Source organism: Pseudomonas sp. LBUM1649 (assembly GCF_059716155.1).
This window is the reverse complement of record NZ_CP166807.1, coordinates 847844-1309216: the sequence shown is the minus strand read 5'-3', so window position 1 is coordinate 1309216 and position 461373 is coordinate 847844. Positions and strand designations below refer to the sequence as shown.

The 461373-nt window shown below is 59.6% G+C and carries 421 protein-coding genes, 3 tRNA genes and 7 pseudogenes (2 of these 431 only partly in view); 185 read left to right on the top strand and 246 right to left on the bottom strand.

Annotated elements, in window-relative coordinates; translation table 11 throughout:
- The 7 genes from ACA058_RS05905 to ACA058_RS05875 all read left to right on the top strand — a co-directional run.
- Positions 1-37, top strand: the final stretch of a protein-coding gene (locus ACA058_RS05905) for a ligase-associated DNA damage response exonuclease (RefSeq protein WP_497638254.1). Its footprint begins 995 nt before the window's first position; only the last 37 of its 1032 coding nucleotides appear in the window; the start codon falls outside the window, past its left edge; the stop codon is at positions 35-37.
- Positions 34-1719, top strand: coding sequence for an ATP-dependent DNA ligase (locus tag ACA058_RS05900; protein ID WP_497638253.1), 1686 nt, complete (start codon positions 34-36; stop codon positions 1717-1719). The genes ACA058_RS05905 and ACA058_RS05900 overlap by 4 nt, the downstream gene beginning before the upstream one ends.
- 347 nt (positions 1720-2066) lie before the next feature.
- Complete coding sequence (locus tag ACA058_RS05895; RefSeq protein WP_497638252.1) at positions 2067-2849, top strand: transporter substrate-binding domain-containing protein; 783 nt, start codon at positions 2067-2069, stop codon at positions 2847-2849.
- Between the two features lie 56 nt (positions 2850-2905).
- On the top strand, positions 2906-3634 hold the full coding sequence (locus ACA058_RS05890) for an ABC transporter permease (protein WP_497638251.1): 729 nt from the start codon (positions 2906-2908) through the stop codon (positions 3632-3634).
- Positions 3631-4341: an ABC transporter permease gene (locus ACA058_RS05885; protein WP_497638250.1), complete on the top strand. Its 711-nt coding sequence runs from the start codon at positions 3631-3633 to the stop codon at positions 4339-4341. Before ACA058_RS05890 ends, ACA058_RS05885 begins: the two co-directional genes overlap by 4 nt.
- 24 nt (positions 4342-4365) lie before the next feature.
- On the top strand, positions 4366-5484 hold the full coding sequence (locus tag ACA058_RS05880) for a succinylglutamate desuccinylase/aspartoacylase family protein (RefSeq protein WP_497638249.1): 1119 nt from the start codon (positions 4366-4368) through the stop codon (positions 5482-5484).
- Positions 5485-5497: 13 nt separating this feature from the next.
- Positions 5498-6262, top strand: coding sequence for an ABC transporter ATP-binding protein (locus tag ACA058_RS05875; protein WP_497638248.1), 765 nt, complete (start codon positions 5498-5500; stop codon positions 6260-6262).
- 46 nt (positions 6263-6308) lie between these two features.
- Here the strand turns inward: ACA058_RS05875 and ACA058_RS05870 are convergent, their stop codons facing one another.
- Positions 6309-6803 (bottom strand): hypothetical protein, encoded by a 495-nt coding sequence (locus ACA058_RS05870; protein ID WP_497638247.1) that lies wholly within the window; start codon positions 6801-6803, stop codon positions 6309-6311.
- A gap of 128 nt (positions 6804-6931) precedes the next feature.
- Between ACA058_RS05870 and ACA058_RS05865 the strand changes: the two genes are divergently transcribed.
- Together ACA058_RS05865 and pdeM are read left to right on the top strand one after the other, a co-directional pair.
- Positions 6932-9418 carry a ligase-associated DNA damage response DEXH box helicase gene (locus tag ACA058_RS05865; RefSeq protein WP_497638246.1) on the top strand — a complete coding sequence of 829 codons (2487 nt, stop codon included), beginning with the start codon at positions 6932-6934 and terminating at the stop codon, positions 9416-9418.
- Positions 9418-10077, top strand: coding sequence for a ligase-associated DNA damage response endonuclease PdeM (pdeM, locus tag ACA058_RS05860; protein WP_497638245.1), 660 nt, complete (start codon positions 9418-9420; stop codon positions 10075-10077). Before ACA058_RS05865 ends, pdeM begins: the two co-directional genes overlap by 1 nt.
- Before the next feature lie 102 nt (positions 10078-10179).
- On the opposite strand, the gene ACA058_RS05855 is transcribed toward pdeM, so the two are convergent.
- A complete protein-coding gene (locus ACA058_RS05855; RefSeq protein WP_497638244.1) occupies positions 10180-10389 on the bottom strand; it encodes a hypothetical protein in 210 nt (69 codons plus the stop codon).
- Positions 10390-10496: 107 nt separating this feature from the next.
- Complete coding sequence (gene dcd / locus ACA058_RS05850; RefSeq protein ID WP_007940589.1) at positions 10497-11063, bottom strand: dCTP deaminase; 567 nt, start codon at positions 11061-11063, stop codon at positions 10497-10499.
- 353 nt (positions 11064-11416) lie between these two features.
- Between dcd and ACA058_RS05845 the strand changes: the two genes are divergently transcribed.
- Positions 11417-11626, top strand: coding sequence for a cold-shock protein (locus ACA058_RS05845; protein WP_002554837.1), 210 nt, complete (start codon positions 11417-11419; stop codon positions 11624-11626).
- Positions 11627-11739: 113 nt separating this feature from the next.
- On the opposite strand, the gene ACA058_RS05840 is transcribed toward ACA058_RS05845, so the two are convergent.
- A complete protein-coding gene (locus ACA058_RS05840) occupies positions 11740-12747 on the bottom strand; it encodes a DUF481 domain-containing protein (protein ID WP_497638243.1) in 1008 nt (335 codons plus the stop codon).
- Between the two features lie 136 nt (positions 12748-12883).
- Between ACA058_RS05840 and ACA058_RS05835 the strand changes: the two genes are divergently transcribed.
- From ACA058_RS05835 to ACA058_RS05820, 4 genes are all read left to right on the top strand, one after another.
- Positions 12884-13264, top strand: a complete 381-nt coding sequence (locus ACA058_RS05835) for an MGMT family protein (RefSeq protein ID WP_497639868.1) — start codon at positions 12884-12886, stop codon at positions 13262-13264.
- Between the two features lie 44 nt (positions 13265-13308).
- Positions 13309-14868, top strand: coding sequence for an AmpG family muropeptide MFS transporter (locus tag ACA058_RS05830; protein ID WP_497638242.1), 1560 nt, complete (start codon positions 13309-13311; stop codon positions 14866-14868).
- A gap of 142 nt (positions 14869-15010) precedes the next feature.
- Positions 15011-16726 (top strand): proline--tRNA ligase, encoded by a 1716-nt coding sequence (locus ACA058_RS05825; protein ID WP_497638241.1) that lies wholly within the window; start codon positions 15011-15013, stop codon positions 16724-16726.
- 17 nt (positions 16727-16743) lie between these two features.
- The gene (locus ACA058_RS05820) at positions 16744-17697 is read left to right on the top strand and encodes a hypothetical protein (protein ID WP_497638240.1); all 954 of its coding nucleotides are present in this window, start codon (positions 16744-16746) and stop codon (positions 17695-17697) included.
- 103 nt (positions 17698-17800) lie between these two features.
- Here ACA058_RS05820 and dinB read toward each other — a convergent pair whose 3' ends face one another.
- The gene (dinB, locus tag ACA058_RS05815; RefSeq protein WP_497638239.1) at positions 17801-18868 is read right to left on the bottom strand and encodes a DNA polymerase IV; all 1068 of its coding nucleotides are present in this window, start codon (positions 18866-18868) and stop codon (positions 17801-17803) included.
- Between the two features lie 297 nt (positions 18869-19165).
- Here dinB and ACA058_RS05810 point away from each other — a divergent pair.
- The 4 genes from ACA058_RS05810 (at position 19166) to ACA058_RS05795 (ending at position 23765) form a co-directional block, all read left to right on the top strand.
- Positions 19166-19242: transfer RNA gene (locus ACA058_RS05810), tRNA-Met, on the top strand.
- A gap of 231 nt (positions 19243-19473) precedes the next feature.
- Positions 19474-19550 (top strand) — tRNA-Met (locus tag ACA058_RS05805).
- Positions 19551-19827: 277 nt separating this feature from the next.
- Positions 19828-22470, top strand: a complete 2643-nt coding sequence (mprF, locus tag ACA058_RS05800; protein WP_497638238.1) for a bifunctional lysylphosphatidylglycerol flippase/synthetase MprF — start codon at positions 19828-19830, stop codon at positions 22468-22470.
- Complete coding sequence (locus tag ACA058_RS05795) at positions 22470-23765, top strand: virulence factor family protein (protein ID WP_497638237.1); 1296 nt, start codon at positions 22470-22472, stop codon at positions 23763-23765. Before mprF ends, ACA058_RS05795 begins: the two co-directional genes overlap by 1 nt.
- 179 nt (positions 23766-23944) lie before the next feature.
- Here ACA058_RS05795 and ACA058_RS05790 read toward each other — a convergent pair whose 3' ends face one another.
- A complete protein-coding gene (locus tag ACA058_RS05790; protein ID WP_497638236.1) occupies positions 23945-25846 on the bottom strand; it encodes a potassium transporter Kup in 1902 nt (633 codons plus the stop codon).
- Positions 25847-26137: 291 nt separating this feature from the next.
- On the opposite strand from ACA058_RS05790, the gene rimO reads away from it, so the two are divergent.
- From rimO to tsaA, 6 genes are all read left to right on the top strand, one after another.
- On the top strand, positions 26138-27475 hold the full coding sequence (rimO, locus tag ACA058_RS05785) for a 30S ribosomal protein S12 methylthiotransferase RimO (RefSeq protein ID WP_497638235.1): 1338 nt from the start codon (positions 26138-26140) through the stop codon (positions 27473-27475).
- A gap of 112 nt (positions 27476-27587) precedes the next feature.
- The gene (locus ACA058_RS05780; protein WP_180203227.1) at positions 27588-28061 is read left to right on the top strand and encodes a GNAT family N-acetyltransferase; all 474 of its coding nucleotides are present in this window, start codon (positions 27588-27590) and stop codon (positions 28059-28061) included.
- 102 nt (positions 28062-28163) lie between these two features.
- Entirely contained in the window at positions 28164-28874 is a 711-nt protein-coding gene (locus ACA058_RS05775) for an rRNA pseudouridine synthase (RefSeq protein WP_497638234.1), read from the top strand.
- Positions 28875-28949: 75 nt separating this feature from the next.
- A complete protein-coding gene (locus ACA058_RS05770) occupies positions 28950-29420 on the top strand; it encodes a YehS family protein (protein ID WP_103394455.1) in 471 nt (156 codons plus the stop codon).
- A 233-nt stretch (positions 29421-29653) separates the two neighbouring features.
- Positions 29654-30424: an SDR family oxidoreductase gene (locus ACA058_RS05765; RefSeq protein WP_497638233.1), complete on the top strand. Its 771-nt coding sequence runs from the start codon at positions 29654-29656 to the stop codon at positions 30422-30424.
- 184 nt (positions 30425-30608) lie between these two features.
- Entirely contained in the window at positions 30609-31307 is a 699-nt protein-coding gene (gene tsaA, locus ACA058_RS05760; protein WP_497638232.1) for a tRNA (N6-threonylcarbamoyladenosine(37)-N6)-methyltransferase TrmO, read from the top strand.
- Positions 31308-31499: 192 nt separating this feature from the next.
- On the opposite strand, the gene fpr is transcribed toward tsaA, so the two are convergent.
- Entirely contained in the window at positions 31500-32279 is a 780-nt protein-coding gene (fpr, locus tag ACA058_RS05755; protein WP_008054100.1) for a ferredoxin-NADP reductase, read from the bottom strand.
- A gap of 140 nt (positions 32280-32419) precedes the next feature.
- Here fpr and ACA058_RS05750 point away from each other — a divergent pair, with 140 nt between their 5' ends.
- Positions 32420-33346 carry a LysR family transcriptional regulator gene (locus ACA058_RS05750; RefSeq protein WP_497638231.1) on the top strand — a complete coding sequence of 309 codons (927 nt, stop codon included), beginning with the start codon at positions 32420-32422 and terminating at the stop codon, positions 33344-33346.
- Here the strand turns inward: ACA058_RS05750 and ACA058_RS05745 are convergent.
- From ACA058_RS05745 to ACA058_RS05735, 3 genes are all read right to left on the bottom strand, one after another.
- Entirely contained in the window at positions 33343-33705 is a 363-nt protein-coding gene (locus ACA058_RS05745) for a diacylglycerol kinase (protein ID WP_008060649.1), read from the bottom strand. The genes ACA058_RS05750 and ACA058_RS05745 overlap by 4 nt on opposite strands.
- Positions 33706-33781: 76 nt before the next feature.
- Positions 33782-34432 carry a response regulator transcription factor ErdR gene (erdR, locus tag ACA058_RS05740; RefSeq protein WP_497638230.1) on the bottom strand — a complete coding sequence of 217 codons (651 nt, stop codon included), beginning with the start codon at positions 34430-34432 and terminating at the stop codon, positions 33782-33784.
- Positions 34433-34651: 219 nt separating this feature from the next.
- A complete protein-coding gene (locus tag ACA058_RS05735; protein WP_497638229.1) occupies positions 34652-35395 on the bottom strand; it encodes a tRNA-uridine aminocarboxypropyltransferase in 744 nt (247 codons plus the stop codon).
- Between the two features lie 185 nt (positions 35396-35580).
- Between ACA058_RS05735 and ACA058_RS05730 the strand changes: the two genes are divergently transcribed.
- Entirely contained in the window at positions 35581-36003 is a 423-nt protein-coding gene (locus ACA058_RS05730) for a PA3611 family quorum-sensing-regulated virulence factor (RefSeq protein ID WP_497638228.1), read from the top strand.
- A 1-nt stretch (position 36004) separates the two neighbouring features.
- Here the strand turns inward: ACA058_RS05730 and ACA058_RS05725 are convergent, their stop codons facing one another.
- Positions 36005-36199, bottom strand: coding sequence for a hypothetical protein (locus ACA058_RS05725; protein WP_497638227.1), 195 nt, complete (start codon positions 36197-36199; stop codon positions 36005-36007).
- Between the two features lie 485 nt (positions 36200-36684).
- Between ACA058_RS05725 and ACA058_RS05720 the strand changes: the two genes are divergently transcribed.
- Positions 36685-37803 (top strand): LOG family protein, encoded by a 1119-nt coding sequence (locus tag ACA058_RS05720; protein ID WP_497638226.1) that lies wholly within the window; start codon positions 36685-36687, stop codon positions 37801-37803.
- A 42-nt stretch (positions 37804-37845) separates the two neighbouring features.
- Here the strand turns inward: ACA058_RS05720 and recX are convergent, their stop codons facing one another.
- The 6 genes from recX to ACA058_RS05690 form a co-directional block, all read right to left on the bottom strand.
- Positions 37846-38313, bottom strand: a complete 468-nt coding sequence (gene recX, locus ACA058_RS05715; RefSeq protein ID WP_497638225.1) for a recombination regulator RecX — start codon at positions 38311-38313, stop codon at positions 37846-37848.
- 8 nt (positions 38314-38321) lie between these two features.
- Positions 38322-39380 (bottom strand): recombinase RecA, encoded by a 1059-nt coding sequence (recA, locus tag ACA058_RS05710; protein WP_497638224.1) that lies wholly within the window; start codon positions 39378-39380, stop codon positions 38322-38324.
- 83 nt (positions 39381-39463) lie between these two features.
- Positions 39464-39964, bottom strand: a complete 501-nt coding sequence (locus tag ACA058_RS05705) for a CinA family protein (protein ID WP_497638223.1) — start codon at positions 39962-39964, stop codon at positions 39464-39466.
- A gap of 79 nt (positions 39965-40043) precedes the next feature.
- Positions 40044-40607 carry a glycoside hydrolase family 19 protein gene (locus ACA058_RS05700; protein ID WP_497638222.1) on the bottom strand — a complete coding sequence of 188 codons (564 nt, stop codon included), beginning with the start codon at positions 40605-40607 and terminating at the stop codon, positions 40044-40046.
- 193 nt (positions 40608-40800) lie between these two features.
- Positions 40801-41151, bottom strand: a complete 351-nt coding sequence (locus tag ACA058_RS05695) for a phage holin family protein (protein ID WP_497638221.1) — start codon at positions 41149-41151, stop codon at positions 40801-40803.
- 171 nt (positions 41152-41322) lie between these two features.
- Positions 41323-42066 carry a LexA family transcriptional regulator gene (locus ACA058_RS05690; protein ID WP_497638220.1) on the bottom strand — a complete coding sequence of 248 codons (744 nt, stop codon included), beginning with the start codon at positions 42064-42066 and terminating at the stop codon, positions 41323-41325.
- 193 nt (positions 42067-42259) lie between these two features.
- Here ACA058_RS05690 and mutS point away from each other — a divergent pair, with 193 nt between their 5' ends.
- Together mutS and fdxA are read left to right on the top strand one after the other, a co-directional pair.
- Positions 42260-44839 carry a DNA mismatch repair protein MutS gene (gene mutS, locus ACA058_RS05685; protein ID WP_497638219.1) on the top strand — a complete coding sequence of 860 codons (2580 nt, stop codon included), beginning with the start codon at positions 42260-42262 and terminating at the stop codon, positions 44837-44839.
- Positions 44840-44981: 142 nt separating this feature from the next.
- Entirely contained in the window at positions 44982-45305 is a 324-nt protein-coding gene (fdxA, locus tag ACA058_RS05680) for a ferredoxin FdxA (RefSeq protein ID WP_497638218.1), read from the top strand.
- 482 nt (positions 45306-45787) lie between these two features.
- Here fdxA and rpoS read toward each other — a convergent pair whose 3' ends face one another.
- The 8 genes from rpoS to ACA058_RS05640 form a co-directional block, all read right to left on the bottom strand.
- Positions 45788-46795 (bottom strand): RNA polymerase sigma factor RpoS, encoded by a 1008-nt coding sequence (gene rpoS, locus ACA058_RS05675; RefSeq protein WP_046816537.1) that lies wholly within the window; start codon positions 46793-46795, stop codon positions 45788-45790.
- Between the two features lie 104 nt (positions 46796-46899).
- On the bottom strand, positions 46900-47757 hold the full coding sequence (locus ACA058_RS05670; RefSeq protein WP_497638217.1) for a peptidoglycan DD-metalloendopeptidase family protein: 858 nt from the start codon (positions 47755-47757) through the stop codon (positions 46900-46902).
- Positions 47758-47967: 210 nt separating this feature from the next.
- Complete coding sequence (locus ACA058_RS05665; protein ID WP_274073596.1) at positions 47968-48603, bottom strand: protein-L-isoaspartate(D-aspartate) O-methyltransferase; 636 nt, start codon at positions 48601-48603, stop codon at positions 47968-47970.
- Between the two features lie 38 nt (positions 48604-48641).
- Complete coding sequence (surE, locus tag ACA058_RS05660; protein WP_459733495.1) at positions 48642-49394, bottom strand: 5'/3'-nucleotidase SurE; 753 nt, start codon at positions 49392-49394, stop codon at positions 48642-48644.
- Positions 49382-50440 carry a tRNA pseudouridine(13) synthase TruD gene (truD, locus tag ACA058_RS05655; RefSeq protein ID WP_497638216.1) on the bottom strand — a complete coding sequence of 353 codons (1059 nt, stop codon included), beginning with the start codon at positions 50438-50440 and terminating at the stop codon, positions 49382-49384. Before truD ends, surE begins: the two co-directional genes overlap by 13 nt.
- Complete coding sequence (ispF, locus tag ACA058_RS05650; RefSeq protein ID WP_137808032.1) at positions 50437-50910, bottom strand: 2-C-methyl-D-erythritol 2,4-cyclodiphosphate synthase; 474 nt, start codon at positions 50908-50910, stop codon at positions 50437-50439. Before ispF ends, truD begins: the two co-directional genes overlap by 4 nt.
- A 43-nt stretch (positions 50911-50953) precedes the next feature.
- Entirely contained in the window at positions 50954-51799 is an 846-nt protein-coding gene (fghA, locus tag ACA058_RS05645) for an S-formylglutathione hydrolase (protein ID WP_497638215.1), read from the bottom strand.
- An 8-nt stretch (positions 51800-51807) separates the two neighbouring features.
- Positions 51808-52920, bottom strand: coding sequence for an S-(hydroxymethyl)glutathione dehydrogenase/class III alcohol dehydrogenase (locus ACA058_RS05640; protein ID WP_150704253.1), 1113 nt, complete (start codon positions 52918-52920; stop codon positions 51808-51810).
- A 108-nt stretch (positions 52921-53028) separates the two neighbouring features.
- Here ACA058_RS05640 and ACA058_RS05635 point away from each other — a divergent pair, with 108 nt between their 5' ends.
- Positions 53029-53925, top strand: coding sequence for a LysR substrate-binding domain-containing protein (locus ACA058_RS05635; protein WP_497638214.1), 897 nt, complete (start codon positions 53029-53031; stop codon positions 53923-53925).
- A 78-nt stretch (positions 53926-54003) separates the two neighbouring features.
- On the opposite strand, the gene ispD is transcribed toward ACA058_RS05635, so the two are convergent.
- From ispD to rpsB, 23 genes are all read right to left on the bottom strand, one after another.
- Positions 54004-54711 carry a 2-C-methyl-D-erythritol 4-phosphate cytidylyltransferase gene (gene ispD / locus ACA058_RS05630; RefSeq protein ID WP_497638213.1) on the bottom strand — a complete coding sequence of 236 codons (708 nt, stop codon included), beginning with the start codon at positions 54709-54711 and terminating at the stop codon, positions 54004-54006.
- Positions 54708-54986: a cell division protein FtsB gene (gene ftsB, locus ACA058_RS05625; protein ID WP_008057335.1), complete on the bottom strand. Its 279-nt coding sequence runs from the start codon at positions 54984-54986 to the stop codon at positions 54708-54710. Before ftsB ends, ispD begins: the two co-directional genes overlap by 4 nt.
- 171 nt (positions 54987-55157) lie before the next feature.
- Positions 55158-56447, bottom strand: coding sequence for a phosphopyruvate hydratase (eno, locus tag ACA058_RS05620; protein ID WP_053159569.1), 1290 nt, complete (start codon positions 56445-56447; stop codon positions 55158-55160).
- Positions 56448-56595: 148 nt separating this feature from the next.
- Positions 56596-57441: a 3-deoxy-8-phosphooctulonate synthase gene (gene kdsA / locus ACA058_RS05615; RefSeq protein ID WP_497638212.1), complete on the bottom strand. Its 846-nt coding sequence runs from the start codon at positions 57439-57441 to the stop codon at positions 56596-56598.
- A 5-nt stretch (positions 57442-57446) separates the two neighbouring features.
- Positions 57447-59078, bottom strand: a complete 1632-nt coding sequence (gene pyrG / locus ACA058_RS05610; RefSeq protein ID WP_497638211.1) for a CTP synthase — start codon at positions 59076-59078, stop codon at positions 57447-57449.
- Positions 59079-59352: 274 nt separating this feature from the next.
- Entirely contained in the window at positions 59353-60666 is a 1314-nt protein-coding gene (gene tilS / locus ACA058_RS05605; RefSeq protein ID WP_497638210.1) for a tRNA lysidine(34) synthetase TilS, read from the bottom strand.
- Between the two features lie 125 nt (positions 60667-60791).
- Positions 60792-61739, bottom strand: coding sequence for an acetyl-CoA carboxylase carboxyltransferase subunit alpha (locus tag ACA058_RS05600; RefSeq protein WP_497638209.1), 948 nt, complete (start codon positions 61737-61739; stop codon positions 60792-60794).
- A 140-nt stretch (positions 61740-61879) separates the two neighbouring features.
- Positions 61880-65401, bottom strand: a complete 3522-nt coding sequence (gene dnaE, locus ACA058_RS05595) for a DNA polymerase III subunit alpha (RefSeq protein ID WP_497638208.1) — start codon at positions 65399-65401, stop codon at positions 61880-61882.
- A gap of 77 nt (positions 65402-65478) precedes the next feature.
- Complete coding sequence (rnhB, locus tag ACA058_RS05590) at positions 65479-66105, bottom strand: ribonuclease HII (RefSeq protein ID WP_497639867.1); 627 nt, start codon at positions 66103-66105, stop codon at positions 65479-65481.
- Between the two features lie 11 nt (positions 66106-66116).
- Positions 66117-67247: a lipid-A-disaccharide synthase gene (gene lpxB, locus ACA058_RS05585; RefSeq protein WP_497638207.1), complete on the bottom strand. Its 1131-nt coding sequence runs from the start codon at positions 67245-67247 to the stop codon at positions 66117-66119.
- Positions 67248-67249: 2 nt separating this feature from the next.
- Positions 67250-68026 (bottom strand): acyl-ACP--UDP-N-acetylglucosamine O-acyltransferase, encoded by a 777-nt coding sequence (lpxA, locus tag ACA058_RS05580; protein ID WP_497638206.1) that lies wholly within the window; start codon positions 68024-68026, stop codon positions 67250-67252.
- Positions 68023-68463, bottom strand: coding sequence for a 3-hydroxyacyl-ACP dehydratase FabZ (gene fabZ / locus ACA058_RS05575; RefSeq protein WP_007940511.1), 441 nt, complete (start codon positions 68461-68463; stop codon positions 68023-68025). The genes lpxA and fabZ overlap by 4 nt, the downstream gene beginning before the upstream one ends.
- A gap of 108 nt (positions 68464-68571) precedes the next feature.
- Positions 68572-69627, bottom strand: a complete 1056-nt coding sequence (gene lpxD, locus ACA058_RS05570) for a UDP-3-O-(3-hydroxymyristoyl)glucosamine N-acyltransferase (protein WP_497638205.1) — start codon at positions 69625-69627, stop codon at positions 68572-68574.
- A gap of 3 nt (positions 69628-69630) precedes the next feature.
- Complete coding sequence (locus ACA058_RS05565; RefSeq protein ID WP_008057318.1) at positions 69631-70134, bottom strand: OmpH/Skp family outer membrane protein; 504 nt, start codon at positions 70132-70134, stop codon at positions 69631-69633.
- A gap of 45 nt (positions 70135-70179) precedes the next feature.
- Positions 70180-72555, bottom strand: a complete 2376-nt coding sequence (bamA, locus tag ACA058_RS05560; RefSeq protein ID WP_497638204.1) for an outer membrane protein assembly factor BamA — start codon at positions 72553-72555, stop codon at positions 70180-70182.
- A 74-nt stretch (positions 72556-72629) separates the two neighbouring features.
- Entirely contained in the window at positions 72630-73982 is a 1353-nt protein-coding gene (gene rseP / locus ACA058_RS05555) for an RIP metalloprotease RseP (RefSeq protein WP_497638203.1), read from the bottom strand.
- Positions 73983-74047: 65 nt separating this feature from the next.
- Positions 74048-75238 carry a 1-deoxy-D-xylulose-5-phosphate reductoisomerase gene (gene ispC / locus ACA058_RS05550; RefSeq protein ID WP_497638202.1) on the bottom strand — a complete coding sequence of 397 codons (1191 nt, stop codon included), beginning with the start codon at positions 75236-75238 and terminating at the stop codon, positions 74048-74050.
- A complete protein-coding gene (locus ACA058_RS05545; RefSeq protein WP_497638201.1) occupies positions 75235-76041 on the bottom strand; it encodes a phosphatidate cytidylyltransferase in 807 nt (268 codons plus the stop codon). The genes ispC and ACA058_RS05545 overlap by 4 nt, the downstream gene beginning before the upstream one ends.
- The gene (uppS, locus tag ACA058_RS05540) at positions 76041-76796 is read right to left on the bottom strand and encodes a polyprenyl diphosphate synthase (RefSeq protein WP_497638200.1); all 756 of its coding nucleotides are present in this window, start codon (positions 76794-76796) and stop codon (positions 76041-76043) included. Before uppS ends, ACA058_RS05545 begins: the two co-directional genes overlap by 1 nt.
- Positions 76797-76809: 13 nt before the next feature.
- A complete protein-coding gene (frr, locus tag ACA058_RS05535) occupies positions 76810-77367 on the bottom strand; it encodes a ribosome recycling factor (protein WP_497638199.1) in 558 nt (185 codons plus the stop codon).
- A complete protein-coding gene (gene pyrH / locus ACA058_RS05530; RefSeq protein ID WP_003222124.1) occupies positions 77364-78107 on the bottom strand; it encodes a UMP kinase in 744 nt (247 codons plus the stop codon). The genes frr and pyrH overlap by 4 nt, the downstream gene beginning before the upstream one ends.
- Before the next feature lie 209 nt (positions 78108-78316).
- Entirely contained in the window at positions 78317-79180 is an 864-nt protein-coding gene (tsf, locus tag ACA058_RS05525; protein WP_497638198.1) for a translation elongation factor Ts, read from the bottom strand.
- Between the two features lie 190 nt (positions 79181-79370).
- On the bottom strand, positions 79371-80108 hold the full coding sequence (gene rpsB, locus ACA058_RS05520; RefSeq protein ID WP_008028964.1) for a 30S ribosomal protein S2: 738 nt from the start codon (positions 80106-80108) through the stop codon (positions 79371-79373).
- A 372-nt stretch (positions 80109-80480) separates the two neighbouring features.
- Between rpsB and map the strand changes: the two genes are divergently transcribed.
- The 4 genes from map to ACA058_RS05500 all read left to right on the top strand — a co-directional run bounded on the left by map (position 80481) and on the right by ACA058_RS05500 (position 86308).
- Positions 80481-81263, top strand: coding sequence for a type I methionyl aminopeptidase (gene map, locus ACA058_RS05515; RefSeq protein ID WP_497638197.1), 783 nt, complete (start codon positions 80481-80483; stop codon positions 81261-81263).
- Between the two features lie 41 nt (positions 81264-81304).
- Positions 81305-84007, top strand: coding sequence for a [protein-PII] uridylyltransferase (locus ACA058_RS05510; protein WP_497638196.1), 2703 nt, complete (start codon positions 81305-81307; stop codon positions 84005-84007).
- Between the two features lie 211 nt (positions 84008-84218).
- Positions 84219-85418, top strand: a complete 1200-nt coding sequence (gene dapC, locus ACA058_RS05505) for a succinyldiaminopimelate transaminase (protein WP_497638195.1) — start codon at positions 84219-84221, stop codon at positions 85416-85418.
- A 182-nt stretch (positions 85419-85600) separates the two neighbouring features.
- Positions 85601-86308, top strand: a complete 708-nt coding sequence (locus tag ACA058_RS05500) for a M12 family metallopeptidase (protein WP_497639866.1) — start codon at positions 85601-85603, stop codon at positions 86306-86308.
- Between the two features lie 164 nt (positions 86309-86472).
- Here the strand turns inward: ACA058_RS05500 and ACA058_RS05495 are convergent, their stop codons facing one another.
- Positions 86473-87363: a cation:proton antiporter domain-containing protein gene (locus tag ACA058_RS05495; protein ID WP_497639865.1), complete on the bottom strand. Its 891-nt coding sequence runs from the start codon at positions 87361-87363 to the stop codon at positions 86473-86475.
- Positions 87364-87560: 197 nt separating this feature from the next.
- Between ACA058_RS05495 and ACA058_RS05490 the strand changes: the two genes are divergently transcribed.
- The 4 genes from ACA058_RS05490 (at position 87561) to ACA058_RS05475 (ending at position 90796) form a co-directional block, all read left to right on the top strand.
- Positions 87561-87923: an ArsC family reductase gene (locus tag ACA058_RS05490; RefSeq protein WP_431756869.1), complete on the top strand. Its 363-nt coding sequence runs from the start codon at positions 87561-87563 to the stop codon at positions 87921-87923.
- Positions 87924-87955: 32 nt separating this feature from the next.
- Positions 87956-88990: a 2,3,4,5-tetrahydropyridine-2,6-dicarboxylate N-succinyltransferase gene (gene dapD, locus ACA058_RS05485; RefSeq protein WP_497638194.1), complete on the top strand. Its 1035-nt coding sequence runs from the start codon at positions 87956-87958 to the stop codon at positions 88988-88990.
- A 199-nt stretch (positions 88991-89189) separates the two neighbouring features.
- Positions 89190-90395 carry an aminotransferase class V-fold PLP-dependent enzyme gene (locus tag ACA058_RS05480; RefSeq protein WP_497638193.1) on the top strand — a complete coding sequence of 402 codons (1206 nt, stop codon included), beginning with the start codon at positions 89190-89192 and terminating at the stop codon, positions 90393-90395.
- Positions 90392-90796: a SufE family protein gene (locus ACA058_RS05475; protein WP_497638192.1), complete on the top strand. Its 405-nt coding sequence runs from the start codon at positions 90392-90394 to the stop codon at positions 90794-90796. Before ACA058_RS05480 ends, ACA058_RS05475 begins: the two co-directional genes overlap by 4 nt.
- A 117-nt stretch (positions 90797-90913) precedes the next feature.
- Here the strand turns inward: ACA058_RS05475 and tcdA are convergent, their stop codons facing one another.
- Positions 90914-91723: a tRNA cyclic N6-threonylcarbamoyladenosine(37) synthase TcdA gene (tcdA, locus tag ACA058_RS05470; RefSeq protein WP_497638191.1), complete on the bottom strand. Its 810-nt coding sequence runs from the start codon at positions 91721-91723 to the stop codon at positions 90914-90916.
- Between the two features lie 378 nt (positions 91724-92101).
- Between tcdA and ACA058_RS05465 the strand changes: the two genes are divergently transcribed.
- The 4 genes from ACA058_RS05465 (at position 92102) to ACA058_RS05450 (ending at position 97328) form a co-directional block, all read left to right on the top strand.
- Complete coding sequence (locus ACA058_RS05465) at positions 92102-94693, top strand: glycosyltransferase (RefSeq protein ID WP_497638190.1); 2592 nt, start codon at positions 92102-92104, stop codon at positions 94691-94693.
- Between the two features lie 212 nt (positions 94694-94905).
- Positions 94906-96057: a succinyl-diaminopimelate desuccinylase gene (dapE, locus tag ACA058_RS05460; RefSeq protein ID WP_497638189.1), complete on the top strand. Its 1152-nt coding sequence runs from the start codon at positions 94906-94908 to the stop codon at positions 96055-96057.
- Positions 96057-96866: a putative RNA methyltransferase gene (locus tag ACA058_RS05455; protein WP_497638188.1), complete on the top strand. Its 810-nt coding sequence runs from the start codon at positions 96057-96059 to the stop codon at positions 96864-96866. The genes dapE and ACA058_RS05455 overlap by 1 nt, the downstream gene beginning before the upstream one ends.
- Positions 96867-96950: 84 nt before the next feature.
- Positions 96951-97328, top strand: coding sequence for a hypothetical protein (locus tag ACA058_RS05450; RefSeq protein ID WP_497638187.1), 378 nt, complete (start codon positions 96951-96953; stop codon positions 97326-97328).
- A 116-nt stretch (positions 97329-97444) separates the two neighbouring features.
- Here ACA058_RS05450 and ACA058_RS05445 read toward each other — a convergent pair whose 3' ends face one another.
- Positions 97445-97654: a cold-shock protein gene (locus ACA058_RS05445; RefSeq protein ID WP_008035470.1), complete on the bottom strand. Its 210-nt coding sequence runs from the start codon at positions 97652-97654 to the stop codon at positions 97445-97447.
- Between the two features lie 165 nt (positions 97655-97819).
- Between ACA058_RS05445 and plsB the strand changes: the two genes are divergently transcribed.
- Genes plsB through ACA058_RS05430 form a run of 3 tightly spaced genes read left to right on the top strand, consistent with a single transcriptional unit; the run spans position 97820 to position 101482 of the window.
- Complete coding sequence (gene plsB / locus ACA058_RS05440) at positions 97820-100315, top strand: glycerol-3-phosphate 1-O-acyltransferase PlsB (protein WP_497638186.1); 2496 nt, start codon at positions 97820-97822, stop codon at positions 100313-100315.
- Between the two features lie 51 nt (positions 100316-100366).
- The gene (locus ACA058_RS05435) at positions 100367-100765 is read left to right on the top strand and encodes a YbaY family lipoprotein (RefSeq protein ID WP_497638185.1); all 399 of its coding nucleotides are present in this window, start codon (positions 100367-100369) and stop codon (positions 100763-100765) included.
- Between the two features lie 27 nt (positions 100766-100792).
- Positions 100793-101482 carry a DUF4197 domain-containing protein gene (locus tag ACA058_RS05430; protein WP_497638184.1) on the top strand — a complete coding sequence of 230 codons (690 nt, stop codon included), beginning with the start codon at positions 100793-100795 and terminating at the stop codon, positions 101480-101482.
- A gap of 45 nt (positions 101483-101527) precedes the next feature.
- On the opposite strand, the gene ACA058_RS05425 is transcribed toward ACA058_RS05430, so the two are convergent.
- The 4 genes from ACA058_RS05425 to ACA058_RS05410 all read right to left on the bottom strand — a co-directional run bounded on the left by ACA058_RS05425 (position 101528) and on the right by ACA058_RS05410 (position 108368).
- A complete protein-coding gene (locus tag ACA058_RS05425) occupies positions 101528-102871 on the bottom strand; it encodes a Fic family protein (RefSeq protein WP_497638183.1) in 1344 nt (447 codons plus the stop codon).
- A 199-nt stretch (positions 102872-103070) separates the two neighbouring features.
- Positions 103071-103352, bottom strand: coding sequence for a DUF6124 family protein (locus ACA058_RS05420; RefSeq protein ID WP_497638182.1), 282 nt, complete (start codon positions 103350-103352; stop codon positions 103071-103073).
- An 843-nt stretch (positions 103353-104195) separates the two neighbouring features.
- Positions 104196-107261 (bottom strand): efflux RND transporter permease subunit, encoded by a 3066-nt coding sequence (locus tag ACA058_RS05415; RefSeq protein ID WP_497638181.1) that lies wholly within the window; start codon positions 107259-107261, stop codon positions 104196-104198.
- Between the two features lie 6 nt (positions 107262-107267).
- Positions 107268-108368 (bottom strand): efflux RND transporter periplasmic adaptor subunit, encoded by a 1101-nt coding sequence (locus ACA058_RS05410; RefSeq protein WP_497638180.1) that lies wholly within the window; start codon positions 108366-108368, stop codon positions 107268-107270.
- A gap of 93 nt (positions 108369-108461) precedes the next feature.
- Between ACA058_RS05410 and ACA058_RS05405 the strand changes: the two genes are divergently transcribed.
- Positions 108462-109106, top strand: coding sequence for a TetR/AcrR family transcriptional regulator (locus ACA058_RS05405; protein WP_497638179.1), 645 nt, complete (start codon positions 108462-108464; stop codon positions 109104-109106).
- 131 nt (positions 109107-109237) lie between these two features.
- Here the strand turns inward: ACA058_RS05405 and ACA058_RS05400 are convergent, their stop codons facing one another.
- Positions 109238-110020 (bottom strand): class I SAM-dependent methyltransferase, encoded by a 783-nt coding sequence (locus ACA058_RS05400; protein ID WP_223194282.1) that lies wholly within the window; start codon positions 110018-110020, stop codon positions 109238-109240.
- A gap of 93 nt (positions 110021-110113) precedes the next feature.
- Here ACA058_RS05400 and ACA058_RS05395 point away from each other — a divergent pair, with 93 nt between their 5' ends.
- A complete protein-coding gene (locus ACA058_RS05395; RefSeq protein WP_497638178.1) occupies positions 110114-110734 on the top strand; it encodes an energy transducer TonB in 621 nt (206 codons plus the stop codon).
- 3 nt (positions 110735-110737) lie between these two features.
- Here the strand turns inward: ACA058_RS05395 and ACA058_RS05390 are convergent, their stop codons facing one another.
- From ACA058_RS05390 to ppc, 7 genes are all read right to left on the bottom strand, one after another.
- A complete protein-coding gene (locus ACA058_RS05390; RefSeq protein ID WP_497638177.1) occupies positions 110738-111433 on the bottom strand; it encodes an extensin-like domain-containing protein in 696 nt (231 codons plus the stop codon).
- A 2-nt stretch (positions 111434-111435) separates the two neighbouring features.
- Positions 111436-112257, bottom strand: coding sequence for an isocitrate lyase/PEP mutase family protein (locus tag ACA058_RS05385; RefSeq protein WP_497638176.1), 822 nt, complete (start codon positions 112255-112257; stop codon positions 111436-111438).
- A gap of 32 nt (positions 112258-112289) precedes the next feature.
- Positions 112290-113150, bottom strand: a complete 861-nt coding sequence (locus ACA058_RS05380) for a DUF72 domain-containing protein (protein ID WP_497639864.1) — start codon at positions 113148-113150, stop codon at positions 112290-112292.
- Positions 113147-113452, bottom strand: a complete 306-nt coding sequence (locus ACA058_RS05375) for a hypothetical protein (RefSeq protein WP_497638175.1) — start codon at positions 113450-113452, stop codon at positions 113147-113149. The genes ACA058_RS05380 and ACA058_RS05375 overlap by 4 nt, the downstream gene beginning before the upstream one ends.
- Before the next feature lie 245 nt (positions 113453-113697).
- On the bottom strand, positions 113698-114372 hold the full coding sequence (gene tsaB / locus ACA058_RS05370; protein WP_497638174.1) for a tRNA (adenosine(37)-N6)-threonylcarbamoyltransferase complex dimerization subunit type 1 TsaB: 675 nt from the start codon (positions 114370-114372) through the stop codon (positions 113698-113700).
- An 87-nt stretch (positions 114373-114459) separates the two neighbouring features.
- The gene (adk, locus tag ACA058_RS05365; protein WP_497638173.1) at positions 114460-115107 is read right to left on the bottom strand and encodes an adenylate kinase; all 648 of its coding nucleotides are present in this window, start codon (positions 115105-115107) and stop codon (positions 114460-114462) included.
- Positions 115108-115395: 288 nt separating this feature from the next.
- Positions 115396-118026, bottom strand: coding sequence for a phosphoenolpyruvate carboxylase (ppc, locus tag ACA058_RS05360; protein ID WP_497638172.1), 2631 nt, complete (start codon positions 118024-118026; stop codon positions 115396-115398).
- 200 nt (positions 118027-118226) lie between these two features.
- On the opposite strand from ppc, the gene ACA058_RS05355 reads away from it, so the two are divergent.
- The 3 genes from ACA058_RS05355 (at position 118227) to lptF (ending at position 120139) form a co-directional block, all read left to right on the top strand.
- Positions 118227-118571 (top strand): pilin assembly protein, encoded by a 345-nt coding sequence (locus ACA058_RS05355; RefSeq protein WP_497638171.1) that lies wholly within the window; start codon positions 118227-118229, stop codon positions 118569-118571.
- Positions 118572-118883: 312 nt separating this feature from the next.
- Positions 118884-119291, top strand: coding sequence for a DUF4398 domain-containing protein (locus ACA058_RS05350; RefSeq protein ID WP_497638170.1), 408 nt, complete (start codon positions 118884-118886; stop codon positions 119289-119291).
- 44 nt (positions 119292-119335) lie between these two features.
- Positions 119336-120139, top strand: coding sequence for a lipotoxin F family OmpA-related lipoprotein LptF (gene lptF, locus ACA058_RS05345; protein ID WP_497638169.1), 804 nt, complete (start codon positions 119336-119338; stop codon positions 120137-120139).
- 68 nt (positions 120140-120207) lie between these two features.
- Here the strand turns inward: lptF and ACA058_RS05340 are convergent, their stop codons facing one another.
- The 18 genes from ACA058_RS05340 to ACA058_RS05255 form a co-directional block, all read right to left on the bottom strand.
- Entirely contained in the window at positions 120208-120537 is a 330-nt protein-coding gene (locus tag ACA058_RS05340; protein WP_046816479.1) for a PA3694 family proteiin, read from the bottom strand.
- Positions 120534-121448, bottom strand: a complete 915-nt coding sequence (locus ACA058_RS05335; protein ID WP_497638168.1) for an alpha/beta hydrolase — start codon at positions 121446-121448, stop codon at positions 120534-120536. Before ACA058_RS05335 ends, ACA058_RS05340 begins: the two co-directional genes overlap by 4 nt.
- 146 nt (positions 121449-121594) lie before the next feature.
- Positions 121595-122872 (bottom strand): flavohemoglobin expression-modulating QEGLA motif protein, encoded by a 1278-nt coding sequence (locus ACA058_RS05330; protein ID WP_497638167.1) that lies wholly within the window; start codon positions 122870-122872, stop codon positions 121595-121597.
- A gap of 33 nt (positions 122873-122905) precedes the next feature.
- Positions 122906-123460: a hypothetical protein gene (locus ACA058_RS05325; protein ID WP_497638166.1), complete on the bottom strand. Its 555-nt coding sequence runs from the start codon at positions 123458-123460 to the stop codon at positions 122906-122908.
- A 167-nt stretch (positions 123461-123627) separates the two neighbouring features.
- Positions 123628-124344, bottom strand: coding sequence for a TetR/AcrR family transcriptional regulator (locus tag ACA058_RS05320; RefSeq protein ID WP_497638165.1), 717 nt, complete (start codon positions 124342-124344; stop codon positions 123628-123630).
- 99 nt (positions 124345-124443) lie between these two features.
- Positions 124444-125946: a lysine--tRNA ligase gene (lysS, locus tag ACA058_RS05315; protein WP_497638164.1), complete on the bottom strand. Its 1503-nt coding sequence runs from the start codon at positions 125944-125946 to the stop codon at positions 124444-124446.
- A 106-nt stretch (positions 125947-126052) separates the two neighbouring features.
- Positions 126053-127148, bottom strand: a protein-coding gene (gene prfB, locus ACA058_RS05310; RefSeq protein WP_098465888.1) for a peptide chain release factor 2 whose coding sequence is annotated in 2 segments (ribosomal slippage) — positions 126053-127075 and positions 127077-127148 — 1095 coding nt in all. Because the reading frame shifts where the segments join, the coding sequence is not laid out codon by codon here.
- A gap of 258 nt (positions 127149-127406) precedes the next feature.
- On the bottom strand, positions 127407-128408 hold the full coding sequence (locus ACA058_RS05305; protein ID WP_497638163.1) for a diguanylate cyclase domain-containing protein: 1002 nt from the start codon (positions 128406-128408) through the stop codon (positions 127407-127409).
- 47 nt (positions 128409-128455) lie between these two features.
- The gene (locus ACA058_RS05300) at positions 128456-129466 is read right to left on the bottom strand and encodes a chemotaxis response regulator protein-glutamate methylesterase (RefSeq protein ID WP_497638162.1); all 1011 of its coding nucleotides are present in this window, start codon (positions 129464-129466) and stop codon (positions 128456-128458) included.
- Positions 129463-131748 (bottom strand): hybrid sensor histidine kinase/response regulator, encoded by a 2286-nt coding sequence (locus tag ACA058_RS05295; protein ID WP_497638161.1) that lies wholly within the window; start codon positions 131746-131748, stop codon positions 129463-129465. The genes ACA058_RS05300 and ACA058_RS05295 overlap by 4 nt, the downstream gene beginning before the upstream one ends.
- Positions 131745-132428, bottom strand: a complete 684-nt coding sequence (locus ACA058_RS05290) for a chemotaxis protein CheW (protein ID WP_497638160.1) — start codon at positions 132426-132428, stop codon at positions 131745-131747. Before ACA058_RS05290 ends, ACA058_RS05295 begins: the two co-directional genes overlap by 4 nt.
- On the bottom strand, positions 132425-133696 hold the full coding sequence (locus ACA058_RS05285) for a CheR family methyltransferase (protein WP_497638159.1): 1272 nt from the start codon (positions 133694-133696) through the stop codon (positions 132425-132427). Before ACA058_RS05285 ends, ACA058_RS05290 begins: the two co-directional genes overlap by 4 nt.
- Positions 133693-134229, bottom strand: a complete 537-nt coding sequence (locus tag ACA058_RS05280; protein WP_497638158.1) for a chemotaxis protein CheW — start codon at positions 134227-134229, stop codon at positions 133693-133695. Before ACA058_RS05280 ends, ACA058_RS05285 begins: the two co-directional genes overlap by 4 nt.
- Positions 134229-135851 (bottom strand): methyl-accepting chemotaxis protein, encoded by a 1623-nt coding sequence (locus ACA058_RS05275; RefSeq protein ID WP_497638157.1) that lies wholly within the window; start codon positions 135849-135851, stop codon positions 134229-134231. The genes ACA058_RS05280 and ACA058_RS05275 overlap by 1 nt, the downstream gene beginning before the upstream one ends.
- Before the next feature lie 200 nt (positions 135852-136051).
- On the bottom strand, positions 136052-136735 hold the full coding sequence (locus ACA058_RS05270) for a tellurite resistance TerB family protein (protein WP_497638156.1): 684 nt from the start codon (positions 136733-136735) through the stop codon (positions 136052-136054).
- A gap of 656 nt (positions 136736-137391) precedes the next feature.
- On the bottom strand, positions 137392-138123 hold the full coding sequence (locus ACA058_RS05265; RefSeq protein ID WP_497638155.1) for an anti-sigma factor: 732 nt from the start codon (positions 138121-138123) through the stop codon (positions 137392-137394).
- Positions 138120-138686 carry a sigma-70 family RNA polymerase sigma factor gene (locus ACA058_RS05260; protein ID WP_497639863.1) on the bottom strand — a complete coding sequence of 189 codons (567 nt, stop codon included), beginning with the start codon at positions 138684-138686 and terminating at the stop codon, positions 138120-138122. The genes ACA058_RS05265 and ACA058_RS05260 overlap by 4 nt, the downstream gene beginning before the upstream one ends.
- A 104-nt stretch (positions 138687-138790) precedes the next feature.
- Positions 138791-139333 (bottom strand): DUF3455 domain-containing protein, encoded by a 543-nt coding sequence (locus ACA058_RS05255; RefSeq protein WP_497638154.1) that lies wholly within the window; start codon positions 139331-139333, stop codon positions 138791-138793.
- A gap of 289 nt (positions 139334-139622) precedes the next feature.
- On the opposite strand from ACA058_RS05255, the gene ACA058_RS05250 reads away from it, so the two are divergent.
- The 3 genes from ACA058_RS05250 (at position 139623) to ACA058_RS05240 (ending at position 142082) form a co-directional block, all read left to right on the top strand.
- Positions 139623-140842 (top strand): IS3 family transposase gene (locus tag ACA058_RS05250; protein ID WP_497635861.1). Its coding sequence is split into 2 segments (ribosomal slippage): positions 139623-139968 and positions 139968-140842, totalling 1221 coding nucleotides; the frame shifts between segments, so codons are not numbered across the junction.
- 144 nt (positions 140843-140986) lie between these two features.
- Positions 140987-141538, top strand: coding sequence for a chalcone isomerase family protein (locus tag ACA058_RS05245; RefSeq protein WP_497638153.1), 552 nt, complete (start codon positions 140987-140989; stop codon positions 141536-141538).
- A gap of 19 nt (positions 141539-141557) precedes the next feature.
- The gene (locus ACA058_RS05240) at positions 141558-142082 is read left to right on the top strand and encodes a DUF3833 domain-containing protein (protein ID WP_497638152.1); all 525 of its coding nucleotides are present in this window, start codon (positions 141558-141560) and stop codon (positions 142080-142082) included.
- A gap of 1 nt (position 142083) precedes the next feature.
- Here the strand turns inward: ACA058_RS05240 and ACA058_RS05235 are convergent, their stop codons facing one another.
- The 3 genes from ACA058_RS05235 to ACA058_RS05225 are packed head-to-tail and all read right to left on the bottom strand — an operon-like array spanning position 142084 to position 143701.
- Entirely contained in the window at positions 142084-142569 is a 486-nt protein-coding gene (locus tag ACA058_RS05235; RefSeq protein ID WP_497638151.1) for a DUF2878 domain-containing protein, read from the bottom strand.
- Positions 142570-142583: 14 nt separating this feature from the next.
- Complete coding sequence (locus ACA058_RS05230; protein ID WP_497638150.1) at positions 142584-143285, bottom strand: SDR family NAD(P)-dependent oxidoreductase; 702 nt, start codon at positions 143283-143285, stop codon at positions 142584-142586.
- Complete coding sequence (locus ACA058_RS05225; RefSeq protein ID WP_497638149.1) at positions 143282-143701, bottom strand: nuclear transport factor 2 family protein; 420 nt, start codon at positions 143699-143701, stop codon at positions 143282-143284. Before ACA058_RS05225 ends, ACA058_RS05230 begins: the two co-directional genes overlap by 4 nt.
- Before the next feature lie 439 nt (positions 143702-144140).
- Between ACA058_RS05225 and ACA058_RS05220 the strand changes: the two genes are divergently transcribed.
- The 11 genes from ACA058_RS05220 to ACA058_RS05170 all read left to right on the top strand — a co-directional run bounded on the left by ACA058_RS05220 (position 144141) and on the right by ACA058_RS05170 (position 154979).
- A complete protein-coding gene (locus tag ACA058_RS05220) occupies positions 144141-145055 on the top strand; it encodes a LysR family transcriptional regulator (protein ID WP_497638148.1) in 915 nt (304 codons plus the stop codon).
- 131 nt (positions 145056-145186) lie between these two features.
- Positions 145187-146644 carry a gamma-aminobutyraldehyde dehydrogenase gene (locus ACA058_RS05215; RefSeq protein WP_497639862.1) on the top strand — a complete coding sequence of 486 codons (1458 nt, stop codon included), beginning with the start codon at positions 145187-145189 and terminating at the stop codon, positions 146642-146644.
- Positions 146645-146727: 83 nt separating this feature from the next.
- Positions 146728-147879, top strand: a complete 1152-nt coding sequence (gene ydcS, locus ACA058_RS05210; RefSeq protein ID WP_497638147.1) for a putative ABC transporter substrate-binding protein YdcS — start codon at positions 146728-146730, stop codon at positions 147877-147879.
- Between the two features lie 244 nt (positions 147880-148123).
- Positions 148124-149161 carry an ABC transporter ATP-binding protein gene (locus ACA058_RS05205; RefSeq protein WP_497638146.1) on the top strand — a complete coding sequence of 346 codons (1038 nt, stop codon included), beginning with the start codon at positions 148124-148126 and terminating at the stop codon, positions 149159-149161.
- A 1-nt stretch (position 149162) separates the two neighbouring features.
- Positions 149163-150110, top strand: a complete 948-nt coding sequence (locus ACA058_RS05200; RefSeq protein ID WP_497638145.1) for an ABC transporter permease — start codon at positions 149163-149165, stop codon at positions 150108-150110.
- Positions 150100-150909 (top strand): ABC transporter permease, encoded by an 810-nt coding sequence (locus ACA058_RS05195; protein ID WP_248693377.1) that lies wholly within the window; start codon positions 150100-150102, stop codon positions 150907-150909. Before ACA058_RS05200 ends, ACA058_RS05195 begins: the two co-directional genes overlap by 11 nt.
- 172 nt (positions 150910-151081) lie before the next feature.
- Complete coding sequence (locus tag ACA058_RS05190; protein WP_497638144.1) at positions 151082-152506, top strand: gamma-aminobutyraldehyde dehydrogenase; 1425 nt, start codon at positions 151082-151084, stop codon at positions 152504-152506.
- Between the two features lie 19 nt (positions 152507-152525).
- Entirely contained in the window at positions 152526-152690 is a 165-nt protein-coding gene (locus tag ACA058_RS05185; protein ID WP_497638143.1) for a hypothetical protein, read from the top strand.
- An 84-nt stretch (positions 152691-152774) separates the two neighbouring features.
- Positions 152775-154259, top strand: a complete 1485-nt coding sequence (locus tag ACA058_RS05180) for an APC family permease (protein WP_497638142.1) — start codon at positions 152775-152777, stop codon at positions 154257-154259.
- A 203-nt stretch (positions 154260-154462) separates the two neighbouring features.
- On the top strand, positions 154463-154711 hold the full coding sequence (locus ACA058_RS05175) for a CopG family ribbon-helix-helix protein (protein ID WP_274077220.1): 249 nt from the start codon (positions 154463-154465) through the stop codon (positions 154709-154711).
- On the top strand, positions 154689-154979 hold the full coding sequence (locus ACA058_RS05170; RefSeq protein WP_497638141.1) for a type II toxin-antitoxin system RelE/ParE family toxin: 291 nt from the start codon (positions 154689-154691) through the stop codon (positions 154977-154979). Before ACA058_RS05175 ends, ACA058_RS05170 begins: the two co-directional genes overlap by 23 nt.
- A gap of 52 nt (positions 154980-155031) precedes the next feature.
- On the opposite strand, the gene ACA058_RS05165 is transcribed toward ACA058_RS05170, so the two are convergent.
- Positions 155032-155217: a hypothetical protein gene (locus ACA058_RS05165; RefSeq protein WP_090453315.1), complete on the bottom strand. Its 186-nt coding sequence runs from the start codon at positions 155215-155217 to the stop codon at positions 155032-155034.
- Positions 155218-155629: 412 nt separating this feature from the next.
- Between ACA058_RS05165 and ACA058_RS05160 the strand changes: the two genes are divergently transcribed.
- Positions 155630-157255: a glucan biosynthesis protein D gene (locus tag ACA058_RS05160; protein WP_497638140.1), complete on the top strand. Its 1626-nt coding sequence runs from the start codon at positions 155630-155632 to the stop codon at positions 157253-157255.
- Positions 157256-157777: 522 nt separating this feature from the next.
- Here the strand turns inward: ACA058_RS05160 and ACA058_RS05155 are convergent.
- A complete protein-coding gene (locus ACA058_RS05155; protein WP_497635127.1) occupies positions 157778-159046 on the bottom strand; it encodes an IS110 family RNA-guided transposase in 1269 nt (422 codons plus the stop codon).
- Between the two features lie 551 nt (positions 159047-159597).
- Between ACA058_RS05155 and ACA058_RS05150 the strand changes: the two genes are divergently transcribed.
- Positions 159598-160623: an IS110 family RNA-guided transposase gene (locus tag ACA058_RS05150; protein WP_497634895.1), complete on the top strand. Its 1026-nt coding sequence runs from the start codon at positions 159598-159600 to the stop codon at positions 160621-160623.
- 383 nt (positions 160624-161006) lie between these two features.
- On the opposite strand, the gene ACA058_RS05145 is transcribed toward ACA058_RS05150, so the two are convergent.
- From ACA058_RS05145 to ACA058_RS05135, 3 genes are all read right to left on the bottom strand, one after another.
- On the bottom strand, positions 161007-162113 hold the full coding sequence (locus ACA058_RS05145; protein WP_497638139.1) for an NADH:flavin oxidoreductase/NADH oxidase: 1107 nt from the start codon (positions 162111-162113) through the stop codon (positions 161007-161009).
- 206 nt (positions 162114-162319) lie between these two features.
- Positions 162320-164029 (bottom strand): single-stranded-DNA-specific exonuclease RecJ, encoded by a 1710-nt coding sequence (recJ, locus tag ACA058_RS05140; RefSeq protein ID WP_497638138.1) that lies wholly within the window; start codon positions 164027-164029, stop codon positions 162320-162322.
- A 57-nt stretch (positions 164030-164086) separates the two neighbouring features.
- Entirely contained in the window at positions 164087-164629 is a 543-nt protein-coding gene (locus ACA058_RS05135) for a YaeQ family protein (RefSeq protein ID WP_497638137.1), read from the bottom strand.
- 147 nt (positions 164630-164776) lie between these two features.
- On the opposite strand from ACA058_RS05135, the gene ACA058_RS05130 reads away from it, so the two are divergent.
- Both ACA058_RS05130 and ACA058_RS05125 read left to right on the top strand, forming a co-directional pair.
- Positions 164777-165976: a CaiB/BaiF CoA transferase family protein gene (locus tag ACA058_RS05130; RefSeq protein WP_497638136.1), complete on the top strand. Its 1200-nt coding sequence runs from the start codon at positions 164777-164779 to the stop codon at positions 165974-165976.
- Positions 165930-166919 carry a TIGR02285 family protein gene (locus ACA058_RS05125; protein WP_497638135.1) on the top strand — a complete coding sequence of 330 codons (990 nt, stop codon included), beginning with the start codon at positions 165930-165932 and terminating at the stop codon, positions 166917-166919. The genes ACA058_RS05130 and ACA058_RS05125 overlap by 47 nt, the downstream gene beginning before the upstream one ends.
- 172 nt (positions 166920-167091) lie before the next feature.
- Here the strand turns inward: ACA058_RS05125 and ACA058_RS05120 are convergent, their stop codons facing one another.
- The 11 genes from ACA058_RS05120 to ffh form a co-directional block, all read right to left on the bottom strand.
- Positions 167092-167379 carry a DUF3509 domain-containing protein gene (locus ACA058_RS05120; RefSeq protein ID WP_497638134.1) on the bottom strand — a complete coding sequence of 96 codons (288 nt, stop codon included), beginning with the start codon at positions 167377-167379 and terminating at the stop codon, positions 167092-167094.
- Between the two features lie 161 nt (positions 167380-167540).
- Entirely contained in the window at positions 167541-168917 is a 1377-nt protein-coding gene (locus ACA058_RS05115) for a transporter substrate-binding domain-containing protein (RefSeq protein WP_497638133.1), read from the bottom strand.
- A gap of 120 nt (positions 168918-169037) precedes the next feature.
- Positions 169038-170447, bottom strand: coding sequence for a threonine synthase (gene thrC, locus ACA058_RS05110; protein ID WP_497638132.1), 1410 nt, complete (start codon positions 170445-170447; stop codon positions 169038-169040).
- A 69-nt stretch (positions 170448-170516) separates the two neighbouring features.
- Positions 170517-171821 carry a homoserine dehydrogenase gene (locus ACA058_RS05105; RefSeq protein ID WP_497638131.1) on the bottom strand — a complete coding sequence of 435 codons (1305 nt, stop codon included), beginning with the start codon at positions 171819-171821 and terminating at the stop codon, positions 170517-170519.
- Between the two features lie 124 nt (positions 171822-171945).
- Positions 171946-172677 carry a bifunctional protein-disulfide isomerase/oxidoreductase DsbC gene (dsbC, locus tag ACA058_RS05100; RefSeq protein WP_008057812.1) on the bottom strand — a complete coding sequence of 244 codons (732 nt, stop codon included), beginning with the start codon at positions 172675-172677 and terminating at the stop codon, positions 171946-171948.
- Between the two features lie 266 nt (positions 172678-172943).
- Complete coding sequence (gene xerD / locus ACA058_RS05095; protein ID WP_497638130.1) at positions 172944-173840, bottom strand: site-specific tyrosine recombinase XerD; 897 nt, start codon at positions 173838-173840, stop codon at positions 172944-172946.
- A 99-nt stretch (positions 173841-173939) separates the two neighbouring features.
- Positions 173940-174290 (bottom strand): 50S ribosomal protein L19, encoded by a 351-nt coding sequence (rplS, locus tag ACA058_RS05090; RefSeq protein ID WP_003175895.1) that lies wholly within the window; start codon positions 174288-174290, stop codon positions 173940-173942.
- A 45-nt stretch (positions 174291-174335) separates the two neighbouring features.
- Positions 174336-175088, bottom strand: coding sequence for a tRNA (guanosine(37)-N1)-methyltransferase TrmD (gene trmD, locus ACA058_RS05085; protein ID WP_008057805.1), 753 nt, complete (start codon positions 175086-175088; stop codon positions 174336-174338).
- 2 nt (positions 175089-175090) lie between these two features.
- Entirely contained in the window at positions 175091-175627 is a 537-nt protein-coding gene (rimM, locus tag ACA058_RS05080) for a ribosome maturation factor RimM (RefSeq protein ID WP_077046480.1), read from the bottom strand.
- 5 nt (positions 175628-175632) lie between these two features.
- Positions 175633-175884 carry a 30S ribosomal protein S16 gene (gene rpsP / locus ACA058_RS05075; protein ID WP_003198088.1) on the bottom strand — a complete coding sequence of 84 codons (252 nt, stop codon included), beginning with the start codon at positions 175882-175884 and terminating at the stop codon, positions 175633-175635.
- A gap of 250 nt (positions 175885-176134) precedes the next feature.
- Positions 176135-177511, bottom strand: a complete 1377-nt coding sequence (gene ffh / locus ACA058_RS05070; protein WP_056726162.1) for a signal recognition particle protein — start codon at positions 177509-177511, stop codon at positions 176135-176137.
- Between the two features lie 195 nt (positions 177512-177706).
- Here ffh and ACA058_RS05065 point away from each other — a divergent pair, with 195 nt between their 5' ends.
- The 3 genes and pseudogenes from ACA058_RS05065 to ACA058_RS05055 form a co-directional block, all read left to right on the top strand.
- Positions 177707-178519, top strand: coding sequence for a cytochrome C assembly family protein (locus ACA058_RS05065; protein WP_497638129.1), 813 nt, complete (start codon positions 177707-177709; stop codon positions 178517-178519).
- Positions 178520-178531: 12 nt separating this feature from the next.
- Positions 178532-179797, top strand: coding sequence for a transporter associated domain-containing protein (locus ACA058_RS05060; RefSeq protein WP_497638128.1), 1266 nt, complete (start codon positions 178532-178534; stop codon positions 179795-179797).
- Positions 179798-179816: 19 nt separating this feature from the next.
- Positions 179817-179915 (top strand): annotated as a pseudogene (locus tag ACA058_RS05055) (hypothetical protein); the annotation flags it as partial.
- A 241-nt stretch (positions 179916-180156) separates the two neighbouring features.
- Here the strand turns inward: ACA058_RS05055 and purT are convergent.
- From purT to ACA058_RS05035, 4 genes are all read right to left on the bottom strand, one after another.
- Positions 180157-181338 (bottom strand): formate-dependent phosphoribosylglycinamide formyltransferase, encoded by a 1182-nt coding sequence (purT, locus tag ACA058_RS05050; RefSeq protein ID WP_497638127.1) that lies wholly within the window; start codon positions 181336-181338, stop codon positions 180157-180159.
- Between the two features lie 413 nt (positions 181339-181751).
- Positions 181752-181967 carry a DUF1289 domain-containing protein gene (locus tag ACA058_RS05045; protein ID WP_497638126.1) on the bottom strand — a complete coding sequence of 72 codons (216 nt, stop codon included), beginning with the start codon at positions 181965-181967 and terminating at the stop codon, positions 181752-181754.
- Positions 181964-182488 (bottom strand): gamma carbonic anhydrase family protein, encoded by a 525-nt coding sequence (locus ACA058_RS05040; RefSeq protein WP_497638125.1) that lies wholly within the window; start codon positions 182486-182488, stop codon positions 181964-181966. The genes ACA058_RS05045 and ACA058_RS05040 overlap by 4 nt, the downstream gene beginning before the upstream one ends.
- Before the next feature lie 55 nt (positions 182489-182543).
- Positions 182544-183143 carry a CoA pyrophosphatase gene (locus tag ACA058_RS05035; RefSeq protein WP_497638124.1) on the bottom strand — a complete coding sequence of 200 codons (600 nt, stop codon included), beginning with the start codon at positions 183141-183143 and terminating at the stop codon, positions 182544-182546.
- A gap of 147 nt (positions 183144-183290) precedes the next feature.
- Between ACA058_RS05035 and ACA058_RS05030 the strand changes: the two genes are divergently transcribed.
- From ACA058_RS05030 to cmoB, 8 genes are all read left to right on the top strand, one after another.
- Entirely contained in the window at positions 183291-183842 is a 552-nt protein-coding gene (locus ACA058_RS05030) for an NUDIX hydrolase (RefSeq protein WP_497638123.1), read from the top strand.
- A gap of 125 nt (positions 183843-183967) precedes the next feature.
- Positions 183968-184471, top strand: a complete 504-nt coding sequence (locus ACA058_RS05025) for a L,D-transpeptidase family protein (RefSeq protein ID WP_497638122.1) — start codon at positions 183968-183970, stop codon at positions 184469-184471.
- Positions 184472-184656: 185 nt separating this feature from the next.
- On the top strand, positions 184657-187074 hold the full coding sequence (gene lon / locus ACA058_RS05020; RefSeq protein ID WP_497638121.1) for an endopeptidase La: 2418 nt from the start codon (positions 184657-184659) through the stop codon (positions 187072-187074).
- 179 nt (positions 187075-187253) lie between these two features.
- Entirely contained in the window at positions 187254-187712 is a 459-nt protein-coding gene (locus tag ACA058_RS05015; RefSeq protein ID WP_497638120.1) for a hypothetical protein, read from the top strand.
- 206 nt (positions 187713-187918) lie between these two features.
- Entirely contained in the window at positions 187919-188311 is a 393-nt protein-coding gene (locus tag ACA058_RS05010; protein WP_497638119.1) for a protease inhibitor I42 family protein, read from the top strand.
- A gap of 2 nt (positions 188312-188313) precedes the next feature.
- A complete protein-coding gene (locus ACA058_RS05005; RefSeq protein WP_497638118.1) occupies positions 188314-188949 on the top strand; it encodes a lysoplasmalogenase in 636 nt (211 codons plus the stop codon).
- A 217-nt stretch (positions 188950-189166) separates the two neighbouring features.
- Positions 189167-189946 (top strand): carboxy-S-adenosyl-L-methionine synthase CmoA, encoded by a 780-nt coding sequence (cmoA, locus tag ACA058_RS05000; RefSeq protein WP_497639861.1) that lies wholly within the window; start codon positions 189167-189169, stop codon positions 189944-189946.
- Positions 189943-190899 carry a tRNA 5-methoxyuridine(34)/uridine 5-oxyacetic acid(34) synthase CmoB gene (gene cmoB, locus ACA058_RS04995; protein ID WP_497638117.1) on the top strand — a complete coding sequence of 319 codons (957 nt, stop codon included), beginning with the start codon at positions 189943-189945 and terminating at the stop codon, positions 190897-190899. Before cmoA ends, cmoB begins: the two co-directional genes overlap by 4 nt.
- 128 nt (positions 190900-191027) lie before the next feature.
- Here the strand turns inward: cmoB and tadA are convergent, their stop codons facing one another.
- Positions 191028-191525: a tRNA adenosine(34) deaminase TadA gene (gene tadA, locus ACA058_RS04990; protein WP_497638116.1), complete on the bottom strand. Its 498-nt coding sequence runs from the start codon at positions 191523-191525 to the stop codon at positions 191028-191030.
- Positions 191525-192901: a multicopper oxidase family protein gene (locus tag ACA058_RS04985; protein WP_497638115.1), complete on the bottom strand. Its 1377-nt coding sequence runs from the start codon at positions 192899-192901 to the stop codon at positions 191525-191527. The genes tadA and ACA058_RS04985 overlap by 1 nt, the downstream gene beginning before the upstream one ends.
- Before the next feature lie 208 nt (positions 192902-193109).
- On the opposite strand from ACA058_RS04985, the gene ACA058_RS04980 reads away from it, so the two are divergent.
- Positions 193110-196178, top strand: a complete 3069-nt coding sequence (locus ACA058_RS04980) for a membrane-targeted effector domain-containing toxin (protein ID WP_497638114.1) — start codon at positions 193110-193112, stop codon at positions 196176-196178.
- A gap of 73 nt (positions 196179-196251) precedes the next feature.
- Here ACA058_RS04980 and guaA read toward each other — a convergent pair whose 3' ends face one another.
- On the bottom strand, positions 196252-197829 hold the full coding sequence (gene guaA, locus ACA058_RS04975; RefSeq protein ID WP_497638113.1) for a glutamine-hydrolyzing GMP synthase: 1578 nt from the start codon (positions 197827-197829) through the stop codon (positions 196252-196254).
- A gap of 99 nt (positions 197830-197928) precedes the next feature.
- A complete protein-coding gene (gene guaB / locus ACA058_RS04970) occupies positions 197929-199398 on the bottom strand; it encodes an IMP dehydrogenase (RefSeq protein WP_497638112.1) in 1470 nt (489 codons plus the stop codon).
- A gap of 23 nt (positions 199399-199421) precedes the next feature.
- Between guaB and ACA058_RS04965 the strand changes: the two genes are divergently transcribed.
- Entirely contained in the window at positions 199422-199673 is a 252-nt protein-coding gene (locus ACA058_RS04965; RefSeq protein WP_497638111.1) for a hypothetical protein, read from the top strand.
- Here the strand turns inward: ACA058_RS04965 and ACA058_RS04960 are convergent.
- A complete protein-coding gene (locus ACA058_RS04960; protein ID WP_497638110.1) occupies positions 199640-200188 on the bottom strand; it encodes a sugar ABC transporter ATPase in 549 nt (182 codons plus the stop codon). The genes ACA058_RS04965 and ACA058_RS04960 overlap by 34 nt on opposite strands.
- A gap of 61 nt (positions 200189-200249) precedes the next feature.
- Complete coding sequence (locus ACA058_RS04955; protein ID WP_497638109.1) at positions 200250-200999, bottom strand: sulfite exporter TauE/SafE family protein; 750 nt, start codon at positions 200997-200999, stop codon at positions 200250-200252.
- 181 nt (positions 201000-201180) lie between these two features.
- On the opposite strand from ACA058_RS04955, the gene xseA reads away from it, so the two are divergent.
- Together xseA and ACA058_RS04945 are read left to right on the top strand one after the other, a co-directional pair.
- On the top strand, positions 201181-202560 hold the full coding sequence (gene xseA, locus ACA058_RS04950) for an exodeoxyribonuclease VII large subunit (protein WP_497639860.1): 1380 nt from the start codon (positions 201181-201183) through the stop codon (positions 202558-202560).
- A 3-nt stretch (positions 202561-202563) separates the two neighbouring features.
- On the top strand, positions 202564-203385 hold the full coding sequence (locus tag ACA058_RS04945) for a peptidoglycan DD-metalloendopeptidase family protein (protein WP_497638108.1): 822 nt from the start codon (positions 202564-202566) through the stop codon (positions 203383-203385).
- A gap of 136 nt (positions 203386-203521) precedes the next feature.
- Here the strand turns inward: ACA058_RS04945 and ACA058_RS04940 are convergent, their stop codons facing one another.
- The gene (locus ACA058_RS04940) at positions 203522-203878 is read right to left on the bottom strand and encodes a hypothetical protein (RefSeq protein WP_497639859.1); all 357 of its coding nucleotides are present in this window, start codon (positions 203876-203878) and stop codon (positions 203522-203524) included.
- Between the two features lie 392 nt (positions 203879-204270).
- Between ACA058_RS04940 and leuA the strand changes: the two genes are divergently transcribed.
- Positions 204271-205950, top strand: a complete 1680-nt coding sequence (gene leuA, locus ACA058_RS04935; RefSeq protein ID WP_497638107.1) for a 2-isopropylmalate synthase — start codon at positions 204271-204273, stop codon at positions 205948-205950.
- Between the two features lie 176 nt (positions 205951-206126).
- Here leuA and ACA058_RS04930 read toward each other — a convergent pair whose 3' ends face one another.
- The 21 genes from ACA058_RS04930 to trmJ form a co-directional block, all read right to left on the bottom strand.
- Positions 206127-206918 (bottom strand): amidohydrolase, encoded by a 792-nt coding sequence (locus tag ACA058_RS04930; protein ID WP_497638106.1) that lies wholly within the window; start codon positions 206916-206918, stop codon positions 206127-206129.
- Positions 206906-208054: a pyridoxal phosphate-dependent aminotransferase gene (locus ACA058_RS04925; protein WP_497638105.1), complete on the bottom strand. Its 1149-nt coding sequence runs from the start codon at positions 208052-208054 to the stop codon at positions 206906-206908. Before ACA058_RS04925 ends, ACA058_RS04930 begins: the two co-directional genes overlap by 13 nt.
- A gap of 291 nt (positions 208055-208345) precedes the next feature.
- Positions 208346-209815, bottom strand: a complete 1470-nt coding sequence (der, locus tag ACA058_RS04920) for a ribosome biogenesis GTPase Der (protein WP_160390245.1) — start codon at positions 209813-209815, stop codon at positions 208346-208348.
- Between the two features lie 250 nt (positions 209816-210065).
- Positions 210066-211217, bottom strand: coding sequence for an outer membrane protein assembly factor BamB (bamB, locus tag ACA058_RS04915; RefSeq protein WP_408599845.1), 1152 nt, complete (start codon positions 211215-211217; stop codon positions 210066-210068).
- Positions 211210-211851, bottom strand: a complete 642-nt coding sequence (locus tag ACA058_RS04910) for a tetratricopeptide repeat protein (protein WP_497638104.1) — start codon at positions 211849-211851, stop codon at positions 211210-211212. The genes bamB and ACA058_RS04910 overlap by 8 nt, the downstream gene beginning before the upstream one ends.
- A gap of 41 nt (positions 211852-211892) precedes the next feature.
- The gene (hisS, locus tag ACA058_RS04905; protein ID WP_497638103.1) at positions 211893-213182 is read right to left on the bottom strand and encodes a histidine--tRNA ligase; all 1290 of its coding nucleotides are present in this window, start codon (positions 213180-213182) and stop codon (positions 211893-211895) included.
- A gap of 37 nt (positions 213183-213219) precedes the next feature.
- Positions 213220-214329, bottom strand: a complete 1110-nt coding sequence (ispG, locus tag ACA058_RS04900; RefSeq protein WP_007944259.1) for a flavodoxin-dependent (E)-4-hydroxy-3-methylbut-2-enyl-diphosphate synthase — start codon at positions 214327-214329, stop codon at positions 213220-213222.
- A gap of 3 nt (positions 214330-214332) precedes the next feature.
- Positions 214333-215355 carry a RodZ domain-containing protein gene (locus ACA058_RS04895; RefSeq protein ID WP_497638102.1) on the bottom strand — a complete coding sequence of 341 codons (1023 nt, stop codon included), beginning with the start codon at positions 215353-215355 and terminating at the stop codon, positions 214333-214335.
- The gene (gene pilW, locus ACA058_RS04890) at positions 215355-216113 is read right to left on the bottom strand and encodes a type IV pilus biogenesis/stability protein PilW (protein ID WP_497638101.1); all 759 of its coding nucleotides are present in this window, start codon (positions 216111-216113) and stop codon (positions 215355-215357) included. The genes ACA058_RS04895 and pilW overlap by 1 nt, the downstream gene beginning before the upstream one ends.
- 16 nt (positions 216114-216129) lie before the next feature.
- Positions 216130-217272, bottom strand: a complete 1143-nt coding sequence (gene rlmN / locus ACA058_RS04885) for a dual-specificity RNA methyltransferase RlmN (RefSeq protein WP_497638100.1) — start codon at positions 217270-217272, stop codon at positions 216130-216132.
- A 28-nt stretch (positions 217273-217300) separates the two neighbouring features.
- The gene (gene ndk, locus ACA058_RS04880; protein WP_007916882.1) at positions 217301-217726 is read right to left on the bottom strand and encodes a nucleoside-diphosphate kinase; all 426 of its coding nucleotides are present in this window, start codon (positions 217724-217726) and stop codon (positions 217301-217303) included.
- An 88-nt stretch (positions 217727-217814) separates the two neighbouring features.
- Positions 217815-218015: a Fe-S cluster assembly protein IscX gene (gene iscX, locus ACA058_RS04875; RefSeq protein ID WP_017123703.1), complete on the bottom strand. Its 201-nt coding sequence runs from the start codon at positions 218013-218015 to the stop codon at positions 217815-217817.
- 14 nt (positions 218016-218029) lie between these two features.
- Positions 218030-218371 (bottom strand): ISC system 2Fe-2S type ferredoxin, encoded by a 342-nt coding sequence (fdx, locus tag ACA058_RS04870; protein WP_497638099.1) that lies wholly within the window; start codon positions 218369-218371, stop codon positions 218030-218032.
- Positions 218372-218373: 2 nt separating this feature from the next.
- Complete coding sequence (gene hscA / locus ACA058_RS04865) at positions 218374-220236, bottom strand: Fe-S protein assembly chaperone HscA (protein WP_497638098.1); 1863 nt, start codon at positions 220234-220236, stop codon at positions 218374-218376.
- 51 nt (positions 220237-220287) lie between these two features.
- Positions 220288-220809, bottom strand: coding sequence for a co-chaperone HscB (gene hscB, locus ACA058_RS04860; RefSeq protein ID WP_497638097.1), 522 nt, complete (start codon positions 220807-220809; stop codon positions 220288-220290).
- An 8-nt stretch (positions 220810-220817) separates the two neighbouring features.
- Complete coding sequence (iscA, locus tag ACA058_RS04855) at positions 220818-221141, bottom strand: iron-sulfur cluster assembly protein IscA (protein WP_003227904.1); 324 nt, start codon at positions 221139-221141, stop codon at positions 220818-220820.
- Positions 221142-221175: 34 nt separating this feature from the next.
- Positions 221176-221562 carry a Fe-S cluster assembly scaffold IscU gene (iscU, locus tag ACA058_RS04850; protein WP_046820395.1) on the bottom strand — a complete coding sequence of 129 codons (387 nt, stop codon included), beginning with the start codon at positions 221560-221562 and terminating at the stop codon, positions 221176-221178.
- A 101-nt stretch (positions 221563-221663) separates the two neighbouring features.
- Positions 221664-222878: an IscS subfamily cysteine desulfurase gene (locus tag ACA058_RS04845; protein WP_497638096.1), complete on the bottom strand. Its 1215-nt coding sequence runs from the start codon at positions 222876-222878 to the stop codon at positions 221664-221666.
- A gap of 50 nt (positions 222879-222928) precedes the next feature.
- Positions 222929-223420, bottom strand: coding sequence for a Fe-S cluster assembly transcriptional regulator IscR (gene iscR / locus ACA058_RS04840; protein ID WP_007903581.1), 492 nt, complete (start codon positions 223418-223420; stop codon positions 222929-222931).
- A 269-nt stretch (positions 223421-223689) separates the two neighbouring features.
- Positions 223690-224466, bottom strand: a complete 777-nt coding sequence (cysE, locus tag ACA058_RS04835) for a serine O-acetyltransferase (protein ID WP_497638095.1) — start codon at positions 224464-224466, stop codon at positions 223690-223692.
- Positions 224467-224468: 2 nt separating this feature from the next.
- Entirely contained in the window at positions 224469-225239 is a 771-nt protein-coding gene (gene trmJ, locus ACA058_RS04830) for a tRNA (cytosine(32)/uridine(32)-2'-O)-methyltransferase TrmJ (RefSeq protein WP_497638094.1), read from the bottom strand.
- 146 nt (positions 225240-225385) lie between these two features.
- Here trmJ and suhB point away from each other — a divergent pair, with 146 nt between their 5' ends.
- Positions 225386-226204: a type III secretion system regulator SuhB gene (suhB, locus tag ACA058_RS04825; RefSeq protein ID WP_008053258.1), complete on the top strand. Its 819-nt coding sequence runs from the start codon at positions 225386-225388 to the stop codon at positions 226202-226204.
- A gap of 270 nt (positions 226205-226474) precedes the next feature.
- Here the strand turns inward: suhB and ACA058_RS04820 are convergent, their stop codons facing one another.
- The 6 genes from ACA058_RS04820 to queA form a co-directional block, all read right to left on the bottom strand.
- Positions 226475-227026 (bottom strand): glycine zipper 2TM domain-containing protein, encoded by a 552-nt coding sequence (locus tag ACA058_RS04820; protein ID WP_497638093.1) that lies wholly within the window; start codon positions 227024-227026, stop codon positions 226475-226477.
- A 134-nt stretch (positions 227027-227160) separates the two neighbouring features.
- On the bottom strand, positions 227161-228075 hold the full coding sequence (gene secF / locus ACA058_RS04815) for a protein translocase subunit SecF (protein WP_497638092.1): 915 nt from the start codon (positions 228073-228075) through the stop codon (positions 227161-227163).
- Between the two features lie 9 nt (positions 228076-228084).
- Complete coding sequence (secD, locus tag ACA058_RS04810) at positions 228085-229953, bottom strand: protein translocase subunit SecD (RefSeq protein WP_497638091.1); 1869 nt, start codon at positions 229951-229953, stop codon at positions 228085-228087.
- A 63-nt stretch (positions 229954-230016) separates the two neighbouring features.
- A complete protein-coding gene (gene yajC / locus ACA058_RS04805) occupies positions 230017-230352 on the bottom strand; it encodes a preprotein translocase subunit YajC (RefSeq protein WP_007982729.1) in 336 nt (111 codons plus the stop codon).
- Between the two features lie 43 nt (positions 230353-230395).
- Positions 230396-231511 carry a tRNA guanosine(34) transglycosylase Tgt gene (gene tgt, locus ACA058_RS04800; protein ID WP_162135911.1) on the bottom strand — a complete coding sequence of 372 codons (1116 nt, stop codon included), beginning with the start codon at positions 231509-231511 and terminating at the stop codon, positions 230396-230398.
- 14 nt (positions 231512-231525) lie between these two features.
- Positions 231526-232575: a tRNA preQ1(34) S-adenosylmethionine ribosyltransferase-isomerase QueA gene (gene queA, locus ACA058_RS04795; protein WP_497638090.1), complete on the bottom strand. Its 1050-nt coding sequence runs from the start codon at positions 232573-232575 to the stop codon at positions 231526-231528.
- Positions 232576-232680: 105 nt separating this feature from the next.
- Here queA and ACA058_RS04790 point away from each other — a divergent pair.
- From ACA058_RS04790 to ACA058_RS04750, 9 genes and pseudogenes are all read left to right on the top strand, one after another.
- Positions 232681-232765 (top strand) — tRNA-Leu (locus ACA058_RS04790).
- 159 nt (positions 232766-232924) lie between these two features.
- The gene (locus ACA058_RS04785) at positions 232925-233254 is read left to right on the top strand and encodes a hypothetical protein (RefSeq protein ID WP_497638089.1); all 330 of its coding nucleotides are present in this window, start codon (positions 232925-232927) and stop codon (positions 233252-233254) included.
- Positions 233255-233670: 416 nt separating this feature from the next.
- A pseudogene (locus tag ACA058_RS04780) lies at positions 233671-235932 on the top strand (AAA family ATPase).
- A gap of 271 nt (positions 235933-236203) precedes the next feature.
- The gene (locus ACA058_RS04775; RefSeq protein ID WP_497638088.1) at positions 236204-237034 is read left to right on the top strand and encodes an HNH endonuclease; all 831 of its coding nucleotides are present in this window, start codon (positions 236204-236206) and stop codon (positions 237032-237034) included.
- Positions 237035-237443: 409 nt separating this feature from the next.
- Positions 237444-237755: a DUF3077 domain-containing protein gene (locus ACA058_RS04770; RefSeq protein WP_497638087.1), complete on the top strand. Its 312-nt coding sequence runs from the start codon at positions 237444-237446 to the stop codon at positions 237753-237755.
- 785 nt (positions 237756-238540) lie between these two features.
- On the top strand, positions 238541-239017 hold the full coding sequence (locus ACA058_RS04765; protein WP_497638086.1) for a formate dehydrogenase subunit gamma: 477 nt from the start codon (positions 238541-238543) through the stop codon (positions 239015-239017).
- Positions 239017-240573, top strand: coding sequence for a formate dehydrogenase beta subunit (locus ACA058_RS04760; RefSeq protein ID WP_497638085.1), 1557 nt, complete (start codon positions 239017-239019; stop codon positions 240571-240573). Before ACA058_RS04765 ends, ACA058_RS04760 begins: the two co-directional genes overlap by 1 nt.
- On the top strand, positions 240570-243452 hold the full coding sequence (fdhF, locus tag ACA058_RS04755; protein WP_497638084.1) for a formate dehydrogenase subunit alpha: 2883 nt from the start codon (positions 240570-240572) through the stop codon (positions 243450-243452). Before ACA058_RS04760 ends, fdhF begins: the two co-directional genes overlap by 4 nt.
- Positions 243449-243670, top strand: coding sequence for a formate dehydrogenase subunit delta (locus ACA058_RS04750; protein WP_497638083.1), 222 nt, complete (start codon positions 243449-243451; stop codon positions 243668-243670). Before fdhF ends, ACA058_RS04750 begins: the two co-directional genes overlap by 4 nt.
- Positions 243671-243797: 127 nt before the next feature.
- On the opposite strand, the gene ACA058_RS04745 is transcribed toward ACA058_RS04750, so the two are convergent.
- From ACA058_RS04745 to ACA058_RS04725, 5 genes are all read right to left on the bottom strand, one after another.
- On the bottom strand, positions 243798-244793 hold the full coding sequence (locus ACA058_RS04745; protein WP_497638082.1) for an asparaginase: 996 nt from the start codon (positions 244791-244793) through the stop codon (positions 243798-243800).
- 77 nt (positions 244794-244870) lie between these two features.
- On the bottom strand, positions 244871-246070 hold the full coding sequence (locus tag ACA058_RS04740) for a hypothetical protein (protein WP_497638081.1): 1200 nt from the start codon (positions 246068-246070) through the stop codon (positions 244871-244873).
- 17 nt (positions 246071-246087) lie between these two features.
- Positions 246088-246975 (bottom strand): nitrilase family protein, encoded by an 888-nt coding sequence (locus ACA058_RS04735; RefSeq protein WP_497638080.1) that lies wholly within the window; start codon positions 246973-246975, stop codon positions 246088-246090.
- Positions 246976-247283: 308 nt separating this feature from the next.
- Entirely contained in the window at positions 247284-247652 is a 369-nt protein-coding gene (locus ACA058_RS04730; RefSeq protein ID WP_497638079.1) for a PH domain-containing protein, read from the bottom strand.
- Positions 247653-247713: 61 nt separating this feature from the next.
- Positions 247714-248055, bottom strand: a complete 342-nt coding sequence (locus tag ACA058_RS04725) for a potassium channel family protein (protein WP_497638078.1) — start codon at positions 248053-248055, stop codon at positions 247714-247716.
- A 139-nt stretch (positions 248056-248194) separates the two neighbouring features.
- Here ACA058_RS04725 and ACA058_RS04720 point away from each other — a divergent pair, with 139 nt between their 5' ends.
- The 4 genes from ACA058_RS04720 (at position 248195) to ACA058_RS04705 (ending at position 251494) form a co-directional block, all read left to right on the top strand.
- Positions 248195-250114 carry an alkaline phosphatase D family protein gene (locus tag ACA058_RS04720; protein WP_497638077.1) on the top strand — a complete coding sequence of 640 codons (1920 nt, stop codon included), beginning with the start codon at positions 248195-248197 and terminating at the stop codon, positions 250112-250114.
- Positions 250115-250324: 210 nt separating this feature from the next.
- The gene (locus ACA058_RS04715) at positions 250325-250807 is read left to right on the top strand and encodes a P-loop NTPase family protein (protein WP_497638076.1); all 483 of its coding nucleotides are present in this window, start codon (positions 250325-250327) and stop codon (positions 250805-250807) included.
- A gap of 181 nt (positions 250808-250988) precedes the next feature.
- Complete coding sequence (locus ACA058_RS04710) at positions 250989-251243, top strand: type II toxin-antitoxin system Phd/YefM family antitoxin (protein ID WP_497638075.1); 255 nt, start codon at positions 250989-250991, stop codon at positions 251241-251243.
- The gene (locus ACA058_RS04705) at positions 251240-251494 is read left to right on the top strand and encodes a Txe/YoeB family addiction module toxin (RefSeq protein WP_008057655.1); all 255 of its coding nucleotides are present in this window, start codon (positions 251240-251242) and stop codon (positions 251492-251494) included. The genes ACA058_RS04710 and ACA058_RS04705 overlap by 4 nt, the downstream gene beginning before the upstream one ends.
- Here ACA058_RS04705 and ACA058_RS04700 read toward each other — a convergent pair.
- The gene (locus tag ACA058_RS04700) at positions 251462-252649 is read right to left on the bottom strand and encodes an aspartate aminotransferase family protein (protein ID WP_497638074.1); all 1188 of its coding nucleotides are present in this window, start codon (positions 252647-252649) and stop codon (positions 251462-251464) included. The two genes, ACA058_RS04705 and ACA058_RS04700, sit on opposite strands and share 33 nt — an antisense overlap.
- A gap of 102 nt (positions 252650-252751) precedes the next feature.
- On the opposite strand from ACA058_RS04700, the gene ACA058_RS04695 reads away from it, so the two are divergent.
- The gene (locus ACA058_RS04695; protein WP_497638073.1) at positions 252752-253657 is read left to right on the top strand and encodes a LysR family transcriptional regulator; all 906 of its coding nucleotides are present in this window, start codon (positions 252752-252754) and stop codon (positions 253655-253657) included.
- A 25-nt stretch (positions 253658-253682) separates the two neighbouring features.
- Here ACA058_RS04695 and msrA read toward each other — a convergent pair whose 3' ends face one another.
- Both msrA and msrB read right to left on the bottom strand, forming a co-directional pair.
- Entirely contained in the window at positions 253683-254390 is a 708-nt protein-coding gene (gene msrA, locus ACA058_RS04690) for a peptide-methionine (S)-S-oxide reductase MsrA (protein WP_497638072.1), read from the bottom strand.
- Positions 254391-254410: 20 nt separating this feature from the next.
- Positions 254411-254941: a peptide-methionine (R)-S-oxide reductase MsrB gene (gene msrB / locus ACA058_RS04685; protein WP_497638071.1), complete on the bottom strand. Its 531-nt coding sequence runs from the start codon at positions 254939-254941 to the stop codon at positions 254411-254413.
- A 299-nt stretch (positions 254942-255240) separates the two neighbouring features.
- On the opposite strand from msrB, the gene ACA058_RS04680 reads away from it, so the two are divergent.
- Positions 255241-255960, top strand: coding sequence for a response regulator transcription factor (locus ACA058_RS04680; protein ID WP_497638070.1), 720 nt, complete (start codon positions 255241-255243; stop codon positions 255958-255960).
- The gene (locus ACA058_RS04675) at positions 255957-257477 is read left to right on the top strand and encodes a sensor histidine kinase (protein WP_497638069.1); all 1521 of its coding nucleotides are present in this window, start codon (positions 255957-255959) and stop codon (positions 257475-257477) included. The genes ACA058_RS04680 and ACA058_RS04675 overlap by 4 nt, the downstream gene beginning before the upstream one ends.
- 139 nt (positions 257478-257616) lie before the next feature.
- On the opposite strand, the gene ACA058_RS04670 is transcribed toward ACA058_RS04675, so the two are convergent.
- The 4 genes from ACA058_RS04670 to ACA058_RS04655 all read right to left on the bottom strand — a co-directional run bounded on the left by ACA058_RS04670 (position 257617) and on the right by ACA058_RS04655 (position 262745).
- Positions 257617-258372 carry a class II aldolase/adducin family protein gene (locus tag ACA058_RS04670; protein ID WP_497638068.1) on the bottom strand — a complete coding sequence of 252 codons (756 nt, stop codon included), beginning with the start codon at positions 258370-258372 and terminating at the stop codon, positions 257617-257619.
- A complete protein-coding gene (locus ACA058_RS04665) occupies positions 258369-259313 on the bottom strand; it encodes a CobW family GTP-binding protein (RefSeq protein WP_497638067.1) in 945 nt (314 codons plus the stop codon). The genes ACA058_RS04670 and ACA058_RS04665 overlap by 4 nt, the downstream gene beginning before the upstream one ends.
- On the bottom strand, positions 259310-261058 hold the full coding sequence (locus tag ACA058_RS04660; RefSeq protein ID WP_497638066.1) for an amidohydrolase: 1749 nt from the start codon (positions 261056-261058) through the stop codon (positions 259310-259312). The genes ACA058_RS04665 and ACA058_RS04660 overlap by 4 nt, the downstream gene beginning before the upstream one ends.
- 82 nt (positions 261059-261140) lie before the next feature.
- Positions 261141-262745, bottom strand: coding sequence for a 5-guanidino-2-oxopentanoate decarboxylase (locus ACA058_RS04655; RefSeq protein ID WP_497638065.1), 1605 nt, complete (start codon positions 262743-262745; stop codon positions 261141-261143).
- Between the two features lie 151 nt (positions 262746-262896).
- Between ACA058_RS04655 and ACA058_RS04650 the strand changes: the two genes are divergently transcribed.
- The 8 genes from ACA058_RS04650 (at position 262897) to ACA058_RS04615 (ending at position 270761) form a co-directional block, all read left to right on the top strand.
- Positions 262897-263802, top strand: coding sequence for a LysR substrate-binding domain-containing protein (locus ACA058_RS04650; protein WP_497638064.1), 906 nt, complete (start codon positions 262897-262899; stop codon positions 263800-263802).
- Positions 263803-264130: 328 nt separating this feature from the next.
- On the top strand, positions 264131-265222 hold the full coding sequence (locus ACA058_RS04645) for an ABC transporter ATP-binding protein (protein ID WP_497638063.1): 1092 nt from the start codon (positions 264131-264133) through the stop codon (positions 265220-265222).
- A gap of 89 nt (positions 265223-265311) precedes the next feature.
- Positions 265312-266424, top strand: a complete 1113-nt coding sequence (locus tag ACA058_RS04640; RefSeq protein ID WP_497638062.1) for an ABC transporter substrate-binding protein — start codon at positions 265312-265314, stop codon at positions 266422-266424.
- Positions 266425-266434: 10 nt separating this feature from the next.
- Complete coding sequence (locus tag ACA058_RS04635) at positions 266435-267307, top strand: ABC transporter permease (RefSeq protein ID WP_497638061.1); 873 nt, start codon at positions 266435-266437, stop codon at positions 267305-267307.
- Positions 267308-267314: 7 nt separating this feature from the next.
- A complete protein-coding gene (locus ACA058_RS04630) occupies positions 267315-268142 on the top strand; it encodes an ABC transporter permease (protein ID WP_497638060.1) in 828 nt (275 codons plus the stop codon).
- A gap of 69 nt (positions 268143-268211) precedes the next feature.
- Positions 268212-268337, top strand: coding sequence for a hypothetical protein (locus ACA058_RS04625; RefSeq protein WP_497638059.1), 126 nt, complete (start codon positions 268212-268214; stop codon positions 268335-268337).
- Positions 268338-268429: 92 nt separating this feature from the next.
- Complete coding sequence (locus ACA058_RS04620; RefSeq protein WP_497638058.1) at positions 268430-269134, top strand: hypothetical protein; 705 nt, start codon at positions 268430-268432, stop codon at positions 269132-269134.
- A 199-nt stretch (positions 269135-269333) separates the two neighbouring features.
- On the top strand, positions 269334-270761 hold the full coding sequence (locus ACA058_RS04615) for an aminotransferase-like domain-containing protein (RefSeq protein ID WP_497638057.1): 1428 nt from the start codon (positions 269334-269336) through the stop codon (positions 270759-270761).
- A 398-nt stretch (positions 270762-271159) separates the two neighbouring features.
- Here the strand turns inward: ACA058_RS04615 and ACA058_RS04610 are convergent, their stop codons facing one another.
- The 13 genes from ACA058_RS04610 to ACA058_RS04550 form a co-directional block, all read right to left on the bottom strand.
- A complete protein-coding gene (locus ACA058_RS04610; protein WP_497634895.1) occupies positions 271160-272185 on the bottom strand; it encodes an IS110 family RNA-guided transposase in 1026 nt (341 codons plus the stop codon).
- 892 nt (positions 272186-273077) lie between these two features.
- On the bottom strand, positions 273078-273920 hold the full coding sequence (locus ACA058_RS04605) for a hypothetical protein (RefSeq protein ID WP_497638056.1): 843 nt from the start codon (positions 273918-273920) through the stop codon (positions 273078-273080).
- Positions 273917-274951 (bottom strand): DUF4329 domain-containing protein, encoded by a 1035-nt coding sequence (locus tag ACA058_RS04600; RefSeq protein ID WP_497638055.1) that lies wholly within the window; start codon positions 274949-274951, stop codon positions 273917-273919. Before ACA058_RS04600 ends, ACA058_RS04605 begins: the two co-directional genes overlap by 4 nt.
- Before the next feature lie 226 nt (positions 274952-275177).
- Complete coding sequence (locus tag ACA058_RS04595) at positions 275178-275978, bottom strand: N-acyl homoserine lactonase family protein (protein ID WP_497638054.1); 801 nt, start codon at positions 275976-275978, stop codon at positions 275178-275180.
- 14 nt (positions 275979-275992) lie between these two features.
- On the bottom strand, positions 275993-276952 hold the full coding sequence (locus ACA058_RS04590) for a diiron oxygenase (RefSeq protein WP_497638053.1): 960 nt from the start codon (positions 276950-276952) through the stop codon (positions 275993-275995).
- Positions 276953-277020: 68 nt separating this feature from the next.
- Complete coding sequence (locus tag ACA058_RS04585; RefSeq protein WP_497638052.1) at positions 277021-277779, bottom strand: TauD/TfdA family dioxygenase; 759 nt, start codon at positions 277777-277779, stop codon at positions 277021-277023.
- Between the two features lie 18 nt (positions 277780-277797).
- Positions 277798-278673, bottom strand: coding sequence for a branched-chain amino acid aminotransferase (locus ACA058_RS04580; RefSeq protein WP_497638051.1), 876 nt, complete (start codon positions 278671-278673; stop codon positions 277798-277800).
- Positions 278674-278704: 31 nt separating this feature from the next.
- Positions 278705-280057 carry a KamA family radical SAM protein gene (locus ACA058_RS04575; protein WP_497638050.1) on the bottom strand — a complete coding sequence of 451 codons (1353 nt, stop codon included), beginning with the start codon at positions 280055-280057 and terminating at the stop codon, positions 278705-278707.
- Between the two features lie 34 nt (positions 280058-280091).
- Positions 280092-280748, bottom strand: a complete 657-nt coding sequence (gene yfcF / locus ACA058_RS04570) for a glutathione transferase (protein WP_497638049.1) — start codon at positions 280746-280748, stop codon at positions 280092-280094.
- Positions 280749-280959: 211 nt separating this feature from the next.
- The gene (locus ACA058_RS04565) at positions 280960-281445 is read right to left on the bottom strand and encodes a cupin domain-containing protein (protein ID WP_497638048.1); all 486 of its coding nucleotides are present in this window, start codon (positions 281443-281445) and stop codon (positions 280960-280962) included.
- 84 nt (positions 281446-281529) lie between these two features.
- Entirely contained in the window at positions 281530-282024 is a 495-nt protein-coding gene (locus ACA058_RS04560; RefSeq protein WP_497638047.1) for a RidA family protein, read from the bottom strand.
- Positions 282025-282073: 49 nt separating this feature from the next.
- Positions 282074-283354 (bottom strand): ATP-grasp domain-containing protein, encoded by a 1281-nt coding sequence (locus ACA058_RS04555; protein ID WP_497638046.1) that lies wholly within the window; start codon positions 283352-283354, stop codon positions 282074-282076.
- A 42-nt stretch (positions 283355-283396) separates the two neighbouring features.
- Entirely contained in the window at positions 283397-284497 is a 1101-nt protein-coding gene (locus ACA058_RS04550) for an MFS transporter (RefSeq protein WP_497638045.1), read from the bottom strand.
- A gap of 148 nt (positions 284498-284645) precedes the next feature.
- Between ACA058_RS04550 and ACA058_RS04545 the strand changes: the two genes are divergently transcribed.
- The 3 genes from ACA058_RS04545 (at position 284646) to ACA058_RS04535 (ending at position 288052) form a co-directional block, all read left to right on the top strand.
- Positions 284646-286064 carry an aminotransferase-like domain-containing protein gene (locus ACA058_RS04545; RefSeq protein ID WP_497638044.1) on the top strand — a complete coding sequence of 473 codons (1419 nt, stop codon included), beginning with the start codon at positions 284646-284648 and terminating at the stop codon, positions 286062-286064.
- Between the two features lie 89 nt (positions 286065-286153).
- Positions 286154-287413 carry an IS256 family transposase gene (locus tag ACA058_RS04540; protein ID WP_497635083.1) on the top strand — a complete coding sequence of 420 codons (1260 nt, stop codon included), beginning with the start codon at positions 286154-286156 and terminating at the stop codon, positions 287411-287413.
- A gap of 363 nt (positions 287414-287776) precedes the next feature.
- Entirely contained in the window at positions 287777-288052 is a 276-nt protein-coding gene (locus ACA058_RS04535) for a DUF3077 domain-containing protein (RefSeq protein WP_497638043.1), read from the top strand.
- A gap of 71 nt (positions 288053-288123) precedes the next feature.
- Here the strand turns inward: ACA058_RS04535 and ACA058_RS04530 are convergent, their stop codons facing one another.
- The 8 genes from ACA058_RS04530 to ACA058_RS04495 form a co-directional block, all read right to left on the bottom strand.
- Positions 288124-289620, bottom strand: a complete 1497-nt coding sequence (locus ACA058_RS04530) for a Fic family protein (protein ID WP_497638042.1) — start codon at positions 289618-289620, stop codon at positions 288124-288126.
- Between the two features lie 288 nt (positions 289621-289908).
- A complete protein-coding gene (gene cyoE / locus ACA058_RS04525) occupies positions 289909-290796 on the bottom strand; it encodes a heme o synthase (protein ID WP_497638041.1) in 888 nt (295 codons plus the stop codon).
- 11 nt (positions 290797-290807) lie between these two features.
- Positions 290808-291146, bottom strand: a complete 339-nt coding sequence (gene cyoD, locus ACA058_RS04520) for a cytochrome o ubiquinol oxidase subunit IV (protein ID WP_497638040.1) — start codon at positions 291144-291146, stop codon at positions 290808-290810.
- Positions 291147-291767: a cytochrome o ubiquinol oxidase subunit III gene (locus ACA058_RS04515; RefSeq protein ID WP_497638039.1), complete on the bottom strand. Its 621-nt coding sequence runs from the start codon at positions 291765-291767 to the stop codon at positions 291147-291149.
- Positions 291768-291770: 3 nt separating this feature from the next.
- Complete coding sequence (cyoB, locus tag ACA058_RS04510; protein ID WP_497638038.1) at positions 291771-293801, bottom strand: cytochrome o ubiquinol oxidase subunit I; 2031 nt, start codon at positions 293799-293801, stop codon at positions 291771-291773.
- A 3-nt stretch (positions 293802-293804) separates the two neighbouring features.
- Positions 293805-294740 (bottom strand): ubiquinol oxidase subunit II, encoded by a 936-nt coding sequence (gene cyoA / locus ACA058_RS04505; protein ID WP_497638037.1) that lies wholly within the window; start codon positions 294738-294740, stop codon positions 293805-293807.
- A gap of 826 nt (positions 294741-295566) precedes the next feature.
- Entirely contained in the window at positions 295567-296076 is a 510-nt protein-coding gene (locus tag ACA058_RS04500; protein WP_497638036.1) for a disulfide bond formation protein B, read from the bottom strand.
- 107 nt (positions 296077-296183) lie between these two features.
- Positions 296184-297077 carry a LysR family transcriptional regulator gene (locus ACA058_RS04495; RefSeq protein ID WP_497638035.1) on the bottom strand — a complete coding sequence of 298 codons (894 nt, stop codon included), beginning with the start codon at positions 297075-297077 and terminating at the stop codon, positions 296184-296186.
- A gap of 121 nt (positions 297078-297198) precedes the next feature.
- On the opposite strand from ACA058_RS04495, the gene ACA058_RS04490 reads away from it, so the two are divergent.
- Positions 297199-298146 carry a DMT family transporter gene (locus ACA058_RS04490; protein ID WP_497638034.1) on the top strand — a complete coding sequence of 316 codons (948 nt, stop codon included), beginning with the start codon at positions 297199-297201 and terminating at the stop codon, positions 298144-298146.
- On the opposite strand, the gene ACA058_RS04485 is transcribed toward ACA058_RS04490, so the two are convergent.
- The 6 genes from ACA058_RS04485 to ACA058_RS04460 all read right to left on the bottom strand — a co-directional run bounded on the left by ACA058_RS04485 (position 298147) and on the right by ACA058_RS04460 (position 303501).
- Positions 298147-298923, bottom strand: coding sequence for an ABC transporter substrate-binding protein (locus tag ACA058_RS04485; RefSeq protein WP_497638033.1), 777 nt, complete (start codon positions 298921-298923; stop codon positions 298147-298149). It abuts the gene before it with no gap.
- Positions 298924-299231: 308 nt separating this feature from the next.
- Positions 299232-299684 carry a molybdopterin synthase catalytic subunit MoaE gene (gene moaE, locus ACA058_RS04480; RefSeq protein ID WP_497638032.1) on the bottom strand — a complete coding sequence of 151 codons (453 nt, stop codon included), beginning with the start codon at positions 299682-299684 and terminating at the stop codon, positions 299232-299234.
- A gap of 3 nt (positions 299685-299687) precedes the next feature.
- Positions 299688-299930: a molybdopterin converting factor subunit 1 gene (gene moaD, locus ACA058_RS04475; protein WP_497638031.1), complete on the bottom strand. Its 243-nt coding sequence runs from the start codon at positions 299928-299930 to the stop codon at positions 299688-299690.
- Positions 299927-300400 carry a cyclic pyranopterin monophosphate synthase MoaC gene (moaC, locus tag ACA058_RS04470; RefSeq protein ID WP_497638030.1) on the bottom strand — a complete coding sequence of 158 codons (474 nt, stop codon included), beginning with the start codon at positions 300398-300400 and terminating at the stop codon, positions 299927-299929. The genes moaD and moaC overlap by 4 nt, the downstream gene beginning before the upstream one ends.
- Positions 300401-300645: 245 nt before the next feature.
- Complete coding sequence (locus ACA058_RS04465; protein WP_497638029.1) at positions 300646-302040, bottom strand: PhoH family protein; 1395 nt, start codon at positions 302038-302040, stop codon at positions 300646-300648.
- A 336-nt stretch (positions 302041-302376) separates the two neighbouring features.
- Complete coding sequence (locus ACA058_RS04460) at positions 302377-303501, bottom strand: polysaccharide deacetylase family protein (protein WP_497638028.1); 1125 nt, start codon at positions 303499-303501, stop codon at positions 302377-302379.
- Positions 303502-303757: 256 nt separating this feature from the next.
- On the opposite strand from ACA058_RS04460, the gene yaaA reads away from it, so the two are divergent.
- From yaaA to ACA058_RS04385, 15 genes are all read left to right on the top strand, one after another.
- Positions 303758-304537, top strand: a complete 780-nt coding sequence (yaaA, locus tag ACA058_RS04455; RefSeq protein WP_497638027.1) for a peroxide stress protein YaaA — start codon at positions 303758-303760, stop codon at positions 304535-304537.
- Between the two features lie 812 nt (positions 304538-305349).
- Positions 305350-306666, top strand: coding sequence for a nucleotide sugar dehydrogenase (locus ACA058_RS04450; RefSeq protein WP_497638026.1), 1317 nt, complete (start codon positions 305350-305352; stop codon positions 306664-306666).
- A gap of 151 nt (positions 306667-306817) precedes the next feature.
- On the top strand, positions 306818-308299 hold the full coding sequence (gene alg8 / locus ACA058_RS04445; protein WP_497638025.1) for a mannuronan synthase: 1482 nt from the start codon (positions 306818-306820) through the stop codon (positions 308297-308299).
- 35 nt (positions 308300-308334) lie between these two features.
- A complete protein-coding gene (locus ACA058_RS04440) occupies positions 308335-309504 on the top strand; it encodes a PilZ domain-containing protein (protein WP_497638024.1) in 1170 nt (389 codons plus the stop codon).
- A gap of 15 nt (positions 309505-309519) precedes the next feature.
- Positions 309520-311022: an alginate biosynthesis TPR repeat lipoprotein AlgK gene (gene algK, locus ACA058_RS04435; RefSeq protein ID WP_497638023.1), complete on the top strand. Its 1503-nt coding sequence runs from the start codon at positions 309520-309522 to the stop codon at positions 311020-311022.
- A complete protein-coding gene (locus ACA058_RS04430; RefSeq protein ID WP_497638022.1) occupies positions 311019-312503 on the top strand; it encodes an alginate export family protein in 1485 nt (494 codons plus the stop codon). Before algK ends, ACA058_RS04430 begins: the two co-directional genes overlap by 4 nt.
- A gap of 26 nt (positions 312504-312529) precedes the next feature.
- Complete coding sequence (gene algG / locus ACA058_RS04425) at positions 312530-314104, top strand: mannuronan 5-epimerase AlgG (protein ID WP_497638021.1); 1575 nt, start codon at positions 312530-312532, stop codon at positions 314102-314104.
- A 10-nt stretch (positions 314105-314114) separates the two neighbouring features.
- The gene (locus tag ACA058_RS04420) at positions 314115-315566 is read left to right on the top strand and encodes an alginate O-acetyltransferase (RefSeq protein WP_497638020.1); all 1452 of its coding nucleotides are present in this window, start codon (positions 314115-314117) and stop codon (positions 315564-315566) included.
- Between the two features lie 8 nt (positions 315567-315574).
- Positions 315575-316690 carry a mannuronate-specific alginate lyase gene (locus ACA058_RS04415; protein WP_497638019.1) on the top strand — a complete coding sequence of 372 codons (1116 nt, stop codon included), beginning with the start codon at positions 315575-315577 and terminating at the stop codon, positions 316688-316690.
- 212 nt (positions 316691-316902) lie between these two features.
- Positions 316903-318468 (top strand): MBOAT family O-acyltransferase, encoded by a 1566-nt coding sequence (locus ACA058_RS04410; RefSeq protein WP_497638018.1) that lies wholly within the window; start codon positions 316903-316905, stop codon positions 318466-318468.
- 11 nt (positions 318469-318479) lie between these two features.
- Positions 318480-319655 carry an alginate O-acetyltransferase gene (locus tag ACA058_RS04405; RefSeq protein WP_497638017.1) on the top strand — a complete coding sequence of 392 codons (1176 nt, stop codon included), beginning with the start codon at positions 318480-318482 and terminating at the stop codon, positions 319653-319655.
- Between the two features lie 17 nt (positions 319656-319672).
- Entirely contained in the window at positions 319673-320329 is a 657-nt protein-coding gene (locus ACA058_RS04400) for an alginate O-acetyltransferase AlgF (RefSeq protein ID WP_179053966.1), read from the top strand.
- Positions 320330-320520: 191 nt separating this feature from the next.
- Complete coding sequence (locus ACA058_RS04395; protein WP_497638016.1) at positions 320521-321972, top strand: mannose-1-phosphate guanylyltransferase/mannose-6-phosphate isomerase; 1452 nt, start codon at positions 320521-320523, stop codon at positions 321970-321972.
- A gap of 295 nt (positions 321973-322267) precedes the next feature.
- Positions 322268-322732, top strand: coding sequence for a multidrug transporter (locus tag ACA058_RS04390; RefSeq protein WP_497638015.1), 465 nt, complete (start codon positions 322268-322270; stop codon positions 322730-322732).
- A 47-nt stretch (positions 322733-322779) separates the two neighbouring features.
- Complete coding sequence (locus tag ACA058_RS04385; protein ID WP_497638014.1) at positions 322780-323604, top strand: SDR family oxidoreductase; 825 nt, start codon at positions 322780-322782, stop codon at positions 323602-323604.
- Between the two features lie 99 nt (positions 323605-323703).
- Here ACA058_RS04385 and ACA058_RS04380 read toward each other — a convergent pair whose 3' ends face one another.
- The 4 genes from ACA058_RS04380 to ACA058_RS04365 form a co-directional block, all read right to left on the bottom strand.
- Complete coding sequence (locus ACA058_RS04380) at positions 323704-324552, bottom strand: efflux RND transporter periplasmic adaptor subunit (protein WP_497638013.1); 849 nt, start codon at positions 324550-324552, stop codon at positions 323704-323706.
- A 24-nt stretch (positions 324553-324576) separates the two neighbouring features.
- Positions 324577-324777, bottom strand: a complete 201-nt coding sequence (locus ACA058_RS04375; RefSeq protein ID WP_497638012.1) for a DUF1656 domain-containing protein — start codon at positions 324775-324777, stop codon at positions 324577-324579.
- Positions 324767-326953: an FUSC family protein gene (locus tag ACA058_RS04370; RefSeq protein ID WP_497638011.1), complete on the bottom strand. Its 2187-nt coding sequence runs from the start codon at positions 326951-326953 to the stop codon at positions 324767-324769. The genes ACA058_RS04375 and ACA058_RS04370 overlap by 11 nt, the downstream gene beginning before the upstream one ends.
- A 220-nt stretch (positions 326954-327173) precedes the next feature.
- Positions 327174-328673, bottom strand: a complete 1500-nt coding sequence (locus tag ACA058_RS04365) for an efflux transporter outer membrane subunit (RefSeq protein ID WP_497638010.1) — start codon at positions 328671-328673, stop codon at positions 327174-327176.
- A gap of 271 nt (positions 328674-328944) precedes the next feature.
- Here ACA058_RS04365 and ACA058_RS04360 point away from each other — a divergent pair, with 271 nt between their 5' ends.
- Positions 328945-329913 (top strand): LysR family transcriptional regulator, encoded by a 969-nt coding sequence (locus ACA058_RS04360; protein ID WP_497638009.1) that lies wholly within the window; start codon positions 328945-328947, stop codon positions 329911-329913.
- Between the two features lie 53 nt (positions 329914-329966).
- Here ACA058_RS04360 and ACA058_RS04355 read toward each other — a convergent pair.
- The 6 genes and pseudogenes from ACA058_RS04355 to ACA058_RS04330 form a co-directional block, all read right to left on the bottom strand.
- Positions 329967-330518: pseudogene (locus ACA058_RS04355) on the bottom strand (transposase domain-containing protein).
- A gap of 121 nt (positions 330519-330639) precedes the next feature.
- A complete protein-coding gene (locus ACA058_RS04350; protein WP_497638008.1) occupies positions 330640-331137 on the bottom strand; it encodes a hypothetical protein in 498 nt (165 codons plus the stop codon).
- A 552-nt stretch (positions 331138-331689) separates the two neighbouring features.
- On the bottom strand, positions 331690-332454 hold the full coding sequence (locus ACA058_RS04345; protein WP_150603734.1) for an amino acid ABC transporter ATP-binding protein: 765 nt from the start codon (positions 332452-332454) through the stop codon (positions 331690-331692).
- A 28-nt stretch (positions 332455-332482) separates the two neighbouring features.
- Complete coding sequence (locus ACA058_RS04340) at positions 332483-333580, bottom strand: amino acid ABC transporter permease (protein WP_497638007.1); 1098 nt, start codon at positions 333578-333580, stop codon at positions 332483-332485.
- 10 nt (positions 333581-333590) lie between these two features.
- Positions 333591-334772, bottom strand: a complete 1182-nt coding sequence (locus ACA058_RS04335; RefSeq protein ID WP_497638006.1) for an amino acid ABC transporter permease — start codon at positions 334770-334772, stop codon at positions 333591-333593.
- A gap of 65 nt (positions 334773-334837) precedes the next feature.
- Complete coding sequence (locus ACA058_RS04330; protein ID WP_180205772.1) at positions 334838-335869, bottom strand: amino acid ABC transporter substrate-binding protein; 1032 nt, start codon at positions 335867-335869, stop codon at positions 334838-334840.
- Between the two features lie 467 nt (positions 335870-336336).
- Here ACA058_RS04330 and ACA058_RS04325 point away from each other — a divergent pair, with 467 nt between their 5' ends.
- From ACA058_RS04325 to ACA058_RS04305, 5 genes are all read left to right on the top strand, one after another.
- Positions 336337-336993, top strand: coding sequence for an alpha/beta hydrolase (locus ACA058_RS04325; protein ID WP_497638005.1), 657 nt, complete (start codon positions 336337-336339; stop codon positions 336991-336993).
- 98 nt (positions 336994-337091) lie between these two features.
- The gene (rhlB, locus tag ACA058_RS04320) at positions 337092-338579 is read left to right on the top strand and encodes an ATP-dependent RNA helicase RhlB (protein ID WP_497638004.1); all 1488 of its coding nucleotides are present in this window, start codon (positions 337092-337094) and stop codon (positions 338577-338579) included.
- Positions 338580-338720: 141 nt separating this feature from the next.
- Positions 338721-339665, top strand: coding sequence for an ornithine cyclodeaminase family protein (locus ACA058_RS04315; protein WP_497639858.1), 945 nt, complete (start codon positions 338721-338723; stop codon positions 339663-339665).
- 235 nt (positions 339666-339900) lie between these two features.
- The gene (locus ACA058_RS04310; RefSeq protein WP_497638003.1) at positions 339901-341028 is read left to right on the top strand and encodes an NAD(P)/FAD-dependent oxidoreductase; all 1128 of its coding nucleotides are present in this window, start codon (positions 339901-339903) and stop codon (positions 341026-341028) included.
- A gap of 92 nt (positions 341029-341120) precedes the next feature.
- The gene (locus ACA058_RS04305; RefSeq protein WP_497638002.1) at positions 341121-341762 is read left to right on the top strand and encodes a helix-turn-helix transcriptional regulator; all 642 of its coding nucleotides are present in this window, start codon (positions 341121-341123) and stop codon (positions 341760-341762) included.
- Between the two features lie 131 nt (positions 341763-341893).
- Here the strand turns inward: ACA058_RS04305 and hmpA are convergent, their stop codons facing one another.
- Positions 341894-343075, bottom strand: a complete 1182-nt coding sequence (hmpA, locus tag ACA058_RS04300; RefSeq protein WP_497638001.1) for an NO-inducible flavohemoprotein — start codon at positions 343073-343075, stop codon at positions 341894-341896.
- A 156-nt stretch (positions 343076-343231) separates the two neighbouring features.
- Between hmpA and norR the strand changes: the two genes are divergently transcribed.
- Entirely contained in the window at positions 343232-344794 is a 1563-nt protein-coding gene (gene norR, locus ACA058_RS04295) for a nitric oxide reductase transcriptional regulator NorR (RefSeq protein WP_497638000.1), read from the top strand.
- Between the two features lie 67 nt (positions 344795-344861).
- Here norR and ACA058_RS04290 read toward each other — a convergent pair whose 3' ends face one another.
- Positions 344862-345119 carry a hypothetical protein gene (locus ACA058_RS04290; RefSeq protein ID WP_497637999.1) on the bottom strand — a complete coding sequence of 86 codons (258 nt, stop codon included), beginning with the start codon at positions 345117-345119 and terminating at the stop codon, positions 344862-344864.
- 213 nt (positions 345120-345332) lie between these two features.
- On the opposite strand from ACA058_RS04290, the gene ACA058_RS04285 reads away from it, so the two are divergent.
- Together ACA058_RS04285 and ACA058_RS04280 are read left to right on the top strand one after the other, a co-directional pair.
- Positions 345333-346307: a 2-hydroxyacid dehydrogenase gene (locus tag ACA058_RS04285; RefSeq protein ID WP_497637998.1), complete on the top strand. Its 975-nt coding sequence runs from the start codon at positions 345333-345335 to the stop codon at positions 346305-346307.
- A 177-nt stretch (positions 346308-346484) separates the two neighbouring features.
- Positions 346485-346994 (top strand): DUF2165 domain-containing protein, encoded by a 510-nt coding sequence (locus ACA058_RS04280; protein WP_497637997.1) that lies wholly within the window; start codon positions 346485-346487, stop codon positions 346992-346994.
- A gap of 11 nt (positions 346995-347005) precedes the next feature.
- On the opposite strand, the gene ACA058_RS04275 is transcribed toward ACA058_RS04280, so the two are convergent.
- Positions 347006-347908 carry a DMT family transporter gene (locus ACA058_RS04275; RefSeq protein WP_497637996.1) on the bottom strand — a complete coding sequence of 301 codons (903 nt, stop codon included), beginning with the start codon at positions 347906-347908 and terminating at the stop codon, positions 347006-347008.
- Positions 347909-348046: 138 nt separating this feature from the next.
- Between ACA058_RS04275 and ACA058_RS04270 the strand changes: the two genes are divergently transcribed.
- Complete coding sequence (locus ACA058_RS04270) at positions 348047-348922, top strand: helix-turn-helix domain-containing protein (protein ID WP_497637995.1); 876 nt, start codon at positions 348047-348049, stop codon at positions 348920-348922.
- A gap of 85 nt (positions 348923-349007) precedes the next feature.
- Here ACA058_RS04270 and ACA058_RS04265 read toward each other — a convergent pair whose 3' ends face one another.
- The 6 genes and pseudogenes from ACA058_RS04265 to ACA058_RS04240 all read right to left on the bottom strand — a co-directional run bounded on the left by ACA058_RS04265 (position 349008) and on the right by ACA058_RS04240 (position 355160).
- Positions 349008-351434 (bottom strand): TonB-dependent siderophore receptor, encoded by a 2427-nt coding sequence (locus ACA058_RS04265; protein ID WP_497637994.1) that lies wholly within the window; start codon positions 351432-351434, stop codon positions 349008-349010.
- Between the two features lie 214 nt (positions 351435-351648).
- Positions 351649-352638 (bottom strand): FecR family protein, encoded by a 990-nt coding sequence (locus ACA058_RS04260; RefSeq protein WP_497637993.1) that lies wholly within the window; start codon positions 352636-352638, stop codon positions 351649-351651.
- The gene (locus ACA058_RS04255) at positions 352635-353201 is read right to left on the bottom strand and encodes an RNA polymerase sigma factor (protein ID WP_497637992.1); all 567 of its coding nucleotides are present in this window, start codon (positions 353199-353201) and stop codon (positions 352635-352637) included. Before ACA058_RS04255 ends, ACA058_RS04260 begins: the two co-directional genes overlap by 4 nt.
- Positions 353202-353239: 38 nt before the next feature.
- Positions 353240-353389 (bottom strand): annotated as a pseudogene (locus ACA058_RS04250) (DUF3649 domain-containing protein); the annotation flags it as partial.
- A gap of 198 nt (positions 353390-353587) precedes the next feature.
- Positions 353588-353998: an HPF/RaiA family ribosome-associated protein gene (locus ACA058_RS04245; RefSeq protein WP_497637991.1), complete on the bottom strand. Its 411-nt coding sequence runs from the start codon at positions 353996-353998 to the stop codon at positions 353588-353590.
- Positions 353999-354212: 214 nt separating this feature from the next.
- Complete coding sequence (locus tag ACA058_RS04240) at positions 354213-355160, bottom strand: LysR substrate-binding domain-containing protein (RefSeq protein WP_401313747.1); 948 nt, start codon at positions 355158-355160, stop codon at positions 354213-354215.
- Positions 355161-355295: 135 nt separating this feature from the next.
- Here ACA058_RS04240 and ACA058_RS04235 point away from each other — a divergent pair, with 135 nt between their 5' ends.
- Both ACA058_RS04235 and ACA058_RS04230 read left to right on the top strand, forming a co-directional pair.
- Positions 355296-356672 carry an L-serine ammonia-lyase gene (locus ACA058_RS04235; protein WP_497637990.1) on the top strand — a complete coding sequence of 459 codons (1377 nt, stop codon included), beginning with the start codon at positions 355296-355298 and terminating at the stop codon, positions 356670-356672.
- A gap of 313 nt (positions 356673-356985) precedes the next feature.
- A complete protein-coding gene (locus ACA058_RS04230; RefSeq protein WP_497637989.1) occupies positions 356986-357303 on the top strand; it encodes a DUF3509 domain-containing protein in 318 nt (105 codons plus the stop codon).
- On the opposite strand, the gene ACA058_RS04225 is transcribed toward ACA058_RS04230, so the two are convergent.
- Positions 357300-357800, bottom strand: coding sequence for a phosphate-starvation-inducible protein PsiE (locus ACA058_RS04225; RefSeq protein ID WP_497637988.1), 501 nt, complete (start codon positions 357798-357800; stop codon positions 357300-357302). The genes ACA058_RS04230 and ACA058_RS04225 overlap by 4 nt on opposite strands.
- Positions 357801-358092: 292 nt before the next feature.
- Between ACA058_RS04225 and ACA058_RS04220 the strand changes: the two are divergent.
- A pseudogene (locus ACA058_RS04220) lies at positions 358093-358332 on the top strand (YebG family protein); the annotation flags it as partial.
- A gap of 208 nt (positions 358333-358540) precedes the next feature.
- Here the strand turns inward: ACA058_RS04220 and ACA058_RS04215 are convergent.
- Positions 358541-359560, bottom strand: a complete 1020-nt coding sequence (locus tag ACA058_RS04215) for a Glu/Leu/Phe/Val dehydrogenase family protein (RefSeq protein ID WP_497637987.1) — start codon at positions 359558-359560, stop codon at positions 358541-358543.
- Between the two features lie 183 nt (positions 359561-359743).
- Here ACA058_RS04215 and ACA058_RS04210 point away from each other — a divergent pair, with 183 nt between their 5' ends.
- Complete coding sequence (locus ACA058_RS04210; RefSeq protein WP_497637986.1) at positions 359744-360547, top strand: SirB1 family protein; 804 nt, start codon at positions 359744-359746, stop codon at positions 360545-360547.
- A gap of 373 nt (positions 360548-360920) precedes the next feature.
- A complete protein-coding gene (locus ACA058_RS04205) occupies positions 360921-361916 on the top strand; it encodes an IS110 family RNA-guided transposase (protein WP_497634894.1) in 996 nt (331 codons plus the stop codon).
- 36 nt (positions 361917-361952) lie between these two features.
- Here ACA058_RS04205 and maiA read toward each other — a convergent pair whose 3' ends face one another.
- The 3 genes from maiA to hmgA are packed head-to-tail and all read right to left on the bottom strand — an operon-like array spanning position 361953 to position 365212.
- Positions 361953-362588, bottom strand: a complete 636-nt coding sequence (gene maiA / locus ACA058_RS04200; protein WP_497637985.1) for a maleylacetoacetate isomerase — start codon at positions 362586-362588, stop codon at positions 361953-361955.
- An 11-nt stretch (positions 362589-362599) separates the two neighbouring features.
- Positions 362600-363904, bottom strand: coding sequence for a fumarylacetoacetase (gene fahA / locus ACA058_RS04195; RefSeq protein ID WP_497637984.1), 1305 nt, complete (start codon positions 363902-363904; stop codon positions 362600-362602).
- Positions 363905-363907: 3 nt separating this feature from the next.
- A complete protein-coding gene (hmgA, locus tag ACA058_RS04190; protein WP_497637983.1) occupies positions 363908-365212 on the bottom strand; it encodes a homogentisate 1,2-dioxygenase in 1305 nt (434 codons plus the stop codon).
- 165 nt (positions 365213-365377) lie between these two features.
- Here hmgA and ACA058_RS04185 point away from each other — a divergent pair, with 165 nt between their 5' ends.
- Complete coding sequence (locus ACA058_RS04185; protein ID WP_497637982.1) at positions 365378-366172, top strand: IclR family transcriptional regulator; 795 nt, start codon at positions 365378-365380, stop codon at positions 366170-366172.
- A gap of 5 nt (positions 366173-366177) precedes the next feature.
- Here ACA058_RS04185 and ACA058_RS04180 read toward each other — a convergent pair whose 3' ends face one another.
- The 4 genes from ACA058_RS04180 to ACA058_RS04165 all read right to left on the bottom strand — a co-directional run bounded on the left by ACA058_RS04180 (position 366178) and on the right by ACA058_RS04165 (position 374696).
- Positions 366178-368619 (bottom strand): dermonecrotic toxin domain-containing protein, encoded by a 2442-nt coding sequence (locus tag ACA058_RS04180; RefSeq protein ID WP_497637981.1) that lies wholly within the window; start codon positions 368617-368619, stop codon positions 366178-366180.
- Positions 368620-368814: 195 nt separating this feature from the next.
- Positions 368815-371367 (bottom strand): LuxR C-terminal-related transcriptional regulator, encoded by a 2553-nt coding sequence (locus tag ACA058_RS04175; protein WP_497637980.1) that lies wholly within the window; start codon positions 371365-371367, stop codon positions 368815-368817.
- A 140-nt stretch (positions 371368-371507) separates the two neighbouring features.
- Positions 371508-372878: a DUF1329 domain-containing protein gene (locus ACA058_RS04170; RefSeq protein ID WP_497637979.1), complete on the bottom strand. Its 1371-nt coding sequence runs from the start codon at positions 372876-372878 to the stop codon at positions 371508-371510.
- A gap of 24 nt (positions 372879-372902) precedes the next feature.
- Positions 372903-374696, bottom strand: coding sequence for a DUF1302 domain-containing protein (locus ACA058_RS04165; protein ID WP_497637978.1), 1794 nt, complete (start codon positions 374694-374696; stop codon positions 372903-372905).
- 715 nt (positions 374697-375411) lie between these two features.
- On the opposite strand from ACA058_RS04165, the gene ACA058_RS04160 reads away from it, so the two are divergent.
- Positions 375412-376182, top strand: a complete 771-nt coding sequence (locus ACA058_RS04160) for an N-acetylmuramoyl-L-alanine amidase (protein WP_497637977.1) — start codon at positions 375412-375414, stop codon at positions 376180-376182.
- 49 nt (positions 376183-376231) lie between these two features.
- Here ACA058_RS04160 and ACA058_RS04155 read toward each other — a convergent pair whose 3' ends face one another.
- Together ACA058_RS04155 and ACA058_RS04150 are read right to left on the bottom strand one after the other, a co-directional pair.
- On the bottom strand, positions 376232-377143 hold the full coding sequence (locus ACA058_RS04155) for an SDR family oxidoreductase (protein ID WP_497637976.1): 912 nt from the start codon (positions 377141-377143) through the stop codon (positions 376232-376234).
- A gap of 438 nt (positions 377144-377581) precedes the next feature.
- The gene (locus ACA058_RS04150; RefSeq protein ID WP_497634895.1) at positions 377582-378607 is read right to left on the bottom strand and encodes an IS110 family RNA-guided transposase; all 1026 of its coding nucleotides are present in this window, start codon (positions 378605-378607) and stop codon (positions 377582-377584) included.
- 551 nt (positions 378608-379158) lie between these two features.
- Between ACA058_RS04150 and ACA058_RS04145 the strand changes: the two genes are divergently transcribed.
- Positions 379159-380427, top strand: coding sequence for an IS110 family RNA-guided transposase (locus ACA058_RS04145; protein WP_497635127.1), 1269 nt, complete (start codon positions 379159-379161; stop codon positions 380425-380427).
- Between the two features lie 197 nt (positions 380428-380624).
- Here the strand turns inward: ACA058_RS04145 and ACA058_RS04140 are convergent, their stop codons facing one another.
- The 3 genes from ACA058_RS04140 to ACA058_RS04130 form a co-directional block, all read right to left on the bottom strand.
- A complete protein-coding gene (locus tag ACA058_RS04140) occupies positions 380625-381527 on the bottom strand; it encodes an alpha/beta fold hydrolase (protein ID WP_497637975.1) in 903 nt (300 codons plus the stop codon).
- Positions 381527-382309: a class II aldolase/adducin family protein gene (locus tag ACA058_RS04135; protein WP_497637974.1), complete on the bottom strand. Its 783-nt coding sequence runs from the start codon at positions 382307-382309 to the stop codon at positions 381527-381529. The genes ACA058_RS04140 and ACA058_RS04135 overlap by 1 nt, the downstream gene beginning before the upstream one ends.
- A 168-nt stretch (positions 382310-382477) precedes the next feature.
- A complete protein-coding gene (locus ACA058_RS04130; RefSeq protein WP_497637973.1) occupies positions 382478-382933 on the bottom strand; it encodes a flavodoxin in 456 nt (151 codons plus the stop codon).
- Between the two features lie 102 nt (positions 382934-383035).
- On the opposite strand from ACA058_RS04130, the gene ACA058_RS04125 reads away from it, so the two are divergent.
- Together ACA058_RS04125 and ACA058_RS04120 are read left to right on the top strand one after the other, a co-directional pair.
- Positions 383036-383512: a PAS domain-containing protein gene (locus tag ACA058_RS04125; protein ID WP_497637972.1), complete on the top strand. Its 477-nt coding sequence runs from the start codon at positions 383036-383038 to the stop codon at positions 383510-383512.
- Positions 383513-383566: 54 nt separating this feature from the next.
- The gene (locus tag ACA058_RS04120) at positions 383567-384172 is read left to right on the top strand and encodes a hypothetical protein (protein ID WP_272604661.1); all 606 of its coding nucleotides are present in this window, start codon (positions 383567-383569) and stop codon (positions 384170-384172) included.
- Between the two features lie 19 nt (positions 384173-384191).
- Here the strand turns inward: ACA058_RS04120 and ACA058_RS04115 are convergent, their stop codons facing one another.
- Positions 384192-385151, bottom strand: a complete 960-nt coding sequence (locus ACA058_RS04115; protein ID WP_497637971.1) for a MerR family transcriptional regulator — start codon at positions 385149-385151, stop codon at positions 384192-384194.
- Between the two features lie 209 nt (positions 385152-385360).
- On the opposite strand from ACA058_RS04115, the gene ACA058_RS04110 reads away from it, so the two are divergent.
- The 7 genes from ACA058_RS04110 (at position 385361) to ACA058_RS04080 (ending at position 389927) form a co-directional block, all read left to right on the top strand.
- Positions 385361-385930, top strand: a complete 570-nt coding sequence (locus ACA058_RS04110; RefSeq protein WP_497637970.1) for an antibiotic biosynthesis monooxygenase — start codon at positions 385361-385363, stop codon at positions 385928-385930.
- 53 nt (positions 385931-385983) lie between these two features.
- Positions 385984-386694, top strand: a complete 711-nt coding sequence (folM, locus tag ACA058_RS04105) for a dihydromonapterin reductase (RefSeq protein ID WP_497637969.1) — start codon at positions 385984-385986, stop codon at positions 386692-386694.
- 18 nt (positions 386695-386712) lie between these two features.
- The gene (gene folE, locus ACA058_RS04100; RefSeq protein WP_497637968.1) at positions 386713-387288 is read left to right on the top strand and encodes a GTP cyclohydrolase I FolE; all 576 of its coding nucleotides are present in this window, start codon (positions 386713-386715) and stop codon (positions 387286-387288) included.
- A 2-nt stretch (positions 387289-387290) separates the two neighbouring features.
- On the top strand, positions 387291-387671 hold the full coding sequence (gene folX / locus ACA058_RS04095) for a dihydroneopterin triphosphate 2'-epimerase (RefSeq protein ID WP_497637967.1): 381 nt from the start codon (positions 387291-387293) through the stop codon (positions 387669-387671).
- A 106-nt stretch (positions 387672-387777) separates the two neighbouring features.
- The gene (locus ACA058_RS04090; protein WP_497637966.1) at positions 387778-388074 is read left to right on the top strand and encodes a DUF1244 domain-containing protein; all 297 of its coding nucleotides are present in this window, start codon (positions 387778-387780) and stop codon (positions 388072-388074) included.
- Entirely contained in the window at positions 388067-388405 is a 339-nt protein-coding gene (locus ACA058_RS04085; RefSeq protein ID WP_497637965.1) for a HopJ type III effector protein, read from the top strand. The genes ACA058_RS04090 and ACA058_RS04085 overlap by 8 nt, the downstream gene beginning before the upstream one ends.
- Positions 388406-388676: 271 nt before the next feature.
- The gene (locus ACA058_RS04080; RefSeq protein WP_497637964.1) at positions 388677-389927 is read left to right on the top strand and encodes a 2-aminoadipate transaminase; all 1251 of its coding nucleotides are present in this window, start codon (positions 388677-388679) and stop codon (positions 389925-389927) included.
- A 171-nt stretch (positions 389928-390098) separates the two neighbouring features.
- On the opposite strand, the gene trxB is transcribed toward ACA058_RS04080, so the two are convergent.
- Positions 390099-391055: a thioredoxin-disulfide reductase gene (trxB, locus tag ACA058_RS04075; protein ID WP_095965873.1), complete on the bottom strand. Its 957-nt coding sequence runs from the start codon at positions 391053-391055 to the stop codon at positions 390099-390101.
- Positions 391056-391369: 314 nt separating this feature from the next.
- Between trxB and cysZ the strand changes: the two genes are divergently transcribed.
- Both cysZ and ACA058_RS04065 read left to right on the top strand, forming a co-directional pair.
- A complete protein-coding gene (gene cysZ, locus ACA058_RS04070; RefSeq protein ID WP_497637963.1) occupies positions 391370-392122 on the top strand; it encodes a sulfate transporter CysZ in 753 nt (250 codons plus the stop codon).
- A gap of 40 nt (positions 392123-392162) precedes the next feature.
- A complete protein-coding gene (locus tag ACA058_RS04065) occupies positions 392163-393362 on the top strand; it encodes a glycosyltransferase family 4 protein (protein WP_497637962.1) in 1200 nt (399 codons plus the stop codon).
- 115 nt (positions 393363-393477) lie between these two features.
- On the opposite strand, the gene ACA058_RS04060 is transcribed toward ACA058_RS04065, so the two are convergent.
- The 3 genes from ACA058_RS04060 to ACA058_RS04050 form a co-directional block, all read right to left on the bottom strand.
- Positions 393478-394581, bottom strand: a complete 1104-nt coding sequence (locus ACA058_RS04060) for an NADH:flavin oxidoreductase (protein WP_497637961.1) — start codon at positions 394579-394581, stop codon at positions 393478-393480.
- Positions 394582-394780: 199 nt separating this feature from the next.
- On the bottom strand, positions 394781-395263 hold the full coding sequence (locus ACA058_RS04055) for a glutathione peroxidase (protein WP_497637960.1): 483 nt from the start codon (positions 395261-395263) through the stop codon (positions 394781-394783).
- A 123-nt stretch (positions 395264-395386) separates the two neighbouring features.
- Positions 395387-395872 carry an FKBP-type peptidyl-prolyl cis-trans isomerase gene (locus tag ACA058_RS04050; RefSeq protein ID WP_497637959.1) on the bottom strand — a complete coding sequence of 162 codons (486 nt, stop codon included), beginning with the start codon at positions 395870-395872 and terminating at the stop codon, positions 395387-395389.
- On the opposite strand from ACA058_RS04050, the gene ACA058_RS04045 reads away from it, so the two are divergent.
- From ACA058_RS04045 to yihG, 3 genes are all read left to right on the top strand, one after another.
- Entirely contained in the window at positions 395841-396167 is a 327-nt protein-coding gene (locus tag ACA058_RS04045) for a DUF3565 domain-containing protein (RefSeq protein WP_497637958.1), read from the top strand. The two genes, ACA058_RS04050 and ACA058_RS04045, sit on opposite strands and share 32 nt — an antisense overlap.
- A 61-nt stretch (positions 396168-396228) precedes the next feature.
- Positions 396229-398328: a phosphate acetyltransferase gene (gene pta, locus ACA058_RS04040; RefSeq protein ID WP_020796661.1), complete on the top strand. Its 2100-nt coding sequence runs from the start codon at positions 396229-396231 to the stop codon at positions 398326-398328.
- Positions 398329-399234: a 1-acylglycerol-3-phosphate O-acyltransferase, YihG family gene (yihG, locus tag ACA058_RS04035; RefSeq protein WP_497637957.1), complete on the top strand. Its 906-nt coding sequence runs from the start codon at positions 398329-398331 to the stop codon at positions 399232-399234.
- Positions 399235-399411: 177 nt separating this feature from the next.
- Here the strand turns inward: yihG and cysN are convergent, their stop codons facing one another.
- The 3 genes from cysN to ACA058_RS04020 all read right to left on the bottom strand — a co-directional run bounded on the left by cysN (position 399412) and on the right by ACA058_RS04020 (position 403234).
- On the bottom strand, positions 399412-401310 hold the full coding sequence (gene cysN / locus ACA058_RS04030; protein WP_497637956.1) for a sulfate adenylyltransferase subunit CysN: 1899 nt from the start codon (positions 401308-401310) through the stop codon (positions 399412-399414).
- A 9-nt stretch (positions 401311-401319) separates the two neighbouring features.
- Positions 401320-402237, bottom strand: coding sequence for a sulfate adenylyltransferase subunit CysD (gene cysD / locus ACA058_RS04025; protein WP_053154630.1), 918 nt, complete (start codon positions 402235-402237; stop codon positions 401320-401322).
- Positions 402238-402475: 238 nt separating this feature from the next.
- Positions 402476-403234 carry a Nif3-like dinuclear metal center hexameric protein gene (locus ACA058_RS04020; RefSeq protein WP_497637955.1) on the bottom strand — a complete coding sequence of 253 codons (759 nt, stop codon included), beginning with the start codon at positions 403232-403234 and terminating at the stop codon, positions 402476-402478.
- A 103-nt stretch (positions 403235-403337) separates the two neighbouring features.
- Between ACA058_RS04020 and algW the strand changes: the two genes are divergently transcribed.
- A complete protein-coding gene (gene algW, locus ACA058_RS04015; protein ID WP_497637954.1) occupies positions 403338-404498 on the top strand; it encodes a Do family serine endopeptidase AlgW in 1161 nt (386 codons plus the stop codon).
- Positions 404499-404632: 134 nt separating this feature from the next.
- Here algW and hisC read toward each other — a convergent pair whose 3' ends face one another.
- The 10 genes from hisC to ACA058_RS03965 form a co-directional block, all read right to left on the bottom strand.
- Entirely contained in the window at positions 404633-405685 is a 1053-nt protein-coding gene (hisC, locus tag ACA058_RS04010) for a histidinol-phosphate transaminase (protein ID WP_497637953.1), read from the bottom strand.
- Between the two features lies 1 nt (position 405686).
- The gene (gene hisD / locus ACA058_RS04005; protein ID WP_497637952.1) at positions 405687-407012 is read right to left on the bottom strand and encodes a histidinol dehydrogenase; all 1326 of its coding nucleotides are present in this window, start codon (positions 407010-407012) and stop codon (positions 405687-405689) included.
- Positions 407013-407138: 126 nt separating this feature from the next.
- Positions 407139-407774 carry an ATP phosphoribosyltransferase gene (gene hisG / locus ACA058_RS04000; RefSeq protein ID WP_008018703.1) on the bottom strand — a complete coding sequence of 212 codons (636 nt, stop codon included), beginning with the start codon at positions 407772-407774 and terminating at the stop codon, positions 407139-407141.
- Positions 407775-407902: 128 nt separating this feature from the next.
- The gene (gene murA, locus ACA058_RS03995; RefSeq protein WP_497637951.1) at positions 407903-409168 is read right to left on the bottom strand and encodes a UDP-N-acetylglucosamine 1-carboxyvinyltransferase; all 1266 of its coding nucleotides are present in this window, start codon (positions 409166-409168) and stop codon (positions 407903-407905) included.
- A gap of 22 nt (positions 409169-409190) precedes the next feature.
- Positions 409191-409430, bottom strand: a complete 240-nt coding sequence (locus tag ACA058_RS03990; protein WP_497637950.1) for a BolA family protein — start codon at positions 409428-409430, stop codon at positions 409191-409193.
- Positions 409431-409544: 114 nt separating this feature from the next.
- Positions 409545-409850: an STAS domain-containing protein gene (locus tag ACA058_RS03985; RefSeq protein ID WP_497637949.1), complete on the bottom strand. Its 306-nt coding sequence runs from the start codon at positions 409848-409850 to the stop codon at positions 409545-409547.
- Positions 409847-410488, bottom strand: coding sequence for an MlaC/ttg2D family ABC transporter substrate-binding protein (locus ACA058_RS03980; protein ID WP_497637948.1), 642 nt, complete (start codon positions 410486-410488; stop codon positions 409847-409849). Before ACA058_RS03980 ends, ACA058_RS03985 begins: the two co-directional genes overlap by 4 nt.
- Before the next feature lie 11 nt (positions 410489-410499).
- A complete protein-coding gene (gene mlaD / locus ACA058_RS03975; RefSeq protein WP_008054374.1) occupies positions 410500-410967 on the bottom strand; it encodes an outer membrane lipid asymmetry maintenance protein MlaD in 468 nt (155 codons plus the stop codon).
- Positions 410967-411764, bottom strand: a complete 798-nt coding sequence (gene mlaE / locus ACA058_RS03970) for a lipid asymmetry maintenance ABC transporter permease subunit MlaE (protein ID WP_497637947.1) — start codon at positions 411762-411764, stop codon at positions 410967-410969. Before mlaE ends, mlaD begins: the two co-directional genes overlap by 1 nt.
- Positions 411764-412573 (bottom strand): ATP-binding cassette domain-containing protein, encoded by an 810-nt coding sequence (locus tag ACA058_RS03965; protein ID WP_497637946.1) that lies wholly within the window; start codon positions 412571-412573, stop codon positions 411764-411766. Before ACA058_RS03965 ends, mlaE begins: the two co-directional genes overlap by 1 nt.
- A gap of 274 nt (positions 412574-412847) precedes the next feature.
- Between ACA058_RS03965 and ACA058_RS03960 the strand changes: the two genes are divergently transcribed.
- The 10 genes from ACA058_RS03960 (at position 412848) to ACA058_RS03915 (ending at position 419877) form a co-directional block, all read left to right on the top strand.
- Positions 412848-413822 (top strand): KpsF/GutQ family sugar-phosphate isomerase, encoded by a 975-nt coding sequence (locus tag ACA058_RS03960; RefSeq protein ID WP_497637945.1) that lies wholly within the window; start codon positions 412848-412850, stop codon positions 413820-413822.
- Positions 413822-414346, top strand: coding sequence for a KdsC family phosphatase (locus ACA058_RS03955; RefSeq protein WP_497637944.1), 525 nt, complete (start codon positions 413822-413824; stop codon positions 414344-414346). Before ACA058_RS03960 ends, ACA058_RS03955 begins: the two co-directional genes overlap by 1 nt.
- 8 nt (positions 414347-414354) lie before the next feature.
- A complete protein-coding gene (gene lptC / locus ACA058_RS03950; protein ID WP_497637943.1) occupies positions 414355-414927 on the top strand; it encodes an LPS export ABC transporter periplasmic protein LptC in 573 nt (190 codons plus the stop codon).
- Positions 414914-415462: a lipopolysaccharide transport periplasmic protein LptA gene (gene lptA / locus ACA058_RS03945; protein ID WP_497637942.1), complete on the top strand. Its 549-nt coding sequence runs from the start codon at positions 414914-414916 to the stop codon at positions 415460-415462. Before lptC ends, lptA begins: the two co-directional genes overlap by 14 nt.
- Positions 415462-416187 carry an LPS export ABC transporter ATP-binding protein gene (gene lptB / locus ACA058_RS03940; protein ID WP_008054366.1) on the top strand — a complete coding sequence of 242 codons (726 nt, stop codon included), beginning with the start codon at positions 415462-415464 and terminating at the stop codon, positions 416185-416187. The genes lptA and lptB overlap by 1 nt, the downstream gene beginning before the upstream one ends.
- A 184-nt stretch (positions 416188-416371) precedes the next feature.
- Entirely contained in the window at positions 416372-417865 is a 1494-nt protein-coding gene (locus tag ACA058_RS03935; protein WP_497637941.1) for an RNA polymerase factor sigma-54, read from the top strand.
- A 75-nt stretch (positions 417866-417940) separates the two neighbouring features.
- The gene (gene hpf, locus ACA058_RS03930; RefSeq protein WP_008018717.1) at positions 417941-418249 is read left to right on the top strand and encodes a ribosome hibernation-promoting factor, HPF/YfiA family; all 309 of its coding nucleotides are present in this window, start codon (positions 417941-417943) and stop codon (positions 418247-418249) included.
- A 12-nt stretch (positions 418250-418261) separates the two neighbouring features.
- Positions 418262-418726: a PTS IIA-like nitrogen regulatory protein PtsN gene (gene ptsN / locus ACA058_RS03925; protein WP_497637940.1), complete on the top strand. Its 465-nt coding sequence runs from the start codon at positions 418262-418264 to the stop codon at positions 418724-418726.
- A gap of 2 nt (positions 418727-418728) precedes the next feature.
- Entirely contained in the window at positions 418729-419586 is an 858-nt protein-coding gene (gene rapZ / locus ACA058_RS03920; RefSeq protein WP_497637939.1) for an RNase adapter RapZ, read from the top strand.
- A 15-nt stretch (positions 419587-419601) separates the two neighbouring features.
- Positions 419602-419877: an HPr family phosphocarrier protein gene (locus ACA058_RS03915; protein WP_497637938.1), complete on the top strand. Its 276-nt coding sequence runs from the start codon at positions 419602-419604 to the stop codon at positions 419875-419877.
- Positions 419878-419934: 57 nt separating this feature from the next.
- Here ACA058_RS03915 and pmbA read toward each other — a convergent pair whose 3' ends face one another.
- A complete protein-coding gene (gene pmbA / locus ACA058_RS03910) occupies positions 419935-421281 on the bottom strand; it encodes a metalloprotease PmbA (protein WP_497637937.1) in 1347 nt (448 codons plus the stop codon).
- A gap of 108 nt (positions 421282-421389) precedes the next feature.
- Here pmbA and yjgA point away from each other — a divergent pair, with 108 nt between their 5' ends.
- Positions 421390-421914, top strand: coding sequence for a ribosome biogenesis factor YjgA (yjgA, locus tag ACA058_RS03905; RefSeq protein WP_034148278.1), 525 nt, complete (start codon positions 421390-421392; stop codon positions 421912-421914).
- A 92-nt stretch (positions 421915-422006) separates the two neighbouring features.
- On the opposite strand, the gene tldD is transcribed toward yjgA, so the two are convergent.
- The 8 genes from tldD to mreB all read right to left on the bottom strand — a co-directional run bounded on the left by tldD (position 422007) and on the right by mreB (position 433273).
- A complete protein-coding gene (gene tldD, locus ACA058_RS03900; RefSeq protein WP_497637936.1) occupies positions 422007-423449 on the bottom strand; it encodes a metalloprotease TldD in 1443 nt (480 codons plus the stop codon).
- An 18-nt stretch (positions 423450-423467) separates the two neighbouring features.
- Positions 423468-424316, bottom strand: a complete 849-nt coding sequence (locus ACA058_RS03895; RefSeq protein WP_497637935.1) for a carbon-nitrogen hydrolase family protein — start codon at positions 424314-424316, stop codon at positions 423468-423470.
- Between the two features lie 158 nt (positions 424317-424474).
- Positions 424475-428278 carry a YhdP family protein gene (locus ACA058_RS03890; protein ID WP_497637934.1) on the bottom strand — a complete coding sequence of 1268 codons (3804 nt, stop codon included), beginning with the start codon at positions 428276-428278 and terminating at the stop codon, positions 424475-424477.
- 75 nt (positions 428279-428353) lie between these two features.
- Entirely contained in the window at positions 428354-429811 is a 1458-nt protein-coding gene (gene rng / locus ACA058_RS03885) for a ribonuclease G (protein ID WP_110746812.1), read from the bottom strand.
- Positions 429812-429859: 48 nt separating this feature from the next.
- On the bottom strand, positions 429860-430456 hold the full coding sequence (locus ACA058_RS03880) for a Maf family protein (RefSeq protein WP_497637933.1): 597 nt from the start codon (positions 430454-430456) through the stop codon (positions 429860-429862).
- Positions 430457-430489: 33 nt separating this feature from the next.
- Positions 430490-430981: a rod shape-determining protein MreD gene (mreD, locus tag ACA058_RS03875; RefSeq protein WP_497637932.1), complete on the bottom strand. Its 492-nt coding sequence runs from the start codon at positions 430979-430981 to the stop codon at positions 430490-430492.
- A complete protein-coding gene (mreC, locus tag ACA058_RS03870) occupies positions 430981-432093 on the bottom strand; it encodes a rod shape-determining protein MreC (protein WP_497639857.1) in 1113 nt (370 codons plus the stop codon). The genes mreD and mreC overlap by 1 nt, the downstream gene beginning before the upstream one ends.
- 142 nt (positions 432094-432235) lie before the next feature.
- Positions 432236-433273 (bottom strand): rod shape-determining protein MreB, encoded by a 1038-nt coding sequence (gene mreB / locus ACA058_RS03865; RefSeq protein ID WP_002555108.1) that lies wholly within the window; start codon positions 433271-433273, stop codon positions 432236-432238.
- A gap of 211 nt (positions 433274-433484) precedes the next feature.
- On the opposite strand from mreB, the gene gatC reads away from it, so the two are divergent.
- From gatC to ACA058_RS03830, 7 genes and pseudogenes are all read left to right on the top strand, one after another.
- Positions 433485-433772: an Asp-tRNA(Asn)/Glu-tRNA(Gln) amidotransferase subunit GatC gene (gene gatC, locus ACA058_RS03860; RefSeq protein ID WP_008054345.1), complete on the top strand. Its 288-nt coding sequence runs from the start codon at positions 433485-433487 to the stop codon at positions 433770-433772.
- Between the two features lie 16 nt (positions 433773-433788).
- Positions 433789-435240, top strand: a complete 1452-nt coding sequence (gatA, locus tag ACA058_RS03855) for an Asp-tRNA(Asn)/Glu-tRNA(Gln) amidotransferase subunit GatA (protein WP_497637931.1) — start codon at positions 433789-433791, stop codon at positions 435238-435240.
- 10 nt (positions 435241-435250) lie between these two features.
- The gene (gene gatB / locus ACA058_RS03850) at positions 435251-436696 is read left to right on the top strand and encodes an Asp-tRNA(Asn)/Glu-tRNA(Gln) amidotransferase subunit GatB (RefSeq protein WP_429394011.1); all 1446 of its coding nucleotides are present in this window, start codon (positions 435251-435253) and stop codon (positions 436694-436696) included.
- A 224-nt stretch (positions 436697-436920) separates the two neighbouring features.
- Positions 436921-437292: a septal ring lytic transglycosylase RlpA family protein gene (locus ACA058_RS03845; protein WP_497637930.1), complete on the top strand. Its 372-nt coding sequence runs from the start codon at positions 436921-436923 to the stop codon at positions 437290-437292.
- 50 nt (positions 437293-437342) lie between these two features.
- Positions 437343-438405, top strand: a pseudogene (locus ACA058_RS03840) (calcium/sodium antiporter).
- Positions 438402-438782 (top strand): carboxymuconolactone decarboxylase family protein, encoded by a 381-nt coding sequence (locus ACA058_RS03835; RefSeq protein ID WP_497637929.1) that lies wholly within the window; start codon positions 438402-438404, stop codon positions 438780-438782. Before ACA058_RS03840 ends, ACA058_RS03835 begins: the two are co-directional and overlap by 4 nt.
- Before the next feature lie 229 nt (positions 438783-439011).
- Positions 439012-440451: a PhoPQ-activated pathogenicity-related family protein gene (locus ACA058_RS03830; RefSeq protein WP_497637928.1), complete on the top strand. Its 1440-nt coding sequence runs from the start codon at positions 439012-439014 to the stop codon at positions 440449-440451.
- Here the strand turns inward: ACA058_RS03830 and ACA058_RS03825 are convergent.
- The 9 genes and pseudogenes from ACA058_RS03825 to ACA058_RS03785 all read right to left on the bottom strand — a co-directional run bounded on the left by ACA058_RS03825 (position 440448) and on the right by ACA058_RS03785 (position 452211).
- Entirely contained in the window at positions 440448-441389 is a 942-nt protein-coding gene (locus ACA058_RS03825; protein ID WP_497637927.1) for an AEC family transporter, read from the bottom strand. The genes ACA058_RS03830 and ACA058_RS03825 overlap by 4 nt on opposite strands.
- A 184-nt stretch (positions 441390-441573) precedes the next feature.
- Positions 441574-443127 carry a galactarate dehydratase gene (gene garD / locus ACA058_RS03820; RefSeq protein WP_497637926.1) on the bottom strand — a complete coding sequence of 518 codons (1554 nt, stop codon included), beginning with the start codon at positions 443125-443127 and terminating at the stop codon, positions 441574-441576.
- 11 nt (positions 443128-443138) lie between these two features.
- A pseudogene (locus ACA058_RS03815) lies at positions 443139-444521 on the bottom strand (MFS transporter); the annotation flags it as partial.
- A gap of 198 nt (positions 444522-444719) precedes the next feature.
- A complete protein-coding gene (locus tag ACA058_RS03810) occupies positions 444720-446165 on the bottom strand; it encodes an aldehyde dehydrogenase family protein (RefSeq protein ID WP_497637925.1) in 1446 nt (481 codons plus the stop codon).
- A 61-nt stretch (positions 446166-446226) separates the two neighbouring features.
- Positions 446227-447138, bottom strand: coding sequence for a 5-dehydro-4-deoxyglucarate dehydratase (gene kdgD / locus ACA058_RS03805; RefSeq protein WP_497637924.1), 912 nt, complete (start codon positions 447136-447138; stop codon positions 446227-446229).
- Positions 447139-447555: 417 nt separating this feature from the next.
- Positions 447556-448305, bottom strand: a complete 750-nt coding sequence (locus tag ACA058_RS03800) for a FadR/GntR family transcriptional regulator (protein WP_175391458.1) — start codon at positions 448303-448305, stop codon at positions 447556-447558.
- Between the two features lie 265 nt (positions 448306-448570).
- Positions 448571-450298 (bottom strand): ABC transporter ATP-binding protein/permease, encoded by a 1728-nt coding sequence (locus ACA058_RS03795; protein ID WP_497637923.1) that lies wholly within the window; start codon positions 450296-450298, stop codon positions 448571-448573.
- A 97-nt stretch (positions 450299-450395) separates the two neighbouring features.
- A complete protein-coding gene (locus ACA058_RS03790; RefSeq protein ID WP_497637922.1) occupies positions 450396-450956 on the bottom strand; it encodes a response regulator transcription factor in 561 nt (186 codons plus the stop codon).
- Positions 450949-452211 (bottom strand): ATP-binding protein, encoded by a 1263-nt coding sequence (locus ACA058_RS03785; RefSeq protein ID WP_497637921.1) that lies wholly within the window; start codon positions 452209-452211, stop codon positions 450949-450951. The genes ACA058_RS03790 and ACA058_RS03785 overlap by 8 nt, the downstream gene beginning before the upstream one ends.
- Before the next feature lie 318 nt (positions 452212-452529).
- Here ACA058_RS03785 and ACA058_RS03780 point away from each other — a divergent pair, with 318 nt between their 5' ends.
- From ACA058_RS03780 to ACA058_RS03755, 6 genes are all read left to right on the top strand, one after another.
- Positions 452530-453246, top strand: coding sequence for an SIMPL domain-containing protein (locus ACA058_RS03780; RefSeq protein ID WP_497637920.1), 717 nt, complete (start codon positions 452530-452532; stop codon positions 453244-453246).
- Between the two features lie 470 nt (positions 453247-453716).
- Positions 453717-455342 (top strand): ABC transporter substrate-binding protein, encoded by a 1626-nt coding sequence (locus ACA058_RS03775; RefSeq protein ID WP_497637919.1) that lies wholly within the window; start codon positions 453717-453719, stop codon positions 455340-455342.
- Between the two features lie 306 nt (positions 455343-455648).
- A complete protein-coding gene (locus ACA058_RS03770; protein ID WP_497637918.1) occupies positions 455649-457250 on the top strand; it encodes an ABC transporter substrate-binding protein in 1602 nt (533 codons plus the stop codon).
- A gap of 173 nt (positions 457251-457423) precedes the next feature.
- Positions 457424-458857, top strand: a complete 1434-nt coding sequence (locus tag ACA058_RS03765; protein WP_497637917.1) for an OprD family porin — start codon at positions 457424-457426, stop codon at positions 458855-458857.
- Positions 458858-458935: 78 nt separating this feature from the next.
- On the top strand, positions 458936-460531 hold the full coding sequence (locus tag ACA058_RS03760; protein ID WP_497637916.1) for an ABC transporter substrate-binding protein: 1596 nt from the start codon (positions 458936-458938) through the stop codon (positions 460529-460531).
- Between the two features lie 73 nt (positions 460532-460604).
- Positions 460605-461373, top strand: the 5' portion of a protein-coding gene (locus ACA058_RS03755; RefSeq protein ID WP_497637915.1) for an ABC transporter permease subunit. 242 nt of this gene lie beyond the right edge of the window; the window shows 769 of its 1011 coding nt (coding positions 1-769); the start codon lies at positions 460605-460607; its stop codon lies beyond the right edge, outside the window.

Sequence of the window (461373 nt, the reverse complement as noted above, 5' to 3'; positions counted from 1 at the left end):
GGCGGCCGAAGCCGAGAGCGTCGAGGCGCTGCCATGAAGGCTTTCGCCCAGTTGTACGCCGAGCTCGATGCCACGACATCGAGCAACGCCAAGCTGGCGGCGATGCAGCATTATTTTGCTCAGGCGGCACCGGAAGATGCCGCGTGGGCGGTGTACTTTCTGTCCGGAGGACGACCCAGGCAATTGGTGCCGGTGCGCGTCTTGCGTGAGTTGGCAGTAGCGTATTCCGGGCTTTCAGCGTGGCTGTTCGAAGAAAGCTACCAGGCGGTGGGCGATATGGCGGAAACCATTTCCCTGGTGCTGCCGGAAATGCCTTACCGCTCCAGCGACGGCCTGGCGGTGTGGATCGAAGACAAACTGCTGCCCTTGCGCGGCGAATCCCCGCAGGTGCTCGCCGAACGCCTGCCCGTTCTCTGGTCGCAACTGGACCGTCCCAGCCTGATGCTGTGCATCAAATTGATCACCGGCAGCTTTCGCGTCGGTGTCTCCAAGTTGCTGGTGACCCGAGCCCTGGCCTCCATGGCTGACCTGGACAGCAAGCGCGTGGCCCAGCGAATGGTGGGTTACACCGACCTGTCCAACCGGCCGAGTGCCGCCAGCTATTTGAAGTTGATTGCCGCACAATCCCCCGACGAGCATGCGCAACGCGGCGGTCAGCCGTATCCGTTTTTCCTCGCCCATGCCTTGGCACAACCGGTCGAACAATTCGAAGCGCTGCTCGGTGCCGCCAGCCAGTGGCAGGTCGAATGGAAGTGGGACGGCATCCGGGCCCAGATCGTCAAACGCGAGGGGCGCCTGTGGATCTGGTCTCGGGGTGAAGAGTTGGTCACCGATCGCTTTCCTGAATTTGCCAGCCTGATCCACTGCCTGCCCGACGGCACCGTGATCGATGGGGAAATCGTCGCCTGGAAACCCGTTCAATCGGGGACCGAAGATGCCTTCGATCCGCCCCAGGATTCCCCCTGCGTGCAACCTTTCGCCCTGTTGCAGCAGCGGATCGGCCGGAAAAACCTCACCCGCAAGATTCTCAATGACGTGCCGGTGGTTGTCCTCGCTTATGACTTGCTGGAATGGGAAGGTACGGACTGGCGCAACCAACCGCAAAGCCGGCGGCGCAGTCAATTGGAGCAGGTGATCGCCCAGGGCAACAACCCACTGCTGCTCGCCTCGCCCTTGTTGACCGGCGAAGACTGGTTCGACCTCGCCCGGCAGCGGGAAGCATCGCGCAGGCTCGGGGTCGAAGGCATGATGCTCAAGGCTCGGGACGCGCTCTACGGCGTCGGTCGCACCAAGGACATGGGAGTCTGGTGGAAATGGAAAGTCGACCCGTTCAGTGTCGACGCGGTGCTGATTTATGCGCAACGCGGTCATGGCCGCCGGGCCAGCCTCTACAGCGATTACACCTTCGCCGTCTGGGACGCTCCACCCGACGCCAGCGAGCGAGCGCTGGTGCCGTTTGCCAAGGCCTATTCGGGGTTGACCGATGAGCAAATGCGCCAGGTCGACAACATCGTGCGTAGAACCACGGTGGAAAAATTCGGCCCGGTGATCAGCGTCAAGCCGAGCCTGGTGTTTGAACTGGGCTTCGAGGGCATTGCCTTGTCCAAGCGGCACAAAAGCGGAATTGCGGTGCGGTTTCCGCGGATGTTGCGCTGGCGCCAGGACAAATCGGTCGAAGAGGCTGATCATCTGGGTACGTTGCAGGATTTGCTCGGTTAACCCAAATTTTGAGGCATTGAAGGAGGTCCTGTGGTGAGGGGATTCATCCCCGTTGGGTTGCGCAGCAACCCCTGATGGGACTGCTGCGCAGTCCAACGGGGATAAATCCCCTCGCCACAGGAAAGCTCCCTCGCCACAGAAATGCGCTCGGCCTTGATCCAGAAACGTGCGGGCTTTTCATGACGCCCATTTTCGTGCACTAATCCCCTCCGGCAATTTCCCGAAAACCTTTTAAACGCTTGTTCGGCATTATGGTTCGGAAATTGCTACTTTCATTAGGGCTTACGCTTACCAGTAACAATAATTCTGCGCCACAAGCGCTCATATTGGTTCTTAGGGATTGAATAATGAAAAAAGCATTGCTGACCCTTTCTGCACTGGCGTTGTGCGTGGCAGCCGGTTCCGCGCTGGCAAAGGAATACAAGGAATTGCGTTTTGGTGTTGACCCTTCCTACGCGCCGTTCGAGTCGAAAGCGGCCGACGGCAACCTGGTAGGCTTCGACATCGATCTGGGGAACGCGATCTGCGCCGAGCTGAAGGTCAAGTGTAAATGGGTCGAAAGCGATTTCGACGGCATGATTCCTGGCCTCAAGGCCAATAAATTCGACGGCGTGATCTCTTCGATGACCGTCACCCCAGCCCGCGAAAAGGTCATCGACTTCTCCAACGAGCTGTTCTCCGGCCCAACCGCCTACGTGTTCAAAAAAGGTTCCGGCCTGACCGAAGACGTCGCTTCGCTCAAAGGCAAGACCGTCGGCTACGAGCAAGGCACCATCCAGGAAGCCTACGCCAAGGCTGTGCTGGATAAGGCCGGTGTGAAGACCCAGGCCTATCAGAACCAGGACCAGGTGTATTCCGACCTGACTTCCGGCCGTCTCGACGCCGCAATCCAGGACATGCTGCAAGCCGAACTGGGCTTCCTGAAGTCGCCAAAAGGCGAAGGCTACGAAGTCAGCAAGCCGGTCGACAGCGAACTGCTGCCAGCCAAGACGGCAGTCGGTATTAAGAAAGGTAACACCGAGCTGAAAGCACTTTTGGATAAAGGTATCAAAGCGTTACACGATGATGGCACCTACGCCACCATTCAGAAGAAACACTTTAGCGATCTGAACCTGTACAGCGGCAAGTAATGCCCGGCGCCCATCTCGAGATGGGCGCTTTTTTCATCCGATCAGGTTGCTGATTTATGTTCGAAAACCTCTTACAAAATCTGGGGCTCTCCGCCTTCAGCCTCAAGGGCTTTGGCCCGCTGCTGATGGAAGGCACCTGGATGACCATCAAGTTATCGGCGATGTCGCTGCTGGTGGCCGTATTGCTCGGCCTGCTCGGCGCCAGTGCCAAGCTGTCAAAAGTCAAATTGCTGCGCCTGCTTGCCCAGTGCTACACCACGCTGATACGCGGGGTGCCGGACCTGGTGCTGATGCTGCTGATCTTCTACAGCCTGCAAACCTGGCTGACGTCGCTCACCGATTACATGGAATGGGAATACATCGAGATCAACCCGTTCAGCGCCGGGGTACTGACCCTGGGCTTCATTTACGGCGCGTACTTCACCGAAACCTTCCGCGGCGCCATCCTCTCCGTGCCTCGCGGCCAAGTCGAAGCGGCCACCGCCTACGGGCTCAAGCGCGGCCAGCGTTTCCGCATCGTAGTGTTTCCGCAAATGATGCGCTTTGCCCTGCCGGGTATCGGCAACAACTGGATGGTCATGCTCAAGGCCACTGCACTGGTGTCGATCATCGGCCTCGCCGACCTGGTCAAGGCTGCCCAGGATGCGGGTAAAAGCAGCTATCAACTGTTCTACTTCCTGGTGCTCGCCGCCCTGATCTACCTGGTGATCACCAGTGCCTCCAACGTCATTCTGCGCTGGCTCGAACGCCGCTACGCCGCCGGTACCCGGGAGGCCGTACGATGATCGAACTCCTGCAGGAATACTGGAAACCCTTTCTCTACAGCGACGGCAACAACATCACTGGCCTGGCCATGACCATGTGGTTGCTCAGTGCGTCGATTTTCATCGGCTTCATCGTCTCGATTCCACTGTCGATCGCCCGGGTTTCACCGCACTTCTACATTCGCTGGCCGGTGCAGTTCTACACCTACCTGTTCCGCGGCACGCCTTTGTATATCCAGCTGCTGATCTGCTACACCGGGATCTACAGCCTGGCCGCCGTGCGCGCGCAACCGGTGCTCGACAGTTTCTTCCGCGATGCGATGAACTGCACCATCCTGGCGTTCGCGCTGAACACCTGCGCCTACACCACGGAGATTTTCGCCGGGGCGATCCGCAGCATGGCCCACGGTGAAGTCGAAGCAGCCAAGGCCTACGGCCTGACAGGCTGGAAGCTGTATGCCTACGTGATCATGCCTTCGGCCCTGCGTCGCTCGTTGCCTTACTACAGCAACGAAGTGATCCTGATGCTGCACTCGACCACCGTGGCGTTCACCGCGACCATCCCGGACATCCTGAAAGTCGCTCGGGACGCCAACTCGGCGACCTTCCTGACCTTCCAGTCGTTTGGCATCGCCGCGCTGATCTACCTGACCGTCACCTTTGCGCTGGTCGGCCTGTTCCGCCTCGCCGAACGCCGATGGCTGGCCTTCCTCGGGCCGACTCACTAGGACCCGCTTCGGGAAACAAGACAAATGCGCCACCAGATACACGACCTGCTGGCCCCACTGCCGGGGACCACACGACAGATCCACAGTTTTCACTTCGGGCCGCAACCGGCCACCGGCAAGATCTACATCCAGTCGTCCCTGCACGCCGATGAAATGCCCGGCATGCTGGTGGCGTGGCACCTCAAGCAACGCCTGGCGGAGCTGGAAGCCGCCGGCCGGCTGCGCAGCGAAATCGTCCTGGTGCCCGTGGCCAACCCGGCGGGCCTGGAACAGGTGCTGATGGATGTACCGCTGGGCCGCTATGAGCTCGAAAGCGGGCAGAACTTCAACCGCTGGTTCGTCGATTTGAGCGAACAGGTGGGCAACGCGATCGAAGGCCAACTCGGCGACGACCCGCAGCGCAACCTCGAACTGATCCGCAACAACCTGCGCCATGCATTGGCGCGGCAGACCGCCAGCACCCAGTTGCAATCCCAGCGCCTGACCCTGCAACGGCTGGCCTGCGATGCCGACATGGTGCTGGACCTGCATTGCGATTTCGAGGCTGTTGCCCACCTGTACACCACGCCCGAGGCCTGGCCGCAGGTCGAGCCGCTGGCCCGCTACATCGGTGCCCAAGCCAGTCTGCTGGCTACCGATTCCGGAGGTCAGTCGTTCGATGAATGCTTCACCCTGCTCTGGTGGCAGTTGAAAGAGCGCTTCGGCGAGCAGTTCGACATTCCCCCGGGCAGTTTCTCGGTCACCGTCGAACTGCGCGGCCAGGGCGACGTCAACCACCAACTGGCCAGCCTCGACAGTCAGGCACTGATCGATTACCTGATTGATTTCGGCGCGATTGCCGGTGAGTCGGCGCCATTGCCCGACCTGCCCTACCCGGCCACCCCCCTGGCTGGGGTGGAACCTGTGGCGACGCCGGTCGGCGGCTTGCTGGTGTTCAGTGCGCTACCGGGGCAATACCTGGAGGCCGGGCAACTGATCGCCGAAATCATTGACCCGATCAGCGACCGTGTCACGCCAGTCCATTGCACGGCCGCCGGCTTGATGTACGCCCGCTCGCTGCGCCGCATGGCCACGGCTGGCATGGTGATCGCCCACGTCGCGGGCGCCGAAGCCTATCGCAGCGGCTACCTACTTTCGCCTTGAGGATGCATGCTCCATGTACAAACTGACCATTGAAGGCCTGCATAAAAGCTATGGCGATCATGAGGTGCTCAAGGGCGTTTCGCTCAAGGCCAACACGGGCGACGTCATCAGCCTGATCGGTGCCAGCGGCTCCGGAAAAAGTACCTTCCTGCGCTGCATCAATTTCCTCGAACAGCCCAACGACGGTGCCATGAGCCTCGACGGCCAGGCCATCCGCATGATCAAGGATCGCCACGGCAAGCACGTGGCCGATGCCGATGAACTGCAACGAATCCGCACCCGCCTGGCCATGGTGTTCCAGCATTTCAACCTGTGGAGCCACATGACGGTGCTGGAAAACATCACCATGGCCCCGCGCCGGGTGCTGGGCTGCAGCAAGCAGGAAGCCGAAGACCGCGCCCGACGTTACCTCGACAAGGTGGGGCTGGCGGCTCGGGTGGCCGACCAGTACCCGGCGTTCCTGTCCGGTGGCCAGCAACAACGGGTGGCGATTGCTCGCGCGTTGGCCATGGAGCCGGAAGTGATGCTGTTTGATGAACCGACCTCGGCGCTGGACCCGGAACTGGTGGGTGAAGTGCTGAAGGTGATCCAGGGCCTGGCCGAAGAAGGCCGGACAATGATCATGGTCACCCACGAAATGAGCTTCGCACGCAAAGTGTCGAGCCAGGTGTTGTTCCTGCACCAGGGCCTGGTGGAGGAAGAAGGCGCGCCGGAGGACGTGCTGGGCAACCCGAAGAGCGAGCGTCTGAAACAGTTCCTCAGCGGCAACCTGAAGTAGCCGTTCAGCCCTTGAAACGGGAGCCAGGCTGACTGGCTTCCGTCACTCAACTTGCTTCGTGCTCCAACCTGAAGCTGCCGTTTTCCACCTCGATGCCTTCGGCATCCAGGCCACAGAAACTTCCGGCAAACTGTGCGTCGCCCCCCACCGTCAACTCCAGCGACCCTCGATACAGCTCCGCTTCCGAGCTGCCCGTCACATGAATGATCATGGGGGAGCGCTCACTCAGCCCCAGAGGAAACCTGCCACTCTCGATACCCTGCGGCAGATAGACATAAAACGCTTTGTCCTGACCATTGCTCGCGCCAAGGCAGTGAAGGCCTGGCTGCTCGAAATAATCGAGCGTTGGCGCTGCTCGAAACGCCAGGGGCCCACTCGCCGTGAGCAAATCGGCGCGCAAATGCCCAGCACGAACTGACTTCATCTGAATTTTCCTTTTCATTTTCATGGACTGGCTGTCAGCCTTTGCAAAACGCCGCAGTGCGAACAGAGCAGCGATAAAACCACGGCCAATCGGCCAATAGGTTTCAATGACAAACACAGTTATTTCCGAATATGAGAAGCGCGTCGAAGGCGCGGCGGGAAGTGTGGCGGGCCATCCGTTTGATTAAACCTTTGCCAGGCCGGTGTGGTCATTGAAAGAAGCCTTTCAGAGCGCACACGGCCCGAATGGGAACCCACAACGACTTCGCAAAACGCTGGTTTCCCGCTCGCGACTGGAAGCCATTCGAGTTTCAGAAACAGGTATGGGCGGCCGTCAAGTGCGGGCAGTCCGGGTTGCTCCACGCCAGCACCGGCGCTGGCAAGACCTATGCGATCTGGTTCGGCGCGCTCAATCGCTTCGCCCACTGCTCACCTGCGGTTGAAACACCACGCAAACGCAAACCTGTGGCCGCCCCCCTGACCGTATTGTGGATAACCCCGATGCGCGCCTTGGCAGCGGACACCGCCCGCGCGCTGCAAGGGCCGCTGCTCGACTTGCAGATACCGTGGAGCGTCGGCCTGCGCACGGGAGATACCAGCAGCAGTGAACGTGCGCGCCAGAGCCGACGTCTGCCAACCGCACTGATTACCACCCCGGAAAGCCTGACGTTGATGCTCGCCCGAGCCGACGCACAAACAGCACTCTCGACATTACGCATGGTCGTGGTCGACGAATGGCACGAATTGCTCGGCAACAAGCGCGGCGTGCAACTGCAACTGGCCCTCGCCCGTCTGCGCCGATGGAATCCGCAATTGATCGTGTGGGGCGTTTCCGCGACGCTGGGCAATCAGGACCACGCCGAGCAGGTATTGATCCCACAGGGAGGCGGCATCAGCGTTCAAGGCAAGGCCAGCAAGGGGTTGCGGGTCGACACTCTGTTACCACCCGCCATCGAGCGTTTTCCATGGGCCGGGCACATCGGGCTGAAAATGTTGCCGCAGGTCGTCGCAGAAATAGAGTCCAGCCCCAGCAGCCTGGTATTTACCAATACTCGCGCGCAATCCGAGATCTGGTATCAGGCGTTACTGGACGCGCGCCCTGATTGGGCCGGGTTGATCGCCTTGCACCACAGTTCACTGTCGCGGGACACCCGTGACTGGGTGGAACGCGCCCTCAAGGACGGTCAACTCAAAGCGGTGGTGTGCACCTCCAGCCTGGATCTGGGTGTGGATTTCCTGCCGGTGGAACGGGTGCTGCAAGTTGGCTCGGCCAAAGGTGTGGCGCGGCTGATGCAGCGTGCGGGTCGTTCGGGGCATGCACCGGGGCGAATTTCCCGGGTGACGCTGGTGCCGACGCACAGCCTGGAGCTGATCGAAGCCGCAGCGGCACAGGACGCGGTAGCGCAGCGACTGATCGAACCTCGAAAGTCACCCCATAAACCGTTGGATGTGCTGGTTCAGCATCTGGTCAGCATGGCGCTGGGCGGTGGGTTTGTGCCCGATCAGTTGTACGAAGAGGTACGCGCAGCCTGGGCCTATCGTGATCTCACCGTGGCGGACTGGACCTGGGCGTTGGCTTTCGTACGCCATGGCGGACTGTCCCTGACAGCCTATCCGGATTACCGCCGCGTCGAGCCGGATGAACAGGGAATCTGGCGTGTGCCCGATGCGCGATTGGCCCGACGCCACCGCATGAGCATCGGCACGATTGTCAGCGATGCGAGCATTCAGTTGAAGTTCTGGAGCAAGAGCGGCGGTGGCAAACAACTGGGCAGTGTTGAAGAAGGTTTCATCGCACGGCTCAAACCGGGTGACGGTTTTCTGTTTGCCGGACGGCTGCTGGAGCTGGTGCGCGTGGAAAACATGACCGCCTATGTCAAACGCAGCACCGTGAAGAAAGCCGCGGTACCGCGCTGGAATGGCGGGCGGATGCCACTTTCCAATGAACTGGCGCAAGCGGTGGTCGCGCGTTTCAGTGCGGCGGCACGCGGCGAGTTCAGCGGCCCGGAAATGCAGGCACTGCGCCCGCTGCTGGAGGTGCAGCAACGCTGGTCTGGCTTGCCAACGACGGAATCGTTGCTGGCCGAGGCGCTGAAATCCCGTGAGGGCTGGCATCTGTTCCTTTATCCCTTCGCCGGCCGCCAGGTGCATCTTGGCCTGGGGAGTTTGCTGGCGTGGCGAGTCAGTCAGCAGCAGGCTGTGACGTTTTCCATCGCGGTCAATGATTACGGGCTGGAACTGCTCAGCGCCACCCCCGTGGATTGGGCGCAGGTATTGAACCCGGAGTTGTTGAGTCCAGAGCATTTGCTCAGGGATGTACTCGCCAGTCTGAATGCCGGAGAGCTGGCCTTGCGGCGCTTTCGGGAAATCGCCCGGATCGCCGGGCTGGTGTTCGCCGGCTACCCCGGCGCACCGAAAAGCACACGTCAGGTTCAAGCCTCGAGCGGGTTGTATTTCGAAGTGTTCAAACAGTACGACGCGGGAAATCTGCTATTGGCTCAGGCCGGCGAAGAAGTCCTACGGGAAGAACTGGATATTCAGCGCCTGGAAGGAACGATGGCGCACATCAGTCGACTCAGTCTCGACCTGCATCAAGTCAAACGCCCTACGCCCCTCGGATTTCCACTGCTGGTGGAACGTATGCGAGAGAGTATGAGTTCGGAAAAGCTCGCCGACCGCATCAGACGCATGGTCAGCGACCTTGAGAAAACCGCCGGAACAGGGAAAGCCTGATGAGTACGGCCTACCCCGTGCGACTGGCCGGTGAGGAACTTTGGCTGCTGCCGGAAAAAGCCCTCTACTGGCCTGCTCAACAAGCCTTGTTGATCGCCGACGTGCATTTCGGCAAGGCCGCCGCTTACCGAAGCCTTGGCCAACCGGTACCCCGAGGCACCACCAGCCGCAATATCGCCGTGCTCGACGGACTGCTGGCCACCCTGCCCTGCCGACAGCTGATTTTCCTCGGCGACTTTCTTCACGGTCCGGGCTCCCATGCCACCGCCACGCTGAAAGCCTTGGCTGACTGGCGAACACGCAACGCCGAGCTGCCCGTGACGCTGATTCGCGGCAACCACGACAAGCGTGCGGGGGATCCGCCGGCCTCGTTGAACATTCGTGTGGTGCCTGAGCCTTTGCTGCTGGGGCCGTTCGCTTTGCAGCACGAACCCGAGCCGCATCCGGATCGGCATGTGCTCGCCGGTCACGTGCATCCGGTCTATCGGCTCAATGGTCGGGGTCGGCAGAGCCTGCGGCTGGCATGTTTCAGACTTGGCGAGGAAATCAGCCTGCTACCGGCCTTCGGCGCATTTACCGGTGGGTATCAGGTTGAACGAGACAATGACTGCAGGATTTTTGTCGTTGGCGACAACGAAATATGGCCAGTGTCCCTGTAGGAGCAAAGCTTGCTCGCGATGGACGTTAACGGTGACGAGGACTGCCTGGAAAAACCCGTTGCCATTACGTCCATCACGAGCAAGCTTGGCTCCTACAGGATCTCAGACCACCGGCGCGGGAGGCGGCTCGTCGGGCAGGGTCGGCTCACCGGGTTCGGTCGGTTGTTCGTTGGGGGTATCGGGATCAGGTTGGCCGGGGATGCCACCGGTCATGCTGATTGGCGGATGTGCCAACAAGGACCAGGCCAAAACGCCAACCTGATTGGGCTCAAGCCTTGCCAGTTCGGCACTTATTCGTGGGTCGATCTTCATAAAGCACTCCTGGGCGATGGCCCGACCCGCCTTGCGCGAATCGGAACAGTACATTCAATAGAGTGTACGCTCGCCCAGGAATTCCCACGGTTCGTCAGACGGCTGACTCAGGTGCGTGGCAGGGTGACGCCACGCTGGCCCTGATACTTGCCGCCACGGTCCTTGTAGGAGACTTCGCACTCTTCGTCAGACTCGAGGAACAGCATCTGCGCCACGCCTTCGTTCGCGTAGATTTTCGCCGGCAGATTGGTGGTGTTGGAGAACTCCAGGGTCACGTGACCTTCCCACTCAGGCTCGAGCGGCGTGACGTTGACGATGATCCCGCAGCGCGCGTAGGTGCTTTTACCCAGGCAAATGGTCAATACGTTGCGCGGGATGCGGAAGTATTCGACGGTGCTGGCCAGGGCGAAGGAGTTCGGCGGAATGATGCACACGTCACTGTGGATGTCGACGAAGCTGCCAGCATCGAAGTTTTTCGGGTCGACGATAGCTGAATTGATGTTGGTGAACACCTTGAAGTGATTGGTGCAACGCACATCGTAGCCGTAGCTGGACACGCCGTAGGAGATCACGCGGCTATCGTCGCTGCCGCGCATCTGGCGCTCGACGAAAGGCTCGATCATGCCGTGTTCCTGCGCCATGCGGCGAATCCACTTGTCCGATTTGATGCTCATGGCGGGTGTCCTGAATAGCGAGGTCGAAAAATTCTGTCCGGCATCTTACCGGGCGCGCCGCCGGGTTCAAAGTCCGCGCTGCAATTCCCGCCGAACAGGCAGCAATTACGGGCGATGGCGACGAAGCGTCACACCGTCGATCCTTAAAATAGAGAAACCTTCGCAAGAAGCATTGGCACGCTCCGGAAAAAGGGTTAAGGTGACGTCACTGTGCTGCTTGTGTCACTGAGAATCTCTACACGATATGTTGAATTTCGATCCAACCATCTACAAGAATTTTTCCTGCTCTTTGCACTCAGTCTCGGCCAGGGTTCTTCCTGAGTCGCAGTTATCTTTGTTCAAGGAGTTACACCATGTCTAATCGCCAAACCGGTACCGTTAAGTGGTTCAACGATGAAAAAGGCTTCGGCTTCATCACTCCACAATCCGGTGACGACCTGTTCGTTCACTTCAAAGCTATCCAATCCGACGGCTTCAAAAGCCTGAAAGAAGGCCAACAGGTTTCTTTCATCGCTACCCGCGGTCAGAAAGGCATGCAAGCTGAAGAAGTTCAAGTTATCTAACTTGTACTTGCTTTAGTAAAAAGCCCCGCCCTCAACAGCGGGGCTTTTTTGTGCCTGTGGATTTTTGCCGGGCAAAAAAAAATCGCGACCCGAAAGTCGCGATTTTTTACGTCTTACCAGGTCACGCCAAATCCGGCGGTGTATCGAGTCTTGTCCAGGTCAGCATTGTCGGTCCCGTCGATAATGTCTCGCTCGGCCTTGAGGTTCAGCGACGCCCAGTCAGTCACCTTGTAGCGCAAGCCCATCTCGGCATCCAGCGCATATTCGGCCACGCCGGACAGCGGCTTGCCCACCTCGCCATTGGTGAAGAACTCCACACTCTTGCCGATCAGGTACCGGTTGTAATCCCACTTCATGGCCACCGAATAGAAGTTCTCCTTACTGCCATCGGCGAATTCATAGTCCGTGCGGTTGATTAGCGAACCGAGCGAGAACGCACCCAATTCGTCATCCCAGAACTGATAACCGGGACCCGTACCGACCGTACGCTGGCGGGAGAGGTCTTCGACCTTGTCACGCTTGTACACCAAGCGACCTTGCCAGAACCATTTATCCGTCAGGAAGCGGTCGAGAGAGTACTCCGCCCGCCAATTGTCCGTGGTGGTCACGTCGTCCTGGTATTCGCGGTTGTATTCGCCTTCTGCGATGTGCCGCCAGCGGCCATGCCGCGCAGTGGTCTTGAAGTCGATGTCGTAATCATCGGTATCTTTCTCGGCACGCTGGTAATCGAGGGCCGCATCGATATTGCCTTTCCACACCAGATCCTCGACCACAGGCTTGGGCTTGAGAATTTGCTGGACGCTCGCCAGCTCTACCGTCTTGGGCCCGTCACCGTTTTCCAAGGTGACCTTGCCATCATCCGCGGCGTGCAGCGACTTGGCCTTCTCGCCGGTGTAGGCGTCCTGCTTGACCAGCAATTGCTGATCGCTTTCCAGGGTCTTGACCTGTTTCCAGTCGATCGGCACCGCACCGGCATATTCGGTCTGGACCAACAGCTTGCCACCGTCGAACAGGATGATTTTGCCGCTCAGCTTGTCACCGTTCTTCAACCAGACGGTATCCGCGAGCAAGGGAGTGGAGGCACTGATGACAGCGAGGCATAGCAATGTTCTGGACAACATAAGCAAATACAGGCTCAGGTTCGCGAAAAAAAGTCGGCATTATCCGCAGGAATAAGACCCTAGCAAGGACTGACCCAACTATTTCTATTGAGTTCAATTCTCAACCGGCAATCCAGCATTTACTCTACAGACGGTACTGCGAACGATTTCAGGAGCTGCAAACGTGATCGAGCCGACTGAACAACCCGACAGTGCTGCGCAAATCCGACGCACGGCGCTCTACCTGACACTCGCACAAGTACCCGAAGGCAAGGTCGTGAGTTATGGTCAACTCGCCGAACTTGCGGGACTGGGACGCGCGGCTCGCTGGGTCGGCAGGACACTGAGTCAACTGCCCGGCGACAGCAAATTGCCCTGGCACCGCGTACTCGGTGCCGGCGGGCGCCTGAGCCTGCCCGCAGGCAGTCCCTCCGGGGACGAACAGCGCGCGCGATTGCGCATGGAGGGCATCAGTATCCTGAACAATCGGGTTGATATTCAGCGCCATGGGTGGCGCCCGGTAGAGCACAGCGGTTAGAGTGCGCGCTTTGTTTCCGTATTTCTTGAGGCAGACTCCAGCCCATGCCCCGTAAAACCTGGCGCGACGCGCTTGCTGCCTATGCCAGCCCTTCGACGCTCGTACTGTTATTGCTGGGTTTCGCCGCCGGCCTGCCCTACATGCTGGTGTTTTCAACGCTTTCGGTCTGGTTGCGTGAAGCCGGTGTGGCGCGCGAAACCATCGGCTACGCGAGCCTGATCGGCCTGGCGTATGCCTTCAAATGGGTCTGGTCCCCCCTGCTCGACCAATGGCGCCTGCCGCTGCTCGGCAAACTCGGCCGACGACGTTCCTGGCTGGTGTTGTCGCAAGCGCTGGTGATTCTTGGCCTGGTCGGGATGGGCTTTTGTGACCCGCAAAAGCATTTGTCCTGGCTAATCGCCATCGCGGTAGTCGTCGCCTTCGCCTCGGCGACGCAAGACATTGCAGTGGACGCCTACCGCCTGGAAATCGCGGATGACAGTCGCCAGGCGGCGCTGGCCGCCAGCTACATGTCCGGCTATCGCATAGCAGCACTGCTGGCCACGGCCGGCGCCCTGTTCTTCGCCGAGGGTTTCGGCTCCACTGGTTTCAACTACAAGCATTCGGCATGGGCCGGCACTTACCTGCTGTTCGGCGCCCTGATGGTTCCGGCGCTGCTCACCTCGTTCTTCATGCGTGAACCTGCGGTGCCTCTGCGCACGCAATTGCAGGCCGGGCGCTACAGCTTCGTGCATCAATTGGCCTCGGTGTTCGTCCTGATCGTGCTGCTGGTGTCCGTGCCGGCCATGTTTACCCAGCTCTACAACACCGACTTCGCCAGCGTGCTGTTCGAAGGCGAGAGCCTGCTCGACCTGTTGCTCGAAGACCGCGCGTTCCTGCGAGCCATCCTCTACACCACGCTCACCGCCCTGTGCCTGTCGGCCATGGGCCGCCGGGGCCTGGCGCCGGTGCTGACGCCGGTCAACGACTTCATCCTGCGTTATCGCTGGCAAGCACTGCTGCTGCTGGGGCTGATCGCCACCTACCGAATGTCCGATACGGTGATGGGCGTGATGGCCAACGTGTTCTACATCGACCAGGGTTTCACCAAGGACCAGATCGCCAGCGTCAGCAAAATCTTCGGCCTGATCATGACCCTGGTGGGCGCTGGCATGGGTGGCCTGCTGATCGTGCGCTTTGGCATCTTGCCGATCCTGTTCATTGGCGGCGCAACGTCGGCAGGCACCAACCTGCTGTTCCTGATGCTCGCCGACATGGGCGCCAACCTCAATATGCTGGTCCTCACCATTTCCCTGGACAACTTCAGCTCGGGCCTGGCGACCTCGGCATTCGTCGCCTACCTGTCAAGCCTGACCAACCTCAAATTCTCCGCCACCCAATACGCCCTGCTCAGCTCGATCATGCTCTTGCTGCCGCGCCTGATCGGCGGATATTCGGGCGTCATGGTAGAGAAGTTCGGCTATCACAACTTCTTCCTGATCACCGCCCTGCTGGGTGTTCCGACGCTACTGCTGATCGCCTTGCACTGGTTCCAGGAGAACCGTCGTGCAGGTCCGACACCGACGCCGGATTCGGTTCCGACCCGGGTCGTGGAAGAATCGTAGGAAACACTCGCAGAAATCCTACAGAGGACGGCGTCAATCCCGTCCTCCTGCCACCGCACCGACCGCACGCCTGTACGACAGCGGAACTCGCCCGTACAATGCTCCGTCATTTCTCGTCATCAGCAATCGATAACGGCCAACCATGCGCACCAGTCAATTTTTGCTTGCCACACAGAAAGAAACGCCTTCCGACGCGGTCGTGATCAGCCATCAGCTGATGCTGCGCGCCGGCATGATCCGCAAACTCGCCTCGGGCCTGTACACCTGGCTGCCGATGGGCTTGCGAGTGATGCGCAAGGTCGAAGCCGTCGTTCGCGAAGAAATGAACGCCGCCGGCTCGCTCGAAGTGTTGATGCCGAGCACTCAACCGGCTGAGTTGTGGCAGGAATCCGGGCGCTGGGAAGAATACGGCCCTGAATTGCTGCGCTTCAAGGATCGCCACGGTCGCGATTTCTGCGCAGGCCCGACCCACGAAGAAGTCATCACTGACCTGATGCGTAACGAGTTGAGCAGCTACAAGCAGCTGCCGATCAACCTGTACCAGATCCAGACCAAATTCCGTGATGAGATCCGTCCTCGCTTCGGTTTGATGCGCGGCCGCGAATTCATCATGAAGGACGCCTACTCGTTCCACGCTGACCAGCCATCGCTGCAGGTCACGTACGATCGCATGCACCAGGCGTACTGCAACGTATTCACCCGCCTGGGCCTGAAGTTCCGCCCGGTTGAAGCCGACAACGGCTCCATCGGCGGCGCCGGTTCCCACGAGTTCCACGTACTGGCCGAGTCCGGCGAAGACGATATCGTTTTCAGCAACGGTTCCGACTACGCAGCGAACATCGAGAAGGCCGAAGCTGTACCACGCGAAACCTCACGTGCGGCACCAACCGAAGAGCTGCGCCTGGTCGACACGCCAGAGACCAAGACCATTGCCGCGCTGGTGGAAAAATTCAATCTGCCGATTGAAAAGACCATCAAGACCCTGATCGTGCATGCCGAGGAAGAAGGCAAGCTGATTGCCCTGATCATCCGTGGCGACCACGAACTCAACGAGATCAAGGCTGCGAACCAGCCAGGCGTGGCCAGTCCGCTGGTCATGGCCAGCGATGCCGAACTGCGTGACGCCATTGGCGCCGGCGCCGGCTCCCTGGGCCCGTTGAACCTGCCGCTGCCAATTATCATCGACCGTTCCGTCGAGCTGATGAGCGACTTCGGCATCGGCGCCAACATAGACGACAAGCACTACTTCGGCGTGAACTGGGAACGCGACCTGCCAGTGCCAACCGTGGCCGACCTGCGTAACGTTGTCAGCGGCGACCCAAGCCCGGATGGCAAGGGCACCCTGGAAATCAAGCGCGGCATCGAAGTCGGGCACATCTTCCAGCTGGGCAACAAGTACAGCAAGGCGATGAAGTGCGAAGTGCTGGGCGAGAACGGCAAGCCGGTCACCCTGGAAATGGGCTGCTACGGCATCGGCGTCTCCCGCGTGGTCGCGGCTGCCATCGAGCAGAACAACGACGACAAAGGCATCATCTGGAGCGACACCCTGGCACCCTTCCAGGTCGCCCTGGTGCCACTGCGCTACGAAACCGAACTGGTTCGCGAAGCCACCGACAAGCTGTATGCACAACTGACTGCTGCAGGCTTCGAGGTGCTGCTGGACGACCGCGACAAGAAAACCAGCCCGGGCATCAAGTTCGCGGACATGGAGCTGATCGGCATTCCTCACCGGATCGTGGTCAGTGACCGCGGCCTTGCCGAAGGCAACCTGGAATACAAGAGCCGTACCGAGGCCGAGCCGCAAGCGCTGCCGGTCGCCGACGTGCTGCCTTTCCTTCAGGCCCGTATCCGCCGCTGAAACCAGATAGAGACGTCATGTTCAAGCGAAACACCTTAGGCCTCGGTGGTGCCGCCCTGTGCGGCACCCTGCTGGTCAGCGGTTGTGCCAATCACATGTCACAACGCAGCGAGCACGAGGAACGTATCGAGCGCAAACTGCTTGATCACAGCCTGCAGATCGATGTGGGCGAGCCCAAAGTGCTTGAGCTCCCTCAACGCCGGGTGAAAATCCACGAGCAGAAGACTTTCGAAGTCACCGAGTTCGAGGTCACCCGCCATTACGATCGCTACACACCGTATCAACCCTGGCGGGAGGTCTATGAAATCCCGCTGGGCGCGGTCGCGGTGGTGGCCGGGGTCGGCGCCAATGTGGCCAACGTGTTTGCCCTGGGCAATCTGCCAGACAGCATGACCAGGGACTGGTTCAGCTACGGCTTCGCCGGGCTCAACCCGTTCATGAACGTGCAGTCCCATGGACGCGCACAGCAGAACCTGGCCGGCATCGACGAAGTCCAGCTCGACAAGCGCACGGAGTACTCGAGCCTGCCCTGGAGCGAGCGCCCGGTCGAAGTCAAGGCCGGCAAGGAAACCTTCCAGTTGAGCACCGACAAGAACGGCGTATTGCGCCTGAACCTGCTGGACAGCCCGTTCGCCGAACATGACCTCAATCACCTGAGCAAGCTGCAGATCAACGTCCAGGATGCCAAGGACTATGTGCACAGCGATTCGTCGCTCGCACTGAGCAGCACCTTGCGCGGCAAGTTGCTCGAAGCCCACGGGTTGATTTACGACGATCTTGAAGACGATGAAGTGAGCCAGTGGGTTCACCGGGTCAAGCGCCTGTCGGAACTGGGCCTGGAAGAAGAGGCCACCGAGCTGGAACAGAGTCTGATCGAATTGACTCGCAACGACCCGGAGCTGCAGACCGAATTCCTCAAGTCCTTGACCAAGGATGCCGGGCGACTGGTGGCGGATCCGGGACCGAATTGAGGCCTTTTTGTAGGAGCGAGCTTGCTCGCGATGGACGTCAACGATAACGCGGGAATCCTGGATTAACGCGGTGCATTTGAGACCATCGCGAGCATGCTCGCTCCTACAACAACCGCTCAAACAACTCCATCTGCTCAAACCCGCCCCGCAAATCCTCCAGTCTCACCCCCACGCCCAACAACCGCACCGGTTTACCGCCACGGTTGAACGCCTGCGTCAGCAACAACTGATAACTGCCCAGATCCCGCCCCGCACCCGCCTGCTCCAGCGTGGTCTGGGTGAAATCATGGAACTTCACTTTGACGAAGGGTTTACCCGGCCGATAGCTGCTGTCGATTCGCGCCATGCGGGATGCGAGGGTTTCCAGCAGTTCCGGCAACTTGTCCAGGCAACTGCGCAGGTCCGGCAAGTCGACGTCGTAGGTGTTTTCGACACTGATGGACTGGCGGCGACTGTCGTTATGCACCAGGCGGTCATCGATCCCACGGGCCAGGCTCCAGAGTCGCTCGCCAAAACTGCCGAATTCGCGTACCAGCGCCAACTTGTTCCACTCGCGCAGCTGCGAGCAGTCGACGATGCCGAGCTTGCCCAGCCTGTCGGCGGTGACTTTACCGACCCCGTGCAGCTTGCTCACCGGCAAGCCACTGACAAACCCCTCGACCTGATCCGGGGTGATGACAAACAACCCGTTGGGTTTTTTCCAGTCGCTGGCAATCTTGGCCAGAAACTTGTTGGGCGCCACCCCGGCGGAGACAGTGATATGCAATTGATTGGAGACGCGCCGGCGAATGTCCTGGGCAATTCGCGTCGCACTGCCGCCAAAATGCGCACAGTCCGATACATCGAGGTAAGCCTCATCCAGGGAAAGCGGTTCGATGATCTCGGTGTAGTCGCGAAAGATCGTGTGAATTTCCCTGGACGCCTCTCGATAGGCTTCCATGCGCGGCTTGACGATCGTCAGGTCCGGGCACAGCTTCAATGCGTGCCCCGAGGACATGGCTGAGCGCACGCCATAGGCCCGGGCTTCATAATTGCAGGTGGCAATCACCCCGCGCCGGTCCGCCGACCCGCCTACCGCCAGGGGTTTTCCAGCCAGGCGCGGGTCGTCCCGCATCTCGATGGCGGCGTAGAAGCAATCACAATCGACGTGGATGATTTTTCGCTGGGTCATTTCAACGCGGTGTTCATGGTGTAGAAATAGCGTCACGCGATGTAGGAAAAACAGTATCTCACTGACAACTGTATATAGCACCAGTACCTTGATGGTTCTTTTTCATTCGAAGGAACCTGCGATAAATTTATTTTCTCAATCGAGAAGTTCTCTTCAATAGAGCCGCAGGCCTTGCCATACCTGCCTCTCAGGCCATCCGAGGGGGTCAATTTGCAGCTAAGCGATTGAACCGGAACAGGTTTTGTCAAAATTGCAGGTTGACACCCCCGCGCATTTCTATAGAATTGCCAACACAGACGCGGGATGGAGCAGTCTGGTAGCTCGTCGGGCTCATAACCCGAAGGTCGTCGGTTCAAATCCGGCTCCCGCAACCAAACATCAAAAAAGGCTACTCGAAAGAGTGGCCTTTTTTGTGCGCGTCAGTTTTGTCATCAGCATGCCCACTGCTCGCGCTGACCTGCAGCACGCGGCAATGAGAAATCGTTCTGATTCCGAGACTTATATCCCCTCCTCCCGCTGTTTTGCGATTTCTCACACTTATTTGACCCAGTTCAGGATTAACGGTTGACACCCCGGCGATTCTCTATAGAATGCCGCCACACAGACGCGGGATGGAGCAGTCTGGTAGCTCGTCGGGCTCATAACCCGAAGGTCGTCGGTTCAAATCCGGCTCCCGCAACCAAACATCAAAAAAGGCTACTCGAAAGAGTGGCCTTTTTTGTATCTGTAGAAAAAGTCCTTTCGCAACAATGATCTGTCACTGTGCCGTGAGCCTTCCGGGTTCACCGATGCGCGGAGTTCCGACATGCTCAATCGCACATTGAACGCTCTACGACTGAAGACGAACTGCCCCCGGGACTCGGTGCCAGGCGTTAATATTCGTGATTATTTTTTTCTACAGGGATTGGTAACTTGGCTGGATACCCCCATCCTGTCGCGCACAATCCAAGAGGTGATTGATGCGCGCCAACTCGTCTGATCCACAAGACACCGTCACAGCAACACAACCGATCAAGGCGCAACGGTTGCGTTTGCTTGATCTAATCAGCAAGTACCGCCAACCCATTGGCCTGGCGGTCACCCTGTTGTTGTTCACCATTGCGCTGATTGCCTGCCGTCACTTGTTGAGCGAACTCGACCTGGACGCTTTGCACGACTCGATCCTCGACGTTCCGCAACCGGCACTGCTGGGTGCGCTGGGCGCTACCGTCGCAGGCTTCATCATTTTGCTCGGTTACGAATGGTCGGCCAGCCGCTACGCCGGCGTGAGCCTGGCACCGCGAACCCTGGCACTGGGCGGCTTCACCGCCTTCGCCATTGGCAATGCCATCGGTCTTTCGATGCTGTCCGGCGGCTCGGTTCGCTACCGCCTGTACGCGCGCCATGGCCTGGGGGCCACTGAAGTCGCGCGCATGACGCTGTTCGCCAGCCTCTCGCTCGGCTGCGCCCTGCCACCGCTCGCCGCGCTGGCGACACTCAGCGACCTGCCCGACGCCTCCGCCGCCCTGGGGCTTTCGCAAGGCTTGCTGGGCACCATCGCGACGGCAGTGTTGTTGCTGTTCGCGGTGCTGGCCATCGGCATCTACCGCCGTCGCCTGCCGGAGCAACCGTTCGCCGACAACCTGCTGGTCAAGATCGGCCGCCGCACCTTGCGCCTGCCTGGGCGCCGCCTGACCTTTCTGCAACTGGTCATTACCGCGCTGGACGTAGCCGCCGCCGCTACCGTGCTCTATTTGTTGTTGCCGGAAGCGCCGCCGTTCGGCGCGTTTCTTCTGGTTTATCTGCTGGCCCTGGCCGCCGGAGTGCTCAGCCATGTGCCGGGCGGGGTCGGTGTGTTCGAGGCGATTCTGCTCGCCGCCTTCTCCGACAAACTCGGCGCTGCACCACTGGCCGCCGCCCTGCTGCTCTATCGCTTGATCTATGTGGTGCTGCCGATGCTGGTGGCCTGCCTGTTCCTGCTGATCAGCGAAGGTCAGCGCTTGTTTCAGACGCGCCAGACCCTGCGTGCCGCCTCCGGCCTGGCCGCGCCTATATTGGCGGTGCTGGTGTTCCTGTCCGGCGTGGTATTGCTGTTTTCCGGCGCGACCCCGGAAATCGATACGCGCCTTGAACATATCGGCTTTCTGATCCCGCACCGCCTGGTCGACGCTTCGCACTTTGGCGCCAGCCTGATCGGCGTGTTGTGCCTGTTGCTGGCCCAAGGCCTGCGTCGTCGACTGTCGGCCGCCTGGATGCTGACCACCATTCTGCTGCTGGTCGGCGCCCTGCTCTCCTTGCTCAAGGGTTTCGACTGGGAGGAAGCCAGCCTGATGGTGCTGACGGCGAGCCTGCTGGGGGTTTTCCGGCGCTCGTTCTATCGCCCCAGCCGCCTGACCGAACTGCCGTTCTCGCCCCTGTACATGGTGGCCAGCCTGTGCGTACTCGGCGCCTCGATGTGGCTGCTGTTGTTCGCTTACCAGGACGTTCCCTACAGCCACCAACTCTGGTGGCAGTTCACCCTCGATGCCGATGCCCCGCGTGGCTTGCGCTCGCTGCTCGGCGCGGCGGTCCTGTTGGTGGTGGTGTCCCTGACCTGGCTGCTACGCACCGCACGCCCGGTCATCCACCCGCCGACAGCTGATGAGCTGGAGCGCGCGAGCAAGATCCTCATGGCGTCCGCCCAACCGGATGGCGGCCTGGCCCTGACCGGCGACAAGGCGCTGCTGTTCCACCCCAACGACGAGGCGTTCCTGATGTACGCCCGCCGCGGCCGCAGCCTCGTGGCGCTGTATGACCCGATCGGTCCAGGCCAGCAACGGGCGGAAATGATCTGGCAGTTTCGCGACCTGTGCGACATCCATCACGCCCGCCCCGTGTTCTATCAAGTGCGCGCGGAGAACCTGCCTTACTACATGGACATCGGCCTGACCGCGATCAAGCTGGGCGAAGAAGCCAGGGTCGATCTCAAGCGCTTTGACCTCGAGGCCAAGGGCAAGGAGATGAAGGACCTGCGCTACACCTGGAACCGTGGCACCCGCGATGGCCTGTCGCTGGAAATCCATGAGCCGGGCCAGGCGCCAATGGATGAGCTCAAGGTGATTTCCGATGCCTGGCTGACCGGCAAGAACGTGCGCGAGAAAGGCTTCTCCCTCGGCCGCTTCAGCGACGATTACCTCAAGCACTTTCGCATTGCAGTGATCCGTTTCGAAGGACGCCCGGTAGCGTTCGCCAACCTGCTCGAGACTTACGGCCATGACCTGGCCAGCCTCGACCTGATGCGCGCGCACCCGGACGCCCCCAAGCTGACCATGGAGTTCATGATGGTCGGCCTGATCCAACATTATAAGAGTCACGGATACGCGCGCTTCAGCCTGGGCATGGTGCCGTTGTCGGGGTTGCAACCCCGTCGCGGCGCACCCTTGACCCAGCGCCTGGGCTCAATGGTATTCCGCCGTGGTGAGCAGCTCTACAACTTCCAAGGCTTGCGCCGCTTCAAAGACAAGTTCCAGCCTGACTGGGAACCCCGTTATATGGCCGTGCCCGCCGGACTCGATCCGCTGGTTGCCTTGGCCGACACTGCCGCCCTGATCGCGGGCGGCTTGACTGGATTGGTGAAACGCTGATGATTCAACGCTCCCTGCGCTATGTATTGGGCACCCTGGTAGTGGTCGCCCTGATTCTCGGTGTTGGCTATTGGTACCTCAAACGTCCGGCAGCGGAACCGACCCTCGAACTGCTGACCCCGACCGATGGCGCGGCGATGACCCGCGTTATCCCCGGCACCACGCCAAAGGCCCAGGTGCTGGTGGCGGTCAATGAAGAACAGAAGCTCAGCGACAAACAATTGATGACCCTGAGCCGTAGCGGTTCGGCGCAGATTGTCCAGGTGATCCTGCCCAAGGACTGCCTGCTGCAAAGCCGTGCCTTGCAGTCGGGCCTGCGGGAACTGACAGGCACGGCGACCCTGGTCAGCGGCATCGGCCCGGGAGCAGTACTCGCCTGGCGTTGGTTGTCCGAGCAGAAAAACGACAAGGCCCAGGCCATCTCAGTGGACCTGGCCCTGGAAAAACCCGGCTGCACCCACCTGCTGCCGAAAAGCGCCACCCATGGCCACTGGCTGGTGGCGTGGAACGACAACCCGGACGACACCAGCGCCGGCTTCGTGCGTGACCAACCCAACGCCGAAACCAGCATCAGCGACTACGACATCAACCTGCCGCAAGTGCTGAACAACGAACTGCGCAAACTGCTGGTCGGTGGCGACAAGGACGCTGGCGGCCTGCAAATTCCGGTGGTCGAAGTGCCGGCCGGTCAGGCCAAGGATACCGTCACGCTGTTCCTGTCCGGTGACGGCGGCTGGCGCGACCTCGACCGCGACGTGGCGGGCGAGATGGCCAAGATTGGCTACCCGGTGGTCGGCATCGACACCCTGCGCTACTACTGGCAGCACAAGAGCCCCGAGCAAAGCGCCCTGGACCTCGCCGAACTGATGCAGCACTACCGGCAGAAATGGGGCACCAAGCGCTTCATCCTGACCGGCTACTCGTTCGGCGCCGATGTGCTGCCAGCGATCTACAACCGCCTGGCAGAGTCCGAGCAGCAGCGCGTCGACGCCATTATCCTGCTGGCCTTCGCCCGCACCGGCAGCTTCGAAATCGAAGTCGAAGGCTGGCTCGGCAACGCTGGCAAAGAAGCCGCTACCGGCCCGGAAATGGCCAAGCTGCCCGCCGCGAAAGTGGTGTGCATCTACGGCGAAGAAGAAGTCGACGAAAGCGGCTGCACCGACAAGAGCGCGGTGGGCGAAGCCATCAAGTTGCCTGGCGGCCACCACTTCGATGAAAACTACCCGGCCCTGGCACAGCGGTTGGTGGATGTGATCCAGAAGCGGCAAGCGCAGGAAACTGAAGCCCTGGAATGATCTGAGCCTCACAAAAAAGCCCCCGCTGCCGCAAGGCAACGGGGGCTTTTTTCATTCAACGCCACAAACCCCTGTAGGAGCGAGCCTGCTCGCGATGGACGTCAACGATGACGCGGGAATCCTGGATAAACGCGGTGCATCTGAGACCATCGCGAGCAGGCTCGCTCCTACAGGAAGCCTTACATCTCCACCTGCGTCCCCAGTTCAATCACCCGGTTCAGCGGCAAATTGAAGAAGCGCAAATTGCCGTTGGCGTTCTGCAACATGAACGCGAACAAAGCCTCGCGCCAACGGGCCATGCCTTCGAGCTTGGAGGCGATGACCGTCTCGCGGCTGAGGAAGTACGTGGTGCGCATCGGGCTGAAGTCCAGTTCCTCGAGATGACACAGTTTCAGCGCCTTCGGTACGTCCGGCTCGTCGGTGAAACCGAAATGCAGGATCACCCGGAAGAAGCCTTCGCCGTAGGATTCGACCTCGAAGCGCCGGCTCGACGGCACTCGCGGGATGTCTTCGTAGACCACCGTCAGCAGCACCACCTGCTCGTGCAGCACCTGGTTATGCAGCAGGTTGTGCAACAGCGCGTGGGGCACGGCGTCCGGTCGCGCGGTGAGGAACACTGCCGTGCCCTGCACGCGATGCGGCGGTTGCACGGCGATGCTGCTGATGAAAATCTCCAGCGGCAGGCCACCCTCGTCGATACGCTCCACCAGCAACTGCTTGCCGCGTTTCCAGGTGGTCATCAATACAAACAGCGCGAAACCGGCAATTACCGGAAATGCCCCTCCCTGAACGATTTTCGGTACGTTGGCGGCGAAATACAGACCATCGACCAACAGAAAGCCGAGCAACAACGGTATCGCGAAGATGGGCGGCCACTTCCACAACAGCAAGATCACTGCCGACACAAGAATGGTGGTCATCAGCATCGTGCCAGTCACGGCCACACCATAAGCCGAAGCCAGGGCACCGGAGGATTCGAAACCGATCACCAGCAAAATCACGCCGACCATCAGCGCCCAGTTCACCGCGCCGATGTAGATCTGACCCTGCTCGGCGCTGGAGGTGTGCTGGATGTGCATGCGCGGGATGTAGCCGAGCTGGATCGCCTGACGGGTCAGGGAGAACGCCCCTGAAATCACCGCCTGGGAAGCGATCACCGTGGCCAGGGTCGACAGCGCCACCAGCGGAATCAGCGCCCAGCTGGGTGCCAGCAGATAAAACGGGTTACGCGCGGCTTCCGGATCGCCCAGCAGCAGCGCCCCTTGGCCGAAGTAATTGAGCACCAGCGCCGGCAGCACCAGGATGAACCAGGCGCGGGCAATCGGCTTGCGGCCGAAATGGCCCATGTCGGCATACAGCGCTTCGGCACCGGTCAGTGCCAGTACGACCGCGCCAAGGATCGCCACGCCCATGCCCGGGTGCACGACGAAGAAACGCACGCCCCACACCGGGTTCACGGCCTGCAACACTTCCGGGTGCTGAATGATGCCGTGGACACCCAGCGCTCCCAACACCACAAACCAGGCGACCATGATCGGCCCGAACAGAATGCCGATGCGCGCGGTGCCGTGACGTTGAATCAGGAACAACGCCACCAGCACGATCACCGACAGCGGCACCACCCAATGGTCGATGCCGTCGAATGCCAGTCCCAGGCCTTCAATGGCCGACAGAACGGAAATCGCTGGGGTGATCATGCTGTCACCATAAAACAGCGCCGCACCGATCAGTCCACAGACCACCAGCAGCGTGCGCAATTTCGCATGCCCTGCCGCCGCCCGCCGAGCCAGCGCGGTCAAGGCCATGATCCCGCCTTCGCCCTGGTTGTCGGCGCGCAGGACAAACATCATGTACTTGATCGACACGACCCAGATCAGCGACCAGAAGATCAGCGCCAGTATCCCCAACACACCGTCATGGTTGACCGGCACGCCATAGTCGCCGGAGAACACCTCTTTGAGGGTGTACAGCGGGCTCGTGCCGATATCGCCGTAAACCACCCCGACCGCCGCGACCAGCATGCCAATAGGCTTGGCCGCCGAATGACTGGCACCCTCAGCCTGACTACTTGCCTGACCCATCCACCACTCCTGTTACCCAGACCCGGGCTTCTATGAAGAAGCACAATGCTTTGTCACGCAGCATGCGCTGTTTTACTTGCTGTTACAGACGTTTTGTTGACTGTAAAAAATCGGTAAAGCCCAACGGCGCGAAGCATAGCGCAGCACTCGTCGTATTTCCCTGCATAAAGCTGGTCAAGTGAACGTCTCATCGTTAGAATTGCGCACTTTTTGATCAGAGGCGCGGTTCAAGCGCCCGTCCGTCGGTTTTGCCCAGCCCGGCAAGCGGCGTCACAAATACCGAGGTTAGACATGTCCACCACTCCTGCGCCGGCCAATCCAAAGGTTGGCTTCGTATCCCTGGGTTGCCCCAAAGCACTGGTCGACTCCGAGCGCATCCTTACCCAGCTGCGCATGGAAGGCTATGACGTCGTGTCCACCTATCAGGACGCCGATGTCGTGGTGGTCAATACCTGTGGCTTCATCGATTCGGCCAAGGCCGAGTCCCTGGAGGTGATCGGCGAAGCCATCAAGGAAAACGGCAAGGTCATCGTGACCGGCTGCATGGGCGTCGAAGAAGGCAACATCCGCAACGTACACCCGAGCGTGCTGGCCGTTACCGGTCCGCAGCAGTACGAGCAAGTGGTCAACGCCGTGCACGAAGTCGTGCCACCGCGTCAGGACCACAACCCGCTGATCGACCTGGTGCCGCCACAAGGGATCAAGCTGACCCCGCGCCACTACGCCTATCTGAAGATTTCCGAAGGCTGCAACCACAGCTGCAGCTTCTGCATCATCCCGTCGATGCGCGGCAAGCTGGTCAGCCGTCCGGTCGGTGACGTTCTCGACGAGGCCCAGCGCCTGGTCAAGTCCGGTGTCAAGGAGCTGTTGGTAATCTCCCAGGACACCAGCGCCTATGGTGTCGACGTCAAGTACCGCACCGGTTTCTGGAACGGCGCGCCGGTGAAAACCCGCATGACCGAACTCTGTGAAGCACTCAGCACCCTCGGTGTCTGGGTTCGCCTGCACTACGTTTACCCGTACCCGCACGTTGACGAGCTGATCCCGCTGATGGCCGCCGGCAAGATCCTGCCGTACCTGGACATCCCGTTCCAGCACGCCAGCCCGAAAGTGCTGAAGTCGATGAAACGCCCGGCGTTCGAAGACAAGACCCTGGCGCGGATCAAGAACTGGCGCGAAATCTGCCCGGACCTGATCATCCGTTCGACTTTCATCGTCGGCTTCCCCGGCGAAACCGAAGAAGACTTCCAGTACCTGCTGAACTGGCTGACCGAAGCCCAGCTCGACCGCGTCGGCTGCTTCCAGTACTCGCCGGTTGAAGGTGCTCCGGCCAATGATCTGGATCTGGAAGTCGTGCCGGACGACGTCAAGCAGGACCGTTGGGAGCGCTTCATGGCGCACCAGCAGGCCATCAGCTCGGCGCGCCTGCAAATGCGCGTTGGCCGTGAGATCGAAGTGCTGGTCGATGAAGTCGACGAGCAAGGCGCGGTCGGCCGCTGCTTCTTCGATGCCCCGGAAATCGACGGCAACGTATTCATCGACAACGGCAGCAACTTGAAACCGGGCGACAAAGTCTGGTGCAAAGTGACCGACGCCGACGAATACGACCTGTGGGCTGAACAGATCTAGTCGCACAAAATGTGAAAAGCCCCGCTCTCTTGACGAGATGCGGGGCTTTTTTACGGCTATCGTTTAGTGAGGAACGGATTCTCATCTCCAATAACCCAAGGGGCAGGCTGGCATGCGCCAACATTCGGTCATTCACACGCCGAAACAAAGCGACTACGAAGAATTGACCAGGGTCTGGGAGGCCTCGGTCCGCGCCACCCACGATTTTCTGCCGGACAGCTACATCGAACTGTTGAAGAACCTGGTGCTGACCCGCTACCTCGACGCGGTGATGCTGATCTGCACCAAAGACCCGCAGCAGCGAATCACCGGATTCGCCGGTGTCGCGGCGGGCAAGATCGAGATGCTTTTCATCGACCCGGCGCATCGCGGCCAGGGCCTTGGCAAACGGTTACTGCGCTATGCCCTGGAAAACCTCAACGCCGATGAACTGGACGTCAACGAACAGAACCCGCAAGCCCTGGGGTTTTACTTCAAGCAGGGTTTCGAGGTGATCGGTCGTTCGGAAGTCGACGGCATGGGCCAGCCGTATCCGCTGTTGCACATGCGTTTGCGCCAGGCTCAGCAACTGACACGCAATGGCTGACACAACACAGCGCCTACAAAATGCCGCATGGCACAAATGGAACCGGGATTAACCGGCGCCAGGCAGGTACAATGCCCACCCCTTTTTTGTTACGGCCCTGTCATGACTGACCCGATTCGACTCTCCAAACGCCTCATCGAACTCGTCGGCTGCTCCCGTCGGGAGGCTGAGCTGTTCATCGAGGGCGGCTGGGTCACCGTCGACGGCGAAGTCGTCGACGAGCCGCAGTTCAAGGTCGGCACCCAAAAAGTCGAGCTGGATCCAGAGGCCAAGGCCACGGCGCCGGAACCGGTAACCATCCTGTTCAACGTGCCTGCCGGCATGGACGCGGATACCGCCATGGCAACCATCAGCGCCGAAACCCTGAGCGAAGAACACCGCTACGGCAAACGTCCGCTCAAGGGCCACTTCCAGCGCCTGACCGCCAGCACCGACCTGCAGGCCAATGCCAGCGGTTTGCTGGTGTTCACCCAGGACTGGAAGATCCTGCGCAAGCTCACGGCCGACTCCAACAAGATCGAGCAGGAATACGTGGTCGAGGTCGAAGGCGACATGGTCGAGCATGGCCTCAATCGCTTGCAGCACGGCCTGACGTACAAGGGCAAGGAACTGCCACCGGTCAAGGCCAGCTGGCAGAACGAAAACCGCCTGCGCTTCGCGATGAAGAACCCGCAACCGGGCGTGCTCGCCCTGTTCTGCCAGGCCGTCGGCCTGAAGGTCGTGGCCATCCGTCGCATCCGCATCGGCGGCGTGTCCATCGGCAAGGTGCCCCTGGGGCAATGGCGCTACCTGTCCGGCAAAGAGAAGTTCTAAGGCTTCTCCCGCCGCCACACATTTTGGCGCCGCTGCTTGTGCGGCGCCCACTGCTGAATATCAGGATTGCACACCATGATTCACAATGACGTACTGCGCAGCGTGCGCTACATGCTCGACATCAGCGACAAGAAAGTTATCGAGATCATCAAGCTCGGCGGCATGGACGTGACCTTGGCCGACCTGTTGACCTACCTCGACAAGAAAGAGGAAGACGAGGAAGGTTTCGTACGCTGCCCGGACGAGGTCATGGCGCACTTCCTCGACGGCCTGGTGATCTTCAAGCGCGGCAAGGACGAAAGCCGTCCCCCGCAGCCGATCGAAGTGCCGGTGACCAACAACATCATCCTGAAAAAGCTGCGTGTGGCCTTCGAGCTGAAAGAAGACGACATGCATGCGATCCTCAAGGCCGCCGAGTTCCCGGTATCCAAGCCTGAGCTGAGCGCGCTGTTCCGCAAGTTCGGCCACACCAACTACCGCCCGTGCGGCGACCAGTTGCTGCGCAACTTCCTCAAGGGCCTGACACTGCGCGTTCGCCCGCAATAAGCGCCACCGCCCCTGTAGGAGCACAGCTTGCTGGCGATGCCGTCCTTGAGATCGCCATCGCTCCTGTAGGAGCACAGCTTGCTGGCGATGGCGCCCTTGAGATCGCCATCGCCAGCAAGCTGTGCTCCTACAGGGGGCGCGTCTGCATAGCCCCCCATTCCGAGCAAAATAGTGGCTCCGCTCCCAGCGACTGACGACTAGGGTGTAATAACCTTCAGCCCTCAGGATTCGCCATGCATCCCTACTTCTCCCTGCAAGGCCGCACCGCACTGGTGACAGGCGGCACCCGCGGTATCGGCAAAATGATCGCCAAGGCCTATGTCGAGGCTGGGGCCACCGTCTACGTCTGTGCCCGCGATGTCGAAGCCTGCCGGCAAACCGCCGATGAGCTCGGTGCGCTCGGACGCTGTCACGCGGTGGCCGCTAACCTGGCCACTGAAGAAGGCGTGCAGCAGCTGGTCACGCGCCTGGGTGAGAAGATGACCCACCTCGATATTCTGGTGAACAACGCCGGCACCACGTGGGGGGCGCCATTGGAAAGCTACCCGATCAAGGGGTGGGAAAAGGTCATGCAACTGAATGTGACGTCAGTATTCAACTGCATCCAGCAATTTCTGCCACTGTTACGCAAAGCCGGTTCGCCTGCGAACCCGGCACGGATCATCAATATCGGTTCAGTCGCCGGGATTTCTTCCTTCGGCGAACAGGCGTATGCCTACGGACCGAGCAAAGCGGCCTTGCATCAACTGTCGCGGATTCTGGCGCGGGAACTGGTGAGCCAGCACATCAATGTCAACGTGATCGCACCGGGGCGCTTTCCGAGCAAAATGACCCAGCATATCGGCAATGATGAGCAGGCATTGGCGCAGGATACGGCGCTGATCCCGATGAAGCGTTGGGGCCGGGAGGAAGAGATGGCAGCGCTGGCAATCAGCCTGGCGAGTACGGCCGGGGCCTACATGACCGGGAACATCATTCCGCTGGATGGTGGGTTCAGTCTTTAGATCGGCGGTGAGGCCATCGCGAGCAGGCTCGCTCCCACAGGGATTTTCTGTGCTCACAAAATCTCTGGCCGGCCGAGATCCACTGTGGGAGCGAGCCTGCTCGCGATAGCGGAATGACAGTCACCACCGATGCAAAGGTCGATCGGGTTATCATGCCCACCCCATACCGCCTCGACCGCCAACCATGACCTACAGCGTTTCCCCCATCGGCTTCGTGCGCTCCTGTTTCAAGGAGAAGTTCGCCATCCCTCGGCAACCGCAATTGGCCCCGGCCGCGCGCGGCGTTCTCGAACTGGTGGCGCCGTTCGATCAGGGGGATGCAGTACAGGGCCTGGAACAGGTCAGCCATGTCTGGCTGCTGTTCCTGTTTCATCAGGCCCTGGAAGACAAGCCGCGCCTGAAAGTGCGCCCGCCTCGCCTGGGCGGCAACAAGTCCATGGGCGTGTTTGCCACCCGCGCCACCCACCGGCCAAATGGCATTGGCCAGTCCGTGGTCAAACTGGACAGGGTCGAAGCTGATCGCCTGTGGATATCCGGCATTGATCTGCTGGATGGCACACCGATCCTCGATATCAAACCCTACGTGCCTTACGCAGACATCATCGACACAGCCACCAACAGCATCGCCAGCGCCGCGCCGCTGTTGATTGCCGTGCAGTGGACGGACTCGGCTCTGAAACAGGCTCACGGGCATGCTCAGCGCCTTGAAGAACCCTTGATTGAGCTGATTGAGCAATGCCTGGCGCAAGATCCGCGTCCGGCGTACCAGACGCCTGCGCCGGAACGGGAATATGGTGCGCAATTCTGGGATGTGGATGTGCGCTGGCATTATCCGACGCCGGAGCTGATCTGCGTCCTCGAAGTCATTCCCGCGAAAGCCTGAACACCAGAAACAATTGTGGGAGCGAGCCCATGTGGCGAGGGGATTTATCCCCGTTGGGCTGCGAAGCGGCCCCGAAATCGGAACCGCGGTGTATCAAGTACACCGCATAGCATGGCTTTAGGACTGCTTCGCAGTCCAACGGGGATAAATCCCCTCGCCACATAGGCTCGCTCGCAGCTTTGAACGGTGTTCTTATTTCTCTACGAACGCACGCTCGATCAGGTAATCACCCGGCTCGCGCATGCGCGGTGACACTTTCAGGCCAAAGCTGTTCAGCACTTCGCTGGTCTCGTCGAGCATGCTCGGGCTGCCGCACAGCATGGCACGGTCGTCCTGCGGGTTGATCGGTGGCAGGCCGATGTCGCTGAACAGCTTGCCGCTGCGCATCAGGTCGGTCAGGCGACCTTCGTTTTCGAACGGCTCGCGGGTTACGGTCGGGTAGTAGATCAACTTGTCACGCAGGGCATCACCGAAGAACTCGTTCTGCGGCAGGTGCTCGGTGATGAACTCGCGGTAGGCGACTTCGTTGACGTAACGTACGCCGTGGCACAGGATCACTTTTTCGAAACGCTCGTAGGTCTCCGGATCCTGGATGACGCTCATGAACGGCGCCAGACCGGTACCGGTGCTGAGCAGGTACAAATGTTTGCCAGGCTTCAAGTCATCCAGCACCAGCGTGCCGGTAGGCTTCTTGCTAATGATGATCTCGTCGCCTTCCTTCAGATGTTGCAGCTGGGAAGTCAGCGGACCATCAGGCACCTTGATGCTGAAGAACTCGAGATGCTCTTCCCAGTTCGGGCTGGCAATCGAGTAAGCGCGCATAAGCGGGCGGCCGTTGGGTTGTTGCAGGCCGATCATCACGAACTGACCGTTCTCGAAGCGCAGGCCCGGATCACGGGTGCACTTGAAGCTGAACAGAGTGTCGTTCCAGTGATGAACACTGAGGACACGCTCGTGGTTCATGTTGCTCATGTACGGGGACTCCTGGAGATTGGGTCTGCGCTTGCTCTTTGAGATAAGAGACCTGCGGTGCGCAATTGCATCGCATTCTAATAGCGACGACAATATCTGTTAACTGGATTATTAAGATAAGGGTTATCGGTTATATCGATATGCGATTTACTCTCCGTCAACTTCAAGTGTTCGTTGCCGTCGCCCAGCAGGAAAGCGTCTCCCGTGCTGCGGGCCTGCTCAACCTCTCACAGTCGGCGGCGAGCACATCGATTACCGAGCTGGAGCGCCAGTGCAGCTGCCAGCTGTTCGATCGCGCCGGCAAACGGCTGAGCCTCAACGCCCTCGGCAAACAGCTGCTGCCCCAAGCGGTAGCCTTGCTCGACCAGGCCAAGGAAATCGAAGACCTGCTCAATGGAAAGTCCGGTTTCGGCTCATTGGCAGTGGGCGCAACCCTGACCATTGGCAACTACCTCGCGACCCTGCTGATCGGCGGTTTCATGCAGCGCCACCCGGAAAGCCAGGTAAAGCTGCACGTGCAGAACACTGCCAATATTGTGCAACAGGTTGCCCACTACGAAATTGACCTGGGTCTGATCGAAGGCGATTGCAATCACCCCGACATCGAAGTGCAAAGTTGGGTCGAAGACGAGCTGGTGGTCTTTTGCGCGCCACAGCACCCGCTGGCCAGACGCGGCACTGCGAGCATGGAGGAGCTGAGCCAGGAAGCCTGGATCTTGCGTGAACAAGGCTCAGGCACACGCCTGACGTTCGATCAGGCCATGCGCCATCACCGTAGCGCGCTGAACATCCGCCTGGAACTGGAACACACCGAAGCCATCAAGCGCGCCGTAGAGTCCGGCCTGGGGATAGGCTGTATCTCGCGGCTGGCGCTACGGGATGCGTTCCGTCGCGGCAGCCTGGTAGCGGTGGAGACGCCGGACCTGGACCTGGCGCGACAGTTCTATTTCATCTGGCACAAGCAAAAGTACCAGACCTCGGCGATGCGTGAATTCCTCGACCTGTGCCGCGCGTTCACCGCCGGGGTGCAGCGCAGCGACGAGATCGTTCTGCCAACGATCGCTTAAAGCAGAATCACCGCCCAGACCAGCGCGATCATGGTCAAGGCCACCAATTGCGCGGCACTGCCCATGTCCTTGGCGTTCTTCGACAACGGGTGCAATTCAAGGGAAATGCGGTCGATGGCCGCTTCCACGGCCGAATTGAGCAACTCGACGATCAGCGCCAGCAGGCATACCGCAATCAGCAACGCCTGCTCGACACGACTCACGTTCAAGAAGAACGACAGCGGGATCAGGATGACATTGAGCAATACCAGTTGTCGAAAAGCCGCTTCGCCGGTGAAGGCGGCGCGCAGGCCGTCCAGCGAGTAGCCGGAAGCATTGAGGATACGTTTCAGGCCGGTCTGGCCTTTGAAAGGTGACATAAGAGTAGGAACTGACCAAAAAGGGAGTGGGAAAGCTAGATCAACCAAAGTCAAAAAAACGTGAAGGCGCCAGCGCCTAATGGCTTGAAATTGACTCAAGTTGTTGCAACAGCAAAGCCGCCTGGGTGCGGGTCCGCACATTCAGTTTACGAAAAATCGCGGTTACGTGGGCCTTGATGGTTGCTTCGGAAACGCTCAGTTCGTAGGCAATCTGTTTGTTCAGCAACCCTTCGCAGACCATGGTCAGCACCCGGAACTGTTGCGGAGTCAAACTTGCAAGGCCTGCACTGGCCGCCTTGGCTTCATCGGAAACGCTGACGGCTTCGAACGCCTGCGGTGGCCAGAAAACATCGCCATCGAGCACCGCGCGCACGGCTTTCTGGATTACGCTCAAGTCGCTGGACTTGGGTATGAAACCGCTTGCACCAAATTCGCGGGATTTCACCATGATCGTCGCTTCTTCCTGGGCCGAGACCATGACAACAGGAATTTGCGGATACTGACCGCGCAACAGCACCAACCCGGAAAAACCATACGCCCCCGGCATGTTCAGATCCAGCAGCACCAGGTCCCAGTCAGCCTTTTCGCTCAGGCGTGCCTCCAGCTCGGCAATGCTCGCCACTTCCACCAGGCGGACATCCGGGCCCAGGCCCAGGGTCAGCGCTTGATGCAGGGCGGAACGAAAAAGAGGATGGTCATCGGCAATCAGGATTTCGTATGTGGCCATTTTTCAAATGATCCTGTTTTTCATGGGATCCCCGATGCACTCGGGTATCGCCAAAACAACTCGAGGTAACAGCCACGCAGCTGCACCAACAGGGCACGTTCAACGCAAAAAACGGCGTTTCAAACTCTGGCCGCACCCCAATCGGCGCCAAGCATGCCCAGCGAAACCGGGGTGGTCAAGCGACATGGCCGGTACACTTTATTGCAGCCTCGGCGACAATCATTCCATCAATACCACTGCTGGCTGAACATAGGGCATCAACTCGGTGTGCGCCGGGGTCGAAACATTCATTTCCAGCTGACGCTTGGCATCGAGGTAATGCTGGCTGAACACATCGAAATAAGCGTCGAGTGCCGAGGCCGCCTCTACATCACCCGCAAGATCGAGACACAACGCCGCGACTTCCGCAGTGCACAGGTGTTCGCTACGGGTGGAACGGCGCAATTGATAGCGCGAGAGCTTCTCGGGCAACAGGCTGAGGATCGGAAGCGCGTCGAAATAGGGGCTTTTGCGAAAAATCTTCCGGGCTTCGGTCCAGGTCGCGTCCAGCAAAATGAACAGCGGCCGCCTGGTCGGATCGACCGCCACGCTGTGAGTCACCCGTTCGGGCGCGACATATTCACCCGGGAACACCAGATAAGGCTGCCATTGCGGGTCGGACAGCAACGCCAGCAACTGTTGATCGACTTCGGTACGCGACCAGATGAATGCATGGTTGTCATGCACCACATCGGCAATCAGCCAGCCGGTGTTGCTGGGCTTGAACACTTCCTTGCCGGTCATGATCAAGCACACCCCGGAGCGGGTCTCGACCTGCGGGCGCCAGGCGCACAGGCAGTGACTCTCGATCACGCGGCAAGCGCGGCAGCGTGTTGCCCGCCATCCACGGGCCTGAATCGGCTTGATGCCTTCCTCTTCGCGCTGGTCGCGCAGGCGGGCTACGGCGTTGGGGGCATGGTTCATCGCAGGCCACGCCGGCATAACAAAGAGATCGACACGAAAAGCACTCGCAGGGTGAAAGGCCGGCAGTTTACCAGACCCACTGGTGCAAACCTGTACCGTCCAGGCCTGCTCCCCTATAATTCGCCGCCACTGAACGCACAGTCATGTGGTGGGTCAAACCCCCATCACTGCCCCAGGAGAGTTTCATGCTGCGCCTTATCGTTCCCACCGCTGCCATTCTGCTGGCGTCGTCCTTCAACGCTCAGGCCGCGTCCTTGAGTGAGCAAAATCTGAACAGAGAGCTGCGAAACGTCGCCACCCAAAGCAGCGTCGGCACTCCACGGGCGATCAATGAAGACATTCTCGATCAGGGCTACACGGTCGAAGGCAATGTGCTGATCAACCACCTGAGCGTGCAAGGCAGCCACGCCAACAAGATGCGCGCCGACCCCAAGGCCGTGTACTTCCAGCTTGGCGCCTCGGTATGCAACAACCCGTCCTTCCGCAAGCTGATGGCCAAGGGCGCAGTCATGCGTTACGACTTCACCGAGGTAAAGACCAACCGTGCGGTCGGTTCTGCTAGCTACCAGGAATCGGATTGCCCGAAAGCGCCCCAGAAGAAAAAGTAAGTCAGTGGGATTTTGCGCGCCGCTGCTCATCCTCGGCTCGCAGTTCCGCCACCAGCGCCTGCAAATAGCGTGAACGCTGCTCTGCGCCCATAAGACGCCGGCAGCACTCCTCTTCGAGACTCAAATGATTGATCTCGGCTGAAGACTTCAGTAATCGATACAGTTGCGTATCGATCTCCAGAATGACCCTGGCCATGGCTTTCCGGCTCCCTGCACTTCACTCGTGATGAGCGGTAAATCCTTGAACCGCTTGTACCCTGCGCCCTACCCTTGACGCCAAGTTGTCGTGTGGTACCTGTCACTTAGTAAATCAGAGTACCGAACACTCGGGGCGGGTTCAGACGAGCGGTGAAACCACCTTGCAAATCGTCAATAAACGGTTGCCAGGAAAGACTTTGCGGCGCAATGATCGAGGCAGCACGAATCATCGCAAGGGTCTAGATTTCAGGTATCTACGTTCATTGTGTCAGGGCAGGAAAAGGGGCAGCCCGCTTCGTCTTGCGCTGAACGAACGTTCCTTTCATCCAAGGGAAAAACAGAGCCGGTATGGATGACCCGATTCCTGAACGGGTCAAGTGGATCGCCCAGGCATGGGCCTGGGCAGACAGCGACACATGAAGTGTCGTGGCGTCGACGCTTCAATGGTCGAAGCCGATGGCTCTGTGCAGAAGGAGAAGTTGAATGCCTTACCAACCGAATGACCTCCTGAGCCGTCATTTTGAAGAAAGCGGCCACGACCTCATCAGCAAGGTCGAAGAACAGCTCAAACTGGTTTCACCCAATAGCCCGAACATCCCGATCTACCGCGACATGATCCTGACCGTGCTGCGCATGGCCCAGGAAGACCACAACCGCTGGAATGCCAAGATAACCCTGCAAGCCCTGCGCGAACTCGAGCACGCGTTCCGTGTGCTGGAGCAGTTCAAGGGGCGACGCAAAGTCACAGTCTTCGGCTCCGCACGCACGCCAGTGGAACACCCCTTGTATGGCCTCGCCCGGGAACTCGGCGCCGCCCTGGCTCGCTCGGACATGATGGTCATCACGGGCGCGGGAGGCGGCATCATGGCCGCAGCCCACGAAGGTGCTGGCCTGGAGCACAGCCTGGGATTCAACATCACCCTGCCCTTCGAGCAACATGCCAACCCCACCGTCCAGGGTACGACCAACCTGCTGCCCTTCCATTTTTTCTTCACGCGCAAGCTGTTCTTCGTCAAGGAAGCGGATGCACTGGTGTTGTGCCCAGGCGGTTTCGGCACCCTGGACGAAGCGCTGGAAGTACTGACGCTGATCCAGACGGGCAAAAGCCCATTGGTGCCCGTGGTGCTGCTGGACGCACCGGGTGGCAAATTCTGGCAGGGCGCACTGGACTTCATCCACCATCAACTGGAGGAGAATCGCTACATCCTGCCCACCGATATGAAGCTGGTGAAACTGGTCTACAGTGCCGAGGAAGCGGTGGATCAGATCAACCAGTTCTACAGCAATTACCACTCCAGCCGCTGGCTCAAGCATCAGTTCGTGATTCGCATGAACCACAAGCTCAGTGACCTGGCACTCGAACACATGCAGGAGGCATTCGCCGACCTGTGCCTGAGCGATCAATTCCATCAACATGCCTATAACGGCGAGGAGCACGACGAAGCACGGTTCAGCCACCTGGCGCGGCTGGCCTTCACCTTCACCGCCCGTGACCAAGGCCGGCTGCGCGAGTTGGTGGATTACATCAACCTGCCGGAAAACTGGGCACAAACCCAGCCACCGGCGCAGCAGCGTACGCGAGAGCCATTAAAGGTTACGTGAGGCAAAAAAACGACCCGCTATCGAAATAGTGAGCCGTTTCAGTCAATCGTCCATCCCTCGGCCGCTGAACAAGCGGCTGATCATTTCCATGGAGTATCCCCGATACGCCAGGAACCTGCCTTGCTTGGCACGCTCCCGGGCGTCTATCGGTAATTGCCCGGAAAACTTGCGTCGCCAGGTGTCCTGCAATTGTTCCCGCCAGTCGATGCCACTCTCGCGCAGGGCGAGTTCGATGTCGCTACGCTGCAGGCCACGCTGACTCAACTCTTCACGAATGCGTAAAGGGCCATAGCCGCAGCGGGCACGGTAGGAAACGAAGCTTTCAAGGTAGCGGGATTCGGACAACAAGCCCTCTTCCGTCAATCGGTCGAGTGCTATTTCGATCATTTCGGGGAGGGCGCCGCGCTGACGCAGCTTACGCGTCAGCTCGACTCGACCATGCTCGCGTCGTGCGAGCAGGTCCATTGCGGTTCGCCGCACCGCGACGAGGGTATCGAGTACGGCGGTCATCGGATCAATCAGATATCAGCGTCAGCCAGATCGTCTACAGTCTCTTTAACCGCAGAAGCCTTGGAGTCCGCTACCGAAGACGGAGACAGCAGCTTGTCACGCAGTTGTTTCTCGAGCGTTGCGGCAATATCCGGGTTATCCGCCAGGTACTTGGCCGAGTTGGCTTTACCCTGACCGATCTTGGTGCCGTTATAGGCATACCAGGCACCGGACTTCTCAACGAAACCGTGCAGAACACCCAGGTCGATCATCTCGCCGTTGAGGTAGATGCCCTTGCCGTAAAGAATCTGGAACTCGGCCTGACGGAACGGCGAAGCCACCTTATTCTTTACAACCTTGACACGGGTTTCGCTACCGACGACTTCATCACCTTCTTTCACCGCACCCGTGCGGCGGATATCCAGACGAACCGACGCGTAGAACTTCAGCGCGTTACCACCGGTAGTCGTTTCCGGGCTACCGAACATCACGCCGATTTTCATGCGGATCTGGTTGATGAAGATCACCAGGCAGTTGGCATTCTTGATGTTACCGGTGATTTTACGCAGTGCCTGGGACATCAGACGGGCTTGCAGGCCCACGTGCATGTCACCCATTTCGCCTTCGATTTCAGCTTTCGGCACCAGCGCCGCCACGGAGTCGACGATGATCACGTCGACCGCATTTGAACGCACCAGCATGTCGGTGATTTCCAGGGCTTGCTCACCGGTGTCAGGCTGGGACACCAGCAGGTCGTCGACGTTGACGCCCAGCTTGCCGGCGTACTCAGGGTCCAGGGCGTGCTCGGCATCGACGAATGCGCAGGTCGCGCCGGCTTTCTGAGCCTGGGCGATCACGGACAATGTCAGTGTGGTTTTACCGGAAGATTCAGGACCGTAGATTTCAACAATGCGGCCTTTTGGCAGACCGCCAATGCCCAAAGCGATGTCCAGACCCAGAGAGCCAGTGGAGATGGCCGGGATCGCCTGACGGTCCTGATCGCCCATACGCATTACGGCACCCTTGCCGAATTGACGTTCGATCTGACCCAGGGCCGCAGCCAAGGCTTTCTTCTTGTTGTCGTCCATTAAAGTCCTCACGTAATCAATAAGGCCTGACGGCCAACACCTGTATAAGTAGACAGTATTATTCCACAGCGTTTGCGGATCGCCTACCCCTGATTTGAGATTTCTCCCGCGGCATGGCGCAGCAGCCCCTCTAGCGCGGCCTTCACCGTTTGTCGGCGGACCTCGTCGCGGTTACCGGCAAAGTGCTGCACCTCGCTGAACACCTGGTTGTCGATGCCCCACGCCAGCCATACGGTGCCCACCGGCTTGCTTGGCGAACCACCGTCCGGCCCTGCCACACCACTGACCGCCACGGCAAAACGCGCACGGCTTTTTTCCTGTGCACCACGGACCATGGCCTCGACCACCTCCCGACTGACCGCCCCTACGGTTGAAAACAGCTCAATCGGGACATTCAGCTGGAGAGTCTTCTGTCGGTTGGAATAGGTGACATAACCGGCCTCGAACCACGCCGAGCTACCCGGGATCCGGGTAATCGCCTCGCTGATACCGCCGCCCGTGCACGACTCGGCGGCGGTGACGTGGGCATTGAGAACCTGCAGACGCCTGCCGAGTTCAGCGGCCAGCTGAGTGATTTCTTTCACGGTGATCTCCTGATCGGACGGAATGAGGCCTAACGTACACGAGCGAATAGCGCTTGCAAGTTACAGGGACTCGCCAGGATCAGACCGCAGACGGGAATAACACGGCCTTTGCCCGCTCCCAAAGCAGCAAACGATCCTGCAGCCCGTTCAAGCCACCGTTGATCCGTCGGGTAATACTGTTGAACTCATCAAAGTCGGCCAGTTCATTGAGGCCGTTTCGTTCCCAGAACCAGGCCGCGGATTCGGCGGCCCACTGCGGCAGCTCCAACAGTTCGGGTTGTTGCAACAAACGCTCATCACCAAAAAGTGCCCGACTGCACTGCAGATAATTACTGCGGCCGGTGATCTGGATCAGCCCACGGCCCCGATAGCGTTGACCGTCGCCGTCGGGCTCAGGGGAATTGCCCAGGCGTATGGCCAGGTCCCCGGTATCGTATTTCTCGAAATACTTCTCGCTGCCCAACTCTCGCACATGTTGCAACTGCCCCGACTCGTGGCCGATTTGCGCCAGGAAGGCGGCGATGCGCCCGGGGGTACTGATATTACGACGTTCCATGGCGTTATCGAGGGCGAGGATGAACACGCCCGCCTGAGTGCGGGCGCCTGGAAAAATCATGAGTAACTGTTGCTCGGTGAGGCGCATCGCTCGCTCCTTTGATTGATGCATGAAGCTCGCAAGGTGGGGAGAAATCCCTCCAGCGGCGTGTTGGGCGCCTTGCCCCGAACGCAAGATTACAGAACTGACCCACGCATGCCTCGCCTGCAATTGTTGCGCAGTGTTGTGCCATCGAACGGCGCAGCGCTTCGACCATGGCGGCCAGCAGAGCGCAACCCATTCACTGTTGGTCGGGGCGGGAATCGCGCGGCGGCGCGTCATCGATACCGATACGTCTGGCCACCCAGCGCCCGTACAATCCGACGGCCATGTCGGCCCCGGCTATCGCGGTGAGGCAACCGAAGGCGCCAGCGGCCCAGATCGACATCCCGGCGGCGTAGAGCAACATCATTGCCGAGACGCCGCACACCATGCAGGCCCCGGAACGCAAGGCCAGTCGTCGCAGCAATGACCAGCCACGGGCGCCCTCTTTGTCGGCGCGCCACATTTCCCCGGACACCCCGCTGACCACTGCGAGCGTGACGACGAGCCAGATCGGCAGGTCCAGCAACAGTTGTTGCTCGTTTGTCATGTCAGGCCTCCAGGGTATTGGTTTACGATGCATTCGGTTCGGCGCAAGACTATGCATGTATGCATATACAGTCAATGCACTATTGCATTTATTAATCCGCAAGAAATGCATCCGCGCATTAACATGCCGCACGCAAATGGAGCTGGCTCCTACAGGCGAGCAAGCCAAAGGTTAACGAGCGTACATGCCCCACCAGAACACATGACCCAGGATCAGGATCTGCTCTTCCTGCATTTCCAGGAAAGAGTAGTCCTCGTCTGGATGCTCATCGCGGTTGAAGCTGCGCAGGCGGATCCCTGTCGGCAGTCGATACAGCTGTTTCACCCGCAGCTGGCCGTTATGGTTGATGGCATAGAGATCGCCATCGACGATATCGCCAATCCCGCGCTTGCCGGCGTTGACGCCCACCGTGGCGCCGTCGCGCAACACCGGCAGCATGCTGTTGCCGCGTACCGTCACGCATTTGGCCTGGTCGAACTGCACTCCGTTATGACGCAGGCTGCGCTTGCCGAAGCGCAGGCTGGCACGCTCGCTCTCTTCGATGACGAATCTTCCTGATCCTGCAGCCAATTCAACCTCGCGAAGAAAGGGTACTGAGACCTCGTCGTCATCGATGGGGGTGTCGTCGTCCCACAGACTGATGTCGGTGAGCTGCGAATGCACGGCTTCACGCCGGGTACTCAACGCCTGCGCGATGACCGCCCGGCCACGCAACTGATCGGTACTGACGGCGAAGTAATCGGCGATCTTCGAGATGTGTTTATCCGAGGGATCGACAATCTTCCCGCCGAGGATGCGCGAGAGCGTGGATTGAGGCACGCCGGTGCGACGGTGAAGCTCCGTGGGGGAGATACCGTGCTGATCGAGCAGCGCTCTTAAAACGGTCGAAACATTGCGTTTTTGCATAATGCGCATAATGCTCGAAGTTTTTTGCCAGGACAAATGCTTATTTGCATAAATTATGCATGAATCGTCAATAAAGACGTCACCCGGCCGTGATGCCTGCGTCGACAAGACTGCCCATGGTAACCTTGCGCCCATCGCGGAAAAGCCGTGCCAATGCCCGCTTTTGCCCCACACCTTTTGAACGAGTTTTCCTGGCAATCCGATGAATAAAGCCCTCTCCGACCTGTCCTCGCACACGCCGATGATGCAGCAGTACTGGCGCCTGAAGAACCAGCACCCTGACCAATTGATGTTTTACCGCATGGGCGACTTCTACGAGATCTTCTATGAAGACGCGAAGAAGGCCGCCAAGCTCCTCGACATCACCCTGACCGCTCGCGGGCAGTCGGCCGGCCAGGCGATTCCGATGTGCGGCATTCCTTACCATGCGGCGGAAGGTTATCTGGCGAAACTGGTGAAGCTCGGCGAGTCCGTGGTGATCTGCGAGCAGGTCGGCGACCCGGCCACCAGCAAAGGCCCGGTGGATCGTCAGGTGGTGCGGATCATCACCCCGGGTACGGTGAGCGATGAAGCGCTGCTCGATGAGCGACGGGACAACCTGATCGCCGCTGTTCTGGGCGACGAGCGCCTGTTCGGCCTGGCGGTGCTGGATATCACCAGTGGCAACTTCAGCGTGCTGGAAATCAAGGGCTGGGAAAACCTGTTGGCGGAACTGGAGCGAGTCAATCCAGTGGAATTGCTGATCCCGGATGACTGGCCCAAGGATCTGCCGGCCGAGAAGCGTCGTGGCGTTCGTCGCCGTGCGCCGTGGGATTTCGAGCGTGATTCGGCACTGAAGAGTCTTTGCCAGCAATTCTCGACCCAGGACCTGAAAGGTTTCGGTTGCGAAAACCTGACCCTGGCCATCGGCGCCGCCGGTTGCCTGTTGGCCTATGCGAAAGAAACCCAGCGCACTGCCCTGCCGCACTTGCGTAGCCTGCGCCACGAACGCCTGGACGATACCGTGGTGCTGGACGGTGCGAGCCGCCGCAACCTGGAACTGGACACCAACCTGGCCGGTGGTCGCGACAACACCCTGCAATCGGTGGTCGATCGTTGCCAGACCGCCATGGGCAGCCGGCTGTTAACTCGCTGGCTGAATCGCCCACTGCGCGACTTGAGTGTGTTGCTGGCGCGCCAGACCTCGATCACCTGCCTGCTTGACGGCTACCGTTTCGAAAAGCTGCAACCGCAGCTCAAGGAAATCGGCGATATCGAGCGCATTCTCGCCCGGATCGGCCTGCGCAATGCCCGTCCACGGGACCTCGCTCGCCTGCGTGATGCCCTCGGCGCGCTGCCGCAACTGCAAGTGGCAATGACCGAACTTGAAGCGCCGCACCTCAACCAACTGGCAACCACCACCAGCACCTACCCGGAACTGGCGGCATTGTTGGAAAAAGCCATCATCGACAACCCGCCCGCGGTGATCCGTGACGGCGGCGTGTTGAAAACCGGTTACGACAGCGAACTCGATGAACTGCAATCACTCAGCGAGAACGCCGGGCAATTCCTGATCGACCTCGAAGCCCGCGAAAAAGCCCGCACTGGCCTGTCTCACCTGAAAGTCGGCTACAACCGCATCCACGGCTACTTCATCGAACTGCCGAGCAAGCAGGCCGAATCCGCACCCGCCGACTACATTCGCCGCCAGACCCTCAAGGGTGCCGAGCGCTTCATTACGCCGGAACTGAAGGCCTTTGAAGACAAGGCACTGTCAGCCAAGAGCCGCGCCCTGGCGCGGGAGAAGATGCTTTACGAAGCGTTGCTCGAAGACCTGATCGCCCAACTGCCACCCCTGCAGGACACCGCGGCAGCGCTGGCCGAGCTTGACGTGCTGAGCAACCTGGCCGAACGGGCGCTGAACCTCGACCTGAACTGCCCGCGCTTTGTCAGCGAGCCGTGCATGCGCATCAACCAGGGTCGCCACCCGGTGGTTGAACAGGTATTGACCACCCCGTTCGTGGCCAACGACCTGAGCCTCGACGACAACACCCGCATGCTGGTGATCACCGGTCCGAACATGGGCGGTAAGTCCACCTATATGCGGCAGACGGCGTTGATCGTGCTTCTGGCGCACATCGGCAGTTTCGTCCCGGCAGCCAGCTGCGAGCTGTCCCTGGTCGATCGGATTTTTACCCGGATCGGCTCCAGTGATGACCTGGCCGGTGGACGTTCGACCTTCATGGTCGAGATGAGCGAAACCGCCAACATCCTGCACAACGCCACCGAACGCAGCCTGGTGCTGATGGACGAAGTCGGGCGCGGCACCAGCACCTTCGACGGCCTGTCCCTGGCGTGGGCGGCGGCAGAACGCCTGGCACACCTGCGGGCCTACACGCTGTTCGCCACCCACTACTTTGAGCTGACGGTCCTGCCGGAAGCTCAGCCGCTGGTGGCCAACGTGCACCTCAATGCCACCGAGCACAACGAACGTATCGTGTTCCTGCACCACGTGCTGCCAGGGCCTGCCAGCCAGAGCTACGGCCTGGCCGTTGCACAGTTGGCCGGTGTGCCCAGCGAAGTGATCGTGCGTGCCCGTGAGCACTTGAGCCGGCTGGAAGACACCGCCCTGCCCCATGAAACACCTGCGCCTGTCAAAGGCAAACCGGCCGCGCCACAGCAGAGCGATATGTTCGCAAGCCTGCCACATCCGGTGCTGGATGAACTGGCCAAGCTCGATCTGGACAACATGACGCCACGTCGCGCGCTCGAAATGCTCTATACACTAAAGACACGGGTCTAACGCATAGGCTTGCAAGCTGTTAGAATCTCGCGCGGTTTGGGATGCTGCAGGCTTTTAGCCTGGCCTGCAGACTATCGCTCCCAAACCTTGCGACCCCTACGTGAAGGGGCGCAGCAAGCCGCGCCTGAGGAGAAAATTAGAAATGACCTTCGTCGTCACCGACAACTGCATCAAGTGCAAGTACACCGACTGCGTAGAAGTCTGTCCGGTGGACTGCTTTTACGAAGGCCCGAATTTCCTGGTGATTCACCCGGATGAGTGCATCGACTGCGCACTGTGCGAACCTGAATGCCCAGCGGTGGCCATCTTCTCCGAAGATGAAGTACCTGCAGGCATGGAAAACTTCATCCAGCTGAACGTTGAGCTGGCTGAAATCTGGCCGAACATCACCGAACGCAAAGATCCGCTGCCAGATTCCGCTGCTTGGGATGGCAAGCCAGGCAAGATCGAACACCTCGAACGCTGATTATCCCCGCGTTCCCGAAAAAGGCCCCACAAGGGCCTTTTTGCTTTTCTGCAGGCAAAAAAAGGGGCGGTCTGACCCGCCCACATTTTTTCCCTATTCCCTGTGTTCCTTTTCATCATCCTGATGAATCGCTTCCTGCGATGTCCTTTCCCCTCGTCCTTGAAGGGTGTGTCTGTCCGTTGACACAACACCGATACTAAAGGGTTTACCGTCACGAGCAATCGCTCGCGCGGGCCCGGATGACTTGTCACATCCCGTTCATGTTAGAAAATCTGCTTGTTTTTCAGTTGGATAAAACTGACCTGCAAAGAATATGGTCGACTGCCAACCTGTAAAAATAGTGAACACTTACGAAAAGAGTAAGCGAAGACTTACACCCTGAAGCTACAAAGCTACGACGCCCCGAGGATGAAAAACCAAAAATTCGAATAACAAAAAGCCCCGAACCAGTCGGGGCTTTCTTTTGAGCGCTAACGAATAGCTTATTGAAACAGCGACTCGCTCGACAGCCCGTTTTTTTCCAGGATCTCCCGCAGACGTTTCAGACCTTCTACCTGAATCTGTCTGACCCGCTCCCGGGTCAGGCCAATTTCCAGGCCCACATCTTCAAGGGTGCTGCTCTCGTGACCGCGCAGGCCGAAGCGGCGTACAACCACCTCGCGCTGCTTGTCGGTCAACTCCGAGAGCCACTGGTCGATGCTTTGAGACAGGTCGTCATCCTGCAGCAGCTCGCATGGATCGGTTGGGCGATCGTCGGTTAGGGTGTCCAGCAGGGTTTTATCCGAATCCGGGCCCAGCGAGACGTCGACCGAAGAAACCCGCTCGTTGAGGCCGAGCATGCGCTTGACCTCTGCTACCGGTTTTTCCAGCAGGTTGGCGATCTCTTCGGGCGAGGGTTCATGATCGAGTTTTTGCGTCAGCTCCCGTGCGGCACGCAGGTACACGTTGAGCTCCTTGACCACATGGATCGGCAACCGGATGGTCCGGGTCTGATTCATGATCGCGCGCTCGATGGTTTGACGAATCCACCAGGTTGCGTAGGTCGAGAAGCGGAAGCCGCGTTCAGGGTCGAACTTCTCCACCGCCCGGATCAAGCCGAGGTTGCCCTCTTCGATCAGGTCGAGCAGCGACAGACCCCGATTGACGTAACGCCGGGCGATTTTCACCACCAGCCGCAGGTTACTTTCAATCATGCGTTTGCGCCCGGCCGGATCACCACTTTGCGACAGGCGCGCAAAATGCACTTCTTCTTCGGGTGACAGTAGAGGGGAAAAGCCGATTTCATTGAGGTACAGCTGCGTGGCATCAAGTGCCCGCGTGTAATCGATGTACTTGTGTTGCTTCAATGTCGCGGAGTGTTTGGATTTGGCACGAACGGAAGGTGGAGCCGCCCCTTCATCATTCGACATCGAATCCGTGCCGATGCCGGTCTCCATCAGGAGAACCTCATCGTCGATGTCAAACTCCGGCACTTCTTTACTGAGAGCCATTGTTATAGTCCTTTGGTGAGTTCGACCTCAAGCTCAAGCGGCGCCTATATCCTTGGCAACGCTGGAGCCTGTTCCCTCTACGTGACGGAACAGGCTGGAAGCGATCAACGACGCGGCAGGAATTGCAGCGGATCTACAGGTTTACCTTGGCGGCGAATCTCAAAATGCAGTTTCACCCGGTCTGTACCCGTTGACCCCATTTCGGCAATTGTCTGTCCGACCTTGACCTGCTGCCCCTCCCGAACCAACAGCCTGCGGTTATGTCCGTAGGCACTGACGTAGGTTTCACTGTGCTTGATGATGACTAATTCGCCGTAGCCCCTTAAGCCACTCCCGGCGTATACCACCGTCCCATCAGACGCAGCTAAAACAGGCTGTCCCAAATCCCCTGCGATATCAATTCCTTTATTCAAACTACCGTTTGATGAGAATTTGCCAATTAAAATGCCATTAGATGGCCATCCCCAGCCGGTCGGGGCTGGACCCGGTGGAGGCAGTGGAGCAGGTGCCGGTTTGTTGGCGACGGACGGTACAACCACCGGTGTGGTCGTGGTCGTACCGTCCGCAGAGCGACGGATGACCGTGGTCTTACTCGAGGATGAAGGCGAGGAACTTGACGAGCTGACCACTGTGGTCGGCGTTGAACCGCTGCGTCCGTCGAAGCGAATCGTCTGACCCGGACGGATGGTGTACGGCGGCGCAATGTTGTTGCGTGCCGCCAGCGCCTTGTAGTCCCAGCCGTAGCGAAAGGCGATGGAGAACAGGGTGTCCTTGGGTCGAACGACGTACTGCCCCGTGGTCACGGCCGGACGCTGGGCGGCGGCTTTGTTGCGGTCGACAACGCCTACATCGCTGGATTTGTTACTGGAGCAACCGATCAGCAAGGTGCTCATGACAAGGCCAGTCACCAGGCGCTGAAAGCTCGTTGTACCCATACGCTGCGCTATGACTGTGAGACTCACCCGCCGCTCCCTTTGTGGTGGCTGAAAATGTGATTTGCCGTGTTCGGGCACGAAGTGTCGCAAGTATAACGGGCCGTGCCGGCTTTACCCTTAATGAAGCGAAATGGCTTGGCGCACACGTTTGCTGCCTGAAATACAATCCGTTTAATCAACCGACGCCGCTGTAAGACAGAGGCAATCGAAGAGAATTCAGCGCGTTTAAATAAATGCTCAGGCCAGTGGACCATTGAGTAACGGGACGAAGCGCACCGACCCCAGGACCCGCCTGGAAAAGCCATGTTCTTCCCGGATGATCAGCATCAGTTGTTGCACCTCACCAGACCCGACCGGGATCACCAGACGCCCTCCCGGTGCCAGTTGATCAAGCAGCGCCTGAGGTACGTCGGTTGCCACCGCCGTCACGATAATACCGTTGTAGGGCGCCAGCGCCGGCCAGCCCTCCCAGCCATCGCCCCAGCGAAATACCACGTTACGCAAGTTCAGCTCGACCAGGCGTTCCTTGGCCCGGTCTTGCAGTACCTTGATCCGCTCCACGGAAAAAACCCGCTCGACCAGTTGCGACAGCACCGCCGTCTGATAGCCCGAGCCCGTGCCGATTTCCATGACCTTGTCCAACGGCCCGGCTTCGAGCAGCAACTCGCTCATGCGAGCCACCATATAAGGCTGGGAGATGGTCTGGTTATTGCCGATGGGTAGCGCCGTGTCTTCGTAGGCCCGGTGCGCCAGCGCCTCGTCGACGAACAGGTGACGCGGTGTACGACGAATGACTTCCAACACCTTGGCGTTAGAAATCCCCTCCTCGTACAGGCGCTGAATCAAGCGCTCGCGGGTCCGTTGCGAGGTCATGCCAATGCCCCGATGCAGCATGTCGTCTTGTCCACGGGTCATGGGTGCAACCCCTCCAGCCAGCCGTCGAGACTTCTGAAGGCATCATTGAAGGTGCGATCCAGTTGCAACGGGGTGATGGAAACATAGCCCTGCATCACGGCATGGAAATCGGTGCCGGGGCCGCCATCCTCAGCGTCCCCCGCTGCCGCGATCCAGTACCCGGACCTGCCTCGCGGATCGACCACTTTCACCGGTGCTGCCGCGCGGGCGCGATGCCCAAGGCGGGTCAACTGGATACCGCGGATGTGCTCCAGCGGCAAATTGGGAATATTCACGTTCAGTACCGTACGCGGTGGCAGTTCGAGATCCGCATGGGCCTCGACCAGTTTGCGCGCAAAGTAGGCCGCCGTGGCAAGGTTGTCGACTTGTCGCGAGACCAGCGAAAAGGCAAACGCAGGACGCGCCAGGAACCGACCTTCGAGTGCCGCCGCCACGGTACCCGAGTACAGCACGTCGTCCCCCAGGTTGGCGCCCAGGTTGATGCCGGACACCACCATGTCCGCTTCGCGCTCGAGCAAGCCGTTGAGGCCCAGGTGCACGCAATCGGTCGGCGTGCCATTGACGCTGATAAAGCCGTTGGCCAGCGTGTGCGGGTGTAACGGACGGTCGAGCGTGAGCGAACTGCTCGCGCCGCTTTTGTCCTGGTCCGGGGCAATCACCACGCACTCGGTGTAATCCGCCAGCGCAGCATAAAGCGCGGCGAGTCCGGGTGCGGTTACCCCGTCGTCGTTAGAAATCAGAATACGCATGGGCTGTCCGTCTGCCCCACCGGCACCAGATCAACAAGCTCGCGCACCAATACGGTGGCGAAGCATCCGGCCGGCAGGACGAATTCCAGTTGGAGAATGTCCAGCGAGGGATAATGCCACGTCAACCCGGCAATGGGCAGCCGCAGGATGCGACGTTCGTGGCTCATTCCGGCGTTGATCAACCAATCGCGAAGGTCTGCTTCGCGTGCGGCGATCGCCTGCTCCAGTTCATGGACAACGCCCGTGGCCGGCGAGTCACCTTCGCCCCACTGCGGACCGGTCGGGTGCAGATCGAGAATCGCCAGACGCGGGTCGCTGCACTCGGCAACACCTGCCGGAAAGAAGCTGCGGCTATCGGTGAATGCCAACAGATCGCCAACCTGTGCGCGCTGCCAGGAACCGTCGGCGACACGCGCGGCCAACACCTGGTTGAACAGGAAACTGCGGGCGGTCGAAAGCAGGCGCGAACGCACGTTGCGCTGCTCCGGCAACGCCTTGCGCGCGGCCCAGGCACGGGCATCGACCACGTTGCCGCCGTCATACCCAAAGCGTTGGGCACCGAAATAATTGGGGATGCCTTGCTTGGCGATCAGCTGCAGGCGCTCTTCAATGGCGGCCTTGTCGCCAGCGAACTGCGTCAGGCGCAATGTGAAGCCGTTGGCCGAGTGGGCGCCCCGTTGCAGCTTGCGTTTATGCCGGCTGGTCTTGAGGATTTTCAGCGTATCGTTTTCTGCCGCGGACAGATCCGGATCGGCCTTGCCCGGCAGTTGTACGCTGAACCACTGGCGCGTCAGCGCCTGGCGGTCCTTGAGCCCGGCGTAGCTGACAGTACGCAATGGCACCCCGGCTGCCTTGGCGATTCGACGTGCCGCCTCTTCAGTGTTCAGACCGCGTTTTTCCACCCAGATCCACAGGTGTTCGCCGTCACCGCTCAAGGGAATATCAAGGACTTCGTCGACCTGGAAATCTTCCGCGATGGCTTTCAGTACGGCGCTGCCGAGCGGTTCACCATAGGCCCGCGGGCCGAGCAATTGCAGTTCGTTCATGCGCGCAGCAACAAGGCAACGGAATGCACGGCAATGCCCTCTTCGCGTCCGACAAAGCCGAGCTTTTCGGTGGTGGTAGCTTTCACGTTCACTTGATCCAACTCAACTTGAAGATCCGCGGCAATCAGCGCGCGCATCGATTCGATATGCGGGGCCATTTTCGGCGCCTGGGCGACGATGGTGTTGTCGACGTTACCGACTTTCCAGCCCTTGGCGTGGATCAACGCGACGACATGACGCAACAGCACTCGGCTGTCGGCGCCCTTGAATTTTGGGTCGGTGTCCGGGAAATGCTTGCCGATGTCACCCAGCGCAGCAGCGCCGAGCAAAGCATCGCTCAAGGCGTGCAGCAGGACGTCACCGTCGGAGTGAGCGAGCAGCCCGAAGCCGTGTGCAATGCGCACGCCGCCCAGAGTGATGAAATCGCCTTCAGCGAAACGGTGCACATCATAGCCGTGGCCAATACGCATAAAAAAACGCCCCGAATTTTGTCAGGGCGTGATTCTACCTGCATTAGGCACCTAGAGCATGCGCGTGATGCCGCAAGTGTTCATCGATGAAACTGGCGATGAAGAAATAGCTGTGGTCATAGCCCGGTTGCAGGCGCAACGTCAGCGGATGACCGGCCAGTTTAGCCGCCTGTTGCAAGGCTTCGGGCATCAACTGATTGGCGAGGAAATCGTCGCGATCGCCTTGATCAACCAACAGCGGCAGCTTTTCATCGGCCTCGGCAATCAGGGCGCAGGCATCCCACTCGCGCCATTTCGAACGGTCTTCTCCGAGATAGCGGGAAAAGGCTTTCTGCCCCCACGGGCAATCCATCGGATTGTTGATCGGCGAGAACGCCGATACCGACAGATAACGCCCCGGATTGCGCAAGGCACAGACCAGCGCACCGTGGCCACCCATGGAGTGACCGCTGATGCCGCGCTTGTCCGACGCCGGGAAATGCGCTTCGACCAATGCCGGCAATTCCTGCACGACATAGTCATGCATCCGATAGTGCCGCGACCAGGGTTCCTGGGTGGCGTTCAAGTAGAACCCGGCGCCGAGGCCGAAGTCCCAGGCACCATCCGGATCACCCGGCACGTCGGGGCCACGGGGGCTGGTGTCCGGCGCGACGATGATCAGCCCCAATTCGGCGGCCATGCGCATCGCGCCGGCCTTCTGCATGAAGTTCTCGTCGGTGCAGGTCAGGCCGGACAACCAGTACAGCACCGGCAATTTGCCGCCCTGCTCCGCCTGTGGCGGCAGGTACACGGCGAACACCATGTCGCAGCCGAGCACGTCGGAACGGTGCCGATAGCGTTTATGCCAGCCGCCGAAGCTTTTCTGGCAGGAAATATTTTCCAGGCTCATGGCAGACCTCAGAAATGAATGACGGAGCGGATGCTTTTTCCTTCATGCATCAGGTCGAACGCCTTGTTGATATCTTCCAGACCCATGGTGTGGGTGATGAAAGTATCCAGCGGGATTTCACCGGTTTCGGCCATTTCCACGTAGCTTGGCAACTCGGTACGGCCGCGCACACCGCCGAACGCCGAACCGCGCCAGACGCGACCGGTGACCAGCTGGAACGGGCGGGTAGCGATTTCCTGACCGGCACCGGCGACACCGATGATCACCGACTCGCCCCAGCCTTTGTGGCAGCACTCAAGGGCGGCACGCATCAATTGAACGTTGCCGATGCACTCGAAGGAAAAGTCGACGCCGCCATCGGTCATGTCGACGATGACTTCCTGGATCGGACGGTCGAAGTCTTTCGGGTTTACGCAATCGGTTGCACCCAGCTGTTTGGCGATCTCGAATTTGGCCGGGTTGATGTCGATGGCGATGATCCGCGCAGCCTTGGCTTTGACAGCGCCGATGACGGCTGACAGACCGATGCCGCCGAGGCCGAAAATGGCCACGGTATCACCTGGTTTCACCTTGGCGGTATTGAGCACGGCGCCGATACCGGTGGTGACACCACAGCCCAGCAGACAGACTTTTTCCAGTGGCGCTTCCTTGGCAATTTTCGCTACGGAAATTTCTGGCAGCACGGTGTACTCGGAGAATGTCGAAGTACCCATGTAGTGGAAAATCGGCTGTCCCTTGTAGGAAAAACGCGATGTGCCATCTGGCATCAGGCCTTTGCCCTGGGTCGCACGAATCGCCTGGCAGAGGTTGGTTTTGCCCGACAGGCAGAATTTGCACTGACGGCATTCCGGGGTGTACAGCGGGATCACATGATCGCCCACCGCCACCGAGGTTACGCCTTCGCCGATCGCTTCGACGATCGCCCCACCTTCGTGACCGAGGATCGACGGGAAAATGCCTTCCGGGTCAGCGCCCGAGAGGGTGTAGGCATCGGTATGGCAGACACCGGAAGCCACCACGCGCAGCAACACTTCACCGGCCTTGGGCATGGCGACATCGACTTCAACGATCTCGAGGGGTTTCTTGGCCTCGAAGGCAACGGCGGCGCGCGACTTGATCATGGTGATTCTCCAGTGAATAAAAACGAGACTAAGAGTGTAATACAGCGCCTTACGGTGAATAATCAGGACAAAAGCAAAACATTATTGCTATACAGGGATAATCTTTGAATGTCTGACAGTCGCTGGGAAGGGATCGACGAATTCGTTGCCGTCGCCGAGTGCAGCCAGTTCACAGCTGCCGCTGAACGCCTGGGGGTTTCGTCCTCGCATATCAGTCGACAGATCGTACGCCTGGAAGAGCGCCTGCAAACCCGCCTGCTCTATCGCAGTACTCGCCGGGTCACGCTGACCGAGGCCGGGCAAACCTTTCTGCAACATTGTCAGCGTTTGCAGGATGGCCGCGAAGAGGCGCTGCGGGCGGTCGGTGACTTGACCAGCGAACCCAAGGGCATGTTGCGCATGACCTGTGCCGTGGCCTACGGCGAACGCTTCATCGTGCCGCTGGTGACTTGCTTCATGGGGCTTTATCCACAACTGCGGATCGACATCGAACTGAGCAATCGCCAACTCGACCTGGTGCATGAGGGCCTGGACCTGGCGATCCGACTGGGGCGCTTGCAGGACTCAAGACTGGTCGCCACCCGCCTCGCTCCGCGGCGCATGTTCCTCTGCGCGTCGCCTTCCTACCTGGAACGCTATGGTCGGCCCCACAGCTTGTCGGAACTGAGCCGGCACAATTGTCTCATTGGCAGTTCAGACCTCTGGCAACTGGAACAGAAGGGGCGGGAATTTTCCCAGCGGGTCCAGGGAAACTGGCGGTGCAACAGTGGGCAAGCGGTGCTGGATGCGGCGCTACAGGGCGTGGGGTTGTGTCAGCTGCCGGATTATTACGTGCTGGAGCATCTGAAAAGCGGCGCGTTGATTTCGTTGCTGGAGGCGCATCAACCACCCAATACGGCGGTGTGGGCGTTGTACCCACAGCAGCGGCATTTGTCGCCGAAGGTGCGCAAGTTGGTGGACTACTTGAAGGAAGGATTGGCTGAGCGGCCGGAGTATCAAGCCTAAGATCAAAAGATCGCAGCCTTCGGCAGCTCCTACATTGGAATGCGGCCTACTGTAGGAGCTGCCGCAGGCTGCGATCTTTTAGCGGCGGTTGGTCCAGCGCTGACGTAACCATTCGAGGTCTTCAGGACGCGTGACCTTGAGGTTATCGGATCGGCCTTCTATCAGGCGTGGCGCCGAACCGGCCCACTCCATGGCCGACGCTTCATCGGTGATCACTGCATCAGCCACCAGACTGTCCGCCAACGCCCGATGCAACGCCCCAAGGCGAAACATCTGCGGCGTGTAGGCCTGCCAGATCACACTGCGATCCACTGTCTCAACGACTCGACCGTGTTTATCGACCCGCTTGAGCGTATCTCGCGCCGGAACCGCCAGCAGCCCGCCCACCGGATCATCCGCCAACTCAGCCAGCAGTTTGTCCAGATCGTTACGACTCAGGTTTGGCCGTGCGGCATCGTGAACCAACACCCAATCCTCATCATCGGCACCTTGCGCATGCAAATGCAGCAACGCGTTGAGCACCGACCCGGAACGCTCGGCGCCACCCTCGACACGTGCAATACGCGAATCGCCGGCAAGCGTCAGGTTCGGCCAATAAGGATCATCAACAGCAAGACTGACCACCATACCCTTCAGGCAAGGATGATCGAGGAAACAGCCGAGGCTGTGTTCGAGAATAGTGCGCCCGCCCAGTTGCAAGTATTGCTTGGGACGGTCCGCGGCCATACGGGCACCGACGCCCGCGGCAGGAATCACGGCCCAGAAGGCCGGTAGCGTCTGGTTCATTGCGCCAACTGGTAAAGGGTTTCACCGTCCTTGACCATGCCCAACTCATGGCGAGCCCGTTCTTCAACGGTCTCCATGCCTTTCTTCAACTCGCTGACTTCCGCGTCCATCACCCGATTACGCTCCAGCAACGTCTGGTTCTCCGCCTGCTGATCCGCGATCTGCTGGGTCAGCTCGGCCACTTGCGCCAGACTGCCATTACCCACCCACAGGCGGTACTGCAGGCCAGCCAGCAACAGGAGCAAGACGAGAAACAACCAATTGGGACTGCGCATCGAATATCAGGTATCCAGTGAAAAAAGACAGCCATACCAAAACGTGAAGCTACTGATAGCACGAAGCCTGGAAAAACCAGGCTTGTGCTTTCAAGGCATCAGATTAGTGGCAAAAACGTCGCTATTGCGATTTTTCCGACACAATCCGGTGTCTTTTTTACCAGCTAACAATCAACCGCGGAATTCGCTGCGACCGTTGTACTTGGCTTTACCGTTCAACTGCTCTTCGATACGCAGCAGCTGGTTGTACTTGGAAACGCGATCGGAACGGCACAGGGAGCCGGTCTTGATCTGGCCAGCCGAAGTGCCCACGGCCAGGTCGGCAATGGTCGAATCTTCGGTTTCGCCCGAACGGTGCGAGATCACGGCGGTGTAACCGGCAGCCTTGGCCATCTGGATGGCTTCCAGGGTTTCGGTCAGGGTGCCGATCTGGTTGAACTTGATCAGGATCGAGTTGGCGATCTTTTTATCAATGCCCTCTTTCAGGATCTTGGTGTTGGTCACGAACAGGTCGTCGCCTACCAGTTGGGTCTTCTCGCCGATCTTGTCGGTGAGGATTTTCCAGCCAGCCCAGTCGGACTCGTCCAGGCCATCTTCGATCGAGATGATCGGGTAACGCTCGGTCAGGCCTTTCAGGTAGTCGGCGAAACCTTCAGCGGTGAACACCTGGCCTTCGCCGGACAGGTTGTACTTGCCGTCTTCGTAGAATTCGCTGGCTGCGCAGTCCAGGGCCAGGGTCACGTCGGTGCCCAGCTTGTAGCCGGCGTTGGCCACGGCTTCGGAGATCACTTTCAAAGCGTCTTCGTTGGAAGCCAGGTTTGGCGCGAAACCACCTTCGTCACCCACGGCAGTGCTCAGGCCACGGGCCTTCAGAACAGCCTTGAGGTGATGGAAAATCTCGGTGCCCATGCGCAGGCCTTCCGAGAAAGACTTGGCGCCAACTGGCTGCACCATGAATTCCTGGATGTCGACGTTGTTATCGGCGTGCTCGCCACCGTTGATGATGTTCATCATCGGAACCGGCATCGAGTAAACACCCGGGGTGCCGTTCAGGTTGGCGATGTGTGCGTACAGCGGCAGGTCCTGGTCCTGTGCTGCTGCCTTGGCCGCAGCCAGGGAAACGGCGAGGATCGCGTTGGCGCCCAGGGAACCTTTGTTTTCAGTACCGTCGAGCTTGATCATTGCCAGATCGAGCGCTTTCTGGTCGCTTGGGTCTGTGCCTTTGAGCAGGTCGCGGATCGGACCATTGATGTTGGCTACGGCCTTGAGTACGCCCTTGCCCAGGTAACGGCTCTTGTCGCCATCACGCAGCTCGAGCGCTTCACGCGAGCCAGTGGAAGCACCGGACGGCGCGCAAGCACTGCCGATGATGCCGTTGTCGAGAAGCACGTCCGCTTCCACGGTGGGATTGCCACGGGAGTCGAGAACTTCACGACCTTTGATGTCGACGATTTTAGCCATTGTTGTAAACACTCCAAAGTTGACGAAAACGCTCGTACTGATCGATTTATAACTTGTGGGTCACATTGTTACATAAGACCGGCTTGCTGATGGCGCTCTCTCGGGCGCCATCGCGAGCAAGCTCGGCTCCTACAAGGAGAAATGAGGATTACGCGGTTTCTACCGTCGGAAAACTCTTCACCAGATCGTCCAGCGCTTTGAGCTGGGCCAGGAATGGCTCCAGTTTGTCCAGACGCAAGGCGCAAGGGCCGTCGCATTTGGCGTTGTCCGGGTCCGGATGGGCTTCGAGGAACAGACCCGCCAAGGACTGGCTCATGCCGGCCTTCGCCAGGTCGAGAACCTGGGCGCGACGGCCACCGGCGGAATCGGCGCGACCGCCAGGCATTTGCAGCGCGTGGGTCACGTCGAAGAACACCGGGTACTCGAACTGCTTCATGATGCCGAAGCCGAGCATGTCGACGACCAGGTTGTTGTAGCCGAAGCTCGAACCACGCTCGCAGAGGATCAACTGATCGTTACCCGCCTCCACGCACTTGTCCAGGATGTGTTTCATTTCCTGAGGCGCGAGGAACTGGGCTTTCTTGATGTTGATCACCGCGCCGGTCTTGGCCATCGCGACCACCAGGTCGGTCTGGCGCGACAGGAAGGCCGGCAGCTGGATGATTTCGCAGACTTCAGCGACGACCGCGGCCTGCTCGGGCTCGTGGACGTCGGTGATGATCGGCACGCCGAAGGCTTGCTTGATGTCCTGAAAAATCCGCATGCCCTCTTCTAGACCAGGGCCACGGTAAGAGGTCACGGAGGAACGGTTGGCCTTGTCGAAGCTTGCCTTGAACACGTAAGGGATACCCAGTTTCTGGGTAACCTTCACGTACTCTTCGCAGACCTGCATCGCCATGTCACGGCTTTCCAGCACGTTCATGCCACCGAACAGAACCATTGGCTTGTCGTTGGCAATCTCGATATCGCCTACGCGGATGATCTTCTGCGCCATGAGGTTCAAGCCTTCTTCTGGTGTTGAGCCAACGCTGCCTTGACGAAACCGCTGAACAACGGGTGACCGTCGCGAGGCGTCGAGGTGAACTCAGGGTGGAACTGGCAAGCGACGAACCAAGGATGATCCGGTGCTTCAACCACTTCGACCAGCGCGCCATCACCGGAACGACCGGAGATTTTCAGGCCGGCTTCGATGATCTGCGGCAGCAGGTTGTTGTTCACTTCGTAGCGATGACGGTGACGCTCGACGATCACGTCTTTGCCGTAGCAGCCATGAACCAGGGAACCCGGCTCCAGCAGGCAATCCTGCGCGCCGAGGCGCATGGTGCCGCCCAGGTCTGACGTTTCGGTACGGGTTTCGACCGCGCCGGTGGCATCTTCCCACTCAGTGATCAGACCCACGACCGGATGGCCGCTGGCACGATCGAACTCGGTGGAGTTGGCGTCTTTCCAGCCCAGCACGTTACGAGCGAACTCGATCACGGCCACTTGCATGCCCAGGCAGATACCCAGGTACGGAACCTTGTTTTCGCGAGCGTATTGAACGGCAGTGATCTTGCCTTCCACGCCACGCAGACCGAAGCCGCCAGGCACCAGGATTGCGTCGACGCCTTCCAGCAGCGCGGTGCCCTGGTTTTCGATGTCTTCGGAATCGATGTAGCGCAGGTTGACCTTGGTGCGGTTGCTGATACCGGCGTGGCTCATCGCTTCGATCAGCGACTTGTACGCGTCCAGCAGCTCCATGTACTTGCCGACCATTGCGATGGTGACTTCGTGCTCAGGGTTGAGCTTGGCGTCGACCACGGCTTCCCATTCGGACAGGTCGGCACCGCCGCATTGCAGGCCGAAACGCTCGACGACGAAATCGTCCAGACCCTGGGAATGCAGGATGCCCGGGATCTTGTAGATGGTGTCGGCGTCTTCCAGGGCAATCACCGCACGTTCTTCAACGTTGGTGAATTGCGCGATCTTGCGACGCGACGACACATCGATCGGGTGGTCGGAACGGCACACCAGCACGTCTGGTTGCAGGCCGATGGAGCGCAGCTCCTTGACCGAGTGCTGGGTTGGCTTGGTTTTGGTTTCGCCGGCAGTGGCGATGTACGGCACCAGCGTCAGGTGCATCAGCATCGCGCGCTTGGCGCCGACTTCGAAACGCAACTGACGGATGGCTTCGAGGAACGGTTGCGATTCGATGTCACCCACGGTGCCACCAATCTCGACCATCGCCACGTCGGCATCGCCGGCACCCTTGATGATGCGGCGCTTGATTTCGTCGGTGATGTGCGGAATCACCTGGATAGTTGCACCCAGGTAGTCACCACGGCGCTCTTTGCGCAGCACGTGTTCGTAGACACGGCCGGTGGTGAAGTTGTTGTTCTGGGTCATGGTCGTGCGGATGAACCGCTCGTAGTGGCCCAGGTCCAGGTCGGTCTCGGCGCCGTCGTGGGTGACGAACACTTCACCGTGCTGGAACGGGCTCATGGTGCCCGGGTCGACGTTGATGTACGGGTCCAGCTTCAGCATGGTGACCTTAAGTCCCCGCGCCTCCAGGATGGCCGCCAATGATGCCGATGCAATGCCTTTCCCCAATGAAGAAACAACACCGCCCGTGACGAATATGTAGCGCGTCATGAAAAACCCTAGAAGTCTGCGTTAAAGCGGTCCGAGCCGCCGGGGAAAGCGAAGGAAGGCCGAAGCCCCCGATCACCTGCATTAATCACAGTGCACCTTTCAAAAAAACCGCCGCGTTGGGACAGACCGGGAAATGAAACACCGGTTCGTTGCTCGCTACACATTTTTTGGAATCGCCCAGCAAAGACTGCTTGGTAATCGGCAACTCCTGCAATTCAGGCGAATCCACAGAAGTTGTATCAAGAAGGGAGCGTAGTCTACCGGAAAGCCCCTTTCAGCTCAAACCTTGATCTTCGCCTGGCGGTTGCCAATGTAAATGCCAGTCACCCTGCGCACTGCCGTCCAACCCCGGCAGGTTCGCCACCGCCAGCAATTGCTCGCCCTTGTACAGCAGCGGCAATCTGCCACGCACGAACAGCGGCACCCCACGTTCGTTGAGCAAACGCTTCAAGTCGCGACGGCCGCGGCTGGGTAATTCCATCACTTCTCCCCCTTCACGATAGCGGATCTGCAATTGGCCATCGGGGATTTGCCCATTCAACGTGAGCACACCGTTGTCGGGCAACGCCAGCGCCTGCGCGGGTTCCAGCCATGCTCCAACCACTGGCGCGGCGCGTAACCAGCTACCGGATAACCACCAGATTCGCCCACCCGCCCGATGCAATTCGCCATCGGCCAGGCGCCAGATTGGCCGGGCGTCGCCGGTGGCATCGCGCAAATCGACCCAACCCGACCAATGGTCACTATCCGGCAGTCGGGTCAGTGGTTCGAGCCAATGGCTGAGCGCATTGCGCTGGCGAGCGGCGGAGAGTTTTTCCAGGGGTGCCAGCTCCAGCGACGGCAGACCCAGCCAATTGAATGCACTGACCGTCCTGGCCTGGCTCAAGTCAATGTGTGCCAGCTCGTCGAGCAATTCCTGCGCCTCGCTCAAATGCGCAGCACTGCGAGCCATGGTCGCCAGCGCTTGCGGCCAGCGTGCGGTCAATGTCGGGAACACCTGATGACGCAGGTAATTGCGGGAGAATTGCCGGTCCTGGTTGGAAGGATCCTCGATCCAGCTCAGCTTGTGTTCCGATGCATAGGCCTCAAGCTCGGCGCGGGTAGCCTCGAGCAAGGGCCGCAACAGATGCCCTTTACCCAGCGGGCGCTGGCGTGGCATCCCTGACAATCCCCTGACGCCGGCCCCACGCAACAGGCGAAACAGCAAGGTTTCCGCCTGATCGTCACGGTGCTGGGCCGTCAGCAGCACTTCATTGGCTTGAGTGGCCTCGATGAACGCCGCATAACGCGCATCGCGGGCGGCTCGCTCAAGACTGGCGCCGGGTTGCACCCGGACGCGAATGACCTGTAACGGCACTCCCAGTGATTCACACACCGACCGGCAATGTTCCGGCCACGCGTCAGCCGCAGCCTGAAGGCCGTGATGGACATGGATGGCGCTCAGCGCCGGCAGGGGTTCGGTTTTTGCGAGGTGTGCGAGAAGGTGTAGGAGGACGGTGGAGTCGAGACCACCGGAGAAGGCGATGTGCCAGGTTGTGGCGTTGCGCCAGGGTGCAAGTTGCTTGAGAAGTGTTGCGCCAAGAGTCATGAACACACCAAAAACCTGTAGGAGCCGAGCTTGCTCGCGATGAACGATAACGCGGTCGGTCAGTTAAACCGAGGCGCCCCTATCGCGGGCAAGCCTTGCTCCTACAGGGATGTAGGAGCGCTCTATCAGAGACCGTAGCTCATCAGACGCTCGTAACGACGGTCCAGCAACGCCTTGTGGTCGAACTTTTTCAGCATCGCCAGTTGCGAGCTCAGCTCGGCACGGATCGAGGCAGCCGCAGCTGCAGGATCACGGTGCGCACCGCCCAACGGCTCGCCGATCACTTTGTCGACGATGCCCAGGCCTTTGAGGCGCTCGGCGGTGATGCCCATGGCTTCAGCGGCGTCCGGTGCTTTCTCGGCGGTTTTCCACAGGATCGATGCGCAACCTTCCGGGGAGATCACCGCGTAGGTCGAGTACTGCAGCATGTTCAGCTGATCGCAAACACCGATCGCCAGCGCACCACCGGAACCACCTTCACCGATCACGGTGGCGATGATTGGGGTTTTCAGGCGAGCCATCACGCGCAGGTTCCAGGCGATCGCTTCGCTCTGGTTGCGCTCTTCCGCGTCGATACCCGGGTAAGCGCCCGGGGTGTCGATGAAGGTCAGGATCGGCATTTTGAAACGCTCAGCCATTTCCATCAGGCGGCACGCCTTGCGGTAGCCTTCCGGACGCGGCATGCCGAAGTTACGACGAACCTTTTCGCGCACTTCGCGGCCTTTCTGGTGACCGATCACCATCACTGGCGCATCGTCCAGGCGGGCAATACCACCAACGATGGCGGCGTCGTCGGAGAAGTGACGGTCACCATGCAGCTCGTCGAACTCGGTGAAGATGTGTTCGATGTAGTCCAGGGTATATGGACGCTTCGGGTGACGCGCCAGACGCGCGATCTGCCAGCTGGTCAGCTTGCCGAAGATGTCTTCGGTCAGCGTGCTGCTCTTGTCCTGCAGGCGGGAAATCTCATCGCCGATATTCAGCGAATTGTCATTACCGACCAAGCGCAACTCTTCGATCTTGGCTTGCAGGTCGGCGATCGGCTGTTCGAAATCCAGAAAATTCGGGTTCATAGGCGTCCGTCTTGGGTCGGCGTCCAAGGGAGCTTGGGCCGGCCGATTGTCTATTCGCGCCCTACCATAAGGGAGAGGCGCGTTCAGGTCGAGATTAAAAATTCTGGTCAAGCTCAGGGCTGCGTAATCTCACCCTGACCTTAACGGTATTGGAGGAAGACGTTGTCTCGCCCGAACTGGTCACGCAGGGCTTGAATCAACGCATCCGCCGGGTCGATTCGCCAGCCTTCGCCGAACTGCAGCAAGGCTTTTGCATCGGGACTGGTGTAGTCCATGGTGATCGGGCACGCACCGCGGTGACGCTTCAACAGTTCCCCCAGCCAGCGTAGCTGATCGCCTTTGAGATCCTTGGCATGCAGCTTCAGGCGCAGGCTTTCGGCCAGGTTGGTGCGCGCATCTTCCATGCTCATCACCCGCTTGACCCGCAACCGCAGGCCGCCGGAGAAGTCGTCGTTGCTGACTTCGCCTTCGACCACCACCATCGCATCGGTCTGCAACAGCGATTGCGCGGAATGGAACGCATCGGCGAACAGCGACGCTTCGATCCGCCCCGAACGGTCGTCGAGGGTGATGAAGCCCATCTTGTCGCCCTTTTTGTTCTTCATCACCCGCAGGGCGATGATCATGCCGGCAACGGTCTGGGTGTCGCGCGCCGGCTTGAGGTCGATGATGCGCTGACGGGCGAAACGGCGGATTTCGCCTTCGTATTCGTCGATCGGGTGACCGGTCAGGTACAGGCCCAGGGTGTCTTTCTCGCCCTTGAGCCGTTCCTTGAGGGTCAGCTCCTTGGCCTTGCGATGATTGGCGTAGACGTCGGCGTCTTCCTCCACGAACAGCCCGCCAAACAGGTCGGCATGGCCGCTGTCGCGGGTCCGGGCGGTTTGTTCGGCCGCCTTGATCGCCTCTTCCATCGCGGTCAGCAATACCGCGCGGTTGCGGTCGATATTGGCCTGATAGGCTTTCGGTTCGTCGTGGAAATACGGCCCCAGGCGATCCAGCGCACCGCTGCGGATCAAGCCATCGAGGGTACGTTTGTTGATGCGCTTGAGGTCGACACGGGCGCAGAAATCGAACAGATCCTCGAACGGCCCGGCCAGGCGCGCCTCGGTAATCGCCTCGACCGGTCCTTCACCCACACCCTTGATCGCGCCGAGGCCATAAATGATCCGGCCTTCGTCATTCACCGTGAACTTGAACTCAGAGGTATTCACATCCGGCGCGTCGAGACGCAGCTTCATGGTGCGAATTTCTTCGATCAAGGTCACGACCTTGTCGGTGTTGTGCATATCCGCCGACAGTACCGCGGCCATGAACGGCGCTGGATAGTGCGTTTTCAGCCACGCGGTCTGGTACGACACCAGGCCATAAGCCGCGGAGTGCGACTTGTTGAAGCCGTAACCGGCGAATTTCTCTACCAGGTCGAAAATGTTACCGGCAAGGTCGGCTTCGATATTGTTGGTCTTGCAACCTTCAATGAAACCGCCGCGCTGCTTGGCCATTTCTTCCGGCTTTTTCTTACCCATGGCTCGACGCAGCATGTCCGCACCGCCGAGGGTGTAACCGGCCATGACCTGGGCAATCTGCATCACCTGTTCCTGGTACAGGATGATGCCGTAAGTCGGCGCCAGCACCGGCTTGAGACCTTCGTACTGGTAGTCCGAGTGCGGGTACGCGAGTTCGGCGCGGCCGTGTTTACGATTGATGAAGTCGTCAACCATGCCTGATTGCAACGGGCCCGGACGGAACAGGGCCACCAGTGCGATCAAGTCTTCCAGGCAGTCGGGCTTGAGCTTTTTGATCAGCTCTTTCATGCCGCGCGATTCAAGCTGGAACACCGCCGTGGTTTCGGCTTTTTGCAGCAGTGTGTAAGTCGGCTTGTCGTCCAGCGGGATGAACGCGATGTCGAGCGGTGGCTCATTGACCTTGGCGCGGTCGCGGTTAATCGTTTTCAGCGCCCAGTCGATGACCGTCAGGGTCCGCAGGCCGAGGAAGTCGAACTTCACCAGACCGGCCGCTTCAACGTCGTCCTTGTCGAACTGGGTTACCAGGCCATCGCCCGCTTCGTCACAATAGATCGGCGAGAAATCGGTCAGCTTGGTCGGCGCGATGACCACGCCACCGGCGTGTTTGCCGACGTTACGCACAACGCCTTCGAGCTTGCGCGCCATTTCCCAGATTTCCGCGGCTTCTTCATCCACCTTGATGAAGTCACGCAGGATCTCTTCCTGTTCGTAGGCCTTTTCCAGGGTCATGCCGACTTCGAACGGAATCATCTTCGACAGGCGATCCGCCAGGCCATAGGACTTGCCCTGCACCCGCGCCACGTCACGGACCACAGCCTTGGCCGCCATGGAACCGAAGGTGATGATCTGGCTTACCGCGTTGCGACCGTATTTCTCGGCCACGTAGTCGATCACCCGATCGCGACCGTCCATGCAGAAGTCGACGTCGAAGTCGGGCATGGAGACCCGTTCCGGGTTCAGGAACCGTTCGAACAGCAGGTCATATTCCAGCGGGTCGAGGTCGGTGATCTTCTGCACGTAGGCCACCAGCGATCCGGCACCCGACCCCCGGCCAGGCCCTACCGGCACGCCGTTACTCTTGGCCCACTGGATAAAGTCCATCACGATCAGGAAGTAACCGGGGAAGCCCATCTGGATGATGATATCCAGTTCGAAATTCAGCCGGTCGACATAGACCTGACGCTTGGCTTCGTAGTCCTCAGTGGTGTCCTTGGGCAGCAGAACGGCAAGACGTTCTTCCAGACCTTCGAACGAAACCTTGCGAAAATACTCATCGATGGTCATGCCATCGGGGATCGGAAAGTTGGGCAGGAAGTGCGTGCCCAGCTTGACGTCGATGTTGCAGCGCTTGGCGATCTCTACGGTGTTTTCCAGCGCCTCTGGAATGTCGCTGAACAGCTCAGCCATTTCCTCGGCACTTTTGAGGTACTGCTGATCGCTGTAGTTCTTCGAACGACGCGGATCGTCAAGGGCCCGGCCCTCACCGATGCAAACGCGGGTTTCGTGTGCGGCGAAATCTTCCTGCTTGATGAAGCGCACGTCGTTGGTCGCGACCAGCGGTGCGCCGATTTTCTCTGCCAGCGCCACGGCGCCATGCAGTTGCTCTTCATCATTGGGGCGGTTGGTGCGCTGGATTTCCAGATAGAAACGGTCTGGAAACACCGCCATCCACTCGCGCGCCAGGGTTTCGGCTTCATCCGGGTTGCCGCTGAGCATGGCCTGGCCGATCTCGCCCTCTTTGGCCGCAGACAGCATGATCAGGCCGTCGCTGGCTTCTGCCACCCATTCGCGCTCGATGATGATCGCGCCATTGCGCTGGCCATCGATGAAACCGCGGGAAATCAACTCAGTGAGGTTGCGATAGCCCGCAGCGTTCATCACCAGCAGGCTGATCCGGCTCAGGGGGTTGTCCGGATCCTTGTTCGACAGCCACAGGTCGGCACCGCAGATCGGCTTGATCCCGGCACCCATGGCGTTTTTGTAGAATTTGACCAGGGAACACATGTTGTTCTGGTCAGTGACCGCTACGGCAGGCATGTTCATGCCGACCAGGGTCTTGACCAGCGGCTTGATCCGCACCAGACCGTCGACCAGGGAGTATTCAGTGTGCAGGCGTAGGTGAACGAATGAAGCCGGCATAGTGATCCTGTCTGTGAACGTGAAGACAACAAGGCCCGGATTGTACCGGGCCTTGGTAGAAAAAATCAGCCTTGCGACTAACTCTCGATGAAGCTTTCCCGTGCTTCGTAAGCGAGGCGCACAGGGGCAAACGAACGTCGGTGAATCGGCGTTGGCCCAAGGCGGGCGAGCGCTTCCAGATGAACGGGCGTCGGGTAGCCTTTGTGGCCGCCGATGCCGTAACCCGGATAGATCAATTCGAAAGCAGACATTTCACGATCACGGCTGACCTTGGCCAAAATCGACGCTGCCGCGATGGCGGGGACCTTGCTGTCGCCTTTAACCACCGCTTCGGCGCGCATCGGCAATTTCGGACAACGGTTGCCGTCGATCATCGCCAGTTTCGGCTGGATGTGCAGCCCGGCGACCGCGCGCTGCATGGCCAGCATGGTGGCGTGGAGGATATTCAGCTCATCGATCTCTTCGACTTCCGCGCGGGCAATGCACCAGCTCAGGGCTTTTTCGCAGATTTCGTCGTAGAGCTTTTCGCGGCGGGCCTCGGTGAGTTTCTTCGAGTCGTTGAGACCGAGGATCGGGCGGTTCGGATCAAGAATCACCGCAGCCGTGACCACCGCGCCACAGAGCGGTCCACGACCCACTTCATCGACTCCGGCTACCAATTCTTCAACCTCCGCGACCAAGGTGAAATCCAGCCCCATCTGCATGCTTGTTTTACTCATTTTACCGGGTCGATCAGGTTCAGTACTGCATCCGCAGCCTGGTTGGAGGCATCCAGACGAAGGGTCCGGTGAATTTCATCAAAACCGCGGGTTTGCTCTTCGCCACCCTCGATCAGCGGCGACAAGGTCTGAGCCAGCGCTTCGACCGTGGCATCGTCCTGCAACAACTCAGGCACCAACAGGCGTTGGGCCAGCAGGTTCGGCAAGGACACGTAGGGGCTTTTCACCATGCGCTTGAGAATCCAGAACGTCAGCGGTGCCAGGCGATAGGCAACTACCATCGGCCGCTTGTACAACAAGGCTTCTAGCGTTGCTGTACCGGAGGCAATCAGCACGGCGTTGCATGCCGCCAAAGCCAGATGGGACTTGCCGTCGAGCAAGGTCAGCGGCAAATCGCGACCGGCCAACAGTTCTTCAAGCTGTGCCCGGCGCTGTGGGTTGGCACAAGGCACTACAAATCGCACACCGGGGCGCAGCGCCCGTAGGCGTTGGGCCGTATCGAGAAACAATGCACCGAGACGGCCGACTTCGCCGCCACGACTGCCGGGCATCAGCGCAACCAACGGCCCGTCAGGCAATCCCAGCTCGGCCCGCGCAGCAGCGCGGTCGGCTTCCAGCGGAATGGCATCGGCCAAGGTGTGCCCGACAAACCGCACAGGCACACCCTTTTCTTCGTAGAATTTCGCTTCGAACGGGAACAGCGTGAGCATCAGGTCGCAACCTTCGCGAATCTTCAGCACGCGCTTCTGCCGCCAGGCCCAGACCGACGGGCTGACGTAATGCACGGTCTTGATCCCGGCCTGACGCAGCTTGAGTTCGATATTGAGGTTGAAGTCCGGGGCGTCGATACCGATGAACACGTCCGGCTTCTCGGCGATCAGGTCGGCCACCAGCTTTTTGCGGCGCGCCAGTAATTCTCGCAAACGGCCCAGCACTTCCACCAGGCCCATGACCGACAGGCGTTCCATGGGGAAATAGGACGTCAGGCCTTGAGCCTGCATTAACGGGCCGCCGACACCGATGAACTCGACCGCCGGATGGCGCGCCTTGAGCGCGCGCATCAGACCCGCGCCCAGAATGTCGCCGGAAGCCTCGCCCGCCACCAGCGCAATTCGCAGATTGGCCATGATTAGCGGGTGATGCCGCGGGTCGAGGACTGTATGGAGTCGCGGAACACCGCCACTTCCGGGAACTGAGCGGAGGATTCGGCCAATTCGGCGAGCGCTTGCTCAACCGTGAGACCCTGGCGATAGACCACCTTGTAGGCACGACGCAGGGCGTGGATCGCATCTTCACTGAAACCGCGACGGCGCATGCCTTCGAAGTTCATGCTGCGGGCTTCGGCCGGGTTGCCGAACACCGTGACATAGGCCGGGACGTCCTTGCCAATCGCCGTACCCATGCCGGAAAAGCTGTGGGCGCCGATGTTGCAATACTGGTGAACCAGGGTAAAACCGGACAGGATCGCCCAGTCTTCCACGTGCACGTGGCCGGCCAGCGCCGTGTTGTTGACCAGGATGCAGTGGTTGCCGATGACGCTGTCGTGACCGATGTGGGCGTAGGCCATGATCAGGTTGTGATCGCCCAGGGTCGTTTCCGAACGGTCCTGAATGGTCCCACGGTGAATCGTCACGCCTTCACGGATGACGTTGTAGTCACCCATCACCAGGCGGGTTTCCTCGCCTTTGTATTTCAGATCGGGCGTGTCCTCACCTACCGAGGAAAACTGGTAGATACGGTTGTGCTTACCGATTCGGGTCGGGCCCTTGAGAATCACATGCGGCCCGATCACGGTCCCCTCGCCGATTTCCACACCTGCGCCGATGATCGACCACGGGCCGACCTCGACGCCGTCAGCCAGAACGGCCGTCGGATCGATGATTGCGCGAGGGTCGATCAAACTCATAGTTTGCGTTCCGCGCAGATGATTTCAGCGGAGCAGACCGGCTTGCCATCGACCGAAGCCTGGCACTCGAACTTCCAGATCTGCCGCTTGCAGCTGATGAACTTCGCTTCAAGGATCAGCTGATCGCCCGGCAGTACAGGCTGGCGGAAGCGCAGCTTGTCGGAGCCGACGAAGTAATAAAGGGTGCCATCGGCCGGTTTCACGTCGAGCATTTTGAAACCAAGGATCCCGGCAGCCTGAGCCATCGCTTCGATGATCAGTACGCCCGGCATGATTGGATGCGCAGGAAAGTGACCATTGAAGAACGGCTCGTTGATGCTGACATTCTTGTAGGCGCGAATGCGCTTGCCTTCCACATCCAGATCCACGACCCGGTCCACAAGCAGGAACGGGTAACGGTGAGGCAGGTATTCGCGAATCTCGTTGATGTCCATCATTTCGGGGGGAAGCCTATGTAAAGATTGGGAGCGCGCGACCGACGCACACTCCGCTAGCAAATCAAGGACGCAGTCTAGCGGCTGTGCACACTTGATATGGAAATGGTATCAGCCATCTGATGAAGCATTACCGCCAGGGGTCACTTCCCCTGTTTGCTTTTCCAGCTGTCGCAGACGCCGCGCGATGTCATCGAGCTGACGGATACGTGCCGCGCTTTTGCGCCATTCGGCGGCTGGCTGCATCGCCGTACCGGAAGAATAGGCACCCGGCTCGGTAATCGAGTGGGTCACCATGGTCATACCAGTGATGAAAACGTTGTCGCAAATATCGATATGCCCCACCAGCCCTACGCCACCGGCGAGCATGCAGTGCTTGCCGATTTTGGTGCTGCCGGAGATCCCCACGCAGGCCGCCATGGCGGTGTGATCACCTACCTGAACGTTGTGGGCGATCTGAATCTGGTTGTCGAGCTTCACGCCGTTACCAATGACGGTATCGGCCAGCGCACCGCGGTCGATGGCGGTGTTAACGCCAATTTCCACGTCGTCGCCGACCAGCACACCACCGATCTGGGCGATTTTTTGCCAAATGCCTTTCTCGTTGGCAAAGCCAAAGCCTTCACCACCGAGCACGGCACCGGACTGAATCACCACCCGCTTGCCGACGCGCACGTCGTGATACAGCGTGACGCGCGGTGCAAGCCAGCCACCCTCGCCAACGACGCTACGGGCGCCAATGAAGCAGTGCGCACCCACGGTCGTACCGGCAGCAATATGCGCCCCGCTTTCGATGACCGCAAATGCACCGATACTCGCAGCTGGATCGACCACCGCATCCGCTGCAATCACTGCCGTAGGATGCACCCCGGCTGCCGCTTTGGGCTTGGGATCGAACAGGTGGGAAATACGCGCGTAAGCAGCATAAGGATCAGGCACCACCAACGCATCGCCGGCAAAACCTTCGGCGTCAGCGGCTTTGAGCAACAACGCTGCCGCCTGACTGCCTGCCAGGTATTTCCGGTATTGGGGGTTTGCGAGAAAGCTCAACTGAGCTGGGCCAGCCTCCTGCAAGGTGGCTAGCCCAGTAATTGCTTTCTCCGGGTCACCACGTAGCGTGGCGCCGAGGAACTCGGCCAACTGGCCGAGCTTAATGGTCACGGTCATGGATTACTTCAGCTGATTCATGCGCTCGATAACCTGGCGCGTGATGTCGTACTGAGGCTTGACATCAATCACTGCACCACGCTCGAAGACCAGGTCAAAAGCACCTTTCTTGATGACTTCTTCCACAGCGCTGTCCAGTTTCGGCTTGAGCTGCTTGAGCATTTCACGGTCGGCAACGGCTTTGGCTTCGTTCAGCTCCTTGGACTGGAACTGGAAGTCACGAGCCTTTTGCTTGAACTCAAGCTCCAGACGCTCACGCTCGCCTTGCTGCATTTTGTCGCCACCGGCCATCAGGCGATCCTGGATGCCCTTGGCGCTGCTTTCCAGCGTCTTGAGCTTGCTCAGCTGAGGACCGAATTTCTTCTCGGCATCCACGGCGTATTTCTTGGCCGCGTCGGATTCCAGCAGGGCCATCTGATAGTTCAGAACAGCGATTTTCATGTCGGCAAATGCCGGACCTGCTACCAGTACGGAAGCCAGGAGAACCAATTGAGTCAACTTACGCACGATGCACTCCTACAAAATCCATTGTCGTTATCTTGGGTCAGACGCTTAGAACGTCTGGCCGAGGGAGAATTGGAACACTTGAGTTTCAGCCTCATCCGGTTTCTTGACTGGCACGGCCAGCGCAAAACTCAGAGGACCCAGTGCGGTGACCCAGGTCACACCCACACCGACGGAACTGGCCATATTGCTCAGGCTGATGTCGTTGCACTTGGTGTTGGACTTCGAGCCATCGGCGTTCACAGTATCCGAGCACGATGAATCGAATACGTTACCCACATCCCAGAATACCGAAGTGCGCAGGGAACGCTGGTCCTTGACGAACGGCAGAGGGAACAGGACTTCCACACCACCCTGGATCAGCACGTTACCACCGAACGGCAGCGGATCCTGATCCGGGTCGAGCGCAGTGCCAGGGTTTTTGCCGGTACTTGGCGTACTGCGAGGACCCAGGGTGCTGTCCTTGAAGCCACGAACCGAGTTGAAACCACCAGCATAGTAGTTTTCATAGAATGGCAAGCCATCGGTCGAACCGTAACCATCGCCATAACCCAATTCGGTATGCAGGCGCATGGTGTAGTTGTCGCTCAACGGCTGGAACAACTGGCCACGGTAGTCGAGCTTGAAGAACGACAGGTCGCTGCCCGGTGTCGTGGTTTCCAGCACGAGGCTCTGGGAATGGCCACGGGTCGCCAGTACACCCTTGTTCAAGGTGGACTCGGACCAACCGGCCGAAGCCTTGAAGTTCAGGTACTTATCGCCTTCCTTGTTAACGAAGTCGAAGATTTCGTCAACGGTATACACACCCGTTTTGATCTCGTCCTGCTGGGCCGTCAGGCCGAAGGTCAGGCGCGAAGTCTCGCTGATCGGGTAGCCGACGCTCACGCCTGCACCCAGGCTGTCCACGGCATAGCTGGCAACGTCGACGTCGAGGTCGTCGTAGTCAGTTGTACGATAGAACGCGTTGTAACCCAGGCTCACGCCATCGGCAGTCCAGTAGGGGTCGACGTAACCAAAGTTGTAGCGGCTCTGGTATTCGCTGCGGGTCAAGCCGATGCTGACCTTGTTACCGGTACCGAGGAAGTTGTTCTGGGTGATCGAACCACCGAGGATCAGGCCCGCGCTCTGGGCGAAACCAACGCTGGCGGTAATCGAACCGGACGCCTGCTCTTCAACGCTGTAGTTGACGTCTACCTGGTCATCGACACCCGGTACGGCCGGGGTTTCAACGTTGACTTCCTTGAAGAAGCCCAAACGCTCCAGACGGGTCTTGGATTGGTCGATCAGGTAAGTCGACGCCCAGCCACCTTCCATCTGACGCATTTCACGACGCAGCACTTCGTCTTCGGACTTGGTGTTGCCACGGAAGTTGATGCGGTTCACATAGGCACGCTTGCCCGGGTCGACAGCGAAGGTGATGTCTACCGTGTGGTCGTCATCGTGGGGCTGAGGCACGCCGTTGACGTTGGCGAAGGTGTAACCCTCGTTACCCAGGCGACGGGTGATCAGCTCGGACGTGGTGGTCATCAGCTTGCGCGAGAACACTTGGCCTTTCTGCACCAGCAGCAGGGACTTGACCTGGTCTTCAGGGACTTTCAGGTCACCGCTCAGTTTCACGTCACGAACGGTGTACTTGTCACCTTCGTTGATGTTGACGGTGATGTAGACGTGCTTCTTGTCCGGCGTAATGGACACCTGGGTCGAAGCGATATCCATGTTGATGTAGCCGCGGTCCAGGTAGTAGGAACGCAGGCGCTCCAGGTCACCGGAGAGTTTTTCACGGGCGTACTTGTCATCGTTCTTGAAGAACGACAGCCAGTTGGTGGTCTTGAGTTCGAACAGGTCGATCAGGTCTTCATCAGGGAAGACCGTGTTGCCTACCACGTTGATGTGCTGGATAGCCGCAACGGTGCCTTCGTTGATGTTGACCTTCAAACCGACGCGGTTGCGCGGCTGCGGCACCACTTCGGTGTCGACGGTAGCCGAGTAGCGACCCTGGGCGACGTACTGGCGCTGCAGTTCGTTACGTACACCTTCGAGGGTGGCGCGCTGGAAGATCTCGCCTTCGGCCAGACCGGATTGCTTGAGGCCCTTCATCAGGTCTTCAGTGGAGATCGCCTTGTTGCCTTCGATCTCGATACTGGCGACCGACGGACGTTCGACTACCGTGATGACCAGGACGTTGCCATCGCGGCCCAGCTGGATATCTTGAAAGAACCCGGTTTTGAACAGCGCACGAGTGGATTCCACCAGGCGGCGATCATCCGCCTGTTCACCGACGTTCAACGGCAAAGCACCAAAGACACTACCCGCGGAGACCCGCTGGAGGCCATTGACGCGAATATCAGAGATAGTGAAGGACTCGGCGTGAACTTCGGCGATCATCAATACGGTGAGAACCGCAGTTAGCAGCAGACGTTTCATGAAGTCCTTTCTTATTCCAACTGGCAATAAACAAACTGCCGCAAAATGCGGCAGATTCGCAATTCAGCGAAGCGTTACAGTCGACCCAGATCATTGACCAGAGCAAGCAACATCACCCCAATCACCAAACTGATGCCGATCTGTATCCCCCAACCTTGCACCCGATCCGACAAGGGACGACCACGCGCCCACTCGATCAGATAAAACAACAAATGCCCCCCATCCAGCACAGGAATGGGCAGCAAATTCAGAACTCCCAGGCTAATACTCAGATAAGCAAGGAAATTCAGGAAATCAGCGACGCCCGACTGGGCCGAAGCGCCCGCCACTTTAGCAATGGTTATCGGTCCACTCAAGTTTTTTACCGAGAGCTCGCCGAACAACATTTTCTTCAACGAATCGAGGGTCAGCACGCTCATGGTCCAGGTGCGTCGAGCCCCTTCCCCCACGGCAGCCAACGGCCCGTAGCTGACTTCGCGAATCATCTCCGGTGGCCAATCGACCGCTTTTACCCCCGCCCCCAGGTAACCAGTAGGCGCCTTGCTTTCGCCACGGGCGGCCAACATCACAGGAACGTCGATTTGAGCACCGTCACGCTCGACCCGCAGCATGATTTTGGTATCAGGACGCATACGGACGGTATCGACGACCTGCTGCCAGTCATCCACCGCCTTGCCATCCAGCGCCAACAGCCGGTCACCGGTCTTCAGGCCAGCAGCCTTGGCCGGGCCTTTGGAATCCAGTTCAGCCAGCACGGGCGGCAATGCCGGGCGCCAGGGACGGATACCCAGGGAACGAATCGGATCCGGCTCATCAGCGCCCTTGAGCCACTTGTCCAGCACCAGCTCACGGGGCGAATCCACCGTGGATCCCTGCTCACGAACCAGTAGCTGCAGAGAACCGCTTTCACCCAGGCGCCGGATCAATTGCAGATTGACTGCAGCCCAGCCGGAAGTGGGTTCGCCGTCGATGGCAATGATTTCCTGGCCTGCGTTCAGGCCCGCCTTGGCCGCAAGGCTGCCAGACTCGACAGCGCCGATGACCGGGCGGACCTGCTCGGTGCCGAGCATCGCCAACGCCCAGAAAAACACCATCGCCAACAAAAAGTTTGCAATCGGCCCCGCCGCCACGATCGCAATGCGCTGGCGCACGGATTTACGGTTGAAGGATTGATCGAGCTGATCGGCCGGCACTTCACCTTCACGCTCGTCGAGCATTTTCACGTAGCCACCAAGCGGAATGGCAGCCACCACGAACTCAGTGCCCTTCTTGTCGTGCCAGCGCAGCAGCGGCATGCCGAAGCCCACGGAGAAACGCAGCACCTTGACCCCACAGCGACGCGCGACCCAGAAATGGCCGAACTCGTGGAAGGTAACCAGCACGCCCAAAGCGACCAGGGTGCCGACAATCATATAGAGCGCGCTCATCTATTTTCTCCGCATTTCTATCTAGTCCTGCATCCAGTGCTGCATGGGCCAGCGCATTGCAACACTTACCGCCCGTGACGACTCAACCATTGCTCGGCCAGCACGCGCGCCTTGGCGTCTGCCGTGAACACCGCCTCAAGATCATTGACTACAACCACAGGCTCGAGATTGAGTACTTCCTCGATGATACTCGCGATTTCCAGGTAACGAACCCGTCCATCGAGAAAGGCCGCGACAGCGACTTCATTTGCCGCATTCAACATCGCCGGAGCGCTGTTGCCCGCCTCGGCGGCCTGACGGGCCAGGCGCAGGCACGGGAATCGATCTTCATCAGGCGCCTGGAAGTCCAGACGCGCGACGGAAAACAGGTCCAGCGGCGGCACGCCTGAGTCAATTCGCTCTGGCCAGGCCAGCGCATTGGCGATCGGCGTACGCATGTCCGGATTACCCAATTGGGCCAATACCGAGCCATCGATGTAGTCGACCAGCGAATGAATCACACTTTGGGGGTGAATCACCACTTCAACCTGAGACGGCTTGGCATCGAACAGCCAGCAGGCCTCGATCAATTCAAGCCCTTTATTCATCATGCTGGCCGAATCGACCGAGATCTTGCGCCCCATGGACCAATTAGGGTGGGCACAGGCCTGCTCGGGCGAAACATGCGCCAACTCAGCCATGGGTGTCTGCCGGAACGGACCGCCAGAGGCGGTCAGCAGGATCCGGCGCACGCCGACCGCATCCAGGCCACGGGCAAAATCCCGGGGCATGCACTGGAAAATCGCGTTGTGCTCACTGTCGATCGGCAGCAATACCGACCCGCTTTTGCGCACGGCCTGCATGAACAATGCGCCGGACATGACCAGCGCTTCCTTATTGGCCAGGAGAATTTTCTTGCCGGCCTCGACGGCCGCCAGGGTCGGGCGCAAGCCCGCCGCACCGACGATGGCGGCCATGACCGCATCGACATCAGGGGCGGAAGCAACCTGACACAACCCCTCCTCCCCCACCAGAACGCGAGTCGACAGACCTGCCGCGTGCAGATCTTCCTGCAAGCCTCGGGCAGCAGCGGTTTCAGGCACCACGGCAAACCGTGGGGCGTGACGCACGCACAGCGCCAGCAGCTCGCTCAGGCGACTGTAACCGCTCAAGGCGAAAACCTGATAGCGCTCGGGGTGGCGGGCGATGACATCCAGGGTGCTCAAACCAATCGAACCCGTGGCCCCCAGGACAGTAATCTGCTGAGGACGGCTCACGGTGCAGCCATCCACAACAGCACTGCAAACACCGGGATCGCCGCGGTCAGACTGTCGATGCGGTCCAGCACGCCGCCATGCCCCGGCAGCAGATTGCTGCTGTCTTTGATCCCGGACTGGCGCTTGAACATGCTTTCGGTGAGATCACCCACCACCGAGACGAAAACGATCAGCGCGGCGCCGATCAACCCCTTGAACAATTGCGCCACTGTCCAGTCACGCACCAGGGCAACCAGGGTGGTGATCACCAGGCTCAAGGCCAGGCCGCCGTACACGCCTTCCCAGCTTTTGCCCGGGCTGACCTGCGGCGCCAGCTTGCGCTTGCCGAAAGCACGCCCGGAAAAATAAGCACCGATGTCGGCGCCCCAGACCAGCACCATCACCGCCATGATCAACCAGTTACCCAGCGGGTACTGCTTGATCTGTACCAGGCCTTGCCAGGCCGGCAACAGGATCAACAGGCCAATCGCCAGCTTGCAGGCGGCGCTCGCCCAATACTCGCTGGAGCGCGGGTAGGTCAGCACCAGATAGGTCGCAAGCGCCCACCAAAGCACCGAAGCACCCAGCACCCATGGCGCGAGGCCAGGCAGGATGTACATGACGAACAGCATCAAGGCGACGACGGCGGCATAGCCCACACGAAACGCTTGAGCGGTGAAACCGGCCAGGCGCGCCCATTCCCAGGCGCCCAGGGTCACGACCAGGCCGATGAACAGCGCAAAAGCGGAACCCTCCAGCAGAAAAAACCCACCCAGGGCAATCGGCAGCAGGATCAGCGCGGTGATGATTCGTTGTTTAAGCATTAAACCCGGGCTCCAGCCTCGACCTGCTCACTCGTTTTACCAAAGCGGCGCTGGCGAGATGCGAAATCGGCCAGCGCATTGCGCATGGCGTCGTGTTTGAAGTCCGGCCAGAACAGGTCGGAGAAGTACAACTCGGCGTAGGCCAGTTGCCACAGCAGGAAATTACTGATGCGATGTTCGCCACCGGTACGGATGCACAAGTCCGGCAACGGCAGATCGCCGGTGGCCAGACAGGTTTGCAGCAGTTGCGGGGTGATGTCCTCCGGACGCAGATGCCCGGCCTGGACTTCACGCGCCAGGCGTTGTGCGGCTTGTGCGATATCCCACTGACCGCCGTAGTTGGCGGCGATCTGCAGGACGAAGCGATTGGCGCCGGCCGTCATGGCTTCGGCTTCACGCATGGCAGCCTGAAGTTCCGGGTGGAAGCGCGAACGGTCGCCAATGATGCGCAAGCTGATGTTGTTGTCGTTGAGGCGCTTGGCCTCTCGACGCAACGCCTTGAAGAACAAATCCATCAAGGCACTGACTTCATCGGCAGGGCGCTGCCAGTTCTCACTGGAGAACGCGAACAAGGTCAAGACTTCGACCCCCGCCTCGGCGCACACCTCGATGACCGCGCGCACCGCATCCACACCCGCTTTATGCCCGGCGACACCCGGCATAAAGCGTTTTTTCGCCCAGCGATTATTACCATCCATGATGATCGCGACATGGCGCGGTACCGTGGACGTTGCAACCTGCTTGGTCTTTTCCATGAAAACGCGACCCTTATACGGCCATCAGGTCTTTTTCTTTCTGCGCCAGGTTCGCGTCGATTTGAGCCACGTACTTCTTGGTCAGATCATCGATTTCGCCGGTTGCGCGACGCTCTTCGTCTTCGCTGATTTCCTTTTCCTTGACCAGATCCTTCAGCGAGCTGTTGGCGTCACGACGGATGTTGCGCACGGCAACCCGGGCATCTTCAGCCACGTCACGCGCCTGCTTGGTGAAGCCCTTGCGGGTTTCCTCGGTCAGGGCCGGCATGGAGATCAGCAGCAACTCACCCAGGTTGGTCGGGTTGAGGTTCAGACCCGCACTGCCGATGGCCTTGTCGACGGCGCCCAGCATGTTGCGTTCAAAGGCAACGACTTGCAGGGTACGCGCGTCCTTGACGGTGATGTTCGCCACTTGCTTGATCGGGGTATCGGCACCGTAGTACGGAACCATCACACCTTCCAGGATGCTTGGATGCGCCTGGCCGGTACGGATACGACCGAAGTTGTGCGTCAGCGATTCCACGGACTTCTGCATGCGCTCTTGAGCGTCTTTCTTGATTTCGTTGATCATTGTTGGCCTTCCTCGATCAGGGTCCCTTCAGCGCCACCATGCACGATGTTCAGCAGGGCGCCGGGCTTGTTCATGTTAAATACGCGCAGCGGCATCTTGTGGTCGCGGCACAGGCAAATGGCCGTCAGATCCATCACGCCCAGCTTGCGATCCAGTACTTCATCGTAGGTCAGATGATCGAACTTCTCGGCATGCGGGTCTTTGAATGGGTCAGCGGTGTAGACGCCATCGACCTTGGTTGCCTTGAGCACGACATCGGCGTCGATTTCAATTGCACGCAGGCAAGCGGCCGAATCCGTGGTGAAGAACGGGTTGCCGGTGCCGGCCGCGAAAATCACCACATCCTTGGAATTCAGGTGGCGCATGGCCTTGCGGCGATCGTAGTGATCGGTCACGCCAACCATGGAAATGGCCGACATCACGATGGCCGAGATATTGGCACGTTCCAGCGCGTCGCGCATGGCCAGGGCGTTCATCACAGTGGCCAGCATGCCCATGTGGTCGCCCGTGACCCGGTCCATGCCGGCCTTGCTCAGCGCTTCGCCGCGGAACAGGTTGCCGCCGCCGATCACCAGACCGACCTGGACACCGATGCCGACCAGCTGGCCGACTTCCAGCGCCATGCGATCCAGAACTTTCGGGTCGATCCCGAACTCTTCCGAGCCCATCAGGGCCTCGCCGCTAAGCTTGAGTAGAATGCGTTTATAGCGAGCCTGATAACCACTGCCCTGCTGAGCCATTGCGAATCTCTCCTGCGGCGTATTTTAAAAATTCTTTGCGAGCTGTTTTCAGCTGGCGTTCACTCTAGCGTGGCGCTGCTTCAGCGCCATCGGAACATGGCTTTGTAAGCCAGTTCCAAATGGAAACCAATAAAAATTGGCAACCCATCTGAAAAGAGGCTGCGCGCGTGAGCGGGCAGCCTCTTCAGGGCGACAGTTAAAAACCTGTCTTATTGCTTGGCGGCAGCCAGCTGTGCAGCAACTTCTTCAGCGAAGTTGTCAACTGGCTTCTCGATGCCTTCGCCAACCTTGAAGTAGGTGAAGGAAACGATTTCAGCGCCGGCTTTCTTGGCCAGGTCGCCGACCTTGATTTCAGGGTTCTTCACGAACGCCTGCTCAACCAGGCTCGCTTCAGCCAGGAACTTGCTGATACGGCCTTTGACCATGTTTTCAACAATGTTTTCTGGCTTGCCGGCGATCTTGTCAGCGTTGAGGGTCAGGAACACGCCTTTCTCGCGCTCGATCGCTTCAGCGGAAACTTCCGATGGCAGCAGGAATTCAGGGTTGGTAGCCGCTACGTGCATAGCGATGTCTTTGGCCAGCTCAACGTCGCCGCCCTTGAGAACAACCGCAACACCAATCTTGTTGCCGTGCAGGTAGCCACCGACAACATCACCTTCAACGCGTGTCAGGCGACGGATGTTGACGTTTTCGCCAACCTTGCCGACCAGAACCAGGCGATCGGTTTCTTGAGCCTCGATCAGCGGAGCGACATCAGTCAGTTTGTCAGCGAACGCTTTTTCAACGCTGGCAGCAACAAATGCCTTGAAGTCGTCCTGCAGAGCCAGGAAGTCGGTCTGCGAGTTCACTTCCAGAAGAACAGCGGATTTACCGTCTTCCCTCAGAGCGATCGCGCCTTCAGCGGCAACGTTGCCCGCTTTCTTGGCAGCCTTGATGGCGCCCGAAGCACGCATGTCATCAATGGCTTGCTCGATGTCGCCGCCAGCCTTGGTCAAGGCCTTTTTGCAGTCCATCATGCCTTCGCCAGTACGCTCGCGCAGTTCTTTGACCAACGCTGCAGTAATCTCTGCCATTTCAAAATTCCTCTTGGATAGGTTATCAACCATTCCACCCGATCGAACGGGCGTTCAATTCTTCCCGAACCACCCTTGTTAGCTGCCGCACGTTACAGATAGAGCAGTGGGCGCCGACAAACGGTTTTCGAGGTGGCAAAAAGGGGGCCAAGCCCCCTTTTTGCTTACTGAGTCAACGCCAGGGCGTCAATTACTCAGCTGCAGCTGCCGGAGCTTCTTCAACGAACTGCTCGGTGCCGCCAGCAACGTGGTTGCGACCACGGATAACAGCGTCAGCCATCGAACCCATGTACAGCTGGATAGCGCGGATTGCGTCATCGTTGCCTGGGATGATGTAGTCAACGCCTTCCGGGCTGCTGTTGGTATCGACTACGCCGATAACCGGGATGCCCAGCTTGTTGGCTTCGGTGATCGCGATGCGCTCGTGATCAACGTCGATAACGAACAGAGCGTCTGGCAGACCGCCCATGTCCTTGATACCACCCAGGGAACGATCCAGCTTTTCCAGGTCACGGGAGCGCATCAGCGCTTCTTTCTTGGTCAGCTTGGCGAAAGTACCGTCTTCGGCTTGGACTTCAAGGTCACGCAGACGCTTGATGGAAGCACGGATGGTCTTGAAGTTGGTCAGCATGCCGCCCAACCAGCGGTGATCGACGTACGGCGAACCGCAACGTGCTGCTTCTTCAGCAACGATCTTGCCAGCGGAACGCTTGGTGCCGACGAACAGAATCTTGTTTTTGCCCTGGGCCAGGCGCTCTACGAAAGTCAGAGCTTCGTTGAACATTGGCAGGGTTTTTTCAAGGTTGATGATGTGGATCTTGTTACGCGCGCCGAAAATGTATTTACCCATTTTCGGGTTCCAGTAACGGGTCTGGTGACCGAAGTGCACACCGGCCTTCAGCATATCGCGCATGTTGACTTGGGACATGATAGTTCCTTAATAAGTCGGGTTTGGCCTCCACGTATCCCAATGACCAACCACCAGCATTTCGCTTGCGGCACCCAGGTCATCGTGTCGACACGTGTGTGGATTTAGGCTTTTCGGGGCATCCCCGGAAAGCGGCGCATTTTATATCACAAGGCGGGAAAAAACGGAACCCGGATTCTGAAATCGAGGCGAACGCACAACGCCACCCCTTGGAATCCGCCCAGAATGCACCATTCTATAGAGAGAAGCGATGCACAGAGCCGCGGATTTGCGCTGATCGTCTGTTAGAATCGCGTTTTTCAGGGCTGCGAAGATCGATTGCGCAACGCCCTTTTCGTCAAGAAAGCGCCATCGAGCGCAGAGAGAGCCTGTATGACCGTCACCCTCAAAACCCCCGAGGACATCGCAAAAATGCGCGTCGCCGGCAAACTGGCCGCCGATGTGCTGGAAATGATTGCCGAATATGTCAAGCCAGGCGTTACCACCGATCAACTGAACCAGATCTGTCACGACTATATCGTCAACGAACAGAAGGCCATCCCTGCCCCGCTGAACTACAAGGGCTATCCAAAGTCGATCTGCACCTCGATCAACCACGTTGTCTGCCACGGCATCCCGAACGACAAGCCGCTCAAGGATGGCGACACCCTGAACATCGACGTCACCGTCATCAAGGACGGCTACCACGGCGACACCAGCCGCATGTTCCACATCGGCAGTGTGCCTGTCTGGGCCGAGCGCCTGTCGCAAGTGACCCAGGAATGCATGTACAAGGCGATTGAAATCGTCAAGCCCGGCTGCCGCCTGGGCGACATCGGTGAAATCATCCAGAAACACGCCGAGAAAAACGGCTTTTCGGTGGTTCGCGAGTTCTGCGGCCACGGCATCGGCAAGGTGTTCCATGAAGAGCCGCAGATCCTGCACTACGGCCGCGCCGGTACCGGCATGGAACTGAAGGCCGGCATGACCTTCACCATCGAGCCGATGATCAACCAGGGCCGCGCCGACACCAAGGTGCTGGGCGATGGCTGGACTGCGATCACCAAGGACCGCAAGCTGTCGGCCCAGTGGGAGCACACCCTGCTGGTGACCGAAACCGGCTACGAGATCTTCACCCTGCGCAGCGATGACACCATCCCCCGCGTTTCGGCCTGATTCAGTCACTGTACCCAGCCTATAGAAAGGAAAGCCAATCAATGCCGCAGGTGGATCCCGAACTCTTCGATCGCGGCCAGTTCCAGGCTGAACTGGCACTGAAGGCCAGCCCGATCGCGGCCTTCAAGAAGGCGATCCGCCAGGCTCGCGAAGTGCTCGACGGGCGCTTTCGCAGCGGCCGGGACATTCGCCGATTGATCGAGGACCGTGCCTGGTTCGTCGATAACATCCTGCAAAAGGCCTGGGAACAGTTCAACTGGAGTGAAGACGCCGACATCGCGCTGGTTGCGGTCGGCGGCTACGGTCGTGGTGAACTGCACCCTTACTCCGACATCGACCTGCTGATCCTGCTGGACAGCGCCGACCACGAAGTTTTTCGCGATTCCATCGAGCGTTTCCTGACGCTGCTGTGGGACATCGGCCTGGAAGTCGGCCAGAGCGTTCGCTCGGTCGACGAGTGCGCACAGGAGGCCCGCGCTGACCTGACGGTAGTCACCAATCTGATGGAAAGCCGCACCATCTGCGGCCCCGAGCGCTTGCGCCAGCGCATGCTGGATGTCACCAGCACGGCGCACATGTGGCCAAGCAAGGACTTCTTCCTGGCCAAGCGCGCCGAACAGAAAGCCCGTCACCACAAGTACAACGACACCGAATACAACCTGGAACCCAACGTCAAGGGCTCGCCCGGCGGCCTGCGGGATATCCAGACGATTCTCTGGGTGGCCCGTCGCGAGTACGGCACCTTGAACCTGCGGGCACTGGCCGGCGAAGGTTTCCTGGTAGAAAGCGAAAACGCCCTGCTGGCCTCCTCCCAGGAGTTCCTGTGGAAAGTCCGTTACGCGCTGCACATGCTCGCCGGACGCTCCGAAGACCGCCTGCTGTTCGATCACCAGCGCACCATTGCCGGGCTGCTGGGGTTTGAAGGGGACGACGCCAAGCAAGCCGTCGAGAACTTCATGCAGCAGTATTTCCGCGTGGTCATGAGCATTGCCCAGCTCAGCGACCTGATCATCCAGCACTTCGAGGAAGTCATCCTCGCGCCGGAGGATGCGACACCGCCGCAGCCGGTCAATTCGCGATTCCAGCTGCACGACGGCTACATCGAGGCGCGTAACGACAATGTGTTCCGTCGCACGCCGTTTGCCATGCTCGAGATTTTCGTGCTGATGGCCCAGCAACCGGAAATCAAGGGTGTGCGCGCCGACACCATTCGTCTGCTGCGCGAGAATCGGCACCTGATCAACGATGACTTCCGCAACGATATACGCAACACCAGCCTGTTCATCGAGCTGTTCAAATGCAAGATCGGCATCCACCGCAACCTGCGCCGGATGAACCGCTACGGCATTCTCGGGCGTTATCTGCCGGAATTCGGTTTCATCGTCGGCCAGATGCAGCACGACCTGTTCCACATCTATACGGTTGACGCCCACACCCTGAACCTGATCAAGCACCTGCGTAAGCTGCAGTACACGCAGGTCTCGGAAAAATTCCCGTTGGCCAGCAAGCTCATGGCCAAGCTGCCCAAGCCTGAACTGATCTACCTGGCCGGCCTGTACCACGACATCGGCAAGGGCCGGCATGGCGATCACTCGGAAATCGGCGCCGTGGACGCTGAAGCCTTCTGCCAGCGCCATCAACTGCCGGTGTGGGACAGCCGCCTGATCGTCTGGCTGGTGCAAAACCATCTGGTGATGTCGACCACGGCCCAGCGCAAGGATTTGTCCGATCCGCAGGTGATCCATGATTTCGCGCAGACAGTGGGCGACGAAACCCGCCTCGACTACCTGTACGTGCTGACGGTCGCCGACATCAACGCCACTAACCCGACACTGTGGAACTCCTGGCGGGCCAGCCTGCTGCGCCAGCTCTACACCGAAACCAAGCGCGCCCTGCGTCGTGGCCTGGAAAACCCGGTGGACCGCGAAGAACAGATCCGTCAGACCCAGAGCGCCGCGCTGGACATCCTGGTGCGCGGCGGCACCGACCCGGATGACGTCGAGCAATTGTGGGCGCAATTGGGGGATGACTATTTCCTGCGCCATACCGCCGGCGACGTCGCCTGGCACAGCGAGGCGATCCTCCAGCAGCCGGCCGACGGCGGGCCGCTGGTGCTGATCAAGGAAACCACCCAACGCGAGTTCGAGGGTGGCACGCAGATCTTCATCTACGCACCGGACCAGCACGATTTCTTCGCCGTGACCGTGGCCGCGATGGACCAGCTCAACCTGAACATCCATGACGCCCGGGTCATCACCTCCAGCAGCCAGTTCACCCTCGACACCTACATTGTGCTCGACACCGACGGCGACTCGATCGGTGATAACCCGGTGCGGGTCAAGCAGATCCGTGACGGCCTGGCCGAAGCCCTGCGCAATCCGGACGATTACCCGACCATCATCCAGCGTCGAGTGCCGCGCCAGCTCAAGCATTTCGCCTTTGCGCCACAGGTGACGATCCACAACGACGCCCAGCGTCAGGTGACCGTACTGGAACTGACCGCCCCCGACCGCCCTGGCCTGCTGGCGCGGGTCGGCACGATCTTCCTGGAGTTCGACCTGTCGCTGCAGAACGCCAAGATCGCTACCCTCGGCGAGCGGGTGGAAGACGTGTTCTTCATCACCGACGCGAACAACCAACCATTGTCCGACCCGCTGCTGTGCAGTCGTTTGCAGGATGCAATCGTCGAACAACTGAGCGTCAACCAGGAACCCGATATCAAACTCTCGCGCATCAGTATCTGAGTTAAACAATTTTCCCCTGTGGGATACGAATACTTGTGGTGAGGGGATTTAGCGAAACGTCGCACCGCCCCGACGGGTCGCGCAGCGGCCCTAAAACCTGCAACAGTGGTGTGCCAGTCACACCGCATAACATGGTTTACGACTGCTCCGCAGCCGAACGGGGATAAATCCCCTCACCACAGGGCTCGCTCCAACATTGAATGAGGCCCCCATGAACAACGCTCTGACCCAGCTCCAGCCCTACCCGTTCGAGAAGCTCCGCGCCCTGCTTGGCAGCGTCACGCCTAACCCGGACAAGCGTCCTATCGCGTTATCCATCGGTGAGCCGAAGCACCGTTCGCCAAGCTTCGTCGCCGAGGCCCTGGCCAGCAATCTCGACCAGATGGCGGTGTACCCGACTACCCTCGGCATCCCGGCGCTGCGTGAGGCCATTGCGGCTTGGTGTGAACGTCGTTTCAACGTCCCGAACGGCTGGATCGACCCGGCGCGCAACGTGCTGCCGGTCAACGGTACCCGTGAAGCGCTGTTCGCCTTCACCCAGACCGTGGTCAATCGTGGCGACGACGCGCTGGTGGTCAGCCCGAATCCCTTCTATCAGATCTACGAAGGCGCGGCGTTCCTCGCCGGGGCCAAGCCGCATTACCTGCCGTGCCTGGACGAAAACGGCTTCAACCCGGACTTCGATGCCGTTTCCCCGGACATCTGGAAACGCTGCCAGATCCTGTTCCTGTGCTCGCCAGGCAACCCGACCGGCGCGTTGATCCCGGTCGAGACCCTGAAAAAGCTGATCGCCCTGGCTGACGAACATGACTTCGTGATCGCCGCGGACGAGTGCTACAGCGAACTCTACTTCGACGAACAAACCCCGCCAGCGGGCCTGCTCAGCGCCTGCGCGGAACTGGGCCGCAAGGACTTCAAGCGCTGCGTGGTGTTCCACAGCCTGTCCAAGCGCTCCAACCTGCCGGGACTGCGTTCCGGTTTTGTTGCCGGTGATGCGCAGATCCTCAAAGGCTTCCTGCTATACCGCACTTACCACGGCTGCGCGATGCCGGTTCAGACTCAACTGGCCAGCGTCGCCGCGTGGAATGACGAAGTGCATGTGCGCGCCAACCGATCGTTGTATCGCGAGAAGTATGACGCGGTGCTGGAAATCCTCGGCCCGGTGATGGACGTGCAGCGCCCGGATGGCGGTTTTTACCTGTGGCCGAATGTTGAAGGTGATGACGAGGCATTCTGCCGCGATCTGTTCGTCGAAGAACATGTGACCGTGGTGCCTGGCTCTTATCTGTCCCGTGATGTTGACGGCGCGAATCCGGGTGCCGGCCGGGTGCGCATGGCGCTGGTTGCGCCACTGGCTGAATGTGTAGAAGCGGCAGAACGCATCCGCAACTTCATAACTCGCCACAAGTAAAACGAAACTTGCCTGCACTGTGCAACGCAGTGCAGGCTTTAAGCCCCTGCGCAACAGCAACTAACAAATACCAACTTTACGCCATCCAGAACCCAAACTAACCTCCGACTAGAACCACAACTCATCAATAACTTTAGGGGTTCTAGCAAGGAGAACAACAATGCTTTACACACCCATGCAAAATTATCAGCAGTTTTGACGAGCAAGAGTCTTATAACGCGGCAATTAATGAAAAACCTGACAATAAAAGTACTTCTTCCAGCGGAGGCAGACAAAAGCGTGGCGTCGCCACTCACAGTAAGTTTTGGGCCAGTCACAGGACGCTTAAAATCGCCTTTCTCAACCCGCCCTCCGATGCACACCGCCAAGCCGCGATAGCAGCCATCAAGCAATGGCAGCCCTCCATCAACCTGACACTGGAGTTCGCAAGCGATGCTGAGGGCGATATTAGAATCACCATGGAAGCACCTGCGAACTATTCAGCCATTGGCACCGATGCCACGCTGCGAGGGCCCGGCGAGAATACGATGAACATCGGTACCGACCTTGCACATCCGGGGTTCGAAAGTTCCGTCTTGCACGAGTTCGGCCATGCACTCGGGATGGAGCATGAGCACCAACATCCCAAAGCCGATATCCCATGGAACAAACCGTTCATGTACAACTATTATCTGACCAGGCATAACTGGTCCAAAGAGGAAGTTGATCACAACTTCTTCAGAACACTGGATACAACCACCACACAGGTCACCCCCTACGACCCGATGTCAATCATGCACTATGAGATTCACAATGATATGACCATGGGTGATTGGTCTACCGAAAAAAACACAACCATTAGCCAAAACGATCGCCGACTGATGCGCAAAATATACCCAAAACAGGGATGAGAGCATTCTCCTCAACAAATTGCAATTCAGTCGATTTCAAAGCCCACCCAATTCACCCCCCCCTGCTTTCAGCAAAACAAAAAAACAGAACGAACAAGTTGATAAAGTTGTTTTATCCAAAACACTAACATCCCGACCATTCGAAGATTGAATAAGTCGGTTAGCTAAGTTACTCGCCCAAGGTTGGCTTCACTCAAGTCCAGCTCTCCGAGCACCTCCCTCAACACGTCATCACCAATCTGGTGGTGACGGCTGAGCTTATAAAACTCCAGGCGTTGAGCCCGCAGCGCCTTCAAGCGCAAACGCCGCTCCAGCAAATCCATTTGAAACGCCAGTGCCTGGGCTTCGGCCGAGTCATTGAATACCTCCAACTGATGCCGAACGACGTGGCCGGCCGGGTCATCCCAGCCACGGGCAATCATCCACGCGCGCAGGCGCCCCACCAGCCAGCTCAACGCCACGCCGATGGCCAGGCCGCCGACCGCCACCAATACAAAGGTGACACTGGCGTTGGCCAGCGAGAACGCCCCGGTCACTGCATCCACAAGGGCGAACTTGAACGTCACCAGACCCAAGGCATCGTTCATCAACGACTCGCCCTGCAGGATGTGCATCAAGGGCGTCGGCAAACGATTCTGAGAGATCGCCGACACCGCCACGGCGTCCGTGGGCGACAGCACCACAGCCAACGCAAATGCCACCGGCAGCGGGATACTCGGCAGCAACCAGTGAATGAAATACCCGGCGCCAACCACGGTAAACAGCACCAACCCCACGGCCAGGGTCAGGGTCAGGGTCAGGATCGGGCCACGTAGATGCCAGAATTCACGTTTGGGCATGCGCCAGCCGTCGGAAAACAACAATGGCGGCAGGAACAGAAACAGAAACAGAAACAATTCAGGGTCCAGCGCTACATGCAGTCCGAGGGTCGGCCAGGCTAGCGAGGCACCCGCTGCAATTTGCACCAACGGCAATGGCAGCGGGATCACCCGTCCGAGCAGGCGCGAAACGCCCACCAGCATCAACAGGATCAGGACGGTGTAGGCGATTTGCACAAAACGTGGTTCCCGGACAATCGACAGCATTGAAGTGCCATATTAGTTGCTTAGTCTGTGCGCTTGCCCTTACACCTATGTCGCACCTTGTCACAACCGCATTCCCAGAGGTTTTGTCCTACAGCCGCCGCGAAACCGTCCGGTCATGGCATAATCCGACACCTTTTATTTCCGACACCTGTAAAGGGGACGATTCCTTGACCGTTTCAAGTAAAACGTTGCACCTTTTCGGCATCAAAGCGTGCGACACCATGAAAAAGGCGCGCACCTGGCTCGATGAACACGCTGTCAGCTATGACTTTCATGATTACAAAGCGGTCGGCATCGACCGTGAATACCTGACCCAATGGTGCAACGAGCACGGCTGGGAAGTGGTGTTGAACCGTGCAGGCACGACCTTTCGCAAGCTCGACGACGAACGCAAAGCCGATCTCGACCAGTCGAAAGCCATCGAACTGATGCTCGCACAACCTTCGATGATCAAGCGCCCGGTGCTCGATCTCGGTGACCGAACCCTGATTGGCTTCAAGCCAGATATCTACGCGGCCGCGCTCAAGTAAGCAGCCCGTTTCAATTTGTTAGAGGTATCAACATGTCCACTACCCTGTTCAGCCTGGCCTTTGGTGTCGGCACTCAAAACCGTCAAGGCGCCTGGCTGGAAGTGTTTTACGCACAGCCATTGCTCAACCCGTCGGCCGAACTGGTCGCTGCCATTGCGCCGATCCTGGGCTACACCGAAGGCAACCAGGCCATCACCTTCACCACCGCGCAAGCTTCACATCTGGCTGAAGCCGTTAAAGGCGTCGACGCTACCCAGGCCGCCCTGCTGACCCGTCTGGCCGAGAGCCACAAGCCGCTGGTCGCCACTGTCCTGGCCGAAGACGCACAACTGACCTCCACGCCTGAGGCCTACCTCAAGCTGCACCTGCTGTCCCATCGCCTGGTCAAGCCACACGGCCTGAGCCTGGCCGGCGTGTTCCCGCTGCTGCCGAACGTGGCCTGGACCAGCCAGGGCGCGATCGACCTTGCCGAACTGGCCGAACATCAACTGGAAGCCCGTCTGCGTGGCGAGCTGCTGGAAGTGTTCTCGGTGGACAAGTTCCCGAAAATGACCGACTACGTCGTACCGGCCGGCGTGCGTATCGCTGACGCCGCGCGCCTGCGCCTGGGCGCCTACGTGGGCGAAGGCACCACCGTGATGCACGAAGGCTTCATCAACTTCAACGCCGGCACCGAAGGCCCGGGCATGATCGAAGGCCGCGTCTCCGCTGGCGTATTCGTCGGCAAGGGTTCGGACCTGGGCGGCGGTTGCTCGACCATGGGTACCCTGTCGGGCGGCGGCAACATCGTGATCAAGGTTGGCGAAGGCTGCCTGATCGGCGCCAACGCCGGTATCGGCATCCCGTTGGGCGATCGCAACACCGTTGAGTCGGGCCTGTACGTGACTGCCGGTACCAAGGTGGCGCTGCTGGACGAGAACAACAAGCTGGTCAAGGTCGTGAAGGCCCGTGAACTGGCCGGCCAGACCGACCTGCTGTTCCGTCGCAATTCGGAAACCGGTGCCGTGGAATGCAAAACCCACAAATCGGCCATCGAACTGAACGAAGCGCTGCACGCTCACAACTAAGCGTCGTAGACTCTGTGGGATCCCCTGTGGCGAGGGGATTTATCCCCGTTCGACTGCGTAGCAGTCGTAAATCCAGCGCTTGCGGTGCATCTGACACACCGCGCTCGCAGGGTTTAGGTCCGCTGCGCGGCCCAACGGGGATAAATCCCCTCACCACAAAAGCTCGCTCCTACAGGGGTCAGGCGTACAGGCGAACAGCATGATGATTCCCTCTCCCTGGCGCGCCGACTTTCCGGCCATCGCCGCCCTGCAACGGCAAGGCCAGACGTATCTGGACAACGCCGCCACCACGCAAAAACCGCAAGCCCTGCTGGATGCCCTGGCGCATTACTACGCCAATGGCGCGGCCAACGTACATCGGGCGCAACACCTGCCCGGCGCCCACGCCACCCAGGCGTTCGAGGACAGCCGCCGCAAAGTCGCGCAATGGCTCAATGCCGGTGACAGCGGGCAGATCATCTTTACCCACGGCGCGACTAGTGCGCTGAACCTCCTCGCCTATGGCCTGGAACACTCATTCAATCCGGGCGACGAGATCGTCATCAGCGCCCTGGAGCATCACGCCAATCTGCTGCCATGGCAGCAACTGGCGCGCCGCCGCGAACTGAAACTGGTGATCCTGCCGCTGGATACCGACGGTGTGATCGACCTCGAAGCCGCCACACAGCTGATCGGCCCACGCACGCGACTGTTGGCAGTCAGCCAATTGTCCAACGTCATCGGCGCCTGGCAACCGCTGCCCGCGCTGCTGGCGCTGGCCAAGGCGCACAACGCGTTGACCGTGATCGACGGCGCCCAGGGCGTGGTCCATGGCCGTCACGACGTGCAGGCGCTGGGCTGCGATTTCTATGTGTTTTCCAGCCACAAGCTCTACGGCCCCGATGGCCTGGGCGTGCTGTTCGGGCGCAATGAGGTGCTGCAACAACTGCGCCCCTGGCAGTTCGGCGGCGAGATGGTGCTGGACGCCAATTATCACGACGCACGATTTCGGCCGGCACCTTTAGGCTTCGAAGCCGGAACGCCGCCGATTTCCAGTGTCATCGGGCTCGGGGCAACTCTGGATTACCTCGCTGGTCTCGATCAGGACGCGGTCTCGGCTCATGAAGCGGCGCTGCATGACTATCTGTTGAAAGGCCTTGAGGCACGCAACGGCATTCGGTTGTTGGGCAGGCCGCAAGTGGCCCTGGCCAGTTTTACCGTCGAAGGTGTGCATAACTCGGATCTTGCGCATTTGCTGACGGAACAAGGGATCGCCGTGCGCGCCGGTCATCATTGCGCCATGCCGCTGCTCAAAAGCTTCGAACTGGCTGGGGCGATTCGGGTGTCGTTGGCGTTGTACAACGATTGCGAAGATCTGGAGCGGTTCTTTGAAGCGCTGGATCAGGCGCTGGAGTTATTGCGATGAACTTGCCTGCTGATGCCGTTACTGCACTCGAAACCTTTCAGGCTGCCGCTGGTTGGGAACAGCGGGCGCGGCTGTTGATGCAATGGGGCGAGCGCCTGCCCGCCTTGAGCGAGGCGCAGATGTGCGACGCCAATCGGGTGCACGGTTGTGAAAGCCAGGTGTGGCTGGTGGGTGAGTTGCGCGATGGCCATTGGCAGTTCAGCGCCAACAGCGATGCGCGCTTGATTCGCGGGTTGGTGGCGTTGCTGCTGGCGCGGGTCAATGGATTGTCGGCGGCTGAGTTGCAGCAGGTTGATTTGCCGGACTGGTTCAATCAATTGGGGCTAGGGCGGCAGCTGTCGCAGTCACGCAGTAATGGCTTGAATGCGGTTTTACAACGGATGCGTGAACTCGCCGCCTAACTGATCGTTCCCACGCTCTGCGTGGGAATGCCTCCACGGACGCTCCGCGTTCGGCTTTGGAAGGGACGCGGAGCGTCCCGGGCTGCATTCCCACGCAGAGCGTGGGAACGATCGGGGTCAGGACGGTTTAATGCGCTCCGCAGGCCGCCGCACTCCCGCCACGATCTTGTCCACCGCCTTGGTCGCCGCGACCATGCCGAAGGTTGCCGTCACCATCATCACCGCGCCAAACCCGCCCGCGCAGTCAAGCTTCACACCATCGCCGACAAAACTCTTTTGCAAACAAATGCTGCCATCCGGTTTCGGGTAGCGCAGTTGCTCGGTGGAGAACACGCACGGCACGCTGTAATGCCGGGTCACGGTGCGCGAGAAGCCATAGTCGCGGCGCAAGGTGGAGCGCACTTTCGAAGCCAGCGGGTCATTGAACGTGCGGTTGAGGTCGCAGACCTGGATCAGCGTCGGGTCGATCTGCCCGCCCGCGCCGCCGGTGGTGATGATCTGGATCTTGCGCCGTTTACACCAGGCAATCAGCGCCGCCTTGGCGTTGACGCTGTCGATGCAGTCGATCACGCAGTCGATGTTCGGCGTGATGTACTCGGCCATGGTCTCGCGGGTGACGAAATCCGCCACCGCATGCACCGTGCAGTCCGGGTTGATCCCGCGCAGGCGCTCGGCCATTACCTCGACCTTGGGTTTGCCGACGGTGCTGTCCAGCGCATGCAACTGGCGGTTGGCGTTGCTGACGCAGACATCGTCCAGATCGAACAACGAAATCTCGCCAACGCCGCAACGGGCCATGGCTTCCGCCGCCCAGGAGCCGACGCCACCGACGCCGACGATCGCCACATGGGCCGCGCGCAGGCGCTCAAGGCCCTCGATGCCATACAAACGGGCGATGCCTGCAAACCGCGGATCTTCTGTACTCATGACCTTTACCCCAAAAACCGGCGCGCATTATATAGGGGTCCTGCCTCACAAACACTGTTCCTTTTTGACGGCGTCTGTTGCCGTCACGCTGCGTTGCCGCTCCTCGCCATAGCGCGCTATGACTCGTCGCTGCGCCTTGCCTGTCGACAACAGCCACTCGTCAAAAGAGGAACGTGTTTGCGAGGCAGGACCCCGGGCTTCGCAACAGTAAGTTTTAAGTTTCACGCTACAAGTGTAAGAACTTATGTGAAATCAAATTGCCCAATGTCCGGCAATTCCCTGTCCGCTGTACGCTCAGAGAATGCCCAGTGTAGGATTCGCGCCCCTTGGCGGTCCGACCGTTCCTTCGTTCCACAGTCTTTGGAACCCGAAATAACTATGTCATCGCGTAAATTTGGACTCAACCTGGTGGTGGTGCTCGCCATCGCTGCCTTGTTTACCGGCTTCTGGGCGCTGATCAATCGCCCGGTGACCGCCCCCAACTGGCCCGAACAGATCTCCGGCTTCTCGTACTCACCTTTCCAGCAGGGTCAATTCCCACAGAAAGAGCAGTACCCGACCGACGATCAGATGCGTCGTGATCTGGAGATCATGAGCAAGTTGACGGACAACATCCGCACTTACTCGGTCGACGGTACGCTGGAGAACATTCCCAAGCTGGCGGAAGAGTTTGGCCTGCGGGTGACGTTGGGGATCTGGATCAGCCCGGACCTGGAGCGCAACGAGCGAGAAATCACCCGTGCCATCGAAATCGCCAACGCCTCGCGCAGCGTGGTTCGCGTGGTGGTCGGTAACGAAGCGATCTTCCGCAAGGAAATCACCGCCCAGGAACTCAGCGTCATGCTGGACCGCGTCCGTGCTGCCGTGAAGGTGCCGGTGACCACGTCCGAACAGTGGCACGTCTGGGAAGAGCACCCGGAACTGGCCAAGCACGTCGACCTGATCGCCGCCCACGTGCTGCCTTACTGGGAATTCATCCCGATGGACAAGGCGGGACAGTTCGTCCTCGACCGCGCCCGCGACCTGAAAAAGATGTTCCCGAAAAAACCGCTGCTGCTCTCCGAAGTGGGCTGGCCGAGCAACGGCCGCATGCGCGGGGGTGCCGATGCGTCGCCAGCAGACCAGGCGATCTATCTGCGGACCCTGGTCAACAAGCTCAACCGCCAGGGCTTCAACTACTTCGTGATCGAAGCGTTCGACCAGCCGTGGAAGGCCAGTGACGAAGGCTCGGTGGGTGCCTATTGGGGCGTGTTCAACGCCGCGCGCCAACAGAAATTCAACTTCGAAGGCCCGGTGGTCGCCATTCCGCAATGGCGGGTGCTGGCCGTCGGCTCGGTGGTGCTGGCATTGCTGTCTCTGACCTTGCTGATGATCGACGGCTCGGCCCTGCGCCAACGCGGCCGCACCTTCCTGACCTTTATCGCGTTCCTCTGCGGTTCGGTGCTGGTGTGGATCGGTTATGACTACAGCCTGCAATACAGCACCTGGTTCAGCCTGACCGTGGGGTTCCTGCTCGCCCTCGGTGCACTCGGGGTGTTTATCGTGTTGCTGACCGAGGCCCATGAACTGGCCGAAGCTGTGTGGGTGCACAAGCGCCGGCGCCAGTTCCTGCCGGTGCAGGGCGACTCCAGCTACCGCCCGAAAGTGTCGATCCATGTGCCTTGCTACAACGAGCCGCCGGAGATGGTCAAACAGACCCTCAACGCCCTGGCCAACCTCGACTATCCGGACTTCGAAGTCCTGATCATCGACAACAACACCAAGGACCCGGCGGTCTGGGAACCGGTGCGCGATTACTGCGAAACCCTCGGTCCGCGCTTCAAGTTCTTCCACGTCGCACCCTTGGCCGGTTTCAAGGGCGGCGCGCTGAACTACTTGATTCCGCACACCGCCAAGGATGCCGAAGTGATCGCGGTGATCGATTCCGATTACTGCGTGCACCCGAACTGGCTCAAACACATGGTGCCGCACTTTGCCGATCCGAAGATCGCCGTGGTGCAGTCGCCGCAGGATTACCGCGACCAGAACGAAAGCACCTTCAAGAAGCTCTGCTACGCCGAGTACAAAGGTTTCTTCCACATCGGCATGGTCACCCGTAACGATCGTGACGCGATCATCCAGCACGGCACCATGACCATGACCCGCCGCTCGGTGCTCGAAGAACTGGGCTGGGCCGACTGGTGCATCTGCGAGGACGCCGAGCTGGGCCTGCGCGTGTTCGAAAAAGGCCTGTCGGCGGCGTATTACCACGACAGCTACGGCAAAGGCTTGATGCCCGATACCTTTATCGACTTCAAGAAACAACGTTTCCGCTGGGCCTACGGCGCGATCCAGATCATCAAGCGTCACACCCGCAGCCTGCTGCGCGGCAAGGACACCGAGCTGACCCGCGGTCAGCGCTACCACTTCCTCGCGGGCTGGTTGCCGTGGGTGGCCGATGGCATGAACATCTTCTTCACCGTTGGCGCGCTGTTGTGGTCGGCGGCGATGATCATCGTGCCGCAACGGGTCGACCCGCCGCTGCTGATTTTCGCCATCCCGCCCCTGGCGCTGTTCGTGTTCAAGGTCGGCAAGATCATCTTCCTCTACCGTCGTGCGGTGGGCGTGAACCTCAAGGATGCATTCTGCGCGGCGCTGGCCGGGCTGGCGTTGTCGCACACCATCGCCAAGGCGGTGTTGTACGGTTTCTTCACCAGCAGCATTCCGTTCTTCCGTACGCCGAAGAATGCCGATAACCACGGCTTCTGGGTGGCGATTTCCGAGGCCCGCGAAGAGCTGTTCATCATGCTGCTGTTGTGGGGCGCGGCCCTGGGGATCTACCTGGTGAACGGCATGCCGAGCAACGACATGCGTTTCTGGGTGACCATGTTGCTGGTGCAGTCGCTGCCGTACCTGGCGGCGCTGATAATGGCGTTCCTGTCTTCGCTGCCGAAACCGCCACCTGAGGCCGAAACGGCACCAGCAGTCTAAATCTGCGCAGATGCACTAAACGGCGGCCAATGGCCGCCGTTTTGCTTTAAGATAACCGCCATTTTGCGCGCACTACGGCCCAATACCTGTAGGAGCGAGCATGCTCGCGAAAAACGTAAGGGCAACGCGGTCATCCAGATTTCACGCGTTACCGTTAACGTCCATCGCGAGCATGCTCGCTCCTACACATAGACAGCTTCCGGAGTTTTTCCATGACGGCCCACGCCGACCTTTCGCCGACCCTTCAACTCGCCATCGACCTGATCCGCCGTCCGTCCGTGACGCCGGTCGACGCCGATTGCCAGAAGCAGATGATGCAGCGCCTGGGCGATGCCGGTTTTGCCCTGGAACCGATGCGCATCGAGGATGTGGATAACTTCTGGGCCACCCACGGCAAACACGATGGCCCGGTGCTGTGCTTCGCTGGCCATACCGACGTGGTGCCGACAGGTCCCGTGACTGCCTGGCAGATCGACCCGTTCAACGCAGTGATCGACGAGCACGGCATGCTCTGCGGCCGCGGCGCGGCGGACATGAAAGGCAGTCTGGCGTCGATGACCGTAGCCGCCGAACGCTTCGTCGCCGACTACCCGGATCACAAGGGCAAGGTCGCCTTCCTGATCACCAGCGACGAAGAAGGCCCGGCGCATCACGGTACCAAGGCTGTGATTGAACGCCTGGTCGCGCGCAAGGAGCGTCTGGACTGGTGCATCGTCGGCGAACCGTCGAGCACCACCCTGGTCGGTGACGTGGTGAAGAACGGTCGTCGCGGCTCCCTCGGCGCCAAGCTGACCGTGCGTGGTGTACAGGGCCATGTGGCGTATCCGCACCTGGCGAAAAACCCGATCCACCTCGCGGCTCCAGCCCTGGCGGAACTTGCCGCCGAGCATTGGGACCACGGCAACGATTTCTTCCCGCCGACCAGTTTCCAGATTTCCAACGTCAACTCCGGCACCGGCGCGACCAACGTCATCCCGGGCGACCTGGTCGCCGTGTTCAACTTCCGTTTCTCCACCGAGTCGACCGTCGAAGGCCTGCAAAAGCGCGTCGCCGACATCCTCGACAAGCATGGCCTGGACTGGCACATCGACTGGGCACTGTCCGGCCTGCCGTTCCTCACCGAACCGGGCGCGCTGCTGGACGCGGTGTCGTCGAGCATCAAGGACATCACCGGCCGGGAAACCAAGGCGTCCACCAGCGGCGGCACTTCCGACGGGCGCTTCATTGCGACCATGGGCACGCAAGTGGTCGAGCTGGGGCCGGTCAACGCGACCATCCACCAGGTCAACGAGCGCGTACTGGCCGCTGACCTCGATGTGCTGACCGAGATCTACTACCAGACTCTGATCAAGTTGCTCGCCTGATGCTGGCGTGTCCGATCTGCAGCGAACCGCTGAGCGCGGTGGACAACGGCGTGGCCTGCCCCGCCGGGCATCGTTTCGACCGCGCGCGCCAGGGTTACCTGAACCTGTTGCCGGTGCAGCACAAGAACAGCCGCGACCCTGGGGATAACCAGGCGATGGTCGAAGCCCGCCGCGACTTCCTCAACGCCGGCCATTACGCGCCGGTGGCCAGGCGCCTGGCGCAATTGGCTGCTGGCTACGCGCCACAGCGCTGGGTGGACATCGGTTGTGGCGAGGGCTACTACACCGCGCAAATCGCCGATGCCTTGCCGGACGCCGACGGCTACGCCCTGGACATCTCCCGGGAAGCGGTCAAGCGTGCCTGCAAACGCAACCCCAAACTTACCTGGTTGATCGCCAGTATGGCCCGCGTGCCGCTGGCGTCGGGCAGTTGTCAGTTCCTGGCCAGTGTCTTCAGCCCGCTGGATTGGGAAGAAGCCAAACGCCTGCTCAGCCCCGGCGGCGGCCTGATGAAAGTCGGACCGACCAGCGGCCACTTGATGGAATTGCGTGAGCGGCTGTACGACGAAGTACGCGAGTACATCGACGACAAGCACCTGGACCTGGTGCCCGAAGGAATGGCGCTGGCGCACAGCGAAACCCTGGCATTCAAACTGACGCTTGCCAGTGGTCAGGACCGGGCGAACCTGCTGGCCATGACACCCCACGGCTGGCGCGCCAGTGCCGAACGCCGGGCAGAGGTCATCGAGCAGGCCGAACCTTTCGAGGTCACCGTGTCGATGCGCTACGATTATTTCGTACTTCAATAACTTCAAACATTTTTGGTCTTGGGCAACGGCTCAAGGCCGGCTAAATCCGCGAATGGATTTTTCAGACACGCAGTGAGGACATCCATGCGCCAACCCGATATCGAGATTTACCTGAAAGACACCGACGTCGACCACAAGGCCATCTCGGCCTGGCTCGGCACGGCATTGGGCCCTTGCACCGACTGGCTGCAGAAAGGCCAGACCTACAAGTGCAAGGCCGGCAACGTGCCGGTGACCTGGTTGCCCAAGGCCGTAGGAAAGTGGAACAGCCTGTACCTGGAAAGCGACCAGACGCCGTGGGATGACGATATCGCCTGCGCCCGCGCTGCGTTTGCCGCGCTGAACGTCGAAGTGCGCTGTGCACCGGGTAGCTGGGTCGAGGAAGAAGGTGAAGAGACGGCGGATCGCTGGATTCGCATCAGCGCCGATGGTGAAGAAGAGATCACCTGGAAAACCGCCTGACATTGATCGTTCCCACGCTCTGCGTGGGAATGCCTCAACGGACGCTCCGCGTTCGGCTGTGAAAGGGACGCAGAGCGTCCCGGGCTGCATTCCCACGCAGAGCGTGGGAACGATCTTTAGAGGCCTACAACGTCTTCAGCCTGCAACCCTTTCTCGCCGGTCACCACCCCATATTCAACCTGCTGGCCTTCAGTCAGCGAACGGTGGCCTTCACCGCGAATCGCGCGGTAATGCACGAACACGTCCACCCCGTCCTCGCGTTGAATAAAGCCGTAGCCCTTGGCATCGTTGAACCATTTCACATTGCCGGTTTCGCGCGTAGCCATGTATCAGTCCCTCTTCTTTTTATTTTGAGCGGCCGAGTATATGACAGCCGTCAAAACTCTCAACTCAACTTTACTTAACCGCTTTTTTGCCGATTTTCGACGAATCCGGCACACTAACGCGCGCCCGAGCAATTGCTCGGTTTTATCCATTCAAGCAGATGCCGTATGACCCGTTCCCCGTTCCGCCGTCTTGTGTTTGGCACCCTGCGCCGACTGCTGTACCTCTGGGTTCGCTCGGAGACGATCAACCAGTCGTCGTTCACCCTCAACCTCGACCGCAGTCGCCCGGTGTTCTACGTCCTGCAAAATCCTTCGCTGACCGAGCTTGCCGTGGTCGACACCGAATGCAGCAAGGCCGGCCTGCCGCGTCCGGTGCTGCCGGTCTCGGTGGGCAACCTGCTGGAACCGGCCGCGTTCTTCTACCTGACCCCGGACCCGGACTGGCTCGGTCGCCAGGACAAGCGCGGCGCGCCGCCAACCTTGACCCGCCTGGTCAGTGCCTTGAGCCAGAACGCCGCCGAAGACGCGCAGATCATTCCGGTCAGCGTGTTCTGGGGCCAGTCGCCAGACAGCGAAAACAGCCCGTGGAAACTGTTGTTTGCCGACAGTTGGGCGGTCACTGGGCGTCTGCGTCGTTTGCTCAGCATCATCGTGCTGGGGCGCAAAACCCGCGTCCAGTTCTCAGCGCCGATCCACCTGCGCGAACTGATCGACCACAACAAGGGTCACGAACGCACCGTGCGCATGGCCCAGCGGATTCTGCGGGTGCATTTCCGCAACCTGAAGGCGGCGGTGATCGGCCCGGACATTTCCCACCGGCGCAACCTGGTCAAGGGCCTGGTCAACCAGCCGCTGGTCAAGCAAGCGATCCTCGACGAAGCCGAGCGTGAAAACATCTCCCCGGAGAAAGCCAAGGCCCAGGCCCTGCGCTACGGCAACGAGATCGCCTCGGACTACACCTACACCGCGATCCGCTTTATGGAAGTGGTGCTGAGCTGGTTCTGGAACAAGATCTACGACGGTATCAAGGTCAACAACATCGAAGGCGTGCAGAAGGTCGCCCCGGGTTACGAAGTGATCTACGTACCCTGCCACCGCAGCCATATCGACTACCTGCTGCTGTCCTATCTGCTGTTCCGCAATGGCCTGACCCCGCCGCACATCGCCGCCGGGATCAACCTCAACATGCCCGGGATCGGCGGCCTGCTGCGTCGCGGCGGTGCGTTTTTCATGCGCCGGACCTTCAAGGGCAACCCGCTGTACACCTCGGTGTTCAACGAATACCTGCACACCCTGTTCACCAAAGGCTTCCCGGTGGAGTACTTCGTCGAGGGCGGCCGTTCGCGCACAGGGCGCATGCTGCAACCGAAGACCGGCATGCTGGCAATCACCCTGCGCAGCTTCCTGCGTTCGTCGCGCATGCCCATCGTCTTCGTGCCGGTGTACATCGGTTACGAGCGCGTGCTGGAAGGCCGGACCTACCTTGGCGAGTTGCGTGGCGCGAGCAAGAAGAAAGAATCGATCTTCGACATCTTCAAAGTCATCGGTGCGCTCAAGCAGCGCTTCGGTCAAGTCGCGGTGAACTTCGGCGAGCCGATCAAGCTGGCGCAATTCCTCGACAGCGAGCAGCCGGATTGGCGCGAGCAGGAACTGGGCCCGCAGTTCAAACCGGCCTGGCTCAACGAAACCACCAACCGCCTCGGTGAAAAAGTCGCGCAGCACCTGAACGAAGCGGCAGCGATCAACCCGGTCAACCTGGTTGCGCTGTCGCTGCTGTCCACCAGTCGTCTGGCCTTGGACGATCGCGCCATGGCGCGGGTCCTCGACCTGTACCTGGCGTTGTTGCGCAAAGTCCCGTACTCGCCGCACACCACGCTGCCGGACGGTGACGGTCGGGCGTTGATCGAGCATGTGAAGGACATGGACCTGCTCTCGGAGCAAAGCGATGCCTTGGGCAAGATTCTCTATCTGGACGAGCAAAACGCCGTCCTGATGACCTACTACCGCAACAACGTGCTGCACATCTTTGCGCTGCCGGCGCTGCTGGCGAGTTTCTTCCAGAGCGCATCGCGCATGAACCGCGAACAGATCCTGCGCTACACCCGTGCGCTGTACCCCTACCTGCAAGCGGAATTGTTCATTCGCTGGTCGCTGGACGAGCTGGATGCGGTGATCGACCAATGGCTGGAAGCGTTCGTCGAGCAAGGCCTGCTGCGCTTCGAGAACGACGTCTACCTGCGTCCAGCGCCAAGCTCGCGGCATTTCGTGCTGTTGACACTGCTATCGAAAAGCATCGCCCAGACCTTGCAGCGCTTCTACATGACCGTGTCCCTGCTGCTCAACAGCGGCCAGAACAGCATCAGCGCCGAAGAACTGGAAGACCTGTGCACCGTCATGGCCCAGCGCCTGTCGATCCTGCATGGCCTGAACGCCCCGGAATTCTTTGACAAGAGCCTGTTCCGCCACTTCATCCAGACCATGCTCGACCTTGAAGTGCTCAAGCGCGACGAGGCGGGCAAGCTGGGCTATCACGAACTGCTCGGCGAACTGGCAGAAGGCGCGGCCAAGCGGGTATTGCCGGCGGAAATTCGTTTGTCGATCCGTCAGGTGGCGTTGCATCGCAGTGAAGATGCGGCGGATCAACCCACACCAACCGTCTAGATTAATCACGGCGCCAGTCGATACTGGCGCCCTCGATATGGAGATCTTCCGATGAAAAAATTGTCCCTGATCGCAGCGGCTGCGTTGCTAACGGCCTGCCAACACCCGACACCGGCCCCTAAAGCCAGCCTCGATGGCGAAGTCTTCTACCTGCAACGCATCGCATTGCCACCGACGGCGATCCTTAGCGTCAGCCTGCAGGACATCACACTCGCCGATGCCCCGGCGAAGGTCATTGACGAACAACGTGGCCCGGTCAAAGGCCAGGTACCTCTGCCATTCCACCTGAGCTACGATCCGGAGCAGATTGAGCCGAATCACCGTTATTCGGTGAACGCCCGCATTGAAGTCGACGGCAAGCTGATGTTCATCACCACCGAAAATCACGCCGTACGCCTGGACGGCTCCGATCCACAGCCCGTGAAGGTTCGTGTCGACCCGGCCCGCTAAGTGTCTTTTTCAAAGAAGGAAGTTGCCATGTTCCGCCCTACCCTCCGTTTTGCCGGCCTGTGTGCAGGCTTGATGATCTCTGCCAGCGCCCTGGCGCTGTCCCTCAGCGACCTGTCGCAAAAAGACGCCACCGGCGGACTCAAGGACGCCCTGACCCAAGGCGCGCAACTGGCCGTGAAACAACTCGGCACCCCGGGCGGCTTCAGCAACAACCCGGACGTGAAGATCGAACTGCCGGGCAAACTGGGTAAAGTGGCCAGCAAGATGAAACAGTTCGGCATGGGTGATCAGGTCGATCAACTGGAAGCCAGCATGAACAAAGCGGCGGAAACCGCCGTGGTCCAGGCCCAGCCGATCCTCGTGGACGCTGTGAAGAAGATGACGGTTGACGATGCCAAGGGCATTCTCAGCGGCGGCAACGACTCGGCCACCCAGTACCTGAACAAAACCAGCCGCGAACAGATCCGCGCCAAGTTCCTGCCCATCGTCAAGCAAGCCACCGACCAGGTTGGCCTGGCCCAGCAGTACAACTCCTTCGCCGGCCAGGCCGCGACCATGGGTGTGATCGACACGAAGAATGCCAACGTCGAAAACTATGTGACCGAACAGGCGTTGAACGGCTTGTTCGAGATGATCGGCAAACAGGAAGAAACCATCCGCCAGAACCCGGCGGCTGCGGCTACCAGCCTGGCCAAAAAAGTCTTCGGTACACTCTAAGCCACACCGTTGATCGTTCCCCCGCCCTGCGTGGGAACGATCAAATCAGTTCGCTTTAACACGCAGAAAAAACACCCACTCACGCCCCAGCTTGCGCTTCTCGAACAACTCCAAATCCACCAATCCATTCAACGTGGCCGACGCCGTGTTGTACGAACACCCCAGATTCTCCTTCACATTGACCGCCGTAAACTCCTTCGCCATCCCACTCTTGGCCACCTGATAGACCGCCCGCTGCTTCCCACTCAGCCGCTCGAAAAACCCAGACTCCGACAACCAACGATCAAAGCACTCGGCATTAATAAGACTTTTCCTATACGCCTGGGTAAAGCTGCTGACAGCACGCAGCACCACCAAACACTGGAAATCGATGAAATACGTCAGGTCCAGGTCATCCGCTTCGGTATTGAGATAGGAGCGTCCGTATTTCACCGGCGCATTGCGCAGCAAGACGCTGATCGCGATGTAACGAAACGCCGAGAAATCATTCTTGAACATGAACCAGTAGAACAACGCCCGCGCAACGCGGCCGTTGCCATCGCGAAAAGGATGCTCATAACTCAGCGCGAAATGCAGCGCGATCCCCTTGATCAACGGATGCAGGTAATCCACCTGGTGGGGATCGTCATGGGATTGATTGATCCACTTCGACAGCACCCGCAATCGAGCAGTGAGCCCCGCGGCGGGAGGCGGTACATGAACCGTATTTCCCTGGCCGTCCTGAACCACCACGTCATCATTGACCCGCAGATTCCCCGGCGAATATTGCGCATCATCGATACCTGATACACCAACGCGATGCAGTGCCGTGATCAGCTCGACACTCAAGGGCTCGTAACGTTTCTCCCAGGCAAAGTTCATCATCTTGTAATTGCCGATCACCATTCGCTCATCCGGCGTACGCGGCAGGCGATGGCGCTTGAGCATGTCCTTGGCCACCCGAGTGGTGGTCGCTGCACCCTCAAGCTGACTGCTGCTGATGGCTTCGTCCTCGATCAGGTCGTTGAGCAGGTAGCTGAAATGCGCACTCTCGCCGATTTGGCTGGTCATGTATTCCAGCGCGGCCGTCGTCGTCTGACGGTCCACGGAGGAAATCGCTTTTTGCGCCACTGGCGTCAATACGAAACTGCCCCATTGCACCGGCTCACCCAATGGCAACAGGCTGGAGTACTGCGCTGTTCGGGCTTTCTTGACCAAAGCCCAGCAAAGATTCGAATCCAGCCCGGGTGCCCAGCGATAACGCAATTCATTGAATGGCAAATAGCGCCCCTGATCGTCCAGGGGCTTAAGTAAGGTGAGGTATTCCGCGAGGCGTTCCTTGTGTGGCGATTTTGTCAGCAAATCGAAAACCGGGTCTGACCTCCCCCTCAGCATGGGTGGCTTTTTCATTGGCGCTGTCTCGTAAACTCGTGAAACCGAGTTTTGAGTACAACATCCGGACCTTCGAGTCTCAATATCGGACGGTTCTGAGATTGTTGTAGGAGCAAGCTTGCTCGCGATGGCCGCGACCCGGTTTGACTGACAGAACGATCTTCACCGATTAAAAAAGCCCGCTGGTCTTCTACGGTCAGCGGGCTTTTTCATTGCGCTATTGCTGCGGGTCAAGCTGATCGAGTACGCGGTTCACCGATAGTTGTGCCAGTACAATCATCTGCTGAATGCCGAGGATCAGATTGCACGTCGGGCCGGTCAGGCTGGAGGACAACTCGGTGGCCATGACGTTGGCCGAAGCCAAACTTTCATGGGCATGGACCAAAAGGGTTTCGGAATTGACGCCGGGGTGGATTGTGAAAATTGGACAGGGACGGTAAGTGGTTTTCGGCTGCTGGTCTGGATTTGCGTCCGGGGGATTTGGGCTGTCTTTGATCATTGTGAAGCTCCTAACGAAAGTCGGAGCGGCCAGCATCACTTGCAGATGATGGGTGGCAGCTGTATGCGGGTCTGCAAGACCGAGTCGTTAGGCAACCTCGGCAGACCCGAAGGTCTCCCGCACACAGCCACCATAAATCGGTGGTCGCTAAAAAGCGCCACGATTATAGGTGCGCCTGTAGGCGCCTAACAAACTATCGGCGGGCTTGCAGTCCCGATCGCTGAATTGGCAGCGACGGACAAAGGCTAGAGATCGAGGTTCCGAAGGACAACCTGAAAGTATTGTAGGAAGGTTCTGAATGTTTGGTTAAGCGATAAACATCGTTGGCTGTGAGGCCGTCTTCGCGAGCAAGCCCACTCCCACAATTGGACCGTGTTTATCTGGAAGGAATTGGTCGACTGTCAGACCGCCATCGCGGGCAAGCCTTGCTCCTACAAAAGCAAGAGCAGGTCACTAACACCCGCTCCGCTTCTCACCACTCATCAGGCCGAGCGTTAGCTCGCCTTCAGCTTTTGATCTTGATCCACCCGCCCCTTCGGGAGGCTGAGTGGAGGTGTTCATCCGGGGAGTGGCGCGCAGCGCCGTTCGACGAAGTCGAACACGCTGCATGTAGGTGCAGCGAAGCCAACCGGAGGGCAGTGTCCCCGGATGGATGCCGGAGCGAAGGAACCCCGAGCCTTAGCGAGGGGCCGGACGCCGGGGCGAGACCTTTGCTTCCTTTGGGGCGTTTGCCAAAGGGAGTCGACCGTCAGGGCGAAACCATAAGTCGCCGTTACCGCAGAAATGGATATGTACTCGAAAAGCCAGAGCTTGGTCGGCCCGAAGGCCGCCAAGTTCAACAACTCAAACCGGTTCTTTCTTGACCCGGAACCAAGCCGCATACAACGCCGGCAGGAACAAAAGCGTCAACGCCGTAGCCACAATCAACCCCCCCATGATCGCCACCGCCATCGGCCCGAAAAACACACTGCGCGACAACGGAATCATCGCCAGGACAGCCGCCAGTGCCGTCAACACAATCGGCCGGAACCGCCGCACGGTCGCCTCAATGATCGCCTGCCAAGGCTTCAATCCGGCCGCAATATCCTGCTCGATCTGATCCACCAGAATCACCGAGTTACGCATGATCATCCCCGACAACGCGATAGTCCCGAGCATCGCCACAAACCCAAACGGCTGACGGAACACCATCAAGAACAGCGTCACCCCGATCAACCCCAGGGGCGCCGTCAGAAACACCATCACCGTGCGCGAGAAGCTGCGCAGTTGCAGCATCAGCAAGGTAACCACGACGACGATGAATAACGGTACGCCAGCCTTCACCGAGTTCTGCCCACGCGCCGAGTCTTCGACGGTGCCGCCGACATCCAGCAGGTAACCGTCTGGTAACTCGGCGCGAATCGGATTGAGGGTCGGCATGATCTGCGCCACCAGCGTGGCCGGTTGCTCCTTACCATAGATATCGGCCCGAACAGTCACATTGGGCAGGCGATTACGGTGCCAGATCACGCCTTCTTCAAAGCCGTATTCCAGGGTCGCGATCTGCGACAGGGCGACGCTGCGACCGTTGTCGGTCGGCACCGCCAGGCTTGGCAGCAGCGACAACTCGGTGCGTTCATGCAAGGTGCCGCGCAACAGGATCTCGATCAACTCGTTGTCTTCGCGGTACTGGCTGACGCTGGCACCGGTCAGCGAGCTCTGCAAAAACTGCGACAGGTTCGCCGTGCTCACACCCAGTGCCCGCGCCCGGTCCTGATCGATATTCAGGTATACGACTTTGCTGGGCTCTTCCCAGTCCAGGTGGACGTTGACCACATGGGGGTTTTCGCGAACCTTGGCCGCGACTTTGCGTGCCAGTGCGCGGACTTCCTCGATGTGCTCACCGGTCACCCGGAACTGCACCGGATAGCCAACCGGCGGGCCGTTTTCCAGACGGGTGACCCGCGAGCGCAAGGCCGGGAATTGTTCGTTGAGGGTCGTGATCAGCCAAGTGCGCAGCGGTTCGCGATCTTCGATGGTTTTCGCCAGGACGACGAACTGGGCGAAACTCGCCGCCGGCAATTGCTGATCCAGGGGCAGGTAAAACCGTGGCGAACCGGTACCGACGTAGGCCACGTAGTTGTCGATCCCGGTTTTGTCCTTGAGCAACGCTTCGAAGCGTTTGACCTCCTCGGCTGTATTGCTCAGGGACGCGCCTTCGGCCAGCTTCAGGTCGACCATCAACTCCAGTCGGCCCGACGCCGGGAAAAATTGCTGTGGCACAAAACGGAACAGTACGATGGAAGCAATGAACAGCACCACAGTCGCCGTGATCACGGTTTTACGCCATCGCACACACCACTCCACCAGACGTCTGACGCGCTGATAAAACGGCGTGCCATAGGGGTCGGGTTGACCCGTACCATGTTTGGCCGCGTGGATTTTCGCCAGGTCCGGCAGGAGTTTTTCCCCCAGATAAGGCACGAAGAGCACCGCTGCCACCCAGGACGCCAGCAGCGCGATGGTCACCACTTCGAAGATCGAACGGGTGTATTCACCGGTGCCCGATTGCGCGGTGGCGATCGGCAGGAAACCGGCGGCGGTGATCAGCGTGCCGGTGAGCATCGGGAAGGCGGTGCTGGTCCAGGCATAGCTCGCCGCTTTGATACGGTCGAAGCCCTGCTCCATTTTGATCGCCATCATTTCCACGGCGATGATGGCGTCGTCCACCAGCAAGCCCAGCGCCAGCACCAGTGCACCGAGGGAGATCTTGTGCAGGCCTATCCCCAGGTAATACATACAGGCGAACGTCATCGCCAGCACCAGCGGAATGGCCAGGGCCACCACCATGCCGGTGCGCACACCGAGGGAGAAAAAACTCACCAGCAACACGATGGCCAGCGCTTCGACCAACACCTGGACGAACTCGCCGACCCCGGTTTTCACTGCGGCCGGTTGGTCAGAGACCTTGCGCAACTGCATGCCGGCAGGGAGGTTCTTCTGGATGCGGGCAAACTCGATTTCCAGGGCCTTGCCCAGCACCAGGATGTCTCCACCGTCCTTCATGGCCACGGCCAGGCCGATGGCGTCTTCAGCCATGAAGCGCATGCGCGGTGCCGGTGGATCGTTGAACCCTCGACGCACGTTCGCGACGTCGGAGATGCGGAACGTCCGATCGCCGACGCGAATCGGGAAGTTCTTGATCTCTTCGACCGTCTGAAAATTCCCCGAGACCCGTAGCTGCAATCGCTCACTCGTAGTTTCGAAGAACCCGGCCGTGGACACCGCATTCTGTTCTTCAAGGGCTTGTTGCACCGCCGCCAACGGCAGCCCGAGGGTGGCGAGCTTGACGTTGGACAGCTCGATCCAGATCTTCTCGTCCTGCAAACCGAGCAGGTCGACCTTGCCCACATCCTTGACCCGCTGCAGCTGGATCTGGATGCGGTCGGCGTAGTCCTTGAGCACGGCGTAGTCGAAACCCTCGCCGGTCAGGGCGTAGATATTGCCGAAGGTGGTGCCGAACTCATCGTTGAAGAACGGCCCTTGGATGCCCGGCGGCAGGGTATGACGAATGTCGCTGACCTTCTTGCGCACCTGATACCAGAGTTCCGGTATTTCCACCGAGTGCATGGAGTCTCGGGCGATGAACGTCACCTGTGATTCACCCGGGCGGGAGAACGACACGATGCGCTCGTACTCACCGGTTTCCATCAGCTTCTTTTCAATGCGTTCGGTGACCTGGCGCGAGACTTCCTGCGCGGTCGCCCCCGGCCAGTTGGTGCGGATCACCATGGCCTTGAAGGTGAACGGCGGGTCTTCGCTTTGACCCAGTTTGGTGTAGGACAGTGCGCCGACAATCGCCAGCAAGAGCATCAGGAACAGGACGATCTGGCGATTGCGCAGCGCCCAGGCGGAAAGATTGAAACCCATCGGGAATTACTCCTTGTCCGCCAGATTGACCACGCGGTTGGAGCGATCCACCGGGCGCACAGACTGCCCGTCGAGAAGCACATGGACACCGGCGGCTACCACCCAGTCGCTGGCATTGAGGCCTTCGAGTACCGGAACGGTTTTCTCACCGAAGGCACCGACCCGTACCGGGGTCTTCTTCAAGGTGTTGTTGGCGCTGACCACCCAGACGTAGGTCACGCCGTTTTCCGCGGTCAGCGCCGACAGTGGCACCGACAACGGAACGGCTTGGGCGTTCTGCACGAAGACACGGGCGCTCTGGCCGAGTTCGGCCGGCACCTTGCCCGCATTGAAGGCGATACGCGCGGCGAAGGTGCGGGACTTTGGATCAGCGGCCGGCGACAGTTCGCGGATGTGTCCGGCGAAGCGCTGATCCGGTTGCGTCCATAGTTCTACCGAAACCGGCTGGCCGACCTTGAAGCGGCCGAAGCTCGCCTCCGGCAGGCTGATCAACACTTCACGCTCGCCATCGGTGGCCAGGGTAAACACCGTTTGCCCGGCCGCGACAACTTGCCCGACTTCCACCGCTCGCTTGGCGACTACGCCATCCTGCGGCGCCCGCAGTACCGCGTAACTGGCCTGATTGGTCGAGACGTTGAATTCGGCCTTGATCTGTTTAAGACGCGCTTCACCGGAGCGGTACAGGTTTTCGTGATTGTCGTACTGGGAGCGGCTGACCATCTGCCGCTCCATCAGCGTTTTATAACGATCACGCTCGGCGCGCACCATGCTCAGATTGGCCTCGGCGGCCGCGACCTGGGCGCGGGTGGCTTCCAGTTGCAGGCGCACGTCCTGGGGATCGAGTTCCGCCAGCGGTTGATCGGCCTTGACCCGCTGCCCTTCGTCGACCAGTCGTCGGCTGACTTTTCCGCCAATGCGGAATGCCAGGTCCGGTTCGAAGCGGGCGCGAACTTCACCGGGATAACTTTCCATCGCCTGGGTCGAAGGCTCTGGCTGGACCACCATGGCCGGTCGAATGCTGACTTGAGGCGCCTCTTCGTGACCGCACGCGGTCAAGAAAAACGCCAGGGTGACTGGCAACGCGAAGGGCAAGGCATAGCGGAACATGGTGAAGGACCTTTCGCCAATGGTGCTTGGAATAATTATACTGACGAGTATGTTATTAATAGCAAACTCACCAGTCCAGTAATAAAAGCGAATATGTCGAACAATCTTTCAGCACCCAATGGCCCGGGCCGCCCCAAGGATCTGGCCAAGCGCCAGGCGATCCTCGATGCAGCGAAAACGCTGTTTCTGACCAAGGGTTACGCCAACACCAGCATGGATGCTGTCGCAGCGCAGGCCGGGGTGTCGAAGCTGACGGTCTACAGCCACTTCAACGACAAGGAGACGCTGTTCTGCGCTGCCGTTGTAGCCAAGTGCGAGGAGCAATTGCCGTCGCTGTTCTTTGAATTGCCGGAAGGCGTGGCAGTGGAAACAGTGCTGCTGAACATTGCCCGCGGCTTTCATCAGTTGATCAACAGCGACGAGTCGGTGAACCTGCACCGGCTGATGATGACCCTGGGCAGCCAGGACCCGAAGCTCTCACAGATTTTCTTCGAGGCTGGCCCGCAACGCATGCTGCATGGCATGGAACGGTTGCTGAGCAAGATCGATCAGAGCGGCGCGTTGAGCATCGACAAACCGCACAATGCGGCCGAGCACTTCTTCTGCCTGCTCAAGGGGGCGGGGAATTTTCGGTTGTTGTATGGCTGCGGTGAGCCGTTGACCGGGGACGCGGCGGAGCGCCATGTGCAGGAAGTGGTGGGGTTGTTTATGCGGGCATACAGGCCGGATTCGGTCTGATAGATTTGTGGCGCCAAGGCTGGCGCCATCGCGGGCAAGCCTTGCTCCTACAACTTTGGGGCGATCACAACATAGGTGAACGACATAGACCTGTAGGAGCAAAGCTTGCTCGCGATTGAAGCGACTCGGTCTTACGGCTTGAGCGCTTTTTTAGGATAAATGTCATACCGACTGGATTTACCATCCAGCGCATGACTGGGCTTGGGCCCTTCGATGCACGGTGCCTTGCGCGGTCGCTTGACCACTACACGGTGGCTGGCCAGGGCCAGGGCGGCTTCAAGCAATGCCGGCGCATCCGGATCATCACCCACCAGCGGCCGGAACAGGCGCATTTCCTTCTTCACCAAGGCGGTTTTCTCACGATGGGGGAACATCGGGTCGAGGTAGATCACCTGCGGCGGTTCGCCCTGCCAATTGCGCATCACCTCGATCGAGTTGCCCTTGAGCAAGCGCATGCGCGCCACGATTGGCGCTACGTCGAAGTCTTCTGCGCCCCGGGCCAAGCCATCTTCGAGCAAGGCACCGATCAATGGCTGACGCTCGATCAGGCTCATCTCGCAGCCCAGGCTGGCCAGCACGAACGCATCCTTGCCCAGCCCGGCGGTGGCATCCAGCACACGCGGGCGCACGCCTTGGGCGACGCCGACCGCCTTGGCGATCATCTGCCCGCTGCCGCCACCGTACAACCGGCGATGCGCCGCGCCACCCTCGACGAAATCCACCCGCACCGGGCCGGGCGCATCCGGCCCCAGCTGTTGCAGCTGCAAACCCTGGTCACCCACCTGCAACGCGAACTCACCATCAGCCACTTGCAGCGGCAGGCCCAGACGCTCGGCCCATTGCTCGGCCTGGGGCTCGAAGGCCGCACTCAGCGCCTCGACATGGATGCGGCAGGCCGCAGGTTGATCAATCATGGGAAAACACGCTCAAAAAATTAATGATCGGCAAAAACGGCCGATAACAAAACTATTGAGCATTTTGCCAGAGCTGAGCGTCGACCGAGAGAAATGTCAGACATTCAACCCACAATCACAGGTTTTATCTCGCCCTACGGCGATTACAACCTGCGAAACACTCAGGCACTGAGCGGCGTCAGTCACATCTGGCAGGATTTCTTTGCCCGTGCACTCGCCGAACAGTCGGGTGAAGTGCTGCCGCAATCGCTGAATTTTCCACCGGTCGATCTGCAAAGCCCGGTTGAACCTACCGTTGGCAGTGACCTGCTGGCGCACATCGTTTCCCAGCGCGAATGCGACGTGAAGGACAATGAAGTTCGCCCGCCCGAGCCGTTGTTCCTGCCGATTGCCGAGTTCGAAATGGACCTGGCCGACAAGCCATTCCCGCCGTTCCCCGCCGAAGAAATCATTGCCCAGCAGCAACAGCAGGACTTCGAGAGCGGTTGGGTGCGTCCGATCGTGCTCACCGCCGGTCAGCCGTTGCCAGAAGCCGGTCCGGCACCGCAACCGCGTCCGCTGCATTTGCCGATCGCCGAGTTCGAACTCGATCTGCTGGACAAGCCGTTCCCGCCGTTCTCGCCTGAAGAATTGGTGGCGCAACAGAAACAGCTCGATTTCGATAACCGCTGGGCGCGCCCGATCATCCTGCAGAACCTGCGCCTCGCCGCATAGGCCTCAACGACAGACCCACCACGGCCCGACATCCACATGAAAGTGATTGCGATGGGCAGCGTTGTAGTCCGGGCTCAACACCACGCTGAACAGGCCGCAGGCGCCATCGCGAACCTGCCTTAAAAATTTTGCGTCCTGGTTATCCTTCGGCCAATCCTTGAGCACGCTGATGGTCCGACCGTCAGCCAGTCTAAAACCGGCGATATCCAATGCATTGGCCGACGCATGCTGGCTACGCCTGCCATTCTCACGACTGTAGACATTGCGACAGGCAAAGCTGCCGAGGTGATCGACCCGCGTGACGGCTTGCCCGTAGACCGCCTGCGCCGCGGGTTGCAGGGCATGATGCTCGAACAGGGCAAATGACACCGCCAGACGGCAGCTGGCGAGGAAGCTGCTGCTCAGGGCCACGTCACTGCCCTGGACACGCAGGGTATTGGTCAGCGGGCATTTGGCGTCCGGGCTGTCGGCCTGACGGGTCACGCGCAATCCGGAGCTGCTTAAAGCCTGGTCGCACAGCTGCGGATCAGCGCGCAGTCGCATCAGTTTGTAGCGGGTCAGAAGGTTAGGTTGAGCTTTCACGTCCAGCGGCGCCCAGGGATTCCACTGTGGCGGCAAGGAGATCCAACCGCGCCAGACACCCGCTCCTGCCGCTGCAATGATCGACAGCATCAGCAACAGCCACCCGCGAAACCGCATCGTCAGCCTTTGAACAATTGATTGGCCTGCGCGTAGGGCATGGACCGCGACGTGAAGCCGAACGTGCCCGATTTGCGGATCTCTTCGGCGGCGCGGAAAAACTCGCCATAGGCCGCCAAGGCCAACGCTGAACCCACGCTGATACGCTTGACGCCCATTTCGCTCAATTGCTCGACCGTCAGTTTCAGGCCGCCGGACATCAACACGTTGACCGGCTTGGGCGCCACGGCGCGAACCACCGCCAGTACCTCTTCAGCGCTGCGCAGCCCCGGCGCGTACAACACGTCTGCACCGGCTTCGGCGAATGCCTGCAAGCGGCGAATCGTGTCATCAAGATCCGGATTGCCATGCAAAAAATTCTCGGCACGGGCCGTGAGCGTGAAAGGGAATGGCAAGCTGCGAGCGGTGGCGACGGCGGCCTCGATGCGTGCCACGGCATGCTCGAAGCAATAGATCGGGCTTTCTTCACGCCCGGTGGCATCTTCGATCGAGCCACCGACGGCACCGACTTGCGCCGCGCGCGAAATACTCTTCGCACAATCGGCCGGATTATCGGCAAAGCCGTTTTCCAGATCGACCGCCACCGGCAAATCGCTGGCCGCGACAATCGCCTCAACGTTCACCAGCGTATCGTCCAGGCTCAGCCCACCATCGGGACGCGCCGTGGAAAAAGCATACCCGGCACTGGTGGTCGCCAGTGCCTCGAAACCCAGGCTGGCGAGCATCTTTGCCGAACCGGCATCCCACGGATTGGGAATCACAAAGGCCCCGTCACGTTCGTGCAAGGCTCTGAACGCTTGGGCTCGAAGGGTTTGCGCATCCATTGGCAGGCTCCTGAGAGGGAAACGAGTCCGCTTCAGAGCAAGCCAAGTTGCTCGGCCGCGGGCTCTCTGTATAGCTCAGGCAGCGCCGGCAAGCCAGGCAAACGCAGCATCAGGCGCGCGTGAAAACGTTGCGCCAGTTTCGCCGCGAGCACATTGTCGGCGGTGTGCAGGAAGATGTAGGGCGTACGACCCTCTTCGATCCACAGGGCGATTTTCTCCACCCACGGCAACAGAAACGGTTCGTTGGCCTCAAGCTGCGGATGACCGATGAAACGCACCTGCGGGAACTGCGTGAACGCTGCCGGACGGGGCGGAACCCGTGGTTTCTTCGATTGGGCGTGGACGACCGAAGGATCGGTCGCGGTGCAGCTGAACAGCGCTCGCGGATCGAGGCATATACGTTCGACGCCGCGATCGAGCAACAGGCGATTGAGCTGGCGCTCGCTGTCACCCTTGGTGAAGAAGTCGTCATGCCGCACTTCTACGGCCAGCGGTCGTTGCAGGGCATCGATAAATCCGGCCAGTTCGGGCAAGCGTTGTGGCGTGAAGCTTTTCGACAACTGCAACCACAGTGGCGAAACCCGCTCACCGAGGGGGCTGAGCAATTGGGTGAAAGTCTCGGCGGCGGTCAGTTGTTCGCGCAAGTCACTGCCGTGACTGATGTCACGGGGGAATTTGGCGGTGAAGCGAAAATGCTCGGGCATGGTTTCAGCCCAGCGCTGCACCGTGCTGACAGCCGGGCTCGCATAGAAGGTCGTATTGCCTTCCACGGCGTTGAATACCCGGGAATACAGATCGAGAAAATCGGTGGGCCTGGCATCTGGCGGATACAAATAATCACGCCAGGCGTTTTCGCTCCAGGATGGGCAACCGAGGTAGTAAGGCAACATCAGATGTACAGGTCGAGGCCCAGCACTTGCGCATCCCAATCGACGAAACTGGCGGTGCTCAGGTAACTGGCCAGCGCCATTGCCACACTTTTGCTCATCGCGCGGTGATAAAGCATGTCCTGCTGACGGGCGGGGAGATTGCTCAGCTTTTGCGCAGCGGCTTTGGCGGCACGGGCAGCCAGTTGCTCCTCGGTCGCAAATTCCAGCTCGCCTTCGATATCGACGAACTCGTCTTCTACCCGCTTGCCTTTGCGAGGCTTGCGTTTGATGGGGTATGACTGAGAGGAAACGCCGTCTATACGCATAGGTGCATGCTCGGTATCAGTAATGGCAGTCTAGTGGCACATAACCCACTTCGCAAACCGCCGAGTGATAACTAGAACACATAAAGGGCAAAAGGTTTAAAACCGGCGGTTAGAAACAGACGATTGGCTGGAGTTTGCCTTTGTGGCGAGGGGATTCATCCCCGCTGGGCTGCGTAGCAGACCCATTTTTTTGGGGCCGCTTCGCAGCCCAACGGGGATGAATCCCCTCGCCACAGGAAAGATACTTACCGCGCCTTGGGCGTCGCCACTTTGTCCCGCAAGTACACCGGCTGCGCCTCATCGGCGACGATTGCTTCGCCACGTTCCCAGGCAAACCGCGCCAAGGTCAGCAAATCTCCAGCATGGGGCAACATGCCCGCGTCCTGCCCACTCAGCTCGACGGCGATACGCTCGGCATACCCCCAACCGGTGCCCGCACCGAACCACTCACCACTGGCATCGCCCGGCAATGCAGCGACTTCCGGTGGCAATACCGCTTCAGCGCCGACCAGGCGCATCTCCCCTGCCGTTTCGCGGTAGCAGCCCCAATACACCTCGTCCATCCGCGCATCGATGGCCGCCGCGACCTGGCTGGCACCGTGTTCGCGATAGGCGCGTTGGGCCAGCACTGCCAGGTTCGACACTGGCAATACCGGGCGATCGAGTGCAAACGCCAAGCCTTGCACCACACCGATGGCAATCCGCACGCCGGTGAACGCACCCGGCCCGCGACCGAAGGCGATGGCGTCGACCGCTTGCAGGGTGGTGCCGGCATCGGCGAGCAGCTGTTGGATCATCGGCAGCAGCTTCTGTGCATGCAGGCGCGGAATCACCTCGTAATGGCTCGTCACTTTGCCGTCATGCAGCAAGGCAACAGAGCAAGCTTCAGTCGCGGTGTCCAGGGCCAGCAAGGTGCTCATCGATGTTTCCACAAGAGAGATCAGAAAAAAGTCCGTCAGTATAAACAACTACGGCCCGCAAGCGGGCCGTAGAAGATCAAGCTGTTTTCAGCTCAGGGCCGCAAGCACCTTGGCGGTGATCGCTTCAACCGAACCGACGCCTTCGATATGGCTGTACTTCGGCTTGCCATTGGCAACAGACAGGTTCTGGTAGAAGTCCACCAGCGGTTTGGTCTGCGAATGGTAGACCGACAGGCGATGACGCACGGTTTCTTCGGTGTCGTCCTTGCGCTGCACCAGCTCTTCGCCGGTGGCGTCGTCCTTGCCGGCGATTTTCGGCGGGTTATAGACGACGTGGTAAACACGACCGCTGGCCTCGTGAACACGGCGACCGGCGATACGCTGGACGATTTCTTCGTCTTCAACGGCGATTTCAACCACCGCATCCAGCTCGACACCGGCAGTCACCAGGGCTTCAGCCTGGGGAATGGTGCGCGGGAAACCGTCGAACAGGAAACCGTTGGCGCAGTCGGACTGGGCGATACGGTCCTTGACCAAGGCGATGATCAAGTCATCGGACACCAGGCCGCCCGCATCCATGATGCTCTTGGCCTTGATGCCCAGCTCGGTGCCGGCCTTGACCGCAGCACGCAGCATGTCGCCGGTGGAAATTTGCGGAATGCCGAATTTTTCGGTGATGAACTGAGCCTGAGTACCTTTACCGGCCCCGGGAGCTCCCAGCAGAATGACGCGCATCGATGTGCTCCTCAATTTTTATATGGATAACGTCAGATTCGCCTCGTGGGGCCAATCTCAAAAATAGGGTCGTGACCGCCCAAACGGTCAAAGGCTGATCAAGATACACAGCAGGCTGCGCCCACACAAGCCGCCAAAAGTCGGAGAAACCGCTGCCTGTCGTGACCTCGCAACCCGGTTCCCCAAGTCGCAACCCCATCATTAACTGTCGCCTGGCAGTACTTTTGCACCCGCCATTCAATCGCATCCGGCGCCCGTGCCGGATGCTCCACAGCAGGTGAAAAAACCTTAGCCGGTATTGCGCAATCCGGCGGCAATCCCCGCCACAGACACCAGCAACGCCTGTTCTACCGGGCTGTCCTGCGCCACATCCGGTTGCCGCGAACGTGCCAGCAACTCTGCCTGCAATAGATGAAGCGGGTCGAGGTAAGTGTTGCGCAAGCGGATGAATTCAAGTGTGGCTGGGCTATGTGCCAGCAGCTGCGACTGACCGGTCAGCCCGAGAACGATGGCGCATGCCTGCGACAATAGGTCGCGTAAGTGCGCACCCAAAGGCAGCAAGTCCGGTTCGACCAGACGCTCGTCATAGGACCGGGCAATATCCGCGTCGGCCTTGGCCAGGACCATTTCCAGCATGTCGATGCGGGTGCGGAAAAACGGCCATTGCTCGCGCATCTGCTGCAGCAGTTCGCCTTCACCGCGCTCCAGCGCCTTGCTCAGGGCCGCTTCCCAGCCCAGCCAGGCCGGCAGCATCAGCCGTGTCTGGGTCCAGCCGAAGATCCACGGGATTGCCCGCAGGCTTTCGATTCCGCCAGCACGGCGCTTGGCCGGACGACTGCCAAGCGGCAGGCGCCCAAGTTCCTGTTCCGGGGTGGACTGACGGAAATATTCCACGAACTGCGGATTTTCCCGCACCACGGCACGGTAGGCGCTGACACCGTCGGCGGCCAGTTCGTCCATTAAGTGGCGCCACTCAGGCGTCGGCGGCGGCGGCGGCAGCAAGGTCGCTTCGAGTACCGCGGCCAGATACAGATTGAGGTTTTGCTCGGCGATGTCCGGCAGGCCGAATTTGAAACGAATCATTTCTCCCTGCTCGGTGGTGCGGAAACGTCCGGCGACCGAACCCGGCGGCTGCGACAAAATCGCCGCATGGGCCGGGCCGCCACCACGCCCCACGGTGCCACCGCGACCATGAAACAACAGCAGTTCCACCTGTTGTTCGCGGCAGATATCCACCAACTGCTCCTGCGCCCGGTACTGTGCCCAGGCGGCCGCCGTGGTCCCTGCGTCCTTGGCCGAGTCGGAATAGCCGATCATCACCTCCTGCGGGCCCTGCAGGCGCGAGCGATAGCCCGGCAGCAACAACAGCTTCTCGATCACCGGGCCGGCGTTGTCGAGGTCGGCGAGGGTTTCGAACAGCGGCACCACGCGCATCGGCCGCAATACCCCGGACTCCTTGAGCAACAGCTGCACGGCCAGCACATCGGACGCGGCACCGGCCATGGAAATCACGTAAGAGCCCAGCGACGCCCCTGGCGCCGCGGCGATTTCCCGGCAGGTCGCCAGCACTTCGGCGGTGTCGGCGGAGGGCTTGTAGTGCGCCGGCAGCAATGGCCGACGGTTATTCTGTTCGCGCGTCAGGAAGGCAATGCGCTCTTCTTCGCTCCAGTCTTCATAGCGACCCAGGCCGAGGTAATCGGTGATTTCGGTCATGGCCGCAGTATGGCGCGACGAGTCCTGACGCACATCGAGGCGCACCAGGAACAGGCCGAACGTCACTGCCCGGCGCAGGCAATCGAGCAACGGACCGTCGGCGATCACACCCATGCCGCACTCATGCAGGGAGTGGTAGCACAGCTCCAGCGGGTCGAGCAGGTCGCGGTTGTTTTGCAATACGTCGGCCGGTGCAGGTGTCGGCGTCGACAACGCGGTGTGTGCCCAGTTTCTCGTCGCGCGCAGGCGCTCACGCAGTTGCTTGAGCACCGCGCGATAGGGTTCGGCGCTGTCGCCAGCCTTGGCCTTCAACGCTTCACTGGCCTTCTGCATCGACAACTCGGCAGCGAGGTGATCGACATCGCGCAGGTACAAATCGGCCGCCATCCAGCGCGCCAGCAGGAGCACTTCACGGGTTACCGCCGCCGTCACGTTCGGGTTGCCGTCGCGGTCGCCGCCCATCCACGAGGCAAAGCGAATCGGTGCTGCCTGCAGTGGCAAACGCAGGCCGGTCGCGGCGTGCAGGGCCTGGTCGGCCTTGCGCAGGTAGTTGGGGATCGCTTGCCACAGCGAATGTTCGATCACCGCGAAGCCCCATTTGGCTTCGTCGACCGGCGTCGGACGCGTGCGGCGAATTTCTTCGGTGTGCCAGGCTTCGGCGATCAGACGCTGCAACGTCGACTTGATCTGCTCGCGCTCGGCACCGGTCAGGTCGCGATGGTCCTGGGCCGCCAGTTGCGCGGCGATGGCGTCGTATTTCTGGATCAGCGTGCGGCGCGCGACCTCGGTCGGGTGCGCTGTCAGCACCAGCTCGATTTCCAGCCGGCCCAGCTGACGGGCCAGGGACTCGGCGCCATGACCTTCGGCGCGCAGGCGGGCGAGCAACTCCGGCAGCACCCGCGCCTCGAATGGCGCGGCCTGGGATTCTTCGCGACGGTGAATCAGTTGGTACTGCTCGGCGATGTTGGCCAGGTTGAGAAACTGGTTGAACGCCCGCGCCACCGGCAGCAATTCGTCCTCCGTCAACTGGTTGAGGCTGGCGCTCAGCTCGGCGTCCATGGAACCGCGACGGTCCGCCTTGGCGCCCTTGCGGATCTGCTCGATCTTGTCGAGAAAGCCGTCCCCGTACTGTTCACGAATGGTGTTGCCCAACAACTCACCCAGCAGGTGAACGTCTTCGCGCAAGCGTGCATCAATATCGGTCATCAACAGTTCTCCAGCGAAAAATCCGGTCGACCAGGAACCTTAAGAGTGCCGCTCCAGACCGGTTCTTACAAGCAAGACGACGAAGGGACTGTAAACCCTTGTCGTTGAGGCTAGTCTGAACAGTAAGCCGTACAACGGCTATCGCCGGCGACTGCCGGACATTCCCCGCCTGCCAGGAGCAGGAGTGCAATGAGGTCATTATGAAAATCCGCGAGCTTGCCAACCACTGGGAAGAAAACGCCAAAGGTCGCCTGACCGACACAGGCTATTCGATTCACCTGGACGTGGAGGCTGCCGCACGGCTTGCGGCGATTATCGAGATGTACCCCAAGCGGCATCCCGAAGAACTGCTGGGCGAACTGATCGGTGCCGCCCTGGAAGAACTGGAAAAAAGCTTTCCCTATGTGAAAGGTTCGACCGTAGTGGCCACTGACGAAGAAGGCGATCCGCTGTACGAAGACATCGGCCCTACCCCACGTTTTCTCGCATTGTCCCGTCGTCATTTGCACGATTTGTCAGCTGGTGGCGACAAGCAGAAACACTGATCCACCTGTGGGAGCGAGCCTGCTCGCGATGGTCGTGAACGAAACCGCGTGATGACTGAATGAACGCGGCGCCATGAAGTCCATCGTCGGAACGCCGCCCGGAGCCGGCTCGCTCCCACAGTTACTCGTTAAGCCCCCCCGCCAAGTCAGTCACGTTTTTTTTCGGTAGCAGGCTAATTTCTCTGAACTTTCAAAAAACCCCTCGGGTCCACCCTGTAACCACGCCTGGGACGGCCGTTTCAAAACGCTTGCGAAATACGGTTTCGGCTCTTTTCCCAGGATGGATGTTCACGTTACTCAGGAGCTAGCCCAATGGAGTTGAAAACGATGAAAACCCGAACTGGCAAATCCTCGTACCTGCACGGCCTGAAAATGACAGCCTTGGCCATCGGCACCGGCCTCGTGCTGGCCGGTTGCGCCGGCAACCCACCCACCGAGCAATTCGCCGTCACCGAGTCAGCGGTCAACAACGCCGTCAGCGCGGGTGGTACCGAGTTCGCCGCGGTGGAAATGAAGTCGGCACAGGACAAACTCAAGCAAGCCGAAATTGCCATGCACGACAAAAAGTACGATCAAGCCAAGACCCTGGCCGAACAGGCTGAGTGGGACGCTCGCGTAGCTGAGCGCAAAGCCCAGGCGATGAAAGCCGAACAGTCTGTGAAGGACTCTCAGAAAGGGGTTCAGGAACTGCGTCAGGAAAGCCAGCGCACCGTTCAGTAACGGCGCGGCACGACGTATTTCTTTTCGACTAAAAGGACGAAACCATGATTTCCAATTGCAAACAACTGATGATCCCTGCCCTGCTGGCCGCAAGCGTTGCCCTGGCTGCGTGCTCGACACCACCGAATGCCAACCTTGAACAAGCCCGCACCAATTATTCCGGCCTGCAAGCTAACCCGCAGGCGAGCAACGTCGCGGCGCTGGAAACCAAGGAAGCCAGTGATTACCTGGATAAAGCCGACAAGGCTTATCTGGACAAGGAAGATCAAGCCAAGGTCGACCAATTGGCCTATCTGACCAACCAGCGCGTGGAAGTCGCGAAACAGACCATCGCCCTGCGCACCGCCGAAGCCAATCTGAAAAACGCTTCTGCACAACGGGCCCAGGCACGTCTGGATGCGCGTGATCAGCAGATCAAACAGTTGCAGGACAGCCTCAACGCCAGGCAGACCGATCGCGGCACGCTGGTGACCTTCGGTGATGTGCTGTTCGCCACCGACAAGGCCGAGCTGAAATCCAACGGTCTGATGAACATCAACAAACTGGCGCAGTACCTCCAGGAAAACCCGGACCGCAAGGTGATTGTCGAGGGTTACACCGACAGCACCGGTACCGCGTCGCACAACCAGTCGCTGTCGGAACGCCGCGCGACTTCCGTGCGCATGGCGCTGGTGAAAATGGGTGTCGATCCGGCGCGCATCGTCGCCCAGGGTTATGGCAAGGAGTATCCGGTAGCGGATAACACCAGCGTTTCGGGTCGGGCACAAAATCGTCGGGTGGAAGTGACCATTTCCAATGACAACCAGCCGGTGATTCCGCGTTCGGCGGTGAGTTCCTACACCCAATAATTCGTCCGCGAACACGACCCTGTGGGAGCGAGCTTGCCCGCTCCCACAGTTTTTGTGGATAACTACAATTATTGTTCCAGCTTCTGCGGCGTTTCCTGCCCCATGCAACGCACGGCCTTTTTCTTGTTGTTGATCAGCACGCCGGTCAGGCCTTTCTGCTCGGTGTCGAACAGCACCAGCACGCCATCGATACACTGCGCCACTTGCGCCGCCGGTTCCAGGGAGACTTTGTAGTCTTCGCCCGGTACGGTCTTGAGCATGGTGAATTCGTTGAGCAGCAACGCATCCTCTGGCTTGGCGAAGTGCAGGTAGCCGTACCACCACAGGGCAGCGACGGTGCCGAGGATGCTGCAGATACCGGTGATGATCAGCGGGATGGCGTTACGTTCTTCACTCATTGCGGGCTCTCTGGTGATTCATCTTCAGAATGTTCGGACGCCGGGTAATTGGGGATTTCACCCAGGCGGCGCAGGCCGTTGAAATGCTGCGGGTCATCGAGATAACGCAGCATGACTTTGCGCCAGACCGGGTCGGCGAATGTCTGCACGTGACCGCCACGGGTCAGTTGCAGCACTCTCGGCGGCGGCGCAGCTTGATACAGACGGATGCCGTTGGAAAGAGGCACGATCGGATCGTCGATGCTGTGGTAGATCAGTTTCGGCACGCCATCGAGCTGCGCCATGGAGTTGATCGCACTGTCGCCATCGGGCACCAGCCAGGACAGCGGCACCTGGAACGCCCAGAACACCCATGAATTGCTCAGCGCATAGCGACCGACACTGCGGTAACTGGCGGGCACACCATCGAGCACCAACGCCTTGAGCTGTTTTTGCCGCTCGGGGTGTTGCACGAGGTAGTGAACCGCCATCGAGCCGCCAAGGCTCTGGCCCAGCAGGATCAGTGGCTTGCCCTTGACCTCGGGGGCCTGGTCGAGCCATTTGAACGCGGCGTCAATGTCCTGATAGATCGCCGGCAGGCTTGGATCGCCCTCGGACAAGCCGTAGCCGCGATAATCCACCAGCAGCACCTGGTAACCCTCTTTGGGCAACCACCAGCTCCCGCCCAGGTGCATGGGCAGATTGCCGCCGTTGCCGTGCAGGTGCAGCACGGTGCCCTTGACCTCGACGCCTTTTTTCGCCGGCAGCCACCAGGCGTTCAGCTTGAGGCCGTCGGCGGTGTTCAGGGTGACATCGCGGTATTCGAGTTTGGCTTTTTCCGGGGTGAACAGCTGGCCGGGTTCGGGGTAGAACAGCAAGGAGCTGCAACCGCTCAGGGTCAGGAGAAGGCAGAGGATGCCGAGGATTCTCATCCGTTGAAACCTCGCGAAATAGGGGTTGGAACGCTGTCCCTGTAGGAGCAAAGCTTGCTCGCGATGGCGGTATCACATTCAACATGTGTATCACCTGGCACACCGCCATCGCGAGCAAGCTTTGCTCCTACAGGAGGACTTATCGCCTACAGGATATTGGAGTAATCCGCCTCGATCCGGTCCAGGCTCAGGTGGTTGAGGAAGTTGGAGAAACACATCCACGCCGACAACGCGTTCATGTCGCGAAACTGTTCCGGCAGGTACTTGGGTGGCACCACCAGCCCTTCGTCCACCAACAGGCGCAAGGTGCGCATGTCTTCCAGGGTGGTCTTGCCACAGAACAGCAGCGGTATCTGCTCCAGCTTGCCTTTGCGCACCGCCAGCTGAATGTAGTTGTAAATCATGATGAAGCCCCTGAGGTAGGACAAGTCTTTGGTAAATGGCAGACCTGTCGGCACCGAGCCACGGAAAACGCGACTGGTGTTGCTGTAACTCTCGGGCATCTCGAAGCCTTGCTCGCGGAAGAACTCGAACACCTGCAGGAAGTCGGCGCCCTCTTCGACCATGTGAATGGCGCGGGTGCGGTTGGTCAGTTTGCGCAGGCGACTTGGGTAGGAGGCGAAGGTGATGATTTCCATCAGGATCGCCAGGCCTTCCTGGGTCACCGTCGACGAGGGCGGGCCCTTGGACAGGAAGGTGCAGATCGGCTGGTTCAGACCATTGAGGGTGGTGCCGACGTGCACCAGTCCTTCATGGACTTCCAGGGCGCGCACATCACGCTCGTTGAACATCGCATCGCTGCGGATCTTGATGTAGTCGGCACCGGCAGCCGCATCGGCAACGATCCCGTCGGACTCGAAGACGCGAATGGTTTCCTCGGCCTCGCCGAATACCTTGTTCAAGCGGGTTTGCAGCAGGTGGACAGCTTCCTTGGCGGTCATGGTTTTCGGTTCATCCTTGAGGTCGCCACGGCCGTCGATGTTGTTCAGGTAGTCGGAGAGCATCAGGCCCAGATCGGACAATGTCGGGTCGCCGGCGTGAAAGGCATCGGAGGCAGCGCCGTACAACTCCTGGGAAATCAGGCCGAAATCCTCAGTGCCGCGCGCTTCGAGCATGCGCACCACCATCCGGTATTCCTTGCACATGCGGCGCATGATCTGTCCGACCGGGTTGAACTGGCCAAGCTGGCGGGTGATGTCGCGCTCGATGTTCTGGAATTCCAGCTTCACCTTGCTGGATTCGAAGGCCAGCGGACGGTTGAGGTAGTAGTCACGGTCCACCGCCGGCATTTCCTTGCCCTTGGCCTTGAGGAAACCCTTGCGGATGTTGTCGTCCCATTTCACCGCATCGAGGACGCGAATCGGCGTCTGCGCCAGCACAATGCGATCGGACAAAATGCGTATCGACTGCTGGTAATCGTCCACCCGAAACTCCTGTAGAAATCTTCTGTGCCGCGGTTACTTGGTTTTGGCCTGGCGCTGATAACGCACCACTTCGACGAACACATCGGAGTTGGCCGGGTCGTCGAGGTAGGCGGACACCTGATCCATGTGGCTGTTGATCAATACGCCATCGCCGTCGTCGGTCTGAATGCCTTCGCCGCTCAAGACTTTTTGCTTGAGCGCCTGGTTGATCTGTTCGAGGTCGAGGTTGTAGACCACCAGTTCGTGCTTGTCGGTGAGTTCGAAGCCGGCAATGGTGAAATGCCCGCCGAGCTGGGCCGGCACTTTCGCCGAGAGATACCAGCGGCTACCGTGGTGTGACACGGTGAATGGGTAGGCTTCGCGCTCCTTGGGCCTGGCCTTGAAGTAGCTCACCGCCTGATAGCGATTGTTGCCCAGGCGCGTCAATTCCAGGTTGAGTGGTTCACCCCAGGCGTTGGTGCTGGTCCATTTGCCGAGCAACCCTTTGGGTGCGGGCTCGCTTTCGGGCAGCGGCTCCTTGAAGGTCACCAGGCAGCCACTGAGCAGCAGGAACGACAAGCCGATCACTACGACACGCCAGGCTTTCATTCAACACTCCCTATCGACACACGGTGACTTGTCCACGCTGATCGTTCCCACGCTCCGCGTGGGAATGCATCCGGTGACGCTCTGCGTCACACCGACAAGGGACGCGGAGCGTCCCGGGCGGCATTCCCACGCGGAGCGTGGGAACGATCGGTATCACCCAAAAGGGATTAAACCGAAGCCAGCACCAAATGCATATAACGCGTAAGTATGCCCAGCATTTCCTCTTCGGCGCCCGGCTCGGCGTCGTTGAGCAGGCCCTGATATTCCATCCGTCCGATTATCGCCGTCAACACTTTGGCATCCTGTTGTGGCTCGCGAGAGCCCAGCACCTGGAAAAGCTGGCAGGAGCCCTGCAACAGGATTTGCTGATGGGAGCGCACCAACTCGGCCAGACGCGGGTTCAACAGCGCTTCCTGACGGAACGCCTGCTCGGCCATCAAGTGTTCACGACGGGTAACCAGTTGCCGGTGAACATAGTCCGTCATCAGCCGCGCAATGTCGTCCGCCAGTTGCGAGCGAGCCTGTGGACTACCGTCGCCACTGGCGATCATGTCGCGCAGCAGGCCCTCGTTGTTCACCCACAACTTGGCCATGTAGGCCGCGCTGCGCTCTACGTATTGGGCGAAGGTATCGGTGAGCAGGTCATCGATATCCTTGAAGTAGTAAGTGGTCGCCGATAACGGCACTTCAGCCTCGGCAGCCACCGCACGGTGCCGCACGGCCCGTACGCCGTCACGCACGACGATGCGCATCGCGGCATCGAGAATGTCCTGTCGACGCTGCTCGCTGCCCTGCCGGCTGGCCTTGCGGCCCTGGTACTGAACACTTTCAGCGACCGCAGTGGCGATACCCGCTGCACCTTCTTGAGCCATTGCACGATTCACGACAGGTCTTTCCTCTCAGATGAAAGTAACAAGTTGATACGTTTGTACCAGACAGGCAATAAAAAGCCGCCTGAAAAGGCGGCTTTTTAATTGAAACACTTACGCTTGCGGCCGCATGTGCGGGAACAGGATCACGTCGCGGATCGACGGTGAGTTGGTCAGCAGCATCACCAGACGGTCGATGCCGATGCCTTCACCCGCCGTCGGCGGCATGCCGTACTCCAGCGCGCGAACGAAGTCGGCGTCGTAGTGCATGGCTTCGTCGTCGCCGGCGTCCTTGTCGGCCACCTGCGCCATGAAACGCTCGGCCTGGTCTTCCGCGTCGTTCAACTCGGAGTAGGCGTTGGCGATTTCACGACCACCGATGAACAGCTCGAAGCGGTCGGTGACGTTCGGGTTCTCGTCGTTACGACGAGCAAGCGGCGACACTTCGAACGGGTACTGGGTGATGAAGTGCGGCTGCTCCAGCTTGTGCTCGACCAGCTCTTCGAAAATCATCACCTGCAGCTTGCCCAGGCCTTCGAAGCCCAGCACCTTGGCGCCGGCCTTCTTGGCGATGTCGCGGGCCTTGTCGATGTCGTTCAGGTCGTCGGCAGTCAGCTCGGGGTTGTACTTGAGGATCGAGTCGAACACCGACAGACGCACGAACGGCTCGCCGAAGTGGAACACCTTGTCGCCGTACGGCACGTCGGTGCTGCCCAGGACCAGCTGTGCCAGCTCACGGAACAGTTCTTCGGTCAGGTCCATGTTGTCTTCGTAGTCGGCGTAAGCCTGGTAGAACTCCAACATGGTGAATTCAGGGTTGTGACGAGTCGAAACGCCTTCGTTACGGAAGTTGCGGTTGATCTCGAACACTTTCTCGAAGCCGCCGACAACGAGGCGCTTGAGGTACAGCTCAGGCGCGATACGCAGGAACATTTCCATGTCCAGCGCGTTGTGGTGGGTTTCGAACGGCTTGGCTGCCGCGCCACCTGGAATGGTTTGCAGCATCGGCGTTTCCACTTCCAGGAAATCACGCTTCATCAGGAAGCTGCGGATGTGGGCGATGACTTGCGAACGCACGCGGAAGGTCTGGCGCACGTCTTCGTTGACGATCAGGTCAACGTAACGCTGACGATAGCGCTGCTCGGTGTCGGTCAGGCCGTGGTGCTTGTCCGGCAGCGGACGCAGGGATTTGGTCAGCAGGCGCACGTTGGTCATTTCAACGTACAGGTCGCCTTTTCCGGAACGGGCCAGGGTTCCTTCGGCTGCAATGATGTCGCCCATGTCCCAGGTCTTCACCGCGGCCAGGGTGTCTTCGGACAGGGTTTTGCGGTTGACGTAGACCTGGATGCGGCCGGTCATGTCCTGGATCACCATGAACGAGCCACGGTTGAGCATGATGCGACCGGCAACCTTGACCGGGATTGCAGCCTCTGCCAGCTCTTCCTTGGTCTTGTCCGCGTACTGTTTCTGCAAGTCTTCGCAGTAGTTTTCGCGGCGGAAGTCGTTGGGGAAGGCATTGCCCTTGGCGCGCTCGGCAGCAAGCTTTTCCTTGCGCAGGGCGATCAGGGAGTTTTCTTCCTGTTGCAGGGCTTGCGGGTCGAGTTCTAGGTCGCTCATGTCTTTAAATATTCCATCACAGGTTCGTTGCCCCCAGGCCTGCGGCCCGGGGATCGCCAGCAAGCCGGCTCCTACAGGGATCGAGACCGATCCCGTATTGCATGTCTTACAGGCCTGATTTCAGGCTGGCTTCCAGGTATTCGTCGATATCGCCGTCGAGCACCTTGTCGCAGTCGCTGCGTTCGATGTTGGTCCGCAGGTCCTTGATGCGCGAGGCATCGAGCACATAAGAACGGATCTGGTGACCCCAGCCGATATCCGACTTGGTGTCTTCCAGCGCCTGGGACGCGGCGTTGCGTTTCTGCATTTCCTGCTCGTACAACTTGGCCCGCAGCATTTTCATGGCGGTGTCCTTGTTGGCGTGCTGGGAACGTTCGTTCTGGCAGCTGACCACGGTGTTGGTCGGTACGTGGGTGATACGTACGGCCGAGTCGGTGGTGTTTACGTGCTGGCCACCGGCACCGGAGGAACGATAGGTGTCAATCCGCAGGTCGGCCGGGTTGATCTCGATTTCCACCTTGTCGTCGATCTCTGGCGAGACGAAAACCGCAGAGAACGAAGTGTGACGACGGTTGCCGGAGTCGAACGGGCTCTTGCGTACCAGGCGGTGTACGCCGATCTCGGTACGCAGCCAGCCAAAGGCGTATTCACCCTTAATGTGCACGGTCGCGCCCTTGATGCCGGCGACTTCACCGGCCGACAGTTCCATGATGGTGGCGTCGAAGCCGCGTTTGTCAGCCCAGCGCAGGTACATGCGCAGCAGGATGTTGGCCCAGTCCTGGGCCTCGGTGCCACCGGAACCGGCCTGGATATCCAGGTAGGCGTTGTTCGGGTCCATTTCGTGGCTGAACATGCGGCGGAATTCAAGCTTGGCGAGGTTTTCCTCAAGACGGGCCAGCTCGGCGACGACATCGCCCACTGCGCCTTCGTCGTTTTCTTCGACAGCCATGTCCAGCAGGTCGCGGCAATCGGCCAGACCGGTGTTCAGTTCGTCGAGGGTATCGACGATCTGCGCCAGCGCAGCGCGCTCGCGGCCCAGTTCCTGGGCGTATTCAGGTTTGTTCCAGACACTCGGATCTTCAAGCTCGCGATTGACCTCGGTCAGGCGCTCATGCTTTTGATCGTAGTCAAAGATACCCCCGAATAGTTTCGGAGCGCTCGGACAGGTCCTTGATGGTGTTAAGGATCGGGTTGATTTCCATGGCGGGCAGCACTCGTTGGCGAACTTTTGAAAGCCGGCGAGTATAACGGCAAACGGCCGGAAACGGCAGTCCGCTTGGCCGAAAAGCCGGGGTTCACCTACGACCCTTGCAACGATGGAGATCAGATGTGGTGAGGGGATTCATCCCCGTTGGGCTGCGAAGCGGCCCTAAAAACGGGACTGCTACGCAGCCCAACGGGGATAAATCCCCTCGCCACAGATAAATCCCCTCACCACAGATAAATCCCCTCACCACAGGTCAGTCTATGCCCACCTGATTACGCCCATTGTTCTTCGCCAGATACAGCCCCTTGTCCGCCGCCGAAATCAATTCACGGCAATTGCTGCCTGCTGTCGGGATGACGGTCGACAGGCCGATGCTGATGGTCAGGCTCGATCCTTCGGTTGGGGCAATATGCGGGATCTTCAGCGCCGCCACGGTCATGCGCAGTTTTTCCGCCACCAGCCGCGCCCCGCCGAGCGAGGTGTTGGGCAGCACCAGGGCGAATTCTTCGCCGCCGTAGCGGGCCGGCAGGTCGGCAGGCCGGGCGCTGGCGTCGCGGATCGCCGCGGCGACCTGGCGCAGGGCTTCGTCGCCTTCCAGGTGGCCGAAGGTGTCGTTGTAGGTTTTGAAGTAATCGACGTCGATCATCAGCAACGACAATTGGCTCTGCTCGCGCAGCGAGCGGCGCCATTCAAGCTCCAGGTATTCATCGAAATGCCGCCGGTTCGACAGCCCGGTCAAGCCGTCGGAGTTCATCAGGCGTTGCAGCACCAGGTTGGTGTCGAGCAACTGCTGCTGGCTGACTCGCAAGGCGCGGTACGCCGCATCACGCTGCAGCAATGTCATGTAGGAGCGCGAGTGATAGCGAATACGCGCGACCAGCTCGATGTTGTCTGGCAGCTTGACCAGATAATCATTGGCCCCGGCCGCGAACGCCGCGCTCTTGATCAGCGGGTCTTCCTTGGTCGACAGGACGATGATCGGAATGTCCTTGGTCGCCGGGTGGTTGCGGTATTCGCGCACCAGGCTCAGACCGTCGAGGCCGGGCATGACCAGGTCCTGCAGGATCACCGTCGGCTTGATGCGCACGGCATGCGCAATGGCCTGGTGCGGGTCGGCGCAAAAGTGGAAGTCGATGTTTTCTTCGTTCGACAAACCGCGTCGTACTGCCTCGCCGATCATGGCCTGATCGTCCACCAACAGCACCATGGCGGCATTTTCGTCAGTCTTGAAGTCGTCGAGCTGTAAATCATTCATGTGCGTTCACCTGAATACTACTTGGGCCAGGATTGCGGTTGAGGGTGTCATTTAGGGAAAATCTCCAGCAATCGTGGCGCTATCTTTTCCAGCGGGCGTATTTCCACGGCGGCATCGATGGCGGCTGCCGCCTTCGGCATGCCGTACACCGCACTGCTTTGTTGGTCCTGTGCAATGGTCAGGTAGCCGTGCTGGCGCATGAGTTTAAGCCCTTGTGCCCCGTCACGCCCCATGCCGGTCAACAAAACGCCAACCGCATCGCCGTTCCAGTAACTGGCCACGCTCTCGAAAAACACATCGATAGAGGGCCTGTAGATTTCGTTGACCGGTTCGGCGGTGTAGGCCAGCGTGCCGTTTTTCAACAAACGAATATGGTGGTTGGTGCCCGCCAGCAGCACGGTGCCGCTTTGTGGCGGCTCGCCCTCCTGGGCCAGGCGCACATTCAGGCCGCTGGCGCTGCCGAGCCATTCGGCCATGCCAGCGGCGAATACCTGGTCAACGTGTTGCACCAAGACGATGGCCGGGGAAAAATCCCGTGGCAGCCCCTTGAGCAGGAGTTCCAGCGCCGCCGGCCCGCCAGCGGATGAACCGATGGCGATCAGGCTCTGGCGTGGGCCCGAACTGCGCGTCGGATTCGGTGCGGATCGCTCCCGATTGCCCTTTTCGCCGATCAGCCAGCCGATATTGATGATCTTGCGTAACAGCGGTGCCGCCGCTTCCTGGGCATTGCCCGCGCCGAGGGTCGGTGTGTCGACCACATCCAGGGCGCCATGGCCCATGGCCTCGAACACCCGATGCACGTTCTGCTGGCGATCGACGGTGACGATGACGATCGCGCAGGGCGTTTCAGCCATGATGCGTCGGGTGGCTTCCACACCGTCCATCAGCGGCATGATCAAATCCATCAGGATCAGGTCTGGCGTCTGTTCGGCACACTTTTGCACCGCCTCCCTGCCATTGCCCGCAACCCAGATCACCTGGTGTGCCGGCTCGAAGGCCAATGCCCGGCGCAAGGCTTCCACGGCCATTGGCATGTCGTTGACGATTGCGATCTTCATACCCGTGCTCCTCCAATGAGCTCTACCACTGCATCGAGCAGGGCGTCGTCGTGAAAACTGGCTTTGGCTAGATAATAGTCGGCCCCGGCATCCAGTCCACGACGACGGTCTTCTTCACGATCCTTGTAGGACACCACCATCACCGGCAGCGATTGCAGACGATTGTCCCGGCGCAACAACGACACCAGCTCGATGCCGTCCATGCGCGGCATATCGATGTCGGTGATCAGCAGGTCGAAATCCTCCGAACGCAAGGCATTCCAGCCGTCCATGCCATCGACCGCCACGGCCACGTCATAACCTCGATTGAGCAACAGTTTGCGCTGCAGCTCACGCACGGTCAGGGAGTCGTCAACCACCAGGATCCGCTTGCGGGGCGCTTCGACGGCCTGGTTGCTGTGGCGCGCAATGCGCTCCAGGCGCCCGGTGTTGAGCAACTTGTCCACCGAACGCAGCATGTCTTCGACGTCGACGATCAACACCACCGAGCCGTCGTCGAGCAGCGCCCCGGCGGAGATATCCTGGACCTTGCCCAGGCGCTCATCCAGGGGCAACACGACCAATGTCCGCTCGCCGATAAAACGCTCGACCGCAACGCCATAAATCGCATCGCGCTCACGGATCACCACGACTTTCAGGGTTTGCTGGCTGCCCTGGCTCGCCGGACGCTGCAACAATTGGCTGGCGGCGACCAGCCCGACATGCCGGCCTTCATGCCAGAAATGCTGGCGCCCCTCGACCTGAACGATATCCGCAGGTTCGAGATCGCACATGCGTTCGATGTGAGCCAGCGGGAAGGCATAGGCCTCGTCGCCGACTTCCACCACCAGGCTGCGCACCACCGAAAGGGTCAGTGGCACCTCGAGATGGAAGCGACTGCCCTCGCCCGCCGCCTGCTCCAGCACCACCGCGCCGCGCAACTGGCGGACCATGTGCTGCACCGCATCCAGGCCGACGCCGCGCCCGGAGACTTCGGTGACCGTATCGCGCAGACTGAAGCCGGGCAGGAACAGGAATGTCAGCAGTTCCTCTTCATTCAACTGCGCGGCGGTATCGGCCGGGGACAATTGGCGTTCGACTATGCTGCGACGGACCTTTTCCAGATCGACACCGTTACCGTCATCGCTCAGTTGCAGCACCAGCAATCCGGCCTGATGGGATACGCGCAGCCGGATCAGGCCCTCCGCCGGTTTGCCCGCCAACAGCCGTTGTTCCGGGCTTTCGATACCGTGATCGACGGCATTGCGCAGCAGGTGCGTCAGTGGCGCTTCGAGCTTCTCCAGCACGTCGCGATCGACCTGGGTCTTCTCGCCCTCGATCTCCAGCCGCACTTGCTTGCCGAGGCTACGACCGAGGTCGCGAACCATCCGTACCTGACCCGTCAGGACATCGGCGAACGGCCGCATGCGACAAGCCAGGGCGGTGTCGTACAACACCTGTGCGCGCTGGCTGGCCTGCCAGGCAAATTCATCCAGTTCGGCGTTTTTTTCCACCAGCAATTGCTGGGACTCCGCCAAGAGCCGGCGTGCATCGTCGAGGGCTTCCCGGGCTTCGAGGCTCAGGGTTTGCTCCTTGAGATGGACGTTGAGGTTTTCCAGCGCCCGCAGGCTGTTGTTCTGGATACGCTTGAGACGTTGCATGGTGGCCAGGTGCGGTTTGAGCCGCAGGGTTTCCACCAGGGATTTACTCGACAGATCAAGCAGGCTGTTCAAACGTTCGGCGGTGACGCGCAGCACGCGCTCGCCGTTTTCGGTGGTGCGCTTGGCCTGTTTCGGCGAAACCGCCAGCGGTTCGACGGGCGCCGCCGGCTCTTCGATCGCGGGTGCAAACGCTTCGAGTTGCAGCGCTGCCATCACCGGCGCGACGGGTGCCAGATTGGGTACCGCGGCGGCCATCGGATCGAGCAATCGCCCCATTAATGCGACATAAGCTTCGATGTCCGCAGGCCCCGGCGCACTGTTCGGTGTCGCAATGCGCATCAGCAGATCGGTGCCTTGCAGCAACGCATCAATGTGTTCCGGGCGCAGGTACAGGCGCCCTTCCTGGGCACTGACCAGGCAATCTTCCATGACATGCGTGACGCTGACGCCGGCATCGACGCCGACGATCCGGGCCGCGCCTTTTAGCGAATGCGCCGCACGCATGCACGATTCGAGATGATCAGCCTGGGTCGGATCACGCTCCAGCGCCAACAGGCCTGTGCTCAGCACCTGGGTCTGGGCCTCGGCTTCCAGGCTGAACAGTTCCAGCAAGGAGGAGTCGCGCATTTGCTCGGGGGTCATGTGAGGCTCCGGGTCACGGCGGACATCAGCTGCTCTTCATCCAGCCAGCGCAGGCTGCGACCTTTGAATTGCACCACGCCACGGGTGTACTTGGCACTGGCCTGCGTGCCAGAGCGGGACGCCGCATCGAGGATGCGTTCGTCGATGGCATGAATCCCATCCACTTCGTCTACCGGTACCACCACGGGACCGCCGTGGGCGGCGATGATCAGCATACGCGGCATGACCCGCGCGCCAGAGGCCACGCTGCTGGCGCTATCGAGTCCCAGCAACTCGACCAAAGAGAGGCACGCCACCAGCGCACCACGCACATTCGCCACCCCAAGCAAGGCCCGGGAGCGTTGATGCGGCAATGAGTGAATGGTTTGCAACGGCGCCACTTCCACCAGACTGCGAGTGGCCAGGCCCAGCCATTCTTCGCCAAGGCGAAACATCAACAGCGAACGGGTTTTCACCTCGCTCTCGACGGCAATGGACGCTGACGCGCGGTCTTCCTGCTGCAGCGCGTAACGATCCAGCAGACGCGTGGCGGCCGCCGAATACACCGCGCAATTGCGGCAATGAATGTGTTCGATCAATAGCCCGCAGGACTTGTCACCGTGAATACCAATGCGGTTCCAGCAGTCGTCGATGGCCTGGGCATCTTCATGGGTGACGCTCAAGGTGTCGGAGGCGATCATCGTTTACGCTCACTGTCAGTGGCGCGCTCGCTGCGGGCGGCGCGATCCTGCAATCGTCTGGCTCCCGCTGTATCGCCCTGGGATTGCAGCAAGGCGGCCAGGTGCATCAACGCGTCGGCATGTTGCGGTTCGAGGTACAACGCCTTGCGATAAAAACCCTGGGCCTCGAGGACACTGCCGGCGACATCGCTGAGCAGACCCAGCCAGTAAAACACCTGGGCCACCGGTTCGTGGTGGCGTAAATAGCTATCGCAGGCGTCACGGGCTTCGGCACTTTTGCCCTCGTTGGCCAGCGCGGCGACGTTCGCCAGCAGCGCGGCGGCGTCGGATTTGTTCGGTGCAGCCGAGTGCGATGTCTGCGTAACGCTGGCGAACGGGCGCCGTTGAGGCGGCACCGGCGCGATCCTGCGCACAGGTTGCGGCACCGGCAACGGTGTGGGTACGAATGTCGGTAGAGGCTCGGGCTCTGGAGCGCTATGGCGCCTGAAGGCAAAGGATTGCGCGATGCCAATCGAGCGCATGCCCAGGCGCCCCAGCAGACTGCCCTCCGCCGGGCCGATAAACAGTACCCCATCATCATGGGTCAAGCGCTTGAGTACTTCGAAAACCTGTTTTTGCGTCGGCAGATCGAAGTAGATCAGCAGATTGCGGCAGAACACGAAGTCATAGGGCGGCTCGTTGGCGAGCAAGGCCGGATCGAGCAGATTGCCGACCTGCAGGCGCACCTGCTCCAGCACCCGGGCGCTGAGTCGATAGCCGTCATTTTCGGCGGTGAAATAGCGGTCGCGAAACGCAATGTCCTGACCGCGAAACGAATTCTTGCCGTATAGCGCTCGCCGGGCTTTTTCCACCGACAACGGGCTGACGTCCATGCCTTCGACCTTGAACTGGTGCGGCTTGAACCCGGCATCCAGCAGCGCCATGGCAATCGAATAAGGCTCTTCGCCGGTGGAGCACGGCAGGCTGAGAATCCGCAGGGCGCGCATGTTATTGAGCTCGGCCAGGCGTCTGGTCGCCAGTTTCGCCAGGGTGGCGAAGGATTCCGGGTAACGGAAAAACCAGGTCTCAGGGACGATCACCGCTTCGATCAGCGCCTGCTGCTCGTCGCTTGAATACTGCAAGGTGCGCCAGTACTCGTCGGCCGTCTGCGCCCGGGACGCGGTGCTGCGTTGGCGCACCGCGCGCTCGATGATCGCCGGGCCGACAGTCGTCACGTCGAGGCCGATGCGCTCCTTGAGGAAATCGAAAAACCGCTGGTCGCTGCTCATCGCCGCTGCTCCAGCAATGTCAGGTCCAAGGGGGGCGTCGGGTACAACAGCGCACGCACCTGATCATCCAGCAGATCGGCCACCCGCACCCATTGCAGCAAACCCTGGGCATCTTCACGCACGGGCCCCAGGTATGGCGCCTGGGGATTGTCCAGGCCATAGGGCTGAAAATCCGCCGGGTTGCACCGCAAGGTGTCGGTGGCCCGTTCCAGAATCAGCCCGAGCAATTGCGCCTCGGCGGTTTCATCCGGGCGGTAATGCACCAGCACCAGCCGCGTGCTGGTGCGCGCCTGCGCGGGCGTACCAAAGGTCAATGCGCTGAGGTCGATGACCGGCACCACCGCGCCGCGATAGGCCAATACCCCGGCGACCCAGTGCGGCGCCTGTGCAATCGGCTTCAATGGCAGGCGCGGCAGCACTTCCGCCACCTCGATCGCCTGCAAGGCATACCGCTCGTGACCGATGCGAAACACCAGAAACAACGCCTGCGCCGGCTGTTTCACGGCAGTGCGCTTGGCCGTGAGTTCGCTCATCAGACTTTGAATCGCGAGACGCCGCTACGCAGCCCTACAGCCACCTGGCTCAGCTCGTCGATGGCGAAACTGGCCTGGCGCAGGGATTCGACGGTCTGGCCGCTGGCATCGCCCAATTGCACCAGCGCGTGGTTGATCTGCTCGGCGCCGGTGGCCTGGGCCTGCATGCCTTCGTTGACCATCAACACCCGCGGCGCCAGTGCCTGGACCTGATGGATGATCTGCGACAACTGCTCGCCGACCTGCTGCACCTCGAACATGCCGCGGCGCACTTCCTCGGAGAACTTGTCCATGCCCATCACGCCGGCCGACACCGCCGATTGAATCTCGCGCACCATCTGTTCGATGTCGTAGGTGGCGACGGCGGTCTGGTCCGCCAGGCGCCGGACTTCGGTGGCGACCACGGCAAAACCGCGACCGTATTCGCCGGCCTTCTCGGCTTCGATAGCCGCGTTGAGCGACAACAGGTTGGTCTGGTCGGCGACCTTGACGATGGTCACCACCACCTGGTTGATGTTGCCGGCCTTCTCGTTGAGGATCGCCAGCTTGGCGTTGACCAGGTCGGCCGCGCCCATCACCGAATGCATGGTCTCTTCCATGCGCGCCAGGCCCTGTTGCCCGGAGCCGGCGGCTACCGAGGCCTGGTCGGCGGCGGTGGACACTTCGGTCATGGTGCGTACCAGGTCCCGTGAGGTGGCGGCGATTTCACGGGACGTCGCGCCGATTTCAGTGGTGGTGGCGGCAGTTTCGGTGGCGGTGGCCTGCTGTTGCCTGGACGTCGCGGCGATCTCGGTGACCGATGTGGTTACTTGCACGGACGAGCGCTGGGCCTGGGACACCAGGGAGGTCAGCTCGGTCATCATGTCGTTGAAGCCGATTTCTACGGCACCGAATTCGTCCTTGCGCTCAAGATTGAGACGCGAGCTCAGGTCGCCAGTGCGCATGATTTCGAGGATACTCACGATGCGATTCATCGGCGCCATGATGGCGCGCATCAACAGCAGGCCGCAGAGGCCGGCGGCCAGCACTGCGAACAGCAGGGAAATGCCCATGATGACTTTCGCGGTGACGACTGCATCCTCGATGGCTGCAACATTCTGGTCTGCCACTGCTTTGTTGTAACGCAGAATATCACTGAGCTTCATTCGACCGGCCGTCCAGACAGGGGTCAACTCCTCTTTGAACATCCTGAAGGCTTCGGCGTCCTGATTGCGTTTATGCAACTCGGTAACGGCGAGCAGGATCCGGTGGTAGTCCGCGTGGAATTTTTCAAACGCGGCATACTCGACCCTGTCTTCATCCGTCGTGATCGTCGCGTGATAAAGCTCCATCTGCTTTTGCAGACGCGCGGAGAAGTCCTTGAAGTCCGACGCATCCTTGGCGGTGAAGCCCTGCCCCTGCTCAAGTACCAGCATCTCCAGCATCCGCAAATAACTGTCGGACCAGGCGCCGCGAACCATCGAGCTGTAATACAACCCCGGCAGCGCATCCTCACGAACGCTGGTTTCGCTGGTCTCGATCTTCAACAGCCGCGAATACGAGACGACCACCATCAGCAACATGATGGCGATAATTACCGCAAAGCTCGCCAAAATGCGTTGGCGCAACGTCCAGTTCTTCACAGTCAATCCTCGGGGGCATTTCGAAATGCGGGGAGTATAACCGAGGGCGCTGTTTCATTTATAAGACGGTTGCGCACCATTTCTCATCCCGCGGAAAAAAAGCCGGGAGTGGTCGGTTTAAAGTCAAAAGATCGCAGCCTTCGGCAGCTCCTACGCGCCTGTGGGCGCTGCCGAAGACTGCGATCTTTCAAGGCAAACGATTACATCGAAGCCTGGCGAACCTGCTTCTCCAGCTCGACCTTCAAGCCCGGTTCCAGCTTGAGTTGCCGCGCCAGTTCATCGAGGTAGGACTTCTCCATGAAGCTCTCCTCATCCACCAGCATCACACTGGCGATATACATCTCGGCAGCCATTTCCGGGGTGCTGGCGGCGCGGGCGACATCGCTCGGATCCAGCGGTTTGTTCAGTTCGGCGTGCAGCCAGTGTTGCAGCTCTTGATCGTTGTCGAGCTTGCTGAACTCACCTTCGATCAGCTCGCGTTCGCGCGCGTCGATATGACCGTCGGCCTTGGCCGCGGCCACCAGGGCTTTGAGAATCGCCTGGCTGTGCTGCTCGACTTGCGCCGCCGGCAAGCGATCAAGGGTTTGCGGTTCGGTCCTCGGTGCCGTGCCCTGCTGGGCCTGCCAGTTACCGTAGGCCTTGTAGGCGAGCACGCCCAATGCGGCGAGGCCGCCATAAACCGCGACCTTGCCCCCGACCTTGCGCGCCTTCTTGTTACCCAGCAGCAGGCCCATGGCCCCGGCGGCCAGGGCACCGCCGCCCGCACCGGAGAGCAGGCTGCCGATGCCACTGCTCGCCCCCTTGTTCTGCGTCCCGCCGGTCTGTTTTTGCAACAAATCCTGGCCAGACTTGAGCAGTTGGTCGAGCAATCCACGGGTGATCATTTTCCGCCTCCACAAAAGGGTTCAATCGAACATTAAGGCCATCAGCCTAGATCGAAAGTGCCCGGCAACTCCCGGCGGGTTTGCTTCCAGATGTTGCTGGGCGGCAGATTCCGGGGGGGCGCTGATTCTGAGGGATAAGTCAGGGATACGTCAGGGTTACCCGATAGTTTCCCGAATTGATCGGTCTGGATGCAGCGTCCACCAATTTGTACTGCCCGTTATCGACCTGCAATCTGGCGGGGGCGGCTGGTGAGTCGAGCGAACTGACAGTCACCACTGGTTCCATGCTTCGCACACTGATCAAGCCTCCTTGCGCAGACCCCGGACAGCCATTCAATGCAAGACCTTGGCCGGTAACAGAGACTTTGCACGGCGCCTCCACTATTGCACCCTGGAAATGGATATCACCTCGTCCTGTCGGTGCAGACGCAAGACAACTCCCCGCCAGGCCAAGGAACAGTCCCAATCCCAGCGACATTTTCCTGATATTCATCTCGTCCCCTCCCAGTTCAAAGATCATGCAGTCTCAAGAGTAGTCGGCCAAAAACCGGAAATGATTAGACCTTTTGGTGATGAACAGAAAATCGTAGATCCAGATGGCTACCAGTCGACCGACGTTCAGGTCTAACCGTGATTGTCCTCCAAAGCGCCCATGGTCAGAGTACTTTAACGGCCCGGCCTATGAACTGAATCGGTCCTGTAGGTTTTCCGGACTGCGATCCATTGGGGTTCTCCAGAGTCAATTCAAAGAGCTGGTTGGGTTCCAGCGGCGGTAATTTATCCAGAGGGACTGAAAGCGTTTGCCCAGGTTTGACCAATCCAAGGGATACCGGTCCTTGCCAGCCATCTGCTTTGGTCCAGAACTCAAGCGCCTTGTCGATTGGAACTTGCGCTACCCCCAAGGGTATCAGTTGGATTTCCTTCGGGTTGCTCGCCTGAATGACCCAGCCGGGTACCTGGTTCTGCGGAGCCACCAGAACTACCAGGTAGGTAGTCGGACTCAGCGGAGCTGTTCGTGTCAGTAGCACTGTTGCGAGCAACAGCGTTGCGACAAGACCTGCTCCTGCGAGCCCACGCCATAGAGGTAGAAGGTTCCACCACGAGATTGGTTTCGCGACCGCCGTCACGCGTGGTGCTCGTTGATCATTGCTTCTCAAGCTGCGCTCGATTCGCCCCCAGAGCAGCGAAGTAGGGTTTTGTGGCTCAGCCAATTCGGTCAACGCAAGCAAGCGCTGTTCCCACGCATCGACAGCCGCTCGCAAATCGGCCTCCTGAGCAAGACGCTTTTGTATCTCGATACGTTGCTCGGTCGGCAACGTGCCTAACACATACTCACTCGCCAGTTCGTCAATGTTGTCGGCGTTGTCACCATCAGGGCTTATGGTCATCCCATGCACTCGCGCAATGCCAGCAGACTGCGTTTGATCCAGGCTTTGACGGTTCCCAGTGGTGCGCCCAGTTTCTGGGATATTTCTGAATGCGAATAGCCGTCAACATACGCGTGAAGGATGCAGTTGCGACGCGCCGGCTCCAGTTGCTCAAGGCACACATAAATACGCCCTGAACGAGTTCGATAATCGAAGGCGTCGACACTCTCTGATGATGTCTCCATGGACGCTAAAGATTGCAGTGCCATTTCGCTTTGCTCGCTGACTTGTACTTCCCTTGCGTTATAACGCATGAAGTTGAGCGCCAGATGCCGCGTAACGCTAAAAATCCAGCCACGCGCAGAGCCTCGTGCCGGATCGTATTTGGTAGCACGGGTCCATATCTTGATAAAGGCATCGTGCACGATATCTTCGGCCAAGGCGTTATCGCGAGCGATTCGCTTGGCAACACCCAAAAGACGAGCGCTTTCCTGCTCGTACAAGTCTCGCAGTGCCTGCTGCTCGCCTCGGGCGCAAGCAGCAAGGCAGGCTTCATAGTCAAAACAGGGCTCAGGTAAGGACAAGGTTTCAGCCGCCAGCAAGTGGTCAATTCCCCAGCCCTAAGGCTGGGGTTCCATCGGAGCAGCGTAGACGACTGTGCCCAAACAACCTGTTCTGAATCGTCGGCTTAATTGGCGGCCCAAAAAATATAGTCAGCCTGATATTTCACAATTTCCCGTTTGCCTTTGGTTGCGGCGGAGCATTCGCTCATGGGCGCTACGCCACCTTTAACGGCCACCCGCTGAATATAACTGACATTGCTCATCGCGCCTTTGCCTTCTGCAGGGTTGGCTTTGACCAGTTGGTAAGGGAGGTCACCGGTACCTGAGGGTGCAACCGCCAGTTGCGTTCCGGTGATTTTAGAGCCGTCGTTAGCTTGCCAGGTGGCGGGCGGTCCGAAGTAGGTGCCGACCTGTTTGCCGCTGCGATCATTAAGTACCGCCTTGGGTCCGACGAACGACCATTCAGTCTGGCCGGCGGCGTTAGCCTTGTCGCGACACTCATACGTGATTTCACCCACGCCCACGGTCTCCAGCGCGACCTTATGACCGTCCGGGACCTTGATGCTGTCGGGCAGATCTGTTTGCGCATAGGCCGCTGGCACTGTGACCAACAAGCAGGTGGCAGCAAGCGTCGCACTGACAATGCCCATGAATCGTTTAGCATTCATACAAAGTTCTCCATAAAGATAATCAGTTCAGCAGCTATGGCTACTACCTGTACTACCCGCTGGAGGACGAGTTGGATGCAGCTATTTGAAAAAAATCGGTGCAAGAAGGGTTTTGCGTTAAGGCTTGATCGCTTGAGTCCACCGCACGTGGAAGCGCCATTTTCAGGCCATTATCTTTTCCTGCAAGCACTCAAAAAAGTGTTTACGCAGCATAGGAATTGAACGAGCCCCATGAAAGACAGGACACCGTTTCCCCCTTACGATAAGGGATAGGCAAACGGTTATGTTTATGACTAACAGCAATGATAAGAGTGGGGAGCTTTTGGGCCAGGAGCGGCGGCGCCGCTGGAGCCCAGAGCAAAAACTGGCCATGGTTCGCGAGAGTCTTGAGCCAGGGCAAAGCGTTTCGGTGGTGGCTCGGCGCAACGGCATCAATGCCAACCAGCTGTTCCAGTGGCGCAAGCTTTACCAGGACGGCAGCCTGTCGGCGGTCAGTGCTGGCGAAGCCGTGGTGCCTGCCTCCGAGCTGAGCGATGCGCTCAAGCAGATCCGTGAACTGCAACGGATGCTGGGCAAGAAAACGATGGAAGCAGAAATCCTCAAAGAGGCCGTGGAGATCGCCCGGTCGCGAAAATGGATTGCGCACTCACCCTTGTTGCCGGGGGACGACCAGTGAAGCTGGTCAGCGAATGTCTCGGTGTGGCGCGCTCGCAACTAACGGTTCGAATCAAACAATCGGCATCGCCCAAAATACGGCGAAGCAGACCTGTGGATGACGCTGATCTGGTGGTTGAAATCCAGCAACAGGTCAGCGAACTGCCCAGCTATGGCTACCGTCGTGTCTGGGGATTACTGCGTCGGGAACGTGAAACCCAGTCGCTGCCGGCGATCAACGTGAAGCGGGTTTACCGGGTCATGCGTGATCACAACTTGCTGCTGGAGCGTCGACTCAAACAGCCCGGCGTGCCGCGGCGGCACGAAGGCCGTATTGCGGTGCAAACCAGCGATACACGTTGGTGCTCGGACGGCTTTGAGTTCCGCTGCGAGGACGGCGCCAAACTGAGCGTGACCTTTGCCTTGGACTGCTGTGACCGCGAGGCCATCGGCTGGGTCGCGAGCCCGACCGGGTACAGCGGCGATGATATCCGCGACTTAATGCTGGAAAGCGTGGAGAAGCGCTTCGGTGATCAACTGCCCGCCACGCCGGTGCAATGGCTAAGCGACAACGGCTCGGCCTACACCGCAGAACAGACGCGCCTGTTTGCACGGCAGATCGGCTTGCAACCGGTGACCACGCCAGTGCGCAGCCCGCAGAGCAACGGTATGGCCGAGAGCTTCGTGAAGACGATCAAGCGTGACTACGTGGCGCACATGCCCAAGCCGGATCGAGAAACGGCGCTGCGTAACCTGGCCATTGCCTTCGAACACTACAACGAGCAGCATCCGCACAGCGCCTTGAACTATCGCTCACCGAGGGAGTTCAGGCGATTGGCGGCAGCATCAATTTAACAGGGAGTTGGTGTCCGGTTTTGTAGGGGCAAGTCCAGGAATCATCGCACCGGCTAAAGGTCGGTGAACACGCCTGGTTGTACAAAAAAATTATTGGGTATAGCTTTTTAAAAGTGTCCCATCGAGACCTTTTGAGGCCCACGCATGACTATGCATCCGGTCCGCTTGATCCGCCACCTTATCTGCCTTGTGCTGATGCTCCAAAGTGCAGAACTGTTTGCTGATTGGCGTGAGGCGTTACCCGATGCTCGTCAGATGGGTAGTGGGGAGATGCGCGTAATGGGTTTCTCCATCTACAGCGCGCAGCTCTGGGGCTCGCGCCTGATTTCCGGTGAGCCGCTGGATGCGGATGTGCCTTTTGCGCTGGAGCTAACCTACAGCCGCACTATTAGTCGCGATGATCTGGTCGCGGCCAGCATCAAGGAAATCCGTCGCCTGTCGCCCAGATCCCTGAAGCCAACGCTGATGGCCCGCTGGGAGCGGGAGATGCAGCAGGCGTTTGTTGATGTGCGCGCCGGTGACCGCATCACCGGCATCTATATGCCTGGCGAAGGTGCATGCTTCTACGTTGGCGAGAACCTCCAGCACGTGGTGAGGGATGTTGCGTTTGCCAAGGCCTTTTTTGCCATCTGGCTTGACCCCCGGACACGCAACCCGGAGCTGCGCGCCCAATTGCTGGGTGCAGCAAAACCCTGAGACTGTTGAGGAGATGCTCATGTTGAAGATATGTCTACTGCTTCTATGCATTGGCCTTGCAAGTTGCAGCCGGGTGGATGTGCATACCTACAGCCAAGAGACGCCCAAACTGGAACTGCGCGATTTTTTTGAGGGCCGGGTCGAAGCCTGGGGTATGTTTCAAAAGCGTTCAGGCGAGGTAACCAAGCGCTTCCACGTGGAGATCAATGGCCACTCCGAAGGCAATCGGCTGATACTCGATGAATCATTCACTTACAGCGACGGCACTAAGCAGAAACGGGTGTGGACGCTAACTCCAGTTGGCCCTGGCCTGTGGCGCGGAACCGCTGGCGATGTGGTAGGCGAGGCGCGTGGTGAGGTGGCTGGCAATGCACTGCGCTGGAGCTATGTGCTGAATCTGCCGGTGGATGGCAAGAACTATCAGGTTCAGTTGGACGACTGGATGTACCTACTGGACAAGAACACCATGGCCAACCGCTCGTTCATGACCAAGTTCGGGGTGGAGGTAGGTCAAATCACTTTATTCTTCCGCAAGCAATCTTGAGTCAGCGTGCATGCTGTCCGGCCATCCAGTGCAGCGCCGGCATCAACATTGCCCATATCAATGCGAGTAGCAGAACGCTGGGCCAAACACCGAGTGGCAGCCCCACGCCTGCCAACTTAGCACCGCCCAAATAGGACAGCGGCCCGCCACAGGCCCCCAGTAGGCTGCCCTTCCACCAGGGCCGCTTCGTCCAGCTCAGGCTGTAACGCAAAGTGCTGGCGAAAAGCAGCCAAAGCACTGCCAGCCACAGCGGTAGAAAAGTAGTGGCGCCGGAAAAACTGAACAGCCCGAGGTGCAATAGGGCGCTGTCCAGCACCCAACCGCAGGCAGCCACCTGCAACAGACTGCACCACTCGTTGAGACTGTTGGCAATCCAAAGCAGGTGTATAGCCAGGCAGGCGATTGCAATCAGCAGCAGCCACGGCCGTTGCGCACCAAAGACGCAGGCGAACCAGCCAAGCTGGAACAGCGCTGCGTTCAGTAGCAAGCGGCCCCGCCCGCTCACGCCTCTAGGCCGAAGGGCTGCGGTCGTGCCGCGGGTTTGGCGAGCAAAAGCTGCGCGGTGCCGATGCTTCGCTCTAGGAAGCCGCCCTCGCAGTAGCTCAGGTAGAACTCCCAGAGACGATAGAACGTCTGGTCGTAGCCTAGTGCTTCCAGGTTGTGCCGGCTGCGCCGCAGGTTGTCGTGCCACAGGCGCAGAGTACGCGCGTAGTGAAGGCCGAAGTCCTCCATGTGGTGCAAATTCAGGTCGGTGTCGCGAGTAATGGTCTGTAGCATCGCGCACATTGATGGCAAGGCGCCGCCTGGGAAGATGTAGCGCTGGATGAAATCGACTGTTTTTTTCGCTGGTAGGGCTGCTTCCACGCAATAGACCGCGGAAAACAAATTAGCCCGCATCACGCGCTCAATCATCTTGGCTTCGAAGGTGCCAACGTCCAAGTACTCGCAGGTGCCAGCGTTTAGGATGACCTGATCTAGGTAACCCCAGACCTGCTCGATCCGCTCGCCCATGGCCCGAACTTCGCGCGGCTCGGTCAGGTCACCTGGCAGCAAAAGTACCTGCTGCGGGTAATCCGTGTGTAATTTTTCCAGGGCTTGCACATTGCGCGCGCTGACGGCCAAAAAATGGCCTTGGGTCAGTAGAATCTCCGCCAAGGTGGCGCCGATCCCGCTGCTGGCGCCGGTGAGCCAGATGCGTTTCATGCCAGTCTCCCTTTTAACCAGCCAATTGCGGTTCCCATCAGCGGCAGGTGCTCGTAGAGAGCGCCGGCATCGAAGTAGTCGCGGTGCTGGTAAACCTTCTCGCGCCACAGCAAGTGCGAACAGCCCACGACCTCTATCAGTTGGCCCCGGCGCAGGCGAGGGTGGCGATACTGCATGGTCCAGCGTAGGTAACCGGCGCCGTCTTGCACCTGGTCGTAGCCGTGAAAGCTGAAACTTAGCTCGCTGACGTTGGCGTATAACTCTGTGAAATAGTCCTGCAGCGCTGTCAGGCCCTGGATCTCGTGGAGCGGATCACTGAAGCGCACATCGTGGCTGTACAGCTCCTTAAGGTTGTGCAGATTGCTGGCATCCAGCGCTGCGAAGCCTTTGGCGAAACATCGCAGGAAGTCAAACATATTGCGTCTCCAGTGCCGGCAGGCTCTTGAACGAATTCAGCGTCCGCTGGCGCATATGGCGATTTAGGCAATCTGTCGCGGATAAAGCGCTATGCCAAATAGGTCATTTCGCTTGTTTGAATTGTTGATTCCGGTCTTGCTGATGTCTGTGGTGCCGACCATGGAAACAACGTTCTTGTGCAATCCGCGGTGTCTTGTACAGCTTTTCTCAAGAGTAAGACGAATACTGTACAAGTCAATTTTTTTGTACAACTATTTCTGTGATTGACTGGCCACATGAGAGCTCGGTAGGGGCAGATTCCTTTTCAATGGGACAACACATGTAGTGGTCCAATGTCTGCTGCGTAGTGCTTGCCCGAAACTACGCTCAGCCACCTATCTAAAAAAAAGATATACACTCAAAAAAATCTATAAAACCGCTCACTCGGGAACGGCTTCCATGATGACCCTGCGTCAAATCCGTCATTTCATCGCCGTAGCCGAGACCGGCTCGATCTCCGCCGCCGCGCAAACCGCGTTCATTTCCCAGTCCACCCTGACCCTGGCGATCCAGCAGCTCGAGCAGGAAATCGGCGTCGGCCTGTTCAATCGCCACGCCAAGGGCATGACCCTGACGCATCAGGGGCATCAGTTTTTGCGTCAGGCGCACTTGATCCTGGCGACCGTGGACAACGCCAAGCGCAGCCTGCAACAAAGCACCGACCAGGTGGCCGGGCAATTGATCGTCGGGGTGACCAGCCTGGTGGCCGGTTACTACCTGGCGGACCTGCTCACGCGTTTCCAGCGCGCCTACCCCAACGTCGAAATCCGCGTGATGGAAGACGAACGCCCTTACATCGAGCACTTGCTGGTCAGCGGCGAGATCGATGTCGGCGTGCTGATCCTGTCCAACCTCGAAGACCGCCACGCCTTGCAGACCGAAGTGCTGACCCATTCGCCTCATCGACTGTGGTTGCCGGCCCAGCATCCGCTGCTGGAACACGACAGCATCAACCTCGCCGACGTGGCCCCCGAGCCGCTGATTCAATTGAACGTCGATGAAATGGACCGCAACGCCCAGCGCATGTGGACGGCCGCCTCTCTGCAACCACGCATCACCCTGCGCACCGCCTCGACCGAAGCGGTGCGCAGCCTGGTGGCTGCCGGCCTGGGCGTGTCGATCCAGCCCGACATGACTTACCGCCCCTGGTCGCTGGAGGGCGACATCATCGAAGCGCGGCCGATTGCCGACCTGAGCCAGACCCTCGATGTCGGCCTGGCCTGGCGCCGCGGCACCGCGCGCCCGGCCTTGGTGGACCCGTTCCTGACGGTCGCCCGCGAGCAACCCCACGGCGGGCGCAAGCCATCTATTTAATCGAACGCCACCTTCAGTATTTAGAATTTGTCGACCTCGGGTCTGCGCACTAGTCTTATTGTATCTATATAAGACGGCCAGCCCCGGTCACAGGGAGCAGCATGGCCACACAAGAAAAGAGAACCCGAAGAATGGCTGGCGCACCGACCCCGTTGTTCACCGCATTGTTGATCGAGGGTGAATTAGTCGCAGGGCAAGGCCGTGTCGAGGCGATTCTCAACCCGGCCACGGGCGAAGTGCTGACGCACATCGCCGAAGCCAGCACCGAACAAGTCGAAGCCGCCATCCTCGCCGCGCACCGCGCCTTCGCCGGCTGGTCGCGGACCACGCCGCAGCAGCGCTCGAACCTGTTGCTCGATATCGCCAACGCCATCGAAAAAAACGCCGACCTGCTCGCCCGCCTCGAATCCCTGAACTGTGGCAAGCCGTTGCACCTGGCCCGTCAGGACGACCTGAGCGCCACTGTCGATGTGTTCCGCTTTTTCGCCGGTGCCGTGCGCTGCCAGACCGGCCAGCTCAGCGGCGAGTACCTGCCGGGCTACACCAGCATGGTGCGTCGCGATCCGATTGGCGTGGTCGCATCGATTGCGCCGTGGAATTACCCGATCATGATGGCGGCGTGGAAAATCGCGCCGGCCCTGGCCGCCGGCAACACCCTGGTGTTCAAGCCATCGGAGCACACGCCCCTGTCGATCCTGGCGTTGGCCCCGGCGCTGGCGGAGATCCTGCCGCCCGGCGTGATCAACATTATTTGCGGTGGCGGAGAAGGCGTCGGCAGTCACCTGGTCAGCCATCCCAAGGTGCGCATGGTGTCGCTGACCGGCGATATCGTCACCGGACAGAAAATCCTCCAGGCCGCGGCAAAAACCCTCAAGCGCACTCACCTCGAACTGGGCGGCAAAGCGCCAGTGATCGTCTGCAACGATGCCGACATTCAAGCGGTGGTCGAAGGCGTGCGCACCTACGGCTATTACAACGCCGGCCAGGACTGCACCGCCGCTTGCCGGGTGTATGCCCAGGCCGGCATTCACGACCGCCTGGTGGCCGAACTCGGCGCGGCGGTCAGCAGCCTGCGTTTCGCCGGCAAACGCGATGCCGACAACGAAATCGGCCCGCTGATCAGCACCCGCCAGCGCGACCGCGTGGCCAGTTTCGTCGAACGCGCCCTCGGCCAGCCACATATCGAACGGGTGACCGGTGCAGCGGTGCATTCCGGAGCCGGCTTCTATTACCAGCCGACGTTGCTCGCCGGTTGCAAGCAAAGCGATGAAATCGTCCAGCGCGAAGTGTTCGGGCCGGTGGTCACCGTGACCCGATTCGATCAACTGGAACAGGCGGTGGACTGGGCCAACGACTCGGAATACGGCCTGGCCTCGTCAGTCTGGACGCAAAACCTCGACAAGGCGATGCAGGTTGCCGCGCGGTTGCAGTATGGGTGCACCTGGATCAACAGCCATTTCATGCTGGTCAGCGAGATGCCCCACGGCGGGCTCAAGCGTTCGGGTTACGGCAAGGACCTGTCCAGCGATTCACTCCAGGACTACAGCGTGGTGCGGCACATCATGGCCCGCCACGGGCAGCATCTCTGACTACGCTAATAACAAGCCGATAACGGCATGCTTCACCACGTTCACTACTGCCCCGACCATAATTTGAAGAAGAGGGAAATCCCATGTTCGTGCACAAGACCGCACTGCTCAGTGCAATCACCACCGCGCTGCTGGCCAGTGTCAGTGTTCAGGCCGCCGAGCCGTTGAAAGCTGTCGGTGCCGGCGAAGGCCAACTGGATATCGTCGCGTGGCCCGGCTACATCGAACGTGGCGAAAGCGACAAGGCCTACGACTGGGTGACCGGTTTCGAGAAGGAAACCGGCTGCAAGGTCAACGTGAAAACCGCTGCGACCTCCGATGAGATGGTCAGCCTGATGGCCAAGGGTGGTTATGACCTGGTGACGGCGTCGGGCGACGCCTCCCTGCGCCTGATCGTCGGCAAGCGTGTGCAGCCGATCAACACGGCGTTGATCCCGAACTGGAAGAACCTCGACCCGCGCCTGAAAGATGCGCCGTGGTACGTGGTCAACAAGCAGACCTACGGCGCCCCGTATCAGTGGGGCCCGAACGTGTTGATGTACAACACCAACGTATTCAAGACCGCGCCCGACAGTTGGGGCGTGTTGTTCAATGCGGAAAATCTGCCGGACGGCAAGCCGAACAAGGGTCGCGTGCAGGCCTATGACGGTCCGATCTACATCGCCGACGCAGCGCTGTACCTCAAGACCGCCAAGCCGGAACTGGGCATCCAGAACCCCTACGAACTGACCGAAGCGCAATACAAGGCCGTGCTCGATCTGTTGCGCGCCCAGCAGCCGTTGATCCACCGCTACTGGCACGACGCCACCGTACAAATGAGTGACTTCAAGAACGAAGGGGTGGTGGCGTCCGGGGCCTGGCCGTATCAGGTCAACGGTCTGGTCAACGAGAAACAGCCGATCGCCTCGACCATCCCGAAAGAAGGCGCCACCGGTTGGGCCGACACCACCATGCTGCACACCGAGGCCAAGCATCCAAACTGTGCGTACAAGTGGATGGACTGGTCGCTGCAACCGAAAGTCCAGGGTGACGTGGCGGCGTGGTTCGGTTCGTTGCCAGCGGTACCGGCAGCGTGCAAGGAGAGCGAGTTGCTCGGTGCCGAAGGTTGCAAGACCAACGGTTTCGACAATTTCGACAAGATCGCCTTCTGGAAAACCCCACAGGCCGAGGGCGGCAAGTTCGTGCCGTACAGCCGCTGGACCCAGGACTACATCGGGATCATGGGCGGTCGCTGACACCCTGCTCACCCGTGGTGAGGGGATTCATCCCCGTTCGGCGGCGAAGCAGTCGTAAAACCGGGCAACGCGATTTTTCTGACAGATCGCGGTGGATGGTTTTGGGGCGGCTTCGCCGCCCAACGGGGATAAATCCCCTCACCACAGTAACTATTCCAGACACACCGACGTGCATTGATTCAGATTTTTCAGAAGTCCAGGCAGGACCGCTGCGACGACCCTCGCCTTTTTGGAGCACCGCACCATGACGCTTGCAGTCCAGTTCACCAACGTTTCCCGTCAGTTCGGCGAAGTGAAAGCCGTTGACCGGGTTTCCATCGACATCCAGGACGGCGAGTTCTTCTCCATGCTGGGGCCTTCAGGCTCAGGCAAAACCACCTGTCTGCGCCTGATCGCCGGTTTTGAACAACCGAGCGCGGGCTCGATCCGCATTCATGGCGAGGAGGCCGCCGGCCTGCCGCCGTACCAGCGTGACGTGAACACCGTGTTCCAGGATTACGCGCTGTTCCCGCACATGAACGTTCGCGATAACGTCGCCTACGGCTTGAAAGTCAAAGGTGTCGGCAAGGCCGAACGTCTCAAGCGCGCTGCAGAAGCCCTCGACATGGTCGCCCTTGGCGGCTACGGCGAACGCAAGCCGGTGCAGCTTTCCGGTGGCCAGCGCCAGCGCGTGGCCCTGGCCCGCGCCCTGGTCAATCGCCCACGGGTGCTGTTGCTCGACGAACCACTCGGGGCGCTGGATTTGAAACTGCGCGAGCAAATGCAAGGCGAATTGAAGAAGTTGCAACGTCAGCTCGGCATCACTTTCATTTTCGTCACCCATGACCAGACCGAAGCGCTGTCGATGTCCGACCGCGTCGCCGTGTTCAACAAGGGTCGCATCGAACAAGTCGATTCGCCGCGCAACCTGTACATGAAACCGGCGACCACCTTCGTCGCCGAATTCGTCGGCACTTCCAACGTGATTCGCGGCGACCTGGCGCTGCAGTTGAGTGGCAATCCGCAGCCCTTTTCTATTCGCCCGGAACACGTGCGTTTCGCCGAAGGTCCGCTGGCCAGCCACGAGATCGAAGTCAGCGGCTTGCTCCATGACATCCAGTACCAGGGCAGCGCCACCCGCTACGAACTGAAACTGGAAAACGGCCAGACCCTGAACATCAGCCAGGCCAACAATCAGTGGCTCGATACCAGCGACCAGCACCGGACCGGCCAACGCCTCAGCGCACGCTGGGCCCGCGAAGCGATGATCCCGCTGCACGACACCCTGACAGGCGGGGTGTGACATGAGCACCCTGGCTGTTTCTCAAACCTCGTCGGGCGGCTCGCCGTTGCGCAGGTTTTCCAATCTGTTGTATCGCCGGCCGAACCTGTACCTGTCGATGCTGCTGGTGCCACCGTTGCTGTGGTTCGGCGCCATCTACCTGGGTTCGTTGCTGACGTTGCTGTGGCAAGGCTTCTACACCTTCGATGATTTCACCATGGCGGTCACCCCCGACCTGACCCTGGCGAACTTCGCCGCGCTGTTCCAGCCCTCGAACTTCGACATCATCCTGCGCACCCTGAGCATGGCCATCGTGGTTTCGATCGCCAGCGCCATCGTCGCCTTCCCGATTGCCTATTACATGGCGCGCTACACCACCGGCAAGACCAAGGCATTTTTCTATATCGCGGTAATGATGCCGATGTGGGCCAGTTACATCGTCAAGGCCTATGCCTGGACGCTGCTGCTGGCCAAGGGTGGCGTGGCGCAGTGGTTCGTCCAGCACCTTGGGCTGGAGCCGCTGTTGCAGTTCGTACTGGGGATTCCCGGTGTCGGTGGCAGTACCTTGTCGACCTCGCACCTGGGACGCTTCATGGTGTTCGTCTACATCTGGCTGCCGTTCATGATTCTGCCGATCCAGGCGTCGCTGGAGCGCCTGCCTCCGTCGCTGCTGCAAGCGTCCGCCGACCTCGGTGCGAAACCGCGCCAGACCTTCACGCAAGTGATTTTGCCGCTGTCGATTCCGGGGATTGCCGCAGGTTCCATCTTCACGTTTTCGCTGACCCTGGGCGACTTCATCGTGCCGCAACTGGTGGGCCCGCCGGGCTATTTCGTCGGCAGCATGGTCTACGCCCAGCAAGGTGCGATCGGCAACATGCCGATGGCTGCCGCATTCACCCTGGTGCCGATCGTGCTGATCGCCATTTACCTGTCCATCGTCAAACGACTGGGGGCCTTCGATGCACTCTGAGAAAGCTTCCATTGGCCTGCGAATCGCAGCCTGGGGCGGGTTGGTGTTCCTGCACTTCCCGATCCTGATTATCTTCCTGTATGCCTTCAACACCGAAGACGCGGCGTTCAGTTTCCCGCCCAAGGGCTTCACCCTGAAGTGGATCGGCGTGGCGTTCTCGCGGCCTGACGTACTGGAAGCGATCAAGCTGTCGCTGCAGATCGCCTCGATTGCCACGCTGATCGCCATGGTCCTCGGCACACTGGCGTCGGCGGCGTTGTACCGACGGGACTTCTTCGGCAAGCAAGGCATCTCGCTGATGCTGATCCTGCCGATCGCCCTGCCGGGCATCATCACCGGGATCGCGCTGCTGGCGACCTTCAAGACGCTGGGCATCGAGCCGGGGATGTTCACCATCATCGTCGGCCATGCAACCTTCTGCGTGGTGATCGTCTACAACAACGTCATCGCCCGCTTGCGCCGCACCTCCCACAGTTTGATCGAAGCCTCGATGGACCTCGGCGCCGATGGCTGGCAGACCTTTCGCTACATCATCCTGCCCAACCTCGGCTCGGCGCTGCTGGCCGGCGGCATGCTGGCGTTCGCGCTGTCGTTCGACGAAATCATCGTCACCACCTTCACCGCCGGCCACGAACGCACCCTGCCGCTGTGGCTGCTCAACCAGCTCAGCCGCCCACGGGACGTGCCGGTGACCAACGTCGTGGCGATGCTGGTGATGATGGTGACCATGCTGCCGATCCTCGGCGCCTACTACCTGACCCGTGGTGGTGAGAGCGTGGCGGGTAGCGGCGGGAAGTAACCGAATAACCACTGATGGAACCGAATCCTGTAGGAGCAAGGCTTGCCCGCGAAGGCGGTGTGTCAGCCGCCATCAATGTTGAATGTGATGGCCTCATCGCGGGCAAGCCTTGCTCCGACAGAGATCTGGTTTATTCAGGGGAAATAACAACAGTTCTGAAGAGGACAATGCCATGCAAACCCAACTCTTGATCAACGGCCAACTGCTCACCGGCGAAGGCCCCGCCCAACCGGTGTTCAACCCGGCGCTGGGCCGCGTGCTGGTGGAAATCAACGAAGCCAGCGAAGCCCAGGTCGATGCCGCCGTGCGTGCCGCCGATGCCGCGTTCGACAGCTGGTCGCACACCCCACCCAAAGAACGTTCGCTGCTGCTGCTCAAACTCGCCGACGCCATCGAAGCCCACGGCGAAGAACTGGCCAAGCTGGAATCGGACAACTGTGGCAAGCCCTACAGCGCCGCGCTCAACGACGAGATCCCGGCGATTGCCGACGTGTTCCGGTTCTTCGCCGGTGCCAGCCGTTGCATGAGCGGCTCGGCCGGTGGCGAATACCTGCCCGGCCACACCTCGATGATCCGCCGCGACCCAGTGGGGGTGATCGCCTCCATCGCGCCGTGGAACTACCCGCTGATGATGGTCGCCTGGAAAATCGCCCCGGCCCTGGCCGCCGGTAATACCGTGGTGCTCAAGCCGTCGGAACAAACGCCGTTGACCGCCTTGCGCCTGGCACAACTGGCGTCGGAAATCTTCCCGGCCGGCGTGCTCAACCTGGTATTCGGCCGCGGTCCTACGGTCGGTAGCCCGTTGGTCACCCACCCGAAAGTGCGCATGGTGTCGCTGACCGGTTCGATCGCCACCGGCTCGAACATCATTTCCAGCACCGCCGACAGCGTCAAACGCATGCACATGGAGCTGGGCGGCAAGGCCCCGGTGATCATCTTCGACGATGCCGACATCGACGCGGCCGTCGACGGGATCCGCACCTTCGGTTTCTACAACGCCGGGCAAGACTGCACCGCCGCCTGCCGCATCTATGCCCAGGAAGGCATCTACGACAAGTTCGTGGAGAAACTCGGCGCGGCGGTGAGCAGCATCAAGTACGGCTTGCAAGACGATCCATCGACCGAGCTCGGCCCGCTGATCACCGCGCAACACCGCGACCGCGTGGCCGGGTTTGTCGAGCGCGCCGTGGCGCAGCCGCACATTCGTCTGGTCACCGGGGGCAAGGCCGCCCCGGGCAATGGCTTCTTCTTCGAACCGACGGTGCTGGCCGACGCCCAGCAGGACGACGAGATCGTCCGCCGCGAAGTGTTCGGACCGGTGGTGTCGGTGACCAAATTCAGCGATGAAGCGCAGGTGCTGGGCTGGGCCAACGATTCGGACTACGGCCTGGCGTCGTCGGTGTGGACCGCCGACGTCGGCCGCGCCCATCGCCTGGCGGCGCGCTTGCAGTACGGCTGCACCTGGGTGAACACGCACTTCATGCTGGTCAGCGAAATGCCCCATGGCGGGCAGAAATTGTCCGGGTATGGCAAGGACATGTCGATGTATGGGCTGGAGGATTACACCGTTGTGCGGCATGTGATGTTCAAGCACTAACCCCCTTGTAGGAGCGAGCATGCTCGCGATGGAGGTCAACGATGACGCGGGAAACCTGACGCCCCACGGCGCCCTCAAGTTTCTCGCGAGCATGCTCGCTCCTACAGTACAGCGATGGCGTCACCTCGGTTTCAAGGTCGAAACCGGCATTACGCATCACCAGGTTTCAAGGCAAACACAATAATAACCACCGATCCGGGCAGCGCCTCCACGGCCCCGCCACGGTAACGGACATCCGAAATCTGCCGATTTTCCGGAGCAAACACACATGACTGTATCACCCGATCTCTCTGCCGCCGTTGTCGACAGCGACGCCGAGCAACTGCGAAAACTGGGTTACACCTCCAACTTCAATCGCAGCATGAGCCTGTGGGAAAACTTCGCCCTGGGCTTCACCTATCTCTCGCCGGTCGTAGGGGTTTATACCCTCTTCGGCCTGTGCCTCGCCGCTGGTGGGCCGCCGATGTTCTGGGCCTACCTGTTGGTCGGTTGCGGCCAGTTGCTGGTGTGCCTGATCTTTGGTGAAGTGGTTTCGCAGTTCCCGATTTCCGGTGGCGTATACCCTTGGGCGCGTCGCCTGGTGGGCAAACGCTGGGCGTGGATGGTCGGCTGGATCTACTCCATTGCCCTGTGCGTAACCATTGCCGCCGTAGCCGTCGGCGCCGGCCCGTACCTGGCCGCCATGCTCGGTTTTGAACCGAGCAACAACACCAACATCGTCATTGCCCTGGTGCTGACGCTGTTCGCCACCCTGGTCAACCTCAGCGGCACCAAGGTGCTGGCGCGCATTGCAATGTTCGGCTTCCTCTGCGAACTGGTGGGTGCGGTGATCGTCGGCGCTTACCTGCTGATCTTCGAGCGCCATCAGTCGATCAGTGTGCTGTTCAACACTTTCGACATCAGCGTCAACGGCTCGTACCTGCCGGCCTTTCTCACTGCATCGCTGGCGGGGATGTTCCTGTACTACGGCTTCGAGGCTTGTGGCGACGTGGCCGAAGAAACCCCGAACCCGAGCAAGCAGATCCCGGTGGCCATGCGCATGACCATCTACATCGGCGGCGTTGCGGCGATGTTCGCCTGCCTGGCGCTGATCCTCGCCGTGCCGGACATGCAAGCGGTGATCGATGGCACTGACAAGGACCCGGTCGGCACCATCCTCAACAACGCTTTCGGCCCGGTGGGCTCGAAGATGGTAATGGGCGTGGTGATGATTTCCTTCATCTCCTGCGTCATCAGCCTGCAAGCGGCGGCGAGTCGCCTGCTGTACTCCTACGCTCGGGACGAAATGGTCATCGGCAGCCGACTGCTGAAAAAAATCTCTCCTACAACCCAGGTTCCGGTTGCGGCGCTGTTCGTGTCCGGCGTCCTGCCAGCGCTGATCATCATCCTCGGCTTCTTCCTGCAGGATGCGGTCGCCACCATCGTCAGCTTCGCCGCCATCGGTATCTACCTGGCCTTCCAGATGATCGTGCTCGCGGCCCTGTATGCACGCCTGAAGGGCTGGAAACCCAGCGGCAAATTCACCCTCGGCGCCTGGGGTTGGGCGGTGAACATCGGCGCGCTGGTCTATGGCGTCGGCGCGATCATCAACATGGCCTGGCCACGGACCCCGGATGCTGCGTGGTACATCAACTACGCCATGGTCCTGAGTACCGCCATCGTCATCGGCCTGGGGTTGCTCTACATGTGGATTGCCAAGCCGTATGACCACGGTAAGGCGCCTGCGGGGGATGCGTGGAACGTTAGTCGCTAATGGAAACTGCCCCGGTGCCAATAGGCACCGGGGTCACCAAGCGCCTTCAGCAGGCAAGCATTTCGAAACAGTTCCTGGCATCCCGCGGATGTATCCCCAGCTAGAGTTTCCCTACCACGCACGTGGTAGTGGTTGACGATAGTCGCAGCAAAGCCTAGGGTGTTTACGTCGTTTACAACGTATACACCTTTAGGAGAGCCACCATGGCTTCGCCCGTTTTGTCTTTTCGTGTCGAAGAACTTTTGGCCCAACAACTGGATCAGCTAGCGGCTGCCACCGACCGCGACCGTCAGTACCACCTCAAGCGTGCATTGGTTCGATATGTAGAAGCCGAGTCATGGCATCTGCAAGCCATAAGCGACGGCATAGCCGATGCCGATGCTGGAAAACTGACCGATCTGGACGCCGTGAAGGCTAAGTGGGCAAAACGTGCCGAGCGTAGTACTGACTGAGAAAGCTGATAGCGACCTGGACGCCATCCATGAACATTACCGAGAGGTCCTGGGCGCGAGTACTGCCATCGAAATCATTTCAACCATCCTGCAGTGTTTCCGGCAGTTGGAACAGTTTCCCGGCTCAGGCAGGCCTTCTGTCATGCCTGATGTACGAGAGTTAGTACTTGGCCGTTATCCCTTCATTGTCCCGTATCGATTTGCCAATGGCCAGATACAGGTGTTGAGGGTGCTGCATCAGCGTTCGGAACGTTCTCAGGATTGGTAAAGGGAGAACATCCAGCCGCGACAGGATTGCCGCGACTGAACGTTCCATTTCTTCAAAACCGCGAAACACTGCGCATCGCATCCACCAGATAACGCATCGCAATGCGGTCACTCTCCGACAACTCCCGATAGCGCTCCACCAACTTCATCTCCTCGCTATTTAGCCGACGTCTTCGCCGGCCAGTAGATAGGCACGGAAAGATTCCCAGGATTTCGGTGATGCCTTGTACTTTCGACATGGACGATGCCCTTCTCTACGTCAAAGAAAACTTCAGAAACCGCATCGCCCTACCCCTTTTCAGCGGCCACCCTGTGCCCACTGAAGCCACCGGCCCGAAGGGCAGAAACCGGTCATGCCCATAGAATAGAAACTATCCGGGCGCTGAAAAGCGCTTTTTAGAGTAATTAGTCGAAAAAAGCAGAAATGCCCTATAAATCAGAACCCGCTGTCGGAAACGTTAACCGACATGTCTTGTTTCATTGCCGCGCCATCGTCACGCCATCAATCATTTTTTCTGCACAACCGAACGGTTTAAGCTATTCGTTATCTGTTTAAAGTCAGTTGCGTTTGGCCGAAGGCATGTCCGAACCGATATTTTTGATCCAGCAGTGCCAGGAACGGCGCGGGATCGTTCACGACAGGTTTTACTTATGCATCGCAGGAATTTGCTCAAAGCCTCCATGGCCATCGCGGCCTACACCGGTTTGTCGGCCACCGGCCTGCTCGCTGCCCATGCCTGGGCAAGCAATGGCACGGCGGATGGCGAGGCCCAGGCGTTCGACTTCGAAGCGCTGAAGGTCCAGGCCAAGCAACTGGCCAGCAACCGCTACCAGGATACCAAGCAGGTGCTGCCGCCCACCCTGGCGACCATGACTCCGCAGAATTTCAACGCGATCCGCTATGACGGCAAACATTCGTTGTGGAATGACTTGAATGGTCAGCTGGATGTGCAGTTTTTCCATGTCGGCATGGGTTTCCGCCAGCCGGTGCGCATGTACAGCGTCGATCCCAAGACCCACATGGCCCGCGAAGTACATTTCCGCCCCTCGTTGTTCAACTATGAAAATACTTCAGTCGATACCCAGCAGCTCAAGGGCGACCTGGGCTTTTCCGGGTTCAAGCTGTTCAAGGCGCCGGAACTGGACAAACACGACGTGGTGTCTTTCCTCGGCGCCAGTTACTTCCGCGCGGTAGACGCCAGCGGCCAGTACGGCTTGTCGGCCCGCGGCCTGGCAATCGACACCTATGCGAAGAAGCGCGAAGAATTCCCCGACTTCACCAAGTTCTGGTTCGAGACGCCAGACAAGGACAGCACGCGCTTCGTGGTCTACGCCCTGCTCGACTCGCCGAGCGCCACTGGCGCCTACCGTTTTGACATCGATTGCCAGGCCGAGCGCGTGGTGATGGAGGTCGACGCCCATGTCAACGCCCGCACCGCCATCGAACAACTGGGCATCGCGCCGATGACCAGCATGTTCAGCTGCGGCACCCACGAGCGCCGCATGTGCGACACCATTCACCCGCAGATCCACGACTCCGATCGCCTGGCGATGTGGCGTGGCAACGGTGAGTGGATCTGCCGCCCGCTGAACAATCCGGCCACCCTGCAATTCAACGCCTTCACCGACAAGGACCCGAAAGGTTTCGGCCTGGTGCAGACCGATCACGAGTTCGCCAGCTATCAGGACACCGTCGATTGGTACAGCCGACGCCCTAGCCTGTGGGTCGAACCGACGACGGCGTGGGGCGAGGGCTCTATCGATCTGCTGGAAATTCCTACCACTGGCGAGACCCTCGATAACATCGTTGCCTTCTGGACCCCGAAAAAACCGGTCGCGGCCGGCGACTCGCTGAACTACGGCTACAGACTCTACTGGAGCGCCCTGCCGCCTGTCGGCACGCCGCTGGCACGGGTCAACGCGACCCGTTCGGGCATGGGTGGTTTCACCGAAGGCTGGGCGCCGGGCGAGCATTACCCGGAGGTCTGGGCCCGTCGCTTCGCAGTGGACTTCACCGGTGGTGGCCTGGATCGCTTGCCTGTAGGCACCGGGATAGAGCCGGTGGTCACCTGTTCGAACGGCCAGGTCAAGGACTTCAACGTGCTGGTGCTCGATGACATCAAGGGCTACCGCATCACCTTTGACTGGTACCCGACCAACGACAGTGTCGAGCCGGTAGAGCTGCGCCTGTTCATCCGCACCAATGACCGGACGCTGAGTGAAACCTGGTTATACCAATACTTCCCGCCGGCACCGGACAAGCGCAAATACACCTGACGGAAAAAACAAAGCCCCGGTCATCGACCGCAATGCTGTTCACTTAAGCATGGGGTTGTATTTAAGAACTGGATTGGGGAGATATCCATTGCTGCGGTTACGGCCACTTAGGGTTTCGCCCTTACGGCGAGTCCATTTTTCAAACAAACGCCAAAAAGGAACCAAAAGGCTTTGCCCCACCACTTGGTGCCTCGCTGTGGCTCGGCATGCCCTCACTCCGGCCATCGTGGTTTAACGGGGCCCCCAAATCTAAAGCCAAAGCGAGGCGGCCGGACAGCCGACCTGATTTCAAGTGAACACGTTTCCCTGTAGGAGCGATGCTTGCTCGCGATGGACGTCAACGATAACGCGCCCTGTCTGGATGAACGCGTTGTCTGGACGTTCATCGTCGGAACGCCGCCCGGAGCCGGCTCGCTCCTACAATGGGATCGCGGACAGACCTGCAATCAGGTCGGCTATAGGGCCGCCTCGCGTTGCTTTGGCTTTTGATTTTCTTGCCACCTCACGCCCTGAGCCTGTCCGTCAACCTGTGACTACCTCCATCGGCGCCTCTACCAACGTTGATCCGCGCCGCGTTAAAGCCTGCAAGTAAGCCATTTCGTCATAGACGGTGCCGTTTTTCCAGCAGCGATAGACGATTCTGATCCACTTGAAAGCAAGTGCTCTCAGGGTCGCCTGGTATGAGCAGCCTTTAGCCCGCTGCTGCCGATAATAAGCCTCGGCCCACGTTGATTGAGTGATGCTGTGAGCGGCCCATTCGACAAAGGTCTGACGCAAGAAGGTTGAGCATTGGTAGCGCCAATACACGACTTTCTTCTTTCCGCTACGCTCGGTAACGGGTGCGATTCCGGCATATCGCTGCATCGCATTGGCGTCGCTAAATCGATCACGCTGTTCACCAAAAGCCACCATCAGGCGCGGCGCAAGATGTTGGCCGGCGCCAGGGAGTGCCTTAAAGATCGGGTAATCGGCCAAGGTGCTGGCCGTTTCTTCGATCTCGCGATCAAAATCCTTGATGGTGGAAAGGAGCCCTTTAAGTTGCGACGCCAAGGCTGTTGCGTACAACTGCGAAGGACGTATTACCCCCGGGTCCTGTGTCAAAGGCATCGCTTGGGTGATGATTTCCCAGCGCGTTTGATTGAGTTGAGCGTGACGAGCGTTGTGCTCATTAAAGAACTTGAGAAAAGTACTCTGGCGAGAACGCTTGATGTGCTCAAGCGTGGGCCAGCGCATCAGAAAGTCACAGAACACCACGGTGTCATGACTGCTAAACAGCTCCAGGGCCAATGGATAATACTGTTTGAGCGTACAGATCAAGCGGTTGCTGACCTTCACTCGCTCATCAACCAGTGCACGTCGATGTTCTGTCAGGCTGGCCAAAATACGCATGGCCGGGCTTTGCGGCATCAGCTGCGCAAACCGTTGGGGATAGGTGAGCAACAACTCAAGCGCCCATTGAGCATCGGTCGGATCATCCTTGGCACCGCTGCGGACAAAGGTTTTACGGTGTTTGGCCAAGGTGCTCGGATTGATTGGAAACAGGCAAAAGAACTCGTACTTTTGCAGGGCCGCCACCAACGGGCCCTTGTTGAGCTCAAGAGCAATCGCGATCGGAGCGCCGTAGCGCTCAAACAACGATTTCGCCCAACGATCAATCGATTGGGGTGTGTGGTCGATGACAGAGAAGTGCCGCCGGGTTTCCCCCGCGACCTGCAAACACACGTCATGCTTGGTATCTGCCCAATCTATTCCGACATAAGCAGTGAATTTCTGAGACAGGAGCGTTTGCATCAACAACCTCCACAGGCGCTAAAGTACATGCAGGAACATGCATGCTTACGTCCAGCGAAAGCGATATAGAGAGCCGTGTCGGGCTTTCCCTGAGTATTCGTTAGAGGGCGCAAGCGCACCTGTGGGCTCGAAGGTGAGGAGGTAATCATCGCGTGCTTGAGAGGCATATTCGTAGCCCACAGGTGCATGCTCCTTCCCTTGATTAAAACTGACTTCCAGACACCGAAGTATGGAAGAGGAAAGGAACGGACAACCTATATCGAGAGGCTTCGTTCCGGTTCTGCGCAGTGGGTAAACCGGCATGGATGCCGGTTTACCCGCGCTGGGCCAAGGATGGCCCAGCGCGGCGGGCCCTGTAGGAGCGAGCCTGCTCACGAAAAACCTGAGAGAACCACGGGGTGTCAGGCTCCCCGCGTCATCGTTGACCTCCATCGCGAGCATGCTCGCTCCTACAGGCTTTTCCAAGTGACTCGCTAATGAAATGGCTACCCCCGCCGCCCCCTGCGATCGCCCACTAAGCTTTCGCAGGGGGCTCACCGGAGACTGTTGCCATGAACGAAATATCTATCGCCGCCATCGATTTGGGAAAACACACTTTTCACCTGCATGCGCAGGATGATCGTGGTCATGAAGTTTGCCGCAAAAAATTCACCCGGTCGGCACTCATGCAGTACCTGATGAATCTCCAACCCTGCACCGTCGTGATGGAAGCCTGTGGTGGCGCCCATTTCATGGCACAGGAGGTGGCCAAGCTTGGGCATATACCCAAGCTCATTGCCCCTCATCTCGTGCGCCCTTACGTGAAAAGCAACAAAAACGACTTCGCTGATGCCGAAGCGATTTGCGAGGCCGCTACTCGCCCAACGATGCGCTTTGTGCCGGTCAAAAACCAAGCCCAGCAAGCGCTGGCCATGCTCAACTCGACACGTGATGCGTTCATCAAGGACCGCACTGCGGCCGTCAATCGTATTCACGCCGCTCTTCTGGAGGTCGGCGTCAGCCTGGCCCCGAGCCTCAAATCGATTCGATCTCTTTCGGCGCTGCTTGAAGCGAGCTCAATGGCTCAGCCCTTCAAAAACACTCTGACGAGGCTGTATCAACACTTCAAGCATTTGGACGAGGAGATCAAATCGCTGGACAAGGATGTGGAGTGCCAGGCCGCTGAAGATGATCTGGCGACTCGTTTGATGACCATGCCGTGTGTCGGTCCGATCACCTCCACCGTCCTGGCTGCCGAATTGGGCGATGGCAAACAGTTCAAATGCGGCCGAGACTATTCAGCCTCGATCGGGCTGGTGCCCAAGCAGCATTCCACGGGCGGCAAAACCGTACTGCTGGGCATCAGCAAGCGCGGCGATCGCAACCAGCGACGCCTGCTTGTCCAGTGTGCCCGCGTTTACGTGAGGTATCTGGACCGCCAGAAAGGCTGGCTGGCGGACTGGGTCCGGCAGCTATTGGCCCACCATCACTCCAACCATGTGGTTTGCGCGCTGGCCAACAAGCTGGCGAGGATCGCCTGGGCGATTGCGGCACACCACACTGAATTCGATGCAGGGCCAAGCGCGATGAACGCCTGACCCTGCTGTCACCCGAGCATCACCCACCTGGTTTTGCGATGCTGGATAACTGATGACGTGAACGGCCAACCGGCCTGACGACAACCCTGGGCTTTTACACGGCTGAAAGGCCGTCTCGCTAATAAGGATCGTCGGGCATCGATTCTCATCGAGGCGCGGGGCTACACCCCCACTCAGACGCCGGATAGATGAAAGCAAGCCAACCACTCATCAAAAACAGTATTGCAGAAAAGGGGGTAACCATAGATGTAAAAGCGAAACCATAGGTGGCCGTTACCGCAGGAATAGATACACACCCAAACCAAATACGCACCTGGAGCCATTCAACCCAAAGTGAACAGCATTACGGTCATCGACCGGGGCTTTTTGCTTTGCAGCCTCACTCAATCACGCAAATCCGACTCATGAACAGGCTGTTCACGGTGGGTTGCGCGGTGATACTGCGCTGGCCATATGGCTTTGCGCCCACCCAGGTCATCGTCGGCATGCAGCGCCCAATATGGATCACGCAACAGCTCACGAGCGAGGAAGATGATGTCGGCCTGACAGGTGCGCAGGATATGCTCAGCCTGTGCGGGCTCGGTGATCATTCCTACAGTGCCGGTGGCGATGCCTGACTCCTTGCGCACACGTTCGGCGAACCGGGTCTGATAACCCGGGCCAGTCGGGATTTCCGCGTTGACGGCCGTGCCGCCTGACGAAACGTCGATCAGGTCCACGCCCAGGTCTTTCAGGCGTCGCGCCAGCTCGACGGTTTCATCCGGATTCCAGCCATCCTCCACCCAGTCGGTGGCGGACACCCGCACGAACAGCGGCAATTCTTCCGGCCACACCGCCCGCACCGCTTCGGTGACCTGCAACACCAGGCGAATGCGGTTTTCGAAGGAGCCACCATACTGATCACGCCGCTGATTACTCAGGGGCGAAAGAAACTGGTGCAGCAGATAGCCATGGGCCGCGTGCACTTCGACCACCTTGAAACCGGCCGTGAGCGCGCGCTGCGCGGCGTCGACAAAGGCCTGAATGACGTCAGCGATCTCGCCTTCGTCGAGCTGCTTGGGTTGTGTGTGCTGCGGATCAAAGGCGATCGGTGACGGGCCGACCGGCTGCCAGCCGCCCTCGTCGATCTTTACGCTGCCATGCTTGCCGAGCCATGGGCGATAGGTACTGGCCTTGCGCCCCGCGTGGGCCAGCTGGATGCCGGCGATGGCGCCCTGAGCCGCTATGAAGCGAGTGATGCGTTGCAAGGGTTCGATCTGTTCATCGTTCCACAGGCCAAGATCCTGGTCGGTGATACGCCCGTCGGCCGTGACCGCCGTGGCTTCGGTAAATACCAGTCCTGCGCCGCCGACAGCGCGGCTGCCGAGGTGGACCAGGTGCCAGTCATTGGCCAGGCCATCGACACTCGAATACTGGCACATTGGCGACACCGCGATGCGGTTGAGCAGGGTCAATTGACGAAGGGTGTAGGGTTCAAGCAGCAGACTCATGGGGCACCTCTCAAATCAGTGGGCAGGCTCCAGGGTTCTGTTTGAATAGTCGACGAGTGACAGGAAAAGGATGCAGCACCCGCCCCCGCGGGCAAAAAATTGACAAGACGTCACAAGGATAATCAAGCAGTGTTTAGAGCCTAGTCGACATCTAGGGATGGTGGAGGGTTCTGATGAATTCGGTGTCAGGGAGATCGCTATCGGGTTCAACGCGGTTCGATGTGGGCAATCATCAACTGCACGGTCTCATTGCCACGAAACTCGTTGACGTCGAGTTTGTAAGCCAATTCCACCCACTTGATGGTCGGGTTCGGCCAGACCTCACGGTCGATCCCGAAGGCAATGCCGTCAAGCTTGACCGAACCGCACTCGCTCCTGAGCACCACCTTGAGGTGCCGTTCGCCGACGACGCGCTGCTCGACCAACTGGAACACCCCATGGAACAGCGGCTCCGGGAAGTGCTGGCCCCAAGGCCCGGCGTGGCGTAGCGCACGGGCCAGTTCGAGGTGGAATTCTTCGACAGCCAAAACCCCGTCCGACAGCAAACGCCCTGTCAGGTCTTCGTCGCGCAATTGACGACGCACCTCGGCATCAAAAGCCTGGGCGAACAATGGAAAATTCGCCTCCGGCAGCGTCAGGCCAGCGGCCATGGCATGGCCGCCGTACTTGGTGATCAGGTTCGGATGCTGCGCCGCCACCACGCTCAGGGCGTCGCGGATATGAAAGCCCTGGACCGAACGCCCCGAGCCCTTGAGCAACCCGTCGCCGGCATCGGCAAAGGCGATGGTCGGACGGAAATAACGCTCTTTCATGCGCGACGCGAGGATGCCGATGACACCCTGGTGCCACTCGGGATCGAACAGGCACAAACCAAATGGCATCGATTCCACCGGCAAATCCTTGAGCTGGGCCAGCGCTTCACGCTGCATGCCCTGCTCGATGGATTTACGGTCCTGGTTCATCCCGTCCAATTGCGCCGCCATCTCCCGCGCCAGCGCAACGTCTTCGGTCAGCAGGCATTCGATGCCCAGGCTCATGTCATCCAGTCGCCCGGCGGCGTTGAGGCGTGGGCCGACGATAAACCCCAGGTCGGTGGAGGTGATGCGCGCATGATCACGCTTGGCCACTTCGAGAATCGCCTTGATCCCCGGCCGGGCACGTCCGGCGCGTATCCGTTCCAGGCCCTGATGCACCAGGATCCGGTTATTGGCATCCAGCGGCACCACGTCGGCCACGCTGCCCAGCGCCACCAGATCGAGCAATTCGCCGATGTTCGGCTGCGGCTTGCTGGTGTACCAGCCGAGTTCGCGCAAACGCGCGCGCAAGGCCATCAACACATAGAAAATCACCCCGACGCCGGCCAGTGCCTTGCTCGGGAACGTGCAACCGGGCTGGTTCGGATTGACGATGGCATCGGCCAGCGGCAGTTCATCGCCCGGCAAATGGTGGTCGGTGACCAACACGTTGAGCCCGGCCTTTTTCGCCGCGGCCACGCCTTCGACACTGGAAATGCCGTTGTCCACGGTAATCAGCAACTGAGGCTGACGCTCCAGCGCCACCGCGACGATTTCCGGGGTCAGGCCGTAGCCGTAGTCAAATCGGTTGGGCACCAGATAGTCGACGTGCGCCGCACCCAACAGGCGCAAGCCCAATGTGCCCACGGTACTGGCTGTCGCGCCATCGGCATCGAAGTCGCCAACGATCAGGATCCGCTGGCGCTGTTCGAGCGCGGTCACCAGCAAATCCACCGCCGCCTCGATGCCCTTGAGCTGCTGGAACGGAATCAGGCGCGCCAGGCTTTTGTCCAGTTCGGCTTCGGATTGCACGCCCCGCGCTGCGTACAGCCGGGTCAGCAGCGGTGGAATATCACCGAGAAATGGCAGGGTGTCGGGCAGCAGGCGAGGTTCGATGCGCATGGGGTGACAGAGGCTTCTCTTCAATACGTAGGATAAAACCGGTGAGGCAGCGACTGATCAGCCGCGTTCGCCCAACAGCCACTGCAACTGGACTTCATGCTGGCCGCGGTCGTCGGTGACGAAAATCGTCCCTTCGCTGATCATCACGTCCCACTTGATAACCCGGGGCATGTCTTTGGCCAGGGTTTCCAGGACTTCCTGAGGTACCGCTGCGATGTTGACGTTTTTCAGGTTCTTGATCGCCGGGATCACCTTGCCTTCCCAGACGCGCAGGCTGCCGTAGGCCAGCAGGCTGGTGCGCTCGGTGCGGCGCGAGCACCAGGTCAGGCGATCGGAGTCCGGCTGGCCGACTTCGATCCAGTGCAGGACACGGTCATCCAGGCTCTTTTCCCACAAAGCTGGCTCATCCACGTCCGACAGGCCACGGCCAAACGACAGCTGCTCGTTGTACCAGAGGGCGTAGGCCAACAGGCGCACGGTCATGCGCTCTTCGGTTTCCGAAGGGTGGCGGGCGATGGTCTGCTTGACGGACTCGTAGACACTGCGATCGAGGTCGGTGAGGTTCAGTTCAAACTTGTAGGTCGTGGACGGCTGGGCCATGAACGGGCTTCTTGATACGTGGAAAGGCGGCAAGTCTAACCGATGCAGCCACCAATCAACGAATAGAAGGCGATCTACCTTGGGCGCCTGACAATCGGCTATGTTAAAACTCTGTTCTCGCCCAACCTTTGTCCAACAGGAACCCGCATGCCGTCCTCTGCCAAACCGCTCTCAGGTCTGAAAGTCATCGAACTGGGTACTTTGATCGCCGGCCCGTTTGCCTCGCGCATTTGCGCTGAATTCGGTGCCGATGTGGTCAAGGTCGAATCGCCGGACGGTGGCGATCCATTGCGCAAATGGCGAAAATTGTACGAGGGCACCTCGCTGTGGTGGTTCGTTCAGGCACGCAATAAAAAATCGCTGACGCTGAACCTGAAGCATCCAGACGGCCTGGCGATTCTGAAGAAACTGCTCAGTGAAGCGGACATCCTGATCGAGAACTTCCGCCCCGGGGTGCTGGAAAAGCTTGGCCTGGGCTGGGAAGTCCTGCATGCCTTGAATCCAAAGCTGGTCATGGTGCGGCTCTCGGGCTTCGGCCAGACCGGCCCGATGAAGGATCAGCCCGGGTTTGGCGCTGTCGGTGAATCCATGGGCGGCCTGCGCTACATCACCGGGTTCGAGGACCGGCCACCGGTGCGTACCGGGATTTCCATCGGTGACTCGATTGCCGCGCTGTGGGGCGTAATCGGTGCCCTGATGGCCCTGCGTCACCGCGAGGTCAATGGCGGTGAGGGGCAAGTGGTGGACGTGGCGCTGTACGAGGCGATCTTCGCCATGATGGAAAGCATGGTGCCGGAGTTCGACGTGTTCGGCTTCATCCGCGAACGCACCGGCAACATCATGCCGGGCATCACGCCCTCCTCGATCCACACCAGCGCCGATGGCAAACATGTGCAGATCGGCGCCAATGGCGATGCGATCTTCAAGCGTTTCATGCTGGTCATTGGCCGGGAAGACCTGGCCAACGATCCGCTGCTGGCCAGCAATGACGGCCGAGACAGCCGTCGCGACGAAATTTACGGGGTCATTGATCGCTGGGTCAATTCGTTGTCCCTGGATACCGTCATCGAGCGCTTGAATCAGGCCGACGTACCGGCCAGCCGGATCTTCAGCGCCGAAGACATGTTCAGCGATCCTCAGTACCTCGCTCGGGAAATGTTCCTGCAGGCCAAGCTGCCCGATGGCAGGGACTTCAAGATGCCAGGGATCGTGCCGAAACTCTCAGAGACACCCGGTGATTGTGCATGGGTCGGGCCGCAACTGGGTGAGCACAACGCCCAGGTACTCCAGGAACTTGGCTATGACGCGTCGCAGATCACACAGCTGCGCAAAGACGGAGCCATCTGAGCTCAAGCGTCTGTTTGCGCGACTCATCAAGCCGTGCCTGTTGCTGGACGGGCGGCGACTGTTGTTGGCCGGGCGGCGCCTGGGCGCGTTGGCGAGCCTGGTCCTGATCGTCGCGCTGGCCTCGCCGGTGTCGGCGCAGCCCAAGGGAACCCTGGTCTGGCTGAAACGCGATCTACCGCCGCTGTTCATTTTCGACGGTCCGGAAAAAGGCCGGGGGGTCATCGATCAATTGCTCCAGCAGTTGATCGCCGGCATGCCCCAGTACCGGCACAGCGTGATGAAGGTCAATCGTGCCCGTGGCTTGCAGATGCTTCACGAACCATCCCTCACCTGCGATGCGGCGTTGAACTGGAGCAAGGAGCGCGAAAGCTGGATCGCATTTTCCCTGCCGGTCTTTCGCGCCATGAGCAATGGCCTGGCAGTGCGGCGCAACGATCGGGAGGTACTGACGCCGTTCCTCAAGGATGGAGAGGTGGACTTGGCCGCCCTGTTGGCCACCGGCACTGTGACGCTGGGCATTGTTGCCGAACGCAACTATGGCGAATTTCTCGACGCCTTGCTCAAACAGGCGCCGGGCAAGGTGCTGACGCTTCATTACGGCAACGACGCCTTGGGCAGCCTGTTGCAAATGCAACGCCTGGGACGCCTGCAATTGCTCTTGGGCTATCGTCCGGAAATTCGCTATCAGGCCCAGCAACAAGGGATCGCTGAAGAGGAACTGCAGTTCTATCCGATTCGTGGAACCGGCAAATACCTCTCCGGCTACATCGGCTGCACCAATACGCCCCAGGGTCGCCAGGCGATCATCGAGATCAACCAACTGTTGCGTGCCCTGCCCCCAGAGCAGTTGAGCAAGGCGTACGCCGGGTGGCTCGACCCGCAAAGTCGCAGCGACTACCTGCAAGCGGCCCGGGAATTTTTCGAGCATCAGAACGGCTATTGACGATTGCCGGGCAAAAAGAAACCCCGAGAAGTGGGGAGACGACTCGGGGTTAAACGTGGTCTTTTTTCAAAGACCAGTAACAGCAAGCGACAAGCACCGGAGCACAATGCTTGATCCTGCTGTTAATAGGTCTGACTGATCCGGATGCAGGAAGGTTCCCACAAAAGACAATTCAGTTTCGGCTGGCCAGCAGTTTGTCCTGTGCCGCATTGCGCAACGCCGCGATCACACAGGGTTCCAGGCGTCCTTCAGCAATCAGCACGTCGCGGTGCAAGCCGTCGACGACATCCGTCAGCTGGCGCCTGTCGGTCAACTGCGACTGATTGAACGCGCGATCGACCACGATGGCGCCGATTGCATCCTTCAATGTCACCCGGCATTCGCCAAGCATGCCTGACGGGGTCAACGTCACCTGGTACGGGCTCAGAGCCTCACCGAGCAAGAGACTGATACTTTCCATCCGATCACCACTCAATAGTCCGAAAACAAAGTGCCTGGGGCGTGTGTACAGTAAATGACCGCTGGCCCGAATAGAAAGTTCTGAAGACCGAGAGCAGGTGAGCCTGCGCCCCCGGTCGATAGAGCATGCACGGCGAAGATGACAGGGAAAAAACAACAGCCTCACGCCTGTCCGGTTCGCCGACGGATATCGCTCCAGCCGCCCAGCAACCCTCGCAGTTGGCCGTCCGCACCATAGAACGGTACCGTCCACTGGTAGATAGCCCTGGGGCCTGTATTGAACAGCAATTGCCGCTCGCAGAAGCGCGGTTTACGCGTGCCCAACTGAGCCATGAACTCATCATGCAACAATTCGGCGGTCTCTTTGGGCAGCAGGTCGAGCTCGATCAACTGCCGCCCCTGGATCCGCTCGAAACGGGTCGACAGGCTCTCCTCATAACGCTTGTTGCACAGGATCAAGCGCCCCTGAAGATCACGCACGAACAGCGGATCGGGCATGGCGTCGATCAACGCGTGCTGGAAGGCGAGTTGATCGCCCAGGTGCTGTTCGGCCTCCTGCCGTTGCCGGACCAACACCGCCAGGCGGCGGCTCCAGAGTAGCGACAGCAAACCGAACAGGCTGGCGGCCAACAGGCCCCAGCCAGCCCATGGGGCAAATCGTTGCCAGGCTGTCGGGGCCGGGGTAGCGCCATTGAGCCACTTCGAGCGCAGGGCGCGTAAATCAGCGGGAGGAAAAGCCTCAAGGGCCTTGTTGAGGATGCTCAACAGCTGCGATTGACCTTTGCGCACCGTCAGGTAGTCCGGGTCCCACTGGCCTTCCACGACTTGCCCGACCTGAAGCTGGCCGGAGGGAAAGAGTCGTGCGCCTGTTTCGCTGTCGATGGTCGCATGGGCCTCACCGCTTTCCACCAGCGCGCGGGCTTCAGCGTAGGTCTTGACCGAACGCAGCTCGATGGAGGGGTGGTCACGACGAATCACCGCCTCCAGCGCATGTCGGGTCGGCAGTACCAACACGCGTTTGGCCAACTGCTGCAGAGACTCGACCTGCGGTGCCCCGGCCCGCCCGACAAACACCCAGCCAGAGCCGCCAAAGGAATGGCTGAAATCCAGGAACACCTTGCGCTCGTCATTCATTGCCAGCGTAGTGCTCATGTCCGCCTCTGCGCGCTCCAGGCTTTCAAGCATATGCTCAGTGGAGAACGACTCGACATGGACAAAGCGCAAACCGGTCATGGCGCTGATACGATCGAGCATATCCCTGTTAAGGCCGCTCCACTGACCATGCTCATTCTTGAACAGGTACCGCGGGTACTCCAGCGACGCCACCTTGACTGGCGGATGCTCGGCAATCCATTTCAATTCCTTGGCATCCAGTGCGATCCGGACACCGGCCAGCGCCTTTGCCGGTTCACGAACCGGATCAGCCGCGGCCATTGCCCACTGAGCCATGACGCCCAGTGCAACGCCCAGTACAGCGCCCAGCGTACTGAGCAAAAGCAGCCAGCAAGCCGCTGGCCTTGATCGTCTGTAAACCGGCATTGCCACATCCTTGGTGTCAGTTCGCCCGTTTCCATGGGCAACTCCTACTGACAAGTGTGGCATGCACAAACAAGAAAGCCCGTCAGGAGACGGGCTTTCTTGTGTGACAAGGTTTGCCTGTTACAAAGGCTTACCGCGGTTGCCATGCTGACTGACAAAGGCCTGCACGGCCTTGAGGTCATTCGGCAATACGGTGCAGCGCTCGTCTCTTTCGAACAAATCAGCAAGATGTGCAGGGAGCTCAAGGGCTTTTCCTACACCGGCTTTTTCCACGGCGTCCGGGAATTTGACCGGATGGGCCGTGCCCAGGATGACCATCGGGATATCCAGGCTGCGACGGCATTCCCGTGCCGCCTTGACGCCGATCGCGGTGTGCGGGTCCAGTACTTCACCAGTCTGTTCAAAGACCTCGGCGATGGTTTCGCAGGTTTGCGCATCGTCCACGGCCAGCGAGTCGAACAGTTTGCGCGCTTGCGTCCAGCGCTCCTGCTCGACGCTGAAACCGCCGCCCTGCTTGAAGCTGTCCATCAGACCGGCAATCGCCAAGCCGTTACGACCGTGCAGGTCAAACAACAGGCGTTCGAAGTTCGAGGACACCATGATGTCCATCGACGGCGACAGGGTCGCGTGCAGGGTTTCCTTGACGTACTGGTTGCCGCTCATGAAGCGGTGCAGGATGTCATTGCGGTTGGTGGCGACGATCAACTGGTTGATCGGCAGGCCCATGTTGCGTGCCAGGTAGCCGGCGAAGATGTCGCCGAAGTTACCGGTTGGCACCGAGAACGCCACCGAGCGCGCCGGACCGCCCAGCTGCAGGGCCGCGTGGAAGTAGTAGACGATCTGGGCCATGATCCGCGCCCAGTTGATCGAGTTTACCGCCACCAGGCGTGTGCCCTTGAGGAAGCCCTGGTCGGCGAAGCTCGCCTTGACCATTTCCTGGCAGTCATCGAAGTTGCCTTCAATGGCAATGTTGTGGATGTTCTCACCGAAAATGGTGGTCATCTGCCGACGCTGCACTTCGGAGACACGGTTGTGCGGGTGCAGGATGAAGATGTCGACGTTTTCGCAGTGCTTGCAGCCTTCGATGGCGGCCGAGCCAGTATCACCGGAGGTGGCGCCGACGATCACCACGCGCTCGCCGCGCTTTTCCAGCACGTAGTCGAGCAGGCGACCGAGCAGTTGCAGGGCGAAGTCCTTGAACGCCAGGGTCGGGCCGTGGAACAGCTCCAGCACCCATTCGTTGCCGTTCAGCTGACGCAGCGGCGCGACGGCGCTGTGGGCGAACACGCCGTAGGTTTCTTCAAGGATCTTTTTGAAATCGGCATCCGGAATGCTGCCGGTAACGAACGGTCGCATAACGCGAAACGCCAGCTCGTGATACGGCAGGCCGGCCCAGGAAGCGATTTCTTCCTGAGTGAAACGTGGCAGGTTTTCCGGGACGTACAGACCGCCGTCGGTGGCAAGGCCTGCCAGCAGGACGTCTTCGAAATTCAGGGCCGGTGCCTGGCCGCGGGTACTGATGTAACGCATGACTGACTCCATTGGGACAGTGTTCGCAATGCCGGGCGCCTGTTACGGGGCCCGGCAAACGATATCGGCTTAGTTCAGGTGCTCGACACGGATCCGTACAACCGGACCGACCACACCCGCCAAGGCTTCCAAAGCGGCGATCGCATCGTTGATGCGCTGCTCCACCACACGGTGGGTCAGCAGGATCATCGGTACCAGGCCATCGTGCTCCTCGGCTTCCTTCTGCATGATCGACTCGATGTTGATGCCACGCTCGGACAGGATGCTGGCCACCTGGGCCAGGACGCCCGGATGATCCTTGGCCTGGATCCGCAGGTAGTACGCGCTTTCGCAGGCATCGATCGGCAGGATCGGGTGCGCCGACAGCGAATCCGGCTGGAAGGCCAGGTGCGGTACGCGGTTTTCCGGGTCCGAGGTCATGGCGCGAACAACGTCTACCAGGTCGGCAATCACCGACGAAGCAGTCGGCTCCATGCCGGCACCTGCTCCGTAGAACAACGTCGAACCGGCGGCGTCGCCGTTGACCATTACCGCGTTCATCACGCCGTTGACGTTGGCGATCAGGCGATCGGCCGGGATCAGCGTCGGGTGCACGCGCAGTTCGATACCTGCCGCGGTGCTGCGCGCCACGCCCAGGTGCTTGATGCGGTAACCCAGCGCTTCGGCGTAGTTCACGTCAGCGGTGGTCAGCTTGGTGATGCCTTCGGTGTAGGCCTTGTCGAACTGCAGCGGAATGCCGAAGGCAATGGACGCCAGGATCGTCAGCTTGTGCGCCGCATCGATGCCTTCAACGTCGAAGGTCGGGTCGGCTTCGGCGTAGCCCAGGGCTTGCGCTTCGACCAACACGTCTTCGAAGGTGCGGCCTTTCTCGCGCATCTCGGTGAGAATGAAGTTGCCGGTGCCGTTGATGATGCCGGCCACCCAGTTGATGCGGTTGGCGGACAGGCCTTCACGGATCGCCTTGATCACCGGAATGCCGCCGGCCACGGCCGCTTCGAACGCAACGATCACGCCCTTCTCGCGTGCCTTGGCGAAAATTTCATTACCGTGAACGGCGATCAGCGCCTTGTTCGCGGTGACCACATGCTTGCCATTCTCGATGGCCTTGAGTACCAGCTCGCGGGCAACGGTGTAGCCGCCCATCAGCTCTATGACGATGTCGATCTCAGGGTTCGTGGCCACTTCGAAGACATCGGTGGTAATCGCAATACCGGTCGTTTGGAACTGAGGCTTTGGCGTGCGCATGGCAATTTGTGCCACTTCGATTCCACGCCCGGCACGACGAGCAATTTCCTCGGCGTTGCGCTGAAGTACGTTGAAGGTACCGCCACCGACGGTCCCTAACCCACAGATGCCTACTTTGACCGGTTTCACTGTGAACTCCCCATAAAACGGCCGACTCGAGGCCGGCCGTGAAAACAGCCGCATACTCGCGGCTCTCTATTGATGGCCCGGCTGGAACTGCCGCCGGACCACGCTCGTCAATGAACGACGCGAATTACTTGGCACTCAGCGCCAGTTTGGCGACTTGTGGCGCCGGCTGGTAGCCCGGAATGACCTGACCGTCCGCCAAAACGATGGCCGGCGTGCCGTTCACGCCAATCGACTGGCCGAGGGCGAACTGCTTGGACACCGGGTTATCGCACTTGGCGGCCTTGATTTCCTTGCCGTCGACCATCTTGTCCATGGCCGCTTTCTTGTCTTTCGAGCACCAGACCGCCTGCAGTTGCTCGTCACCCGGCGAACCCAGGCCCTGGCGCGGGAACGCAACATAACGCACTTCGATGCCGCGCTTGTTCAGCTCAGGCACTTCGGCGTGCAGTTTGTGGCAGTACGGGCAGGTGGTGTCAGTGAACACGGTGATGTGCGACTTGGTTTCGCCGATGGCAGGGTACACCACGGTTTCGGCGACAGGGATTGCGTTGACCAGTTTGGAAACGCCCAGGCGCTCGGTCTTCTCGGTCAGATTGACCGGTTTGCCGTCCTTTAGCTGGAACATATAGCCCTGGACCACGTACTGGCCGTCGGCGCTGGCGTAGAGCACACGACTGCCTTGAAGCTTGACTTCATATAGACCTGGCAGAGGGCTGGCGGAGATGCTTTCTACCGGAACTTCGAGCTGGAGGTTTTCCAGGCTTTTACGAATGGCTTTATCGGCCGCGTCATCGGCGACGGCAAAGGTGCTGACCAACGCAATGGCGGCGGCGGCGAAAATCTGGGTCAGACGCATGAGAACTCCTGAAGGCGGACAAATGGGACGCTCAGAACGCCCGTGCCGAAACACCGGGTCATAAACGCCCATCGTGCAAACCGGCAAAGCCTACCACATAAGGCTCGTGTGGCCGAATGCACCTGTCGCAAGACAACTCTCATTATTGTGGCGAGGGGATTTATCCCCGCTGGGTTGCGCAGCAGCCCCCCAAATGGGACTGCTGCGCAACCCAACGGGGATAAATCCCCTCACCACAGGTCAGCATTCCCCGTTCTGCGACTGTATCAGCCTCGAGGATGGTGCTTGGCGTGCAGGTCTTGCAAACGCGCCCGCGCAACGTGGGTATAAATCTGCGTAGTCGACAAATCGCTATGGCCGAGCAGCATCTGCACCACCCGCAAATCAGCGCCATGGTTAAGCAGGTGCGTAGCAAAGGCATGGCGCAAGGTATGCGGTGACAGCGATTTGCCGATCCCGGCGACCTTGGCCTGATGCTTGATCCGGTGCCAGAACGTCTGGCGGGTCATCTGTTCGCCGCGCTGGCTGGGGAACAACACATCGCTGGGCCGCCCGCCGAGCAACTCGCCACGACCATCGCGCAGATAGCGTTCGACCCAGACGATCGCCTCCTCGCCCATCGGCACCAGGCGCTCCTTGCTGCCCTTGCCCATCACCCGCAGCACACCCTGGCGCAGGTTGACCTGCTCCAGTGTCAGGCTGATCAGCTCCGTCACCCGCAGGCCGCAGGCGTAAAGCACTTCGAGCATGGCGCGGTCGCGCTGGCCGATGGCTTCGCTCAGGTCCGGTGCTTTCAGCAGCGCTTCCACATCCGCTTCCGACAAGGATTTGGGCAACGGCCTACCCAGCTGAGGCATATCGATGCGCAACGTCGGATCGACAGCGATCAACTTTTCCCGCAGCAAATAGCGATAGAAGCCACGCACACCAGAGAGAAATCTTGCCGTTGAACGGGGCTTGTAGTTTTGCTCCAGGCGCCAGGCCAGGTGATCGAGGATCAATTCGCGTCCGGCGTTGCTCAGCTCCAGGCCTTTTTCCTGCAGCCAGCCATTGAACAGTGCCAGGTCGCTGCGATAGGCATCGCGGGTGTTGTCGGAAAGGCCTTTTTCCAGCCAGAGGGCGTCGAGGAACTGGTCTATCAGGGGATGATCAATGGCGGACATAAAGGCTCAGGCAGGACCGGCAACACGGTCAACGAAGATAAATCGCAGGCAACAAAAAAGCAGCCCGTAGGCTGCTTTTTTCTGCATCGGAAGCTGGACTTAAGCCAGTTTTTCCTTGATGCGAGCTGCTTTACCCGACAGGTCACGCAGGTAGTACAGCTTGGCTTTACGTACGTCACCGCGACGCTTGACAGCCATGCTGTCGATTTGCGGGGAGTAGGTCTGGAAAGTACGCTCTACGCCAACACCGTTGGAGATTTTACGCACGGTGAATGCACTGTTTACGCCGCGGTTACGCTTGGCGATTACAACGCCTTCGAACGCTTGCAGACGCGAACGGTCGCCTTCCTTCACTTTCACCTGAACGACAATGGTGTCGCCCGGGGCAAAGGTAGGGATCTCTTTGGTCATCTGCTCTGCTTCGAGTGCAAGGATGATTTTGTTAGTCATGCTGTGCTCCTAAGGTAAATCGTCGGATCTACCATCGATACGTTGTTAACTATCGTCCCGCTCGCGGATGTATTCCTCGAGCAGCTTCTTCTCTTCTCCAGAAAGCGAGCGGCTTTCCAGAAGATCGACGCGTCGTTCAAAGGTCCGACCAAGGGACTGCTTTAAACGCCAACGCCGGATGTGCGCGTGATTGCCACTTAGCAATACGTCGGGAACACGCTGATCCGCATACACCTCCGGTCGGGTGTAGTGCGGGCAATCCAGCAAACCATCCGTAAAGGAATCTTCCTCGGCGGAGTCCGCATGCCCTAAAGCTCCAGGCAGCAGTCGTGTAACCGCATCGATCAGGACCATCGCCGGCAGCTCGCCGCCAGACAGTACATAGTCGCCAATCGACCACTCTTCATCGACATGAGCATCAATAAAACGCTCGTCAATGCCTTCATAGCGGCCGGCAATCAGGATCAGTGCATCCAGATTCGCCAACTCGCGTACCGCCGACTGAGTCAGTTGACGGCCTTGGGGGGACAGGTAAATCACCTTCGCGCCCTCCCCGGCGACTGCCTTGGCCTCAACCAGAGCATCTTCCAGGGGCTTGATCTTCATCACCATGCCCGGGCCACCGCCAAAAGGGCGATCATCCACAGTGTGATGTCGATCCGTCGTGTAGTCTCGCGGGTTCCAACAGGTGAGCTGCAACAGCCCCTGTTTCACCGCCCGACTGGTGATGCCGTACTCGCTGATGGCGGAGAACATCTCGGGAAACAAACTGATCACTTCTACGCGCAAGTTAGCCACGCTTAGAAGTCCGCATCCCAATCCACCTTCATCTCGCCCGCGACCAGGTCGACGGCCAACACGCATTGCTCGGTATAGGGCAACAGGCGTTCGCGATCATCCAGGCTGCCAGCGCAAGGCTTGACCACCATTACATCATTCGAGCCGGTCTCCAGCAGGTGATCGATCTTCCCGAACAATTGTCCGAGGGTGTCGATGACCTTGAGACCTTCCAGCTGGTACCAGTAGTACTCGCCGTCGGTCAGTTCAGGGAACAGGTTGCGCGGCACGCAGATCTCATAACCGGCCAGAAGACGAGCTTCTTCACGATCATCGAGACCCTTGAGCTTTGCGACCAGGAACTTGTCGTTCCCGCGTCCGCTGACCAGCTCTACCTGCTTTACATTGCCGTCACGCTTGAGCGTCCAGGTTTTGTAATCCAGCAGGTTCTTAATCGGATCAGTAAAGGAATACACCTTCACTTCGCCGCGAACGCCGTGAACCGAGTAAATCTTGCCGATAACGATCAAATCATCAGCAACAGCTGGCGTCGCGTTCATATTGCTCAGGCCGCAGCCTTAGCAGATTCCTTCAACAACTGAGCAACGCGCTCAGAAGGTTGTGCACCAACGCTCAGCCAGTAGGCTACGCGCTCTTGGTTCACGGACAGACGGACTTCTTGACCACGAGCAACAGGGTTGAAGAAACCAACCTGTTCCTTGTGCGAACCGTCGCGCGGGTTGCGGCTGTCGGTTACGGTCAAGTGGTAAAACGGGCGCTTTTTGGAGCCGCCAAGGGCAAGACGGATTGTTAGCATGTGAACATCGTTCCTGTAGTCGGTGCTGCAAATCTAAAGGCACAGCGGGCATGGGTGCCCGAAAGGCCGCATATTCTAAGGAATATCCGGACTTTTGCAAATGACTTTTTCCGGCGGCCTATCGGACGCCATCCAGATTTGCTATAGAGCCGTCGGTGAAAACGGCCAGTCAGCTCCCGCCAAGTGCGGGTTTGCTGTGAATCCCACGTCCGTGTGGGGCTGCGCCGACATGACTGCCGGCGCGGATTCTTTACATCTTGGGCATACCGCCGCCGGGCAACATACCGCCCATGCCGCGCATCATCTTGGCCATTCCGCCTTTCGCGGAGAATTTCTTCATCATCTTCTGCATCTGCTTGTGCTGCTTGATCAAGCGACCGATGTCCTGCACCTGGGTGCCGGAACCCATGGCGATACGACGCTTGCGCGAACCGCTGATCATCTCAGGGTCGCGGCGCTCGGCCGGGGTCATGGAGTTGATGATGGCTTCCATCTGCTTGAACTGCTTTTCTGCCGCACCCTGGGCGTTGCCCATCTGCGCCAGGTTCACACCGCCCATGTTCGGCAGTTTGTCCATGAGGCCGCCGAGGCCGCCCATGTTCTTCATCTGTTGCAGCTGATCACGGAAGTCTTCGAGGTCGAAGCCCTTGCCCTTCTTCAGCTTCTTGGCCAGCTTGTCGGCCTTGTCCTTGTCGAGGGTCGCTTCCGCCTGCTCGATCAGGCTGAGCACGTCACCCATGCCGAGGATGCGCGAGGCGATACGCTCAGGGTGGAACGGATCGAGCGCTTCGCTCTTCTCGCCCATACCGATGAACTTGATCGGCTTGCCAGTGATGGCTCGCACCGACAGGGCGGCACCGCCCCGGGCATCGCCGTCGACCTTGGTCAGGATCACGCCGGTCAGTGGCAGCGCATCGCCGAAGGCCTTGGCCGTGTTGGCGGCATCCTGGCCGGTCATGGCGTCGACCACGAACAATGTTTCTACCGGGTTGATCGCGGCGTGTAGCGCCTTGATCTCGCCCATCATCTCTTCATCGATGTGCAGGCGACCGGCGGTATCGACGATGACCACGTCGATGAATTTGAGTTTTGCTTCCTTGATAGCCGCTTGCGCGATCTCGACCGGCTTCTGGCTCAGGTCGGACGGGAAGAAGGTCACACCCACTTCACCCGCCAACATTTCCAGCTGTTTGATCGCCGCTGGACGATAAACGTCCGCGGACACGACCATGACCGATTTTTTCTTGCGCTCTTTCAGGAAGCGCGCAAGTTTGCCGGCGGTGGTGGTTTTACCAGCACCCTGCAAACCGGCCATCAGGATGACCGCTGGAGGCACGGCGCTCAGGTTCAGGTCTTCGTTGGCCGCGCCCATCAGGCTTTCGAGTTCGGCCTGGACGATCTTCACGAAAGCCTGGCCCGGCGTCAGGCTGCGCGACACCTCGGTGCCGACAGCGCGTTCCTTGACCGAATTGACGAAGTCCTTGACCACCGGCAGGGCGACGTCGGCTTCGAGCAATGCCATGCGCACTTCGCGCAGGGTGTCTTTGATGTTGTCCTCGGTCAGCTTGGCCTTGCCGGTGACGTGGCGCAGCGTCTGCGAGAGACGGTCGGTTAAGTTTTCAAACATTGCGCGATCCTTTCAGGCCCTGTGTAGACCGGGATAATGGCGGCCCAGACCGGACTAAACATGTGCTCGGCGAGCCTGCGGCGTGGGCAGGTCGCGGATTATAGCGAAGACTGCGTCTGGCGGACACCTCGCACTTTCGTGTCGCGTGGGTTCTATGCCAAACTCAGCGCCTTTCGGGCTTGCCTAACAGGACTTATGCTCCCCTTGTCACCCAGTTTGCTTACTACCCTCGCCGCCGCCTGCTTATATGCCGCTGCGACTATCTATCAAGGCACTCGCCTGGCCACCGGCGCCAAGGCCAACAAGCGCCTGCTGGTTACGCTCGGCGTGCTTGCGGTGCTGGCCCACAGCGCCAGCCTGGTGACCCACCTGCTGACCCCGATTGGCCTGGGCCTGGACTTTTTCAGCGCCGCCAGCCTGATCGCCGTCGCGGTCATCGCCCTGACGCTGCTGGCCTGCTCACGGATTCCGGTGGAGAACCTGCTGGTGCTGCTGTTCCCCCTGGGTGCGCTGACCGCGCTGCTGGCGCAGTTCGCCCCCGCTGGCACCGTGCAGATCATCGACGAAGCGCCAGGCATTCTTGCCCACATCCTGTTGTCGATCCTCGCCTACGGCATGTTCACCATTGCCGTGTTCCAGTCGTTGCTGCTGCTGCTTCAGGATCATCAACTCAAGCACAAGCACCCGTCCGGGTTGATCAAGAACTTCCCGCCGCTGCAAACCATGGAAAGCCTGCTGTTCGGCTTCCTCTGGGCCGGCTGGACGCTTCTGTCGCTGTCGCTGATCTCCGGCTGGCTGTTTGTCGACAACCTGTTCGCCCAGCACCTGGTGCACAAGACCTTGCTGGCCTGCCTGGCCTGGATCGTCTTCAGCGTGCTGCTATGGGGCCGTAACCGCCTTGGCTGGCGCGGGCACAAGGCCATCCGCTGGACCCTGGCCGGTTTCTGCCTGTTGATGCTGGCGTATTTCGGCAGCAAGCTGGTTCGTGAATACATCCTGCACATCTGACGGGCGGCAATAATGGAAGACTTGCCCATAGGGCCGATGCTTGCAGTAGTGGCCTTGCTGATCTTGTGGTCCGGCCTGTTTACTGCCATAGAAGCAGCGCAGCAGCATTTGCTGGCCCAGCGCACAGCCTCGCGCGCAAGCGACAAACCGCTGGCCCGGCTGAGTTTCCCCCTCGTCAGCCTGATTTTCTGCAATACCCTGTGCCGCGCCCTGGTGCTGGTCATCTGTACCTTGCTGGCGATTTTCACCTGGGCCGAAAACGGCCCGTGGCTGGCCTGTCTCGGCGCGGGTGCCCTGCTGTTGATCCTGGCCGACTACCTGCCCCGCGCCCTCGCCGCCCGTCATCCGGACGCGATCCTGGCCCTGGGCAACAACTTGCTGGCCATACCACTGAAGCTCATCTACCCGGCGGCGTGGCCGCTCAACGCCATCAGCCAACTGCTGATGCGCCCGTTCGCCCGCAAGGCCAACGTCGTGCAACAGAGTGAAGACGAGCCTGCGCCGCAGCGGCACGACCCTTACGGCCATCACGGCGGTCATCACGAGCATGCCGTCAGCCGCCCGCATCCCCTGCCGGGCATCCATGCGCTGGACAACATCACGGTCAACGACATTCTGGTGCCACGCAGCGAGGTCGACGGGATCAACCTCGACGACCCGATCGAAGCGATCATCGAGCAACTGCGCCACAACCAGCGCACGCGCCTGCCGGTGTTCCACAGCGACATCAACCAGGTCGAAGCGGTACTCAATACCCGGCAAATCGGCCATTTGCTCCCCGACGGCAGCCTCACCCTGGAAGCGCTGCTGGCGGCCTGTCGCGAACCGTATTTCGTCCCTGAAAGCACCCCGCTGCAATTGCAACTGCTGAACTTCCACAAGCAACAGCGGCGCCTGGGCATGGTGGTCGACGAATACGGTGAGGTACTGGGCATCGTCACCCTGGAAGACATTCTCGAAGAAATCGTCGGCGAATTCGAAAGCCAGCAAAGCCTGGACAACCCGCATATCCATCCACAGGCCGATGGCCGCCTGGTGATCGACGGCGCCGCCTCGATCCGCGACCTGAACAAGAGCCTCGGCTGGCACCTGCCCAGCGACGGCCCGAAAACCCTGAACGGCCTGGTGACCGAAGCGCTGGAAACCATCCCGGACTGTCCGGTATGCCTGAAAATCGGCCGCTATCGACTGGAAATTCTCGAGACTGAAGACAATCGTGTCACTCGGGTGTTGATCTGGCATAGCAACCCGGCTCCCGCTGCTTTACCCACCCATTAGATTGGCACTTGTTGAATCGTTAGCCACGGAGAATGCGCCCAAGGGCAAGCGCGCCTGGTTCGGCATGTTCCCGCAGCTGGGCCCATCCATCGGCTTTCTCGCGGCCAACGGCCTATTCCAAACTGGTGGCGATGGGGGGATTGGGTTTTGTCGGCGGGTATGTGTCGGGGGCGGCGGTGCTGAGCCTGATTGCTGTGCTGTGCCTGAAGGAGACGCGCAATAACGACCTGAATCGGGTTGCTTGAATCAGAAGCATCGCCAGCAGGCTGGCTCCCAAATGGAAATTGGGTGTACACAAAATCTGTGACCAACCATTAACCCTGTGGGAGCTAGCCTGCTAGCGATTGCCGCGCCTCGGTTTACAGCTCTACCACGACAGCCTGAGAAGCGCGGGTCGCTTTAGCCCGGGCAGCTTCGATCGACTCGTCGCGAGCCAATGCAACACCCATCCGGCGTTGGCCATTCACTTCAGGCTTGCCAAACAGGCGCAACGCCGTATCCGGCTCGCTCAACGCCGCACCCAGGTTGGCGAAAGCGGTCTGGGTCGACTGGCCTTCCACCAGAATGACGGCAGAGGCCGATGGTCCGAACTGACGGATCAACGGGATCGGCAAACCGAGGATCGCCCGTGCATGCAGGGCGAATTGCGACAGATCCTGTGAAATCAGGGTCACCAGACCGGTGTCGTGCGGACGCGGCGACACTTCGCTGAACCACACCTGATCACCTTTGATGAACAGCTCGACGCCAAACAGGCCACGGCCACCCAAGGCCTCGGTAACCGCCTTGGCCACGCGCTCGGATTCAGCCAGGGCTACCGCGCTCATTGCCTGCGGCTGCCAGCTTTCCTGGTAGTCGCCCTTCTCCTGGCGATGGCCGACCGGCGCGCAAAAGGTGGTGCCGCCGACGTGACGCACGGTCAGCAGGGTAATTTCATAATCGAAATCGATAAAACCTTCGATGATCACCCGGCCTTTACCGGCACGCCCGCCTTCCTGGGCGTAATCCCAGGCCTTCTTCACGTCATCGATGCTGCGCAGCAGGCTCTGCCCCTTGCCCGACGAGCTCATGACCGGCTTGACCACGCACGGGAAACCGAGATCTTCGACGGCCTTGCTGTAGTCCTCGAAGGTGTCGGCGAAGTGGTAAGGCGAGGTCGGCAGGTCCAGCTCTTCGGCGGCCAGGCGACGGATGCCTTCGCGGTTCATGGTCAACTGTGCAGCTCGCGCGGTGGGGATCACGGTGAAGCCTTCGGACTCCAGTTCCACCAGGGTCGCGGTGGCAATGGCTTCGATTTCCGGCACGATAAAGTGCGGCTGCTCGGCTTCGATTACCGCGCGCAGGGCCGCGCCATCGAGCATGTTGATCACGTGGCTGCGATGCGCCACCTGCATGGCCGGCGCATTGGCATAGCGATCCACGGCAATCACTTCAACGCCCAGGCGTTGCAGCTCGATCACCACTTCCTTGCCCAGTTCGCCACAGCCACACATCAATACGCGGGTCGCGGTGGGCGACAATGGAGTTCCGATACGGGTCATCTCAAGTCCTCAAGAAGCGGATCATCGAGGGATGCGGCGCCTGGCGCGCTTCCCATGGGGAGAAAGCGCGGCATTTTACATGAACCGCGGGGTTTGGCTTCAGCTGACGACCGCCTGCTTGCGCAAGCGCCAGGCCATGATCAGCCAGAGGCCGTGACACCGGCGAATTTCAGCCAGACACAAAATGCCCTTACTGGCCGTAATGCTGTTCACTTAAGACAATTTCAGGTGAGCAAGAAATCTGTGGCGAGGGGATTTAGCGAAACGTCGCACCGCCCCGTTGGGCCGCGAAGTGGCCCTCAGCGTCCGTTCAAACAGACCGAGTTGTTCGGATTTGCGACTGCTTCGCAGCCGAGCGGGGATAAATCCCCTCGCCACAAGGAGGACCCCACGCTGAAGTGAACAGCATTACCCTACTGACCGGGCGTCTTGCCGATCATCCACACCAACCCACTGGACTTCGCCCGTTCATGGCACAACCCCAACACCGTGCGGCGCTCCTCATTGTCCATGCGGCTCCAGCGGGTGATTTCCTCTACCGTGCGCTGACAGCCCGTGCAAATATCATCGTCGTCCAGTGCGCAAATGTTCACACAGGGCGATGGCACCGGTCGTTCGGTCGCAGTCATTGTTCCTGCTCAGCCAGATCGCGGGCATAACGCTGGGCGTTATGTACGTAGTGAGCGGCGCTGGCTTCCAGCATCTTTTTCTGCGGCTCGGTCAGCTCGCGTACTACCTTGCCGGGTGAGCCCATGACCAGCGAACCGTCGGGAATCTCCTTGCCTTCGCCGATCAACGAATTGGCGCCGATGATGCAGTTCTTGCCGATTTTCGCGCCATTGAGGATCACCGCATTGATACCGATCAGGCTGTAGTCACCCACGGTGCAGCCGTGCAGCATGGCGTTGTGGCCGATGGTCACGCCGGTACCGATGGTGAGCGGGTAACCCATGTCGGTATGCATCACGGTGCCATCCTGAACGTTGCTGTTCTTGCCGATCAGGATCAGCTCGTTGTCGCCCCGGAGCACGGCGTTGAACCAGACGTTGGCGCCCTCTTCCAGTTTGACCTTGCCCACCAGCACGGCATTGGGAGCGACCCAGCTCTGTGGATGGGTCTCGACACGGGCGTCGCCCAGGCGGTATTTCATCTTGTTGTCCTCAAGGCTCAGGCAGCGGCGTGTTCAGGCCATTCGAGTGATGGCTTCAGGTATTGATAAAACTTTTAGGCGGTAAGTGCAGGCTGATTTTCGCGTCATAGAGCAGATTGATCAACTCGACGATCATGATCGCCGTCAGGCCCCAGATCTTGAATTCGCCATAGCGATAACTCGGCACGTACCAACTACGCCCTTGGTAATCGATGCGATGGGTATGCTCGCGCGGGTCCTTGCGGAAGAACTCCAGGGGCACACTGAACACGGCGGCGATCTCGGCATCGTTGGCCCGGTATTCGACAAAATCCGGAATCACCCCGACATAAGGCGTGACCTTGATGCCGTGCAGGGAAATCAACGGGCTCAGCGGGCCGATCACTTCGACCAGGCCCGGTGGCAGACCGATCTCTTCTTCGGCTTCGCGCAGGGCGGTAAAAATCAGGTCGGGGTCTTCGGGGTCGCGTCGACCACCGGGGAAGGCGACTTCGCCACCATGGGTCGAGAGCCCGCTGGCGCGCAGGGTCAAGACCAGCTCCGGCTCGTCACTGCGGGTAATCGGCACCAGGACGGCGGCCTCGGGGAAACGTCGGTCGGTCTCCAACGTACGCGGTGTGTGGTGACTTACCCGATGCAGTAGCTCGTCCAGCATGAGTGTTCTCGATCAGTGCCTTACTCTGCATCATGCACCAATCGCTTCGGTCGCCCAACCCCCCGGACAGTGGCATGTCGCGAAACGACAACTTGCCGACAGCCACCGCCGCACGCCAAGATAGGCGCAGCATTCAGGAACCCAAGCATGAAATTTTGCAGTCAGTGCGGCAACCCGGTGACCCAACGCATTCCCGAGGGCGATTCACGCCTGCGTTTTGTCTGCGACAGCTGTCACGCCATTCACTACCAGAACCCCAACATCGTTGCTGGTTGCGTGGCGACCTGGGGTACCCAGGTGCTGTTGTGCCGCCGCGCCATTGAGCCGCGCCGTGGCTATTGGACCCTGCCCGCCGGCTTCATGGAAAACGGTGAAACCATCGAGCAGGCGGCCATTCGCGAGACCGCCGAGGAAGCCTGCGCCCGGGTGCGCAACTTGAGCATCTATACGCTGATCGATGTGCCGCACATCAGCCAGGTGCATGTATTCTTCCGCGCCGAACTGGCGGACCTGGATTTTGCCGTCGGCCCCGAGAGCCTGGAAGTGCAACTATTCGACGAAGCCGACATCCCTTGGGACGAGCTGGCTTTCCGCACGGTGGGCCGTACCTTAGAATGCTTCTTTGCTGACCGGCGGATCGAGGTCTACCCCGTGCGGTCCGAATCGATCCCGCCGCTGGTTCAGCCTGTCATCACTTGATGTCATCTTGGTATCATCACTAGGCGCACAACGATCGTCCGAACACGGCCCGAACCTTCGGCAGCGCCTGCAAAAACACCTATAAATATATATATAGTCGCGACACCTCCTGGGGAATCGTTTCAATGCGCTGGTTGCTTGCCCTGTTCTGCTTGTCGTTCGTCACGGTGTCCCAGGCTACTGCCATGGAGCCCGTGGACGGCAAGGTCATCGAGAAAGTCCTGGTACTCAAGTCTGCCCATCAATTGCAATTGATCAATGACGGCAAGCCGTTCAAGACCTATCGCATTTCCCTGGGCAAACGTCCCAAGGGGCCGAAGCTGATGGAAGGCGACAAACGCACGCCCGAAGGTTTCTATTGGCTCGACTGGCGCAAGGTCAGCGACCGCTTCAACCTGGCGATGCACATTTCCTACCCGAATATCAGTGATTCCGCCCGCTCGCGACGTGAAGGTGTCGATCCCGGCGGCATGATCATGATCCACGGCACCCCGGACACCGAAGAAAACCCCGAGCACCTGTTCCACACCCTGGACTGGACCGACGGCTGCATTGCCATGCGCAACATGGACATGCGCGAAATCTGGAACATGGTGCCGGACGGCACGATGATCGAAATTCGCCCTTAATATGCCGGATGAGCGTTCCCAAGCCGTGGGAACGCTGCCCGGTCTGGTCTGCGCGCCATGCCTGCAACAGGCAGATGCCCAGGACCTGTCCAGATCCTGAACGCTCCCCCGAATATCCCCTCCCCCATTGAAACCACCAGAGGCCTGCCCCATCTAAGACCCATACCCCATTGCGCAGGTGCCCCATGAGCGACCAGCAAGCCTTCCCCGAAGACCCCAGCGAATACGCCGACCCGCAAAACGCCGAACACCACGCCCCAGGCAAGGGTCTCGCCCTGCCCGGCCAGAACCTGCCGGACAAGGTTTACATCATTCCGATTCACAACCGCCCCTTCTTCCCGGCCCAGGTCCTGCCGGTCATCGTCAATGAAGAACCCTGGGCTGAAACCCTCGACCTGGTCGCCAAATCCGATCATCAATCCCTGGCCCTGTTCTACATGGACACCCCCCAGGAAGACCCGCGCCATTTTGATACCTCGGCCCTGCCGCTGTACGGCACCTTGGTCAAGGTGCACCATGCCAGTCGCGAAAACGGCAAATTGCAATTCGTCGCCCAGGGCCTGACCCGTGTGCGCCTCAAGACCTGGCTCAAGCACCATCGCCCGCCGTACCTGGTGGAAGTCGAATACCCGCACCAACCCACCGAGCCGACCGACGAGGTCAAGGCCTACGGGATGGCGCTGATCAATGCGATCAAGGAACTGCTGCCACTCAATCCGCTGTACAGCGAAGAGCTGAAGAACTACCTCAACCGCTTCAGCCCCAACGATCCATCGCCGTTGACCGACTTTGCCGCCGCACTGACGTCGGCGACCGGCAGCGAACTGCAGGAAGTGCTCGACTGCGTGCCCATGCTCAAGCGCATGGAAAAAGTCCTGCCGATGCTGCGCAAGGAGGTCGAGGTCGCGCGCCTGCAAAAAGAGATTTCCGCCGAAGTGAACCGCAAGATCGGCGAGCATCAGCGCGAATTCTTCCTCAAGGAACAACTCAAGGTCATCCAGCAGGAGCTGGGGCTGACCAAGGACGACCGCAGCGCCGACATCGAACAATTCGAGCACCGGCTGACCGGCAAGGTGCTGCCGTCGCAGGCGCAGAAGCGCATCGAAGAAGAGATGAACAAGCTGTCGATCCTCGAGACCGGCTCGCCGGAGTACGCGGTCACTCGCAACTACCTCGACTGGGCGACATCGGTGCCGTGGGGCGTGTACGGCGAGGACAAACTCGACCTCAAGCACGCGCGCAAGGTACTGGACAACCACCATGCCGGCCTTGACGACATCAAGGACCGCATCCTCGAATTTCTCGCGGTCGGTGCCTACAAGGGCGAAATCAGCGGTTCTATCGTGCTGCTGGTGGGGCCGCCGGGCGTGGGTAAGACCAGCGTCGGCAAATCCATCGCCGAATCCCTTGGCCGACCGTTCTACCGCTTCAGCCTCGGCGGCATGCGTGACGAAGCCGAAATCAAGGGCCACCGCCGTACCTACATTGGTGCGATGCCGGGCAAACTCGTGCAAGCGTTGAAAGACGTCGAAGTGATGAACCCGGTGATCATGCTCGACGAAATCGACAAGATGGGCCAAAGCTATCAGGGCGACCCCGCCTCGGCGCTGCTGGAAACCCTCGATCCGGAACAGAACGTCGAATTCCTCGACCACTACCTCGACCTGCGCATGGACCTGTCGAAAGTCCTGTTCATATGCACCGCCAACACCCTGGATTCGATTCCCGGCCCCTTGCTGGACCGGATGGAGGTGATCCGCCTGTCGGGTTACATCACCGAAGAAAAAGTCGCCATCGCCAAACGCCACCTGTGGCCGAAACAGCTTGAGAAAGCCGGCGTGTCGAAAGGCAGCCTGAGCATCAGCGACAACGCCCTCAGATCGCTGATCGACGGTTATGCCCGTGAAGCCGGGGTCCGCCAGTTGGAGAAAAACCTCGGCAAACTGGTGCGCAAAGCCGTGGTGAAGCTGCTCGAAGATCCAGAAGCAGTGATCAAAATTGGCCCGAAGGACCTCGAATCGTCGTTGGGCAAGCCGGTGTTCCGTAATGAGCAAGTGCTGTCAGGGACGGGTGTGATCACCGGTCTGGCCTGGACCAGCATGGGCGGTGCGACCCTGCCGATCGAAGCCACGCGCATTCATACCCTCAATCGCGGTTTCAAGCTCACCGGGCAATTGGGCGATGTGATGAAAGAGTCCGCGGAAATCGCCTACAGCTACGTCAGTTCCAATCTGAAGTCGTTTGGCGGGGATCCGAAGTTCTTCGACGAAGCGTTCGTGCACTTGCACGTACCGGAAGGCGCCACCCCAAAAGACGGCCCGAGCGCCGGTGTGACCATGGCCAGCGCCCTGCTGTCGCTGGCACGCAACCAACCGCCGAAGAAAGGCGTGGCCATGACTGGAGAACTGACGTTGACCGGGCATGTGCTGCCGATTGGTGGGGTGCGTGAGAAGGTGATTGCAGCGCGGCGACAGAAGATTTTCGAGCTGATATTGCCGGAGCCTAACCGTGGGAGTTTTGAAGAACTACCGGACTATCTGAAGGAAGGGATTACGGTGCACTTTGCCAAGCGATTTGCGGATGTGGCAAAAGTATTGTTCTAAGCGGATATAGTGCAACACTGAAATGGCCATACTGGTTGTCTGGCCATTATCATTTTCACGCCTGACAACATACAAAATTTGTCATCAAGTCTATTTAATCCTGTTAGTTCGAACAGTAGTCCGTGCCGCTCGCAGGCCGTACATTCAAGGCTCCAACAATCCTTGAAGAGACAGGTTCCATGGATATCCAGCAACGAAGAAGTCTTGTCGACAGCCACATTAATGTTGAAATAAAATTCCGCCAGTGCTGTCGGAAAAACTGCTTGAATGCCACCATTCAAGATCGCGACGAATTCAACTCCGAAGAGTTTTACACCAGCGTCGGCTCCCGAGAAATACTGGCTGTTTTCAAAGCCGGTGAAAAAAACACCCCTGAAGATCGTGCTTTTGATATCTATCTGCCTAGAAATATCGAAACCGGCACCTACGCATTAAACTCGCCGGACCAATTGATAGAAATCGCCTTGACTGAAAATTTCCCGACCTACACCAGTTACTGGGCATTCAAGGGCGAAATGAACCTGGTTGTGAACGCCAACAAGCAAGACTACTCCGGCACATTCAATATCAGCTTCAAGGACAAAGAACAGCGTGAGTTTGTATCCGAAGGCACGTTTGCTTTCTCTCTGGAAGCCTGACGAAGGTGTTGTCCTGACCGATTTGTATTGCCTGCCCCACCGCCATCGCGAGCAAGCTCGCTCCCACAGTTTAATCACCGTCCACTGTGGGAGCGAGCTGGCTCGCGATGGCGTCAGTCCTGACACCACAGCCCTCTGGCTGTCACACTTTGTCTCATCTTAAGTTATGCTCGCCGTTCGTCGTGAACGCCGGAGCCACTGAGCCTATGTCCCCCACTCGCCTGTTTGTCCCTCTCGCTCTCACCTTGCTGGCCGCTTGCGCCACGCAACCTGCGCACATCGTGACCGTGGAAAAACAAAGCGAATGCCCGGTGAAGCTCACCAGCGGGCAAAACCTGATCCTGACCTTGCCGAGCAATCCAACCACGGGTTACCGCTGGTCAATTCAGGATTCGGCCGGCGGCGTATTGCGCGCGCTCAGCCCTGAGGTCTACAGCAATCCGGAAGATGCCGGCGTTGTGGGTGCTGCCGGTATTTCGACCTGGCGATTCCAGGCGTTCGCCACTGGCATGGGACGTTTACGCCTGACCTCACAACAACCTTGGGCACCGGAAGTGCTGCCGGTGGATGCCTTCGACTGCGCCATTTCGGTCAACTGACCGTGGGTTGGCTGATTCTGGCGCTGATGGGCGCAGTGACTTTTATCTATGGCCTGAGCGTGCACGCAGCGCTGCTTTGCCTGTTGGTCAAGCCGCTGCCTGTCCTGGCCCTGCTCGGCTGGCTGCACGACGCACCACCCGGCGAGTATCGGCGCTGGATCAGCCTTGGATTGATTTTCTCCCTCCTAGGCGACGTGTTGCTGGCATGGCCGGGAGATTTGTTTGTGTTCGGCCTCGGGGCGTTCCTCGTCGCCCATCTGGCCTATCTGAAAGCTTATTTGACTGACTGCAGACGGTTGGCCGTGCTGCCACTGATCCTGGCCCTCGGCGTTGGCGCGGTGCTGCTGGGGATACTGATTGCCCATGGACTGGGGCCATTGCTGATTCCGGTGATCGTCTATGGCCTGGCGATCAGCGCCATGCTCTGGCGTGCACTGGCTCGCCTCGACACCGACGTACCCAAGCGTTCGGCGCTGCTTGCAGCAGCCGGGGCCGTGGCGTTTGTGTTTTCCGATAGCGTGATTGGTATCAGTCGTTTTGTGGTGCCGTTTGAGGCCGCGCCGTATGTGATCATCCTCAGCTATTGGCTGGGGCAATGGGGCATCACGGCCTCGGCGTTCGACCAAAAGCAGCACTGAACCCCTGTGGCGAGGGGATTTATCCCCGTTCGCCTGCGCAGCAGGCGCAAATCCGGTGAACGCGGTGTACCTGAGATGTCGAGGTGACCAGCTTAAGGACCGCTTCGCGCTCCAGCGGGGATAAATCCCCTCGCCACAACAGCGTTCCTCTCTTTCAACGCATCAGCCCCGCCGGTTTATCAGACAACCCGCGCATCCCCGCGCCAACTTGGCTAAAATGCCGGCCTTTTCCACCGACACCGCCGGAACCGCCGTGAGCAAAGAATCCGATCGCCTTTTCGCCCAGCCTTTGGCCCAAGTGCCTGACTTCGCCTTCAACGAGGATGTGGTGCGGGTGTTCCCGGACATGATCAAGCGCTCGGTGCCGGGTTATCCGACCATCGTCGAAAACCTCGGTGTGCTCGCCGCGCAATTCGCCCAGCCCAACAGCGTGCTCTACGACCTCGGCTCGTCCCTGGGCGCCGTGACCCAGGCTTTGCGCCGTCATGTGCGCACTGACGGCTGCCGCGTCATCGCTGTGGATAACTCCGCGGCGATGGTCGAGCGATGCCGTGAATATTTGAACGGCCAGGACTCGATGTTCCAGGAGTTGCTGCCGGTGGAAGTGGTCGAAGGCGACATCCTCGCCCTTGAATTCAAGCCCGCCTCGGTGGTGGCGCTGAACTTCACCCTGCAATTCATTGCTCCGGATCAGCGTACCGCATTGCTGTCGCGCATCCACCAGTCCCTGTTGCCCGGTGGTGCACTGATTCTCTCGGAAAAACTGCGCTTTGAAGACGAGCAGGAGCACGCGCTGCTCACCGACCTGCACGTCGCCTTCAAGCGCGCCAACGGCTATAGCGAACTGGAAATCGCCCAGAAGCGCAGCGCCATCGAAAACGTCATGAAGCCCGACAGCCTCGAAGAACACCGCGAACGCCTGTTGGCCGCCGGGTTCTCGAAAGTCGTGCCGTGGTTCCAGTGTCTTAACTTTGCCTCGTTGATTGCCTTGCCATGATTGATCTGTCCCCCCTCGCCCGTCGTCTGGCTGGCACACCGCTGGCCGAATGGGCCAACACCCTGCAAGCGCAACTCGACAAGAAAATGGAAAAGGGTCACGGCGACCTGGAACGCTGGCAAAGCGCGCTGGACGCCCTGCCAAAGATCCAGCCAAGCGAAGTCGACTTGTTGAACGGTTTGAAGCTGGATACCGATTGCGACGACGCTACGCGGGCGCAGATGCGCACCGCGCTGATGGGCTTGTCGCCGTGGCGCAAAGGCCCGTTCGATCTGTTCGGCGTCCATGTGGACACCGAATGGCGCTCGGACTGGAAATGGTCGCGCGTCGCCCCGCACCTGGACCTCAAGGGCAAACGCATCCTCGATGTCGGCTGCGGCAATGGTTACTACATGTGGCGCATGCTGGGTGCCGGTGCGGACAGCGTGATCGGCGTCGATCCGAACTGGCTGTTCTTCTGCCAGTTCCAGGCGGTGCAGCGTTACCTGTCCGAGCCGAATGCCTGGCACCTGCCATTCCCTTTCGAAGACCTGCCGCCGAATCTGGAAGGCTTCGACACGGTGTTTTCAATGGGTGTGTTCTACCACCGCCGCTCGCCGATCGAGCATCTGTTGGCGTTGAAGGATTGCCTGGTCAAGGGCGGCGAACTGGTGCTGGAAACGCTGGTGGTCGAAGGCGACAAACATCAAGTGCTGGTGCCGGAAGACCGTTATGCGCAAATGCGCAACGTGTGGTTCCTGCCGTCGGTACCGGCGCTTGAGTTGTGGCTGCGTCGCGCCGGGTTCACCGATGTGAAATGCGTGGACGTGAGCGTGACCACGGTCGAGGAGCAGCGCGGCACGGAATGGATGAAGTATCAGTCGCTCAGTGATTTCCTCGATCCCGAAGACCACAGCAAGACCATTGAAGGCCTACCAGCGCCGATGCGGGCGGTGATTGTCGCCCGCAAGTAAGTACGAACTTTCAAACACCAGAGAACCCTGTGGGAGCGAGCTTGCTCGCGATAGCGGACTAACATTCAACATCATTGTTGACTGACACGCCGCCATCGCGAGCAAGCTCGCTCCCACAGGGTTGGTGGTTATTCTGAAGATTTGGCTCTGCGGGCCTTGAAGAATTGGCTCAAAACAGCCCCGCATTCCTCCGCCAACACCCCACCTTCATACAACACCCGATGATTCAAAAAGCCCTGGGTAAAAAACTGCCCCTGACTCTGCACAATCCCGGCCTTGGGCTCCAACGCGCCATACACCACCCGCGCAATCCGCGAATGCACGATCAACCCGGCGCACATGCTGCACGGCTCCAGCGTCACATACAGCGTGCTGCCCGGCAGGCGATAGTTGCAGACGGCTTGAGCGGCGGCGCGGATGGCGACCATCTCGGCATGAGCACTCGGATCGTTGCCGCTGATCGGGCAATTGAAGCCACGGCCGATGATTTCACCGTCCTGCACCAGCACCGCGCCCACCGGCACTTCGCCCAGTGCCGCTCCTTGAGCGGCGAGGGCCAGAGCTTCGCGCATGAAGTCGCGATCACGGCTGCGGTCGATGATCACAGCGGGACGAATCTGACGCATCACGCCACCTCGATGGCGGCCATCAGGCCGGTTTCCATGTGATCGATCACATGGCAATGGAACATCCACACCCCAGGGTTATCCGCCACCAGCGCCACTTGCGCACGCTCGTTCTTGCCCAACAAATACGTGTCGGTGAAATACGGGATGACCTTGTGCCGGTTCGAGGCAATGACCTTGAAGCTCATGCCGTGCAGGTGAATCGGATGCTGATACTGAGTCATGTTTTTCAATTCAAAAATGTAGCTTTTGCCCTTTTCCAGCTTGGCAATCGGGCGGTCGGCGCAGGTTTTATCCGTGATGTCCCAGGCTTTGCCATTGATCTGCCACAGGCTTGGCGGCTTGCCGTTGTCGACGTTCACCGACACTGAACCTACCCATTCGAAATTGAAGTTGAGTTTTTCGGCGTTGGCCAGGTCCGGTTCCGCTACCGGGTTGGTGGGCAGTGCCGCAGGCCATGCAGTCGGCGCGTCGGTGTTGGCTACGGAGCGGAGCGTGCCCAAACGAACCGGGCCGTTGCGCAGGGATAGTTCTTCACCCACCGGTGGTGCCTTTATCGCTAGACAAATACGCATGCCCGGGCCGAGCCAGTACTCCTTGCCCAGCGGTCGCGGTTCGATGGGGTTGCCGTCCAGTGCGTAGATCTGCGCTTCGACACCAGGGATATTCAGGCGATAGGTGAGGGTGTTATCGAGGTTGAGCAGGCGTACGCGAGTGATCTGCCCGGCGGGCAAGTCGATGACCGCTTGCGGGACTCCGTTGATGGTCGACAGTCGCCCCGCCGTACCGCCTCGGGCTGCTTCGCGAGGAATGCTGAAGTCGACAAAAGCGCCCTGCTCATCGACATGCCAGTTCTTCAAGCTCAAGGTTTTCTCATACTTGAAACCGGTCGGCTCGCGCTCCTCGACGATCAGCGGGCCGACCAGCCCGCGCCCAAGTTCTTCGCTGCTGCTCACGTGCGGGTGATACCAGTAGCTGCCGGCATCGGGCACGCGGAATTTGTAATCGAAGTATTCACCGGGCAATACCGGCAGCTGCGACACGTAAGGCACACCGTCCATCTCCAGCGGCAGGCGGATGCCGTGCCAGTGAATGGTGGTTGCCACCGGCAGATGATTGATGAAGCGCACCCGCAGCCATTCGCCCTGGCGCACGCGCAATTCAGTACCCGGCGCCGACGGACCGAACGCCCAGGCTTCGGTCTTGTGCCCGGCCACCAGCTCGATGTCCAGCGGCGCCGCAATCAGCTCATAGTCATGGCCCGCATCGGCGTCGGCCATCTTGCCCAGCCAGTAACGCGACGCGCCTCCTGCTCCCACGCCAACGACAACAAGACCAGCCAGGCCACCGAGGATTTGGCGACGGGTAAAGGACATGAACTCAACTACCTCACGTATCAGCGACAGGCCCGGGGGGCCTGGAAAAGGCGAATACGATACACCTGCAGTTGGGAAACAGTAAGGGCGGCGCGGCGACTGGTCACAGTCTGATCCGCGCTGACCGTTTATCCAAGCATATATATGTAGTGCACGGCCGGCATGGAAACGGGCAATCATCGCTGCCCATTTCTCAAGGAGCGAGAGCATGTCCACCGAACAAAACACCCCCGCATCAAGCAAAGCCGCCGACCGGGAACAGCTCAAACTCATTGCGCCCGTCGTCGTGACCGCCTGCCCCGGCCTGCAGGAAGAAGCCCATGCCGTCGCCAGTGATATCCTGAAAAAACACGGCATCACCGGCCACGACCCCGACCAGGTCTGGTGGCATCGGTTCGACAACGTCACCGCCAGCAGCAACAAGACTTTCCTCGGCTGGGAACACGCCCCCAAACCCTGTGAGTCGTTCACGCTGACGCAACTGGTCATACATCGGTTTCGCGTGACCGATCAGGACGACGCCCTCGAACTGAACAGCAATGGCGGGTTCTACACCGCAGATGCCAATGCCAGCCTCTACAACGAAACCAATGAAGTGCGGATGTACCCCAGCAAGGTTCTCGCCGACCTGTGGGAGCTGAACCTCAGTGACCGCTACCTGAACAAATTCAATGCCTTCTGGGCCACGCATTTCGATGACTATCGGGCCCTGGCCAAGTGTAACTACCTCAGTAAAGCCATCGAGGCGTGCGAGAGCGGGCAGCTGGGGGAAGAAGATTTCCAGACCGTCGTCAGGGCCGCCGTCGGCGACACGATCTGGCCTATCACCCTGGCGACACTGCAGGCGCAGAACACCGTGCCTGCAGATCTGCGAGTCTGCGCGCTGGATGTTTGCGGGTATGTCGCCACCGACATCCTGCGCATCGTCGACCGCAATGGTCGGCAGATCACCTACGTTCCTGGCGCAGCCACACCTTTCCACGTGCACCCGACGCCCACCGACATGCACTGGTGGATGCTGCTGCAGATGAACGAAGAGCAGGCTCGCAGCGAATTCATGACCCATTTCCCGCTGTCGGTGCGCAAGGCGATCCACGACAACATCACCCCACTGATGAACCAGCTGGTCGGCACCTGGGGCAAATACGATCACCACCTGATCAATCAGAAAAACATCACCGTCAGCGGCGACCTGTTCACCTGGCAGAGCCGGTCCGTGCAGAGTGCGATGCTGGAGGAAGCCAATCTGACCCTGGTGACCAACGGGCAGATGCGCGAACACCTGTGGCTGGGTTATCTGACTGTCGGCCTGAAAGTCTTCGGCCCACTGGCGGTCCTCGGCTGGCCCATCGCCTTGCCGGTGATCGGGGCCAGCATCGCCGCGATGGGCCTGAACATCGACAAGGCGGTCAATGGCAGAACGGCGGCGGAACGCAAGGCCGGAGTGATCGGCGCAGTGCTCGCCGGCATCAATACCCTGTTCAATATCCCGCTACTCAAGGAAGTCAGCGTATTGGATGACGCCGGGGCTGCGGCTGAGGCGGCTGAAGCTGCGGAGTTGGACAAGACGATCAATCCGGAGCAGGAAACCGTTGAACCTCGCGAGCCCGGCGAATCAGAAGAAGGCCCACTGCAACCGGCTGTATTGCCAAACGTGCCGGACGAAACCGGAGAAGCGTTAGTAGTACCAGAGCACTGGCAAAGCAACGAAATTCTCGAAAGCTACCCCATGGCCACCAGCGGGAAATACCAGGGTATCTACACTCTGGACTCAAACCCTCCCAACGCCATCCTGATCAACGAACAGGCTTACTACGTACGCTACGAGGCAGACGTCAACGGCGGCGGCACCTGGGCCATCATCGACCCGCAAAACCCGAATGCCTTTACGGGGTCGATCCCGGTACGCCTGAATGCCGAGGGTGAATGGGAGCTGGCGCCGAAACTACGCTTGACCGGCGGCGGCAAAGGCCTCAGCAAACCCGTTCCGGGATCATCGGGTACTGGTGAGCCCGTTCCAGGATCATCGGGGAATGGTGAGCCCGTTCGGCCCAAAGCATTCTATTTCAAACATTTAACCCGCTACGATGCCCCCGACGGACGCTCGCTGAACTTCCTGGCCTTGGGCGAACAGGAAACCCATATAAAAATCGTCAACCTGCCCGATGGGCGCATCAGGGGCGTCTCACCTTATGAAGAGTTCGTCGCTGGACGGCGCGCGGTATTGGTCAGGGATGCAACCGGATACCAGCTCCCGGCAAAATTCAGCGCCTCACTGCCCCCGCGACCGGTTCAGCCGGTCATCACACCCTCCACGACCATGACAGAACTCATCGAGAAAGTATTCGAGACAGCGCCTGGCCTGGTAGTGGGTGAAAGCCAGGATCGCATCGCCAGCATGCGCTTCCTCATCGAAAACATGCCGACGTTTGCCCGGCAAGGCGTCAAGACGCTCTACATGCATCGCTTGCTCAATGACTTCAATCAAGTCGACCTGAACAACTTCGCCGACACCGGGAACATGCATGGCATGCTGGAAAGATACCTGCAAAAGCTCCCAGGTGATCCTTCCGGGCAGTTCACGCCCCTTCAGGTTGTCAGGGCTGCGCAACGGAACGGCATTCGAGTCCAGTCCACTGATTGCCTTGCCAGTTATCGCTACACCGACCCGAATTTCCGCGCCATCTCCCGGCAATCCGTCAAGACCTACCTCACCCACACCATCATGCAAGCCACTCAAGCCAGCAACGGTGGCGGAAAATGGGTGGTGCTCACCGATCAGGAAAATACCAACACATTCAGGGGATTGGCCGGCATCAGCGAAACGGAAGGCGGCATCGGTTTGCGCATCGAGGAAGTGGGTCCCGACCAGCCCTTACATCTGGATATAGATAATGGCATCGAAGTAGGCAGTGACGTGGCAGGAGTCGGCACCCAGATGCGCGGTAACTTTGACACCCTGTATGCCGACATCAGCCTGCAGATGCCGACACAGGCTGTGCAAAGAACGCCCGAACAGCTCAACAAGCTGCTGTTCCGCCAGGGCATGTTCACCATCGAAAGGTCAGATGAAACCCTGACGCTGATTCATCGCAGCCGCAACAACCTGATTGTTCGCACGATGATCGAGCGAACAATGGATGGCGGCTTCCTCATCAACCGCCCGGCCTGGGCCGCCGTGCATCATGTCACTTACGCGAATCTGACCAGCCTTGCCCACGCACTCAATCGCATGGGCCTGACGCTGGAAGGACGGCTGCCGGCTTTTGCAGCCTAATGAATGAAAAAGGCCCCGTGAACTCACATTCACGAGGCCTTTCAGGTGTTACAGACGATCAGTCAGACCGGGATCACTCCCACTCGATCGTCGCTGGCGGCTTGCTCGACACGTCGTAGGTGACGCGGGAGATGCCTTCGATTTCATTGATGATGCGGCCGCTGACGGTTTCCAGCAGTTCGTAAGGCAGGTGTGCCCAACGCGCGGTCATGAAGTCGATGGTTTCCACGGCACGCAGGGCCACGACCCAGGCGTAGCGACGGCCATCGCCAACAACGCCAACCGATTTCACCGGCTGGAACACCACGAACGCCTGGCTGACCTTGTGGTACCAGTCGGCCTTGCGCAGTTCTTCGATGAAGATGTGGTCGGCACGACGCAGCAGGTCGGCGTATTCCTTCTTCACTTCGCCGAGGATGCGCACGCCCAGGCCCGGGCCCGGGAACGGGTGACGGTAGACCATGTCGTACGGCAGGCCCAGTTCCAGGCCCAGACGACGGACTTCGTCCTTGAACAGCTCACGCAGCGGTTCAACCAGCTTGAGGTTCATTTCTTCCGGCAGGCCGCCCACGTTGTGGTGCGACTTGATTACGTGGGCCTTGCCGCTTTTCGCGCCAGCCGACTCGATCACGTCCGGGTAGATAGTGCCTTGGGCCAGGTACTTGATGTTTTCCAGTTTGTTGGACTGGGCATCGAACACGTCGATGAAGGTACGACCGATGATCTTGCGCTTCTTCTCAGGGTCCGACTCGCCGGCCAGGTTGTCGAGGAACTGGTCCTCGGCGTTGGCGCGGATCACCTTGACGCCCATGTTCTCGGCGAACATGGCCATCACTTGCTCGCCTTCGTGCAAGCGCAACAGGCCGTTGTCGACGAACACACAGGTCAGCTGATCGCCAATGGCTTTGTGCAGCAACGCGGCAACCACGGAGGAGTCAACACCGCCGGACAGGCCGAGCAATACGTTGTCGGTGCCGACCTGGGCGCGAACCTGGGCGATGGCGTCTTCAGCGATCTTCGAAGGTGTCCACAGCGCTTCGCACTCGCAGATGTCGAGGATGAAGCGCGACAGGATGCGACCGCCCTGCTTGGTATGGGTCACTTCCGGGTGGAACTGCACGCCGTAGTAGCGACGCTCATCGCTGAACATGCCAGCGATCGGGCAGCTCGGGGTGCTGGCCAGGATGTGGAAATCGCTCGGCATCTTGGTGACCTTGTCACCGTGGCTCATCCACACGTCGAGGCCGAACAGGCCGTCGGCGTCGATGTGGTCTTCGATGCCGTCGAGCAGGCGGCTCTTGCCGACCACGTCAACACGGGCATAACCGAACTCACGCAGTTCGGAACCTTCAACCTTGCCGCCCAGTTGCTCGGCCATGGTCTGCATGCCGTAGCAGATACCGAAGACCGGCACGCCCAGGTCCCACACCGCTTGCGGTGCGCGAGGGCTGTCGGCGACGTGTACGGACTCGGGGCCGCCGGCGAGGATGATCCCTTTTGGCGCGAATTCGCGAATCGCTTCGTCATCCATGTCGAACGGGTGCAGTTCGCAGTACACGCCGATTTCACGCACGCGGCGGGCGATCAGCTGGGTGTACTGGGAACCGAAGTCGAGGATCAGGATGCGGTGGGCGTGAATATCGAGGGCCATGATTCAGTCTCGTCTAAGTCATTCAGAAACAGTCGTGATTCAGAAACAACTCGGGGCTGAATAATACAGCCCCGGTTGCTTAACTTTTTACTTGAAGGCTCAACCTACGCGGTAGTTTGGCGCTTCCTTGGTGATCTGCACGTCGTGAACGTGGGACTCGGCCATGCCAGCGCCGGTGATCCGCACGAACTCAGGCTTGGTGCGCATCTCTTCGATGTTGGCGCTACCGGTGTAGCCCATGGAAGAACGCAGGCCGCCCATCAGTTGATGGATGATGGCGCTCAGGGTGCCCTTGTACGGCACACGCCCTTCGATACCTTCCGGAACCAGCTTCTCGGCGCCTGCCGAGGAGTCCTGGAAGTAACGGTCGGAGGAACCTTGAGCCTGGGACATGGCGCCCAGCGAACCCATGCCGCGATAAGCCTTGTACGAACGGCCCTGGAACAGTTCGATCTCGCCCGGCGCTTCTTCGGTACCGGCGAACATCGAGCCCATCATCACGCAGGAGGCACCGGCCACGATGGCCTTGGACAGGTCACCAGAGAAACGGATACCGCCGTCGGCGATCAACGGCACGCCTGTGCCTTCAAGGGCAGCGGCGACGTTGGCGATGGCACTGATTTGCGGGACGCCGACACCGGCGACGATACGGGTGGTGCAGATCGAGCCAGGGCCGATACCGACCTTGACTGCGTCAGCGCCAGCTTCGGCCAGGGCCTTGGCTGCTGCGCCGGTGGCGATGTTGCCGCCGATGACCTGCACTTCAGGGAAATTCTCCTTGACCCAGCGAACGCGGTCGATCACGCCTTTGGAGTGACCGTGTGCGGTGTCGACCACCACCACGTCAACGCCGGCATTGACCAAGGCGGCTACGCGGTCACCGGTGTCTTTACCGGTGCCGACGGCAGCGCCAACGCGCAGACGACCTTGATCGTCCTTGCTGGCCAGCGGGTACGCCTTGGCTTTTTCGATGTCGTTGACGGTCATCATGCCTTTGAGGGCGAACTTGTCGTCGACGATCAGCACGCGTTCGATGCGGTGCTTGTGCAGCAACTCGCGAACGTCGTTCTTGTCGGCGCCTTCCTTGACCGTGACCAGACGCTCTTTGGGCGTCATCACTTCGCGGACAGTGGCTTCCAGACGGTTTTCGAAACGCACGTCACGGGAAGTGACGATGCCGACCAGGTCGCCATTGTGCAAAACCGGAACGCCGGAGATGTTGTGCTGGCGGGTCAGTTCGAACAGTTCACGAACCGTGGCATCGGCCTCGATAGTGATCGGGTCCTTGACCACGCCGGCTTCGTAACGCTTGACCTTGCGGACTTCGGCAGCTTGCTGCTCGATGGTCATGTTCTTGTGGATGATGCCGATACCACCTTCCTGAGCCATGGCGATTGCCAGACGGGCTTCAGTGACGGTGTCCATGGCGGCGGAAACCAGTGGAATATTCAGCTCGATGCCACGGGTAAGGCGGGTCTTGAGACTGACTTCGTTAGGAAGCACCTCGGAATAACCGGGCACTAGGAGAATGTCGTCGAATGTCAGAGCTTCTTGGCTGATACGCAGCATCGCGGGGGCTCCCGAGCGGGAAAATGGAAGCGCGCCATTATAGTCAGACACCCCCTCGGGTTCAATGTAAAACTCTGTCTATTATCGATGCGGTGATCGACGGACCCTATAACGCCAAAAATCCGCCGGGAACCGCCTTGCCGGTGATGGCATCCGGTCAAACCGCCAAACTGCTTTTCGTAGGAGCACAGCTTGCTGGCGATGGCGTCCTCAAGACCGCCATCGCCAGCAAGCTGTGCTCCTACAGTTCTACTTTCACCCAACTAACGGGTTGATCAAGCCAATCGGCAAACTCATCGATAAAGCTCTGCTTGAACCCCGCCTCGGCCCAGTTATTGAAGATGAAGCCCAGGTTGGAAAAGCCGCACTCCTGCAGGTACAGAAAGCCGTTGATGTCGTCTTCATGCCCGCATTCGGGGCAGGTGAAGTTGTCGGTACGCCCAGGCATCCAGTCTTCGAGGCTTTCAAACAGCGCTTCACCGATTTCCTTGCGACACTCGGCACAACCGGCCTCGCCAAGAAACCCCTTGGCCGGCGTATAAATGCAGCGCTTGGTGACGATCTCCAGGCCATTGATCGGCTCACCGAACGGCAGGGCTTGCGGGTGCAGGACCACTGCCCGGGCGCCATCGGCGATGGCGTGGGCCATGCGATTACCGGTGCGGCCACAGGTGGTCAGCTCTTCGTTGATGATGTTCTTGCGCACCAGCCAACGCACGATCGCCCGGGCCCGTGGTTCATGCACCGGCAGTGTGGAAATTTTCGGGACAATGATACTTTGGGAATTCATGGGGCGGCCTGCTGCAACGCTTTGAAAGAAGCCCGGCAGCTTAAGCCCCAGGCTCCGGAGGTCAAGTACTCAAGTAACGCCCGATCAAGGCGATACCGCTGGCCAGGACCAGCCAGGTCACCAGCCGGACGAACGCCTCGCGCGACAACTTCATGGTCAACCGTCGACCGATCCACAGGCCCAGTACCATGGCCGGCAGCAAACACAGCGCCAGCACCAACAAGGGTAGCTCGGCATAGACACCCGCGACAATGAACAGGCTCAAACGCACCACCGTGCTGCAACTGATCAGCGCGCTCTGGGTCGCTCGAGCCGCCTCCTTGGGCAAGCGGCTGTTCAAATAGATCGCATATAGAAAGCCGCCACTGCCAAACAACGCCCCGAACATCCCGCCCACGGTGCCCATCGGCAACGCCCAAGCGGCAGACAATTGCGCCGGACGGGTTTTGATCCACAGGCTGTAGATGGCATAGGCACTGATAAACAGCCCCATCAACAGCAGCAACAGATCGGACTTGAGGTTCAACAGGAAGATCACACCCAGCGTGCATCCCACGGCCATGCAGGGCAGTAATCGCAGCAGCTCAGGCTTGGCTACATCACGCCGCGAGGGCAACAGATTGCCGAATGCCGCGACGAAATCCAGCAACACCAGCAAGGGCACGATCTTCGACAGCGGCATGAACAGGATCAAGATCGGCCCGGCCACCAGCGCTGTGCCGAAACCAGCAATGCCGAACACGATGTACGCCAGGGCGATGCCCAGCCCAATTACCAGCCAATCCGTGGTGCCGAAGGGCCATTGGTTCATCAGTTCAAACACATTCTTCCCCAGTCATCCATGAATCTGTAGGAGCGAGCATGCTCGCGATGGACGTTAATGATAACGCGTTGTGTCTGGATAAACGCGTCGCCCTCAGGTCCATCGCGAGCATGCTCGCTCCTACAGGGGATCGTGCATTCCCGTGGAGATTGCCTTTATCATGCGCCCCATGATTAAAGATCCCTTTGCAAGACTCGGCCTGGACCGTGAAGTCCTGACTGTCAGCCAGCTCAACGGCCGCGCGCGGGTGTTGCTTGAAGACGTGTTCAGCAACATTTGGGTCGAAGGCGAAATCTCCAACCTCGCCCGACCGGCGTCGGGCCACGTGTATTTCACCCTCAAGGACAGCGGCGCCCAGGTGCGATGCGCGCTGTTTCGGCAAAACGCGGCGCGCGTGCGTCAAGCGTTGAAGGATGGCCTGGCGGTAAAGGTACGCGGCAAGGTCTCGTTGTTCGAGGGACGCGGCGACTACCAGCTGATCCTCGATACCGTGGAGCCGGCCGGTGATGGGGCGTTGCGCCTGGCATTCGATGCCTTGAAGGAAAAACTCAGCGCCGAAGGCCTGTTCAGCGCCGAGCGTAAAGTGCCGCTGCCGGCGCATCCGCAGCGCATTGGCATCATCAGCTCGCCCACCGGTGCGGTCATCCGCGACATCATCAGCGTGTTCCGCCGCCGCGCGCCGCAGGTGCAACTGACCCTGATCCCCACTGCCGTACAGGGCCGCGAAGCCACCGCGCAGATTGTCCGCGCCCTGAAACTGGCGGATGCCCGGGGCTTCGACGCGTTGATCCTGGCCCGCGGTGGCGGTTCGCTGGAAGACCTCTGGTGCTTCAACGAAGAAGCCGTGGCGCGCGCGGTGGATGCCTGCGTGACGCCGATCGTCAGCGCCGTCGGCCATGAAACCGATGTATCCATCAGTGACTTCGTCGCCGACGTCCGCGCACCCACGCCATCGGCCGCCGCCGAACTGCTGGCACCGGATTCCAGCGACCTGGTACGTCGGGTCGAAAGCCTGCATCGGCGCCTGGTGATGCGCATGCGCGATCGCCTGATGCGTGATCGGCTGCGCCTGGAAGGTATCTCTCGTCGCCTGCGACATCCCGGCGAACGCCTGCGCCAGCAAGCGCAACGCCTGGACGATCTGGACATGCGCATGCGTCGCGCCTTCGAACGTAGCCTCAACACTCGTCGCGAACGGCTGATCCGCCTGGAAACCCGCCTTGCCGGGCAACATCCGGGCCGTCAATTGGCGATGCTGCGCCAACGTCTCGACAGCCTCGCCGAACGCTTGCCCCGCGCCATCCGCGAGGGTCTGAAAAGCCGTCGCATGCAACTGCAGAGCCAGATGCAAACACTGCACGTGGTCAGTCCCCTGGCGACCCTCGGCCGTGGCTACAGCATTTTGCTCGACGAGCGTGGCAACGCGATCCGCAACGCCGCGCAGACCCACACTGGTCAGCGTCTGAAGGCCAAGTTGGGTGAAGGCGAACTGCAGGTGCGGGTCGAAGACAATCACCTGACGCCCGTCACCCTTTCTTTACTGGATTGATCCATGCCGCGTTTTTTAGCTCCGCTGCTGTTGCTGTGCCTGACCTTCAATGCCCACGCCGACAGTTACATCACCCGCCTGTTGAACAAACCGGTGCCGGGCGGCGTGGCGGTGGTCAACCTGGGAAGTTCCGCGCAAGCGCCGAAAGCCAGTTACCAGGGAAAACCGCTGCTGGTGGTCAAGGAACAGAACAACTGGCTGGCGATTGTCGGCGTGCCGCTGACGGTCAAGCCGGGCGCCCAGTCCATCAGCAGCGGTGGGCGCAGCCTGGGTTTCACCGTCGGCAACAAGAAATACCCGGAACAGCGCATCACCCTGAAAAACACCCAACAGGTTAATCCTGACCAGGACAATCTCAAGCGCATCGAGCGTGAGCTGGCCGAGCAGATCGCTGCCTACCGCACGTTCAGCCCGAATACGCCAAGCAACCTGCTGCTGGACAAACCGGTGAACGGACCGCTGTCGAGCAAGTTCGGAGTGCGCCGGTTCTTCAACGGCGAAGAGCGCAATCCTCACTCAGGTCTGGATTTCGCCGTACCTGCCGGTACGCCGATCAAGACCCCGGCCGCGGGCAAGGTGATCCTGATCGGCAACTACTTCTTCAATGGCAACACGGTGTTTGTCGACCATGGCCAGGGGTTCATCAGCATGTTCTGCCACATGTCGAAGATTGATGTGAAGGTTGGGCAGCAGCTGGCTCGCGGTGGTGTAGTCGGCAAGGTCGGTGCGACCGGCCGGGCGACCGGGCCGCATATGCACTGGAATGTCAGCCTGAATGATGCGCGGGTGGATCCGGCGATTTTTATTGGGGCGTTTCGGCCCTGAATTTGCGTTATAGCCACCGGCCTCATCGCGAGCAAGCTCGCTCCCACAGTGGATTTTCGTCGTACACAATATCTGTGTTCACACCGGCCAAATGTGGGAGCGAGCTTGCTCGCGATGGCGGCCCGACTGACACCGCCTACTCCGCCTCCAGATCCTCTATCCCATGAACCTCCCGATCCGCCAGACAATGCCTGACCCACTCCTGAGTCTCCGCTGAAAACCAGCTCAACTCCTCAGGCGTGATCAACTCGCGCGCACACAACCCAAGCAAATGCGAGCGCGCTTCATGGCGTGAAAACCTGAAGACGCCAAATGCCCAATACAGCTCCTTTTGCCCGGCCTTGAGCACTTCCTCGCTGGCATCGATCCGCTCGTAGGGGGCGATGCTCTTGTCCAGCACGATCTTTTCGACATCCGTCATGATCCGGACGCACATCCGCTCATGGGCCACCGGACGCAATACGCAATACTGTTTCCAATCGGACTCGTTCATCACCGACTCCTGTTTGCCAGTCGAGGCTTTAAAGAAGAATAGCCCCGCTGCGAGGACGCGGCGCTCCAACTGCCGATTGCGCATCGCTCAAACCTTGCACAAACAACCTCAAGATCATCACGATTCTCAGCAATATAATCTCGTTACAGATGTCCTGAAGAGGATTCCTCTCAATTTTTTTCGACCGCTTGCCATCCTTCACCCCCGCGGTTAGGGTTGAAGACATGAAAACCTCTCACACCCTCATTCAGCTTCGTCAGCACCGCAGCTTGTGCCTTGTCAGCGCACGACTGCCGGGCTGAATCGCGGCGCCTCATCCCAAGCGTTACTCCAAGAACATTTGATCCACCGGCAGGCCGCCTTTTTTCGGCCCACACAATAAGGATTTCCCGATGAGCATGCTCAAAGACCCGTCTTCGAAATACCGCGCGTTCCCGACCATCGATATCCCGGACCGCACCTGGCCGTCGAAGACCATCACCGCCGCGCCGATCTGGTGCAGCTCCGATCTGCGTGACGGCAACCAATCGCTGATCGAACCGATGGACGCCGTCAAGAAGCTGCGTTTCTGGAAAACCCTGGTGTCTGTCGGCGTGAAAGAAATCGAAGCCTCGTTTCCGGCCGCTTCGCAAACCGACTTCGATTTCGTGCGCAGCTTGATCGAAGGTGGCCACATCCCGGACGACACCACCATCCAGGTGCTGACCCAGGGCCGTGAAGACCTGATCGCACGCACTTTCGAATCCCTGCGTGGGGCGAAGAAAGCCATCGTTCACCTGTACAACGCCACCTCCCCTTCCTTCCGCCGCATTGTCTTCAACCAGGACAAGGACGGGATCAAGGAAATCGCCGTGAGCGCGGCCAAGCTGTTCGTCAAGTACGCCGCCCAGCAACCGGAAACCCAGTGGACCTTCGAGTACTCGCCGGAAACTTTCAGCGCCACCGAGCTGGAGTTCGCCAAGGAAGTCTGTGATGCGGTGATCGAAGTCTGGAATCCGACGCCCGAGCACAAGATGATCCTCAACCTGCCGGCCACCGTCGAATGCGCGACCCCGAACATCTATGCCGACCAGATCGAATGGTTCGGCCGCCACATCAACCGTCGTGACAGCGTGATCATCAGCCTGCACACCCACAACGACCGTGGCACCGGCGTTGCCGCCACCGAGCTGGGCCTGATGGCCGGCGCCGACCGTGTCGAAGGCTGCCTGTTCGGCAACGGCGAGCGCACCGGCAACGTCGACCTGGTGACCGTAGCCCTGAACCTCTACACCCAGGGCGTGCACCCTGAGCTGGACTTCTCCGACATCGACGGCGTGCGTAAAGTCGTCGAAGAGTGCAACCAGATCCAGGTGCACCCGCGTCACCCGTACGTCGGCGACCTGGTGCACACCGCGTTCTCCGGCTCGCACCAGGATGCGATCCGCAAGGGCTTCGCCCAGCAGAAATCCGATGCCCTGTGGGAAGTGCCGTACCTGCCGATCGACCCGGCCGACATCGGCCGCAGCTACGAGGCGGTCATCCGCGTCAACAGCCAGTCGGGCAAGGGCGGTATCGCCTACTTGCTGGAGCAGGAATACGGCATCAGCCTGCCGCGTCGCATGCAGATCGAGTTCAGCCAGGTCGTGCAGCGTGAAACCGATCGCCTGGGCCTGGAAATGACTGCCCAGCAAATCCACGCGCTGCTGCACAGCGAGTACTTGCAGGCCAACACCCCGTACGCGCTGGTCAGCCATCGCCTGCAGGAAGAAAACGGCCACAGTGCCGTCGAAGTGGAAGTGGCCAGCAAAGGCCAGGGCGAAACCAACCTGCACTGGCGCGGCAAGGGCAACGGCGCCCTGGAAGCACTGGTGGCCGGTCTGCCGATCCCGGTGGAAATCATGGACTACAACGAACACGCCATCGGCGCGGGCACCAATGCCAAGGCCGCGGCCTACATTGAACTGCGAGTGAATGGCGAGCGTGCGGTGCACGGCGTGGGCATCGATGAAAACATCACCACCGCCAGCTTCAAGGCCCTGTTCAGCGCGCTGAACCGCTCGCTGAGTCTGCCGGAAGCGAAAGCGGCGTAAGCCATCGCTGAAACACAAAAGGCCCCGAGATGCGAATCTCGGGGCCTTTTTGTTTTGCCTTGATCGTTCCCACGCTCTGCGTGGGAATGCAGCCCGGGACGCTCCGCGTCCCTTTTTACAGCTGGAACGCGGAGCGTCCCCTGAGGCATTCCCACGCAGAGCGTGGGAACGATCTGTCACGTAAACTCGAAGGTATCGGCATCAAGATTCGCCGGAAACCGCGTGCGGTAGGCCGCCAGTTCTGCCGCATCCAGCACCACCTTGAACACCCCGTCAGCCTCGCCAACACTGAGCAACGTCTCGCCCTGGAAGTCCAGCACCTGACTGTCACCGGTATAGGCAAAGCCTTTGCCGTCTGTGCCGATGCGGTTTACCGCCGCCACATAACAAAGGTTCTCGATCGCCCGCGCCGGGAGCAAACGGTTCCAGTGCTGGCGCCGTGCACCCGGCCAATTCGCGGTATAGAGCAGCAAGTCCGTGTCCTGCGGGTCACGGCTCCACACCGGGAAACGCAGGTCGTAACAAATCAGCGGTCGCACTCGCCAGCCCTTGAGCTCGAACTGCACCTGGCGCTCGCCGGGGGTGTAGTGATTATGTTCACCGGCCATGCGGAACAAATGGCGCTTGTCGTAGTGCCACACTTCGCCGTCCGGCCGTGCCCACAACAGGCGGTTGCGATGGCTGCCATCAGCGGCCTGCACAATCACGCTACCGGTGATCACCGCATCGAGCTTCAAAGCCTGCGCCCGCAGCCATTTGCTGGTGGGGCCGTTTTCCGCTTCGGCGAGGGTCTCGGACTCCATCGAGAAACCGGTGGTGAACATCTCCGGCAGAATGATCAGATCCGCGCCGCGAGCCTGTTCCAGCAACGGCTCGAAATGCTCCAGGTTGGCCTGGCGGTCATGCCAGGCCAGGGTGGTCTGGATCAGCGCAACGGTCAGGTTCGGCAGCGCACTCAGATCACGCATAGTTTTTCCGCTGCTTCACGCAGGGTCTCCTCACGTTTGGCAAAGCACAGACGCACCAGGCGCTGGCCGACCGGTGGCGTCTGGTAGAACACCGAGATCGGAATACTCGCCACGCCATGTTCGCGGGTCATCCACAGGGCCATTTCCACATCATTGAGGTCCGGACGGATCTGCGAGTAGTCGACCAGCTGGAAGTACGTACCGGCCACCCGGGTGAAACTGAAGCGCGAAGGCGCCAGCAGATCGCAGAACAAATCGCGTTTGGCCTGATAGAACGCCGGCAGCTCTTCCACGTGTTCCGGGTGTTCGGCCATGAAATCGGCCAAGGCATATTGCAGCGGCGTCACGCCGCAAAAACTCACGTACTGGTGCACCTTGCGCAGCTCCGCCGTGAGGGCCGGTGGCGCGACCACGTAGCCGGTTTTCCAGCCAGTGACGTGATAGGTCTTGCCGAACGAGCTGACCACAAAGGCGCGCTCGTACAGCTCTTGATGATTGAGCACGCTGACGTGCGCCACACCGTCGAACACCAGGTGTTCGTAGACTTCGTCGCTGATCAGATAAATATCGCGATCACGAATCAGATCCGCTAACTGATCCAGCTCGGCACGGCTGATCAGCGCACCACTCGGGTTGTGCGGTGTGTTCAGCACAATCATTCGCGTGCGCGGCGTTATCGCCTCAGCCAGCTTTTGGAAGTCGATGGAGAAATCATCCAGCCCGAGCTGCACATGCACGCAACGACCGCCGGCCAGCTCCACCGAGGGCTCGTAACTGTCATAGCACGGATCGAACACAATCACTTCGTCGCCGCTGTGGATAACCGCCTGAATCGCACAGAAGATCGCTTGAGTGGCGCCGGGAGTAACCGTCACTTCATGCTCGGCATCCACGTTGACGCCGTAGTTGCGAGCGATCTTCGCCGAAATCTGCTGACGCAGCGCCGGCAGGCCGGTCATCGGCGAATACTGGTTGTGGCCACTGGCAATATGCCGACCGACCGCATCGCACAGGGCCTGCGGGGCAGCGAAATCGGGAAAACCCTGGGACAGGTTGATCGCCCCGGTTTGCGCCGCGAGCTGAGACATCTGAGTGAAGATAGTGATGCCGACATTCGGCAGCTTACTGGTGATCATCGAGGATTCCCTGCTCTACACCCGGCTCTAACGGCGGCGCGGGAGAGCCCGAGGATAGCCCATTCAGCGCCCACAAAAAAAGGCTGCCTACCGGTACCCCTTTTCTAATACATTCACCGCATTACTCTGTGGTGAGGGGATTTATCCCCGTTCGGCTACGAAGTAGTCGTAAACCCTGTAAATGTGCTGTGCCTGCTGCACCTTACTCACAGGATCAGGGCCGCTACGCAGCCCAACGGGGATAAATCCCCTCGCCACAGAAGCCCCCACACAAAGGTGTGGGGTGGTGAATCAGCGCTTGTCGCGGCGCTTCTTGTCGGCCTTCTTGTGGTGCGACATCAAGCGACGCTTCTTGTTGACCTGACGGTCTGTCAGCGAGTTCTTGTTGCCTTCGTACGGGTTCTCGCCGCCCTTGAACTCGATGCGGATCGGCGTACCAACCAGCTTCAAGACACGACGGTAAGTGTTTTCCAGGTAACGAACGTACGACTTCGGCACCTTCTCGATCTGGTTACCGTGGATCACGATGATCGGCGGGTTCGCACCACCCAAGTGGGCGTAACGCAGCTTGATCCGGCGGTTGTTGACCATCGGTGGCGCGTGCTCGCCAACCGCGTCTTCCAGGATCTGGGTCAGGCGGTTGGTCGGCCAGCGGGTGACCGCGGACTTGAACGAGTTCTGTACCGAGGCGTAGAGATTGCCCACGCCAGTGCCGTGCAGTGCCGAGATGAAGTGGATGTCGGCGTAGTCAACGAAGAACAGCCGACGTTGCAGCTCGACCTTCACGAAGTCGCGCTCGCTCGGCGTCATGCCGTCCCACTTGTTGATCGCGATGACCAGCGCACGACCCGATTCAATGGCAAAGCCCAGCAGGTTGAGGTCGTGGTCCACCACGCCTTCGCGGGCGTCCATCACGAAGATCACCACGTTGGCGTCTTTGATCGCTTGCAGGGTTTTGACCACGGAGAACTTTTCGACTTCTTCGTGGATCTTGCCGCGCTTGCGCACACCGGCGGTGTCGATCAGCGTGTACTTCTCGTCGTTACGCTCGAACGGGATGTAGATACTGTCGCGGGTGGTGCCGGGTTGGTCGTAGACGATGACCCGGTCTTCACCGAGCATACGGTTGACCAGGGTCGACTTGCCGACGTTCGGGCGACCGATGATCGCGATCTTGATCCCGTCTTTTTCGCTCGGGCCAGGAATGCGCTTGGCTTCCTCGCCTTCGGCGACGTCCTCTTCCTCGCCTTCTTCCGGCTCTTCTTCGTCTTTCGGGAACTCGCTCAGGGCGATTTCCAGCATCTGGGTGATGCCGCGGCCATGAGCACCGGCGATCGGGATCGCGTGGCCCATGCCCAACGGAGCGAATTCGGCGCGGGCCATTTCAGGGTCGATATTGTCGACCTTGTTGGCAACCACGTAGGAACGCTTGTTACGTTTGCGCAAATGCTCGGCGATCATCTGGTCGGCGGCGGTGAAACCGGCCTTGGCATCTACCAGGAATAGAACAACATCCGCTTCTTCAATGGCCAGCAGCGACTGCTCGGCCATTTTTTCGTCCATACCATGCTCGTCACCGGAGATACCGCCGGTGTCGACCAGAATGTAGGAACGCCCTTGCCACTTGGCCTCACCGTATTGGCGATCACGGGTCAGACCGGACAAGTCGCCGACGATGGCGTCACGAGTCCTGGTCAGGCGGTTGAACAAGGTGGACTTGCCGACGTTCGGTCGGCCCACCAGGGCGATTACGGGAACCATGCGGCTCTCCACTTCGTTATTTCAGAAAATACAAAAGCCGCTGCGAGGCAGCGGCTGGTGCTCGGGGCAACACTGTGCGCTTGTCTGTGGGAGCGAGCCGGCTCCGGGCGGCGTTCCGACGAAAAACGCCAGGGCACCGCGTTTATTCAGGACGCAAACGTATTCGTTGACGTCCATCGCGAGCAGGCTCGCTCCCACATTCATACCCGCAAGTGAAGCAGCCAGGGGTGGTTAACCCCAAGCATAGTTCTTACTTAATGGTCAGGGCTTCCAGTTTGCCGCTGTTGCCATATACATAAATCGTGTCACCCACCACCAGCGGACGCGCACGCAGGCCGTCGCTGTCGATGCGCTCACGGCCGACGAATCGACCGTCCACCTGACTCAACAGGTGCAGGTAACCTTCCAGGTCACCGACTGCAACGTAGCTGGAGAACACTTCCGGAGCCGACAGTTGGCGACGAGCCAGCGAATCGTTGCTCCACAAGGCTGTGGTGGAACGCTCGTCGACGCCTTCAACAGTGCCCGAAGACAGGCTCACGTAGACGCTGCCGAAACCCTGGGCGACACCGGCGTAGCTGGAAGCATCACGCTGCCAGAGCTGACGGCCGCTTTGCAGGTCCAGTGCCGCAACGCGACCCTGGTAGCTGGCGACATAAATCGTCTCACCGGACAACAGCAAGCCGCCGTCGATGTCGACAACACGTTCCAGTTCCGAACGACCTTGCGGGATCGCTACACGCTGTTCCCACACCGGCACGCCGTTGGAAATGTCGAGAGCGACCACTTTACCGGTCGAAAAGCCAGCCACCGCGAGGCGGTTGGTGACGATCGGTGCGCTGGTACCGCGCAGGGTCAGCACCGCCGGGGTGCTGTCATACAACCAGCGCTGGTTGCCGGTGGCGGCATCCAGACCGATCAAACGGTCGTCCTGGGTCTGAACCACGACCACATCGCCATTATTGGCCGGCGGTGCGAGGACTTCACTGGACACGCGAGCGCGCCATTTCTCTTCGCCGTTGATGGCGTCCAGGGCAACGATTTCACCCTTGATCGTACCGATCGTCAGCAGACCGTAACCCACGCCAACGGCGCCGGAAACAGGCAGTTCGAGATCTTTCTTCCACTTGACGTCGCCGTTGCTGCGATCCAGTGCCATCACCACACCGGTGACATCGGCGGCATAGATGGTATCGCCCTCGATGGCCGGAACCAGCATGTTGTAGGTTTCGCCCTGACCGTCACCGATCGAACGACTCCACTGCTTTTGCAGGACCACTTCTTCCTTGAAGTCGGTCAACTCGGCCGGTGGCAATTCTTTCTTGCTGTTGCTGCTGCAACCCGCGGCCAAAATGGCCAGGGCCAGCAATGCTGCATGCTTCCAACGGATCACGTCACGCATCCCCTTTGGCCAGGTCGTCCAGCTTGATTTGCAGGCCACCGACCGCCGCTTCATCCGACAGTGCCGCCTTGGCTTTTTGATACGCCGCGTGCGCTTCGTCGGTACGACCCAGCTGCACCAGCAGGTCGCCCTTGAGTTCTTCGCGAGTGGCCAGGAAGGCCTTGTCGGCATCGCCTTCAAGCAGCTTCAGGGCTTCATCGGTCTTGTTCTGCGCGGCCAGTACCTGCGCCAGGCGCTGACGGGCGATTTCGCCCAGTGCCGGGTTGGCCGGTTTGGCGACGATGGCCTTCAGCTCGCTGGCTGCGTCATCGAGCTTGCCGCTGTCGACCGCGACTTTCGCCACGAACAGGCTGCCGTATTGCGCATAGGCACTACCGCCGAACTCGCTGTTGAGCTTGCCGGCCAAGTCCGAGACACGCGCCGCATCAGGCTTGCCGTCAGGCGTCAGCGTGGTTTCGAGCAATTGCTGATAGAGCACCGAGGCGCCTTGCGACTGGTTGCTCTGATACTTCTGGAACGCCTGCCAACCGAACACGATGACCAGCGCCAACAGGCCGCCAGTGACCAGGGGCTTGCCGTTGCGTGACCACCATTCCTTAAAATCCGCCAGCTGTTCGTCTTCGGTACTCGACACCCCAATACTCCTTAATCGCTAATTCGGCTGTTATGACAGCTTCAACCCTGCACGACGCAGGTGGCCAGGTGTGCAGCAAGCGCATCCCAGGCAATGCTTTGTTGTTCGCCCTGGCCACGCAGGGGTTTGAAACCTACCACTTGCTGGGCCATTTCATCGTCACCGAGAATCAGTGCGTACAGCGCACCGCTCTTGTCGGCTTTCTTGAACTGGCTCTTGAAGCTGCCAGCGCCGGCATTGACTTGCAGGCGCAGGTTGGGCAACTGGTCGCGCACGCGCTCGGCCAGGGTCAGGCCAGCCAGCTCGGCGGCTTCACCGAAGGCGCAGAGGTAGACGTCGACCTGACGGGAGATCTCTTGCGGGATCTGCTCCAGGGTTTCCAGCAGCAATACCAGGCGCTCGATGCCCATGGCGAAACCGACGCCCGCAGTCGGCTTGCCGCCCATCTGCTCGACCAGCCCGTCGTAACGACCACCGGCACATACCGTGCCCTGGGCACCCAGTTTGTCGGTGACCCATTCGAAAACGGTCTTGCTGTAGTAGTCCAGCCCGCGAACCAGCTTCGGGTTGATCACGTAGGGAATGCCCGCGGCGTCCAGGCGAGCCTTGAGGCCCTCGAAATGCACACGGGATTCTTCGTCGAGGTAGTCGGCCATTTTCGGCGCATCGACCAGAATCGCCTGAGTGTCGGCATTCTTGGTGTCCAGGACCCGCAGCGGGTTGGTCTTCAGGCGGCGCTGGCTGTCTTCGTCCAGCTTGTCCAGGTGACCGGACAGGAACTCGACCAGCGCTTCACGATAGCGGCCACGGGACTCGCTGGTGCCCAGGCTGTTGAGTTCGAGCTTGACCGCATCGCGGATGCCCAGCTCGCCCCACAGGCGCCAGGTCAGCACGATCAGCTCGGCGTCGATGTCCGGACCGTCGAGGTTGAACACCTCGACACCGATCTGGTGGAACTGGCGATAACGGCCTTTCTGCGGACGCTCGTGGCGGAACATCGGGCCGATGTACCAGAGCTTCTGCACCTGGCCACCGCCGGTGATGCCGTGTTCGAGCACCGCACGCACGCAGGCTGCTGTGCCTTCAGGGCGCAGGGTCAGGGAATCGCCGTTGCGGTCGTCGAAGGTGTACATCTCTTTTTCGACGATGTCGGTCACTTCACCGATGGAGCGCTTGAACAGCTCGGTGAACTCGACGATCGGCATGCGGATCTGCTTGTAACCGTAGTTATCCAGCAAACGCGAAACAGTACCTTCGAAATGACGCCACAGGGGGGTCTGTTCGGGCAGGATGTCGTTCATGCCACGTATGGCTTGCAGAGACTTGCTCACATTAAATCCTTAAATTCGTTCGGCTCTTCAGTCGGGCTCAGCCGCGCGCGATAACCGCTGCGTCAGCTTCGACCTTTTCGGCCGCTTTCTGGCGGATCAAGCGTTCAAGCTCATCCACCAGATTGTCATTCGTCAATTTCTGCGACGGCTTGCCGTCGATGTAAATCAGGTTTGGCGTGCCGCCGGTCAAGCCGATATGGGCTTCCTTGGCTTCACCCGGGCCGTTGACCACGCAACCGATCACCGCAACATCCAGCGGCACCAGCAGGTCTTCGAGGCGTCCTTCCAGCTCGTTCATGGTTTTCACCACATCGAAGTTCTGCCGCGAGCAACTCGGGCAGGCGATGAAGTTGATGCCACGGGAACGCAGATGCAGGGACTTGAGAATGTCGTAGCCGACTTTCACTTCCTCGACCGGGTCAGCCGCCAACGAGATGCGAATGGTATCGCCAATCCCTTCGGCGAGCAGCATACCGAGGCCCACGGCAGATTTCACTGTGCCTGATCGCAAACCACCGGCTTCGGTAATCCCCAGGTGCAGCGGCTGGACGATTTCCTTGGCCAGCAAGCGGTAGGCTTCGACAGCCATGAACACATCGGAGGCCTTCACGCTGACCTTGAAGTCCTGGAAGTTCAGGCGCTCAAGGTGCTCGACGTGGCGCAATGCGGATTCGACCAGCGCGGCGGGCGTCGGCTCGCCGTATTTTTTCTGCAGGTCTTTTTCCAGGGAGCCGGCGTTCACCCCGATACGGATCGGAATACCGCGATCGCGGGCGGCGTCGACCACCGCACGCACGCGGTCTTCGCGACCGATGTTGCCCGGGTTGATCCGCAGGCAGTCAACGCCCAGTTCGGCCACGCGCAAGGCGATCCGGTAGTCGAAGTGAATGTCGGCGACCAATGGCACCTTGACCAGCTGCTTGATCTTGCCGAAGGCCTCGGCGGCGTCCATGTCCGGCACGGAGATCCGCACGATATCGACACCCGCGGCTTCCAGGCGATTGATCTGCGCAACGGTTGCAGCGACGTCGTTGGTGTCGCTGTTGGTCATGCTTTGCACAGCGATAGGCGCATCGCCGCCAACAGGTACGTTACCGACCCAGATCTTGCGCGATTCGCGACGTTTGATTGGAGATTCGCCGTGCATGACTTATTGACCCAACTTCAGGCGAGCAGTCTCGCCACTGGTGAACGGAGCGACATTGACCGCCTGACCGTTGTAGCTGACCTGCGCACCGCGGGCGAAGCCCAGGCGCACGGAAAACGGCGGCTTGCCACTGAAGGAAACGCTATCGCCTTTTCGCTTTAGACCGCTCAACAGCACCTTACCGGTGCCGTCGGTCACCTGGGTCCAGCAATCGGCAGTGAACTGCAATTGAACCTGGCCCTGGCCAGCCACCGCAGGCGCTGCTGGAGCTGGAGCTGGAGCTGGAGCCGCAGCGGTTGGTGCTGGCACTGGAGCAATCGGCGCAGTCACCGCCGGCGCCGCAACGGCAGGAACAACCGGGGCTGGCGCCGCTGGTGTGGCGACGAGCGGAGCGGCGGCGGCCGACGCAACAGGTGCCGCCGCTGGCGTTTCAGTCGGTGCCTGAGTCGCGGTGTCGGCCTGCGGCAATGCCAGGGCCGTTGCGTTTTGCGCCTCACCCTCGGCGACAGCCTGGTCTTCCGGCTCGTCCAGCGGATGAATCTGGGTGGTGCCGTCGGCGCCTTCGACTTCAACGTGTTCCGGGCTCAGGCTGATCAGGTCCTTGGTGCGCTGTGAGGTCTGGTCCTGCCACCAGATAAACCCGCCACCCACCACGGCCACCAGCAACAACAGGCTGACAATGCGCAAGATAGTGTGGGACACGCGCACTGGCTCTTCGATACGGCCCAGGCTGTGAACGCTGCTGCCCTTGGAATCGGTACCGGTGGATTGGTCGAACTGCTGGACCAGAACGGCCTGGTCCATGCCGAGCAATTTGGCATAGGCGCGAATATAGCCGCGGGCAAAGGTATGCCCCGGCAGCTTGTCGAAAGCACCGGCTTCCAGATTGCTCAGGGAATTGACGGTAAGGTTGAGCTTGAGGGCCACTTCGGCCAGCGACCAGCCATTGCTTTCGCGGGCCTGGCGCAAGGTCTCACCGGGGTTAACGCGATTCGCTGCTACAACTTCGGGATGCGCCGCTTTCATCATTGCTCCGACAGGTATTGCTGATATTCCGGTGTACCGGGATAGAGTCGTTTTAATTGCAGGCCAGAACTGGCGGCCTTGTCGCGATCATCAAACACTTTTGCCAGCCGAATGCCGAGCAATAGACTACGTGCATTTTGCTCGGCAAGCAGGCTAAAACGGTCGTAATAGTCACGCGCGGGCACATAATGCCTGTCTTCGTAAGACAACTCAGCCATTTCCAGCAATGCCCGAGGCTGTTGTCGATTCAAACGCAGGGCTTTTTCCAGTTGTTGCTGGGCCAACTCACGCTGGCCAAGCATCGAGGCTGTCATGCCGAGGTTCTCGAACACTCGAGAACGCTCAGGATACAGGGTATCGGCGGCGGCCTGTTCGAAGCGCTCGTAGGCTTCCTTGTAACGTTTCTGCTCGTAGAGAAAGCTGCCGTAGTTGTTGAGGATTCGCGCATCGGCGGGACGGGAAGACAGCGCCTTGCGAAAATGCTCGTCAGCCAGCTCCGGTTCCATTTCGGCCTGGAACACCAACCCCAGCGCCGCATTGGCGTCCGGGTCTGCGGCGTCCAGCTCCAGCGCCTTCTTCAAGGGCACTTTTGCGCGCTCGGTCATGCCCTGTTGCAAATAACCGATGCCCAATTGCACGTAGGCCCCGCGCGCCTCGTCACGGCCTTTGCTGGTCTTCATCGGGTTGTAGTCGCCCGAAAGCACACAGCCAGCACACAGGCTGGCCAATAGCAAAAGCAGCGCAAAGCGCAGGGACATGGAGTTCCTCTCTTGATTACTTCGCAGCGTTCGAAGCCATATCGTTGTCGGCGCTCAGTTCACGCACGGCGATATAACGTTCGCTGCGACGGGTGCGATCCAGCACCTGCCCTACCAATTGACCACAGGCCGCGTCGATGTCTTCACCACGGGTGGTGCGGACAGTGACGTTGAAACCGGCATGATGAAGCTGATCCTGGAACCGGCGAATGGCGTTGTTGCTCGGCCGCTCGTAACCGGAGTGCGGGAACGGGTTGAACGGGATCAGATTGATCTTGCACGGAATGTTCTTGAGCAACTCGATCATTTCAACGGCGTGCTCGACCTTGTCGTTCACGTCCTTGAGCAAGGTGTACTCGATGGTCAGCACGCGCTTTTCGCCCAGGGACGACATGTAGCGCTGGCACGACTCGAGGAGCATCTTAAGCGGATACTTCTTGTTGATTGGCACCAATTGGTTACGCAATGCGTCATTCGGCGCGTGCAGGGACAACGCCAGGGAGACATCGATGTGCTTGGACAGCTCATCGATCATCGGCACCACGCCCGAAGTGGACAGGGTTACGCGGCGCTTGGAGATCCCGTAGCCCAGGTCATCCATCATCAGATGCATGGCGGCCACGACGTTGTCGAAGTTCAGCAGCGGCTCACCCATGCCCATCATCACCACGTTGGTGATGGCACGGTCGGCGGTCGCCGGGATGCTGCCGAACGATTTATTGGCAATCCACACCTGGCCGATGACTTCGGCGGCGGTGAGGTTGCTATTGAAACCTTGCTTGCCGGTGGAGCAGAAACTGCAATCCAGGGCACAGCCTGCCTGGGACGAAACGCACAAAGTGCCGCGTTTGCCCTGGGGAATGTACACGGTCTCGACGCAGCTACCGGACGCCACGCGCACCACCCATTTACGGGTGCCGTCGCTGGAAATGTCCTCGCTGACCACTTCGGGGCCGCGGACTTCAGCAATGGCCTTGAGCTTGTCGCGCAAGGCTTTGCTGACGTTCGTCATGGCGTCGAAATCATCGACGCCAAGGTGGTGAATCCATTTCATTACCTGACCGGCACGGAAACGCTTCTCCCCGATTGAGTCGAAGAATTTTTCCATTTCCAGCTGAGTCAGACCCAGCAGGTTGGTTTTTACAGTCGATGTAGTCATGGATTCACCTTCACTCTTCAGCCAATGCTTAGCGAGTGGTTACTTCAGTAGCAGCGAAGAAGTACGAGATTTCGCGAGCAGCAGCGGCTTCGGAGTCCGAACCGTGTACAGCGTTGGCATCGATGGAATCAGCGAAGTCAGCACGGATGGTGCCGGCAGCAGCTTCTTTAGGGTTGGTAGCGCCCATCAGCTCACGGTTCAGAGCGATAGCGTTTTCGCCTTCCAGAACCTGAACAACAACCGGACCGGAGATCATGAAAGCAACCAGATCGCCGAAGAAACCACGAGCGCTGTGCTCAGCGTAGAAGCCTTCAGCTTCAGCTTTGGACAGTTGCTTCAGTTTCGAAGCTACAACGCGCAGGCCAGCTTTTTCGAAACGAGTGGTGATCTCGCCGATAACGTTTTTTGCAACAGCGTCAGGCTTGATGATGGAGAAAGTACGTTGAACAGCCATGGTGTAACTCCAGAAACGGTAATTTGTGAAAAATTAAACCCGCGAATTATACGCGGGTTCTTGGGTATTGCCTAACCTGCTGCGTGGCTCAGTCGCGTTCCTCGATCCAGTGGGCCTGAATGGCCTCCAGGATCTTTTCGCCACAATGCTCAGGCTTGTCGTCGAATTCGGGCAATTCCATCACCCATTTACGCAGATCGACGAAGTTGACCGACATAGGGTCCACGTCGGGCTTGCTTTCAGCCAGCTGGATCGCGATTTCCAGCACATCAGTCCACTTGAGACTCATGACAATTCCTTGAATCAGTGCGGCGCTTCGGCTGCGTGGTTGAGCGAGTACTTGGGAATTTCGACGGTCAGGTCTTCAGTGCCGACCTTGGCCTGACAACCCAGGCGGGACACGGGTTCCAGCCCCCAAGCCCGATCAAGATAGTCCTCTTCCAGCTCATCAGCCTCTTCCAGCGAGTCGAAGCCTTCGCGAATCAGACAGTGACAAGTGGTACAGGCACAGACGCCACCACAGGCACTTTCCATCTCGATGTGGTGTTCGTGAGCCAGTTCGAGGATGGACGTACCGGTCTCAGCCTCAACAACCATGCCTTCCGGGCAAAACTTCTCATGGGGCAGAAAAATGACCTGCGGCATCGTTATTCCTCAATCTCATTCAGGTTGCGCCCCGCCAGCGCGGCTTTCACCGTCGAGTCCAGGCGGCGGGCAGCAAAGGCGTCGGTCACTTGCGACAGACGCTTGGTCTGCTGCTCGATGGCGTAACCATCGGTACCTTTCATCAGTTCGGTCAGTTCCTGCACCTGCATGTCGATGACCATGCGCTCGTCTGCGTCGAGCAAGCGCTCGCCATCGGCTTCCAGGGCGGCCTGCACTGCTTCGAGCAGGCGCTGGGCATCGACCTGCTGCTCACGCAACACGCGGGCAACCTTGTCGTCGTTGGCGTGCTGGAACGAATCCTTGAGCATCTTGGCGATTTCGCCGTCGGTAAGGCCGTAGGAAGGCTTGACCTGAATGCTGGCTTCCACGCCCGAACCCAGTTCGCGGGCGGAAACACTGAGCAAGCCGTCGGCATCGACCTGGAAGGTCACGCGAATCTTCGCTGCACCGGCCACCATCGCCGGAATACCGCGCAACTCAAAGCGCGCCAGGGAGCGGCAGTCGCTGATCAGCTCGCGCTCGCCCTGCAACACGTGGATCGCCATGGCCGACTGGCCGTCTTTGTAAGTGGTGAAGTCCTGGGCGCGAGCGACGGGGATGGTGGTGTTGCGTGGAATCACCTTCTCCATCAGGCCGCCCATGGTTTCCAGGCCCAGGGACAACGGAATCACGTCCAGCAACAGCAGTTCATCGCCATCGCGCTTGTTGCCGGCCAGGGTATCGGCCTGGATCGCGGCACCGATGGCCACCACTTGATCCGGGTCGATTTCAGTCAGTGGCTGACGCCCAAAGGCTTCAGCGACGGCTTCGCGAACACGCGGCACGCGAGTCGAGCCGCCGACCATGACCACCGCATGCACGTCTTCCAGCTCCACACCAGAATCACGTACCGCACGGCGGCAGGCTTTCAGGCTGCGCGCGACCATCGGCTCGATCAACGCATCAAAGGCTTCGCGGGTCAGCTCGGCTTTCCAGTCGCCGTGAGCCACTTCGACCGACGAGGCATTGGTAAGCGCTTCCTTGGCTGCGCAGGCCGTTTGCAGCAGTTGACGCTGCGCACCCGGATCGAGGTCGGCGGACAGACCGGCGCTCTCGATGATCCAGCCAGCGATCGCGTGGTCGAAGTCATCGCCGCCCAGGGCGCTGTCGCCGCCGGTAGCCAGGACTTCGAACACACCGCCGGTCAGGCGCAGAATCGAAATATCGAAGGTGCCGCCGCCCAGGTCATAAATCGCCACCAGGCCTTCGGCGTGCTGATCCAGACCGTAAGCCACCGCAGCTGCCGTCGGCTCGTTGAGCAAACGCAGCACGTTCAGGCCGGCCAGCTTGGCCGCGTCCTTGGTGGCCTGGCGCTGAGCATCGTCGAAATAGGCCGGAACGGTGATCACCGCGCCGACCAGTTCGCCACCCAGGGTCGCTTCAGCGCGCTGACGCAGGACCTTGAGGATATCGGCGGACACTTCGACCGGACTTTTCGGCCCCTGGATAGTGTCGATGAACGGCATGTGCGACTCGCCACCGACGAAGCGGTACGGTAACTGATCACCCAGCTGCTTGACGTCGGACAGACCACGACCCATCAAGCGCTTGACCGACAGCACGGTGTTCAAGGGATCGGTGGCGGCAGCCAGTTTGGCGGATTCGCCAACTTCGACGCGATCGGCGTGATAGCGCACGGCAGACGGCAGGATAACCTGCCCTTGCGCGTCAGCCAGAGGTTCGGAAAGACCACTGCGCAACGCAGCGACCAGCGAATTGGTAGTGCCCAAGTCGATCCCCACAGCCAGACGACGCTGGTGCGGTTGAGGACTTTGGCCGGGTTCGGCGATCTGCAGTAGGGCCATCGTTATCAGGACTTATCTGTATATCAGGCGTGCGACCGGAGCGGCACTGGGTTAATCGTCGAGGCGCTCTTCCAGCTGGCGCACTTCGTAGGTGAGCTTGTCGAGGAACTGCATGCGCCGCATCAGGCGTTCGGCCTGCTCGCGGTGCGCGGCATCGTTCCAGCAAGCTGCGAAGCTTTGGTTCAGTTCATCCTGGGCAGCCTTGAGGCGGCGCTTGAAGACGGCAACGCCATTGAGGTCGGCGCTGTCCTGCAGGTCTTCGAGCTCTTCGCGCAACTCCATCTGCTGCAGAAGAAACTCCGGATCGTGCACCGTGACCTCCAGCGGCAGCTCGCCCCCATTCAAGGCGAGCAGGTAACGCGCGCGCTTGGGTGGATTCTTGAGCGTCTGGTAGGCCTCGTTGAGGCTCGCGGATTGCTCTAGCGCCAGCCGCTGCTCCCGCTCGGAAGCGTCAGCAAAGCGGTCCGGATGAACACTGCGCGCCAACTCACGGTAGCGCGTAGCCAGCTGGTCGAGATCCAGATTGAAGCTCGGTTGCAGCTCGAATAAAGCGAAATGACAAGGAGTACCCACGACAAGCCTCAGATGTTGAAGCTTTCGCCGCAGCCACACTCACCGCGCACGTTGGGGTTGTTGAACTTGAAGCCTTCGTTCAACCCTTCCTTGACGAAATCGAGCTCGGTGCCGTCCAGGTAGGCCAGGCTCTTCGGGTCGATGATCACTTTCTCGCCGTGACTCTCGAACACCTGGTCCTCTGCAACCACCTCGTCGACAAACTCCAGCACGTAGGCAAGGCCGGAACAGCCTGTGGTGCGAACACCCAGGCGAATCCCTTCACCTTTGCCGCGCCCATCGAGGGAGCGCCGCACGTGTCGAGCAGCCGCTTCTGTCATGCTGATAGCCATCGGTGACTCCTTACTCGTCGCCAAAAACTGAAATTCAGATCAAGCCTTTCTTCTGCTTGTAATCGCGAACGGCCGCCTTGATGGCGTCTTCAGCGAGCACGGAGCAGTGAATTTTCACTGGCGGCAGGGCCAGCTCTTCAGCCAGCTGAGTGTTCTTGATGGTTTCCGCTTCGTCCAGGGTCTTGCCCTTCATCCACTCGGTGGCGAGGGAGCTGGAAGCGATAGCCGAACCGCAGCCGTAGGTCTTGAATTTGGCATCTTCGATGATGCCGGCTTCGTTGACCTTGATCTGTAGGCGCATCACGTCACCGCACGCCGGGGCGCCGACCATGCCGGTGCCGACATCCGGGTCTTCGGCATTCATCTTGCCGACGTTACGCGGGTTTTCGTAGTGGTCGATGACCTTTTCGCTGTAAGCCATGATTCTCAATCCTCACTCATCAGGGCCGCTCTTGAGACCCTGTAGCTGCGCTGCGTCAGTCGTCGCGTCGCTACAGGAGCTGTATCCGGCGGCTTCTTTATTTAGTGTGCCGCCCACTCGATCTTCGAGATATCGACGCCGTCTTTGTACATGTCCCACAGCGGCGACAGAGCGCGCAGCTTGGTAACGGCCTCGCAGACTTTCTGCGCGGCGTAATCGATTTCTTCTTCGGTGGTGAAGCGGCCGAAGGTGAAGCGGATCGAGCTGTGTGCCAGTTCGTCGTTGCGGCCCAGGGCGCGCAGCACGTACGAAGGCTCGAGGGACGCCGAGGTACAGGCCGAACCGGACGAAACCGCCAGATCCTTGAGCGCCATGATCAGCGACTCGCCTTCAACGTAGTTGAAGCTCAGGTTCAGGTTGTGCGGGACGCGGGCGGACAGGCTGCCGTTGACGTACAGCTCTTCCAGGTGCTCGACCTGCTGGTAGAAACGGTCGCTCAAAGCCTTGATGCGCACGTTCTCGGCAGCCATGTCTTCCTTGGCCACGCGGAACGCTTCGCCCATGCCGACGATCTGGTGGGTCGCCAGGGTGCCGGAACGCATGCCGCGCTCGTGACCGCCACCGTGCATGGTCGCTTCGATACGCACGCGCGGCTTGCGGCTTACGTACAGGGCGCCGATGCCTTTAGGACCGTAGGTCTTGTGGGCGGAGAAGGACATCATGTCGACTTTCAGCTTCTGCAGGTCGATCTCGACCTTGCCGGTGGACTGAGCGGCGTCGACGTGGAACAGGATGCCCTTGGAGCGGAGCAGTTCGCCGATCGCTGCGATGTCGTTGACCGTGCCGATTTCGTTGTTCACGTGCATCACCGACACCAGGATGGTGTCGTCGCGCAGTTCGGCTTCGATCATCTCGGGAGTGACCAGGCCGTCGGTGCGAGGCTCGATGTAGGTCACTTCGAAACCTTCACGCTCCAGTTGGCGCATGGTGTCGAGGACAGCCTTGTGCTCGATCTTGGTGGTGATCAGGTGTTTGCCTTTGGTGGCATAGAAATGTGCCGCACCCTTGATTGCCAGGTTGTCCGATTCGGTGGCACCGGAGGTCCAGACGATTTCACGCGGGTCGGCGTTGACCAGGTCGGCCACCTGACGACGGGCGTTTTCGACGGACTCTTCGGCTTTCCAGCCAAACACGTGGGAACGGGACGCCGGGTTACCGAAGTTTCCGTCGACCAGCAGGCATTCACTCATCTTTTGCGCGACACGCGGATCAACCGGGGTAGTCGCAGAGTAATCAAGGTAAATCGGCAATTTCATGGACTATCTCCTAAATCAGGCTGGCTGGCGTGCCGCTGGCTCTCTGGCTGTCATTCGACGGCGGACGCTTCAATCTTGTCCAGGCGTGGCGCCTTGCTGTTGCAACGGCGTTGATCCTGACGCTGGGCTACTTCTTGCACCTCACGGCGAGTCACAAGGTCAGCCAAGCTGATACCGCTCAGAAATTCGTGAATCTGCAGGCTCAGATCGCACCACAAGTGGTGGGTCAGGCAGGTGTCGCCTTGATGGCAATCACCCTGGCCCTGGCATTTGGTTGCATCAACCGATTCGTTCACTGCATCGATCACCTGGGCGACCTGGATACCCTGCATGTCGCGTGACAGCTGGTAGCCGCCGCCTGGACCGCGGACGCTGGACACCAGATTGCTGCGGCGCAATTTGGCAAACAGCTGCTCGAGGTAGGACAGGGAGATGCCTTGGCGCTCGGAGATATCGGCCAGGGACACGGGCCCGTGCTGCGCATGCAACGCCAGGTCAAGCATGGCGGTCACGGCGTATCGGCCTTTTGTAGTCAGTCGCATGGACAATTACCACGGAGTTCGGAATGAGGCGAGTATGCAATTCCCGAGTATTTAAGTCAACTATAAGACCTAGTACTTTAGTCAGGTTTACCCGCAAAAGAGCGGCCGCATCATAGCAAAGGCTGGGCTCTGACAGCCAGCAGTACCGCGTTATCGTTTCCCCCTGTAGGAGCGAGCATGCTCGCGATGGTCGTCAACGATAACGCTGGGAGCCTGACACCCCGCGGCATTTTCAGGTCCATCGCGAGCATGCTCGCTCCTACAAAACGTCAGCTGGCTTGGCTTTGGTCTTTGTCCTTCACGCAGGCGAAGTCTTCTTCGCGCAGCTCAGGCAGGTCCTTGGCACAGTAATTACTGCCCAGGTCCTTCAACGCCCCGCACATCCCCTCCAGACGCCCATCGACCGCCTGCAAATGATCCAGCAATTGATTAATGGCGCGAGCCACCGGGTCCGGCATGTCTTCAGTCACACCGTAGGCATCGAAGCCGATCTTCTCGGCCATGGCCTTGCGCTTGGCGTCCAGCTCTTCGTCCGGCTTGACGATGATCCGCCCCGGAATCCCCACCACAGTGGCGCCCGGTGGAACTTCTTTGGTCACCACAGCGTTGGAGCCAACCTTGGCACCCGCACCAACAGTGAACGGACCCAGCACCTTGGCGCCGGCACCGACCACCACACCATCACCCAGCGTGGGGTGGCGCTTGCCTTTATTCCAGCTGGTGCCACCGAGGGTCACGCCCTGATAAATGGTCACGTCGTCGCCGATTTCGGCCGTTTCACCAATGACGATGCCCATGCCATGGTCAATGAAGAAACGACGACCGACTTTAGCCCCCGGGTGGATCTCGATCCCGGTCAGCCAGCGGCCGAAGTTCGACACCAGCCGCGCCAGCCATTTCAGGTCCGCGCGCCACAGGGCCGCCGACAAACGGTGGATCCAGATGGCATGCATGCCGGGGTAGCAGGTCAGGACTTCAAAAGCGTTACGCGCCGCCGGGTCTCGATGGAATACGCTCTGGATATCTTCACGCAAACGCTCAAACATCATTAATCCTTCCGCTTAAGAAGCTCACCACGGGCCGCTTTCTGGGTTTCCGTGAGGATGCCACGCAAAATATTCATTTCTGCCCGGCTGACCGAGCTGCGTCCGTACAACCGGCGCAGGCGCGCCATCAAGTGCCGTGGTTTTTCCGGATCGAGAAACTCGATGGCCACCAGGGTTTGCTCCAGGTGCTCATAGAATCGCTCCAGCTCATCCATGGTCGCCAGCTCAGCGCTTTTGACCGATGCCACTTCTTCTTTCTCGACCTTGCTCGGCTGACCTTGGGCAGCCAGCCAGGACATGCGCACTTCATAACTCAACACCTGCACCGCTGCCCCAAGGTTCAGCGAACTGAACTCAGGGTCTGATGGAATGTGCACGTGATAATGACATCGCTGCAGCTCTTCATTGGTCAGGCCGGAATCTTCACGACCGAACACCAGTGCAATCTCGGCGCCCTGCCCGGCTTCCTCGACCACTTTCGTCCCGCATTCGCGCGGATCGAGCAGTGGCCAGGGAATGCGCCGGTCGCGAGCACTGGTGCCCAGCACCAGATTGCAACCGACCAAGGCATCTTCCAAGGTGGCGACGACTTGCGCCTTTTCAAGGATGTCACCGGCACCGGAAGCACGGGCATCGGCCTCGTGGTGCGGGAACAGGCGCGGCTCAACCAGCACCAGCCGCGACAGGCCCATGTTCTTCATGGCACGCGCAGCCCCGCCGATATTGCCCGGATGGCTGGTATTGACCAGGACGACACGAATGTTTTGCAGCAAGGGAGGCGCTCTCGAACATTGAATAAGGGAGCAGAATCTTACAGCTCATCCTACCGTTAAGCCACGAAAGCGAACGTCGTCCTTCTCCTGTAGAAACTTTCTGATAGAATGCCCGGCTTTCTTTAACAACCTTAGGTGACACATCCATGCAGCCCATGCTGAATATCGCGCTGCGCGCCGCCCGCAGCGCCAGTGAATTGATCTTCCGCTCCATCGAGCGCCTGGATACCATCAAGGTCGACGAAAAAGACGCCAAGGATTACGTATCCGAGGTCGATCGCGCCGCTGAACAGAAAATCATCGACGCACTGCGCAAGGCCTACCCGAACCACTCGATCCTGGGTGAAGAAACCGGCATGCACGCCGGCACCGGCATCGAAGGCGAAGAGTACCTGTGGATCATCGATCCGCTGGACGGCACCACCAACTTCCTGCGCGGCATTCCTCATTTCGCTGTCAGCATCGCCTGCAAATACCGCGGTCGCCTGGAACACGCTGTTGTCCTGGACCCGGTTCGCCAGGAAGAATTCACCGCCAGCCGTGGTCGCGGCGCCCAACTGAACGGCCGTCGCCTGCGCGTCAGCGGTCGCACCAGCCTGGACGGCGCCCTGCTGGGTACCGGCTTCCCGTTCCGTGACGACCAGATGGACAACCTCGACAACTACCTGGGCATGTTCCGCGCCCTGGTGGGCCAGACCGCCGGCATCCGCCGCGCCGGCTCGGCGAGCCTGGACCTGGCCTACGTGGCTGCCGGCCGCTTCGACGCGTTCTGGGAGTCGGGCCTGTCTGAGTGGGACATGGCCGCTGGCGCCCTGCTGATCCAGGAAGCAGGCGGCCTGGTGAGCGACTTCACCGGCGGTCACGACTTCCTTGAAAAAGGCCACGTCGTTGCCGGCAACACCAAATGCTTCAAGGCAGTCCTGACAGCCATCCAGCCGCACCTGCCGGCCTCGCTGAAGCGCTAAGCTTCCAGCGACAGAAAAAGCACCCTGCGGGGTGCTTTTTTTATGTCTGGAATCCACGCCCGAAAACACCGCCGATTCGTGTGGGAACACTGATTCCCTGTGGGAGCGAGCCTGCTCGCGAAAGCGGTGTATCAGCCACCATTATTGCTGGATGCGAGGACGCTTTCGCGAGCAGGCTCGCTCCCACAAGGGACTGGAGGTGACGCATAAATTCGGCGCACAAAAAAAGCACCCCGCAGGGTGCTTCTTTTTGAATCTGGCTTCAGCGGATCAATGCGCCTGCTGATTCTCGGACAAGATCAACTCGCCCTCTTTATCCACAGGAATCTGATTCCCCGGATCACGATCCATCCGGACCTTACCTTCCTTGCCATCCAGCGAATAGCGCACGTCGTAACCCACGACCTTGTCACTGATGTCATTCACCGTATTACAACGGGTCTGCGTCGTGGTGTAGGTGTCACGCTCTTGCATGCCTTCCTGCACCTTGTTACCGGCATAACCACCACCGACAGCGCCTGCAACCGTGGCAATCTTCTTGCCGGTGCCGCCGCCGACCTGGTTACCCAGCAAACCACCCGCCAGCGCACCTACCACGGTACCGGCGATCTGGTGTTGATCTTTCACCGGCGCTTGCCGGGTGACCGCTACGTCCTTGCACACTTCACGTGGAGTCTTGATTTGTGTCTTGACCGGCTCAACGGCGAGTACTTGCGCATACTCTGGGCCGTTATTTTTAACCAGGCTGTAGGTGGCCACAGCACCACCGGCAGTCACACCGACAGCACCCAGTACAGCACCAACCAGCATCGACTTGTTCACATGAACCTCCTGACCATCACATGCGGAACGCGTCCGCGCTTCTCCCAGCCTTGGAGCATAAAAAAAGGCACGAGTTCAACTCGCGCCTTTTTTGGACTACATCGCTGAGGGAATGCTCTGGAATCGAGAGCCACTCAAGGACGGTCGTCGACTTCCTTCTCGGTATTGGCCGCAGGAATCAGATCCTCGGAACTCAGGTTCAGCCAGATCAGCACCACGTTGGCGATGTAGATCGACGAGTAAGTACCCGCCAGAACACCGATGAACAGGGCGATCGAGAAGCCGAACAGGTTGTCGCCACCGAAGACCAACAGGGCCGCGATCGCCAGCAAGGTGGAGATCGAGGTTGCCATGGTCCGCAACAGGGTTTGCGTGGTCGAGATGTTGATGTTCTCGATCAGGCTGGCCTTGCGCAGTACCCGGAAGTTCTCACGAACCCGGTCGAATACCACAATGGTGTCGTTGAGCGAGTAACCGATGATCGCCAGTACCGCCGCCAGCACCGTCAGGTCGAAGGTGATCTGGAAAAACGACAGGATGCCGATGGTCACGATCACGTCGTGGATCAGGGAAACGATCGCACCGACCGCAAACTTCCACTGGAAGCGGAAAGCCAGGTAGATCAGGATGCCGCCCAGCGCCATCAGCATGCCGAGGCCGCCCTGATCGCGCAGTTCTTCACCGACCTGCGGGCCCACGTACTCGACGCGCTTGACCACAGCCGGGTTGTCGCCACCGACTTTTTGCAGCGCTTCAGCGACTTGATGACCCAGTTGCGGGTCTTCACCCGGCATACGCACCAGCAAATCGGTGGTTGCACCGAAGCTCTGCACGATGGCGTCGTGATAACCCGAAGTGGCCAGTTGCTCACGCACCTTGGTGACATCGGCCGGACGCTCGTAGGTCAGCTCGATGAGCGTACCGCCGGTGAAGTCCAGGCCCCAGTTCATGCCCTTGGTGACGACGCTGAACAAGGCCAGCACGGTAAGGAACAATGTGACGCCGAACGCAACGTTGCGAACGCCCATGAAGTTGATTGTACGTAACATGGCAGCCCCTTAAATCCACAACTTCTTGAAGTCACGTCCGCCGAAGATCAGGTTGACCATCGCGCGGGTCACCATGATGGCCGTGAACATCGAGGTAAAGATCCCGAGGGACATGGTCACTGCGAAGCCCTTGACCGGACCTGTGCCCATGGCAAACAGGATGCCGCCGACCAGCAGTGTGGTCAGGTTGGCGTCGAGAATCGCGGTGAATGCCCGGCCGAAGCCTTCGTTGATTGCACGCTGCACGGTCATGCCCGCCGCGATCTCTTCACGAATCCGCGAGAAGATCAGCACGTTGGCGTCGACCGCCATACCCATGGTCAATACGATACCGGCGATGCCCGGCAGGGTCAGCGTGGCACCCAGCAGCGACATCAAGGCCAGCAGCAACACCATGTTCACCGTCAGTGCAACGGTGGCGATGATGCCGAAGAAACGGTAGATGGCGATGATGAACAGCGAGACGAACAGCATGCCCCACAGCGATGCATCGATACCCTTGGTGATGTTGTCGGCACCCAGGCTCGGGCCGATGGTGCGCTCTTCAGCGAAGTACATCGGCGCCGCCAGGCCACCGGCACGCAGCAGCAGGGCCAGTTCGGACGACTCGCCCTGGCCGTTCAGGCCAGTGATGCGGAACTGAGCACCCAGCGGCGACTGGATGGTCGCCAGGCTGATGATCTTCTTCTCTTCTTTGAACGTTTGAACCGGTACGTCTTTCTCGACGCCGTTAACCATTTGCTTGACGTAAGTGGTGACCGGACGTTGCTCGATGAAGATCACCGCCATGCTGCGACCGACGTTGCTGCGGGTCGCACGACTCATCAGCTCGCCACCGTGACCGTCCAGACGGATGTTCACTTCCGGTGTGCCTTGCTCACCGAAGCCTGCTTTGGCATCAGTGACCTGGTCACCGGTGATGATCAGACCGCGTTCGATCTGTGCCGGCGGACGATTGCCTTCACGGAACTCGAAAGATTCGGAAGTGGCTTTCGAAGCACCTGGCTCAGCCGCCAGACGGAACTCGAGGTTGGCCGTCTTGCCGAGGATACGCTTGGCTTCGGCGGTGTCCTGCACGCCCGGCAGCTCAACCACGATGCGGTTGGCGCCCTGACGCTGAACGATCGGTTCGGCAACACCCAGCTCGTTGACGCGGTTACGTACCGTGGTCAAGTTCTGCTTGATGGAGTATTCGCGGATTTCCGCCAGCTTCGCCGGGGTCATCGCCAGACGCAGCACCGGTTGACCATTGAGGTCGGCCGGAACAATGTCGAAATCGTTGAAGTTCTTGCGGATCAGTGCGCGGGCCTGTTCACGGCTGTCTTCATCGGAGAAGCCCAGCTGAATGGCACCGCCCAGTTGCGGCAGGCTGCGATAGCGCAGTTTCTCTTTACGCAACAGGCTCTTCACATCGCCTTCGTACACTTTCAAGCGTGCGTCGAGGGCTTTGTCCATGTCCACTTCGAGCAGGAAGTGCACACCACCGGACAAGTCCAGACCCAGCTTCATCGGGTGCGCACCCATGTTGCGCAGCCATTGCGGAGTGGTTTGCGCCAGGTTCAGTGCAACGACGTAGTCATCACCCAATGCCTTGCGCACGACGTCTTTGGCTGGCAGTTGGTCTTCAGCCTTGGTCAGGCGAATCAGACCGCCCTTGCCGCTTTCTGCCAGGGTGGCAGCCTTGACGTTGATCCCGGATGCCTTGAGCGCTGCGCTCACACGGTCCAGATCAGCCTGATTGACCTGCAGTGCAGTGCTTGCACCGCTGACCTGAATGGCCGGGTCATCAGGATAAAGATTGGGAGCGGAATAAATCAGACCGACCGCCAGCACCGCCAGGATCAGAATGTATTTCCACAGAGGGTATTTGTTCAGCATCACGCCGCCCGCTTATGACGCGGGGCGCCTTGCGCGCCCCGTCGATTGAGTAGAAGTTGAAACTTAGATCGCTTTGAGCGTGCCTTTTGGCAGCGTGGCGGCGATGGCGCCTTTCTGGAACTTCATTTCGACGGTGTCGGAAACTTCCAGAACCACGAAATCGTCGGCCACTTTGGTGATCTTGCCGGCGATGCCGCCGGTGGTCACGACTTCGTCGCCTTTCTGCAGGCTGCTCAGCAGGTTCTTCTGCTCTTTGGCGCGCTTGGCCTGTGGACGCCAGATCATCAGGTAGAAGATGACCAGGAAGCCGACCAGGAAAATCCACTCAAAGCCGCCGCCCATAGGGCCTGCCGCAGGTGCAGCAGCGTCTGCCATGGCATTAGAGATAAAAAAGCTCATTTAGCACTCCAGTTGCAAATGTTGAATCTTGGGGTCAGAAAACTCAGTCCAAAGGCGGCACGGGTAGCCCGCGTTTGGCGTAGAAGGCATCGACAAAGGCGGCCAATGTACCCTGTTGAATAGCCTCGCGCAAACCAGCCATAAGCACTTGATAATGACGCAAGTTATGGATGGTATTGAGCATGCTTCCCAGCATTTCGCCGCACTTGTCCAGGTGATGCAGATAAGCGCGGGAGAAGTTCTGGCAGGTATAGCAATCGCAGGTCGGATCCAGCGGCGAATCATCATGGCGATGGAACGCGTTACGGATCTTGATCACGCCAGTATCAATGAACAGATGCCCATTGCGGGCATTACGGGTTGGCATCACGCAATCGAACATGTCCACACCGCGGCGCACACCCTCCACCAGATCTTCCGGTTTGCCAACGCCCATAAGGTAACGAGGTTTGTCAGCCGGCATCTGGGCTGGCAGATAATCCAGCACCTTGATCATTTCATGCTTGGGCTCGCCCACCGACAGACCGCCAATGGCCAGGCCGTCGAAGCCGATCTTGTCGAGGCCTTCCAGCGAGCGCATGCGCAAATCCTGGTGCATGCCGCCCTGAACGATGCCGAACAGCGCCGCCGTGTTGTCGGCATGGGCATTTTTCGAGCGCTGTGCCCAACGCAGCGACAACTCCATGGACACGCGGGCGACGTCTTCGTCGGCCGGGTACGGCGTGCATTCGTCGAAAATCATCACGATGTCCGAGCCCAGGTCACGCTGGACCTGCATCGACTCTTCAGGGCCCATGAACACCTTGGCGCCGTCGACCGGGGAGGCGAAGGTCACGCCCTCCTCCTTGATCTTGCGCATGGCGCCCAGGCTGAACACCTGGAAACCGCCGGAGTCGGTCAAAATCGGGCCTTTCCACTGCATGAAATCGTGCAGGTCGCCGTGCTTCTTGATCACTTCCATGCCCGGACGCAGCCACAGGTGGAACGTGTTGCCCAGAATGATTTCAGCGCCAGTCGCCTCGATATCCCGCGGCAGCATGCCCTTGACCGTGCCGTAGGTGCCCACCGGCATGAAGGCCGGGGTCTCGACGGTGCCACGCGGGAAGGTCAAGCGACCGCGGCGAGCCTTGCCGTCAGTAGCAAGTAACTCAAACGACATACGACATTGGCGACTCATTCTTTGTCCTCAGGGCCACGTGGTGCGGGATTACGGGTGATAAACATCGCATCACCGTAGCTGAAAAAGCGGTATTCGTTATCGACGGCGGCCTTGTAGGCGGCCATGGTCTCGGGATAACCGGCGAACGCCGAAACCAGCATCAACAGCGTGGATTCGGGCAAATGGAAATTGGTGACCAGGGCATCGACCACATGAAACGGCCGGCCCGGGTAAATAAAGATATCGGTATCGCCACTGAACGGTTTGAGCACGCCATCGCGCGCAGCACTTTCCAGGGACCGCACGCTGGTGGTGCCCACGGCGACCACGCGACCACCGCGAGCGCGACAGGCGGCAACGGCATCCACCACGTCCTGGCCGACTTCCAGCCATTCGCTGTGCATGTGGTGGTCTTCGATCTTCTCGACCCGCACCGGCTGGAAGGTGCCAGCACCGACGTGCAAGGTCACGAACGCGGTCTCAACGCCCTTGGCGGCAATCGCCTCCATCAACGGCTGATCGAAATGCAGCCCCGCCGTCGGCGCCGCCACCGCGCCCAGACGCTCGGCGTACACGGTCTGGTAACGCTCGCGGTCCGAGCCCTCGTCCGGGCGGTCTATATAAGGAGGCAGCGGCATGTGCCCGACGCGGTCGAGCAGCGGTAACACCTCCTCGGCGAATCCCAACTCGAACAACGCATCGTGCCGCGCCAGCATCTCGGCCTCGCCACCGCCGTCGATCAAAATCTTCGACCCAGGCTTGGGCGACTTGCTGGAACGCACATGGGCCAGCACGCGATGACTGTCGAGCACCCGCTCCACCAGGATTTCCAGCTTGCCGCCGGAAACCTTCTGGCCAAACAGCCGCGCCGGAATCACCCGGGTATTGTTGAACACCATCAAATCGCCGGGGCGCAAATGCTCCAGCAAATCAGTGAATTGACGGTGTGCCAGGGCGCCGCTGACCCCATCCAGGGTCAACAGGCGACTACCGCGACGCTCGGCCAAAGGGTGGCGGGCGATCAGCGAATCAGGGAGCTCGAAAGTAAAGTCAGCAACGCGCATGATGGGGTTCGTCTAGCAGGGCCGGGAAGTCTAGCGGAAATATCAAAAATTCTCCATGTACCTGATTGACCGACGGTTATCTCATCTCTATACTCCGCGGCCATTGCCCTGATGGCGGAATTGGTAGACGCGGCGGATTCAAAATCCGTTTTCGAAAGGAGTGGGAGTTCGAGTCTCCCTCGGGGCACCAAAATTAAGAAAGGTCTTGCTTAGGCAAGGCCTTTTTTTTCGTCTGTCAAAAAGTGACTGGTACGCCGCCGACCTGTAGGAGCCGGCTTGCCGGCGAAGCTTTTGACCCTCCTCTTCCACACCACCCGCACCGCCGGAACATTTCACAAGGATTCCCCCAATGGAATTGCACCTGGAAACCGTCGCCCTCTTCTCCCTCAAGCTGGCTTATGAAACGGAAGGTTCAAGCCCGATTTTGCGGGATGATTTGGTGATGGGGGATTACCAGCGGGATGTGTTTGAGTTGCTGGTGCGGCGGGGGGATGTTGAGACGATCCAGTTGAAGGTGGATGAGTGTGTGGGGTTGGCGTTGGAGGCTGTTGGGGGTGTAGAGAAGCCGTTGGGGCGGGAGTTGCGGAGGTTGGCGGGGGAATTTGCCGGGATTCAAGCGATGGAGCAGCTTGATGCGCCGCTCGTTGCGCTTAAGGATTATCTGAAAGACATTCAATGAATGAAGGCGGGCGCCCTAGAAGGCGGGAATACCCATAAGCCGAACCTACGTTGGTTGCCTCGCCTTATCCAATAATAGATTTACCCCTTTTTCACTGAATTCTCAGGCGACGGCGTTACCCACCGATAAGGGGCAAGGTAATGGTGAACTCAGAGAACAGCACCCAGCTCCCGCCAAGCGCTAATGTGGCTCGCATGGAAGTAGGCTTGCCTTGTGACCCCGGTCCTTTGCCATGGTTACTGGACGCAACGCTGTCCGGGATGGCCATTACCGGCTTTGCCCTGGCGGGATTGAGTACGTAGACGGTTGCGCCTACGCGCAATCTAGGTGTGCCGCTTGGAGTGAAACCATATGGACGGATTATAGATCCCAGGAGCACAATCAGTAATTCGCACTGGATATGCCAAGGACTAAAAATGCTCCATAGGATAAAAAGCATAAAAGGACTCGCAGTATATGACAACTACATCATTCCAAATGGAATGATTGACTTTAAAGAAAAAAATATTATTTACGGCTGGAACTACTCTGGAAAAACGACTTTATCAAGATTATTTTCATTTCTTGAACACAAAACAATTAGCCAGGACTGCTAAAATTGTTCGTTCGAAATTGAAACTACTGATGGTAGTGTTACGGAAAAAAATCTCACAACGGCCAAATTAATAGTAAGGGTTTTCAACGCTGACTTTATCACCGACAACCTTAACTTTGCAGGAAGCGAAGCCAAACCAATTCTACTACTTGGCGCAGAATCAGAAGCGACCCAATTAGAAATCGAAAGTTCCAAATTGAAGTTAACACGGTGCATTAAGGGAGCAGAAAAACAAGCCAACTCATCAACTACACTAAAAAAGACGCTTGATAAAATCAGAACTGATGCTGCCTCAAAAATCAAAAGCACCATGTCTCTCGTTGCTGCATTCGGCTCAAACCATTTAGAAAAAATAACCGACAACATAAGAAATGGCGATACATCCTACACACTAGACCGAAGCGATTATTACAACGACTTGAAGCTGGCGCGAACCGCAGACGAAGAAAAACTATACCCATTAATTGAGCCATCTAAAAAATACAAACTTATTGAACATACAGTAACAGCAAACCGATTACTTATGCTCAAACCAAGTATCGCCACAGCAATTCAACGATTGGTTGAAAATCCCAGAATTGAAAAATGGGTCGAGGAAGGGCTTTACTTACATACCGAAGAAAAGAAATGCCAATTTTGCAACAATGAATTAGACACAAAAGTGCTGCACGAATTAAAGCAACATTTTTCGAAACATCTAAATGAATATAGACAAGGTCTTGCCGCGCTCATATCTGAAATAACGCAAGACATTATTCAATATAACCCACCCAAAGAAGTTGAAATCAATCATTTATTTCGTTCAAAAATATTATCCGCTACCGCCAAATATACGGATAAGGCAAACAAATACAACGACGCGCTGACAACTCTTACAGAAAAGCTCAAAGCCAAAATGGCAGCCCCCTTTACTGAAGTATCTCTAGGGTCAGTAGAGCCCACAATCGCAGCCCAAAATGATTTCGTTCAAGCCACTGAAGAATTGGCAAAACTAATTAATAAAAACAACGACGCATCGTCTGATTTCACCACACTGAAAGCACAAGCGATTGAAAGGCTCAAACTACATTTCGCCCAAGAATTCATCAAAGATGAAAATCTTGATCAATACGATAGAAAATTTTATCTGTATGCACAACATAGATCCCGCTACCTTTCCATGGCAGAGATCCTTAACAAAAAAATAGAACATCTAGAGCATCAAATTAGTCGAGCCCTACCGGGCAGTAACGAAATCAACAAAAAAATTGAATATTTACTAGGCCCTAACTGCGTCCAAATCACAGTAATAAAATCGGCCGGAGAAGAACGCTTTCAGCTGAGAAGGCGCAATGGAAGAATTGCCAAGCATCTCAGCGAAGGAGAGAAAACTGCTATAGCCTTTAGCTTCTTCCTAACGAAACTTGGGGAAATACAGAATATAGATGAAGCAATTATCTATATAGACGACCCAATTTCTAGCTTAGATAGCAATCACATTTTCCAAGTAAACTCTATAATCAAAGAAACCTTCTTTAAATTAGACAATGTGAAAGGCTGGACCACGACCTGCAAGCAAATATTCTTCTCGACGCACAATTTTGAATTTCTTAGCTTACTGAGAGAAATTCAGCCAAAATTCAACAAATCAAACAAATCCTCAAATTTCCTTATTAGAAAAACGTCCCCATCTAGCTCCATATTTGAACCAATGCCACAATCCATGATGGATTACCCATCAGAATACCATTTCTTATTTGAAGTGCTACACGATTTTCATGTCGCAGAAAACAAATCCGACTACAAAGTTCTAATGCTACTCCCCAATGCCGTCCGACGTTTTGTCGAGCTTTATACTTATGCAAAATATCCGGCGCCAACTGAAACGAGCGTTGACCAACGAGCTGATAGAATATTTGGCGCCGAAAACTCTAAGCGAATACTCAAAGTTTTTCATTTTTTTAGTCACGCAAACAACATTGAACGACTAATGACCAACAGTGATTTAATGTGTGATGTACAAGGTGCAATCGAGGACCTAATGAAGCTACTAGAATCCGACGCCACGCATTTAGAGGCACTAAAAAACGGACTTAACACATGAAGTAATTAAACTACTGCAAATCAAAGAGCAACTACTCTCAACTTATTGACAACAGCTAAAAATCGCGCCGCGTTTGCCGCGATTGCTGTTACATGAAAAAACGAGAACTGATTTTATTGTGGTTTTATTTAACAATAAAGCTTTCCCATTTTCTTACTAGCCTAACTGACCACAACAAATTAGACCTATTACCTTTTCTTGTAGTCACCTTTTCTTGTCAGCTTTTCTGTGCTGACTTCCTTACCTTAACCTTATGAAAAAGGGCCAAGCTGTGAGCCAATTCAAAATCAGAATCTATCAGCCAGGCGATCGAACAATCTGGATTCCCGTGAGTAGTCGATCACCGAACGGCGCAGCACGCGCACTCCTCCCTTCCGTAGTTCCAAACGCTCTCGTCACCCATGGTTACAAAGCTGAACCGGAGTCCTCACCGTACCTTGAGGCTCTTTGCTCGATACAAAAAGCATACATGGAGAAAAAAAGGAAGACATTCATAGTGGAGGATGGGCCAGAATCTCAACGCAAAGATGCTTGGCGTCACGGCAAGCAGAAAAGCGCCTCATTACTCAGTCCTACAGCAGGGTGGGTTGAAATTCCTTTTCGAACTCTCGACGCAATTTCTGCAGAAGAAATAGCTCTCGAAATTGAATCGTCAGGAAAAGTTTTAATTACCTCCCATCGCTTGAGGATCAGTCCCGAAGGTCCAATGTTTCGCCGGGTCTCGCGAGAGGTAAGGACATTCCAAATTGACTTCAGAGCTAGAGCTCTAGAGTTGTGGGAACCAAGGTGTGCGCTAAGCGGAGCGACATGCCTTCTCGAAGCTGCGCACATCAAGGGGGTTGCCACATCTAAACACGAAAGCACCTCAGAAATGTTAAACCCGTACAACAGCATTATTTTAAATGTTGCACTTCACGGATTGCTCGATGAAGGCTTGATCTCATTTTCTGATAATGGCGTTCTGTTGGTATCAAATGCTCTCAATCAGGAGGATCAATCCATATACGGCGTAGACACGCCTAAACGGATTGTTTTCTACCCTGAGGCGCTACCGTTCCTTCAATACCACCGCAATAGTGTTTTTCAAGGGACGGCCTGTTAACTCGAAAACCGAAGGAATTAATGCTGGATGCTCTCGCAGGTTGCATCGGGAAGGCCTGCACGATACCCTTCCGCCGTCGTTGCCAATTCAGCGACCGGGTGTGAGAACCCGTGGAAATCAAGGCGCTAAGCGCCCAAAAACCTGTCGTGGCGTTTTTTTTCGTCTGCGATATGGCTTTATGGCGGCTGTGCGTGGGAGACCTTCGGGTCTGCCGGTTGCCTTGATTGCCGGTTTCTCACCCCGCGCACGGCTGTCACCCAAGCCCGTGAGAAGGCTCGTGGCAGCTCCTCAAATCAAGGATGTTGACCATGACCAAGATAAATCCGTTTGAAATTTGGCTTTCCCCTCTACGCAATTCCCAATCGCGTAACACCCTCCCCCATTGCCTCTCCATCCTCGGAGGTGGCCAATGACCGAACAATCCGAACTTAAAACCATCGGCTTAACCCCCGCCATCTACTGTTCCGATCAACCGCTGTTCCACGTCACTCGCGGCGTTCCGCTCGGTGATGCGTTGTCGATGGCTTCTGATTTTCTGTTTCTGGCCAAGACGCTGACTGAAGATGCTGCCTATGCCAGAGATACCGACCGTCATGCCTGGACTGCGCATTATTTGACCTCGATGAGTAAGGCGTTGGTGGATGATGCGGTGAAGGTGCTTACTCGGGATCGGACTTGTGCGCCGGTATCCAAGCAGGCGGGGGCGAAGGCTGAAGCTTAGAGGTTGAGGCCTGTGGGTGTTGGTGGCTTGTGATGGTGGTGGCTGATTCAGCATTTATGTTGGCTGGGCTGGCGCTTTCGCGGGTAAGCCCACTCCCACAGGGATTTCGGTTGCCTCACCGGTTGTGTTAGCCCCGAGTTTGTTTCGTGATGCAGATAACTAGGCGTGGACCGGACATTTGTGGCGAGGGGATTTATCCCCGCTGGGTCGCGAAGCGGCCCCTGCGTCCATTCAGTCTCACTGAGTTGTTCGGGTTTACGACTGCTTCGCAGCCGGACGGGGATAAATCCCCTCGCCACAGTTTTCTTGCTCGCCTGAAGATTCTCTTGCGTGTACAGCATTTCGAGCTTGTCGGGACTTTCGATCGCAAAGACCAGTGCAAATGGACGCACTAGCACAGCTCTGCTCCTTAGAATTGCCCACCGATCTGATGCTGTTTCTTGCCTGAAATGCTTGCTATACATCCCCCATCGACAAGCCCTCCGGGCATAAGGCCGGTGAGTGAACGCCCCGTGCGGCACTCATCTAGACTTATTGGATAGTCGTAGGCAGAACCGAGCACGTCGCTTTGGTGCGGTTCGATCAATAGCCGCGTGGCAAGCTGCCCTTTATGCCCAGTAGAGGTGCGGCGAAGACCGTGCCGGGCACAACAAGATGCCCGCTCAGGGTGCCCTGGCCAACGGCCTGAAAATGCCACGATACCGTGACGTAGTGTGAGTGCCGCAGCCGACACTTTCGGACGACCGACGACCTTCTGGTTTGTCCGTGACCGTGAGGATTGCTGAATGCCTGATGAGAGTTTGCACCTGCCTGTGGTCAACACCCTGCTGGAGCGCCATAAGGGCACTCCCGGCGCCCTGTTGCCGATTCTTCATGATATTCAGGAACGCATTGGTTATATCCCCGATGCGGCCGTCCCCGAGATTGCTCACGCCCTCAATCTGAGTCAGGCGGAGGTTCGTGGGGTGATCAGTTTTTACCATGACTTCCGTACCTCGCCGCCAGCGCGACATATCCTGCGGCTGTGCCGGGCTGAGTCCTGCAAGAGTCGCGGTGCCGAGCAGTTGGCCGCGCAGTTGCGCGAGCGTCTGCAACTGGATGACCACGGCAGCAGCGCTGACGGCAGTATTAGTTTGCGTCCGGTGTATTGCCTCGGGGCCTGTGCCTGTTCGCCCGCTCTGGAGCTGGATGGTCGGGTGCATGCGCGGCTCAGTGCCGAGCGGCTGGATGCGTTGCTCGATGCTTGCCGGGAGGACGCGTGATGCCGACTCTTTATCTGCCCTGTGATTCGCTGGCCCGTGCCGTGGGTGCCGATGAGGTATCCACCGCGCTCATCACTCAGGCCAAGGAACGCAATCTGCCGCTTGAGTTGCAACGCACCAGTTCGCGCGGGCTGTATTGGCTGGAGCCGTTGTTGGAAGTGGACACTCCGCAAGGCCGTATCGGCTTCGGCCCGCTGACCGCTGCTGATGTGCCGTCCGTACTCGAAGCGCTGGGCAATCCATCCGCGCACCCACTTGCCTTGGGTCTGGTGGAAGAGCTGCCTTATCTCAAATCTCAACAACGCCTGCTGTTCGCCCGCGCCGGTATTACCCGGCCGCTGTCGCTGGACGATTACCGAGACCACGGCGGTTTCGAAGGTTTAAACAGGGCCGTCACCCTTGGTGGCGAACAAACTGCGACGGCAGTGTTCGATTCAGGCCTGCGTGGCCGTGGCGGCGCGGCCTTCCCCGCCGGGATCAAATGGCGCACGGTGCGCGCTACCGAAGCTGCGCAGAAATACATTGTGTGCAACGCCGACGAAGGCGACTCCGGCACTTTCGCCGACCGCATGTTGATGGAAGGCGACCCCTTCCTGCTGATCGAAGGCATGGCTGTTGCCGGCATTACCGTCGGCGCCACCTACGGCTACATCTATGTACGCTCGGAATATCCAGACGCCGTGGCCACACTGCGTGCAGCGCTGAATATCGCGCGCTCCGCCGGTTACCTGGGCGCCAATGTCGGCGGCAGCGGCCAGGCTTTCGATATGGAAGTGCGGGTCGGTGCCGGCGCTTACATTTGCGGTGAGGAAACCGCGCTGCTGGACTCGCTCGAAGGCAAGCGCGGGATCGTGCGCGCCAAGCCGCCGATTCCTGCCTTGAAGGGCCTGTTCGGCCAGCCAACCCTGGTGCACAACGTGCTGACCCTGGCCTCGGTGCCGCTGATTCTCGCCAAGGGCGCGCAGTTCTATCGCGATTACGGCATGGGCCGTTCCCTGGGCACCATGCCTTTCCAACTGGCGGGCAATGTTCGTCACGGCGGGCTGGTGGAACGGGCCTTTGGCCTGACTCTGCGGGAACTGGTGGAAGACTACGGCGGTGGCACTGCCAGTGGTCGGCCGCTGAAGGCCGCTCAGGTTGGCGGCCCGCTCGGCGCCTGGGTACCGCCATCGCAATTCGACACGCCGCTGGATTACGAAGCCTTCGCCGCCATCGGCGCGATGCTCGGTCACGGTGGTGTGGTGGTGGCGGACGACACGCTGGACATGGCCCATATGGCGCGCTTCGCCATGCAGTTCTGCGCCGAGGAATCCTGTGGCAAATGCACTCCCTGCCGCATCGGCTCGACCCGGGGTGTGGAGGTGATCGACCGGCTGCTGGCCGCGCCTGACCAGAGCGGTCGGGATGAGCAGGTGATCATCCTCAAGGACCTGTGCGACACCCTGCAATACGGTTCGCTGTGCGCGTTGGGCGGCATGGTCTCTTTTCCCGTAGCCAGCGCCCTCAAGCACTTCCCCGCTGACTTCGGTCTGCAAGCCTCGGAGGCCGAGCAATGATCACTCTCTTCGACCCGAACACCGATATCGACCTCGGCACTCCTGCCCGCGACAGCCAGGTGCAAGTCACCTTGAACATCGACGGCCGCAGCATCAGCGTGCCCGAAGGCACCTCGGTGATGCGCGCCGCCGCGCTGCTGGGCACCACCATTCCAAAACTCTGTGCCACCGACAGCCTGGAAGCCTTCGGCTCCTGCCGCATGTGCCTGGTGGAGATCGACGGCATGCGCGGCTACCCGGCGTCCTGCACCACGCCTGTCACTGAAGGCATGAGCGTGCACACCCAGACGCCGAAGCTCGCGACCCTGCGCCGCAATGTCATGGAGTTATACATTTCCGATCACCCGCTGGACTGCCTGACCTGCTCGGCCAACGGCAATTGCGAGCTGCAAACCGTCGCCGGCCAGGTCGGCCTGCGGGAGGTGCGTTACGGCTATGAAGGTGACAACCATCTGAGCGATGTGAAAGACACGTCCAACCCCTACTTCGACTACGACCCGAGCAAGTGCATCGTCTGCAACCGCTGCGTGCGCGCCTGTGAAGAAACCCAGGGCACCTTTGCCCTGACCATTACCGGGCGCGGTTTTGAATCCCGCGTGGCCGCTGCCGGTGGGGATAACTTCCTCGACTCCGAATGCGTGTCCTGCGGCGCCTGTGTGCAAGCCTGCCCTACCGCGACGCTGATGGAAAAAAGCGTGGTCGAACTGGGCCAACCGGAACGCAGCGTGATCACCACCTGTGCCTATTGCGGTGTGGGCTGCTCGTTCCGCGCCGAGATGAAAGGTGACCAGCTGGTGCGCATGGTTCCGGACAAGAACGGCCAGGCCAACCACGGCCACTCCTGCGTCAAGGGGCGCTTTGCCTGGGGCTACGCCACACACCCGGATCGCATCACCAAGCCGATGATTCGCCAGCACATCAACGACCCTTGGCAGGAAGTCAGCTGGGATGAAGCGGTGACGTACGCCGCCAGCGAATTCCGTCGGCTGCAGCAAAAATACGGCCGCGATTCCATCGGTGGCATCACCTCCAGCCGCTGCACCAACGAAGAAACCTATCTGGTGCAAAAACTGGTGCGCGCCGCGTTCGGTAACAACAACGTCGACACCTGTGCGCGGGTCTGCCACTCGCCGACCGGCTATGGCCTGAAACAAACCCTGGGCGAGTCCGCCGGCACCCAGAGTTTCGATTCGGTGATGCAGGCCGACGTGATCCTGGTGATGGGCGCGAACCCCAGCGATGCGCACCCGGTGTTCGCCTCGCAGCTCAAACGCCGCCTGCGTGAAGGCGCGCGACTGATTGTCATCGACCCACGGCGCATTGATCTGGTGGACTCGGTGCACGCCCGCGCCGAATATCACTTGGCTCTGCGCCCGGGCACCAACGTCGCCATGCTCAACGCCTTGGCCCATGTGATCGTCACCGAAGGCCTGCTCAACCAACCCTTCATCGACGCCCGTTGCGAGGGTAAAGATTTCGCCAACTGGAGCGAGTTCGTCAGCCGCGCGGAAAACTCGCCGGAAGCCCTTGGGCCCATCTGCGGCGTAGAACCTGCCGACATCCGTGCCGCCGCCCGTCTGTATGCCACCGGCGGCAATGCGGCGATCTACTACGGCCTGGGCGTCACCGAGCACAGCCAGGGAAGCACCGCCGTCATGGGCATCGCCAACCTGGCCATGGCCACTGGCAACATCGGCCGCGAAGGCGTGGGCGTGAACCCGCTGCGGGGGCAGAACAACGTTCAGGGCTCCTGCGACATGGGCTCCTTCCCCCACGAGTTGCCCGGCTACCGGCACATCTCCAACGAGGTGGTGCGGGCGCAGTTCGAACAGGCTTGGAACGTCACTCTGCAACCTGATCCGGGCCTGCGCATTCCCAACATGTTCGAGGCAGCGCTGGGCGGCAGTTTCAAGGGCTTGTATTGCCAGGGCGAAGACATCGCCCAGAGCGATCCCAATACCCAGCACGTCACCGCGGCGCTGTCGGCCATGGAGTGCGTGGTGGTGCAGGACATTTTCCTCAACGAAACCGCCAAGTTCGCCCATGTGTTCCTGCCGGGCAGCTCGTTCCTGGAAAAAGACGGCACCTTCACCAACGCCGAGCGCCGCATCTCGCGGGTACGCAAGGTCATGGACCCGCTGGGCGGCAAGGCCGACTGGGAAGGTACGGTGGCCCTGGCCAACGCCTTGGGTTATCCGATGAACTACAAGCACCCATCGGAAATCATGGATGAAATCGCCAGCCTGACGCCGACCTTCACCAACGTCAGCTATGCCGAACTGGAGCGCCACGGCAGCCTGCAATGGCCGTGCAACGCCGCGGCACCGGACGGCACGCCGACCATGCACATCGAGGAGTTCGTGCGCGGCAAGGGGCGTTTCATGCTCACCGGCTACGTGCCCACCGAGGAGAAGGTCAACAGTCGCTATCCGCTGCTGCTGACCACCGGGCGCATCCTCAGCCAGTACAACGTCGGCGCCCAGACCCGGCGTACCGACAACGTCGCCTTCTACGACGAAGACCGTCTGGAAATCCACCCGACCGACGCCGAGAGCCGTGGTATCAACGAAGGTGACTGGGTCGGCATCGGCAGCCGCGCCGGGCAGACCGTCCTGCGTGCGCGGGTTACCGAGCGGGTTGCCCCGGGCGTGGTGTACACCACCTTCCACTTCCCGGAATCGGGGGCCAACGTCATTACCACCGACAACTCCGACTGGGCCACCAACTGTCCGGAGTACAAGGTCACGGCCGTGGAGGTCAGCCGCGTGTACCACCCTTCGGAGTGGCAAAAACGCTTCCAGGAATTCAGTGATGAACAGCACCGTTTGCTCAAGGATCGCCGTCAGGCCCGTGGCGATAAAGCGGAGGTGCGCCGATGAGTACTGAGAACCTGATCAAGATGGCCAACCAGATCGCCCAGTACTTTGCCAGCCAGCCGGACCAGGAGCAGGCGGTGCTCGGTGTGCGTAATCATCTGCAGATGTACTGGGCGCCGAGCATGCGCAAGGAGTTGTTGGCCTGGCAGACGGCGCATCAGGGGGCGGATTTGCACCCGCTGGTGCAGGCGGCGGTGAGTGGGGCGGGTTGGGAGGCTTAGCCTGCTGGCGGAAAATCTGTAGGAGCGAGCATGCTCGCGATGGACTCGAGAACGCCGCGGGGTGCCAGGCTTCCCGCGTTATCGTTAACGACCATCGCGAGCAGGCTCGCTCCTACAGGGTTATGAATCAATTTTGAAAGCGGCTTTCCTCTTTCAGGTACCGCGACAACTCATGTTGCCACTGACAGCCAAGCAGCAGCCAAAGCAGAACCCTGGCTTTACGCGGACATAGAAATCCCGCCATCGATGCACCCTTGCGAATCAGATCCATCTCACTGCCGTTAAAACCATAGCTGGCTTGCGCGGTAGAGCCGGAACCGGTGCGGGTCGCAATGATCACCGGGATTTTTTCGGCAATGTGCTCAATCACCGTCGCCCAGCTCTGCGAGACATGTCCGGCGCCGAAACCGGCTATCACCAGCCCGTCATAACCGAGTGCAAGGATGTTTTCCAGAAGCAGCGTGTCAGCCGAGAGGGATGCCTCGAACATCGCAACCTTCTGGGTTGTCTGTTGCGGCAGGGGCAAAACCCTACGCTGAACCGGCGGACGCAGGTAGTGAACGCGGTCTTCCATCATCAGGCCTGTAGGCCCCACGACCGGAGAGGTGAACGCCTGCAACGCCAGCGAATCAGTTTTACGTACGCTTCTCGCTTGATGAATCTCCCCGTTCATCACGACCTGAACACCACGCTTTCGGCTGTTCTCGGCCAGGGCGACGTGGCATGCATCCAGCAGATTCGCCGGTCCCTCCGCCCCTGGCTGTGCTGCCGAGCGCATCGCACCGGTCAGCACCAGTGGTGCGTCGTGGGGCCAAAGGTAATCGAAAAACGCTGCCGTTTCTTCGAGTGTGTCGGTGCCTTGGGTCAGCACGACACCCACGGCGCCTTGTTTGATTTGAAAGTTTGCCCAAGGCAATACGCTCAGTAAAAGTTCGAAATCCAGTGAAGCGCTGGGGAGCAGTCCAAGGGTTTCAACGGTTACTCGGGCAAGCGTCGTCAATTGCGGTACGGACGCCAGTAGAGTCTCGCCGCTGACGGTCGGGATAACGCCTTCGCCAGCATTCCTGGCTTGCATGCTCACCGTGCCGCCGAGCGCCGCGATGGCAAGTTTGGGCAGATCCATGTGATACCTCACGTGTTCGGGAAGAGAGGTGGCTGTACCCGGTTCAGGACGGGGTACAGCCGAAGGGGCGGTGGCATTTACTCCGCGATAAGAACGCCGATCAGCGGCACGATCAGTAACGTGCTGATGGCCATGGACAGGACATTGCCGATGTAGGCATGCATATCGGCCGGCAATCGCTTGGCAATCGCACAGGCCAGAGGTGGCGCGATCAAAGCCCCCAGCAATGCACTCGAACCGATCACCTGCCAACTGCCGCCATGGGTCAGAATCGCGGCTGGCACCACTGACACCAGAGGAACGTAAGTGGGGTACCAGCCGCGCAACATCCATTGTCGACGCCAGATCAGCACCCCGATGGCCGAGGTCAGCGCCTGTGCGCCGATGATGTGCAGCAACAGACCCGATCCATACGCCGGACTCATCGGGTTCAAGGTGTAAGCCAGCAATACCCCCAGTAACAAACCGAGGCTCGCCAGTTCATTGCCGAAGAATGGCGCTTCGGAAAAGTCTGCCAAGACCCGGCGCAGGCTCCAGACGACCCCGTAGTCGGGCGCATTGGTAGCGGGTGCGGGACGCGAAGAGGGTAATGTCTTGGATTGTTCGGACTTCATCAGGCTCGGCTGGTAGCGGCAGAGCAAAAATGCCACGACACTGGCGACCGCCATGCCCAGAACATTGCCGATCAACGCTGGCAACCCCAACGGGTTACATACGTAATTGACGATCAGCAGGCACATGGGTGTGACGAGTACGGCACCCATGATTGCGCCGTTGATCGTGACTTTCCAGCCACCGCCAAACATCAGCACCATCGCCGCTGGCAGCGAGACGAACGCGGCAAATGTCGGTTGCCAGCTAGTGGCGGTCACCGTCCAACCCCACAGCACGTTACTCAGCAGCAGCCCAAGCAGTGAACTGGTGATCAGCCACGGCCAAAGCCCGGTGCCATAGGAAATGCTGAAGCCTTGCCAGGATCTCCCCGTTCGATTCGCCCAGTAGGCGAGATAGGCGCCCGCCAACAGTCCGATCGAGGCGAACTCGTGTTTGTAGAATGCCACCTCGCTGATGTCGCCGAGCACCCAACGCAACCAGGCACTCGGCTGGGGAAGGCTCGACACCATGTCGCTGTAACTCGGCCAATGGGCGGACCAGAACGAACGATTGGTGAATGAAAGCCAGATAATCAGCAGTGTCGCGCCGATCATCAGCAGGATGACCGCCACATCAAAAGGCGATCTGGGGGCAAACCGGTTTTTATCGTTTGTGTTTTCCATGAGTCAGGTCCCCCTTATCAGCGCGGGAGACATGGGTGTTGTGTGTAGCCGAGCATCTGATCGTAGAGATCGGCTCGACGATCACGATGCAGGTCGTTCAGGTTGTTCCAGATAGGAGCACTGCGGGAGCTGGTCAGGTCAATATCGGCAAACAGTATTTCCTGCTGATCTGCCGATGCTACTGCGCCAATCGGCCAGCCATTGGTCCCGGCAATCAGCGAGCATCCGAGGTAGCGGGCACCTCGTTCCTCACCGATCCGGCTGGCAGCTGCGATAAACACATTGTTGACGTGGGCAGCCGTCATCGTCAGGTACGACGCCATGCACTTGCCGGCATCGTCGAACAGCGGCGGCGGTGTCCAGACCCAGTTGTTAACGCTGCAAATGATGTCGGCGCCTTGTTGGCTCAGGATGCGCGGCACCTCCGGGAACCAGATATCCCAGCAGATCAACATTCCGATACGGCCAATGGGCGTATCAAAAACCGGAAAACCAAGATCGCCCGGTGTGAACCAGAGTTTCTCCAGATTCCATAAATGGGCTTTGCGATACTTGCCGATAAAACCGTCAGGGCCGACCAGTATTGCGGTGTTGAAGAGCCGCATGCCATCGCGCTCGGCCAGGCCGGCCACGAGGTAGACGTTGTGCCTGGAGGCGAAGTCGATCCAGAGTTGCGCGCTTGGCCCGCCGGGTATCAGCTGCGCATGGTCAAAAGCATCCTGCCGACTGCTGAAGAAATAACCGGTGCTGGAGAGTTCAGGCAGCACGATGAGGTTCGCACCGCCGGTGACCGCCTCCAGGGCCAATTCCAGGCTGCGACACAGATTTGCATCACAATTTTCAATGCCGACTTGTGGATCGAATTGCACGACTGCTACACGAACAGGGCTTGTTGGCTCGCTCATTTCGAATGACCTCTTTTTATTGTTATTCACGCTGTTTAATTGCGTGTTTATAAGAGTCGAAATGCCAAATGGTGTAAGTCAGACGCTTCCGGTAAGGCTGTAGCCTCTATCCGAAGATGTATTAGCGAGGTGTTTTTGATCACTCGATTTCGATCGCCCCCTGGGTCCCGGCATCACTGTCCGGAGCGAGCTTGCTCCGGGCGGCGCTCCGACGATGGACTCGAGAGCGCTGTGTTTAGCCAGTAAGCACGCGTTATCGTTAACGACCATCGCGAGCATGCTCGCTCCTACAGGGGGGGTGTGTTGTGTTAGAGCAGGTGCTGGGAGATCAGCTTGGAGACCTCGACCATCGAGGTCTTGCCGGTGAACTCGAATTTCACTTTGCCCAACGACGAAAAATAAATCTCCAGCTCGGAATCCAGATCAAACGTCCCCGAGGTTTCCACCGAATACGCCACGATGTTTTTATACGGCAACGAGGTGAAGTCTTTCTTACTGCCGGTGATGCCTTGTACGTTAACCGCAATGATGCGTTTGTTGGTGAACACCACGCCATCGCGCATGGACTTGTAGGAATCAATGACTTCTTCGCCGTCCAGCAGCAGGGCGGTGACGCGTTCGGCGTATTCGTCGTTTTGCTTGAGCTTGAAGAACCCTTTGTTGTTGAAGTCGATCATTGGCCATTCCCTGATTGTCAAAACACGCATCTAAGCACGACTTCATGCCATTGGGCCTGCCTTACTTTTCTCCACCGGTTGTCCGTACCGCAGTCTCGATCGCCCGCACGCTGATCGCCGCAAAGATCGCCGTGAGCAGCACGCCGTTGAAACCCAGCAATATCGCCAGTACACGCGACATCGCCAGTTTCGGCACGAGTTCGCCATAGCCGATGGTCAACCCGGTCACGAAGCCGAAGTAGATGCCGTCAAAAGGGTCCCAGCCTTCCAGGTAGCTGATGATCAGGCCGAACGTGACGATGACGACCAGCATGGTGGAAAAGATCGGCCAGACAATTCGAAGGTAATAGCCGACGGCTTTGTAGAACTCTCGACGGATGTGTGAGGTATGAGCGGGCTTCATGTCATGGGTGTCCTGGGGGCGGCAGGCGGATTGGCGGATCATTTCGTGACAGACGCAGTGGCAGCTTCACTTTAGCCTGTGTCGCCGTCAGCTGCGTTATCATCCCCCGCCTCTGTGCCTCCAAGAGTTTTTATCCCGGATGTTCCAAGTGCTGCCATTACCCGACGACCATCAATCACTGCCACCGGTCCTGGCCGGCCCGCTGTTACGGCGTCTGGAACCCACGCGGCTGGTGCTGTGGCTGGTGGGTTCACGGGCCCTGGAGCTGACGCTGCGATTGCAGGGCGTGGGCGATATTCGCCTCGATGCCGGGCAATGCACGGTGATTGCGGTGGGTACCCATGCTTTCGTGCACCTGATCGATGTAGCGCTGGACGTTGCCCTGCCTTGTGATGAGTGGGTCGAGTACGACCTGCTGATCGATGACGGGACCGGCATCGCCACCTGGGCGCCGCATCTGTTGTACGGCGATGCTACTGCGCCGAACTTCGTCCTGCGTGCTCGTATCGAGCAGTTGCTGCACGGCTCCTGCCGCAAGCCCCATCACCCGGCGACCGACGGACTGCTGTGCGTCGATGAGCTGTTGGCGCAAGACCACCCGGCCACGGACCGTCCGGCGCTGCTGATGATGAGCGGCGATCAGGTCTACGCCGACGATGTCGCCGGGCCGACCCTGCGGGCGATCCACGCCTTGATCGAACGACTGGGGTTGTTCGGTGAGCATCTGGAGGGCGCCGTGGTCAGCGACAGCGCCGCGCTTTACGGGCACGCCGCCTGTTACTACCACCGCGCGGATCTTTTACCGGCACTGCAAAGCAACGAAACCCTGCGCGAGCGGTTTTTCGGCGGCGCGCGCAAGCCGATTTTCACCAGCAGCAGTGCCGACAATCATCTGGTGACCTTCGCCGAAGTCATGGCCATGTACCTGCTGGTCTGGTCGCCGACGCCCTGGACCTTGATCGCGCCAAAAACGCCGAAACTGATCAAGGAACGGCGCGAGCGTTATGCCCTGGAACAGACGCGCATCGACGCGTTCAAGGCCGGCCTGGACAAGGTCGCGCGAGCGCTGGCGCACGTGCCGACGCTGATGATTTTCGACGACCATGACATTACCGACGACTGGAATCTTTCCGCGCAATGGGAGGAAACGGCCTACGGCCATCCGTTTTCCCGGCGCATCATCGGCAATGCGCTGCTTGCCTACATGCTATGCCAGGGCTGGGGCAACAATCCGGATGCCTTCGCCGCCGTGCTGGAAAAAACCCGTCTGCTGAGCGCCACCGGCCATGACCGCTACCTCGACAGCGATGTCCAGGACGATTTGATCAATGAACTGCTGCGCTTCCAGCACTGGCATTACGTGCTGCCCACCACGCCGGCCATGGTGGTGCTCGATACCCGTACCCGGCGCTGGCGCAGCGAGATGACCCTCAAACAACCGTCGGGCCTGCTGGACTGGGAAGCCCTCAGCGAACTGCAGCAGGAACTGTTGGATCACCCCTCGGCGATCATCGTTTCGCCGGCGCCGATCTTCGGCGTCAAGCTGATCGAAACCGTACAACGGGTGTTCAGCTGGCTAGGTTATCCACTGCTGGTGGACGCCGAGAACTGGATGGCCCATCGCGGCGCGGCCCAGGTGATCCTGAACATTTTCCGGCACTCGCGCACGCCGGGTAACTACGTGGTGCTGTCCGGCGATGTGCATTACTCCTTCGTCTACGAAGTGCTGATCCGCCACCGCAAGGCCGGCCCGCGCATCTGGCAGATCACCAGCAGCGGGATCAAGAACGAGTTCCCGCCGGCCCTGCTGGAGTGGTTCGACCGCCTCAATCGCTGGCTGTATTCACCGCGTTCGCCGCTGAACTGGCTGACCAAGCGTCGGCGCATGCGCATCGTGCCGCACGTCCCCGAACACGCCGAAGCGGGTGAGCGGCTGTGGAATTCGGCGGGGATCGGCCAGGTGTACTTCAATGAACAAGGGCAGCCACGGGATATTTTTCAGCACAACGCCGATGGCTCGCCGAAGACGCGGATGGTGGCGCCTGAAGTTGATGACTGAGGGCTGGACCGAAACCTGTGGGAGATTCTATGGTTGGGGGGGAAGCCTCTGGGCATGAAGGCAGCCTGGTTTCGCGGATGTACTCGTTTCCCTGTAGGAGCAAAGCTTGCTCGCGATGGAGGTCCGAACAACGCGATCATTCAGACCGGGCGCGTTATCGTTCACGACCATCGCGAGCATGCTCGCTCCTACAGTTGATCGGTGTCGCTCATGGACCTCACCCGAACTCTGATCATCGGTAACTCTGGCTCTGGCAAGAGCTGGCTGGCGCAACGGCTGGCTGAGCGATTGCAGGTGCCATGGACCGATCTCGACCGCATTCAATGGCTGTCCGACGAACACAGCATCGCCCGCCCCCGCGCCGAAGCCTTGGCCATGGCGCGAATCGCGGCCGAGCAAGAGCGCTGGGTGATCGAAGGGGTTTATGGCTGGATCGCCAGTGAACTCCTGCACCGGACGACTGCGCTGATCTGGTTGAGCGTTACAGACGAGGCTTGCGTCGCCAATATTCGCCAGCGTGAAGCCAACGACGACGAACGCCTGATCGCCCTGCTGGAGTGGGCGGGTAGTTATCGCAAGCGTGATGGGTCCAGCGGGTATACGGCCCATCAGCGGCTATTCGAAGGGTTTTCCGGTTGCAGAATTCAACTGATGGATCGGACTGAAATCACCGATTTCGCCAGTTCCGATTGATTTATCCTCACGGTGCTTTTTCAGATAAGGACTACACCGTTCTCGGAAACGTCCCGAGGAGGTTTCGACGATACTCAGGAGAAGCGTTGATGCGCCAATTGCACAACGACCATTCGGAGATATCGCCTTGTCAATCTGTACTCATTTCTGTACGGTCATTGCATCGAGCGAGGATTTCACTATGCACACCATCAATTACACCACCGCACGCGCGCACCTGGCTGAAACCATGGATCGCGTCAACGAAGACCGCACCCCACTGCTGGTCACCCGCCAGAAAGGCGAACCGGTGGTGATGATGTCGCTGGCGGAATACAACGCCCTCGAAGAGACCGCCTACCTGCTCCGTTCCCCTGCCAATGCCGAACGCTTGATCAAATCGATTAGCAACCTGCGCGCCGGGAAAACCAAATCTCGGCAACTCATTGAAGAATGAATATCGAGTTCACTCCTGAAGGTTGGGACGATTACCTTTGGTTTCAGCAAAACGATAAGGCAGGACTCAAACGCATTAACCTGCTGATCAAAGCCATCCTGCGTGAACCGTTCGAGGGTCTCGGAAAACCAGAACCGCTCAAACACAATTTAAGCGGCTTCTGGTCGCGCCGTATAACGGCTGAACATCGCTTGGTCTACACAATCGAAGACGGTGAGTTACGCGTTGTCATGTGCAGATACCACTACTGAACTCACCCCCCTGACAATCATCTCCACCTCCCGCTCATCAATCGTCAGTGGCGGCAACAAGCGAATGGTTTGCCCCCGCGTCACGTTGATCAGCAAACCATGATCCCGGGCGGCGATCAGGCTCAGGTCGCGGATCGGTTGCTTGAGTTCAATGCCGATCATCAAGCCCTTGCCACGGATCGCCAGGACATTAGGTTCGTCCGCCAATTCCATGCGCAACCTGTTCATCAGGCGTTCGCCCTGTAGCCGGGCATTTTCCAGCAAGCCTTGTTCCTCGATGATGTCCAGCACCGTGCAACCGACCCGACAGGCCAGCGGGTTGCCGCCGAACGTGCTGCCGTGGCTGCCGGGGGTAAAGAGTTCGGCGGCTTTGCCACGGGCCAGGCAGGCGCCAATCGGCACGCCGTTGCCCAGGCCTTTGGCCAACGTCATGACATCCGGGACGATGCCTTCGTGCTGGAAGGCGAACCACTGCCCGGTACGGCCGATGCCGGTCTGGATTTCGTCGAGCATCAACAACCAGGAGCGCTGGTTGCAGAGTTCGCGCACGGCTTTCAGGTAACCGGGTGGGGCCAGTTGCACACCGCTTTCGCCCTGGGTCGGCTCCATCAGGATCGCCACGATGCGCGAGCCGTGATCCTGGCGCACCTTGTCCAACGCCTTGAGGTCGCCGAAGGGCACTTTGACGAAATCCCCCGGCAACTTGCTGAAACCCAGGCGCACCGCCGGGCCATCGCTGGCGGACAGGGTGCCGAGGGTGCGGCCATGGAAAGCGTTCTCCATGACCACCACCAACGGTTGCTCGATGCCTTTGTGCCAGCCATGCAGCCGGGCGATTTTCAGCGCCGTTTCATTGGCCTCGGCCCCGGAGTTGTTGAAGAACGCCCGGTCCATGCCCGCAAGTTGGGTCAGCTGGCGGGCCAGCCGTTGCTGCCAGTCGATGCTGTAGAGGTTGGATGTGTGCAGCAACAGTGCGGCCTGTTCGCTGATGGCCGCGACGATTTTCGGGTGCGAGTGCCCGACGTTGGTCACCGCCACCCCGGCCACTGCGTCCAGGTATTCACGACCGGCCTGGTCCCACAGGCGCGTGCCCAGGCCCTTGTTGAAACTCAAGGCCAAGGGTTGGTAAGTGCTCATCAGGCAGGCGGCGGTCATGACATCTGGCTCCATCAAGGGTCGGTGTTTTTGCAGTATGGTTAGCCACCTGAGCTGGATAAATACTGCAATACTTCAATCATTTTAAAGTCGAGCTTGATAATGGATCTGTTCCAGGCCATGACCGTCTACGTCAAAGTGGTGGAAGCCGGCAGCATGACGGGCGCCGCATCGCAGTGCAAAATGTCCACGACCATGGTCGGCAATCACCTCAAGGCCCTTGAGCAGCGACTCGGTGTGCGCTTGCTCAACCGCACGACCCGGCGTCAGCGGCTGACCGAATTCGGCACTGCGTATTACCAGCGCTGCCTCGAAGTGTTGGGGCTGGTGGCGGATTCCGAACGCCTGGCCGAGCAAGCGGTCGATGAACCCAGCGGCACCCTGCGCATCTCGGCGCCCTTGACCTTCGGCACCGAAAAACTGGCGCCAGCCCTGAGCGAATTTGCCCTGCTCTACCCCCGGGTAAAACTCGACGTGATGCTCACCAACCGTCGTCCGGATATGCTCGAAAACGGTCTGGACGTGGCCTTTCGCCTGGGCGCCCTTGAGTCGACCAATTTGATTGCCCGCCCTCTCGTCAACTACACCCTGACCATGTGCGCATCCCCGGCATACGTGGCACGGCGCGGCGCGCCGCAGAAACCTGAAGACCTGCGCCACCACGATTGCCTGTCCTTCGCCTATCCGGCCGGCGATGACTGGCACTCGGTGGAAAAGGAATGGCGCCTGGCCGGCCCCGAAGGCGAGGTCTCGGTGGCGGTCAGCGGACCGATGCTGATCAACAGCTCGGCGGGGCTGCATCAGGCGGCGCGAACCGGGATGGGTATCGTGATGTTGCCCGATGTCCTGGTAGAGCAAGACATCCAGGACGGCAAACTGCTGGGCTTGATGCCCGGGTTCAACCCGCCGAGCCGGCCAATGAACCTGATGTATGCCCAGGATCGCTACCGCTTGCCGAAATTGCGGCGTTTCGTCGACTTCGCCGTGCAGATATGGGGCAAGCAGTAAGCATGTGATCTGCGGATAACGGCCGTCACATCCCCGCCTTCACCAGCACCGGTTTTTCCTGATAGCGGTCCGGGTACAGCTGCTTGAGCTGCGCCACCTTCGGCAAGTCGTTGATCACGATGTAGGGATAGGTCGGGTGCTCGGTCAGAAAGTCCTGGTGTTCTTCTTCGGCCGGGTAAAAACCGTTGAAGCTTTCCAGCTTGGTCACTATCGGCTTATCGAACGAATGCGCGGCGTCGAGCTGGGCAATGTAGGCCTGGGCGACCCGTTGCTGTTCGCTGCTTTTGGTAAAGATCGCCGAGCGGTATTGGGTGCCGGTGTCCGGCCCCTGGCGGTTGAGTTCGGTCGGGTTGTGCGCCACGGAAAAGTAGATCTGCAGCAAGGTGCCGTAGCTGACCTGGCTCGGGTCGAAGGTCACCTCCACCGATTCCGCATGACCGGTATCGCCACCGCTGACGCGTTCGTACTGCGCCGTATTGGCTGCACCACCGGCGTAACCGGAGACGGCGTTTTTCACGCCTTTGACATGCTGGAACACCCCTTGCACACCCCAGAAGCAACCACCGGCGAACACAGCGGTTTCGCTGCGGGCCTGGGTGGTTTCGTCGAGGGCCGGTGGTGGAAGGAGAACGGCTTCTTCAGCCCCGCCAAAGGAAAACGCCGAGCATTGGCCGATGATGCCGGAAGCGGCCAGCCCCAACAGGGTACGGCGCCAGGTGAAAAAATTTTTCATGTCACAGACTCCAGAGAAATTCAGACGGTCTTGGGCTCAAACTTCAGCGCCAGGCCGTTCATGCAATAGCGCAATCCGGTCGGTTTCGGCCCGTCATCGAAGACGTGGCCCAAATGCCCGCCGCAACGCCGGCAGTGCACCTCTTCGCGCACCACACCGTAGGAACGGTCCTGGCGGGTCGCCACGGCCTTGTCCAGCGGCGCCCAGAAACTCGGCCAGCCGGTGTGGCTGTCGAACTTGGTCGCCGAAGAGAACAGCGGCAATTGGCACCCGGCACAGGCGAACGTGCCGTCGCGGTGCTCGTTGTTCAGCGGGCTGCTGTAGGCCCGTTCAGTCCCTTCTTCGCGGAGGATTTCATATTGTTCGTCGCTAAGGATGGCGTGCCATTCGCTGTCGCTGTGAGTCACTTCGAACGCCTCGGCCGCGCTGGCGTCACTGATCAGCGCAGTGTCCGTGGAGAATCTCGGCAACAGGCCGATAGCCAGGGCCGCAACGCCCAGGCCGCCGCTGGCGAAAAGGAATTGCCGGCGTGAAAAGCGTGGTGAAAGCATGGCCGTCTCCAAAAATTCCAGGGGTCTTTCATGGAGCACAGCCTAGTCTTGGCTTGATCGCCAAATCCTCACGGGAAGTTAAACAATTCGTGATAACTCGGGCCATGAAAAACCCGCACAATGCCAATGCCAATTCCAACGCCACTGTAGGAGCGAGCATGCTCGCGATGGAGGCCAACGATGACGCGGGGTGCCTGGCGCCCCGCGGCGCTCTCAGGTTTCTCGCGAGCATGCTCGCTCCTACAGTGGCAATAGTGGCAATAGGGCAATACGCACAATGCGCAGAAGGATTGAGCTGGATGGAACAGACCAAACGCGTCCTCGTGGTCGAGGACGACCTGCATATCGCCGACCTTATCTGCCTGCACCTGCGTGACGAGCAGTTCGAGGTGGTGCACAGCGCCGATGGCACTGAAGGCATGCGTCTGCTGCAACAGGGCAACTGGGATGCGCTGATCCTCGACCTGATGCTGCCCGGTGTCGACGGCCTGGAAATCTGCCGCCGGGCCCGCGCCATGGCCCGCTACACACCGATCATCATCACCAGTGCGCGCTCCAGTGAAGTGCACCGGATTCTCGGCCTGGAACTCGGTGCCGACGATTACCTGGCCAAGCCGTTTTCCATGCTCGAACTGGTGGCCCGGGTCAAAGCATTGCTGCGCCGGGTGGATGCCATGGCACGCAACCTGAAGATGGACGCCGGCAGCCTGCTCACCGACGGCCTGGCCATCGACCCGATCACCCGCGAAGTGTCCCTCGACGGCCGTCGACTGGACCTCACGCCCCGGGAGTTCGACTTGCTGTACTTTTTCGCCCGCCAGCCGGGCAAGGTGTTTTCGCGCATGGACCTGCTCAACGCCGTCTGGGGTTACAGCCACGAAGGCTACGAGCACACCGTCAACACCCACATCAATCGCTTGCGCGCCAAGATCGAAGCCGACCCGGCGCAACCGGCGCGCATCCTCACGGTCTGGGGTCGCGGCTATAAATTCGCCACCGGGGAGGAACCGCAGCCATGAGGCTGACCCTGACGCAGCGCCTGTCCCTGGTGTTCGCCGTGCTGCTGCTGGTGTGCTGCGGCACCTCGGCGTGGCTGCAGGTGCGCTCCAACCAGATGCATGAACAGGAAGTGGTGCAAGGGTTGTCCCGGGACCTGGCGCAACACATTGCCCGCGACACGGTGCTGATGGACACCCAGGGCCTGATGCCCGATGCCGTGCGTGATCTGTTCAGCAAGCTGATGCAGGTCAACCCCAGTGTCGAGGTGTACCTGCTGGACACCGAGGGCAAGATTGTCGGCAGTGCCGCGCCCGAAGGCCGGATTCGGCGCGAGCGCGTCGACCTGGCGCCAATCCAGCGTCTGCTCCGGGGCGATGCTTTGCCGATTGCCGGTGATGATCCGCGCAGTGTCGATGCGCGCAAGGTGTTCAGCGCTGCACCGCTGAAGGTTGATGGCAAGCCGGCGGGTTATCTCTATGTGGTACTGCTGGGTGAAGACCATGATCGCCTGGCCGAGCGCGGCGCCACCAGCGCTGCGCTCAATACCGCCCTGCTGTCCATCGCACTGGTCGCGCTGCTGTGCCTGATTGCCGGTCTCACCGCGTTTGCGCTGATCACCCGGCCATTGCGTCGCCTCACCGAAACCGTCAGCCAGTTCGACATCGATGGCGTCCCGGTCTCGCCGGCCCTGCCCGTCACCGTGGAAAAAGCCGCCAGTCACGACGAAATCGCTGTGCTCGATGCCGCGTTCCGGCAGATGCAGGCGCGCCTGGGCGAACAATGGCGCTCGTTGACCCGCCAGGACCAGGAGCGCCGCGAACTGGTGGCGAACATCTCCCACGACCTGCGCACGCCGCTGGCCTCCTTGCACGGCTATCTGGAAACCCTGTCACTCAAGGACGCCACGCTGTCCGCCGCCGACCGCCGTCGCTACCTGGGCATCGCCCTGGATCAAAGCCGCAAGGTCGGCGGGCTGGCGCAGTCGCTGCTCGAACTGGTGCGACTGGAGCACGGCTTCGTGCAACCGGTGCTGGAGCGGTTTTCCCTGACCGACCTGGCCCAGGACATTTTCCAGAAATTCGAACTGACGGCCGAGGCGCGGCAGGTCGAATTGAAGGCCACCTTCGCCCCTAACGTTTCTGCAGTCTGCGCTGATCTGGGATTGATCGAGCGGGTGCTGACCAACCTGTTCGACAACGCATTGCGCCATACCCCGCCAGGTGGCGAGATCGAACTGGGCTTGCGTCCGCAAGGATCATTCATTGAAGTGACTGTCAGCGACACTGGCCCTGGTATCGCGCCCGAACTGCGCGAAGGGCTGTTTTTGCGGCCGTTCAATATTGGTGGCGCACGACGTGATGGCGGGTTGGGGTTGCGGATCGTGCACCGCATCCTGCAATTGCATGGGCTTGAGATTCAGTTGATCGACAGGCCGGGGCGTGGGGCGACGTTTGGTTTTTCCTTGCCGATCGATGAACAGACCGCTGCGGCATTGGCGGTGCGGTCGATGAATCTCAATACGCCGGGGCAGGCCTGACAGACTGTGGCGCGCCCCATCGCGGGCAAGCCTTGCTCCTACAAAGTCCGAGTCGCCTACAGATTATGCGAACAACTCGAAATCTGTAGGAGCAAGGCTTGCCCGCGATGGCGTCAGCTGACTCAACGAAGGGACTGGATCAGTCCCGATACCCCGGCGCCACCCGATCCAGCAATCTCAACAACGCCGCCCAGGCCAATTGCATGGCATCAGGGTCGCTCAACTCGCCGTCATCCAGCGGTCGCCCCGGCTCATTGAACTGGCGCTCGGTATGCGCGCAAACTTCTGCCGGCGGCAATACCAACTCACCAGCAGCCATGGCCGCCAACTGAATGTCGCAGGCCTTTTCCAGGTAGTACATGCGCATGAACGCCTGCCCTACCGACTCACCCACCGTCAGCAGGCCATGATTGCGCAGCATCAGCACCGACTTATCGCCCATGTCGGCCACCAGCCGTTGCTGCTCGCTCATGTCCAGGGCCACACCTTCGTAGTCGTGGTAGGCAACGCGCTCGTAGAACTCCATGGAAATCTGATTCACCGGCAACAACCCGCACTTGAGTGCGGCCACCGCACAACCGGATCGGGTGTGGGTATGCAGCACGCATTGCGCATCTTCCCGGGCTGCATGGATCGCGCTGTGAATCACAAAACCGGCCGGGTTCACCGGGTATGGCGACGGTTCCACAGCGTTGCCGTTGAGGTCGATTTTCACCAGGTTCGACGCAGTGATCTCATCGAACATCAGCCCGTAGGGGTTGATCAGAAAATGATGCTCCGGCCCCGGAATGCGCACCGAGATGTGGGTGAAGATCAAATCGGTCATGCGCAAATGCGCCACCAGTCGATAACAGGCGGCGAGTTCTTCGCGCAAACGTTGTTCGGTCGGATTCATGCGCTCGCCTTCACGGTGCAGGCCTCAAGCCCCTGGCCCAAGGCCTCCCAACCGTCAAAGCCACGACGGGCGATGAACACCAGCCGAGTGGTATCGGCGCCGGCTTCATCCGTCGCCGGCAGAAACTGACTGCGCGTGCCGACATGTTGCAGCCAGTGCGCCTTGTTGCCCTGCGCCAGTTTCACCAGCCCCTTGACCCGGAACACATCGCTGGGCAGCGCCTGCAACCAGCCGCGCAATCCTTCGGCATCAAGGGCCGCGTTGCTCTGCCACAACCAACTGCTGAACATTTCGCCGTGATCGCCATCGGATACCCGTGTCAGCGGTTTCACTGTGCGAGGTTCAAGCTCCAGATCGGTATCGAGCCACAGCGCATCCGGCAACTGCGCCTGCACGCTTTCATGCACTCGAGTCCTGAGCCCCAACGCCTCGCGCAATGCCTGCAACTGCGCCTCGTCGACCAGATCGGTCTTGTTCAACAGCAGCAAGTCGGCAGCGGCCACTTGTGCCCGCGCCAATCGTGCGTATTCACCTTCCAATTGCAAATGACGGGTGGCATCGACCACCGTGATCACCATGTCCAGTTGCATCTGGCTGCGCAATTGCGGGTAGGCCAGGGTCTGCACGATGCGCTGTGGATCGGACACCCCGCTGCACTCGATGACAATGCGCTCCAGCCGCGGCTGCAATTGAGCCAGGCTGCCGAGTTGGGCCAGCAGGTCTTCCTGCACGGTGCAGCAGATGCAGCCGTTTTGCAGGCTGTACACGGCGTCGGTCACCTCGGAAACGATGGCGGCATCAATGTTGAGCTCGCCGAAATCGTTGACGATCACCGCCAGGCGGCTACCTTCGGCACGGCGCACCATGCGGTTGAGCAAAGTGGTTTTACCGGCGCCCAGAAAGCCCGAAACGACGGTTACGGCGATACGTGGCGTGGTCATTGCGCCTTGCCCTCCAGCACCGGTGGTTCGCCCTGCCAAACCGCCTTGAGGCCAACGGCCTCCAGTGTCGAATGACGGTCGTAGACCAGTTGCCCTTCGACGAAGGTCAGCAGCACCTGGGTCTTGTGGATGTAGTTGCGCGCAGGTAAAGCGAACAGGTCACGGTCGATCACGATCAGGTCCGCCGACTTGCCCACTTGCAGACTGCCGGTGCTGTGCTCCAGGCCCATGGCCACGGCGCCGTTGCTGGTGATCACGGTCAGCGCCTGTTCGAGGCTGATCGGGTCACCGAAGCAGGCCGGGTCGTCGTTCCACGGGTTCTGCCGGGTGATCATGGTTTCCAGCGCCAGCCACGGGTCGATGGACGCCACCGGCCAGTCGGTGCCCATCACGGCGGTGCCACCCGCGGCGAGCACGCCCTTGAAGTCGTAGATGCGCTTGAGCCGTTCCTGGCCGTAACCGGAACGCGCACCGCTGGCGAACGGTGTCGGGTACCAGGCTGCCGGGGAAAATTCGGCGATGACATTCAGTTCCTTGAAGCGCGGCAGGTTGCCCGGGTGCAGCAAGGTGCTGTGGGCGCACTGGTGACGCACACCGCTGAAACCGTTGCGCCGACGCGCCTCGGCCACCGCGTCGAGGAACACGTCGGACGCGCCGTCGCCGGTGCAGTGGGCGATGACGCGAATGCCCTTGCGGTCCATGTCCACCACCATGTCGGTGATGTGCTCCGGGGTCAGGTTGAGCTTGCCGCGCCAGCTCGATTCCTGCGGCCATGGGGTCAGCAGGTACGAAGACTTTGGCTCCACGGTGCCGTCGAAGTGGAACTTCACCGCGTTGGCACTCAGGCGTGCGCTGCGATAGTAGTGACGCTCGCCCGCCAGCAGTTCCCAGCGACGACGTACCGGGAAGATGTCGTCCTGCCAACTGATCGCCGCTTCGATGCGCACGGTCAGTTCACCGCTGTCATCCAGTTCCTTCAGGGCCTGCAAGCGCTGTTCGCAGACGTGCACGTACTTGCTCGCCGTCACCCCGCGCGAGCTCTGGAAGTGCACGCCATCGCGATAGGCACGACGCAGCACGCTGACCGGTGTCGGCGGCATGGCGGCGTGGATCATCGCGTAAGCGCCGTCGATCATCAGGCCGGTGGGTTCGCCGGTCAGTTCGTCACGCTCGAAATAACCGTTGCGCGGATCTGAGGTGTGGCGGTCGATACCGGCCAGTTCCAAAGCCTTGGAGTTGACCATCATGGTGCCCCACATGCGGTCGAGCAGCGCCACGGGACGGTCGGGCATGACGCTGTCGAGCCAGGCACGACCCGGGGTCAGGCCGGCTTCGCGGAAGGTGTAGCGCACCCAATATTGCCCGTAGATCCAGCCGTCGCCCGGATGACTGTCGGCATAGGCCAGGATGCTTTCGCGCAGTTGCTCGGGCGTCGGGTCTTCGATGCCGACATCCAGGTCGTCGCTGTAGCGCGGCGCCAGCGCCAGGTCGGGATGGGTGTGCATGTCGTGCAGGCCGGGCATGCAGAACGCGCCTTGCAGGTCATGCACACGGGTGTTCGGGCCCTTGAACATTTCGATCTGGCTGAGGCCGGCGACACCGATCAACTTGCCATCGCGAATCGCCACCGCCTCTGCCCATGGGTTGGCAGGGTCCTGGGTGTAGATGCGACCGTTGGCGAGGATCAGGTCGGCGTAGGTCCCCTGCACGGAATGGGTAGAGGAAAAGTTATCGGACTCAGCCATGTAAGCCACCTTTGAGTTCAGGGAGATTGAAAGGTCCACCGCGCGTTGTGCGTGCCGGGGACCTGAAAAAATTGTTGTTGTTTTAGTCGGCAAGAAAGGTCGCGGCATCCACCTCGATCATCACCGGTTCGACGCTGTTGCCCAGTCGACCCAACAGCTCGCGCAGGCTTTGCAGATTGCTCGCCCGGTGATGAGTGATGTGGCAGCTTTGAGCCAGGGCGGCGAAGTCCGGCGTGAGGATGTCCACCCCCAGCAACGGCACCGCCTTGACGTTCATGTAGTCGCGGATTTCGGCGTAGCTGCTGTTGTTCCACAGCAGCAGGATCACGCCGACGCCCGCTTCCTTGGCGGCGATCAGTTCGGCGCTGGAAAACTGCAAGCCACCGTCTCCGACCAATGCCACCACCGGGCGCGAGGGTTGCGCGAGCTTGGCGCCGATGGCGGCGGGCAAACCGTAGCCGAGGGTGCCGTAGCCGCTACCGGCGTTGAACCAGCTGTTGGGTGTAGGCGCCCGGTAGCCCAGGGCGCCCTGGTACACCGGCTGGGTCGAATCACCGACGATCAGCGGTTGTGGCAAGTGATCGCGCAGCGTATCGAGCAACGCTTGCATGCGACTCTGCTTCGCCGTCCAGCCAGCCTGTTCGAGGGCATTGACCCGACGCACCCGTTCAGCGGCCCAGGCGTCATCGGCCTGGCGTTTCGGCAGTTGCTCGAGTAACGCGAGCAAGCCTTGTTCGGCGTCACCCAACAAGCCGATCGTAGCCGCTTGGACGCCGAGTATTTGCAGCGGATCGATGTCCAGGCGAATCAGCGGCGCCTTGAACTGCAATGGGCCAAGCCCGAAAAAGTCGTAGTCAGTTTCCCCAAGCTCAGTGCCGACAGCCAGCACCACGTCGGCCTCGGCGAACAGCTCGCGGCCGTGGGCCGAGGACTGCACACCGTCGAGCAATAACGGATGCTCGGGGGCCAGCAAGCCACGGGCGTTGGTGGTCAATGCCACGGGTGCCTGCAGACGTTCGGCGAGCGCGGTCAGGGCCTCGGTAGCCCGGCGCGCGCCACCACCGGCGAGGATCAATGGACGCTTGGCGCACTGGATCAATTCGACGGCAGTGGCGATGGCCTCCGGTGCCGGAGCCGGTGCTGCCGGCAACGCCCGCGGGCGCAAGTCCAGGCCATCGGCAGACATTTCCAGCACGTCCAGCGGAATCTCGATGTGCACCGGTCGTGGCCGCGTGCAGCCGAACAAGGCGAAAGCCCGCGCCAGCACTTCCGGCAATTGCGCCGGGTGCTGCAGGGTATGGCTGAAGGCGCAGACTCCGGCCACCAGTGCGCGCTGATCCGGCAACTCATGCAGGTGACCGTGGCCCAGGCGCAAGTGTTCGCGACGGTTGCAGGTGGAGATCACCAGCATCGGTACCGAGTCCGCATAAGCCTGGCCCATGGCGGTGATGATGTTGGTCATGCCGGGCCCGGTGATGATGAAACACACCCCCGGCTTGCCGCTGGCACGGGCATAACCGTCGGCCATGAACCCGGCGCCCTGTTCGTGGCGCGGGCTGACGTGTTTCAGCTTGCTGCCGTGCAAGCCGCGATACAGCTCGACGGTGTGTACGCCGGGAATGCCGAAGACGGTGTCGACGCCATAGCCTTCCAGCAACTGAACGAGCGCCTGGGCACAACGGGTCATGCAGCACCTCTTTTGATGATGGGCCAAGCGACCCAATGACAATTGGCGCTAGTATTGTTGAATCAACCGATACAACAATCGATTTTTTTTGGCCTGACTGTTCGATTTCCATCACCATACGTGCCCCTCACCACCACAACGGGATTGACCCATGCGATTTCCTTCGATGACCGCCCTTCGCGCGCTGGATGCGGTCGCCCGCCTGGGCAGCGTGTCGGTGGCGGCCCGTGAGCTGAACCTGACCCGCAGCGCCATCAGCCACCAGATCAGCAAGCTTGAGGAATGTGTCGGCTTCGCCCTCACCGAGCGCATTGGCCGGGGCATCGGCCTGACTTATCAGGGCGAACGTTATGCCCGGGAGGTGCACGGGATCTTGTTGAACCTGCTCGATGCCGGGCAGTTGGTCGACGACCAGGAGATCTCCGGTCGGCTGTGCGTCAGTTGCGCACCGGGGTTTGCCACCTATTGGCTGTGCCACCACATTGGCGCGTTCCTGCGCCAGTATCCGCAGGTGCAATTGCAGCTGATTTCCCCCCGCACACCGGACGACATCAGCAACCCCGGCGCCGACCTGTTCATCGCCTACGGGATTGGCGACTGGCCGGAAATGGTCGTCGAAGAGATCGTCGCGTTGCGCTTCTTCCCGGTGTGCAGCCCGCGTCTGATCAACGCGCTGAGCGGTCTGAAAAGCCCGCATGAACTGAGCAACTACCCGCTGCTGCACATGACGGATTACTCGGACTGGCGCGTCTGGCTGACCGCCGCCGGGGCTTCGGGGGTCAATGCGGTGAGCGGCATTCTGTTCTCCGATGCGCACTGCGCGCAATCGGCCTGCATTGCCGGCCAGGGCATCGCGATCGGCGACAACCTGATCAGCGGCGATGCCTTGTCCAAGGGTCTGCTGGTACGCCCCTTCGACATCACCATTGACCTGCACCGTGGCTATTACCTCGCCGCCGATCCGCAAAAGGCCGAGCGCGCGGTGGTCCAGGCCTTCAGCAACTGGGTCAAGACGCAGCTGCAATCATCCCACCAGACCTGGCAGGACACCCTGTAAAACCCGCGATGCATTCTTGTGGGCGCCACCTTTGTGGCGAGGGGATTTATCCCCGCTGGGTGGCGAAGCCGCCCCAAAATCTGCCACCCCGTTCTAACAGGTACACCGCGTTATCTGGTTTTGGGGCCGCTTCGCGGCCCATCGGGGATAAATCCCCTCGCCACAAGGCACGCTCCGCCAGCTGAAAATTGGGTAAAAAAACTAACCAATACGGGCAAAATAATTCCATTGATGTAGCGATATTTTTAACAATAATACGGCCAAAGCCCATTTCGGATTTGCATCCGTCCTCGTACGTCTTATGGGCAATAAAAAGAGGAACCTCATTGTGTCCAGCCGTTCAGCGATTCAGCTCAGCGCTCAAGGTATCAGCCAGTATTACGGCCGTTTCGCGGCGCTGGATAACGTCGACCTGGATGTTCGCCAAGGCGAATTCCTGACCCTGCTGGGTCCCTCCGGCTCGGGCAAAACCACTTTGCTGATGATCCTGGCCGGGTTCCTCAGCCCCACCTCGGGCAAGTTGATGGAGCAAGGCGTCGACATCATCAGGCGCTCCGCCGAGAAGCGGAACTACGGCATGGTGTTCCAGGGCTATGCACTATTCCCGCACATGAGCGTGACCGATAACGTCGCCTACCCGCTGCGCATCCGCAAAGTCGCGGCCGAAGAACGCAATCGCCGGGTCAAGCACATCCTTGAAGTGGTCGGCCTCGGCGCGCACATGCACAAGAAGCCCGCCGAGCTGTCCGGTGGCCAACAGCAGCGCGTGGCAATTGCCCGGGCGCTGGTGTTCGAACCGGAACTGTTGCTGCTCGATGAACCGCTGTCAGCCTTGGACAAGAACCTGCGCGAACAGCTGCAAACCGAATTGCAGCGCATCCACCGTCAGGTCGGCACCAGTTTTGTCTTCGTCACCCATGACCAGAACGAAGCCCTGGCGCTGTCCTCGCGCATCGCGATTTTCAACCACGGCAAGCTGACCCAGGTCGACACCCCGGAAAACATCTACAACCGCCCCGAGAGCCGCTTCGTCGCCGAGTTCCTGGGCAAGATGAACCTGTTCCCGCTGGACAACCTCACCCGCAACGGGCAAACCGCCAGCGGCCGCTGTGGCACCAGCGTGTTGCACGCCGTTGCACCGAACGCATTGAGCAATGCCCCGATCGTACTGGCCGTACGCCCCGAACACATGGAACTGCACAGCGATTGCCCGACCACGGAGGGCTACAACGTGATGCCCGCGCAGCTAACCGACAAGGTTTATCAAGGCTCCAGTACCCACCTGGCGCTGAAGGTCGGCGGCGATACATTGCCGATCAACCTGTCCGTGCCCGGCAATCATCCGGGGGCACTGATGCAAAGCGGTGCGCCGGTGTGGCTGAGCTGGCCGGTGCAGCAAAGCTTCCTGCTCCAGGCCTGATTCCCAAGAAATTGCGTCACAAAGCTCTCTTCCAATGACAACAAAAAGGCCGGTGCCCACGCAGGCATCCGCCGACTGAGGACTTGCCCATGCGCCAGGATCACCAACAAGACTGCATCGAAGTGCTTATCGAAAAAGCCCGTGGCGGTCAGATCAATCGTCGCACCTTCATCCAGGCCATGGGCCTGTTGGCGGCGGTACCGCTGGCGTTGCGCAGTGGCATCAGCTGGTCGGCCGACAAGCCGCTGGTAGTGGTCAACTGGGGCGGCGATGCCCTGAACGCGTTCCGTTCGGCGTGGACCGACACCTTCACCAAGAACACCGGCATTCAAGTGCGCATCGACGGCGCCGGCCCGACCGAGGGCGCGATCCGTTCGCAACTGGCCAGCGGTCAACCGAGCTGGGACGTTGTCGACGTCGAGAGCTACAGCGCCATCGTGCTGGGCCGAGAAAAGATTCTGCAGCCGCTGGACTACAACACCATCAAACGCGATCAGGTGGCCCCGGCGCTCAGCTCCGACTTCGGCATCGCCAGCTATCAGTTCAGCTACGTGATGGCCTGGGACAGCGAAAAATTCGGCGACAACGGCCCCAAGACCTGGGCCGATTTCTGGGACGTGAAGAAATTTCCCGGCAAACGCACCTTGTACAAATGGATGAACGGGATGCTCGAAGCAGCCCTGCTCGCCGACGGCGTTGCGCCTGAGCAGCTCTATCCGCTGGACGTGCCGCGGGCGATGAAAAAGATCGACGAGATCAAGCCTCACGTGCTGTCGTTCTGGAGCTCGGGCGCCGAGAGCCAGCAATTGATGGTCGACGGCGAAGTGTCGGTGGGTGCGATCTGGCACACCCGCGCCAAGCTGCTCAGCGAAGACACCGACAACCGCGTGCGCTGGAGCTTCGACAACGGCTTCATCAACTCCAGCAGTTGGGCTGTACTCAACGGCAACCCGGGCGGTACTCAGCCAACCATGCAGTTCATCCAGCAAGCATTGCAGCCCGAAGGCCAGCTCAAGCTGTTTGAACTGCTGGGCAACGGACCGTCCAACAGCGCCACGGAAAAGCTCATGTCGGCCAAGCAACTGGAAGCGAACTGCGCCTCCGAAGAAAACCTGAAAAAGCAGATCGCCCTCAATGCCCAGTGGTACGCCGATAACTACTCCAAAGCCCTGGAAGAGTATCTGACGCGGCTGTCCAAGTGAGCCATCGACCATGACTACGACCCTGACTTCAACCCTGACCACCCCCAAGCCGCGCTTCAGCTCGCCGGGCCTGGAGCGCGGCCTGCTGCTGTTTCCGCTGCCGGTGCTGTTGCTGGTCTTCTACGTGTTGCCGTTCCTCGGCGTGGTCGGCTGGAGCTTCTCGCTACCGACGCCTGGCATCGAGCAGTACCAGCGCATCGCCACGGATCCGGCGATCCACGAGATGCTCTGGCGCACCTTGCGCCTGTGCATGACAGTCAGTTGCCTGGCGTTGGTGACCGGTTACCTGCTGGCGTACTGCTGGGTGTTCAGCCCGCCGTTCTGGCAGCGGGTGGTGGAGATCTGCATCTTCATCCCGTTCTGGATTTCCGTGCTGGTGCGCGCCTTCGGCTGGTTGATCGCCCTGCGCAGCAATGGCGTGCTCAACGAAAGCCTGCTGGGCATGGGCCTGATCGATCAACCGCTGCAACTGAGCCGCAATGAAATCGGCGTGGTCATCGGCATGCTCCACGTGATGATCCCGTACGCGGTGTTCCCGCTGCTGTCGACCATGCGTCAACTGGACCAGCGCGTGCTCATGGCCTCGCGCGGCCTGGGTGCCGGTGCCTTGCGCACCTTCTGGCAAGTGCTGCTGCCGCAGACCCTGCCGGGCATCCTGGGCGCGTTCATCATGGTCTTCGTGTTCTGCCTGGGCTTCTTCATCACGCCGGTACTGTTGGGTGGCGGGCAAACGGTGATGATCGCCGAGTACGTGTTCCTGCAGATGTTCCAGACCAGCAACTGGGGCCTGGGTGCGGCACTGAGCGTGGTGCTGCTGGCCCTGGTCAGCGCATTGATCTGGGTTCTGTTGAAAATGACCCGCGTGAACCGACTGGTAGGCTGAGATCACTATGAATACCCATCGTACAAGCCTGAGTACCCGCCTGCTGGCCGTGGTCGCCATGGCCTTCATGCTGTTCCCGCTGCTGACGGTCATCCCGGTGTCGTTCACCAGCAAGCGCTTCCTGTCGATGCCGCAAGGCAATTGGTCGCTGCGTCACTACGAAGCGCTGGTGAGCAACCCTGACTGGTTCCATGCCATCAGCCAGAGCCTGACCATCGCCTTCGCCACGAGCATTATCGCGACCTTGCTGGCCGCCAGTTTCAGCCTCGGCATCTGGTATATGCGCTCCAAATGGGCCACGGCGCTGATCGGTCTGGTCCTGTTGCCGATGGCGATCCCCCCGGTGATTTCCGCGCTGGTGCTGTACTTCATGGAAACCAGGCTCGGCCGCTTCGCACCCGGCATGGGCTACGACACCCTGACCGGGGTGGTGATCGCCCACGTGATCATGGTGGTGCCATACGGCGTGGTGACGATGCTGGTTGCCCTCAGCCAGATCGACCGACGCATCGAACTGGCCTCGCGCAACCTCGGCGCCAGCCTGATGCAGACCACGTTCATGGTGATCCTGCCGAACCTGAAACTGGGCCTGGCCTCCACCGCCCTGCTGGGTTTCGCCCTGTCGTGGGAAGAAGTGGCGGTGACGCTGTTCATCACCAGCGTCAACGTCGACACCCTGCCGAAACGCATCTGGAGCGGTTTGCGCGATAACGTTGATCCGAGTGTCGCGGCGATTTCGGTGCTGTTGATCAGCCTGACGTTGCTGGTGCTGATTGGTCGGTTGGTGGTTCAGCATCTGGCGGATAAACGGGCGCAAAAGCTGCAGCATTCCTGAGCACGCCTCAACAGAAAGCCTCGCTTCGTCATGAACGCGGGGCTTTTTGCATCCTCTGTAGGAGCGAGCATGCTCGCGATGGACGTCAACGATAACGCTGGCGGCCTGACACCCCGCGGTGTTCTGTCGTCCATCGCGAGCATGCTCGCTCCTACAGAAATGCAAAAAATTGACCAGCAGCCTGTTCATCCGTGACAACGTCGCCTTGGTCCAATAGATTAGGCGGCCTGAAAAGGCCCTCGCGCTTTCTCGCCTCTATTCAAGTTCAATGAAGTAGTGAAATTTCAATGTCCGATTCCAACACCGCTGAATCCGTAGTCACCTTGTCGTCCAAAGCGGAATACGAAAACTCCATCAATCTTTCACAGCATGTGACTCAGGCCAAGACCATCAGCGAGATGGTCCTGGACGCTTTTCAATCCACCCGCGAAAGCGAGCAGATCCGCGAGCTGCGCGCCGCGATCCGCCAGGCCCACGACAGCTTCGACGACGATAAAGCCTACGAACTGATGGGTGAGCTCAAGCAACTCAAGGACGCCGAGGCCGCCGACATCGCCGCCCTGGAAGACCTGAGCAGCAAGTTCCCGATCAGCCGCATCCTGTCCAGCTTCAAGGACGATCCGGCGTTCCAGGAAATCGTCTACGGCCTGGCCCTGAAGGTACTGAACCAGACCCACCAGGCCATCAGCAACCCGAGCGGCGGCAAGAGCAAAGCCGCCAAGGCGAAAAAAGACGTCGAAGTGTTCACCATCAGCAAGGACGGCATCAGCGTCACCTTGCCGTTGCGCACCCCACGCTCACGCCTGAGCGTCGACCGTGAAGCCCTGGAGTTCCTCGGTTTCACCTTCGTTGGCGAAGGCGACGAGGCAGAGCTGCAAAGCGAGACGTTCGTTGACAACCAAGGCGCCGAACAAGCGGTCAACCGCAAGAACATCATCACCGCCCTGCAACAGCAGACCGCGTTCGACGGCTATAGCATCGCCGCCCAGTAAGACCCGCCAGCGCCCCCAGAGCCCCGCCCCCGTGCGGGGTTTTTTATTGCCCGCGATTCCAGCGAAACCGCGTTTAGTGTTCCAGTATCAAGGCCGGAGAAACACTTCCCTTCACCCATCTGCACCACGGGTCCGCCTGCGGGGAGCGTCAACTCACTTTCCAGCCCAAGACCTCAGTGGTGCGACTGCTGAGGTCATCATGAACACGACTCCCCTGTACCGTCAGTTGGCCAACCACTACCTGGACGCGATCCGCAGCGGTACCCTGAAAACCGGCGAGCGCCTGCCCTCGATCCGCTTGATGATGGAAAAACACGCCGTGAGCCTGTCCACCGCCGTGCAGGTCTGCCGGGAGCTGGAAGACCATGGCGTGCTGGAAGCCCGCCCGCGCTCCGGCAACTACATTCGCCAGCCCGCGACCGTGCCCAGACCCACGCCGAGCGCCCTGCCCCCTGCGCTGGAGAGCGGGGTCTACGTGGGCATGAATGAAAAAGTTTCTTCGGTCCTGAAGGCCAGTCAGCGCGCCACGGTCAAGGTCAATTTCGCCAGCGCCTATTGCGCGCCGCAGCTCTATCCGCTGAAGACCTTGCAGGACAACATGATCAAAACCCTGCGCCATGACGAGTACCTGCTGGGTGTAACGGGCAAGACCAGCGGCACCAGTGCGCTGCGCAATGTCCTTGCCCGCCGGGCGCTGACCATGAAAGCCAACCTGACGGCCGAGCAGATCGTGATCACCCACGGCGCGAGCGAAGCGATCAACCTGGCCTTGCGAGCGGTGACCCGTCCCGGCGACATCGTGGCCGTAGAGTCGCCAACCTTCCATGGCCTGCTGCAAATTCTCGAAAGCCTGAACCTGCGCGTGCTGGAAGTAGCGGCCTCGATCCACGCGGGAATCAACCTGACGGCCCTTGAACACCTGCTGCAAGGCCCCGAGCGGATCAAGGCGCTGATCGTCATGCCCAACCTGCACAATCCGCTGGGCAGCATCATGCCCGAGGCCAACAAGGCGCGGCTGGTGCAATTGTGCGCCGAGCACGACACCGTGCTGATCGAAGACGACAGCTACGGTGACTTGGTGGACAGCGAGCAGCCGTTATCCATCCTCAAGCACTGGGATCGCACCGACAACGTGATCTACTGCGCCTCGCTGAACAAGACCCTGGCACCGGGCATGCGCCTGGGTTGGATCAGCGCCGGAAAATGGCACGACCGCGTGGAAATGCTCAAGCACACCCAGACTCGGGGTTGCGAGGTCTTGTCACAACTGGCGGTCAGTGCGTTCATGAAGACCCCGTCCTACGAGCGTTACCTGCGGCGGCTGAGGAAGATCCTTATGCAGCAGCGCCAGCAGATACGCACCGCCATCCTGTACCACTTCCCCCAGGGCACTCGCGTCACTGAGCCTCGGGGCGGCACGCTGTTATGGGTGGAACTGCCACCCGGGCATTCGTCGATGCGTTTGTTCCACGAGGCGTTGAAGATGGGTATACAGATTTTGCCTGGGGATATCTTTTCCAATTCCGCAGGGTTTGGTCATTGCGTGAGAATTGGGTGTGGCACGCCATTTTCGCCGCAGATTGAGCAGGCGTTGGCAACTCTGGGCCAGCTACTCAACCAGCCATAATCAGGTCCTGAAGCGCAGCGCGTGCTGCAAGCCCCTCCATTTCAATCACTGGAGGGCAATGCTGTTCACTTAAGCATGGGTTGTATATAAGAACTGGATTGGGGGGATATCCATTGCTGCGGTAACGGCCACTTAGGGTTTCGCTTTTACATCTATGGTTACCCCCTTTTCTGCAATACTGTTTTTGATGAGTGGTTGGCTTGCTTTCATCTATCCGGCGTCTGAGTGGGGGTGTAGCCCCGCGCCTCGATGAGAATCGATGCCCGACGATCCTTATTAGCGAGACGGCCTTTCAGCCGTGTAAAAGCCCAGGGTTGTCGTCAGGCCGGTTGGCCGTTCACGTCATCAGTTATCCAGCATCGCAAAACCAGGTGGGTGATGCTCGGGTGACAGCAGGGTCAGGCGTTCATCGCGCTTGGCCCTGCATCGAATTCAGTGTGGTGTGCCGCAATCGCCCAGGCGATCCTCGCCAGCTTGTTGGCCAGCGCGCAAACCACATGGTTGGAGTGATGGTGGGCCAATAGCTGCCGGACCCAGTCCGCCAGCCAGCCTTTCTGGCGGTCCAGATACCTCACGTAAACGCGGGCACACTGGACAAGCAGGCGTCGCTGGTTGCGATCGCCGCGCTTGCTGATGCCCAGCAGTACGGTTTTGCCGCCCGTGGAATGCTGCTTGGGCACCAGCCCGATCGAGGCTGAATAGTCTCGGCCGCATTTGAACTGTTTGCCATCGCCCAATTCGGCAGCCAGGACGGTGGAGGTGATCGGACCGACACACGGCATGGTCATCAAACGAGTCGCCAGATCATCTTCAGCGGCCTGGCACTCCACATCCTTGTCCAGCGATTTGATCTCCTCGTCCAAATGCTTGAAGTGTTGATACAGCCTCGTCAGAGTGTTTTTGAAGGGCTGAGCCATTGAGCTCGCTTCAAGCAGCGCCGAAAGAGATCGAATCGATTTGAGGCTCGGGGCCAGGCTGACGCCGACCTCCAGAAGAGCGGCGTGAATACGATTGACGGCCGCAGTGCGGTCCTTGATGAACGCATCACGTGTCGAGTTGAGCATGGCCAGCGCTTGCTGGGCTTGGTTTTTGACCGGCACAAAGCGCATCGTTGGGCGAGTAGCGGCCTCGCAAATCGCTTCGGCATCAGCGAAGTCGTTTTTGTTGCTTTTCACGTAAGGGCGCACGAGATGAGGGGCAATGAGCTTGGGTATATGCCCAAGCTTGGCCACCTCCTGTGCCATGAAATGGGCGCCACCACAGGCTTCCATCACGACGGTGCAGGGTTGGAGATTCATCAGGTACTGCATGAGTGCCGACCGGGTGAATTTTTTGCGGCAAACTTCATGACCACGATCATCCTGCGCATGCAGGTGAAAAGTGTGTTTTCCCAAATCGATGGCGGCGATAGATATTTCGTTCATGGCAACAGTCTCCGGTGAGCCCCCTGCGAAAGCTTAGTGGGCGATCGCAGGGGGCGGCGGGGGTAGCCATTTCATTAGCGAGTCGCTTGGAAGAGCCCTGTAGGAGCGAGCCTGCTCGCGATGGCGGTCAACGATGACGCGGGGAGCCTGACACCCCGCGGTGCTCTCAGGTTTTTCGCGAGCATGCTCGCTCCTATAGGGCCCGCCGCGATGGGCCATCCTTGGCCCAGCGCGGCTAAACCGGCATCCATGCCGGTTTGCCCACTGCGCAGAACCGGAACGAAGCCTCTCGATATAGGCAAGAAAATCAAAAGCCAAAGCAACGCGAGGCGGCCTGACAGCCGACCTGACTTTTACGGCTGTACCTGATCCCCTGTGGGAGCGAGCCTGCTCGCGATGGTCGTCAACGATAACGCGCCCTGTCTGGATGATCGCGTTGTCTGGACGTTCATCGCGAGCAGGCTCGCTCCCACAGGGGATCACGGACAAGCCTGCAATCAGGTCGGCTGTCAGGCCGCCTCGCTTTGGCTTTAGATTTGGGCGCCCCGTTAACCACGATGGCCGAACGCAGGCATTGCGCAGTGGGTAAACCGGCAGGACGCCGGTTTAGCCGCGCTGGGCCAGGGATGGCCCATCGCGGCGACCCACGGAGCAATGCCTTCGATACGGCATGCCGAGCCTAAGCGAGGCACCGAGTGGTGGGGCAAAGCCTTTTGGTTCCTTTTTGGCGTTTGAAAAAAGGGACTCGCTGTAAAAGCGAAATCCTAAGTGGCCGTTACCGCAGCAAAGGATATACACCCAATCCAAATATGCACCTGCAGCCCCCAACCTAAAGTGAACAGCATTAATCCCTGGAGGGGCTCATTGGCCATTTGTCAGTGGCTTGCACAATTCAGGAAGGATTCGAGTCTGGCCCTCTCCTGCTTAGTTCGCGTATCCGTCTCGTAGCGAGTTGGCCACGCGGTCCCCAGAATTTATCAGGCTCCAGAACGTAGAGTTTGCCCCATACCGCCAAAGTCCCGAGAACATCATTGAGTTTGGAACGGGTGACACCGTTTTCTACGTCTTGCCAATCATTGAGCAAAACTTGGTCTTCGTTCGCGGAATAACTGGGTGCATACGAAAGCAAGGCGCCGTTTCGAGGGGTCAAGTAGTATCGGGCATCAGGGACTTTATCCAAACGCAACATGTCTATTACTGCGCGAATCTCAGCATGCGCAATGAAATTGCGGTAAAGCGCCTTTTCATAATGACTGCTGAAGTTATGCGGGTTGTCGTCCAGCTTATAGATCTGCTGCACCCCCATTACCTCGTATCCGGCGGGATATTTATAGGATGCCGTGGGAACGCTGGCATTCATGATCCCGGAAAAGAGACGTCGGTAAGCCTCACCGAGCACCACGCTGGAGCCTGTATCGTCCAACGGCTGAACGGCTACAAAAGTGTTAGCAGCTTCGTTCCTCAGGATAGCCCCCAGATAGGCTTTGCCGTGAAAAACCCTTCTCTCGCGCCACTCCTGGCGCGCAGCATCGTCCGGGTGGAAGCACAGGGGCCCCAGTGGCAATCGTTCATTATTGGACACTACATACGATGACACTTGCCGGGGCTGCCAAGTGAAAATCGCACGCCCCAGGGAGGCCCATATCGGGCTGCTGACCAACACAGTGAGATAACCGGCAGCTATTACTTTGCGGATGTATTCAGCGGGGCTCCCATCCTCTTGCAGCGTCTTCACGTAGCCGAAGAGAGTTCCTGCGGAGTAAAGAAGTTGTCATACAGCCAGGCTTGCCTTGCAGGCCGTTGCGCTTCAACGGGTCGAGACCGATAGTAGATGCCGTCGATCCGGAAGTTTGAAGGCAGTTTCGCCCCTCCATTGGCGCGCTGGGGAAAAAGTTCGATCGGCGAAAAGCGCGGTGTAAGGGCGGTCACCGGGTCGGTGGCGACATACTCATCTTTGCCGACAGCCTTGAGGATGAACCCTACGCTGCCGTCATCGTATCTGGCACCGTCAAAGCCCAGTACAGCTGCGACTGCCTTGGACGACTGATCGAACACCTGCGTGCAGAAGGGTTGTTCCATGGGAGTGCTGGAGGTCGTCACAGGCGTGTTCAAGGCCCATTGCTCGTGAACCTGTCCTCTGCGTCCTCCCCACAGTTTATTTGGGAGAACAACGCTAAGGGTTCCCGCTTGCGCCAATTCGTGAATCGGTCCTTCAAAGTAAGCAAATGAATCCTTCGGACGTCCCTCGCTGATTTTTTTTGCTATCTGTGCTTCGGCGAGGGATCCGCTGGTTACATATTTAAGCAGACAGTTCTCAGCCCCTGATAAATAGTGAGCTGGAGCAAAAGCCCTATGCTGGATAATGAAGTACTTGTCAGCTTCGGAATAAAAAGTGAGGATCGCTGCAATAAAGTCGTCAGAGAACGACGGATTAGCCTCTTTTACCTTGGCAGTGTGAGCTGGGTGTGAATGATAAAAGGCGTAGCACTTGAAACCGGCAGGGTTGACGAAGTTGCCTTGCGCATCTGTCGACATTATCGTTTGATGATCAAATAATACGGTATCACTAGCGATAGGCCGGGTCGCATAGAACCGACCGTCTTCATGCTGAAGAATGGCCCCGCCATACTCCCGGTCCCTTCTATTGCCGATGGCCTCATGAGCAAACCGCGCCGCATCGTCCGCACTGATAAAAGGCGGGCTGAGTGCTGGCAGTTTGACGGTGACATTGGGTGTACGTTTGACGCGAGTTAACGAGTTTTCCATAACGTAATCATCCGTGAATGTAGAAGATCCTGATGTCATTCCCTCAGTAGCGGTACCTGAGAAAACACACATTCCATGATCATCAATTGTCATTCACGACAGCGGTATATATGTATTCACTGAACAATATCTGTGCGGTCCCTGTAGGAGCTGCCGGGGGCTGCGATCTTTTGATTTTGACAAAACAAGATCAAAAGATCGCAGCCTGCGGCAGCTCCTACAGTAGTTAGCGTGGCGGTTGGTGCAGGCAAATGATGTGCGGATCATCATTCCAGTGCGGGAAACGTTCGGCTATCAGGGGGTCGTGACCCGGGATGACGTGGTCTTCACTATCAGCCAGGCGATCGATTTCACTGAACGCTTCGAGCGACTGCGCCAGGTCATCGATGATCGGAAACGGGCTGCGCTGGCGAATATTGATCCACAAGTGCGCAGCGTCCGACGCCAGCACGATCCAGCCGCGCCCGGTATTCACCCGCACCACCTGACTACCGGGTGTGTGACCGCCCACCGCGTGCAGTGTCACCCCGGGCAGCACCTCGACAGTGCCGTTGAGCAAACGCATCCGCCCCTCGAACAGCGGCGGCAGCGCCGACATCACATCCTCGACCTCATAGGTCTTGTTCACCGTGTGATGGGTCATCTTCGGCCCGGTGCAGAAGCGCAATTCCGCTTCCTGCAAATGCACCGTGGCCTTGGGAAACAGCCCCAGGTTGCCGGCGTGATCCCAGTGCAGGTGCGTGAGGATCAGATGCTCGACCCGCGCCGGATCGATGTCCAGTTGCCGCAGGGAATCCTCCGGCAAGCGATACATCTGACGGTTGCGCCGATCCGCCGTGGCTGGCTGAAAACAGGTGTCGACCACGATCACCTGTTGCTCGTTGCGAATGACCCAAAAGTAATAATCCAGCGGCATCGGCGCATTCGGATCGCCGCAGCAGGCGTCATAAAGAAAGTTTTCCCGGGCGGTGCGCTGCGCGTTGGCGCCGACACGGATGGCGAACACTTCGTACATGGGAACGGACATGGACACCTCCGGGTTCAGGCGGCTGCGGTGGCTTTGAGGGTCGGGCGAAAATCGAAGTCGATCTGCTCGCTGATGCCCAGGTCCTGCGCCAGCTTATGCAGGCCACTGTAGTCGCGCATGATCGTCGCGTTCTTGCTGCTCTCGCGGGTGTCGGCAATGATCGACCCGGCGTCCTCGACCCCTAGCTGCGTGAGGATCGCCTCCCACATCGAGTAGTCCTGGGCGATAAAAGCACTCAGCGCCACCGACAGGTTGCGGGCGAAAAACTCCCGCTGTACGGGCTGCATGTTGGCGTACATCACCTTGGCCACTTCGGCCAGCACCTTGCTGTGGGCGTACTCGTCGCGGTTGTGCAGTTCGGCCACGCGGCGGTTTTGCGGCTGAATGGTCTGGTCGTCCGCCAACAGGTCGAGATAAGCATTGACGCTGATCTCGGCCACCACCGCGAAGGTGATCGCCGCCAGGTCCCGCTGCCATGGCTCGGGCAGTTCCTCGCGCTGGGCCTTGAGGCGCAGGTAAGTCACCGATGGCGGCAACTCCAGATCCTGGTCCAGGGCGCGATCCAGTTTGGTCCGCTCGATGGCCCGCAAGTGCATGAGTGTGTGGTAGTGCTCGTCGATCAGGGTCTGCTGCATTGCTTCGCGAAAATGCCAGTCGTCCTTGCCCAGGTACTGATTGGCGATGACGCTCAGCGCCGGGTTCACCACGTGCTCCTCGGCCGTGACGGTGCGCAGGTTGTAGCCGATCCAGCCCCAGGTCACCACCGTGCTTTTGAGCTCATCGCTCAAGGCCTGGAATTTGGGATGATGGAAAAACGGCACCATGCACTCCGGGTAATCCGGGCGTGCCGGGTCGAACACTTCATTGATCTGGGCCTTGTCCGGCGAACAGACCGCGGCGCGTTTGGTCCAGGCCTGATTGAGCCGCACGATCAGTTGATGATCGACCTGGGCAATCTCGATTGCTGTTTGCATGACGCGATACCTGTAGAACGCGTACCCCGGGGGGGGAGGTACGCCGAAAAAGAAGGGCGACGGAAAAATCAGGCCAGCCAGTAGCGGGTCAGGTTGCGCGCCGGGTCAGTGTATCGGCTGCGGGCATGAATCATCCGCCAGTTGTCCCAAATCAGCATGCATCCGTCGGGAATCAGCACCGGGATGTTGTGTTCGAGGAAGTACGCTTCGCCGAGCGCGGCAAATCTTGCCAGCGGCGCCGTGCTGTTGGTGACTTGCGATTGCTCCAAGGCCTCCTTGGACGGATTCACATCGCCGTAGTGAAACTGGTTGTAGCTGAAGCGGAAAATATCGCCGTCCTCGGTCGGTGTCAGGATGTATTCCCTGACCCGGGTTTGCGCAGGCTCGCCGGGCTTGGCGGTGGCGACGAATTCCACCGGCGTGTCGTCGAGCCATTCGCGCAACTGCGGTTCACTGTGCGCAAGCAACTCCAGGAACGCATAGCCATCCACCAGACCGGTGTGACCGCCACCGCAAGTCGCCTGTTTATGGCAATGCAGCGCCAGGTAACGCGGCGGCGGGCCGTACACCGGCGCTTCGGTGTGCGGGCCGATGCCGTTCATGCTCTGGGAATACGGCAAGTCCTCGTAGCCCGGCTTGCGGGTGATGGCGAAAGCCATCTGGCCATTGAACTGCGGAATGATCGGGCCGAATTCATGCAGTGTGCCTGCAACATCGTGGGTAAATTCCCCTGGGGTCAGCACAGTCCAGCCACGACTCGACAACTCTTCATGGCGATGGCCCAGCGAAACATAAGGTGTGGACGCAACAATCCCTTGGTCTGACATGGTGAGTTTCCTGACGGTTTATCCGGCGTTTACGGTTGAGGTGTAAGCGGCGATCAATTCACTGCAGGCGCTGCCCGGTCGATATCGCTGCTCATCGATGCTCTGTACCGGGGTGATTTCGGCGGCGGTGCCGGTGAGAAAACACTCGTCGAAGTCGCCCAGTTCCGTGGGCAGGATCGTGCGTTCGATGACCTGGTAGTCCAGCGCCCGGGCCAGTTCGATGACGGTCTGGCGGGTAATGCCGTCGAGGAAGCAATCAGGCACCGGCGTATGCAAGGTCCGCCCCTTGGCGAAGAACACGTTGGCGCTGGTGGCTTCGGCGACATGGCCGCGCCAGTCAAGCATCAAGGCGTCGTGGTAGCCGTTGTTCTCGGCGTCGTGCTTGCTCAATGTGGCGATCTGGTAATGCCCGGACGCCTTGGCTTCGAAGGGGCTGCTGCTGGGCGGCGGACGGCGCCAGGTGGCGGTCTTCAGGCGGATGCCGGCCATGCGCGCCGCCGGGTCGAAATAGCTCGGCCATTGCCAGCAGGCAATCGCCACATGCACGCGATTGAATCGCGCCGAAGTGGAAATCATCTCGCTGCCGCGCCAGGCCACCGGCCGCAAATAGCCGTCGTCCACCTGGTTGCGTTGCAGCAATTGATGGCTGGCCGCTTCCAGCTCGGCGGGTTCGAACGGGATGGCAAAATCCATCAGCTGCGCGGAACGAAACAGCCGCTCGGTGTGTTCGCGCAGCTTGAAGATCTTGCCGTTGTACACGCGCTCGCCCTCATACACCGTGCTTGCGTAATGCAAGCCGTGGGTCAGCACATGCAGGCGCGCCTGGGACCACTCGACGAACTCGCCATCGAGCCAGATCAATCCTTCGCGCTGATCAAACGGGATACCGCTCATGTCCTTGTCTCCCCAGTAATTAAGCGTCGTCCTACGCCGTTTGCAGCAGGACCGGTATCAACTCCGGCGCTGGCGCCAGCAAACGCTCAGGCTCGGTCTGAAAGAAAAAACCTCGTTCGCCAAAGGCCGGACGCAGCTCGTCGAACCAGGTCGCCTGCGGATCGAAGCGCGCATAGAAGGTGCGCAATACCCATTGCGGGTCCCGGGCCTGGAGGAACTGCAACACGAAGACTTTTTCCCCGGCGACGGTCTCGATGCCGTTGATCAAGACCTTGCCGTAGAAGGTGCTCATCGACGGCCCGCGCACCGTACGCGCCAATCCGGACACTGTGCGGTACGCCGCCTGAAAGATCTCGAACGCCCGGGCCAGCGGCATCGCGAAGTAGTGGCTGGGGCCGGTGTCGCGCTCGACGAACATGTAATAGGGCACCGCGCCGAGTCGTACGCCTTCGGTCCAGAGGTCCGCCCAATCGGCGGGGTTTTCGTTGATATGGCGGATCACCGGCGCCTGCATGCGCAGGGTCGCGCCCGTGGAGCGAATGCGTTCGACGGCGTGCCGGGCGATGTCCTGGCGAATCTCTACCGGGTGGTTGTAGTGGCCCATGATCGACAGGTTTTTCCCCGCCGCGACGATCCGCCGGAAAAGCTCGAGCAACTCGGTTGCGTCCTTGTCACTGACAAACCGCTGCGGCCAATACGCCACGGATTTGGTGCCGATGCGGATGCTTTTGAGATGCGCCAGCTCCAGCAGCGGCTCGATGTAGCCGGCCAGCGAACGGCTGTTCATGATCAATGGATCGCCACCGGTGATCAGTACGTCGGTCACTTCCGTGTGCACGCGCAGGTAGCTCAGCAGTTCCTGGGATTCCCGTGCATTGAACTTGAGTTCTTCCTCGCCGATGAACTGCGCCCAGCGAAAACAGAAAGTGCAGTAGGCGTGACAGGTCTGGCCGGCACCGGGGAAAAACAGCACGGTCTCGCGATACTTGTGCTGAATGCCCGGCAGGACTTTTCCGTCGAGGTTCGCGCCGTTGTGCGTCAGCTGCCCGGCCGGATGGGGGTTCATGCGCAGCCAGATCGTCTCGATCCGCCGCTTGATCGTGGCGGCGTCGTCCTCCTCGATCAGTTGCTTGAGCGAGGCATACTCATCCGCCAGCAACATGTCCTTGTGGGGAAATGTCATGCGGAAAATCGGATCGTCCGGGATGTTGTCCCAGTCGATCAACGTCCCCAGCACGTATTCGTTGGTGCGAAACGGCATGACCCGGGCCACCACCGTCATGGCTTCCTGCAACTCCGGCGTCAGCTTGTGCCAATAGGGTGTGTCGCGAATGGTGCGAGCGTTATAGGGTTTGTAGCGTTCGTGCTCCGACAGTCCTTGCATGGCAGCGCTCCTGGTGATTGCCCTGACAGTCGCCTTAAACCACAGCGGGTGCGATGGCCGGCGCTTTGCGCTCTATGTCCATCCATGCCCGAACGCTGTCGCGATCCCACTGGCGACGGACATACGCCGCGAGTCGCGCCGGGACTTGATCGCCATTGGCGACCAGCCGGTTGAGCATGATCGCCAGGTCAGTGTCGGCAATGCTCCAGTCGCCGAAGAGGTGCTCGGCGCCCTCCTCCAGCAAGCGGTCGGCGACGAAGAACAGGCGCTCGACCGCGGCCTTGGCTTCGTCGGAGAGCGGCACGTCTTTCTTGCCGAAGTACACCAGGTCAAACGGGCGCTCTTTGCGAATCACCAGCAAATCGCTGCGCAGCCAGGCTTGGAGTTGACGGGCCCGGGCGCGCTGCTGGAGGTCTTGGGGGAAGAGTCTTTTATGCCCTGGAGCGAGTTCCTCCAGATACTCGGCGATCGCGGAAGACTCCGACAGCGCAAAGCCTGCATGAACTAATGTGGGAATCTTGCAGGTCAGCGAAATATCACGATATATCGATTGATAGTTCTCCCTCGCCTTTAAATCCAGCGAGACAAGTTCAAATGAAAGTTGCTTTTCCTTGAGTGCCACAAACGCTGACATCGCAAAAGCGCTGACAAAATCCGCGCCAACATAGAGTTTAATCCTGTTGCTTTCCATAGAACGCTCCCTTGCACTAAGCACATTAATCCGTTGCATTCCAGGCGATCGTAGTAAGTTGATCAAGCGCTGAACAGATACAGAAATTATCCGTTTGCATCGATACAGAAAATTCGAAAGTGCAAATGCCAAGGGGGGCATCGAGGGCATGGCAGAAAAGAAAAAGGGAGTCCGCGAACGCGGACTCCCTTGATGTGCAACGGAGGGGAAATTACAGCTGGCGGGGGATCAAGCCAACATTGTCGGTAAAGTTGGCGAGCAGCAGCGCCTGAGGCATGTTGCTGATATTGAGCATGGCCAGCGGCTCGGTGGCGCTGGTGTTGACGAAGCCGTGGCGGGTCCAGGCCGGCACCAGCAGCACGTCCCCGCTGCCGACGCGCACTGCCTCGGCATCGCCCAGGGTCAAGGTGCCGTTGCCGCACTGGATGATGAACAGGTGCCACCACGAATGGTCATGACCGTGGAGCTCCGCACCCGGTATCAACCATTGCATGGACACAGCCATTCCGGGCGTCAACGAGCAGCCATCGAGGCTGTTGTCGTGGGCCAGCGCGACAATATCGACATCGCTGGCCTCAAGGCTCTGGCGTATACCCGTTAGTTCAACATCCTTCCATACCCGTGGTTTGATCGGCTGGCGAACCAGACTTTGGCGAAAGTCTTTATATGAAAAAAACGCACCTTGAACGTTATTCATGTCCGGATTCCAACTTATTCTGCAGAGTTGAGTCACTCGACCTTAGGCGAACAATTAATCGCTGTAAAGCCGAACAACTCACACTTATAACGCAGAAGGTCGCAACGCCACGATCATGTCCACTTCTACTGCCGCGTTTTTCGGCAACTGATAAACACCGACGGTAGTGCGTGTATGTTTGCCGGCATCGCCCAGTACGTGACTGAAAACATCCGAGGCGCCGTTGGCCACTTCGCTGAGGTCGACAAAGTCCGCCGTGGATTTCACATACACCGTGATCCTTATCAGCGACTTGATCTTGTCCAGCGAACCGATGGCGTCGACGATCAACGCCAACCCGCGCATCGCGCAGAGGCTGGCGGCCGCTTGCGCATCCGCCATGTCGAGGTCCAGGCCGACCCGCCCGGGGTAGTGGATCTGGCCGTTCATGCGCGGCACCATGCCGCTGACATACAACTCGTCGTGGTGGCGGATCAGCGGTGCGTAATGCCCGCCTGCGCTGTTTTCGCCGTAGATGTCGTAGTCGAATTCCTTCGCCAGCGCGATGAAGCGCTCATCACAGCTCATGTGCTCAATCATTTACCGAACCTCTTGATCAATACTGCAAAAAAACATCGATCCCTGATACTCAACACACAACCCTTGCAGATGGCTCCAGGTTGGTGATCCCGATGCTTGATTCGATGGCCTCGGCCAGGCGCAACAGGTCATTGCTGAGCTGCCTGTAGTCTTCGTTGAACAACACGATGTGGCCGATAAACGAAAAGTTGTCTTGCACCAGTGCGCTGACCGAATCACCGATGTGTTTGCTCACCACCGCCTCCAGCAGATCGATGTTCAGCGAGCGGGCCAGGGACAGGATGTCCGGTACCTCTCGCAAGATGCCGCCAGTGGTCGCCCGGAGCAGGCGTATGCCGCAGTAGCCGCGAGGCACCGGCTCCTGGCTATCGACCTGGCCTTCCACGGCCCAGCGGACCCAACGCTCCCACGGGTCGAAATCGACGAACGCCTTAAGCGCCAGGTCCCAGATGTGCATGCCACCGGGGCGCATGTTGGTTTCAACGGCCGAGGTGCGATGATTGGCCCTGTAGAACACTTCGTTGTGCCAGGCACCGTTGTCCTGGGAAACCAACCCCGCCATGTGCCGGCCGGCAGCCATCAATCGAGCCTGAACCTCAGGCGTCAACGGTGCGGGCACCACTTGCTGGATCTCAGCGCGGTAGGCACCTTCGGTGGTGGTTTTTTCGGTGATCCAGGTACTTCCGGCGGCATAGTCCCAGCTGTATTCCCGGGCGTTCTGGATCAGCTCTTCGAGCACGATGCCGCCCTCGCGATAGGGCTTGAGCGCTTGCCACGCCTCGTCGCATTCGGACGGGTGACGGATGACGCGGCAGCCTCGACTGGCACCTTCGCAGGCCGGCTTGATGAAAGCCTTTCCGCCCAGTTCGATCACGCGCTGACGCAGTTCCGGCAGGCTCTCGATACGGCTGGAAACCACCGGCCGATAATCTTCGGGAGCCGTGGTGGCCGACGCTTCGAGCTGGCGGAAAATCTGTTTGTCCAACCCTGCCCGCGCCTCGGCGGGAGAAATACCGGGCAAGCCGAAATGACTGGCCAGCGCCGCACCGAGCAACACGCCACGGTCAGAAAACGGCAGCACGCCGATCAGTTTCCAGCGATCGGCCTTCAGGCACCCCACCACCAGTTCGAGGGAGGCTGCAACGTCTTGCTCGGCCAGCGAAGTGCTGCAGACGTGATCCGCCACCTGGTCGTCAAAGGGCTGGACCTGCTCGACCAACAGGATAAGCCTTGCGTCGTATAGCGACTTGCACAGATCGCGCAGCTTCTGGATATCGTGAACCCGACTGCCGTTGTACCCCACCACTACTACGCATGAAGTCGTATTCATAATGCCCCCGACTTGCAAAGTGAAAACCGAAACAGCGCTGACTCAGTCATGCAACGACGCGATTGATTGACGGTTGAGCCAGTACCAGACCAGGATCCCGCCAGCGCCGATGGCCGCCAGTACCAACGCGTTGTAGGGCGGTGGCGCGACCCGCATGATCAACACGGTCAACCCTGCGCCGACGCCCAGGGACACTTCCTTGACGAACATGTTGTTCTGCTTGACCGAGAAATAATCGAGGTGGCTGAAGGCGCATTCGGCGATGGACAGCAGCGCCACCCAGATCAGCGCGCCGACCAGGGTGTCGACGTGGAACGCGGCAGGCGAAGACAGCACGGCAAAACCGCCGACGATGATCCCGATCACCGTCAGCACCTTGAAGCGCCCGGTGCTCTCGATCAACTTCATGACCGGTACTTGCGCGAATACCACCACGGCGCTGTTGAGGATCAGCATCAGGCCATACCAGGCAGGCAGCTCGCCCGTCTTGAGCAGGATCGCCTGCGGCAGGATCGAGAACACACCGAACAGCTTGATGCCCATGATGACGCCGGCGATGACCCACGGCAGTTTGTTGCGCCAGCCGCTGCCTTCCTGGTTGGCGGGACGGGCAACCCCAGGGGCGCAGGTGAAGGTCGCGCCCATGGCGATAGGCAGGCACAACAGGACGAAACTGGCGGCGCCGAGGAAAAACAGGGTCGGGGTCAGCAGCGGCGACAGCAGGATCAACCCTGCCAGCAGGCTGCCCATGTTCATGGCGACGCGGTTGTAGGCGGCGCCCTCCTTGGTCTGGGCCGCTTCGCTCTTGATCAGGTAGCCGGCAATCGCTATGCCGTAGGCAAACAATGCCGCGGCAAACATGATGACGCCCTGGTTACTGGTGACCGCCAGCAACACCAGCCCGAGGGCGGCGCATAGCAGTGTGACGCTCAAGGAGCGACGACCGAGTACCAGCAACGTCAACGGCAACAGCAGCAACAAGGCCCGATAACCCAGGGCCAGGATGCTGTTGGTGGCGGTATCGAGCCAGACGTTGGCCTTGCCCAGCACCGCGAACAGCGACACGGCAGTGATGATCCGGATGGTGAACAACCGCAGGTTGATCACCGGCTTGGCCACGACGACCGTTGTTTCGACACTCATGCAACACCTCACGAACCTGGTATCGATCGACCGCCATAGGTCAACCATCCAGAAAGTCTGTAAGGCGATGGTAGAAAGAGATGCTTGTCTTGATCAGAGCAAGTTCGTATAGAATCAAACGAACTTTACTGCCGGAGAGACCAGTAAAATGCAGGCTCAGCGAGCAGTGATCGCCGCTATCGAGTTCCAGCCGGGTGTGCCGCTGGTCCAGCAGATCGTCGATCAGTTGTCGGTGGCGATCAGCAAGGGCGGCCTGCCCCACGGCTCAAGGCTGCCACCGATTCGCGAACTCTCCGACCTGATGCACGTGGGCAAGTCCACGGTGGTCGACGCCCTCGACCGCTTGCGCGCCAAGGGGCTGGTGGTGTCACGCCAGGGTTCGGGGCATTACGTGCACCGTTCCAGCAGCACCGTCCAGGCCCACGCCGGCCCGGACCTGCTGCCCCAGGACACACTCAGCGTGGTCCGCCGCGCGGTGCTGCTGGACAATGGCGCGCTGCGCCCGGGGGCCGGTTTTCTGCCATCCTCGTGGCTGCCTGCCGAAGAATTGCTCAAAGCCGTGCGCGGCACACTTCGCGCAACCACGCTGCGCATGGGCGAATACGGTAACGCCAGCGGTTACCTGCCACTGCGCCAGGCCTTGCGGGTCAAGATGTCGACCCTGGGCATCGAAGCGCCAGTTGACCAGATCATCACCACCGCCAACACCGTACAAGCCATCGACATGCTGATGCGCCTGCTGGTCAAACCCGGCGACACGGTGCTGCTCGACGACCCGTGTTACTTCACCATGCACACCAACCTGGCCTGGCACGGCGCCAAGGTCATCACCATCCGCCGCGATTGCGACGGTATGGACCTGGATGCCTTGGAGCAGTTGCTGATCGCCCACCGTCCGGTGCTCTACCTGACCAACAATGCCCTGCACAACCCGACCGGGCACTCGTTCACCTCGGCGCAGGTTTACCGCTTGCTGGAGTTGAGCCATCGCTACAATTTCCACATCCTCGAAGACGATTTGTACTGCGACATGCAGCAACGCCGAACGCCGCGCCTGGCCGCGAGCGGGCTGGACAATGTCTCTTACGTCTCCGGGTTCTCCAAGACCCTGACCGCCAACAGCCGCGTCAGCTTCGCGGTGCTGTCACCGCAACTGGCGGCGCGAATGGTGACCTTGAAAATGGCCTGCGGTGGCATGACCTCGGAAATGGCCGAACAGATTATCTGCACGATGCTCAGCGACGGCAGCTATGCCAAACACATGCGACGCACCGTGGACCGGCTCTACGAGTCGAACAGCCGGGTGGCGGCGTGGCTGGGCGAAGCCGGGTGTTCGGTGTCGTCGCTGCCAGGGGAAGGGCTGTATATCTGGACTCGACTGCCAGAGGGATTCAAAGCCGAGTGCCTGGCCAGAAAGGGTCTGGAAATAGACCTGGTTTTGGCGCCGGGAACCTTGCTCAGTAAGGCGGCGGATGCCAATCAGTTTCTGCGATTCAATGTGGCGCACAGTGATCACGTGCAGGTGCGGGAGCGGTTTTTCCGGTTGTTGGACAAGCCACACAAATAACCGACCGCCACCAATCCCTGTGGGAGCGAGCCTGCTCGGGACTGTCATAAATTTTGTGTTCGGGCATAACATGTTGAAGAGGTGCATGTATGCCGACCAAAAAGAAACCGGCCCGCGAGGCCCAGCGTGACCTTCCATCCATTCCAAAAGAGCTGATCGACCAGTTCGTGAACGGTCCGATGAGTGCCGAAGCCATTCAGGACGCTTCGATGGCGTTCAAAAAGGCGCTGATTGAACGAGCCTTGGGAGCCGAACTCGGCCACCACCTTGGCTACCCTCAGGGCGCGCAGCGCCCTGAGGAGTCGAGCAACCAGCGTAATGGTAAGAGCGGCAAGACCGTGCTGACCGATGACGGCCCGCTTCGCCTGGACATCCCCAGAGACCGCGATGGCAGCTTTGCTCCGATTCTGATCCCCAAGCACGAGCGCCGCTTTACCGGCTTCGATGACAAGATTATTGCCATGTATGCACGCGGCATGAGCGTGCGCGAGATTCGTGCATTTCTATCGGAGCAATACGGCACAGATGTCTCCCATGACTTCATCAGCTCAGTCACCGATGCAGTTCTGGAAGAGGTCAGTGCTTGGCAGCAGCGACCACTTGAACCCATGTACCCAGTCATTTTCTTCGATGCTCTGCGGGTCAAAATCCGTGACGAGGGGGTGGTTCGCAACAAGGCCATTTACTTAGCCCTGGGCGTATTGCCGGACGGTACACGAGATATTCTGGGCATCTGGATTGAAACGACCGAGGGTGCCAAGTTCTGGATGAAGGTTTTCAATGACCTCAAGACTCGAGGCGTCGAAGACGTTTTGATCGCTGTCACTGACGGACTCAAAGGCATGCCAGAAGCCTTGAGTGCGGTGTTCCCTCAGACGACGCTGCAGACCTGCATCGTCCACTTGATCCGTAACAGCCTTGATTACGCGGCCTGGGATAAACGTCGCGAACTGGCCAAAGCCCTGAAGCCGATTTATCAAGCACTCAACGCTGAAGTTGCCGAGCAGGCTTTAGATGCCTTCGAATCTGGACCTTGGGGTAAACAATATCCAACGGTGGCTGCTGCCTGGAGGCGTGCCTGGGACCGAGTCATCCCGTTTTTCATCTTCCCGCCAGCCATACGAAAAGTGATCTACACCACCAACGCCATCGAGAGCATCAATGCTCAGTTGCGCAAGATCATCAAGACAAGAGGACATTTTCCAACCGATGATGCGGCGACAAAGCTGATCTGGCTGGCACTGCAAAATATCACCGCCAATTGGGGCAGTCCGGCCCATGACTGGAAGAACGCAATGAATCAGTTCGCGGTTTTGTACGGAGATCGATTCATCAGGCCAACTTGGTGAAATGAAGGCCTGCCTTACGGCAGGCTGTTACCGGCCCGCACACAAAAAATCTGACACTCTCGCCTGCTCGCGAAGAGGCCGTCACATCCAGCATCAATGTTGCCTGACACACCGCTTTCGCGAGCAGGCTCGCTCCCACAAGGGTTTGTGGCGCCCAATCCCATCCCGGCCAGCACAAGGCCACGATTGTGCAATCCGATACCTACACGCTAACTTCGATCCGTCGCTGCCGATTCAGCGACCGGGCCTGATAACTCGAATTGATATAGGCACAATTGGAGTTCTCTTTATGCATGCCCGCAGTCCGTTCAAAATTAATTCTCTTGCACTCAGCACCTCCCGACCAGCAGGAGGTGAAGCCCAATGACCAATCCCCAAGACCTCGAAACCATCGGCCTCACCCCTTTCTCCTATCACGCCAATCAACCGCTACTCCGCATCAACCGCGGCGTCCCAATCATTCAGGCCCTCTCCCACGCCTCCGACCTGCTCCACCTCAAACTGCTCGCATCAGACGCGGCCATGGTTCGCGACTCCGACCGGCATGCCTGGGCCTCGCATTTCCTGCAGGACATGAGCAAGGCAATCATCGACGACGTGGTGAAAGTGCTCGACGCACCGTGTAACAACCGCGCGTAAATGAAAAAGCCCCGCGCTTCTCCTGAACGCGGGGCTTTTTATGCGAATACCAATAACCATCGCTCCAAACACTACTGGTCGACTTCCCGCTTCTCCTGCCCCATAAGCAGGGCCTGCGAGACCTGCTCGATATAGTCGAACACTTCCTCCTGAACCGAATACTTGTACTGCTTGCGACGGTGTTTGGAGACGGTGCCGTTTTGCGACAGACACATCATCACAAGACTGGACAAGTCACTACCCCGGACGTCATAGCGCTCATCTACCGCCTTTACGATCTTGTCGTAATTTTGAAGAAATATGGTCTCTTCACGAAGCTCGACTTCAAGGGCACGCTTAGCCATTTCCAAAGTGAATCGTACGCTAGGTGTAGCATCCCAAAAGCGATAGATTGCCGGGTGTCCAGTGAAGTTTAACGACTGATTACCCTGATCTATCCATCGGACATCCCAGAACTCACGCGCCGGCCGAGAGAATTCCTGCAGAGTTTCAAGATACCGGCGCTCCTCTCGCTTCATTGCAACTGAAACCGGTAACAATAAGCCATTTTGCAAGGCACCAGCACGGCACAGCGTCTGGTGAACAAGAAAGCGGGAAAGTCGCCCATTCCCGTCCATGAACGGGTGAAGGAAAACGAAGCCAAAGGAGATTATCCCGGCTGCAACCAAAGGATCGATGTGCTTTGTCGATTCATTTCCCAACGCCATAAGCTGTTCCATCAGCTCTCGACAGAGATCTGGTGCCGGAGGGACATAGGTAACTCCTGCAGCGCCGTGCAAACCATTTGCCAGATGATTCTGTTCATGACGGAACGCGGCGGCCTTATCGTACGGATTGGAAATCGTCGCATTCTGGAGGGTCACAAGGTAATCCTCACTCAGTGGAATGCGTTCATGCGCCTGCCTGAGTAATTGAATAAAACGTCGAGATTTATCTTCGCTCGGTGCTTCCTTCTCGATGGCGAACGAGTCCTGCGTTTCGCTCAGGTAAGCCCAATTGATTGCCCGATCCATCATCCCCGACGGTAGGTCCTCAATAAATCGCTGCGCGCGCGCAAGGATATCGTGTTGCAGCAGATCCATTATTTGAGGTGTACGCTCAACCGTGGCGCAATAAGAAAGCGTGCCAATACCGTTGAACTCTAAACGCCAGCGCGAATTGCGTTCGCCTGGCATCGTTAAATATTGCTTCGGATCGAACAGAGGGATGAAGCCACCTTTTACCGGCGAGTGCTGAGTCAACTCTTCGCCAGTGAACGCTTCGTAAAGGAAACACGCCTTGCGGATGTAGATACCGTTCGGAGCTTTTTGCAATTCGGCTTCCAGTGCTTGTGTCGATATCTGGGGTAACGCTTGGGCTAGAATGGTGAGGTTGATGCCTTCATGCTTCAAAGCAAACAGTACATGTCCCAGGAAGTCGTCTGAAGCAGGGGCGATTCCCGGAGGGACAGCCAATGTCTCACCAATCCGTTCAAGCCGAGTAACAGGCTGCACACTTGCAGATTGGCGCAAAGGGAACGCTGAAAGCTGCAGAGTATTTTGCAGATAGGCATATCCAACCAAGCTCATCGCACAAAATCCTCATTTTTGGTCTGGTTTCGCATTTTTTCTTTAGCGAGCCAAGAAAATCTTAAGTTTTCAAGAATATCTCAATATTTTCTTAAGCTGCACCTTTCCAATGTCATCTGCCCTGACAAACAGTTCATTGGTGGAGAAAGACCCTACCCGAGCAATGCAGGTACCGGCGATAGGACGTTTCCCAAATGCCATGCTCCATTTTCGTAAATGACCAAATCCCCCAACAAAAAGCCCCGCTCTTCTCTCGAAGGCGGGGCTTTTCGGTACAGCATCTAAACCTTAAGGCGCGTACGTCAGCAACAGCTCAGCCGGCACTTTGAAGTCCAGGGACATCATCACGCTCAACGCGGTAATGGTGAAGATCGAGAACACGAACAGCTTGCGTGCCCAGACCGTGTCATCCACTGCCTTGTAGCCGGTCCAGGCCATGTACAGCCAGTACATGCCCATGGCCGCGGCGACGGCGAGGTAGCTCATGCCGGCGTAGCCGCTGAAGGTCAGCATCAAGGTCGCCACGAGGAAGGCCAGGATGTAGATCAGGATGTGCTTCTTGGCCACCTGGATCCCGCGCTTCACTGGCAGCACCGGGATCGATGCGGCCAGGTAATCGTTGAAGCGGAAGATCGCGATGGCGTAGGAATGCGGCATCTGCCACAGGCTGAACATCACCAGCAGGGTCAGCGCGGCCATGTCGAAGGTATTGCTCACCGCGACGTAGCCGATCACCGGCGGCATTGCGCCCGACAGACTGCCCACTAGCGTGCCGTGAACCGACTTGCGCTTTAGGTACAGGCTGTAGAAGCCGACGTAGATCACGAAGCCGATGACTGCGAACAGTGCGGCCAACGGGTTGGCCACCTTGTACAACAGTGCAACGCCGGCAACACCCAGGACGGTCGCATAGATCAGGGCCAGTTTCAGGGAGATCAAGCCCTGCACCAGCACCCGGTTCTTGGTGCGTTCCATCTTCACGTCGATGTCGCGGTCGATGCAGTTGTTGAACACGCAACCGGAGGCAACCACCAGGGACGTGCCGATCATGGCGGCCAGGAAGATGGCCAGATCGACATGCCCTTTGGAGGCCAGGAAGAATCCGCCTGCCACAGAAAGCACGTTACCGAAAATGATCCCCGGTTTGGTGATTTGGATAAAGTGCTTGAGGGACATGCGGACTTACCTCACTTCGCCATCATGAACGTGTGGATGCTGAACATGATCCACAGCGACAGGCCAACCAGCAGGACGATCACGATCGCGGCGAATACAAACGCAATCACGTTGTTACGCTGCGCGGCCGAACGGTCCAGGTGCAGGAAGTACACCAGGTGCACCAGCACCTGGACGATCGCGAACGCGAGGACGATCAACAGGGTGATCGACTTCGGCAGCGTCGGGTACATCACCAGACCGAATGGAATGACGGTCAGGATCACCGACAGGATGAAGCCGATGGCGTACGACTTGTAGCTGCCGTGACCGGCGTCGTCGTGGCCATTGTGGGAATGTGCGTTAGCCATTTACATAGTCCCCATCAGGTAAACAACGGTGAATACGCAGATCCACACGACGTCCAGGAAGTGCCAGAACAGGCTCAGGCAGCTCAGGCGGGTCTTGTTGGTCGACGTCAGGCCATGCTTGTTGACCTGGTACATCATGATCGCCATCCAGATCAGACCGCTGGTCACGTGCAGACCGTGGGTGCCGACCAGGGTGAAGAACCCGGACAGGAAGCCGGAACGGCTAGGGCCGTAGCCTTCGGAGATCAAGATGTGGAACTCGTTGATCTCCATGCCGATGAAGCCCAGGCCGAACAGGAAGGTCATGCCCAACCAGCCCAGCACCTGCTTCTTGTTGCCACGGAAGAACGCCAGCATGGCGAAGCCGTAGGTGATCGAACTGAACAGCAGCAGAGCGGTTTCGCCCAGTACGTATGGCAGTTCGAAGATGTCGTGGCCCGACGGGCCACCCGCTACGTTGTTAACCAGTACCGCGTACACGGCGAAGATCGACGCAAACAGAATGCAGTCGGTCATCAGGTAGAGCCAGAAACCGTATACGGTCATCTCGCCCGAGTCGTGGTGGTCATCGTGCCCATGGTCACCATGGGCGTGTCCAACATTGGTCACTAAGTTCGACATGGTTTAAGCCTGTTCCAACGAGGTTTCAACACGGGTGGCGGTGGCCGGGATTTTCCCTGCCGCTACCAGACGCTTGTGCTGCTCGGCTTCGATGCGCTCGATCACGTCGACCGGCACCATATAGCCTTGATCATCACGGGCGGCGTGGATCGCGAAGTAGACGACAGTGCCTACCAGGCTCGCGATCGCCAGCCACCAGATGTGCCAGATCATGGCGAAACCGAACACGGTCAGCAGAGCACCCATGACCACACCGGTGGCGGTGTTGTTTGGCATGTGGATCGGCTCGTACCTGGCCGGAGCCTTGTACGCGGTGCCGTTTTCCTTGGCTTCGGTGAACGGGTCGACGCAGTCGGCTTTCGGCAGCACGGCGAAGTTGTAGAACGGTGGTGGCGACGAGGTCGACCATTCCAGAGTGTGGGCATTCCACGGGTCGCCGTGTTCGCACATGTTCTCTGGCTTTTTACGGTCACGCACACTGACGTACAGCTGGATCAGTTGGCAGGCGATACCGACAGCGATCATCACCGCACCGAACATGGCGACGTACAGGTACGGCACCCACTCAGGGTTGGTGGTGGCGTTCAGACGACGGGTCATGCCCATGAAGCCCAGTGCATAGAGCGGCATGAATGCGACGAAGAAGCCCGAGATCCAGAACCAGAACGCTGCCTTGCCCCAGCCTTCGTGCAGCTTGAAGCCGAACGCTTTAGGGAAGTAGAACGCGAAACCTGCGATGTAGCCGAATACCGCGCCGCCGATGATCACGTTATGGAAGTGCGCGATTACGAACAGGCTGTTGTGCAGAACGAAGTCAGCACCCGGGATGGCCAGCAGTACGCCGGTCATGCCGCCGATGGCGAAGGTCACCATGAAGCCCAGGGTCCACAGCACCTGGCTGGTGAAACGCAGACGACCCTGGTAGATGGTGAACAGCCAGTTGAACAGTTTCACACCCGTCGGGATGGAAATCAGCATCGTCGCCAGACCGAAGAAGGCGTTGACGCTGGCACCCGAACCCATGGTGAAGAAGTGGTGCAGCCAAACCATGAAGCCCAGTACCGAGATCGCGCCCGAAGCGTAGATCATCGACTTGTGACCGAACAGTTTCTTGCCGGTGAACGCCGAGATGACTTCCGAGAAAACGCCGAACGCCGGCAGGATCAGGATGTACACCTCAGGGTGACCCCAGGCCCAGAACAGGTTGACGTACATCATTGGATTGCCACCAAGTTCATTGGTGAAAATGTGGAAATCCATGTAACGGTCAAGCGTCAGCAGTGCCAGGGTAGCGGTCAGGATCGGGAACGAAGCCACAATCAGGACGTTGGCCCAGGTGCAGGTCCAGGTGAAGATCGGCATGTCCATCAGCTTCATGCCAGGGGTACGCATTTTCAGCACGGTGGCCAGGAAGTTGACCCCCGTCAGCGTCGTACCTAGCCCGGATAACTGTAGCGCCCAGATGTAGTAATCCATCCCCACGCCCGGGCTGTATTGCAGGCCCGACAGCGGCGGATAGGCAACCCAACCGGTCTTGGCGAATTCGCCGACGCCCAGGGACAGGTTGATCAGCACCACGCCAGAAACCAGCAGCCAGAAGCTCAGGGAGTTCAGGAACGGGAAGGCAACGTCACGCGCGCCGATCTGCAGCGGCACTGCAAGGTTCATCAGGCCGGTGAAGAATGGCATCGCCATGAAGATGATCATGATCACACCGTGGGCGGTGAAGATCTGGTCATAGTGTTCAGGTGGCAGGTAGCCAGGCGAACCCTCAGTGGCCATGGCCAGCTGGGTACGCATCATGATGGCGTCGGCAAAGCCGCGCAGCAGCATGACCATGGCAACGATGATGTACATCACGCCGATTTTCTTGTGGTCGACCGAAGTCAGCCACTCGGTCCACAGATAGGTCCACTTCTTGAAATAAGTGATACCCGCGAACAGTGCCAGACCACCGAGCGCGATCATGGCGATGGTCACCATCACGATCGGCTCGTGGAACGGGACCGCTTCCCAACTTAATTTACCAAACATCGTTTACTCCTCTGCCCCGGCAGCTGAATGCGAGTTCATGTCCGTAGCGGCCACTTCTTTCTCTTTCTTCTCGTGCTTGACCTTCGGGCCTGGTTTCATGCCTTCGTACTTGTCGACGATGGTCTGGAACAGGTTCGGCGTCACCGAGGAGTAGAGCTCGACTGGGTTGTTCTGGCTCTGCTTGGAAAGGGCTGCGTATTCAGCTTGTTCAAGCTGTTTAGGTGCCTTTTTGACTTCACTTACCCAGGCGTCGAAATCTTCCTGGGAAGTTGCGATCGCTTTGAATTTCATACCGGTGAAACCGGCACCGCTGTAGTTGGCGGAGATGCCGTCCATTTCAGCGTTGCGGTCGGCAATCAGGTGCATTCTGGTCTGCATGCCCGCCATCGCGTAGATCTGGCCGCCCAGGCCCGGGATGAAGAACGAGTTCATCACGGCGTCGGAGGTGATCTTGAAGTTGATTGGCGTGTGCGCCGGGAACACGATCTTGTTGACCGTGGCAATGCCTTGTTCCGGGTAGATGAACAGCCACTTCCAGTCCAGCGCGACCACTTCGATGGTCACAGGCTTGACGTCGGATTCGATCGGACGGTACGGGTCCAGCTCGTGGGTCGACTTGTAGGTGATGTAACCCAGGGCGATGATGATCAACACCGGAACAGTCCACACCGCGATCTCGATCTTGGTGGAGTGGTTCCATTTAGGCGTGTAGGTCGCCTTGGTGTTGGACGCGCGGTATTTCCAGGCGAACAGGAAGGTCATCACGATGACCGGCACCACGACCAACAGCATCAGCAGCGTTGCGGTGATGATCAGGTTTCGCTGTTCCAGGCCAACCTGGCCCGTGGGATTGAGCAAGGTCATGTTGCAGCCTCCCAGCAACAACGTGCCGAGCAGCGGCAATAAGCCTAGTAGTCTGGGGTACCTGTTTTTACTCATCTCACGACCTCTAAAGCAGCTTGCGCAATGCAGTTGGGTTTTGATCGCCAACACTTCACCCTGCCAAGGGTTGGCATTTTTCTTGGATTGAATAAGGGCTTGCCCGTCGAGCGTCAGAGGCGTTTCGACAAATCCTGGGCCAGCGGTGAGTTCTTATTCGAATTCGTGGTCAAAGGCCTTGTTACAGCCCAATTCCATTTGGTGCGGATAGTTGGAGGCACCGACACCTGGGAGTCGCATCAAGCCAAAAGGCCTCTCGACACCCTCGTGCCACTCATGCATCAGAGCCACGGTGAGCTGCCGGGAATTCAGTGCGGGCGATTGTAGATATGTAGCGTTTTATAAACCATGTCTTATCCCGAAATAATTTTTATCCCAGCCCGCAACAATCCTGACCAATTTGTGCAAAAGCGGCGCATCTTATCGAAAATGAATCGCAACAAAAACACCAAAAATAGTAGGCCTACCACCCGCAATTCAGACAGTGTCCAAGGTTCCACAACAGTCCTCTACCCCGCCCTAACCCCGCTATGACAAGGGCTCTGGCAAATCGCCACAACCTGTTAAAACTGTCTGTTCCCTTTTGCCCCGGCTAAAATCTGGCGACGCACAAACACGCCAATTTCATTGCATGAGACTGCACCAATCCGGCACTCGAAAGCGCGCTGCGACACTCGCGATGTGACAACATGTCGCACACTTGTCGCACCCCTGATTGCCGCGCATCACGGTCTTTTTACCTGGCCCCTGAAATGCAAAAACGCCCCGGCCCTCTCATCGAGGTCCGGAGCGTTTTGTGTCTATCGCAGTAATGCCGCCGATGACTTCAGTGCAGCGCCTTGCGATTGCGCATCGTCAGCAGCGGCACCAGCACCACCACCAGCACGAAGGCCAGCAGCGCCCACTGCGCCAGGGACAACCCCAGGATCGGCGGGTACGGCGTGGAGCAGAAACCGTCAACCTGGAAGCCCAGCGGGAAGATCTTCGCCAGCGGCAAGCCGTCGACTATCGGTTGCAGCACATCGATGCCGCAACTGACGGCAGGATAGAACTGCGTGTAGACGTGATGCCCGGCCACCCCGACGCCTGCCAGGGCACAAATCACCACCAGGGTCTCCAGCACCGTGATGCTGCGACGCGTGCGCATGGCCGCACCGATGAAAGCGAAGAGCGCGATCAACAGCAGCGCGTAACGCTGCAGGATGCACAACGGGCACGGGGCCTCGCCCAAAGCCACCTGCATGTACAGCGCACCGCCGATCAGCGCCAGGCAGATGATGCCCAACAGCACCAGATAGCGCCGCTCGCGGCCCAGACGCATCGTTTCCTCGCTCATCGTGTTTCCCTTTTAACTATCGATTGCCCGCCAGTTTACACGCTGGCCCTGACCTTTGAGAGCCTGGTGCGCACTGGCCGATTGTGGGGAAATAGACGACAGGCCGGTTAAGACGGGATTAACCGTAACGCGCCTGGCCCCTCGAACTCGGCCTGAAGCAACTTCACAAACGCCTCACGCGCCGGGTGCCGACCTGCGCTCTCGTGCCAGTAAAAAAGGTTGTCGATGCTCGTCAGTTCCGGGAATTCATATCCTTGGCAACCTGCGCTGAGACAATACTGTTCATAGATTCCACGGGGCACCAGCGAGATACCGGCACCGGCACTGACGCAGCCAACGATGGTGCCATAGCTGGCGATGCTGACAATCGGCTGCACCTGGTCATGGCGCAATAGCCACTGTTCCAGCGCGAAGCGGTACGGACAGCCCGGGGGCCACATGAAAATGGCCTTGCCCTGCAGATCCGCCGCCTGGCGCAAAGGCCCATGGGAGGCGGAGGCGATGAGAATCAGATCTTCGCGGTACATCACTTCCCGCTTCAGTCCCGGGCGTTCAACGTTTACCGCCACGAACGCCCCATCCAGCCGCCGATGCTGAGTGTCGTCAAGTAATTGAGCCCAAGTGCCGGTGCTCAACTCCAGCATCACCTTTGGGTAAAGCTCGTGGTACTTGGCCAATAACCGAGGCAATCGCCCAGTGGCACTGGACTCGATAGCACCAATACGCAGAGGACCGCTCGGCGCACAGCCGGGTGCCAACGCCCTGCGCGCTTCCTCGGCCAGGCCCAGGATTTTCGTCGTGTAATCGAGAAATACCTCCCCGGCGGGCGTGATCCGCAATCCTCGGCCATCGCGAGAAAACAGCGGAGTACCGAGCTCACGCTCCAGGGACTTGAGGCGCGCGGTGATATTGGACGGTACGCAATGCAGCACCTCGGCCGCGCGGGCGATGCTGCCGAGATGGTGAACCGTGTTGAACATGCGCAGTTGGGACAGTTCCATAGCTCAGCCAAAGTGAATACTTGATTCAGTTTAAGTCACTTGTAGTGAATTCATAGGGTTTTGATAATTCGAGTGCCGGCATTGCATCACGCCTTTTTCCGCCGGACACAGAGGAAGCCTTATGGATTTTGTTCAACGCCACCTCGCCGAAAGGCCAGGCGTAAAAATCGCCTTGGCGACGTTTTTCGTGATCCTCTGCTGGGCTTATTCCCCCATTGGCATCCGTATCGGGTTAGGGGCTTACGAGCCGGGTCATCTGGCGCTGATCCGCTTTCTCATTGCCTCGACGTTCATGGCCGGGGTCGCCTTGGTCACGCGCATTTCCCTGCCTCGCCTCAAAGACCTGCCACTGTTGGCCATGCTGGGATTCTTTGCTGTCAGCCTGCACCACATCGCCATCAATTTCGGCCAACGAGGCGTCAGCGCCGGCGCGGCCAGTGTGCTTGCGCAATCCACGCCGCTGTTCAGCACGATATTGGCGCATTTCGTGTTCAAGGACCGGGTCAACGGTTGGCAGTGGATCTGTGTGCTGTGCGGTTTGCTCGGTGCGGGTGTCGTGGTGACGGGTGATCGTGGCTTTGGAGAACTGGATGCGCACGGGTTGCTGATCCTGCTGGCGGCATTGTCCTGGAGTCTCTATTTCGCCCTGCAAAAACGCCATTCCCATCGCTACGACGGGCTGACGATGGTGTGTTACACCATCTGGTCAGGCACCACGTTATTACTGGTGTATGCACCGGGCTTGTGGAGCGAAGTGCAGAAAGCCTCGGAGTCGGTCAACCTGGCGGTGCTTATCCTGGGCATTTTCCCCAGCGCCCTTGCGTACCTTGCCTGGGCCTACGTACTGACGCACAGCAACATAAGCCGCGCGTCCATTTCGCTTTACCTGATACCGCCCACAGCCATGTTGATGGCATCGGTGGTTCTGGCTGAACGCCCTTCGATCATGGTCATCGTCGGCATGCTCATCGTGCTGGCGAGCGTACTCGCCCTCAATCTGCAGCCATCGAAAGTCTCGGGAATCTGCAGCGCAGTAGGGCTTTCGCGAGAAAGCCCCGGGAGCGATTGATCACTCGCCGTAGATATCAGACTTGAAGTACTGCTGCGAAATCTTCTGGTACTCGCCGTTGGCGCGAATCCCGTCGATAGCGGTGTTCAGCTCCGATACCAGCTCGGTGTTGCCCTTGCGCACCGCAATCCCGGCGCCCTCGCCCACGTATTTCGGGTCTTTGAGCTCTGGTCCGGCAAACGCGTAGCCCTTGCCGCGCGGCATCGACAGGAAGTCGTTGAGCGGAATGGTGTCGGCAAAAATGGCATCGAGGCGACCGGCCGCCAGGTCCATGTAGATCTCTTCGTTGTTGCTGTAGCGCTTGACGTTGACGCCCTTGGGTTCGAAGACTTCGGTCGCGTAACGGTCGGTGGTGGTCGCCCGTTGCACGCCAACCGTCTTGCCCTTGAGGCTGGCGTATTGATCATCCACGACCGCGCCTTCCTTCATGACCAGGCGCGACGAGGTGAAATAATACTTGTGGGTGAAATCCACCGACTTCTTGCGGTCTTCGTTGATGGTCATCGACGACAGTGCCATATCGATTTTCTTCACTTTCAAGGAAGGAATCAGGCCGTCGAACTCGCCCTCGACCCACACGCACTTGACCTTCATCTGCGCGCACAGGGCATTGCCGATGTCGTAGTCGAAACCCACGATTTCGCCTTTGTCGGTCTTGGAGGCGAACGGTGGGTAGGCTGCTTCGATGCCGATGCGCAGGGTTTTCTCGGCGGCAAACAGGCTACTGCACGCCAACAGACTCAGGGCAAGACCGGTGATGAGGGGGAATTTCTTCATGTTCGTTCTCTCGCGGGTTGTTGTTGGTTTGGCAAGACAGAAGAAAGAGCAGAAACGGGCGGAAGCCTTTTTTTGTACTTATAAATCCATACTGGACTTTTATGTATTGGGCGTCAATCGGGTAAATGCAGGGCGCGCCGGCCGATGGTCGGGAGACATTTCTGGGAGTTTTCAGGTGAAGCGAATGGCCTCATCGCGGGCAAGCCTTGCTCCTACAGATTCGATGTCGTTCAAATATTATGTGGACGACCTTGAATCTGTAGGAGCAAGGCTTGCCCGCGATGGCGTACTTGAGAACACCGCAGGAATCACTGCTTCCAGCGATCCGCCGCCGCATGATCACTGTCACGCCCTTCGACCCAACGCGGGCCGTCACTGGTGTTTTCCTTTTTCCAGAACGGTGCACGGGTTTTCAGGTAGTCCATGACAAAGGCGCAGGCGTCGAATGCCGCCTGGCGGTGGGCGCTGGCGGCGCCGACGAAGACGATCGGCTCACCGGGTTCCAGGGCACCGATGCGGTGCAGCACCTCCAGCTTGAGCAAGGGCCAGCGCTGCTCGGCCTCGATGGCGATCTTGCCGAGGGCTTTTTCGGTCATGCCCGGATAGTGTTCGAGGAACATCCCGGCGACATCCAGGCCGTCATTGAAGTCGCGCACATAGCCGACAAAATTCACCACCGCCCCGACGCCGACATTGGCGTCGTGCATGGCGTTGACTTCGGCGCCGGGATCGAACGCGGTCGATTGCACGCGAATGGCCATGTCTCAGCCCCCGGTCACGGTGGGAAAAAACGCCACTTCATCGCCATCGCTGACCGGTTCGTCGAGCTGGCACAGGTCTTCGTTGCGCGCACACATCAGGTTCTGCTCGCGGAGCACGTCAGCACCCTCACGTTGCGCCAGCAACGCCCGCACGTCGTCGACAGTGGCGAACTGGCCTTCGACCTTCACCGATTCCACGCCCAGCGCTTCACGATAACGGGCAAAAAATTTTACGGTGACGTTCATGATTGATCCGCCTGGAAATGCCCGCTCTTGCCGCCGACCTTCTCCAGCAGGCGCACGCTTTCGATGATCATGCCGCGATCCACGGCCTTGCACATGTCATAGATAGTCAAGGCGGCGACACTGGCAGCCGTCAGGGCCTCCATCTCGACACCGGTCTGCCCGGACAACTTGCAGCGCGCCACGATGCGTACGCTGTCCTCGCCTTCGGCACTGAGTTCGACCTTGACCCCGGTCAGCATCAACGGGTGGCACAGGGGAATCAGATCGCTGGTTTTTTTCGCCGCCTGGATGCCTGCAATGCGGGCCACGGCGAACACATCGCCCTTGGGATGCCCGCCGCTGACAATCATTTTCAAGGTTTCGGGCAGCATGCGCACCAGCGCTTGGGCCGTCGCTTCACGGAACGTCACGGCTTTTTCGGTGACGTCGACCATGTTGGCGCGGCCTTGGGAATCGAGATGAGTCAGCACGGGGTTACTCCTGATCAGGAGTCTCGATTGTAAACCTGTGGGTCAGATTTCCGCACGCGAGATTATCGGATCACGCAATCCCCTGTAGGAGCGAGCATGCTCGCGAAAAACGCAGGGACAACGCGGTCATTCAGACAGCACGCGTTATCGTTGACGTCCATCGCGAGCATGCTCGCTCCTACAAAGGGTTTTTGTGTCGGGCATGAAAAACCGGGCGGCTTTGAGGCCGCCCGCGTTGGGTGAGGTTACAGATGCGATTCTGCGTATTCGGCCAGAATCGAACGAGGCACCCCTTGCAGGGTGATGTGCACCCCGTTGGGGAAGTCCTTGAAGCGTTCAGTCAGGTACGTCAGTCCGGAGCTGGTCGCGGACAGGTAAGGGGTGTCGATCTGTGCCAGGTTGCCCAGGCACACCACTTTGGAACCGGCACCGGCACGGGTGATGATGGTTTTCATCTGGTGCGGTGTAAGGTTTTGGCATTCATCGATCAGGATCAGGCTCTGCTGGAAGCTGCGGCCGCGGATGTAGTTGAGGGATTTGAACTGCAACGGCACTTTGCTGAGGATGTAGTCGACGCTGCCATGGGTGCTTTCGTCATCCATGTGCAAGGCTTCGAGGTTGTCGGTGATGGCGCCCAGCCAAGGCTCCATTTTTTCCGCTTCGGTGCCCGGCAGGAAGCCGATCTCCTGGTCCAGGCCTTGCACGCTGCGGGTGGCGATGATGCGGCGGTAGCGCTTGCTGACCATGGTCTGCTCGATGGCCGCGGCCAACGCGAGAATGGTTTTACCAGAGCCTGCGGCACCGGACAGGTTGACCAGGTGGATGTCCGGATCGAGCAAGGCGTACAGCGCCAGGCTCTGATAGATGTCACGCGGCTTTAGGCCCCAGGCTTCCTGGTGCAGCAGCGGTTCCTGGTGCAGGTCCAGGATCAGCAGTTTGTCTTCCTCGATCTCCTTGATCCAGCCGACGAACCCCTGCTCATCGATGATGAACTCGTTGATGTGCACCGCCGGCAGATTGTCGATCAACTGCACCTGGTGCCAGGTGCGGCCGTGGTCCTGACGGGTCTCGACCTTGCTCACCCGGTCCCAGAAGGAGCCGGTCATGTTGTGATAGCCGTTGGGCAGCAGCGATACGTCGTCGACCAACTGGTCGGTGCTGTAGTCCTCGGCCGCGATCCCGCAGGCACGGGCCTTGAGGCGCATGTTGATGTCTTTGGTGACCAGCACCACGGGCTTCTTCGGCTCGCGTGCGTGCAGGTCGATCAGCTGGTTGATGATTCTGTTGTCGTTCAGATGCTCAGGCAGAATGATGTGGGGTTCGGCCTGCTTGCTCATCAGAATTGACAGCAAGCCCTTGGGCCCGCTCTTGCCCCGCTGGATCGGCACGCCCTGCTCGACGTCCTCGGGTGAGGCATCGCCCAGGGTCTTGTCGATCAGCCGGATGGCCTGGCGACATTCGGCGGCAACGCTGTGATGCCCGCTCTTGAGCTTGTCGAGCTCCTCAAGCACGGTCATAGGGATCGCGACGTGGTGTTCTTCGAAGTTAAGCAGCGCGTTTGGATCGTGAATCAATACGTTGGTATCGAGTACATAAAGGATTGGCTGGTTGGAAGAAGAGCTACGTCCGTGATCATCCATACTCGGTCACCTTAGTCAGAGCCAGTGGACGCAATACCTGGGCGGTGCTGCGCCTCGAAGTGGCCGCCGAATTCACCTGCGGGGACTCAAGTGACTGCATACAGAGCTGGGTCTTGGGAGACGCCACCTGTGTTGCAGGTTTCGGCGGTCTGTCTTCGTAATACTCCAAAACCCATGACAGAAAAAAGCACTTTGACGCTTTTTTGAAGTTTATTTTTCAGAATGACCAAAAACACTTGGCGGACTGCCATCACCCGTTTACAGTCGGAGATCAACTTGCAGCAAAATCCCCTCTAAAATCGCCGTTCACCCAATGTTTTCGGGCTTTGGCCGTTTTCAGCGAAACCCTTCCTGGCAGTCTTCCCAACCGATCCCGCTTTGAGCCGTTTGCGTGATCAGCCAGGGCAACGCCGTTTTCACCCCTTCCTGTTTCACATTGAAATTGATCACCCCATGGCGCCACAGCAGCATCAGGGTCAACACCCGTTGCGCACTCTGGCTGCCCTTGAGCTTGCCCGCACCGTCCTGGGCATCGATATCCCACAGGGCGACCTGCAACCCCTGGGCCTTGAAGAAAGCGGCGGCGTCGGCGCGACGCTGGCCATCGGGCGGGCGAAACAGGGGCACGAAGTTCTCCGGCAGCTTGTTCTTGGCCAGCTCGACGCTGCGGCGTACCGAGTCGTGCCAGTCCTGCCAGTGGCTGTGGGAGCGAAACTCCCAGCCTTGCACACCGATGCACTGGGTTGACCAGGTCGCTTGCAGGCTGGCCACCGAGCGCTCGCCCAGACGGGCCTGGAGGTCCTTGCCGAGAACGAAGAACGTGCCGCTGAGGTTGGCCTTGCGCAGGTACTCGGCAATCCAGTCGGTATTGTCCGGCACGGCATTGGCGGCGCTGTCGAAGGTCAATAGAAACAGCCTGTCATGCATCGCGTCGCCATTGCGCTCATAGTCACCAAAACGATCGACTTCATTGCTGGTTTGCGGAAACAGTGCCGCCTTGCGCAGTTGCTCATCAAGGTACTGGCTGTGGAACAGGCGACTCGGTTCGGCCCACTGTATGTAGTAGCTGTTCTCGCTGAGCTGAAACTTGCCGGCCTGCTCGCGCAAGGTGGCCATGTCCTCGACCAGGAAACAGAAGGAGGCGTCCTGATCGCAACTCTGCTGGGCGAAATCGTAGTTGGTCAACAGGCGTTGCCATAGGCGCTGACGAACACGATTGACCGATTCCAGGTTGATCGTGCGCAGGCCCAGGCGTTGCGCCAATGCCGCTTCGTCCAGGGACTCACTGGCCAACAGCACCCGGGCGAACATGAGAATTTCGGCACGCGACGCGACATCGAACAGGGTCGGGTTGTCGAGTTTTTCCGGCCAGGTGTTGCGATCCAGTGTTGCGACTTCACCCGGCGCCGCCATGACGCCGAAGCTCAGCAGCCAGGCTGTGAGCAGAAAAACGATACGCAATGGGATGTCTCCATAACAAAACTCGCGCGGCACTATAGCCGATCCAACCTGCCCCCTGATGATCGTTCCCACGCTCTGCGTGGGAATGCCTCAACGGACGCTCCGCGTTCGGCCTTGGATGGGACGCGGAGCGTCCCGGGCTGCATTCCCACGCAGAGCCTGGGAACGATCACCGTCCGGCACCTATCACACCCATAGCTGGAGTCAACGATGACAACCCCCTAGAATCGCCGCCACGATTAAAGGAGACGACTTCATGCTGATGGTGATTTCCCCCGCCAAGACCCTCGATTACGAGACACCGCCGGCGACCCAGCGCTTTACCCAGCCGCAGTACCTTGACCATTCGCAGGAGCTGATCCTGCAATTGCGCGAGCTGACCCCGGCGCAGATCAGCGAGTTGATGCACGTTTCCGACAAGATCGGCGGGCTCAACGCCGCCCGCTTTGGCAGCTGGACACCTGCCTTTACCCCGGCCAACGCCAAGCAGGCCTTGCTGGCCTTCAAGGGCGACGTCTACACCGGGCTGAATGCACAAACCTTCAGCGAAGCCGACTTCGACTACGCCCAGCAACATTTACGCATGCTCTCCGGCCTGTACGGCCTATTGCGTCCCCTGGACCTGATGCAACCGTACCGGCTGGAAATGGGCACCAAACTGGCCAATGCCCGGGGCAAGGACTTGTATGCCTTCTGGGGCATGCGTATCAGTGAATGGTTGAATGAAGCCCTGGCCGATCAGGGCGATGACGTGCTGCTCAACCTGGCTTCGAACGAGTATTTCTCGGCGGTCAAGCGCAGCGCCTTGAGCGCACGCATCATCAACACCGAGTTCAAGGACCTGAAGAACGGCCAGTACAAGATCATCAGCTTCTACGCGAAAAAGGCCCGGGGCATGATGAGCCGCTTCGTCATCGAGGAACGCATCAACGATCCGCAAGCTCTCAAGCAGTTCGATGTACAGGGCTACCGCTACAGCGCCGAGCAGTCTAAACCGGACAACCTGGTGTTCCTGCGCGACCACGCACCAGAGTGAAGCAGAGGGTCGGCGCGCGACCTTGCGGATCCCTCGTGCGCCCCCCCATTGATAACCTCGAAATCCCCCGCTCTCTTCGTCATTTTTATGACGCCAAAAAACAATCTGTCAATTTTCTAACTTCAGTTTCACTCGACTTTGATCATTTTTTTCAGTAGTGGCACTGAAAAAATTTCTCAGTAGTGGCAAATAACTATCCCCTCCAATAATCCGCCTATATATAAAGGGCGAAACGGCAAGTGCTATCAATTTGAGAGCAGTGCCATCTTTGTCAATATTTCAAGAAATTTCAGATTTCGTGATGGATGGGTCGGAACTATGTCCAAATGCACCGCTCATACCACCGGTAACGATTCTCGCCGCGAATGTACGAGACAACTTACGCAGAACAGAGATCCATGTAGTGAAGTTGCAACACTAACTTTCACTGACTTATCCCTGATTTGGGCAACACCAGAACGGACAGGAGATACGCACCATCACTATCCCCTACAAGGCCAAGGCCGCGCCCCTATTAACGTGCTCACCTGGGCACCAAAACCCTTGATCTACGGGCTTTCGGCCTGACATCAAGCGCGTAGGATCAATGCACGAACATCTTCTGAATAGAGGACTGGTTGCATAACAGGGCAAGTCATAACAACAAGGCCTAGTTGCGCCAACCTTGAGCGCACTTATTTAGACACTCGGAACTTTTATGCCAGCACGCGGTATTGTCGCGCCTGCAAGGCTTAACTTCCGTGTGCACTATAACCGCTGAACACCATTAACTCCGGCCATCTAATGGCTTGATCAACACTGAGGTAAATGCGATGCGCATCAGCATATTTGGTTTGGGTTACGTTGGCGCAGTTTGTGCCGGTTGCCTGTCTGCACGGGGCCATGACGTCGTTGGCGTCGATGTTGCCAAAGACAAGATCGATATGATCAATGCAGGCCGTTCTCCGATCGTTGAACCAGGCCTGGGCGAACTTCTGGCACAAGGTATCCAGACCGGTCGCCTGCGCGGTACCACCAACTTCGCCGAGGCGATTCGCGACACCGACCTGTCGATGATCTGTGTCGGTACGCCGAGCAAGAAGAACGGCGACCTGGAACTCAACTACATCGAGGCCGTGTGCCGCGAGATCGGTTTTGTCCTGCGTGACAAGACCACCCGTCACACCATCGTGGTGCGCAGCACCGTTTTGCCGGGCACCGTCGCAAACGTTGTCATCCCGATTCTGGAAGACTGCTCCGGCAAGAAGGCCGGTGTCGATTTCGGTGTGGCGGTCAACCCTGAGTTCCTGCGCGAAAGCACCGCCATCGCCGACTACGACCAACCGCCAATGACCGTCATCGGCGAGTTCGACAAGGCCTCGGGCGACGTTCTGCAATCGCTGTACGAAGAGCTCGACGCGCCGATCATCCGCAAGGACATCGCCGTTGCCGAGATGATCAAGTACACCTGCAACGTGTGGCACGCCGCCAAGGTGACCTTCGCCAACGAGATCGGCAACATCGCCAAGGCCGTCGGCGTCGATGGTCGTGAAGTGATGGACGTGGTCTGCCAGGACAAGACCCTGAACCTGTCCCAGTACTACATGCGCCCGGGCTTCGCTTTCGGCGGTTCCTGCCTGCCGAAAGACGTACGCGCCCTGACCTACCGCGCCAGTTCCCTGGACGTCGACGCCCCCCTGCTCAACTCGCTGATGCGCAGTAACGAGTCCCAGGTGCAGAACGCCTTCGACATCGTCCAGAGCCATGACAAACGCAAAGTCGCCCTGCTGGGCCTGAGCTTCAAGGCCGGTACCGACGACCTGCGCGAAAGCCCGCTGGTTGACCTGGCGGAAATGCTGATCGGCAAGGGCTACGACCTGAGCATCTACGACAGCAACGTCGAGTACGCCCGGGTGCACGGTGCGAACAAGGACTACATCGAGTCGAAGATCCCCCACGTCTCGTCCTTACTCAACTCCGACTTCGACGCGGTGATCAACAACTCCGACGTGATCATCCTCGGCAACCGTGACGAGAAATTCCGCGCCCTGGTCAAGGACGTCCCGCACGGCAAGCAAGTGATCGACCTGGTCGGCTTCATGTCCAAGGCCACCAGCACGGCTGGCCGGGCTGAAGGCATCTGCTGGTAACGCGGAATCCCGTCTCCGACACCGCGCTTCCGCGCATGAAACACCTGTAGGAGCACAGCTTGCTGGCGATGACGTACTTGAGATCGCCATCGCCGGCAAGCTGTGCTCCTACAGGGGCGAGGGGCTCGCACATGACTTTAGGATTCCGATTATGCACAGGCTAAAGCACTGCCTACTCCAGGCCGCCGGTTGGCTGTTCTACCTGAGTTTACTGATGGGCATCGCCATGGCGCTGCCTGTGTCCACGTTCGACTCCGAGTCGAAGGACTTCATTTTCCTGATCGGTATCGTCGGTATCTGGCGCTACTCGATGGGTGCCACGCACTTTGTGCGCGGCATGCTGTTTCTGTACGTGGTCTACCCGCACCTGCGGCGCAAAGTGCGCAAGCTGGGAAAGGCGGCGGACCCGTCCCATGTATTTTTGATGGTCACCAGTTTCCGTATTGACGCGCTGACCACCGCGCAGGTCTACAGCTCGGTGATCCGCGAAGCGATCGACTGTGAGCTGCCGACCACCGTGGTCTGCTCCATCGTCGAAATGTCCGATGAACTGCTGGTGAAAAGCCTGTGGAACCGGATGAACCCACCGGCGCGGGTCAAGCTCGACTTCGTGCGCATCCCCGGCACCGGCAAGCGCGATGGTCTGGCCTTCGGTTTCCGCGCCATCTCCCGTCACCTGCCGGATGACCGCGCCGTGGTGGCCGTGATCGATGGCGACACCGTGCTCGGAGAAGGCGTGGTGCGCAAGACCGTGCCGTGGTTCCAGCTGTTCGGCAATGTCGGAGGCCTGACCACCAATGAGTTCTGCGAAGTTCGCGGTGGCTACATCATGAGCGAATGGCACAAGCTGCGTTTCGCCCAGCGTCACATCAACATGTGCTCAATGGCCCTGTCCAAGCGCGTGCTGACGATGACCGGGCGCATGTCGGTGTTCCGTGCCACCGTGGTCACCAACCCGGAATTCATCGCCGACGTGGAAAGCGACTCGCTGCAACACTGGCGCCTGGGTCGTTTCAAGTTCCTCACCGGCGACGACAAGTCCAGCTGGTTCAGCCTGATGCGTCTGGGCTACGACACCTTCTACGTGCCCGATGCAGCGATCAACACCGTCGAGCATCCACCGGAAAAGAGCTTCATCAAGGCCAGTCGCAAGCTGATGTTCCGCTGGTACGGCAACAACCTGCGGCAGAACTCCCGGGCCCTGGGCCTTGGGGTAAAACGCCTCGGCGCGTTCACGTCGGTGGTGCTGTTCGATCAACGCGTGTCGATGTGGACCTCCCTGCTGGGCCTGTCCGTGGCGCTGATCGCAAGCGCGAAGTACGGCACCGCGTTCATCCTGGTGTACCTGCTGTGGATCGGCATCACCCGCCTGATCCTGACCCTGTTGCTGTCCTGTTCCGGCCACCGGATCGGCCCGGCCTACCCGGCGATTCTCTATTACAACCAGATCGTCGGCGCGCTGGTGAAAATCTACGTGTTCTTCCGCCTCGACCAACAGTCCTGGACTCGCCAGCCCACTGCTCTGACCCGTGATCTCGCCAGCTTTCAACGTTGGTTCAACACCTGGTCGTCTCGGACCATGACCTTCTCCGCCGGCAGCATTTTTGTCGCCGTGCTGCTGATGATGGTCTGACCGCCCCCTTTTTGAATTAACCAGGAAATCGCCTTATGAATACCGCCGTCAACGCCAACGTAGTGCATGAATCCGAAGCCCAGCGCCAACACGCCCGAGTGAAAATCCCGGCCAAGCTGCGTTTCTTCGGCCCTGACCGGACACCGGTCGAAGCGCGGGTGATCGACCTCTCCGCCGGTGGCCTGGCCTTCAATGCCGGGCAACTGCCACTGAAGATCGGCGACAAGTACAAGGCCCGCCTGCAATTCGTCATCGACAACCTCGGCCTGGCCATGGACGTGGAGTTGCAGGTGCGTTCCTACGATCGCCAGACCGGTCGTACCGGTTGCCAGTTCCAGAACCTGGAACCGCAAGACATTTCGACCTTGCGCCATTTGATCACTTCGCACCTGGCCGGCGACATCGTCACCATCGGCGAAGTGCTGGCGACCCTGCAGCGCGACAACTTCACCAAGGCGCGCAAGGTCAAGGACGGCGGCCACGGCATGAGCGCATTCGGGCGCATGAAAGCGGTGACCTTCAGCCTGGGGATTTTCGTCGTCGGCCTGGCGGCGTTCGGGTTCATCTTCAAGTCGGTGTACGGCATGTACTTCGTCAGCCACGCCCAGGCCGGCCTTGTCAGCGTGCCGGGCGTGAACATCACCATGCCCCGCGACGGCACCGTGCAGAGCCTGGTGAAAGCCGATGGCGTCGCCGCCAAAGGCGCGCCGCTAGCGACCTTCAGCACCAGCATGCTCGACGTACTCAAGGGTCATCTGGAAGACGATCAACTGGCCCCGGCCAAGGTTGAAGAGCTGTTCGGCAAGCAAATGACCGGCACCCTGACGTCGCCTTGCGATTGCACCGTGGCCCAGCAAATGGTCGCCGACGGTCAGTACGCCAGCAAGGGTGACGTGATCTTCCAACTGGTGCCGCGTAACAGCGAAGCCAACGTTGAGGCGCGCTTCTCCTATCGCCAGTTCGGCGACGTGTTGCCAGGCACCGCGGTGCGTTTCCAGATCGCCGGCGAAGACAAGACCCGCACCGGCAAGATCGTCAGCAGCACCAGCCTGAAAAGCGCCGACCTGTCCTCCGACATCCGCGTGCTGATCCAGCCTGACGAAGCCCTGGACAGCAGCCTCGCCGGCCGTCCGGTGGAAGTGAACAGCGACCGTGGCCCGAACCTGAACTGGCTGATCGATAAAGCCATGGCTGCTGGTCTGTAACCGGAGGACATGCCTGTGACGACTCCTATCCTCAACACACCGCCGACCCTGTGGGAGCGAGCCTGCTCGCGAAGGGGTCAACTCGGTTTGTCTGATACACCGCGCCGCCTGCTTCGCGAGCAGGCTCGCTCCCACATGGGTTATGCGGTGTGTGCTGTGGCATTGGCGGTGAGCCTCGCCGGTTGCGCCGGCCTGCCCGACCAGCGCCTGGCCAACGAAGCGCTCAAGCGTGGCGATACCGCCACCGCCGCGGCGAACTACCAGCAACTGGCAGACCTGGGCTACAGCGAAGCCCAGGTCGGTCTGGCCGACCTCCAGGTCGACAGCCGCGACCCGGCGCAGATGAAACAGGCCGAGGCGACTTACCGTGCCGCCGCCAGTGTTTCACCGCGCGCCCAGGCACGCCTGGGTCGTCTGCTGGTGGCCAAGCCCGGCTCCACCGAAGCCGAACAGCACGAAGCCGAAGGCCTGTTGAAAAAGGCCTCGGCCGCCGGTGAAGGCAACACCCTGATCCCGCTGGCGATGCTGTACCTGCAATACCCGCACAGCTTCCCCAACGTTGATGCGCAAAAACAGATCAGCCAATGGCGCGCCGAAGGCAAGCCGCAAGCGGGCCTGGCGCAAGTGTTGCTCTATCGCACCCAAGGCACCTACGACCAGCACCTGGATGAAGTGGAAACGGTCTGCAAAGCGGCACTCAACACCACCGACATCTGCTACGTCGAACTGGCCACGGTCTACCAGAAACAAGGTAAACCGGAGCAACAAGCCGAGCTGATCAAGCAGATGCAGGCAGCACACAGTCGCGGCACCGTCACCGCTCAGCGGGTGGACAGTGTTGCTCGCGTGCTCGGCGATGCGACCCTGGGCAAGACCGACGAAAAAACCGCGCAGTCGCTGCTCGAAGATATCGCCCCCGGCTACCCCGCTTCCTGGGTCAGCCTGGCGCAACTGCTCTACGACTTCCCGGAACTGGGCGATGTCGACCAGATGATGAAGTACCTGGACAACGGCCGCGCCGCCGATCAACCGCGCGCCGAGCTGTTGCTGGGCAAGCTCTACTACGAAGGCAAGATGGTCCCGGCCGACGCCAAGGTCGCCGAGGAACACTTCCAGAAAGCCGTCGGCCGCGAAGTCGCCGCCGATTACTACCTCGGCCAGATCTATCGCCGTGGCTACCTGGGCAAGGTCTATCCGCAGAAGGCCCTAGACCACCTGCTGACCGCTGCGCGCAACGGCCAGAACAGCGCCGACTTCGCCATCGCCCAGCTGTTTTCCCAAGGCAAAGGCACCAAGCCTGACCCGCTCAACGCCTACGTGTTCAGCCAGCTCGCCAAGGCCCAGAACACCCCGCAAGCCACCGAGCTTGCGCAAACACTCGAAGCCCAACTGCCGCCTGCGCAGCTGGCCGAGGCCCAACGCCTGTTGAAACAAGAACAGGCTGTTCGCGGCAACTTGAGCCAGAACACGCTGCAGCTGCACGCCCTGCAAGAAGAAGACGGCGAGGAATCCCTATGAAGTTGAATCCATTCATGAAGGCCGGGATCGGCCTGACGTTCGCGCTGATCTGGTCGTGCCCGACACTGGCGGCGATGACTGAAGAAACCAAGAACTACGGCCTGGACGTGAAAATCACCGGCCAGTCCGAAGACGACCGTGACCTCGGCACCCAGAGTGGCGGCGACGTCAATGGCCTCGGCCTCGACCTGCGCCCTTGGGTGTATGGCGAGAGCGGCGCGTGGAGCGCGTACGCCATGGGTCAGGCCGTGACGTCCACCGACATCATCGAGACCGACACCCTGCAGGAATCCGAAGGCACCGAAAACACCGTCAACAATGATCGCAAGACCAAGAAGAACTACCTGGCGATGCGCGAGTTCTGGGTCGGCTACAGCGGCTTCACGCCCTACCCTGGCGAAATCCTCAAATTTGGTCGCCAGCGTCTGCACAACGATGACGGTCAATGGCGCGATACCAACATCGAAGCCTTGAACTGGACCTTCGACACCACCCTGTTGCGCGCCAACGCCGGTATCGCCGAACGTTTCAGCGAGTACCGCACCGACCTGAAGGAATTAGCACCGAAGGACAAGGATCGCCTGCACGCCTTCGCCGATGCCGAATACCAATGGACACCGGGTCACTGGGCCGGCATCCGCGGTCATCACACCCACGATGACGGCAAGCTCGACTACCCGACGCCGGGTGAACCGGGCGATTCGCTGGACAAAAAACAGAATGGCGACATCAGCTGGCTGGGCCTGCAGGCCAACAGCGATGCCTATAGCTTGAAAAACAGAAACACAGTCAACTACTGGGGCAGCATCACCGGCATGAGCGGCGACCGCGACACGGTCAACCCGCTGAACGCCGATGGCAGCGCACCGGCACAAGCCAAGCACAGCGGCGATGTCGACGGCTGGGCTACGGATCTGGGCGTGCGTCTGCGCCTCGATCCGCAATGGCAAGTCGGTGCGGCCTACGCCCGTGCCAGCGCCGATTACGAACAGAACGGCCTGGAAAGCAATCGCTCGAACTACACCGGGACCCGCTCGCGAGTGCACCGTTTCGGCGAAGCCTTCCGTGGCGAAATGAACAACATGCAATCGGCCACGCTGTTCGGTTCGTGGATGCTCAACGACGAATACGACGCCAGCCTGATCTACCACAAATTCTGGCGTGTCGACGGTAACAAGCCGATCACCAGCAACGGCATCGACGCCGTGCAGAACAACACCGACGACGTTACCGGCGCCGTGTTGTCCAGCACCTCCCTGCCGCTGAACGATGGTGACAAAGACCTCGGCCAGGAAATGGATCTGGTGGTCACCAAGTACTTCAAGCAAGGCCTGCTGCCGGCGGCATTGAGCCAGAAGATCGATGAACCTTCGGCCCTGGTGCGCTTGCGTGGCGGTGTGTTCAAGCCCGGCGATGCCTACGGCAAAGAAGTCGATTCGTACATGCACCGCGCGTTCGTCGACGTGATCTGGCGCTTCTGATGCACATTGCGAAGGGAGTCTCCCAGATGAACAGTGCCAAGAAAGGTTCCATGACCTTGCTGGCCGGCGCGATGCTGCTGGCGAGCGCGGCTGCCTTCGCCAATGTGGAGCCGGCGCCGAAGCCAGCAACCATGGCCAAGGAACTGCAACAGGCCAAGACCTACACCGTCAGCAGCGCACCGACCGCGCCGCTGGAACTGGCCCAGCCGAAACTGCCGGACACCTCCGGCTATACCGCCGAGGCCATCGCCGCGAAAATCGTGCGCAGCAAGGCCGGCAAGATCAGCGTGCGCCGGATGATGCAGGAAGACGCCCTGAAGGACTTCATCGGCGGCGACAACAAGATGGCCGAGTGGGTGGTGCGTCAGCACGGCATCCCGCAGGCGATCTTCATCGACGACGGCTACATGAACCTCAAGGACCTGGCAAACAAGCTGCCCAAGCAGTACTTCAGCGAAACCTCGCCGGGGGTGTTCCTGGCGAAGTTGCCGATCGTGGTCGGAAGCAAGGGCATCCTGGAGATCGACAAGCAGACCCAGGAATTGCGCCTGTCCCAGGAGGCCGGTTCGTTCCTGGTCAACGACGGCCAGTTGTTCGTACGCGATACCAAAATCACTGGCTGGAGCGAGAAGGCAAACGGCCCGGCGGCCTTCAAGTCGCCCAAGGAATTCCGTCCGTTCCTGCTGTCCTGGGGCGGCACCGAGACCTACATCGCCAACAGCAAGATCGCCAGTTTCGGTTACGCCAACAGTAAGTCCTACGGCGTGAGTATTTCCCAGTACACGCCGAACATGGCCAAGGTGCTCAAGCGTCCTGAGCCGACCGGCTGGATCGTCGGCTCCGAATTCTCGGACATGTGGTACGGCTTCTACTGCTACGAAACCCGCGACTTCGTGGTCAAGGGCAACACCTACAAAGACAACATCGTCTACGGCATCGACCCGCACGACCGTTCCCACGGCCTGATCATTGCCGACAACACGGTGTTCGGAACCAAGAAGAAGCACGGGATCATTATTTCCCGTGAGGTTAACGACAGCTTCATCTTCAACAACCGCAGCTACGACAACAAGTTGTCGGGCCTGGTGATCGACCGTAACAGCGTGAATAACCTGATCGCCCACAACGAGATCTACCAGAACCACACCGACGGCATCACCCTCTACGAGAGTGCCGACAACCTGCTGTGGGGCAACAAGGTGATCAGCAACCGTCGTCACGGCATCCGCATTCGTAACAGCGTGAACATTCGCCTGTACGAAAACGTCGCCATGGCCAACGGTCTGACCGGCGTCTACGGGCACATCAAGGACCTGACCGACACCGACCGTGACATCAAGCTCGACCCGTTCGACGCCCAGGTGTCGCTGATTGTGGTCGGCGGTGAACTGGCGGCCAACGGCAGCGGCCCGCTGTCCATCGACTCGCCTTTGAGCGTCGAGTTGTATCGCGTGTCCATGCTCGCGCCGACCAAATCCAGCGGCATCAGCTTCTCGGGGATTCTCGGCGAACGCCAGGATGAAATTCTCGACCTGCTGGTGCGCCAGCAGAAAGCCGTGCTGATCGACCCTGTCGAACGCCAGACCGAAATGCAGGACTGAGGATAATTTTATGCACCCACACTTGATCAAATTACTCAGCCTGTCGGCCCTGGCTGCCGGCATTCTAGCCGCCAGCGGCGGTGTACGAGCGGACGAAGTCCAAGCACCGAAATTTTCCGCAGAACCGTGCTGCAGCCTGTGCCCCGCGGCCCACGACGCGAAGAACTACACCACGCGCTATCAGCAGAACTTCACCACCCTGGTGCAGGCTCAGGGCGACTGGTTGTTCCGAACCCAGGAAGACTTGCGTACCGAATTCGACACCACCCCGGCCGGCTACAAGCGCATGAAGCAACTGCGCGATGCGTTCAAGAGCAAAGGCGTGGAGCTCGTTGTGGTTTATCAACCTACCCGTGGCCTGGTGAACCGCAACAAGCTCAACCCGGCAGAGAAAGCCAGCTTCGATTTCGACAAGGCACTGAAGAACTACAAGACCATGCTCGGCCGTTTCGCGGCCATGGGTTATGTGGTGCCGGACCTGTCGCCGCTGACCAACGAACAGCTGCCCGACACCCTGCCCGCCCATGACTTCTACTTCCGCGGCGACCAGCACTGGACCCCATACGGCGCCCAGCGCACGGCGAAAATCGTCGCCGAGAAGGTCAAGCAGATCCCGGCCTTCGCCGACATTCCCAAGCGTGAATTCGAGACCCATAAGTCGGGTCGCATGGGCAAGACCGGAACATTGCACAGCATGGCCGGTCAACTCTGTGGCACCAGCTACGCGATCCAGTACATGGATCAATTCACCACCGAGCCCAAGGGCGAAGCGGGCGATGGCGACCTGTTCGGCGATTCCGGTAATCCGGAGATCACCCTGGTCGGCACCAGCCACAGTGGCAAGAACTACAACTTCGCCGGTTTCCTCGAAGAGGCCATCGGCGCCGACATTCTCAACGTGGCGTTCCCCGGCGGTGGCCTGGAAGGTTCGATGCTGCAGTACCTGGGCAGCGACGAGTTCCAGAAGAACCCGCCGAAAATTCTCATCTGGGAATTCTCGCCGCTCTATCGCCTCGACCAGGAAACCATCTACCGCCAGATGATGGCGCTGCTGGACAACGGTTGCGAAGGCAAGGATGCACAGATGTCCGGCAGCACCACTTTGAAACCGGGCAAGAACGAACTGATGGTCAACAGCAAAAACCTGAACCTGCAAAACAGCAGTCACCAGGTCGACATCCGCTTCGCCGACACCTCGGTGAAAACCCTGCAAGCCACCCTCTGGTACATGAACGGGCGCCACGAGGACATCAAGATCGACAAACCGGAAACCTCCGACACCGACGGGCGTTTCGCCTTCGAGTTGCGCACGGATGAAGACTGGGCCTCGCAGAATCTGCTGGCCGTTGAAATCCAGGGCCCTGAAAAAGCGGGTGCCGCGCCACAGAAAGTCGAAGCAAAAATCTGCAAACGCAACGTATTCCCGAGCGCTGAGCAACGTACCGCTTCGGCCGGGCAATGAGGTCTGCTATGCGAAATCCGAAACTTGCAACACTGACGCTTCTGAGTCTCGCAATGTTTGCTGGAGCGACTCAGGCTGCCGCGCCATTGCGTCCGCCTCAGGGCTACTTCGCGCCGATTGAAAAAGTCAAAACCGGTGACAAAAGCGAAGGTTGTGACGCCATGCCAACGCCGTACACCGGCTCGCTGCAATTTCGCAGCAAGTACGAAGGCTCGGACAAGGCCCGTTCGACCCTGAACGAGCAATCGGAAAAAGCCTTCCGCGACAGCACCGCCGACATCACCAAGATCGAGCGCGGCACTAGCAAGCGGGTGATGCAGTTCATGCGTGACGGTCGCCCGGAACAGCTGGAATGCACCCTGACCTGGTTGACTGCGTGGGCCAAGGCCGATGCGCTGATGTCCAAGGACTTCAACCACACCGGCAAGTCGATGCGCAAATGGGCATTGGGTAGCATGGCGTCGTCCTACATTCGCCTGAAATTCTCCGACTCCCATCCGCTGGCCAATCATCAGCAAGAGTCGCAGCTGATCGAAGCCTGGTTCAGCAAGATGGCCGATCAGGTGGTCAGCGACTGGGACAACCTGCCGCTGGACAAGACCAACAACCACTCTTACTGGGCCGCCTGGTCAGTGATGGCAACCTCCGTCGCCACCAACCGCCGCGACCTGTTCGACTGGGCCGTGAAGGAATACAAGGTCGGCGCCAATCAGGTCGACGCCCAGGGCTTCTTGCCCAACGAACTCAAGCGCCAGCAACGGGCGCTGGCCTACCACAACTACGCCCTGCCGCCGCTGGCGATGATCGCCAGTTTCGCTCAGGTCAATGGGGTGGACTTGCGCCAGGAAAACAACGGCGCACTGAAACGCCTGGGTGATCGAGTACTCGCCGGGGTGAAAGACCCGGATGAGTTCGAGAAAAAGAACGGCAAGGAACAGGACATGACCGACCTGAAAGTCGACTCGAAATTCGCCTGGCTCGAACCGTTCTGCACGCTCTACACCTGCACGCCGGATGTGCTGGAGAAGAAGCACGAGATGCAGCCGTTCAAGACCTTCCGCCTAGGTGGTGACCTGACCAAGGTCTACGACCCGGCCAACGAGAAGGGCAACAAGGGTTCTTGAAGACCGACACAAAACCTGTAGGAGCAAGGCTTGCCCGCGATGGCCCCAACGCGGTGCAACAGATGAACCGCATCATCGTTCATCGCGGGCAAGCCTTGCTCCTACAGGGGCAGTGTCAGGTTTAAGTTTTGTGTGATGCCCCCTGGTTTTTCGTGGGGGGTTTGGGGGGGGCGTTGGCCCTTGAATGTAGGTTCAAACAAGGAGAGATCGGGATGGTTTTTTCGTCCAACGTGTTCCTGTTTTTGTTCTTGCCGATCTTTCTCGGCTTGTACTACTTGAGCGGGCAACGCTATCGCAATTTGCTGCTGCTGATTGCCAGCTACATGTTCTACGCTTGGTGGCGTGTGGACTTCCTCGCACTGTTCGCAGCGGTCACGCTGTGGAACTACTGGATCGGCCTGAAAGTCGGTGCCGCAGGCGTGCGGACCAAACCGGCGCAGCGCTGGCTGCTGCTCGGCGTGGCCGTCGACCTGTGCATTCTCGGCTACTTCAAGTATGCCAACTTCGGCGTCGACAGCATCAACGCCATGATGACCTCGGTCGGCCTTTCGCCGTTCATCCTGACCCACGTGCTGTTGCCGATCGGGATCTCGTTCTACATCTTCGAGTCCATCAGCTACATTATCGACGTCTACCGTGGCGATACCCCGGCGACCCGCAACCTGATCGACTTCGCGGCGTTCGTGGCGATCTTCCCGCACCTGATCGCCGGCCCCGTGTTGCGTTTCCGCGACCTGGCCGACCAGTTCAACAACCGCACCCACACCCTCGACAAGTTCTCCGAGGGCTGCACGCGGTTCATGCAGGGTTTCATCAAGAAGGTCTTCATCGCCGACACCCTCGCGGTGGTGGCCGACCATTGCTTCGCCTTGCAAAACCCGACCACGGGTGATGCCTGGCTCGGCGCCCTCGCCTACACCGCGCAGTTGTACTTCGACTTCTCCGGCTATAGCGACATGGCCATCGGCCTGGGCCTGATGATGGGTTTCCGCTTCATGGAAAACTTCAAGCAGCCGTACATCAGCCAGTCGATCACCGAGTTCTGGCGCCGCTGGCACATCAGCTTGTCGACCTGGTTGCGCGACTACCTGTACATCACTTTGGGCGGTAACCGCAAAGGCACGCTGACCACCTATCGCAACCTGTTCCTGACCATGCTGCTCGGTGGTCTGTGGCACGGCGCGAACATCACCTACATCGTCTGGGGTGCGTGGCACGGCATGTGGCTGGCGATCGAGAAAGCCATCGGTCTGAACACCTCGCCGCGCAGCTTCAACCCGATCCGCTGGGCACTGACCTTCCTGCTGGTGGTGATGGGATGGGTGATCTTCCGCGCGGAAAACCTGCACGTTGCCGGACGCATGTACGGCGCGATGTTCAGCTTCGGTGACTGGTCGCTGTCGGAACTCAACCAGGCCAGCCTCACCGGCCTGCAGATCGCAACGTTGGTGGTGGCCTACGTGACCCTGGCGTTCTTCGGCCTGCGCGATTTCTACAGTAATCAGCCTCCAGCCAAGACCAAGCCTGCGGTGAACGTCGACAACGATGGCCCGGCCGCCAGCGAACCGGGCCTGATCAAGGCAGCGCCTGGGGATAACCCGGCGAGCATCCAACAGCCTGGCTACACCGTCGGCGTCGACGCTCAGGTGCAACCGGCCTACTGGAGCGCTGACTGGTCGCGCTATGCGATGCGTGCCCTGGTGTTGCTGCTGTTCATCGCCTCGATTCTCAAACTCTCGGCGCAAAGCTTCTCGCCGTTCCTTTACTTCCAGTTCTGAGGGATCTGACCATGACCCGCTCATTACGCATCTTCTACATCGCCCTATTCCTGGTGACCTTGCTGGCCCTGGGCCTGTGGTCGGTGCGCAGCTTCCTCGGCTTCAGCACCAACGCCGATGCGACGGTGCTCAACGGCCGCTGGAGCAAAGCCGTGGAGACGCACTACGACGACGAGTTCCCGATCAAGCGCCTGGGCACCAACCTCTGGGCCGCGCTGGACTTCAAGCTGTTCAACGAGGGTCGTCCGGGCGTTGTGCTCGGTCGCGACCAGTGGCTGTACAGCGATGAAGAATTCCATCCGACGGTCAACGAAGAGCTGAACCTGCAAGGCAACTACGCGCTGGTCGAAGGCGTGCGCCAGACCCTTAAAGAGAAAGGCGTGAAACTGGTGATGGCGGTGGTCCCGGCCAAGGTGCGCCTGTACCCGGAACACCTGGGTGAGGTGAAACCGGCCAGCATCCACGCCAACCTCTACCGGGACTTCCACAAGCGCCTGGCCGCCGACCGCATCCTCGCCCCTGATTTGCTGGGTCCGTTGCAAGCGGCCAAGCGCGACGGCAAGCAAGTGTTCCTGCGTACCGACACCCACTGGACCCCGGAAGGCGCCGAGATTGCTGCCAACCGCTTGGCCAGGACCATTGCCGACAAGTACCCGCTGAGCGGCGAACCGCAAAACTTCGTCACTTCGCCTGCGGAGAAAATCACGCACAAGGGCGACCTGCGTCTGTTCCTGCCGCTGGACCCGCTGTTCGAAAACCTGATGCCGGCGCAAGAGCCTTTGCAGAAGCGCAACACGGTTGCCGCTTCCGACGAGCCGGCCGCTGACGACGCCCTGTTCGCCAACACCGAAGTGCCCGTAGCGCTGATCGGCACCAGCTACAGTGCCAATCCCAGCTGGAATTTTGTGGGCGCGCTGAAACAAGCCCTGCGCAGCGACGTGGTCAGTTACGCCGAAGACGGCCACGGCCCGATTCTGCCAATGCTCAGCTACCTCAACAGCGACGCTTTCAAGAACAGCCCGCCACAAGTGCTGATCTGGGAGTTCCCTGAACGATATCTGCCTGTGAACAACGAAATCGGCGACGCCGACCCGCAGTGGGTCGCAGAGCTTAAACAAGCCGGCGCACGCCAACAAAACGTAGCCATTAACGCTAAATCCGAGACGCCCGATCGGGCGCAAAACTGAAAGAGAGAGGTAATTCCATGACTTTCACGACTACTCCTCGTCGTCTCGCCAAGACTTTTGCTCTGGTTGCTGGTATGAGCGTGCTTTCGATGCAAGCGTTCGCCGCTGGCGACGCCGCGCTGTACGGCCCGACCGCACCGAAAGGCTCGTCCTTCGTGCGCATCTACAACGCCAGCAACGCTGAAGTCAGCGCCACCGTTGGCAGCACCAACCTGAGCGATGTCGCGCCGCTGTCCAGCAGCGACTTCAGCTTCATGCCGGGCGGTGACTACAGCGCCAAGGTCGGCAGCCAGACCCTGCCGGTGAAACTGGCCGGCGACCACTATTACACCCTGGTCAACAACGCCAGCGGCGCGCCGCAACTGATCGAAGAGCCGCCGTTCAAGAACAAGCAGAAATCCCTGGTACGGGTGCAGAACCTCAGCGACAAGGCGCTGACCCTGAAAACCGCCGACGGCAAGACCGACGTGGTCCCGAACGTGGCCGCCAAGGGCCGTGGCGAGCGTGAAATCAACCCGGTGAAAGTCAGCCTGGCGCTATACGATGGCGCAACGAAAGTCGGCGACGTGAAACCAGTCGCCCTGGAACGCGGTGAAGCCGCAGTGCTGTACGTCACCGGCAGCGGCAGCAGCCTGTCGCCGGTCTGGGTAAAACGCCCGGTGTCGACGCGCTAATCATTTTTTCGGACTGACCCACGCTCTTGTAGGAGCACGGCTTGCCGGCGATGGCGTCCTCGAGACCGCCATCGCGGGCAAGCCATGCTCCTACAGGGGACCGAGGCGTCAGATCGGACACGGAACAAAAACAAGAGTGAAACGACACAGCGTTCGTAGCTCTAACCAAACGATTTTCAAGGAGTAACAATATGATTCCGGTGATCTTGTCAGGTGGTAGCGGCTCACGTCTTTGGCCGCTTTCCCGTAAGCAGTTCCCTAAACAGTTTCTGGCCCTGACTGGCGAACACACCCTGTTCCAGCAAACCCTGGAGCGCCTGGTGTTCGAAGGCATGGACACGCCGATCGTGGTCTGCAACAAGGACCACCGCTTCATCGTCAACGAGCAGTTGGCCGCGCGCAAACTGGAAACCCAGCGCATCCTGATGGAACCGTTCGGCCGCAACACCGCACCGGCCGTGGCCCTGACCGCGATGATGCTGGTCAACGAAGGTCGCGACGAGCTGATGCTGGTACTGCCGGCCGACCACGTGCTGGAAGACCAGAAAGCCCTGCAACGCGCCCTGGCTTTGGCCACCGTCGCCGCCGAAAACGGCGAAATGGTGCTGTTCGGCGTACCGGCCACCAAACCGGAAACCGGTTACGGCTACATCAAGTCGACCAACGATTCGCTGCTACCCGAAGGCGTCAGCCGCGTTTCCCACTTTGTCGAAAAACCGGATGTCAAACGCGCCACCGAGTATGTCCAGTCCGGCGGTTACTTCTGGAACAGCGGCATGTTCCTGTTCCGTGCCAGCCGCTTCCTCGAAGAGCTGAAAAAGCACGACCCGGACATCTACGACACCTGCCTGCTGACCCTGGAGCGCAGCCACCAAGACGCTGACAGCATCACTTTCGACGAAGCCACTTTCGCCTGCTGCCCGGACAATTCCATCGACTATTCGGTGATGGAAAAAACCCGGCGCGCCTGCGTGGTGCCACTGACTGCGGGCTGGAGCGATGTCGGCTGCTGGTCGTCGTTGTGGGAAGTGAATGCGAAAGATGCCAACGGCAATGTCACCAAAGGCGATGTGGTGATCCAGGACAGCAAAAACTGCATGATCCACGGCAACGGCAAACTGGTGTCGGTGATCGGCCTGGAAAACATCGTCGTGGTCGAAACCAAGGACGCCATGATGATCGCCCACAAGGACAAGGTCCAAGGCGTGAAACAGATGGTCAACACCCTCAACGAACAGGGCCGCAGCGAAACCCAGAACCACTGCGAAGTCTATCGTCCGTGGGGCTCCTACGACTCGGTGGACATGGGCGGGCGCTTCCAGGTCAAGCACATCTCGGTCAAACCGGGCGCGTGCCTGTCGCTGCAGATGCACCACCACCGTGCCGAGCACTGGATCGTGGTTAGCGGTACAGCTGAAGTGACCTGCGATGAGAATGTGTTCCTGTTGACTGAAAACCAGTCGACTTATATTCCAATTGCTTCGGTTCACCGTCTGCGCAACCCGGGCAAGATTCCACTGGAGATCATCGAAGTGCAATCGGGTAGCTATTTGGGCGAAGACGATATCGAGCGGTTTGAAGATATCTACGGGCGCTCGACCCCGATCGAGCGTGGCGTGTCGGTGAAAACCATCGCACAGTAAGCATCAGCTAAAACCAAAAGCCCCTGCCCGGCTCGCTGCGTTCCCTATCCGCAGCGGGTTGGACGGGGGCTTTTTTTTGCCCGGGTTTTGTGCTGCCCGACCTGGCCTCATCGCGAGCAGGCTCGCTCCCACAGTGGACCGGAGCTGACCACAAAATTCATGACCAACCCAAAACCCTGTGGGAGCGAGCCTGCTCGCGATGAGGGCGGCACATTCACCGCCAAATCAAGCCCATCGCCAACCTCCCCTGCACTTAGGTAGGATGGTCTTCTCCATCCCCCAAGGTTTGCGCGTCATGTTCATCGGCGTCCTGCTGGTCATCACCTGGCTGATCCTGTTGCTGCGCTATCCGGCCAAGGCCTTGCCGGTGTCCATGGCTGCCGCCGTGGGCCTGGGCATCGTCGCTACCTGGGTCATCTGGATGGACCACCGCGAACTCAAGCAACTGGAGCGCCTGGAGTTGCGCATCAGCTACGCGCCGCAACACTGCCCCGCCGACCGGCCGCTGAAATTGACGATGAACAACGGCAACGATGTACCGCTGACCGAATTACGCTGGCGTGTCGCCGCATATGCACCGGGCGACACCGTCAACCTCGCCGACAATCAATACACCGCCCCACGCTATCGCGGCCCCGGGGAATTGCAGGCCGGTGGCAGTTGGGAAGACTGCCTGCCGCTGCCGCCATTGCGCCCCGGTTATCGACCGGAAACACTGGAGTTTCGCGCCGAGCGTTTGCACGGTAGTTTCTCCGACTGAGCTTTCCCCTCTGAGCTTTCCCCCACTTTTTACACAAGGACCGCGCCATGCCCGTTGCGTTAATTACCGGTTGCTCCAGCGGCATTGGCCGCGCCCTCGCCGATGTCTTCAAATCTGCTGGTTATACAGTCTGGGCCAGTGCCCGCAAGGCTGAAGACGTCGCAACGCTGACTGCCGCCGGTTTTATTGCGGTGCAGCTGGACGTCAACGATGGCCAGGCACTCGAACAGTTGAGCGAACGGATCGACCAGCAACACGGCGGCCTCGATGTGCTGATCAACAACGCCGGCTACGGCGCCATGGGCCCGTTGCTCGATGGTGGCGTGCAGGCGATGCAGCGTCAGTTTGAAACCAACGTGTTCGCCATCGTTGGCGTGACTCGCGCGCTGTTTCCGGTGTTGCGTCGGGCCAAAGGGATCGTGGTGAACATCGGCAGCGTTTCGGGCGTTCTGGTTACGCCGTTCGCTGGAGCTTACTGCGCATCGAAAGCGGCGGTGCATGCCTTGAGCGATGCCTTGCGCATGGAGCTGGCGCCGTTTGGCGTGCGAGTCATGGAAGTCCAGCCCGGTGCCATCGCCTCCAGCTTCGCCAAGAATGCCGGGCATGAGGCGGAGCAACTGATCAGCGAACAATCACCCTGGTTCCCGCTGCGCGAAGGCATTCTGGCACGGGCCAAGGCCTCCCAGGACAATCCGACGCCGGCCAGTGAATTTGCCGCCGGGTTGCTCAAGGCCGTGCAGCAGAGCAAGCCGCCACGGCTGATTCGTCTCGGCAATGGCAGCCGGGCATTGCCGTTGCTGGCGGGGTTATTGCCCAAGGGCTTGCTGGAGTCGGCGTTGATGAAGCGGTTCGGGTTGCGCGGGCAGCTCTGAGCCTGCAGCGCCCCTTCGCGAGCAAGCTCGCTCCCACAGGTACCGCAGTTCTTTGTGGGAGCGAGCCTGCTCGCGAATGCAGACGACTCGGTCCAACAGTCAGTTAACAACCACCGTACACGTAATCCCCGCCGCCATCAGCACCCCCTCCGGCACTTCATCGATGTGAATCCGTACCGGCACCCGTTGCGCCAGGCGCACCCAGTTGAAGGTCGGGTTCACATCGGCGATCAACTCGCGACTTTCCGGGTTGTCGCGGTCGTAGATGCCGCGCGAGATACTTTCCACATGGCCCTTGAGCACTTCGCCGCTCATCAGTTGCATGTCGGCCTTGTCGCCGACGCGCACGTGGGGCAGTTTGGTTTCTTCGAAGAAGCCGTAGACCCAGAACGAGTTCATGTCGACCACGGCCATCTTCGCTTCGCCGATGCGCGCGTAATCGCCGCGATGCACATTCAGGTTGGTCACGTAACCGTCGACGGCCGCACGGACTTCGGTACGCTTGAGGTTGAGCTCGGCGGCTTCCAGTTGGGCCTGGGCGTGCTGGTAGTCGGCCAGGGCCGAGTCGGCGATGTTGCTGGCGTCGTCGCGGTTTTCCCTGGAGATCACCAGGTTGTCCAGGTCGGCGCGGCGATGGGCGTTGACCTTGCGCATCTCCCACGTCGCCTTGCGCGAAGCCACCAGAGACTGCGCCTGCTTGACCGCGAGGCGGTAGTGTTCGGGGTCGATGCGCATCAACAGATCGCCCTTCTTCACCAATTGGTTGTCGCGTACCGGTACGTCCACCACTTCGCCAGTGACATCGGCGGCAACGTTGATGATATCGGCGCGCACCCGACCATCGCGGGTCCACGGGGTTTCCATGTAATGCACCCAGAGAGTGCGGCCGATCCATATCGCCAGGGCCAGCACCAGCAGGGTCGCAAGCAGGCTGAAAAGCTTTTTCATCAGGGCATTCTCAGTGGTAGAGAGTCAACGGTAGACAGTCAGCGCCAGAGCGCCGAACAGACAGGTAAACAGACTCAGGCGCAGCAACGCCGGGTGCCAGAAGAAGCGGTACAGGTCGAACCCGGACAGGAAGCGGTCCAGTGCCCAGGCCAACGCCGCCGCAATGCAAAACATCAGGGTCATGGTTGGCATGTACACGCCGTGGAAGGCGATTTCACGAGGCATGTTCAAGTCCTTGGGGCTTGGTATTGGCGGTGAGCGGTGATTGCGGATCCAGCAGCGAGGTGCGGATAAAGTGCAGGTAGCTCTTGACCCGGCGCAGCGCCGAGGTATCGAAGTGCGGGGCGAAAGGTTCGTCGGTGGCTTGTACGCGGCTGATGGCGTGGTCGACGGCAATCAAGGCGCGCTCCAGATTGCTCTGCCCCGGTTGCAGAAACAGCCGCACCAGCGAACGCCCCATCACGCGGATGGACTGGCGCCACGGTTGTGACTCGGCATAGGCCGGATGTACCGGCAGGATCGCCTGCTCCTTGCGCAACTCGATGATCGCGTGCCCGACTTCCAGTACCACGAACATCCAGCGCAGCAGATCGCGCTGCACTTGTGGTTGCCCCGCCGCAAAGCCGTAGGCCTGATGCACCAGGTCGCGGGTGCGGCTTTCGAAACTCGAGGCCAGGCCCTTGAGCTTGCCGCTGATGGCATAGACCACCTGGCCACGCAGGTCCTGCTCCAGGCGCCGCCACAGCCAGCGACTGTTCGGCGGCAGAATGATCGCCCCGGCCGCCGCGCACACCAGCATGCCGATGACCATGGCGATATAGTCGTTGATGAAGGTGTACGGGTTGTAAACGGTGAGGTTGTCCGGCACCGACCCGGTGCTGAAGAAGATCAGCAACCCGAGGCCGACACCGGCGTATTGCGGCCGCGAGGTCAGGAATGAACCGAGCACGATCACCGGCGCGAGCATCACGCACAGCAACGGGAAACCGTCGATCCACGGGAAGATGAAAAACATCTCGACGAAGCCGATCAGCGCCCCGAGAAACGTCCCGCAGGCCATCTGGAACGCCATGCGTTTGGGGTTCGGTGTGGCGGCGGACAAGCCCACGGTGGCGGCAGCGATCAACGTCATGGTCGCCCCACTCGGCCACGCCGTCGCCACCCAATAACTGCCCAGCACCACCAGAATGAATGCGGCGCGAATCCCCGAGGCCGCCGACACCAGCCAGTTGGTTTGCGGGGTGAACGGTTCGTCCCAGCGTTCGCGCTCGTGGCTGTGATCGGCCAGCGATGCGTGGGTCTGAGCATAACTGTGCAAGTCGTCAACGAAGCGATAGAGCAATTCGTACGCGGTGTGGAAGTCCAGCAGCTCGGCATCGCTCGGTCCGCTCTCCTGGAAGATCGCCCGCAGGCTGCGCACCCGCGCCGGCAAACCGGTCTTGTAGGCCGTCAGCGCCGTGAACAGACGCGCCGCATCGGCACTGGTCAGCGCGCGGCCGCTAAAGCCGTCGAGCAATTCGGCGAGATCTTGCAAACCTGGTTTTATGGCCGCCACGGCGTGATCGGTGTCACTGCTGCGCAGGCGTTCGAGCAACTGGTTCAAGGCGTTGAAACGCGTGGTGATGCCCATGAACTCGCTGTTCAAGCGACTGAGCCGACCGTTGCGCCGACGCATGTGCGGGTCTTCGAACACCGTGACGCTGCGCAGCCCTTCCAGGCCCACCGCTTCGGCAATGAAGCGCACGTTGCCGGCCTCGAAGGCCTCGCGCTGACTGCGCCCGCGCAAGCCGTCGGTGACGAACAAGGCGAATACACCGAAGCGCTGATACAGGGCATTGCGCATCGCAGCACTGGCGGTTTGCGGCAGGATCGCGGCGCTGACCAGGGTCGCGCAGAGAATCCCCAGGGAGATTTCCAGCGCCCGCCAGACCGCCGCCATGAACGCGCCGTCCGGATGGGCCAGCGCTGGCAACCCGACCATCGCGGCGGTGTAGCCGGCCAAAACAAAACCGTAGGCGCGGAAGTTGCGGCAACGCGCCGCGCCGGCGGAGCAGATACCGACCCAGATCGCCAGCGAGCCGAGGAACAGTTCGGTGTTCTGCGCAAACAGGGCGATCAACGCCACCATCACCGCCGAACCGGTCAAGGTGCCAAGAAAGCGATAGAAACTCTTGGCGAACACCTGGCCGCTTTGCGGTTGCATGACGATGAACACGGTGATCATCGCCGTGCGCGGCTGCGGCAATTCCAGACGCATGGCCAGCCACAGGGTCAGGAACGCCGCGAACAACACCTTGAAAATGTAGACCCAGGTCACGCCGTCGCTGCGTGCCCAGTCGAAGAAACCCCGGCGCCATTCAAGGGAATACAGCCAGCGCAAGGGTGCGGGCAAGGGGGTCATGAAATCCTGCTCATAATCAAAAGAAGCATGCCTGTGGCTGGAGAGCTTTTGTGGCGAGGGGATTTATCGAAACGTCGCACCGCCCCGTTCGGCGGCGCAGCCGCCGCAGGACCAGAGAGTGCGGTGTGCCTGATGTAACGAGATGACAGATTTTGGGGCCGCTTCGCGACCCAACGGGGATAAATCCCCTCACCACAACAGCTCGCTCCCACAGGTGTGTTCACCGCAAAAGACTCGGGGTTTTCGGGGCGGCGGTCTGGCTGTCTTTCGGCACATCGTTACCCGCACCAAGCCCGCCACCCAGCGCCGTCACCAGTTCGGCATGGGCACTGAGGCGTGCAGCCTGCACCTGCTGCTGCACCTGCTGCTGCTTGAACAACAGCGTCTGTGCATTGAGCACATTCAGGTAATCGGTGAGCCCGCGCTGGTAAGCGATCATCGCGATGTCATAGGTCTTCTGCGCGGTGGCCACGGACTCGGCGGCGAAGGCCTGCTGCTTGTCCATGGACTCGCGGCGGATCAACTGATCGGAGATGTTTTTCAGCGCGTTGACCAACGTCTGGTTGTACTTGGCCACGGCGATGTCGTAACCGGCCGAGGCTTCACCCAGCTCCGAGCGCAAACGCCCGCCGTCGAAGATCGGCAGCGAAATGGCCGGGCCGACGCTGTAGTTGAGTTTCTTGCCGGTCAAAAACTCCAGGGCCCCGCCGCCGGTGGCCATATAGCCCAGGCTGCCGACCAGATCGACGTTCGGGTAGAAACCGGCCTGCGCCACATCGATGCCCCGTGCCTGCGCAACGACTTGCCAGCGACTGGCAACCACGTCCGGGCGTTGACCGAGCAATTGCGCCGGCAGCGCCGACGGCAGTTTCAGTGCTGCGCCCAGCGACAGCGTCGGCCGCTGCAACTGCGCCCCCTCCCCCGGCCCTTTGCCTGCCAGTGCGGCCAGTTGATTTCGACTGAGGGCGATTTCTTCGTCCAGCGCATCGATCTGACGGTGGGTTTCCGGCAGAGGCGTCTGGGCCTGGCTGACGTCGAAATGGGTGCCGATGCCGCCGTTCAAACGCTTCTGCGCCAAATCGAGGATTTGCTCTTGCTGCTTCAATGTCGCTTCGACGATGTCCCGTTGCGCGTAGTGCAGCGAGAGTTCGATGTAGACGCGCACGATGTTGTTCTGCAATTCGAGCTGCGCCTGACGCGCTTCGGCGACCGTCATGTGGGCCATGTCCACGGCGCGCTCGGTGGCATTGCTTTCACGGCCCCAGAGGTCGAGGGCGTAGCTGAAGCCCAGCGCCGCGTTGTTATCCCAGGTGGTGCTGTTGGCCAGCTCACCGGGGCCGTAGAACTGATCGGTGGGCCAGTTATGGCGCTTGAGGGTGGACTCGCCATTGATCTGCAACGACTCGGCGGCTTCAGCAACCCCGGCCATGGACCGGGCCTGACGCACTCGTGCCGCCGCCATGGCCATGCTCGGGCTGCCTTGCTCGGCGAGATCGATCCAGTGGTTGAGTTGCGGGTCGTTATAGGCCTGCCACCATTGGGCGGTGGGCCAGTGCGCATCTTGGGCCGCGCTCTGGATGGCGTCGTCGGTGGCCAGTGCATTGGCCTTCAGTGCCTTGCCCTGCGGGGCAATACCTGCGGTTCCGATGCAGCCGCTGATTGCCAGGGATAAAGCCAAAACACTGAGCGGCTGAAGCGCTCTGCTGATGCGACGCGGCACTGCTGAAAATTCCTGATGAAGAAAGAGGATCCTGTTGGAGCAAGGCTTGCCCGCGATGGTATCGCTGCGGTGAATCTGAATGACCGCGGTGACGCCATCGCGGGCAAGCCTTGCTCCTACAAGGATCGGTGCAATTCTATGGGGCGCCCGGAATGGCGATAAGCTGGGATTCCTGTGAATCTTTGTTACCGTTAACGCGATAATCCCTTTGTAGGGGTCTCGGCCCCTGAAACTTCGTGTCACAATTTGCCATCGAACCCGAGAGCACCCCATGGACACATTGCAAAACATGCGCGCCTTCAGTTACGTGGCCGAGGCCGGCAGCTTCACCGCCGCCGCCGTGCAACTGGACACCACCACGGCCAACGTCTCGCGCGCGGTCTCCAACCTGGAAGCCCACCTGCAAACCCGTCTGCTCAACCGAACGACACGACGCATCGCCCTGACCGAAGCCGGCAAGCGCTACTTGTTGCGCTGCGAGCAGATCCTGACGTACGTCGAAGAAGCCGAAGCCGAGGCCAGCGACGCCCACGCGCGCCCGGCCGGGCAGCTCAAGGTGCACACCATGACCGGCATCGGTCAGCACTTCGTGATCGACGCCATCGCCCGCTATCGCAAGACACACCCGGACGTGACCTTCGACCTGACCATGGCCAATCGCGTGCCGGACCTGCTGGACGAGGGCTACGACGTGTCCATCGTGCTCGCCAGCGAACTGCCGGACTCTGGCTTCGTCTCCCAGCGTCTGGGGATTACCTACAGCATCGTTTGCGCGTCACCGGCCTACGTCAAAGCCAACGGCTGCGCGCAAAAACCCAGCGACCTGCTGAACCACGCCTGCCTGCGCCTGGTGAGCCCGGTCATCCCCCTGGAAAAATGGGCCTTCGACGGTCCCGACGGCCAGGAAATGGTCACCATCAACAGCTCGCCGTTTCTGGTGAACTCGGCCGACGCGATGAAAACCGCGATCACCAGCGGCATGGGCGTCGGCGTACTGCCGCTGTACGCGGCGATCGACGGCTTGCGCAACGGTACGCTGGTGCGGGTGATGCCCAAGTACCGCTCGCAGGAGCTGAACCTGTACGCAATCTATCCCTCGCGGCAGTACCTGGATGCGAAGATCAAGACCTGGGTGGAGTACCTGCGCGGCTCGTTGCCGGAGTTGTTGGCGGCGCATCAGGCGGAATTGGCGGCGTATGAATTGAGCGGCAGTCTCGCCGGGGCGCGAATGGCGACCTGAGACGCAGCTGAACGACAGGCAATAAAAACCCGGACCAATGTCCGTAATGCTCTTCACTTAAGCGGAGCAGCCTTACGGTCAACTGGAAACCGGGTTTTTGACATCTTCACCGTCCCTGGCCTCGAAAGCTTTGGGCAGTGATCCAGAAACAACCTCCGATACCCGCCCTTAATTCAGCCAATCGCCTCCCTGTCGCCGAAACAGTGTTGGCCGCTGCCATCACGATCAGTTGGACGGCGATGTACTGGCAGGCCGGTTTGAAACGGATGTCCGAGGGTGCTCGACCAAACGCCACCGCCGCCTGACTGGGTTCTCGACGAATCACGTTGTAAGCCAGCGCGCCAACAGGTGGTCGGAGGCCGGGCCGTGGGCGCAAATGTTCAAACGTCCGGCCACCTCGTGAACGGGCTCGTCACGAAATAGCGCCATGCCGAGCACCAGCCAAAGCACTTGGTCAGCGGGCAGGCGGCGTCGGCGAATGGTGGCCTGACTGGAAAGATCCAGCGCAGACGCTACCCACTCAATGGGGTGTTTTGGGTAAAGGTGCTCTGTTCGCAGCAGTTGAAAAGCTCGCCGAGGTCGAGCAGGTCCTGTTGAACAGACATAAAAAAACCGATGGCATAGGTCTGGCATCGGATTTTCGGATAAGCCCGGCTTGGACTCAAATGCTAAGTGAACAGCATTACGACTCTGCGCCGGGCTTTTTCGTTTCTGACCTACCGAGATTTAGTTGAGAGGAATCAACATCTGGCGCTGAGCAGTGGTCAAGGTATCAATTGAGGCAATGCTCAGGCCGACAGTCGCAGTATCGGCGACAGGATTGCCCATGTCGGCGGAAACGCTCTCGGGGAGTTTGTACATGGCGCCAGTCAGTGGGTCAACGATCAGCATGCCGATGAGTCCACCAATCAGGATGTTGCCCCAATACCAGCCGCTGAGGCCGGAATCCAGCTCGACGGATTTGTCTGGATAGCCTTCTTTCTTGAATTTCAGATTGTAGGTCTGACCTGAAAAGTAACCGTTTCCAGACTTCAGGGTCACGGTGCTGGGGGTGTTACCGGAATGGATGACCTGACCACTTTTATCCGTAATTTCAAAAGATGCGCCTGCCGGTGCGCTGGATACAGCTACTGGATATCGCGTATCACCAACAATGCTCGCGCAACCTTGTAGACCCAACACTGCTGCGACCGCAAAACCTCCTACCACCATCCGACTTTTCATAGTGCGCTTCCATGTGGTTCGGCCATCATTGGCCGCTCCGGATTGTAGCTAACTAGTGGCATTTTGACATCTAACCGAGCGCGCACTTTTGTAGGACTAAATACCCAGGTCATCGAGGACGGATTGAAGTGGCGTTAGTCGCAAGAGGTTCAGGCTAAGGCCTGACAGAAGAAACCAGACTGCCGAAAACGAAACCCCTACAATTTGCACCATGCTGACTCCGACACTCCCTGCCGGCTGGTGCCGGGGGGGGCAGGCCCTCTTCCCGAACAGGAAGTGCCGCGTAATTCCGCCAGCTAATAGGCCTCGCATACGCGAAATGCTGTTCACTAAAGCACGGGCACCCACATTTGTGGCGAGGGGATTTATTCCCTTTCGGCTGCGAAGCAGTCGCCAATCCGGACAATTCAGTTTGTTTGGCCGGAAGCTGGGGCCGCTTCGCGACCCAACTTGGATAAATCCCCTCGCTACAGATTTCTTGCCCGCCTAAAGGTTTTCTTAAGTGAAGAGCATTAGGACCAATGTCCGGTTTTTTTTATTGCCTGGCTTCGATCAATGCAGGATCTGGCTCAGGAACAGCTTGGTGCGCTCGTTCTGCGGGTTGTCGAAGAAGTCGTTCGGCGCAGCCTGTTCGACGATTTCGCCCTTGTCCATGAAGATCACGCGGTTGGCCACGGTGCGGGCAAAGCCCATCTCGTGGGTCACGCAGAGCATGGTCATGCCGTCTTCAGCCAGGCCGATCATTGTGTCCAGTACCTCTTTCACCATCTCGGGGTCGAGTGCCGAAGTCGGTTCGTCGAACAACATGATTTTCGGCTTCATGCACAGCGCACGGGCAATCGCCACACGCTGTTGCTGACCACCGGACAGTTGCCCCGGGAATTTATGCGCCTGCTCCGGAATGCGTACGCGTTCCAGGTAATGCATGGCGATTTCCTCGGCCTTGCGCTTGGGCATCTTGCGTACCCACATCGGTGCCAGGGTGCAGTTCTGCAGGATGGTCAAGTGCGGGAACAGGTTGAAGTGCTGGAACACCATGCCGACTTCCCGGCGGATCGCTTCGATCTGCTTGAGGTCGTTGGTCAGTTCCACGCCATCGACCACGATGCGGCCCTGCTGGTGTTCTTCCAGGCGGTTGAGGCAACGGATGGTGGTGGATTTGCCGGAACCCGACGGGCCGCACAGGACGATCCGCTCGCCTTGCTTGACGTTCAGGTTGATGTCTTTCAACACGTGGAACTGGCCGTACCACTTGTTCACGCCCTGCATCTGAATAATGCCTTCAGGGCTCACAGGCTTTTTGATTGCTTCGCTCATCACAAAACTTCCTAAATTAGGTACTGCTTTAGCGCTTGTGGCCTGTGTCCAGCTTACGTTCCAAATGCATGGAGTAGCGGGACATACCAAAACAGAAAATCCAGAACACCAGGGCCGCGAACACATAACCTTCAGTGGCCATGCCCAGCCATTTCGGGTCGGCGGCGGCTTGCTTGACGCTGTTGAGCAAGTCGAACAGGCCGATGATGATCACCAGGCTTGTGTCCTTGAACAGCGCAATGAAAGTGTTGACGATGCCGGGGATCACCATCTTCAAGGCTTGCGGCAGAATCACCAGGCCCATGCTGCGCCAGTAACCGAGGCCCATTGCTGCTGCGGCTTCGTACTGACCTTTAGGGATCGCTTGCAGACCGCCGCGCACCACTTCAGCCACGTAGGCCGACTGGAACAGGATCACACCGATCAACGCCCGCAGCAGTTTGTCGAAGTTCATGCCTTCGGGCAGGAACAACGGCAGCATCACCGAGGACATGAACAGCACCGTGATCAACGGCACGCCGCGCCAGAATTCGATGAAGGTCACGCAGACCACACGAATCGCCGGCATGTTCGAACGACGCCCCAATGCCAGGACAATCCCCAGCGGCAATGCACCGGCAATACCGACGGTGGCGATCACCAGGGTCAGCATCAGGCCGCCCCACTGGCTGGTCGCCACTTCGGCCAGGCCGAACACACCGCCGTGCAGCAGGCACCAGGCAGTGATCGGGTACACCACCAGGAAGCTCAGCCCGTACACCGCTTTACGCGGGAAGCGCGAGATGAACAACGGCGCCACGCCAATCACCGCCAGCCACACGGTCAGGTCCACGCGCCAGCGCAGGTCCACCGGGTAGTAGCCGTACATGAACTGGCCAAAGCGCTGCTGGATGAACACCCAGCAGGCGCCCTCCTTGGTGCAGTCGGCCTGGCTGGTACCGACCCAGTTGGCATCGATGATCGCCCACCCCAGGATCGGCGGGACAACCAGATAAATCAGATAGAACGCGAACAGGGTCAGCAGGGTATTGAGCCAGCTGGAGAACATGTTCGCGCGCATCCACGCCACCACGCCGATGCTGCGGCTCGGTGGAGGCATGTCAGGTTTGAAGGTATGAGTGCTCATGCGCTTTTCCTTACCGCTCGATCAGCGCAATGCGCTTGTTGTACCAGTTCATCAGCAAGGAAATGCTGATACTGATCGCCAGGTACACGCTCATGGTGATCGCAATCACCTCGATCGCCTGGCCGGTCTGGTTCAGCACCGTTCCTGCGAACAGCGACACCATCTCCGGATAACCGATACCGGCCGCCAACGAGGAGTTCTTCGCCAGGTTCAGGTATTGGCTGGTCAGCGGTGGAATGATCACGCGCAGGGCTTGCGGGATGATCACCTTGCGCAGCGTCGGACCATTGCGCAGGCCGAGCGAATGGGCTGCTTCGGTCTGGCCGTGGCTGACCGACTTGATGCCCGAACGCACGATCTCGGCGATGAACGCCGCGGTATACACCGTCAACGCCAGGGTCAAGGCCAGCAGTTCCGGGATCAGTACCCAGCCGCCCACAAAGTTGAAGCCCTTGAGCTGCGGCATTTCCCAATGCACAGGCGCGCCGAAGATCAGCGCGCACAGGGCCGGGATCACCAGGAACAAGGCCAGGCCGACCCAGAACTTGTGGAACGGAACGCCGGTTTCTTCGAAGCGTTTGGTCGCCCAGCGGTTCATCAACACGATGGCGACGATGGCCACCACGACGCTCACCACGAACGCCCAGAAACCGTCGGCCATCAGCGCGGCCGGCATGTTCAGGCCACGGCTGCTGACGAAAAACGTGTCGCCGAAGTTGTGGCTGTTGCGCGGCCCCGGCATGGTCAGGAACACCGCGAAGTACCAGAACAGGATCTGCAGCAGCGGCGGAATGTTACGGAAGACCTCCACATACACTGTCGCCACTTTGGCGATGATCCAGTTCTTCGACAGCCTTGCCACACCGACGATGAAGCCTAGGATCGTCGCCAGGATCACGCCGATGAAGGTCACCAGCAAGGTGTTGAGCAAGCCGATGACAAACACCCGGGCATAGCTGTCCGCTTCGGTGTAGGAGATCAGGTGTTGAGCGATGCCGAACCCGGCACTGCGCTCCAGAAAGTCGAAACCGGAGGTAATGCCCCGGTGTTGCAGGTTGGTTTGCGTGTTGTCGAACAGAAACCAGCCTAGCGAGACCACCGCGATAATCGTGATGATCTGGAATACCCACGCACGCACTCGTGGATCGCTGAGGCTGAGCCTCTGCTTTGGTGCGCCGATTGAATTTTGCATGAAGTGCCCCGCAAATAATGGAACAGAACATCACCCGGTGGTTGGCCCACCGGGTGATAGAACCATCAGCGCACTGGTGGTGCGTATTGAATGCCGCCAGCGTTCCACAAGGCGTTCAGCCCGCGGTCGATTTCCAGTGGAGTGCTCTTGCCGAGGTTTTTCTCGAACACTTCGCCGTAGTTACCGACTTGCTTGACGACCTGTACGACCCAGTCTTTCTTCACTTTCAGGTCTTTGCCGTATTCACCGTCGGTGCCCAGCAGACGAGCGACGTCCGGGTTCTTGGTGCCCTTGGCTTCGGCTTCGACGTTCTTCGAGGTGATGCCGGCTTCTTCAGCGTTGAGCATGGCGTAGCCAACCCAGCGCACGATAGCCAGCCACTCGTCGTCGCCGTTACGCACGACCGGGCCCAGTGGCTCCTTGGAAATGGTTTCCGGCAGAACCACGTAGTCTTTTGGCGCAGCCAGCTTGCTGCGCTGGGCGAACAGCTGGGATTTGTCGGAAGTCAGCACGTCGCAACGACCGGATTCCAGCGACTTGGCGCTCTCGTCGGAGGTGTCGAAAGTGATCGGGGTGTATTTCAGACCGTTGCCGCGGAAGTAGTCGGAAACGTTCAGTTCGGTGGTGGTGCCGGCCTGGATGCAGATGGTCGCGCCATCCAGCTCTTTGGCGCTCTTGACGCCCAGCTTGTTGTTGACCAGGAAGCCGATGCCGTCGTAGTAAGTGATAAAGCCAGGGAATTTCAGACCCATGCCCGCGTCACGAGAGCTGGTCATGGTGGTGTTGCGCGACAGGATGTCGATTTCGCCCGACTGCAGCGCGGTGAAGCGCTCCTTGGCGTTCAACTGACTGAACTTGACCTTGGTCGCGTCGCCGAACACGGCAGCCGCTACAGCACGGCAGTAGTCAGCATCGATGCCGACGATCTTGCCGGTGGAATCCGGAACCGAGAAGCCAGGCAGGCCATCGCTGACGCCGCACTGTACGAAACCTTTCTTCTGTACTGCATCCAGGGTCGCGCCCGCCTGAGCGAACCCACTGACGCCGAGTACCGCGGCTGCAGTCACGACTGCCAGGGTGGATTTCAACATCTTCATTCAAACCTCCAGTTTTGCTCTTGTTGTGTCGGAGCGTGAGTCCAGTCGCACCCTTTTGAGGCGTTGGTGACCCGTGTTGGCTTTTTTTAGGGTCAACCGACGTAGGACCGTAGCCATGAGTCTAGTAGGAGAAAATCCACATAAAGGACAACTCACTTCTCACCAATCGGCCGAACGGGCTGTAGCCCTTTCACGTTCGCGAAGCCCGTAGCGGCCACTGGCGAACATCCATTACCGGATTTTTTGCTATCCCGCGGCCAGTCGTACACTGATAGTGTTACCGCCAGGCGCGAGATGCGTTGCACCGCTTCCCCATAGCAAAGCCCGTACCACACCGGCTGCTAAAGCGGTTAAGCGACAGGTCAATAGCAAAACTTGTAACCTTGCGACATCTTCGTAACTGATCAACCAGAGGCGCCCTCAGACCTCGCACTCAATGAGGGCGCCCGCACAAAATTGGAGCAACCATGACCGAGCCCTTGATTCTTGAACCCGTCAAGCCCGCAGATGCCTGCGTCATCTGGCTCCACGGCCTTGGCGCCGACCGTTACGACTTCCTGCCGGTGGCCGAAGCGTTACAGGAAAACTTGCTGACCACGCGCTTCGTTTTCCCTCAGGCACCGACCTGCGCTGTCACTATCAATGGTGGCTACGAGATGCCGAGCTGGTACGACATTTTGGCCATGAGCCCGGCGCGCGCGATCAACCGTGAACAGCTGGAAGAGTCCTCACAGCGGATCGTTAATTTGATCGACGTGCAGCGAGCCATCGGAATAGACGCCTCGCGGATTTTCCTGGCAGGTTTTTCCCAGGGCGGCGCCGTGGTTCTACACACTGCGTTTCTGAAATGGCAGGGACCGCTGGGTGGCGTACTTGCCCTCTCTACTTATGCGCCGACCTTCAGCGATGACCTGGAACTGTCCGCCAGCCAGCAGCGCATTCCGGTGCTGTCGTTGCATGGTCAATACGATGACGTGGTGCAGAACTCGATGGGCCGGACCGCCTACGAGCATTTGAAGCAGCGTGGTGTCACCGTGACATGGCAGGAATACCCAATGGGCCATGAAGTGTTACCCGAGGAGATTCGCGACATCGGCGTGTGGCTCGCCGAGCGCCTGCGCTAAACAGCGACGTTTAAAAACGCCCTTTGATCCATCCCACTACGCCGCGCCCGATTCTTGCATTACACTGGCCGGCGTACATTCCTTAACCAATTGATGAGATGACCGTGCTCAAAGCACTCAAGAAAATGTTCGGTAAAAGCGAGACTGAGCAACTCGCGCCAGTCCCCAGCGCTCCGTCTCACACCCCCAGCCACCGCACCGACGGTAATCAGCCTGGCCGGGGCGCCCCCGTAGCGGCACCGAAACACGAGCCAAAGAGCGCAGCGGCCGCCGAGCCAGTTGTGCAAACCGCCGCCGAGCAACCGCGCAGCGAAACGCCGAAACCCGCCAAACCGCGCCGCGAACCCAAGCCCAAGGCGCCGGTCATTGCCTGGAAACTCGAAGACTTCGTCGTCGAACCCCAGGAAGGCAAGACCCGTTTCCACGATTTCAAACTCGCCCCCGAACTGATGCACGCCATCCAGGACCTGGGTTTCCCGTACTGCACGCCGATCCAGGCCCAGGTGCTGGGCTTCACCCTCGCCGGCAAAGACGCCATCGGCCGCGCTCAGACCGGTACCGGCAAGACCGCGGCATTCCTGATCTCGATCATCACCCAACTGCTGCAGACCCCGCCGCCGAAAGAGCGCTACATGGGTGAGCCGCGCGCACTGATCATCGCCCCGACTCGCGAACTGGTGGTGCAGATCGCCAAGGACGCGGCCGACCTGACCAAGTACACCGGCCTGAACGTCATGACGTTCGTCGGCGGCATGGACTTCGACAAGCAGCTCAAGCACCTCGAAGCCCGCCACTGCGACATTCTCGTGGCCACCCCGGGCCGCCTGCTGGACTTCAACCAGCGCGGCGACGTGCACCTGGACATGGTCGAAGTCATGGTGCTGGACGAAGCCGACCGCATGCTCGACATGGGCTTCATCCCGCAGGTGCGCCAGATCATTCGCCAGACGCCGCCGAAGAACGAGCGTCAAACCCTGCTGTTCTCGGCGACCTTCACCGAAGACGTGATGAACCTGGCCAAGCAATGGACCACCGACCCGGCAATCGTCGAGATCGAGTCGCAGAATGTGGCCAGCGAAAACGTCGAGCAGCACATCTACGCGGTGGCCGGTGCCGACAAATACAAACTGCTCTACAACCTGGTCAACGACAACGGCTGGGAGCGGGTCATCGTCTTCGCCAACCGCAAGGATGAAGTGCGGCGCATCGAAGAACGCCTGGTGCGCGATGGCGTCAACGCCGCGCAGCTATCGGGTGATGTGCCGCAACACAAGCGCATCAAGACCCTGGAAGGTTTCCGCGAAGGCCAGATTCGTGTGCTGGTCGCCACCGACGTGGCCGGTCGCGGCATCCACATCGACGGCATCAGCCACGTGATCAACTTCACCCTGCCGGAAGTCCCGGACGACTACGTGCATCGCATCGGCCGTACCGGTCGCGCCGGCGCCGACGGTGTGTCCATCAGTTTTGCCGGTGAAGACGACTCCTACCAGCTACCGGCCATCGAGGAAAAGCTGGGGCGCAAGATCAGCTGTGAAACACCACCGACGCATCTGTTGCGGGCGGTTGAGCGCAAGCGGCCATAACGGGCCACTTGCAGGAAAAAGCGCAGCCGGAAACGGACTGCGCTTTTTTTTCGTCTGGCTTTTTTTCAACAGGAGCTTGCTCGCGATAACGAAAAGTCCATAATGGACAAATTAGTTTACTCGCCACGCCCGGAGTCCACCATGGCCAGCACACCCTACGTGATCACCCAACCCCAGGCCCGCGAGTTGCTGGCGCAGGTCGACGTACCGCAGATCCTGCGCAAACTGTTCCGTGACCTGGCCGCCGGACAAGCCGTGCAACCGGCGCAGCAACTGGTGGAATTTCCACAGGGTGCCGGCGACTTCATCAATTACCTGGGCGTGCTGGCCGAAGATGGCGTGTACGGGGTCAAGACCTCGCCCTACATCGTGCGCGATCAAGGCCCTCTGGTGACCGCATGGACCTTGCTGATGTCGATGCAGACCGGTCAGCCGCTGCTGTTGTGTGATGCCGGCGAACTGACCACCGCCCGGACTGCCGCGACCACAGCGGTGGCGGTCGACGCCCTCGCGCCGCTCAAAGCGAACCGCCTGGCAATCATCGGCAGCGGCAAAGTCGCCCAGGCGCACCTGCATTATGTGAAAGGCCTGCGCGACTGGCAAAGCATTAGCCTGTACTCGCCAAGCCTGAGCGAAGACGCAGAAACGGTGAGCCTGCTGAAAAGTATCGAGCCGCGCCTGGCTATCACGCAAAGTCGCGAGGCCGCCATCACCGACGCGGATGTCGTCATGCTCTGCACCTCGTCCGCAGGTCCGGTGATCGATCCGTCGACCCTGGGCAAACCGGCGCTGATCACCTCAATCAGCACAAACGCGCCGCGCGCCCACGAGGTGCCGCCGCAGAGCCTCAATGACATGCAGGTATTCTGCGACTACCGTGTGACCACCCCCGGCTCGGCGGGCGAGATGCTGATAGCCGGCGAGCAGCATGGCTGGGATAAAAATGCGATTGTCGGCGACTTGCCTGAGCTGCTCAGCGGAAAAGTCCTGCGCCCTGATTACGATCGCCATGTGTTCTTCCGCTCGATCGGTCTGGGTCTGGAAGACATTGCACTAGCCAATGCCATCTACCGCCTGCAGCCCTAACCCCACCTCTTCCTGGGGACGCGCTTTTGTGGCGAGGGGATTTATCCCCGCTCGGCGGCGAAGCCGTCGTAAAACCGGGAAATGCGGTGGGCCTGACAAAACGAGTTGGTAGATTTTGGGGCCGCTTCGCGACCCAACGGGTCGGTGCGACGTTTCGATAAATCCCCTCGCCACAGAATCCGTCCACACAGGAAATGATCACAATTTTGGCATCGCGCACTTTCAGGAGACGTTCATGAGCCAGGCAGACTTCATCATCATCGGCGGCGGGATTGCCGGCGCTTCCACCGGTTTCTGGCTGTCGCAGCACGCACGCGTGATCGTGCTCGAACGCGAGTCCCATCCGGCCTATCACTCCACCGGACGTTCGGCCGCGCTGTACACCGCCGCCTATGGCACCCCTCAGGTGCGCGCATTGACCCAGGCCAGCCGCGACTTTTTCGATGCTCCGCCAAGCGGCTTCTGCGAACACCCGCTGCTGACCCCGCGCGGCGAGATGACGGTGGACTTCACCGGCGACCCGGCCGAACTGAACAACCAGTACCTGAGCGCCAAAGCCACGGTGCCGCAGATGCAACTGCTCAGCGCCGACGAGGCCTGCACCCGTCTGCCGATCTTGCGCCGAGAAAACGTCCACGGTGCGATCTACGATCCGACCGCCAGCGACATCGACACTGATGCCCTGCATCAGGGCTACCTGCGAGGCATCCGTCGCAACAAAAGCGAAGTGTGTACCGACAGCGAAGTGCAAAGCCTGAGCCGCGATGCCGAAGGTGTGTGGCACGTGCAGACCAACACCGGCACTTTCAGCGCACCGGTGATCATCAACGCCGCCGGCGCCTGGGCCGACAAGATCGGCGAAATGGCCGGTGCCCGGCCACTGGGCCTGCAACCCAAGCGCCGCGCGGCCTTCATCTTCGCCGGCCCAGAGGGCGTGGACATCCACCATTGGCCGATGCTGGTCAGCCTCGACGAATCCTTCTACATGAAACCCGACGCCGGGATGTTCCTCGGCTCGCCGGCCAACGCCGACCCGGTGGAACCCCACGACGTGCAGCCCGAAGAACTGGACATTGCCATGGGTATTTACCAGATCGAGGAAGCCACCACGCTGACCATCCGCCGCCCGACCCGAACCTGGGCCGGCCTGCGCAGTTTCGTCAGCGATGGCGACTTGCTGTCCGGTTTCGATACGCAGGTGCCGGGGTTGTTCTGGGTGGCGGCACAAGGCGGCTACGGTATCCAGACCTCGCCGGCCATGGGCCAGGCCAGTGCCGCGCTGGTACGCGGTGAACCCCTGCCCGAACCCCTCATCCGTTTCGGCCTGAACGCCGGGATGCTGTCCCCTGCCCGCCTGGGTTGACTATTGTCCTCAGGTGACGCGCCGACTCGATTGCGGCACACTTTCAGCGTCCTGTTTTACGGGGCGCTGAAGCTGCCCGGAGCCCCCACTGTATGAACGCACCTGAAAAAGACCCGGCCCTGAACGAGACGTCCATGGATAACTTCCGGGCAATCGCCGATGCCATCGCCACGTTGTTTTTTCCCCACGCCGAAGTGGTGCTGCACGACCTGCGTACGCAAAAGGTCGACTACATCGCCAACAACCTGTCGAAACGGGAAATCGGTGACGATTCGGCGCTGGAGGACATGCTCAACGACGATGTCAGCGACCGCAACATCGGGCCGTACGAAAAGCTCAATTGGGATGGTCAGAAGATTCGCAGCCTCAGCACCGTGCTGCGCGACCGCGAGGGACACCCGCTGGCGATGCTGTGCATCAACCTGAATATTTCGCTGTTCGAGAATGCCAAGGCCGCGCTGGACTTGTTCCTGTCGCCGACCAAGCTGATTCCGCAGCCCGACTCACTGTTCCGCGATGACTGGCAGGAACGGATCAACACCTTCCTCCACGCCTGGCTGCGCGAACGCCAGCTGAGCCTGAACCTGCTGACCCGCGATCACAAACGTGAACTGGTGCTGGCCCTGCACGCCGAGGGCGCCTTCAAAGGCAAGAGCGCATCGAATTATGTAGCCAATGTACTGAACATGGGCCGGGCGACGGTGTACAAGCATCTGAAGGAACTGAAAGGCTAAGACACACCTTGTGTAGGAGCGAGCATGCTCGCGATGGTCGTCAACGATAACGCGGGAAGCCTGGCACCCCGCGGTGGTCTCAGGTTCATCGCGAGCATGCTCGCTCCTACAATTGATTGCGCCTCCCCTTGTTATTCCAGGGCTGCAGCCGGCCCGAAGAACTCGTAACGGCTCTGCTTCTCTGGCACACCCAACGCCTTGAGGTGACGCTTGACCGCGGCCATGAAGCCTTTGGGCCCGAGGAAGTAAGCATCCAGGTCGCGCTCTTCGGGCAACCAGGCGGCCAGTTGTTCCTGGCTCAACATCCCGACCTTGTGCGCCGCCGGGCTGACGCCGTCATCTTCGGCATAGCAGTAGAAACGCTTGAGTTGAGGGTGACGCTCGGCCAGCCCGTCGATCCAGTCGCGGAAGGCGTGGACGCTGCCATTGCGCGCGCAGTGGATAAAGTGCACCGGCCGCTCGGTTTCCAGCGCCGCTTCCAGCATTGCCAGGGTAGGGGTGATGCCGACGCCGCCGCTGATCAGCACCAGCGGTTTGTCGCTGGCGCTCAGGGTGAACTCGCCCGATGGCGGGAACAGCTGGATGCTCGCCCCTACATGCAGTTGATCGTGCAAGTGATTGGAGGCTCGACCGCCGGTTTCACGCTTGACGCTGATGCGGTACTGGCCCTTGTTCGCCAAGGCCGACAGCGAATAGTTGCGACGAATCTCTTCTCCATCGAGGATCAGTTTCATGCCGATGTACTGGCCAGGCTCGGCCGCCAGAATCGGCCCCTTGTCTGCCGGCTCGAAATAGAAGGAGGTGATTTCCGCACTTTCCTCGACCTTGGCCACCACGATGAATTCCCGCGCCCCGCGCCAGCCGCCCGGTGCCTGCTCTTTCTGGTCGTAGATGCTGGTTTCGGCACCGATCAGAATGTCCGCCAGTTGACCGTAAGCCGCCCCCCATGCCGCAATCACTTCAGGGGTGGCGATTTCTTCGCCCAGCACTTCGGCAATGGCCCGCAGCAGGCAGCTGCCGACAATCGGGTAGTGTTCCGGCAGAATCTGCAGGGCCACGTGCTTGTTGATGATCTTGGCCACCAGGTCGCCCAACTGATCGAGTTGGTCGATGTGGCGGGCGTACATCAATACACCGTTAGCCAGGGCGCGTGGCTGGTCACCGCTGGCCTGGTGAGCCTGGTTGAACAGCGGACGCACTTCTGGATACTCGGAAAGCATCATGCGATAGAAGTGAGTGATCAACGCTTCGCCACCGCTTTCCAGCAATGGCACAGTGGACTTGACGATGGCACGGTCTTGAACGCTAAGCATAAGGTGACTCCTGGGCAACGGGATTTTCTTAACAGTTGCCTAAGGCTTATCAGTTTCCATGCCAACTATTAAATCGTTATAAATCAATAAGTTAAAAACACGATAGTCATTACGACACACAGCAGGTTATAGTCTTATCGACTACACGGAGTCACTATGACTGCAAAATCCCTGCTAACCGCACTGTTGCCCCTGGTTGCGGACCTGTCCCGCGAACTCCCCGAGGGCGAACGCTATCGGCGCTTGCTGGAAGCCATGCGTGCCCTGCTCCCCTGCGATGCCGCCGCCCTGCTGCGCCTCGATGGCGAATGGCTGGTGCCACTGGCTGTCGACGGGTTGAGCATCGACACCCTCGGCCGGCGCTTCAAGGTCAGCGAACACCCGCGCTTCCAGGCACTGCTCAGCAGCACCGGCCCCACGCGGTTTGCCGCTGACAGCGGTATGCCCGACCCGTATGACGGCCTGGTCGATGGTCTCGACGATCATCTGGAAGTACACGATTGCATGGGTTGCCCGCTGTTTATCGATGAACGGCCGTGGGGCCTGCTGACACTCGATGCTCTCAATCCGGAACAGTTCGAACCGATCGAACTGGATGCCCTGGAGGCCTTCGCCAGCCTCGCGGCGGCCACCGTCAACGCGGCCGAACGCATCGAGCGCTTGAACAACAGGGTCGAAGACGAACATCAGCGCGCCGAGGTGTACCGCCAGGCCAGCGGCCAGCAAAACCGCGAAATGATTGGTCAAAGCAAGGCGCACAAACGCTTGGTGGAAGAAATCAACCTGGTGGGCGGCAGCGATCTGACGGTGCTGATCACCGGGGAAACCGGGGTGGGCAAGGAGCTGGTGGCCCAGGCCATCCATGCCGCCTCACCGCGTGCCGACAAACCCATCATCAGCCTCAACTGCGCCGCCTTGCCGGACACGCTGGTGGAGAGCGAGCTATTCGGGCATGTCCGCGGCGCCTTCACCGGCGCGATGAATGACCGACGCGGCAAGTTCGAACTGGCCAATGGCGGTACGCTGTTTCTTGATGAGGTGGGCGAACTGTCGCTGACGGTGCAGGCCAAATTGCTGCGCGTGCTGCAAAGCGGTCAGCTGCAGCGACTGGGTTCGGACCAGGAGCATCAGGTCGATGTGCGACTGATCGCAGCGACCAATCGCGACCTCGCCGAGGAAGTGCGCAGTGGCCGTTACCGCGCCGACTTCTATCACCGGCTCAGCGTCTACCCCTTGCTGGTACCGGCGCTACGTGACCGTGGGCGAGATGTGTTGCTGCTCAGCGGTTACTTCCTCGAACAGAACCGCTCGCGCATGGGCCTCAACAGCCTGCGCCTGAGCACCGATGCCCAGGCTGCGTTGCTGGCCTACGGTTGGCCCGGCAATGTGCGCGAACTGGAACACCTGATCGGCCGCAGTGCGTTGAAGGCGTTGGGTAACTGCAAGGAACGGCCGAAGATTCTCAGTTTGAGTGCCGCCGACCTCGATCTGCCCTATGCCAGTATCGAAGTCAGCGTCGAAGCCAGCGCCGAGCGACCCGCCGAAGCGGCCATGGAAGCGGTGACGGGAGATTTACGCGAAGCCACCGAGCGTTATCAGCGCCAATTGATCGGCGCCTGCCTGGAACGCCACCACCACAACTGGGCGAGCGCGGCCCGTGAACTGGGCCTGGACCGGGCCAATCTCGGGCGGATGGCCAAGCGACTGGGGATGAAATAAGCACCGGGCGGTGATCGCTGTGGCGGCAGTCATCACAGAGTGCCGCGGGCAAGTCCGCTGAAAAAGCCTAACGCTTGCCCATCGAACGGCGTGTCCCCGGAGGCGCCATCCCCGGCGTCTTGGTGTGGCCATTCTTGGCGCCGTTCTTGTACCACGGCTGGCTGGCGTCCTTGGTGGCCTGCAGCTCACCCGGCTTGAACGGGAACCTGAACGCCGGGATCGCGGTTTTGGTGTCGCTGTCAGCGCTGGAGTCGACGCTGTCTGGCAGCTCTGCCTGTGCGTCGCTCAAGGCGTCGGCTACCGGCGGTTGTTTCGGGGAAGTCATGAAAAGCTCCGGGTGATGCACACTGTGTCGGGCCCGGTCAGCGAGCCGCGAAAGACGACAGTATAGCGGAAGGGCAGCTACAAGCTTCAAGCTGCAAGCTGCAAGCTGCAAGTTAAAAGCGCTGCGCTTGGCTTTTGACTTGCGGCTTGCGGCTTGCAGCTTGAAGCTTGTAGCTTTCCAACCTTTCTCCTCCGCCCGACGAGCCCTGTGCCCATGAAAAAGACTGTCCTCGCCTTCAGCCGCGTCACGCCAGAAATGGTTGAACGCCTGCAACAAGACTTCGACGTCATCGTGCCGAATCCGAAAAAGGGTGACATCAATGCCCAGTTCAACGAAGCCCTGCCCCATGCCCACGGCTTGATCGGGGTCGGTCGCAAGCTCGGTCGCGCACAGCTGGAAAACGCCGCCAGGCTGGAAGTCGTGTCCAGCGTCTCGGTGGGCTATGACAACTATGACGTGGCCTATTTCAACGAGCGCGGGATCATGCTCACCAACACGCCGGACGTGCTCACCGAAAGCACTGCCGACCTGGCCTTCGCGTTGTTGATGAGCACTGCGCGCCGCGTCGCCGAGCTCGATGCCTGGACCAAGGCAGGTCAGTGGCAAGCCACCGTCGGCGCCCCGCTGTTCGGCTGTGATGTCCACGGCAAGACCCTGGGCATCGTCGGCATGGGCAACATCGGCGCGGCCATCGCACGCCGTGGGCGCCTGGGCTTCAACATGCCGATCATCTACAGCGGCAACAGCCGCAAGACTGCGCTGGAACAGGAATTTGGTGCGCAGATGCGCAGCCTGGACGAGCTGCTTGTTGAAGCCGACTTCGTCTGCCTGGTGGTCCCGCTCAGCGAGAAAACCAGACACCTTATCAGCCATCGCGAACTGGCCCTGATGAAGCCGAGCGCCATCCTGGTGAACATTGCTCGTGGTCCGGTGGTAGACGAGCCGGCCCTGATCGAGGCGCTGCAGAACAACCGCATCCGCGGTGCCGGGCTGGATGTATATGAAAAGGAACCGCTGGCCGAGTCGCCGCTGTTTCAATTGAAAAACGCCGTGACCTTGCCGCATATCGGTTCGGCCACCCATGAAACCCGCGACGCCATGGCCAACCGTGCCCTTGCGAACCTGCGCAGTGCCTTGCTGGGTGAGCGCCCACAAGACCTGGTCAACCCACAGGTCTGGAAAGGCTGAAAGAACGATGGCACGTCTGGCTGGACGTGCCACTTTCCATAACATCAAACAACTTGCCATTTAAATAGAGCAGACGACATAACTTGCAATGCAGTCTCCGACTGAACTTTCCTGAACAGCTATAAGCTTCTAGCTATTAAAGAAAGCACCAAACGTGCACTCGGAGATCACACCCCAATGAACAAACTAACTACCGCCTCCGTGATAAGGCGAAGCAAAATAATTATTGTTTTAACAGCGGCATTATTCGGGCTGACAACACTTGCTAACAATATCACCGATTATGCGGCATACGCTGACTACATCGGGCGCATCATCAGCATGAGCGACAACGAGGGTAACGATTCCCGGCGCTACAGGGCAATCACATCCAACATGTTTCATCATCGTTTTTACTGGGCCATCATTTCGCTCGAGATCATTTACACTTTTAGTTGCCTGGTGGGGACCTATCAGCTCTGCCGAAAAGTCGATGCACCACGCAACGACTTTCACGAAGCGAAAAAATTCGCGATAGCTGGCCTCTCGACAGGTATTTTTGTTTATCAGGCCTTATACGTCATCATACTCAATGAATGGTTTGACATGGATTACTCTTCGCATCGCAACACTTATGATTGGGCAGAAAACAACATTGGATACATGTTTCTCGGCCTGATCTATCTCACCGCAGTAAAAGACAGCTGAACAGCCGGTGCCTAGGCCAGCTTCCCCGCCACGGGCTTGGCGCTCGCCTTGGGCTTGCGAAACACCAGCACGTTGCCCAGCATGACCATCACCAGGCCCACGAGCGCCGGGGGAGTCCATTGGTAGCCTTCGGCAAACGCTGAGACATTCAGCGCCACCACCGGAAACAATACGGTGCAATAGGCTGCGCGCTCGGGGCCCATGCGCCCGACCAGGGTCAGGTAGGCAGTGAAACCGATGACCGAACCGGGAATCACCAGATACAACAGCGAGCCGATGTAGCGGGCGTTCCATTCCATGTCGAATGGAATGCCCTTGACCAGGCACCACACCGACAACATCGCCGCGCCGTAGGCCATGCCCCAGGCATTGGTCGTCAGCGGCTTGAGCCCGGCTTTTTGTTGCAGGCTCGACAGCATGTTCCCCGCCGAGAAACACAAGGTGCCACACAGGGCCAGGCCAAGACCGAGCAAGGTTTGCGGGCTGGCGGTGTGACCCACCAGCTCGGGCCAGAACAACAGGCCCAGGCCGAGCAAGCCCAGCGCGCCGCCCATCAGCACATTGCGGGCGATTTTCTGAGCGAAGAACACCCGTGCATTAAGCGCATTCCACAGCGTGGCCGTGGAAAACACCACGGCGACCAGGCCGCTGGGGACCCACTGACTGGCAGTCAGGAAACACATGAAGTTGACGCAGAACAGACACAACCCCTGCGCCAGGCAAATCAGATGCCCGCGGCGGTTCATCACTTGCAGGCGGCGGCTGAGCAGCAAGACCCCGAACAGCACCAGCGCCGCTAAACCAAAGCGATAGACAATGGACACGGGAATCGCCACCACGCCCAGTTGCCATTTCAGGGCAATCCAGGTGGTGCCCCAGATCAGCACAGTCAGCAGGTACAACGAAAGGTTCATGGCAAAGGCTCCTCGATAGGCGCCCAGTGTCCTGCGCCGCGTTGCGCCGCACTTGCATAATCTTGCGCTTTTGTCCGGCGACGGGCTGGCAGGCGTATGTCTACGGAGTAGGATGCAAGGCGTTGGAGAGAAACGATCATGCCCGCACTGGAAACCCTGCAAGTCTTTCAAGCCCTCAACCGCTCGCCCAATGCTCGCCTCGAGCACAGCGCCGAGCTCGGTGACGGATTGGCAGCAGCCTTGTGGAACAACCACCACGATGCCCAGGACTACGAAGCGCCGAGCCACCACACGCTGTCCTGCTACATCGCTGGCGGTACCGGGACTTTCCGGCGTGACCAGCCCGGCACCAAGGGCGGTCCGGACAAGCTGTGCATCCTGCCGGCCGACCATCAGTCAGGCTGGGTGATCAATGGCGACATTCGCCTGGCCCACCTGTATTTCAGCCCCGAACAATTTGCCCTTGGCTGCGTCACCCTGCTCGACCGCGAACCACGGCAACTGCAATTGCGTGAGCAAACGTTTCTTGATGACCCACAACAGGCGTTGCGCTTTCGGCACTTGATCAGCCTCAACTGGGACGAACCGGGAGAACGTCTGCTCACCAGCAGCCTGGCCCATGAAATGCTCGCCCACGCCCTGCTCAGCCAGGTCAGCATGCGTCCCGGCTTGCGCCTCAAGGGTGGCCTGGCCGCGCATCAGCGGCGGCATCTGGTGGAGTTCATCGACAATCAGTTGGCCGAAGCCATCAGCCTGGGACAATTGGCGGCATTGTGCGCGCTGTCGGAATACCACTTTGCGCGGATGTTCCGTGAAAGTTTCGGTTTGCCGCCCCACCAGTATGTACTCGCGCGACGCCTGAACCGGGCGCGGGAGTTGCTGCGCTCGACGTCGCAACCGTTGGGCGAAATTGCATTGGCCTGCGGGTTTGCCAGTGCCAGTCACTTTACCAACCGGTTTCGGCAGGCACTAGGTGGAACGCCGGGGGAGTATCGCCAGGCCTTTTTGCGCTAAAGCGAGATCAAAAGATCGCAGCCTGCGGCAGCTCCTACACGGGATGTGCGTTTCTCTGTAGGAGCTGCCGCAGGCTGCGATCTTTTCAGAACTCCAAGGTGCTCGACAACGTCACCTGCCGCGAATCCCCCATCGACACAAAGAACCGGCTCGCCGCCGAGGTGTAATACGTGCGGTCAAACAGGTTCTTCACGTTGAGCTGAAACTTGACCCGCTGCCCGTCGAGTTGGGTGTCGTAGGTGGCGAACGCGTCGGCCACGGTGTAGCTCGGCAGGTCGAAATCGTTCACCGCGTTACCCGCCCGCTCACCGACGTAACGAGCACCCGCACCGACCCGCAGCTGGTCACCACCGACAATCGTGCCGAAGTCGTAGACTGCCGACAGCGAGCCGCTATTTTTCGCGACGTTTTGCAGTTTTTTGCCTTCGTAGATGGGGTCTTCGGTCACCTCGGCATCGGTATAGGCATAGCTGCCGATCATGCTCCAGCGGTCGCTGAGCTGGCCGCTCAAGTCCACTTCCAGGCCACGGGAACGCACTTCGCCCGCCGCACTGTAGAGGGTCACCGGGCCTTCGGCGTTAGCCACCAGGACGTTGCGTTTCTTGATGTCGAACAGCGCAATGTTGCCCGTTACGCGGCCCGGCATTTCCAGCCTGGCCCCCACTTCCCAAGACTTGGCTTCTTCCGGCGCAATGCTGCCATCGAGCACGGTGCTGCTGCCGCTCAATGGCGCAATGGTCGAGTTGGGTTTGAACGATTCGGTGTAGCTGCCATAGAACGACAGCTCATCGGTATAGCGGTAGACCAGACCGGCGCGCGGCACCCACTTCTGTCCGTTGCTGTCGGTGTTGGCCTTGAACGGCACGCCTTTGCCAGCGTACTGGTCGTACTCCTGGAAGCGTCCGCCAGCCACCAGGATCCATTGGTCGGTGAGGTGGATCGAGTCCTGCAAAAACACCGAATCGCTGCGCAGTATATCGGTCTGCGCACTGTCGGCCGGGCTGACCGTGGTGCCTGGGACTTCGCGGCCGTACACCGGGTCGAGGTAGCTGAAGGTGCTCAGGCTTTTCTGACGGATCAGGTCGGCGCGGTAGATCTTGCGGTATTCATCATCGATCCCGAGCACCAGGTCATGTTGCATGCCGGCGACATCGACCTTGCCTTCGAGGCTGGCGGTGGTGAAACGATCGGTGCTGATTGCATTCTGCGTGCCGTCCATGCTGCGCGTCAGCGTGCCTTTGCTGGTATCGATGGCGGTCACACGCACCTGGCTGGCATCGTAGGTTTCGCGATTCCAGCTGTAGCCGAAATGGGCTTTCCAGTTGTCGTTGAGGTCGTGATCGGCCTCGAAGTGATACAGGTCGGAGCGTCCTTCCATGTTGTTGAATGGTTCGTCGAGCCGGCGCTCACGGGAGATGTCCAGCGGATGATTGTCACGCGGATCGATCACCGTGCCACGGTCGAACGGGGTCAGGAACTCCCGGTGTTCATAGGCGAACAACAGCTGGGTGCTTTCACCGAACCAGGCCAGCGACGGCGCCACCAGGGTCTCGCGGTGCACACCGTAGTTGCGCCAGTAATCTTCGTCTTCGTGGTCCAGCACCATGCGGTAGGCCAACCCGGAATCGCCCAGGGCGCCAGTGGTGTCAAAGGTGCCGCCGCTGCCGTTCTTGCCCTTTCCATAGGTCGAGCCACGCAGGGTCAGGGCGTTGAATGGATCAAGCTCCGGCTGCTTGCTGACCATGTTGACCACTCCGCCGGGATCCTGGATGCCATAGAGCAACGAGGCCGGGCCCTTGAGTACTTCGACCCGGTCCACCGTAGCGTTCATGCCCCGCCCCTGCACCACCGGCATGCCGTCACGCATGATCGAGCCGTTGCGGTTATCGCCGAAACCGCGGGTCATCACCGAATCCTGGGTGCTGCCCAGCGTGTTGCCCTGGGTGATGCCGCTGACGTTCGCCAGCGCGTCATCCAGGTTGCGCGGGGCCTGGTCGCGAATGACCTGGGCCGGGACGACGTTGACCGTCTGGGGAATTTCCTGAAGCGGCGTCGAGGAGCGCATCACCGAGCTGGTGGGCGGCGGCTGGTAGCTTGTGGACTGATCCATCACCGAGGTGATGGTGGTAGCGCCCAGATTCAACGCGCCCTCGGTCGGTAGCGGTTCCAAGACCATTGTGTGACCATCGATGCGGCGCGAGGTCAAGCCAGAACCGCTGAGCAAACGCTGCAGGGCCTGTTCAGCACTCAACTGTCCGTTGAGCGCCGGGGCAGTGAGGCCGTAAGGCGCTTCATCGGTGTAGACCACGCTGATACCGGTGACCTGACTGAAGTCGCTTAAGGCCTGGGGCAACGGTTTGGCGACCATCGAAAAGCTGAACAGCGTACTTTGCCGGCTGCTGGCCTGCGCGGCCATCGCCCCATTCAGCGGCAGCAGCGCCAATGCCGCGAAACTCAACGCAGACACACCTAACCATTGTTTGACCGAACCCGATATTGCCCTGGACTTCATGACTCATGACCTGTGTAGAACCGCAACGGATGCGAATGACTCGCAGTTTCAGTCACTACACGGATGGCATTCGGTTTTACCTCAGCAAAAATTTGAAAATATTATTGTTAGGAGATGAGGTGTTTGATCTGACGCCTTCGCGAGCAGGCTCGCTCCCACAGGAGAATGCATTCCAAATGTGGGAGCGAGCCTGCTCGCGAAAGGGCCGGTCGCTTCAGCGCAAAATAATCAGATGCCCCAAAACCTGATGCTGCTCAAACCCAAACACCCCCTGCAATGAACTCAACACTGCCTGCGGGTCCTTGCTTGGAAAGCTGCCACTGATCTGCCGCTTCGCCAGTTCATCATTGAGCAACACGATTCTCCCCGGGTAATACCGCCGCAGATCCTCAACCACATCGGCCAGCGTCGCCTTGTAGTAATTGAGCCACCCCTGGCGCCACGCCAACTGAGCTTCGCTGTCCACCGCGTGGAGTTTTTCCGCCGAGCCTTCGCCGTAAGCCACTTGCTGGCCGGCCGTCAGGATCTGCTGATCCGCGTTCTTGTCCGCCATCACGCCAACCCGACCAGACAACACCGTCACCTGCGCCCCATGGGGTTGAAGGCGCACTTCGAACTGCGTCCCAAGCACCCGCGCCTGGCCCTTCTCGGCGTCGACCACAAAGGGCTCACCGTTATGGGTCACGCTGAAAAATCCGGCACCGCGGCGCACCTGCACATGTCGCTCACCACCACTGAAATCCACGGCGATCGCACTGTCGGCATCGAGGGTGACTTGCGATTGATCGGCCAAGGTGACGGTGCGGATTTCCCCTGGCGCCGAGACATAATCGGCGCCCAGGTCGTCGATCCAACGCAACGGCTGCCAACCTGTGCCGAGGCTGATCATCAGCAGCAGGCAAGCCGCCATGGCCAGCGCGCCCGACCAACGCCGAACGCTGCTGCGGCGTGAGCGATTCATGGCGTTGAGGTAACCCTGCAAGGCTAGCGCGTCCTCCTCGGCGAGCGTGCGCGCCGGCACTTCGCTCAATTCCCACAGCACTTGCGCACGGCTGTACGCCTCAGCATGAGCGGGGTCGGCCTGCAACCACTGACTGAAAGTGGCCTGATCACCGCTGCTCGGCTGGTCATGCAACAGACTCAACCAGGCCAACGCTTGCTGTTCCTGAGCGGGCGTCGGCATGACGGGTTCGATGCTATTCACTGTGCTTTCCCTGGCGTGCGCGGGTCGGGTTCCCGCAGGCTGGCCTTGCAGGCCTCGAGCGCGCGCATCATATGTTTTTCCACGGCACTCTGGGACAGGCCCATGGCCTTGGCGATCTCGGCGTACTTGCGGCCATGGATGCGGTTGAGCAAAAAGATCTGCCGAGTGCGCTCCGGTAACGCGCGCAACGCCGCTTCGACGTGGCGCAAATCGTTGCCTGCCTCCAGCGCCGCTTGCGGCTCGCCGCCCACCATGTCCGCAGGTTCTGCCATCAAAACTTCGTTGGCCCGCACCCGCGTGCCTTCACTGCGCAAGTGGTCGATGGCGATGTTGCCAGCGCAGCGCAACAGATAGGTGCTGAGTTCTTCAACTTGCACCAGGGGTCGTCGCCAGAACCGCACGAACAAGTCTTGCACCAGATCCGCCGCCGTCGCCCGGCAACCGACGCGACGGCTCACCAGCGCTTCCATTTGCGAACGCTGGGAGAGAAACACCTGGAGAAAATGCGCACGGTCGCCGCGTGGTTCGGCGTGCTCGATCTCGGGAGACTCGGAGGGAGTCATCGATTCAGTACTGCGCCATAGCGGCAATCGGGCTGACCAACAGGCTTACCCCGGCCAGCGCCAATGCCAGGCGTCAGGCAAACACTGGCCAACGCCGTCACGGTGTACCCGCCGAATACGGTCGCCAGCACCCGCGAAGTGACCGCCAATCGATAGGAAACGGGGAGCGCGGTGCTTTTGGCTTTCATGTCGCGACCTTGAAACCGGGTGAGGCCGCATGAACGTCACGGGGCCAGCAAGGTGCAATATTAATGATAAATATTCTCATACGCAAAACTGTCGGATGAGATCAGGTTCGACGAAAACAGTCAGGGCAAGCACAAAAAACAAAACGGGCCTGCAATGCAGGCCCGTTTTCTGTGGGAAGGTAAAAAGTGAATCAGGCGTCAGGCGTTTTGCGCAGCCTGTTCGTTTTCAAGAAACTCTTCTTCCAGCAGTTTGTCGGCGAGAGGCCTGCGCTCGAAGGGCACCACGGCAGCGCGTGGTTTGCCGCGCAGTTTGCCGAACAGGTGTTCAAGGGCGTGTTCGAGTTTCTCGGCAGCTCCGTCGATCGCCAGTTCCAGGCTGGCGGCTTTATGGGTGACAGAAATCGGTTGGTGGCCTTTTGGCCGCGCTTCCAGCTGGCAGCGCAAATCATGGGGACCGGGCTTGTCGCCGTTCTCGTCCCGCAGGTGAACCTCTACTCGGGTCAGGTCCTCCTCATAACGTTCGAGCGTGCTCTCAATGGTGGTTCGTACCCACTCCTCCAGTCGTTTACTGCCTTGAATATGGTTATCGCTATTGACTTGGATTTGCATAGTTCATCCCTTATTTCAGCTAGCTCGCGAGAGGCCGGTCAGCTAAGCCCTTGGGCGTCATCACCGTGACCTCTTGGTTACACAATCGGTCTGTACGATGAACAATTCAACCCCTAAAAAAAGATAAATATCTAATCGCAAAAAATTCCGGACAACCGGCAAAAGCGCTGTTAAGGTCGGGAGTTGGGTCGCCCCGCTCTTACGTAATAATTGCTCACATCTGCCGCTCCCCGAGCGGGTGCAGGCCGCGAAAAATCCCCGCTTCCTCCACCAGCCAGTCATGCACCGCACGCACACCCGGATGGCTCAGCGCCCCCGGCGCGTAGAGCACCATGTAGCGCTTGTGATTGGGCACCGCCAGGCCGAACGGTACGATCAATGCGCCCCGCTCCAGCTCGTCATTGAGCAGCGTACGCCGTGCGATCGCCACGCCCATCCCGGCGATGGCCGCTTCGATGGTCAGGTGATTGCGATTGAAGGTATGCCCGCGCCGCACGTCAGCACCTTCAAAGCCGATGGCATCGAGATAGAACTCCCATTCCGCGTATTCGTAGCTGCCGCGCCAGGCGGTGATGTCATGCAGCAACGGAAAATGCAGCAGATCCGCCGGGCCATGCAACGGCGGACGACCGCGCAACAGGCCTGGGGCACACACCGGGAAAATCTGCTCGTCGAGCAACGCTGTGGATAACAGGCCGGGATAGCTGCCGTCGTTCAGGTCGATGGCCAGGTCGAAATCGCCTTCGTGCAACGGCACGCTGCTGTCTTCGGCCACCAGGCGCAACTGAATGTCCGGGAAGCGCTGCTGCAAGCGCGGCAGTCGCGGCGTGAGCCATTTGCTCAGGAAGGAAGGGATCGAACGCACCCGTAGTGTGCCGCTGATCATCCCCGCGTCCAGCCGGCGCAATTCCGCATCGATGCTGCCGTAGGCCTCATTGACGGTAATGGCCAGTCGCTGGCCTTCGGCGCTCAATTCCACGCCCCGGGCACGCCGGTGAAACAGGCGAAAACCCAGGCGCTCCTCCAGTTGCCGAATCTGCTGGCTGACCGCCCCTGGCGTGATGTGCAGTTCTTCGGCGCAACGGGTGAACGACAAGTGCCGCGCGGCACAGGAAAACACCTGCAGCCAGACGTAAGTCTGGGCGTGTAACTGACGGCTCATCGTTTAGTCCTGCTAAAGGCTGTCTTAGAAAGTTTCGTTGGTCACGTATGACCGAGAGAGGCAGTATCGCTGAAAGTGCGCTTGTCCTACAAAAATGGCAGCGATTCATCTTCCATTGCAGGAATAGGCTTTAGCATGGCTATCAGTGTTTTCGATCTCTTCAAAGTCGGCATCGGCCCGTCCAGCTCCCATACCGTCGGTCCCATGCGTGCTGCCGCGACCTTCGCCCAGGCGCTGGTGGACCAGGGTTTAGTGACTGACGTACGGCGAGTGGAAATCCGCCTCTACGGCTCCCTGTCGGCGACCGGTGTCGGTCACGCCACCGACCGTGCCTGCGTTATGGGATTGATGGGCGAATGGCCGGACCGTATAGATCCCTCCACCATCGACAGGCGGATCCATACCTTGCGTGAAACCGGCGAGTTGGCGCTGGCAGGCCAAGTGAGCATTGCCTTCAACTGGTCGCGCGATCTCCTGCTGCTCGATGAGAGTTTGCCCTACCACCCCAACGCCATGTCCCTGACAGCCTTCGGCGAAACCGGCGAACTGTTCGAACAGACCTACTACTCGGTCGGTGGTGGTTTCATCATCGAGGCGGCAGAAGCCGAATCCGGGATTTCACCCACCCGCGACGTGGATTTGCCATACGACTTTTCCAGCGCCGCGGAACTGCTCAAGCTCTGCAACCAGCACGGTCTGCGGGTTTGCGAGTTAATGATGGCCAACGAACGGGCGTGGCGCAGTGACGAAGAAATACGCCAGGGCTTGCTGCATATCTGGTCGGTGATGCGCGAGTGCGTCGAGCGGGGGCTGGAGCACGAAGGCATCCTCCCTGGCGGCCTGAATGTGCCGCGACGTGCGGCGAAATTGCACCGCAGCCTGATGGAAATCGGCAAGCCGAACGTCATCACTTCGACCCTGTCGGCCATGGAATGGGTGAACCTGTTCGCCCTCGCCGTGAACGAAGAAAACGCCGCCGGCGGGCGCATGGTTACGGCACCGACCAACGGCGCAGCGGGGATCATTCCGGCGGTGCTGCACTACTACATGAAATTCAACCCCGACGCGTCGGACGATGACGTCGTGGCGTTCTTTTTGGGCGCGGCCGCCGTCGGCATCCTGTGCAAGAAAAACGCCTCGATCTCCGGCGCCGAAGTTGGCTGTCAGGGGGAAGTCGGCTCTGCCTGCGCCATGGCCGCCGCCGGCCTGGCTGAAGTGCTCGGCGCCACGCCGGAGCAATTGGAAAACGCCGCTGAGATCGGCCTTGAACACAACCTCGGCCTGACCTGCGACCCGGTCGGCGGGCTGGTGCAAGTGCCGTGCATCGAGCGCAACGCGATTGCTGCCGTGAAGGCGATCAACGCCACGCAAATGGCCCTGCGCGGCGACGGCAACCACTTCATTTCCCTGGACCGGGTGATCCGCACCATGCGCGACACCGGCGCCGACATGCACGACAAGTACAAAGAGACATCACGGGGTGGTCTGGCGGTGAGCTGGGTGGAATGCTGACCGGTTTGGTGGCATGCAGGCGGTTAATGCCCTGAAACGGGCAGGCCCCCTGTAGGAGCGAGCCTGCTCGCGAAAAACCTGAGAGCGCCGCGTGGCGCCAGATATCCCGCGTCATCGTTGACCTACATCGCGAGCATGCTCGCTCCTACAGTCCGCGTTTCTTGTCTGACAATCTTTCCGGCATGTCCCTTGCTACATCCCACTTGGAACATTGATGGCGATATTGACGAGAAATGGCCGGTGGTCTGGCGTTGCGAACCAACCCGATCACGGCCGGTCAACAACTGCACGTTCAATCAAGCGGTGACGCATCATGGACAACCCTTTTCAGCTCATTACCGATGCTTTTGCAGCGGACTATCAGATCAACCTGAGCATTCAGGGTCTGGACGGCAGCATCATGCTGACCCTTTCCAACAGTGGCCGCGTAGTAGCAAAACGCATGATCAGTGCCGAGCAACGCAACGATCCGCAACGCCTCAAACGCCTGGTGCAAAGCATTCAGTTCGGCATTGCCATCGAACAGGGCCACAGCGCGGTGGCCATCCTCGAAGCCATGACCGATGGCGGCACGCGCAGCCTGTCGACACCCCCAGTGAAAAACCGGCCGCGCCCGGCCATCGGGCTTTAAAGCTCGCCCTTCTCCACCTCCGGATGTTCACCCGAGCCCGCACCTGTCTTACGGTGCGGGTGCTCGATCTTCACCGAGGGAAATTGCGAAGAGGCGTAGCGCACCACCAGGATCGCAAACGCCAGCAGCAGAATCCCGCCGCACAGGTAAATGATCCCCTGGTCCGGTGGATTGTGATGGGACACGTTGGAAATCAGCAGCCGCGTGAGCGCCGTGATCGCCACGTAGATCAGGAAACGCACCGGCATGTGGTTGGTCTTGAAGTAAATCCCGACCATCGCACCCAGTTCCAGGTAGATGAACAGCAGCAGGATGTCATCGATCTTGATATGACCCTGCTCGAGCATCCCGAGAAACTCCATCACCGCTGCCCACGCGGTCACCGCACCAATGGCAAACAGCGCCAGGTAGTGGAAGGTTTCGACGAACAGGTTGCCCAGCGACTCGGCCAGTTCATGCACGTTCTGCCGCAGCTTTTCGGCCCAGTTGATTTTCACGATGATGCTTCCTTAGGTCGGCTCGACCGGATAATGCAGGTTGGACGTGACGGTTGTTCTGCATGCAGAAACAAGGCCACGACCATGATGGCTAGCCGCCGTAGATTCTGCTCCGTGGCGTTTGGTCGCAGCTACCTATACCAAGCTACCAATACCCGAGGCCTGACAAATCCCGAAACCGGCCTACATTAAAAAGCCACTACCCAAACCCCAAGGATTCGCTTATCCTTTGCTGTATATAGATACAGTAGTCGATTCAGACTAACAAATGTGAAGGCATGTGAGGTGGTGAATGGCCGTCGAAGTGGTATACCGCAGCAGCCGAGATCGGGAGCACTTGTTCATGGATAAAGCCGAAGCTGACCGTCATGACAAAATGCTCGAGCTGGCCGAGTTGCTGGCTGACGTGTTGCAAAAAGCCGTTCCGTCCCTGACCGAACAGCAAGTGGAAGAAGTCGGGATCTACATGGCGAAGAACCGCGATGTGTTCGCCAAGGCGTTCAAGAGCCAGCCGGACGCCTTGTCCGAACTGCTCACAGCGCCAGCAGATGTTGCGCAGCCGATGGAAGTACCTGCTGCTGTTGAAGCGCCTGCTGCTGTTGAAGAGACAAGCGCTGAGCCGGTTGCCCCGGCCAAGCCAGCCAAGGCTGCGAAAACAGCGAAGTAAGCGACGAATTGAATAGGCCTTGTAGGAGCTGCCATAGGCTGCGATCTTTTGATCTTTTGATCTTTTGATCTTTCTATCGGTAAAGCACTTTCTCCGCCAACTCGTCCGCCACTCGGGCCGGTGAGCGTTTTTCCGCCTGGGCGTGGGCGAAGACTTCGGTGAGTCGCGAACTGATTTTCGACAGGTGCGCGGTGATGGTCCCCAGCTCTTCGCCACGATGCTTGAGCGAGACATAGATCAATCCGCCGGCATTGATCACGTAATCGGGCGCATACAGGATGCCCCGCCGTTCCAGCTGATCGGCGACGTCCAGATGGGTCAGTTGGTTGTTCGCCGAACCGGCCACTGCCGAGCAGCGTAGTTGCGTCACGCTGTGGCTGTTTAGCACCCCGCCCAGACCGCACGGCGCAAGAATGTCGCAAGGCGTGCTGAGCAATGCTTCGTTGGCAATCGGGTGCGCGCCGAGTTGCTCCATCGCCAGTTGTACCTTGCCGTGGTCGATGTCGCTGACCAGCAGCTCCGCCCCGGCAGCGTGCAACTGTTCTGCCAGGGCAAAACCGACGTTGCCCAGGCCCTGGATGGCGACGCGCAGGCCTTCGAGGTTATCGCTGCCCAACCGGGCCATCGCCGTGGCGCGTATGCCGGTAAACACGCCCATCGCCGCGTGAGGCGCGGGGTCGCCCGCCGACGTGGTGCTGGTGACGTGCTGGGTCTGTTGGGCGATGCAATCCATGTCCGCCACGGAGGTGCCACTGTCGATAGCGGTGATATAGCGCCCGTCGAGCTGATTGATACAGCGTCCGAAGGCTTCAAACAGCGCAGCGCGATTGGCCACATGAACGGGGCGAATGATCACCGCCACGCCACCCCCCTGGGCCAGGCCGGCCAGGGCCGCCTTGTAACTCATGCCTTGGGCAAGGCGCACCGCATCCTCGACCGCGGACTCGTCGCTGGGATAGGCAAGGTAACGGCATCCGCCCAGAGCAGGCCCCAGACGGCTGTTATGAATGGCAATGACCGCCTTCAACCCGGTGGTCGGGTCTACGCTCAGATGTAGCGATTCAAGGCGAGTGCTTTGCATGAGAGCGAACATCGTAGGGCTCCCGAATCACTTCTTGTAGTCGCCAGTATAGGCTTGCGCCCAAAAATTGCAGAAGCGCACCGGAATAAACAACGGCGCCATGCAAGCTTTAGGAAATAACCGGAACTGGCCCCTGTGCGGTACTGGACGAATGGCAAAGACCGGTCTAAAACGAGGCATTGCCCGGAGATTTTGATGACGCCGCGCCAATCGTTTTTCGCCTGCCTGCAACGATCACCGCCTGCGCTGTTCGAGGCGGCGCTATGGATTGCTGTCGAACATGACAATCAGGTGAACCCAGAAGCCGTATTGGCGCACTTCAAGGAGCTGCAACTGCGGATCAGTGGCGGCTTGCCGATGCTGCCGGTGAGCGAGTTGGCGCAACCGTTGCTCAGGCGCATGGTCGAGTTGGGGTTCGCTCAGGACGACTTCGCCCCCTTGCGACCGCAAGTGGCATTGCTCGATAAAGTCCTGGAGCGTCGCCGCGGGCAACCGCTAGCCCTGGGGCTGATAGCCCTGGAACTGGCCCGGGGCCTGGAGATTCCTCTGGTCGGTGTCAACTTCCCGGGGCATTTCCTGCTGCGGGTGCCAGGCGCCGATCATCTACTCGACCCCTGCGGTGGCCGGCGCCTGTATCCCAACGATTGCCGGGAACTGCTGCACCGCCAGTACGGCCCTAACATGCAACTCAACGCTGAACACCTGGTCACCGCGGAACCCGCGCAAATGCTCCAACGCCTGTCACGCAATTTGCGCCAGCTGCATCTTTCCCACGACGATTACATTGGCGCGCTGATAGACGCCGAACGCGTGCTGGAGCTGGGCAACGCCAGTGCCTCCGACTATCTGGCCCGGGCCAGCCTCTACCAACGGCTGGACTGCCCGAATGCCGAGCGCTTCGACCTGGAACATGCACTTCTGCTCAGCGACGATCCGATCCAGCGAATTCGCCTGACGGAACGACTGGGGCATCTGCCGCCCAATTCCATCGTTCATTGAACACGCCCTTTGTAGGAGCGAGCATGCTCGCGATGGTCGTGAACGATAACGCGTTAAACCAGATGCCCCGCGGCGCACTCAGGTTTTTCGCGAGCATGCTCGCTCCTTGTATGTTGACCTTGATTCCATGAGAGAGGTTACGCTCAAGGATTCATTCAACAGCAAGTACGTTTCTGGGGGAGGCCGATCGCTCCTGAAGGCAGGATTTGCTCCTGACCTTGTCTGTAGAGAGGCCCCCCCGCCTCATTGCCCACCACGAAGAGTATCGAGAAGCCGACAAGTCGGACTTCGCATTACAAGGTTGCAGTGGCATGAAGTTCGAGGTCGGGGGAACCAGGTGCAATCTTACCTAAAGCCAAGGAAGTGAAAAGCAATGAATGCGCATGTCGGCATAGATATCAGTGCTCGCAGTTCAGCCATGGGATGGCGGCAGAACGGCAAAGCAGCAGGCAATGGAGACATTCTGCACACGCCCAAAGGTCGCAAGGCCGCTGTGGAAAAGCTGCTACGTCTCAAGCCGCTGAGCGTTGTCATGGAGGCTACCGGTATTTACTACCTGGATCTTGCGATGGAATTGCACGCCGCCGGCTTGCCGGTCTCGGTGATCAACCCCAAAAGCTTCCACAACTTTGCCAAGCTGATGTTGCAAAACAGCAAGACTGACCAGATCGATGCCCAACTGCTGGCCGAATACGGCGAGCGTATGGGGCCTAGGCTGTGGGTCCCGCCCACTGCGGAACAGATGATGCTGCGTGCGATTGGTCGCCACATCAACCGACTGATTGGCCATCGGACGCGAGCCAAGAACGAGCTGCATGCGCTACAAGCGACAGAAACGAGCATCGCACTGCTGATCGAGGATGAGAAAGACGCGATAAGCGCGTTGGACGCTCGAATCGATCGATTAAAACAGGCTGCGCGCGACGCCATCGCCAAATGCCCTGATCTGAGCCTGCAATTTCGCTGCATGATGGCGGCGCCCGGCGTTGGAGAGGCCTCGGCCATCGCCGCACTGGCTGAGCTGACGACCCTTCCAGTGACGCTTAAATCGGCACAGGTAAGCCGCTATGCAGGCCTGGATGTCAGACTGACCCAGTCAGGCACCAGCGTGAACCGGCCAGGACGAATGTCCAAGTGCGGTAATGCTTACTTGCGTGCAGCGATGTTCATGCCGGCGATGACGGCAATCCGTTGTGATGAGAATGTGAAGGCCTTCTACGAGGCACTGGTAGCGCGCGGCAAGAAGAAAATGCAGGCCATCGGCGCGGTCATGCGCAAATACCTAACCGGGTTATGGGCATGCATGCGCTCTGGAGAAGAATTTAATACGGCCAAGCTTTTTAGCAAAAAACATCTCGCGAAAGCTTGACCGTGAACAGAGTATCTACAGGTACAGGGTGAGGCGTTATGGCGTATCTGGCTGGTTAGCCGGATGCGCCTTGATGAACGCCGGGTGGCTGGCCACCAGCGCCGCTACCCGGCGGATTCGCGGATAAGCCTCAAGGGAAATGTTGAAGCGCTCGGCGGCGTACAACTGTGGAATCAAGTACACCTCCGCCAACCCAGGTTGCGAACCAAAACAGTAACCCTCATCACCAATCAACTGCTCCACGGTCGCCAACCCCTGGTTGATCCAGTGCGCGATCCACTCAACAACCTGCGGTTCATCAAAGCCCGACTGGCGCAGCCGATTGAGCACGCTGACATTGTGCAGCGGATGCACATCGCAGCCGATCAGCGCCGCCACACCACGCTCATGGGCGCGGGCAACGAGATCTTTGGACAGCAGCGGCACCTGTGGATAACGTTCCTCCAGGTACTCGATGATCGCCGGTGACTGAATCAGCATGTCGCCTTCATCGGTGCGCAACGCCGGCACGCGGCCTTGCGGATTGATGCCCAGGTACGACGGCTGGCGATGCTCGCCACCCGGTGGCGCGATCAGATTGATTGGCAGCGCCTGGTAATCCAGGCCCTTGAGCGCCAACGCGATGCGCACCCGATAGGACGATGTCGAGCGGTAGTAGGTATAGAGTTCCATGAACCGATCCCTTAGCGAGCCGGCAACACTTTGCCGCGGCATTCACCGAAGCCGATGGACGCAAAGCCTTCGCGGCTGCAACGGCCACGCAAGATGATTTCATCGCCGTCCTCGAGGAATTTACGCACTTCGCCCGAGGCCAGTTCGATCGGCTTTTTACCGCCCTCGGTGATTTCCAACAGGCTGCCGAACTGATCGTTTTCCGGCCCCGACAAGGTGCCCGATCCGAACAGGTCACCGGCCTGCAACTGACAGCCGTTGACACTGTGATGCGCAACCATTTGCGCCACGGTCCAGTACATGTGTTTCGAGTTGCTCAGAGTCAGGCGATGGGCCGGCAGGTTCTGCTCGCGCATGGCTTCGGTGAGCAGCAGCACTTCCAGCTCGATGTCGAACGCGCCAGCGGCTTGATCGCGTTTATCGAACAGATACGGCAGCGGTTGCGGATCGCCTTCCGGACGTGCCGGCTGGGCGAGGCGGAACGGCTCCAGCGCTTCGGCGGTCACGACCCACGGTGAAATGCTGGTGATGAAACTCTTCGACAAGAATGGCCCCAACGGCTGGTATTCCCAAGCCTGGATGTCACGCGCCGACCAGTCATTGAGCAAGCAGAAACCGGCGATATGATCGGCGGCGTCGCCGATGGCGATGGAGTCGCCCATGTCGTTGCCTTGGCCGATCCAGATCCCCAGCTCCAACTCATAGTCCAGGCGTGCGCACGGCCCAAAGCTCGGCTCGCTCTGACCGGCCGGGAGTGTCTGGCCTTTTGGACGGCGCACGTCGGTGCCCGACGGACGGATGGTCGAGGCGCGACCGTGGTAACCGATCGGCACGTACTTGTAGTTAGGCAGCAACGGGTTGTCCGGGCGAAACAGTTTGCCGACGTTCTGTGCGTGCTCGATGCCGACGTAGAAGTCGGTGTAGTCGTTGATTTTCGCTGGCAGGTGCATCTGGCAATCCGCAGCCAGTGGCAGCAGTTTTGCGCCCTGGGCTTCGATCTTGCCGTGCAGGGTGCTGCCATCCTTGAGCAATTCGATCAAACGTTCACGCAAGGCCACGCGAGCTTCGCGGCCCAGTTCGAAGAACGCATTCAACTGTCCGCCACGGGTGGCTTCGACCGCGGCTTTTGCAGCGCCATCGAACAGGCCGGCATCGAGTGCCGCCTCCAGATCGAAGATATGTTCGCCGATGGCCACGCCACTGCGTGGCGCCGAACCCTTCACGCTGAACACGCCCAATGGCAGGTTTTGCAGTGGGAAATCCGCATGACCGTTGGCCGAAGCAACCCAGCTGCGAGTAATGGAAGTTTGCGTCATGGGTTATCTCCGGGTCGGGTCGAAAGTGGCGGGCAAAGTGGCCCAGCAAGCATCGTAGTTTTTTTGCAGTTGCGGGCAATCAAGGGCGAACCGGCTCGGACGCAGCACCTGGCTGGTCTCGAACATGAAGGCCATGGTGTTGTCGATTTTCGCAGGCGTAAGGTCGGCGTTGATTGCTTTGGTGCAGGTCTCGCCGTCCGGCCCGTGGGCGCTCATGCAGCTGTGCAGCGACGCACCGCCGGGCACAAAACCTTCGGCCTTGGCATCGTACTCGCCCTGGATCAGGCCCATGAATTCGTTCATCAGGTTGCGGTGGAACCACGGTGGACGGAAGGTTTTCTCGGCAACCATCCAGCGTGGTGGAAAGATCACGAAGTCGAGGTTGGCCAGGCCATGGACGCTGGTCGGCGAGGTCAGCACCGTGAAGATCGACGGGTCCGGGTGATCGAAACTGACCGTACCGATGGTGTTGAAACGACGCAGGTCATATTTGTACGGCACGTTGTTACCGTGCCAGGCGACCACGTTCAACGGTGAGTGATCGAGCTCGCAACCCCATAACTGGCCGAGGAATTTCTGCACCAGGGTGGTGGGTTGTTGAAGATTTTCGTAGGAAGCCACCGGGCTCAGGAAGTCACGCGGATTGGCCAGACCGTTGCTGCCGATCGGCCCCAGATCCGGCAGGCGCAATGGCGCACCGTGGTTCTCGGCGATGTAGCCGCGCGCTTGCGAGTCGAGCAGTTCGATGCGGAACTTCAGCCCGCGAGGCAATACCGCAATTTCCAGCGGCTCCACTTCCAGCACGCCCAGTTCGGTGGCGATGCGCAGGCGGCCCTGTTGCGGCACCAGCAGCATTTCGCCGTCGGCGTTGAAAAATACGCGTTCCATGGAGCGGTTGGCGCGGTACTGGTAGATGCTGATCCCCGCCGGTTTATCCGCGCCGGAGTTGGCAGCCATACTCACCAGACCGTCGATGAAATCGGTCGGCTCGGCGGGAATGTCCAGCGCGTTCCAGCGCAGGCGATTGGGTGTCACTTCACCCAACGGGCCGCCGGCCAGTTGCCGATCGAGCTTGACGAATGACGGATGATTGGCCGAGGGCTGAATGCGATACATCCACGTCCGCCGTGCTTCGCTGCGGGCCATGGTGAATGCGGTGCCGGAGAACAGTTCGGTATAGAGGCCGTATGGGGCGTTTTGCGGGGAGTTCTGGCCGACGGGCAGTGCGCCGGGCAATGCCTCACTGCTGAATTCGTTACCGAAGCCTGACTGATAGGCCAGTGCTGGCGTCGTTGAATCGGAGTTCATGGAGCCTCCTGAACAGAGAGTCGACAGTGGCCGGTCGCTCTGTTGCAGAGTTCGTGGCACGCCGGGGTTATTTTTATCGTAATTCAATTACGCTTAACGTAATTTGATTGGCATTGACCGTCAAGCTATAAAGACGCCCATTCGTCCCGGGATCACAACGCCTCCATGGAAAAGCCTGACAGCAACGGTAAACAGAAAGTCCGCTCGGCCGAAGTGGGTACTGACATCCTCAAGGCCTTGGCCGAGTTGTCACCCTCGACTTCGCTCTCGCGCCTGGCCGAGCACGTGCAAATGCCGGCGAGCAAGGTTCACCGCTACTTGCAGGCGCTGATTGCCAGTGGCTTTGCCGAACAGAATGCAGCGACCAATCATTACGGCCTGGGCCGCGAAGCCTTGCGCGTCGGGTTGGCGGCACTTAACAGTATGGACGTGCTGAAAGTCTCCGCCCTGCCGTTGGCCGAGTTGCGCGACGATTTGAACGAAACCTGCTTTGTGGCGGTGTGGGGCAATCAGGGCGCGACCGTGGTGCATATCGAACCGGCGGTGCGGGCAGTGACGGTGGTGACGCAGTTGGGGTCGGTGTTGCCGTTGCTCAGCTCCTCCACGGGCCTGGTGTTTGGCGCGTACCTGTCCAAGCGTGAAACCGTGGAGTTGCGTGAGCAGGAACTGCTATTGGGCAGCGTTCATCCCCTCAGCGATGATCAGGTTTATGAAACGCTATGTGGGCAGATCCGCGGCCGCGGCTTGCATCATGTGCATGGTTTGCTAATGCCTGGCGTCGATGCATTGTCGGCACCGGTGTTCAACGCCGTCGGGCACGTGGTGGCAGTGATCACCATTGTCGGCCCGACATCGTTGTTTCATGCCGACGAAAACGGCCCGGCGGCGCAGCGTTTGCTAGCGGCGACAAGGGCCGTGAGTTGGCGGATGGGGTATGAACCGTCCACTGTCATCGGCTAGTCGAATTACATCAAAATCGTTTGCTCGCTGGAATCAGGCTCGGCGAGCGACTGCTTCATCAGTTCGCTGACAACGGCCAGGTCCACCGTTTTGCCGGTGCACGCAGAGATTACGCCCATGCAGGTATTAACATTGCCGAGCTGTTTGGCAATGGCCTTCTGCACCACCGAAAAACCTAACTTGCCGATGCGCATCGTGGCCAGTTCCATCATGCAATCGAGGTAACTTGAGAACAACTTCTCGTAGTCCCCTTCATAGTAGGCCTTCGCCCCCTCAAACACCGCTTTCGTCATCACCACAGCACTCAACGCAAGTCCGATGGGTGCAAAAGGGATGCTGACAATGGTGACCGCCGCGACTGCATTGTCGTAGATCAGCTTGCCGACAATCTCCGCAAGACTGGTCGTCTTGGCATCTACGTCATCAATGATCTGAGCGATTGCATCGGTGTAGCAACGGGAGAAATCGCGAACTCGACTATCGAGCTGCAAATGAGGGATGTCCTCGATGCTACGGCGCTTCACTTGCTCGAGGTATTCACTGACGACTGTCTGCTGCGCGTACTTGACTCGCTTGCTGTAATAGCTGCCAAGCCCTGCCGTTTTCACCGATTTGGCAAACTCGGCCAAGGGTCTGAACGATCTGCAATCCGGTGCATAGGGGGTATACAGCTGATCATCCGCGATGCCATTGCGCATGAGGCGGAAAATGTAAACGCCTTCGACCCGACAGTTTTGTAGATAAAACCTGTAGACACCCTCGCGTTGAGGGGATTCGGGATCTTCAACATGCGCGATTGGGTCAGGTTCTACTTCGCGCAACTGATCAATCAGGCGTTCGACCTGCTCGAATTGTTTGCGTTCAAGATGACCACTGAACAACTCTTCCAACGCTGAACGATGCATTTCATGGCGCCGCAGATCCACGTAGACGTCGCGCTTCAAGGCATGACCCGGGGCGTTCTGATCCAGATAATCGGCCTTCAACATGGCGATGTACTGTTCACCTGGGCGCAACGTTCTTGACCAGCCAGGCAAATACTTGATCAGCAGGTCGGAAACGGGTGGATGACCGGGTGATAGACGAATGGACGGGTAAATACCCGGGTTATGAGTTGGACCACTCGCTTCGGTAATGTGATATTCCTCGATGATCATCCGGGACAAGGTCATCTCTTTGGAATCATCAAGCCTCACCACAATCAGGTCAGGATCTATATCGACTGTTTCGCCGTTTTGCGCCAGGACTTCCTCTACGCGCTTCTTGATCAGCTTACAGGCGAAATCCTCGTAACTGATCAGCGCTGCCTCGCGGCTTGCAAGTCGGGTCAAACCTTTGAGCTCGGTGTTCAGCCGGGCAAAACATTGTCGCTGGGTGGCGGTGGCCGAGCGATACCCGGCAGGAACAACCGCTTGCATTTCCCCCCGCAACCAACCGACATGCAGCATAACCCCCTCGCGCAATGCTCCCTCTGCGCTGTTTGACCAAGGGCTGCGTTGGATACCACGCCACTGACTCGGCAGCTCTTGTAGAAGTCTCATGTAAGCGTCGATGCTGGCGCGTTCACTGGCCAGAGCCTGGCGGCTCAGGTAACTGCGCCCTTCGGGTTGAGCGGTCCAGTCGGCCATATGGAAGTTCAATTGCCTGAAGCTCGCGAACTCATACCAGCTCCTGCCACCCGGCGCCTGCGGAGCATAAAGTACACAAGGGCCTTCTTCACCCTGCGGCCCGCAATAGACAATCATCCCCTCGAAAGCGCTTTTCGCATCACCGAACGAGAGCGCTCCCATGGAACAACGCTCGTCACCTTGCGCGGCAATAGCGACTATCCGCAGGCTCTCGTCACCGATATGCCTCTGCAGCTTCGCGCTGAATGAACTCAGACCTATACGACTACTCAACAGGATCTGTTGCGCTTGAAGCACCGCTTCGTCCGCGTATTTCTTTTCGAATTTTTCCGCATAGAATTTGCGCATGCTTGCGTCGACCATCACCTCCAGAAGATCCTCCTCCGTCATGCCGGACGGCAGCGCTGCGCCTTCCAGTTTGATCTCCAACGGAACTGTTGTGGATCCGTACAGTTCGTTAAGCATGAACTCGGGAAGCGTCAAGCGATTGCTCTGTACGACCTTATGCTTGCCGACGAAGAATGTGTGCCGAGCGTTGACGAAAACATGTTCCGGGTCAATAACTTCACCGCTGAGGCCTCGAACAACTTCCCGAGCTTGAAATCTGGCGAACGCCTTGAGGGATTTTGTTTCTCCAAGCAGTGTATCCAGCGCCTGTTCGCTTTCTGTCAGGGACTGCTCGGCATCAAAGTAGTATTGGCGATCGTCCTCACTTGCACGTTGCAGCCAATCCGGCAGCTGTGGTGTTTGCCTGGAGGGGCGTAAAACTTCTTCTTGAAGCCTGTACGTGGCCTCATTGGTTAATCCATTAATATTCATGCACTGTCCTTTATGCATACATCATTATGCAGATCGTTACTGTGAACTCCCCTCCATCTCAACTTGTTCAAAATTCCAAACTGGATGACTGAAACTACCGGGGCGATTCAAAACTTATAACCACTCCAGCCATCGAAGTACACCCCGGAACTTGTGTGTATTCATGAACAGACAAAGCACCTGGCAATTCGTACATCAAGTAACAATACCCAATACTTTCGCCCTGGCCACGGCTTGCGTTCTGCGCTCCACACCCAACTTCCCGTTGATACGTCGTGCGTGGGTCTTGACCGTATGCAAGGAAATGAACAATAGATCGGCAATTTGTTGATTGGAGTTGCCCTGTGCCACTAACCGGAGCACCTGTATTTCACGTTGGCTCAAGCGGTGTTCGGCTGCACCCGGCATTTGGTGATCATCAGACCCGGTCAGGCCAATGGCTTGCGGCAGCTGCGGCTGGCGCAACTGCAAATCGCGCAGGGCCTGTTGCAGGTTGCACCGCTCAACCAGTGCCAATCCTTGCGCCAGTGATTGCCGGGCAACGTCCAGGTCGTCTTTAAGCCAGGCGACTTCAGCCAAAGCAAAATGCAAGTGCGCTTGCAGTGCCGCCATCCCCCGCTGACTGGCCCGTTGCAGTTGGGCTTCAAGCCGCTCCAGAGCCGTTTGCTCCTGCCCCAGGTAAACCTCGGTCAGGACCAGTAGATACTCCAGCCCGTCAATCAGCTCCAGCGTTGCTGGCGGGGCCTGGCGTGCACAGGGACCGTGATAGTGACGCAGCACCCGAGTCAGGGCTTGGTGAGCCAATTGCGGTCGCCCTTGTTGCAGCCAGAAATGGATACTGGTGTGCAGCAAAACACCGCGATATACCGTCTCGGGAATCCGCCGTTGCTGCATCAACCGTTCGGCGTCACGCAGCAGGTCGAAAGCCTGAGCGTAATCCAGACGATTGGCCGCCAGTTGCGCCAGCCCCAGAAAACCATACAGCGCTCGCTTGTCCTGGCTGCGCAAGCAGATCTGCAGGCCGCTCTCGAAGTACAGGGTCGCCTGCTGCTCCCGACCCAGACTCAAGTTCAATCGGCCACGACGCAGGGCGATCCGTCCCAACAAGGGTTCGGCATTCGAATGCTGCCGGCAGAGCAGGCTGTGCATGTTGGCGAGCAGGTCATCGGCCCTGCAGGACGCTCCGCGCTGCTCGAGCAACTGGGCGTGATCGAGTTCCAGCAACGCTTCGAATACCAGTGATCCTTGCGCCCGGGCGAGGCACAACGCTTCGCGGTTAAGCGCCTGTGCGACGTCAAGTTCGCCCCGCAGCAAGGCCTGTTGCGTCAAACCGGACAGGCACATCAGCCGGGCAGTCCAGCACTCGAGGTCGAGCTCGCCCAGCGCCTCGAGAAAGTGTGCCCGTGACGCGTCCATGCGCCCCTGCAAATGCAGCAGCCAACCTTGTTGAGCCTGCCAACGTGCGATCAATTGCCGTTGCAGGGATGCCGACGGCTGGGGCGTGAATCGGGACAACTGTTCGATGCACTCGTCCGCCTGCTCGAAGCGCCCGGCAAACAACAGGGCCGCGGTGATCAGTCCGACCAGTTGCGGCGAGCCGAACATCAGTTCCTCGCCTCGTTGCTCGTACAATCGCAGCAGCAGTACTACGGTCTGCTCTTCGAACAACTGCTCGAAACTGAAATGCTGCAACAGGCTGACCGCGACCTCGAACTCTTGCGCCAGCAAGGCCTGTTCGAACGCGGCCTTCCAGTCCTGTTCAGCGACGAACCACTGACAGGCACGACGATGCCAGAAGCGTCCGGCCGGCCATTGTTCATCGCGCATCAACAGGGTCAGGGGAGCGAAAATCTGCAACCAGTCTGTCGAGTCTCGCCAGGGCTCGATGAAACAGCCCAGCGCCTGCAACGCACTCAAGTATTGCGCGCCCTCGCCGGCGCCGAACAGATGATCGCTGAGCCGAGCGTTGAATCGCGGCAACAGCGCCAGCACCCGCCAGGCCTCGGCAAGTTCCGGTGTCAGATTGGCGAAGAGCTCATGCTCGAGGTAGTCGTGCAAGGTATCCGGTCGACCGTAGAGGGTGTCGTGGCGTGTCCAGTCGCATTTTTGCAGCAGCGCAATCCGCACCCCGGCGCACCAGCCACCACTGTGGCGGAAAATCCTCTCGGCACCTTTCGCAGCCTGGGCCGGTTCCAGGTGATGCAACAGTTTTTCGATTTCACCTTGATTGAACGCCAGCGCAGCGCGCTCGCCATCGTACAGTTCATCACCCAGCAGCAGCCGTGGCCAATTGCATTGCGGACGCCGCCGCCCACTCAGCCACCAAGTGACCATCGGGCTGCTGCCGGCCAGCAGCCGGTCGAGCAACAGGTCCAGCTCCGGGTGAGGAACACGGCAATAGTCATCGATAATCAGCCAGGTCGCTGTCGGTAATCGAGCCAGGTACTGCACCAACTCGGACTCATCCGACGTTGTCAGTCCCAGGGTCTGAGCCAGGCGCTGGCAAAAGTCACCCACACTGATCGCCTCCCCCGCCAATGGTAGCCAGCGGACCTCACAGGTTGCAGGCGCGTTCAGCATGCACTCGACAAGCAGCGCGCTCTTGCCACTGCCGGGCGGTGCACAGAGCAATTTCACCCGCGCCGTCGAGGCCAGCAACGGCTCGACCAGACGCGCGCGATACAAGTGGTGGGAAGACAATCGGGGCAGGAGTCCAGGACGGTCCAGACACGTCGTCATGGCAGTCATAGTGGTGCGCCTTTTTTATTTTTGTGGCGCCACCCTAGCCCTCTGTTGAGCGCTTGTTGAAGAAGTATTCAACACACTGATCGAGCCCTATAAAAAAGGTGACCGCGAGGTCACCTTTTTGTGTAACAGCTGTAGGAAACCTACCTCACACCTGTACTCCGTAGCGCCGCTGGCGTGTAGTCCCCAGCTTTGGCGGCGATGTTGAATTCGAAGCTGCGCTTCTCCTCATTCTTCATCCCCAAGGCGATGTAACGACCGGCAATCAGGTCGTACAGCGCTTCGACCGTGTAGGCCGGGACCTGATGATCGTAGTAGAACTGCGCGTGTCCTTCGGCCACCCGCCAGAGCTGGCCACGACCGTCGTAATGATCGGCCAGGGCCACCTGCCAGGTGTCTTCATCGATGTACATGTGACGCTTGGCATACACATGCCGCTCATTGGGCTTGACCGTGGCGACCACCTCCCAGACCCGATGCAGCTCATAACGGGTCAGGTCCTGATTGATGTGTCCGGCCTTGATCACATCCGTGTACTTGAGGTCGGGCGAATCAAGTTTGTAACTGTTGTAGGGAATGTACATTTCTTTCTTGCCGATCAGTTTCCAGTCATAGCGATCCGGCGCTCCGGAAAACATGTCGAAGTTGTCCGTGGTCCGCAACCCGTCGGAAGAGCTGCCGACGCCGTCATAGGCCACTTGGGGTGCCCGTCGAACACGGCGCTGACCTGCGTTATAAATCCAGGCCTTGCGTGGTTCCTGGACCTGGTCGAGGGTTTCGTGAACCAGTAGCACGTTGCCCGCCAGACGGGCCGGCGCGGTCACTTCCTGCTTGAAATAGTTGAGTACGTTTTCATCGCTGCCTGGCTTCAGGTCACCCAACAGTGACGGCACTGCCACTTCGTCCTTGAAGCGGATGACCGTGAAATCGCCATTGGACTGGGGCGTTGCCTGGGTAATGGTGCGACGCAGGTTTCCGCCGTGATAACGGGTGATGTGGTTCCAGATCACCTCGACCCCGTTCTTCGGAATCGGAAAGGCGTAGTAGCGATTGCCGGTGAAATTGGCCAGGCCGTTGCCGTCGTTGGTCGGTGTCACATTCAGTGCGCTGCGCTTGGCCGCCTCATAAACTTCCGGCGGCAGCGCCGCTGTGCGGTGGCTCGGATAGACCGGGATCCTGTAGGTCTCGGGGTAGCGCTTGAACATCGCGACCTGGCCATCGGACAGCTTTTCCTTGTACTGGTCCACCGTCGCCGCGGTGATGATGAACAACGGTTTTTCATTGGCGAACGGATCGGCCAAAAAGCCCTTGCTGTCCACCGCACCCGCATTTTTCGGAATGCCGCCGGTCCACGGCGGAATCGATCCGGCGGCATTACCGGCCTTCTCGGCGCCCAACGGTGTGAGGCTGGTACCGAGCTTGTTCGCTTCATCCGCCGATACCGCCGCCATCACGTTGACGGCCAGCAGACTCAGGGCCAGGGCGGTGCCCAATTGCAGAATCATCTTGCGCATCGAATTCATCCTTTTTCAGCCAGGTCAGAAGTTCACGCCAAAGCTCAACGCCACGAAATCGCGGTCTTCGAGCACGTTGTAGTCACCCCCGAAGAAGTCGGTGTAACTGAGGCTTGCGGTATAGGTGTTGCGGTAGTCCGCATCGACGCCGAGGCTGACGGCCTTGGCACCTTCATTGAACAGCCCGTTGGGGCCGTAGCCGGCGACGTCGTGGGACCACGACAGGTTGGGCCGGAAATTGATCCCGGCGATGACGTTGTTGTAATCGAGGATGGCGCGGGCGCGATAACCCCATGAGGTCGAGGTCACGAAACCATCGGTATCGCCGCCAAAACCGTATTGCCCGTACACCGAGTCGCGGCCGTAGCGCAACTTGCTGCGCGACTCCAGGCCTCCGACGCGAACCACGGCCGCCTCACCCACCAGGGTCAGACGATCCGCGCCCGCCACCTGATCGACGAAGTGTGTCAGGGTGCTCTGGATCTGGGTCACTTCCTTGCGACGGTAGCCTTTGTTGTCAGCGCCAGGCGAGGTCGCAATCGGCGACGCCGCGCCACCGGCGATCGGGTTGAGCATCGCCAGGGTCAGGTCGGTGCTGTTGATCTGCACCGGCGCGTTGGGGCGATAGCTGATCTCGCCAGTCCACGCCGTGCCGGTGGGCAAGGTGGTGGAGAAGCTCGCGCCATACAGGCGAATGTCTTCCGGATATTCAAGGTAATACTGACCGCGGCCGAGCATCACGCTTTGCGCCAGTGCCGAACCACTGCCGGGGGCGATGGCATTGGCCGCGGCGACGATTCGCGGAATGCTCGCCAGTGTCGCGAGACCGGCCGTTGTCGTGCCGACATTCGGCGTGCGACTGTGATAGTTCATGAAGTACAGACCGTACTCGGTGTCGTCCCCCAACCAGCGCAACGCCGTGCCCCACTGCCCCGAATCGCGGGCATCACGGTCGCTGCCACGGGGAACGACCACCCCTTCGCGAGTGACCTCGAAGCCCTGGCCAAAGGCAGCGGCAATCGGTTGCAATGGCGCAATGGCCGGGCTGGCCACGGTGTAGCCCTTGTCACAACCATCGGCCACTACGTCGACGCCGAAGAAGGTGCCGCAGTTATCGACGACGGTCTGGTCCCACTCCAGTTGATAGAAGCCTTCCACCGTCAACTTGTCGGTCAGGCCCTGGGAGGCAAACAGCATGTTGACCGGAATCAGGCCCTCCTTGATCTCGGCACCGGGACGGCGGAAGGCGGACACGTCGACCGGGTTGATGCTGTTGATCGAGTTGCCGATGAAGGTGCTTTCGCCCCAACTGACCACCTGCTTGCCGGCGCGCACCGTGCCCGGCAGATCGGCGATGGAATAGTTGTGATAGACGAAGGCGTCGAGGATTTGCCCACCGGACGACTTGGAACCCTCTTTGCGATTGTGATCGCTGATCGGCTTGAATGGCCGGTCTTCGTCCTTCAATTCGAAGTCGTACCAGTACTTGCCACGGACGAACACACCGGTGTCGCCGTACTTCAGCTCGAGGTCGTGAATGCCCTTGAAGATCTTCGAGAAGGTTTCACCCTTGTTGAAATTCTGGCGTCCGTCGTCACCGGTCGACGCCTGCCCGCTGCCGCCATTGACGATGCCGACCAGAGCATCATCGGCATCCCGCATGCCCCAGCTCGCACCGACCGACAGCGAAGAGTCGAACGTGCCCTCGATTTCCCCAATGTTGAATGAAAGAGCCTGCGCCTGGGCACAGCACCCCAAGGCCACCGCAACGGCCAGCGCCTGCGGTGTGAAGATGGCGCGCATTGTTGTTTTTGTCATGCGTCTTCCCCGGTGAGTGACAGAAGGCCACACCCTACTGCCGCACGCCGGGAGCGATAAGCGCACCAAGGAGGTATTCGTGGTGTCGCTCGAAAGGATGACTGCGTGCGTGGAGCGGGGGATTACGCGGGGGCATAGATGCACTGGATGTGGCGGCATCAATTGGAAACATGGTCTACGCTGCTGGCAGGCAGGACTGTTGCGCCAGCGGTAACGGTGCATCTCCTTGATCGCTATTTTTCCTTTGCCGGCAAAGACATATTCTTGCCCTGCGCTTTCGGGACAACAGCCGGAAAGCGCCAGGCAGCGAAAGGGTGCTTTGCGCCCTCGCCGTTCGCGACAGATTTCAAATGATTTGAACGTATCGAGTCATCACCCCGTGTACATCGACGTTGATTTGTAGCTCCTGGATCCAACGTCTTCTTTGGCCGCTGCGTTTGCAGCGGCCTTTTTTATGGGCGGTGGTTTTTTCGGTGCGGCACCATCTCTGCTGGGCAATGGCGTTCTTTATTCTGTAAGCGATGCTCTTTCGGAACGGAAGTAATTCATTAATTTTGAAAAAATTACATGAGCTTCCATTACAACAGCAATACCAGCAAAAACCGGCTACAAATCATGTAATCACAAAAAGCAATCCAGCGATTAAGGTTAACCCCACGTCAGCGACATTCACAATCATTAGCTGACTACAACCAAATTAATTGCGAGTGCGTTTATGAAGTCCATCATCTACAACAAATATCGCTCAACCAAAAGTTTCAACAGCAGAATTCGCTTTCTTATCCTCCACTACACAGCTGCCAACTTCTCCAGTTCGGTAAAAACTCTGACTGGTCCGAACGTCAGCGCACACTTTCTGGTTCCAGACATTACCGATCCAAGTTACCTGGAGGATGGTTATACCGCACAGGAAGTCTTCAACCTGGTGGATGAATCCAATCGGGCCTGGCATGCGGGTGCCAGCCAGTGGGGCAACCGCAGCAATCTGAATGACACGTCCATCAGTGTTGAAATCGTTAATCTCGCGACGGATAACGACGGCGAGTTCACCTTCCCCCCGTATCATTCCGAACAAATTGCTGCCATTGAAGAACTGGCACTGAACATCCTCAAGCGCTACCCGGATATGACCCCGACTCAGGTATTGGGGCACTCAGATATTGCGGTCGGACGAAAAAGCGACCCGGGACCTGCGTTTCCCTGGCATCAGCTTTATCTCAAAGGCATCGGCGCCTGGTTCGATGAGGCCACCCGAGACGACTATCTACAGCAATACAAGACCCGCGCCATTCCGGCCCGCAGCGATTTGTTAGCGCTGTTCAAGTCCTACGGATACGACATCTCCGGCGCATCGACCGAGAATGGCTTTAAACAACTGGTCCGGGCATTTCAGATGCATTTTCGCCCGGAACGTTACGACGGGATCATGGATGCGCAAACAGCCGCGAATCTGGCGGCGCTGGTATCCAAATACTTTCCTCGATAGCCCTTAATAATAGTTGGCAAGGTCATTCAATATGACCTTGCCTGCCGCGTTACAATGAATATTTCTGCAAATTCCCCATCATTTCCTTCAACGCTTCAATATTGTCCTTCGGATGCGCCGCGCCCTCGAAGTCGCAAATCTGCTGCCAATGCGCTGCCACATCTTCCGGCGAGAAACCCACCCGCGGATCGAACCCCGCGCCGAGGCTGCGTTCCCAGCGCACCTTGCCCATCCAGCCCCCGCCAACTTCAAACAACCCGGAGGTTTCCTGGCAGTTTTCGCTGGCCAGGTACACCACCAGCGGGCTGACCAGTTCCGGTTTGAGTTGTTCGAACACTTGCGGCGGAATCAGGCCTTCGGTCATGCGGGTGCCGCCGGTGGGGGCGATGGCGTTGACCAGGATGTTGTTTTTGCGGCCTTCGATGGCCAGGGTGCGGGTCAGGCCGTAGAGGCCGAGCTTGGCCATGCCGTAATTGGACTGGCCGAAGTTGCCATAGATGCCCGAGGTGGACGCGGTGAAGATGACCCGGCCATAGTTTTGCTCGCGCAGGTGCGGCCAGGCGGCGCGGGTGACTTTATAGGCGCCTTCGACGTGGACGCGGTAAACCAGGTCCCAGTCGGCGTCTTCCATTTTGTGGAAGGTCTTGTCGCGCAGGATGCCGGCGTTGTTGACCACCACATCGATGCGACCGAAAGCGTCGAGGGCGTGTTGAACGATTTTGTCGCCGTCGGTGACCGAGTCGTGGTTGGCCACGGCGGTGCCGCCCGCTTCGCGAATTTCGTTGACCACGCGGTCTGCCGCCGAGGCATTGGCGCCTTCGCCCTGGGTCGAGCCGCCGAGGTCGTTGACCAGCACTTTGGCGCCCTGTTTGGCGAACAGCAGTGCGTGCGCCCGTCCCAGGCCGCCACCCGCACCGGTGATGATCACGACTTTATCTTCGAAACGCACAGACTCATTCATGGGGAACTCCAGCAGGCCAGGGACATTGCCTTGGAGTTTCAGGCACGGCGCTGCGGGTCACAATGAATAGGGGGGAGGCTGAATGGTGTGCGATAAGGTAGGGGGATGATGAGCATGAGACGGCCTGTTGTTTGTTGACCGCGTACATATCCATTGCTGCGGTAACGGCCACCTATGGTTTCGCTTTTACATCTATGGTTACCCCCTTTTCTGCAATACTGTTTTTGATGAGTGGTTGGCTTGCTTTCATCTATCCGGCGTCTGAGTGGGGGTGTAGCCCCGCGCCTCGATGAGAATCGATGCCCGACGATCCTTATTAGCGAGACGGCCTTTCAGCCGTGTAAAAGCCCAGGGTTGTCGTCAGGCCGGTTGGCCGTTCACGTCATCAGTTATCCAGCATCGCAAAACCAGGTGGGTGATGCTCGGGTGACAGCAGGGTCAGGCGTTCATCGCGCTTGGCCCTGCATCGAATTCAGTGTGGTGTGCCGCAATCGCCCAGGCGATCCTCGCCAGCTTGTTGGCCAGCGCGCAAACCACATGGTTGGAGTGATGGTGGGCCAATAGCTGCCGGACCCAGTCCGCCAGCCAGCCTTTCTGGCGGTCCAGATACCTCACGTAAACGCGGGCACACTGGACAAGCAGGCGTCGCTGGTTGCGATCGCCGCGCTTGCTGATGCCCAGCAGTACGGTTTTGCCGCCCGTGGAATGCTGCTTGGGCACCAGCCCGATCGAGGCTGAATAGTCTCGGCCGCATTTGAACTGTTTGCCATCGCCCAATTCGGCAGCCAGGACGGTGGAGGTGATCGGACCGACACACGGCATGGTCATCAAACGAGTCGCCAGATCATCTTCAGCGGCCTGGCACTCCACATCCTTGTCCAGCGATTTGATCTCCTCGTCCAAATGCTTGAAGTGTTGATACAGCCTCGTCAGAGTGTTTTTGAAGGGCTGAGCCATTGAGCTCGCTTCAAGCAGCGCCGAAAGAGATCGAATCGATTTGAGGCTCGGGGCCAGGCTGACGCCGACCTCCAGAAGAGCGGCGTGAATACGATTGACGGCCGCAGTGCGGTCCTTGATGAACGCATCACGTGTCGAGTTGAGCATGGCCAGCGCTTGCTGGGCTTGGTTTTTGACCGGCACAAAGCGCATCGTTGGGCGAGTAGCGGCCTCGCAAATCGCTTCGGCATCAGCGAAGTCGTTTTTGTTGCTTTTCACGTAAGGGCGCACGAGATGAGGGGCAATGAGCTTGGGTATATGCCCAAGCTTGGCCACCTCCTGTGCCATGAAATGGGCGCCACCACAGGCTTCCATCACGACGGTGCAGGGTTGGAGATTCATCAGGTACTGCATGAGTGCCGACCGGGTGAATTTTTTGCGGCAAACTTCATGACCACGATCATCCTGCGCATGCAGGTGAAAAGTGTGTTTTCCCAAATCGATGGCGGCGATAGATATTTCGTTCATGGCAACAGTCTCCGGTGAGCCCCCTGCGAAAGCTTAGTGGGCGATCGCAGGGGGCGGCGGGGGTAGCCATTTCATTAGCGAGTCACTTAGAAAAGCCTGTAGGAGCGAGCATGCTCGCGATGGAGGTCAACGATGACGCGGGGAGCCTGACACCCCGCGGTGCTCTCAGGTTTTTCGCGAGCATGCTCGCTCCTACAGAGCCCGCCGCGATGGGCCATCCTTGGCCCAGCGCGGCTAAACCGGCATCCATGCCGGTTTACCCACTGCGCAGAACCGGAACGAAGCCTCTCGATATAGGTTGTCCGTTCCTTTCCTCTTCCATACTTCGGTGTCTGGAAGTCAGTTTTAATCAAGGGAAGGAGCATGCACCTGTGGGCTACGAATATGCCTCTCAAGCACGCGATGATTACCTCCTCACCTTCGAGCCCACAGATGCGCTTGCGCCCTCTAACGAATACTCAGGGAAAGCCCGACACGGCTCTCTATATCGCTTTCGCTGGACGTAAGCATGCATGTTCCTGCATGTACTTTAGCGCCTGTGGAGGTTGTTGATGCAAACGCTCCTGTCTCAGAAATTCACTGCTTATGTCGGAATAGATTGGGCAGATACCAAGCATGACGTGTGTTTGCAGGTCGCGGGGGAAACCCGGCGGCACTTCTCTGTCATCGACCACACACCCCAATCGATTGATCGTTGGGCGAAATCGTTGTTTGAGCGCTACGGCGCTCCGATCGCGATTGCTCTTGAGCTCAACAAGGGCCCGTTGGTGGCGGCCCTGCAAAAGTACGAGTTCTTTTGCCTGTTTCCAATCAATCCGAGCACCTTGGCCAAACACCGTAAAACCTTTGTCCGCAGCGGTGCCAAGGATGATCCGACCGATGCTCAATGGGCGCTTGAGTTGTTGCTCACCTATCCCCAACGGTTTGCGCAGCTGATGCCGCAAAGCCCGGCCATGCGTATTTTGGCCAGCCTGACAGAACATCGACGTGCACTGGTTGATGAGCGAGTGAAGGTCAGCAACCGCTTGATCTGTACGCTCAAACAGTATTATCCATTGGCCCTGGAGCTGTTTAGCAGTCATGACACCGTGGTGTTCTGTGACTTTCTGATGCGCTGGCCCACGCTTGAGCACATCAAGCGTTCTCGCCAGAGTACTTTTCTCAAGTTCTTTAATGAGCACAACGCTCGTCACGCTCAACTCAATCAAACGCGCTGGGAAATCATCACCCAAGCGATGCCTTTGACACAGGACCCGGGGGTAATACGTCCTTCGCAGTTGTACGCAACAGCCTTGGCGTCGCAACTTAAAGGGCTCCTTTCCACCATCAAGGATTTTGATCGCGAGATCGAAGAAACGGCCAGCACCTTGGCCGATTACCCGATCTTTAAGGCACTCCCTGGCGCCGGCCAACATCTTGCGCCGCGCCTGATGGTGGCTTTTGGTGAACAGCGTGATCGATTTAGCGACGCCAATGCGATGCAGCGATATGCCGGAATCGCACCCGTTACCGAGCGTAGCGGAAAGAAGAAAGTCGTGTATTGGCGCTACCAATGCTCAACCTTCTTGCGTCAGACCTTTGTCGAATGGGCCGCTCACAGCATCACTCAATCAACGTGGGCCGAGGCTTATTATCGGCAGCAGCGGGCTAAAGGCTGCTCATACCAGGCGACCCTGAGAGCACTTGCTTTCAAGTGGATCAGAATCGTCTATCGCTGCTGGAAAAACGGCACCGTCTATGACGAAATGGCTTACTTGCAGGCTTTAACGCGGCGCGGATCAACGTTGGTAGAGGCGCCGATGGAGGTAGTCACAGGTTGACGGACAGGCTCAGGGCGTGAGGGGCAAGAAAATCAAAAGCCAAATCAAAAGCCAAAGCGAGGCGGCCTACCGGCCGGCCTGATCTCAGGTGAACTCGATCCCCTGTGGGAGCTGGCTTGCCAGCGATGGACGTTAACGATGATGCATGCATTCAGGAAAAACGCGGCACCTGTGAGTACATCACCAGCACGCGGCTCCTACGAACAAGCCACTTTGAGCGGCGGTGACATCAACCGGTCGCGAAACACCAGGTAGTGCTTGAGCACCTGGCACGGCGCTTCGATCTGTGGGTAATGACCAATGTCGTCGAGCAGGACCGTGTCCGGGTTGGGTATCAGCTCACGGTAGCGCGCGACCATGTGCGCGCCGGAGATCGGATCGACCTCGCCATCGATCACCCGCAGCGGTACTTCGCCGCGCTGCATCGCGCCGACCCAACGCTCGCGCCGGGTTCGCCGCTCGGGGATGTAGGCGATCAATTTATGCATGACCCGTGGCCCGTGATTGCTTTCGACCAGACTCCAGAAATCATCCATCTGGCTCTCGCTGGGACGGGTTTGCGGGCCGAAGATCTGGCGGAAACTCCTCACCAGCCCATCACGACTGAAAGCTCGGCCGATCATCCAGCCCAGTGGACTGAGCAGAAGTTTTTGCATCAGCACCGGGCGATGGGTTTCGGGGAACAGCCCGCCATTGAGGAATACGCAACTGGCGAGGTTGATGCCCGCTTCGTAATGCCGGGCCAGCAGTTCCTGGGCCACGCTGTCGCCGTAGTCATGGGCAAGCAGGTGCAACGGTTGCTCGACCTTCAGATGCGCCAGTAGCGCCTGTTGCAGATCGGCCTGCTCCAGCAGGCTGTACTCGTGATTAACCGGTTTGGCCGAGTCGCCGAAACCGAGCATGTCACAGGCAATCACCCGATAGCGCTGGGCCAATGGTTGCCAAAGGTAATGCCAGTCCCAACTGGCGCTCGGGAAGCCATGGATGAGCAACAACGGCTCACCCTGCCCCGCCGTCCAGTAACGGATGGCCTGTCCATGGAACAGGAAAGTCTGGCTGCGTTTGCGCCAGACACTCAGGGGAATCTCGGCGAGCGGCATTAGAGTTTATATCCCGGGTCCAGTTTATCGAGCTTGCGCAGCAGCGCCGGCCAGGCCAGCGCTCCGCCCATTCCTTGAGCACTTTTGGTGACACCGGCGATCATCGCCTTGGCACCCGCCAGAATCTGCGGTTCGATGGCAATCAGTTCAGCCCCGCCGTTCTGCGCCATGACCTGAATGTCGCACGCGCGCTGAAAGATAAACATCATCAGGAAGGTGTCGGCGATGCTGCTGCCACAGGTCAGGAGACCGTGGTTGTGCAGCATCAGGAAATTGTTTTCACCGAGGTCGGCTTGCAGTCGCGCCTTTTCCTCGTGGTTGAGCGCAACACCTTCGTAGGCGTGATACGCCAGGCTGGAGAGGACAAACAACGACTGCTGGCTGATCGGCAAAATGCCTTGTCGCTGCGCCGACACCGCCACGCCCGAAGCCGTATGGGTGTGCAGCACGCACACGACATCGTGGCGAACTTCATGCACCGCGCTATGGATGGTGTACCCCGCCGGGTTGATCTCGTAGGGGCTGTCCATCAACTTGTTGCCGGCCTGATCGACCTTGACCAGGCTCGACGCGGTAATTTCGTGAAACATCAGCCCGTATGGGTTGATCAGGAAGTCTTCGGTGCCGGGCACCTTGGCGGAGATGTGCGTGAAAATCAGATCATCCCAGCCATGCTGGGCGACCAGGCGGTAGCAGGCAGCGAGGTCGACGCGGGTCTGCCACTCGGCAGCGCTGACCTGATCTTTGACACTGGAAGGGGACTGGACGGGGGCTACGCTCACGGCAAGGAACCTCGGTTTTTATTATGGAGTGTTTCCAATGACTACCGAGTCTAGTCATCCTCCGAGGTTCGCGTAGTTGCATTGGCAGCCAGCTTGATGGCCGAGCGAGTCAGTGACTCGAAGAGTTTGGATCAATGGCTTGGCTGCCGGTCGCACCAACGCTGTCGATCAGCCCCGCAGAGCGTCGACCAGTTCCGCCAGCCAGGGCTCGGCATCCGTTTCCGGGTTCACGCTTTCACTGGCATCCAGGCGCAGCATCGGCAGGACTTCGCGAATGCCCAGCTCACCGAACAATTCACGCATCAGCTCGCCACCGCCGCAAAAGGTGTCGCCATAGCTCGCATCGCCCAGGCCGATCACGGCCCCCGGCAAGCCTCGCCAGGCGGCGGGCAACTGATCGCGAATCATCGAGTACAAGGGTTGCAGGTTGTCCGGTAGCTCGCCCATGCCGGTGGTCGACGTCACCGCCAGCAAGGCCTCGGGACCGAAAGCCTGAAGATCGGCCAGACTTGCACGGGGGTTGTGGAAGGTTTCGAAACCGGCGGATTTCAAAATACTTGCAGCATGACGGGCAACCTCTTCAGCCGTGCCGTACACCGAGCCGGAAATGATGGCGACTTTCATCAATCTGATCCTGAAGCTGAATAAAAGACCGGGATATTAACAGCACGGTCTGCATTGTTCTTTTAGAATCCCACAGACAACCAACAAGGAAGGGTTTCACCGATGATCAACGCGAAACTGCTGCAGCTGGCGATCAATGCCTCCAACGACGGTATCGTGATTGCCGAAAAAGAAGGCGATCAAGACAAGATCCTGATCTACGTCAACCCGGCCTTCGAACGCCTGACCGGTTACACCAGCGAAGAGATTCTCTACCAGGACTGCCGCTTCCTGCAGTCAGGCGACCGCGATCAGGATGCCTTGCCAAAGATTCGTGACGCGCTGAACAGTGAAGGCGCCTGCCGGGAAATCCTGCGCAATTACCGTAAGGATGGCACTCCGTTCTGGAACGAACTGTCGCTTTCAACGGTGAAAAATCCAAATGACGGGCAGGTTTATTTCATCGGTGTGCAGAAAGACGTGACCATACAGGTCAAGGCGCAGCAGCGAGTGGCGCAGCTTGAAGCGCAACTGGCAGAAGTCCAGGCCGAGCTTGATGCGCTGAAAGCGACGAACGGCAGAAACAAAACAGCGAATTAATTGTCATTAACTACAATCACCAGTGCCTCTGTAACTAAATCTTTCGAGCCCACCATGCAACGCGACGCGCTCCTGACCCAGGATGAGCTGGATTTTATCCAGACCATGCAACACAACCCGCAGCTGAATGTGCGGGATGCGACGTCGAGCCTGCTCGTCAATGGTGGATCGCAGATCCGTGACCTGCTCACGCGCCTGGCAGCGCATGAACAGGTTACCCTTCAAGCCAACTTCGAAAACCAGCAAATGACCTTCCCCCTGCACCTGGTGGAAGACGAGTTTCATGCCATGCATCTGCGCCTGGGCGTGCCCAGCATTTATGAAGGCGGGCCCTCGGTCCGGCCATGGCGGCTGGTGCTCGACGAGCCGGTGGCGCTGGAAAACGCCAAGGGTCAACCTGGTACCCTGTGGGTGCACGAAGTATCGTTCAAAGGGGTTTTGCTGGAGATTCGCAACAAGACCAAGGCACCCAAGCACTTCGCCCTGTGGTTCAGCCCGTCAGGCTATGAGCGAATCGCCCTGCGCGGGACCCTCGAAAAAGAAACCGAACAGGGTTTTTATGCCTACCAGCTGAGCCAGAACGACCTGGATGAAACCGAGCGCCTGCGCCAGTTCATTCTGCAACAGCATCGCTTGACCCATCCCACCCTGCACCTCTGACCCCCTGAACCTCTGAACATCAGGTATCCAGGCTGCCGACCAGAAACTGGTTGAGGCGCTGGCGCATCACCGTGCCCTCGTTTCCCAGGCAACCGATCTGCGACCCGGCGAGGCTTTCCTGCGCCAGGTCACAAGCATCACCGGCCAGCAACAACGGACAATCCAGACTCATCGCCAGACGATTCAGGCGCTGGGGCAAATCGGCGGTGGGGACGTGGTTGGAAAACAGCACCAGTGCCCGGGGTTTGATCCTCTCGCAGACCAGGGTCAGTTCGTCGAACGGTTGCCCGGTGGTCAGTACCCGCACACCCATTTGATCGTTGCCGAGGAACAGGGCTGCGACCAGCAACTCAAGTTCGCGACACTGGCCTGCCAAGGCGCTGACGATGACTCGCCTGGGGTGCCTGTCACGGATCAGCAGTAGGCGCTGCACCACCCGCGAGCGCAGAAAACCATCGAGGAACAACCATTCGCTAGCCCGGCCAAACGTATCCTGGCGCTGCAGCAATTGCCTCCACAGCGGAAGAATAATGTCCTGGAAAACAACCGGCTGCGAGTAGCTGGAAAAAATCTGCCCGTAGACCTGTTCCAGCCGGGTGTCGTCGAAAGCATTGACCGCGGCCGCAAGCTGATGCTGCCACTGTGCGTAATCCGCCTGCACCAGATTGCTGGGGATGATGTGAGCCAATGCCTGTAACGGCGCTGCCTTGGCCAGGATCTTGCCGATCTTGCTGACCGCTACACCGCGCTCGATCCAGTTGAGGATGCTTCGGACCCGCTCGATATCGGTCATCGAATACAGGCGGTGCCCGCTTTCGGTGCGAGTGGGCACGATCAGGCCATAACGTCGCTCCCATGCGCGCAGCGTGACCGGGTTCACACCGGTCAGGCGCGCCACCTCACGAATCGGAAAAAGCTCTTCCCGTTCCAGGGAGGGCGCCGGTGACACATCCAGGTCAACGTCGGTCAAGACAGGCATTTGTAGGCCTACATCCATGTATTAATCAGGTTTCATTTTACCTCCGCTGCACCTCAATGATTCAAGTAATAGATTGTTACCGAGGCCACCGACGTCGCAGGTAAAATCAGGAATAATATTTGCTTGTCCCAAGATGCAGCCCACCACCCCGGCGCTGCGCCTGGCGAAACTCCTACCCGGAGCGACGCATTTGTTTACGGAGATACATGATGTCTACCTCCCCCGTCACGCTGATGGTTGCGCGTCGCGTCGCCGATGGGCGCTATCAGGACTTGATGGTCTGGCTGCGCGAAGGCGAACAACTGGCCACCGACTTCCCTGGTTACCTGGGTTCCGGCGTGCTCGCTCCGCCGCCTGACGATAATGAATTCCAGATCATTTTCCGCTTCGCCGACGAACCGACACTGCACGCCTGGGAGCACTCAGCTTCGCGTACCGCCTGGCTGGCCCGTGGCAGCGATTTGTTCGCCCACCCGACGGAGCATCGGGTCAGTGGCATCGAAGGCTGGTTCGGCGCGGCGGGACAACGCCCGCCGCGCTGGAAACAGGCTGTTGCGATCTGGCTGGCGTTCTTTCCGGTGTCCCTGTTGTTCAATTTTGTGCTGGGGCCGTTGCTTGGCGAGATGACGCTATTGCCTCGCGTGCTGATCAGCACCCTGTGCCTGACACCGTTGATGGTCTACTTCTTCATTCCGCTGTCGACCCGTCTGTTGGCCAATTGGCTGAACAGTGCGCCCACGCGGCCATTGCCGGTGAAACCGACTACCCAAAACCTGTAGGCTCACGGCTTGTCGCTGGTATAGTTTTGCTCTTACCGCGACGCGAGCCGTTCATGACCTCTTCTGCAGCCCCCATTCTCATCACCGGTGCCGGCCAGCGTGTCGGCCTGCATTGCGCGCGGCGATTGCTCGAAGACGGCCATCGCGTAATTTTCAGTTACCGCAGCGAACGTCCCGGCGTGCAAACCCTGCGCGACCTGGGGGCGATCGGGCTGTTCGCGGACTTCTCCAGCGAAGCCGGGATCGTCACCTTCATCAGTGAACTGAAAACACACACCGACAGCCTGCGGGCGATTATCCATAACGCCTCTGAATGGCTGGCCGAGACCCCGGACACCGATGCCACGGCATTCACCCGCCTGTTCAGCGTGCACATGCTGGCGCCCTACCTGATTAACCTGCATTGCGCCGACCTGCTCGAACGCTCAAGCCCCGCCGACATCGTGCACATCAGCGATGACGTGACCCGTAAGGGCAGCAGCAAGCACATCGGCTACTGTGCCAGCAAAGCCGGGCTCGACAGCCTGACCCTGTCCTTCGCCGCCAGATACGCGCCTGGCATCAAGGTCAACGGGATCGCGCCCGCCCTGCTACTGTTTAATGCCGACGACGATGCCGCCTATCGCGCCAAGGCACTGGCCAAATCCGCGCTGGGCATCGAACCTGGCAGTGAAGTGATCTACCAGAGCCTGCGTTATTTGCTCGATAACCCTTATGTCACTGGCACGACCCTGACCGTCAACGGCGGAAGGCACATCAAATAAGTGTCCCGAGGATCTTCCATGACGCTTTCCCTACCCCACAATCGCCTGTCACAGAGTTATCGCGAGATCCTCATCGGTCTCGGTGAAAACCCCGACCGCGAAGGCCTGCGTGACACGCCGCTGCGCGCGGCCAAGGCCATGCAGTACCTGTGTCACGGTTACGAGCAAAGTGTCGAGGAAATCATCAACGGCGCCTTGTTCGCTTCCGACAACGATGAAATGGTGATCGTCGACAACATCGAACTCTATTCCCTCTGCGAACATCACCTGCTGCCCTTCATTGGCAAGGCGCATGTGGCTTATATTCCAACGGGCAAGGTGCTGGGCCTGTCGAAGATTGCGCGGCTGGTTGACATGTTCGCCCGTCGCCTGCAGATCCAGGAAAACCTCACCCGGCAAATCGCCGACGCCGTGCAACAGGTGACCGGCGCAGCAGGCGTCGCTGTGGTCATCGAAGCGCAGCACATGTGCATGATGATGCGCGGCGTCGAGAAACAGAATTCAACCATGAACACCTCGGTGATGCTCGGCGCCTTCCGCGAGTCGGCCAACACCCGACAGGAGTTCCTGCAATTGATTGGACGGAGCAAGTAGCAATGCCACAACTTCAACCAGGCATGGCGCGCATCCGGGTCAAGGACCTGTGCCTGCGCACCTACATTGGCATCAACGAAGATGAAATCCTCAACAAGCAGGATGTGTTGATCAACCTGACCATCCTCTATGCTGCCCAGGAAGCGGTGCGCGACAACGATATCGATCACGCGCTGAACTACCGCACCATCACCAAGGCGATCATCGCCCACGTGGAAGGCAATCGCTTCGCCCTGCTCGAACGCCTGACCCAGGAGCTGCTGGACCTGGTCATGGCCAACGAGTCGGTGCTGTACGCCGAAGTCGAAGTCGACAAGCCCCACGCCCTGCGATTCGCCGAGTCGGTGTCGATTACGCTCGCGGCAAGTCGGGCTACTGCGTAGCAGCGGCAAGCTACAAGCTTCAAGCGGCAAGCTGTAAACTTCACCGCACCGCAATCCATCTTGCAGCTTGAAGCTTGCCGCTTGCAGCTGTCTCGAAGAGACCCCTATGACCGATCAAGAACGCCTTGAGCTCGAAGCCGCCGCCTTCCGCCGGCTGGTGGCCCACCTGGACAGCCGCAAGGATGTGCAGAACATCGACCTGATGAACCTCTCGGGTTTCTGTCGCAACTGTCTGTCCAAGTGGTACAAGGCAGCGGCCGATGAACGCCAGATCGAGGTCAGCCTCGATGAGGCCCGCGAAGTGGTCTACGGCATGCCGTACGCCGAGTGGAAAGCCCAATTTCAGCAAGAAGCCAGCGTCGAACAACAAGCGGCGTTTGCCAAAGGAAAACCCAATGAGTGATTTGAGTACCCTGCGCACCAGCCTCAAGAGCGGGGAGCACGTCTTCGCCGATACCCTGGCGTTCATTGCCGCCGGTTATGACTACCAGCCTCAGGCCTTCAACAATGGCGGCGTGGAAAACGCCGTCGGGCAGAACGAAGGTTCGTGCAAGACGCTGGGTCTGGCTTTGCTGGAAGGCCTGAGCGATGAAGAAGCGCTGTTGGCATTCGGCGAGCATTACCGTTCAGTGCTGGCGACACCCGAGGGCAGCGATCACGGCAATATCCGTGCGTTGATTGCTCATGGCCTGGCCGGGGTGAAGTTCGCTCACCCACCACTGACCCGCCGCTGACCCGCCGCTGACCCGCCGCTGACCGCTGTACTGTAGGAGCGAGCCTGCTCGCGAAAAACCCGAGAGCGCCGCGGGGCATCTGGTTTTACGCGTCATCGTTCACCTCCATCGCGAGCATGCTCGCTCCTACAGGTCCAGCGTCCACGCGCGGACATGATCAAAAACACATCCCGACTTTTCAGATTAACCCGGCGACTTTATTTCGTTTGCCGGGCACCGCTGCTCCCGGCTTAGATAAAAAGAAGCCCCCCTTCTTCCGAGCCGGTCATCCATGCGCAGCGAAACCATCAGCCAGTCGATCAATATCGTTCACCCTGTCACGCTCAGCCACGGCAAAAATGCCGAGGTCTGGGACACCGATGGCAAACGTTACATCGACTTTGTCGGCGGTATCGGTGTGCTGAACCTCGGCCATTGCCATCCACGCATCGTCGAGGCCATCCGCGAACAAGCCACCCGACTGACCCACTACGCCTTCAACGCCGCACCCCACGCGCCCTATATCGACCTGATGGACCGCCTCAGCGCCTTTATCCCGGTGGATTACCCGGTCAGCGGCATGCTCACCAACAGCGGCGCCGAAGCCGCGGAGAATGCGCTGAAGATCGTCCGTGGCGCGACCGGCCGCACAGCCGTAATTGCTTTCGATGGCGCCTTCCACGGCCGCACGCTGGCCACCCTCAACCTCAACGGTAAGGTTGCGCCGTACAAACAGAAAATCGGTGTACTGCCTGGGCCGGTGTATCACCTGCCGTTCCCCAGCCGGGACAACGGCGTTACCTGTGTCGAGGCCCTGAAAGCCATGGAGCGCCTGTTCAGCGTCGAGATCGATGTCGAGGACGTGGCCTGCTTTATCGTCGAACCGGTGCAGGGCGAAGCGGGTTTCCTGGCCATGGATGTCGAGTTCGCCCAAGCGCTGCGCAAGTTTTGTGACGAAAAAGGCATTGTGCTGATTGCCGATGAAATCCAGTCTGGCTTCGGCCGTACCGGCCACCGGTTTGCGTTCTCGCGACTGGGCATCGAACCGGACCTGATCCTGCTGGGCAAAAGCATCGCCGGCGGCGTTCCGCTGGGTGCGGTGGTGGGACGCAAGTCGCTGCTCGACAACTTGCCCAAGGGCGGACTCGGTGGCACCTATTCCGGCAACCCCATCGCTTGCGCCGCGGCGTTGGCGACCCTGGACGAAATGACTGACGCCAATCTGCAAACCTGGGGTTCGCAACAGGAAGAAGCGATTGTCAGTCGCTACGAAACCTGGCGCGATCGCAACCTGTCACCGTACCTCGGGCGCTTGACCGGTGTCGGCGCGATGCGTGGGATTGAACTGGTCAAGGCCGATGGCACGCCAGCTTCGGCGCAGTTGACGCAACTGCTGGCGCTGGCGCGGGAGGCGGGGTTGTTGCTGATGCCGAGCGGTAAATCACGGCACATCATTCGGTTGTTGGCGCCGTTGACGACCGAGGCAGCGGTGCTTGGCGAGGGCCTCGACATTCTTGAGGCATGCCTGAAGAAATTAACCTGATCCTGTAGGAGCAAGCATGCTCGCGAAGAACCCGAGAGCCGCGCGGGGTGTCAGGCTCCCATCGTTATCGTTGACGACCATCGCGAGCAGGCTCGCTCCTACAGGGGGTATGTGCATTTTCCGAAGGTACAAAAAAAACCGGCCGAAGCCGGTTTTTTTACCAACGCAGAATCAAGCGTTCTGCAGATTGTCCAGGTAGCGCTCGGCATCCAGTGCCGCCATGCAACCGGCGCCAGCGGAGGTGATCGCCTGGCGGTAGACGTGGTCAGCCACGTCACCGGCGGCGAAGATGCCTTCGAGGCTGGTCGCAGTGGCGTTGCCGTCACGGCCGCCCTGCACGACCAGGTAGCCGTCCTTCAAGGTCAACTGGCCTTCGAACAACGAAGTGTTCGGAGTGTGGCCGATGGCGATGAACACGCCGTCGACTTTCACTTCGTCGAAGCTGCCGTCGTTGTTCTTCAGACGGGCACCGGTCACGCCCATATTGTCGCCCAGGACTTCGTCCAGGGTCGCGTTCAGCTTCAGCTCGATCTTGCCTTCGGCAACACGGGCATTGAGCTTGTCGATCAGGATCTTCTCGGCGCGGAAGGTTTCGCGGCGGTGGATCAGGGTGACCTTGCTGGCGATGTTGGCCAGGTACAGGGCTTCTTCGACAGCGGTGTTACCGCCGCCGACCACAGCCACGGGCTTGTTGCGATAGAAGAAACCGTCGCAGGTTGCGCAGGCCGAAACGCCTTTGCCCATGAACGCCTCTTCCGATGGCAGGCCCAGGTAACGAGCGCTGGCGCCGGTGGCGATGATCAGGGCATCGCAGGTGTAGGTCGCGCTGTCGCCGGTCAGGGTGTAAGGCTTGGCAGCGAAGTCCACGGCATTGATGTGATCGAAAACGATCTCGGTTTCAAAGCGCTCGGCGTGCTCTCTCATGCGTTCCATCAGCGCCGGGCCGGTCAGGCCATGGACGTCGCCCGGCCAGTTGTCGACTTCAGTGGTGGTGGTCAGTTGACCGCCGGCCTGCATGCCGGTGATCAAAAGTGGCTTGAGGTTGGCACGGGCGGCGTAGACGGCGGCGCTGTAACCGGCAGGGCCGGAACCGAGAATAATCACTCGCGAATGACGGACTTCAGACATGACCTGCTCCTGTTGACCGGCCCGGAATACCTGGCGCGGAACGCCGGCTGAGCGGCGGGAATAAAAAAGGACCATTGAAAGCACTTGGGGAAGGCTTGAACTCGACAGTCCTGTAAAAAGAATGGGTGCAGCGTATCGAGGGGGCGAAGATTAAGGAAATACGGTTTAACAATCCAGCTCATAGGTGATCTCTATCCCCACTGAGTGATTATCAGGACGCCTTTGTTACAGTTAATGTCGATGTCGCTGTCGCGCTTTCGCCTGTCAGGCAAAGCCGGTAAGGTCGGCGCGTTTTCCTTTGCTCGGAGCACCTTATGCCCGCCCCCGTTCTGTCCGGCCCACAATACCTGCGTGAAGGCCTGAAACTGGTTCTCAGTCCCAGCCTGCGCCTTTTTGTATTGCTTCCACTTGTGATCAACCTGGTGCTGTTCGTCGGATTGATCTATCTGGCCGGCCAACAGTTCAGCCTGTGGGTCGATACGCTGATGCCGTCCCTGCCCGACTGGCTAAGTTTTCTCAATTATGTGCTGTGGCCGTTGTTCGTGGTGCTGGTGGTGTTGATGGTGTTCTTCACCTTCACCATGCTCGCCAATGTAATCGCCGCGCCGTTCAACGGTTTCCTGGCGGAAAAAGTCGAAGTGGTGGTGCGCGGCACCGACGACTTTCCGGCCTTCAGCTGGGGGGAGCTGATCGCCATGATCCCGCGGACCCTGGCCCGGGAAATGCGCAAGCTCGGTTATTTTCTGCCCCGGGCGCTCGGGCTGTTCATCCTTTCGTTCATCCCGGTGGTGAACATCATCGCCGCACCGCTGTGGCTGCTGTTCGGGGTGTGGATGATGGCGATCCAGTACATCGACTACCCGGCGGACAACCACAAGCTTGGCTGGAACGAGATGCTCGCCTGGCTGCGGCAGAAGCGCTGGCAGAGCATGAGTTTTGGCGGCAGTGTTTACCTGGTGCTGCTGATTCCGGTGGTCAACATCCTGATGATGCCGGCGGCCGTGGCCGGGGCGACCTTGTTCTGGGTGCGTGAGCGTGGGGCGGAAAATCTGGTGACCCAACGCTAGGTCGGTCACAAATCCATCATCTCACCGTCATAACGCCGACATGGCCTCAGCCCACACTGAGGCCATGACGACAGCTCTGCATATCACCCTGATCACCGAAACCTTCCCTCCGGAAATCAATGGCGTGGCCAATACCCTTGGGCGCTTGTGCGACGGATTGCGCGCGCGCGGGCATCAGGTGGAGTTGGTGCGACCACGCCAGGGCTGCGATCAATCGGCGAGCAGCGACGATGAGTTGTTGCTGTGCCGAGGCTGGCCGCTGCCGGGCTATCCCGGGTTGCAATGGGGGCAGTCGTCGATGCACAAGCTGCTCAGACGCTGGAAGCGCCATCGCCCCGATGTGCTGTACATCGCCACCGAAGGACCACTCGGTTTGTCGGCATTGCGCGCAGCACGGCGCCTGGGCATTTCAGTGGTGAGCGGATTTCACACCAATTTCCAGCAGTACTCCAGCCAATACGGGTTCGACTTGTTGACTCGCCTGCTGACCCACTATTTGCGTTGGTTCCACAATCGCTCGAACCTGACGCTGGTGCCCAGTGTCAGCCAGCGCATGGAGCTGGAACGCCGGCATTTCGAGCGCCTGGCGTTGCTGTCCCGCGGAGTCGACAGCCAGTTGTTTCACCCGAGCAAACGCTTGAATGCGCTGCGCGAGCAATGGGGGCTGGGCGAGAAGGACATTGCCGTTATCCATGTAGGCCGGTTGGCAGCGGAGAAAAACCTCGGTTTGCTCAAACGTTGTTTCGATACGCTCAAGGCCACTTATCCACAGCGCACTCTGAAACTGATCGTGGTGGGCGATGGCCCGCAACGCCTGCTGATGGAAAGCGAGTTGCCCGAAGCGATTTTCTGCGGGGCGCAACGAGGTGAGTCCCTGGCCAGTCACTATGCGTCGGGGGATGTGTTTGTGTTTCCGAGCCTGACCGAGACCTTCGGCAATGTGGTGCTTGAGGCGCTGGCCTCGGGACTGGGGGTGGTGGCTTACGACCAGGCGGCAGCGGCGCAGCATATTCGTCATGGCTACAACGGCGTCCTGGCGATGCCGGGGGATGAGGAGGCATTCTGCGATGCCGCTGTGTGGTTGCTGGAGAAGCGCGAAACCTTGCGTTGTGTGCGGCTCAATGCGCGCCAGCATGCGAGTCGCCAGGGTTGGGCGGCGATTATCGAGCAGTTCGAGGGGCAGTTGCGTGGGGCTTGTGTGCAGGGGCAAACCCTAACCGATGCAGCGTTGTTGCCTTGAAAAGCATCGCGGGCAAGCCTTGCTCCTACAGATTCAGGTCGTGCCGAAGCGTTGTGATCGACAAAAATCCTGTAGGAGCAAGGCTTGCCCGCGACGAGGCCGGCCCGGACGCTGCTTAAACCAGCGTCATCAACGCTTCACGGCTGAACGGCAGGATGTCTTCCTCGCGACCGTCACGCACCTTCTGCGCCCAGTCCGGGTCCACCAGCAATGCACGACCGACCGCCACCAGATCAAACTCGTCGTTGTTCAAACGCTCCAGCAGTTTTTCCAGGCTAGCCGGCTGTGCCACCTTGTCGGTGTTGACCATGAACTGCAGGAACTCACCGTCCAGACCAACGCTGCCCACGGTGATGGTCGGCTTGCCAGTGAGCTTACGCGTCCAGCCCGCCAGGTTCAGTTCGGAACCGTCGAACTCCGGCTCCCAGAAACGGCGTGTCGAGCAGTGGAAAATATCCACACCAGCGTCGGACAACGGCTGAAGGAACTCGCCCAACGCTTCCGGGGTTTGCACCAAACGCGCGGTGTAGTCCTGTTGTTTCCACTGGGAGAAACGGAAGATGATCGGGAAACCGTCACCGACCGCCGCACGTACCGCCTGAATCAATTCGATGGCGAAACGCGAACGGTTGGCCAGGCTGCCGCCGTATTCGTCGGTGCGCTGGTTACTGCCTTCCCAGAAGAACTGATCGATCAGATAGCCGTGGGCACCGTGGATTTCCACGCCGTCCATGCCAATGCTCTGGGCATCCTTCGCCGCCTGGGCGAACGCGGCGATCACGTCCTGAATGTCCTGTTTGCTCATGCCGTGAACCACGACTTGACCGTCCTTCACTTTTTCCGACGGGCCATAACCCGGCACGCTGGCGTCCGGCTCGGTGCCGATGCGACGCACACTGCCGACATGCCACAGTTGCGGAACGATCTTGCCGCCCTCAGCGTGAACCGCATCGACGACTTTCTTCCAGCCAGCCAGCGCGGCTTCGCCATAGAAATGCGGTACGTTCGGGTAGCCGTTGGAAGCCTTGTGCCCAACAGTGGTGCCTTCGGTGATGATCAAGCCCACGCCAGCCGCGGCGCGACGACGGTAATACTCGATCACTTTGGAATTCGGTACGCCGCCCGGCGAAAACGAGCGGGTCATCGGCGCCATGACGACACGGGTGGGCAGTTCGAGGGTACCGAGGTGGAACGGTTTGAACAGGGCTTTTACGGGCATGGGACGCTCCACTGAGAATGACTTTATGACGGCTATAATATGGAGGTTCGTGCGCGCTGAAAAGCACTATTGATTTGGGTGATTTAGGATCAAAAGCTTGTAGGAGCAAAGCTTGCTCGCGATAGCGGTATGTCAGCTTGCATCTTGGTTGAATGGGCTGCCGTCATCGCGAGCAAGCTTTGCTCCTACAGGAGAGACGTCAGGCCAGGGCTTTCTCGATCGCCTGAACCACGCTCGGATCATCCGGCGCCGTACGCGGTGAAAACCGCGCCAGCACACGACCATCTTTACCCAGCAGGAATTTTTCGAAGTTCCAGGTGATGTCACCGGGAAACTCCGCGCCCTCGCCCGCCAGCAACTTGTACAGCTGATGACGCTCGTGACCGTTGACTTCAAGCTTGCTGGACAACGGAAAGGTCACGCCATAGTTGAGGCTGCAGAAGTCCTTTATTTCTTGCTCGGTACCCGGCTCCTGCCCGGCAAACTGATTGCATGGCAGACCCAGCACGCTGAAGCCTTTACCTTTGTACTGCTGGTAGAGGTTTTCCAGCGCCGCGTACTGTGGCGTCAAGCCACATTTGGAGGCCACGTTGACCACCAGCACGACGTGCCCTTTGAAAGGTGCCAGAGGTAGCGCCTGACCATCCAGGGCTGTCAAATTAAGTTCGTGAAAAGCACTCATGACGTACTCCAGATTCCCGTGTTCTTCTCGAAACAGCCACTTGGTGGTGTCGCCTGGAACAGCCGCAGACTAAAAAGGCGCCCTCGGGGCGCCTCTCCAGCTATCTGAGCTTAGCGCAGAAAATCAGTGGTGATGGCCACCTTCGCCATGGACGTGACCGTGGGCGATTTCTTCCTGGCTGGCATCACGGATGTTGATGATCTTGACCTGGAAATTCAGGCGCTGACCAGCCAACGGGTGGTTGCCGTCTACGGTGACGTCGTCGCCGTCCAGATCGCGGATGGTTACGATCTGCATTTGGCCGTCCGGAGCGGAAGCGTGGAACTGCATGCCCACTTCCAGCTCGTCTACACCTTCGAACATGGTGCGGCTCAGGGTGCTGACCAGTTCGGCAGCGTACTCGCCGTAGGCATCTTCTGGTTCAACGGCCACGGTCAGCTCGTCGCCGACTGCTTTGCCTTCCAGCGCCTTTTCCAGGCCCGGGATGATGTTGCCTGCGCCTTGCAGGTAGACCAGCGGCGCGCCGCCGGCGGAGCTGTCGATGACCTCACCAGCGTCGTTGGTCAGGGTATAGTCGATGGAGACAGCCTTATTGGCGGCGATCAGCATGGGGCGAGACCTTTTGCATAAGAATATTGAAAGACCCAGTTTAGCGAAGCAATCGCCCGAAAGCGAACACAACCCGGACAGACGGGATTCGACGATCACAGGCTTCCATCAGGACGAAGACGGCCACTGGGTGGTCGAGCTTTCCTGCGGCCATACGCAGCACCTGCGGCACCAACCACCCTGGCAATCGCGGGCCTGGGTCATGGACCCGTTGCAGCGCCACGAAAAAATAGGCCAGCCCTTTGATTGCGGTTGGTGCGCACAAGGCACGGTTAGCGATAACCTTGGCGACTGAATTTCGGTAGTTGGCCAGTTATAGGCCGTCACCATTGCCATGCACCTTCTAGAGAATCCGCATGCAAACTTTTTTTATCGCACCCACCGATTTTGGCGTGGGCCTGACCTCCATCAGCCTCGGGCTGGTGCGCACCCTTGAGCGGGCCGGCCTCAAAGTCGGCTTTTTCAAGCCGATTGCCCAGCCCCATCCAGGTGACACCGGTCCTGAGCGTTCCACCGAACTGGTGGCGCGTACCCACGGACTGAAACCGCCCCAACCATTGGGCCTGGCCCATGTCGAGCGCATGCTCGGTGACGGCCAGCTCGATGAGTTACTCGAAGAAATCATCACCCTTTATCAGCAGGCCGCCATCGGCAAGGATGTGTTGATCGTCGAAGGCATGGTCCCGACCCGCAGCGCCAGCTATGCCGCGCGGGTCAATTTGCACCTGGCCAAGAGCCTCGATGCCGAGGTGATCCTGGTCTCGGCACCGGAAAACGAAGTGCTGACCGAACTGTCCGGTCGCGTGGAACTGCAGGCGCAATTGTTCGGCGGCCCCAAGGATCCGAAAGTCCTCGGCGTGATCCTCAACAAGGTCAAGACCGAGGAAAGCATGGAGGCCTTCGCCGCACGCCTGAACGAACACTCGCCGCTGTTGCGCAGCGGCGACTTCCGTCTGCTCGGTTGTATTCCGTACCAACCGGAGCTGAATGCGCCGCGTACTCGCGACGTGGCTGACCTGATGGGCGCACAGGTGCTCAACGCCGGCGACTACGAAACCCGGCGCATGACCAAGATCATCATTTGCGCGCGTACCATGCGCAACACCGTGGAGCTGCTCAAGCCGGGCGTGCTGGTGGTGACCCCGGGCGATCGTGACGACATCATCCTCGCCGTGAGCCTCGCAGCCATGAATGGCGTGCCCCTGGCCGGCCTGTTGCTGACCAGCGACACCCTGCCCGACCCGCGCATCATGGACTTGTGTCGCGGCGCCCTGCAGGCGGGCCTGCCAGTGTTGTCGGTGAGCACCGGGTCCTACGACACGGCCAACCAGCTCAATGGCTTGAACAAGGAAATCCCGATCGACGACCGCGAGCGCGCAGAGATCATCACCGATTTCGTCGCCAGCCACCTGGACGCCAACTGGCTGCACCAGCGCTGCGGTACCCCTCGGGAAATGCGCCTGTCGCCGGCGGTGTTCCGTTATCAATTGATCCAGCGTGCCCAGTCCGCCAACAAGCGCATCGTCCTGCCGGAAGGCAGCGAACCTCTGACCGTACAAGCCGCCGCCATCTGCCAGGCCCGTGGCATTGCCCGCTGCGTGTTGTTGGCCAAACCTGCAGATGTCGAAGCCGTGGCCCGCGCGCAAGGCATCGAACTGCCGCCGGGGCTGGAAATCCTCGATCCTGACCTGATTCGCGAGCGCTATGTCGAGCCGATGGTGGCCCTGCGCAAAAGCAAAAGCCTCAACGCACCGATGGCCGAGCAGCAACTGGAAGACACTGTGGTGATCGGCACCATGATGCTGGCGCTGGATGAAGTCGACGGCCTCGTATCGGGCGTCATTCACTCCACCGCCAACACCATCCGCCCGGCCCTGCAGCTGATCAAGACTGCGCCGGGCTGCACCCTGGTATCGTCGGTGTTCTTCATGCTGTTTCCCGAAGAAGTGCTGGTCTACGGTGACTGCGTGATGAACCCGCACCCGAGCGCCGTCGAACTGGCCGAGATTGCCCTGCAAAGCGCCGACTCGGCGGCGGCATTCGGCATCACTCCGCGTGTGGCGATGATCAGCTATTCCAGCGGTGAGTCGGCCAGCGGCGAGGAAGTCGAGAAGGTACGCGAAGCGACATTACTCGCCCATGAACAGCAAAACTCGCTGCTGATCGACGGCCCGTTGCAGTATGACGCCGCCGCCAACGAAACCGTGGCCCGGCAACTGGCACCGAACAGCCAGGTGGCCGGTCGCGCCACGGTGTTCGTATTCCCCGACCTGAACACCGGCAACACCACGCACAAAGCCGTGCAGCGCAGTGCCGACTGCGTCAGCCTCGGGCCGATGCTGCAGGGCCTGCGCAAACCGGTGAACGATTTGCCGCGCGGCGCGCAGGTCGACGACATCGTCTACACCATTGCCCTGACCGCGATTCAAGCTGCCAACCGACCTATGGATGTGTAAATGCTGGATTTTCTACCTGCCCCGGCGCGCGGCGTGATCGCCGCGCTACTGCTGGCGCTGAATACGATTTTGCTGTGCTCGTTTCTGTTCTGTGTGGCGCTGTTCAAGGTACTGCCGTTCGCGCTCACCCAACGCATCGCCCACTGGTTGATGAGCCATACCCACGAAGCCTGGATCAGCAACAACAAAGGCTGGATGAACCTGGTCCGTCGCACTCGCTGGCACGTCAGCGGCCTGCAAGGCCTCGACTATCAACACTCGTACCTGGTCACCAGTAACCATCAGAGTTGGGTCGACATTCTGGTGCTGCAATACGTGCTCAATCGGCGTATCCAGCCGCTGAAGTTCTTTCTCAAGCAGGAGTTGATCTGGGTGCCGGTTATTGGCCTGGCCTGGTGGGCGCTCGGTTTTCCGTTCATGAAGCGCTACTCCAAGGCGTATCTGGAAAAGCACCCGGAGAAAAAAGGCAAGGACCTGGAAACCACGCGCAATACCTGTGCGAAGTTTCGCAACAACCCGGTGGGGATTTTCAATTTCGTTGAAGGCACACGCTTCACCGAAGGCAAGCATGCCCAGCAGAAATCGCCGTTCAAGTACCTGCTCAAGCCCAAGGCCGGCGGCATTGCTTTTGTGCTGGATGCGATGGGTGAACAGTTGGAGTCGATCGTCAACGTGACCATCCACTACCCGGCCGGGCGTCCCGGTTTCTGGGATTTGCTGTGCGGGAATATTGCGGATGTTGTGGTGCATTTTGAAGAGCTGAAGATTCCGCCGCAGTTCATCGGCAAGAATTATGACCAGGACGGTGAGTATCGCCTGCAGTTTCAGGGCTGGATCAACCAGTTGTGGGAAGACAAGGATGCTCTGCTTGCGCAGATACATCGGGAGTATCCAGCAAAATCTTGATCCGACCGCACTGTCCTCATCGCGGGCAAGCCTTGCTCCTACGGATTCTCGGGTGAACACGCCATTGAGCACGACGCTAATCTGTAGGAACAAGGCTTGCCCGCGATGGCGGACTTAAGGGCACAAAAAACCCGCCGATGATCACTCATCGGCGGGTTTCTTTTTAGCGGCTAGCGCTTAGATCGCACCACGCTTGCGCAGCAGCTCCAGCACTTGCTTGACGCCTTCTTCCAGCGACACGGACTGGGTGTCGATCACCAGATCGGCATCCAGCGGCACGTCATACGGGAAGGACTCGCCGGGGATGTTTTCGCCGGCCGCCGCGTACAGGCCTTGCGGGTCACGCTCGGCACAGACCGTCGGCGAAGCCTGGACGTAGACCGTCACCAGACGCTCCTTGCCGATCAGTTCCTTGGCCTGCTCACGACCTTCGGAACTTGGTGCAACGAATGCCGCCAGGGTCAGCAGACCGGCTTCGTTGAACTGACGCGCCACGTGCGCGGCACGACGCCAGTTCTCGGTCCGCCCGGCGCGATCCTGTGGCAGACCCTTGTTCAGGTCATGACGCAGGTTCTGGCCATCGAGCACGAACACCGCACGACCCAGGTCGAACAGCTTGCGTTCAACCGCATACGCCAGGGTGCTTTTGCCCGCGCCGGACAAACCGCTGAACAACACGGTGGCCGGTTGCTGGCCGAAACGCTGGGCGCGCTCTTCCGTGGCAACGTGAGCCAGCTTGCCGTGGTGCGTGCTGGTGCCATGCGCCACCGGCTGGGCGACGATCATGCCGGCACCAACGGTGCCGTTAGTCAGGCGGTCTATGATGATGAATGCACCGGTGGTGCGGTTGCTGTCGTAACCGTCGAGGGCAATCGGCGCGTCGAGCGCGATCTTGACCTTGCCGATTTCGTTCAGCTGCAACGCGCTGGCCGGACCTTCTTCCAGGGTGTTCACGTCGACCTTGTTGACGATGCTGGCGATGGAGCCCGGCACGTAACTGGTGGCGCGCTTGATGTCGTATTTCTTGCCTGGCAGCATCGGCTCTTCAGCCATCCACACCAGCATCGCTTCGAAACTGTCGGTGACTGGCGGGACGTTGTCGGCGTGGACCAGCAGGTCACCACGGGAAATGTCGATTTCATCTTCCATGGTCAGGGTTACTGCCTGACCTGGACCTGCGTGTTCCAGTTCACCTTCGAAGGTGACGATGGATTTCACGCGGCTGCTCTTGCCCGATGGCAGGACCACGACTTCGTCGCCCTTCTTGACGATGCCGCTGGCCAGGGTGCCGGCGAAACCGCGGAAGTTCAGGTTCGGACGGTTGACGTACTGCACCGGGAAACGCAGGTCGGTGAAGTTGCGGTCGCCCGCCACTTCCACGGTCTCGAGAATTTCCATCAGCGACTGGCCGGTGTACCACGGCGAGCGCTCGGACCTGTTCACCACGTTGTCGCCCTTCAAGGCGGACATCGGCACGAAGTGCATGCTGGTCGGCTTCAACTTCAAGCCTTCGGCAAACTGCAGGTAGTCGGCCTTGATCGACTCGAACACGCCTTGGTCGAAGTCCTTGAGGTCCATCTTGTTGATGGCGACGACGATGTGCTTGATGCCCAGCAACGAGGCGATGAAGCTGTGGCGACGGGTCTGGGTCTGCACGCCGTAGCGGGCGTCGACCAGGATGATCGCCAGGTCACAGGTGGATGCACCGGTGGCCATGTTGCGAGTGTACTGCTCATGGCCGGGGGTGTCGGCGATGATGAATTTGCGCTTGGCGGTGGAAAAATAGCGGTACGCGACATCGATGGTGATGCCTTGCTCACGCTCGGCCTGCAGGCCATCGACCAGCAGTGCCAGGTCGATGTCTTCACCGGTGGTGCCGACTTTTTTCGAGTCGCGGGTAATTGCTTCCAGGTGATCTTCGTAGATCATCTTGGAGTCGTGCAGCAGGCGCCCGATCAGGGTGCTTTTGCCGTCGTCGACGTTACCGCAGGTCAGGAAGCGCAGCAGCTCTTTACGTTCGTGCTGGCCCAGGTAGGCGAGGATGTCCTCGCTGATCAAATCAGATGCGTGCGACATAACAACCCCTTAGAAATAACCCTGACGTTTTTTGTCTTCCATCGAGCCTGCGCCATCGTGGTCGATGACACGGCCCTGGCGCTCGGAAGTTCGCGTCAGGAGCATTTCCTGAATGATGTCCGTGAGGCTTTCGGCCTCGGACTCCACCGCGCCCGTCAACGGGTAGCAGCCAAGGGTACGGAAACGCACTTTCTTTTTGACGATGCGGGCTTTGTCTTCATCGCTCAAGTGTTCAAGGATGCGCTCGTCGTCGATCATGATCAGGGTGCCGTTCTTCTCGATGACTTCACGCTCGGCGGCGAAGTACAACGGGACGATCGGGATACCTTCAAGGTAGATGTACTGCCAGATGTCCAGCTCGGTCCAGTTCGACAATGGGAATACGCGGATGGATTCGCCCTTGTTGACCTTGCCGTTGTAGACGTTCCACAGCTCGGGGCGCTGGTTTTTCGGGTCCCAGCGGTGCTTGCTGTCGCGGAACGAGTACACACGCTCTTTGGCGCGGGATTTCTCTTCATCGCGGCGTGCACCACCGAAGGCGGCATCGAAACCATATTTGTCCAACGCCTGTTTCAGGCCTTCGGTCTTCATGATGTCGGTGTGCTTGGCACTGCCATGGGTGAACGGGTTGATGCCTTGCGCCACGCCTTCCGGGTTCACGTGGGTGATCAGGTCCAGGCCCAGCTCGGCGACCATCTTGTCGCGGAAGCTGTACATCTCCTGGAATTTCCACTGGGTGTCGACGTGCATCACCGGGAACGGCAGCTTGCCGGGGAAGAAGGCCTTGCGTGCCAGGTGCAGCATCACGGCGGAGTCTTTACCGATGGAGTACAGCATCACCGGGTTATCGAACTCGGCCGCCACCTCGCGGATGATGTGGATGCTTTCCGCCTCCAGCTGTTTCAGATGCGTCAGTTTGTCGACCATGGCTACTCACGAAAACATTCTTATGAACGGCCAGCGGGCCGTGTTCGAGCGGGGAATCCTAGCACAGCGCCCCCCTTCTAATCAGGACGCCAACTAGATCGAAAGAGCATATGAATATACCCATGTGGGAGCGAGCCTGCTCGCGATGGTCGCCAACGATGACGCGGGAAAACTGGCACCCCGCGGTGTTCTCGGGTTTTTCGCGAGCAGGCTCGCTCCTACAGTTACAGGGCGCGTTTCAGATCGGATTCGGGCAATCGATGAAGATGTGCTCAAGGGCAAACCGCCTCGCCAGGTAATCACCCAGCGCCTGCACGCCATAACGCTCGGTGGCGTGGTGACCGGCAGCAATGAAGCTGATGTCGTTTTCCCGGGCGCTGTGGAAGGTTTGCTCCGAGGCTTCGCCGCTGAGGTAGAGATCGACACCCGCCAACACCGCCTGATCGATATAGCCCTGCCCACCACCGGTGCACCAGCCAACGCGGCGAATCATTGCGCTGCCTTCAATCAGCAACGGCTCGCGCCCCATGACCTCCTGCACGCGACGGGCGAAGTCGCGGGGCGTCACGGGTTCGTTCAACGAACCGACCAAGCCGACGATTTTCAGGTTGTCGGCATCGAGCGGGCCTTCCACGGTGATGTCGAGCTGGCGCGCCAGCTGCACGTTATTGCCGACATCCGGGTGCAGATCCAGCGGCAGGTGATAGGACAGCAGGCTGATATCGTGCTTGAGTAGCGTCTTCAGGCGGCGCTGCTTCATGCCGGTGATGCACGGGTTCTCGCCTTTCCAGAAGTAGCCGTGATGCACCAGCACCAGGTCGGCGTTGGCCTGCACCGCCGCATCGAGCAAGGCCTGGCTGGCGGTGACGCCACTGACGATGCGCATCACCTGCGGGCGGCCCTCGACCTGGAGGCCGTTGGGGCAGTAATCGGCGATTTTCGAACTGCCGAGGTAACGGTCGGCTTCTTCGACCAGGGTGCTCAAGGCGACGGCCATAAAAGACTCCTAAATATCCCGTTCAGAGGCACGCGTGGCCTCGTATAATGCGCGTCATTATGAGCGGTCTCATACCGCCTGCAACTCTCTCAGGACGTACTTAATGCTCAAGGCGCTGCGTTTTTCCGGCTGGCCGCTGTTGGCCGGCGTGCTTGTCGCTCTGTTAATCATCCAGCGTTACCCGCAGTGGGTCGGGCTTCCAAGCCTCGACGTCAACCTGCAACAAGCTCCGCAAACCACCAGTATGCAGCAAGGCCCAGTGTCCTATGCCGACGCGGTGACCACCGCCGCGCCGTCGGTGGTGAACCTGTACACCACCAAAGTCATCAACAAACCCAATCATCCGCTGTTCGAGGATCCACAGTTTCGTCGATTCTTCGGCGACAACTCGCCCAAGCAGAAACGCATGGAATCAAGCCTCGGCTCCGGCGTGATCATGAGCCCGGAAGGCTACATCCTCACCAACAACCATGTGACCAGCGGTGCCGACCAGATCGTGGTGGCGCTCAAGGACGGCCGTGAAACCCTGGCACGGGTGATCGGCAGCGATCCGGAAACCGACCTCGCGGTCCTCAAGATCGACCTGAAGAAATTGCCTTCGATCACCGTCGGCCGCTCCGACAACCTGCGCATCGGCGACGTCACCCTCGCCATCGGCAACCCGTTCGGCGTCGGACAGACGGTGACCATGGGCATCATAAGTGCCACCGGGCGCAATCAGCTGGGCCTGAACAACTACGAAGACTTCATTCAGACAGACGCCGCGATCAACCCCGGCAACTCCGGCGGTGCGCTGGTAGACGCCAATGGCAACCTGACCGGCATCAACACGGCGATCTTCTCCAAGTCCGGCGGCTCGCAAGGCATCGGTTTCGCGATTCCGGTGAAGCTGGCCATGGAAGTGATGAAGTCGATCATCGAACACGGCCAGGTGATTCGCGGTTGGCTCGGTATCGAAGTACAGCCATTGTCCCAGGAACTGGCCGAGTCGTTTGGTCTGTCGGGGCGTCCGGGCATTGTGGTCGCGGGGATTTTCCGTGACGGTCCGGCGCAAAAGGCCGGCCTGCAATTGGGTGATGTGATCCTGGCCATCGATGGTGAACCGGCGGGCGATGGTCGTCGCTCGATGAACCAGGTCGCGCGGATCAAGCCGACCGACAAAGTCGCGATTCAGGTGATGCGCAACGGCAAGGAGCTCAAGCTCACGGCGGAAATCGGCTTGCGTCCGCCGCCTGCGCCGGTCAAGGAGAAAGAAGAAAACTGAAGCAGTCGGGGTAATTGATCGTTCCCACGCTCCGCGTGGGAATGCATCCCGTGACGCTCTGCGTCACAGTGGACGCAGAGCGTCCATGGCGGCATTCCCACGCGGAGCGTGGGAACGATCAGTCTGGCGGGGGGCTAGAGGTCGCCGAGGCCGTCGATCAGGGCCTGATTCTGCTCAGGCGTACCGATCGAGATCCGCAGGAACTGGGCAATCCGTTCCTGCTTGAAGTGCCGCACGATCACGCCCTGCTCACGCAACTTCGCAGCCAGTCCCGCTGCATCATACTGCGGGTGACGGGCAAAAATGAAGTTCGCCGCCGACGGCAGCACCTCGAAGCCCAAGGCCAGCAACTGCGCGATTACCCATTCACGGTGTTCGATCACCAGGCTACAGGTCTTGTCGAAATACTCGCGATCCTCAAATGCCGCCGCCGCACCGACATTCGCCATGCGATCGATCGGATAGGAGTTGAAGCTGTTCTTGATCCGCTCCAGCGCCTCGATCAGGTCCGGATGCCCCACCGCCAGGCCAACCCGCAGGCCGGCCAGCGAACGTGATTTGGACAGGGTCTGGGTCACCAGCAGGTTCGGATAACGGTCCACCAGGCTGATCGCCGTTTCGCCACCGAAGTCGATGTAAGCCTCGTCGACCACCACCACCGAATCCGGGCTGGCCTTGAGAATCTGCTCGACCGCGTCCAGCGCCAACAGGCAACCGGTCGGTGCGTTCGGGTTGGGGAAGATGATCCCGCCGTTCGGTTTTGCGTAATCCGCAGGATTGATCTGGAACTGCTCGTCCAGCGGCACCGCGTCAAACTTGATGCCATACAACCCGCAGTAGACCGGATAGAAGCTGTAGCTGATGTCCGGGAACAGCAGCGGCTGATCGTGCTGCAGCAACCCGTGGAAGATGTGCGCCAGGACTTCGTCGGAACCGTTGCCGAGAAACACCTGATTGCTCTGCACGCTGTAATAGTTGGCGACGGCGTTCTTGAGCAGATCGCTGTTCGGGTCCGGGTACAGGCGCAGGTTGTCGTTCAGTTCGGTCTGCATCGCAGCAAGGGCCTTGGGCGAGGGACCGTACGGGTTTTCGTTGGTATTGAGCTTCACCAGTTTCGCCAGTTTCGGCTGCTCGCCCGGTACGTAAGGCACCAGATTCTTGACGAACGGGCTCCAGAATTTACTCATCTCAGTTCCCCTGCTTGTCGTCGATGATGCGGTATTCGGCACTGCGGGCGTGGGCGGTCAGCGACTCGCCACGGGCCAGCACGGAAGCGGTTTTGCCCAGGTCGGACGCGCCCTGCTCCGAGCAAAAAATGATCGACGAACGTTTCTGGAAGTCGTATACGCCCAGCGGCGACGAGAACCGCGCCGTGCCGGACGTCGGCAATACGTGGTTCGGGCCTGCGCAGTAATCGCCCAAGGCTTCGGAGGTGTGACGGCCCATGAAGATTGCACCGGCGTGGCGAATCTGAGGCAGCCAGGCTTGCGGGTCGGCAACCGACAGCTCCAGGTGTTCCGGAGCGATGCGGTTGGCCACTTCGATGGCCTGGTTCATGTCTTCGACCAGAATCAGGGCGCCACGGCCAATGATCGAGGTTTCGATGATTTCGGCCCGCTCCATGGTTGGCAGCAGTTTGTGGATGCTGACGGCGACCTTGTCGAGGAACTCGGCGTCCGGGCTGACCAGAATCGCTTGGGCGTCTTCGTCATGCTCGGCCTGGGAGAACAGATCCATGGCGATCCAGTCAGGATCAGTCTGGCCGTCACACACCACGAGGATCTCGGACGGACCGGCGATCATGTCGATACCGACCTGGCCAAACACGTGACGCTTGGCGGTGGCGACATAGATGTTGCCCGGCCCGACCACTTTGTCGACCTTCGGCACGCTTTCGGTGCCATAAGCCAGCGCGGCAACAGCTTGCGCGCCGCCGATGGTGAACACTCGGTCAACGCCGGCGATGCAGGCAGCCGCCAGCACAAGCTCGTTGATTTCACCGCGCGGGGTCGGCACCACCATGACCACTTCGGTCACACCGGCAACCTTGGCCGGAATCGCGTTCATCAACACAGAAGAGGGGTACGACGCCTTGCCGCCCGGCACGTACAAACCGGCGCGATCGAGCGGCGTGACCTTTTGGCCCAGCACGGTGCCGTCGGCTTCGGTGTAGCTCCAGGAGTCCTGTTTCTGCTTTTCGTGGTAGCTGCGCACGCGGGCCGCGGCTTTTTCCAGGGCTTCGCGCTGTGGCACGGTAATGCGGGTCAGTGCCAGCTCCAGGCGTTCGCGCGGCAGGATCAGGTCCGCCATGGACGCGACATCCAGCCCGTCGAACTGGCGGGTGAATTCCACCAACGCGGCATCGCCACGCTCGCGCACGGCCTTGATGATGTCCAGCACTCGCTGATTGACCGAGTCGTCAGACACACTTTCCCAGCTCAGCAGATGATCCAGATGATGTGCGAAATCCGGGTCAGCAGCGTTGAGTCGGCGAATTGCAGTCGGTGCGGTCATAGCGAGAGCCTCATAGGATTGGCAAAAACTCAGGCGCCCTAACTTAGCAGTCGTTTCCGCTTGGGCACCTGAGAATTCTGGCTATGAGGCGGATAGACGGGCGCGACTTAACGTCGCGCGGGTGAATCAGCCGCGGTGTCGAGACTCCACTGCCTTGCGCAGGGTGTCGATCAACGCCTGGATACGGGCGTGCTGCATTTTCATCGAAGCTTTGTTGACGATCAGCCGAGAGCTGATGGCCGCGATGAAATCCTGTGGCTCCAGGCCATTGGCCCGCAGCGTGTTACCGGTGTCGACCACGTCGATGATCTTGTCGGCCAGGCCGATCAGCGGCGCCAGCTCCATCGAGCCGTAGAGCTTGATGATGTCGACCTGACGGCCCTGCTCGGCGTAGTAACGCTTGGCAACGTTGACGAACTTGGTGGCGATACGCAGGCGCCCCTTGGGCTCGACCGCGCCGACCTTGCCGGCGGTCATCAACTTGCACTGGGCAATCTGCAGGTCCAGTGGCTCGTACAGGCCCTGGCCGCCGTATTCCATCAGCACGTCTTTACCGGCGACACCGAGATCGGCGGCACCATGTTCGACATACGTCGGCACGTCGGTGGCACGCACGATCAACAGGCGTACATCTTCCTGGGTCGTGGGGATGATCAGCTTGCGGCTCTTGTCCGGATTCTCGGTCGGCACGATGCCCGCTTCAGCCAGAAGCGGCAGGGTGTCGTCAAGGATGCGGCCCTTGGACAGTGCGATGGTCAACATGGGAAACGTCAGTCCTTATCAAGGTACTAATGCCCGGTCGCAAATGGCGCCGGACACACATCGAGCCGGCGACCGGCTCGACTTGAAACGAATTCAACAGGCACGTCCCTGTGCCCATGCAGCAGAAACTAGCCTGGAACGCGGCGGATCTTGGCGCCCAGCATCTGCAGTTTCTCTTCGATGCACTCGTAACCACGGTCGATGTGATAGATGCGGTCGATCAGGGTGTCGCCGTCGGCAATCAGCGCCGAGATGACCAGGCTGGCCGAAGCACGCAGGTCGGTGGCCATCACTGGCGCGCCCTTGAGCTTCTCGGTGCCGGTGACGATGGCGGTGTTGCCTTCGACCTGGATCTTGGCGCCCATGCGGTGCAGCTCGTAGACGTGCATGAAGCGGTTTTCGAAGATCGTCTCGATCACTGCGCCCGTGCCTTCGGCAATGGCGTTGAGGGAGATGAACTGCGCCTGCATGTCGGTCGGGAACGCCGGGTAAGGAGCGGTCCGCACGTTGACGGCTTTCGGCCGCTTGCCGTGCATGTTCAGCTCGATCCAGTCTTCGCCGCAGGTGATTTCCGCGCCCGCTTCCCGGAGTTTTTCCAAGACGGCTTCGAGGATTGTCGGATCAGTGTCCTTGACCTTCACACGCCCGCCGGTCACGGCCGCAGCCACCAGGTAGGTGCCGGTTTCGATACGGTCCGGCATCACCTTGTACGTGGTGGTGTGCAGACGCTCGACACCATCAATGGTGATGGTATCGGTGCCAGCGCCGGAAACCTTGGCGCCCATGGCGTTCAGGAAGTTCGCCAGGTCGACGACTTCAGGCTCGCGCGCGGCATTCGCCAGGACGCTGCGGCCCTTGGCCAGGGCCGCGGCCATCATGATGTTTTCGGTACCGGTCACACTGACGGTGTCGAAGAAGAAGTGCGCACCGCGCAGGCCGCCTTCAGGCGCCTTGGCCTTGATGTAGCCGCCTTCGACGTCGATGACCGCGCCCATGGCCTCCAGGCCACGGATGTGCAGGTCGACCGGACGCGAACCGATGGCGCAACCGCCAGGCAGTGCGACTTCGGCTTCACCGAAACGGGCAACCATCGGGCCCAGCACCAGGATCGACGCACGCATGGTCTTAACCAGTTCGTACGGAGCGATCAGGGTCTTGATGGTACGCGGATCGATTTCGACGGCCAGCTTCTCGTCGATCACCGGCTCGATCCCCATGCGACCGAACAGCTCGATCATTGTGGTGATGTCGTGCAGGTGTGGCAGGTTGGCAACGGTCACCGGACCATCGCACAGCAGGGTGGCCGCCAGGATCGGCAGGGCAGAGTTCTTTGCCCCGGAGATGCGGATCTCGCCGTCAAGACGAGCACCGCCAGTAATAATCAATTTATCCATAAGAATCTCGACGCCCTTGGGCTCAGGTGCGCTCGGCCCAGGCCGCGCTGCTGAAAAATTTCATAGTGACAGCATGGATGCTGCCATCGGTGATCCATGGGTTCAAATGGGCATAGATCTGCTGCTGACGCTTCACCGGGCTCAACGCCGCCAGTTCATCGCTAATCACGTTCAGCTGGAAATTGCAGCCTTCGCCCTCGACTTCCACCAACGTTTCGGGCAGCTTTCCTTCAAGGAAGCTCTTCACTTCTACGGCCTGCATGCTCAACCTCAATCGGCGCCCTGTGCGCGCGGGTCGGACATCATACAAAAAAGCCCCGCGCCTGCGAACCCCGCGAAGCAGGACTCTGACGGGGGGCTTGTTCATAGATGCGGGTTAGGGATGCGCCAATAGCTCGGTCAGTTCACTGACCTGAGCGATTTCGCGCATGTCTTCTGGCATCCCGCGGATGCTCAGCGCCTTGCCGGCCGCCTGGGCATCACGCATGAAACACAACAGCAACGACAGACCGACGCTGCTGGACTTCTCCACCGCCGAACAATCAACCACCACGGCCGCAGCCTTGCTGGCATTGATCAGCGCCTGCCCCTGCTGGCGCAGCTCAGGGCCGGTGCGATAATCCAGCACACCGCTGAGCCGCAGCTCGCCGGCTTCGTCCATCCGGACCGCCGACTCACTCATTGGGTCTGTTTCTCGGTGGATTCCTTGGCCTTGGCGACTTCCCCGGCCCAACCATTGATGGTTTTGTCCAGGTCGTTGCCATTGCGCTGCATCGCATCAGCGAACTGATCACGGAACAGCTTGCCAATGTTGATGCCGTTGATGATGACGTTGCGCAGTTTCCACTCGCCGCCGACCCTTTCCAGTGTATAGGACACAGGATAGACCGCGCCGTTGCTGCCCTTGACCGTCATGCCGACGCTCGTACGCTCGCCCGACTCGTCCTTGGCAGGATCAACGGTAATGCCCTGGTTGTTGTACTCGAGCAAGGCATTGCCATAGAACTGGAACAGACCCTTCTTGAAGTTTTCTTCAAAGGTCTTCATTTGCGCAGGGGTAGCTTTGCGCGAGTACTTGACCGTCATAATGCTCTTGGAAATACCTTCGGCATCCACCACCGGCCCGACAATGTTGTTGAGCGCCGCATAGAAGTCCTGCGGATCCTGCTTGTACTTCTCTTTGTTGGCGGCCAGGTCGGCCAGCAAGCGGTTGGTGGTGTCTTGAACCAGCTCGTGCGCGGTAGGCGCCGCCACGGCGTTGGCCACCAACGGCAAGGCCGCGAGCAAAACCAACAGGCCACGTCGCAAGGTAGAGATCATTCAAAAGCTCCTCATTTGGCGTCTTTGCTAACGGTATTGAGCAGGAATTTACCGATCAGGTCCTCGAGCACCAGCGACGACTGGGTGTCGTGGATGGTCCCGCCATCCTTGAGCAGGGCTTCTTCCCCGCCCACACTGATACCGATGTACTTCTCGCCCAACAGGCCAGCGGTCAGGATAGATGCAGTGGAGTCTGCCGGTAGATTATCTACGCGCTTCTCCAGTTGCATGGTCACCCGACCGGTGAAACTGTCGCGGTCCAGATCGATTGCCGTGACCTTGCCGATGGTCACACCGGCCATGGTCACTTTAGCTCTGACAGTCAAACCGGCGATATTGTCGAAATATGCATAAAGTTTATAGGTTTCGGTGCTCGGGCTCGGGGACAGGCCACTGACCCGCAACGCCAGCAACAACAAAGCCAGGATGCCAGCCAGCAAGAAAAGGCCGACACCGATTTCCAGGGTGCGGTTTTGCATCAGAAATCTCCAAACATCAAGGCGGTCAGAATAAAGTCCAGGCCGAGCACAGCCAAAGAGGCATACACCACGGTCTTGGTAGTGGCACGACTGATCCCCTCTGAAGTGGGCTCGCAGTCATAGCCTTGGAATACGGCGATCCAGGTCACGACGAAGGCGAAGACCATGCTTTTGATGATGCCGTTGAGCACATCGTCGGCAAACGTCACGCTGTTCTGCATGTTCGACCAGTAGGAGCCTTCATAGACACCCAGCCAGTCGACGGCCACCCAGGAACCGCCCCAGATACCCACCACGCTGAAAATCATCGCCAGCACCGGCAAGGAAATGAAGCCGGCCCACAGGCGCGGGGCAATGATGTATTTAAGCGGGTCCACCCCGATCATTTCCAGACTGGAGAGCTGTTCGGTGGACTTCATGTTGCCGATTTCCGCCGTCAACGCCGACCCGGCACGCCCCGCGAACAGCAATGCCGTGACCACAGGCCCCAGCTCACGCAACAGCGTCAGCGCCACCATCTGCCCCACCGCCTGCTCCGAACCGTAGCTGGACAGGATGTTGAAGCCTTGCAGCGCCAGCACCATGCCGATGAATATCCCGGAGACCACGATGATCACCAGGGACATCACACCCACCGAATGCAGTTGCTTGATCAGCAAGCCAAACCCGCCACCGATGCCACCGCGCCCCAGCAGTGCGTGAAACAGAAAAATCGACGAGCGCCCGAACACCGCCAGCACATCGATGCCGGCGTGGCCGAACCGGCGCACCCTTTCCAAAAGTGAAATCTTGCGCATCAACGCTTCCCCAGAAGATCTGCGCGGTAATCCGTCGCTGGAAAGTGATAGGCGACCGGACCGTCGGGCTCGCCTGTCATGAATTGACGGATACGCGGCTCGTCCGAGTTCATCAGCTCGTCCGGCGTGCCCTGCCCCAACACCTGCCCGTCGCCCACCACATAGATGTAGTCGGCAATGCTGGCGGTCTCGGCCAGGTCATGGGAAACCACGATACTGGTAATGCCCAGCGCATCGTTGAGCAAGCGGATCAGGCGCACCAGCACACCCATGGCGATGGGGTCCTGGCCGACAAAGGGCTCGTCATACATGAGAATCTGCGGATCGAGCGCAATCGCCCGCGCCAGCGCGACGCGACGCTTCATGCCGCCGGAAAGTTCGTCGGGCATCAGGTCTATGGCGCCCCGCAACCCCACGGCCTGCAATTTGAGCAGGACGATGTCGCGGATCATTTCTTCGGGCAGCGCGGTATGAACGCGCAATGGAAAGGCGACGTTCTCGAAGACATCGAGGTCGGTAAACAGTGCGCCACTCTGAAACAACACACCCATGTGCTTGCGTGCATCGAACAGATCACTGCGCGACAACGTCGGCAGGTTCTGACCATTGACCCAGACTTCGCCACTGGCAGGCCGCAACTGGGCGCCCATCAAGCGCAACAGCGTGGTCTTGCCACACCCGGAAGGCCCCATGATGCCGGTGACCTTGCCGCGCGGGATACGGATATCAATGTTGTTGAAAATGCTGCGCGCACCGCGCTTGAAGGTCAGTCCCTTCAGCTCGACCGCGTAGGCGTTATCGGCACTCATCTAAACTCCTTGCGATGCAGCCTCACACTCGGACGCCTGGCTTCCTGACGAAAGCACATACTCCTGGGCGGGCCGAACTGGCGGCGAACTATATCACTGCAAGCGTCACGCGCCCAAGGCCAATGCCGGGCCATGTTCAGCAACATGACAGCCAGAAAGCTCCATCTAGAGGGGATTCGGTAACAACGAATGACAATGGGCAACGAACTTGCGTGAGGGTTTCTACCATACCGGCTATAATCGCCGCCTTTTCATCAGGCTAAACAGTTTCGAAATGAGCCAATCCAGCGACCTGATCAAGTCAGCACAACGCACCATCCGCCTCGAACTGGAAGCCGTAAAAAGCTTGCTGCCCCGTATAGATGCGGATTTCGTGCGCGCCTGCGAAATGATTCTGGCCAGCAAAGGCCGCGTCGTCGTGGTCGGCATGGGCAAATCGGGGCACATCGGCAACAAGATTGCCGCCACCCTGGCCAGTACCGGCACCACGGCCTTTTTTGTGCACCCTGCCGAAGCCAGCCATGGCGACATGGGCATGATCACCCGCGACGACATCATCCTGGCGCTGTCGAACTCCGGCTCGACCCATGAAATCGTCACCCTGCTGCCGCTGATCAAGCGCCTGGGCATCCAGCTGATCAGCATGACCGGCAAGCCCGACTCACCGTTGGCCAAGGCCGCCGAGGTCAACCTGAATGCTCATGTCGAGCACGAGGCCTGCCCGCTGAACCTGGCGCCCACCTCGTCGACGACCGCCGCGCTGGTCATGGGCGATGCCCTGGCCGTCGCGCTGCTGGAAGCTCGCGGTTTTACCGCTGAGGATTTCGCCTTTTCCCACCCGGGCGGTGCGCTGGGCCGACGCCTGCTGCTGAAAGTGGAAAACGTCATGCACGCCGGGCAAGAGCTGCCGCAAGTACAGCGCGGCACCCTGCTCAAGGATGCGTTGATGGAAATGACCCGCAAGGGCCTGGGCATGACCGTGGTACTCGAGGCCGACGGCAAGCTGGCCGGGATCTTCACCGACGGTGACTTGCGTCGCACACTGGACCGCAGCATCGACATCCACAACGCCATTATCGATCTGGTCATGACAGCCCATGGCAAGACCGCCCGCGCCGAAATGCTCGCCGCCGAGGCCCTGAAAATAATGGAAGATCACAAAATCAACGCGCTGGTCGTGGTCGACAGCGAAGATCGCCCGGTCGGTGCCCTGAACATGCACGACTTGCTGCGTGCGGGAGTAATGTAATGAGCACGGACCTGCTGCAACGCGGCCAACAGATCAAACTGGCGGTGTTCGATGTCGACGGCGTCCTGACCGACGGGCGCCTGTACTTCCTCGAAGACGGCAGCGAATTCAAGACGTTCAACACCCTCGACGGCCAGGGCATCAAGATGCTGATGGCGGCCGGCGTGCAGACCGCCATCATCAGCGGCCGCAAGACCCCGGTGGTCGAACGACGCGCGAAGAACCTCGGCATTCCCCACCTGTATCAGGGTCGCGAAGACAAACTGGTGGTGCTCGACGAGCTTCTTGGCCAACTCGGCCTAAGCTATGAGCAGGTCGCCTACCTCGGTGACGACTTGCCGGACCTGCCGGTGATCCGCCGGGTTGGCCTGGGCATGGCTGTGGCCAACGCCGCCAGCTTCGTGCGCGAGCACGCTCACGGCATCACCCAAGCCCGCGGTGGCGAAGGTGCCGCACGTGAATTCTGCGAATTGATCCTGCGCGCCCAAGGCCGCCTCGATGAGGCCAACGCCGCGTACCTGTGAGCCAGATCATGCTAAGTAAAAAGATTCGCAACATTCTGGTGTTCGGTAGCATCACGGCGATTTTCGCTGCGGTCGGCTACTGGAACATCAGCCCGGAACGCTTTCTCGACAAGCCGGTAGTGCAAGTCGATGAGAGTGCGATCGACTATTACGCCACCAACGCCCACAGCGTGCAGTACCTGCCGGACGGCAAGCTGCAATACGAGATGACGTCGGACAAGGTCGAGCACCTGAAAGCCACCGAAGTGACGCTGCTGACCAACCCCGACCTGAACATGTTCCGGGGCACCGAGTTCCCGTGGCACGTCCAGAGCGAAAAAGGCGAAGTCAATCCGGACGGCACCCAGGTCGAACTGATCGATTCGGTGCGCATTACCCGTTTCGACGAGAAAAACCGCAGGACGCTGATCACCACCACTCGCATGACCGTGTTCCCGCAGCAGCAATATGCGCAGACCGAGCAAGACGTTAGAATCGACGGCGCTGGCGGTGTATCGACTGGCAAGGGAATGAAGGCGTATTTGAAAGAAAGCAGGATACACCTGCTATCGAACGTAAGAGGACAGTATGAGGCTCGTTAAAACCCTCCCTATTTTGCTCAGTCTGGGCGCAGCACTGGGAAGCGTGAGCGCCTGGGCTCTGCCGGACGATCAGCAGCAGCCAATCCGCATTCAGGCCGACGATGCCCAACTGGACGACAAGCAAGGCATCGCCACTTACACCGGCGACGTCATCATCACCCAGGGTTCGATGAAGGTCACCGGTAACAAGGTGACCATGACCCGCGCCCCGAACGGCGACATCGACGTGGTGACTTCGGTGGGCAACCTGGCCTACTTCGAGCAACTGCAGACGGCTGGCGACACCAAGCCGGTTCAGGGCTGGGGCGTGACCATCCAGTACCTCGCTCCGCAAAACCGCGTGGTTCTGATCGATAAGGCCAAAGTCATTGACAAGGACAACAACGTCACCCAGGGTGAAAAAATCGTCTACGACACCGAGAAAAAGCTGGCCAGCGCCGGTCGCGCCACGGGCAGCAAGGTGACCGAGTCGCGTCCGCGCATCGACATGGTGATCCAGCCGAAAAAGAAAACCGACGAGAAAAAGGCCCCGTAATGGCAACTCTGAAAGCCCAGCACCTGGCCAAGAGCTACAAGAGCCGCCAGGTCGTGCGTGACGTCAGCCTGTCCATCGACAGCGGCCAGATCGTCGGCCTGCTTGGCCCCAACGGCGCCGGCAAGACCACCTGCTTCTACATGATCGTCGGCCTGGTACAGGCCGATCAGGGCCGCGTGCTGATCGATGACCTCGACGTCAGCCACCAGCCGATGCACGGTCGCGCCAAGGCGGGCATCGGTTATCTGCCGCAAGAAGCGTCGATCTTCCGCAAACTGTCGGTGGCCGACAACATCATGGCCATCCTCGAGACCCGCAAGGAACTCGACAAGGCCGGTCGCCGCAAGGAACTGGAAAGCCTGCTGCAGGAGTTCCACATCAGCCACATCCGCGACAACCTCGGCATGAGCCTGTCCGGCGGCGAACGCCGCCGCGTGGAAATCGCCCGGGCACTGGCCACCAACCCGAAATTCATCCTGCTCGACGAACCTTTCGCCGGCGTGGACCCGATTTCGGTGGGCGACATCAAGCAGATCATCCACCACCTCAAGGCCAAGGGCATCGGCGTGCTGATCACCGACCACAACGTCCGTGAAACCCTGGATATCTGTGAAACCGCCTACATTGTCAACGATGGCCAACTGATCGCCGAAGGCGACGCTGAAACCATCCTGGCCAACGACCTGGTGAAGGAAGTGTATCTGGGGCATGAATTCCGTCTGTAAGCGTCGAGGTGTCCGGCGGGTCGCCCGAGCGCATGCCGCAATAAAAAATCAACCTTTTTTTATTGTTACAGCGCTCTAGGCAAACGCCGCGGTTTCGGGCATATAATTTGCTTATGTTTGGCGCTCCGGCGCCCTGTAGTGGATGGCGCATGTGCGCCGGCGAATAAGGTGTTAAGCCCCTGCCATGAAACCATCGCTAGTCTTGAGAATGGGCCAGCAGCTGACGATGACACCGCAGCTGCAACAGGCCATCCGCCTGCTCCAATTGTCGACCCTGGACCTGCAACAGGAAATCCAGGAGGCCCTGGAGTCAAATCCGATGCTCGAGCGCCAGGAAGAAGGCGACGACTTCGACAATTCCGACCCTCTGGCCGACAGCGCCGAACACAAACCCAACACCGAGATCCAGGAACCCTCTTACCAGGAAAGCGCCCCGACGGTCGATAACATCGAGGAAGGCGACTGGAACGAGCGCATTCCCAACGAACTGCCTGTCGACACCGCCTGGGAAGACGTCTACCAGACCAGCGCCAGCAGCCTGCCGAGCAACGATGACGACGAGTGGGATTTCACCACCCGCACATCGGCCGGCGAGAGCCTGCAAAGCCACCTGCTGTGGCAATTGAACCTGGCACCGATGTCCGACACCGATCGCTTGATTGCCGTGACCCTGATCGATTGCATCAACAACCAGGGTTATCTGGACGAGACCCTGGAGGAAATCCTCGAAGCCTTCGATCCGGAACTGGACATCGAACTGGACGAAATCGAAGCCGTCCTGCACCGCATCCAGCAATTCGAACCCGCCGGCATCGGTGCACGCAACCTGGGCGAATGCCTGCTGCTGCAATTGCGCCAGCTACCCGCCAAGACGCCTTGGCTGGCCGAAGCCAAGCGCCTGGTCACTGACTACATCGACTTGCTCGGCAGCCGCGACTACAGTCAACTGATGCGCCGCATGAAGCTCAAGGAAGATGAACTGCGCCAGGTGATCGAACTGGTCCAGAGCCTCAACCCGCGCCCAGGCTCGCAAATCGAATCGACCGAAGCCGAATACGTGGTTCCCGACGTGATCGTGCGCAAGGACAACGAACGCTGGCTGGTGGAGCTCAACCAGGAGTCGGTGCCTCGCCTGCGGGTCAACGCCCAGTATGCAGGCTTCGTTCGCCGTGCCGACACCAGCGCCGACAATACCTTCATGCGCAATCAGCTGCAGGAAGCCCGCTGGTTCATCAAGAGCCTGCAAAGCCGTAACGAAACCCTGATGAAAGTGGCCACGCAGATCGTCGAGCATCAGCGCGGCTTCCTGGAGTACGGCGACGAAGCCATGAAACCATTGGTCCTGCATGACATCGCCGAAGCGGTCGGCATGCACGAGTCGACGATTTCGCGGGTGACCACGCAGAAATTCATGCATACCCCTCGGGGCATCTATGAACTGAAATACTTTTTCTCCAGCCACGTCAGCACCTCCGAGGGCGGAGAATGCTCGTCCACGGCGATTCGCGCGATCATCAAAAAACTGGTGGCTGCGGAAAATCAGAAAAAGCCGTTGAGTGACAGCAAGATCGCTGGTTTACTGGAGGCACAAGGCATTCAGGTGGCTCGCCGCACCGTCGCCAAGTACCGCGAATCCCTGGGGATCGCGCCTTCGAGCGAACGCAAGCGGTTGATGTAGGGCCACGCCACAGCGTTCCAGTGGCAGATCATCTGGATCTGCCGCTTTATGCACTGGCAACGAAGGAGAAGCTGTATGCAAGTCAACATCAGTGGACACCAACTGGAAGTGACCGAACCTCTTCGCTCCTACATCGGCGAAAAACTCGAACGATTGGAGCGACATTTCGACAAGATCACCAACGTGCAGGTCACGATGACGGTCGAAAAGCTGAAGCAGAAAATCGAAGCCACGCTGCATATTCCCGGCAATGAAGTGGTCGCCAACGCGGAACATACCGATATGTACGCGGCAATTGACGCACTGACCGACAAGCTGGATAAACAACTCAAAAAGCATAAGGAAAAGACCCAGAGCCTCCTCCAGGGCGCTACGGGTCGTTAACACTCCCAACCCATGATCCGACTTGAAAGCATCCTGACCCCCGGCCGTTCCCTGGTGAACGTGCCGGGCGGCAGTAAAAAGAAAGCCCTCGAGCAAATTGCCAACCTCATCCATCGCGAAGTGCCGGATCTGGCCATGCAGGATGTCTTCGAGAGCCTGGTCGCCCGTGAAAAACTCGGCTCAACCGGTTTTGGTAACGGCATTGCCATCCCCCACTGCCGTCTCAAGGGCTGTGATGCGCCCATCAGTGCCTTGATGCATCTGGACGCCCCCATCGATTTCGACGCCATCGATGGCGCACCGGTTGACCTGTTGTTCGTGCTACTGGTCCCGGAAGCCGCTACCGATGCGCACCTGGAGCTGTTACGCCAGATCGCCAGCATGCTCGACCGCAAGGAAGTGCGCGAAAAACTGCGCAGCGCCCCGAGCAATGAAGCCTTGTATCAGGTTGTCCTGGACGAGCAAAACGGTCATTAATCATGCGCTTGATCATCGTCAGCGGTCGTTCCGGCTCAGGCAAAAGTACCGCCCTCGACGTCCTCGAGGACAACGGCTACTACTGCATTGATAACCTGCCTGCCGGGTTGCTGCCCGAACTGGCCGAGCGAGCGCTGATACATACCGAGCTGGCACAACCGCTGGTTGCCGTATCCATCGATGCTCGCAACCTGCCAAGTCACCTGTCGCGGTTCCCCGAGTTGCTGGCAGACGTGCGCAGTCGCCACATCCAGTGCGATGTCCTGTACCTGGATGCCGACGAAGAAACCCTGCTCAAACGCTTCTCGGAAACCCGTCGGCGTCACCCGCTGAGCAATGCCAACCGCTCACTGGCCGAAGCGATCAACGACGAGACCACCCTGCTCGGCCCGATTGCCGACCTTGCCGATCTCAAGCTCAACACCACCAGCCTGAATTTGTATCAACTGCGCGATACCATCAAGCTGCGCCTGCTGAACCAGCCGGAACCCGGTACGGCATTCCTCGTGGAGTCGTTCGGGTTCAAGCGTGGCATGCCGGTCGACGCCGACCTGGTATTCGATGTGCGCTGCCTGCCCAATCCTTACTGGAAGCCGGAACTGCGCGAGCAGTCCGGGCTCGACCAACCGGTGGCCGATTACCTGGCGGCACAACCTGATGTCGAGGAAATGTTCCAGGACATTTCTACTTACTTGCTCAAATGGCTGCCACGCTTTGCCGCCAGCAACCGTGCCTATGTCACCATTGCCATTGGCTGTACCGGCGGCCATCACCGCTCCGTTTACCTGACTGAACGTCTTGGCCAGGTCCTGCAGCAATCCCTGAAGAATGTCCAGGTTCGCCACCGCGACCTCAGCTAAAGGATTCACACCGCGATGCCTGCTCTGGAAATCGAAATCATCAACAAGCTGGGCCTACATGCCCGCGCTTCGGCAAAATTCGTTGGGATCGCCGGTCAATTCAAGGATTGCACGATCAGGGTAGGACGCACGCCAGAATCCACCGTCGACGGCAAAAGCATCATGGCGATGATGATGCTGGCCGCCGGCAAGGGCACCAAAATTTATCTGAGCACGGAAGGCGAACAGGAACAGGAAGCGCTGGATGCGCTGGTGACGTTGATCAACAACTACTTCGACGAAGGCGAGTAAAGAAAAAAAGGCGCGACACCCGATGGGTGGCGCGCCTTTTTGTATAGCGGTCGGGGCTTAGCTGCCCGCCACCGTCATCCGCTCAATCAACACCGAACCCGTGCGAATGTTGCTGCGCAGTTCGAGGTCATTCCCCACGGCAACGATCTGCTTGAACATGTCACGCATGTTGCCGGCGATGGTCACTTCCTGGACCGCGAACTGGATTTCGCCGTTCTCGACCCAGTAACCCGCCGCGCCACGGGAGTAATCACCGGTGACCATGTTCAGGCCCTGGCCCATCAATTCGGTGACCAGCAGACCACGCCCCATGCGACGCAGCAGGGCAGTCTGGTCCTCATCACCGTGGGTGACGAACAGGTTGTGCACGCCACCCGCATTGGCGGTGCTCGGCATACCAAGCTTGCGACCTGAGTACGTGCCGAGTATGTAGGACACCAACTCGCCTTTTTCGACGAATGGTTTGGCGTAGGTTGCCAGGCCATCGCCATCGAACCCCGCACTACCCATGGCCTGCATCAAATGCGGACGCTCGTCGATGGTCAACCATTCCGGGAACAGCTTCTGCCCCAGCGTACCTTCGAGGAACGAGGATTTACGGTACAAGCTACCGCCGGAAATCGCCGACAGGAAACTGCCGAACAACCCGCCGGCCAGCTCCGCGGAAAACAGCACCGGCACTTCGCAGGTCGGCACCGGACGCGCGCCCAGACGGCTTGCCGCGCGTTGCGCAGCACGTTGGCCGATGCTGACCGGATCAGCCAGCAGATTGCCCTGGCGGTTCACGTCGTACCAGTAATCGCGCTGCATCTGGCCATCAGCCTCGGCGATCATGACGCAACTCAAGCTGTGCCGGGTCGACGCATAACCGCCAACAAACCCGTGGCTGTTGCCGTAGACGCGGCAGCCCTGATGCGTGCTCAGGGTGGTGCCATCGGCGTTCTTGATCCGGCTGTCGGCGGCAAACGCTGCGGCCTCACAGGCCAGAGCCTGCTCGATCGCTTGTTCCGGGGTGATGTCCCATTGGTGGAACAGGTCGAAGTCCTGAACATCCCTGGCCATCAGCGCGGCATCTGCCAGGCCCGAGGCTTCGTCTTCCGAGGTGTGCCTGGCAATCGCCAGGGCAGCGGCAACGGTTTCGCGAATCGCCTCCGGCCCACTGGCCGAGGTGCTGGCCGAGCCCTTGCGCTGACCGACGTACAAGGTGATGCCAAAACCCTGATCGCGGTTGAATTCGACGGTTTCGACTTCACGCTGGCGAACTGTGGTCGACAGGCCTTGCTCCAGGGACACCGCCACTTCACAGGCACTGGCTCCCTGTCGCTTGGCTTCAGCGATGATCTGCTCGACTTGTTCTTGCAGTGCCGGCAACGCTTGTGGGCCGACGCTTTCAACTGCACTCATGCTGTTCTCCACTCAAATTCTGCTTTCGGTAACGGTCATCGAGCGACCGGGCCGGACAAGCGGCCCCCGACTGGTTATCATGGCGGCGTTTCTTTGCGGACGGCCACCATGGTTGATTCTTACGACGACTCCCTCGATACGGGAGAAAAAAGCAAATCCCAGGTTAAACGCGAGCTGCATGCTCTGGTTGACCTCGGCGAGCGCCTTACAACGCTCAAGCCTGACTTGCTGGCAAAATTGCCGTTGACCGACGCCATGCGTCGGGCTCTGGCCGATGCGCCCAAGCACACCGCGAACATCGCGCGTAAACGGCACCTTCAGTTCATCGGCAAACTGATGCGCGATCAGGACACTGACGCGATTCTGGTATTGCTCGATCAACTCGATGCCTCCACTCGCCAGTACAACGAACGCTTCCATAACCTGGAACGTTGGCGCGATCGCCTGATCGCCGGCGACGATGCCGTACTGGAAAAATTCGTCGTCGACTACCCGGACGCGGACCGCCAGCAATTGCGTTCCCTGATCCGTCAGGCCCAGCACGAGGTTGCGCAAAACAAGCCTCCTGCTTCGAGCCGTAAAATCTTCAAGTACATCCGAGAGCTGGACGAGACTCAACGCGGTCTGCGTTAAGTAACGTCCTGTAGGAGCTGCCGCAGGCTGCGATCTTTGCTTTTTCAAAGATCAAAAGATCGCAGCCTGCGGCAGCTCCTACAGCTGTCATCTTACGCGCCCGTGCCACCCACGGTGATCGCATCAATCTTCAGCGTTGGCTGGCCGACACCCACCGGCACCGACTGCCCATCCTTGCCACACGTCCCCACACCGCTGTCCAGTGCCAGGTCGTTGCCGACCATCGACACCTTGCTCATGGCCTCCGGGCCGTTGCCGATCAACGTCGCGCCTTTGACCGGGGCGGTGATCTTGCCGTCTTCGATCAGGTACGCCTCGCTGGTGGAGAACACGAACTTGCCGCTGGTGATGTCCACCTGACCGCCGCCGAGGTTGGCGCAGTAGATGCCCTTCTTCACCGACGCGATGATCTCCGCCGGGTCGCTTTCACCGGCGAGCATGTAGGTGTTGGTCATGCGCGGCATCGGCAGGTGCGCGTAGGATTCGCGACGGCCGTTACCGGTGCGGGCCACGCCCATCAGGCGGGCGTTGAGCTTGTCCTGCATGTAGCCCTTGAGTACGCCGTTTTCGATCAGCGTGGTGCACTCGGTCGGCGTACCTTCGTCATCAACGCTCAAGGAACCACGACGACCGGCCAGGGTGCCGTCATCGACGATGGTGCACAGCTTGGAGGCAACCATCTCGCCCATGCGCCCGCTGTAAGCCGAGCTGCCCTTGCGGTTGAAGTCGCCTTCCAGACCGTGACCGACCGCTTCGTGCAGCAGCACGCCCGACCAGCCGGAACCCAGCACCACCGGCAAGGTGCCGGCCGGCGCCGGAATGGCTTCCAGATTGACCAACGCCTGGCGCAGCGCTTCACGGGCATAGCTCATGGCGCGGTCTTCACCAAGGAAATAACGGTAATCGGTACGCCCGCCACCGCCGTGGCCGCCGCGCTCGCGACGGCCGTTCTGTTCGACGATCACGCTGACGTTGAAGCGCACCAGTGGCCGTACATCCGCCGCCAGACCGCCATCGGTGGACGCCACCAGTATCCGCTCCCATACACCGGCCATGCTCACGGTGACTTGCTGGATACGCGGGTCAAGGGCGCGCGTGGCGGCATCGATGCGCTTGAGCAGATCGACTTTCTCGGCACGGGTCAGCACTTCCAGCGGATTGTCCGGCCCGTACAACTGCGCCACATCCTGAGTGGTGAAAGCTTGCACGGTGCCATTCTGCCCGGCCCGGGAGATCGAACGGGCGGCACGGGCCGCCGCGCCCAGGGCTTCCAGGGTGATGGCATTGCTGTAGGCAAACCCGGTCTTCTCACCGGACTGCGCGCGAACGCCAACCCCTTGGTCGAGGTTGAAGCTGCCTTCCTTGACGATGCCATCTTCCAGCGCCCAGGACTCGGAAATCTGCCCCTGGAAATACAGGTCGGCGGCGTCGATGCCGGGGCCGGCCAGGTCGCCGAGCACACCTTGCAGGCTTTCGATCGTTACGCCACCGGGTGCCAGGAGGTGTTCACTGACTGAGGACAACAACTCGCTCATATGCTTTACGCCTTAAATTCATCGTTCTGAGGCAGGCCGCTGGGCGCCCTGCGAGAAAAAGCGCCGGTGACTGGACACCGGCATCCGCGCCCTTATGGACGCCTGTTCGCTGCTATCGCGTTCGGCCAGCAGCACGGCCTCGCCTTGATCCTGTTGTGCCAGCACCCGTCCCCATGGGTCGACAATTGCCGCGTGCCCCCAGGTCTCCCTCGGCCCCGGATGCGTGCCGCCCTGGGCAGCCGCGAGTACATAACACTGGGTCTCGATGGCTCGCGCACGAATCAGCACATCCCAATGTGCAGCACCGGTCACGGCAGTAAAGGCCGACGGAGCGGTAATCAGCTGCGCACCGGCAGCACGCAGTTCGCTGTACAGCTCCGGGAAGCGCAGGTCATAACAGACCGTCAGGCCGACTCGCCCGACCGGTGTGTCCGCAACCACCACGCCACTGCCATAAGCATAGTCATCGGATTCGCGATAACGGCCGCGATTGTCCGCCACATCCACGTCAAACAGGTGCAGCTTGTCGTAACGCGCCACGGTCTGGCCTTGATCATCGACCAGCAACGAGCAGGCATGCACCTTGGCCGTCGGTTGATCCACCGGCGGCAACGGCAAGGTGCCGGCCACTATCCATAACTTGAGGTCGCGGGCCGTCTGTTTCAACCAGGGCAGGATCGGACCTTCGCCCAGCGCCTCGGCGCGACCGATGTCGGCGATGTCGCGCCGGCCCATGGCGGCGAAGTTTTCCGGCAGCACGGCCAATTTCGCACCACCAGCGGCCGATTGTTCCAGCAACTGACGCGCCCGGGCCAGATTGGCCGGCACATCACTCTGGCTGACCATTTGAATCACCGCTACGGGCATGGCCTTTCCTTCTCTGGAAATCAACACATACCTGTAGGGCTGCCGCAGGCTGCGATCTTTTGATGTTGCTTTTAAGATCAAGATCAAAAGATCGCAGCCTGCGGCAGCTCCTACAGGGGAGTTACGGCCATGCTACTCCATAGGTTTGGAGGATGGCGTCAAAAAGCCTTGTCGAAGGTGATTTTCGGTTCCTTCCACGGCCCCTTGACGGTGTACTTCACGCTGGCAAAGCGCGACACACGATCACCGATCAACTTGTCGATCAGGAACAGCGCGCCGCCGATCGCCGGTGCACCGACGATCAGGGCGGCAATTGGCAGGTTGTTGGTCACCGGCAAGGTCACCAACAGTTTCGCATCGATCTGATCGGCCACCATGTTCAAGGTGCCGTCAAGCTCGATGGTGCTCGACGGGCCAGTCAGGCGGATAGGCTCGCGGGTCACGTACACGCCGTTGGTCGCCACCAGAAGGCCCTTGACCCGGTCATAGCTCAGGCCTTTGCCGAACAGGTCGGAGAAGTCCAGGCGCAAGCGGCGGCCAATGGAGTTGAAGTTGAGCAGGCCAAATACCCGCAACGCCTGGGCACTGCCTTCAACCTCGACAAACTGGCCTTCATTGAGCGACGCATCGAGGGTGCCGGAGAAACGCTTGGTAGCCAGCCATGCCGGCGAACCGGGCCAGCGTCCATCGACATCCATGTGAAACTCCTGGCTGGTGACGCTCGGCGCAAAGCCCCAGCCCTTGAGCACATCCGCCAGGTTTTTGCCGCTGATCCGCCCCTTGTACCAGCTTGTGCTGGCGCCGGGCGCGCCTTCCCAACCACCGCTGCCTTGCAACAGGATGCCCTTGAGGCCCATGTCCAGCGAGTTGAGCGCAATACCCTTGGCTGTCGGACGCACCTTCAGCGACCAGGCGCCGACCAGGTCGTTGCCCTGGAACAGCTGATTGATGGTGATATCCAGTGCAGGGATCTTTTTCGGGTCCACCGAGGCCAGCGGATCCGGCGAGTTTTCGTCGGCCAGGACCTTAGGGTCAGGTGCGGGAAGACGCACGGTTTGCAGGTTGATCACCATCGGCGCGACTTTGGCATCGGGGATGCTGGCAGTGCCCTTGACCTGCTGACTGTCGAGTTGCAAGGCCCATGCGGACGGTTTGCGCGTCAACTGCACCGCGGCCTGATCCAGCGTGGTGCCGAAGGCGCTGAGCTTGCCGACCTTGATGTCGGCACCACTGAGCAACTGCTTGGCATTGCCACCCGGGTCCTGCCCGGCATATTTGTTCAGCAGATCCTGCCACGGGCCGACATCCAGTTCCGACAGTACACCGCGTACCCGCAGGCCTTTGGCACCTGGCAGAACGGCATTGCCGCTGCCCAGAAATAGCTCACCACGACCTTCGGCAAAATTGTCTTTTGGTGCGGCAAACGTGAAGTTCGCCAATTCACCGTAGTTCACCCAGTAGCGCCGTTCCGGCCCCTGCAAGGTCATGCGGAACGTCGTATCGCGCCCCGCATCGGCAGCCATCCCGAAGGGCGCCGGCAAATCAACCGCAACGCCTTTGAGATTGGAGCGGACCATCAACTGACTGTCGGCACCATCCAGGGTCAGTTGCAGTTGATACGGGATTACGCCGCTCACTGGCAACGGCTGGGTCACGCTCAGCCAGTCGGTGAGTTTCTTGACTTCGACCTGCCCGGAAGCGGTGACCCGGGTGTTGAGCTTGCCCTCGCGACCCTCGGCGAAAATTTGCGCAGTTACCGGTTTATCGAAGGCGCGCGCGCTGATGTTCTGCCCACTCAACCCTTTGCTGCTGTCGAAACGGAAGTCACCTTTGAGCTGAGTCAGCTCGAGGGGGGGCTCGGGCAGTTTCAGACGGGCCTTTGCCGTTTTGAAGTCAACCAGGATCTTCGGCTGCTCGTCCTTGGCCAGCGGAATATCCAGCTTCAGCTTGCCTTGCAGATCGCCCTCACCTTCCCAACCAGCGAAAGTCTCGGCGGTGCCTATCGGCGCTTCCTTGAGAATTTTCAGACCATCGCCCAATCCGCCGGCGAACGCGCCGTCGAGAAACAGATGACTGTTCTGCCCGGCTGGCACGTGGGGAATATTGACGTAGATGTCGCGGACCTGGGTGTCGAGCAACTGCCCCTTGCTGGCCAGAATCCGCACGCCACTGTCTTCAACGAACACATCACCCGTGACCTTGCTGACATGCGGCCAGCCAGGCTGAAACGCCAGCTCGGCATCGTGGACCTTGAAAAACAGGCTGATGCTGCGGGCCGTTTCCGCCGCGCCATGGTTCAACGAGCCTTGGTACTGGAAGAAACCCTGATCCACCGCACCTTTGAGAATCGCCGTACGCAGCCATTCATCCAACGCCGGGCTGAGGACGGTCGGCAGGTACTTGGCGGTGTAGCGACCGTCGCCGTCCACCAGACCGACCCGCAGGTCCATGTAGTCTTCCTGGGTGTCATCGAAAAACAGGCGGATCAGGAAGTCGCCGGCAATCTTGCCTTCCTCGCCCAGCACCTTCAGGTACGGCGCGATCAGGGTGAAACTTTCCTTATCGAGCTTCCAGGTCAAGGTTGCGTTGGCCTGGATGTACTGCCACGGCTTGGCGAAAATGGGGTCCAGGTGCAGCATGAAATCCTTGCTGTCCATGCGCAACTCGCCATGGCCAAGGTCCCCGCTGATGCTGCCCGTGACATTGCGCGCCGCTGGTGCGCCGTGATACGCGTCAAAGCCGACCTGATCAAGGTTGGCCGCGAAGCTGAACCTGCTGTCGTCGGTGGCATTGGGCTTCACGTCGATCAGGACGTTGCGCAGTCCACCGGTGACTTTGAGACGCTCGACCATCGTGGCGACACCTTCCGGCAATGGCGCCAGGGCATTGAGCAACGGTGTGAGTGACGTAAGGTCGAGACGGTCGGCTTGCACGTGCCAGAGATCCTGCGCCCTGTCCGAAGCCGCGGTCTGCTTGAATTGCAGACGTGATTCCCAACGGGTCTCGCCAAGGTTCATGGCCAGGGAATCCACCGTTACCAGCATGCCCTCGGCGCTACGCTGGAAGTAACCATTAAGCGCCAGGTTGTGGATCTGGATCGGCTTGCGCTCGGCATAGGCACCCTTGATTTGCGGTGCATTCAAACGGATGGCGGCACTTTGCAACGCACCCTTGCCCCAGGTCGCCCACAGCTCGCCACCGGCCTTGATCTCGGAGAAATTCCATTGCTGGGTCAGGGTTTCGGGCAACCATTTCGACCAGTCGCTTTGCGGCAAGCTCACATAGACTTGCGCCTCGCCTTCCTTCCACTGGCTGGCACGAATGCGGCTACGCACACTCAAGGCCAATGGCTGGCCATCGGGCAGGGTCAAGCGGGCATCGAGTCGCTGGCGGGATGCGCCGGTTTTCAGAGTCAAGCCGACGTACGTCAGGGTCAGCGGCGATTCTCCCCACGGCTGCAAAGTGACCTGGCTGTCGAGTACCGACAGCTGCCGGATCATTTGCATGCGATTGAGCAACTGCTCCGGGTCGAGGGGCTGATCGTCCTTGACCGGCAAACCTTCCAGCGCCCACTCGCCGTCATCGCCTTGCTTGAGGCTGATCTTCAGGCCATTAAGCTCCAGATTGGTGATACGCACGTCACGTGCCAGCAGACTGGCCCACAGGTCCGGGACAGCTTGTACGTGCTCCAGGTGCAGGGCGTTGGCACCCTCGCCTACTGTCACGTCGTGAGCCGACAAGATGGGCGCGAAGCCACTCCAGCTGCCTTTCAGCTCGCCGATTTGCAGGGGCATGCCCAAGGCCTCGCTGGCCTTGGTTTCGACTTCGGCACGGTACTCGGCCACCAACGGCGCCAGTTCCCGGCCAAGGCTGACGTACAACGCCATCAACACCAAAACCAACGCGCACAGGCCCAGACCCCAGCGGGTCAGCGCGGCCAATATGCGTGTCAGACGCTCCATGTCAGTTGGCTCCCATGGCAAAAGTTTTGCAGAAAGCTGAGGCCAGCCGTTCAGGAAAATTCAAGACGCAGCAGTTCAGAGCAGCACGACGTCGTATTGTTCCTGGGAATACATGGTTTCGACCTGGAACCTGATGGTGCGCCCGATGAAAACTTCAAGTTCGGCGACGTTACCCGACTCCTCATCGAGCAGGCGGTCGACGACTCGCTGGTTCGCCAATACACGATAGCCTTCCGCCTGATAGGCGCGAGCCTCACGGAGAATTTCGCGGAAGATTTCGTAGCAAATGGTTTCCGGAGTTTTCAGCTTGCCGCGCCCCTGGCAACTGGTGCACGGCTCGCACAGGACCTGTTCGAGGCTTTCGCGGGTGCGCTTGCGGGTCATCTGTACCAGGCCCAACTCGGTGATGCCGATAATGTTGGTCTTGGCGTGGTCGCGCTCCAGTTGCTTCTCGAGCGTGCGCAGCACCTGGCGCTGGTGCTCTTCATCTTCCATGTCGATGAAGTCGATGATGATGATCCCGCCCAGGTTGCGCAGCCTCAGCTGACGGGCAATGGCGGTCGCCGCTTCGAGGTTGGTCTTGAAGATGGTTTCTTCGAGATTGCGATGCCCGACGAACGCCCCGGTGTTGACGTCGATGGTGCTCATGGCTTCCGCCGGGTCGACCACCAGGTAACCGCCGGACTTCAACGGGACTTTGCGCTCAAGGGCCTTCTGGATTTCATCTTCGACACCGTACAGGTCGAAAATCGGTCGTTCGCCCGGATAATGCTCCAGACGATCGGCAATCTCTGGCATCAGTTCGGCAACGAACTGCGTGGTTTTCTGGAAGGTTTCCCGGGAATCTATGCGAATTTTCTCGATCTTCGGGCTTACCAGGTCGCGTAGCGTGCGCAGCGCCAGGCCGAGATCTTCATAGATCACACTCGGTGCGCTGATGGTCTTGATCTGCTCGCTGATCTGGTCCCATAGCCTGCGCAGATAACGTATGTCCATGAGGATTTCATCGGCCCCGGCGCCTTCGGCTGCCGTGCGCAGGATGAACCCGCCCGCTTCCTTGATGCCTTCTTTGGCCACGCAATCGGTGACCACTTGCTTGAGGCGTTCACGCTCGGCTTCGTCTTCGATTTTCAGCGAAATACCGACGTGAGCGGTGCGCGGCATGTACACCAGATAACGCGAAGGGATCGATAGCTGCGTCGTCAGGCGCGCACCTTTGGAGCCGATGGGGTCCTTGGTGACTTGCACCACCAGGCTCTGGCCTTCGTGCACCAGCGCACTGATGCTCTCGACTGCCGGCCCTTCACGCAGGGAGATCTCCGACGCATGAATGAACGCGGCGCGGTCCAGGCCGATATCGACGAACGCCGCCTGCATGCCGGGCAATACCCGTACGACCTTACCTTTGTAGATGTTGCCGACGATCCCGCGTTTTTGCGTGCGCTCGACATGAACTTCTTGCAGGACACCGTTTTCGACCACCGCCACGCGCGATTCCATCGGCGTGATGTTGATCAGGATCTCTTCACTCATGGCAGGGTCTCGTTCAGGCATGTTCACGATAATGGCCGGGTACGACGCTTAGCGCGCGTTATTATTTTGCCAACAGGGTATGCCGAAATGGCCGAGCAGTTCCGCTGTTTCGCACAGCGGCAGTCCAACCACCGCCGAGTAACTTCCAGTGAGCTCGGCGACAAACACCGCGCCCAGTCCTTGAATGCCGTAGCCACCGGCCTTGTCCCGGGGTTCGCCGCTGGCCCAGTAGGCGGCCGCCTCATCGCGACCGATAGGGCGGAAACGTACCAGACTGCGCACCAATCGGGACTCGCAGCGCTCGCCGTCAAGCACGGCAATTGCCGTCAGCACTTCATGCTCTTGTCCTGCCAACATCATAAGCATGGCGCAAGCGTCAGCTTCATCAACCGGCTTGCCGAGAATTTTCCCGTTCAGCACGACAGCGGTGTCGGCGCCCAGCACGCAAAAATCCACATCGGACACGACCGCACCGCGCCCGGCTTCCGCCTTGCCACGCGCGAGGCGTTCGACATAGGCCGAGGGGGATTCGTGACTTGAAGGGGTTTCATCGATGTCTGCACTGATGGCGCAAAACGGCACGCCGATCTGCGTGAGCAGTTCACGCCGACGCGGCGAGCCAGAGGCGAGGTACAACCGTTTCATCAAGACCTCTCCCTGTCTGAATACGTGAGCGAATCAGTTGATTTTGTAGCGTCGACGCAATCCGCGCAAACCGTAGCTGACCCAAGGCCAGAGCAACGCGCTGACCAGTGCCGGCAATACCAGCGCCAGGGTCGGTTGACGGTTGCCGGTCAGGGCGCTGAGCCATAGTTGTACCAACTGGGCGAGGCCGAAGATCACCAGGATCACCAGGCTCTGCTGCCACATCGGGAACATTCGCAGGCGTTGTTGCAGTGCCAGCACCAGGTAGGTGATGAGCGTCAGGATCAACGCATTCTGACCCAGCAGCGTGCCGTACAGCACGTCCTCGGCCAGGCCCAGGCACCATGCGGTGACCATCCCGACTTTCTGCGGTAGTGCCAACGCCCAGAACGCCAGCAGCAAGGCCAGCCACAGGGGGCGCAGGATTTCCATGAATTGCGGCAGCGGCGATACGCTGAGCAACATGCCGATGGCGAATGTCAGCCAGACGATCCAGCCGTTTCGGGAAGCTGTAACACCGACCATTATTCTCGTCCCCCAGTGGTAGCCGGCGCGGAGACAGGCGGTTTGGCAGCAGGCTTGACGACAGCGGGTTGCGCCGCCGGTGGCTTGGCGGGTGCAGTCGCGGTTGGTTTGGCCGGGGTCGTGGCAGCCGGCGTGGCCGCTGGAGACGCCGGAGCAGCGGGAGCGGGAGCGGCAACAGCCGCCGGGACAATCGCTGGCTTCGGTACGGTCGCCGGAATGATCGGCCCACCGCCCTGCGCATCCAGGCTTTCCTGGGCCTGGGCAGCATCGTTGGCGCGTTCTTCGGCAGTCCGGGTGTCGCTGAACACCAGCAGCAGGTAACGGCTGCGGTTCAAGGCAGCGGTCGGTACGGCGCGAACAATGGCGAACGGCTGGCCGGAGTCGTGGATCACTTCCTTGACCGTCGCCACCGGGTAACCTGCCGGGAAGCGCTGGCCGAGGCCGGAACTGACCAACAGGTCGCCTTCCTTGATATCGGCGGTATCGGCCACGTGACGCAGCTCAAGGCGCTCCGGGTTGCCGGTACCGCTGGCAATGGCGCGCAGACCGTTGCGGTTGACCTGCACCGGAATGCTGTGGGTGGAATCGGTCAGCAGCAGGACCCGGGAGGTGTAGGGCATCAACTCGACCACCTGGCCCATCAGGCCGCGGGCATCGAGTACCGGCTGACCGAGCACCACGCCGTCGCGCTCACCCTTGTTGATGATGATGCGATGGGTGAACGGGTTGGGGTCCATGCCGATCAATTCGGCCACTTCGACCTTTTCGTTGACCAGCGCCGAAGAGTTGAGCAACTCGCGCAGCCGAACGTTCTGCTCGGTCAGGGAGGCAAGCTTTTGCATGCGTCCCTGCAACAGCAGGTTTTCGCTCTTGAGTTTTTCGTTTTCGGCGACCAGTTCGGTGCGGCTGCCAAACTGGCTGGCCACACCCTGCCATAGCCGCTGCGGCAGGTCGGTGATCCAGTAAGACTGCATCAGCACCAGCGACATCTGGCTACGCACTGGCTTGAACAGTGTGAAGCGGGCATCGACGACCATCAGCGCGACCGACAGCACGACCAGCACCAACAAGCGCACGCCCAGTGAGGGACCCTTGGTGAAAAGCGGTTTAATAAGCCGCTCCTCCCAGGCAAATGTTCTCTTTATTCATACGGCTTCAAACCGGCCTGGATGCAGACGACAGAAGATAAACGCGAACAGGCAGCACTGCAAAGTGCCGCCTGCGCGCTCAACAGCATAGAGGCGATCCGGCGATTTATTCGCTGGAGAGCAGGTCCATGGTGTGTTTATCCATCATTTCCAATGCACGGCCACCGCCGCGAGCAACGCAGGTCAACGGGTCTTCGGCGACGATCACCGGCAGGCCGGTTTCCTGGGCCAGCAACTTGTCGAGGTCACGCAGCAAGGCGCCACCACCGGTCAACACCAGGCCACGCTCGGCGATGTCGGAAGCCAGTTCCGGCGGCGATTGCTCCAGGGCGCTTTTCACGGCCTGGACGATGGTCGCCAGCGACTCTTGCAGCGCTTCGAGCACTTCGTTGGAGTTCAGGGTGAATGCGCGTGGAACGCCTTCGGCCAGGTTGCGGCCACGAACGTCGACTTCGCGAACTTCGCCGCCCGGGTAGGCGGTACCGATTTCCTGCTTGATGCGTTCGGCAGTGGACTCACCGATCAGGCTGCCGTAGTTGCGACGCACATAAGTGATGATCGCTTCGTCGAAACGGTCGCCACCCACCCGTACGGATTCGGCGTAGACCACACCGTTCAGGGAGATCAGTGCGATTTCGGTGGTACCGCCACCGATATCCACGACCATCGAGCCGCGGGCTTCTTCAACCGGCAGGCCGGCACCGATCGCAGCAGCCATCGGCTCTTCGATCAGGAACACTTCACGGGCACCGGCACCGAGCGCCGATTCACGGATGGCGCGACGCTCAACCTGGGTGGACTTGCATGGAACGCAGATCAGCACACGAGGGCTAGGCTGCAGGAAGCTGTTTTCATGAACCTTGTTGATAAAATACTGCAGCATCTTTTCACAGACGCTGAAGTCGGCGATCACGCCGTCTTTCATCGGACGAATGGCAGCAATGTTGCCCGGCGTACGGCCCAACATGCGCTTCGCTTCGGTGCCGACAGCAACGACACTTTTCTGGTTACCGTGCGTCCGAATGGCCACAACCGATGGCTCATTCAGGACGATACCGCGCTCACGCACGTAAATAAGGGTGTTGGCAGTGCCCAGGTCAATGGAAAGATCGCTGGAAAACATGCCACGCAGTTTCTTGAACATGGGAAAGGGACCCTAGGCAACGCGTGGGTAAAAAAGTGCGGCAAACTCTAACAACGACAGGGATTTTGGGCAAGGCGCCAATATGTTAAATTGGCCGCTTTTCTGTGCACCAAACCCCACAATCGCGGCCATATGACCGTAGAAGTGCGGTAGTGTTCCGACAATCTAACACACGGACGCCGTCCGTCTTGTTTTCCACTGGAGAATCCCAATGGCGCTTGAACGCTCCGACGTGGAAAAAATCGCTCATCTGGCCTGCCTTGGCCTCAATGATGCCGATCTTCCACACATTACTTCGGCCCTCAACAGCATTCTCGGGCTGGTCGACGAAATGCAGGCGGTCAATACCGACGGTATCGAGCCGCTCGCCCACCCACTGGAAGCCAGCCAGCGCCTGCGTGCAGACGTCGTGACCGAGAGCAACAATCGCGAGGCCTACCAGTCCATCGCACCAGCGGTCGAAAACGGCCTGTACCTGGTTCCGAAAGTCATCGACTAAAGGGAAAGAGCCTGCAATGCATCAATTGACTCTGGCCGAGATCGCCCGCGGACTCGCCGATAAAAAGTTTTCCTCCGAAGAGCTGACCAAAGTCCTGCTGGCGCGCATCGCCCAGCTCGACCCGCAGCTCAACAGTTTCATCAGCCTCACCGAAGACCTCGCGCTGCAGCAGGCCAAAGCCGCTGACGCACGTCGGGCCAATGGTGAGAACGGTGCGCTACTTGGTGCGCCGATCGCCCACAAGGACCTGTTCTGCACCCAGGGCATCCGCACCAGCTGCGGCTCGAAAATGCTCGACAACTTCAAGGCTCCGTACGACGCCACCGTCGTCGCCAAGCTGGCCGCTGCCGGGGCCGTGACCCTGGGCAAGACCAACATGGACGAATTCGCCATGGGCTCGGCCAACGAGTCGAGCTACTACGGCGCGGTGAAAAACCCGTGGAACCTGGAACACGTGCCGGGCGGTTCGTCCGGTGGCTCGGCCGCCGCGGTTGCCGCTCGTCTGTTGCCAGCCGCTACCGGCACCGACACGGGTGGCTCCATTCGTCAGCCCGCTGCATTGACCAACCTGACCGGCCTGAAACCGACATACGGGCGCGTTTCACGCTGGGGCATGATCGCCTATGCCTCCAGCCTCGATCAGGGCGGTCCGCTGGCGCGCACTGCCGAAGACTGCGCAATATTGTTGCAAGGTATGGCCGGCTTCGATCCGAACGACTCCACCAGCATTGATGAGCCCGTGCCGGATTACAGCGCCAGCCTCAACGGTTCGCTGCAAGGGCTGCGCATCGGCGTGCCGAAGGAGTACTTCAGCGCTGGTCTCGACCCGCGCATTGCCGACCTGGTCATGGCCAGCGTCGAAGAGCTGAAAAAGCTCGGCGCCGTGGTCAAGGAAATCAGCCTGCCGAACATGCAGCACGCGATTCCTGCGTACTACGTGATCGCCCCGGCGGAAGCCTCTTCCAACCTGTCGCGTTTCGACGGCGTGCGTTTCGGCTATCGCTGCGAAGACCCGAAAAACCTGGAAGACCTGTACAAGCGCTCTCGTGGCGAAGGTTTCGGGACAGAAGTGCAGCGCCGGATCATGGTCGGTGCCTACGCCCTGTCCGCCGGTTACTACGACGCCTATTACCTGAAGGCGCAGAAGATTCGTCGCTTGATCAAGAACGACTTCATGGCGGCCTTCAATGAGGTCGACATCATCCTCGGCCCAACCACGCCGAACCCGGCCTGGAAGCTTGGCGCCAAGAACAGCGACCCGGTTGCTGCGTACCTGGAAGACGTCTACACCATCACTGCCAACCTCGCGGGTCTACCGGGCTTGTCCATGCCAGCAGGTTTTGTCGATGGTCTGCCGGTCGGCGTGCAACTGCTCGCCCCGTATTTCCAGGAAGGCCGCTTGCTCAACGTTGCGCACCAGTACCAGTTGAACACTGACTGGCACACCCGCACCCCAACCGGCTTCTGAGGAGACACACATGCAATGGGAAGTCGTGATCGGGCTGGAGATTCACACCCAGCTCACCACCCGGTCGAAAATCTTTTCCGGTAGTTCCACCACCTTCGGTTCCGAGCCTAACACCCAGGCCAGCCTGATCGACCTGGGCATGCCCGGCGTGCTGCCGGTGCTGAACCAGGAAGCGGTGCGCATGGCGGTGATGTTCGGTCTGGCGATTGACGCCGAGATCGGCCAGCACAACGTGTTCGCCCGTAAAAACTATTTCTACCCGGACCTGCCCAAGGGCTACCAGATCAGCCAGATGGAATTGCCGATCGTCGGCAAGGGCCACCTGGACATCGCCCTGGAAGACGGCACGGTCAAACGCGTCGGCATCACCCGCGCGCACCTGGAAGAAGACGCCGGTAAAAGCCTGCACGAAGAATTCAGCGGCGCCAGCGGCATCGACCTGAACCGTGCCGGCACGCCGTTGCTGGAAATCGTTTCCGAGCCGGACATGCGCAGCGCCAAGGAAGCCGTGGCTTACGTCAAGGCGATCCACGCCCTGGTGCGCTACCTGGGGATTTGCGACGGCAACATGGCCGAAGGCTCGCTGCGTTGCGACTGCAACGTGTCGATCCGTCCAAAAGGCCAAGTCGAGTTCGGTACGCGCTGCGAGATCAAGAACGTCAACTCGTTCCGCTTCATCGAGAAGGCGATCAACAGCGAAATCCAGCGTCAGATCGAGCTGATCGAAGACGGCGGCAAAGTGATCCAGCAGACCCGCCTGTACGATCCGAACAAGGACGAAACCCGTCCGATGCGCAGCAAAGAGGAAGCCAACGACTACCGTTACTTCCCCGATCCGGACCTGCTGCCCGTCGTGATCGAAAACACGTTCCTCGATGACGTGCGCGCCACCCTGCCTGAATTGCCACCGCAAAAGCGCGAACGTTTCCAGGAGCAGTTCGGTCTGTCGGTCTACGACGCCAGCGTGCTGGCCACCAGCCGCGAACAAGCCGATTATTTCGAGAAAGTCGCGAGCATCGGCGGTGACGCCAAGCTGGCAGCAAACTGGGTGATGGTCGAGTTGGGCAGCCTGCTCAACAAGCAAGGCCTGGACATCGAACAATCGCCGGTTTCCGCAGAGCTTCTGGGCGGCATGCTGCTGCGCATCAAGGACAACACCATCTCCGGCAAGATCGCCAAGGTGGTGTTTGAAGCGATGGCCAACGGCGAAGGCAGCGCGGACGAGATCATCGACAAGCGCGGCCTCAAGCAAGTGACTGACACCGGCGCGATCTCGGCGGTGCTGGACGAAATGCTTGCGGCCAATGCCGAGCAGGTCGAGCAATACCGCGCGGCAGACGAAGCCAAGCGCGGCAAGATGTTCGGCTTCTTCGTCGGCCAGGCCATGAAAGCCTCCAAAGGCAAGGCCAACCCGCAACAGGTCAACGAACTGCTAAAAAGCAAGCTCGAAGGCTGATGAGAATCGAGCCAGCACTCAACCCTGGCTCAACCCCCTGTGGGAGCGGGCCTTTGTGGCGAGGGGACTTGTCCCCGTTGGACTGCGCAGCAGTCCCAAAACCTGAGTTCTCGGTGTGTCAAATTCAACCGGAATTCATGGATTGGGGCCGCTTCGCGACCCAACGGGGACAAGTCCCCTCGCCACAAAAGCTCGCTCCCACATTTGTTTTTGGAAACCTTTGAATGATGCGTCTACTTGGCGCCTGCGCCCTGCTCTCTCTACTTGTCGGCTGCGCCAGCAACGACACCGTCGACCCGCACGGCTACGACAAAACCGGCGTTGCCTCCTATTACGGCGCCAAACACCAAGGCAAACGCACCGCCAGTGGCGAGCGTTTCAACAAGAATTCCCTGACCGCCGCCCATCGCCAGCTACCCTTCGGTACACGGGTGAAGGTCACCAACCTGAAAAACGACAGATCCTGCGTGGTACGCATCAACGACCGTGGCCCCCACACCCGTGGCCGCCTGATCGACCTGTCCCATGAAGCCGCCGAACGGCTGGGCATGCTCAAGAGCGGCACTGCGCGGGTTCGCGTGCAAGCCCTCGACTGACCGACGGAGCCCCGACCATTTTCGGACTAGCCAATTTACCCCTGATCAGCGTGATCGAATTGCTCAGCGGGCTGGTGCTGCTGATTGCCGGCGCCGAGCTGATGGTGCGCGCTGCCGTGCGCCTGGCAGCACGCCTGCATGTACGCCCACTGATCATCGGCCTGACCATCGTCGCCCTCGGCAGCAGCGCACCGCAGATGGCGGTCAGCCTGCAAGCCACCCTGGCGCACAACGCCGACATTGCCGTCGGCAGCGTGATCGGCAGTAGCATCTTCAACATCCTCGTGACCCTCGGGCTCTCCGCCCTGATCATACCGTTGCGGGTTTCCCGGCAACTGGTGCGCCTGGATATTCCCCTGATGATCGGCGCCAGCCTGCTGGTGTTCGTATTGGCCTGGAACGAAGATCTGACCCGTGTCGACGGTGTGATATTGCTGACGGCACTGCTGCTGTACCTGGCTTTGTTGCTGCGCCAGTCGCGGCATTCGGCACGTCCGGTATCAAGCCATGACCACAGCGGCGAAGCGCCATGGCTGCGCAGCCTGCTGATGATCCTCGCAGGCCTGGCGATGCTGGTGTACGCCGGGCATCTGCTGCTGGGTGCGGCGGTAGCGGTTGCCACCGACCTGGGGCTGTCGGAGCGAATCATCGGCCTGACCATCGTCGCCGTCGGCACCTCCCTCCCGGAGCTGGCCACTTCGCTGATCGCCGCCTTACGCGGTGAACGGGAGATTGCCGTGGGCAACGTGATTGGCAGCAATCTGTTCAACCTTCTGGGCGTGCTGGGTTTGACGGCGCTAATCGCGCCGTCGCCACTGTCGGTATCGCCTAACGCCCTGGATTTCGACTTGCCGGTGATGCTTGGCGTCGCGGCGTTGTGCCTGCCGGTGTTCTATTCCGGTTACCGGGTGACCCGCGCCGAAGGGCTGCTGTTTCTGGGCTTGTACCTGGCTTACGGCCTGCACGTGGTGTCGTTCACCACCGGCATGCCGCTGGCCGGCAAGCTTGAACACCTGATGCTGTTTTTCGTCCTGCCGGCGCTACTGGCGTTCTTGTTGTTCACGTCATTGCGCGCCTGGCGTCGCCAACACCAGTAAGAGGGAATTGCCATGACCGAGAATAAGAAAACCGGCGTTGAAGTACGTCGCCAAGTGATGGGCGACACCTTCGTCGACCGCGCACTGGGCAACGCTACCGAGTTCACCCAGCCGCTACAGGACTTCGTCAACGAACATGCCTGGGGCGGGGTCTGGAATCGCGAAGGCTTGCCGTTGAAAACCCGCAGCCTGATCACTCTCGCAGCGCTGACGGCGCTGAAGTGCCCGCAGGAATTGAAAGGCCACGTGCGCGGCGCGCTGAACAATGGCTGTACCGTGGAAGAGATACGAGAGGCGTTGCTGCATTGCGCGGTGTATGCCGGCGTGCCAGCGGCTATCGATGCGTTTCGCGCGGCGCAGGAAGTGATCGACAGCTATCAGAAGCCGGAGTGAACACTTCTCTTGGTAACGCTCGTGGCTAAACAGTTCACCCACATATTTCGACAATAAAAGGCGCCCTGCCAAACCTGTTCCCGCAAGCCTCTTTTCGACACACTGCGCCGACAAAAACCAGACGGGGAATGGTCGGTGCAGCTTCGCTGCGCTCAGGATTCGAGCCTTTCCCTGCACCACAAGGAAGGTTCCCATGGGATTGAACGCCAGGTTCTTATTGTCGAAATTAATGTTGTCCAGCCTGCTCGTCAGCAGCTCGATTCATGCCTCTGCCCAAGCGTGTTTCGAAGCCAGCGGTCAAGACTTCAGCGAAGTGCTCACCTGTTACAAGAAAGCCGAGGACGCCAACCCGCTGCTTTACACCGCCAAAGCGAGCACGATATTTCCCGGCGTGGAAAAACGCAGTTTCGAATTGTCCTCCCAGCAATGGTCGCCACTGGGTTTGGTCAGCCCGGCACAGTGGAAACACACGGTTGACATCTACATTCCGGAAAACGCCCTGCACAGCCAGGCGCTGCTGGTGGCCAACAACGGAACCGCCAACGCCGGGCAGACCAATGCCGACGAACCGACTGACTTTACCGAAGCGATGGCTCTTGAAGTGGCGGGTAAGACACGCACGATTGTCATTTCAGTCAGTAACGTTCCGAACCAGTACCTGACCTATGCCGACGACGGCATTGCGCGCACGGAAGACGCCAGCGTCGCCCACAGCTGGAAACTCTTTCTCGACGACCCTTACCAACGCCCGTTCATGTCAGTGCGCCTGCCCATGGTAGTGTCGATGGTCAAGGCCATGGACCTCGCGCAAAAGGAACTGCAACCCTGGGGGATAGACCGCTTCATTGCCAGTGGCGCATCGAAACGTGGCTGGACCGTTTGGCTGACAGCCATTGCCGATGAGAGGGTCAAGGCCATCGTGCCATTTGTCATCGACGTGCTGGGCACGGATAACGTCCTTGAACATACCTATCAAAGCTACGGCAAGAACTGGCCACTGGCATTTTTTGACTATCATCACGAAGGCATCACCCAACGGATAAAGACTGAAAACTTCGCCCGCCTGATGAAAATCGAAGACCCGCTGAACTACCTGCAGACCCGCTATGCCGAGCGCCTGGCAATCCCGAAATACATCGTCAACGCCAGCAGCGACGATTTCTTCCTGCCAGACAATGCGCGATTTTTCTTCGACCGACTTCCAGGTCCGAAAGCCTTGCGAGTCGCGCCCAATGCGAGTCACTACGGCATCAAACGGTTCATCGAGAACTCGCTGATACCCGTCATCAATCGCTGGCAACAGGACAAGCCCTTGCCGGTCATTTCAATGCACCCGGATCAGCAAACACAAAAGATTGGACTGCAGTTTTCCGAAGCACCGGTGCGGGTGATCCAGTGGACGGCGGCCAATCCGCAGGCCCGGGACTTTCGTCAGCCCTGTGGCATCCAGTACGAACCGCAAGAGCTGAGCCTCACCGACCCGCTCGACGGCGGCATGCAGATCGACACTCCAGAAAATGGCTGGAAAGCGACCTTTGTCGAAGCGATCTTTGCCGATGGCTTCGTCGTGACGACCCCGGTGCAGGTCATTCCGATGCGCTATCCGACACAGGCGCCTCCGGTAATCGAGCCGGCGTGCAAAACCCTGGCCGACGAAGAGCGGCGTTAGATCCAGCCACCCCACTGCAACAAAAAGATCCCGATGTTGGTGGTAATCGCCGCCATCAACGTGGTGATGACGATGATCGCCGCCGCCAGTTCATGATTGCCATTCGCTGCCCGGGCCATGACGAAACTGGCGGCGGCGGTCGGGCTGCCGAAGTACAGGAACAGAATCCCCAGCTCCGCACCGCGAAAGCCCCAGAGCCACGCACCCAGGGTCGCCAGAATTGGCAGGCCGAGCATTTTCACCAGGCTTGAACTGAGCGCCATCGAGCCACTTTTGCGCATCGCCGCCAGCGACAGCGTGCCGCCAATGCAGATCAACGCCAACGGCAAGGTGGTTTGCGCCAGATACTGGCCGGACGTCTCCAGCCATCCCGGCAGGCTGATTTTGAAATAAGCAAAGGGGGCCGCCGCAATCACGCTGATGATCAGCGGATTGCTGAACACGCTTTTGCAAATGCTCCACGGATCGGACTTGATCACCGGGCTGTACACCGCCAGGACAATAGTCGAAAGCGTGTTGTAGAACAGGATCACCAGCGCCGCCAGAATCGCCCCGAGGGAAATCCCGTAGTCGCCGTACATGCTCGCGGCCAGCGCCAGGCCGATCACTCCGTTGTTACCGCGAAAAGCACCCTGGGTGTAAATCCCCCGGTCTTCGCGCGGGCACCTGAAGATCGCCCAGCCCCAGGCGATGGCAAAGCACACCAGGGTCGCGAGGGAGAAGTAGATCAACAGTGCCGGTTGCAACGCGGCGTGCAAGTCGGCATGCAGGATGCCCAGAAATAGCAGCGCCGGCATGGTGACATTGAACACCAGGGCCGAGGCGGTGTGGATGAAGTTGTCGTTGATCCAGTCGATGCGCTTGAGCAACACCCCCAGAAACAGCATGGCGAACACCGGGGCGGTGATGTTCAAGGTTTCGAGGAAAATTGCCAGCATGCCGGAGAAGACCTTGAGGTGGGCGTCGTTAGGGGGCTAATAATAAGCCACTGAGGACGTCAGCGTCTGGAAGACCGTCATCGCGGGCAAGCCTTGCTCCTACAGAACGTTGTCGTACACATTTTCCGTGTACACCATAGATTCCGTAGGAGCAAGGCTTGCCCGCGATGCAGGCGACGCGGTCTCAGGTGATAGGCGCCGGGTTGAACAAGGTAATGTCGTTATGCAACTTGTGCCGCTCCGCCCAAGTCTGCTTCTTGCCACTGGCCACATCCAGGTAGTAGTGGAACAACTCCCAGCCGAGGTCTTCGATAGATGCCCGCCCGGTAGCGATTCGCCCGGCGTCGATGTCGATCAGGTCCGGCCAGCGCTGCGCCAGTTCGGTCCGGGTCGATACCTTCACCACCGGCGCCATGGCCAGCCCGTAAGGCGTGCCGCGGCCGGTGGTGAACACGTGCAGGTTCATTCCCGCCGCCAACTGCAGCGTCCCGCAGACAAAGTCACTGGCCGGGGTCGCACAGAAGATCAGGCCTTTTTCCTTGAACCGCTCGCCAGGGCCGAGCACGCCAGTGATAGCGCTGCTACCGGACTTGACGATCGAACCCAGGGACTTCTCGACAATGTTCGACAAACCGCCTTTCTTGTTGCCCGGCGTGGTATTGGCGCTGCGATCCGCCTCACCCTTGGCCAGGTAACGGTCGTACCAGTCCATTTCCCGCACCAGTTCCTGCGCGACTTCCTTGGTCTGCGCGCGGGAGGTCAGCAGGTAGATCGCATCGCGCACTTCGGTGACTTCGGAGAACATCACCGTCGCACCCGCACGCAGCAACAGGTCCGAGGCATAACCCAAGGCCGGGTTGGCGGTGATCCCGGAAAACGCATCACTGCCGCCACACTGCATGCCGAGGATCAGCTCCGACGCCGGTACGGTTTCCCGACGACGCTTATCGAGTTTCTTCAAGCGGGTCTCAGCCAGTTCCATGATCTGCTCGATCATCTCGGTAAAACCGTGGCTGGAATCCTGCAGGCGATACAGCCACGGCTCTGTCAAATCCACCGAGGCATCGTCCTCGTGCATCACCTGCCCGGCCTGCAATTTCTCGCAGCCCAGGCTGATCACCAGCGCTTCGCCACCCAGGTTCGGGTTGCGCGCCAGGTTGCGCACGGTGCGAATCGGGATGTAGGCGTCGGTGGCGGTGATCGCCACGCCACAGCCATAGCTGTGGGTCAGCGCCACCACGTCATCGACGTGCGGGTACTTGGGCAGCAGCTCGTCCTTGATGCGCTTGACCGCATGATCCAGCACACCGGTCACGCATTGCACCGTGGTAGTGATCCCAAGAATGTTGCGCGTGCCGACGGTACCGTCGGCGTTGCGATAACCCTCGAAGGTATAGCCCTCCAGCGGAGCCTGCGCGGCCGGCACTTCGGTGGACAGCGGCAAGCTGTCCAGCGGCGGCGCGGTCGGCATGCGCAGTTGATCTTCCTTGACCCAACTGCCACGGGGAATCGGCTGCAGGGCGTAGCCAATGACCTGCCCGTAACGAATCACCTGGCCACCCTCGGCAATGTCTTCCAGGGTGACCTTGTGGCTCTGTGGCACGAAGTCGACGGTGACCAGGCCATCGGAAAACTCGGTACCGGCCGGTACCCCCTGGTCATTGACCACGATCACCACGTTGTCCCGCTCGTGCAGGCGGATGTAACGCGGCGAGTCGGAATGTTCAATCAACTGCATGACGCCGCTCCTCAGGAATGCGCTTGAGACAATTTACCGGATGCTTCAGGACCGTTTACCGGCGGCTCTTTGAGCACCACACGCTTGATCGGACCGACGATGACCAGATAGCTGAACACCGCGACCAGTGCGTTGCAACCGACAAACACCAGCGCCCATTTGAACGAACCGGTGGAACTGATGATGTAACCGATGACGATCGGCGTGGTGATCGACGCCAGGTTGCCGAAGGTGTTGAACAAGCCACCGCTGAGACCGGCGATCTGCTTCGGCGAAGTATCGGACACCACGGCCCAACCCAATGCACCCACGCCTTTGCCGAAGAACGCCAGGGCCATGAAGCCCACGACCATCCATTCGACGTCCACGTAGTTGCAGGCCACGATGCTGCTGGACACCAGCAGGCCAGCGATGATCGGCGCCTTGCGGGCGAAGGTCAGGGAATGCCCCTTGCGCAGCAGGTAGTCGGAAATCACCCCGCCAAGCACGCCACCGATGAAGCCGCAGATCGCTGGCAACGAGGCGATGAAACCGGCCTTGAGGATGGTCATGCCACGTTCCTGCACCAGGTACACCGGGAACCAGGTCAGGAAGAAGTAAGTGATGCCGTTGATGCAGTATTGGCCGAGGTACACCCCCAACATCATGCGGTTGGTCAGCAACTGGCGGATGTAGTCCCACTTCGGACCGTCGTCCTTTTTGCCTTTGCCTTTGTCCTGGTCCATGTCGACCATACCGCCGTTGTCGGCGATGTGCTTGAACTCGGCGTCGTTGATCATCGGGTGCTGACGCGGGCTGTAGATCACCTTCAACCAGATGCCCGAGAAAATGATGCCGATCACGCCCATGACGATGAACACGTGCTGCCAGCCGAAGCTGTAGACGATCCAGCCCATCAGCGGTGCGAACAACACGGTGGCAAAGTATTGCGCCGAGTTGAAGATCGCCGAAGCGGTGCCGCGTTCAGCAGTCGGGAACCAGGCCGCGACGATGCGTGCGTTGCCGGGGAAGGACGGCGCTTCGGCCAGACCCACCAAAAAGCGCAGCATGAACAGCGCAACGACCGCCGTGGACATGCCGAACTCGCCGACATAACCCTGCAGAACGGTGAACAGCGACCAGGTGAAGATGCTCAGTGCATAGATTTTTTTCGAACCGAAACGGTCCAGCAGCCAGCCACCGGGAATTTGCCCGGCCACGTAGGCCCAACCGAATGCAGAGAAGATGTAGCCAAGGGTGACCGCGTCAATGCCGAGGTCTTTTTGCAGGCTGGAGCCGGCGATGGCGATGGTGGCGCGGTCGGCGTAGTTGATCGTGGTCACCAGAAACAGCATGAGCAGGATCAGATAGCGGACGTGAGTCGGCTTCTTGGTTGATTGCATGTAGATGTACTCCCACTGATTATTTTTATGCGCGGGTGAATCTTTTTTGTGTCCCTTGTAGGAGCGAGCATGCTCCGGGCGGCGTTCCGACGATGGTCGTCAACGATGACGCTGGGCATCAGGCTGAACTTCGCGATCTCAAGACCATCGCGAGCATGCTCGCTCCTACAGGGGGGCGCGGTATCGTTGCCAATACCGCGGTGATTCCTGTTACGAGCCGATGTAGCTGGTCTTCACGACCGTGTAGAACTCTTGCGCATAGCGACCTTGCTCACGTGATCCATAGGATGAACCTTTACGCCCACCGAACGGAACGTGGTAATCCACGCCGGCGGTCGGCAGGTTGACCATCACCATCCCGGCCTGGGAGTGGCGCTTGAAGTGGTTGGCGTACTTCAACGAAGTGGTGGCGATGCCCGCCGACAGACCGAATTCGGTGTCGTTGGCCATGGCCAGTGCGGCTTCGTAATCGGCCACGCGAACGATGTTGGCCACCGGGCCGAAGATCTCTTCGCGGCTGATGCGCATCGAGGCTTCGCTGTCGGCAAACAGGGTTGGCGCGAGGAAGTAGCCCTCGGTGTCGCAGGTCACCAGGCCACCGCCGCTGACCAGGTGCGCACCCTCGGACTGGCCGATGTCGATGTATTTCATGTCCTGTTCAAGCTGCGCTTGCGACACCACCGGACCGATGTCGGTGCCGGATTTCAATGCGTGACCGACCTTGATCGACTTCATGCGCTCGGCCATGGCTTCGACGAATTTGTCGTGAATCCCGGCGGTGACGATGAAGCGGCTCGATGCCGTGCAACGCTGGCCGGTGGAGTAGAACGCGCTCTGCACCGACAGCTCGACCGCTTGCTTGAGGTCGGCGTCGTCGAGAATGATCTGCGGGTTCTTGCCGCCCATTTCCAACTGCACCTTGGCCTGGCGCGACACGCAGCTGACGGCGATCTGACGACCTACACCCACCGAACCGGTGAAGCTGATGCCGTCGACTTTCGGGCTATGTACCAGCGCATCGCCAACCACACGACCGCTGCCCATCACCAGATTGAACACACCGGCCGGGAAGCCTGCGCGGGAGATGATTTCCGCCAGGGCCCAGGCGCAACCCGGTACCAGGTCCGCTGGCTTGAGCACGACGCAGTTGCCGTAGGCCAGGGCCGGAGCGATTTTCCATGCAGGAATGGCAATCGGGAAGTTCCACGGGGTAATCAGACCGACCACGCCCAAGGCTTCGCGGGTGACTTCAACGTTGACGCCCGGACGCACCGACGGCAGGTAGTCGCCGGACAGGCGCAGGCATTCACCGGCGAAGAACTTGAAGATGTTGCCGGCGCGGGTCACTTCGCCGATGGCTTCGGGAAGTGTCTTGCCCTCTTCCCGGGCCAGCAGGGTGCCGAGTTCTTCGCGACGGGCGAGGATCTCGGTACCGACTTTATCCAGGGAATCATGACGCGCCTGAATGCCGGAAGTGGACCATGCCGGGAACGCGGCGCGGGCAGCGTCGATGGCAGAGTGGACCTGGGCCAGGTCAGCCTTGGCGTAATCGCCGATGGCGTCAGTCAGTTCGGACGGGTTGATGTTGGTCGAATAATCGCCACCGGCAACCCATTCGCCGTTGATGTAGTTATCGAAACGCTTTGCATCTGCCACGGAAGTTTCTCCTCACGCAAAAGGCCGCTGATCACTCAGCGGCCTTACTTAATCGGATGTGTTACTGCGCACCCTGCTTGTCGATCAGCGCGGCGAGCATTTCGTACTCTTCGCCGGTCAGATCGGTCAGCGGCGCACGCACGGGACCGGCGTCATAGCCGGCAATTTTTGCCCCGGCCTTGACGATGCTCACCGTGTAACCGGCTTTGCGGTTACGGATGTCCAGGTACGGCAGGAAAAAGTCGTCGATGATCTTGCCGACGGTGGCGTGATCTTCGCGAGCGATCGCGTGGTAGAAGTCCATCGCGGTTTTCGGGATGAAGTTGAACACCGCCGAGGAGTAGACCGGCACGCCCAGCGCCTTGTAGGCCGCGGCGTAGACTTCGGCGGTCGGCAAACCGCCCAGGTAGGTGAAGCGATCACCGAGGCGGCGACGGATCGACACCATCAACTCGATATCACCCAGGCCATCCTTGTAGCCGATCAGGTTCGGGCAACGCTCGGCCAGACGTTCCAGCAGCGGCGCGTTCAGGCGGCAGACGTTACGGTTGTAGACCACCACGCCGATGTTGACCGATTTGCACACGGCTTCAACGTGAGCGGCAACGCCGTCCTGGCTGGCTTCGGTCAGGTAGTGCGGCAGCAGCAACAGGCCTTTGGCGCCCAGACGCTCGGCTTCCTGAGCGAATTCGATGGCCTGACGAGTCGAACCACCGACACCGGCGAGAATTGGCACGCTGGTGGCGCAAGTGTCGACGGCAGTCTTGATGATTTCCGAATATTCGCTGGCCGCCAGAGAGAAGAACTCACCGGTGCCGCCTGCGGCGAACAAAGCCGAGGCGCCGTATGGGGCCAGCCATTCCAGGCGCTTGATGTAGCCAGCGCGGTTGAAATCGCCCTGGGCATTGAAATCGGTGACCGGGAAAGACAACAGACCGGAAGAGAGGATGGACTTCAGTTCTTGTGGATTCATTATTCGAACACCCTGGGTAACGACGTTATGTATGAGAAAACCGTTCAGCCTTCGCCGAAGTTGTATGTCATCGTACAACTAAATAAATACCCGTCAACTGGATTTCATCGCCGTGGGTGAAAATTGTTGGACAAAGATGGTTACATGCCCGCGCTTACTGGACTTTCATCGTCGAGAGCAAGAAATAGAATGTGCGACCAATGCACTGCTCAAGAGTTACGTTGTCGGAAGATCAGGTCCGACACTCATCGTATTGGCTGAGGAATGTGGCGTGCTTGCGGCCCAATCGCGAGCAGGCTCGCTCCCACAGTGGATCGCCTGCGCACACAAAATCTGTGAACATCCGCCAATCAACTGTGGGAGCGAGCCTGCTCGCGATAAAATCTGTCGGTCACCAGAAAACCTGACTTGAACAACTTACCCCCGCTGCGCCTCCGCCTCTTCATGGGCATGACGCAAGCGCTCACGGCTGTTAGTCAGGTGCAAGCGCATGGCCGCGCGCGCCGCGTCAGAGTCCTGGCGGGCGATCGCGTCGTAGATCTCTTCGTGCTCGCGGCTCAGGCGATTCATGTAGTGCTGCTGATCGTCATGGGCCAGCCGCGCGGAGTTGAGACGGGTGCGCGGGATGATGCTGGTGCCCAGGTGAGTCATGATGTCGGTGAAGTAGCGGTTGCCGGTCGCCAGGGCAATCTGCAGGTGGAACTGGAAGTCCGAGGCCACGGCATCGCTGGCGTGGGAAACACTTTCGTTCAGGGCATCCAGCGCCGCACGCATCAGCGCCAACTGCTCGGGGCTGCGGCGTTGTGCGGCGAGGCCGGCGGACTCCACTTCGAGGCTGATGCGCAGTTCCAGAATGGCCAGCACGTCGCGCAAGGTAACCACAGTTGCCGGGTCGATGCGGAAACCGCTCGGGCTCGGCGTGTCGAGCACAAAGGTGCCGATGCCGTGACGGGTTTCCACCTGCCCGGCCGCTTGCAAACGGGAAATCGCCTCGCGCACCACCGTGCGGCTGACGCCATGGGCATCCATGATCGCCGACTCGGTGGGCAACTTGTCGCCACGCTTGAGGTGACCGTCGCGGATCTGCTCGGACAGCACCGTCACCAACTCCTGAGCGAGGCTGCGGCGCTTGCGAGGGAGGCGTGGTGCGTCGTTCGGGTTTTCCATGGTGAACATCTGTCTCGAAAAATTCGGCTGAAAGCGCATCATAGCTCAACGCGGTTGTACGATCACCCACTGGGCCTGTAGGAGCAACCGTGGCGAGGGGATTTAGCGAACCGTCGCACCGCCCCGTTGGATGGCGAAGCCATCCCAAAACCACGCGCCTTGGTGTATCAGGTACACCGAGGCGCGTGGTTTTACGACGGCTGCGCCGCCGAACGGGGATAAATCCCCTCACCACAAAGCCCGTCCCACGGGCGTTTTGTGGGGTTCAGGCGGTCACGGTCTGGTCCACCAAATGGCCATTCTCGATACGAACGTGCCGTGGATGGAAGCGCTTGAGGCTGCTGCGATGGCCGACGCTGACGATACTCAGGCCCGGCAACTCATCGATCAGCGCCTGATACAGCGACGCCTCGTCTTCTTCATCCATCGCCGAAGTCGCTTCGTCCATATACAGCCATTGCGGTGCATAAAGCAGCGCACGGGCAAAGGCCAGACGTTGCTGCTCGCCCGGCGACAGCATGCGCTGCCAGTGATTGGCTTCGTCGAGACGCGCCACCAGATGCGGCAAACGGCAGGTTTCCAGAACGTGCACGTAACGCTCGTTCGGGTAGGTATCACCGGCCTGTGGATAACTCAGTGCTTCACGCAAGGTGCCAATCGGCAAGTAAGGCTTTTGCGGCAGGAACAGATAGCGCGCCGCCGGCAGTCGGATACTGCCGTGCCCCGCTGGCCACAGGTGACCCATCGCCCGCAGCAAGGTCGACTTGCCGCTGCCGGAACGACCGCTGAGCATGACGCGCTCGCCCTCCTCCACGGTCATGTCGCCACTGGTCAACAGGTGGCGGCCGTCAGCCAGGTCGAGGCCGAGGTTGTGCACCTTCAAGGCTGAGCCCGAGTTCTGTACGTCGATGGCCGGCGCGCGTTGTTCGTTGTCAGTCATGGCCTGACGGAAGCTGAGCAGACGATCGCAGGTGGCGCGCCATGAGGCGAGGCTCTGGTACGCGGTGATGAACCAGCTGAAGCTGTCCTGGACATTGCCGAACGCCGAGCTGATTTGCATCAGCTCACCCAGTTCGATCTTGCCGGCGAGGTAACGCGGCGCGGCAACCATGAAGGGGAAGATGACAGCGGCCTGCTCGTAACCGGAAGTGAAGAAGGTCAGGCGCTTGGACACCTTCATGATGTCCCAGAAGTTGTGCCAGACCATTGAGAAACGATGGGTCAAGCGGCGGTTCTCATTGGGCTCGCCGTTGTACAACGCGATGCTCTCGGCATTCTCGCGAATCCGTACCATGGAGAAACGCAGGTCGGCTTCGAAGCGTTGTTGGCGGTTGTTCAGGCCGATCAAGCGGCGACCGATCAAATGCGTCAGCCAGCTGCCCAGTACCGCGTAAACCAGTACGCACCAGAACATGTAGCCAGGAATGGTCACACCGAAAACGTCGATGCTCCCAGACACACCCCAGAGGATGATCGAGAACGACACCAGACTGACGATATTGCGCAGCAGGCCGATGCCCAGGCTCAAGGTGTCGGAGGTGAAATTGTTGAGGTCTTCGGAAATGCGCTGGTCCGGGTTATCGGTGTAGCCGCCCTGCTCCAGCTGGTAGTAATTCTTGTTGCCGAGCCAACGGGCGAAATGCTTTTCGGTGAGCCACGCCCGCCAGCGAATCGTCAGCATCTGCGTCAGGTAGAGCCGGTACACCGCACCGACGATCGCCACCGCCGCAATCGCGCAGAAATACAGGATCAGCCGCCAGAATGCCGCCTCGTCCTTTTGCTGCAGGGCGTTGTAGAAATCCTTGTACCAGGTGTTGAACCACACCGAGATTCCCACGCTGATCAGCGACAGCGCAATCACTGCGATCAGCAACGTCCAGGCCTTGACCTTTTCTTCACTGCGCCAGTAAGGCGTGATCATCGCCCAGACTTTTCGGAAAAACTGCCCGCGCACAGCATCATTGACCGCGGAGTACTCAGCGTTCTGATTCATGGATAAGGCTCGATAAGGAAAAGAACACGTACGAACCGATCATAGATGATCGGTTCGATTTTTCGCGAGGAGTGGCCCGCATTCGTTCAGCGCAGGTTCAGCGACGAACCGGGCGCTTCTGCAATTTGCGCTGCAGCGTGCGCCGGTGCATGCCCAGGGCGCGGGCGGTGGCGGAGATGTTGCCTTCGTGCTCGGTCAACACGCGCTGGATGTGTTCCCACTGCAGGCGGTCCACGGACATCGGGTTTTCCGGCACCAGGCTGTCGAGGTCGGCGTGTTCGGACAACAGCGCCGCCAGCACGTCGTCGGCGTCGGCCGGTTTGCACAGGTAGTTGCAGGCGCCGCGCTTGATCGCCTCCACGGCGGTAGCAATGCTCGAATAGCCGGTGAGGATCACCACGCGCATTTCCGGGTCCATCTCCAGTAACTTGGGCAGCAGCACCAGACCCGAGTCGCCATCCATTTTCAGGTCCAGCGCGGCATAGTCCGGCAGATCGGCCTGGGCGATGGTCAGCCCCTCTTCGGCGGAACCGGCGGTGCTGACGCGAAAGCCACGGCGGGCCATGGCGCGGGCCATCACCCGGGTAAAGGTCGCGTCGTCGTCAACCAGCAGCAAATGCGGCAGATCTTCGCCTTCGACTTGGATTTCGTCACTCATGTTGGTCTCCTCGGGCGCCGTGGGGCAGGCGCAGCTCGGTGAGCGTGCCGCCTTCCTCATGACTGTAGAGTTTCACTGAGCCGCCGGCGCGTGTCACGCTGGCCTTGCTCAAAAACAGGCCCAGGCCGAAACCTTTGCCCTTGGTGGTAAAAAACGGCTTGCCGATCTGCTCGGCGATGGCCAGCGGCACACCGGCACCGTGGTCGCGGATGCTGATGGTCAAGTCCTCGGCATTCCAGTCCAGGGTGACCTGCAGTCCTTCGGGACAGGCATCCGCTGCGTTGTTGAGCAAATTGAGCAGCGCCTGGGTCAGGTCCGGTGGCGGCGCCATGCGCGGCACCGTGCCCTGGCCCAGGCGCTGGAAGCGATAACTGGCTTCCGGGCGCATCAGGTGCCAGCGATTGAGCGCTTCGTCGAGCCAGTCGGTGACGTCCTGCATCTGCACCGCCAGCCGGCGATTGGCCTCCGCCGCCCGAACCAGCTGCTGCAAGGTCTCTTTGCACAGCTTGACCTGATCCTGCAGCACTTTCAGGTCATCCTGCAGCATCGGGTCAGGATGATCCTGTTGCATCTCTTTGAGCAACACGCTCATGGTCGCCAGCGGCGTGCCCAGTTCATGGGCGGCGCCCGCCGCCTGGGTGGCGACAGCCAGCAGTTGCTGGTCTCGCAGGCCTTCTTCGCGGCGAATGGCCCGCAGCTCTTCCTGGCGACGCAGCTCTTCGGCCATGCGCGCGGCGAAGAACGTGATCACTGCCGCCGCCAGGGCGAAGCTCAACCACATCCCGTACACCTGCAGGTTTTCCCGGGCGATCGGAAAGGTTTGCAGCGGGTAGAAGCGCGCCAGCAGCAAGGTGTACATGGTCAAGGCGATGCCCGACAGAATCACCGAGTAACGCCATGGCAACGTCACTGCCGCGATGGTCAGCGGCACCAGGTAATAAGAGACGAAGGGGTTGGTCGAACCACCCGAGAAATACAGCAGCGCACTGTGGATAAACAGGTCGCAGGCCAGTTGCACCGCGTATTCGAGCTCGGTGACCGGCCAGGTGGTGCGCAGCCGAATGGCTGTGAAAGCACACAGCAGCATCGAGCAGCCGAGGGTCGCGGCCAGTTGGAACCAGGGCAGTGGCAGCAATTCGAACCAGTAGGCCAGGCCCACGGAACCGGCTTGAGCGGCCAATACCAAGGTACGGATGAACGTCAGCCGCCAGAGATTCTGGCGCGTGGCGGAAGTGATTTGAACGGGGGCGAGCATGAGCTCTCCTGATGAGCGCTCCAGGCGGATCGACGGGAGTATAACCAAGCGCGGGGGCTGACAGGCGAAAGTGCGGCAAACAGCCACATGTAGGAGCGAGCATGCTCCGGGCGGCGTTCCGACGATGGTCGTCAACGATAACGCTGGGAACCTGGCACCCCGCGGCGCCCTCAGGTTCATCGCGAGCATGCTCGCTCCTACAAAGGGCGTGCACATCTGTATAGAAGTTGTAACTTTGCGAACCGGATCATCAAAGCTAGAGTCTGATGGTTTCACGCAGGCCCGGACAAAACCCTGCGCACCATCCTAGGAGCCTTCATGCACATATTCCGCCGCAGCGCCGCCCTCCTCGCCCTGAGTGCTGGCACCCTCGCCGCCCTCCCGGCTTTGGCCGCCGACGAACTTCATTACAACCAGATTTCCCTGCGCGCCGAAGTCAGCCAGGAAGTGGCCCGCGACCTGATGATCGTGACCCTCTACACCGAAGAACAGAATACCGACCCGGCCAAACTCGCCGCGGACGTCAGCACCACCATGAACAAGGCCCTGGCCCAGGCTAAGCAGGTCAAGGACGTCACCCTGCGCCAAGGCAGTCGCAACAGCTACCCGATCTACGACGCCAAGGGCCAGAAGATCACCGGCTGGCGTGAGCGTGCCGAACTGCGCCTGGAAAGCTCGGACTTCGCCGCACTGTCGAAGCTGACCGGCGAACTGCTCACCGACCTGAAAATGGGCGGCATGGACTTCGCCATCGCCACGCCAACCCGCAAGGCCAGCGAAGACGCCCTGCTCAAGGACGCCGTAACCGCCTTCAAGGCCCGCGCGCAACTGGCCACCGACGCCCTGGGCGGCAAGGGCTACAAAATCGTCAACCTGAATCTCAACAGCAACGGTTACCCACAACCGTACATGCGCGGGCCGATGATGATGAAAGCCGCCAGCATGGACGCGGCTCCGGTGACGCCGGAAGTGGAAGCAGGCACCAGCCAGGTCAGCATGACGGCCGACGGATCGATTGAAGTGCTGATGCCTTGATTCGATAACCCGAGTAAAAAAACGGCGATCACCGAAGTGATCGCCGTTTTTTTGCAGGGGGTTTGCGTGCATGAGCTATAAATGAATACGCACACCAACGAAAAGCCGAGCTGCAATGGGTGCAACCAATGTTTAGGGCCGATCGGGTTGCAACAATAACCACTCTTATTCACGCCATACCCACCCCACGAACAGGAGTATAAATAAGTAACACCCCGCCCTGATCGGGAGCATCCAGAACTGAGGACGCACCGTTTAAGTGCGTCGATTGCACCTGAAAAACGCCGCGCAAACGATCAAATGCGTCAAGTTTTATACAATTGCGACATTAAGGTACGTTCGTGCCACTGTTTAATGCCTGTAGTCGCTCTGGATCTTGCATTGGGTATGGCCCCTGCATAAGTATCCGCAGGCACGACTCACGAGGTCGTCCTCAAAATCAAAAAATGACAACAAATCATGAGGCCACCATGCTTAAACACGCGGTCATTCCGTTTTTAGTCGGCGCCAGCCTGTTGGCTAGTGCACCGTTCGCTCAAGCTGCGACTAACCTGGTGTTCTGCTCCGAAGGGAGCCCGGCCGGTTTCGATCCAGGTCAATACACCACCGGAACCGACTTCGACGCCTCTGCCGAAACCATGTTCAACCGCCTGACCCAGTTCGAGCGCGGCGGCACCGCCGTAATTCCTGGCCTGGCGACCAGCTGGGACGTCTCCACTGACGGCCTGACCTACACCTTCCACCTGCGCGAAGGCGTCAAGTTCCACACCACCCCGTATTTCAAGCCGACTCGTGAGTTCAACGCCGACGACGTGCTGTTCACCTTCAATCGCATGATTAACAAGGATGAGCCGTTCCGCAAAGCGTACCCGACCGAATTCCCGTACTTCACCGACATGGGGATGGACACCAACATCACCAAGATCGATAAAGTCGACGACAAAACCGTCAAGTTCAGCCTCAAAGACGTTGATGCCGCGTTCATCCAGAACATGGCCATGAGCTTCGCCTCGATCCAGTCTGCCGAATACGCAGCCCAGCTGCTGAAAGAAGGCAAGGCCGCCGACATCAACCAGAAGCCGGTCGGCACCGGTCCGTTCGTGTTCAAGAGCTACCAGAAAGATTCCAACATCCGCTATACCGGGAACAAGGACTACTGGAAGCCGGAAGACGTCAAGATCGACAACTTGATCTTCGCCATCACCACCGACCCGTCAGTACGTATCCAGAAGCTGAAGAAGAACGAGTGCCAGGTCACCCTGTTCCCTCGTCCGGCAGACCTCAAGGCGCTACGCGAAGACAAGACCCTGAAGCTGCCTGACCAGGCCGGTTTCAACCTGGGCTACATCGCCTACAACGTGATGGACAAGGTCAAGGGCAGCAACGAGCCAAACCCATTGGCTCAACTGAAAGTGCGCCAGGCACTGGACATGGCGGTCAACAAGCAACAGATCATCGACTCCGTGTACCAGGGCGCCGGCCAACTGGCCGTCAACGCCATGCCACCGACCCAGTGGTCCTACGACACCACCATCAAGGATGCGCCGTACAACCCTGAGAAAGCCAAAGAGCTGCTCAAGGAAGCCGGCGTGAAAGACGGCACCGAAATCGTTCTCTGGGCCATGCCGGTACAGCGTCCGTATAACCCGAACGCCAAGCTGATGGCAGAAATGCTGCAGTCCGACTGGGCGAAGGTCGGTCTCAAGGTCAAGATCCAGAGCTACGAGTGGGGCGAGTACATCAAGCGCTCCAAAGGCGGCGAGAACCAGGCGATGCTGATTGGCTGGAGCGGCGACAATGGTGATCCGGACAACTGGCTGAACGTGCTGTTCGGTTGCGACTCGCTCGAAGGCAACAACTTCTCGAAATGGTGCTACAAGCCGTTTGACGACATCGTCAAGCAAGCCAAGCGCACTTCGGATCAAGGCAAGCGCACCGAACTGTACAAGCAGGCGCAACACATCCTTAAAGATCAGACGCCAATGACACCTATCGCTCACTCGACGGTGTTCCAACCCATGCGCGCCAATGTGCAGGACTTCAAGATCAGCCCGTTTGGCTTGAACTCCTTCTACGGCGTCAGCGTCAGCAAATAAGGTTTAGTAACGGCGACGTTCATGACGTCGCCGTTACTTTGCCTACCGAGTAAGCAGGAAATTACCTACATCCAAATCGCCCGCTGACTACAGCAGAGCGCTAGGACGCGTCGTCTTTTCCCACGAGACTTTCGGACTTTTCGCATTTACTGCCGGGCCCACGGTACATACCGTCGGGATCTGACCAGTTGATGCGTGGGCCCTCGGTTTTTTTTGCTGCACGCCATGGCTGGAAACCAGTGAAGCCTCCACGTCTGCGCACGCGACCAAGGCTCATTGTCACAACACTGAACAAGAGAGAGCGTCATGCGCCATACCTTGGTTTTATCCGCATTGCTGGGCACTGGCCTGTTGGCCGCCACGTCCATGAGCCAGGCTGCCTCCGACAGCCTGGTGTTTTGTTCCGAAGGCAGCCCCGCCGGCTTCGACACCGCGCAGTACACCACCGCGACCGATAACGACGCCGCCGAACCGCTGTACAACCGCCTGGCAGAGTTTGAAAAAGGCTCGACCAATGTCGTACCCGGTCTGGCCACCAGTTGGGATATTTCCGAGGACGGTCTCACGTACACCTTTCACCTGCGCCCGGGGGTGAAGTTTCATACAACCAAGTACTTCACACCGACTCGCGACTTAAACGCCGATGACGTGCTTTTCACGTTCAATCGCATGCTCGACCCGCAACAACCTTTCCGTAAGGCTTACCCGACCGAATTCCCGTATTTCAACGGCATGAGCCTGAACAAGAACATCGCCAAGGTCGAAAAGACCGGGCCGCTGACCGTGGTCATGACGCTTAACAGCGTGGACGCCGCGTTCATCCAGAACATCGCGATGAGCTTCGCCGCGATTCTCTCCGCCGAGTACGCCGACAAGCTGCTCGCCGAAGGCAAGCCGAGCGATATCAACCAGAAGCCGATCGGCACCGGGCCGTTCGTGTTCAAGAGTTACCAGAAAGACTCGAACATCCGTTACACCGGCAACAAGCATTACTGGGACCCGAGCCGGGTCAAGCTCGACAACCTGATTTTCGCCATCAACACCGACGCCTCGGTGCGCGTGCAGAAGCTCAAGGCCAATGAGTGCCAGATCACCTTGCACCCCCGCCCCGCCGACGTGACCGCGCTGAAGAACGATCCCGCGCTGCAGTTGATCGAAAAGCCCGGTTTCAACCTGGGCTACATCGCCTACAACGTGCGTCACAAGCCATTCGACCAGCTCGAAGTGCGCCAGGCGCTGGACATGGCGGTGAACAAGCAAGGCATTCTCAATGCCGTTTACCAGGGTGCAGGGCAACTGGCGGTCAATGCCATGCCGCCGACCCAATGGTCCTACGATGACACGATCAAGGACGCCGCCTACAACCCGGAAAAAGCCAAAGAACTGCTCAAGGCTGCTGGCGTGAAGGAAGGCACCGAAATCACCCTGTGGGCCATGCCCGTACAGCGCCCCTACAACCCCAATGCGAAGTTGATGGCCGAGATGCTCCAGGCTGACTGGGCGAAGATCGGCCTCAAGGTCAAGATCGTCAGCTACGAATGGGGCGAGTACATCAAGCGCACCAAGAATGGCGAGCACGACATCAGCCTGATCGGCTGGACCGGTGACAACGGTGACCCGGACAACTGGCTCGGCACGCTGTACAGCTGCGACGCCATCGGTGGCAACAACTACTCCATGTGGTGTGATCCGGCTTACGACAAGCTGATCAAGCAGGCCAAGGTCGTGACCGACCGCGACCAGCGCACCCTGCTCTACAAACAGGCGCAGCAGTACCTCAAGCAGCAGGTGCCAATCACGCCGGTCGCCCACTCGACGGTCAACCAGCCGTTGAGCGCCAAAATCGAAGGGTTCAAGGTCAGCCCCTTCGGTCGCAACGTGTTCTCGGGTGTCAGCATCGAAAAATAAAACCGTGTAGTTGAAAACGCTGGGGGCGCATCGCGCCCTCACGCAAGCGTATTGCCGCAATTCGCCAATCCGGCGCACAGCAAACGTTTGCGATGCGTGAAAGAGATCCAAAACAAATAGCCGGATCACCAAAAAAGACCGGCATTAATAATAGAAAGTAAGGAGCTTCACCCATGAAACTGAGCAGCACCGCAATACTGGCCCTGGCCATCAGCAGCGTAACCGCCACGGCTTACGCAGAACCCCAAAGCCAGGCGTACACCCCGGTTACCGTGAATGAGAAAAGCGCCCAGAGCGAGGCCACTGGCTTCCTCGAAGGCCAGTCGATCAGCGGCACTACCCGTAACTGGTACGCCAATGAACAGCTGAAGCGTGGCGCCAATTTCTCCTACAAGAAAGACGGCGTATCGACCCCGACTGACCGTCGCATCAACTGGGTTCAGGGCACCATCGTCAAGTACAACTCGGGCTTCACCGAAGGCACTGTCGGTGTCAGCACTGAAGTGGCAGCCTACAACGCCATCGCCCTGGACCAGGACCGCAAGGACCTGGCGTCCAACAACGGCGGCGCACCGGGCACTCGTCCAGGCGCGGGCAACAACCGTACCTTGACCGAAGAAGGCGGCGACGCCGTTGGCCAGTGGAGCAAACTGGGCCTGGCCAACGTCAAGGCGCGTATTTCCAACACCACCCTGACCGCCGGTCGTCAGAACTTCAGCAGCCCGATGGTCGACGTCATCGGTAACCGTGCGCTGCCTTCGAGCTTCCAGGGTTTGGCGATCCACAGCGAAGAGCTGAACAACCTAGCGTTCGACCTGGCCACCTTCGATCGCAACTCGCCGCGTACCGAAGAAAGCCAGCGCAAATTCCGCACCGAATACGCCAACGGCATCGTTGAATCCGATCACATCTACACCGGCGGCATCACCTACACCCCGTTCGCCAGCCTGACCACCAGCCTCTGGGCCACCCAGGCCGAAGACATCTGGAACCAGTACTACTTCGGCGCCACTCACGTCCTGGGCGACAGCCAGGTGCTGAGCCTGACCACCGGCCTGAACTACTACAAGACTCAGGAAGAAGGCAAAGCGCTGATCGGCGACATCGACAACGACACCTACTCCCTGTCGTTCGGCCTGACCCACCAGGCCCACAGCCTGACCTTCTCGTACCAGGAAGTGAACGGTAACGAGTACTTCGACTACCTGCACGAAACCAACGGTATCTACCTGGCCAACTCCCTGCTGTCGGACTTCAACGGTCCGAACGAGAAGTCCTTCCAGATCGCCTACGGCCTGAACATGGCCGAGTACGGCGTGCCAGGCCTGAAGTTCAACATCTACCAGGCGCGCGGCTGGGGCATCGACGGTACCCACTACACCGGCAACAAAGGCGTGGCGGACAAAGGCTACGACGGCATCCAGGCGCAAGATGGCGAACACCACTACGAATACGGCATCGGTGCGACCTACGCTGTGCAGAGCGGCCCGTTCAAGGCCACCACTATCCGTGGTACCTACACCGCTCACCGCGCCAGTGAAAACCAGGCTGACGGCAGCATCAACGAGTTCCGTCTGGTGACCACGGTTCCGTTCAACATCCTGTAATGCACCAGCCGCACGGCTGATACAGCGATGAGTCAGCCGTTCGACTTTTGTCCTTCAACCGATTGCAGAGGGTTCTTGATGAAAATGCTTCCCCTACGTGCGGCCATTGCGGCCGCCTTGCTGACTGTCGCGGTGGGTGTATCGGCCAAGCCGCTGGTGGTCTGCACCGAAAACAGCCCCGAAGGCTTCGACATGGTCCAGTACACGACTGCAGTCACAGCCGATGCGGTGGCCGAAACCATCTTCAATCGCCTGGCGGACTTCAAGCCTGGGACCACCGAGGTGATTCCGGCACTGGCCGAATCCTGGGACATCAGCGAAGACGGTCTGACATACACGTTCCACCTGCGCAAAGGCGTCAAGTTTCACACCACCGAATACTTCAAGCCGACCCGCGACATGAATGCCGACGACGTGGTCTGGAGCTTCCAGCGCCAGCTGGACCCGAACCATCCGTGGCACAAGTTATCGAGCGTCGGTTTCCCGTACTTTGAAAGCATGGGTTTCAAAGAGCTGCTCAAGAGTGTCGAGAAGGTCGACGACAACACGGTCAAGTTCTCTTTGACCCGCCGCGAAGCGCCGTTCCTGGCCGACATCGCCATGGCGTTCTCCTCGATCTACCCTGCCGAGTACGCCGACCAGTTGCTCAAGGCCAACAAGACCGGCGACCTGAACAACAAGCCGATCGGCACCGGTCCGTTCGTCTTCCAGCGCTACAACAAGGACGCCCAGGTTCGCTTCAAGGCCAACCCGGACTATTTCCGTGGCAAGCCACCGGCCGATTCGCTGATCCTGGCCATCGCCACCGACAACAACGTGCGCTTGCAGAAGCTCAAGGCCAACGAGTGCCAGGTCGCGCTGTATCCGAAGCCGGATGACATCCCGAGCATCAAGAAAGACACGAACCTGAAGGTCGACGAACTAAACGCGATGACCGTCGCGTATATCGCCATCAACACCCAGCACAAATACCTGAGTGACGTGCGCGTACGTAAAGCCATCGACATCGCCTTCGACAAGGAAGCGGCCGTCAACGCGCTGTTCGGCAAAGGCAATGCGACCGCCGCGGTCAACCCGTTCCCGGACACCCTGCTGGGCTACAACCACGACCTGAAGAACCCGACCCGTGACCTGGACAAGGCCCGCGCCCTGCTCAAGGAAGCCGGCGTACCGGAAGGCACCGTGTTCACCCTGTTCACCCGCAACGGCGGTGGAGCGACCAATCCGAACCCTATGCTCGGCGCGCAGATGATGCAGGCCGACCTGGCCAAGATCGGGATCAAGATCGACATCCGCGTGATGGAATGGGGCGAAATGCTCAAACGAGCTAAAAACGGCGAGCACGATATGGTTTCCGCCGGATGGGCGGGCGATAACGGCGACCCGGATAACTTCCTGACGCCTATGCTCAGTTGCGAGGCGGCGAAGAACGGCGAAAACTACGCTCGCTGGTGCAATGAAAAATTCCAGGCCCTGCTTGACCAGGCCCGCGAAAAAACCGACCCGGCCGAACGTGCAGCGCTGTACGAACAGGCTCAAGTTATCTTTAACCAGGACCAGCCATGGATTAGCCTGGCGCACACTAGAATGTTCACTGCAATGCGCAACAACGTAGAGGGTTATCACATTAGCCCGCTCACCACTAATAACTTCTCTACCACCCAGGTGAAGTAGATAAGAAACTCCCGGCATTCCCGAACCCTGGCATGCCGGGCACGCCTAACCGGCTGATGAGGTACACCTTACGATGTTTAGTTTTATTGCCCGCCGACTGGGGTTACTGATCCCCACGTTTTTCGGCATCACCTTGCTGACTTTCGCGTTGATTCGCATGATCCCTGGCGACCCCGTGGAAGTCATGATGGGCGAACGCAGAGTCGACCCGGAAATGCACGCTCAGGCAATGGAACGCCTAGGTCTGAACAAACCCCTGTATGCCCAGTACCTGGATTACATCGGCAAACTGGCCCACGGCGATCTCGGGGAATCCCTGCGTACCCGTGAAAGCGTCTGGACCGAGTTCACCTCCCTTTTCCCCGCGACTCTGGAACTGTCCATGGCCGCCCTGTTGTTCGCCGGCATCCTGGGCCTGCTGGCCGGGGTGATCGCGGCCCTCAAGCGAGGGTCCCTGTTCGACCACGGGGTAATGGGCATCTCCCTGGCGGGATACTCGATGCCGATCTTCTGGTGGGGCCTGATCCTGATCATGTTCTTCTCGGTATCCCTAGGCTGGACCCCGGTATCCGGGCGGATCGACCTGCTCTATGACATCGAGCCACGCACCGGCTTCATGCTCATCGATACGCTGCTGGCCGATGATGTCGGCGCGTTCTTCGATGCCCTGCATCACCTGATCCTGCCGGCCATCGTACTGGGCACCATCCCGCTGGCGGTGATCGCGCGGATGACCCGTTCGTCGATGCTTGAAGTGCTGCGTGAAGACTACATCCGTACCGCCAAGGCCAAGGGCCTGTCGCCGTCGCGCGTAGTGTTCGTGCACGGCCTGCGCAACGCGC

What these genes read in the sequence shown, in the direction of transcription:
- ACA058_RS05060 (WP_497638128.1), top strand. Translation starts at nt 178,532, where the DNA reads ATGGAAGACTTGCCCATAGGGCCGATGCTTGCAGTAGTGGCCTTGCTG.
- pmbA (WP_497637937.1), bottom strand. Translation starts at nt 421,281, where the DNA reads ATGAGTGCAGTTGAAAGCGTCGGCCCACAAGCGTTGCCGGCACTGCAA.
- ACA058_RS04215 (WP_497637987.1), bottom strand. Translation starts at nt 359,560, where the DNA reads ATGTTCGCTCTCATGCAAAGCACTCGCCTTGAATCGCTACATCTGAGC.
- moaE (WP_497638032.1), bottom strand. Translation starts at nt 299,684, where the DNA reads ATGGCCATTCGCGTGCAATCGACCGCGTTCGATCCCGGCGCCGAAGTC.
- ACA058_RS05125 (WP_497638135.1), top strand. Translation starts at nt 165,930, where the DNA reads ATGACGCGTCGCAGATCACACAGCTGCGCAAAGACGGAGCCATCTGAG.
- ffh (WP_056726162.1), bottom strand. Translation starts at nt 177,511, where the DNA reads ATGTTTGAAAACTTAACCGACCGTCTCTCGCAGACGCTGCGCCACGTC.
- ACA058_RS05160 (WP_497638140.1), top strand. Translation starts at nt 155,630, where the DNA reads ATGCATCGCAGGAATTTGCTCAAAGCCTCCATGGCCATCGCGGCCTAC.
- ACA058_RS04640 (WP_497638062.1), top strand. Translation starts at nt 265,312, where the DNA reads ATGCGCCAGGATCACCAACAAGACTGCATCGAAGTGCTTATCGAAAAA.
- ACA058_RS03965 (WP_497637946.1), bottom strand. Translation starts at nt 412,573, where the DNA reads ATGAGTGCCGATAACGCCTACGCGGTCGAGCTGAAGGGACTGACCTTC.
- ACA058_RS04635 (WP_497638061.1), top strand. Translation starts at nt 266,435, where the DNA reads ATGACTACGACCCTGACTTCAACCCTGACCACCCCCAAGCCGCGCTTC.
- ACA058_RS04370 (WP_497638011.1), bottom strand. Translation starts at nt 326,953, where the DNA reads ATGACCCCCTTGCCCGCACCCTTGCGCTGGCTGTATTCCCTTGAATGG.
- ACA058_RS03790 (WP_497637922.1), bottom strand. Translation starts at nt 450,956, where the DNA reads ATGAGTGACGAAATCCAAGTCGAAGGCGAAGATCTGCCGCATTTGCTG.
- rapZ (WP_497637939.1), top strand. Translation starts at nt 418,729, where the DNA reads ATGCGCTTGATCATCGTCAGCGGTCGTTCCGGCTCAGGCAAAAGTACC.
- ACA058_RS04500 (WP_497638036.1), bottom strand. Translation starts at nt 296,076, where the DNA reads ATGAGCGAGGAAACGATGCGTCTGGGCCGCGAGCGGCGCTATCTGGTG.
- ACA058_RS04115 (WP_497637971.1), bottom strand. Translation starts at nt 385,151, where the DNA reads ATGCCTGTCTTGACCGACGTTGACCTGGATGTGTCACCGGCGCCCTCC.
- frr (WP_497638199.1), bottom strand. Translation starts at nt 77,367, where the DNA reads ATGATCAACGAAATCAAGAAAGACGCTCAAGAGCGCATGCAGAAGTCC.
- ACA058_RS05295 (WP_497638161.1), bottom strand. Translation starts at nt 131,748, where the DNA reads ATGACCCCCGAGCAAATGCGCGACTCCTCCTTGCTGGAACTGTTCAGC.
- yjgA (WP_034148278.1), top strand. Translation starts at nt 421,390, where the DNA reads ATGGTTGATTCTTACGACGACTCCCTCGATACGGGAGAAAAAAGCAAA.
- fdxA (WP_497638218.1), top strand. Translation starts at nt 44,982, where the DNA reads ATGACCTTCGTCGTCACCGACAACTGCATCAAGTGCAAGTACACCGAC.
- ACA058_RS04450 (WP_497638026.1), top strand. Translation starts at nt 305,350, where the DNA reads ATGCGCATCAGCATATTTGGTTTGGGTTACGTTGGCGCAGTTTGTGCC.
- ACA058_RS05230 (WP_497638150.1), bottom strand. Translation starts at nt 143,285, where the DNA reads ATGAAACGCATCTGGCTCACCGGCGCCAGCAGCGGGATCGGCGCCACC.
- ACA058_RS04175 (WP_497637980.1), bottom strand. Translation starts at nt 371,367, where the DNA reads ATGACTGCCATGACGACGTGTCTGGACCGTCCTGGACTCCTGCCCCGA.
- secF (WP_497638092.1), bottom strand. Translation starts at nt 228,075, where the DNA reads ATGTTACGTACAATCAACTTCATGGGCGTTCGCAACGTTGCGTTCGGC.
- ispF (WP_137808032.1), bottom strand. Translation starts at nt 50,910, where the DNA reads ATGCGTATTGGCCACGGCTATGATGTGCACCGTTTCGCTGAAGGCGAT.
- adk (WP_497638173.1), bottom strand. Translation starts at nt 115,107, where the DNA reads ATGCGCGTCATTCTGCTGGGAGCTCCCGGGGCCGGTAAAGGTACTCAG.
- ppc (WP_497638172.1), bottom strand. Translation starts at nt 118,026, where the DNA reads ATGACCGATATTGATGCACGCTTGCGCGAAGACGTTCACCTGCTGGGT.
- ACA058_RS05900 (WP_497638253.1), top strand. Translation starts at nt 34, where the DNA reads ATGAAGGCTTTCGCCCAGTTGTACGCCGAGCTCGATGCCACGACATCG.
- ACA058_RS05775 (WP_497638234.1), top strand. Translation starts at nt 28,164, where the DNA reads ATGACTGACCCGATTCGACTCTCCAAACGCCTCATCGAACTCGTCGGC.
- ACA058_RS04345 (WP_150603734.1), bottom strand. Translation starts at nt 332,454, where the DNA reads ATGAGCGAAGCAATCAAAAAGCCTGTGAGCCCTGAAGGCATTATTCAG.
- rplS (WP_003175895.1), bottom strand. Translation starts at nt 174,290, where the DNA reads ATGACTAACAAAATCATCCTTGCACTCGAAGCAGAGCAGATGACCAAA.
- ACA058_RS03960 (WP_497637945.1), top strand. Translation starts at nt 412,848, where the DNA reads ATGAGCCAATCCAGCGACCTGATCAAGTCAGCACAACGCACCATCCGC.
- dapD (WP_497638194.1), top strand. Translation starts at nt 87,956, where the DNA reads ATGTCCACTACCCTGTTCAGCCTGGCCTTTGGTGTCGGCACTCAAAAC.
- ACA058_RS05225 (WP_497638149.1), bottom strand. Translation starts at nt 143,701, where the DNA reads ATGTTTGACTTCCTGCGATGTTTCGCCAAAGGCTTCGCAGCGCTGGAT.
- lpxA (WP_497638206.1), bottom strand. Translation starts at nt 68,026, where the DNA reads ATGAGTTTGATCGACCCTCGCGCAATCATCGATCCGACGGCCGTTCTG.
- mutS (WP_497638219.1), top strand. Translation starts at nt 42,260, where the DNA reads ATGAATAAAGCCCTCTCCGACCTGTCCTCGCACACGCCGATGATGCAG.
- ispG (WP_007944259.1), bottom strand. Translation starts at nt 214,329, where the DNA reads ATGCACGGCGAATCTCCAATCAAACGTCGCGAATCGCGCAAGATCTGG.
- lptB (WP_008054366.1), top strand. Translation starts at nt 415,462, where the DNA reads ATGGCAACTCTGAAAGCCCAGCACCTGGCCAAGAGCTACAAGAGCCGC.
- ACA058_RS05725 (WP_497638227.1), bottom strand. Translation starts at nt 36,199, where the DNA reads ATGGCCAGGGTCATTCTGGAGATCGATACGCAACTGTATCGATTACTG.
- ACA058_RS04420 (WP_497638020.1), top strand. Translation starts at nt 314,115, where the DNA reads ATGCACCCACACTTGATCAAATTACTCAGCCTGTCGGCCCTGGCTGCC.
- ACA058_RS04240 (WP_401313747.1), bottom strand. Translation starts at nt 355,160, where the DNA reads ATGAGCCGTCAGTTACACGCCCAGACTTACGTCTGGCTGCAGGTGTTT.
- guaA (WP_497638113.1), bottom strand. Translation starts at nt 197,829, where the DNA reads ATGGCCCTCGATATTCACGCCCACCGCATCCTGATCCTCGACTTCGGT.
- ACA058_RS04050 (WP_497637959.1), bottom strand. Translation starts at nt 395,872, where the DNA reads ATGCTGATCGCCGCCAATAAGGCTGTCTCCATCGACTATACCCTGACC.
- ACA058_RS04675 (WP_497638069.1), top strand. Translation starts at nt 255,957, where the DNA reads ATGAGGCTGACCCTGACGCAGCGCCTGTCCCTGGTGTTCGCCGTGCTG.
- ACA058_RS05165 (WP_090453315.1), bottom strand. Translation starts at nt 155,217, where the DNA reads ATGTCGAAAGTACAAGGCATCACCGAAATCCTGGGAATCTTTCCGTGC.
- cyoE (WP_497638041.1), bottom strand. Translation starts at nt 290,796, where the DNA reads ATGTCCCTCAAGCACTTTATCCAAATCACCAAACCGGGGATCATTTTC.
- fpr (WP_008054100.1), bottom strand. Translation starts at nt 32,279, where the DNA reads ATGAGCAACATGAACCACGAGCGTGTCCTCAGTGTTCATCACTGGAAC.
- ACA058_RS04185 (WP_497637982.1), top strand. Translation starts at nt 365,378, where the DNA reads ATGGAAAAGCCTGACAGCAACGGTAAACAGAAAGTCCGCTCGGCCGAA.
- tldD (WP_497637936.1), bottom strand. Translation starts at nt 423,449, where the DNA reads ATGAGCGAGTTGTTGTCCTCAGTCAGTGAACACCTCCTGGCACCCGGT.
- maiA (WP_497637985.1), bottom strand. Translation starts at nt 362,588, where the DNA reads ATGGAACTCTATACCTACTACCGCTCGACATCGTCCTATCGGGTGCGC.
- ydcS (WP_497638147.1), top strand. Translation starts at nt 146,728, where the DNA reads ATGTTCGTGCACAAGACCGCACTGCTCAGTGCAATCACCACCGCGCTG.
- ACA058_RS05435 (WP_497638185.1), top strand. Translation starts at nt 100,367, where the DNA reads ATGAAAAAATTGTCCCTGATCGCAGCGGCTGCGTTGCTAACGGCCTGC.
- ACA058_RS04165 (WP_497637978.1), bottom strand. Translation starts at nt 374,696, where the DNA reads ATGACAAAAACAACAATGCGCGCCATCTTCACACCGCAGGCGCTGGCC.
- lptF (WP_497638169.1), top strand. Translation starts at nt 119,336, where the DNA reads ATGATTTCCAATTGCAAACAACTGATGATCCCTGCCCTGCTGGCCGCA.
- ACA058_RS05215 (WP_497639862.1), top strand. Translation starts at nt 145,187, where the DNA reads ATGGCTGGCGCACCGACCCCGTTGTTCACCGCATTGTTGATCGAGGGT.
- tadA (WP_497638116.1), bottom strand. Translation starts at nt 191,525, where the DNA reads ATGCGTCAGATTCGTCCCGCTGTGATCATCGACCGCAGCCGTGATCGC.
- folX (WP_497637967.1), top strand. Translation starts at nt 387,291, where the DNA reads ATGCCACAACTTCAACCAGGCATGGCGCGCATCCGGGTCAAGGACCTG.
- ACA058_RS04700 (WP_497638074.1), bottom strand. Translation starts at nt 252,649, where the DNA reads ATGACCGCCGCCTGCCTGATGAGCACTTACCAACCCTTGGCCTTGAGT.
- ACA058_RS04380 (WP_497638013.1), bottom strand. Translation starts at nt 324,552, where the DNA reads ATGAAAAAGCTTTTCAGCCTGCTTGCGACCCTGCTGGTGCTGGCCCTG.
- ACA058_RS05405 (WP_497638179.1), top strand. Translation starts at nt 108,462, where the DNA reads ATGTCGAACAATCTTTCAGCACCCAATGGCCCGGGCCGCCCCAAGGAT.
- ACA058_RS05780 (WP_180203227.1), top strand. Translation starts at nt 27,588, where the DNA reads ATGCGCCAACATTCGGTCATTCACACGCCGAAACAAAGCGACTACGAA.
- ACA058_RS05480 (WP_497638193.1), top strand. Translation starts at nt 89,190, where the DNA reads ATGATGATTCCCTCTCCCTGGCGCGCCGACTTTCCGGCCATCGCCGCC.
- ACA058_RS05145 (WP_497638139.1), bottom strand. Translation starts at nt 162,113, where the DNA reads ATGAGTCTGCTGCTTGAACCCTACACCCTTCGTCAATTGACCCTGCTC.
- ACA058_RS04290 (WP_497637999.1), bottom strand. Translation starts at nt 345,119, where the DNA reads ATGACTTCCCCGAAACAACCGCCGGTAGCCGACGCCTTGAGCGACGCA.
- norR (WP_497638000.1), top strand. Translation starts at nt 343,232, where the DNA reads ATGACTGCAAAATCCCTGCTAACCGCACTGTTGCCCCTGGTTGCGGAC.
- ACA058_RS04160 (WP_497637977.1), top strand. Translation starts at nt 375,412, where the DNA reads ATGAAGTCCATCATCTACAACAAATATCGCTCAACCAAAAGTTTCAAC.
- ACA058_RS03990 (WP_497637950.1), bottom strand. Translation starts at nt 409,430, where the DNA reads ATGCAGGCCGTAGAAGTGAAGAGCTTCCTTGAAGGAAAGCTGCCCGAA.
- rseP (WP_497638203.1), bottom strand. Translation starts at nt 73,982, where the DNA reads ATGAGCGCGCTCTATATGATTGTCGGCACCCTGGTCGCTTTGGGCGTG.
- ACA058_RS04590 (WP_497638053.1), bottom strand. Translation starts at nt 276,952, where the DNA reads ATGCAAACAGCAATCGAGATTGCCCAGGTCGATCATCAACTGATCGTG.
- ACA058_RS04465 (WP_497638029.1), bottom strand. Translation starts at nt 302,040, where the DNA reads ATGGATGATCACGGACGTAGCTCTTCTTCCAACCAGCCAATCCTTTAT.
- ACA058_RS04695 (WP_497638073.1), top strand. Translation starts at nt 252,752, where the DNA reads ATGGATCTGTTCCAGGCCATGACCGTCTACGTCAAAGTGGTGGAAGCC.
- cysD (WP_053154630.1), bottom strand. Translation starts at nt 402,237, where the DNA reads ATGGTCGACAAACTGACGCATCTGAAACAGCTGGAGGCGGAAAGCATC.
- fabZ (WP_007940511.1), bottom strand. Translation starts at nt 68,463, where the DNA reads ATGATGGACATCAACGAGATTCGCGAATACCTGCCTCACCGTTACCCG.
- lpxB (WP_497638207.1), bottom strand. Translation starts at nt 67,247, where the DNA reads ATGGCCAATCTGCGAATTGCGCTGGTGGCGGGCGAGGCTTCCGGCGAC.
- ACA058_RS04490 (WP_497638034.1), top strand. Translation starts at nt 297,199, where the DNA reads ATGGATTTTGTTCAACGCCACCTCGCCGAAAGGCCAGGCGTAAAAATC.
- ACA058_RS05220 (WP_497638148.1), top strand. Translation starts at nt 144,141, where the DNA reads ATGATGACCCTGCGTCAAATCCGTCATTTCATCGCCGTAGCCGAGACC.
- ACA058_RS05285 (WP_497638159.1), bottom strand. Translation starts at nt 133,696, where the DNA reads ATGAGCAGCGACCAGCGGTTTTTCGATTTCCTCAAGGAGCGCATCGGC.
- ACA058_RS05395 (WP_497638178.1), top strand. Translation starts at nt 110,114, where the DNA reads ATGTCAGACATTCAACCCACAATCACAGGTTTTATCTCGCCCTACGGC.
- leuA (WP_497638107.1), top strand. Translation starts at nt 204,271, where the DNA reads ATGAGCATGCTCAAAGACCCGTCTTCGAAATACCGCGCGTTCCCGACC.
- hisD (WP_497637952.1), bottom strand. Translation starts at nt 407,012, where the DNA reads ATGACCGCACCGACTGCAATTCGCCGACTCAACGCTGCTGACCCGGAT.
- ACA058_RS04750 (WP_497638083.1), top strand. Translation starts at nt 243,449, where the DNA reads ATGAGTACTGAGAACCTGATCAAGATGGCCAACCAGATCGCCCAGTAC.
- ACA058_RS04565 (WP_497638048.1), bottom strand. Translation starts at nt 281,445, where the DNA reads ATGAATAACGTTCAAGGTGCGTTTTTTTCATATAAAGACTTTCGCCAA.
- ACA058_RS04725 (WP_497638078.1), bottom strand. Translation starts at nt 248,055, where the DNA reads ATGAAGCCCGCTCATACCTCACACATCCGTCGAGAGTTCTACAAAGCC.
- ACA058_RS04735 (WP_497638080.1), bottom strand. Translation starts at nt 246,975, where the DNA reads ATGAGCGAGCCAACAAGCCCTGTTCGTGTAGCAGTCGTGCAATTCGAT.
- fghA (WP_497638215.1), bottom strand. Translation starts at nt 51,799, where the DNA reads ATGAGCCTGGAAAATATTTCCTGCCAGAAAAGCTTCGGCGGCTGGCAT.
- rng (WP_110746812.1), bottom strand. Translation starts at nt 429,811, where the DNA reads ATGAGTGAAGAGATCCTGATCAACATCACGCCGATGGAATCGCGCGTG.
- ACA058_RS03895 (WP_497637935.1), bottom strand. Translation starts at nt 424,316, where the DNA reads ATGCCCGTAGCGGTGATTCAAATGGTCAGCCAGAGTGATGTGCCGGCC.
- ACA058_RS04580 (WP_497638051.1), bottom strand. Translation starts at nt 278,673, where the DNA reads ATGAGCGGTATCCCGTTTGATCAGCGCGAAGGATTGATCTGGCTCGAT.
- ACA058_RS04405 (WP_497638017.1), top strand. Translation starts at nt 318,480, where the DNA reads ATGACCCGCTCATTACGCATCTTCTACATCGCCCTATTCCTGGTGACC.
- ACA058_RS05270 (WP_497638156.1), bottom strand. Translation starts at nt 136,735, where the DNA reads ATGATCACCCGTGGATTGCTCGACCAACTGCTCAAGTCTGGCCAGGAT.
- bamA (WP_497638204.1), bottom strand. Translation starts at nt 72,555, where the DNA reads ATGAAACGTCTGCTGCTAACTGCGGTTCTCACCGTATTGATGATCGCC.
- ACA058_RS05115 (WP_497638133.1), bottom strand. Translation starts at nt 168,917, where the DNA reads ATGCCGGTTTACAGACGATCAAGGCCAGCGGCTTGCTGGCTGCTTTTG.
- dinB (WP_497638239.1), bottom strand. Translation starts at nt 18,868, where the DNA reads ATGACCCAGCGAAAAATCATCCACGTCGATTGTGATTGCTTCTACGCC.
- ACA058_RS04285 (WP_497637998.1), top strand. Translation starts at nt 345,333, where the DNA reads ATGAAAAAGACTGTCCTCGCCTTCAGCCGCGTCACGCCAGAAATGGTT.
- iscX (WP_017123703.1), bottom strand. Translation starts at nt 218,015, where the DNA reads ATGAGTCTCAAGTGGACTGATGTGCTGGAAATCGCGATCCAGCTGGCT.
- ACA058_RS04360 (WP_497638009.1), top strand. Translation starts at nt 328,945, where the DNA reads ATGGACACATTGCAAAACATGCGCGCCTTCAGTTACGTGGCCGAGGCC.
- ACA058_RS05855 (WP_497638244.1), bottom strand. Translation starts at nt 10,389, where the DNA reads ATGAAGATCGACCCACGAATAAGTGCCGAACTGGCAAGGCTTGAGCCC.
- kdsA (WP_497638212.1), bottom strand. Translation starts at nt 57,441, where the DNA reads ATGGCGCAGAAGATCATCCGCGTAGGCGATATCGAGATTGCCAACGAC.
- mprF (WP_497638238.1), top strand. Translation starts at nt 19,828, where the DNA reads ATGCGCGCCAACTCGTCTGATCCACAAGACACCGTCACAGCAACACAA.
- ACA058_RS05750 (WP_497638231.1), top strand. Translation starts at nt 32,420, where the DNA reads ATGCGATTTACTCTCCGTCAACTTCAAGTGTTCGTTGCCGTCGCCCAG.
- ACA058_RS04705 (WP_008057655.1), top strand. Translation starts at nt 251,240, where the DNA reads ATGAATATCGAGTTCACTCCTGAAGGTTGGGACGATTACCTTTGGTTT.
- rimM (WP_077046480.1), bottom strand. Translation starts at nt 175,627, where the DNA reads ATGAACGCGACGCCAGCTGTTGCTGATGATTTGATCGTTATCGGCAAG.
- ACA058_RS05885 (WP_497638250.1), top strand. Translation starts at nt 3,631, where the DNA reads ATGATCGAACTCCTGCAGGAATACTGGAAACCCTTTCTCTACAGCGAC.
- ACA058_RS05665 (WP_274073596.1), bottom strand. Translation starts at nt 48,603, where the DNA reads ATGACCTCGCAACGGACCCGCGAGCGCTTGATTCAGCGCCTGTACGAG.
- tsaA (WP_497638232.1), top strand. Translation starts at nt 30,609, where the DNA reads ATGACCTACAGCGTTTCCCCCATCGGCTTCGTGCGCTCCTGTTTCAAG.
- ACA058_RS04155 (WP_497637976.1), bottom strand. Translation starts at nt 377,143, where the DNA reads ATGAATGAGTCTGTGCGTTTCGAAGATAAAGTCGTGATCATCACCGGT.
- ACA058_RS04660 (WP_497638066.1), bottom strand. Translation starts at nt 261,058, where the DNA reads ATGGCTGAGTCCGATAACTTTTCCTCTACCCATTCCGTGCAGGGGACC.
- ACA058_RS03935 (WP_497637941.1), top strand. Translation starts at nt 416,372, where the DNA reads ATGAAACCATCGCTAGTCTTGAGAATGGGCCAGCAGCTGACGATGACA.
- ACA058_RS05150 (WP_497634895.1), top strand. Translation starts at nt 159,598, where the DNA reads ATGAACGAAATATCTATCGCCGCCATCGATTTGGGAAAACACACTTTT.
- lptA (WP_497637942.1), top strand. Translation starts at nt 414,914, where the DNA reads ATGAGGCTCGTTAAAACCCTCCCTATTTTGCTCAGTCTGGGCGCAGCA.
- ACA058_RS05040 (WP_497638125.1), bottom strand. Translation starts at nt 182,488, where the DNA reads ATGAAATACCGCCTGGGCGACGCCCGTGTCGAGACCCATCCACAGAGC.
- der (WP_160390245.1), bottom strand. Translation starts at nt 209,815, where the DNA reads ATGGTTCCCGTAATCGCCCTGGTGGGCCGACCGAACGTCGGCAAGTCC.
- ACA058_RS03835 (WP_497637929.1), top strand. Translation starts at nt 438,402, where the DNA reads ATGACCGAGAATAAGAAAACCGGCGTTGAAGTACGTCGCCAAGTGATG.
- ACA058_RS05180 (WP_497638142.1), top strand. Translation starts at nt 152,775, where the DNA reads ATGACTGTATCACCCGATCTCTCTGCCGCCGTTGTCGACAGCGACGCC.
- secD (WP_497638091.1), bottom strand. Translation starts at nt 229,953, where the DNA reads ATGCTGAACAAATACCCTCTGTGGAAATACATTCTGATCCTGGCGGTG.
- rhlB (WP_497638004.1), top strand. Translation starts at nt 337,092, where the DNA reads ATGACCGTGCTCAAAGCACTCAAGAAAATGTTCGGTAAAAGCGAGACT.
- ACA058_RS04545 (WP_497638044.1), top strand. Translation starts at nt 284,646, where the DNA reads ATGCAGGCTCAGCGAGCAGTGATCGCCGCTATCGAGTTCCAGCCGGGT.
- ACA058_RS04530 (WP_497638042.1), bottom strand. Translation starts at nt 289,620, where the DNA reads ATGAGCTTGGTTGGATATGCCTATCTGCAAAATACTCTGCAGCTTTCA.
- hscA (WP_497638098.1), bottom strand. Translation starts at nt 220,236, where the DNA reads ATGGCCCTACTGCAGATCGCCGAACCCGGCCAAAGTCCTCAACCGCAC.
- ACA058_RS04315 (WP_497639858.1), top strand. Translation starts at nt 338,721, where the DNA reads ATGGCCAGCACACCCTACGTGATCACCCAACCCCAGGCCCGCGAGTTG.
- ACA058_RS03765 (WP_497637917.1), top strand. Translation starts at nt 457,424, where the DNA reads ATGAAACTGAGCAGCACCGCAATACTGGCCCTGGCCATCAGCAGCGTA.
- algW (WP_497637954.1), top strand. Translation starts at nt 403,338, where the DNA reads ATGCTCAAGGCGCTGCGTTTTTCCGGCTGGCCGCTGTTGGCCGGCGTG.
- ACA058_RS04245 (WP_497637991.1), bottom strand. Translation starts at nt 353,998, where the DNA reads ATGCAAATCCAAGTCAATAGCGATAACCATATTCAAGGCAGTAAACGA.
- ACA058_RS04715 (WP_497638076.1), top strand. Translation starts at nt 250,325, where the DNA reads ATGGACCTCACCCGAACTCTGATCATCGGTAACTCTGGCTCTGGCAAG.
- ACA058_RS04940 (WP_497639859.1), bottom strand. Translation starts at nt 203,878, where the DNA reads ATGAACGAGTCCGATTGGAAACAGTATTGCGTATTGCGTCCGGTGGCC.
- ACA058_RS05890 (WP_497638251.1), top strand. Translation starts at nt 2,906, where the DNA reads ATGTTCGAAAACCTCTTACAAAATCTGGGGCTCTCCGCCTTCAGCCTC.
- hmpA (WP_497638001.1), bottom strand. Translation starts at nt 343,075, where the DNA reads ATGCTTAGCGTTCAAGACCGTGCCATCGTCAAGTCCACTGTGCCATTG.
- folM (WP_497637969.1), top strand. Translation starts at nt 385,984, where the DNA reads ATGACCTCTTCTGCAGCCCCCATTCTCATCACCGGTGCCGGCCAGCGT.
- ACA058_RS05300 (WP_497638162.1), bottom strand. Translation starts at nt 129,466, where the DNA reads ATGAAGATCGCAATCGTCAACGACATGCCAATGGCCGTGGAAGCCTTG.
- fdx (WP_497638099.1), bottom strand. Translation starts at nt 218,371, where the DNA reads ATGCCGCAGGTCATTTTTCTGCCCCATGAGAAGTTTTGCCCGGAAGGC.
- ACA058_RS05305 (WP_497638163.1), bottom strand. Translation starts at nt 128,408, where the DNA reads ATGAATGATTTACAGCTCGACGACTTCAAGACTGACGAAAATGCCGCC.
- ACA058_RS04625 (WP_497638059.1), top strand. Translation starts at nt 268,212, where the DNA reads ATGCTCGCGATGGACGTCAACGATAACGCTGGCGGCCTGACACCCCGC.
- cysN (WP_497637956.1), bottom strand. Translation starts at nt 401,310, where the DNA reads ATGTCGCACGCATCTGATTTGATCAGCGAGGACATCCTCGCCTACCTG.
- ACA058_RS05465 (WP_497638190.1), top strand. Translation starts at nt 92,102, where the DNA reads ATGTCATCGCGTAAATTTGGACTCAACCTGGTGGTGGTGCTCGCCATC.
- ACA058_RS04400 (WP_179053966.1), top strand. Translation starts at nt 319,673, where the DNA reads ATGACTTTCACGACTACTCCTCGTCGTCTCGCCAAGACTTTTGCTCTG.
- ACA058_RS05195 (WP_248693377.1), top strand. Translation starts at nt 150,100, where the DNA reads ATGCACTCTGAGAAAGCTTCCATTGGCCTGCGAATCGCAGCCTGGGGC.
- ACA058_RS04670 (WP_497638068.1), bottom strand. Translation starts at nt 258,372, where the DNA reads ATGAATCCGACCGAACAACGTTTGCGCGAAGAACTCGCCGCCTGTTAT.
- tilS (WP_497638210.1), bottom strand. Translation starts at nt 60,666, where the DNA reads ATGACTCTTGGCGCAACACTTCTCAAGCAACTTGCACCCTGGCGCAAC.
- ACA058_RS04060 (WP_497637961.1), bottom strand. Translation starts at nt 394,581, where the DNA reads ATGCCCGTAAAAGCCCTGTTCAAACCGTTCCACCTCGGTACCCTCGAA.
- ACA058_RS04965 (WP_497638111.1), top strand. Translation starts at nt 199,422, where the DNA reads ATGGAAGCGCGCCATTATAGTCAGACACCCCCTCGGGTTCAATGTAAA.
- yfcF (WP_497638049.1), bottom strand. Translation starts at nt 280,748, where the DNA reads ATGGAAAGCAACAGGATTAAACTCTATGTTGGCGCGGATTTTGTCAGC.
- ACA058_RS04615 (WP_497638057.1), top strand. Translation starts at nt 269,334, where the DNA reads ATGAACACGACTCCCCTGTACCGTCAGTTGGCCAACCACTACCTGGAC.
- rnhB (WP_497639867.1), bottom strand. Translation starts at nt 66,105, where the DNA reads ATGCAGATGGGGCTGGATTTCACCTTGGTCGCGGAGGTTGAAGAATTG.
- ACA058_RS05545 (WP_497638201.1), bottom strand. Translation starts at nt 76,041, where the DNA reads ATGCTTAAACAACGAATCATCACCGCGCTGATCCTGCTGCCGATTGCC.
- ACA058_RS03780 (WP_497637920.1), top strand. Translation starts at nt 452,530, where the DNA reads ATGCACATATTCCGCCGCAGCGCCGCCCTCCTCGCCCTGAGTGCTGGC.
- ACA058_RS03800 (WP_175391458.1), bottom strand. Translation starts at nt 448,305, where the DNA reads ATGGAAAACCCGAACGACGCACCACGCCTCCCTCGCAAGCGCCGCAGC.
- ACA058_RS04945 (WP_497638108.1), top strand. Translation starts at nt 202,564, where the DNA reads ATGCCGCGTTTTTTAGCTCCGCTGCTGTTGCTGTGCCTGACCTTCAAT.
- ACA058_RS03845 (WP_497637930.1), top strand. Translation starts at nt 436,921, where the DNA reads ATGATGCGTCTACTTGGCGCCTGCGCCCTGCTCTCTCTACTTGTCGGC.
- garD (WP_497637926.1), bottom strand. Translation starts at nt 443,127, where the DNA reads ATGCAGTTGATTGAACATTCCGACTCGCCGCGTTACATCCGCCTGCAC.
- mreD (WP_497637932.1), bottom strand. Translation starts at nt 430,981, where the DNA reads ATGGTCGGTGTTACAGCTTCCCGAAACGGCTGGATCGTCTGGCTGACA.
- ACA058_RS04130 (WP_497637973.1), bottom strand. Translation starts at nt 382,933, where the DNA reads ATGAAAGTCGCCATCATTTCCGGCTCGGTGTACGGCACGGCTGAAGAG.
- ACA058_RS04090 (WP_497637966.1), top strand. Translation starts at nt 387,778, where the DNA reads ATGACCGATCAAGAACGCCTTGAGCTCGAAGCCGCCGCCTTCCGCCGG.
- ACA058_RS05325 (WP_497638166.1), bottom strand. Translation starts at nt 123,460, where the DNA reads ATGAAAGCCTGGCGTGTCGTAGTGATCGGCTTGTCGTTCCTGCTGCTC.
- ACA058_RS04395 (WP_497638016.1), top strand. Translation starts at nt 320,521, where the DNA reads ATGATTCCGGTGATCTTGTCAGGTGGTAGCGGCTCACGTCTTTGGCCG.
- hisC (WP_497637953.1), bottom strand. Translation starts at nt 405,685, where the DNA reads ATGAGTAAATTCTGGAGCCCGTTCGTCAAGAATCTGGTGCCTTACGTA.
- ACA058_RS05010 (WP_497638119.1), top strand. Translation starts at nt 187,919, where the DNA reads ATGTCCCCCACTCGCCTGTTTGTCCCTCTCGCTCTCACCTTGCTGGCC.
- ACA058_RS04845 (WP_497638096.1), bottom strand. Translation starts at nt 222,878, where the DNA reads ATGAAATTGCCGATTTACCTTGATTACTCTGCGACTACCCCGGTTGAT.
- ACA058_RS04485 (WP_497638033.1), bottom strand. Translation starts at nt 298,923, where the DNA reads ATGAAGAAATTCCCCCTCATCACCGGTCTTGCCCTGAGTCTGTTGGCG.
- ACA058_RS05035 (WP_497638124.1), bottom strand. Translation starts at nt 183,143, where the DNA reads ATGCTGGACGAGCTACTGCATCGGGTAAGTCACCACACACCGCGTACG.
- ACA058_RS05280 (WP_497638158.1), bottom strand. Translation starts at nt 134,229, where the DNA reads ATGAGCGAACTCACGGCCAAGCGCACTGCCGTGAAACAGCCGGCGCAG.
- ACA058_RS04230 (WP_497637989.1), top strand. Translation starts at nt 356,986, where the DNA reads ATGGACAACCCTTTTCAGCTCATTACCGATGCTTTTGCAGCGGACTAT.
- ACA058_RS05355 (WP_497638171.1), top strand. Translation starts at nt 118,227, where the DNA reads ATGAAAATCCGCGAGCTTGCCAACCACTGGGAAGAAAACGCCAAAGGT.
- ACA058_RS05820 (WP_497638240.1), top strand. Translation starts at nt 16,744, where the DNA reads ATGTTCAAGCGAAACACCTTAGGCCTCGGTGGTGCCGCCCTGTGCGGC.
- bamB (WP_408599845.1), bottom strand. Translation starts at nt 211,217, where the DNA reads ATGCGTGACGTGATCCGTTGGAAGCATGCAGCATTGCTGGCCCTGGCC.
- ACA058_RS05175 (WP_274077220.1), top strand. Translation starts at nt 154,463, where the DNA reads ATGGCTTCGCCCGTTTTGTCTTTTCGTGTCGAAGAACTTTTGGCCCAA.
- ACA058_RS05065 (WP_497638129.1), top strand. Translation starts at nt 177,707, where the DNA reads ATGCTCCCCTTGTCACCCAGTTTGCTTACTACCCTCGCCGCCGCCTGC.
- ACA058_RS05640 (WP_150704253.1), bottom strand. Translation starts at nt 52,920, where the DNA reads ATGATCAAGTCGCGCGCCGCCGTTGCCTTCGAGGCCAAGAAACCCCTC.
- dapE (WP_497638189.1), top strand. Translation starts at nt 94,906, where the DNA reads ATGACGGCCCACGCCGACCTTTCGCCGACCCTTCAACTCGCCATCGAC.
- ACA058_RS04680 (WP_497638070.1), top strand. Translation starts at nt 255,241, where the DNA reads ATGGAACAGACCAAACGCGTCCTCGTGGTCGAGGACGACCTGCATATC.
- ACA058_RS05735 (WP_497638229.1), bottom strand. Translation starts at nt 35,395, where the DNA reads ATGAACCATGCCCCCAACGCCGTAGCCCGCCTGCGCGACCAGCGCGAA.
- dcd (WP_007940589.1), bottom strand. Translation starts at nt 11,063, where the DNA reads ATGAGCATCAAATCGGACAAGTGGATTCGCCGCATGGCGCAGGAACAC.
- lon (WP_497638121.1), top strand. Translation starts at nt 184,657, where the DNA reads ATGAGCGACCAGCAAGCCTTCCCCGAAGACCCCAGCGAATACGCCGAC.
- ACA058_RS04045 (WP_497637958.1), top strand. Translation starts at nt 395,841, where the DNA reads ATGGAGACAGCCTTATTGGCGGCGATCAGCATGGGGCGAGACCTTTTG.
- ACA058_RS04330 (WP_180205772.1), bottom strand. Translation starts at nt 335,869, where the DNA reads ATGAAGATGTTGAAATCCACCCTGGCAGTCGTGACTGCAGCCGCGGTA.
- ACA058_RS04600 (WP_497638055.1), bottom strand. Translation starts at nt 274,951, where the DNA reads ATGGAAAACTCGTTAACTCGCGTCAAACGTACACCCAATGTCACCGTC.
- ACA058_RS05825 (WP_497638241.1), top strand. Translation starts at nt 15,011, where the DNA reads ATGCGCACCAGTCAATTTTTGCTTGCCACACAGAAAGAAACGCCTTCC.
- rpoS (WP_046816537.1), bottom strand. Translation starts at nt 46,795, where the DNA reads ATGGCTCTCAGTAAAGAAGTGCCGGAGTTTGACATCGACGATGAGGTT.
- iscR (WP_007903581.1), bottom strand. Translation starts at nt 223,420, where the DNA reads ATGCGACTGACTACAAAAGGCCGATACGCCGTGACCGCCATGCTTGAC.
- dsbC (WP_008057812.1), bottom strand. Translation starts at nt 172,677, where the DNA reads ATGCGTCTGACCCAGATTTTCGCCGCCGCCGCCATTGCGTTGGTCAGC.
- ACA058_RS03880 (WP_497637933.1), bottom strand. Translation starts at nt 430,456, where the DNA reads ATGAAACGGTTGTACCTCGCCTCTGGCTCGCCGCGTCGGCGTGAACTG.
- kdgD (WP_497637924.1), bottom strand. Translation starts at nt 447,138, where the DNA reads ATGAATCCACAAGAACTGAAGTCCATCCTCTCTTCCGGTCTGTTGTCT.
- ACA058_RS05255 (WP_497638154.1), bottom strand. Translation starts at nt 139,333, where the DNA reads ATGAATGCTAAACGATTCATGGGCATTGTCAGTGCGACGCTTGCTGCC.
- ACA058_RS03890 (WP_497637934.1), bottom strand. Translation starts at nt 428,278, where the DNA reads ATGGAGCGTCTGACACGCATATTGGCCGCGCTGACCCGCTGGGGTCTG.
- ACA058_RS05425 (WP_497638183.1), bottom strand. Translation starts at nt 102,871, where the DNA reads ATGAAAAAGCCACCCATGCTGAGGGGGAGGTCAGACCCGGTTTTCGAT.
- ACA058_RS04390 (WP_497638015.1), top strand. Translation starts at nt 322,268, where the DNA reads ATGTTCATCGGCGTCCTGCTGGTCATCACCTGGCTGATCCTGTTGCTG.
- recA (WP_497638224.1), bottom strand. Translation starts at nt 39,380, where the DNA reads ATGGACGACAACAAGAAGAAAGCCTTGGCTGCGGCCCTGGGTCAGATC.
- ACA058_RS05510 (WP_497638196.1), top strand. Translation starts at nt 81,305, where the DNA reads ATGCCGCAGGTGGATCCCGAACTCTTCGATCGCGGCCAGTTCCAGGCT.
- ACA058_RS04305 (WP_497638002.1), top strand. Translation starts at nt 341,121, where the DNA reads ATGAACGCACCTGAAAAAGACCCGGCCCTGAACGAGACGTCCATGGAT.
- recJ (WP_497638138.1), bottom strand. Translation starts at nt 164,029, where the DNA reads ATGCGCATCGAACCTCGCCTGCTGCCCGACACCCTGCCATTTCTCGGT.
- ACA058_RS04720 (WP_497638077.1), top strand. Translation starts at nt 248,195, where the DNA reads ATGTTCCAAGTGCTGCCATTACCCGACGACCATCAATCACTGCCACCG.
- ACA058_RS04985 (WP_497638115.1), bottom strand. Translation starts at nt 192,901, where the DNA reads ATGTCCTTTACCCGTCGCCAAATCCTCGGTGGCCTGGCTGGTCTTGTT.
- pilW (WP_497638101.1), bottom strand. Translation starts at nt 216,113, where the DNA reads ATGTCCCTGCGCTTTGCGCTGCTTTTGCTATTGGCCAGCCTGTGTGCT.
- ACA058_RS05415 (WP_497638181.1), bottom strand. Translation starts at nt 107,261, where the DNA reads ATGGGTTTCAATCTTTCCGCCTGGGCGCTGCGCAATCGCCAGATCGTC.
- ACA058_RS05450 (WP_497638187.1), top strand. Translation starts at nt 96,951, where the DNA reads ATGCGCCAACCCGATATCGAGATTTACCTGAAAGACACCGACGTCGAC.
- ACA058_RS04655 (WP_497638065.1), bottom strand. Translation starts at nt 262,745, where the DNA reads ATGACCCGTTGTGCCCAGGCGCTCGTTCAGTTGCTGGAAGGCTATGGC.
- ACA058_RS04595 (WP_497638054.1), bottom strand. Translation starts at nt 275,978, where the DNA reads ATGTCCGTTCCCATGTACGAAGTGTTCGCCATCCGTGTCGGCGCCAAC.
- ACA058_RS05410 (WP_497638180.1), bottom strand. Translation starts at nt 108,368, where the DNA reads ATGTTCCGCTATGCCTTGCCCTTCGCGTTGCCAGTCACCCTGGCGTTT.
- ACA058_RS04415 (WP_497638019.1), top strand. Translation starts at nt 315,575, where the DNA reads ATGCGAAATCCGAAACTTGCAACACTGACGCTTCTGAGTCTCGCAATG.
- ACA058_RS03795 (WP_497637923.1), bottom strand. Translation starts at nt 450,298, where the DNA reads ATGAATCAGAACGCTGAGTACTCCGCGGTCAATGATGCTGTGCGCGGG.
- tgt (WP_162135911.1), bottom strand. Translation starts at nt 231,511, where the DNA reads ATGTCGTTTGAGTTACTTGCTACTGACGGCAAGGCTCGCCGCGGTCGC.
- ACA058_RS04310 (WP_497638003.1), top strand. Translation starts at nt 339,901, where the DNA reads ATGAGCCAGGCAGACTTCATCATCATCGGCGGCGGGATTGCCGGCGCT.
- ACA058_RS04125 (WP_497637972.1), top strand. Translation starts at nt 383,036, where the DNA reads ATGATCAACGCGAAACTGCTGCAGCTGGCGATCAATGCCTCCAACGAC.
- ACA058_RS05445 (WP_008035470.1), bottom strand. Translation starts at nt 97,654, where the DNA reads ATGGCTACGCGCGAAACCGGCAATGTGAAATGGTTCAACGATGCCAAG.
- ACA058_RS04265 (WP_497637994.1), bottom strand. Translation starts at nt 351,434, where the DNA reads ATGAAGTCCAGGGCAATATCGGGTTCGGTCAAACAATGGTTAGGTGTG.
- ACA058_RS03955 (WP_497637944.1), top strand. Translation starts at nt 413,822, where the DNA reads ATGAGCACGGACCTGCTGCAACGCGGCCAACAGATCAAACTGGCGGTG.
- ACA058_RS04270 (WP_497637995.1), top strand. Translation starts at nt 348,047, where the DNA reads ATGCCCGCACTGGAAACCCTGCAAGTCTTTCAAGCCCTCAACCGCTCG.
- ACA058_RS03915 (WP_497637938.1), top strand. Translation starts at nt 419,602, where the DNA reads ATGCCTGCTCTGGAAATCGAAATCATCAACAAGCTGGGCCTACATGCC.
- ACA058_RS04110 (WP_497637970.1), top strand. Translation starts at nt 385,361, where the DNA reads ATGTCTACCTCCCCCGTCACGCTGATGGTTGCGCGTCGCGTCGCCGAT.
- algG (WP_497638021.1), top strand. Translation starts at nt 312,530, where the DNA reads ATGAACAGTGCCAAGAAAGGTTCCATGACCTTGCTGGCCGGCGCGATG.
- yaaA (WP_497638027.1), top strand. Translation starts at nt 303,758, where the DNA reads ATGCTGATGGTGATTTCCCCCGCCAAGACCCTCGATTACGAGACACCG.
- gatB (WP_429394011.1), top strand. Translation starts at nt 435,251, where the DNA reads ATGCAATGGGAAGTCGTGATCGGGCTGGAGATTCACACCCAGCTCACC.
- ACA058_RS04375 (WP_497638012.1), bottom strand. Translation starts at nt 324,777, where the DNA reads ATGCCTCGTGAAATCGCCTTCCACGGCGTGTACATGCCAACCATGACC.
- fahA (WP_497637984.1), bottom strand. Translation starts at nt 363,904, where the DNA reads ATGACGCAAACTTCCATTACTCGCAGCTGGGTTGCTTCGGCCAACGGT.
- ACA058_RS04895 (WP_497638102.1), bottom strand. Translation starts at nt 215,355, where the DNA reads ATGAAAGCGGCGCATCCCGAAGTTGTAGCAGCGAATCGCGTTAACCCC.
- cysE (WP_497638095.1), bottom strand. Translation starts at nt 224,466, where the DNA reads ATGTTTGAGCGTTTGCGTGAAGATATCCAGAGCGTATTCCATCGAGAC.
- ACA058_RS05865 (WP_497638246.1), top strand. Translation starts at nt 6,932, where the DNA reads ATGGGAACCCACAACGACTTCGCAAAACGCTGGTTTCCCGCTCGCGAC.
- ACA058_RS04085 (WP_497637965.1), top strand. Translation starts at nt 388,067, where the DNA reads ATGAGTGATTTGAGTACCCTGCGCACCAGCCTCAAGAGCGGGGAGCAC.
- ACA058_RS05240 (WP_497638152.1), top strand. Translation starts at nt 141,558, where the DNA reads ATGTTGAAGATATGTCTACTGCTTCTATGCATTGGCCTTGCAAGTTGC.
- ACA058_RS04205 (WP_497634894.1), top strand. Translation starts at nt 360,921, where the DNA reads ATGAATGCGCATGTCGGCATAGATATCAGTGCTCGCAGTTCAGCCATG.
- ACA058_RS05880 (WP_497638249.1), top strand. Translation starts at nt 4,366, where the DNA reads ATGCGCCACCAGATACACGACCTGCTGGCCCCACTGCCGGGGACCACA.
- ACA058_RS04340 (WP_497638007.1), bottom strand. Translation starts at nt 333,580, where the DNA reads ATGAGCACTCATACCTTCAAACCTGACATGCCTCCACCGAGCCGCAGC.
- ACA058_RS05015 (WP_497638120.1), top strand. Translation starts at nt 187,254, where the DNA reads ATGGATATCCAGCAACGAAGAAGTCTTGTCGACAGCCACATTAATGTT.
- ACA058_RS04335 (WP_497638006.1), bottom strand. Translation starts at nt 334,772, where the DNA reads ATGCAAAATTCAATCGGCGCACCAAAGCAGAGGCTCAGCCTCAGCGAT.
- iscU (WP_046820395.1), bottom strand. Translation starts at nt 221,562, where the DNA reads ATGGCTTACAGCGAAAAGGTCATCGACCACTACGAAAACCCGCGTAAC.
- ACA058_RS04740 (WP_497638081.1), bottom strand. Translation starts at nt 246,070, where the DNA reads ATGGAAAACACAAACGATAAAAACCGGTTTGCCCCCAGATCGCCTTTT.
- ACA058_RS05400 (WP_223194282.1), bottom strand. Translation starts at nt 110,020, where the DNA reads ATGATTGATCAACCTGCGGCCTGCCGCATCCATGTCGAGGCGCTGAGT.
- uppS (WP_497638200.1), bottom strand. Translation starts at nt 76,796, where the DNA reads ATGGAAAAGACCAAGCAGGTTGCAACGTCCACGGTACCGCGCCATGTC.
- ACA058_RS05185 (WP_497638143.1), top strand. Translation starts at nt 152,526, where the DNA reads ATGCTCGCGATGGAGGTCAACGATGACGCGGGAAACCTGACGCCCCAC.
- ACA058_RS04180 (WP_497637981.1), bottom strand. Translation starts at nt 368,619, where the DNA reads ATGAATATTAATGGATTAACCAATGAGGCCACGTACAGGCTTCAAGAA.
- lptC (WP_497637943.1), top strand. Translation starts at nt 414,355, where the DNA reads ATGCTAAGTAAAAAGATTCGCAACATTCTGGTGTTCGGTAGCATCACG.
- ACA058_RS04980 (WP_497638114.1), top strand. Translation starts at nt 193,110, where the DNA reads ATGTCCACCGAACAAAACACCCCCGCATCAAGCAAAGCCGCCGACCGG.
- ACA058_RS05030 (WP_497638123.1), top strand. Translation starts at nt 183,291, where the DNA reads ATGAAATTTTGCAGTCAGTGCGGCAACCCGGTGACCCAACGCATTCCC.
- ACA058_RS05730 (WP_497638228.1), top strand. Translation starts at nt 35,581, where the DNA reads ATGCTGCGCCTTATCGTTCCCACCGCTGCCATTCTGCTGGCGTCGTCC.
- ACA058_RS05025 (WP_497638122.1), top strand. Translation starts at nt 183,968, where the DNA reads ATGCGCTGGTTGCTTGCCCTGTTCTGCTTGTCGTTCGTCACGGTGTCC.
- mreB (WP_002555108.1), bottom strand. Translation starts at nt 433,273, where the DNA reads ATGTTCAAGAAACTGCGTGGCATGTTTTCCAGCGATCTTTCCATTGAC.
- folE (WP_497637968.1), top strand. Translation starts at nt 386,713, where the DNA reads ATGACGCTTTCCCTACCCCACAATCGCCTGTCACAGAGTTATCGCGAG.
- ACA058_RS05790 (WP_497638236.1), bottom strand. Translation starts at nt 25,846, where the DNA reads ATGGGTCAGGCAAGTAGTCAGGCTGAGGGTGCCAGTCATTCGGCGGCC.
- ACA058_RS05155 (WP_497635127.1), bottom strand. Translation starts at nt 159,046, where the DNA reads ATGCAAACGCTCCTGTCTCAGAAATTCACTGCTTATGTCGGAATAGAT.
- ACA058_RS04955 (WP_497638109.1), bottom strand. Translation starts at nt 200,999, where the DNA reads ATGAACCAATGGCCCTTCGGCACCACGGATTGGCTGGTAATTGGGCTG.
- xerD (WP_497638130.1), bottom strand. Translation starts at nt 173,840, where the DNA reads ATGTCCGCCATTGATCATCCCCTGATAGACCAGTTCCTCGACGCCCTC.
- cmoB (WP_497638117.1), top strand. Translation starts at nt 189,943, where the DNA reads ATGATTGATCTGTCCCCCCTCGCCCGTCGTCTGGCTGGCACACCGCTG.
- tsf (WP_497638198.1), bottom strand. Translation starts at nt 79,180, where the DNA reads ATGGCAGAGATTACTGCAGCGTTGGTCAAAGAACTGCGCGAGCGTACT.
- ACA058_RS05120 (WP_497638134.1), bottom strand. Translation starts at nt 167,379, where the DNA reads ATGGAAAGTATCAGTCTCTTGCTCGGTGAGGCTCTGAGCCCGTACCAG.
- guaB (WP_497638112.1), bottom strand. Translation starts at nt 199,398, where the DNA reads ATGCTGCGTATCAGCCAAGAAGCTCTGACATTCGACGACATTCTCCTA.
- msrA (WP_497638072.1), bottom strand. Translation starts at nt 254,390, where the DNA reads ATGAAAAATTTTTTCACCTGGCGCCGTACCCTGTTGGGGCTGGCCGCT.
- ACA058_RS04535 (WP_497638043.1), top strand. Translation starts at nt 287,777, where the DNA reads ATGACCAATCCCCAAGACCTCGAAACCATCGGCCTCACCCCTTTCTCC.
- ACA058_RS04210 (WP_497637986.1), top strand. Translation starts at nt 359,744, where the DNA reads ATGACGCCGCGCCAATCGTTTTTCGCCTGCCTGCAACGATCACCGCCT.
- murA (WP_497637951.1), bottom strand. Translation starts at nt 409,168, where the DNA reads ATGGATAAATTGATTATTACTGGCGGTGCTCGTCTTGACGGCGAGATC.
- ACA058_RS04575 (WP_497638050.1), bottom strand. Translation starts at nt 280,057, where the DNA reads ATGCAAGGACTGTCGGAGCACGAACGCTACAAACCCTATAACGCTCGC.
- ACA058_RS04960 (WP_497638110.1), bottom strand. Translation starts at nt 200,188, where the DNA reads ATGAATTCCCAAAGTATCATTGTCCCGAAAATTTCCACACTGCCGGTG.
- purT (WP_497638127.1), bottom strand. Translation starts at nt 181,338, where the DNA reads ATGACCCGTATCGGAACTCCATTGTCGCCCACCGCGACCCGCGTATTG.
- ACA058_RS05895 (WP_497638252.1), top strand. Translation starts at nt 2,067, where the DNA reads ATGAAAAAAGCATTGCTGACCCTTTCTGCACTGGCGTTGTGCGTGGCA.
- ACA058_RS05340 (WP_046816479.1), bottom strand. Translation starts at nt 120,537, where the DNA reads ATGAGTGAAGAACGTAACGCCATCCCGCTGATCATCACCGGTATCTGC.
- ACA058_RS03775 (WP_497637919.1), top strand. Translation starts at nt 453,717, where the DNA reads ATGCTTAAACACGCGGTCATTCCGTTTTTAGTCGGCGCCAGCCTGTTG.
- ACA058_RS04120 (WP_272604661.1), top strand. Translation starts at nt 383,567, where the DNA reads ATGCAACGCGACGCGCTCCTGACCCAGGATGAGCTGGATTTTATCCAG.
- ACA058_RS03760 (WP_497637916.1), top strand. Translation starts at nt 458,936, where the DNA reads ATGAAAATGCTTCCCCTACGTGCGGCCATTGCGGCCGCCTTGCTGACT.
- ACA058_RS05045 (WP_497638126.1), bottom strand. Translation starts at nt 181,967, where the DNA reads ATGACTGCGACCGAACGACCGGTGCCATCGCCCTGTGTGAACATTTGC.
- alg8 (WP_497638025.1), top strand. Translation starts at nt 306,818, where the DNA reads ATGCACAGGCTAAAGCACTGCCTACTCCAGGCCGCCGGTTGGCTGTTC.
- ACA058_RS05350 (WP_497638170.1), top strand. Translation starts at nt 118,884, where the DNA reads ATGGAGTTGAAAACGATGAAAACCCGAACTGGCAAATCCTCGTACCTG.
- ACA058_RS04585 (WP_497638052.1), bottom strand. Translation starts at nt 277,779, where the DNA reads ATGTCAGACCAAGGGATTGTTGCGTCCACACCTTATGTTTCGCTGGGC.
- moaD (WP_497638031.1), bottom strand. Translation starts at nt 299,930, where the DNA reads ATGAACGTCACCGTAAAATTTTTTGCCCGTTATCGTGAAGCGCTGGGC.
- ACA058_RS05720 (WP_497638226.1), top strand. Translation starts at nt 36,685, where the DNA reads ATGCCTTACCAACCGAATGACCTCCTGAGCCGTCATTTTGAAGAAAGC.
- ACA058_RS05690 (WP_497638220.1), bottom strand. Translation starts at nt 42,066, where the DNA reads ATGCGCATTATGCAAAAACGCAATGTTTCGACCGTTTTAAGAGCGCTG.
- ACA058_RS05200 (WP_497638145.1), top strand. Translation starts at nt 149,163, where the DNA reads ATGAGCACCCTGGCTGTTTCTCAAACCTCGTCGGGCGGCTCGCCGTTG.
- yajC (WP_007982729.1), bottom strand. Translation starts at nt 230,352, where the DNA reads ATGAGCTTTTTTATCTCTAATGCCATGGCAGACGCTGCTGCACCTGCG.
- ACA058_RS04440 (WP_497638024.1), top strand. Translation starts at nt 308,335, where the DNA reads ATGAATACCGCCGTCAACGCCAACGTAGTGCATGAATCCGAAGCCCAG.
- ACA058_RS04235 (WP_497637990.1), top strand. Translation starts at nt 355,296, where the DNA reads ATGGCTATCAGTGTTTTCGATCTCTTCAAAGTCGGCATCGGCCCGTCC.
- rpsB (WP_008028964.1), bottom strand. Translation starts at nt 80,108, where the DNA reads ATGTCCCAAGTCAACATGCGCGATATGCTGAAGGCCGGTGTGCACTTC.
- ACA058_RS04280 (WP_497637997.1), top strand. Translation starts at nt 346,485, where the DNA reads ATGAACAAACTAACTACCGCCTCCGTGATAAGGCGAAGCAAAATAATT.
- cyoB (WP_497638038.1), bottom strand. Translation starts at nt 293,801, where the DNA reads ATGTTTGGTAAATTAAGTTGGGAAGCGGTCCCGTTCCACGAGCCGATC.
- ACA058_RS05875 (WP_497638248.1), top strand. Translation starts at nt 5,498, where the DNA reads ATGTACAAACTGACCATTGAAGGCCTGCATAAAAGCTATGGCGATCAT.
- hmgA (WP_497637983.1), bottom strand. Translation starts at nt 365,212, where the DNA reads ATGAACTCCGATTCAACGACGCCAGCACTGGCCTATCAGTCAGGCTTC.
- plsB (WP_497638186.1), top strand. Translation starts at nt 97,820, where the DNA reads ATGACCCGTTCCCCGTTCCGCCGTCTTGTGTTTGGCACCCTGCGCCGA.
- cyoD (WP_497638040.1), bottom strand. Translation starts at nt 291,146, where the DNA reads ATGGCTAACGCACATTCCCACAATGGCCACGACGACGCCGGTCACGGC.
- ACA058_RS04350 (WP_497638008.1), bottom strand. Translation starts at nt 331,137, where the DNA reads ATGAAAAGTCGGATGGTGGTAGGAGGTTTTGCGGTCGCAGCAGTGTTG.
- mlaD (WP_008054374.1), bottom strand. Translation starts at nt 410,967, where the DNA reads ATGCAAAACCGCACCCTGGAAATCGGTGTCGGCCTTTTCTTGCTGGCT.
- ACA058_RS05475 (WP_497638192.1), top strand. Translation starts at nt 90,392, where the DNA reads ATGAACTTGCCTGCTGATGCCGTTACTGCACTCGAAACCTTTCAGGCT.
- rpsP (WP_003198088.1), bottom strand. Translation starts at nt 175,884, where the DNA reads ATGCTAACAATCCGTCTTGCCCTTGGCGGCTCCAAAAAGCGCCCGTTT.
- ACA058_RS05635 (WP_497638214.1), top strand. Translation starts at nt 53,029, where the DNA reads ATGTCTGACAGTCGCTGGGAAGGGATCGACGAATTCGTTGCCGTCGCC.
- recX (WP_497638225.1), bottom strand. Translation starts at nt 38,313, where the DNA reads ATGACCGCCGTACTCGATACCCTCGTCGCGGTGCGGCGAACCGCAATG.
- surE (WP_459733495.1), bottom strand. Translation starts at nt 49,394, where the DNA reads ATGCGTATTCTGATTTCTAACGACGACGGGGTAACCGCACCCGGACTC.
- msrB (WP_497638071.1), bottom strand. Translation starts at nt 254,941, where the DNA reads ATGCTTTCACCACGCTTTTCACGCCGGCAATTCCTTTTCGCCAGCGGC.
- queA (WP_497638090.1), bottom strand. Translation starts at nt 232,575, where the DNA reads ATGCGCGTTGCTGACTTTACTTTCGAGCTCCCTGATTCGCTGATCGCC.
- pyrH (WP_003222124.1), bottom strand. Translation starts at nt 78,107, where the DNA reads ATGGCTCAGCAGGGCAGTGGTTATCAGGCTCGCTATAAACGCATTCTA.
- ACA058_RS04765 (WP_497638086.1), top strand. Translation starts at nt 238,541, where the DNA reads ATGCCTGATGAGAGTTTGCACCTGCCTGTGGTCAACACCCTGCTGGAG.
- cmoA (WP_497639861.1), top strand. Translation starts at nt 189,167, where the DNA reads ATGCCGGCCTTTTCCACCGACACCGCCGGAACCGCCGTGAGCAAAGAA.
- ACA058_RS04925 (WP_497638105.1), bottom strand. Translation starts at nt 208,054, where the DNA reads ATGATCACCAGTAAGCTGCCGAATGTCGGCATCACTATCTTCACTCAG.
- ACA058_RS04170 (WP_497637979.1), bottom strand. Translation starts at nt 372,878, where the DNA reads ATGCGCAAGATGATTCTGCAATTGGGCACCGCCCTGGCCCTGAGTCTG.
- dnaE (WP_497638208.1), bottom strand. Translation starts at nt 65,401, where the DNA reads ATGCCGGCTTCATTCGTTCACCTACGCCTGCACACTGAATACTCCCTG.
- ACA058_RS05375 (WP_497638175.1), bottom strand. Translation starts at nt 113,452, where the DNA reads ATGCGTATAGACGGCGTTTCCTCTCAGTCATACCCCATCAAACGCAAG.
- ispD (WP_497638213.1), bottom strand. Translation starts at nt 54,711, where the DNA reads ATGAACCAGACGCTACCGGCCTTCTGGGCCGTGATTCCTGCCGCGGGC.
- ACA058_RS04020 (WP_497637955.1), bottom strand. Translation starts at nt 403,234, where the DNA reads ATGGCCGTCGCCTTGAGCACCCTGGTCGAAGAAGCCGACCGTTACCTC.
- ACA058_RS04055 (WP_497637960.1), bottom strand. Translation starts at nt 395,263, where the DNA reads ATGAGTGCTTTTCACGAACTTAATTTGACAGCCCTGGATGGTCAGGCG.
- pdeM (WP_497638245.1), top strand. Translation starts at nt 9,418, where the DNA reads ATGAGTACGGCCTACCCCGTGCGACTGGCCGGTGAGGAACTTTGGCTG.
- hpf (WP_008018717.1), top strand. Translation starts at nt 417,941, where the DNA reads ATGCAAGTCAACATCAGTGGACACCAACTGGAAGTGACCGAACCTCTT.
- map (WP_497638197.1), top strand. Translation starts at nt 80,481, where the DNA reads ATGACCGTCACCCTCAAAACCCCCGAGGACATCGCAAAAATGCGCGTC.
- ACA058_RS05830 (WP_497638242.1), top strand. Translation starts at nt 13,309, where the DNA reads ATGCCCCGTAAAACCTGGCGCGACGCGCTTGCTGCCTATGCCAGCCCT.
- ACA058_RS05695 (WP_497638221.1), bottom strand. Translation starts at nt 41,151, where the DNA reads ATGACAAACGAGCAACAACTGTTGCTGGACCTGCCGATCTGGCTCGTC.
- iscA (WP_003227904.1), bottom strand. Translation starts at nt 221,141, where the DNA reads ATGGCTATCAGCATGACAGAAGCGGCTGCTCGACACGTGCGGCGCTCC.
- ACA058_RS05290 (WP_497638160.1), bottom strand. Translation starts at nt 132,428, where the DNA reads ATGATCGCCTCCGACACCTTGAGCGTCACCCATGAAGATGCCCAGGCC.
- ACA058_RS05190 (WP_497638144.1), top strand. Translation starts at nt 151,082, where the DNA reads ATGCAAACCCAACTCTTGATCAACGGCCAACTGCTCACCGGCGAAGGC.
- ACA058_RS04325 (WP_497638005.1), top strand. Translation starts at nt 336,337, where the DNA reads ATGACCGAGCCCTTGATTCTTGAACCCGTCAAGCCCGCAGATGCCTGC.
- lpxD (WP_497638205.1), bottom strand. Translation starts at nt 69,627, where the DNA reads ATGACCGTGACCATTAAGCTCGGCCAGTTGGCCGAGTTCCTCGGCGCC.
- yihG (WP_497637957.1), top strand. Translation starts at nt 398,329, where the DNA reads ATGCTGGATTTTCTACCTGCCCCGGCGCGCGGCGTGATCGCCGCGCTA.
- ACA058_RS04630 (WP_497638060.1), top strand. Translation starts at nt 267,315, where the DNA reads ATGAATACCCATCGTACAAGCCTGAGTACCCGCCTGCTGGCCGTGGTC.
- ACA058_RS05600 (WP_497638209.1), bottom strand. Translation starts at nt 61,739, where the DNA reads ATGAACCCGAATTTTCTGGATTTCGAACAGCCGATCGCCGACCTGCAA.
- ACA058_RS03830 (WP_497637928.1), top strand. Translation starts at nt 439,012, where the DNA reads ATGTTGTCCAGCCTGCTCGTCAGCAGCTCGATTCATGCCTCTGCCCAA.
- ndk (WP_007916882.1), bottom strand. Translation starts at nt 217,726, where the DNA reads ATGGCTGTTCAACGTACTTTCTCCATCATCAAGCCTGACGCTGTTGCA.
- ACA058_RS05765 (WP_497638233.1), top strand. Translation starts at nt 29,654, where the DNA reads ATGCATCCCTACTTCTCCCTGCAAGGCCGCACCGCACTGGTGACAGGC.
- hisG (WP_008018703.1), bottom strand. Translation starts at nt 407,774, where the DNA reads ATGTTGACCATCGCACTGTCCAAGGGCCGCATCCTTGACGACACCCTG.
- ACA058_RS05700 (WP_497638222.1), bottom strand. Translation starts at nt 40,607, where the DNA reads ATGCGCCTCACCGAGCAACAGTTACTCATGATTTTTCCAGGCGCCCGC.
- ACA058_RS05420 (WP_497638182.1), bottom strand. Translation starts at nt 103,352, where the DNA reads ATGATCAAAGACAGCCCAAATCCCCCGGACGCAAATCCAGACCAGCAG.
- eno (WP_053159569.1), bottom strand. Translation starts at nt 56,447, where the DNA reads ATGGCTAAAATCGTCGACATCAAAGGTCGTGAAGTTCTCGACTCCCGT.
- ACA058_RS05455 (WP_497638188.1), top strand. Translation starts at nt 96,057, where the DNA reads ATGCTGGCGTGTCCGATCTGCAGCGAACCGCTGAGCGCGGTGGACAAC.
- ACA058_RS04555 (WP_497638046.1), bottom strand. Translation starts at nt 283,354, where the DNA reads ATGAATACGACTTCATGCGTAGTAGTGGTGGGGTACAACGGCAGTCGG.
- ACA058_RS04730 (WP_497638079.1), bottom strand. Translation starts at nt 247,652, where the DNA reads ATGATCGACTTCAACAACAAAGGGTTCTTCAAGCTCAAGCAAAACGAC.
- ACA058_RS04785 (WP_497638089.1), top strand. Translation starts at nt 232,925, where the DNA reads ATGGAATTGCACCTGGAAACCGTCGCCCTCTTCTCCCTCAAGCTGGCT.
- ACA058_RS05745 (WP_008060649.1), bottom strand. Translation starts at nt 33,705, where the DNA reads ATGTCACCTTTCAAAGGCCAGACCGGCCTGAAACGTATCCTCAATGCT.
- mlaE (WP_497637947.1), bottom strand. Translation starts at nt 411,764, where the DNA reads ATGCGCAAGATTTCACTTTTGGAAAGGGTGCGCCGGTTCGGCCACGCC.
- ACA058_RS05845 (WP_002554837.1), top strand. Translation starts at nt 11,417, where the DNA reads ATGTCTAATCGCCAAACCGGTACCGTTAAGTGGTTCAACGATGAAAAA.
- ACA058_RS04430 (WP_497638022.1), top strand. Translation starts at nt 311,019, where the DNA reads ATGAAGTTGAATCCATTCATGAAGGCCGGGATCGGCCTGACGTTCGCG.
- gatC (WP_008054345.1), top strand. Translation starts at nt 433,485, where the DNA reads ATGGCGCTTGAACGCTCCGACGTGGAAAAAATCGCTCATCTGGCCTGC.
- ACA058_RS04495 (WP_497638035.1), bottom strand. Translation starts at nt 297,077, where the DNA reads ATGGAACTGTCCCAACTGCGCATGTTCAACACGGTTCACCATCTCGGC.
- ACA058_RS03980 (WP_497637948.1), bottom strand. Translation starts at nt 410,488, where the DNA reads ATGATCTCTACCTTGCGACGTGGCCTGTTGGTTTTGCTCGCGGCCTTG.
- ACA058_RS05430 (WP_497638184.1), top strand. Translation starts at nt 100,793, where the DNA reads ATGTTCCGCCCTACCCTCCGTTTTGCCGGCCTGTGTGCAGGCTTGATG.
- ACA058_RS04760 (WP_497638085.1), top strand. Translation starts at nt 239,017, where the DNA reads ATGCCGACTCTTTATCTGCCCTGTGATTCGCTGGCCCGTGCCGTGGGT.
- xseA (WP_497639860.1), top strand. Translation starts at nt 201,181, where the DNA reads ATGATTAAAGATCCCTTTGCAAGACTCGGCCTGGACCGTGAAGTCCTG.
- suhB (WP_008053258.1), top strand. Translation starts at nt 225,386, where the DNA reads ATGCAGCCCATGCTGAATATCGCGCTGCGCGCCGCCCGCAGCGCCAGT.
- ACA058_RS04930 (WP_497638106.1), bottom strand. Translation starts at nt 206,918, where the DNA reads ATGCGTGATCTGAGTGCGCTGCCGAACCTGACCGTTGCGCTGATCCAG.
- ACA058_RS03770 (WP_497637918.1), top strand. Translation starts at nt 455,649, where the DNA reads ATGCGCCATACCTTGGTTTTATCCGCATTGCTGGGCACTGGCCTGTTG.
- dapC (WP_497638195.1), top strand. Translation starts at nt 84,219, where the DNA reads ATGAACAACGCTCTGACCCAGCTCCAGCCCTACCCGTTCGAGAAGCTC.
- ACA058_RS04140 (WP_497637975.1), bottom strand. Translation starts at nt 381,527, where the DNA reads ATGCCGCTCGCCGAGATTCCCCTGAGTGTCTGGCGCAAACGCAGCCAG.
- ACA058_RS04255 (WP_497637992.1), bottom strand. Translation starts at nt 353,201, where the DNA reads ATGACTCCCTCCGAGTCTCCCGAGATCGAGCACGCCGAACCACGCGGC.
- ACA058_RS05265 (WP_497638155.1), bottom strand. Translation starts at nt 138,123, where the DNA reads ATGACCATAAGCCCTGATGGTGACAACGCCGACAACATTGACGAACTG.
- ACA058_RS05385 (WP_497638176.1), bottom strand. Translation starts at nt 112,257, where the DNA reads ATGGATGCGCAAACCCTTCGAGCCCAAGCGTTCAGAGCCTTGCACGAA.
- cyoA (WP_497638037.1), bottom strand. Translation starts at nt 294,740, where the DNA reads ATGAGTAAAAACAGGTACCCCAGACTACTAGGCTTATTGCCGCTGCTC.
- ACA058_RS04560 (WP_497638047.1), bottom strand. Translation starts at nt 282,024, where the DNA reads ATGATTGAGCACATGAGCTGTGATGAGCGCTTCATCGCGCTGGCGAAG.
- ACA058_RS03785 (WP_497637921.1), bottom strand. Translation starts at nt 452,211, where the DNA reads ATGCTCGCCCCCGTTCAAATCACTTCCGCCACGCGCCAGAATCTCTGG.
- ACA058_RS03985 (WP_497637949.1), bottom strand. Translation starts at nt 409,850, where the DNA reads ATGAGTGAGTCGGCGGTCCGGATGGACGAAGCCGGCGAGCTGCGGCTC.
- ACA058_RS04515 (WP_497638039.1), bottom strand. Translation starts at nt 291,767, where the DNA reads ATGTCGAACTTAGTGACCAATGTTGGACACGCCCATGGTGACCATGGG.
- ACA058_RS04410 (WP_497638018.1), top strand. Translation starts at nt 316,903, where the DNA reads ATGGTTTTTTCGTCCAACGTGTTCCTGTTTTTGTTCTTGCCGATCTTT.
- thrC (WP_497638132.1), bottom strand. Translation starts at nt 170,447, where the DNA reads ATGCGTTACATCAGTACCCGCGGCCAGGCACCGGCCCTGAATTTCGAA.
- pta (WP_020796661.1), top strand. Translation starts at nt 396,229, where the DNA reads ATGCAAACTTTTTTTATCGCACCCACCGATTTTGGCGTGGGCCTGACC.
- ACA058_RS04770 (WP_497638087.1), top strand. Translation starts at nt 237,444, where the DNA reads ATGACCGAACAATCCGAACTTAAAACCATCGGCTTAACCCCCGCCATC.
- ACA058_RS05130 (WP_497638136.1), top strand. Translation starts at nt 164,777, where the DNA reads ATGCCGTCCTCTGCCAAACCGCTCTCAGGTCTGAAAGTCATCGAACTG.
- ACA058_RS04145 (WP_497635127.1), top strand. Translation starts at nt 379,159, where the DNA reads ATGCAAACGCTCCTGTCTCAGAAATTCACTGCTTATGTCGGAATAGAT.
- gatA (WP_497637931.1), top strand. Translation starts at nt 433,789, where the DNA reads ATGCATCAATTGACTCTGGCCGAGATCGCCCGCGGACTCGCCGATAAA.
- ACA058_RS04610 (WP_497634895.1), bottom strand. Translation starts at nt 272,185, where the DNA reads ATGAACGAAATATCTATCGCCGCCATCGATTTGGGAAAACACACTTTT.
- ACA058_RS04620 (WP_497638058.1), top strand. Translation starts at nt 268,430, where the DNA reads ATGTCCGATTCCAACACCGCTGAATCCGTAGTCACCTTGTCGTCCAAA.
- ACA058_RS05795 (WP_497638237.1), top strand. Translation starts at nt 22,470, where the DNA reads ATGATTCAACGCTCCCTGCGCTATGTATTGGGCACCCTGGTAGTGGTC.
- ACA058_RS04650 (WP_497638064.1), top strand. Translation starts at nt 262,897, where the DNA reads ATGCGATTTCCTTCGATGACCGCCCTTCGCGCGCTGGATGCGGTCGCC.
- ACA058_RS05390 (WP_497638177.1), bottom strand. Translation starts at nt 111,433, where the DNA reads ATGCGGTTTCGCGGGTGGCTGTTGCTGATGCTGTCGATCATTGCAGCG.
- ACA058_RS04550 (WP_497638045.1), bottom strand. Translation starts at nt 284,497, where the DNA reads ATGAGTGTCGAAACAACGGTCGTCGTGGCCAAGCCGGTGATCAACCTG.
- ACA058_RS03825 (WP_497637927.1), bottom strand. Translation starts at nt 441,389, where the DNA reads ATGCTGGCAATTTTCCTCGAAACCTTGAACATCACCGCCCCGGTGTTC.
- rimO (WP_497638235.1), top strand. Translation starts at nt 26,138, where the DNA reads ATGTCCACCACTCCTGCGCCGGCCAATCCAAAGGTTGGCTTCGTATCC.
- ACA058_RS05840 (WP_497638243.1), bottom strand. Translation starts at nt 12,747, where the DNA reads ATGTTGTCCAGAACATTGCTATGCCTCGCTGTCATCAGTGCCTCCACT.
- ACA058_RS04710 (WP_497638075.1), top strand. Translation starts at nt 250,989, where the DNA reads ATGCACACCATCAATTACACCACCGCACGCGCGCACCTGGCTGAAACC.
- ACA058_RS04540 (WP_497635083.1), top strand. Translation starts at nt 286,154, where the DNA reads ATGCCGACCAAAAAGAAACCGGCCCGCGAGGCCCAGCGTGACCTTCCA.
- ftsB (WP_008057335.1), bottom strand. Translation starts at nt 54,986, where the DNA reads ATGCGCAGTCCCAATTGGTTGTTTCTCGTCTTGCTCCTGTTGCTGGCT.
- ACA058_RS04080 (WP_497637964.1), top strand. Translation starts at nt 388,677, where the DNA reads ATGCGCAGCGAAACCATCAGCCAGTCGATCAATATCGTTCACCCTGTC.
- ACA058_RS05245 (WP_497638153.1), top strand. Translation starts at nt 140,987, where the DNA reads ATGACTATGCATCCGGTCCGCTTGATCCGCCACCTTATCTGCCTTGTG.
- ACA058_RS05135 (WP_497638137.1), bottom strand. Translation starts at nt 164,629, where the DNA reads ATGGCCCAGCCGTCCACGACCTACAAGTTTGAACTGAACCTCACCGAC.
- fdhF (WP_497638084.1), top strand. Translation starts at nt 240,570, where the DNA reads ATGATCACTCTCTTCGACCCGAACACCGATATCGACCTCGGCACTCCT.
- lysS (WP_497638164.1), bottom strand. Translation starts at nt 125,946, where the DNA reads ATGAGCGACCTAGAACTCGACCCGCAAGCCCTGCAACAGGAAGAAAAC.
- ACA058_RS04745 (WP_497638082.1), bottom strand. Translation starts at nt 244,793, where the DNA reads ATGGATCTGCCCAAACTTGCCATCGCGGCGCTCGGCGGCACGGTGAGC.
- pyrG (WP_497638211.1), bottom strand. Translation starts at nt 59,078, where the DNA reads ATGACGCGCTACATATTCGTCACGGGCGGTGTTGTTTCTTCATTGGGG.
- rlmN (WP_497638100.1), bottom strand. Translation starts at nt 217,272, where the DNA reads ATGACTACATCGACTGTAAAAACCAACCTGCTGGGTCTGACTCAGCTG.
- ACA058_RS05335 (WP_497638168.1), bottom strand. Translation starts at nt 121,448, where the DNA reads ATGAGAATCCTCGGCATCCTCTGCCTTCTCCTGACCCTGAGCGGTTGC.
- ACA058_RS04150 (WP_497634895.1), bottom strand. Translation starts at nt 378,607, where the DNA reads ATGAACGAAATATCTATCGCCGCCATCGATTTGGGAAAACACACTTTT.
- ACA058_RS05770 (WP_103394455.1), top strand. Translation starts at nt 28,950, where the DNA reads ATGATTCACAATGACGTACTGCGCAGCGTGCGCTACATGCTCGACATC.
- ptsN (WP_497637940.1), top strand. Translation starts at nt 418,262, where the DNA reads ATGATCCGACTTGAAAGCATCCTGACCCCCGGCCGTTCCCTGGTGAAC.
- trxB (WP_095965873.1), bottom strand. Translation starts at nt 391,055, where the DNA reads ATGTCTGAAGTCCGTCATTCGCGAGTGATTATTCTCGGTTCCGGCCCT.
- tsaB (WP_497638174.1), bottom strand. Translation starts at nt 114,372, where the DNA reads ATGAGCACCTTGCTGGCCCTGGACACCGCGACTGAAGCTTGCTCTGTT.
- tcdA (WP_497638191.1), bottom strand. Translation starts at nt 91,723, where the DNA reads ATGAGTACAGAAGATCCGCGGTTTGCAGGCATCGCCCGTTTGTATGGC.
- ACA058_RS05205 (WP_497638146.1), top strand. Translation starts at nt 148,124, where the DNA reads ATGACGCTTGCAGTCCAGTTCACCAACGTTTCCCGTCAGTTCGGCGAA.
- ACA058_RS04065 (WP_497637962.1), top strand. Translation starts at nt 392,163, where the DNA reads ATGGCCTCAGCCCACACTGAGGCCATGACGACAGCTCTGCATATCACC.
- cysZ (WP_497637963.1), top strand. Translation starts at nt 391,370, where the DNA reads ATGCCCGCCCCCGTTCTGTCCGGCCCACAATACCTGCGTGAAGGCCTG.
- truD (WP_497638216.1), bottom strand. Translation starts at nt 50,440, where the DNA reads ATGAACGAACTGCAATTGCTCGGCCCGCGGGCCTATGGTGAACCGCTC.
- ACA058_RS04665 (WP_497638067.1), bottom strand. Translation starts at nt 259,313, where the DNA reads ATGACCACGCCACGTATCGCCGTAACCGTCGTTTCGGGCTTTCTGGGC.
- ACA058_RS04385 (WP_497638014.1), top strand. Translation starts at nt 322,780, where the DNA reads ATGCCCGTTGCGTTAATTACCGGTTGCTCCAGCGGCATTGGCCGCGCC.
- erdR (WP_497638230.1), bottom strand. Translation starts at nt 34,432, where the DNA reads ATGGCCACATACGAAATCCTGATTGCCGATGACCATCCTCTTTTTCGT.
- ACA058_RS04275 (WP_497637996.1), bottom strand. Translation starts at nt 347,908, where the DNA reads ATGAACCTTTCGTTGTACCTGCTGACTGTGCTGATCTGGGGCACCACC.